Genomic DNA, 461,373 nt, shown 5'->3' with positions numbered 1-461,373 from the left:
CCGATGAGAAGTTCTCCGAAATTTATGGCCGGGCCATCAAAAAGGATGAGCTGCTGGGGGTGGAGGCGTAATGACGGAGTCGGACCGCAAACGCGTTCTGCAGAAGCCCTCCCGCATGAAGTCGTATATGACGACGCTGATCTTGATCGTCCTGCTCTGGTGGAGCGCGGAAAATACCGAATCGAGCCTGACTCGGCTGATCACCGGATCGCCTGAAATGGGCAAGCTGCTTGTCGAGATGTTTCCGCCCGATTGGAGCTATATTGATGTCGTATGGGCTCCGATGATGGAAACCGTACAGATGGCCGTAATTGGTACGACAATCGGCGGCTTGCTGGCCATTCCGATTGCCCTGCTGGCAGCGAGCAATGTTGTTCGGACGCCATGGCTGTACCAGCCGGCTCGTTTTATCCTGAACTTGATCCGTACCATTCCGGAGCTGCTGTTCGCAGGTTTGTTTGTTGCTGTGTTTGGGATCGGAGCGGTTCCGGGCATTCTTGCGCTCATTTTTTTCTCCTTCGGACTGGTCGCCAAGCTGACTTATGAATCCATCGAAGCGATTGATCCGGGTCCGCTGGAGGCGATGACGGCGGTTGGAGCGAACAAGATGCAGTGGATACAATTTGGTGTGCTGCCTCAGGTGGCGGCGCAATATATGGCTTATTTTTTATACACCTTTGAAGTAAATGTACGTGCGGCTGCGGTGCTTGGACTTGTCGGCGCGGGCGGGATCGGATTGTATCTTGACCGTACGCTCCAGCAATTCCGGTATGACCGTTCCTCGCTTATCATCATTCTGACGCTGGCGATTGTGCTGATCATCGACTATGCCAGCACCAAGGTAAGGGAGAAGCTGCTATGACGACAAGACCTGTACCCAAAAAATCGTTTCGTATCCGTTACTGGCTGGTAGCCCTCATCGTACTGGCTATTTATGTATGGTCGTTCACTGGGATTGAATATACCGGTCTGGTGGCAAGCGCCGGCAAAGATTTTGCGGCCATCATGCGCGGGTTGTTTAATCCTGATTGGGAATATGTGTATCGGCCGGAGGGTGAAGACTTGCTGCGCGGGCTGCTGGATACGTTAGGCATCTCAATTATCGGGACATTTATTTCTGCAATTTTGTGTGTGCCGTTTGCTTTCTGGGCAGCCAATAACATGAGCCGGCATCGTTCGGTATCAGGCAGCGGAAAATTTATGCTCAGTGTCATTCGTACGTTTCCTGAAATCGTGATGGCAATCATCTTCATCAAAGCGGTTGGGCCTGGCGCTTATGCGGGCGTACTGGCGCTCGGGCTGCATTCGATCGGGATGCTCGGTAAGCTGTACTCCGAGGCTGTCGAAAATCTGGATCTCGGCCCATCCGAAGCGCTGACAGCTTGTGGCGCAAACCGGCTGCAGGTGCTCTGGTTTGCCGTAATGCCGCAGGTGCTGCCGCATTTCTTCTCGTTTGCGCTGTATCGCTTTGAAATTAATATCCGGTCCGCGTCGATTCTTGGTTTGATCGGTGCAGGCGGAATCGGCGCTCCGTTGATTTTTGCCCTGGAGGCCCGTGCGTGGGAGCGTGTCGGCGTCATCCTGCTGGGCATCATTGTGATGGTTACGATCATCGACCTGATCTCATCGTCCATCCGCAAGCGTCTCGTTTAACCAAGGTTGCGGAGATGAGGCCTGCTGCACAAACCCGATCAAGGGGCTGTCCTGAACACCAGCATAGGCTGGCTTCAGAGACGGCCCCTTTTTCATAGGCACGAGGGTTCGCGGGAGCGATCTCCTCCGAGATTGTTCTTCAACTAAAGTACGAAAGCAGCTTTGTCGAAAGTGCTTCGATCAGAGGCTGTGCTTATCTGGCTCCAATATTTTTGCCGTTTGGCGTACCCGAGCCGATCAGGTCACTGCCGTTCGCCAGCTTCAGGAAATTGCCCAGATTCGGAGAGCCGTTGGCATTGCGGGTCAGCGAAGGCGTCAGCGTGACAAAATCGCTATTATTGGCAAGCAAGCCTTTGCCGTTCACACTCTGGTTGTTTTTCCACCAGACGTTCGTGTTGGATACATCGGTGCCGCTTGTTTTGTCGCTCGATTTGCCTTTATAAGACAAGTTGTTCGTGAATACATGGGTACCTTTATCGAACGCAAAATTGCTGCCGCTGTTGGTGCCGTTGTCGAACGCTGTATTATTTTTCATTTGAATCGAGCCTGGATTGCTGTTGTACGTGAACCCGTGTTTTTTGTTCTGGTACGCAATGCTGTTTTCAACGATATGATTAACGGCAATGCCGTCGCCGCCAAGCTTGAAGCCGTTTCCGTCGCTGTTCGAGGTCGATGTGCCGTCGGAGGTTGCTCCGTTATGATGGGCGACGCTGTTACGGATGGTAACCGGGCTGATGGCGCCTGTATCCGTTTTAGCGAACAGATCCCAGCCGTCGTCCACGTTGTACGCCGCAATGCATCCATCGAATACATTGCCCGGGCCTACAGTCAGCTTGGCGGCAAAGCCGTCGGCGTCCTCTCCGTTATCCGGGTCAAAATTGTCGTGGGAGTAGGAGTTCAGAATGGTGTTGTTGCTTGGCCACTCGCTTTTCGCCGCAGTGGTAGCATAACGTCCGAGCTGCAGGCCGGTGTCCCGATTATGATGGGTTTCAACGTTTTCGAAAAGGTTGTTGCTGCCGCCGATGAAAATGCCATTGTCGCCTGCATTTTTCACTTCGATTCCTTTAACCACCCAGTGGTTGCCGAAAAATTGAAAGCCGCGGTTCGTTGAAGCGAAGGCCTGTCCGGCAAAGTCGAAGACCGGTTTTTCCGAGTTATAAGGAAGCAAACTGATTTTGGCGCTGGACGTGCCGTTTTTGCCTAACGGAATTGTAATTGTTGTCGAAGAAGTATACGTGCCGCCGCGCAAATAAATGGTGTCGCCTGCCGTGACCAGCGTCAAAGCTTTGGCAAGGGTGGTCGGGCTGGCTAATGTACCAGGGTTGGAAGCGTTTCCGTTAGGGGAAACATAAATGGTTGTCGCAGCTTGAGCAGGTACAACGGATAAAACGGACAATAACAGAGCGGAACAAACGAATGCGCTTACTTTTTGATTCATTTTTTTCATGTGAATCATCTCCTAATCAAATTGTTTTATGAAGCGAAAAGCATGTCGTGTTTTGTTGTCGAAATCACCGTCCTGCTGCAAATTTCATCCAGAATTCATCCAAAATTTTGAATTCGGATAATTCGGATGATACTTCGTCATCATACAAAATCTCTCATTTCTGTACAATACCTCAAATTCGGATAAAAGCTGTTTTTACCGGTAATCGACTTATTTTGCACGATGATATGAGCTAATGATTATCGCCAAATAGGCTTGATTGCGGGATGAAGGTGGAAAAAGCGGCTGGAAAGGGGGCATACCGAACTGAAACTGATCATGGGAAGCGCTCAAGTGATTGACCCTGCAGGCTGATGATTATGCTGATCTGGAAGAGGATCATGCTGTAAACTAAAAAAGCTGTCCCTACGCGTCTTTTCAGACCACGAGGGACAGCTTTTGATCACAGGTTCAGCCCATTATCGCTTACTTTTGGCCGATAGCTTTGGAATATTCACGAACGATATCGAAGTTTTTGTCATCCGATTTTACATAACCGCGGTGCGAGTAAACTTCGTAAATGATTTTGCCGCCCTCTGGATCTTTACCGATCTCCATGAACGCATTGGCAATTTTATCTCTCCAGGCTTGATCCATGTCCGGACGAACCGTAATGGTATCGTTAGGGATTTTCGACGTGAACGCTACAACACGCGTTTGCTCGAATACATCGGGCTTGTCCTTTTTAACCGTGTTGCGCGCATCCTGGAAAATAGCCGCTGCATCGGTTTGACCATTCAGTACAGCGAGTACGCCTTTATCATGACCCTTTACTTCGATGCCCTTTACATCTTTCTCCGGGTCAACGCCAGCTTTCTTCATATCATTAGCTGGCCAAACGTAACCGGCCGAGGAAGTAACGCCTTGCCATGCGATGGATTTGCCCTTCAGATCAGCCATCGTCTGGATTGGGGAATCCTTCTTAACGATAATCATCGCCTTGTAGAAGTCTACCAGGTCTTTTGTTTCGGCGCCGGTTGCATCGTCGATGCCGTAACGTTGAGCCTGAAGCAGCAGATCGGCAGCTTTTTTCTCATCATGTGCAAGCACGTAAGCGTTTGGAGGCAGGAAGCCGATATCGACTTGCTTCGAAGCCATCGCTTCAATGACCGTGTTGTAGTTGGTCGATACGGTAACCTTTACAGGAATGCCCAGCTTGTCGCCCAGCAGCTTCTCAAGCGGCTTGGCTTTCGCTTCAAGTGTCTCTGCGTTTTGGGAAGGTACGAATTGAACGCGAAGTTCCTTCGGCTCAAAGCCTTTTGCTGCTGGAGCTTCTTGTTTTGTGTCTGTCGGCGCAGGGGTTGATGCACCCGTTGTTGGTGTCTTTGTTCCGCAAGCAGCCAGCCCCGCCGTCAAAATCAGGGACAGGCTAAGAACTGTCATCTTCTTGAACATAAAAATTGACCTCCTGTTAATACATGTATTAGTGTCAAACAATTCAACTATACCACAAATTGGACAAACGTATAGTTAAAAAATTGTGAAACCGAGATTTTGTGTTAATAATCATTACATAGTTCTTACATTGTGGCTCTTTTTTCATGGTTTTGTTAAGATAACAGCAAGTCCAAATTCAATTGTACGGGGGTTGACTAAAGCAGTGACTCAATTTCATTCCGCTGACATGTCCATTCAAGCTTCCATAAAGCTTGTGATTCTGGAAACAAGCGACATTCATGGCCATATCATGCCCATTCAATATGCCAATCATAACCCGACGGAAACCGGACTCGCCAAGCTCGCTTCCTTAATCCGTCAAGAACGGCAGCGTCATGAGCATCTGCTGTTGGTTGACAATGGCGATCTCATTCAAGGGACGCCGCTTGCTTATCACCATGCCCGGTTGAACGGGCAGGAGCTGAATCCGATGATTGCTTCGCTGAATGAGCTTGGCTATGACGCGGCAGTTGTCGGCAATCATGAGTTTAACTATGGCATGCCTTTGCTACGCAAGGCAGCCGCAGAATCAGACTTCCCTTGGCTGAGCGCCAATATCGTGAGCAGCGCAGACGGAGAGCCTTTTCTCGGCAAGCCGTATACCATCAAAAGCATTGGCGACGCCAAGGTTGCGATATTGGGGCTGACAACGCCTTACATTCCGAACTGGGAGAAGGCGGAATATATTGCCGGGCTGCAATTCGAGGACGCGGTTGCCTCCGCGAAGCATTGGGTACGCAAGCTCCGGGAGCAAGAAGGGGCCGATGTGGTGATTGTGTCTTATCACGGAGGGTTTGAGCGCCATCTGGACACCGGGGAGCCGACAGAGCCGCTAACCGGTGAAAATCAAGGCTATGCGTTATGCCGGGAGGTGGAGGGTATTGATCTGTTGCTGACCGGTCACCAGCACCGAACGATCGCTGCAACGGTTTGCGGTGTGCCGGTGCTGCAGCCAGGAAGCGCAGGCGGATGGCTGGGCAAGGCCGTGCTGACATTGGAGCGCAATCGGGCTTCAGACGGTCGCTGGCGTGTAGCGGCGGTGGAGACGGAGCTGCTGTCGCCGGATGGCGTTGAGCCGGATGCCCGCATTCTGGAGCTGACGAAGCCGCATGAGCAGCTGACGCAAACATGGCTGGATCAGCCGATCGGACGGCTGGTCGGCGATATGCGGGTAACCGATCCGATGGGCGTTCGTTTGGCGGAGCATCCACTGATTGAGTTTATTAACCGGGTGCAGATGGAGCTTTCCGGCGCTTCGATTTCGAATACGGCGTTATTCGACAACGTATCGCCCGGCTTTCCCGAACATATTACGATGCGCGATATCGTTTCAAATTACATTTATCCGAATACGCTGCAGGTCATCCGAGTGAGCGGACATGATATTGCGGCGGCGCTGGAGCAGACGGCCGGTTATTTTGAGACGTACGATGGCCACGGGGAAATTCGGGTAAGCGCATCGTTCAGCGATCCGAAGCCCCAGCATTACAATTATGATATGTGGGAAGGCATCAAGTACAAGCTGGACATCTCAAAGCCTGCGGGCGAGCGGGTAACCGGTTTGACGTATGCGGGCGAGCCGCTGAGCCCGGAGGGCGAATATGAGGTTGTCATGAATAATTACCGTGCGGCCGGTGGCGGCAACTATGCGATGTTTCACGGCAAGCCTGTTGTGAAGGATATCCCTACCGATATGGCCGAGCTGCTGGCGACTTATATTATGGAACGCGGCACCATCGAAGCGACGCTGGACCGGAACTGGGAGGTTATCTGGAACGGCAAGCAGCCGGGGCAGGCGTAGCCGAGTCACGCAGCAGCGGACAGCAGCGCGAGTCGTCCTGGCCGAACCGAAGCAGGGGGAAAATGGCTATACCTATTCTTGACCTTGCTCCAGCGCTGCGATCTATGCGTTAATAATAGATGTAGCAGGCCAGCTAACACTCTAGGAAAGGAGTGATCGGAAACGATGATTACAACTAAAGAGGTGGTCTCTGCGTAAGCAGAGGCGGTAATTTTAAACCAAAGGAAGCGGACGCTGGACTTCGTCTGGCGTCCGCTTCCAGGGGGCCTGCGGGCCCCCGTCTACATAACATTCAGCATCCGGCAATCGAGGATGGACATTTTGGCAAACAATGGGTATAATAATTTCGATACATTTTATTCTATTGAAGGGAGTGGCGCGACATGTTGGTAGGTACAAACGCGACTATGAAAATGATGGCAAGAGGAATCGTAGACAATTGAATAAGCATTTTCTCCATCACCGTCACCTGAACCCCGTCTTCTACAGGAACAGAACATAAAGAGGCATTTGGGCACGCATCGGCAGATCGTGTTTTTTTATTTTATGCCCCTCGTAGACTCAACAATCCTGTGTATCCAACGGTACATGCTTAGGAGGTGTGAAGATGAAAATGCTGACAACTTTCGGAGGTAACGCCACTACGGCGCGAAAGGAGGCATTCATCGGTGGGGTACAAAAATGGGAAGGACATTTTGCCGCCTAATCTGCTCAAGCAGCTGCAGGATTATATCCAGGGCGAAATTATTTATATTCCGAAGAAAGATCAAACCCGCGCCGGCTGGGGTGAAAACAACGGCACGCGGCAATCAATCCAGAAGCGGAATCATGAAATATTCAGACTGTATCAGAACGGATATTCCGTGACAGAGCTGATCGGCAAATTCCATTTAAGCGAAGACAGCATTCGCAAAATTATCGTGAAAACCCGCGGACTCGCGGCTAGACCCTAACTTAACCCGAAGCGGCGGTTAGGCGGCTCAACACGAGCTAATCGGTTGCAAGCCGCCGCCAGGCATCGCTTTCATATTATAGCGAACGAGCCAGAAGTGGATGCTTTTGGCTTTTTTCGATTTCATTAGCAGCAAGAACGAAAGCTTAAAAAAGCTGAATGCCGACCAGCTTGATCCCGCTGATCAAAATAATCGCCGCCATCACGGTGCGCAGCGGCTTCGCCGGCACTTTGGCAGACAGGCTGCTGCCCAGCAGCACACCAGGCACTGACCCGATGAGCAAATTCAGAGCCAGCATGTAGTCAATGTTGCCGAAGCCCGCATGCATCACGCCTGCGGCCGACACAAGCAAAAAGGCATGGACGATATCGGTACCGACCAGCTCGGCGGCTTTCAGGCGGTAAAAAAACATCATAGCGAGCGCAAAGAGAGAGCCGGAGCCAATCGAGGTCAGTCCGACAATAAAGCCCAGCAGCACGCCGACGAGAATCGACAGCCGCTTTTTCTCGGCGAGCGATTTGGATTGAATCGCATTGGTTCGATTGGGCGTAATCCACACTTTGGCAAGGCTCAGAAGCGCCACGACGATCAGCACGACGCCGAGGGAATGCTTAATGATCTGATCCTGATAGCCTTGAAGCGGGGGGAAAAATCTCAGCAGCAAAACGGCTAGTACGGCACTCGGAATGCTGCCCATAGCCAGATGCTTGACCAGCGTCATGTTCACCGTCTTCTGCCGGACATGCTGGATGCTGCCGAACAGCTTCGTTATCGAATTATAGAACAAATCCGTCGCCACAGCTACGGTAGGCTGAATGCCCAGAAAAACAAGCAGCGGCGTCAATAACGCAGCTCCTCCTACGCCTGTCAGCCCGACCAAAAGTCCGACAAGCGCACCCATCAATACAATACTCATATCCATCTCATTCTCACCTCAAGTTATCTTGTCGGTCAAAGTTATTATAATTCCAAGTTAACCTATGTGCAATTGTTATTTTTGGGCGGTGATTTTGCAGCCTGATTCACTATATGTCGGGGAGTGGCGGTCTGGTGCCCATTCCGGCCAAACAAATGATGCGGCAAGCGAGTGAAACCGTGAGAGATCGACAAGCTTCACGCGGGGATGTAGTGCTTTCTGCATGAGGAAGGAAACGGCGCGATATGATATGATTGGTAAAGGAGTGGATGCGATGATTCCTGTATTTGTTTATGGAACCTTGCTGGAAGGGGAAGCAAATCATCATGTCGTGGCGCCGTTTATTCAGTCTGTCCGAAATGGCTTTGTGCGGGGGGAGCTGTTTGATGCCGGGGAGTATCCCGGGCTCGTATTGTCCGGGCCGGGCGGTGGCGGACTCGTGACGGGCGAATGGCTGGTGATTGCCCCTGAAGGGCTGGCGAAGCTGGATGAGCTGGAGGCGTATTACGGCCCTGGCGGCCGCAATGACTATGAACGGATCTGGATACGGGACAGCAGGCGGGAGGAGCGTGAAGGCTGGACGTACGTATGGACGCATTCGCACGGATATCCGCTGCTTGACGGAGGCTCGTGGAGGGAGCGGCGCATCCCTTAGAGCAATCACGGCTTTTTTACCGGAACCTGCCGAGGATTTGTCAGCTAGTCCGGGAGGCCGCAGTTATCGTGGGCGCGCTGCATGCGAAGCCGTCGGCCAGAGCAGCAAGCCGTGCTCACTCACGATGAGCGCGGCTTGTTGGCGCTATCGGCTAGCTGCGAACCGAGAACGGTTTCCAGTCTTGCTTCTCGGATTTTTTAATAATTTCACTGATGCGCATCATAATGGCATTGGCGTCCTCTTCTCCGATTGCCACCGCAAGCTGCTCGTAGGACAAATTATCTTTGTGAAGCTTGCGTGTAACCGAGCTGTCCCTGTACCAGGCTTCGGTGATGGCGAAGGAGCCTTCCTTTTTCAGCCAAACCTCATGATAATATTGTTCCTGCTCGTTTTGAGCTTTAAGTGACAAGTAGTAGGCCAGCATCGGAATGCGGGGATCGGAGATACGCTGGCTGACGACAGAGCCTGATGAGACCGGCTGCCCGAACGAAACATATCGGGAGACTTTGCGTATTAATTGTTCGACAGATTGCACCATAACGATCCCTCCTTAGGACGTATTTCCTATATTTTCTAGTTTAATCTCTTAAACTCTCTCTGAGAATAATAATAACATAGTTCAAAAGGATTAAAAACCCTACTTTCGACTTAGGCGGTTTTGTTTTTTCACCCCTATTTATGGCGGTTCGTGGTATAATGAAGCCATTCGAACTTGCACGATTTTAGAAGCGGAGAGATTGCAGCATGCAACCATACACCATTTTACTCGCAGATGACGAAGAGGCGCTCCGGTTTTTGCTGACCGAGACGCTGGCTGATGAAGGTTATGCCATTACGGAAGCGGCCGATGGCAAGGAGGCAGTCGAACGGCTGACGGCTGAACGATTCGATCTGGTCATATTAGACTACATGATGCCGGAGCAGACCGGGGTGGAGGTATGCGAGTGGCTGCGCAGCCAGGATAATCCCAATCGGCATACGCCGGTGATTTTGCTGACGGCCAAGGCGCTTGATAAAGACCGCGAGCGTGCCAGGGAAGCCGGAGTTACCCAGTACATCGTCAAGCCCTTCAGCCCGCTGCAGCTTATTGATACCGTGCAAGAGCTTATTCAGCAGCGGTTGTCCTAACAACTACATCTGATTGATGATATAAAGAGCGGGAGTGAGCTTGGTTGCGTCAAGGTTCTGGAGAAGATAGGACTGCCAGAGAGCATCGTCTGATGAAGGACGGCAAGCGCAAATATGTGGTGGAGCTTGCCAGACAGCTGTCCCAGCTGGGCGAATGGCTGACGGCCAGTCAGCCGGAGGATTCCTACGACTGGGGGAAGCGCGTGTACCGGGTGGTACATACGCTGAAGGGAAGCGCGCCTATGTTTGGCTTAGTCCGGATCGGCGTGATCGCGCAGAAGCTGGTCGAGCTGTGGGAGTGGACACAATGTGAAAAGGAGCCCGGACCGTCTTCGGGCGATCTCGGAATCTACCATCGCTGCGCGGAGCTGTCGGCTTCCCTGCTGCGCGAGATGGAGCTCGAACTGGAGATTTATAAGCGCGAGCTGGAGCTGGACGAGCATCAGGAGCGTATGCAATGGTCCTATGGGCAGCCCGGCGGCGAACGCCTGCTGATCATTGACGATGATGACGTGCTGCGCTCGTATTTGGTTCGTCGGCTGCGGATGGACGGCTATGAGGTGGATGAAGCGGCGGACGTTACGACGGCAGAACGGCTGCTGCGGGAAAAAACGTACAGACTCGTCACGCTGGATCTCATGATGCATCCGGTCAGCGGATATGAGCTGTTTAATTTTTTGAAAAACGATCCTACTTTGAAATGGCTCCCGCTTATTGTATTGTCAGGCCGGGATGATGTGAACGATAAGGTGCGCTGCTTCTATCTGGGGGCCGATGATTACGTCACGAAGCCCTTTCATTATGAGGAGCTGGCGGCGAGGGTTCACAGCCTGCTCGGCCGGACGAAAGCCTTCGAGCAGATGGCGTTTCGCGATCCGCTCACAGGCGTGTATAACCGCCGCTTTTTCGATCATCAGATTCAGAAGGAGCTTCAGCGGGTCGCCAGGTATCCGAGCCAGATTTCGCTCGCGTTTATTGACATCGACCGGTTTAAGTGGATTAATGATACGTTCGGACACCATGTCGGCGACCTCGTGCTGCAGGGACTTGCACACCTGCTGCAGGACAATATCCGGAATACGGATGTGCTGGCCCGCTTCGGCGGCGAGGAGTTTGTCATTATATTTCCGAATACGCGCGGCGAAGAGGCCAAGCTGCGAGTCGAGTATATTTTGCGGCTGGCCCAGCGGGAGCCGGTGGCGCAAAACGAAGGGCAGCAATTTTATATCACCTTCTCTGCCGGCGTGTCGGAATGGGTGAAGCCGATGGAAATCGAGCAGTGGGTGGAGACATCCGACAGCGCAATGTACGAGGCCAAGCAGAGCGGCAGCAACCGTGTGGTGCTCCGGACGCACGACCATAACCATAGCTGGAAGTCCGACGAGCAGTCTGCTCCAGCAGCCGAACGCAAGCTTGTTCTGATTGCGGACGATGATAAAATTTTACGGTCGATTCTGATCGCCAAGCTGAAGCATCTGCCTGTCGATTTCCAGGAAGCGGTTGACGGCGAGGAGGCGTATCAGATCATGCGGCGGCAGCGGGTGCATCTCTGCATTCTGGATGGCGTCATGCCGCGTCTGGACGGCTACGAGCTGCTGCAGCGCCTGCAGGAGCGCAGTGAGCTGCCGCCGGATATGAAGGTTATGCTGCTGTCTGGCAGAACCCGCCAGGAGGATATAGATCGGGGGCTGGAGCTGGGCGCGGACAGCTACATGCACAAGCCCTTTTCGATCGTCGAGCTGGAGCTGCGCGTGAAGGAATTGCTGGAACTGCTTTAACCAGGATGCGGATACCTGGCCGCCGCCCCGCTTGCGGACGGCGGCCGGGTTGATCGGCAAGTGATGAGACAACAAGAGTGAAAAACAGATTCAAAATTTCAAACGAGGACGTGGAAGAGTTGACTGAAAAGCCACTCGATATGCTGAGCATTAAAAACCGAATGACCTTGCCGATTACACTTGGAACCTTCATGCTTGCTTTGCTGACGCATGGCCTGTTCCGTTGGCTGGGTGTGTTTCATTCCCAGCATGGCGTGGATTTGGCGGCCTACAGCGTCCAACTGAATGCATTGCTGGCGGCGCCCGTCATTTTGCTGCTTGCCGGAACGGCGGCTTATGCCTCGGGACGCCAACGTTATGTCCCATTATTGAATGCGCTGTCAATGACCTTGTCGAGTGTGGCGATGATATTTGTAGCGGGCGGCATGGTTGAGTTTTTCTTCTCGATTTTTATGGTCATTGCGCTGATGGCGTTTTATGAGAGCACGCTGCTGATCTGGATGATGACAGGCATGTTTGCGCTCCAATATGGGTCCGCTTACTTATTTTTTCCTGAGCTTGTGTTTGGGTCGAAAGAGTATGGCTTCATCATGCTGCTCGTGCACCTCGTCTTCCTGTTGTTGACGGCGGGAACGACCGTATGGCAAATTTCGAAGAAAAAGGTGACCGTTGACCTGCTGGAGGCGGACAAACAGCAGAAGCAGGAGCTGTTGAAGCATACGTTGAACCAATTGACGCAAAGCTCGGGCCAGCTTGTTCGTTATGTGGAACATCTGGGCGGCAATACGGACCGCACGCTGGTGGAAAACCGCAGCATCCGGGATTCGATGCAAGGCATGGCTGCAGCCACGGAAGAACAGGCGCAGAACAGCGGCGACAGCGCCCGGGCGATGGAGGAGATGTCGATTGGCGTGCAGCGGGTAGCCGAGTCGTCAGGTGTGGTAACGGAAGCTTCGATGGCTATGCTCCACGAGGCCGAGAAAGGGAATGTGACGATCAACCACGCAGTAACACAGTTGGATTCGCTTAAAAACACGGCTATCGAGGTCAGCGAAGCGCTGCAGCGGCTGGAGCAGCAATCTTTGCAAATCGGTGAAATTGCAACGATGATTTCCGCAATCGCGTCGCAAACGAATCTGCTGGCGCTAAATGCGTCGATTGAAGCGGCTCGCGCCGGCGAGCATGGGACAGGCTTTGCGGTAGTTGCGACCGAGGTGCGCAAGCTGGCAGAGCAGTCTGAGCATTCGGCGACTGAAATTCGGGATTTGATTGAAGAGATTCAACGGGCGACGTCCTCAGCCGTCGGGACGATGAAGGGCGGCACACGCGAGGTGATGTCCAGCCATGAGGCGGTTTCAGCAGCTGGGGATGTATTCCGTCTGATCGTTGAGGAAGCGCGCCGGGTGTCCGATCAAATTCAGGATATTTCCGCTTCCGCGCAGCAGATGTCAGCGGGAACGGAGGAAGTATCGGCATCGCTGAACGAGGTGGCGCGGTTATCCGGCAGTAACGCGGAGGCTGCGCAGCTCGTGCTTGCTTCGAGTCAGCAGCAGCTGCAGGCGATGGAGTCGATCTCGGAAGCGACGGATGGACTGAATCAGCTGGCTCACGAGCTGGAGAAGATTTGCGGCGGATTAAATCTGGAGGCGCAGAAGCGGATATCATAATTGCATAAAAGCATCAACTCAAGAGCTGTCAGGCATGCACTGGCAGCTTTTGTATGTTCTTTGCCAACGGGAAAGTGGTTTGCCGCATCGCTTTGTGCTACATTTAAGGCTGACAGGAAAAGTGGCGGCCTGAGATTGGCAGATTGAAACGGAGGTTAAGCGCATTATGAGAGTTTGCAATTCCCCGCGTCCGCGTGCCTGGATGTGGGTGTATGTCTGGATGATTGCACTGGCCTTATGGCAGCTGGCGCCGGCGAATCCGGTTTATGCGCATGCCTCGCTTCTGAAGGCGACGCCGGAAGCAAATAGTGAGCTGGAGCAGTCTCCGGCCGCGGTAACGCTGACCTTTAATGAACCGCTGGAGGAAGGACTTTATTACTTGCGGGTGTACGACCGCAACAAACGAAAGGTGACCGAGCAGGCGGCTACGTTAAACAAGGCGCGAACGATACTTGAGCTGCAGCTGCCGGTATTGGAGCGCGGGACTTATCTGGCGACCTATCATGTGATTTCGGCGGACGGGCATCCGATTAAGGGCAGCTACTTGTTTGCGGTCGGGCAAACGCTGGATGCGCCTTCCACGGCCAGCACCAATGAGTCGATGGAGCATATGCACCGTCATGGCAGCGAATTGGGCGGCTTCGGTACAAAGGATGTGCTGCAATTCGCGGCGAGGATTGCTTTCTACCTTGCGATGCTTGCCTTGACGGGATGGGTGCTGTGGCAGCGCTGGTTCGGTCTGGCCCAGCCGGAAGCGACACGGGCGTGGATCGGCAAGGGTACTGCCGTTTTGCAGCAGGCGTATACGGTTGTATATATTTTGTTCATGGGCGCGCATATCGGGGATTTGCTCGGGGACGGGGGCGCGGACGGGCTGGTCAGTCTGTTTACGAAAACGACGGTCGGACCTGCGTGGCTGGCCGGGCTTGTGCTGGCGTTGGCCTCTTTCGGCTGTTTGCAGCGTGGACCATGGCTGACGTACGGTTGGGTAGGGGCTGTGTGGCTGAGCAAAAGCCTGCTCGGGCATGCTGCTGCCTTCGAGCCGAAAAGCCAGACGCTGCTGCTTGACTGGCTGCATCTCGGAGCGTCCGCTGTCTGGGTCGGCGGTCTGGTGATGCTGCTGGCGCTGTGGCGGAAGCAGCGGGAGGCGGCTCGCGTGCTGCTGCCTGCCTTCTCGATCGCGGCGCTGCTGTCGATCGTGCTGCTGGCCGTAACGGGAACGTTGTCTACGCTGATTTTTTTGCCGAACCTCTCCTATGTGCTGGAGACGGCCTGGGGCCGCTGGCTGCTGGCCAAAGCGGGTCTCACGCTGCTGGTTGTAGCAACAGCGGCGGTGATCCGCGCTGTGATCAGACGCAAGCGTGAAGGGGCGTTCGGAGCGCTGCTGCGCGTGGATGCCGGGCTGATGGCCTGTATCGTCGTTATTGTTGGCATTTTTACTTATTTGACGCCGCTGCCTGCGAACACACCGCTGCAGTGGCATGTAATGGGACAAAAGATCCATATGACGACGCAAATTACGCCCAACGAGCCGGGTGTCAACCGCTTTACGGTCAAGGTATGGCTGCTGGAGCAGCTGGGCCCTCCGAAGCAGGTGATCTTGAAGCTGCAATCTCCGGATACGCCTGACATCGCGCCGTTTGAGGTGCCGGTGACGCCGGTCGAGGATACAAGCGTGGATGAGGATTACGGGATGAAACGGTATACGTACAAGGCGGAAGGGCCCTATTTGCCTTATGCCGGCACGTGGAAGGTCGAGGTCCGGGTGATGGACAGCAAGGATGATGAGACGGTGTACGAGCGTGAAATTCGGCTTTTTTAGCAGAGGAACGCATTCTGAAACGTTATTCGACATAATTCTGCTGAAATGAATGGATGTTGACGGAGAAATAGGACTTTACGACCAAATTTTGCTTGTCGATTTGGGTCAGTCCCTTTACAATGGAGTTACATCTTTTATAGAGGAAGCAGAGGATCGAAATGAAAACACCGCATGATGCTCCAGAGCCTTACAGGCGGCAGTGGGATGAAAAAGCAGGCTTCCGTGTTCGTTATGGATTAATTTTACGCCTGTGGTGCGTAATGGCCGGAGCTGCCTTGGTCCTGCTATCCATTAAAGAAATGATCGGCTGGTCTAACGATATATTGGATTATGTGAAGGCGCTAAGCCTGAGCTTGATCGTGGCCCCCGCGTTGCTGTGGGGGTTCAAGCATCAGCTTGCGTTTCGGCCTGTGCGGATTTTGCTCGTCGTGGCCGTATTGTTTGTCGGGGTGGAAGGGATTGACGCCGCCGCCAGATTTTTTTATACGGGTCAGCTGAGCTGGTTTACCGATGTTATAGAAACGTTTATGCTGCTTTTGTTCACAGGTCCGCTGCTGCTGCTGGAGGCTGCCGATATTCGTCAGCGCAACCTGACGGTGCGTCAATTGACGTATCTCGCTTACCATGATCCGCTAACCGGACTTCCGAACCGTCAAATGTTCCAGCAGACGCTTTGCATGTCGATTGAGCATGTGAAACACGCGCAGGGCAAGCTGGCGGTGATGCTGATTGACCTTGACCGCTTCAAAAATGTCAATGAGACGTTCGGGCATACGTTCGGCGATCAGTTGTTAAATGAAGCGGCCCAGCGGCTGCAGCAGGGGCTGCGGGCCGGGGATGTCGTGGCCAGGCAAGGGGGCGATGAATTCACCCTGTTGATCAAGGATACGGCGCAGACAAGCGACGCCGAGAAGGTGGCGCAAAAAATTATGCGCTTGCTCAGCCAGCCGTTTTCAATGGAGGGCCATGTGCTCCGCGTCGGCTGCAGCATCGGGATTGCGATGTACCCGAATGACGGCGAGGATTCGGTGTCGCTGATGAAAAATGCCGATACGGCGTTGTACCGGGCGAAGGATCGCGGGAAAAACGGCTATCAATTTTTCCAATCGGAAATGAATGATACGGTCATCCAGAAGCTTATTATGGAGGAGTGGCTGAATCAAGCGCTGGAGCACGAGGAATTTGTGCTGCACTACCAACCGCAGGTTGATATTTTCACCAGTCGGATGAATGGGATGGAGGCGCTGATTCGCTGGAATCATCCGCGCCAGGGCTATATTTCACCGGGCGAATTTATCCCGCTGGCTGAAGAAACGGGCTTGATCATTCCGATTGGCGAGTGGGTGCTGCGGATGGCCTGTAAGCAAAATAAGGTATGGCAGCTGGCCGGGTTCCCGCCGGTTAAAATGGCCGTCAACATTTCACCGATTCAGTTCCACCAGCAGGATTTCGTCCAGGTTGTGCTTAAAGCGCTGCAGGATAGCGGGCTGGAGCCGCAATATTTGGAGCTGGAAATTACAGAGGGCATCGCGATGGTCCATGTCGATCAAGTGATTCAGAAGCTGCAAACGCTGCGTGATCTCGGCGTACATATTTCGATGGATGATTTCGGCACAGGCTACTCTTCGCTCAGCTATCTGAAGAAGTTTCCGATTAATAAGCTGAAAATCGCCCAGCAGTTCGTGCGCGACATTACCGTTGATCCTGATGACGCGGCGATTGTGCAGGCCATTATGGCGATGGCGCATAGCCTCAAGCTGAATGTGATCGCGGAAGGCGTGGAGACAGAGGAGCAGCTGTCTTTTCTGCTGGATGTGAAGTGCCGTGAAATTCAAGGCTACATTTATTCCAAGCCGATTCCGGCGCGGGAGTTCACAAGCTTGCTGCAAAGCTTGTCGGCGTAGCCGGATAAAAAGGAAGCCTGCCGGCGCCACGATTGAGGTGGTGTCGGCAGGCTTTTTGGCGCGCAAGTTGGTACGGGCACTTTAGGGGAGTTTGCGCAGCTGACAGATGTCAGGCTGCGCGTGCATGGCTGGCCGGATACGGCTCAGCGGCCAGCTCCGTAAGGGAGGCGGCCGCTGAGCCGTGCCGTCGGATTTGTCGGACGGCACGCTCAGCCTTGCGGCAGAATCTGGCCGGACACGAGTAGAGCACCCAGTGCCGCCGGATTGTCGGACAGCAGGCTCAGCCTTGCTCAGCCTGCTGCCACGCTTGTGGATGACCGTCGCCGACATAGGCGACGGCGGCAGCATTTGCCTTGACCTGCTCCGGGCTCTTGCAGCCGGGGATGACCGTCGTTACAGCCGGATGCTTGAGGCACCAGGCAAGCGCCCATGCGGACATGTCCATGCCTTCCGGCACCTCATGCGTGCGAATGCGCTCCACTTCCTCCAGCTTCAGCCTTGTTTGCTCGGCTTCGTGACGATGGCGGACGTCGTTGTCGGGGAAAACCGCCCCTGGCTTGTATTTGCCGCTCAAGTAGCCGCTAGCCAGCGGCACGCGCGCGAGGACGCCGAGCTGCTGCTGCTCGCAGGACGGGAAAACCCGCGTTTCCGGAATGCGATCCAGCCGGTTATACACAACCTGAATCACCTGAGAGCCGACCCGGGAAGATGCCTCGACCTGGTGCAAATTATCGTTGCTGCCGATGGACGTGCCGAGATGGCGAATTTTGCCGGCCTGCACCTGCTTGTCCAGCATCGTCCACAACTCGTCCTGGTCAAAGTCTTTATCCGTTCCAGAATGGAATTGGTAGATGTCGATATAATCGGTACGCAGCGCCTGGAGCGACGCCTCCAACTGGGCGAGCACCTGCTGGGCGGACCACTCCTGTGTTCGGGTGAAATTTTCATGGAAATGATGGCCGAACTTCGTCGCCACAATCCAGTCCTCGCGGCGATTGCGGGCAAGGTAGCCGCCGATCAGCGATTCGGACGTATGATCGCCATAGCATTCAGCCGTATCAATCAAATTAATGCCGCTCTCGCGAGCCTGATCAAGTATAGCGTCTGTTTCCGCTTGTGTATAAGCTTTGCCCCATTCCCCGCCGAGCTGCCATGTTCCGACACCAATGACGGATACTTTCAGATTTGTTGATCCCAGCTTTCTGTATTTCATGGCGGATGCGCCTCCTTGGTCATAGATTCAATTCTAATTGTAGTGGATGGAGCAGGCGGCTTCAAATGAAGTTTGGTGAAGTTTGGGCAAACGGCAAAGGAGTGAACAGCCGCCGGTCAGCCTGCCGCCGGACGTGCGGGCGCCGTTGGACGAAAAATCATGCAGGATCGGGAGCCAGAAGTACAGGTCCGAGCTATTCCGAGCAGACCGCCGCTGGACAGCCGCTGCAAAAATTCGCCGTCCGGCATATCCTGGAAATGTGGCCGTATTGTTGGACGAGGTAATCCGCAGGGATACGCCGGTCGTCAGCAAGCTGGAGCAGCTGGCGGCAAAAAGGGAAGGAAAGGGGGAACAGAGATGACGGCAGCGGAGTTTATAGCAAAGCTGGCTCCTCTTGCTCAGGCACAGCAGCGCCGGACAAGTGTCCTGGCGTCGATTATCATCGCGCAGGGGGCGCTGGAGAGCGCTTGGGGCCGCAGCGTCCCCGGCAATAATTTGTTTGGCATTAAAGGGACCGGGCAGGAGCTGACAACGCGGGAATATGTAAACGGCAAGTATGTGTCCGTCGTGGCTGGCTTTCGCGCGTACCCGGATTGGGAGGGATCGGTCACTGACCACAGCAACTTTCTTGTTCAGAACACTCGGTATGCTCGCGCTGGCTTTTTTATCGCATGTGCCGCACTGGATTACAAGGCGGCGGCCAGGGCGCTGCAGCAGGCGGGATATGCAACCGATCCTGGCTACGCGAATAAGCTGATTGCCTTGATTGAAGGCTACGGGCTGCAGCAATACGATCAATCGGGGGGAGGAGACGAGATGCCCAAACTGGATCAAGGCGTCGCGCAGACGATCATTAACACCTACCTCAAGCCGTCGTGGGCGTTAGCTGACGAGCAGGAAAAGACGGCGGCCACCAAGGAAGCAGCGACCGCCTGGAGAACGCAGAAAAATTATTACAAGTGGCTGGCCGACCAGCTTCGGGATGCGTCCGGCTTGCCGCGAGAGTAGTTGCGGGCAAGCGGAAACCGCCATGGCAGCTCGCCGCAACTCCGGCATGAAAGCGGCTCTTTCACAGAAACCATCGTTCGGGAACCTGTGCTTGTCGGACAAAAGGCCGCTCCCGGGTACTCCGGCAGCGGCTCTCTGTCTAAGAGTTCACCTTGATCTCTACATTCAGTTCAACCGGGATTACCCCGTCATCCGCTATAAAGGTGACCGTATAAGGCTCCTCGCGAGCAGCATCGGCGGCAGGCGTCCAGGAAAACCTGCAGGCTTGACCCGGAACAAAGGAAGAAGGATTAAACTGAGCTCCCTCTGGAAGCTTGTCCGTTTTTAAGGTCATTGGACGAGCAATCCCCGGAACGACGACATCCTTGACAGCCACGGATTCATTATAAATCTTGCCGTCGGTTTCACGGCTGGACGCTTCAAATGCAGGCTGTCTGGCTATAACTTCAAAGGTCAGCGTTTCACCTGCTTTGATGCCCTGTGGCGGAACTTGTACGAAAAATGGCCGAAACACGGTTTGCGGCAGAGGATACTCCATTGTCGCCCGGCTGAAGACATATCCGTTTTCAGGAATAGCGACGGTTTCATACGGGTACAAGCTGTCTTTTGGCGTCCCCGGCGCCGGTGCGTGGATCGCAACTTGTTTGACTGCTAGCTGGCTGTCAATCTCCACATGTTCGACAGCAGTTGGATGGTAAGGATAGTCCGGCACATATTCCAGTCCGGCCGGTCGTTTAAAGGCATGTTGGACACAGACAAGATGTTCCCGGTTTTCGGCATGGTCGGCACGGATTTTCTTGATTGAACCATGTACGACATCGTCGAGTACGATGGGATATCGGGTGTCTTCTTCAATAAAACGCAGGTCAAGATGACTCAGGTGAAGGTTCTCGACATGTCTTGCATACAGTCCATAAGCCGGGAGAATTCCCCAGTTGCTGGGCTCGGGATACACCTCCGGAAGCTCAGGTACGTTAAACGGCGAATCCTTCCATACGCCTGCTTCATGCTCCCATTCCACCCGAGGCAATAAGCCCTCATTTTTCAAGAAAAAGGTATTCACCAGCCAAGGCAGAGATTGGATGCTGCGCTGCTGCTTGCCGTTCTGTGTATACTCCCAGTTCGTATTCAACTGGCGCTGCTCGACGGCATGCTCCAGACTCAAGCCTCCGCGGTATTCCACCTTGACGTTCTCGATGGAGACATTTTTTATTCGGCTGCCTTCAAGCCCCATCAGTTCGATTGGATAACGAGGATCAACATTTGTAGCTGTAATATTCCGGATCACAATATCATGAACATACGCAATATGGTCGCTGCCAACGGCATTTGCATAAAGGAGAAGCTCGCTTTCCTTCAGTTCCTTGTCATAGTCCGGCACATATTTCATCGAAGAAGCGTCGTATTGCAGGGCAAAGAATCTGCCGTTTTCTTCATGATAGTTGGCGGGATTCAATCTGCATGGCTGCTCGAGGTCTACAATGTCCAAATAGGAATGACCGTCCACCGACACCTTGCGGGTTCTGTTATAGGAAGGCAGATAACGCTTCGCCGGATAGGACTGATACGGTTCCTTGCCCGGAAGGACCCAGTGTGTTTGATCCAGGCGTACATTAGGGGCGGCATCCTGGTCCGGTAAAAGGTTTTCCTCGGTGGAAGTTCCCGTTACCGGGAACCGCCCGCGGTCGCCTACTTTGATGAAAATCGGCGAGCTGCTGATATCGTCCAAGGTGGAGTCTTCGAACAGGATATTGCTCAGGTCCGCTCCGTCCACAGCCTCCAGGGCAAAGCCTCTGGAACGTTTAAATTGTACGCGACGAACCGTAACCCGATCATAGCCGCAGGTCGATTCCGTGCCAAGCTTGACGCGGGCAGTCGGGCCGCAGCGATCTGTTGCGATCAGCTTGTCTGTGGTAAATTTCCCGCTATAAACCGAACCCATGTCATAGCCGCAAACCAGGCAATCTTCAATCAGCACATTGGCTAACGGCATGAACTTGCCGCCGCCATACGAAGCTTTCAACACGATGGCATCATCCGTCAATGAGTTGAAGGTGGAATGAAGAATCGTTACATTTTCGCAGCAGTCCACATCAAAGGCATCCCGGTTCGTATCCACCAGAATTCGATTGACGAACATATTTTTCACACAAGTCGTAATGATTGCGAAATGGCCGCCCGCCACAATGGAAAAGTCGCACAACGCTACATTTTCACAGCGCACTAGGGCAATCGCCTTGTTCCCGAACCATTCCCCGCGATGACCGGCCTCGTTGCGCCGAATCGGGTCAAAGGGGTCTCCCCCCATCAGGACATGCTCCAATTCTCCCTTATCATTCAAAAAACTGCCGTCGAGCAGGCCGGGGCCATAGATCATAACATCATGAATATCCGCGCCGTAAATCAGACTGTTGGCAAAATAAGTATGACCGTGATCCTGCAGCCCCACATAAAGATTCACTTCAGGCTCTTCATAATTACCGCCTTCACCGACTTGAAGCTCATAAGAATTGTTTATATCTGTTTTTGCGGCATGAAGGGTGCTGCCTTCACTCAGGTATAGATTGACGCCGCTCGTCAGGCGAATCGTATACACTCTGAAATCACCCTCAGGGATCACGACAGTGCCGCCTCCAGCAGCAGCAGTTTGAATAGCGGCATGAATGGCCTTCGTATTGTCAACAGGGGATTTCTCCGTGCCTGCTCCAAAATCCCGAATATCGAATTTCCGCTCTTCCTTTAATAAATAATCACCGTTAAAAGGGCAGCCTGTAGCCTCAGATACATGAAACATAATTTCCTCCTGATTTATCTACGGAATAGGATTTGCTAGACATTGGGGTTCTTTATAATTGTAGACGTTATTCTCCATTTCGCAAGTCCAGCAAGTCGCTCAAGGAGCGGGGGCATCCTTCATGAAGTCTAGACTTCGTATTAATTTTTCCCACCCGGCATTTCTAAGGCAATAATGATATCGGACAAATAGTTCCGGACAAAAAGAAAAACCCTTGCGCCGCAAGGGTTCAGAGGATTCTTTCATTGTTAAGCGGGTGAAGGGAATCGAACCCTCGCCTCAAGCTTGGGAAGCTGGCATTCTACCATTGAACTACACCCGCACGAAAACACGAAAAGAAGTAACGTAAATGTACCATAATTCCTGTGCTAAATCAATGGGAATACGGCGGTGACGATCACCGAGGCAGGGCGTCGCGAGTACACACGTCCTGCCTGGGAAACGTTAGATCAGCCCTAGCTCCTCCTTCACCGCTTTGGTTAATTTACGACGGACAAGCTGGTAAGACTCTTCCAGCATATCGAGCACAAGCTGTTCGGATAACGTTCCGTTCAGCACCACCGTGTTCCAGTGCTTTTTGTTCAGGTGATAGCCGGGCAGCACGGTGCCGGGGTACGTTTCACGGGTCAGCCAGATGGTATCGGGATCAGCCTTGAGGCTGATGCTGGGCAGCCCGTCTGTGGAGCCAAGCAGTGCGAACATTTTGTTGCCTACAAACAGCACCGGGAGGTTGGGATCAAACGGGTAACGCAGCTGCGTGCCTGGCTTGGCCAGAGCGTGGACGGTGAGCGCTTCATGATTCATGGCAACGAACTCCTTCGTTCAGCGGGTTTACTTCTGCGTTTCTATTATAGGCTTTTCCGGTCGGACAAATAAATAGGAGAAAGAAAACGGACCGCCGATGACTCCCCCTGGCTGATGACCGCTGACGACAGAAACGGTGGACAGCGCTGAAACTAACATGCTATCATTAAGTTTGATTGTTACACGCTTGGATATAATCAAAGTCTCGCTCATATAACGTGTATAGGTTCAACAAACAGGTGCCGGAACGGGAGAGCAGCTCGCCTCCGGCTTAAAAGGGAAGCCGGTGCAAGTCCGGCGCGGTCCCGCCACTGTAAGCGACGAGCCATTCTCTGCATGATGCCACTGTCTACGGATGGGAAGGCTGGGAGATCGGCGATGACGCGCGAGTCAGGAGACCTGCCTGTTTACAAAACGCCGCCGCAGGGTACTGCGCGTCTGGCGTGCAGTCACCGGTAACCTACGAGGATAGGGAGGGTGTACGCCGAACGGGTTCCGACCTGATGGCAGCGGAGGCCGCGGGTGTCGCAAGACATTCTGCGGGCCGCCAGTCTTTCATCGGCGAATCTCCCTTTGTCGTCCAGCGTCCTTCTCTAGTGTGGAGGGCGCTTTTTTGCGTTTGCATCGGGCTTCGACGGAGTGGCTGCATGTACGGGGAAGCCGGCCGGGCCGCTAGGTGGGACGGAAGTTACATGACATCATACGCAAAGGGAGGAAGCACGGATGAGAGGAAAATTATTGGTGGTCGGATTCGGGCCAGGCAGCTTCGAGCATATGACGCAGGCTGCCAAGGATGCGATTCAGGAAAGCGACGTTATTATTGGTTATAACACGTATGTGGATTTGATTCGCGGGCTGCTGAACGGTCAGCAGATCGTGCGCACGGGCATGACGGAGGAGGTCAGCCGGGCGCAGGAGGCGGTGCGTCAGGCGGAGGCCGGCTTGACGGTTGCGGTCATTTCCAGCGGAGACGCCGGGGTGTACGGTATGGCCGGGTTGATCTACGAGGTGCTGATGGAGCGCGGGTGGCGGCGTGAAACGGGCGTGGCGGTGGAAGTTATACCGGGCATTTCGGCGATCAACTCGACGGCTTCGCTGCTCGGCGCGCCGATTATGCACGATGCTTGTACGATCAGCTTGAGCGATCATCTGACTCCTTGGGAGCTGATCATCAAGCGGGTCGAGGCAGCGGCGGCGGCGGACTTCGTCGTGGCGCTGTACAACCCGCGCAGCGGACGGCGGACTCGCCAAATTGTCGAGACGCAAAAGATGCTGCTGCGCTACCGTTCGGCCGATACGCCGGTCGGCATTGTCAAAAGCGCGTACAGGGACCGTGAGGAAGTGGTGGTGACGACGCTAGGTAACATGCTGGAGCATGATATCGGCATGCTGACGACGGTTATCATTGGCAACTCAGCGACAACGGTTTATGACGGCCTGATCATTACGCCGCGCGGCTATCAGCGCAAATATACGCTTGGCGAAGGCGCGCAGCCGCTAAAGCCGCATGAGCGTCTGCGTCCCGAGGCGGAGCCGTGGTCGCTGGAGGGACGTCAAGCGTCAACTGAGCAGGCGGATTTGAGCGGACAGGGAGCCGGAACGTCGGCGGCGAATGTAAAAGACGCCGATGCAGCCGTTGAGCACGGATTTTCAGGCTGGAAGACAAGCGAGGGCTCTCCGGCTGCAGGCGGCGGTTCGCCGCTAGCCGTGAGCACACAGCCGTCGAGCGCGGCGTCGCCGCTGGCATCTGAGACGGCATCCGCAGCTGCTGTGGCGGTGGCTGAGCCTGCGCCAGCGTCGCCATCTCCGCTGGAATTGGCGCTGGAGGCGCTGTGGCTGGTAGACTCTCATCGCGGGACGTCTGCAGGAGCTTTGAATCTGACCGAAACGGGCGCGGCTGTTGAACCGAAGCCAAGCGCCGCACCATGGCTGCAGCAGGCGGGGGTGTTCCGCCGCCAGCAAATTTTGGAATTTGCCGTCAGTCCGGGATTGGCGGAGAAAAAGCTGACCAGCAAGCAGCTGACGCTGCTCGCTGAAATCGTCGGTGAGGACGGCAGCATCGAATATACGCCGCATCATCAATGGCTGGTGCGGATCGTGACCGATGAGCCGGACGAAGCGGTGAGCCGTCTGCGTGCCGCCGGATTGCTGCTTGCTCCGATCGGCGATGTGACGCAAATCAAGGCTTGCGACTTTTGCAATATGGATAAGGCGGATTCGGTTCCTCATCTGGAGGAGCTGCAGAGCCGGATCGGCGGGATGAAGGTCGCGAAGGAGCTGCGGATCGGCTTTAACGGCTGCGGCATGGCTTGCTACGGGGCTGTGAAGGAAGATATCGGCATTGTGTACCGCCGGGAGAAGTTTGATCTGTTTCTGGGCGGTAAAACCGTGGGTAGAAACGCGCATGCTGGCATTCCGGTCGCTGAGGGCGTCGAGCCGGAGCAGCTGCTGGATACGGTGGAGCGCATCGTTCGCCGATATGCCGATGAAGGGCATCCGAACGAGCGGTTCCATAAATATTTCAACCGGGTCAAGGAGCTGGAAGGATACCGCTTCCGTGAAGTACCGGTGTTCAAAATCGAAAACGCCGTCTGCGGCGATTAAGTAGGGAGAACGAAACATGGATGCTTTGTTGTTTGTCGGTCACGGGAGCCGTGATCCCGAAGGGAATGATGAAATCCGCGAGTTTGTACGCGCGGTGGAGCAGGGGCTTGACGTGCCGATCGTCGAGACCTGCTTCCTGGAGTTTGAGCGTCCGACGATGCGCGACGGGTTTGCCGCCTGTGCCAAGCGGGGCGCTACTCGCGTAGGAGTTGTGCCGATCACGCTGCTTGCTGCAGGACATGCGAAGCTGCACATTCCGGCAGCCATCGACGAGGCAAAGGCTGCGTATCCGGACATTCAGTTCCATTATGGCCGGCCGATTGGCGTTCATGACCTGTCGCTGGATATTTTGCAGTCGCGTCTGGCCGAAGCGGGCGTTGACGGACTTGCAGATTCGCCGGATACGGCGCTGCTGCTGATTGGACGGGGCAGCAGCGATGCGGACGCGAATAGCGATTTGTTTAAAATTTCGCGGCTGCTCTGGGAACGTCTTCAGGTGAAATGGGTCGAAACGGCGTTCATCGGCGTGACGTCGCCTCGCGCTGATGAAGGCGTGGAGCGCTGTGTCCGGCTTGGCGCGAAAAAGATCGTGCTGCTGCCGTATTTCCTCTTTACGGGCGTACTGATCAAGCGGCTGGAGCAGCTGAAGGAGACGTTCGCCGCTGAGTATCCGGAGCTGGAGCTGGTGTTGGCCGATTATTTCGGCTTCCATCCGAAGCTGCAGGATATTTTGCGCGAGCGCGCGTTGGAGGCGCTTCAGGGTGAGGTCAAGATGAACTGTGATATGTGCCAGTTCCGTCTGGAGGCCATGAAGCACCATCATCATCACCATGACCACGATCACGATCATGATCACGATCACGATCATGGACACGACCATGGGCACGACCACGGGCACGACCACGGACATGATCATCATCATGGACACGACCATGGGCACGACCACGGGCATGATCACCATCACGGACACGACCATGCGCACGATCACCACCACGAGCAGACGGGCGCTGCCTCAAGCAGCAAGGCTGAGGAAGCGGAGGCGTGTCCGGCATCGGCGGGCGGCGAGGCGGCTGCAGCGAAAGAGGTGCGTTCATGATTTTGGTGTTGGCTGGAACAAGCGATGCGCGGGAATTGGCGATCCAGATCAGCAAGGCCGGCTTCGACCTGCTGACGACGGTTGTGACGGATTCAGCAGCCAAAAGCTTGTCCGAGGTTGGGCTGTCGGTTCAGGTCGGCCGGCTGCCTGAGCCTGCGCTGATTGCGCTGATTCAGGAGCGGGGCATACAAGCTGTCGTCGATGCGACGCATCCGTTTGCCGAGGAAGCCTCGCGTAATGCGATGGCGGCAGCCAAGGCGGCCGGCGTTCCCTATATCCGCTACGAGCGGGAGCATGGCAGCTATGCGGCGCATCCGAAGCTGACCTTCGTGGACGATTACGAGCAGGCGGCTGATCTTGCGGCGGAGAAGCGCGGCGTCGTGTTTCTGGCAACGGGCAGCAAGACGCTGCAAGTATTTGCGGACAAGCTGCTTGGCTTGCCGGATACGACGCTGGTAGCGCGGATGCTGCCCCGCAAGGATAATATGGAGAAATGCGAGCAGCTTGGCGTCGAGCAGAAATATATTGTGGCGATGCAAGGGCCGTTTTCGAAGGAAATGAATCAGGCGTTTTATCGTCATTACGGCGTTACCGTGCTGATTACGAAGGAAAGCGGACAAGTTGGCGCGGTTGAGGAGAAGCTTTCGGCGGCGCTTGAGCTTGGGATCGAGACGATCGTGATCGGGCGGCCGCAATTGGATTACGGACTTGTATTTACAGATTATGCCGGCGTGATCGCCGAGCTTGTGACGACGTTGCAGGAGGTGCGTGGCTAATGGATTTTCAGACCGATTTCAAGCCGTTGACGGTGCAGCCTCAGGAAATTGAGGAAAAAAGCTTCGATATGATTACCGAGGAATTCGGGCCGCATGATTACCCGGAGGAGCAGTATAAGGTCGTGCAGCGCGTTATTCATGCATCGGCTGACTTTGAGCTGGGCCGCAGTCTGGTGTTTCACCCGGATGCGGTGCGCGCCGGGATCGAAGCGATCCGCCAGGGGCGACCGGTCATTGCGGACGTGCAGATGGTGCAGGTCGGCATCAGCAAGCCGCGTCTGGAGAAGTTCGGCGGCGATGTGCGGGTTTATATTTCCGATCCGGATGTCATGCAAGAAGCAAAGCGGCTGAATACGACACGCGCCATTATCGCTACCCGTAAGGCGGCCCGTGAAGCCGAAGGAGCCATCTACGCGATCGGCAATGCGCCGACAGCGCTGCTGGAGCTGATCCGGATGGTGAAGGCGGGCGAAGCGCGTCCCGGTCTGATCATCGGCGTGCCGGTCGGATTTGTTTCCGCTGCGGAATCGAAGGAAGAGCTGCTGAAGCTTGATGTGCCCTTTATTACAAATATCGGCCGTAAGGGCGGAAGTCCGGTTGCGGTAGCTACCGTAAACGCGCTGTCGCTGCTGGCTGAAAAGCTGGGGTAATCGCTATGGCGCAGGCTGCTGGAGATAACGGAGAAGCGAAGCCGCTGCGTTACGGCTATACGACGGGAGCCTGCGCGACGGCCGCCGCCCGGGCGGCGTTGGAGGCGCTGATCTTGCAGGAAGCGGTGGGCGAAGCGACGATTCGTCTGCCGGTCGGCCGGGATGCGACCTTCGAAATTGTTCACTGCACGTACGAGGCGGACCGGGCGAGCGCCGAAATTATTAAGGACGGGGGCGACGACCCGGATGCGACCCACGGCGCGCGGATTATTAGCGAGGTGCGCTGGACGGAGCAGCCGGGCGTTGACATTGACGGCGGCGTCGGTGTCGGCCGGGTGACGAAGCCCGGCTTGCCTGTGGATGTAGGGCAGGCTGCGATCAATCCGGTGCCGCGCAAAATGATTCGTGAAGCGGTGCAGGAGGTGCTGAACCGTTTCGAACTGCTGCACCGCGGGGTACGGGTTGTCGTTTCCGTGCCGGACGGCGAGGAAATTGCGAAGAAGACGCTGAACGGCCGATTGGGCATCCTTGGGGGCATTTCCATTTTGGGCACGCGGGGCATCGTGGTGCCTTTTTCCACGGCGGCCTACAAGGCCAGTGTGGCCCAGGCGATTCGAGTCGCAGTTAAAGGCGACGTTCGCCATATCGTGCTTTCGACGGGCGGGCGAACGGAAAAATACGGCATGGAGCTTTATCCGGAATTGCCGGAGGAAGCGTTTGTGGAAATGGGCGATTTCGTCGGCTTCGCTGTGCAGCAATGCGTACGCCAAGGCATCAGCCGCATTACGCTGGTCGGGATGATGGGCAAGTTTTCCAAAGTGGCCCAGGGTGTGATGATGGTGCATTCGAAAAGTGCGCCTGTCGATTTCGGGTTTCTCGCTCGCCTGGCAGAGGAAGCCGGAGCGGCCGAAGAGACGCTGGCGGATATTCGCGGGGCGAATACGGCGGCGCAGGTCGGCGATCTGATGCAGTCGCAGGGCAACCGCGCATTTTTCGAACGAATGGGCGCCTATTGCTGCCAGGAGCTGTTGAAGGCTGCCGGCCAAGGAGCAGCGCTGCGGGCTGTGGATGAAGCGGGAGCTGCCGCAGGGCTTGGCGAGGCAGCGGCGGAAGCCGAGCGGGCGAAAGCAGGAGCGTCCGGCGATGAGGCGCAGCCGACCGTGTCCGCGCAAGCAGCAAGCGAGCTAACCCAGGCGGTTCAAGTGGAGACGGTTATTATTTCAATGAAAGCGGAGCTGCTCGGACGATCCGTCTGGACAGGAGCGGCTGACAGGAAGGGGAATGACGGGCGATGAGCCATCCTATCACGGTGATCGGTATCGGCGATGACGGCAAGGCGGGCTTGCCGGCCGCTTATCTGGAAAAAATCGAGCGTTGCGGATTGTTGGTTGGAGGCGAGCGCCAGCTCGCTTTTTTTGAGGACAGCGCAGCAGAGAAGGCGGTGATTCGCGGCAGCCTCGCCGAGCTGGTCGGCAAATTGACGCAGGAGTCGCGGGAAACGGTGGTGCTGGCTTCGGGCGATCCGCTCTTTTACGGCATCGGCGGTTATTTGGCGGGCAAGCTGCAGGGACGGGTCACCGTCTATCCGGCGGTTAGCTCGCTGCAGCTTGCCTTTGCCCGGATCGGGGACAGCTGGCAGGATGCGACGATTGTCAGCCTGCACGGCCGTCCGATCAAAGGGCTGGCGCAGCGGATCGACGGCAAACGCAAGGTGGCGCTGTTGACCGATGAGATCAATCATCCGGCTGCGATTGCGCGTTACGTTGTGGAGTATGGCATGAACGAATATGAGGCATTTGTCGGCGAGCATCTGGGCGGCGAGCAGGAGCGCACAGGCTGGTACAGCCTGCAGCAGCTGGCGGAGCAGGACGCCGGCAGCTTTGCGCCGCTTAATGTCGTGGTGCTGCGGATGCGGCGCGAGGCGGACAAGCCTGCGGTCTGGCCGTTTGGCATCGACGATGCGGAGTTTGCCCAGCGCAAGCCGGACAAGGGGCTGATTACGAAGCGCGAGGTACGCGTGCTGAGCCTGGCTGCGCTTGGATTGAAGCCGGACAGCATTGTCTGGGACATCGGCACCTGCACTGGCTCGGTTGCGATCGAGGCGGCCCGGATTTGCCGGGAGGGCGCGGTGTACGCGATGGAAAAAAACGAGGGCGATTTGGCGAACGCCGTCGCCAACGCGCGCAAGTTTCGCACCGATCTGACGCTGGTCCATAGCAAAGCGCCGGCAGGGCTTGACGCGTTCCCTGACCCGGACGCTGTCTTTATCGGCGGCAGCGGCGGCGAGCTGCGCGAGCTGCTGGCGTTATGCTGCGCCCGGCTGCGCGAGGGCGGGAGCATCGTGCTGAATGCGGCGACGATTGAAAATTTGTCGGCGGCTCAGCAGGCCTTTGCCCAAGAGGGCTTCACAACCGATATTACGCTCGCCCAGCTTGCTCGAAGCAAGCCGATTCTGGATATGACCCGGTTTGAGGGGCTGAATCCGGTCTATATTATTGCGGCCCGGCGTATAGCGGTTGAGTCTGGGCAGGAGCCGGAACGAGCGTAACGGAGCATAACAAGCCGCCAATGGCAGCAGTCTGAGCGGGCTTAGCTCATCGTGGGTCTGCAGGCGGTCTTAACGACGAAGGACGAAAGGAAGCAAACGCATGACAAAGCTGGGCATTTTATATGGACTGGGTGTAGGACCGGGCGATCCGGAGCTGATTACGGTAAAGGCATTTCGCCTGCTGAAGCAATGTCCTGTCATCGCTTATCCGCGCAAAAAATCCGGAGCCAAAAGCTACGCGCTCGCGATTACCGAGCTGTATGTAGATACGCGTGAAAAAGTGATGCTGGGCCTGACATTTCCGATGACGAAGGATCGCGAGGCGTTGGAGAAGCACTGGAACAAAACGGTTGATACGGTGTGGGAGCATTTGTCGGAGGGGCGCGATGTTGCGTTTGTTACGGAAGGCGACACGATGCTGTACAGCACGTACATTCACCTGATGCGGCTCATGAAGGAGCGTCATCCGGAGGTCGAGGCCGTATCGGTGCCGGGCATTTCGTCGGTGATCGCATCGGCGTCCCGGCTTGGCGTTCCGCTGGCTGACGGCGACGAGCAGGTGGCGATTGTTCCGGCGACGGACGACTATGACGCGATGCGCACAGCGCTGGAGACACATGACGCGGTTGTGTTTATCAAGGTGGCCAAGGTTATTGATTTGATGCTGAGGGTGCTTGGCGATCTCGGATTGACGAATAAGGCTTCGGTACTGACAAAGGTAACGTCGGGCGAGGAGCAGATTTGGCGCGATGTGACGGAACTGGCGGGACGCGAGCTGGAATATTTAACCTTGATGGTGGTGAGAAAATGAAAATTTATATTATCGGAGCAGGACCGGGCGATCCGGATTTGATTACGGTTAAGGGGCTGAAGCTGCTGCAGGCGGCGGATGTCGTGATGTACACGGATTCGCTCGTCAATGCGGAGCTGATTGCCAAGGCGAAGCCGGGGGCGGAGGTCATTCTGAGCGCCGGAATGAGCCTGGAGGAAATGGTTGAGGTGATGGTAGACCGGGTTAAGGCCGGCAAAATGGTGGCGCGCGTGCATACCGGCGATCCGTCGATTTATGGCGCAATTATGGAGCAGGCAGCGCTGCTGAAACGGGAAGGCATCTCCTATGAGGTCATTCCGGGCGTCAGCTCGGTGTTCGCCTCGGCGGCGGCGATTGGTGCAGAGCTGACGATTCCGGAGCTGACGCAGACGGTTATTTTGTCGAGGGTAGAAGGACGTACGCCGATGCCGGACCGGGAGCAGCTGCGTGATCTGGCGGCGCATCACTGTACGCTGGCGCTGTTCCTCAGTGCGACGCTGACGAAAAAGGTCGTGCGCGAGCTGACTGAAGCGGGCTGGCGGCCGGATACGCCGGTGGCCGTTGTGCAGCGGGCCACTTGGCCGGACCAGCTCGTCGTGCGTTCCACGCTGGAGAAGCTGGATGAGGACATGCGGGCGAACGGGATTCGTTCCCACGCGATGATTTTGGCCGGCTGGGCGCTGGACCCGGATATTCATAACCGTGACGAATACCGCTCCAAGCTGTACGACAAGACATTCACGCACGGCTACCGCAAAGGAGTGAAGGAATAATGTCCGGTCACGAAACGGGAGAGCAAGGCGCTGGCGCTGCGATGCCAGACGGCGGAGGGTCGGCAGGCGAAGCGTTTGGCAGCTTGTCAGGCGCGCTGTCCGGCAAGCTCGCGGGCGAACCGTCAACCGGCGGCCAGGCGGGGGAGCACACAGGTCAGGTGAAGTCCGCGGTAGAGGCTGGCCAAACGGGACAAGCGGATCACGTGGACGCTCGGCAAGCTGAGCACGCTGGACCGATCAAGCTGCAGGAAGGCATCGTGCCTGTGGTTCGCCGCAGCGGAGATTATGCGGTTGTTGCGATTACGAAGCATGGCGTCGAGCTGGCCCGACGGCTGCAAACGTCCTTTAGCGGCGTAGCGGATGTGTACTATATGTCCAAATTCGCTCGCGGTGACGAGGAGACGCGCGGCATTCAGCTGTTCGAGGGCAGCGTGAGGCTGTTGTTTCCCGCTTTGTTTCCGGCGTATTCGGGCATTATTTGCATCATCTCGCTGGGCGCCGTTGTCCGGATGATTGCTCCGCTTCTTGTGGACAAAAAGAAGGACCCCGGCATCGTGGTCATTGACGATAAAGGGGAGCATGTCATCAGCGTACTGTCCGGCCATCTCGGCGGAGCCAATGAGCTAACGGGCGAGGTGGCGGCGGCGTTAAACGCCCGCGCAGTCATTACGACAGCCTCCGATGTGCAGAAGACGATTGCGGTCGATCTGTTTGGGCGGCGATTCGGCTGGACATGGGAAAGTGCCGACAAGCTGACCCCGGTCAGCGCTTCGGTAGTCAATGAGGAGCGGGTGGCGGTCGTTCAGGAGTCCGGTGAGCCGAACTGGTGGCTGCATGAGGCGCCAATGCCTGGCTACATTCGGGTGTACGACCGAATTGAAGCGGCGCTGACCGACAAGCCGCAAGGCGCGCTTGTCGTAACCCACCGACTGCTGGAGCCGGAGGAGGAAGCCATTCTCGCCAACGGGGTGCTGTATCGTCCCAAGTCCATCGTGCTTGGCATTGGCTGCAACCGGGGGACGGAAGCAAGCGAAATCGAAGCGGTCATCGCGGACACGTTGGCGGAGCTGCGCTTTTCGATCCGCAGTGTGAAGGCGGTTTGCACGATTGATTTGAAGCAGGATGAAGCGGGGCTAATCGCCGTTTGTGACAGCTATGACTGGCCGCTCGTCTGTTATTCGGCGCAGCAGCTGAACGAGATGTCCATCGACGATCCGTCCGAGACGGTCTATAAATTTACGGGCGCTTACGGAGTCAGCGAGCCGGCGGCCAAACGGTATTCAGGCAATGACCATCTGGCGTTAACGAAGAAAAAAAGCGGCAATGTGACGATCTCCGTCGCCTTGATGACCTATGCTTAACGCGGACGCAGGAGGGGCGGCGGGAATGGAACACGAAGCCAAAATGGAGCATGAGCAGACGGCAAGCTGCCGCAGCCTTGTGATCGCGGGCACAGGCAGCGGCGTCGGCAAGACGACGGTAACCTTGGGACTGATGGCGGCTTTGCGCCGCAAAGGGTTGACGGTGCAGGGCTTTAAATGCGGACCGGACTATATCGACCCGACGTATCACAAGGCGGTTACCGGTCGGCCTTCCCGCAACCTGGACAGCTGGATGCTCGGGCCTGATGTGGTAAGGGAGATTGTTGAACGAGCGACGGCAGATGCGGATATTGCCATCATTGAAGGCGTGATGGGCTTCTATGACGGCAAGGACCCGAAGTCAAACACGGGCAGCACCGCTGAAATCAGCATGCTGCTTGCCAGTCCGGTGCTGCTGGTCGTCAATTGCCAGAGCATGGCGCGCAGCGCAGCAGCGATTGTGAAGGGCTTCCAGCTTCTTGATCCGCGGGTGCGAATTGCAGCTGTGTTTGCCAATAAGGTCGGCAGCGCGAACCATTACCGAATCGTCAAGGAAGCGATCGAGCAGGAATGCGGTGTCCCGGTGATCGGCTACATGCTGCGCAGCGACGAGCTCGCGGTGCCGGAGCGCCATCTCGGACTTGTGCCGTCAATTGAGCGGGGAGAGCTGGATACCTTCTATGCGGCGCTGGCCGACCGGATGGAGTCGTCGGTTGATCTGGACCTCGTGCTGGAGCTGGCGAGCAGCCGGTCTGAGCGTTCGGAAGAGCAGGAAAACAGCCAGTCGGGGCGTTCGCGTCCGGAGGAGCAGCTAGCGTCTGTCCAATCGCCGGAGCGCTCTGCATCTGCCAAGCCCAAGCTGTTTGCCGAGCCGTCCGTGCGGTTTGCCGTCAAGCTGGCGGTGGCGCGGGACGCGGCCTTTCACTTCTACTATGAAGAAAACCTGGAGCTGCTGCAGCTGTACGGCGCTGAGCTGAGCTTTTTTTCGCCGCTCGCGGGCGAGCCGGTTCCGGCCGCTGCGGACGGCTTATACATTGGCGGCGGCTTCCCGGAGGAGTTTGCTGAGCGGCTTGCCGGTCAAACGGCTGTAGCCGCGTCGATCCGCGAGGCAATCGGCAACGGAATGCCTGCGCTGGCGGAGTGCGGCGGTTATATGTATTTGACCGAGTCGATCGCCGACACGCACGGGCAAAGTTATCCAATGGTCGGCGTATTGCCAGGCCATGTGACGATGCAGAAGAAGCTGGCGGCGCTCGGGCTGCGCGAGGTGACGGGACTGTCCGGCAACTACTTGCTTCCTGTCGGGGAGAAGGCGCGCGGTCATGAGTTTCATTATTCAACCTATCAGCCGGGGGAAGCATCGGGAGGCTTGCCCGCTTATGAAACGCAAGGGATGCGCGGCGTCAAAACGGAAGGCAGCCTGCTGAACCGGCTGGTGGCCGGGTATACGCATCTGCACTTTGCTTCCAATCCTGGCATGGTGGCCCGCTGGCTAGAGCTGTGCCTGTTGTATCAGACCGAGCGAAAGCAGCGAGGCGGCGAGTAGCTTGAGAAACGCTACATAGGCTATTAAGCTGAATAAAAGAATCATGTGCAGCAGGTCGTCCGTGAATATCTTACAGAAGCGGAGCGTGCGCTCTTGCTATCCGAAGATTTATAATCGACCTGAGTGTTCAGAAATCTGAAAGCAACAGCGATTCGGAAGAGGTTTTCACAGGGCGGCCAGGCTGCAAGGTTAGTTTGTACAATATAGCTTAGATGCTTAGAGGAGAACATGAATATGAACATGAACACAACATTCAAGCATCTGCTAGCAGGCATCGTCGCCATCAGTATGCTGCTTCAGGGCGGCATGGCTGCGGCGGCAGGAGCCGATGGCTTGCTCGACCGTCGTATAGAGCATCCGGTCGAGGCTGGGAGTCCGTCCATAGTTTTTGCAGACATTCAGGGACACTGGGCTGAAGCGACGATCAAGCAGGCGGTTGGTGATGGCTATTTTCAAGGATACGAGGATGGAGCCTTCAAGCCTGATGGCTTGATCACACGAGCAGAGCTGGCAAGTCTATTCGTGCGGATAACCAAAAACAAACAGGATGGAAGCAGCGGAAGCTTCACAGATGTACCTGATAGTTATTGGGGTGCGAGTGCCATCCATGCAGCAGTTGGAGCCGGGTTTATTAAGCCGGAGGATGCGCCAGGCAGCAGCTTTAGGCCAAACGAAGCGATGACCAGAGTGGATTTGGCGAAGTGGCTTGCACAGGGGCTGGTACGCAGTGAAGCGAGCTTTGCTACCGCGCTGAAGGAGGTTGAAGGCACCTTATTGCCGTTTACCGAGACGTACAAGGAAGGAATCAGAGCGGAACAGGTACCCTATATTGCGCTTGTGCGAGGAACAGGGCTCATGAAGGGGAACCCCGACGAAAGCTTCGGGCTGAACGCCGCAACAACGCGGGCAGAGGTAGCAGTTATGCTTTATCGGTATGCAACGATCGAGGGGAGCAAGGCGGAGAGCTACAGAGGCTTGAATGAGCTCAGAGAGGTTGGCTTGTACGGTACGAATGCGGTAAGTCTAGGGAATGCAACATGGTCTGTAGACGATCAAGGGGTCGAATTGCCGGTTTATAATATTATGGGGAAAACGTTTATGCTGGATGGAGGGCGCGGCAGTTTTATTTTAAATCGGATGATCGTCATTGATTATACCGAACCGGTAGGCAGCGAGGCGAGAGGCATCTACGGAAGTATGTTCACTGAAGTGATGGGCAATACTTTCGGAAGATTTGTGGAAACGACTGTCACGGCGGCAAGTAAGATGATGCTGCCGAGCGATTACTGGGAAAGCCACAAGCTGTTAGCTGGCGTTGTCATTCTCGGGGACGCTCCGGGGCATTTTGGATACGAAACGTTGCCAAGAAATTTCGGTAGCGACCACGTCTATCGGGATTTCTCTGATTTCTTGCAGGTTGGAAAGCCGCGAACGATATGGACCGGGATTGGGTCCACCTTATACGTGGAGAGGATGACTGCAACTGACGGGTCCGTGGGTACGATATCGCTGAATCGGAAAAAGAAGTAACCTTAGCTGAATGAAGCAGGCTTCAGATACCCTAGCAAGGCTTGTGCGGCCAGCAGTGATCCTCCGTATTCGCATAAAGCTGGACCAGGCCCGCATAGCTATAATTACATGGCTGTGCGGGTTTTATGTTTTTCGGGAAGCGGACAAGACTAGAAGGCAGGAAGGCCAACGTGCCGGAATGATGAATTGATGTGAACAAACGAGTCACGTGGCGGCGGATCATTGCCCATGGTAAACTTGTATGTATGGGCAAGTAGACGAGCCAACCATTTCAGAAGGAGGCTGAGCATCATGTCAAATCCGGATGAAAAAAAATTTCATACCTACCAGGATTGGCTGACCTGGGAAGGCGCCTGGGAATTAATTAACGGTCAAGCTTACAATATGGCCCCCGCCCCGACCACCTTGCATCAATTTCTTGTCGGAGAGCTTCATTTTGCGCTCAGAGCTTTTTTCCAAAATCGAAGCTGTTACGTGTTCGTGGCTCCATTTGATGTTTATTTTAGCGAAAGCGACGATTCCAAGTCCCCTGACCATGTTGTCCAGCCGGATCTTTCTGTTGTATGCGCGAAAGAGCAACTGTCGAAAAAGGGCTGTCACGGGGCGCCGACCCTCATGATTGAAGTGTTGTCGCCATCGACGGCCTTGAAGGATTTTAATGAAAAGTTTAATTTATATCAAAAGTATGGGGTGCCTGAATACTGGATCGTCGATCCCGGCAATCGAACGGTTCATGTGTATGCATGGCAAAATGGCAGCTATCAGATCAGGCATCTGTATACGGAGCAGGAGACGATTCAATCTATTATATTCAAGGAGCTGCAGGTGCCGATGAACAGGCTGTTCAGTCTGGAGTCATCGCCAGATTAGCGGATGAGCTGCCTGAAGGAGGAGCAAAGGATGGCTAATTCGGATGTGTATGCGTTGACCCGGCCGGGCCGATGGAGCGCTTGGATCGCCGGATGGACAACGATTGCGGGAGCAGCGCTCATACAAAGCATTAAGCAAGCCCATGTCGGATATGAGCGGACGCTGCTGTTTCTGGCATTAGCCGGATTAGTCGCAGCTTCGCTGGCGCTGCTTGTGCGTATGACGCGCAAGCGCTACACGCTGCGGATCGCGCAGGATGCGCTGATTGTGGCCGGATATCGCGTCTACAAGCGGGCCGATATTATCGAGATCAGGCTAAGGGAGAGCCGGCGAGTATTGTCGATTCACAGCAGACGGTGCTGGGGCTGCGGGGACTTGGCTTTTGCCGGCGAGCAATTTCCTGCTGCATGGTCAGCTGTTCAAACATGGGCGGTGCGCAACGGCATCCGGCTGACGGTCGTTGAAGGCGGCTGATAACGAAAGGGATAGCCAATGAAATAAGCTTGTCGCGACAAATCCGGTCAGTCGTTGGACAATCCGGCTGGCAACAACAAAATCACGTAAAACCAGACCGGTTATTCCCATGGAGCGGGTTTCGTTTTGGGTTGTCTGGAAAACGGCAGCTTCTGCCACCATTTTCGTTTTTGCTTGCTTTCCTGGTACGTTTTGAGCTGCTGCATGACCAGTCTGGCCCGGTCCTCGTCCTTGAACTTCACACGCAGCTCTTCGTAGAAATGTTTGGAATCCATACCTATCACCTGATCGCTATAATGTCTGGGATGAATAAGAATATATGTTCCCATTATAGAACGCAAGTTCCCCTGTTGGCAAGAGGGAACTTGTCAATTACGGCAGCGCGTCAGCTTGTGCGGTTGTTCGTAGGGGGAGAATGGATCGTCTTGACCCGGCCGACCAGACCGGATTGCAGTCTGACCTTGATGCCGTGCGGATGTGTCGGGGAATTGGTCAACAAGTCCTTGACGATGCCGCGTGTCGTTTTTCCGGTACGTTGATCTTGCTTCAGCACGATATCGACCTCAAGACCGGGACGAATGTGGCTTCGCTGTTGTCCCGCGTTTGCCATGACCGGTACCTCCTTTCCAATCTGACCTTGGCAGCGCTACGGCCGCCGAAAGCCTTCCTCCTGCAAATATTGCACCGCTTCCTCATACGTTTCGAACGCCGATTCGAGGTTAAGTCCTGCGTAGACGTACCACAGCTCATCCTCGTGGACCAGCAGCAGCGTCTGGTTATCCGGACCGTGCCAACGTTCCTCGTCATCGGCTGTACCGCTGACCGCCAGCTCGGCTGCCGTTTTCGGCGCAAGCGACAGGATCGAAGCCTTGACCAGCGCGCGCAGCTCGTCAGCGCCATAGTCCCGAATGTTCACCATTCCGCGGTCGTCCGATTCAACGTCGGTCAAATGTCCGGCGAATACGAACCCGTTGCCGTTCGGATGCAGGTGGTAGACGACGATTTTTTTGTCGTAACCGCTGTTTTCATAGTGGTAATTAACGCGGCCGAGCGAAACCTCTTTGCGCGTCAGTTCAGGAAATGCTTCAATTACAGCCCGTTTTTGCTCGTAAGTTAACATAGGTAAGCCTCACTTTTCATCAACAAGTATAGTGTGGTTGATTATATCACAGCGAGCGTTGTTCGCAAAAAAGAAAGCAAAAAACCGCTTTAATTATCAGAAAATTCGTACTATAATAAAGATAGAAGACATGCTTTGAGATGAGGAGTGATCACAATGACCAGTCGGCAAATGCTTCTTCTGTTTACCGGTACGGGAGGTTCGGGAAGGAAGTCCGCGGCGCGGCGGGTCGGAGAGGCGCTGAACTTGTCCGTAGTGGTGTCCTACACGACCCGTGAACCGAGACGGCGTGAGACGAATAGCGATTTTTACCGGTATGTAGGCGAGAACGATTTTGAAAAGGCTTACCAAGCGGGCGAGTTTGTGCAAACTGCGCATATTAACGGCTACCGTTACGGGATCAAGGGTGTGGACCTGGATGCCGCGCTCGCAGCTTCGTCGGGAGCGTATCTGGTGCTGAACCCGGAGGCGACCGAGCTGTTCAAGCGGCGGTTTGAGGATCAAGCGCTGCGTGTGTTCATTTACGTAGGCAAACGGATGATTCTGGAGCGGCTGGCCGCCAAGGGCGTGCCGGATGAGGTCGTCGGGCGCTACGTCGCGCAATACACCGATGAAGTCGCGTACCGGAAAAACTGCGAAATCGTCGTTGAAAATATGGAGCTGGACCGCACGGTCGGACAAATTGTCGAAGCCGTAAGGGCTCGTACGCGTGAGCTGGTAACCTGAGGACGCGCCGTTGAAGCCGGATTGCCCCCTTGCATCTGCGGCGACGATTGCATATAATACTTGGTAAATCCATACTGATAAATGCATGGACGGAGACAAGTACGCAGTGCTTCTTCACAGGGAGGAACCGCCGGAGACTGAGAGCGGGACCGTTAGAATCAGGCTGCCGAAATTCGCTCCCGAGCAGTCCTTTGAACGTCGGACAGCCCGAGCCAGATCAATTGGCGGATGGCGCTGCGGCCAGTAGAGGGTCACCGGTTTTCGAACCGTTATGTTCAATGAAGTGAGACCGAAGGCAGCATGATGCTGTATGGCTGCAACGGTCTAACAAGGGTGGTACCACGGCTTTTTCGTCCCTTACCGGGAGAAAAAGCCTTTTTTGCGTTGTCCACTCAAAATTTGGAAGGGAGCAGGAACATGAAGGAACGTTTGTTGCAGTTGAAGGAAGAGGCGCTGCGCGAGCTGGCGGGCGTCGAAAGCCAGCAGCAGCTTGGCGAGCTGCGGATCAAGTATTTGGGAAAAAAAGGGCCGTTAACGGAAATTTTGCGCGGCATGGGCGCCTTGAGCGCAGAGGAGCGTCCGGCGATCGGATTGGTCGTCAACGAGGTGCGCGGCGCGATTGAAGAAGTGATCGAAGCGCAGCAGGCGGCGTTTAACCGGGCGGAAACCGAGGCACGGCTTGCGTCCGAAACGATTGACGTTACGCTGCCCGGCCGCCCGGCGGCTCAGGGCGCTCAGCATCCGATCAACAAGGTCATCCAGGAGATCGAGGATATTTTCATCGGGATGGGCTATACGGTTGCAGAGGGGCCCGAAGTCGAGCAGGACTACTATAACTTTGAAGCGTTGAATTTGCCGAAAAACCACCCGGCGCGCGATATGCAGGATTCCTTCTACATTACCGAGGAACTGCTGATGCGGACGCAAACCTCGCCGGTGCAGGTACGCACCCTGGAGAAACGCAAGGGCCAGGTGCCGATCAAAATCATCTGTCCGGGACGCGTGTACCGGCGTGATGACGACGATGCGACGCATTCCCATATGTTTACGCAAATTGAAGGACTGGTGATCGACCGCAACATCCGGATGAGCGATCTCAAGGGGACGCTGCTGCGCTTCATGCAGGAGCTGTTCGGCGAGCAAACGAAAATCCGGATGCGCCCAAGCTTCTTCCCGTTCACAGAGCCAAGCGCGGAGGTCGATGTGACGTGCGCGATGTGCGGCGGCAGCGGCTGCCGGGTGTGCAAGCATACAGGCTGGCTCGAAATTCTCGGCTCCGGCATGGTACATCCGCGGGTGCTGGAGATGGCGGGTTACGATCCGCAGGAGTATAACGGGTTCGCATTTGGGCTCGGCGTCGAGCGGATTGCGATGCTCAAGTACGATATTGAAGATATCCGGCATTTCTATACGAACGATCTGCGGTTCTTGAAGCAGTTCGTTCACTTGTAAGGGAAAGGGGAGCTACGAGCGATGAACGTTTCTTATCAATGGTTGGCGCAATATGTCGATATTGCCGATCACACGGCAGCGGAGCTGGCTGAGAAGCTGACCCGCAGCGGGATCGAGGTGGATATCGTTGAAAGCCGCAACAAAGGGGTGACCGGCGTTGTCGTCGGGTACGTCATTTCCAAGGAGAAGCACCCGGATGCAGACAAGCTGAACGTGTGCAAGGTGGATGTCGGTACAGGCGAGGAGCTGCAGATCGTTTGCGGCGCGAAAAATGTGGACGCAGGCCAAAAGGTGCCGGTAGCGACAATCGGCGCGAAGCTGCCGGACGGTCTGGTCATCAAGCGTGCGAAGCTGCGCGGCGTGGAGTCGCAGGGGATGATTTGCTCGGCCAAGGAGCTGGGCATGAACGACAAGCTGCTGCCTAAGGAAATTCAGGAAGGCATTCTGGTGCTGCCTGCGAATACGCAAATTGGCGAAAGCATTCTGGATGTGCTGGCGCTCAGCGACGAAGTGATGGACCTCGACCTGACGCCGAATCGTTCCGACTGCTTGAGCATGCTCGGCGCAGCTTATGAAATCGGTGCGATTCTCGGCCGTGAGGTTCGCCTGCCGGCGCAGGAAGCCGGACAACGCGACAAGGAAGCGGCTGTACAGGCGGCTGACCGCATCTCCGTGGAAATTACGGCTCAGGATGCCTGCCCGCATTACGCGGCGCGTCTGATCGAAGGCGTGCAGGTCGGCCCTTCCCCGCTCTGGCTGCAAAATCGGCTGATGGCGGCAGGCATTCGTCCGATCAGCAACATTGTGGACATCACAAATTATGTGATGCTGGAATACGGCCAGCCGCTGCATGCGTTTGACGCGGATCAGCTGGAGGGCGGTCATATTGACGTCCGTTATGCGCGCGAAGGCGAGACGCTGGTCACGCTGGACGGTGTTGAACGGACGCTGGAGCCGCATATGCTGCTGATTACGGACGGTACGAAGCCGGTTGCGCTGGCGGGTGTGATGGGCGGAGCGAATTCGGAAGTGACGGAAGGCACGACCCGCATCCTGCTGGAGTCGGCCAAATTCGACGGCGGAACGGTCCGCAAAACGAGCCGTCAGCTCGGCTTGCGTTCGGAAGCGTCGCTGCGCTTCGAGAAGGAAGTGAACCCGGAGGCGGTTATTCCGGCGCTGGATCGTGCCGCTGCGCTGATCGCGGAGCTGGGCGGCGGGCAGCTGGCTGCCGGAATCGTCGAAACGGTTGTCAGCGAGCATCGTCCGGTGCAAATCGAGATTACGGCGAGCCGGATCAATACGTATTTGGGGACCCAGCTGTCGGTCGAAGACATTACGGCGATCTTCGGCCGGTTGAACTTTGCGGTAGAGCCGCTGGAGCAGGACGGGCTGCTGGTGCATGTGCCTAGCCGCCGCGGCGATATTACGCTTGCTGTCGATCTGATCGAGGAAGTGGCCCGTTTGTACGGCTACGACAACATTCCGACGACGCTGATGAATACGGAAACGACGCCGGGCTCGCTGACGCCTGAGCAGGCGGTACGCCGCACGGTGCGCCGCTTGCTGAACGGCAGCGGGCTGCATGAGGCGATTACGTATTCGTATACGCATCCGGAGCAAATTGCCGCATTCCCGGGCATGTACCGCGAAGCGAAGCCGGTTGCGCTGGCGATGCCGATGAGCGAGGAGCGCAGCGTACTGCGTACGAGCCTGATCCCGCATCTGATTGATGCCGCTGTGTATAACCGCAACCGCAATAACGATGATGTGGCGCTGTTTGAAATTGCGCCGGTGTTCCTGACCGACGAGACGACGCTTACCCGTCAGCCGCAGGAAAAGCTGCTGCTGTCGGCGCTGCTGACCGGTAAGCGCAGCGAGCTGCATTGGACGGGCAAGCCGGGCGATGTCGACTTCTACGATCTCAAGGGCGTGTTCGAAGGCGTCGTGTCGTACCTCGGCATTGAAGGCTTACGGTATGTGCAGACGCAGGCGGAAGGCTACCATCCGGGACGCACGGCCGGAATCGAAGCTTCGCTGGACGGTACGCGTCGCGTGATCGGCACGATCGGACAGCTTCATCCGGCGCTGCAGCAGGCGAAGGATTTGGCCGATACGTATGTGCTGGAAGTGGACATGGACGCGCTGACGACGCTGGTTTCGGACCGCTTCGCTTACAGCCCGCTGCCGCGCTTCCCGGCCAGCTCGCGCGATATGGCGCTGGTTGTGGACCGTTCGGTTGCGGTTGGCGAGCTGATCACGCTGGCCCGTGAGACGGCTGGCGAGCTGCTGGAGTCGATCCAGGTGTTCGACATTTACATGGGCGACCGGGTTGGAGCGGACAAGAAAAGCGTTGCGATCGCCCTGGTGTACCGGACAGCGGACCGTACGCTGACGGATGAAGAGGTCAGCGAGCTGCACGGCCGCGTTGTGGCTGCACTGGAAGCCGGTTACGGAGCGGAGCTGCGCAAGTAAGCTGAACCGCCGCGCCACGGTCGGCTCTCTCGAGGGCTAGAGCGGCTGAGAGACGAGCAGGGCCGAGCAGGCCTGGTGAGCCTTAGCCGTTGGCCTGTCTGACCGGACGCGTCAGCGGGCTATCTGGCGCCGAATAGAGCCAACGAATGCCGGTACTTGCATGGCTTCGGTTCGGCTGGCTGCGTAGTATTGGTACTTGAGCAAGAGTGGACATCATCAAGCAAAACGACAAGCCTCCCGGCCTGCTATCCAAGCGGGCCGGGAGGCTTGATTTTGTAACGTAACGAAGACGGAGCTGACCGTGTTAGGGCTGACGGATGCGAGCTATGTCAATTTGCTTGCGGCTCCGGGAGCAGGCTGACGCTGCGCTTGCCGTCGATGCCGACCGGGATATCGCCGGCAAGGGTGATACGCCGGACGACGCGATGCTGCTTGCCGTAATCATTGATGGCATAATGCTGGATAGCGCGATTGTCTCAAATCATGACGTCGCCCGCGGCCCAACGCCAGCGAACGGTATTTTCCAGCCGCGTCACATGCTCCTGCAGCACACCCAGCAGCCGCTGCGAATCCTGGAGTCACTCCAGCAAAGCGGTTTGAGAGCGAAGCCAGGTCTAGGCAATCCGATCGCTGGAAGGCGCCGCGAGACGTCCGATGATGACGGCGAGCCAGCGCTTATTCCCAAACGGAAAACCCGCAGGTAACCGTGCAGTTATTCCCCGCTTTCACTTGTCAATTCATCGTGTCAGGTAGCAGGAAAAGCGATTCTGTATATCGAATAATTGAAGTATGCCATACATGAATTTTCAAAAATTGAAGGTAAAACACCTCAAAGCTTGAGGAATTGGGATAAACAAGGGAAATTAAAGCCGCATCATACAGGTAATAAAGAGGATTTTGGAAAGGCAAGTGGATAATGATGAAGACATATTTACTTGCTAAAGGTGAGTCGTTTGAAATTATCTCAGACATTTAGGAAGTGGCAGCAATTAAAACATTCGTGGCCTTCCGCGGCAACCCGGCATGAAAGCGGGTCTTTCACAGAAAAAAGCCAGTGTTATAGACTCATAGGGGCTTTTTTGCGCTATTGTTGAGAGAAACTTCGGCTCCGACGCAAGCTCTTCATAGTTTTCTACTGCGGCTAAAGGAATTTTTCGTATAAAAGAGCAAATAAGGTTAAAAAATTAATTCAGGAGTTGATTGAGGATGATTAAGGGGGTGAAAATTGAAATTCATCCTAATAATAAACAAAAATCGAAATTATTCCAATGTGCGGGTGTTTCTCGATTCGCTTATAACTGGACACTGCATCAACAACAAGAGAACTATAGAAACGGTGGAAGATTTATCAGTGATAAAGAATTGAGAAAGAACTTTACGCAGCTCAAAAAGCTTCCTGAGTACCAGTGGTTAAATAAATATAGTAATAATATTGTAAAACAAGCAATAAAAGATACGTGAGATGCTTATCATAAGTTTTTTAAAGGTTTATCAAGATTTCCTAACTTTAAAAGTAAAAAGCATAGTGATCTTAAAGTCTATCAGGATACAGATAAAATAAAATTCACTGGCACACATGTTAAATTTGAGAAATTAACAAAAAGCAAAAAACAGAATAAACAAAAATTCAACTGGATACGTCTTGCTGAGAACGGTAGAGTGCCGTATGGTGATCATATTAAATATAGTAATCCAAGAATGTGATTCGATGGTTTAAATTGGGCGGATCGGTTCTATCCTTCAAGTAAACGATGTTCTTGTTGTGGTCAGAAAAAGATAGATTTAAAGTTATCTGATCGAACCTATAAGTGTGATAATTGTGGACTTGAAATGGATCGAGACTATCAAGCAAGCGTTAATCTGAGAAATTATGGTCTAATAAAAATAAAGGAGGAATCCGTTGCACTATCTATGGCATAGTCACTTAAAAGACACCATAGATATGTACCCATACGTTTGTGGGGAATTTACGCCTTTGGAGTGTTGAGACCACTTGAGTAGCTAGAAATAGCGAAAGAGAACACGATGAATAAGGAATGGAACATAAGAGATGTAAATTAACATCGAGATATATGATGGTGGTTTATAACTTTTTATAAGTTTCCAGTAACGGACAACCTGAGTGAGCGGTGAAGAAAAAGTACGTATGACCGTCGACATCTACGGCACCCAATATAAATTGGTTTCAAGGTCCAGTCCCTCCTATATAAAACGCGTTGTCGCTGTAGTCAATGATCAGATGCATCGGATCGCATCCGGCAGTCCGAGATTGGATCTTCCGAAAATTGCCGTACTGGCTGCTGTAAATATGGCTGATGAATGGACGCAAATGCAGGAACAAATTGATCATTCGCAAGATCAGCAGCGCCAGCTCGACAAGGCATTAGCGGATGTAGCGGCTGCGACTGAGCTGCTGGAGCGGCTGCAGCAGGAGCTGGCCGCAGAGCGCGAGCTGTTGTCGGCTGTAGTGCTGGAGCGTGACGATTTGCGGACGCGCAGGGCGGAGCTTGAGACGCGAGAAGCAGAGCTGGCCAAGGAGCTTGAAGCGCTTGCAGAGCACAAGCAGGCGATTGAGTCGGAGTTTTCGGAGACGGCGGAGCGGTTGGAGCGTCAGCTTGCTTTACAGGCGGAGCTGGAGGTTAAGCTTGCGGCAGCCGTGGAGCGCGCACATGAATACGAGGGGCGGAGCGCGGAGCAAGCGCGTGAGCTGGAGCGGATCAGCGGGCTGCTGGGCGAAGGCGAGAAGCTGCGCGGCGAGCTGGAAGGCAGATTGGAAGCGGAGCTTGCCGATTGGGAGCAGCAGCGTGCTGATTATGAGCAGCTGCTGATTGTCGGGCAGGAGGAGCAGGAGCGCCAGCGTGCGGAGCTAGAGAGCAAGCTGGAGGCGGAGCGGGCCGAGCAGGAGCGTCAGCGTGCGGAGCTAGAGAGCAAGCTGGAGGCGGAGCGGGCCGAGCAGGAGCGTCAGCGTGCGGAGCTAGAGAGCAAGCTGGAGGCGGAGCGGGCCGAGCAGGAGCGTCAGCGTGCGGAGCTAGAGAGCAAGCTGGAGGCGGAGCGGGCCGAGCAGGAGCGTCAGCGTGCGGAGCTAGAGAGCAAGCTGGAGGCGGAGCGGGCCGAGCAGGAGCGTCAGCGTGCGGAGCTAGAGAGCAAGCTGGAGGCGGAGCGGGCCGAGCAGGAGCGTCAGCGTGCGGAGCTAGAGAGCAAGCTGGAGGCGGAGCGGGCCGAGCAGGAGCGTCAGCGTGCGGAGCTAGAGAGCAAGCTGGAGGCGGAGCGGGCCGAGCAGGAGCGTCAGCGTGCGGAGCTAGAGAGCAAGCTGGAGGCGGAGCGGGCCGAGCAGGAGCGTCAGCGTGCGGAGCTAGAGAGCAAGCTGGAGGCGGAGCGGGCCGAGCAGGAGCGTCAGCGTGCAGAGCTCGAGAGCAAGCTGGAGGCGGAGCGGGCCGAGCAGGAGCGCCAGCGTGCGGAGCTCGAGAGCAAGCTGGAGGCGGAGCGGGCCGAGCAGGAGCGTCAGCGTGCGGAGCTAGAGGATTTGTTAACGGCTGAGATGGAGGGGCAGGAACGCCAACGAGCCGAATTTGAAAGCACGTTGATCGCCGAGCAGGAAGAGCGTGATCGCCAACGCGCCGAGTTTGAAGGCAAGCTGGTCGCCGAGCAGGAAGACCACGAGCGCCAACGAGCCGAATTTGAAAGCAAGTTGACCGCCGAGCAGGAAGAGCGTGATCGCCAACGCGTCGAGTTTGAAGGCAAGCTAGTCGCCGAGCAGGAAGACCACGAGCGCCAACGCGCCGAATTTGAAGGCAAGCTGGTCGCCGAGCAGGAAGACCACGAGCGCCAACGAGCCGAATTTGAAAGCAAGTTGACCGCTGAGCAGGAAGAGCGTGATCGCCAACGCGTCGAGTTTGAAGGCAAGCTGGTCGCCGAGCAGGAAGACCACGAGCGCCAACGAGCCGAATTTGAAAGCAAGTTGATCGCCGAGCAGGAAGAGCGAGAGCGCCAACGAGCCGAATTTGAAGGCAAGTTGGTCGCCGAGCAGGAAGACCACGCGCGCCAACGAGCCGAATTTGAAAGCACGTTGATCGCTGAGCAGGAAGAGCGTGATCGCCAACACGCCGAGTTTGAAGGCAAGCTGGTCGCCGAGCAGGAAGACCACGAGCGCCAACGAGCCGAATTTGAAAGCAAGTTGACCGCCGAGCAGGAAGAGCGAGAGCGCCAACGCGCCGAATTTGAAAGCAAGCTGGCCGCCGAGCAGGAGGAGCGAGAACGCCAGCGTGCCGAGTTGGAAAGTAAGCTGGCCGCCGAGCAGGAGGAGCGAGAACGCCAGCGTGCCGAGTTGGAAAGTAAGCTGGCCGCCGAGCAGGAGGAGCGAGAGCGCCAACGCGTCGAATTTGATGAGCTATTGACGGCGGAGATTGAGGATCAGGAGCTTCATCTGGAGGAATTCGACAGGAAGCTGGTTGCTGAGCAGGCTGAACGCGAGCGTCAGCGTATACAATTTGAAAGCTTGATCGAAACGGAGCGTACAGAACACGCTGCCCGGCTGGCCGAATGCGACCGTCAGATCGCTGAATTGAGCGAGCAGTATGATCAGCTCCAAGCGCAGCTTAACGATCGGCAGCAGGAGCTTGAGCTTCAACTGGCGCTCCATCATGAAACGTTGGAGCGGAACAATCTTGAAGAAGCGGAGCTGCGGGCGAAAATAGAACAAGCCGCCGAACAGGCCAAGGCAGCGCTTGAAGCAGAGGGCGAACGTCAGCAGGAGCTTGAGCATCGAATTGCGCGTCTGATCGAAGAGGCGGCACAAAGCGCAGCAGCGGCCGGGGAACGGTTGGCTGAGCGGGAAGCGCAGTTTGCCCGGCAGACGGAGGAAGCGGAGCAGCAGCATCAGGCGGAGCTTGAAGTACAGCAGGAAAAGCAGCGCAGGCTGCAAATTCAGCTCGGAGAGCAGCTGGAGCAAGGCCGGGCGCTGCTTTTGCAAGCGGAATCGTTGAATTCCGAGCTGGAAGCGGAGCGTCAGAAGCAGCGGGAGCAAGCCGAGGAACTGGAGCTGCAGCAGGCGCTGTATCAGGAGCTGGAGCAGGCGAAGGCTCGTGCCGAAGCGGAAGGCAAGCAGGCTGAGGCCAAAGAAGCCGAACTGCGGACAGAGCTGCAGCAGACGGAAGCGGCAATGCGTGAAGCTGCAGAGCAGTTGGAAGCGAAGCTGCGCGCCGATCTGGAGCAAGCCGAAGCCCGCCGCATTGCCGAGCTTGAGCAGGCGGAGCAGCAGCATCGCGCTGCGCTGGAGCAGGCTGAAGCCAAGCTGCGTGAGGCGGTGGAGCAATTGGAGGCAAGGCTGCGCACGGAGCTGGAGCAAGCGGAAGCACGTCGCATCGTTGAGCTTGAGCAAGCCGAGGACCGCCGTACAGCCGAGCTGGAGCAGACGCAAGCACGAGCGCGGCAGGAAGCGGACAGCTTGTCCGCGCGCGGCGCAGAGCTGCAGGCCGAGCTGAACGAGCGCGAGCAGCGCAGCCTCCAGTTGGAACGGCAGCTTGCCCAGCAGCAGGCGTACAACCTACAGATTCAGGAGAGCAGCAGTCAATGGCAGCAGCGCAGTGAAAGTCAGGCAGCGCTGGCAGACGAGCTGCGGTCAGGCATGCTGGCTCGTCAGGAGGAGCTGCACGCCCAGCAGGAAGTGATTGACGAATTGCAGAGAAAGCACCAGGAGCTGGCCGCCCGATTGGCGGAGCAGGAGGCGCGGAGCAAGCTGGAAAGCGAGGAGCAGCAAGGCCGATACGAGGAAATCAATCAGGCTTTGTCAGACAGAGAGCGTCAGCTTGCTGCGTTGCAGTCCGAACTGCGCCGTGCGGAAGAAATCGGCAGGGCGCTGCAGGAGCAATGCGCGGCGTGGGAGCATAAGCAGAAGCATTCGCTGGATGAGCATAACGTGCTGACCGGGCGTCTCGCTGCCCAGGCTGCAAAGCTAAGCGAGCTGGACAAGACGGCTGCGGAGTCGGCTCGCCTGCAGAAGGAATTGGCCGCGAACCGCGAGGAGCTGCGGCTGCAGCATGAGCTTTACCACGAGCTTCAGCTTGAGCTGAAGCAGCAGGCTCAGCTGCATAAGGCGCTGCAAAGTGAATATGATGAGCAGCAGGAAAAGGCAGAGCGGGTGTTCCAGGAATTGGGACTGCTGCAGACGGAATATGAGAAGCTTCAGGTTGAATACAATGAATGGATTGAGCTTGTCGAGAAGGACTAGCGGATGAACGGACTGGATTACGGCTTGCTTGTCATCGCCGCGATGGGACTTGCTTTAGGGTATGCCAGAGGGTTTGTAGGCCAGCTGGTATCGTTCGCCGGTTTATTCGCGGCCTACCTGGTGGCTTTCCTGGGCTACAAACAAGTGGCGCCTTTGCTTAAAAGCGTGATAAACTTGTCCGGACATGAGACGTACGGCCGCTATCAACTGCTGGCTCAGGAGCTGCGCGTGGATACGTACATCTACCATGCCTTGGCTTTTGGCATTTTGTTGTTCGGTACCAAGCTGGCCTTCGGCATTGTCGGCAGGCTGCTCCAATGGCTGGCCGCCGCGCCCGGCCTCAAGGCAATGAACAAATGGAGCGGAGCCGCGCTTGGCTTGCTCGAAGCGGCGATCATTGCGCTGATTGCTGTGCAGGTCATGACGGTGCTGCCCAGCGATACGGCGCAGAAACTGCTGAACAGCTCCGTTTCCGCCCCGTACATCGTGGCGCATACCCCCTTGATCGCCGACAAGCTGAAGGAGCTTTGGCAAGCCAGACCCGTGCCTGACGGGATCTAAGTTCTGGCGGCTCTGATGACTTGCCGGACCTGACAGACCTAGCGAGAAGAGTCCTGACAGACCCGATGTGTTGACGGCCGCGAGGGATCATGCCGGGCACAGCCACAATGGCTGGACAGCCCGGATGGTTGGGCCTTGGGCCGCTGCTCTGCTGGACCCGGTTGTCCTGATGCCGACGAATTTGCGGGGGCGTACAGTGCCAGGGCGTGTCTCAGAAATCGCTGAAGTGCATCTTTTACCGCCTTTTCGCCCCTTGCCGCGTCACTTTACCTTGACGTGCCCCGGTACGCCTGCGGAAAACTTTCTCGTTTGGAACGAAAATTCGGCAAAATCTGCTGGCTTCAGCGTTTTCAGACACGCCCTAGTAAAAGCAACAGCTTGCAGTAAAAGTAAACTAATAAAGCCGGCCAGCAAGACCTCCATTTCAGCAGAGGCGATGCTGGCTGGCTTTTTACATGTTCAGCTCGCTTCAAAGTCGCGAATTCGCAGCCTTGCGCTCCAGGGCGGATTGATCCTGGGCAGCCAACGGAAAACGAAGCCGGATCGTCGTTCCCACCTGTTCCTGCGATTCCACCTCAATGGTGCCGTGATGGGCTATCACGATCGATCTGGCGATATTCATCCCCAGCCCGCTGCCGTGTGCGCCAGCCTCCGTGTGTGTCCCCCTATAGTAGCGCTCAAACAAATTGCGCTGCGTTTCTGCATCCATCCCGACACCGTCATCCTGTATGATTACGAGGCCATCGGCTGCATCTGCCAGGGTCCGGATGGTAATGCAGATGCCTGGCGGGTTATGCTTGATCGCATTGGTGATGAGGTTGTCCAGCATTCGTTGGAACCACATCGTATTCAAGCAAATGATCAGTTCAGACGGAGCGCCGTCGAAATGAAACGAAACATGCTGCAAGGTCGCATCATTCACATAACGCAGCACTGCCCGACGCGTGCATTCATTCAGTTCCGTAGGCGTCAGCAAAAAGGGACTGCTGCGGTTTTTGAGTTGAAAGGTCAGCGAGAAGTCCTGCAGCAGCTCCAGCATATAATCGCCTTTTTCCCGAATCATCCGACCCATCTGTTCTAACTCGTCGTCGGACCAGGTATAGGCATTGCTCTCCAGCAGATGGCCGTAGCCTTGAATAGTTGCCAGCGGCGTCCGCAGGTCATGGGAGATGCCCGACATCCATTCCTCGCGTGTTTCGTCCAGTCGCGTCCGTTCCCGTTCAGCCTCATCCAGACGGTCGGCCATCAAGTAGAAGGCGTCGATCACCTCCTTGTACAGTCGGTACCGAAGCCGGATTGTGCCGTTTTTGCGATATACCTTGCGACGGTCCTTCTCTGTCAGCGCTTCCTGACGATGCCCGGTGCCCAACTGCTCGAACCACGATGCAAACAGCAGCAGCGGTCGCCCGTACCGGTAGCCGTGCCAAATGGAAAGGCTTAAGGTCAGCAGCAGCGCCAGTCCGGCGGTTCCTAGCAAAAACCAGATGATGTTTTGCATGGTAGACAGCCTGGAGACGGTTGGCCCGGTCGGCGCCTGATGAAGCATCCATACTTGCCTGGAGGCTTCATCGTAGTGCACATACGCTCTGGAGAGTTGGGTCCACGGCTCGATTTGCATCGCAACCAGCTCCATCGGCGTATACGGCTCGCTGCGGCTTCCCGATCCGACGGTTTGCCTGATATCTCCTGCGGGCCCGACGACTTGAATAAATTCGCCGGCTTGCGCCAACAGCCCCTCCAGCTCATGGATGGCCTCCGGCCGAATCATTCCCTCGGAGCTATATTGGCCGATCCAGGCTTGCAGACGTTCCTTGCGGGTATCCTTGAGGCCCAGCAGATAGAGGTCGCTCCGCCCGTTTGATTCATTCAATTGGGCGAATACATTGTAGTCTCCCAGCGATCCCTGCTCGACGATCCGGACCAGCTCGGCAGCGCTATAGGCATTGTTCAGCTCAGGAGGCGCATTGATTGTATGTATGACATTGCCCTCGGAATCGACGACCTGGAGCCAGTAGCCGCGCTCGGTCAAGGAGATGGTCCAGCTATTCGGAACAGTCAAGGCTTGCTCGCCCCAGCCAGAGTCAAGGATGAGGGAGTCAAGCGTTTGGGCGGGCACGTCTTTTCTCAGCTCCTGATGGCTGATATATTGCAGCATGAGCAGCAGACCGGCCAGCATCGTAGCCAGCATAAACAGCCAGTGGAAAAAAAACGGATACATGAAGTGCCACGTCAGTCTCCGCCTGATGTTTCTCATACGTTTTTATCCCGCACCAGCTTGTAGCCCAGTCCGCGCACCGTCACCAAGAAACGCGGGGCGCCGGGATCCGGCTCGATTCGCTCACGGAGCTTGCGGATATGGACCATCACGGTATTATCGTCACCGATGCCGTCCAGCCCCCAGATGGCTTCATACAATTGTGATTTGGAAAAAACGACGTTCGGGTTGCGGCACAGGAACAGCAGCAACTGGTACACGAGGGCGGGACAAGCGACAGCAACTCCGCCGACCCGCAGCTCGCAGCCGGATTCATCCAATGTAAAGTGGCCGTAATTGTACAGGCCTCGGGGTCCCGCTTCCTCGCCTTGTCCGCTTGCAGTCGTCAGGCCACGGCGCAGCCGCGCTTTGATGCGGGCGGCGATTTCAAGCGGATTAAACGGCTTCGTGACATAATCGTCTCCGCCTACCGTCAAGCCGGTCAAGATGTCCAGATCCGATGTCCTCGCTGTCAAAAAAATGAGATGGGCGTCCGAAATCGCCCGGAGGCTGATGCATAACTCGAAGCCCGACTGGTCGGGCAGCATCACATCAAGTAAAATAATATCGGCTCCGTGCCTGGTCAGCAGCTCCAGCGCCTGTTGCGCCGTATGCGCCGTATAAATGTGCCGGAATCCTTCCTTGCGCAGCATTATCTCCAGCAGCCTGACAATGGACGCTTCGTCATCAATCAGCAATAATCTGGCGTTTAGCATAACATCCCTCCAAGTCTTGATTATACCAAGCTTAGCTTAATTCCCGTTAAACTGCGCCGATGATTCAGCTTTCCAAACAAATAAAAGCAGCCTCCTGCCCCGAACGAATCGGGAGAGACTGCCTCTGTTCCGCTACTCCAGCACACTGCCTGCTTCGACAAGCTGACCGGAGAAGCCGATATTGGTGATGGCTACCAGCGCAACGATGTCCGGAGCGATGGTTGCGGGGTCTTTGCCGGTGGCATGCATATCTGATTTGACTGTACCGGGATTAAATAAATTCGCAATGATCCGGAAGCGGCTTTCTTCCTCGGACGTCGTTCGGGTCAGCGATTCCAATCCGGCCTTGCTGGCGCTGTAAGCCGCGAAGCCGCCTGCGCCGTTGGTGGCGAGCGACGAGGTAATGTTTACGATATGCCCGCTTTGCTGCTCGCGCATGGCCGGAAGCACCGCGCGTGTCATCAGAAAAGCGCCGGTCAAATTCACGTTGATCTGCTCGTTCCATGAATCCAGCGGCGTCTCCGCGACCTGCCCGGCTTCAAATACAGCGGCGTTATTGATCAATATATCGATGCCGCCGAACCGTTCCAGCGTTTCGCGGACAAGACGAGCTCCATCCGCCTCGCGGCTAATGTCCGCTTGTACGGCAAGCACGGCGCCGCCTGCCGCTGTAATTTCTGCGGCAACTTGCTTCAGCTTGTCCAGCCTTCGTCCAGCTAAGGCGACCTGTACGCCATGAGCGGCCAGCGCCAGCGCTGTTGCGCGGCCAAGCCCGGTTCCGGCTCCTGTGACGATCGCCGTTTTTCCTTGCAGATACGTGAGATCCGACATATGCTCCGTCCCTTCGGTTTGTTTTTGCCTATTATACCAAGCAGGGCCGGAGAGGGGAAATTAACATTCCTGATCAAGCTTATAAGAAAAGCTCTATGCGCCGCTTATTCAACAATCAGCTTGGATTTCATGCTGATATGGCCCGAGCCGCAAGGGATATTGCAAATAATATCGTAGGTGCCCGCTTTTTCAGGCTTGACTGTGGCGGACAGCTTGTCACCCTTCAGCTCTACATTCAGCCCGTTGATGGCGATGCCATGCAGACCGGATTTATTTTCCAGAGTGAAGGTGACGTCCTCGCCCTTTTTCACCTTGTATTCTTTCTGATCAAATTGGTAATTGCTTGCCACCAGCTTTACCTGCTGGCTGGTTCCGCCTGCTGAAGCATTGGTTTGGCTGCTTGGAGCCGGTGTGGCCGTAGGCTCCGGCTTGGCGCCGCAGCCTGTCATAACAGCAATCAAGGCAATGGCGGAGATGGAAACGATCCATTTTTTCATTTAAAAAAATCCCCTCTCAATATGGTCTTCGTTCTATGTTCAGCATACCTGATTTCAGCAAAATTGGCTGTGTCAAACGGGTGACAACAAAGCGGTCAACTTGCTTATAGTTGAATTTTATCTGGCTGTCGTCACCGTTTATGGCGTATGGTACAACTGGAGATTGGCGCATGAAAAACAGCCGCGTCAGGGACACGGCTGCTTCCAGATCAGCAGAGCCGGCGCTTGCTATTTCGCGCGCTCCCGACCGCTGATGCCTTGCTCGAACGGAGTTTTTACAGGAATAAACAAGTCAATGATCCCGATGACCAGTGCGGCCAAAATGGCGCCGATCACGCTTGTCGATACTCCGCTCACGATGAATTGCGCAGCCCAGATGACCAAAGCGCTGACCAGGAATCCGACGATTCCGCGGCCAAACGGCGTAATCCGTTTGCCGAAGGCGCCCTCGATGACCCAGGCGGCCACTGCGATCACGAGAGCAAGGAAAAAGGCGCTCCAGAAGCCTCCAACGGAAAATCCGGGAACGATCCAGCTGACGACAAGAAGCATAAGCGCTGAGACGATAAATCGGACAAGATGGCCTAGCAGATGCATCAGACGATTCCTCCTCATGAGATGATGGCACCCACGGATGTTGATCCGGCTGCACCAATTAGGCTTGCCGGAAGTCAGAGGCAGTATGAGTGGGAGGTTGAGGCAATTCCATTCGCATTGAATCCGCAAGTCGGCTATAATACAACTGTATAGCAAGCGCGTGCAAGTGAAGGACAGGAAAGGCAGGTTCCTTACAGAAACCTATGAAACCAACAACAATTATGAATCCGAAAATATTAAATACGCTTGATTTTCATGCGGTGCTGGAGCGTTGCGCTCATCATGCTTCCACTTCATTAGGCCATGAGCTGGTGATGGAGCTGGCCCCGAGCGGTGAGTTTCAAGAGGTGAAAGGACGTCTGCAGGCGACGGAGGAAGCGGTCAACGTTGACCGTCTGAAGGGCGGCGCTCCGTTTGGCGGCATCCGCAATATCCGCAGCGCCGTGCATCGCGCCCGGATCGGCGGCATGCTGAACACAACCGAGCTGCTCGATGTCGCCATGACCAGTCAGGGAGGACGCCGCCTCGGCAAGTTTCTTGCAGATGTGAACGGGGAATATTTAATTCCGCTGCTGCTTGAGCTGACGGACCGACTGACCGATCACAAGCTGATGGAAGATAAGGTGCGCCAATGTATTGATGAAAATGCGAACGTGGTCGATAGCGCCAGTCCGGAGCTGGCCCGCGTTCGCCAGGAGCTGCGCGGCAGCGAGTCCAAGGCGCGCGAGCGGCTGGAGCAAATGGTGCGCACTCCGTCGATTCAGAAGATGCTGCAGGATAATCTGGTCACGCTGCGCAACGACCGCTATGTCATTCCGGTGAAGCAGGAATACCGGAGCCATTTTGGCGGCATGATCCACGACCAGTCGGCATCGGGAGCGACGCTGTTTATCGAGCCGGAAGCCGTCGTCCAGATGAATAACCGGGTACGCGAGCTGAAGCTCAAGGAAGAAGTGGAAGTCGAGAAAATTTTGCATATGCTGACTGCGCTCGTTGCCGAGTCGGCGGATACGCTGCTCGTCAATGTGGATGCGCTGGCGGAGCTTGATTTTATTTTTGCCAAGGCAGGGCTGGCTCGCGAGATGAAGGCGACGCTGCCGCTGCTGAACGACCGCGGATTTATCAAGCTCAAGCGGGGACGCCATCCGCTTATTGCGCCGGATCAGGTCGTACCGCTCGATGTCGAGCTGGGCAACCACTATTCCTCCATCATCGTCACGGGGCCGAATACCGGCGGTAAAACCGTCTCGCTGAAAACGGTCGGCTTGTTGTCGCTGATGGCCATGTCCGGTTTGTTTGTCCCGGCCGAGGAAGGCAGCCAGCTTTGTGTGTTCGATGCGATCTATGCCGATATCGGCGATGAACAGAGCATTGAGCAAAGCTTGAGTACGTTTTCCAGTCATATGACGAATATTATCCGGATTCTGAAGGACATGACGCCCAAAAGCCTGGTGCTGCTCGACGAGCTTGGGGCGGGAACCGATCCGGCGGAAGGCTCGGCGCTGGCGATTTCGATTCTCGATTATATTCACCGGATGGGCTGCCGTATTTTGGCGACGACGCATTATTCGGAGCTGAAGGCGTACGCCTTTGACCGGCCTGGGGTCATAAATGCAAGCATGGAATTTGACGTGCAGACGCTCCGTCCAACGTACCGGCTGCTGGTCGGCGTGCCGGGCCGCAGCAACGCTTTTGCCATCGCGGCGCGGCTTGGCTTGCCGAAGCCGATCATCGACCATGCCCGCGGCCAGGTCGATGAGGAGGAGCAGCGCGTCGAATCCATGATTGCGACGCTGGAGGAAAATACGCTCCAGGCGGAAGCGGAGCGGACAACGGCTGCGCAGCTGCGCGGCGAAGTTGAGCGGCAGCGCGAGGAGCTGCGCCGCGAGCGCGAGCGCTTCGAAGCGCAGCGCGACAAGCTGCTGGAGCGCGCGGAGCGGGAGGCGGGCGAAGCGGTGGCCAAGGCGCGGCGCGAGGCCGAGGAGGTCATCGCCGAGCTGCGCCGTCTGCAGCGCGAGGAAGGCGCAGGCGTCAAGGATCATAAAATCAGCGATCAGAAACGCAAGCTGAACAACGCCGCGCCGGAGCTGCGGTCGAGGCAGCCCTCGTCCGGCGCCGCGCCGCGCAAGCCGGATCGCCTGGAGCCGGGCGACGAGGTGCTGGTGACGTCGGTCGGCCAGCGCGGTCATGTCGTGGAGCTGGTCGGCGATCAGGAGGTCACGGTTCAACTCGGCATCCTCAAGATGAAGGTGAACAAGAAGGATGTGCAGCTCTTCAAGGCTGCCGCATCGCAGCCCAAGGCGCAGCAGCAGCCGAAGGCAACCTCCAGCCTGAAGCGGACGCGGGACGACAACGCGAAGATGGAATTGGACCTGAGGGGAGCGAATGTGGAGGAGGCGATTGTGGAAATCGACCGCTTTCTCGACGAATCGTACTTGGCCAATTTTGCGCAGGTTTACATTATTCACGGCAAAGGCACCGGGGTGCTGCGCTCGGGCGTTCAGGACTATCTCCGCAGACATCGGCATGTCAAAAGCCAGCGGATGGGCAACTACAACGAAGGCGGGGCCGGAGTTACGGTGGCCGAATTAAAATAATCTGAAACGTCCGTCACCTAGCTTCGTATGAATAACTATGAATCAGCGCAGTAAGGCTTTGCAAGCTGTGATAGGCTAATCATTTAAATTCTGGGAGGAACTACAATGGGAATTTTTAAACGATTTCGCGATTTGACGATGGCTTCGATCAATGATCTGCTCGACAAAGCGGAAGATCCTGTTAAGATGCTGAACCAGTTCCTGCGTGATATGGAAGCCGATATTCAGGAAGCGGAGATCGCGGTAGCCAAGCAGATTGCGATTGAGAAAAAATTCAAACAGCAGGTTGAAGAAGCATTGGAAATGGTGCAGAAGCGCGAAGAGCAGGCGCTCAAGGCGCTTGAGGCGGGCAACGAGGACTTGGCTCGCCGCGCGCTGAAGGACAAGAAGGACCACCAGCTTCGTTATGATGAGATGAAGGTTCAGTTCGATACGGCCAAGCAAAATGCGGATCGTCTGCGCAATCAGCTGTCTGAAATGAAAGATGAATTCACCAAAATGAAAAACAAAAAAGATGTGCTGGTTGCGCGTGCGGAAGCAGCCAAGGCGCAGAAGCAGATCAACCAGGCGATGTCCGGCTTCGGCACGGATAACGCGGCCAAAGGCTTTGACCGGATGAGCGAGAAGGTGCTGCAGCTTGAAGCGGAAGCGGAAGCAAGCAGCGAATTGCGCTCCAAGGGCAGAAGTCTGGATGACGAGCTGAACGAGCTGGTCAAAAATGATGGTGTCGATGACGAGCTGGCTGCCCTGCGGGCAAGGCTGGCCGCCAAGAAGCAAGGGTAACGGCCCGGTCCCCTTAGCGGAAGACCAGAGCGGATTCACAGAGACTGAAGGACGTCAAGCCTTCAGTCTCTTCGGTTGTTTCCGGAGCTTACCAGAAGGGCAAGGTGAAATTCGATCATGATGAATGAGAAGGTGGACCTGATTATGGGCAATCCCTACGTGGAAACATTAGCGTTTTTTTCGGTGGCGGTGCTGGCGCTAGTCGTCTTTCTGGCTATTTTCGAGCTGGTGACCAAGTATAAGGACTGGGATGAAATCAAGAAAGGCAATGTGGCGGTAGCCATGGCGACCGGCGGGAAAATTTTCGGGATTTGCAATATTTTCCGCTTCGCGATTTTGAATAACGATTCCTTGCTCATCTCGCTGACCTGGGCCGCCTACGGGTTCGTGCTGCTGCTGATCGCTTATTTCATCTTCGAATTTTTGACCCCCTTCTTCAAAATCGACGAGCAAATTCAGCAGGATAATCGGGCCGTAGGGCTGATCTCCATGATTTTGTCCGTTTCGCTGTCGTATGTGATCGGGGCCAGCGTGACTTAATTTTTGCAGCGACGAGGTGTTCGGCGTGAATTATTTATGGGGAATTTTGCTTGCGCTTGCGCTTGTTTTTTTGGGCGCGGGCGTTTACTATTTTATTAATTATGCGTAAGGAAGCGAGTCCGGTGTTCGCTTGACGGACGCCGGGTCTGAGGAGGAATGAAGGTTGGCTCATCCGCAGGATCAAATTTGCCCATGGTGTCAAACGGAAATTAGTTGGGACCCGGAGATCGGACCGGAATCAGCCTGCCCCCACTGCTTGAATGAGCTGGGCGATTACCGCAGCATTCCCTTGAAGCCGTTCGAATCGTCTGCCGAGGAAGATGAGGATGAAGACGACAGCTTGGATGACTACGAGGAGTTCGATGAAAGTCAGCTTGAGGGGCTGGACGATTACGAAGAAGGCGCCCAGCGGCTGCTTGACCAGCAGGAGGAAGCGCCGGAATGCCCGGCTTGCCACAGCTTCATGCTGCTGGCGGGTGTCCAGCCGGCTGCGGCTGCGTTCCAGCCGTTTGTGCATCAAGCGGCCGGTAAACCGCTGCTGACCGCCGGATTTACCGCGCAGGTGTATGTATGCCCCTCCTGCTTTAAGGTGGAGCAGCTGTTGTCGGAGACGGATCGGCTGGCCATGATACAGCTGCTCCGCGAGGTTGGCGGCACGGCATAGCTTGGGTGACGAACAGGAACAGCAGGGGCTATCCTTGAAGTGTTCGTATGACAGGCAACGTCCCGCTTTCCAAACGAAAGGATCTCAAGCTCTACTGCAAAGTGGAGGATGAGATCCTTTTTTTGCCCTCTGGTCATGCATTCCCCGGAAATGGGGTACGTTAACTAACACATTCCAAGGGGATAGGGTTGAGGGCATGCATACCGGATCGAAGCAATTTCCCCCGTTTGGCGCACGCGTCAGGGGCGAGGAAGCAGGCAGGCCAAGGCCATGGTCTGATCAGGAGAGCCAGCAGCAGGGAAGCGGCCGACAAGGTCAGGAGGCGGGCGGTCGCTCCCGCAATCAGGGCGGGCGGCTCGACGGCCAGTCCAAGCTGCTGCTGGCGGTAAACGGCTTGTTTTCCGCGGGCAACGCGTTGTCCGGTACATTTGTTCACGTCTACTTGTGGAAGGCCAAGCACGATTTCACTGTTATCGGCTGGTTTACGCTAGTTCATTATATCGCGATGGCGCTCACCTTCTGGCTGGCTGGCAAGTGGGTGAAGGAGCGCAACAAGATGAACTGCTTGCGGGCCGGAGTGGCCTTCTCCGCGCTATTTTACATGCTGGTGCTAGGGCTTGGCGAGCGAGCGGTTGCTTATTTCGCGCTGCTGGGCGCGGTGCAGGGGATTGCGGCCGGATTTTTTTGGCTGGCCTTTAATGTCGTCTACTTCGAGGTGACCGAGCCGGACAGCCGCGACCGCTTTAACGGATGGGCGGGCTTGCTGGGTTCAGGGGCCGGCATGATCGCGCCGTGGATTTCCGGCTTTTTGATCGTTCGGATGGACGCGGTGCAAGGCTACCGTCTAATTTTTACCTTATCGCTTATTGTGTTTGTGCTGGGGGCGATCGTCAGTTTTTTTCTGAAAAAACGTCAGACGGCAGGTTCATACGAATGGCTGCTGACCTGGAACTGCCTGCGGCAAAAGGATACGGCTTGGCGGCCGGTAGGGCTTGCGCTCGTTGCCCAGGGTGTGCGGGAAGGCGTGTTTGGATTTATGATTGGGCTGCTGGTGTATGTGCATACCGGCAATGAAATGAAGCTTGGCAACTTTGCGTTCATTTCTTCCGCGGTGGCGCTTGTTTGTTTTATGCTGGCCGGAAAATATTTGAAGCCGCGATTCCGCAGGCAGGCGATGCTGATCGGAGTCGTGATGCTGGTGGCCATTTTGCTCCCGTTTTTCTGGAAGGTCAACTTTACGACGCTGCTGATGTTCGGGGTCGGGGCGGCGATTTTTTATCCTTTGTACGGCATCCCGATGACGACGATTGTGTTTGATCTGATCGGCAAGGATGAGGAAAGCGCAAAACGCCGCGAGGAATATATCGTGATGCGCGAGCTGGCGCTGAATGCGGGCCGGCTGCTCGGCACGTCGCTGTTTATCGCGGTTGTGTCGCAAACCAATTCACCGCTGATCATGAATCTGCTGCTGCTCGTGGTGGGCAGCTCGCCGCTGTTTGCTTATTATTTTATGCGCAAGGCGGAGGCGGCCTGAGCAGAGCCGAATATCTTGACAATCCCGCTCCCGTCCTTAACAATTAAACCGATAGCAAAACGGATATTTATTCCAGGGCAAGGACGGGAAGGGAGCAGTTGCGAGATGAACAGACGAGCATTGATGGTAAATAGCATAACCGAGCTGATCGGGGATACACCGGCGGTCCGGGTCCGCAGGCTGACTGGGGAGCAAGACGCGGAGCTGTACGTGAAGCTGGAATATTTTAATCCGAGCGGCAGCGTGAAGGACCGTGCGGCGTACAATCTGATTTTGCAGGCGGAGCTCGCGGGCAAGCTGCAGCCGGGGGCGACGATTATCGAGCCGACGAGCGGCAATACGGGGATCGGACTCGCGATGAATGCGGCAGCCAAAGGGTATAAAGCGATTCTCATTATGCCGGACAATATGAGCAAGGAGCGCATTAACATTTTGAAGGCGTACGGCTCCGAAGTGGTGCTGACGCCAGCGGCCGAGCGGATGCCCGGCGCCATTCGCAAGGCGCAGGAGCTGCGGGACCAAATTCCTGGAAGCTTTATTCCGCAGCAGTTTGAAAATCAGGCGAATCCCGATATTCACCGGATAACGACAGCGCCGGAAATTGTCGAGCAGATGGCAGGCCGACTGGATGCCTTTGTCGCCACCTCCGGCACCGGCGGCACGATTACCGGAACCGGAGAGGAGCTGCGCAAAGCATGGCCTGAGCTGCAAATTTACGTCGTGGAGCCGCAAGGCTCGCCCGTGCTGTCCGGAGGGGAGCCAGGCCCGCATAAGCTTGTCGGGACAAGCCCCGGCTTCGTGCCGGCGATATTGAATACGTCAATTTATGATGAAATCGTACAGGTCAGCGACGACGATGCGCTGCGCACGATGCGGCAGCTAGCTAGCCTGGAAGGAATTTTGGTCGGCCCGTCTGCGGGCGCTTCCGTCTGGACGGGGCTGCAGGTTGCCCGCAAGCTTGGCTCCGGCAAGCGGGTGCTGTGTATTGCGCCGGATACAGGCGAACGGTATTTGAGCATGGATATTTTCTAAAATGGCGCATAGCGCGGCCTGACGGCTTGCTTGCTCATCGATCGACCCGGTTTCCTCGGAGGGAGCCGGGTTTTTGCTGCGGGGCGAATGGTTCATCGCGATGATATCAGGGGAATCTCTCTGAAATGATTTGAATATTTATTCATTATATTGTATAATAATAATTATCAGGACGTTCGAAGCGTCCGCAAGCCTTTCCCTGGGAGGGACCTGAGATCATGAAAATTGCTTTGCATAACGAATTGCCGTGCGAGGCGCACGTTCGTCAATTGATCGCAGCTATGGCCGGTCAGGCATCTGTCCTGCAAGCCTTCGAATATGATACGCTTCGCCACGGCGGCAGCCCGGTGATCGCAGCTTATGATCAGGACCGTTTGGTCGGTCTTGGGATTTGTCAGGATCAGGATTACAACGCTGCGGCTTTAAGGTTTGCCATTCTGCCCGGCTACGAGGGACGTGAGTTGGACACCTACATGAGCAAGCTGCTTAAGGTGGCTGCCCGGCCCGCTCCGGCGGCTGTTCACGCCTGCTTGTAAGGAGCTTCACCCGGCCTCCGCTCAGGAGGCTTTTTTTTCTTTACCAGCACCCGTCGTTAGGTGTAATATGGGGAGATAAGCAAAAGCGGTTGAAGCTTTATGCTTGGATGTATGACCTTGGGTCAGGAGGATGAATTCATGGAACAATTCAAAATGAAAATTCTTGAGCTGCTGAAAGAAGATGCGCGTCGTAGCCCTGCACTGATTGCAACCTTGCTGGGGGCGACGGAGGCGGAGGTGGCGGCGGCGATCAAGGAGCTTGAGGAAGCGAACGTGATCGTGAAATACGCAACGGTCGTGAATTGGGCCAAAGTGGACAATGAAAAGGTAACGGCTTTAATCGAGGTACAAATTACGCCGGAACGCGGCCGCGGCTTCGACGCGATTGCGGAACGGATCTACTTATATCCGGAAGTGAAATCCGTCTACCTGATGTCGGGCGCCTACGATCTGCTCGTCGAAATCGAAGGCAAGACGCTCAAGGAGGTCGCTTCGTTTGTCTCCAACAAGCTGTCGCCGATTGATCGGGTGTTATCGACCAAGACGCACTTTATTCTAAAAAAATATAAGCAGGACGGGGTCACCTTCGAGGACCATGAGGATGACCATCGTCTGTTAATTTCGCCGTAAAGGACGCTGAGAACGATGATAGAGCAGAAGCAAACAGAGGGACAGTCCCCTCGTTCCCGATCCCTCAGCAGTTATTTGACCCCGGTCGTTCAGCAGATACCTCCTTCAGGCATCCGTAAATTTTTTGACCTGGCCGTGGGCAGTAAAGATATTATTTCGCTCGGCGTCGGCGAGCCGGATTTCAGCACCCCGTGGCATGTGCGCGACGCTTGCGTGTATGCGCTGGAGCGGGGCAATACGAAGTATACGCCGAATTCGGGGTTGCCGGAGCTGCGTGAGGCGATTGCCGACTATTTGCATAGCTCGTTCCAGGTGGAGTATGAGCCGAAAGACGAGGTGCTTGTCACAGTAGGGGGCAGCGAGGCGATTGATCTGGCGCTGCGGGCGCTTGTATCGCCGGGCGATGAGGTGCTGGTGCCTGAGCCGACGTATATCACGTATTCACCGATTGCGAAGTTCAGCGGCGGCGTGCCTGTCGGCATCGAGACGTTCGCCAAGGATAAGTTCAAGCTGACGCCGGAGTCGTTGAAGGCCGCCATTACGCCGCGTTCGAAGGTACTGATTTTGTGCTACCCAAGCAATCCGACCGGGGGCATCATGACTTACGACGATTGGCTGCCGATCGCAAAGCTTGTGGAGGAGCACGATCTGCTTGTCATTTCCGATGAAATTTACGCTGAGCTGACTTACGGGCAGAAGCACGTCAGCTTCGCCTCGATGCCGGGGATGCGCGACCGGACGATTTTGGTCAGCGGCTTCTCCAAGTCGTTTGCGATGACCGGCTGGCGGATGGGTTATGTGTGCGCGCACCGCGAGCTGATTGCGGGGATGCTCAAAATCCATCAATACACGATTATGTGTGCGCCGTCTATGGGTCAAGTGGCTGCACTTGAGGCGCTGCGGAACGGGATGGAAGAGAAGGACCGTATGGTGGAGTCCTACAATCAACGCAGACGGCTCGTTGTCCAGGGCTTCCGGGAGGTCGGTCTTCCGTGCCATGAGCCTCAGGGCGCGTTTTATGCGTTTCCGTCCATACAGGCAACAGGTCTCACTTCCGAGCAATTTGCGACCCGCTTGCTGCTGGAGGGCAAGGTGGCGGCAGTTCCCGGCGACGTATTCGGACTCGGCGGAGAAGGCTTTCTGCGCTGTTCTTACGCCTATTCGGTCAGCCAGCTGACGGAAGCGTTCGACCGGATTGGAAATTTTATGAAAAAAATGTGATTCGACAAAAAAAGCCATTTTCAAGTTCTCCCAAAACTGGTATGTTAGATACATGGAAGTTTCATAGGTTTAATCATTTATGAGGCTTTTCTTCTATGGGTCTAAAGATTCGGGAACTGGGAGGGATGAATTATGGCTTTTCCGGAATATCGGCTTCGGCAGCACCTGCAAATCGGATGGATTCATGAGAACGAAAGCAAAGCCAAGTGGATGTTTGGAAAACGAAATGCAACCTCATCATCTGCGTCCTTAGAAGATGACATTTACCGGCTGCGCAAGGAGCTGGAAGCGCTCGTTCAGGATGGCAGCAGTTTGACTTCTCCCCGAGTGGTCGAGATTAGTATGGAATTGGATATTAAAATCAATGAATATATGAAAGCACACCGTAGAGGCCGCTGAGAAGCGGCTTCTTGCGCGTTGCGGGGAAATGGGACGGTGATGCCGGAACCGGCGTAACAGCTATAGGAAGACTCGTAGAACACTCGATACCGGGAGTGTTTTTTTTGTTGGTTGGGTAAGCTAGGCTGATCCATAGTGAAGAGCCGGCGGTCATACATTCAGCTGATTTTCAGCCAAGTTTCATCGTATGCTCATCTTGATGGATTACAGTAGAGGTAATTCGATGGGGAAAGGTGCGGTTTGATGAAGTCTAACAAGAAGGTATGGATTCCGGCCATTGTGGCGGTTGCGGCAGCGATCGCGCTAGTCGTGTACGTTTACTTCATGTCGGCGCCTCCGGGCGGCGGCGGCATGGGCGGTATGCGACCGCCTGAAGGTGGCGGGGCTGGAGGCGGTGGAGGCGGTATGCGCCCGCCGACAGGCGGCGAAGCGGGACCAGGAGGTATCCAGGCGTGGTTCAAAAACATAGGCACGGTTGCTGTAGGCTTGGGCGCGGTCAGCTTCTCCTGGTTCTGGTTCAAGAAAAAGCTGAAATCTCCGTCGCTGCTGGTGCGAAAAGCGGGGAAGCTGCTGTACGCGGCTCATAAGCTGCTGGGCTGGCTGACGCTGCTGGCCGTTGCAGCTCATGGCGTTTATTTTCTCATTGCGAAGCCGGGGAGCCGTGATATTTATTCCGGCCTGGCCGGATTTGTGATTCTGCTGACGCTCGCCGGGTACGGTCTGTTCCTGAACAAAATTCGCAACAAATGGATGCGGGTGGCGCATCGCACGCTCGGTATATTGTGGGCTCCGATTTTGCTGCTGCATGCGGGTGGATCAGCGATCGTGGCGGTTATAGCGAGTCTGGCGTTATGGGGGGTGGTATGGCTGCTGGAGAAAAACAAGCAGGGCGTCGCGAGGGAAAACACAGCGTGAACATGAAAGCTCGCTGCAGAGCTTTTGCCGGACAGCCTTCGGCTAGTGACAGCAAGCAATCGGTCGGTCGCTTTAAAGGAATAAGCATCCTATCCAAAATAGGCGTGCTTATTCTTTTTTTCAGTTCAGACCGCTCAAGCGCTTTCTGCCGAAATAATTTTGATCCGAAGGAATCCGATATGGTAAGATAGGTCGATGAGAAGGTTAAGCGGATTGCATACTTAGCTGACAAACTTGTCGGATGGAGGGAACGGGTCTTGAGGAAAGGATGCTGGCTGCTCTGTATAGGCTTGCTGCTGGTGCTCGCGGGCTGCGGCGGACCGAAGGCGGATGTGCCGATGTTTATGATCTCGAAAACCGGAATTCCGGGCGAAGTGGCGGAGAAGCTGCAAACGGCGCTTGTTGCCAATGTAGGGGAAACGCCAACCGTGTCGATTTCGGCATCGCCGATGTTTTCAATGGAAAAATTAATCGTTGAAATTGCTGCTGGGGAAAACGGGATCATTGTCGTTCCAGGCGAGCAATTCAAGGGTCTGGGGATGCAGGGAGGCTTCGTGCCGCTGGATGAGCTGGCGAGCGCGGCGGACTTCCCGGACGGAGTGCTGGAGGTTCCGATCGAGGATCGGGACAGCAAGTCTTCGAAGGCGGCGGACAAGCCTGCTCCCAAGCTGGAAAAGCATCTGTATGGCATTCCGCTGGAACAGACGAAGTGGTTTACGGAGCTGAAGCTGAATGGCAAGGATTTGTATGCGTTTATTCCGCAGAATGCGAAGGATATTGAGAAGGCCAAGCTGGTGATGAAGCACATTGCCCAGAAGTAGCGGATCGGCTCGGACCGACGTAATGCGACAAGAGCTTGCGAAGGCTTGGCTGACGGCTATAAACAAATGGTATGACATGAAATACGGCACGGGTGCCCGGAGACGACACGGCAACGGAGAAGTCTTCGGGTTAAAAGGGAAGCCGGTTAAAATCCGGCGCGGTCCCGCCACTGTAATCGGACGATAAGCTCCCCACATGCCACTGTCGGCGCGGCCAGCGACGATGGGAAGGCGGGGAGCCGGCAAGGAGTCCGTAAGTCAGGAGACCTGCCCGCCGCCGGTACGGCTAGTTCCTTTCGAGGAAAGGGAGCGGCAGTGACAAGGCGGTGACTGGTTGGTCGGCGGGTAAAGGATGCCCGAAGACGGACCGGCGCGTAGAAGTCTGTCCTCTGCTCTGGACTTTGGTCCGCAGGCAGAGGTTTTTTTGTCTGGCTTTTGTTGTAAACGGGGGCATGCCAGGGTGGGATCAGCTTAACGAAATGCACAAGGTAGGAGTGAGAATAAGGATGGATCATCTGTTGAAAAAAAGAAGCCGCAAGCTGCTGAACGCTGTGCTGGGCTTGGCGCTCGCGGCAACGCTTGCCGCTTGCGGAGACAAGGCTCCGCCGACCAATGCGCCCAACCCCGGCGTATTGGTCGATCCGCCCAAAGCGGAAAGTGGCGCGCAGCAAGGCGCAGCGCAGACGAAGCGAACCGCTTACCCGCTCAAGGTGACGGATGCGACGGGCAAGGAGTTTGTGTTTGAGAAGGCTCCGGAGCGGATTGCGTCCACTTCGCCGAGCGAGACGGAGATGCTGTTTGCGCTTGGCCTGGGCAGCAAGGTAGTCGGGGTATCCGATTATTGCGATTATCCGGCTGAAGCGAAGAGCAAGCCCAAGCTTGGCAGCATCACGAAGCCCAATGAAGAAGCCTTGATCGGCGCGGGTGCGGACCTGACGCTGACCGGGGTGTCGATGAAGCTGCCGACCGTGGAGAAGCTGCGGGAGCTGAAGGTCAATTTGTTCCAGGTGCAGCCGAAGACGGTTGATGATGTGATGAACAATTTGCTGCTGATGGGGCAAATTTTCGACCGTCAGGCGGAGGCGCAAAAGCTGGTCGATCAGATGAAGGCGGACCGGCAGCAGGTCGTTGACGCGGTGAAGGGGCTGAACCCGGAGGAAAAAAAGAAGGTGCTGATCGAATTTTCTCCAGGCTGGACGGTTGGTTCCGGCGAATTTCTGAGCGAGCTGATCGACATCGCGGGCGGCATCAATGTGTATGCGTCGGAGAAAGGGTATGTCAAGCTGAGCGAGGAGAAGGTTATCGCCGAAAATCCGAAGGTCATTCTTTACCCGCGTAATCTGATTGATGACAGCTCGAAAAAAACGCTGGATCAGCTTATTCGCGAGCGCAGCGGCTGGGAGAAAATCGACGCCGTGAAGGACGGCAGGCTGGCCGGCGTGGATAAGGATACGACAGTTCGTCCCGGTCCGCGAATTACGGAGGGCTTGAAGGAAATTGCCAAGGGCATTTATCCTGAATTGGTGAAGTAAATGAAAAAAAAGCTGATCGGCTGGGGGCTGGCTGCGCTTGGACTGCTGCTGCTTGTCGTTACGATCGCGTTGTCGGTTGGCTCGGTCCGGGTGCCGTTTGTTCATGTCTGGAGCATTCTGCTTCATCACTTCCCAGGCATGGACGGGCGGGTTGAAGCGGCTTGGCCGGCTTCCTCGGAGCAGATCGTCTGGAAGGTGCGGCTGCCCCGGATTGTGCTCGGTATGCTGGTGGGGGCGGCGCTTGGGCTGGCCGGCGCGGCCTTCCAGGGCGTGCTGCGCAATCCGCTGGCTGATCCGTACACGCTGGGCGTGTCCTCGGGAGCGTCCGTCGGCGCTTCCTTTCTTATTTTATTTGGACTGCAATATGCGCTGGGCGAATGGAGCGTGCCTGCGGTTGCCTTCTGCACAGGCGCTGTGTCGCTGCTGCTCGTGCTGCTGCTGGCCCGGACGGACGGGAAGCTGAAGATCGAGACGGTTATTTTATCGGGTGTGGTGCTGCAGGCGTTTTTATCGGCGATCGTGTCCTTGATGGTGTCGATGTCCAAGCAGGTGATTAATGAAATTATTTTTTGGCTGATGGGTAGTCTCGCGTTGCGCGGCTGGTCATATTCGCTGCTGCTGCTCCCGTATTTGGCGGCGGGGCTGCTGCTGCTGCTCGGCTATGGCCGGGCGATGAATTTGTTTGCGCTCGGTGAACGGCAGGCCGCCCATCTGGGGGTGCCGGTGGAGCGGACGAAGCTGGTGGTGCTGGTAGCTTCGACGTTAATTACGGCGGCTGCGGTGTCGGTGGCCGGAGTTGTGGGCTTCGTCGGGCTGCTGGTGCCTCATTTGCTGCGGCTGCTGGTCGGCCCCGATTACCGCTTGCTGCTGCCGCTGTCCGTCATCGGGGGCGCGATTTATGTGCTGCTGGCCGACACGCTGGCCCGGACGCTGCTGGCGCCTACCGAAATTCCGCTTGGTGTCGTAACCGCATTTATGGGCGCTCCGTTTTTCGCGTATTTGTTGAAGCGGCGCAAGCGACTGGCACGTGATCAGGGAGCTTGAGCGGGCAGGCGCACGCGGGGCAATCGGAGCATTAAGCGGCGGTTCATAGTGGTCGTGGTAGCCTGGGCCAGTCAGAGGCAGCCACAAGGAGCAAAAGGGAAGCTACCAGGGGAGCCAAAGGCAGTCGGAGACGGGGAAGCTGGTCAGAAATGAGTAGGCGGACAGAGCGGCTTCGTGTCAATGAAGAGGTTCAGCTGAAGTCCATCAGAGGTGCGAAGGGGGCGGAGGAAGCCGTGATTGAGGTGGCGGTTGAGCGTCTGCAGAAGCGCTACGGGACGCGAGTCGTGCTGGACGGCGTGCAATTTACGGTACGGCCGGGTGAATGGCTATGTATTCTCGGCCCGAACGGCAGCGGCAAGACGACGCTGCTGCAGCTGCTGTCCGGCGTATTGCCGGCCAGCGGCGGTCAGATCACCTTGAACGGTCAGCCGGTTGGAGCCTATTCGCGCAAGGCGCTTGCCCGGCAGATCGCCGTGCTGCAGCAGGATGCGCTTCCTCCGGTCGGATTTACGGTACAGGAAGTGATCGAGATGGGGCGGTATCCCTATCAAAATTGGCTCGGCGACGAACGAGGCGATTCGGCCGGGCTGATCGAGCAGATCATCGGTTCGCTGAAGCTGGAGCCGCTGCGCGATCAGGCCGTGGAGCAGCTGAGCGGCGGCGAACGGCAGCGGGTCGCATTGGGCAAGGCGATGGCGCAGGAGCCGCAATTGCTGCTGCTGGATGAGCCGACAACATTTCTGGATATCGGCTACCAGGTGGAGCTGATGGACAAGGTTCGCCGCTGGCAGCAGGATCGGGGCATGACGGTTATTTCCGTGCTGCATGATCTGAACTTGGCGGCGCAATATGCGGATCGGCTGCTGCTGCTGCATCGCGGAGCTGTCGAGGCCATTGGCGCACCGCAGGAGGTGCTGGAGGCCGATTTGCTGGAGCGTGTCTACGGGACGCGTCCGCATGTGCTGGCTCATCCGGACAGCAGTGTTCCGCAAATTTTAGTAACTGGGGGAAAACAGGATGAGTAGCACGAACTGGAAAGAAGTCGCGTCAGCCATTGTTCCGCTGGACGCTGAGGCTGTGCACAAGGCAGCCGCACGGCTGGACAGCCTGACCAAGCCGCCCGGCAGTCTGGGCCGTCTGGAGGAAACGGCTCGGCAGCTTGCAGGCATTACGGGCGAGCTGACCCCGGATCTGTCGCGGAAGGCCGTCCTTGTGATGGCTGGCGATCATGGCGTGTGCGAGGAAGGCGTCAGCGCGTTCCCGGCCGAGGTGACGCCGCAGATGGTATTGAATTTCCTGAACGGCGGTGCAGCGGTTAATGTGCTGGCGCGTCACGCCGGAGCCGATGTCGTTTGTGTCGATATCGGGGTCAATGCGGACTTGAGCCATCCGGAGCTTGTGTCGCGCAAGGTACGCAAAGGCACAGCCAATATGGCCGTTGGTCCGGCGATGACGAGAGCCGAAGCTGAGGCGGCGATTGCTGTCGGGATCGAACTGGTCGGCGAGCTGGCTGAGCAGGGCTATCGAATGTTTGCGACAGGCGAGATGGGCATCGGGAATACGACGGCCAGCGCAGCGATTTTGACGGTATTGGGACAGACCGATCCGGTTGCGGCCACCGGCCGGGGAACGGGGATTGATGATGACCGTCTGCGGCATAAGCAGCAGGTGATCAGCCGGTCGATTGCGCTGAACAGCCCGGATGCGGGCGACCCGATTGATGTGCTGGCAAAGGTTGGCGGACTCGAAATCGCCGGACTGGTCGGCGTCATTCTTGGAGCGGCCCGCCACCGCTGCCCGGTTGTCATCGACGGGTTTATCTCGTCGGCTGCCGCCTTGCTCGCCGCACGGCTGGCGCCGCTCAGCACATCGTATATGGTCGCTTCGCATTTGTCGCAGGAGCAGGGCCATGCGCGGCTGCTGGAGCAAATCGGGCTGACGCCGATGCTGCGGATGGACATGCGTCTGGGCGAGGGGACGGGTGCGGTGCTCGCATTTCCGCTGATTGAAGCGGCGGTGCGGATTGTGAAGGAAATGGCGACATTTGCCGATGCGGGCGTGTCGCAGGGCTCGGCTGCCGAGGGGACCGAGGCGCAGGCTCGCGGACACGGTCAGGTCGGTCCGGAGGCGGACAGTGAGCAGGGCCAGGCTGGTCTGCATGAGGAAAAGCGCGATGAGGGCGATGCGGAGAGGAACAAGGAGCAGGGACAGTCGGCTCAGGAAGCGGACGAGCGTGCCGCCGGTAAGCCGTGAAGGCGCTGGTGACAGGCGGCGCGCGCAGCGGCAAGAGCTCCTTCGCCGAGCGGTACGCGGCTACGCTGGGTGCTGAAGGCTTGTACATTGCTACGGCGCAAGCCTATGACGAGGAGATGGAGCAGCGGATCGCGCTCCATCGGCAGGAGCGTGAGCAGCGCGGCTACATATGGCGCACGCTCGAAGCGCCGTATGCGCTGGCGGAGACGCTGCGGCAGGCGGACGAGCCGGTTGTGCTTGTGGACTGTCTGACCTTGTGGCTGTCGAACTGGCTGCTGCGGCTGGAGGCGGAGCCGGAGGTGACGACTTTGCTGGAGCGGCAGGTGGATGCGCTGGCGGAGGCGTTTCGGGCGGCCCAGCGGCCGGTTGTGCTCGTGACGAACGAGGTTGGCAGCGGACTGGTGCCGGAGTACAAGCTGGGCCGATTGTTTCGTGACGTATCGGGGCGCATGAACCAGCGTCTGGCACAGGAGGCGGACCAGCTGTTTCTGGTTACGTCCGGTGTTGCGGTGGAGCTGAAAAGCCAGGCTTACCGGTTTTAATTAAATCAGCATTGAACTTACATAGATGGCGAGGGACAGCGCTTGTGGATGTATAGCTGGGAAGAGACGCTGTGGATGGCGCTCGCAGCGATTGTGACCGACTGGATCATCGGCGACCCGGCGTGGAAATGGCTGCCGCATCCCGTTATTGTGATCGGACGCTGGATCGGACGGCTTGAGGCGTGGCTGCGCCCGACCGATCGTTTGCTGTCGGCCCGCTCGCTGCGCGTGCGCGGAGTGTGGCTGATGGCGTCAACGATCAGCTTATCCTTTGCGGCTGCGGCTGCCCTTGTATGGGTGGCGGATTGGGTGCATCCGTGGCTTGGTTACGCGGCTAACGTTTGGCTGATCTCGACGACGCTGGCGGTGAAGGGGCTGAAGCAGGCGGCGATGGCGGTATATAAGCCGCTTCAGGACGGCGACCTGGAGCAGGCGCGTTTGTATACGGGCTATATCGTCGGACGCGATACGACGAAGCTGGAGGAGCCGGAGCTGACGCGGGCTACGGTAGAAACGGTGGCGGAAAATATTGTCGATGCGTTTGTGTCGCCGCTGTGCTTTGCGCTGCTGGGCGGCGCGCCGCTGGCGCTGCTGTATCGTGCGTCGAATACGCTGGACTCGATGGTTGGTTATAAAAATGACAGCTATGCCGACTTCGGCTGGGCTTCGGCGCGCTGGGACGATGTGCTTAACTATATCCCGGCGCGTCTGAGCGGCTTGCTGTTGATCGGCTGGGCGGCAGTTATACCGGGGTTATCCGGCATGCGCGCTGCCCGTGCCGTATTTCGCTTCGCCCGGCTGCATCCGAGCCCGAACAGCGGCATCCCGGAGTCGGCGGCCGCAGGCGCGCTGGGCATTGAGCTGGGCGGGGTGAATGTGTATCACGGCCGAATCAGCGAGCGTGCGCGGATGGGCTGGCCTTTGCGGGAACGGCGGCGAAGCGATATTGCGGCTGTCGTTCGGATGCTGTACGGTGTAAGTTATATGATAGCGGGAGGATTGCTCATATGGGGGCTGCTCGTCTAATCCGGCAAACTGGCGCGGCCTGTACGGCTGCACTGCAGTTTTTAACCCGGCTGCCGGTGCCGGTACGGCTGGACTACGATGACGCTTTGTTTCGCCGGAGCGTTATTTTTTATCCGTTGGCGGGCGGGGTGCTTGGGGCCTTGACCGCAGGCTTCGGCGTGCTGCTCGCCGATGTGGCGGAGCTGCCAGCTGCGGTGACGGCGGCGCTGGTGCTGGCCTGTTGGGTGGCGCTCAGCGGAGCGCTGCATCTAGACGGGCTGATGGATACAGCTGATGGCGTGCTGAGCCACCGCTCGCGGGAGCGAATGCTGGAGATTATGAAGGACAGCCGCGTTGGCGCCATGGGAGTTATCGCAGGCATATTGCTGCTGCTGATAAAATGGACGCTGCTCACCGAGCTGCTGCCTGAGTCCGGTACGGTCGGCAGCTCGGTCTGGCTGCTGCTGCCGCTGGCGATGATCTGGAGCCGCTGGTTTATGGTCGTGGCGATCTGGGGCTGGCCTTATGCGCGCGCCGGACAGTCGGCGAAGGCGGGGGCCGCAGGGGCCGTAGGCGCAGACAAGGCTGCGGGTTCGGAACAGGCTGAGGCCGTGATCGTGCAGGCGGGTTCGGAAGCGGCTGAGGCTGAGGCCGTGCAGGCAACTGAGCCGGCTGAGGCTGCGCCAACCGAGGTCCCGTCGGGCAGCGGAGGCCTTGGCGGGTTATTCCGCAGCGTGGGACGCCGACATGTGCTGGCGGCAACGGCCACGGCCGCGCTGCTGAGCGCAGCTGCGATCGGCGTGCCTGTCGGCTTGGGCTGGCTGACGCTGACAGCCGGGCAAGGTCTGGGGCTGGCGCTGGTGACGGCGGCTGCGACCGTTATGACAGGCACGGTTGCCGGAGCCTATTTGAACGCAAAGCTGGGCGGCCTGACGGGCGATACGTATGGGGCGCTGAATGAGCTGCTGGAAGCTGTGCTGCTGCTTGTTTTACTGAAGCTGGCAGCGCAGTGGTAGGAAGGGATGGGATGGACAATGCTGGAGCGTTACGGGCATGGCGGTGATTTGTGGACGGCGGCCGAGCTGTTTGGCTTACCTAAGGAACAATTGATTGATTACAGCTCCAATATGAATCCGCTCGGTCCGCCGGATGCGGTGAGGGCGATTATGACGGAGCGGTGGCGGGAGCTGGTTCATTATCCGGACCCTGCCGTTCGGGAGCTGACGGCGCGGCTTGCCGCCAAGCACGGCGTCGAGCCCGCCTGTGTATTGGTCGGCAACGGCGCAGCCGAGCTGATTGATTTGGCCGTTCGCGCGCTGCGTCCGGCGGTAACCGGGCTGGTTAGCCCTTCCTTCGGGGAATACCGGGAAGCGGTAGGCCGGGCAGGCGGGCGTGTTGCGGATATCCCGACCTGCGAGCAGGATGGCTTCGAGCCAACGCTCGAAGCGCTGCAGAAGGCGGCGCAGCATTGTGAGGTGCTGTTTCTCGGCCATCCGAATAACCCGACCGGACGAGTGCTGTCCGTTCCGGTGCTCCGCTGGCTGACTGATGGAGCGGACGGCGCTACCGTCATTGTGGACGAGGCGTTTCTCGACTTTACCGCCGATGAGGAGCGGTTGACGCTGGCGCGCGAGGCCGCGGCTGGCAGCCATTTGATCGTCATCCGTTCGATGACGAAGTTTTATGCGGTGCCGGGCATCCGGCTTGGCTATGCGATCGCGCATCCGGAGCTGATCGCCCGGCTGAAGGCTTTGCAGGTGCAATGGAGCGTTAATGCGCTTGCCCAGTGGATCGGTTTGGCAGCGCTGGATGACGAGGCCTACGCTCGCCGTACACGCGCCTGGCTTGCTCCGGCACGCGAGCAGCTGGCGAACGGCCTGCGCGCGCTAGGCTTTCGCGTCTATGACAGCGACGTCAATTTTATACTCTTTTCCGCCCGGCCGCTCGGCTTGCGGATTGCTGAGCTGCAGCGTGCGCTGGGCAAACGCGGCGTACTGCTGCGTGATGCCTCGACCTTCGCAGGGCTGGATGGCTTCTACGGCAGACTGGCGGTGAAGGAGGAAGCCGGCAACGCCAGTCTGCTTGTGCTGCTGGGAGAGACGGTGCGCGAGTTATCGACGGAGGCAGAGAAGGCTGCACGGCTGGGTGAGACCGCGCGCGAGCTGTCGGTCACGGCGAACCCGAGTTTGGGAGCGCGGGCAGAGGCGAAGCAGCAGCAAGCCGAGGCTCCGAAACAGCCGCAGCGCTCGCCAGGCCTGAATGAAGCTGGGATGGCGTCGACGGAGCGGTCATCGGGTGGGGAGCAAACGGTTGTGCCGCCTGTTCCTTCCTCTCAAGGCTACGCGCGGACGATTATGCTGCAGGGTACGGCGTCCGATGTCGGCAAAAGCTTGCTGACAGCGGCATTGTGCCGCATCCTGCTGCAGGACGGCCACCGGGTGGCGCCGTTTAAGTCGCAAAATATGTCTCTGAACTCCTACGTGACGCCGGATGGCAAAGAGATCGGCCGGGCGCAGGGTATGCAGGCGGACGCTTGCCGGATCGCGGCGACGACGGATATGAATCCGATTTTGCTGAAGCCCAAGAAGGATATGGTGTCGCAGGTTGTTGTTCACGGCAAGCCGTACCGTGATCTTACCGCCCGCGCCTACCGGGAGAACTATTTGCCGGAGGCCGAGCTTGTTGTTAAGGAAGCGCTGCACCGGCTGCGCGGCACGGCAGATGTGGTTGTGATGGAAGGAGCCGGCAGCCCGGCCGAGGTTAATCTCAAAAACCGGGATATCGTCAACATGCGGCTGGCCGGCTGGGCGGATGCGCCGGTGCTGCTGATCGCGGATATTGACCGAGGCGGAGTGTTTGCTTCGCTGGTCGGCACGCTGGATATTTTGACGGACGAGGAACGGGCGCGGGTCAAAGGGTTTATCATCAATAAATTTCGCGGCGATGTGACCCTGCTGAAGCCGGGGCTGGATTGGCTGGAGGCGCGTACCGGCAAGCCGGTGCTTGGCGTCATTCCGTATTTGCCCAATCTGGGGCTGGAGGATGAGGATTCGGCATCGTTGGACCGCAAGCTGGCTGCTGGCGGAAGCGGGCGAGGCATCCAGTCAGCCGCAGACGACGAAACGGACGAGAACGCTGACAGAGGAGAAAACAAAGGCACGGGGAACAGCTCGGCTGCCAATTCGCCCGGCAGCTTGGCCCGGCATCAAGGCAAGCGGCTTGATGTGGTCGTCATTCGCCATCCGAGGCTGTCGAACTTCACGGATGTGGACCCGCTGCTGCAGGAGCCGGATGTCCGGCTGCGTTTTGTAACGAGCGCGGCTGAATTTGGCCGCCCTGACGCGGTTATTGTACCGGGCAGCAAAAATACGGTTGATGACCTGATCTGGCTGCGCGAGGCCGGTCTGGACCGCGCGATTTTGCAGCTGGCCGCCGATGGCGGCTGGGTGGTCGGCATTTGCGCAGGCTATCAGATGCTGGGCCGGAGGCTGCTTGACCCGGAGCTGGTGGAAGCCGACCGGCCGGAGCTGGCCGGGCTTGGCTTGCTGCCGACGGAAACCGTATTTGCGGCGGAAAAACGGACAGTTCGTGTCGAAGGGACTACGACGCTGTATGCGGCTCCGGGTGAGTCGTACCCGATTGCCGGCTATGAAATTCATATGGGCCGAACGTTGATGCTGGAGCAAGCGGAGCCTGCCTTCAAGCTGTGGCCGGAGGAAGCGAACGGGCTCACCAGCAGTGAGCGTGAAACAGGCGCGCTCGCCGCCAGCGAGCGTTCAGTCCGGAAGCCGTTCAGCCTGGACGGCGTTGTGACGGCGGGCGGGCGCGTCTGGGGCACGTATTTGCACGGCGTGCTGCACAATGACGATTTCCGTCGGGCGTTTCTGAACGAGCTGAGGGTGGCGAAGGGCTGGGAGCCGCTCCCGGCGGAGCTTCGTTTTCAGGAGCAGCGGGAGGCGGCGTTCGATCGGCTGGCGGAGCATGTGCGCAGCAGCTTGGATATGTCGCGGTTGTATGAGATGATAAGGTAAACTGAATGCTACCGGAGGGGGAGATCAAGAGATGCGAATTTATACCCGAACCGGCGATGCCGGGCAGACAGGCGTAATCGGCGGTCGTGTAGACAAGGACGATGACCGTGTTGAGGCGTATGGGACGACGGATGAGCTGAATTGCTTTGTCGGACAGGCGATGGGTTTTTTGGACCCGGAGCGGGACGCGGATTTGCTTGCCGATTTGCTGGAAATTCAGCATGAAATATTTGACTGCGGGTCTGATCTGGCGTTGCTCAAGCAGGAGCTGCGGCCGTATAAGGTCAAGGCCGAGATGGTCGACCGGCTGGAGGCCTGGATTGATAAATACGATGCGGAGACGCCGGATATTAAACGGTTTATTTTGCCGGGCGGCAGTCAGGCTTCTTCGGCGCTTCATGTGTGCCGGACCGTATGCCGCCGGGCGGAGCGGCGCGTGGTGACGCTGGCTCGGACGCAGCCGATTAATGAAGAGGTTCGGCGGTATTTGAACCGGCTGTCGGATTTGTTTTTCACCTTGGCCCGGACGGCGAATCATCGCGCAGGCGTGCCGGATGTGGAATATGTGCGGAGCGCTGAGGTGTTTCGCAGAAAAACATGACAACCTACTATAAACCGCTGGAGTATGTCGTGCCGCTGGAAGACGCTGGTATGGTGCTGCGTTCCGTGCTGCAGAAGCGAATGGGGCTGTCGCGCAAGCTCATTTCCCGCCTGAAGCTGACGGAGCAAGGCATTACGGTCAACGGCGAGCGCCAATATATTGACCTTGTGCTGCAGGCAGGCGACCGGGTAGCGGCGCGGATGGCGGAGGAGGATTCGGAGGATATACTGCCTCAGCCGATGCCGCTGCATATTTTGTATGAGGACGAAGAGCTGCTGGTGCTGGACAAGCAGGCCGGTATTATCGTACACCCGACACATGGGCACTACACGGGCACGTTGGCGAATGGGGTCGTTCATTATTGGAAGGAGCAGGGGGCCAGCTTCCGATTCAGGCCGATTCATCGGCTTGATCAGGAAACCTCAGGTGCGCTCGCTATCGCCAAGAACCCTTATGTTCATCAGCAAATTTCGGAGCAAATGCAAGCAAACGGCCTCAAAAAGGAATATATCGCCCTCGTTCACGGCCGGGTAACGCAGGAGGAAGGCACGATTGATGCGCCGATTGACCGCGACCCGGATGCGCCGCATGTACGGATCGTGACGGAGAGCGGCTACAGGGCGGTCACGCACTTTCGCGTAGAGCAGCGGTTCGAAGCTGCGACGCTTGTCCGGCTCCGGCTGGAAACGGGGCGCACCCATCAGATTCGCGTGCATATGAAGCATTTGGGCCATCCGCTTGTCGGCGACCGGATGTACGGCTTGCCAGAGGCCGACAACGGCCTGATCGACAGGCAGGCGCTGCATGCCGCGACGCTTGGCTTGACGCATCCGATTCTCCGAAAGTGGATGGAATTCGACGCCCCGGTTCCGGCAGATATGCTGGAATGCGCGCGCAGGCTGGAGCGGGGGACAGATTAGGGAACGGACTCGGCCTGCCGCTGCTTGCGCTCGCGTACAACTGCAGCGGCGGTTATGCCGGTTCATCAAACGCAGGCAGCCCGGACCCGGTCCGGAACGGCTTGCGTTTTTTTTCGTACAAGAAACGTTGGCATTCACCAGGTCGGGGGTCAAACGATGCCTAGGCTCGATTTCGCGGAGCGCAGCCACCTACTTGCTTCCCTGCAGCATGCCCATATATTCCTTCAACGCGACGGCCAGGTTATCGAGTGCCGACGCTTGCGGCGTCCAGAGCCGGGTGAGCGACTGCGGCTGCCCGCCGCGGCTTGTCCGGTAGTCGGTCGGGTAAGGCGTAACTTGTACCTCCTGGGCGGCAAAATGTTGGACAGCCCGGGCCATATGGAAGGCCGAGGTGATCAGAATCGGGCGGCTCAGTTGATGTCGCTGTAAGATTTCGTGCGTCAGCCGGGCATTTTCCTGCGTGCTGCGGCTTTGGTCGTCGAGCAAAATATGCGTCTCCGGAACGCCCAGCTCAAGCAGCATCCGTTTGGACAGCTGCGCTTCATTGCCGGAGGCCGCGTACACTTCACCGCCGGAAAATACGATGGGCAGCGGCTTGCTCTTGTACAGCTGAACCGCAGCGACGACTCGCTGCAGCGTCGTACCGGACAGCTGTCCTTCCCCCGCGGGATGAGGCACTCCGGCCAGGGAGCCGCCGCCAAGCACTACATAGGAATCGCCTTCAAGCATCGCAGGAGCTGGAGGGGCGTAACGGTCCTCCAGCCGACTGATGACTGCATCCGCAACCAGCGGAATCGAGCAGGCATACAACAGGAGGGCAGCCAAGCCAGCGAGCAGTCCGGTCCGGCGGCTAACGCGGAGGAACATAAATCCCGCCAGCAGCGCCAACAGCAGGATGAGCAGTCCGGGCGGCAGCAGGAAGCTGTACATAGCTTTTAATACATAAATCATGGCAGGCTCCTTTTCTGACGCGCAGATCCAGCGGGTGGGTTTCCATTCCTATCCATTATGGCAAGGGCAAGGACAAGTTTCAACCTCCGGGTCGGAGCGGAGCGGGGGCGTTTGCAGCGTACGGAGCTTCCTCGTTATAATGAGGGAGTGCATTTATAGCTGAGGCTACTCATATAGCCGAAAATTATTGTGGAAAAGGAATGAGCAAGGTGAGCGAATCGACTGGAACATTGACCATTTATGAATACCCGCCCTGCGGAACATGTCGCAGCTCCGTCAAATGGCTGCAAACCGCGGGCTGGGAGCTGGAGCGTATTCATATTAAGGAAACGCCGCCCAGCGTGCAGGTGCTGGAGCAATTGATTCCGCTGAGCGGTCTCGATATCAAGAAGTGGTTCAACACGTCCGGCGAGGTGTACAAGGAGCTGCAGCTCAAGGACAAGCTGGCCGGGATGTCGCAGCAGGAAAAAATCGGGCTGCTCGCTGCACATGGCATGCTGATCAAACGCCCGATTGTAACCGATGGGCGGCAGGTGACGCTTGGCTTTAAGCCGGAGGCGTATGAGGCGGCATGGAGCCGCTAAGGAAGGGGGTGCGGAGGGAAGGTGCAGCAGCAACCGAAACGTAACAAACAAGGCCCGCTTTGGTACATCGGAGCCGCCGTCATGTTTTTGCTGACACAGCTCAAGACGCTGCTGCCGCTGCTCAAGCTAAGCAAGGTCGGAGGGCCGATTGTGACGATGGCTTTGTCCGTAGGGGCCTATGCGATCTTGTTCCCGTGGCAGTTCGCGGTCGGAGTTGTGCTATTGATCTTCGTCCATGAAATGGGGCATGTATGGGCGGCGAAGCGGAAAGGCTTGCCGGTGAGCGCACCGGTGTTTATTCCGTTCCTGGGCGCGTTGATTACGATGAAGCGTCATCCGCGTGACGCCGCTACGGAAGCTTATGTGGCGATGGGCGGCCCGCTTGTCGGCGCGATTGGCGCAGCTGTTGTTTTTGCAGCTGCCTATTTGCTGGATAGCGGGCTGTTGTACAGCTTGGCTTATACCGGTTTTTTTCTCAACCTGCTGAATTTGCTGCCGATCCATCCGCTGGATGGCGGACGTATTGCTACGGCAGTTACCCGCTGGCTTTGGCTGGTGGGGCTCATTGGCGGACTGGTCGTCATTGTTCTGCTCCAAAGCTGGCTGCTGGCGATTATATGGGCCATGTTTGCGTATGATTTGTACGTGAAATATGTGAAAAATCGGAAACACGGCAAGCCGGGCGAGCTTCGGCAGGTTGCTCTGACCTTTATGGCGCCCGCCGAGCCGCTGCTGGAGCAAGGCATCATGATTCCGGGTCCTGAGCATAAACGCGAGCTGAGTTTTGCCACGTATTCCGAGCTGGAGGATGAAACGCAGCGTGTGGAGCTTTACTGGGATACACTGCAGTTTCACGGGACGGTGCCGATGGTGCAGCAGAGCCTCATTCATCGTGCCTATGCGACAGGGGTCGAGAAGGTGCAGAAGGAAGACGGCTTGCAGCTGGCGATCCATTGCAAGGTCGAGTATTCGCCGTATGAAAATGATGTGTATTACGACGTTTCGCCTGCCACGAGATGGAGATTCGGAATTGGCTACCTTTCGCTGGCAGCGGCGCTGCTGCTAATGATGTTTGCTGTTCATGAGCTGTCCGGCGTTGGTTTTTTGGGCCGTTAATGATTGATCAGGCTTAGCATTGACGGCATGTACGAAGGTTGGCCGGACGTGGCAGGACCGGTGCGATAAAAGGCACGCCAGGACCGGTGCGAAAAGGCGAAGCAGGCAGGAGCAAGAGCAAATACGGCAAAACAGGCGTGAGCGAAGTGCCCGGAGCCCTTGAAGTAAAGGAAGCGGAGCCGCACAGGGAATGTAGCCCTGCGACCGTCCGAGCTACAAGCGACGCTTGGCAGCAAGCAAGAGGAGAGAGCTATTGTATGAAACGTTGGGAGTCCAAACGGCTGGCCGAACTTGGTTCGGCCATTTTTTCTGAAGTTGCGCAGTGGAAGCAGGAGGCGATTGCGCAAGGCGTCGATGTGATCGACCTGGGCATTGGCAGTCCTGACCGGGGGCCGTCGGCGCGGGTTCGGGAAGCGCTTAGCGCGTCAGCACTCGACCCGATGCAGTACGGATATCCGGGGACGGTCGGCACGCCGGAGTTTCGCCAGACGGTCGCCGCCTGGTACAAGCACCGGTTTGACGTTACGCTGGACCCGGAGACGGAGGTTGTGGCGCTGATGGGCTCGCAGGACGGGCTGGCGCATTTGGCATTAGCCGTCACCGATCCGGGGGATATCGCGCTGGTGCCTGATCCGGGGTACCCGATTTATGCAGCCAGCCTTGTCTTGGCCGGGGTGGAGCCGTACCTTATCCCGCTCCGGGAAGCGAATGATTATTTGCCTCAGCTGGATCAAATTCCGGCGTCAGTGCTGCAGAAGGCGAAGTTTATGCTGTTAAATTATCCGAGCAACCCGCTTTCCGCAGTAGCGACGCTGCCGTTTTTTGAACGGCTTGTCGATTTCGCCCGTCAGCATGGGCTGCTGCTTGTGCATGATGTCGCTTATTCGGAAATGGCCTTTGACGGTTTTCGACCCCCCAGTATTCTTGAGGTCGAAGGAGCCCGTGAGGTTGCCGTCGAATTTCACTCGCTGTCCAAAAGCTTCAACATGGCAGGCTGCCGAATTGCGTATATGGTCGGTCAGCCGGATGTGGTGCGGGCTTTGCGGACTTTGAAATCCAACATTGATTACGGAGTTTTTCTGGCCGTACAACGCGCCGGAATCGAAGCGATGAAGGAAGATATGGAGCCGGGCAGCCAGTCCGTAGCAGCCCTGTATGAGCGGCGGCGCGATCTTGTGATTGACGGACTGCGCGAGCTAGGTTGGGAAATTCGCAAGCCTAAGGCTTCTATGTTTATTTGGGCGCCGATTCCGCCGGGCTGGACATCTCGACAAATTTCCCGGGAAATGCTGGTTAACGCCGGTGTTGTCGTTATTCCGGGCGACGCATTCGGCCAGGAGGGCGAAGGATATGTCAGAATTGCGCTTGTACAGGAGGAAGCGCGACTGCTGGAAGCGGTGCGGCGCATCGGCGCTTTTTTGAACGCGATTCGTCAAGACAAGGCTGTTCGCGAGCAGGGCTGAGCCCGACTGAAGCAGGATGAAAGACTGTTCATTGTTCACGCAACCGGGCGGTCACTTCGTCTGGTTGCTGTTGTTTTGCGGGGAAAGCAGGAAGACAGGAGGTGTGAACGGTGGAACTCCGTTATAAATACACGGGGGACGAGCAGCAGGCGGCTGTCTACGATACCGAGGAGCTGTATGGCGAGCGGGGCAAGTTTCGCTTGCTGCAATTTGCCGATGGGGACGTGCAAGGAGCGCTGGATTTGGAGCAGCCTGAGCGGATTGTGCTGGAATACCCCAGAGCGCTGCTGCATTTGATGGCTGTGCATACGCCGGCGTTTGAGGATGTTTTTATTATCGGACATGGGACGGGAACGATGGCCCGCCATCTGGCGGGGAAGCAGTGCAAGGTAGCGGAGGTGAGCGAGCAGGTTGTGGAAATCAGCCGCAGCTGGTTTGGGTACAGCCTCGACAATGTCGTGATCGGCGACGGACGTACTGTGCTGACAGGCGAGAAGCCTCAAGCCTACGATTATATCGTGGTCGATGCATTTACCGAGCAAGGCACGCCGCGTTCGCTGCTGTCGACTGAATTTTTCACGCTAACCCGTGACAAGCTGCAGCCAGGAGGGGCGGTACTGATGAATGTGATGGGCAAAGGCGAGCACGACCCGCGCATTCATGCCTTGCTGACGACCTTGGGCGAATCCTATGCCTATGTCCGGCCATTTTCCCTGCCTGCTGCCGGAGCCGTCGACGTTCGCAACATTGTAATCATGGCCAGTGACAAGCCGATTGCTTACCAAGCCAGACGTATGGCGGGCTTTCGCGAAATGGAGCCGGGAGTCGGCTACGTCATCCGTGATTAGCCGGCTGCAGGACGATGGTTTCATTTATCTGGTAAGGTCCGGGGCAGTGCAGTCAAATTTCGCGAAGAGTCCAGCATTGCGTGCCGACCCCACATTCTGGGAAAGGTCGGAGGGGCTGCGATCTGTGGTATACTGAACTAAAAAAATGTTTGGAGCGATACCTGCTATGGAAACTTTCTCACCTGTCGATGCTGCGGCAGTCTCCCGGAACAATGTGCTGCTTGTGGATGGCATGGCCTTGCTGTTCCGCGGGTTTTATGCCAATTCGTATGGCGGCTTTATCCGCAAAACGAGTGCCGGCGTGCCAACGAACGCGATATTCGGCTTCGTCAAATATTTGCTTGATGCGATCAGGACGTTTAAGCCGACACATGTCATCTGCTGTTGGGATTTGGGCAGCCAGACGTTTCGTACGGAGAAATTCGCCGGTTATAAAGCGAATCGCCCGGATGCTCCGGCTGAGCTGATCCCGCAATTTGAGCTGGTGAAGGAAGTCGTGTCCAGCTTCGACATTCCAAATGTCGGTGTTCCGGGTTATGAGGCGGATGACTGTATTGGCACGTTGTCCCGCAAATTTGGGGCTCAGCTGGATATGAACGTCCATGTGCTGACAGGCGACCATGATATGCTGCAGCTGGTCACCGAGCGTGTGAAGGTCATCATTATGAAAAAAGGCGCGTCCAACTACGCGGTGTACGACCCGGAAACGCTGCTCGCGGAGAAGCAATTGACGGCTGCGCAGTTCATTGATCTGAAGGGCTTGATCGGCGACACAAGCGACAACTATCCGGGTGTGAAAGGAATTGGCGAGAAAACGGCGGTCAAGCTGCTGCTGGAGCACGGCTCCATCGACGGCATTATTGCCAATCTGGAGCTGCTGACAAAATCCGTTCAGGCCAAAATTACGGCTGATCTGGACATGCTGCACCTGTGCCGGGAGCTGGCGACCATTTCTTGCGAAGCGCCGGTGGATTGTGCGGTAGAGGACAGCTTGTGGCGGCCTGATGCCCGCAAGGTGCATGAGAAGTTCACGGAGCTGGAGTTTAACAGTCTGGTGAAGGAAATTGAGCGGCTGACAGCCGTATCGTAGCGGGGCAACTCGCAGCAGCAAGGCCAACCCGCCGGATGTGGATTGGCCTTGCTGCTGCTGGCTGTGAATTACTTGCGCATTTCGAAAAACTCGCAGGCTGTGCGTGAATGATACGTCAAATCGCTGACGCCGGACTGCACGACGACGGTCTCGTCGCTGAATCGGATGATCAGTCCTCCGTAATCAATTACATGATCGTCCTGGAATACGCGGATGCGTCGCTGGCGGTCCAGCGCTTCCTGAAAGTCCTGATCGGTGATCAGACGTCGATTTTGGGCCAAAGGGTACAGCTCCTTTACAGATTGTTAGGGGCACATTGTCTTGTAGCGGAACGCTCATCGTTAAAAAGTGTACCTGATGAAGCCTTGGCAGGCAATGCCGGCGTTTCGTGACCTGCTTCCCGAGGCAATTGTCGCTGTCGGGGAAGGGGCTGGATGTTTACCGGCAGGTTATTTTGTCTGTTGCGGATTGCCGTAATCCGGAAGCTCGTGGAAAATGGGCGGGCAGCTGCTCCGACGGGTAGTCGACAAGGCGATGGCAATGTATAATGTGGGCAAACGGATAGATGGTGACAAGCTCGCTCCGGCGGCCGTCATCGTGCTGAGCCGTGTTACGCTGAGGAGGAACCAACTGCTTATGGAACAACGTTATGTGAAGGAAACCCGCTGCTACAAGACAAACCGTGTATTCCCTACGGATGTGAACAATCACAACACGTTGTTCGGCGGCAAGCTGATGGCTTATATTGATGATATCGCGTCGATTGCGGCTTACAAGCACTGCCGGTGCAGCGTCGTTACGGCCTCGACCGACTCGGTTGACTTTCTGACGCCGATTAGGCCTACGGATTCGGTCTGTTTCGAGTCGTTTGTAACCTGGACGGGGCGCAGTTCGATGGAGGTATTTGTGAAGGTGATTAAGGAGGACCTGCGCACCGGGGAACGGGATATTGCCGCTACGTCTTTTCTGACCTTTGTTGCGCTGGACGAGCAAAATCGTCCGGTTACGGTGCCGAATGTTGTGCCGGAGACAGCGGAAGAAATTCGGTTGTATGAAACGGCGGAGCACCGCGCGGAGATGCGCAGACAGCGACGCGAGCAGAGCAAGAAATTTGCCGACGTGCTGACGACCAAGTTTGCTTGGGAGTAGCGTGATTTCATTATTTACAGGTTTGGTTGTTTTGCGGATTGTTGCCCTGACCCTGGAGGTTAGGGCTTTTTTTGTGTCCACCTATGTCCGCTGGGAATAATTCCGAACCAGAGATGAAGCGATTGACTTTGTGGCTCCATATCAATTTTCGCAAACCCAAAAAATGGTTAGGATGCCGCAAGGTGAAAAAGCAGTTAAACTGACCTCAAAAATAATTCCCTCCAACCGGCTGGTGCACTGGATAGTTGCGAAACATGTTAGGATTAGGTACGATAGCGCTATCAGACAGCGGTTCCTTCTCTGGTTAAAGCAGGAGAGCTAAACAAAGTGTAGGAGCATCGTGTATGTTTACGAACCTGAAGTACCTCAAGCTGAAGAAAATGCTTCTTCCTATTCTGCTTTTTATTTTTGTTGCATCAGCCATTCCTGTTCTCTATTTGAAAGGAAACAATCCGGACGCGCCTAAACCTACAAACGGCGTGCTGGATTTGTCGGAATGGAATTTCGTGAATGACAGGCCAAGTCTGGCCGGAGAATGGGAGTTTTATTGGGGAAACCTGTATACATACAGCGAGCTTCAGACCAGTGGGGCTCCTCCCAAACAAATTGTTTATGTACCAAAAACATGGGATGCCTACGAGCAGGATGGAAAAGAGCTCCCGGGATTAGGCTATGCGACCTACAAGCTCAAGATTATCGTAAGGGATGCAGAGCAGTCACTCAGCTTGCGTCTGAATAACATTGCGACAGCCTATCGGCTATTTGCCAACGATATAGAGCTTGCAACTAATGGAACGGTCGGAACGGAACGCAAAAGCACTGTGCCTGGATACCAATCGAGGACGATTACCTTTAAGCCTCCTTCGAAGGAATTTTCTCTTGTTCTTCAGGTTTCTAATTTCAGCTACGCACGCGGCGGCGTATGGTACGATATCGGTATAGGAACACCGGAGCAGATGGACAATTTAGATCGCATGAACATCTATAAGGATGCCATCCTGATTGGCAGCCTGTTGATTATGGCTATGCATTATACAGGCTTCTTCAGTGTTATGCGAAAGGATAGAAGCAGCCGGTATTTAATGTTGCTATGCATGATTTTTATTGTAAGAATCTCTCTGTTTGGAGACAGTTTTATTGTCAGGCTCTTTCCGGATCTCCCTTTTGAGTTTCTTGTTTTTCTAACCTATGTGGATATGTACTGGATTCCGGTTGTTCTTTTTCTCATGATCGTCAGCCTATATCCCAAGAATATACCACCATTCGCCAACAAAGCTGTTGTGATCTATGGGATAGCGGAGTCGCTTATTACTGCTGTACTACCCATGCAAATCTATACGAAATTTTCCCCAGTGATAACAGCAATCGGGGCCATGTTAGTTTGCTGGTTAATCATTATTGCTTTAGGGGCGTATATGCGGGCTGAAAAAGGGGCGCTGCTTGTTCTCGTTACTCTTTTTGGCATATTGGCAACCATTGTGCATGATAGTTTGTATCATGCGTCTATCATTCATAATTCTTTTGGAGAATTGATGTCTGTTGGTATTTTTCAGTTGCTGTTTGTGTGTTCCTTTATTTCTGCCAGACGGTTTGCTGATGCTTATGAGCGGGCCAATCAGCTGACCCTTCATTTGGGAGAGGCATTGAAGAAAGAAAAGGAAGCGACAGACGAACTGGTCAAAACGGAGATGGCTTTCTTAAAAGCACAGATTAAGCCCCATTTTCTATACAATTCGCTGAGCGTCATCACGGCTCTCAGTACCAAGAATCCGCAGCGGACTAAATCACTATTGTACGACTTGTCGGATTATTTAAGAGGCAGCTTCAATTTTGAAAACTATGACGGCATGACACCAATTGAGAGTGAGCTATCCACCGTCAGAGCCTATCTTTCTATTGAGAAGGTTCGTTTCCAAGGGAAGCTGAACGTGGAATATGATATCGATGAGTCTATTACAATCTCGGTTCCTCTGCTTACAATCCAGCCTTTGGTGGAGAACGCGATACGCCATGGCATTATGAAGAGATCGGAGAGCGGAACCGTCAGGATCAGTGTGCAGAGAGGCGAAACATGTACGGTGATTTCAGTACAAGACGACGGCGAGGGCATTCAGGATTGGAAGCTATCGAAAATACTTGGCGAGCCTGCGTCCACATCCGGAGTCGGACTCAAAAATATTCAGCGTCGCCTGATTCTGTATTATGGACAGGGTTTGGACATCCAAAGAATGGAGTGTAAAGGAACAAGGGTCACGATGAGAATACCCGATTAAGGAGATCGAGCATGCTGCGAACGATACTGGTGGATGATGAGCCTATTATTTTGAACGAATTAAGAGAGTTGCTGGAAAACCAGCAACTCATGATCGTGGGCGTTTACACCGACCCTCTGGATGCCTTGCAGGAGCTGTCGGAGACGAATCCGGACTGTGCGTTTTTGGATATTGAGATGCCTAACATGACCGGCATTGAACTGGCAGAGCGGCTCGTCTCCGCCAATCCGGCGCTGGAGGTCATCTTTGTGACGGCTTATAATCATTATGCGTCCGAAGCCTTTAATGTCGGTGCCGTCGATTATCTGCTCAAGCCTATACGGCCGGAGAGGATCATGAAAGCCATCGACAAGCTGCGACGAAATCGAAGCGTAGAGCAGCCATATCGACCACGCGCTTGCTCAATTCGGTGCTTCGGCTCTTTTGAAGTTCTTATGGATGGAAAACCCGTGAAATGGGGACGCTCGAAGTCGAAGGAGTTTCTGGCTTATATGCTTCAGTATGAGGGGAAATGGGTGTCGAAGTACAGGCTCTGTGAGGAGCAGTGGTTCGGGTATGAGCCGGAGCAAGCACTTGCTTACCTCCAAACTTCCGTCTACAGATTACGGAAAAATCTCAGTGAGGCCGGCTGTACGCAACTAGAGATTGCCTATTCTGGCGACCGATATATTTTAAGGGTCAAAGAAGCTGATTGGGATGTGCGTGCATTTAAAGAAGCGTTTGAGGCTTTTAGCCAAACACGCTCCTCTAGAGCCGCTCAACAAGCGATAAGCCTTTACCGCGGCGAATATCTGGAGGGTGAGGACTGGCTGTGGTCTGACATCCCCCGCGAGCATTATATTCACCAATATGAAAAATTGCTGAAAGAAAAGGAGGCGAATGACCAAATAAGCGGCTCAGTTACAGAGAAATTTACAAATATTTCGAAAAAAAGCACGAAAGACAGCGAATAAACGCTGTTTTTCGTGCTTTTTTGCTAGAGTTTTGCTAGTGCGGCTCGATAAAATAGTCATGTGTGCCCACAAATTTGAGCGCCAAGAGTTTCAACCATTTGCGCTGCGAATAGTTTTTATGAGGAAGGTGTGCTAGGAAGATGAATGTTTTTCGATGGAAGTCCGTTTCACAAGCTCTTATAACAGCGCTTCTTCTTTCTTCAATGCCCAGTATCAACGTAAGTGCAAGTTCATCAGTATACTTTACTGAAGCCTCAAATGCAGGATTTCCAACCATGCCTCTAGCGGGAAGAGTAATAGTAGGAGATTTTGATGGGGATGGAGACACTGATGTTTTGTATCAGACAGGTGCGGCAGGCACGGCTATTAAATATGCAAGAAGCAACGGAGACGGTACCTTTACGGAAATGGATCAATCAAGCTCGCCATTCAGTGGTGTAACAATCACTGATTTATTGACGGCGAATACATCCGTTGCAGATTTTGATGGGGACGGTTATGAGGATGTATGGATACGATCGAATAACTCCAAAGGGATTTATTTTAAAAACAATGGCAATGGAACATTCAGCAATGTCTCAAGTCCAGGATTTCCAACCATGCCTCTAGCGGGAAGAGTAGTGGTAGGAGATTTTGATGGGGATGGAGACACTGATGTTTTGTATCAGACAGGTGCGGCAGGCACGGCTATTAAATATGCAAGAAGCAACGGAGACGGCACCTTTACGGAAATGGATCAATCAAGCTCGCCATTCAGTGGTGTGACAATCACTAATTTATTGACGGCGAATACATCCGTTGCAGATTTTGATGGGGACGGTTATGAGGATGTATGGATAAGAGCGAATGCCACCAAAGGGATTTATTTTAAAAACAATGGGAATGGAACGTTTAACAATATCCCGAGTCCAGGATTTCCAATCACACCTTTAGCGGGAAGAGTAGTCGTAGGAGATTTTGATACGGATGGGGACGCTGATGTTTTGTATCAGACAGGTGCGGCAGACACGGCTATTAAATATGCCAGAAGCAATGGAGACGGTACCTTTACAGATATGGATCAATCAAGCTCGCTATTCAGTGGTATTACAATTGCTAATTTATTGACGGCTGATACATCCGTTGCAGATTTTGATGGAGATACTGATCAAGACTTATGGATAAGATCAAATTCGAGCAACGGGATATATTTGAAGCAAAATATTAGTCCGCCTTTCCTTATATCGACGACACCGGCAAATCATGCAAATGCTGTATGGCCAACATCAAATATTGAGCTTACTTTTACAGAAAGCGTAACGAAAGGTACTGGAAAGATATATATTATCAACTCTTCTAGTAATACGGTTATCGAGCAAATCGATGTAGCTAGCTCCCAAGTAAGCGGCTCGGGTGCGAATTGGACAATCGATCCCTCTGTTACGTTTGCCAGCGGAGAAAGCTACGCAGTATATACGGATAAAGGTATTTTTAAAGACAATGACGGTATGATCTTTTCTGGAATTCAAAAAAACAAGAAATTGAAGTTTACGATAAATGCAGCGGCTTCTGACACCACGGCCCCTGTACTCTCTGACTTTGGCAGCAGCAATGTAACGCTTACGACCGCCACGTTGAGCGCTACAAGCAACGAGGCGGGTACGATTTATTATGTTGTTACGACTAGCTCGACGGCGCCGTCGGCTGCGCAAGTTATGGCAGGACAAGATCATGCAGGAGCAGCGGCCTTTAAATCGGGAAGCGGAGCGGCAACAGCGAATAATGCCGTACACGTTAATGTGACGGAACTTTACGCAGGGACGCAGTATTATGTTTATTTTGCCGCGATGGATGGGAGCAATAATACGAGTGGCGTTGGCAGTATCAGCTTTACGACATTAATCGACAACTCTCCGTGGATCTACTATTTGACCAGTGACGGAGATAGTACTACAAACGGTTCTGAGGACGCTTTTATGCGAATCAAGCCAGACGGCTCCAACGAATTTAAGATTGCAGGAAATGTCGCAAAGATGCCCTCAGATTTAACCTTGGATATTGCAGGCGAGAAAGCTTATTTCTTGGCGGGCGATACAACTGTAAACGGGGATAGAGCGGTAAAAGCTGTGGATTTAACAAGCGGGGGCGTTACTACGATCAAAACGCTGAGTCAAACTCCGGCTTTTGCCGGTATTCAATATGATCCTTCGAGCGGATATATCTATTATTTGACCAGCGACGGAAACAGCGCTACAAACAGTTCAGAGGACGCTTTATGGAGAATTAAGCCCGATGGCTCAAGCGAATCCAAGATCGCAGGCAGCGTCTCTAAGATTCCCGGAGATCTGACCTTGGATATTGCAGGGGGGAAAGCCTATTTGATGTCGGGCGATTCAACCGTGAACGGGGATAGAGCGATCAAATCCGTGGACTTAACAAGCGGAGCCGTTACCACTGTCAAAACATTGAGCCAAACACCGGCTCATGCAGGTATTCAATATGATCCTTCGAGCGGATATATCTATTATTTGACTAGCGACGGGAATGGCAATACAAACAGTACAGAGGACGCGTTATGGCGAATGAAGCCCGACGGCTCGGATGAATTCAAGATTGCAGGAAGTCTCGCAAAGATTCCCGGAGATTTAACTTTAGATATTGCAGCTGGAAAAGTTTACTTCTTCACAGACGAAACAGGTACTGTGGATAGAGCGATCAAATCGATTGACTTAACGACCTATGCCGTTTCTACTGTCAAAGCATTGAGTCAACAGCCAGCTTTTTCAGGTATGGTTATGGCGGGGAATCAGGCCCTTCAATTTGATCCCGTATTGTCCAGTCCATCGAATAATGAAAGTAACGTGGACCCAAGCTTCAATATATCCTTAACATTCAACCAAAAAGTTCTCAAGGGAGTGCCGGGTTATTTTACAATCAAAGATGTAACTGCGGGAACGACCATACAAACCGTAGCCAACAGTAGCGCTCAAATTACAGGATGGGGGACAGATACTTTAGCTATTGATCCACTCAGTCCCCTTCCTGGCGGACATACCATTTCCATCCAGTGGGAAAATGGTATTGTTCAAGATTACTACAACAGCTTTATTCAAGCGAATGCGTCCAATGCGACATACGCTTTTACTACATCGGGGACAGCGCAAAATGCCGCACCGACCGTGAGCGTCTATGAGCCGGCGGACGATGAGACGGGCGTGGATGTGAACAGTAACCTTGTGCTGACATTCAGCGAGAACGTAACAGCGGTGGCGGGCAAAAACATCGTTATCAAATCTGCATTCGACAATAGAGCGGTGGAGACGATCACCGCAACGGATACAACGAAAGTCAGCGTATCCGGCGCGACGGTGACAATTAATCCGTCGACGACCTTGTTATACAGCAGCGATTATTATGTACAGATTGATGCGGGAGCGTTTATAGATTCGAATAACGTGGACTATGCGGGAATCGCGGATCAGACAACATGGAGCTTTCAAACGGAAATCAGGACAGAGGTCACGGCTGCTAATTCCACAGCATTAAACGAATACCTTGCGAACAGCTATATTGACACGATCAATTTGGTAAGCGGAACAACCTATCAGTATGATGGCGGAACGATTACGCGCGATCTTACCGTTAACGGAAACGGCGCGACGATTCAGGCAGGAGCCGGAGTTGACGATACGATCGTACGGAGCGACGATCTAACGGTCAACAGCTCGGCGCTTCCCAACTATTCCGGCAAGACGTTCTTGAGGGTGGAGGGCACGGGCAGCAAGCTCATTTTGAACAACACCATACTGGAGAACGGAACAAACCCAATCTTTACGGTCATCAACATCAAGACGGGTGGCTCGTTGAGTCTGAATGGCGTGACGATTAAAGGATTCCATAACAACGCGACACTAGGTAACAATTTAAGCTTCGGCGTCCATGCGGAGCCGGGAGCGGTATCGACGACGATTGAGAATAGCGTCTTTGCCAGCAGCAACGCCTTCCGCAATGCCGTCGCCATACGAAATGGCGGAATTCAAATCAGTGGCAACACCTTTGAAGGCACGGATTATCCGGAGCGTCTGCGGCAATCGGACGGCTACGAATACGCCATCTACATCTATGGCGGCAACGGAACGGTTACGCAAAACACGATCAGCGGCTATGACAGCACGACGCAGCAAGGATATGCAAGTGCGGGGATATCGGTGATCGGCTTTTACAGCACCAATGTAACGATAACGAATAATGCGCTCTCGTATAACCAAAGCGGCATCGATGTGACGCGGACGTGGACGCCGTGGACCTCGAATTTGACGATGATTGTCAACGGATCGTCGTTGACGGATTCGGACAGCGCCTACGTGATAGGGGAAGCCATTAAGGCGGCGAATACGCAAGAAACTGTGGCAGTATCCCTGAATCAGGGCGACGAAGTGGAGCTGACCAATTCGAACAGCCAGGTCTATTACGCTGTCTTTGGAGGATATCGCTCGCCGTATTTGACGACGAGCGACCTGACTGGCACTTCAGTCAAGATCCATTTCCCGACAGGCGCGGCGAATACGGATGTGCTTAATGCGGCTGAAGCAGTCGGGTTGGAGCAACAGATGGATAATGAAACCGCATGGACAGCAGTTACGCCAACCTGGACGGGCGTTCCGACAACGGTAACGCTGAATCTGCAGGCGGACCATACGTACCGCTTCAGAGCAAAGCTGACGCATAAGAGCCACGTGGATGGGGGCGATCCGATTGCGCGGACGCTGATCACGTACTCCAGCCCTGTCTCGCTTACGACAAGTGCCCCCCCCATCTTCTCGGGTGTCGGCAGCAGCGGAATAACTCAAACGACCGTAACGGTAAGCGCGACGAGCGATGAAGATGCAACGATGTATTATATCGTTACGACAAGCTCAACGGCTCCATCGGCTGCGGAGGTTATGGCAGGACAAGATCACGCGGGAGCAGCGGCTTTTAAATCGGGAAGCGGAGCTGCAACGGCAAACTCGGCTAAAGATTTTAGCGTAACGGGACTTGCTGCCGGGACGCAATATTATGTTTATTTTGTCGCTAAAGATAGCGGCAATAACGTAAGCTCTGTAGGTAGTGCGACGTTCACAACGCAGGATGTCCCCGTCATGAGCGGGACGGTGACGATCAACGGCGCGGCGAAATTTGGTGAGACGCTGACGGCGAACCTGACCAGCGTGACCTATACGCCAGCGACGAATGGCGATCAACCGACGTACCAATGGAAGCGTGGCGGGATTGCGATTTCGGGAGCGACGAATGCGAGCTATACGCTGGTACAGGATGACCTCGGCGCGGTTATTACGGTGACCGTGACGGCTGACGGTACCCACGCGACCGGCGACGTGACGAGCTCAGGCACAGCTGCGGTGGCGAAGGCGGATGGACCAAATGCTCCAACGACGACGCTGTCCAGCAAAGCGACGACAAGCATCACGCTGACAGCTGTGACGGGTCAGGAGTACAGCAAGGACAACGGCGCGACCTGGCAGGACAGCGCAGCGTTCACGGGTTTGACGCCAGAAACGGACTACACGTTCGTGACACGGGTGAAGGAGACGGCGACGCATGCGGCATCGGCAGCGAGCGCGGGAGCGACGTTCACGACGGATGCTCTTCCCGTCATGGGCGGAACAGTGACGATCAACGGCACGGCGAAAGATGGCTCTGTGCTGACAGCGAATTTGATCGGCCTGACTTACGCGCCAGCGACGAATGGCGATCAACCGACGTACCAATGGAAGCGTGGCGGGATTGCGATTTCGGGAGCGACGAATGCGAGCTATACGCTGGCACAGGATGACCTCGGAGCGATTATCACGGTGACCGCGACAGCTGACGGTACCCACGCGACCGGTGACGTGACGAGCGCAGGTACGGCGGCGGTTGCGAAGGCGGATGGACCGTCGGCTCCAGGAGCGGCGACGCTGTCCAGCAAAGCGACGACAAGCATTACGCTGACCTCCGCAACGGGTCAGGAGTACAGCAAGGACAACGGCGCGACCTGGCAGGACAGCGCAGCGTTCACGGGTCTGACGCCAGGAACGGACTACACGTTCGTGACACGGGTGAAGGAGACGGCGACGCATGCGGCATCGGCAGCGAGCGCGGGAGCGACGTTCACGACAGATGCTCTTCCTGTCATGGGCGGGACGGTGACGATCAACGGCATGGCGAAATATGGCTCTGTGCTGACAGCGAATTTGATCGGTCTGACTTACGCGCCAGCGACGAATGATGATCAACCGACGTACCAATGGAAGCGCGGCGGGATTGCGATTTCGGGAGCGACGAATGCGAGCTACACGCTGGCACAGGCTGACCTCGGAGCGGTTATCACGGTGACGGTGACGGCTGACGGTACCCACGCGACCGGTGACGTGACGAGCGCAGGTACGGCGGCGGTTGCGAAGGCGGATGGACCGTCGGCTCCAGGAGCGGCGACGCTAGCCAGCAAAGCGACGACAAGCATTACGCTGACAGCTGTGGCGGGTCAGGAGTACAGCAAGGACAACGGCACGACCTGGCAGGACAGCGCAGCGTTCACGGGTCTGACGCCAGGAACGGACTACACGTTCGTGACACGGGTGAAGGAGACGGCGACGCATACGGCATCGGCAGCGAGCGCGGGAGCGACGTTCACGACGGATGTTGAATTGATTTATTCCATTGCATCGATTCAAGATCAAAATGCGGATGCACTAGAACAAGGCTACGCCAATGGTACGCAAGAAACCTTGACGATTTCTGTAACCAACTCAGGGACAGGCGCTTTAGAAAATTTGAGCGTCTCTCTCAACGGCACACATGATCAAGCTTTCGACATCACACAGCCGCTTGCGCCGACATTAAACAGTGGAGATCCAGCCACGACGTTTACGGTAAAAGCAAGAGACGGCTTGGAAGCGGGGACTTACACAGCAACCGTAACCATTTCCGCCGACAACATGACAAATGTGAGGTTTACAGTGATTCAAGTCGTTAACCTCCCTAATGCGCCTGCCAATCCGCAGAACTTAACGGCAGCGGCGGGAGATCGTGTCGTTGATCTGAGTTGGAATACGGTGACCGGAGCGACCTATTACCATGTTTATATGTCTCACGCGTCGAATCAGTATAGCAACATACCCGTGGCAACTGTGACAGATGTGACATATAAAATTCAAAATCTGCTCAACGGTCAAAAGTATTATTTCGTAGTGAAAGCGGGCAATCTTGGCGGCCTAGGCGGTGCATCAAATGAAGTGAACGCTATTCCTGCTACAGTGCCACAGGCGCCTACCCTTATTGCCGCAACAGCGGGGAACGGCAGTGCGACGATTACCTTCACGGCACCTTCGAATGATGGTGGAAATGTCATTACATCCTATGAAGTTTACGATGCTCAAAACAATCTGGTCGGAGCAGGGAATTCTAGCCCGATAACCATTGCAGGACTGACAAATGGAACCACCTACACGTTTACAGTGAAGGCCAGGAATGCTGTAGGAGGGAGCGATTCATCAGCATCCTCCAATGCTGTAACGCCAAGAGCGCCGTCAAACGATGATGGTGGCGGCAGCAGTACACCATCACAGCCGACAACACCATCACAGCCAGCATCCACAAGCACGGGCGTTGACGTTCTTGTGAATGGAAAGATTGAGAAGGCAGGGACGGCTACAACGGGTGAAGTAAATGGGCAGCAAGTCACCACTATCGTAGTCGATGAAGAGAAGTTGCGGCAGCGTCTGGATGCGGAAGGGATCGGGGCCATCATCACGATTCCGGTATCAACGAAGAGCCATGCCGTGATTGGCGAACTGAACGGACGCATGGTTAAGGATATGGAGAATCAGCAAGCTGTTGTTGAGATTCGTACCGAGAAAGCAACATATACTTTGCCTGCGCAACAGATCAACATTGATGCAATCTCGGAACGATTCGGAACCAATCTGGCCCTGCAGGACATCAAGGTGAAGATCGAGATTGCCGAAACCCAGGCGGCAATGGTTGGCGTCGTTGAAGATGCAGCGAATATAGGAGGCTTCTCGCTGGTCGTTCCTCCGCTCAACTTCAAGGTAAACGTAGTTTACGGGGAACGCACGGAGGAAGTTTCGAGATTTAACGCCTATGTTAAGCGCACGGTTGCCATTCCGGATGGCGTAGATCCAAATCGGATCACGACGGGAATCGTTGTGGAAACAGACGGTACGGTACGGCACGTTCCAACGAAGATTTCCAGGATTGATGGGAAGTACTATGCGGAAATCAATAGCTTGACCAACAGCACCTACTCGGTTGTATGGCATCCGCTCGTGTTTGAGGATGTGGCTAACCATTGGGCGAAGGATGCTGTCAACAACATGGGCTCGCGGATGGTCGTAAGCGGAACGGGCGATAAGCTTTTCAGTCCGGAGCTAGACATTACCCGAGCAGAGTTTGCGGCCATTATGGTTCGAGGCTTAGGCCTTCGACTAGAGAGCGGGGCGAGCATCTTTACAGATGTGAAGCAAACCGCTTGGTACAGCAGCGCGGTTCAGACAGCATACGAGTACGGGTTAATCAACGGCTTTGAGGATGGAAGCTTCCGTGCGAACGAAAAGATTACCCGTGAACAGGCGATGCTGATTGTGTCGAAAGCGATGAAGATGACGGGACTGAAAGGAACGAACGCTGATCAAGGCGTGAATCGTGTTCTCGATGCATTCTCTGATGTTGACAATGTTTCGAATTGGTCATTGAATGGAGTTACGGACAGCGTAAGTGCAGGAATCATCTCGGGTAGAAGCAATGAGCGTTTAGCGCCAAAAGCTTTTATTACAAGGGCAGAAGTGGCCATGATGATGCAGAGGCTGCTGCAAAAATCCGATTTGATTAACGAGTAACAACATTTAAGGAAAAACGGATATGCTCCCCTTTAGGTAGACAGGTGAAATAATAACCTGTATATCAAGGGGAGCTTTTTCATGTCCAACTTTAATGAGTATCGCGGGGAATAGAAATTAGCCATTCTGAAGGAGTATGAAATGACAAAGGAACGAATAACGACTTGGGAAGAGCGAATGGACATCGTCATGTTTTGCCTTTTGCAAAATCGAAACTATCAAAAAGCCGTAGAGAACAGCGGAAGAAATTCGGTTGTATGAAACGGTGGAGCACCGCGCGGAGATGACCAGGTCGCTGGTTTGTCTTTAATTTATAATAAATTCTTTATTATTTAATTTTAAGATAAAATTTACTTTATTTTACTGGAATTGTTTGGACTTATTTCAATTAATCTTGTATTTTATGTGTGGTTATATCATAAGAAGAGGTGGTATTTTTGTGAAGAGATTGGGTATGCTTTTGCTTTTTTTACTGATGGTCATTCCGGTTTCGCAAGGGCTGGCCTATTCGGGCGGTATGTTGGACGGAAAAACGTTGAAGCATGGTAATGCTAGCTGGACGGTTTCGGGTACAACCAAAGCGGTTACAGACAATAATAGCTCTTCAGGAACATCTGTTTCTAGCAACGGAAGTAACGTCATTTGGTTTGACTTTCCATCTTCAGTAACTATAAATGCTGTAAGACTACATGCTTCTGGTGCAGCTAGTGATCAACTGAAGCTCGTTTTACAAAAAAATCCGGGTAGTTCAAATGATTTGATCTTACCGCTCACCGCGACCCAATTAGATGGACGCAGTATTTCCTTTCAACAAGTAACGGGGGTGCGGAGGGCAGCTATTTGGAACACGGGATCAGGGAACGTTACGATTAACGAATTTGATGTATTCGGCTCCCAAGCGGATAATACGCCACCCAGCGTACCTTCTGGTTTGCAAGTAGCAGCGGGCAACGCCCAAGTGAACCTGACGTGGACAGCTAATCGGGATAGTGATCTGTCAGCGTATAACATATACCGGGACGGCGTTTATCTTGCTACGGTCAATGCGCCAGCTACGGCCTATCAAATCAGCGGTCTGACCAACGGTATAACGTACAAATTCCAGATTACCGCAGTAGATACTTGGCAGAACGAATCAGCCAGAAGCGGTGAAGTAGAGGCAACACCGATGGCGCCTGTTCCGAATGCCCCTGTTGGTCTGCAAGCAACAGCGGGCAATGCCCAAGTAAACCTGACATGGACGGCATCTGGAGACTCTAGCATTCAGGCTTATAAAATCTACAAGGATGGCGTCTACCTGGCGACGGTAAATAAACCATTAACGACGTACAAGGTTGAGGGCTTAACAAACGGAACTACGTATAAGTTTCAACTTACCGCGATTAATACAGCGCAAGCTGAATCGGCTAAAAGCAACCAGGTAACGGCAACGCCGGTCACTCCTGTCCCGGCAGCGCCGTTGCAATTAATCGGACAAGAAAACGCAGGGCACAGCTTGCTGACCTGGCAGTCGGCAGCCTACGCAACAGGCTATACCGTTAAGCGTTCATCAACCGCAGGAGGACCTTACAGCACGGTCTCGAATGTAACCTACGCGACGTATTTCACCGACACTTCGGTCATCGCGGGCAGCAGTTATTATTACGTGGTAGCTGCATTCAACCCAATGGGCGAAAGTGCCAATTCGAACGAAGCAGCTGTTACGATTTCCAACACACCGATTCTTGATATCGTCATTGCCGAGGAGAAGGTGAATGTAGGCCAGGAATTTACGGCCGAAGTGCAGCTGAGACATGTAACAGGCATTTACGCCGAGGACTTTACAGTCAGCTTTGACGCGACGAAATTCGATTATCTTGGCTTCGAGGAAGTACCGGGCCACAAGGTGTACAACAATCCGGTGAACCAGAACGGCGTGCTGCGGTTTATCGTGGCGAGCCAGGGACAAGCTTATGGCATTACAGGCGAAAAGACGTTTGTGAAGCTGAAGCTGAAAGCGAAAGCGGAGGGCGTCGGCAAGGTGGACGCGCTGAAATGCCGGATCGCCGATACGCAAAGCGAATTTGACTTGAACGACACGGATTGCCGCGAGGATTCGTTGCTCGTTGAAGGCTACCCTGACGTCAACCGTTCGGGCGAATACACGCTGCTGGACTTGGCAATTGAGGGCTACTACTACGGACAACTGGCCTCCAATACGCCAGCTCAATATAACACGGCTCAGGCCGGTACGGATCTGATCGCCGATGACGATCTGGTGCATATCGTGAATCAGATGCTGGCCAACGCGAACTACGCGCCGAATTTGTAAGACAAACATATTAGGTAAATGAGAGTCCCGCTGGTGAAGTCGTTCCATTAAATAACGAGGGAGATGTTGAAGTTGAAACGGATTTTACTTGCATGGTTTGCTTCTGTGCTGTTATTCGTATTTGTGCCGCCTTCATCTACGTTTGCTGCGACTGTAGGGAAGGCTCTGCCTGCTCCTGAAGCTGGGTGGCAGAGGTTTGATGATCGACATGAGGCTATTCGCTATGTGGGCACAGGATGGACGAAGCCAACCAATTCGCCTTATTACAACGGCACCCGTGCTCAATCAAGCAAAACAACATTGGATGACAAGGTTCAATTTTCGTTTCGCGGGACAAAGATTCGAATTATCGGAGGCACCTATCCTGACTACTCGCCCAGCATAAAAATAACGATTGATGGCAGCAGCGAGACTTTCAGTGAAGCAACCTCAAGTCAAGAAATACCACAAGCGCTCGTCTACGAAAAAACTGGACTTGCAAATACCGTACACACCGTTGAAATTCAGAAATTAGCTAATGGACCTTATGTCGTGGATCTGATCATCGACGCTATAGATATTGAGGATACGGGATACCTAATTAAAGATTTCATCGCGCCATCCGTTCCAATTGGATTAGCTGCGAACGCTGGTGATCAACAAGTGGTATTAAATTGGGAGGCTAATACAGAAACAGATATTCAGAGCTATAAGATTTACCAAAATGGTGTTTACGTGGCTGCAGTCAGTAAACCGGCTGCTTTGTACACAGTCACGGGGTTGAACAATGGAACGAGCTACAGCTTCCAAATAACGGCCGTTGATACATCAGGGAACGAATCAGGTAAAAGCAGCGTTGTTTCTGCGACTCCACAGGCCCCTGTTCCGAATGCGCCGACTCAACTGACGGCACAAGCTGGAAATGCGCAGGTCGCTCTGTCCTGGTCTGAGGTGCCCGGAGCTACAACCTACAAGGTGAAGCGTTCGACAACGTTAAACGGAGTTTATGCAACGATAGCAGACACGGTAACAGCTGTTACTTATATGGACCCGCATGTCTTCAATGGCATCACTTACTACTACACCGTCACAGCCGTCAACGCGTTTGGCGAAAGCACGCCGTCCAATAAAGTGTCAGCGACGCCGCAAGCGCCAATCCCACAAGCACCAGCCGACCTGACAGGACAAGAAAACGCAGGGCACAGCTTGCTGACCTGGCAGTCGGCGGACTACGCAACAGGCTATACCGTCAAGCGTTCGTCAACCGCAGGAGGACCTTACATCACGGTTTCGAACGTAACCTACGCGACGTATTTCACCGACACTTCGGTCATCGCGGGCGGCACTTATTATTACGTGGTAGCTGCATTCAATCCGATGGGCGAAAGTGCCAATTCGAATGAAGTGGCTGTCAAGATTTCCAACACACCGGTGCTCGACATCGTCATCGCAGAGGAGAAGGTGACCCTGGGCCAGGAATTTACGGCCGAAGTGCAGTTGAGACATGTAACAGGCATTTACGCTGAGGATTTTACAGTCAGCTTTGACACGACGAAATTCGATTATCTTGGGTTCGAGGAAGTACCGGGCCACAAGGTGTACAACAATCCGGTGAACCAGAACGGCGTGCTGCGGTTTATCGTGGCGAGCCAGGGACAAGCTTACGGGATTACAGGCGAGAAGACGTTTGTGAAGCTGAAGCTGAAAGCGAAAGCGGAAGGCGTCGGCAAGGTGGACGCGCTGAAATGCCGGATCGCCGATACGCAAAGCGAGTTTGACTTGAACGACACGGATTGCCGCGAGGATTCGTTGCTCGTTGAAGGCTACCCTGACGTCAACCGTTCGGGTGAATACACGCTGCTGGACTTGGCGATTGAGGGCTACTACTACGGACAACTGGCCTCCAACACGCCGGCCCAATATAACACGGCTCAAGCCGGTACGGATCTGATCGCCGATGACGATCTGGTGCATATCGTGAATCAGATGCTGGCCAACGCGAACTACGCGCCGAATTTGTAAGATAAACAATAGGTCAAATAGCGTCCCACCGGTGAAAGCAGCCGGTGGGATTTTTCATGTAACAACATAAAAAATTAGCATCCTAAAACTTTATTTATAAATCATATTAATTCCAATTAATACCTTAATTTTATTGGAAATGTTTAGACTTTTGTTCGTTTTATAGGTATATTTCGAAGCGTATTTTAACATTAAATCCAATAGTTGTAGGTATTTAGGGAGGAGGTGAGGCGAAGTTAAAGCTGCAAAGGTTTCGGCTTCTGCTCAATTTAAGCAGAAACATCAGAGTTTTATATCCCAGGGAAGGTGGAAACATTCATGGCTAGACTAGAAGTTAAGTTGGGATCACTGTTGTTGGTTATGTTTTGCTGCTTGACTGCCTCTCCGCTTTACGCTTCGTCGTACAGCTACGATGAACTGAATCGCCTGACATCGGCGACGTTGGATTCGGGAGAAACGTTCTTGTACACCTATGATGCCGGAGGCAACATCCTCTCCGTTCGAAGCAGCGGGGGGCAGGCAGCAGCCAGCATGGCCATTGAGCATGTACAGCTGCTGGCGCATGAGCGGAACGCTGAATTGACAAATGCTGATTTGAAGAATGGTGATTTGAAGAATGGTGATTTCGAGTTGGCTGGCGAGGGGCAGGACATTGCCGTAGCTTGGCAAGCGGATGCTTCAGGGCAAGCGGTGGCGGAGTATCAGATGGTGACTGTCCCGACCAGAGCCTCCGCTTCCTTTGCAGGAGCTGCTGGAAGCACAACTGTTGCGGTTCCGGAGCATGAGGCATCAAGCGTCAGCATGGTCGTCTATGCAGACAAGCTTCAACTAACGCAAGCACAGCAGGTATCGGTGAATGGGACTGCTGGAGCCGTCGCCGGCGTCAAGCAGGAGCTGTCAGTCACGGCAGGCACCCTTTATGAGCTGACGGCTGCTGTCCTCCCAGTTAAGCTTCATGAGGCTGGAATTCGAGTGGTCGTGACCTTCTACGATGAATTCGACACCCTTGTCGATGCCTTAACCGTTACCCCTGATGGGCAGACGGAAACGGGCAGCTGGCAGGAAGTACAAGCGGCAGTTCAAGCGCCGGCTGGCGCAGTCAAAGCTCAAGTGGCGCTTCAACTGCGTGTGTTTGGCTCCGAAGGCGCAGCGCTTGCCAGGTTTGACGACATTGCCTTTCAAGCTTCCCCTAATTAATTTCTCTCACGGAGGGTCATATTTTGAAGCGATTGCTGCTTGTTTTACTTACTGCATGGTTTGTGTTCGCAGGCGTTCAAGCTTTAGTTGTCTCGGAGGCAAGAGCTGCAGACACGCTGTCCTATACCTTATCGCCAGGAGCATCGGCAGAAATTACGGCATTACCCGGCAGCGGTTCGATTTTTGCTTCGGTCAAGGTAAGCGGAGGGCCTCACGAGTATGCCAGATATTACAGTGAAGGCGGTTCCTACCTGTTCGGTAAATTCGCAGGTGCGCAAACCTACAGCATCAACGGGACACACCGAATGATCATCACCAATACGTCCAACTGGTCGATCACGATCAGCAGCGGTCCTGTTTTGTTTGACATCAGTTATTCGCCTACACCCGCTTTGCGGAAAATGATGATTTGGCCGAACCAGAGCGTAGATGTCGTGAATACGTCGGGTAAAGGCACAGATGTAAAGGCAGATGGTCTCAACGACTATGCGAAGTATGATCAGTCGGACGAGCTTGTCAGCTATGCCAAGCGCCGTATTGCAGGAAATTACGACGTGTTCGCAGGTCAGCGGATCGCGTTGACCAATCGGGACACGAAGGCTTATGAGGTGTGGGGTCCGTATGAGACGCTGCAAATGAGCAGCCGCAATGCCCCCGCCGTTTATTACAAAACAATCAGCCCCGGGCAGAGTCTGGAAGCTGTGAATTCATCAGGCAAGGCGATTTCTTTATCGGTTGACGGCCTATACGATAATGCGATTTATGAGGCAGACGGTTCCATTTTTTCATATGGGCGCAAAAGAGCATCCGGGACACTCAGCGTTGCTTCCCGCTACAGCGCTGTGCTGACGAATACGGATACGAAGTCTTATGAAGTGGCGGCGCCGTATGACGGGTTCCTCATCACAGACCGTTCTGCGCCGGCTTCTTTTGTTGTGTCCTTAGGTGTTGGTCAAAGTGTACAAGCGTTTAATAAGACGCCGAAAGGTTTTTCACTATCGCTTTCAGGGACATACGATTTTGCGGAGTATCTTAAAACGGGTACTGTTTCTGCCATTGGCCGAGGCGTGCGTACAACCTCCAGCCTGATTTCATCAGGGGGCTATCTGGCCGTAACGAATCGTGGCACAAGCGCAATGGAAGTGTCCGGACCGAATGATGGCTTCCAGGTGAGCGGCAGAAGCACGCCTGCTCTTGCCTTACTGACGTTGCAGCCTGGCCAGCATATGGAGGCGGAGAACACAAGCAATGCCAACGCGTCGTTGACGTTGAGCGGTACTTTCGATTACGCGCTCTACCAAGGCGAGGAAGGGATGACTTCCTATTTACGGGGGAGCAAGCTTACGGCTTTGCCGTTAGGCGCATCCAGACGCGCAGCCATTTCCAACACCGGTACGGCGGCAGCTGATGTCATTGGCGCTTATGATGCCGTACTGCTCCGCGGAAGGTCGAATCCGGTAACGTTCTCCGCTGCATTAGCACCGGGCCAGACGCTCGAGGCGATAAACCGTTCCCAGGGTGCGTTCTCCTTGACCACAACGGCTTTAGCGGACTATGCCGAATATAAGGACACCGGTACGTCTGTCGCCTTCGAGCGGAATCGTTCAGCGGGCTCTATCTCGGTTCCTTCCCAGAACCGGGTCGTGTTGACGAACAGCTCCGGGACAGGGATGACTGTGACAGGCCCGTTTGACGCGTTTCAAAGAACGATGCGGCTTAATCCGTCGCTTGTTGTCCAGACCTTGAATCCAGGCCGAAGCATCCAGGTCACGAACAAGTCGATCCAGTCCGTTAATTTGAAAACGACAGGCACGTATGATTATATTCACACAGCGAAAGACGGAGAAATCACGTCCTTTGACCGCGGCCGTACGCTGAGCTTTCTGCAAGCTCCTGAGGACAAAACAGTAGGCGTCACGAATGCAAGCCTGGCCTCTGTAGAGGTAGCAGGACCATTCGATATTTTGCAAGTCGCCGAGCGAGTCAACCCTGTGTTGTTTATCAAGCCCGTGCAGCCGGATCAAAGTGTAGACATCACCAATCGCTCTGCGAAAACATACCGGATTACTTCAACGTTTGCGGGCGACGTAGCCGAGTATAAGCCCGATGGCGCATTAGCGAGCTATACAGTCGGCGGCGCTGCAGGTCTTTCCTTAGTCGATGCAGGCAAACGAATAGCGTTGATGAATACATCAGGCAAGGTCGGCGAGGTGTGGGGCCCCTTTGACCTGTTTACGGTGACAGACCGCGCCAACCCGGTCACGTTCGTCAAAGCGCTGGCGCCGGGCCAGACGCTCAAAGCCAGTCAGGTCGCCGCCAGCACGTTTCACGTGCGCCGCTCGGGCGTGACGGACTATGCGCTGTACAAAACGACAGGTGCGATCTCGTCCTTCGAGCGTGCGGATTCGGGAGCCGCTTTGCGGGCTGTTGCTCCTGGCGAAACCTTGATCGTCACGAACAACGGTCAAGCCCAGGTTCTGGTGCGTGGTCCGTATGAAGCGTTTCAGCTTGGCAGCCGGGCAGAGCCGGCGCTTTTTGTCAAAGCCTTAAGCGGCAGTCAAAGCATGGACGCCACGAATCTGACCGCAGCTCCGGCATCGCTTGTCATTACGGGCGGTCATGATTATGCGATGTATGACGGCGATGGTTCGATCAAGTCGTACGCCTCAGGCGTCTCGGCTACGCGCAGTCTGAGTCCCGGGGAGCGCATCGGCATAGCCGGGACGGATGGCGCAGCCATTGAGGTGGCAGGCCCTTTTGATATATTCCGAGCGGTGGATCGTACCACGCCGGTCACCTATTCCGCTGCCTTGACTCCAGGCCAGACGATTCAAACGCGCAATATCGCCTCAAAGATGTTTTCAGTCAAAATTGTCGGCAAGTACGATTATGCGGAGTACAGCTCGATCAGGATGATCTCGGGATATAATCGGGCGAGCTTGTCCGGCTCGCTGATCATGGAGGCAGGCCACTTTGCCCATATTACGTCTGCGGACACGGCGGCCATCACGGTGAAGGGGCCGTATGACGCTTTTGCCTGGACGGCCCGGCAGGAGCCAGCGCTGCTGGTGAAAACGATGGCGCCGGGGCAAAAAATGGACGTCGTGAATATCGGCTTGAAATCAACAGCCTTGACGATCAATGGCTCCTTCGACTATGTACAATACAAGCCGGACGGAGGCATTCAGCTTTACAGCCGGGGCTCCGGCACGAACACACTGAACGCCGGAGAACGCTCGGCCTTTATGAACGCTGACACCCGGAATGTGGACTTCGCGGGGCCGTACGATATGCTGCAAGTCAGTGAGCGCAGCCGCCCGGTCAGCTATGTGAAAACACTGGCTCCGGGGCAAACCGTTCAGCTTCTCAACCGGGACAGCAAAGATCAGTTTATAAAAGCGGCAGGGCTGTTCGATTATGTGAAGTACTATGAATCCGGCGCCGTCCAATCAGGGGATCAAGGCATGACGAGCGCCAGCAGCATTGTCATCGGCGCGAATAAGCGGATCGTTCTGACGAATACGAATACCGGACCGATGGAGGTGCGGGCTTCCTATGACGCGTTCGAGGCGGCCGATCGCTCGGAAACCGCCTACGTTACACAAACGCTGAATCCTTCGCAAACCGTAGGATTTACAAATGTGACAAGCGGCAGTGTCAGCGTGCGCGTGACGGGTGTTTTCGATTATACCATCTATAATCCGGACGGCTCCGTCTTCCTCTCCGCCCAAAAGCGCAGCCCGGCTACACTGTCTGTCGGCGCGAATAAGCGGATTAAAATTACCAACAGCAGTACGACCTCGTTCCAGGCGGCGGCTCCGCGGGAAGCGGTCGAACTGGATAACGGCAGCGGCCCGGCCAACTTCTTCAAGGAGCTGACACAAGGCCAAACGATTCGCGCCGTTAATAACGGCCAATCGACGTCCTCGCTGAATATCCGGGGGATCGTGGATGTGGTCAAAACGGGCGCTTCCGGCCAGATCATAAGCTGGGAGAAGCAAGTCGCGGCTAACCGTACAGAGGTCGGCCCCGGAGAGGCCATCATCGTGACGAACGCCGGGGCGGAAGCCGTCATGGTCATCGGCGCAAAGGATGCTTTTGCGGTTAGCGATCGCTCGGCCCCTGCGCTGCTGCGCAAAAGCGTGGCTTCCGGGTCGCACGCGCAGTTGACGAATCGTTCGAGTACTCCGATTTCGCTGTCACTTGGCAGCGGGAGCAGCTATGATCTGGTGAAAAGTGCTGCTTCGGGCGTCTTGGCGGCATACCACAGAGGGGATACGACCGAGCAGCACACGTTGACCGCCCAGCAGCAAATGGCCATTTCCAACACAGGAGCAGCTGCGCTTACGATAGTCGGCCCGTATGATGCGTTGCTGGCGACAGACCGATTGAATCCCGCACTTGCGGTGAAGCCGATCGAAAGCAGTCAAAGCATTGCGGTTGTTAATGTAACCTCGGCTGCTCAAACCGTAACGTTTGGCGGAAGCTTCACCTATCGCAAGCCTGACGGAACGATCGCGAAGGGGACAAGCACGCTAAGCATCCCGGCGGGCGAACGCTACGTGCTGACGAGCGGGGAAGGCTCGAAGCAGGATGCGTACGGACCTTACGATGCCGTCCGGTTTGAGGCGGCTACAGCTGCGATCTCGGGCGAGGCGGCCGTGGATGAAATTCGCAAGCTGGACCCGTCGCAAACCGATGCGCAGTCTCTGCATGCAGACCCGATTGATACGGCAACAGGCGCTCAGGTCATACAGCGTACGCTGCTAAGCGTGCATGGCGCAGTTGATGTGCCGTTTGCCATTCAATATCATTCGCTGCTATTGAACGCGGGCAAGCTTGGCGCCGGCTGGGGGCATAACTATGAGACTCGTGTGGAGCCTGCGGGCGTCGGCAAGCTTGTGCTGCATTGGAACGCCAACCAGCGCAATGCTTTCCAGGAGCTTGAAGCTGGCGTCTATACGTCCGCCGACCGTTCGGTTCGCCATGACCGGATTGTCAAGCAGGCTGACGGAGCTTACCGGCTTATCCGGCTGAATGGAACGGAGTACAGCTTCACCGCTTCCGGCACATTGCAGGAAATTCGCAGCAAGCAAGGGCAGCGTGTCGTCTTGACCTATTCGTCTACGGGGATGCTGACCGGCATCACCGAACCGATCTCCGGTAAAGCGCTGACGCTGGCTTATCAGGATAACGGCCGCTTGGCCAAGGTAAGCGACCCGCTGAACCGGCAGGTGCTGTTCAACTACGATACGGGAGGGCGTTTGGTCAAAATAACCGACGCCGCAGGTCTGGAGTACGTCTATACGTACGATGGAAAGAACCGTATTCTTACAGCCAGTGAGCAAGGCGTCCGGCTGTTCACGAACACCTACGACGCCGAGGGCCGTATCACCGGACAAGAAAGCGGTATGGCGGCGAACGGTACGACACGGTTCGCGTATACGGAAAGCAACGGAGCTTTAACGACAACGGTCACCGATCGGTTAAACAACGTCAAGCAATTGATTCACGATGCGAATTATCAGCTGGTCGAACTCGTAAGCGAGCTGGGGCAGCGCACGTCCTTTGCCTATGATGCCAACGGCAACCGGACGAAGGTGACCGATCCGGCAGGCCAGTCCAATACATTTGCGTATGACGCCAGCGACAACCTGACAGGGATAACCGATCATCTCGGTCAAAGCGTAGGCATGACCTACGATAACCGGCAAAATCTGCTGACCGTTACCGGTCCGGATCAGCTTCGCATCGTCAACGAATATGATGCCAAGCAGCAGCTTGTGAGCGTCACCGATCCGGCGGGCCAGAAGACGACTTACGCCTACAATGCCAACGGGCAATTGACAGAAGCGACAGATGCCCGGTCAGGCCGTACCCAGTACAGTTATACCAGCGGGCTGCTTACGGCGATAACCGCTCCAACCGGCAGTCGGGTACAGTACGCGTATGATGCGGCGGGCCGAGTGACGTCGATCCAGAACAGCAGCGGTAAATCGACTGCGATTGAGTACGATAAACGTGATCTCGTCACACGTGTCGTCGATCCTTCCGGCTATGCCGTAAGCTATACGTATAATTCGGCCGGACAGCCGCTGACGTCCAAGGACGCAAAAGGTCAGGTCACCTCCTATCAGTACGACCTGGACAACCGTCTGACATCGGTGACCGATCCTTTAGGCCGCATTACCAAATTCACCTATGATCGTGAAGGTCGTGTCACCGAGGCGTTAGACGCCAAAGGACAAAAGACCGCCTACGCCTACGATGCGAAGGGCCGCCTGACAAGCGTTACAAATCCGCTGGGTCAACGGGTCAGCTATGTGTATGACCAGCTTGATCGCAATACGGCTGTTATTGATGCATTGGGCAACCGTGTGTATCAGGCTGTCTTTGACGAAGCAGGCAATCCGATTGAAATCAAAGATGCGCTTGGTCGTCAAGTAACCCAGCAGTTTGATGCGCTGAATCGGCTGAAGCAGGTCACCGACCCGTTGAACCGCGCAACCACGTTTACTTACGACAAGCTTAGCCGCTTGACCGAGGTGACGGATGCGAAGCAAGGCACGAGCAAATCCGTGTTTAACGCGCTGAGTCAAGTGACCGCTGTGAGCGATCCGAACCGCAATACCAGCACTTACGAGTACGATGCGACAGGCCGCCTGGTCAAGGAAACAAATGCGGCAGGCGGCACGCATCAATACGAGTACCATGCAAACGGACTTCCAGCGAAGGAGATCAACGGCAGAAAGCAGGAAACCGTGTTCAGGTATACGGACAACGACCGGCTGGGCGGGTTTACGGACGCCGTCGGCGGAGTCTCTTATACGTATGATGCGAATGGCAATGTGACTGCGGTTACCTCGTCTTCCGGCAAAGTGCTGACGCGTACGTTCGACAAGCTGAACCGTGTCGAGTCGTATACGGATGAAGACGGCAACAAGCTGAACTACGCCTACGACGAAGAGGGACAGTTGACCAGCCTGACCTACCCGGACGGCAAGCAAGTATCGTATGCTTACGATGCCGCAGGCCGAATGACCGGTGTAACCGACTGGGCTAATCGGAAAACGACCTACGCCTACGACGCTAACAGCCGCCTGGTGCAAACCACCCGACCAGACGGTTCCGTTGAAAGCCGGACCTACGATGCTGCCGGGCAGCTCGTCACCTTGTCCGACAAACTCGCGAACGGCGTCTGGATCAGCCGCTACATGTATACGTATGACGAGGCAGGCAATGTGACCGGGGAAACCAACGCGTTGACAGCTGCCAGGCTGCCGTCTTCCGTACAAGCAGCGGTGTATGGGCCCCGAGCAGGAGCCGGGACTGCTGCGGTCACCTCCGCTGTATATGGCGAAGCCAGGGCGTTGCTTGGGAATGGAGCCGGTACCTTCGTCAGCATGACGTACACGGCCGACAATCGGCTGGCCGCCTACAAGGGGCAAGCGGTCGTTTATGATGCCGACGGCAACATGACCTTTGGTCCGCTAGGCGGAGCGATGGTCAGCTTCGGGTATGACGCGCGCAATCGTTTGCTGGAAGCTGGAGACATCCGCTACACCTATAATAGCGAGAACCAGCGAATTGCTCGTCAGGACGCCGGCGGGGGGACGACGCGCTTCGTGATCAACCCGCATGCGGCGCTGTCCCAGCTGCTGATGGAGAAGGACAGTCAAGGTCAAGTCAAGGCCCGCTATGTGTATGGCCTCGGGCTGATTGGCCGTGAAGACAGCACAGGCAGCTACCGGGTGTATCACTATGACCGCCGAGGCAGCACGGTGGCCTTGACAGACCTCGCCGGACAGGTCACCGACCGGTACACGTATGGTCCTTACGGTGAAACGCTGCAGAAGCAGGGGAACACTCCGAACCCATTCCAGTACAACGGACGGGACGGCGTGCAAACGGATGATAACGGGCTGTATTACATGCGCGCCCGGTATTACAATCCGGAGATCAAACGCTTCATCAACCGCGATGTGTTGACGGGAACGATGGATGCAGGCCAAACGTTAAACCGGTATGCGTATGTGAACGGCAACCCGGTCTCGTACATCGACCCGTTTGGCTTGAGCCGTGACGGAGATACGTCCCCGTGGATCAAGGGAGGAGACTTCCTGATCGACGCGGTACCGCTGGTCGGTACGGTGAAGGGCTTCCAGCAAGCCTTCAGCGGTGTTAATCTGGTGACAGGGCAACAGATGTCGAGCGCGGACCGCTGGGCAGACGGAATCGGCTCCACGCTGAGCCTGGTGCCGATCCCAGGTCTCAAGCACGCAGGCAAGTATGCGACCCAAGGCATTATCGCTGCGGAGAAAAGTGTTGGGCGATGGTTGGGGCGTGGGGGGATTAGGGGGCTCAGTGAAGGTGGCTCAATAATAAATAGGTATATGCCGGATGGAAAAATATTTGTTGATGTTACTGCATTACCTGGGTCCAAAGGCATGGTGATCCCTAAGCGATTATCTCCAGAGAAAATGGAATTTCTCACTAAAGAATACCATGTAGAATTTGCACAAGTTTATCGGATGGGGGTAGGAAGAAATGGAAGAGGAGGATACTATGAATTATACTCTGGTGTTCATAATCGAGTAAATATCCCTGTTGGAAAGGATGTAATCCTAATATCTCATACTCATCCACGTGGTACAGCACGACCTAGCCCAGATGATAAACTACTTATAGAATTACTAGAACAATTAGGATCTCCTCAGCGTACTTCGCAAATAAACCCTGTAGGTAAAGAGCCCGTCTATTTTGATAAAAATGGGTTAAAACAACGTTAGAAATTTACAATAAATTTTAATCTTGGAGGAAACAAAATATGAAACTGAATGATTATCAAAATATGTGGACAACTGATCAAGATAAATATGCATTAATTGAGCTCGGCAGTAATCGTTATGTTATTTTAGATATATCTCATAGATCGGTAGTTTTAATTGAAGATAGCGATATAGCCGAGGAGGTAAAGAAGCAAATGAAAATTCATGGTAATAAAATCATGGACAAAAACTGGTTTAACTCCAATTAAAAAACATTTCTATTTTCCGATTTATTAAATAGCCGCCCTCTTTCATCAAGGCAGATGTGCAAGGGTTTCCTTGCATATTTCAAACTGCATTCCTCCTACTTTCGTAGGGGGAATTTTTATGTGTGTATCCAACGTATTTAAGCAAATAATGAGAAATCGAAATTTGTTCGATGATGCGTCAATTAATCATTCAACAGATTACATCAATAGATTAAGATTGACATTTAGTTAGTTGAAGGGAGCATAGAAGTGAGGAAATCCAATAGAACAAAAGAAGAACTTGATCAATTGACCGAGCTGGCAAATAAAAATTTTCCTATACACTATCGTAGAATACAAGATATCACGGGTGATGTTGTTTTAACCCCGGAAGAAGCAATTGAAATCGCAAAGAAATATCATCAGGAACATCAATTGGATGGAACGGTTAATGAGCAAATAGATAGTTTATTTTTTGATGAAGCTTACACGTTCAATGTAGATAAGGCAAATAGAGAGAATGATGATGTTCGACCTGCTTAGAGAGTTACCGTAGATTTAAACTCCAATCCATTTTTGTTTGAAGACTATACATTAATTGTATCAGATCGAGATAAGGCGGTAATGGGGATGCTAGATGTTAATGGACACCCTGTGTCCAGAAGGTAACGAATGCACTGATGAAGGTTACTTGACGAGAGAGCTCGCTCGATGAAAAATAGGGATAAATTAGAAATGGGGGTGCTATATAAGTTGAGCGAAAGAAAATGGCATTCAAAGTCGAACGCATAGGCGAAGGTTGCAGCAGCTTTGCATGATGAATTCGGGCGGTTGTCTAACACGATGACAATGTGCCCCGCAGGATAGGCATCAAGAGCCTTCTGAAGAAACGTCAAAAAGTCTCAGCCGTATATGGCTCGTCTTCTTTCCAAACGATCTGTCCTGTCGCATAGTCCACCGTAGCCAATAGCTTGACACCGCGATGCTTGCCCGTGGTTTGGATGATTCGCTGTTAGCCGCGAAGAAACCAGGTTTTTTGAATCTCCTAGTAATCCCGGAGCGTAGTCCAGGCTGGCTTATCCGTTATCTTTCGACAACTTTCAGCATCCATTCAGTTAACATTCAGGTTACTCCGCATATTTGGTGATAGGCTGATGGGGTAAGCTCTACTTTTCAAAGAAAGAAGGGTTCCTTATGAGCATTTCATCGGTCTCAAGCAGTAGCGGAAGTTCTTCTTACTCCAGCGTATCAAGTGATACAGCAGCGCTGGAAAAACAAAAAAACAAGCTGGAGGCGGAACTGAAGAAAGTCAGCGCCAGCAGCGACGATGCCAAGACTAAAGCGGAAAAAACCAAGCAAATCCAGCAACAAATTCAACAAATCGAAGCACAGATTGCTCAGAAGAAGGCTAATGCCACCGGCAGCAGCGCTTCCCAAGAGCAAGCCCCAGCGGCAGTCGGCGCTAACAAGAACCAGGCAGCTGCGGCCAGCCAAGCAACTCCGGCCAAATCCAGCGGTTTTCAAGCCGACGGCAGCTTCGACGTCTACGTCTGATTGCCTCCTGCATCAAGGGAGTCCTTGCCATTCCACAAGGGCTTCTTTTGCGTTCTACGTTCTATGTCTACGTTCTGCGTTCTCCATTCCGCCCCCAACGCCTAACATATCCCAAAAAAGTGGCATTGTTCAATTCCACAATAATGGTACAATATGGGTTAGAACTTATCTCCATTGAGGTGACCGCATCATATCTCAAAGCACACAACAGACCGGCCAAGGCCGGACAGCGAATATTTTGCAGCATGGAAAAGGTCAAATTCTGAAGCTATATTACGCGAACATGCCGGAGGGAGAAGTTCAGCGAGAGGTAAGCGTCAAATACAGACCACCTGGCAGGGCCATGGGAAGGATGAGATAATGACACTAATCATTGCGCGAACTGCTGTGCGTTGCTTCATAAAAAGCTCCAAACATACGAAGCCCGAATACGCTAATCCCACAATCCGCGGTATAATCAAACAAGCAACGCCGGGCCAGAAGGCGGTTTATGACTAATCTAAGGGGAGATGTGCAACATGAGCAACATTGGAGTTTGGGAAAACGCCGAGCCGGGCGTGAAGAGAAAAATATTCGAGCCGGGTGCTGGGATCATGATGATGGAGGTTCATTTTGAAACGGGGGCGGAAGGCTACTTGCACAGTCATCCGCATGAGCAACTGTCGTACGTGCTGGAAGGCGAGCTTGAATTTACGATCGACGGGGAGAAGCGAGTGGTAAAAACAGGCGAGACACTGTATATTCCAAGCGGGGCGAAGCATGGCTGCCGGGCGTTGCGGCCGAGCAAGCTATTGGATACGTTTACACCGGTACGCGACGATCTGGTCAAACGATAGGTGTGACGGCACAAGAGGAAGCTTGATGGATGTGGGAAACCGTAAGCGCATGCTCGGTTAGCGCTCCAACCACCGCACCGGCCTTGCTTGATCCCGCTCGAACGGAACGGACAAGTACGTTGCGGCGACTGGCGGTTGAGCTGGGGCGCAGCTGTCTGAAGCTGCCGACTTCCTGGTCTGTGCAGGCCCGAAGCTAGGGGAGGCGCACCAAATCCTGCCCGCTAGCCAGCAGGCCTGTGACCAGGGGGCCAAGCCTGCGCTCCCAAGCCTGCCCACAACCGCAACCTACAGGTCCGTAAAATGTACAGGGCCAAGGATGGCGCTCAGAAACTCGCTCAGCTCGGCGGCTTCTTCTTCATTTATTTTGTAGGCGTGCTCCAGGTAGCCTTCGGCTTCCAGGTCATCAGGTCCAAGCACCGCGGTCCGGCCGCTTTGCATATCGGTGACGAGTTTTTTGCCGTAAAAGCGGTTTGTCGTAGTAATCGCCAGATCAAAGCGGCGCAGCGTGTCGCCCACGAAACAGACGAACCTTGTTTTTGTTTCTTCGGAACCGTCATATAAAAAATCGAATTCTGTCATATCAGTTTTCACCGCTTTCTTCTCCAGCATGCTTGCCGTCATTGTCACAGGCATTATACCAGATTTGCGTGCGCAGCGGCAAAAGCCATTCGCGGATTGGGCGGTCCGATGCTGCGGTCCGATTTTCCGGTCAGCGTTTCGTTCCCATTTCCGACAAAACATGATACAATCGTTAGAGCGAAAAAAACAGTCAACCGACAGGACGGAAGCCGTCTCCGAATGAGACAGGCTCCGCAGGTCGGAAGTGATTTAATAGAAACGGAGGCTTACATCCAGATGGCCAAGACAAAAATGAGAAGCGATATGATTAAAAAGGGCTTCGACCGGGCACCACACCGCAGCTTGCTGCGTGCCGCAGGGGTCAAGGAGGAAGACTTCGATAAGCCGTTTATTGCCGTTTGTAACTCGTACATCGACATCGTGCCGGGCCACGTTCATTTGCAGGAATTCGGTAAAATTGTCAAGGAAGCGATTCGCGAAGCGGGCGGCGTTCCATTTGAGTTCAACACCATCGGCGTTGACGACGGGATCGCCATGGGGCATATTGGGATGCGCTATTCACTGCCGAGCCGCGAAATTATTGCCGATTCGCTTGAGACGGTCGTGTCCGCGCATTGGTTCGACGGCATGGTATGTATTCCGAACTGCGACAAAATTACGCCGGGCATGATGATGGGCGCGCTGCGCGTCAACATTCCGACGCTGTTCGTCAGCGGCGGTCCGATGAAAGCCGGTAAAACAAGCGACGGCCGTTCGATCTCGCTGTCCTCTGTATTTGAAGGCGTCGGCGCTTACCAGGCCGGTAAAATCGACGAGAAGGGCTTGCAGGAGCTGGAGCAATACGGATGTCCGACATGCGGTTCCTGTTCCGGTATGTTCACGGCCAACTCGATGAACTGCCTTGCTGAAGGACTTGGACTTGCACTGCCGGGCAACGGCACGATTTTGGCTGTAGCGCCTGAGCGCAAGGAGTTCGTAAGACGCTCCGCCACACAGCTGATGGAATTGATCAAGCTGGACATCAAGCCGCGCGATATCGTCACGCTGGAAACGATTGATAATGCTTTTGCGCTGGATATGGCGATGGGCGGTTCGACCAATACGGTGCTGCATACACTGGCTCTGGCTCATGAAGCCGGCTTTGAATACCCGATTGAGCGGATTAATGAAGTGGCGAAGCGTGTGCCGCACTTGGCCAAAATTGCCCCAGCCTCCGATTACCACATTGAAGATGTACACAATGCAGGCGGCGTAAGCGCGATTTTGAACGAGCTGCTGAAAAAGCCGGGTGCAATTGACGGCTCGCGGATTACGGTAACCGGCAAGACGCTGGCGGAAAATGTCGCAGGCTGCGAAATTTTGGACCACGATGTTATTCGTTCGCTGGACAATCCGCATTCTGCGGAAGGCGGTCTGGCTGTTCTGTTCGGCAACCTTGCGCCTAACGGTTCGATTATTAAGGTTGGCGCGGTGGACAAGGCTGTCGGCGGCTACCATAAAGGTCCGGCGATCTGCTTCGATTCCCAGGAGACTGCGCTGGAAGGAATCGCAAACGGCAAGGTCAAGGAAGGCCACGTTGTCGTTATTCGCTATGAAGGTCCTAAGGGCGGCCCAGGCATGCCGGAAATGCTTGCGCCAACTGCGCAAATTACAGGTATGGGTCTGGGAGCGAAGGTTGGCCTCATTACGGACGGACGTTTTTCGGGCGCTTCACGCGGGATCAGCATCGGACATATTTCACCGGAGGCGGCTGAGGGCGGACCGATTGCCTTTGTTGAGGATGGCGACATCATCGAGCTGGACTTGAAAAACCGTACGATTCAGCTGGAAATCAGTGACGAAGAGATGGAGCGCCGTAAAGCCAACTGGAAGGGCTTCGAGTCGAAGGTCAAAACCGGCTACTTGGCCCGGTATTCCAAGCTTGTTACATCTGCGAGCACAGGCGGCGTTATGAAGGTTTAAATACAAGCAAACAGGAAGCCGTTACGGTGTGAGTTACATGCCGGAACGGCTTTTTTGCATCAATAGGCGTCTGACTCGGCTTCATCGTCATCATGTGTCGGATGGTCGCCCGGATAGCCGCGTGAGCGGCCTGCATGCAGCTCGCGGTTTTCATAGGTAAACCGATTTTGCGGACGCTGGTCTGCTCGCCATGGGCTGCTTTTGCCGAGTGATTCGCTGAGCAAGCTGCTCCCATAAGGTCCTTCCGGAAATTCCTCGGCTGTCAGGTCATTTCGTGCAGATTCAACGGTTTGCAGGTCTGTGTACTTCCGCTCCGGCGCTTCCTCTACGAAGGCCGGGTTTTGCTGATTGAAATCTGACCTTGCCACGGGCAGATCACATCCTTTCTTGATTAACCTGATTAACGGTAGGTTACCCGACAGTCGTCTATTTATGCGTGAAAGGATGTTCGGCAAGGGTCGCGCCTTCTGTGTGCGTTGCGTTTCAGGGCTATGAAAGTAGAAGCTCGGAATGCCTGGTGTCGGACAATTGACGGAACCCATTTCATGTGGTAATATGGGAATAATTTCAAACGCATTCGTTACATGAGGAGGCACCTCTTTTCCCTGTTACAGGGAGAAGGGTGCTTTTTTGCGTTTGATGCCAACTTTAATCCCGGGGGAGGGTATACGATGAATTTAATGTTTTTGAACAGCTTGGAGAAGGTGGACCAGGAGGGGCAGGTGTACGCCGGACATGTTTCGATCGGTGAAGATGAAGGGGTTTGGCACGTGATGTGGACAGAGACGCAAGGGGACGAAGCATCCGAAATCGAGGAGTTTTGGTATGAAGGACTGCACTGGGAGGAGATGCTTCGGGTGTTTCGCGAGCGTGTGTTTGCCAAGCAATGCGAAGGCTTCAAGCCGCTGCTCGACATGCGGATCAGTGAGCTGGATACGATGGATGAGCGGTCGGCGCGCATGCAGCACCTGTACTTTTACAGTGAGCGGAACCTGCATGAAGAGCTGTATGAAGCGCTGCGACAGTGGAGAATCAGGCAGGCTGCGGAGGATGGCAAGGCTCTGTATGTAGTCGCTACAAACCGGCTGCTGCGTTTGATTAGTACATTTGTGCCGCATACCGAGGACGAGCTGACTCAGCTGCCGGGAATGGGCAAGGGCCGGGTGGAACGGTTTGGCAAAGCGATTTTGGCCATTACGATGCAAGTGGAGCGCGACACCGCATTTCCACTCGATTGGGTAGAGGAGAAGGTGAACGCGGCGGAGCTGAACATCTGGCTGCTGGAGGAAAAGGAACGCAAGCGGAAAGCCGAAGCGGAGCGGCTGGAAAGTAAACAAAAGCTGCTGGAGGCCATCGCTGCCGGGCTTATGCTGGACGAGCTGCAGGCAACGCTGCAGGTGCAGCGCCGCGAGCTGGTCGGGTGGATCGAGGAGTTCGATCAGCAGGGGATTGATTTGGCTGCGTATTTGGAGCTTGCGCTTGGGCAAGTGCCGGCCGAGCAGCGTGAGCTTGCGTGGCAAGCCTTTGAGCAGCAGGGTGAACGGTATTTGAAGCCGATTTTGCAAAAGGTCATAGGCATGGATAGCTCATTGACGCCGCGAGAGACCGAACAAGCTTATGAATGGCTGAGGCTGCTGCGTTTGAAATTTAGGCAAGCCGCTCGCGAGCGTCAGAAGGATGAGGCAAGCTGAAGTCAGCATCGAGCCAATGAACAACAAAAGACTGGCTCAAAGCCAGTCTTTTTTCCGAAAGAAAAATAACATGAAAAGTCCAAGAATAACCATCGTAATGACAGCAATCAGACCGCCGTAGGGCAAGTGAAGACCCGGTATATAATCAAAGTTCATCCCGTAAATACCGGTAATGAAGGTTAAAGGCATGAAGATCGTCGTCAATGCGGTGAACACGCGCATGATTTCATTCGCCCGGCTCGCCAGACTGGACTGGTAAGCCTCGCGCAAGTTGCCCATCAAATCGCGGAACGTATCAAAGGTTTCCGAAATTTTGACGGAGTTTTCATAAATATCGCCGAAATATTTACGCAGCGGCTCGCTGATCAGCTTGAGGTCCTTTTTATTTAACGTGTGAATAACTTCCTTTTGCGGGACGAGCACTTTTTTCAGCCATAAAATTTCACTGCGCAGCCCGATAATTTCATTCAGATGCGATTTCTTCGTATGCATCAGGATGTCTTCCTCAAGCTTCTCGATTTTTGCTTCGATCCGGTCGCCGACAAGCGTATAGTTGTCTACGATCAGGTCCATCAGGTGGTACAGAAACTGATCCGGGGCCGTAACTTCCTCTTCCCACAAAATCGGTTTTAACGAGCGGATCTCATTAATTTTTTGCCGCGTAATCGTAATAATGTAATGCCGGCCAAGAAAAATATTAAGCGCGCGCAGAAAAATCTCCTCATCATCAAACCGGATACTGTTCACGACGACGAAATAATGGGTATCGTACAGCTCAATTTTCGGACGCTGCTCTTCTTCGGTCAGCACATCTTCAACCGCAAGCTCATGCAAATGGAACAACGGCTGGAGCAGCTCCAGATCCTCGGGTTCGGCATCAATCCAGTAAAAGCCGTGATGTGGCGGTTCGATGGTTTGGGTAAGATCATCCACAAGAGTAAAAATTCCGTCCTGAACCAAGCGTGCCTTCATAAAGTCCACCCCTTTGTGTAGAGTGAGCGGAACTCGGCAGCCCGCAGCTCAGCTGTCCGCAAGCCAGAGCCGGTGCGGATTCAGGCGGGTTACGAAGCTGGCGACAAGAGCCGGACAGGGACAACATAAGCGAACGGCAGCCGGGTTCCGATCCAAGTATTCAATTGTTGACTTGAAGGATAGGAACGACTTATCGGGTCTCCGTCCATTCGAAGCTGCACCCCTTTAGGCAGAAGTTTGTCGAATACTTGTTTAGTATACCCGTTCAATTTTCAGAATACAATCACTTTACAATGACTTTGTATCCGATTAGGTACACAGAAAATCCCTTGGGTCAGCTTATGCAGCAACGACCTTTCGGGTGCCAGGCATTCGCTTGACGGCTTCGCTGTTTTCGATTACATTAGTAGTATCCAGTTACAACTGAATAGATTCGGTTTCACACTCTTATCAAGAGCAGGTTGAGGGACTAGCCCGATGATACCCGGCAACCGACAGATTTGACGAAGCGTCAGCCCCGAGGGTCGACCGTCAGATTTGCACGGTGCTAATTCTTGCGGAGACTTCGCGTGGCCTTTGGCCATCCGAATTTCTGACAGATGAGAGAGGACGATGTATTATACAAAGGCCTTTCTCTCGTGCGTGCGAAGAAGGCCTTTTTCGTTTGTTTGCGGCAAGGGCCTTCTCCGGCACAGAGTGCGAGACAATTCGAATCCAGGAAGAAAAGGAGTGAACCCGATGCCAATCAAAATTCCGGACCATTTACCGGCCAAAGAAGTGCTCAGCAACGAAAATATTTTCGTCATGGATGAAAGCGTGGCGTTCCAGCAGGATATCCGTCCGCTGCGAATCGTCATCCTGAACCTGATGCCAACCAAGGAAACGACGGAAACGCAGCTGCTGCGTCTCATCGGCAATACGCCGCTGCAGGTTGAATTTGTGCTGCTGCATCCGAAAACCCATACGTCGAAAAACACGTCTGTCGAGCATTTGCAGCAGTTTTACAAGACGTTCGACGATATTAAATACGAGCGGATGGACGGAATGATTATCACCGGCGCTCCGGTTGAAACGATGGATTTCGAAGATGTGAATTATTGGAACGAGCTGCGGCAAATTATGGAGTGGAGCCGAAGCAATGTGACTTCGACGCTGCATATTTGCTGGGCGGCGCAAGCCGGGCTGTATTACCATTTCGGCATCCCGAAGTACGGGCTGAGCGAGAAAATATTCGGCGTGTATCCGCACACGGTCACGAAGCCGAACGTCAAGCTGCTGCGCGGCTTCGACGAGCTGTTCCAGGCTCCGCAATCGCGTCATACCGAGGTGCGCCGCGAGGATTTGGAGGCTGTGCAGGAGCTGGAAATTTTGTCCGAATCGGACGAGGCCGGCGTCTATATTGCAGCGACCCGCGACGGGCGGCAAATTTTCGTTACCGGTCATTCGGAGTACGATGCGTGCACCTTGAAGGCTGAATATGATCGCGACATCGCCAAGGGAATGGACATCGCCGTGCCGAAAAACTATTATCCGAACGATGATCCGTCCAGGCCGCCGCTGAACACGTGGCGCGCCCATGCCAACCTGCTGTTTTCCAATTGGCTGAACTATTATGTGTACCAGGAGACGCCTTACGATTTGTATAAGGGGGATTATGTGATATGAGTTCGAACGATAATAAGGATGTATTGAAAATCGAAAGCCGTCTGGCTCAGATCGGGTCCATGGAGGAGCCGGTAACCGGAGCGCTGAGCTTTCCCATTTATCAGGCGACCGCTTTCCGCCATCCGCAGCTCGGGAAAAGCACCGGCTTCGACTACGCCCGGACGAAAAGCCCGACACGCAAGGTGCTGGAGGATGCAATCGCCCAGCTTGAAGCAGGTGATGCGGGATTTGCCTGCAGCTCCGGCATGGCCGCCCTGCAAACGGTATTTGCCAAGTTTGGCCAAGGCGACCACCTGATCGTCTCGCTGGACTTGTACGGCGGCACGTACCGGCTGATCGAAAAGGTCATGTCGCGTTACGGGGTTACCGCTTCCTATGTAGATACAAATGATCTCGAAGCGCTGGAGTCGCTGGCCCAGCCGAATACGAAAGCCATTGTAATCGAAACGCCGACGAATCCGCTGATGATGATTACGGACATCGAGAAGGTGTGTACGTGGGCGCGGTCCAAGGGCATTTTGTCTATTGTGGACAATACGCTGCTGACGCCGTTTTTCCAGCGTCCGATTGAGCTAGGCGCCGACGTTGTTGTCCATAGCGCGACGAAATATTTGGGCGGTCACAACGATGTGCTGGCCGGACTGATTGTAACGAAAGGCAAGGAGCTGTCGGAGGAAATCGCCTTCCTGCATAATTCGATTGGCTCGGTCTTGAATCCGCAGGACAGCTGGCTGCTGATGCGCGGCATGAAGACGCTGGCGCTCCGCATGGAGCGGCACCAGCTCAATGCGACCCGCATCGCCGAATATTTGCAGCAGCATCCGGAAGTGGAGGCCGTGTATTACCCGGCGCTGCCGTCGCATCCGGGGTATGAGGTGCAGAACCGCCAGTCCTCCGGCAACACCGGTATTTTTTCCTTTAAAATGAAGGACGCCCGCTACATCGAGCCGATTTTGCGCCATATTCGCCTGATCGCCTTCGCTGAAAGCTTGGGCGGCGTGGAATCGCTGATGACGTATCCGGCCGTGCAGACGCATGCCGACATTCCGGAGGACATCCGGCGCAAGGTTGGCGTTGATGAGAAGCTGCTTCGTTACTCGGTGGGCATCGAGCATGTCGAGGATTTGATTGCCGACTTGTCCCGGGCCATCGAGCTGGCCAAGCAGGAGATCGAAAGCGGCGTCACGATCGGCAGCTAAGCTTGAATAAAGGAGCCCCGGTAACCTCACTTGCGGAGTGAGCGTTGCCGGGGTTTTGCTGTTGTCGAATTTTCGGGTCAAGCCGTCACGAAGACCCGGGGTCACAGAGACGGGAGAACTAAAGTTGACTGGAGGTTCGTTTGTTTGCCGGTTCTCTTGTCGCATGTAACGGTGCTGCATATGCGACGTGAGACACTGTTCAGTATAAAAGTGACATGTTATGATGAAGTTTGACCATAAATTGTGACGGAATAGGGGAGAAAATATGCGGGCTTTGTTCTCCGGCGCCGAATGGATGCATAAAATCAAAATGATTTGCCGGCTTCCCTTCTCTAACCATACGCTTCGGTATTTCCCGCCCGAATTTGTGTTTCGTGATCCGGTTTTGTCATTGGTGAAGAGGTATCGGAAATCCGGGCATTCCTGCGCATTGATTTTGCTTCATCTGGAAAATTACCATCATCTATTCGCTTCCTCTACCTATGAGTCGATGGCTGCGCTTCAGCAGCGGATTGAGCAAACGTTGCTTACGCTTCTTCCGACCTACTTTAAGCCGGCCGATCTGATCGGGATCAGGCGGTGGGGAGATGAGGATATAGGTCTGTTTGTCAAAGCAAGTGAAGGATTAGGCTTTGACGAATTGCAGCAAAGAGGCAGCTTGATTTTGCGCGAGCTGGAGCGGCGGTTGAATCTCCATGCCCCGGAACGTACCAGTGCAGCGAAATCCGTCAGCTTTGTTACGGCTTGTTATGTGATCGGGCCGGAAATTGAGCATACGGGGGCGGCCGTACAGAGCGCGTATCATTACGCACGTTCGATTGCCACGAAGCAGCTGCCCGTTTATTTCAGCCAAGCCAGACAGCAGCTGCTTGAGATTGTGCGCGAGGAAAACATCAGCGTGCTGGCTCAGCCGATTATGAATTTGTCCAATGGTGAAATTTTCGGTTGGGAAATTTTAACCCGCGGCCCGTCTAACACGCCTTTTCATGCACCTGCGGAGCTGTTTGAGCTGGCGTATCAGGCTGATTTACTGAGCCGCATGGAATTTGTTGTTATTCGCAAAGCGTTTCGGGAAATTTCCGAGCGGCGGATCTGCGATCAGGTGTTTATTAATGTGACGCCGGTGACGCTGAGCCATCCGTTAATTTTGAGCCATTTGCTGGACATGCTGCAGCTGTATCCGAACGTTTCAGCTTCCCAGATCGTGCTTGAAATCACAGAACGCCACGCGATCCGCAACTACGAGCATGTCGGCGCGCTTATGAAAACGTTCCGCTCGCATGGATTCCGGTTTGCGGTAGATGATACCGGGGCCGGCTACTCCAGCCTGCAGACGATTTCGGAGCTGATCCCGGATGTGATCAAGGTTGACCGGTCCGTCATTTCTCATATTGATCAGCTGCCTGTCAAGCAGTCGCTGCTCAAGGCGCTGCTTGATGTAGCCAAGCATATCAACTGCGAGGTAATCGCAGAAGGCGTCGAACGCGAAGAAGAAGCCAATACGCTGGTAGAGCTGCGTGTTAATATGGTGCAAGGCTTCTATGTAGCCCGGCCGCAGCCGCTTGTTCCGGATCAGGAGCGGATGCAGCAGCTAAAGCTGGTAAAAGAAAAGCTGGATCAGCATCGCCGCGTCCAGCCCGCATAAGAAGCACGTTTGTCCGCCTGTGGAAACGCCGGCGGTTTTTGGTGTTGGCCAAGCTGCCTGGAGACTCGACAGGTTTGAAAATTTGCGTAACATTACCTCAAAACTCGAACGTTTGTTTCTATTGAACGGGCTTTGCTTCTAGCGGACAACGGCTTGTTTATGGTACGATGGGAGAGATAAAGGAGATGAGCAGCGATGAGTTCCGTCGACCGGATTTTGGAACAAGCGCTGGCCGGCCAGCGGCTGAGCGTAGAAGATTGCGTAGCTTTGTATGAATCAGACCAGATTGAGAAAATGGGCCACGTTGCCAACCAGATGATGCTGCGGTTCCACCCGGACCCGGTGGCTACGTTTGTGATCGGACGCAATGTGAATTATACGAATATTTGTGATGTGTACTGCCGGTTTTGCGCGTTTTACCGCTCGCCGGGCTCCAAGGAAGGCTACGTGCTGCCGGATGAAACGATTTTTCAGAAAATCCAGGAAACCATCGACGTTCAAGGCACAGAGATTTTGATGCAGGGCGGGACGAACCCGGATTTGCCTTTCACGTATTACACTAACATTTTGCGTGAGATCAAGAAGCGGTTCCCGGATATTACGATGCATTCCTTCTCACCGGCGGAAATTATGAAGATGAAGGAAGTGTCCGAAGGCTTGTCGCTGGAGGAAGTTGTTCGCGCCTTGCATGAAGCGGGTCTTGATTCGCTGCCGGGCGGCGGCGCTGAAATTCTCGATGACCGGACACGCCGCAAAATCAGCCGCAAGAAAGGCTCCTGGACCGATTGGATGGACGTGATGAAAACCGCGCACCGGATCGGGATGAATACGACGGCGACGATGGTGATCGGCTTCGGCGAAACCAATGAGGAGCGGGCGATGCACCTGCTGCGCATCCGCGAAGCACAAGATGAATGCATCCGCGCCGGCTATGCGTCGGAAGGGTTTCTGGCCTTTATTTCCTGGACGTTCCAGCCGGATAATACGAATTTGAAGGCCGAAAAGCTCGGCGCCGAGGATTACCTGAAAAATGTGGCCATTACCCGCATTATGCTCGATAATATTAAAAACTTCCAGTCGTCCTGGGTCACGATGGGGCCTGAGGTGGGCAAGCAGTCGCTGCACTTCGGCTGTAATGACTTCGGCTCAACGATGATCGAGGAAAACGTCGTCTCGGCCGCAGGCACGACCCACAAGGTGAACATTGGCTCGACGCTGGAGCTGATTCGTCAGGCAGGCAAAATTCCTGCCCAGCGGAATACGCGGTACGATATCCTGCGTATGTTTGACGATAAGGATGCGAAGGTTGAGTTTGATTTTGTGATGCAGAATTAAGTACAACGCTTGTCTATATTAATCCAATTGGAAGGATTAGTATAGACGAGCGTTTTTTGTCTGACCCATACTTGAATCAGATGAAACAAACAATGTTTTCGTGGGGAGTTGCTTGAATCGAGCAGGAGGGGAGGTCATCCATATTGAACAAAAATATTAAATTGCGAATCGCTTGGATCATTCCGACTGTGTTTATGTATCTTGCTTGTTTAGGTACCGGCCTATTTTTAATTTCGAATAGCTCCGCGATGGATGAAGGAATGGCTGGATTATGGAGCTTCATGGTTGTGGGACTTTTTCTTGTTTCTGTTCTAGGGACGCTAAGAATCTGGTATTGGATAAAAAATAAAAAAATGTAACGCCAACACGTACAAATGATTCCATGACGAAAGCAGGATTATCCGATGACCTTAGGCAAACAACTGAAACAATTGCGTCAGCAGCAGGGCCTGACATTGCGGAAGCTTGCGGAAAAAGCCGGGATTAGTTATTCGTTGATCCATGCGATGGAAAACGATGAGCTTGTCCCGACTCGGGAAGCTGTGCGTTCGTTGGCCCGTGCGCTGCAGCAGGCTACGGCGGATGAGCTGCTGCAGCTGGCAGGCTATTCTGAAGAGCCGCTTCACTAAAAGTACCGTAAAATTCTAGGAGTCTCGCCCTCTGGGAAAACGCAAGCATTCCGAATATGGTGGGATCGGGCTTAACCCAGCCAATAAAACAGCTGGCCGTCCGGGGCCCGCTCCGTGGGCTGAACATCCGCCGACCCTAATGATGGAACCGTAAGCAGAAAGCTCCCGAAAGGTACAGCCGAATCGGAGGCTGCTGGCTTGCCCGCCCCGCCGCCAGTTGGCTTGCTCCCTGAGGCGCTATTATCGCCATCGCCATCGGCAATCCGCACGGTCGCGCCCAAAGGGACCAACGGGAATAAAGCGTCCATATCCGTATTGGCCAGCCGGATGCAGCCCAGGGAACGATTAGCGCCGATCGAGCCTTGATCCCGCGTGCCGTGCAAAGCGAGCGCGCCGAAGCCAAGCGCGGCTGTGCCGTATACGTCCGGGGTACGGCCCTGCGGTGATTTGACCCGTTCCTGAACCGTGAACGTTCCGGTTGGCGTCGCTCCGGCGGCTCCAAGTCCAACAGGATAGCGAGCCAGCACAAGCTGGCCGCTGCGCAGCTCCGCTTGATGCACGGAGCGGTTCACATGGACGTACACCGGTTCAAATGGAATTGCCGCAGCTTCAGTATTCGGGTAAAACATGTCGGCCGCAGACGCCGCTTCCGGCTTGTACACCCAGCCGCCTTGTCCATCAAAAAAGGCCCGGACGACGTCCGAACCGGAAGCGGCTTCTGCTGGCAAGAAGCTCAGGTAATTGTGAGGATAAGGCTGCAGCAGGTCGGAGACGGCGGCTGGCGCTTCCCCAACCGCTTGCTGATACGTCAGCAAAGCGGTGCGGACGACGTTGGCCGCTGCTTGATTACGCGCCTGGATCAAGTCCGGATGAAGGAAACGGATTTTAACGGCCCGGTCTACGAGCGGGTTGTACTCCGCCATGACAAAGGCCTGGCTTTTGCCAGCTTCGCTGGTCAGGGGCAACGCCTTCTGCTCTTGACTCGCCGCTGGCGAAACGACGCCGTACAGGACGATCGCCGCGCCGGGGTGAGCATCAGCTAAGCTGAGCGTTTTCCGATGCAAGGTGTCCTCGATTTCTTGATACGAGCGGCCCGCAGGCATATACAGAACGAAAGGCTGCTCGACGCGCTCGTAGGTGACGGATTTGCCGACGGTGGTCCAGGGCTTCAGCCATGAAACGGCTTTGGACAGATGTGGCGGAGTGAAAAAAAGCAGCAAAAGCAGCGCATTGATCAACAATAACGTAAGCAGCAGCGCTTTCAAAAACAAGGGAAACGCCCGCTCGTTTCGCGCCGGCTCCTCGCGATTGGCGGTTGGCAGCGAGGCCGCCGGCAGCAGCCGGTTTTCCTGCTTCTCCAGCCGACGCAAGCACCCGGAAGCCGGATAGTAAAAATCCGAAGGATACGTGTGCATCGCATGCTGGTAATGAAGCTTGGCTTTCTTGACCAGACCCCGCTGCTCGTAATGCTGCCCAAGACGGTAATGGGCTTCCGGCGAATGCGGGTCCAAATAACGGATCACCTTCTCGTGGTAATGCGGGTCATGACGATTGACATACATGTTTTTACGCAAACGCACTAGCTGGTCGGCAGATGGAGAAGCGAAACGACCGCGTACAGGCTGCATCACAATCCTCCTAAGCTTCTAAATGGGCTTAATGATACAAATGGTATCATAAATAAGTTAAAACGGCAAATAAAATACAAATTGTATCTAAAAGATCATAAAAAAACCTTGGCTCCTTCAATCAGGATGTCAAGGTCACTCGTTCTTCTTGATATAGTTCAATGCGGTCACGGCCTTTGTGCTTGGCCCGGTATAACGCTGTATCGGCTCCTCCGAACAGCTCCTCCTTGCTGCATCCCTTGGAGAACGCATGCAGGCCGATGCTGATCGTCACTGGATTGCCGTCCAGCTCCTCGTGATGAATGGATGCAACTTGCAGGCGAATCAGCTCCAGCTGCCGCAGGGCATCGCGAACATCGGTTTCCGTAAATAAAATCGCAAATTCTTCGCCGCCATAGCGAGCGGGGAAATCATTGGACGAAACCATCTGCTGGAAGGTGGAGGCGACCGTTTTAAGCACGGCATCGCCAGCCCGGTGACCATACGTATCATTCACTTTTTTGAAATGGTCAATATCAAGCAGCGCAAGCTGAAACGTGAACTCGTTTTGCTCCCCCTGCCGGATCAGCTCCTCCAGATATTCATGAAAGGACATATGATTGTACAGTCCGGTCAGCGCGTCTGTTTTCGCCAGCTTGTCCATGAGAATGTTTTTCACTAGCAGCTCCTGCTCGGAGGCCAAGGTGGAACGCAAATCCTTCATCAGATCCGAGCCGCGGCGAATGACCTCCAGTCCGGCAAGAGCGCCGATGATCAATACGTTCGTCATCACGAACGAGTCGATCCAATTATAAGCATCTAAATACTTGAGCTGCAGGTGGAAGACAGTCCAGTAAGCCAGGAGGGTCGTTAACAGGCTGAATAAAATTTTACGCTTCTGAAAATAAAAGACGGATATCAGGATGGGGAGGAACAAGGTGGTGATAGTTGGCAGCACAAGCGGAAAAAACGAAATCAAATTCAGTGACAAGACGAGTCCGCCTGCGATGACAATATAGTCGCTTGATCGCTTCAACAGACGCATGGCAAGCTCAACCACGAACAGCCCCAAGAACATCCAACAGGCAAATTGAGCGACAAGTGCAGTCGGGTAGGCTTGGCCCTGCATCGAGCTGTTGAGTCGGGCGATCACTGCGCTTGCCAGAATGGCGAAAACAGCTAAAATCCAATAACCGTTCAGAAACCTCCGGTTCCAACGCGGTATCTTGGCATGATGAACCACATCAAAAACCATAAGACTTCACTCCAGCATTCTTTGTAAATCTCAATTATTACTATACCATGGCCTTTTGTGGTTTGTATATATGGTCCTCCTGGGCCATATACTTGTTAAGGAAGGGGAGTAACGGCACTGAAAGGAGTGAGCACGGATGAAGCTGTTAACGGTAATTGCCTCTGTGCGCTCGGAGGAGCAAGCGGCCTATTTCAGCGGCGTATTTGTACAGGTCGGCTCGCTGATCCGGCAAGCGCACAAGATCGAGATTCGTTCCGAGGCGAACGGGGAAACGCGTATCCTCACGATGACCGGCCGATTGCCGGACTTTCATTTGCATAGAGAGCTGGATCAATTTACGGCGGAGTCGGCGGAAGCTTTGGCGGATTATGTGATTCGGTACGAGGAGCGCCGGCTGCTCGACAAGCTGATCCGTGATGAGTTTCAGTATAGGCAAGAGGAGGAAGCACGGCAAATATTGGCGTACTGTGAGCAAATGCTTGGGGCCGACGGGCAGAGCGAGGAGGAGGAGGAGGCGGTCAGCACGTGGTCCAGGCGCAAGGAGAAGCTGGCCGCGGAAATCCACGCTTATATCGGCACGCATACCGAGCTGCATCTTGACGGCCTGATTCGCTTCCGGCTGCAGGGGTACAAGCAGGAGCTGCGCGAAGTGGTGGAATACGCGATTGACGAATTTGTGATGGACCGGCAATACCAGGAGTTTATTTCGCTGCTGCAATATTTTGTTTATATTCAGGAAGCGAAGGTGCCATTTGTACACCTGATACATAAGGGCGGCAGCGAGTTTCTGTTGTTGAACGACCGGATGGAGGAGCTGGACCCGGATGGAGCGGAGGCGGGCGTTACCGTCGAAATGCTGGAGAAGGATATGAACTTCGAGGACATGATTGTCAGTACCTTGATTACGGTATCGCCGCAGACGATTTATTTGCATACGCGGGAGCCGGAAGCGCAGGTCATCAAGACAATCGGGCAAATTTTTGAAAATCGGGTGGAGCTGTGCAGCTACTGCAGATTGTGCCACAACCTTGACCGTTCGAGCGCGGCTGAATATAATAAGATGTAGGCAATGATCAAAGACAACAATAACTGAAGCGCCGCTCAGAGAGAGGGGACCCGGCTGCAATCCCCTTCGGTTTACGCGACAGTTGTTTACCCCTTTGTAGCTGCGGTATGGAACGGCATCCCCGAAGGGCAATGCTTATTATATGCCGCCGGACGATCCCCGTTAACGGATGCTGGAGGATCTGTCGCCGTCAGGCGCGGATTGAAGTAGGGTGGAACCACGAGCCAAAGCGTACTCGTCCCTTGTCGGGAGGACTGCGCTTTTTTTATTTGTCCAAAACAGGCTTCGAATGGAAGTAGGCTGGCTGCTCTAGCTTGGGCAGGCGGCGGAGGCTATTCTCAGTTGAACATGGAGGTTATCAGACATGGCTGTACAAGTATCGTTTCCGGACGGAGCTGTCCGTGAGTTTGCGCAAGGAACGACGATCGAGGAGGTCGCAGGCTCCATCAGCAGCGGCTTGAAAAAAAATGCGGTAATCGGCAAGCTGGACGGCAAGGCGGTTGACTTGAACACGGCGCTGGAGCAGGATGCGGCGCTGGAGATTGTGACGCTTGACAGCGAGGCCGGGCTTGAGGTGTACCGCCACAGCACGGCGCATTTGATGGCGCAGGCGATCAAACGTATTTATGGCGAAAAGGCTGTCAAGCTGGGCATCGGGCCGGTTATCGAGGACGGCTTCTATTACGATATTGATCTGGAAAGCTCGATTACGCCGGAGGATCTGGTGAAAATCGAAAAAGAAATGGAACGTATTGTGCAGGAAAATTTGCCGATCCGCCGCCGTGTCGTCAGCCGCGAGGAGGCGCTCCGTATTTTCAGCGAGCTGGAGGACCCGCTGAAGCTGGAGCTGATTCGCGATCTGCCGGAGGATTCCGTGCTGACGATTTACGATCAGGGCGAATTTTTTGATCTGTGCCGCGGTCCGCATTTGCCATCCACAGGCCGGATCAAGGCGTTCAAGCTGCTTAGCGTTGCGGGAGCTTACTGGCGCGGCGATTCGAAAAACAAGATGCTGCAGCGAATTTACGGCACGGCCTTCGCGAAGAAGGCTGAGCTGGACGAACATCTGCATTTGCTGGAGGAAGCGAAGAAACGCGACCATCGCAAGCTGGGCAAGGAGCTGAAAGTATTCGGCTTTTCCAGCGAGGTTGGACAAGGCTTGCCGCTCTGGCTGCCAAACGGGGCCAAAATTCGCCGTACGATGGAACGGTATATTGTTGACCTGGAAGAACGTCTCGGCTACCAGCATGTGTATACGCCGGTGCTGGCGAACGTCGAGCTGTATAAGACGAGCGGCCACTGGGAGCATTACCAGGAGGATATGTTCCCCAAGATGATCATGGACAATGAGGAGCTGGTGCTCCGTCCGATGAACTGTCCGCATCATATGATGGTCTACAAAAGCGATATGCGCAGCTATCGCGACCTGCCGGTCCGGATCGCCGAGCTGGGCACGATGCATCGTTACGAGATGTCCGGCGCTTTGACCGGTCTGCACCGCGTTCGGGCGATGACGTTAAACGATGCGCATATTTTCTGCCGTCCGGATCAAATTAAGGAAGAATTTGCCCGTGTCGTCAACCTGATCCGCCATGTGTATGAAGATTTCGGCATCAAGGATTACCGGTTCCGTCTGTCGTACCGTGATCCGAAGGATACGGAGAAATATTTCCAGAATGATGAAATGTGGGAAATGTCGCAGCGGATGCTGCGCGAGGTCGTGGAGGAGCTTGGCTTGCCGTTTTTCGAGGCGGAGGGCGAGGCGGCCTTCTACGGTCCGAAGCTGGACGTGCAGATCAAGACAGCGCTCAAGAAAGAAGAAACGCTGTCCACAGCGCAGCTGGACTTCCTGCTGCCGGAGCGGTTCCAGCTTGAATACGTGGGCGCCGACGGCCAGAAGCATCGTCCGGTGGTCATCCACCGCGGCATTATTTCGACGATGGAGCGGATGACCGCGTTCCTGCTGGAAAACTTCGCAGGCGCGCTGCCGACCTGGCTCAGCCCGGTTCAAGCGAAGGTGCTGCCGGTGTCCGGCAACTTCGATACGTATGCGCGCGAGCTGCAGGAGAAGCTGCAGGCGGCGGGAATTCGCGTCGAAGCGGATTTGCGCAACGAGAAGCTTGGCTACAAAATTCGTGAAGCCCAGCTGGAGAAAATCCCGTATATGCTCGTCGTCGGTGAAAATGAAGTGCAGTCGCACGGAGCCTCCGTTCGCAAGCGCGGCGCAGGCGATCTGGGTGCGCAAAGCGTTGAGCAAGTCATTGCGATGATTCAGGACGAGATCGTAAACAAAACGGTGTCCTGATCCGCCTGAACCACAGTCCTTCCGAAGACCGGAAGGGCTTTTTTGGCGTTGCAGAGCCTCGGGCCTGCGGCTTAAAGTCGCCGATTTCCGCCCGCCCGCCGTATAGAACCTCCCCTGGTTGGACAGTCTTTTAATAGTAAGGGGAGGTTTAACAAAACCAATGTTCACGAAAAGCGCAAGTCATGCCAAGTGGATTTGCTTCTTGGCACTGCTTCTCTCGAGCTGGATTTGGCTTGAAGCCCGCCGCTCACCGCGAATCAAGCCGGAAGTGCCTGCTGCCGGAGCCTCCGTTGCCGCCATGCCTGCCGCCGCCCGGGCTGCCCCGGTTGTGTTGGGTCCGCCAGCTCAGCCGTCCGTACCAGCCGTTCAGGCCGCGGGGACGACCGCACGCAGACAGCGGGATTACAAGCTGTTTCCCCGCCAGGATCAAGATTTGTCGCAGCTAAGCGCTGTCGAGGTAACGGCAACCGGCTATTATGCCGGACATGAATCGACAGGAAAGCATCCGGGACATCCGGAATACGGAGTCACATTCTCCGGCCTGAAGGTAGCTCGCGATTACGGCTCCTTGTCTACAATTGCGGCTGATCCGCACGTGTTTCCGCTAGGCACCGTGCTGTACATTCCCGGCTATGGCTACGGCGTTGTGGCTGATACGGGAGGCGCAATTAAGGGAAACCGGATTGATCTGTACTTCGAAACCAAAGCGCAAGTATATAAAGAATGGGGTAAGAAAACGTTGAAGGTATTTGTGGTCAAACGAGGCGACGGCAAGCTGACTGAAACGATGTGGAAGCAATTGAAAGAAGATATGTCCAAATAAAAGCTAAAAATTTCCATAATAAACAGCCCTGACTTGAGCCATACTAAGCTTTGTCGGGGAGGTGATATCAATGGCGAAAAACAAAGTGAACAAAAACAATAGTAACAACCAGCAATACAATGCTGAGTTTGCTCAGGAAGTTGCAGCGAATCACAATGTAAACAATGCGAATAACGCTGCAGCTCAAAACAATGAAACAAACCAATCTCAAAATAACCAAAGCTAAAAAAAGGAAAACTTCCGGTGCATGCCGGGGGTTTTCTTTTTTTTAGTTATCGTGTAAAATAAAATCATTGTTACAATTGCTCACGTTACGGGGAAGGTGATGTGTCATGATGAACGCTTGGGCGGCTGGAGGCTCAGCGATGACGAATAAACGGAAAGCAGCTGAGGTGTATCCGTTTTTAGAAGCCTATATGGCTCATAAAGAGACGCAAATTGCCGAAATCGAGCAAGTGATTAGCAGATACGAGAAAAAACGGCAAATTGAAGAGCGGAGCTACCAGTCGATGTCAGCTTTTCGCCGAATGTTTGCAGGGAAAAAGCCTGATCATCACCTGGCAGTTGAGTATATTCACTACGTTAAGCGGCCGATGGAGCAGATTCGCGCGCTGCGTCAAGAGATTGAACAGGCTCGTTCGATTTTGCTCGGCAGCAAGCCGTCCGATCTGGTAGAGGTCAGCGACGACTTGGCCAAAGAGCTTTCCTAAGCAAGCAGGATCATCTAAAAATGGATGGAGACACTTCTATGCGCAAGCAGGAGGTGTTTTTTTGTTGCAGTGAAGCTCGTGTAACGTGCATCGGATCGCCTATGATTATGGAGGGAATAACCTATGAATGCCAGGTCATATTGAGTTAAACTGTCAAAGACATTCATGAATGCGCTGTCATTATAGGGTTTAATGTCCTTCTTAAACAATTTAAAGCGCTTACAATTATTGGGAGCGTGAGTGAAACGGGGGACTTTAAAAAGAAAGTAAGGAGGGGATAGGAACGCCTGCAACCCGAGCAACATGATTCAGCTTTGACGGATTGACATGTAAAATCCATGGAGGTGTATATGGCCTTGCGTAAACAGATTTCGCTAGTGTTAGGCTTAGCGCTGCTTCTCAACGCGTTTATCATTTTCGAACCAAATGCTCCAGTCGGCTATGCGGCAGAGCCTGAGCCAGGTCCCGCGGTTATCGACGATACTTATGCACCAGCCACAATTTTCGAAAAAGACTTTTCCACCACGCCGCTCGGCTTGCAGGGCTCCGATCTTGGCTTCGACTATTCGTCCTATTCATCGGGCACAGGCTCGGCCGTCGTGGAACAAGATCCGTATACAGGAACCCCTGCGCTTCATATCAAAGCAAGCAATATCGTCACATCCGATTCGACCTTGCGCAACGAATTTCAGCTTAGCAAAACGTTCGGTGAACCGTATACAGGGACAATTTCTACGGAAATTACGTTCATGCAGACGGGCACCAAAAAGGATAACCGGATCATCCAGTTTTTCCCTTCCCAAGGCAACACCTTTATGGTTGGCGCCGGCGTGACGGCTTCCAAAGGACTGGCTTACCTGTTATCGACGGCGCCGGCAGGCGATCTGGGAGGCACGTATAATTTAGGCGAATGGCATACGATCCGTCTGGATTTTAATACCGTGACCCAGCGGTACAGCTTGTATTGGAACGGGAATTTGATCAACAATCAAGCTCGTACACAGATGAACAAAAGCTTGCCGATTTACAATCTGAAACGGTTGGTTATTGCGCCGCCGAGTACTTCAGGGGATCTTTGGATTCGCGGCTTGAAGGTCACGCGGACACCCTTCCAGCCGGAACCGCCGGCGCCCAAGCTTAACTCTTCAGGCTCGCGCAACTCCAGAATTATGTGGTCCGCCCAGCATTATCCCTACGCTTCCCGGTATCGCGTAAGAATCAAGCTGCAAGGCGAGACCCAGTGGAGAAATGTCGGCAATGCGAACGCCTTCTGGAAAGATTACACGGGCACATCGAATAACCCGAATTCAGATATTAACTCCTTTTACGATATTGCGAAAATGGCGAATACCCCGTTAGTCAACGGACAAACATACACGTTAGGCTTGAGCACCGTAACCCGGGATGAATACGGCTTGTATACGCCGGATGGAAAACCGGGCGATTTTGAAAGTAAGATCACCGAATTTGAAGGCATTCCTTATGCGACAACCCCGGTGCAAACACCGGATGCCAGCGTTGTGGAAGGGCTGACCGCGTATGCGAACTACTACGGCTATTTGTGGAATTACAAGTCGGGCACCAAAGTAGGAGATCATGCTTTTAATCTCTCCGTAGCCAATGAGGTGCCGCTCCAATTCACACAAATTCCGGATAAATATGCGGGTCTGGATCGCATCGTCACCACGTACAAGGATGTGATGCGCTACCCGAACGGCTTTGACGGAACGAAGCAGGATCAGCTGATTGGCTTCACCGTCAAGGATAAAACGACCGTTTATGTGGCGATGGATAAAAACGCGACGCTGCCGGGCTGGATGTCGGATTGGACCGCCACTGGCGACAATATCAAGCTCAACACGCTGGCTTCCGGCTATACCTTCGATATTTATAAGAAGGACTTTGCCGCAGGCTCAACCGTTTTGCTGGGGTACAACGACTATGCCAATTTCGATGCGAGTAAAAACGCCGGTTATTTCGCCATGGTGGAGAGGGTTTCTACCGGCTTGACGCTGGACCCTGTGCAGCAATGGGTAAACACGTCTACGTATAAGCTGACCGGATCGGTTAGTGAAAGCGTATACTTATCCGTTTATCAAAATGGCCATGCAGTCAGCTTGCCCGATCACGGATTTGTTCAGGAAGGCAAGCTTGAGCTGGATTTGAGCTTAACGCCCGGGGCCAATCAGGTTGATGTTTATGCGAGCCGCCTGAATTCCAAGCTATACGACCATGTAACGGAAACAATTAACCAGGACAGCGTTGCTCCGGAAATTCGCGTACCGGTTCCTCCGGCAACCGTAAGGGAAGCGGTTTACACGCTTCAAGGCTCATTAAGCAAGGAAGCCAAGCTAACGATCAAGTTAAATGGAACGAATGTCGTCGATTCCGTTTACAAATCCGTGTACGAGCCGTTCTCCTATCCGTTGACTTTACAGGAGGGATCGAACCTCATTGAAATTTCAAGCGTCGATTTGGCCGGCAATTTCAAACAAATCAATTATGCGATGGAGTACAAATTTTGGGCAGGTCAAGGCACCGTCGTTGATTTTAATGGCAATCATGTCCAGGGGCTGACGCCTTCGCAGCACGTCGTTGCCGAAAAGCAAATCGCCAATACGACAGCAGCCAGAAAGCAGCTGACGCTCTGGTTTGTGCTGTATGATGCCGACCACACGATGATTGACTATTCTTCGACCGTGGCTGAGCTGAAGCCGGGTGAAACGAAAACGCTGGGCGCCGGATTTGTGCTTCCCGCTGAAGTGTCTCGTTATCAGGTGAAAGTATTTATTTGGGACAGCCTCGATCGGATCGAAGGACAGACGCCGCTTGCTGAAGAGCTAATTGTCAAGTAATTATAGCTAGGAGGTCGGACAATGAAGAAAGCCCTGCAACTAGGGATATGCGCGCTGCTCATGTTGAATGGTTTGTGGCTACCGGGCCCCGCTGAAGTGAACGCTGCGGCTGTAGCGCCCGTATTAAACCGTCCAGCTCAATTGAAAGCGACTTCGGGAACTAACCAGGCTACACTTTCATGGGCGGCGGCAGCTGGCGCCTCGTCGTATAAAGTGCAGCGCAGCACGGTAAATGGCGGACCGTATGAGGTACTGGCGAATGGCGTTACGGGTCTTGCGTTTACCGATTCAACCGTTCAAAATGGGACGGCCTATTATTATGTAGTGACAGCGGTCAGCGCTTCGGCGGAAAGCATGATTTCGTCTCAGGTGCGGGTGATTCCGTCTGCAGCCGCAGCAGGCGCGCCGGCAGCCCCGGCAGATGTGGCCGGCATTGCCAACGATGGCAGCGTCGAGCTGACCTGGACTGCGGAAGCGGGCGTCACGAGCTACGCGGTTAAGCGGAGCACCGTTAGCGGAGGTCCCTACACGACGTTAAACAGCACATTGACGACAAGCGCCTATACGGATACAAGCGTGATCAACGGAACGACGTATTATTATGTGATTTCTGCGACGAATGCAAGCGGAGAAAGCCGAGCCAGCGATGAGATTGCCATTAGCCCGGCCATGACGATCACGGTGGCCCAAAATGGCACCGGCGACTTTTCCAATATCAAGTCGGCTCTGGAATCTATTCCGAGCAATAACGCGACCCGAAAAATTATTTACATTAAAGCAGGCTCGTACAACGAGAAGCTGTCTGTAACCGTGCCTTATATTTCCTTAATCGGTGAAGGCAAGGATAAGACGAAAATCTTTTATAACGATAATGAATTCACCCCGGTTGCCGGCAATAGCTCGGCCACGTTGCCTGCTCTCGATACGGCCACGCTGACCGTAGGCGGCACGAAAAACAGAGCGGACGGCTCGATCGCGACAGCCAGTCATTTTTATGCGGCCAACTTGTCCATCGAGAATACATCCGACGTTACGAAGGGCCGGGCGTTGGCCGCGCGTGTCATTGCGGATCAGGTTGTGTTTGAAAATGTCCGGTTTGTCGGCTACCAGGATACGCTTTATACAGGCGTTACGTATTACGACAAAACCGGCAGACAATATTACCGGAACAGCGAAATTAAAGGCTCCGTCGATTTTATTTACGGACCGTCGACGGCAGCGGTATTTGACAATAGCGATATCGTCAGCATTAACGGACCTTCGCGCTCCGGCGGCTACATTACGGCCGGTGCTACACAAAATGCGAGCGGCGATCTTCCGGGTTATGTATTTCTGAATTCGCGGCTCATGAAGGACGGCACGACCCAAGGAAAGCATTACTTAGGCCGTCCTTGGCAGGACCAGCCGACAGTTCGTTATATCAACACCTGGATGGATGATCATATTCATCCGGACGGCTGGGCCGAAATGACCAATAATCTGACTTCCTATTATTCGGAATATAACAGCACCGGGCCGGGAGCAAGTCCATCCACCCGGAAGCTGGCGGCGATGACAGATCCAAGCCACTTTGCGATGACGGCGGAGCAGGCCAGCCAGTTTACGATTCCGCGCATGTTCGGCGGCTGGGACCCGAGCGTACGGGTTGTGTACCCGAAAGTATTCCAGACAGCCGTGCCCGTTGTTGATCCGGCGCTGCCGGACGGCATTTCGGGATCCTATACAAAGCCTGTCCTCGTGTATATGGAAGTGAACAACGAGGTTCCCGCGCTTAATCGGGTCCAGTATCGCATCAATCATGGGGCGTGGACCACGTACACGAGCGCATTTACAGTAAGCAATGAAGGCGTGAATACGGTGGAGTACCGGTACGTCGACGCACTGGGCACTCCAAGCACAAGCAAGCAGATTACGCTTAAATTGAACTTTACAGAGAAGAAAAAAATACCGGCTTTCCCTGGTGCTGAGGGCGGCGGTATGTATGTAACGGGTGGACGCGGTGGTTCTGTATATGTCGTCAACAATTTGCTTGATTACGGCGAAGGCACCACGCCGATTCCCGGCTCCTTCCGCGATGCGGTCAGCCAGCCGAACCGGACCATTATTTTTAATGTATCCGGCACGATTCATCTGGTGCAGCCGTTAACGATCGGGAAGCCGAACCTGACCATTGCCGGACAAACGGCTCCGGGCGACGGTATTGCGCTCAGCGGCTATGCGGTCAAAATCGGCAGCGGCACAAGCGCGGCAGGCGGCAACATTATCGTCCGCTATATCCGGTTCCGCGGCGGCATCAACCAGTTGGACGATGCGTTCAACATTACAGGCGACAACGTCATTGTTGACCACGTTTCAGGCAGCTGGAGCTCGGATGAGCTTTTCTCCTCCGAGAATAACAAAAACTTTACGCTGCAATGGAGCTTTATCACCAACAGCTTGAATCACTCCATTCATACGAAGGGGCCGCATGGCTACGGCGGTATTTGGGGAGGGTCCAACGCTACTTTCGCCAACAACCTGATCATGAACCACCAGAACCGGAATCCGCGATTTGCCAGAGCAACCGATATTCCGAATTACCCGCAGAAAATTGACTTCAAGAACAATGTCATTTACAACTGGGGCTTCAATACGATTTATGGCGGGGAAATGGCCACAGGCATTAATATCATCAATAACTATTTTAAGCCGGGCCCGAACACGTCCGCTGCATTTAACCGGATTGTATCGCCTTCAGGCGGAGATGCCGGCGGCGGAGCCTTCTACGTTAACGGCAACTATGTTGAAGGTGCGCCGGATGTAACCGCTGATAATGTGAAGGGGATTCAAACGTCCGATACGTATACGCTCAAAATGACGCCATTTGTTTATCCGGACGCAAATGATACGGTCGGCGGACCGACGGTGGCGCAGCCTGCCGAGGTGGCTTACCAAAACGTCATGCTCCACGGCGGCGCTTCCTTGCCGAAGCGGGATTCCCTGGATGCCCGTATCGTTAATGAAGTGAAAAATGGCACCGGCCGAGCCATCAACAAAATCGAAAACGACGGCGGATTGCCTGAGCTGAACACGCTTCCGGCCCCGCTTGACAGCGATGGCGACGGCATGCCAGATTCCTGGGAGCTTGCGCATGGTCTGGACCCGTATGATAACGGTCTGGACAGTAACGGGAATCCGATTCCAGGCAATGTGAACGGAAGCTTTGGAGATTTGGACGGAAATGGCTATACGAATCTTGAGGATTATTTAAACTCTCTGGCTGATATGCCTGTTCCGCTGAATCCGGTTGTATCCATTCAGACGCCGGTCATGCACAAAGCCTATGAGCTGAACAGTCCGATCACCCTGAACGCGACGGCGGCAGCTGCGGCCAGCGGCGCTTCGATTGCCAAGGTCATTTTCTATGACCGCGATCAGAAGCTTGGCGAAGCGACAAGCGCGCCTTACGACTTTACCTGGAATAATGCTTCGGAAGGGCAGCACTACCTTTATGCCAAAGCAGTGGACAGCAACGGCGTAATGACGTTGTCGGATGCGGTCATCGTGTATGTGAACGGTCCGGAAAACGTCCAGCCATGGACCTCGGAGGATATTGGTAAGGTCAACATTCCGGGTACGGCCAATTTGACTGATAACGTGTACAAAGTGAAGGGCTCCGGTAAAATCAATCTTAGAGGCACATCGGATTCCTTCCATTATGTGTATCAGCCTGTTCAAGGTAATTTCCAAATTTATGCCAATGTTTCGTGGGAATCTGAATATGAAGAAGATGTGAAAACCGGATTTATGATGCGCGAAAGTTTGGACCCTACCTCGAAGGCCGTTGGCGTATTCCTGTCGACGGACCCGACCGATTCGTTCGGCGATACAAGCGGACGGAAAATTTCAGTGATCAACCGCAGCAAGGTCGGCGACGCCTATACTGAGCAATTACTGCGCAGTGCCAGCCTGAAAGCGCCATTTTGGTTAAAAATGGAGCGGGTTGACAATCGGGTATCCGGTTATGTCTCGAAGGATGGCGTAGACTGGTCGCTGGTCGCTGCGAACGATGTGAATATCGGCGAAACCGTGTATGTCGGTATGGCTGTAGAGGGAACGACGCCTAAGATTGATTATTTAATGGCCGCTCATTATACCGACCTTCGCTTCTTCGGCTCCGCGCAGTTTACGCTGGACAATCCGGCAAGCGAGACAGTTGAAACACCGGCGTACACCTTGACAGGTCAGGTGAAGGATCGCGCCAAGCTGTCGGTTGTCAATAACGGAATAACGGTTGCCGAAGCGGTCTACACGGAAGCGGGCGGGACGTTCTCCAAGCCGATTATTTTGCAGGAAGGCGTCAATACGATTGTCGTATCCGCAGCCAATGAGGAGCTGTTCGGCAATACCGTAAGCTCCAAAACGATTAAGGTTACCTATAACAAAGCTTCGGTTGTTTACAGCCCGTCGGTTACCATTCCGAGTGTCGTGAACTCGCCGTCCTACGCGTTGATGGGCAGCATTAGCAGGGATGCCAGCGTAACGGTGAAGGTGAATGGAACAGTCGCGCTTGATCAGGCCAAGCAGCTCAAAAATGTTTCGTTTACGGTTCCTCTTACGTTGAAGGAGGGCATCAACGAGGTTACAATCTCAAGCGTTGATGACTATCAAGTCAGCGGCTCGCAAACGTACCAGATCACTTATGTGAAAAATTGGGGCGAGCAGCTGTTTACCGTGACCGAGCTTAGCTTGACGGATCGCAGCGGCAACGCCGTCCCTGGTCTGGTCGCGGCTCGCGATGTCGTGGCCCATGCATCGGTTCGTAACAATTCGGCAGTTACGCAGCAGGGCGTGCTTGTGATTGGGCTGTTCGATCAGCAAAACCGGATGGTCCGGTATTCGCTTGTGACCCATTCGTTCCTGGCTGGCGAAGACAAGCAGATGAAGTCGATGATGCGGGCGCCTGAGCTTGTTATGGGCTACAAGCTAAAGGCATTTGTGTGGAACAACAAAGCAAGCCAGCTCAGAATTTCAAACGAAGTAACGCTTCCTTGATAACCGGTATTTAACATGAAAGGGGAGGAATAGGCTTGATCGTTTTGCGAAGATGGACGTTTATGCTCCTGGCTGCTCTTGTGTGCTGCGGAACTATGATTTCGTCTGCCTGGGCTGCTCCGGCGCCGATTGCCGTCACGGCGGCTTTTAATGAAAGTACCGGTCAGGTTACGGTATCCGGCACTGTGCATGTGGAGCAAGGGAAGCTTGTTACCGTGAAGGTGACCAATCCGCTGGACCAGCTGGATTACATGGATCAAACAACAGCCTCGGACAACGGCTCGTACCAGTTCAACTATGTATTGAAGAAACGAGTCAACGGAACGTATTTCGTCCATGTTGCGGGGCAAGGCGCAGGCCAAGCGGCCGGTGCGACCTTTGAGGTCAACATGACGGCCAACGCGTCATTTGACGGTCAAAGAACGCTTACCGTGGCGGGAGCGTTAGGCACAACCGCAGGCAATCCTTTCACCGTTCACATTAAAAACCCGCTTGGAACGGAGGTGTTCAGCCAGACGGGTGTAACCGGCGCGCAAGGCGCTTACCAGATTAGCTATACGATTCCCAAGTTGATCGTGGGTCATTACGTCATCACGGTCCGAGGGTCATATGCCGAAGCGGTCGTAACCACGACTTGGCATAATGTGCTGGCGGAACAGGAGCCAGGCGAAAGCGATGGAGGCGGAAGCGGCGGCAGCGATGGAGGCGGAAGCGGCGGCAGCGATGGAGGCAACGGCGGGTCTTCGCCGGATACGCCGGGAACGTCTTCTCCGAATACGGGCGCCGTCCCTGCAACGCCGAAGCCTGAACCTGCAGGCGCTGAAGTCAAGCTTACGCCGGAGCAAAGTGTGGAAGCGGCCAGCGGAGTCGTTTCAGCGAAGCTCGGCGCGGAGCAAGCGGCTCAAGCCGCTTCTGCGGGCGCGGCAACGATCGTCATCGAGCTGCAGGATGTCGCGGGCGCGAGCCAGTATAAGCTCGATATCCCGGCACAAGTATTTTCACCGAATTCACAAAAAATCGTGACGGTGGTTACGCCATTTTCCTCCGTTACGCTGCCTGGACAACTGCTGAGCTCTGCCAATCTGAATGGCGCGCAAGTCGTCGGCCTTGTGATCGCCAAAGCCGACACGAGCAAATGGCCGGATGATGTGAAAAAAGCTGTCGATCAGAGGCCGGCCGTTGACTTGAGCGTATCGGTCGATGGCAAAGCGGTTACGCTGCCTGACTCGAATGCGCTCCTTCAAGTAGCCATTCCTTATGAGCCAACAGAGCTGGAATTGCAAGATCTGGAGCATATTGTGATCTGGGGCGTGGATGTAGCAGGTAAAGTCCAGCCAATCCCGAGCGGCAAATACGACGCGGCCTCGGGGACGGTGACCTTTACGACTTCAGATGTCCAGACCTTTGTCGTCACGTTTGTGAAGAAAAGCTTTGCGGATCTGGAAGCTGTCGATTGGGCGAAGCGGGCGATTGACGTGATGGCCTCGAAGGGAATTATTTCCGGCAGCACGGACACCTCCTTTGCTCCGGCGGCTCCGATTACCCGCGCTGACTTTATGATTTTGTTGACGAAAACATTCGGGTTTAAAGCCGAGGTGACGTCCAATTTCAGTGATGTCCGTACCGGGGATTATTACTATGAAGCGGTTGGCATTGCCAAGCAGCTAGGATTAGCGAATGGCCAAGGTGACGGGATATTTAATCCTGCCGAACAAATCTCGCGCCAGGACATGATGGTCCTGCTGTCCAGAGCGATGACCCAGGCAGGTAAATTGAACACGCAAGGGAACGCTGACCACTTGGAGTCGTTTGCCGACAAATCACAGGTCGTGGATTACGCGGTAGACGCCATTGCTGCCTTGATTAACAAGGGCGTCGTTCAAGGAAATGGCAACATGTTGAATCCGACCGGCAGCGCGACAAGAGCGGAGACGGCTGTGCTGCTCTACAGAATCTACAATACGGTGTTGTAAGTGCAGCGTCTTGAACGCTTGAGCATCTGGCAATAACGCAGCAAAAAAAGCAGGGCCGCTGGCCCTGCTTTGCTTCAGCCTATGGATGTCGGCAGACGGCTTGGTGGTTGTCCACCAAGCCGCCGCGCCGTTTCTAGCGGTCCTTCAACTGCCCCAGCTCGATAAAATCATGCTCCTGGCTGTATGCAGGCACGCCATGAATCCCGACATCAAGCCCGACCAGTTCCTCGTCGCGGCTTACTCTCATCGGAACGACCCGGCCGATCAGCTTGAAGGCCAGCCATGTCAACCCGAAGCCCCAGATGATAATGACAACGAGGCCGAGAGCCTGAACGCCCAGCAGCTGGAAGCCCCCTCCGTAAAACAGACCGCTATAGCCGCGGCCGACGCTTGCCGACAGCTCAGGCTGGGCAAACAAGCCGACCGCCAATGCGCCGATCGTGCCGCTGACGCCATGGACGGCGAAAGCGCCGACCGGATCATCAATTCGCTTCGATTCCAGGTACTCTGTAGCAAATACCATCGCAATGCCGCACACCGCTCCGATAAAGATCGCCACGATATCGCTCACGAAGGCGCAGCCGGCCGTAATGCCGACCAGTCCGGCCAGCGAGCCGTTGATGACCATGGGCGGATCAGCTTTGCGGTAGCGGAACATGGTGAACAAAATGCATGTCGCGCCGCCCGCTGATGCCGCAAGCATCGTGGTGACGGCGATATGCCCGATCGAGCTGTTGGTGGCGCTCAGCGTGCTGCCGGAGTTGAAGCCGAACCAGCCGAACCAGAGGATGAAGGCGCCGACGGAGGCGAGCGGCAGATTCGACGGCGGCACGATGTTGGCTGTCCCGTTTTTGCTGAATTTACCGATTCGCGGCCCGATCAAAATCGCTGCCGCCAGCGCGGCAAAGCCGCCGAGCGCATGGATCGTCGCGGAGCCTGCGAAATCAATCATGCCCAGCTGGCCCAGCCAGCCGCCGCTGCTCCATACCCAGTGACCGGCGATCGGGTAGATGAAGCCGGTCATCGCAACGGCGAATAAAATGTACGCGTGGAAGTTAATGCGCTCGGCGACGGCTCCCGACACAATCGAGATGACCGCGATGACGAAGGCGCATTGAAACAGCCAATACGTGTCATGGGAGATCGTCAGCTGAATATGGGATAAATCGCCGCCCATCAAAAAGCCGGTTGTGCCGATGATTCCGGCAAAGTCTTTGCCGTACATCAGTCCGAAGCCAAAGAAGAAGAAAATCAGTGCGCCGAAGGCGATGTCAACGAACACCTTCATGATGATGCTGACGGCGTTTTTCTGCCGGACAAAGCCAGCCTCCAGCAGCGCAAAGCCGCCTTCCATCAACAAAATCATGGCAGCGGTCAACACGACCCAGATCGTATCCAAACCGCTCTGCAATGCGGTCAATTCCAGCATCCTTAAATTCCTCCCGATTTCAAATGAAGCGTTTTCGGTTCTCATTATAAAGTTCTGATGATAACTATGTCAACGAGGTACGTTAAGTTGTGTTACATCAGGTCCAAGCATAATTTTCCCGATTCAGGTTTATTCTATAACTAACGATTGGACACAAGGATGGAGGAACTGATCTTGATACCGTTAGAGTCGAAGCTCGTTGGAATTGAACAGCCTTATGAGAAGGCGCTGGAGGTGCTGCAGCCGCTTAACTTTACCTTGGGAGGCAACTGGGATTACAATCACGGCTGCTTCGATCATTATTTGGACGAGGGGCATAAGGTGTGGCTGCGTATTCCGTTTGAGGTGACGCATGGCTTGCTGGAAAGTGAGCACGGGGGCACAGGCACGGTTATTCAGCTTGGCTGGCCCTTTGTGCTCAAGCATCTTTATAATGAAGGACTGGACCAGGAGGCGCAGATTCGTGTGGTGGGCGCCTTGATCGACCAGTTTCAGGAGCCGGTGGACCGCGATGCGCCGGTGGAGGACAAATGGGTTGATCAGGCAATGGCCGTCTTAAGGCAAGCGGAAAGCCGCTGGATTCATTAAATGAAGCAAGCTGAGAAGGCCGGGGATGTTCCCCAGGTCTTCTTTTGCAACGACTTTAACTTCGTTTTAGGTTTCTTTAATGTTGTTTTAAGGTTACAGGTTCATTATAGTCATCAAGAGGAAGGCCCAGTCGGGATCATGTCCTTATACCATTTTCCGAATTATCGAAACGGAGGTCATGACTTATGGAAAACAACAATAACAACAACAATTCGAGCTCCAATGGTTCCTATAATCCGTTTAACGAATTTTTGCGCCAGCCGCAAGGCAGCGAGGGCGGGGAAAGCAAGGAAGGCAATAATGGCAATGAACAGCAAGTGCCCCGCGCTGCGGACAGCCAGGGTGACGTCCGGGAGCAGTCGCCGGAAGGCGGAAGCCGCTCCGCCCACTATTTCTCCTACGGGCCGTATCAGTCGAAGTCGGCTGAGCCGACAAGCGCCAGCGACAGCAGCGGCTCTACGCCGGTTGAGGTGACTCCTCCGAGGCCCGTCCGTCCGATGTACAGCGGAGAGGGCGAACCTGCGGCTCCAGGTCAATGGCAATTTTCCCAGACCAAGGAAAAACGCAAGGGTACGGGCTTCCGCAGCTTGTTCGCTTCGTTTATGGCGGGCGTCGTTGTCGTCGGTTCGCTGATGTTTGCTTCCGACAAGCTGAACCTGTTCACCGGAGGCGAAGGCGTGATGACGAAGGCGGGCGCGGCAGCCAGCGCAGCCACAGGTACAAGCAGCGCTTCCGGCAGCGGCGGCAATGTGCGTCCGACAGCGCTTGACATGTCCCGCCCGAACAATATTTCGTCGATTGTTGAGCAGTCGAGTCCGGCTGTGGTCAAAATCGAAACGAAGGTAAAAGCCAAGAGCACTTCGCGCAGCGGCAACTCGTTGTTTAACGACCCCTTTTTCCGCCAGTTTTTTGGAGATGACTTTGGCTCGCAGCAGCAGCCGAATCAAAACAACGGTCAGCTGCAGCCAGGCGGGATGGGAACCGGATTTATTTTTGAGAAATCCGGCTACATTTTGACCAATGAGCATGTGATCGACGGCGCCGATGAAATCTGGGTGTACGTGCAGGATCACAAGGAGCCGTTTAAAGCCGAGCTGCTTGGCAACAGCTACGATCTCGACCTTGCTGCGTTGAAGATTACGCCGGAAAGCGGGAAGGAATTCCCGACGCTGCCGCTGGGCAGCGCGGACGATCTGAAGGAAGGCGACTGGGTGGTCGCCATCGGCAACCCGTATGGCTTCGACCATACGGTAACGGTCGGCGTGCTGAGCGCCAAGGAGCGTCCGATCAGCATTCCGGATGCAAACGGCACGCGGAATTACAAGCATCTGCTGCAAACGGACGCGTCGATTAACCCGGGCAACTCCGGCGGCCCGCTGCTTAACCTGAACGGCGAGGTCATCGGCATTAACACGGCCGTCAGCTCCCAGGCGCAAGGTATCGGATTTGCGATTCCGACGAGTACGATTTCATCGGTATTGGAGAATCTGAAAAACAACGTCAAAATTCCAAAGGAGCCGATCCCTTACGTCGGCGTATCCATGGCCGAGATCGACAAGGAATGGATCAGCGAGCTGAAGCTTGAAAATACGGAAGGCGCAATCGTTTCGCAGGTCGAACGGAAAAGCCCGGCATTTGCCGCAGGTCTTCGTCCTTACGATGTCATCGTGGAAATTGACGGAGCCAAGGTCAAAACGCCGGCTGAGGTCAGCGAAGCGATCAAGAAGAAAAAGGTCGGCGACAAAGCGGCGATCAGCATTATGCGCGACGGCAAGAAACAAAGCATCGAAGTCACCATTGGCAACCGGAACGCCGAGTAACAGCGGCACGGAAGAAGCGGGGCACTTGACAGGACGCCTCCGCTTCTTTTTTTTGCTCCGTGGCGACGATTAGATTCCTGGCAGCATTTTCGGTAAAATAAGCACATACAGAAGAAGGCGGGTGAGTCGCGCATGCGCGAAAAATTACTGGTTATTGATGATGATGAGAAAATTACGTCCATGCTCCGCCGGAGCCTGGCGTTCGAGGGATATTCCGTGATGACCGCCAACCATGGGATGGACGGGCTGAAGCAGATTCTGGAGGAGGAGCCGGACGTCGTCATCCTGGATGTGATGATGCCGCAGCTCGACGGCTGGGAGGTTGTTCGCCGTATCCGGGAGGGCGGATCAAGCGTGCCGGTGCTTATGCTGACGGCCAAGGATGAGATCAGCGACCGGGTGAAGGGACTTGATCTCGGCGCCGACGACTATCTCGTCAAGCCGTTTGCGCTGGAGGAGCTGCTGGCCCGTGTGCGTGTGCTGCTGCGCCGCAAGACGGCGGACAAGTCGGACAACTCGACAAACAAGCTGCAATACCAGGATGTATTTATGGATCTCGATACCCGCGAGGTGTTCCGCGGCGGCCAGCGGATCGAGCTGACGACCAAGGAATTTGATCTGCTGCACCTGTTCCTGCAAAATCCGCGCCGGGTGCTGTCGCGTGACATCATCATGGAAAAAATCTGGGGCTACGACTATAGCGGGGAGTCCAACGTACTGGAGGTTTACATCGCCCTGCTGCGGCAAAAAACGGAAGAGCACGGACATAAGCGCATCATTATTACCGTTCGCGGCGCGGGTTATGTGCTCAGGGGAGAGACGTAATATGTCCATTCGCTTGCGCCTGACACTGTGGTACACAGGGATTTTGACGGCAACGCTGTTTGTGCTGGCGCTGGGGCTGTACTTCTACATGAATTATATGATTTTTACCGGACTCAAGCCTGACCTCAAGGATGAAGCCAATTATGTGCTGCCGCGCATCAAGGCGCTGCCGACCATTTCGTCGCAGGGCTTTGGCTTCGACTTCGAGCTGACGGGACGCAATTCGATTCGCAGCAGCAAGCTGTATTTGCAGGTTGTGAACCTGCAGGACGGGCGGAAGTTTCGCTCGGACGATCTGATCGAGGCGGGACTTGAATTTCCCGGCGTGCCGGATAAAAAGGTAGCCTGTGTGCTGGCCGAGGACAGCAGCTGCATTTTTGAGAAGGTGAAGGTCAAGGGCTATGATTTTCTTATTTATAACGCGCCGGTATATGCTTCGCAGTTTTTCGGCGTCCCGGAAAAGCCGATCGGCATGATGCAGGCTGCGTTTTTCGTCGGGTCCTATGAGAAGCTGTTCGGGCAGCTGCGCCTTGTCTTGACGTTGACGATGCTGCTCGGCATCGTGCTGGCTGCGTCGATCGGCTGGTTTCTCGCCCGGAAAGCGCTGCGGCCGATCGAACAGGTCATTGCCGAGACGAACCAGATCGAGAAGGGCGCCGACCTGCAGCGGCGTATCGCGTACAAGGGACCGGGCGACGAAATCGGCGTGCTGACCGAGACGATCAACGGGATGCTGGGCCGTCTGCAAGGCGCGTACCGGGAGATGGAGGAAGCGTACGCCGCTCAGCGGCGGTTTGTTTCGGATGCTTCCCACGAGCTGCGGACCCCGCTGACGACGATTCGCGGCAACGTGGAGCTGCTGGAGAAAATGTGGAAGCAAACCCAGTGGCAGCAGCAGGCGGCTTCGACCGCTCCGGCGATTGAGCTGAGCCTGGAGGCGATGCGCGATATTTCCGACGAGGCGGAGCGGATGTCGCGGCTTGTCAATGATTTGCTCGCGCTGGCGCGGGCCGATGCGGGCTTCCAGATGGTCAAGCGCGAGCTGGAGGCGAAGGCGATTCTGGAGGATGTGGTGCGCAAGGCTATGCTGCTTCCGCGTACGGCGGAGTGGGTAGCCGGGGACTTGTCCGCTGCCGAGGGCACTTATGTTTACGGCAATCCGGATTATTTGCAGCAGCTGCTGTTTATTTTTATTGAAAATGCGTTCAAGTATACGGATCGAGGCGTTGTGCGGCTGGAGGTTCGGCGTCAAGGCGGACAAATCGGCATTTGTATCGCCGATACCGGCATCGGCATGGACAAGGATGAGGTTCCGCATATTTTCGACCGCTTCTATCGGGCGGATGTGTCGCGCGGGCAGAAAACGGGCACGGGTCTCGGCTTATCCATCGCCAAGTGGATTATCGACGAGCATCAAGGCTCGATTGAAGTGACGACGAGCAAGGGCGAAGGCTCGACGTTCATCATCTGGCTGCCTGTCGTTCCGGCTGCCCTGGAGGAGGCCGAAGCGCCCTCCCATTCCATCACTGACGGGAATCGGGTATAATGAGGGGACCAGACTAAATTCGACAGGCGGTGCAAGGTGTGGATGTACTCAGAATTTCTCCCCGGGGTTACTGTTATGGGGTTGTAGACGCGATGAAGCTGGCGATGCAGACGGCCCAGAACTTCAATTTGCCAAGGCCGATTTATATATTGGGCATGATTGTTCACAATGCGCATGTCACCGAATTTTTCGAGAAGGAAGGCATCGTCACGCTTGATGGGCCGAACCGGCTTGACATTTTGGAGCAGGTGACCGAAGGGACGGTTATTTTTACCGCCCATGGCGTATCGCCTGAGGTGCGCCGGCGCGCCCGCGAGCGCGGCTTGTCCGTCGTAGATGCGACGTGCCCCGATGTGACGAAGACGCATGATTTGATCCGCGAGAAAATCGCCGAGGACTACGACATCATTTATATCGGGAAAAAAGGGCATCCTGAACCAGAGGGAGCAATCGGCGTAGCGCCGGGTCGGGTCCATCTGATTGAAAAGCTGGAGGAAATCGAACCGCTGCGGCCGCAGGTAACCGGGAAACGGCTGGTCATTACGAATCAGACGACGATGTCGCAATGGGACATTAAACATATTATGAACCGCTTGCTGGAGACGTTTCCGCAGGCCGAAATTCATAACGAGATTTGCTTGGCGACCCAGGTTCGTCAGGAGGCGGTAGCGGAGCAAGCGAAGGATGCCGATCTGATTATCGTGGTCGGTGATCCGCGCAGCAACAACTCGAACCGGCTCGCTCAGGTGTCCGAGGAAATCGCCGGTGTGAAGGCTTACCGGATCGGCGATATTACCGAGCTGAAGCGGGAATGGCTGGCTCCGGTCCGCCGCGTCGGCGTAACATCGGGCGCTTCGACCCCGACGCCGATCACGAAGGAAGTTATCGACTATTTGGAGCGCTATGATGACGCGAACCCGTCCACCTGGGAAATTCGCCGCACCGTTAACCTGGACCGTCTTATTCCAGCCCCGAAGGTGAAAGCCGGCAAAACAGACTGAGCAGGAAAGAAGGAAGCTAGGATGGGCAAAGCTGCGCAACGGAAACGAAAGTCAAGACTGACCTCCGTCGGCCGCTGGTTTAAATACAACTACTTGAAGCTGATTCGTGCCAAAGGCGGGCCGGCGATGGTCGCCATGGGCTTCTCGGTCGGACTGTTTGTCGAAATGTTTACTTTGCCGACGGCCGGACTGGCGTTTTTCCTCATTTTCCCGCTTGTTTATGTGCTGCGGGGCAGTATGGCGGCTGCCCTGATCGGCTTTCTGTTTGGCAAAGTCATTTATATTCCGTTTTCATTCCTGCATCGCGAGATCGGCGGGCTTGTGCTCCCGCACCGGGTGCGCGGCGAATGGCTGCATATGCTGCCGCATTGGCTGGAGTCCTTTATCAAGTTTAACCTGAAGCTGTTTGTCGGCGGCGTGATCGATGGCTTTGTTCTGGGGCTGATCGCCTACTTCCCGATCAAGTGGACGATCGAGTGGTTTCATCAGAAGCGCCGCGAGAAGCGTCAGAAGCGCAAGGAGGAGCAGCTGCAGGCGACCTGACGGATCTGGCGCTTGCTTCATGCTTGCGCCAAGACAATCCAGGTAGTCAGAGGGAAGATGCAGCGGAAGGAACAAGTGCTCTGGAGAAGCTTGAGAAGCTTGTTCCTTCCGTATAGCGTCGAACTGTCTCTTGTCGAAGGCCGTTGCCCTGCGATCCGCTATTGATGCTTGACGGTACAAGGGATATCGTTATATAATCGCTTTAGTGATTAAAAGCTTAAAAGCGAACAAGCGTTTAAGCGTCTAAGTATTGAAAAAATGTAAAGTCAATGATCTTCATTATTGAAACGAAAGGGCGGATTTTTCATGATCGTTATTTTATCCAACAAAACGCCGGAAGAACGGATTCTGGAGATTGTTCATTATATCGAGAAGCATGACGTACAGGCGCATGTTTCCCGTGGGGTTGACCGTACCGTTGTCGGTATCATCGGCAAAGCGACTCCAGTGCTCGCCGAGCAAATTCGGCAGCTGTCCGGGGTGGAGCAGGTCGTGAAAATTTCCAAGTCCTATAAGCTGGCCAGCCGTGATTTTCATCCGGACGATACGGTCATTAACATGAAAGGCGTGCAAATCGGCGGCGACCAGCTTGTTATTATGGGCGGACCGTGCGCGGTCGAATCGCCGGAGCAGATCGACGAGATCGCCCGACTTGTCAAGGCAAGCGGCGCGCAGGTGCTGCGAGGCGGCGCCTTCAAGCCGAGAACCGGGCCTTACAGCTTCCAGGGGGTCGGCGTTGAAGGGCTTGTGATGATGGCCGAGGCGGGGAAAAAACACGGCCTCCTGACGATTACCGAGGTCATGACGCCGGAATACGTGGATGTGTGCGCGCAATATGCGGACATTCTTCAGGTCGGCACCCGCAATATGCAGAACTTCGATCTGCTGCGCAAGCTGGGCACGATCCAGACGCCGGTACTGCTGAAGCGTGGCTTCAGCTCCACCTACGACGAATTTCTGAATGCGGCGGAATATATATTGGCGGGCGGAAATCCGAACGTTATGTTATGTGAGCGCGGAATCCGAACGTTCGAGACTTACACCCGGAATACACTGGATTTATCCGCCATTCCGGTGCTGCAATCGCTCAGTCATTTGCCGGTTATTTCCGATCCAAGCCATGGTACGGGACGCCGCGAGCTGGTCGAGCCGATGAGCAAGGCGTCGGTAGCTGCCGGAGCGAACGGCCTGATCGTCGAGATGCATACCGACCCGGATAATTCGATGACAGGAGACGGCGTTCAGTCGCTGTTCCCTGACCAATTCGCCCGTCTGATGCAGGATTTGGAGAAATTGGCTCCGCTGTGCGGCAAACGGTTTGACACGCCGAAGCAGCTCATTCAGGCGTAAGAAATAGTCCAATATTCGGCTTTTCCCTTGATGGAACTTGGTGCTGCGCGGTCGCGCAGAGCATCAAGTTCTTTTTATGTCCGAAATGTGAACGGATTGGAAAAGGGTGTAAGCATACCTTACACTTCGCAAAAAATACCTGACATAAGTATTGACGATTCTCGTCGATAAGTTTTATAATAACGACATATTGAACCAAAACTTGAACATTGAATGATCGAACAGCCAAAATTGTTCGGAATTTAGGAGGTAAGCGAGTCTATGTCAGTTCAAAATGTGTTAAACACGATTAAAGAAAAAGGTATCGAATGGGTAGATTTCCGTTTTGTCGATCTTAATGGCAGAGCGCACCATATTTCATTGCCAGCAGCTGAAGTGGATGAAGCAACATTCGAGAACGGCGTAGCGTTTGACGGTTCCTCGATCGTTGGTTTCCGCGGGATCGAAGAATCCGATATGGTGATGCTCCCTGATACGGAGTCCTCCTATGTCGATCCGTTCACGGCGCACCCGACTTTGATCATCATGTGTAGCATCCACACGCCGGATGGCGAGCGTTATGAGCGCGACCCGCGCGGGATCGCTCAGAAAGCGGAAGAATATCTGCAGCAAGCAGGCGTAGGTACGGCAGCATTTTTCGCGCCTGAGTCCGAGTTCTTCATCTTCGACGAAGTTCGTTTTGAAAGCAAGCAAAACTCTTCTTCCTACTTTGTAGATTCCGAAGAAGCTCACTGGAACTCCAACCGCAAGGATGAGGGCGGCAACCTGGGCTTCAAAGTTGGCCACAAAGGCGGCTATGTGCCAGTTGCTCCAACGGACACGCAACAAGATATCCGTTCCGAAATGTGTCGCCTGTTGATGGAAGCCGGTCTTCGCATCGAGCGCCATCACCATGAAGTGGCAACAGCAGGTCAAGGCGAGATCAACTTCCGCTTCGACACGCTGACGAAAACAGCTGACAACCTGATGAAATACAAATATATCGTGCAAAACACGGCTCGCCAATACGGCAAAGTCGCAACCTTCATGCCTAAGCCGCTGTTCGGCGACAATGGTAGCGGTATGCACGTTCACCAATCCATCTTCAACGGCGACCAGCCTTTGTTCTATGATAAAGAAGGATACGGCAGCCTGAGCGAAATGGCTCTGCACTACATCGGCGGTATTTTGTACCATGCTCCAGCGTTGATCGCGTTGACGAATCCAAGCACCAACTCGTTCAAACGTCTTGTTCCTGGCTACGAAGCGCCGGTTAACCTCGTATTCTCCAAAGGTAACCGTTCCGCAGCTGTTCGTATTCCAATCGCAGCTGTTACACCTAAAGGCTGTCGGATCGAGTTCCGTACACCGGACAGCACAGCTAACCCTTACCTGGCGTTTGCAGCTATGCTGCTTGCAGGCTTGGACGGCATCAAGAAAAAAATTAACCCGATCGAGCTGGGCTATGGTCCTTTCGACAAAAACATTTACGAGTTGTCCGATGAGGACAAAAAAGAAATCCGCAGTGTACCGGGCACACTCGACGAGGCGCTTAGCGCACTTGAGGCTGACTATGAGTTCTTGACAGAAGGCGGCGTCTTCTCCAAAGACTTCATCGACAACTACGTGTCTCTGAAGCGTGACGAAGCAAAAGCTGTTTCGATCCGTATTCACCCGCACGAGTATTCCCTGTACTTCGATCTGTAAGAATGATATAAAAGCTGTTTCATTGTCTGCAAAGACAGGGAACAGCTTTTTTTGTGCCCTTCATCGGGTCTGCAGCGTCTTACGTACCAGACGGCTCCAAGGCATCGTAGCCGCTGAACGTAATCGCATGCAGCAAAACGATTGCCAGACAAGCCAGACTGCGGAGCACGAAATTTCATGAACGGCAGGCTTGGGCATAAAGACTCTCCTTCCTATATTAGATACATTTTGTATCTAATATATCAATCCGCTATAGCGGGACGCAGGGTTCTCAGGTACCCATTGACTAGATACAAATTGTATCTTATTATATGTACAAAGATACAATTTGTATGATGGAAGTGATGAATACCCACCTGCGGCTGAGGAAAGGAAGATTTACGATGCTGGGAAATCCCGATTTGCCGACGATGTATGCGCTGCTTTCAGTCATATGCATAGATGACCGTGTTGTGCAGTCGCGACAGGCGAAAGTGGAGCTTGTCCACGTGGATGCGGCGGAAATTCATTTTCTGAGTCCGCTGCTGCTGCCTGTTCAGCGGCAAATTGCACTGGATTTTGAGCTGGAGCTGCCCGACCGGACGATTTTGTTCACAGGGATGCTGACGGATGGAAGGCGTTCAGCCGCAGGGGATATGCAATATGCGGCGGTTTATACAATGGAGGATTCGGCACAAGCCGCGCTGCTGCAGCTCGTTCGTCAACGGCTTGAGTATACGGAGCTGCAGCGGAGCAAAGCGACGGACAGCTATCTGGCGTTTCACCAGGCAAGCGTGCCCGTCTGTCTTATTAATACGCGTATCTAGTTTCAGCCTGGGCCGCTGCTTGTATGGAGCAGGTCCAGGCTATAGCTCATGTACGGTCACCTCGCTCCGTACCAGGAAGCGGGCATTAAACGCCGTTTGCCCAAGCCCCTTCGAAATATAAAAGACGCCGTTGCTGCTCGTATGCAGTCCCTTGTAAATACCTGCAGCCGGCAAAGGTCCCATTGGTCTGAAGCGGAAAAACAGCGGCACATTAAGCTGCCGACCGTGCAAATGACCGGCCATCAAATACGTGTAGGGACGCCGCAGCATCAACACAAGATTGGGATCATGCGTAATAATGATGCATTTTCGTTCGGCGGGAATACCGGAAAAGGCATGTTCAATCCGGCTTTTGCCGCTGCCCCAGTCATCAATGCCAACCAATTGAAAGCCCGGCAGCTCGACCGATTCATTGCGGAGCACGCGAATATGATGCTGTTCGATAAAACGAATGAGGCGGCGCACCTTGGGCTGCTGGTAGTCATGATTACCCAGTACGGCATACGCCGGAATCCCGCTTTCCTGCAGCACAGTCAAATAATGTCCCAGACGGGGGAGTTGGGAGGGAAGCTTGGTGAAGTCGCCGGTAACGCAAATATAATCCGGACGCTCGCTGGCGACGACCTGTTTGATTTGCGCAGGGGAGACGCGCATCCGCTCCACATGCAGATCGCTGAGCTGCAAAATTTTGACGCCCAGACCAGCGTCCAGCCTTATTCGCTCAACTTTGAGCCACTGCGTCGGTAAAATCAGCAGCACGTACAACAGTAGCGTCAGAAGCAGCAAGCCGGCGAGCGCATACAAGGCTAGCAGAAGCATTTCGGTTCACCTTCCGTATCGAATATGTTACTAATTGTAGCATGCTTGCTTGAGGATGGGAACTGTTTACAAGGGGAAAAGACCCGGCGCTCACGCAGCTGAGTGCGCAAGCTTCGGGTCTATGTATGCGTGTAACCGCGCTGCCGAGCTTACTTGGGCATAGGGCCCCAAGTATAGTCTGGGCGAAGGCAAACCTTTTCCGGCGGATTCGTGTTGTCGACTGTCGCAACCTTGATGCAGCTCGACAATCCGGTTTCAAAAGCGATGGCATCGTGGAACATAACAGCTGGTTTGGCGTACAATTTTTTTTCCATAGGATCAACTCCCTGATTTTTGTTTTCGATACAATTTGTATCTGGGATTATTATACTACATGGTTTCTTGCTTGACTAGTAGGAAAAATAAATTAAAAATAAGGATAAAATCGGAAATTTATTCGTTCTTTTCGCTGAGAAATGACGAAATTTATACGAATTTTGCCGTGCAACCATACAACAGATGAAACTAAATTCAAAAAGAGTGAAAAAATACACAAAAAAAACTAGATACAAATTGTATCGAAAATAATAATTGTGTATAATAGTACACAAATAGCTTGAGGCACTTGTCTAAACATGCATGAGGGGGACCGCTTGCTACCAAGTTCACGTGGAAGGATGGATCGGCAACTATGAAGTTAGGAAAACGAATTTCCCAGCTTAGAGAAACCAGACAGCTGACACAGGGAGAGCTCGCTGAAATACTTGGAGTTACCCGCGCGGCACTTTCTCATTATGAGAATGACCGCCGACAACCTGCGTATGACACTTTGAAAAAAATAGCCCAATATTTTTCAGTCAGTATAGAGTATGTCATGGAGGAAGTCGAGAGCAAGTAGCTGTAAGTTTTAGCCTTGAATACGCTTCCGGAAGTCCGGCGGATGACGAGTAAGAATTGCTTGACATGATACAATTCGTGTACTAAAGTAGGTATTAAATGATACGAATTGTATCTTAATTAAAGAGATGCTGCCGGACCTGATTACATGATTTGGAGGGTGTCATGCTTATCCCCTTTTTGCAGGCTTTATACCATTTCCACCTGCCCTTTCCCCGAACGGATGAGGACTACAAGCTTCTTTGGGAGGAAATCGAGTTATTTGTGCTTGCGCCGCAGGTTCAGCATCTGCTCAAGGCGGCAGGCCGTGAACAGGAAACCCCAGCCTGGTTCCAGGACATATTGAAGCAGCGAGCAGCGCAAGCAAGCTACCACAATATGTTTATGAAGCATAAGGAGGATGAATTGCTGCAGCTGTTCGAAAGTCAGGCATGCCGTGTAGTGCCGTTGAAGGGCATTCAGTTTGCCCAAAGGTACTTCGGACATTTTGCGGCCCGAGCGACAAGCGACATTGATTTGCTGGTGCCAGCCGCCGAGCTGAAGCAGGCGATCTCGCTGGTGGAAACATGCGGATATGAGTTCGAGGTTATCAAGGATCATCATGCCCGGCTGCAGCGGCAGGACGGCTTGATGGTTGAGCTGCATTGGACGCTTGACAAGCTGCAGTGGTCGGAGCTGCGCAGCGAGCCATTTTGGCAAGGCGTGGAGCCGCTTGGCGCTTACCGGTATGTGAAGCAGCTATCGACGCTGCACACCTTTTATTTTATGTGTTTGCACGGCGCCCGCCATCAGATGGACTCCGTCCGCTACGTGCTGGACCTCGTGCAGCTGCTGGCGCAGGATGGCGAAGCGATTGATCTGCATGCGCTGCTTGCGTTGGCCCGCCAGGACAAGACGGCCCGCCGGGTTCAGGCTGTCCTGTCAGTCGTGTACGACCAGTTTCCTCAGCTGCAGCACGCCAAGCCGCTGCCGTTCGAGCCGCTGGAGACACATTGGGACTATCCGATGATTCGACAAGCGCGACTGGGCGTCAAAACAAATAAATATTACCGGTATAAGCTGTTTTTCCGGCACTTCATCTTCGATACGCTCAAGCATCAGGTCAAGTCGGTGCGCAAAGCTTATTAAGCGGCCGCAGGATCAGATGTACCCGCACGATCTACTATACTAGTAAGGAGTTTTCCATATGCCAGCTCTAGCTGTCACGATCGCGGATCATCATGTCGTCTTTACGACTGAATCCGCATGGATTGCAAGCTATATCAAGGACAAATTTGCCGAGCTGCAGGTGATGGAGCTTCAGCCGGACGGCCGGAACGCCGCAGCCGCAGCTGCCGGAACGGAAGTCGCCGCAGCCGCAGCTGCCGGAATCGAGGTCGCCGCAGCCGCAGTTTCCGGAATGGGAGTTACCGAAGCAACGGCCGCAGCCGACCTGGTCATCAGCCTGAGGGACGGCTACGGCGAGCCGTTTGTCGATTATGAGGTTGAAGCGCAATCGGATGGCGGCACGATTACGTACCTGCGCTCGGATTATGTAATCAAGGCCGCCGGCGACTACAGCCGGGCTGACGTGGGCGTCTACGATGACTTTGCGCTCAAGCATGCGCTCGTCAACGTTTTCAGCGCGTTTCTGACGTACCGCGAATGGGGGCTGCTGGTGCATTCCTCGTGCCTGCTGCAGGATGGCCGTTCGTATTTGTTCGCGGGCCATTCCGGAGCCGGCAAATCGACCGTTGCCCAGCTGTCGTTCCCGCGCCCGATTTTGTCCGATGAGGCGACTCTGATCAAGGTGACCGACACCGGTGTTCAGGTGTATACGTCGCCGTTTCGCAGCGATACGCGCATGCCGGAGCTGAAGGGGCCTTATCCGCTGGCGGCGATTCAGTTTCTGCGGCAGGCGTTGGTCAATCAGCGTTTGCCTGTGCCTAAAAGCGAGGGGGTTGTCGGGGTGATGAGCCGGGTATTTTATTGGGCGCATGATCCCGAGGAAACGCGGAAGGTGTTGCGGCTGTGCAGGCGGCTTATTGAGCATGTGCCTGCGTACGAGCTTCATTTTCAGAAAAATGAAACATTTTGGGAGGAAATTTCATGACAAATCCAGTCGTATCGGCGTCCTACCGGCGAACAGGTCATGCGGAGGCGTTTGAGGTGGATGGCGAGTGGGTCATTATGCACGCCGATCAGTATACGATTACGAAGCTGAACGAGGTGGGAGGGCTGATCTGGTCGAAGCTGGAGCAAGCCCGGACACCGGATGTGCTGGCGACTGCGGTGCTGGATGAATATGACATCACGAAGCAGGAAGCCGAGGAGGATGTTCGCGCATTTCTTCAGCAGCTGCTGCAGCTTGGTCTGATCCATGATGCAAGCGAGTAAGCAAACGGTACATGCCGTCCGCGGCTTGCTGCGCTCCCGAGGATATGTCGAGCTTCCGTCGCATGGCGTCAGTATGTTTCCGCTGATCCGGACGGGAAATATATGCCGGTTTGAGCCGTTGACGGAGCAAGCGCTGCGCCAGGGGGACATCGTTTTGTACGTATCGGACCGCGGCGTGCTGGTCGGGCATCGGTACTATCGGCAGGTGGCGGACGGGAAGCAGCTGTTCTACATTTGTCGCGGCGATTCCCAGGATCGGGACGACCCGCCGTTTACCCGGGAGCAGCTGCTGGGGCGGTTAACCGTCATCCGGAAGAAGCGGCTGGAGCTGCGGGCGGACGGAGCCGTGCTGACGGGCTGGGGAGCCTTGATGACCCGTGTGCCGCTTGTTTCAACGGTGATTCATACGTACTTGCGCGCGGTCCGAAAATTATGGGGAATGAAGGCTGTCACATGACGATTACAGAGAAGCTGCAGCGTAAAGTAAAGAAGCTGCTGGAAATCGGGGAATTTCGCAAGCCGATGGCCTTTATGCTCCGTTATGTACGGAGGTATTGGGAGACGTATTTCTGGCTCTGCATGATTATGCTGGGGAATATTGGCGTGACCTTGTTTTTCACCTGGTTTCTTCAGCATGTGACGGATGCGGCTGTTGCTCGCGACGGAGAGCAGGTGATGCGGCTGCTGCTAACGGGCGTCGGGTTCATTGCCATAACGAGTCTGATGTATTTCTTCGGCACTTACCTGGAAACCTCGGCGGTGCAGCGTATTCGGCGCGATCTGAAAAACGATCTGTTCGCCCATATGCTGAGGCTGCCCAGCCGTTATTACGGGAATACGCATTCCGGCGAGCAGGTTTCGCATCTGACCAATGACGCAAATAGCATTGACGGCGTGATCGGCGGCAATTTGCTGGGGATGATCCGGCTGCCGTTGATGGCCATCGCGGCTTTCGTCTATCTGGTTGCGATCAACTGGCAGCTTACGCTGATCTGTGTGCTGCTTGGTCCCATCGCGGCAGTATCCGGCATGGTGTTCGGCAAGCTGCTCCGCGCGAACAGCAAGCTGCTGCACGAGAAGCTGGCAGGCTTGCACAGCTTTCTGAACGACAGCTTCGCCGGTCATACGGTCATCCGCTCGTTTACGCTGGAGCAGCAGGTGCATGACAAGTACGCCGGGCAAAACAGCAGCTTGCTGGCACTGGAGCTGAAAATGGCGAAGCTGCGCGGTTTTTTCCAGGTTGGCGCCAGCGCGGCCGGGACGGTTGCCTTTATCGTGACGCTTGGGATCGGCGCTTATTTTATTATGAACGATCAGATGTCGGTCGGGGCGTTGCTCGCCTTCGTCAATTTGATGAACCATCTCGTGTCGCCGCTGACCGGGCTGGCTGCCATCTGGGGCGCGTTCCAACGGTCGATTGCCGCGGTGGAGCGCGTTCAGCAGGTGCTGGATCAGCCGGCTGAAAGCCCGGAGCTGCTGACGCAAGCAGCCGCCCCCCGGCTGGAGCAGGGCATCGAGCTGCAGGGGCTGTCCTTCAGCTATGACGGAGCCAGACCTGCGATCGCGGATTTCGAGCTGAGCGTGCCCGCTGGCCGGGTCGTTGCGCTGGTCGGTCCAAGCGGAGCGGGGAAAAGCACGATTTTTAATTTGCTGATGGGCTTCTACCCACCCGATGCGGGCGAAATTCGGCTGGACGGCTGGCCCGTCCGGTCGCTGTCCTTGGCAGAGCTGCGCAGCTATACCGCTTATGTGCCGCAGGAAACGTATTTGTTCGCCGGTACGATCCGTGACAATATCGCCTTCGGCAAGACGGGGGCCAGCGAGCTGGAGCTGATTAAGGCAGCCAAGGAAGCCAATGCGCATGCCTTTATTACGGAGCTGCCCGGCGGGTATGACACGGAAATCGGGGAGCGGGGCGTGAAGCTGTCCGGCGGCCAGCGGCAGCGGCTGGCGATCGCGCGCGCGCTGCTCAAAAACGCGCCGATTTTGCTGCTCGACGAGGCAACCTCGGCGCTGGACAGCGAGACGGAGCATCAGGTGCAGGAGGCGCTGGAGCGGTTGATGCGCAACCGGACAACGATGGTTATTGCCCATCGGCTGTCCACGGTTATGAATGCCGATCTGATTGTCGTCGTAGACGAGGGCCGGATCGTAGAGCAGGGGACCCATCCGGAGCTGCTGGCGAAAAAGGGGCTGTACGCCCGGCTTTATCAGCTGCAGATGGACCAGCCGCACGTTAGTAAGCTTGCAGGCGGGCAGATGAGGCCCATGCAGGCGGGAGGTTAAAGGAAATGAGCAAAATGAAGCTGCTAGTCATTAGTCCCGTCGCGGAACGGGGCGGCGCGGAGCGTGTGATGGTTGATATTCTCAAGCATCTGAACACGGAGCGCTTTACGGCCGAGGTTGTATTTTTCCAGCAGGGAAGTCTGGTGCAGGAGGTCCAGGAACTGGGCTGCCGGACCCATGTGCTCAATGCGGCCCGATTGCGCAATATGTCCTCGTACTTCCGGGTGATCGGCCAGCTGCGCCGGTTGATTCGCAGTCAACGCATTGATCTGATCGTGAACTGGATGCCCAAGGCGCATCTGTACGGCGGCATTGCCGCTCGTCTGGAGAACAAGCCGGCGGTCTGGTGGCAGCACGGCGTGCCCGACAAGCATTGGCTGGACCGACTTGTATCCAGGCTGCCGGCTGCTGGAGTGTTATGCCCTTCGCTGATCTCGAAGCATTGCCAGGAGAAGCTGAAGCCGCGTGCGCCGGTGCTGCACAGCAGCCTGGGCGTGGACCTGCAGCAGTTTCCGGTGCTGAACAGCGCGGATAGCGACTTCCGGTCCGTACACGGCATACCGGAGGAGGCCATTGTGTTTGCCTTCCTCGGGAGGCTGCAGCGCTGGAAGCGGCCGGATGTCGTCTTGCGGGCGTTCAACCGGGTAAGTAAGGACCAGCCCGTGTACATGCTTGTCATTGGCGGCGCATTGTTTGGCCTGGAGACGGAGTATGAAGAGGAGCTGAAGAGCATCGCCCGGCAAGCCCCTTATCCCGAGCGGGTCCGCTTTCTTGGCCATCAGCAGCAGGTGGCGCCGATTTTGGCGGCGACCGATGTGGTGGTGCATGCCTCGCTGCTGGAGCCGTTCGGCATGGTCATCACAGAGTCGATGGCAATCGGTAAAACCGTGCTGGCCGTCGGGCGCGGCGGCCCGAAGGAAATTATTAATAGCGGCTTCGACGGTCTGCTGTACGACGGCTCCGAGGAGCAGCTCGCCGGGCTGATGAGCAGCATCATCGCCGGGCAGGTGTCCTTGCCGACGTTAGGCGCCAATGCCCGTTCAACGGTCGAGGCGCGTTTCACCGCTTCCAAGATGGCCGAGCGGTTCGAGCATAATTTGCAGCTGCTGGTCAGCAAGCAGGAAGCGGCGGCAGGACGCGCTTAACGCGTCCGCAAAAGGCTGCTTTCCAGGATCATCAACCTGGAAAGCAGCCTTTGCTTCGTTGAATGGCGCGGCCGATGCCGGTTAAGGCTTCGCCGCGTTCCAGAGCACGCCCCGGACATCGTAATTCCACTGCGGGAAGGTGACGGTTGTTGCTCCCGCGTTCATTTGAATCCGAACCCCGTCGCCCGCCTTCATCTGCGGCAGGTCGATCGACTTGCGGGAATGCTGGGTGACATTGACCAGTGCGGCCTGATTGGCTTTGCCTGCCGTAACCAGCTCCCGCGGCTGATGGGCGCTTGCCCACAGCAGCTTGACGCTTTGCGACGCCTGGTAAGGGGAGGAGTAAGCCAGGCTTAACGTATAGGGCTGACCCGCCCTCAGCTCGATGGAGCCGCTGCGCGGTCCTTCGCACCAGTTCACCAGCTTCTGGCCTTCCACCCACAGCTCTATCCGGCAGTTCGGCGACTCCAAGAGGAAGGTATACGACTCGGAATACTTCGGTACGATGGTGCCGACCCATTTCCAGGAGCCTTTCCTGGCCGGGAGTACCTGATTTTCCAGATCGAAATCCACAAGCGCGACATCACGGACGGATTCTTCCTTCTTGAACTGCTCGTCGGCGTACGTAATTTCCTTAAACGCGGTAGATGCCCGCACCGGGTAAGGTCCCCACGAGATAGCCGCCTGTCCGGTCAAATTTGGGGTAAAGGACAGCACCGCTCCGCCGCTTGCTTTCGGCTCCAGCCTGACATCGTGCAGCAGCGGGCCGCCTGTCGCCTCTTCGATGATCAGAAAGCGCGGATAATCCACGGTCTGCAGCTTGACGGTCAACGTGTCGGCTGTGGAACGGACGAGCTGAACCGGCACGGTTTTATTGTCGATTGGATCATACGCGCTGACCTTGGCTCCTTGCCCCTGAATATTAGCGAGTGTGACTTCGACGGTTTTGGGCGCCATATCGTAACGGGCCGGATCAAGCGGCCCTTTTTTTGCGTTGCGCGTTTCACCGAGATCGCGAGTAAGCGCGTAGTAGCCGATCGCAAATTTGCCTGCCTGCAATTGGGTCGGCAGCAGCGCCAGATCCTCATATTGATCAGGGTTGTCCTGCGTGCCGTCTCCACGAAAGATCAGCTTGGGCGACGGGTCCTTGATGGAGGCGACCTTCAGCTCCCGAGGATTATCCAGCTTCACCCCCGTTTTCATCAAAGCGACCGTATTCGCCAGCGCTTGCAGCTGAAGGCCGGATTTACTGCGTACGGCAGGCGTCAGCTCGTAATTCGCTTTACGTAGCTCGTCGAAGAATGCCAGCGGAATGACGCCGTTGGATAAATCGGTATCCTTGGCCGCATACAGATGAACGGCCTTCACCCCTTTGTTGCTGAAAAACGTATAGTGGCGCAGCGTGGATTTCACGCCGATCCGCTCCATCACACGCAGCAGCCCCGCGTCCTTGCTGCCTGCGCCGGTCTCCTGCATCAGCATCCGGGCGAAGTTCAGGCGTGCCAGATTTACCTCCGTCATCCACACCTCGGCGGGCACGCCATTGCCGGGATTCGCATATCGGCTATGGAGACTCCAGGGGCCGGGGAACGGTTGGAGATCCCGTGAGATAAACTCCGTTTGCACCGCGTAAAACCATTTTTCCGGGAAAAAAGAAATGTAGCGGGGGACAAAGCTGCTCGGCGCCTGGGTGTTGCTCCATATTTTCTCCTGCTGCGGCTGATAGCCGACTTCCTCGATGACATCCCGGCCTGTGTAATAATGGCGGCTGAAGCCATCCATGCCATACCAGTTTTCCGTACCGTTTTCCCACGGACGCTGATTGGCGAAGCCGCTGATTACCTTGACGCCAGGCAAGTTGTTCGCTTTGCTTTTGACAAAATTAATCGTGCGCGGCAAAATAATTTCCGGTCCGGTCATCTTTTGGCCGCCGGAGCTATAGGTAAGCGGTTCGCTGAACGTGAGGCCGGGGGTGTAGTAATTGTTGATATCAAGAAATTGACTGCCGAATGTATATTCATTCCATACCTCGACATCAAAGCCCGCATCGGGGGCGTTGGTCGTGCCGAGCGTTTTCTGAACGTATTTTGTCACCGTCTGGATATATTTGAGCCAGCCGTTAAGCGTCTCCTGCGCCGCCGGATTGGTCTGGCCGTTGTCCAGCTTCGCTCCGGAAAAGGGCTGGTATTTCAGCTTGCGCAGCGTAAGCTCTCCGGCAGGCAGCGCGCGCGGCAGCGGAGCGGACAGCTCGGCCTTGCCTGTAGCCGGATCGACCTTCGTGATCACGGGATACATGGACTGGTAGGCCATTTGGAGCAGTCCCGTATAGCGGGGAACGATGCCGGCCGTCGATTCCAGCACAATTTCTCGGGCGCCGGCGGCGGCGGGCCGCTTGAGCTTGAGCTGCAAATCCTGAGCGGGAGCAGGCAATCCGGCATTGGCGTTCAGCAGAATAAGCGGACGAATCCCGTGCTTGCGCAGTGCTTGCAAAATGGTTGTGAAACTAGCCTCCGAGTTCGGCACCAGCTTGCCGTCATCCTGGTACGACAGACTGCCCCAGCCGATCTCGATGCGCGCCCTGCGGATGCCCGATTCGGCCAGCACCTGCGCTGTCGCATCAGCTTCCTCCGGCGCTACGTTAAAGACGATGGCAGGCGTTTCCAGAAAACGTCCAGCGTCCCAGGTGTCCATATAAGCTTTCCATGGAGCGTGGCTGAAGGAGCGGTAGCCAAACGGCACCTCCTGCTGCCGCCAATCCTCGTACGCCGGCTCTGCCGCAGCGGCCCGGGAATCCGGAATCGTGGCTTCGCTGAACGAGGCCGCTCCTGTAAATCCCATGGATGCGAGCATCAGCGCCAGCATCGAGCGCCGCCATCGCCTCCATTTTGGTCGGTTCATTGATGTCCCTCCATCCAGTCAAATTTTTCCTCCATAACTTTATCATTATTCCTCATCCAATCCTATCGGACTGGTTCCTTAAATAGGCATGACCTTGGCACGTGAAGCCCAGTCGGCGCATAGGGACTAGGACTTGGTTGCGCCGGACCGTCTGCAGGCGGACATAGCAAAACCAGGGATGGACTCATCCCTGGCCGCAGTCAGCACGATCTTACAGATTATGCCAAGTGTTATCTGGCTTGAGGCATACGCGTTGAACGGGATTTGTGCCGTCCACCGTTGCGATTTTGATGCAGCTCGACAAGCCGGTTTCGAAGTGGATCTGCTCATGCTGCATCACAGCAGGCTTTACATACGTTTTAGTTTTCAACGTCCTTCACCTCCTAATCCGTGTTCTCTATCATGGGATACGATATGTATCCGATTGGATTATATACGTTTTGTATCGAGACGTCTAGTGGCTTAGCAAATAAATTGCTTTTCACCGAGAGGCTAGTGTTGAACAGCAAATGGTTCGGCTAGACAGGGGGAAGCTTGTATTAATTTATTCAATTTTACGAATTTTCGTGACAAAGTTTACAAAAAAAGTGGTTGACAAGATACATATTGTATCATAGAGTAAGGGTATGAGCACTGATACATAGTGTATCTTTCAACACGGAGGATCGTATGGAACCCAAAGAACTCATGCGAGTACTTAAAAAACGGTTATGGATCATCATGCTTGTCGTGATCATCGCTACGCTGACGACGGCTATGTACAACAAGACCAATTACCAGCCCATTTACCAAGCGTCGACAAAAGTTATTGTCAATAAAACCGTCGAATTGGAGCAGCTTGGCAGCGAACAGATGGACTTGGGATCAATGGCCTACAGCATTCGCCTCATTGATACGTACAAGGAAATCATTCGCACCCCGGCCATTTTGGAAAAGGTGATGCAGCGTTACCCGGATCTGAAGCTGACGCCCGGCGAGCTGAGCCAGATTATTAACGTCCAGTCGATCAACAACACCCAGGTCATGACGATCAGCGTCAGAGATTTCTCTTATGAGCGCGCTATGCAGATCGCCAACGCGGTTACCGCCGTCTTTCAGACCGAAATCCCGAAAATCATGAAGGTTAATAATATTGAAATTTTGCATAATGCGGAGATGAACGACCGGCCGGTTCCGATCAATCAGCAGTCGAACCTGTACGTGTTTATCAGCGCCTTCGTGGCATTGGTGTTTGCTCTCGGGATTGTTCTGCTGCTGGAGTTTCTTGACGATACGCTCAAGACGGAGCAGGACGTTGCGAGCGTCATGGGGCTTGAGCTGCTCGCTTCAGTGCCGGTCATGCGGAACCAGCGGGGAGCGCAGAAGCAAGTGAAGTCGCGCCATCAAGGAGGAGAAGCCGCCTATGCCACGGTTGAAAACTAATGAATCGCTCTCTCGCGGGCTGTCAGAGGCTTATGTGGAGCTGCGGGTCAATATTGATTTCAAATCGACCGCCGAGCGGGCGATTCAAACGGTCGCCGTGACGTCGGCCGAGCGGAAGGCAGGGCGTACGACAACAGCCGTCAATCTGGCGGCCGCTTATGCCCGCTCAGGCAAAAAAACGCTGCTTATCGATGCGGATGTCCGGCAGCCGGGCGTTCACGCCTTCTATGGCGACCCGAATACGAAGGGCTTGACGAATGTCCTGAGCCAGACGAGCGAGCTGGAGGAGTCGCTGCGCGCTTCCGGGCTGAGTAACTTATCGCTGCTGTATGCCGGCACCGAGGCTGCCCGCGCTTCCGACCTGCTGTCGTCGTCCGGGATGGATGCGCTGCTGGCAAGGCTGAGGCAGCAGTTCGATATGGTGGTCGTCGATACGCCGCCGGTGATCGGTCATATTGACGCCAAAATTGTGAGCGCCAAATGCGATGGGGTTGTGTTTGTCGTGGAGCAAGGCAAGGTCAAGCGGAATGTGGCCAAGCGGTCCAGGGAAGAGCTGGATCGGGTAAAGGCCAATGTGCTGGGCGTGCTGATGAACAAGGATAGAAGCATTAAAGCCTAGTTGAACCCTATACATCCAATCCTGCTGCGGCAGGGACAGGTAATGTCTACTGTACCTTTATCATTGTAGACACTCGGCCATGCTGTGGGTGGGAACACCTTAGACACTCGTTGTCAGGGGTGTGGCGTGAGGGGGGGTTCGATGCCCCATTTTATACGATTAAAATGTAGTTTTGAGCAAAGCTCAAGCAGCAAGTTGTACGGGTCAGCTTGGAAACTCTACTTATGCCGTTTTGCCGGAGCTTGAAAAACAGCGAGAGAATGAAGACGGTATAGTTAGTTTTTCCAGTAAAAGACTCTCATGAAGTGGAGGAATAAATTGATGAAAAAAGTTAGAAAAGCAATCATCCCTGCAGCGGGGCTCGGGACCCGGTTCCTTCCGGCTACAAAGGCAATGCCGAAGGAAATGCTTCCTATTATCGACAAGCCTACCATTCAATATATTGTCGAAGAAGCGGTTGCGTCGGGAATCGAAGACATTATTATCGTGACCGGCAAAGGAAAGCGGGCGATCGAGGATCATTTCGACCATGCCTTCGAGCTGGAAAGCAATCTGGCCGAGAAGGGCAAGCTCAAGCTGCTGGAGGAAGTGCAGCGGTCGGCGCGCGTTGATATTCATTACATCCGGCAAAAGGAGCCGAAAGGTCTCGGCCACGCGGTTTGGTGCGCCCGGCGGTTTATCGGCGATGAGCCGTTTGCCGTGCTGCTCGGCGACGACATTGTCATGAGCGACAAGGAGCCGTGCCTCAAGCAATTGATTGACCAATACAACGAGACCGGCTCGTCGGTGATTGGCGTACAGCCTGTGTCCGATCAGGAGACGCAGCGCTACGGCATTATCGACCCGATCAGCAAGGCGGGCGAGCTGTACGAGGTGAAGGCGTTCGTCGAAAAGCCGCCGCTTGGCAAGGCGCCGTCGAACCTGGCGATTATGGGCCGATACGTGCTGACGCCGGATATTTTCCCGTTCCTTGATCTGCAGCTGGAGGGCGCAGGCGGCGAAATTCAATTGACCGATGCGATTCAGAAGCTGAATGAGGCGCAGCGCGTCTTCGCTTATCACTTTGACGGCAAGCGGTACGATGTCGGCGAGAAGCTCGGCTTTATTTTGACAACGCTGGAGTTCGCAATGCGCAACCCTGAGCTGCGCGCCCCGCTGCTGCGGGCGATGGGACAAATGGTTGAAGAAAGCAGCTGGCCGCAGGCAATCGGTTAGAGGAGGACCATAGACGATGTCGGACACCAATAAAGCGGACGCATTAAGCGCGCGACATTATTATAAGGAAAGCAGCGTGCAGGCAAACGCCGAGCCGCGGAAAACGTATTTGTGGGCGAAACGGACCATGGATATGTTCGGCTCATTGGCCGGATTGCTGCTGCTGCTGCCGGTGTTTGCCGTCATCACGATCGTTATCAAGCTTGAGGACCCGAAGGGGACCGTTTTTTTCCGGCAAATGCGGATTGGCAAGGATGGCAAGCCGTTTGCGATGTACAAGTTCCGGTCGATGGTCTGGAACGCGGAGGAACTGCTGAAGGATTTACTGGCGCGGAATGAAGTTCAGGGCGCGATGTTCAAAATGAAGGACGACCCGCGGATTACGAAGGTTGGCAAGGTGCTGCGGGTCACGAGCCTCGATGAGCTGCCCCAGCTGTGGAACGTGCTCAAGGGCGAGATGAGCCTCGTAGGACCGCGTCCTCCGCTGCAGCGCGAGGTGGACCAATATACCGGCTACGACAAGCAGCGTCTGCTTGTCGTTCCCGGCTGCACCGGGCTGTGGCAGGTAAGCGGCCGCAACGGGCTGTCCTTCGAGCAGATGGTGGAGCTGGATTTATATTATATTCGTCACCGCAGCGTCTGGCTTGACGTGAAGCTGATTTTGCGGACGGTTTGGATTATGCTGTTTCCGAAAAATTCGTACTGATCATTCAACTAACCAAGTGGGGTAAGGAGAAGTTAATCATGAACGTTACCGTCATTGGAACGGGCTACGTCGGACTGACGACCGGCATCTCGCTGGCCTTCCTCGGTCATCAGGTCGTCTGCGTCGATATTGATGAACAGAAGATCGAAGGGCTGAAGGACGGACGGATGCCGATCTATGAGCCTGGTCTGGAGCAGCTGCTGCAGCAGTCCGGGGAGCGGATCAGCTTCACCACGTCCTATGACGAAGCTGTATCGGAGGCGGAGGTGCTGATCTTTGCGGTCGGCACGCCGGCGAATGAGGACGGCTCGCCTAACTTGACTTATTTGCTTGGAGCGGCTGACGAGGTGCTTGGTCATCTGATCGGCAAGCCGTCGCCGACTGTGCTTGTTAACAAAAGCACGGTTCCGGTCGGTACGGCCGACAGCATTGCGGACAAGATTCGGTTATTTGGCCTTCAGGATCGGGTAAGCATCGCCTCGAATCCGGAGTTTTTGCGCCAAGGGCGCGCCGTATCCGATACGCTGTACCCGGAGCGCGTCGTGGTTGGCGGCGATGCGGCGGCGATCGGCGCGCTGCGCCGGATGTACGAGGCGCTGCTGGAGCAAAGCTTTGCAGCGCCGGCGTTTGCGCCCCGGCCGCAAGCCTTGGCGGCGGTGCCGTTTATGGCGGTCGATTTGCGCAGCGCGGAGCTGGCCAAATACGCGGCAAATGCGTTTCTGGCGATGAAAATCAGCTTCATCAATGAAATCGCCAACGTCTGCGACGCTGTCGGCGCGGATGTGCGGCGGGTAGCCGAGGTGATCGGCGCAGACGAGCGGATCGGCCGGGCGTTTTTGCACGCCGGCATCGGCTATGGCGGAAGCTGCTTTCCCAAGGACACGCGGGCGCTGCATCATATTGCCGATACGAACGGCTATGATTTCAAGCTGCTGGCGGCGGTGATCGAGGTTAATCATGCGCAGAAGTTCAAGCTGATCGAGAAAGCGCGCGCCAGCCTGGGAACGCTGGACGGCAAGCAAATTGCCGTGCTTGGTCTGACCTTCAAGCCCGGCACCGATGATATCCGCGAGGCGCCGAGCTTGCCGATTATTCAGGAGCTGCTTCGGGAAGGCGCGGCGGTGCGGGTGCATGACCCGATTGCGCTGCCCAAGTCGGCCCGCTTTTTGCCGGTCGGAGTCCGGTCGTGCGAGCGGGTGCAGGAGGCGCTGGAGGGCGCCGATGCGGCACTGCTTGTTACGGAATGGCCGGAGTATGCCGAGATCGGCGCGGAGCAGGTGAAGGCGTGGATGGCCCGCCCGCTGTGGATCGACGGGCGCAACGCATGCGCCGAGGCGTACGGGCAGGAGCTGGACTATGAGGGCGTGGGCATCCGGGGCGGAGCAAGCCGGCAGCCGGCGCACGTTCATCCGTAAGGTGGAGAGATGACGATGAAAATTATGGCGATCAGCCATCCCTGCGTGACCGATGTAAACCAGCAGTTTTATGCCGAGCTGGAAGCGCTGGGCCATACGGTTCAATTGATTGTACCGGCGAACTTCCGTACGACGTATTCGGCGGACGCGGTCCAGGTTGCCAGATGGCCCGAGTTTACCGGCGCCATCGAGCAGCGCAAGGTCGGCTTGTCCCGCAGCATTCCGCTCCATTTCTATCAATCGAATTTGCGTCCGGCGATTGCGGCGTTCCGGCCGGACGTGCTGTTCGTGGAAGAGGAGCCTTATTCGGCCAGCGCCTGGCAGGCGTTTTACGCTTCACGGAACATGCCGATGAAGCGGGTCGTTTATTCCGCGCAAAATATATGGAAGTCGTACCCGCTGCCCTTCCGCTGGATGGAGCAGTATGTGCTGGCGCGGACGGACCTTGCGGCAGTCGTCAGCCAGGATGTCGGCGTAGTGCTTGGGAAAAAGCAATACAAGGGCGCGCTGCTGCCGTTCCCGCTGGGCGTGGACACGAGCCAGTTCCGGCTGCTGCCGGAGGAGCGGGCGCGGCTCAGACGGGAGCTGGGCGCAGAGAACCGGTTTGTTGTCGGCTTTGTGGGCCGGTTTGTCGAAGAGAAGGGCATCCGCTACTTGCTCGAAGCCGCCCGGATGCTGGCGGACCAGCCGGTCTGCTTCCTGTTTATCGGCAAGGGCGAGCTGCATGAGGAAATCCGCAGTGTGCAGGCCCGCTGCCCCGACCATATCCGTATCCTCGATAACGTGAAGCATAACGAGGTTCACCGTTGGATGAATACGATGGATGTGCTGGCGCTGCCTTCGCTGACCATGCCGAACTGGAAGGAGCAGTTCGGGCGGGTCATCGTGGAGGCGATGGCTTGCGGCGTGCCTGTGATCGGCAGCGACAGCGGAGAAATTCCGGTGCTGCTGCGCGATACGGAAGGCGGCTGGATCGTGCCGGAGCGGAATGCGTGGGAGCTTGCGGGCCTGATCGGCACGCTGCTGCGCCATCCGGCTGAGCGCGACCGCCGGGCGGAGATCGGTCTGGCGGCGGTCAGCCGCCGTTACAGCAAGCGCGGTCTGGCTTATGCCTTCGAGCAGGCGCTGCTGCCCGGCTCAACCGATGCGCTCACAGGGAGGGCGGCACGATGACCGGAGTCGCAGACAAAGGAAGGAATACAAGCGCCCCAAGGAAAAAAATCGTGGTCGTCGCTCATGACGTGGGCGGCGGCGGCGGTATGGAGCGGCATTTGGAAGAGGTCATCCATCGGCTCAAGCGGGATGCCGACGTCACGGTTGTCGCCGCTTCGATGAAGCTGGCTGATCCGGCCGGCGTCCGGTTTATTAAAATCCCCGTCATGGCAAAGCCCGTGCCGCTCAAGATGATTGTGTTCGCTATAATGGCTTCGCTGCGCCTGCTCGCGCTCCGGCGCGACGTGCTGCATACGACCGGAGCGATTGTGGCGAACCGGGCGGACGTCTCGACGGTTCATTTCTGTCATGCCGGATATGTGCAGGCGACCGGCAATACCCGCTCGAAGCTGAACAAGTCGCCGCTGCGCCGCTGGAACAGCGCGCTGGCCTCGGCGATTGCGCTCGGCATGGAGCGGCTTATTTACCGGCCGGGCAGGACGCGGCAGCTTGTCGCGGTATCCGGACGCGTCCGGCAGGAGCTGCTGGCTGCATTTCCTTATGCGGACCATGAGGTTCAGGTCGTGCCGAACGGCGTAGACACCGCCTGCTTCCGGCCGAGACCCGAAGCGGAGAAGCACGCGCTGCGGGTGAAGCACGGCTTGCCGGAGCAGGGGAGGTTTCTGCTGTTTATGGGCGGCGACTGGCCGCTCAAGGGGCTTGACTTTGTCATTGACGCCTTCAATCGGCTGGCGGAGCAGCATCCGGACCTGCATCTGCTCGTCGTCGGCAAGGGCGACCCGGATGCCTATCGGCCGAAGGTGGCGGAAGCGGCTCGTGCTCGCGTCATATTCGCCGGCAAACGTCCGAATCCGGAGGAATGGTTCGGATTAAGCGACCTGTTTGTATTCCCGTCCAGCTACGAGACGTTTTCACTGGTCGTTCACGAAGCGGCGGCCACCGGGCTGGTTGTGCTGTCGACCCGGGTGGGCGGCGTCGAGGATTTGATTGAGGACAGGGTCAACGGCTACTGGATTGAACGCGACGGAGCGCATATCGCCGATCGGCTGCGCCAGGTGCTGGCCGATCCGGCCCGCCGGGCGTCGCTGGGAGAGGAAGCGCGCAGACGGGTGTCGGCGCTTACCTGGGACCATACGTACAGGCTGATGGCGGACATTTACCGCGAACCGAATGAACAACGATACGGAAGTAGGGGCTACGACATTGAGCGTACTCATTCATAGATTTCAGGAGCAGCCCGCGGTTCGCTGGGCGCTTGCTTTGCTGCTGGCTGTCGGAGGCGGCTACCTGCTCGGCGCCTGGTCGCTGGAGCCGGGCAAAATCCGGCTGCTGATGTTTATGGGGCTGCTGCTGCTGGCGCTCCCGCTGTCGTTTCGCGATCCGCGCATTCTGATGTTCGGCCTGCTGATGTACTTGCCGTTTCTCGGCTTTTTTCGCCGGATGCTCATTCCGGTTTCCGGCTGGAGCTCGTATGATCCGCTCGTTATTTTCGCGCCGGTCATGGTTTTGATGATGGGCTTTCTCTGGATGTATAAGACGTACATCGGGCGGCAAGGCATCGCGAAGTCTGACGATACGCTTCTATTCAAGCTGGTCCGCTGGATGATTATCATCGACCTGCTGCAGGTCGTGAACCCGCTGCAGGGCAGCATATTAACCGGCTTCGGCGGCATCATGTTTTATGTCGTGCCGCTGTTCTGGATGGTGCTTAGCCGATTGTATATGACCGAGGCGTGGCTCAAGCGGATTTATGGCGCGGTGTGCTTTATTGCAGTTATCAGCAGTTTATACGGTCTGAAGCAGATCAACTACGGCTTCGCCCGCTTCGAGGAAATCTGGATCGACATCGCCGGTTATGCGGCGCTGATCGTCGGGGACGGCTCGCGGGCGTTTTCGTTTTTCACCAATGCGGCGGAGTATACGACATTTCTGGTCGTGTCGATCATCATTTTCTGGGTGTATTTGCTGCGGGGGACGCCGGTTCAGCGGTTGTGCGCCGTGTTATGCCTGCCGCTGCTGATGTATTGCGTGTTTATGCAGTCCAGCCGCACGCCGGTCATTTTGACAAGCCTGGCGCTGGCTGTCGTGACCATTGTGCATGCCCGGACGATTGCCGGGCGGTCGCTGGCGCTGCTTCTTATGGCGGCGATGCTGACAGCCGCATTTCTGGGCATCAGCCGGATCGAAAGCAGCAATGAGCTGATTGCGCACCAGGTCAACGGGCTGGCGAACCCGCTGGATGAGGAGCATTCCACGGCAGGCATCCATTGGGCGATGTTTGTGAATGGCATGATCAAGGGCATCGTCAATCCGATCGGACATGGGCTTGGCTCCACGACATTGGCCGGGGCCAAAATGTCCAGTACCGGCGACAGCTCCGAAATTGATCTAAGCAATATGATGATTTCGACGGGCGTTGTCGGCGGGCTTGTGTACGGCCTTATTTTGCTGGAGACGCTGCGTCGCGCGTTCCAGTACGGGCATCGGCAGACGTCGGTGCTTATTGTGCTCGGGATGCTTGTTGCGACGATCGGAGCATGGTCCAACGGGGGAAATTATTCGGTATGCGCGCTGATTTGGCTAAGCATCGGTTTTTTGGATAGATGGACGCTTACTCAGGGAGGAAATCGTCAACCATGAGAAAAAAACGACGGAAACAATCGTCGCTGGCCCGTCACGGCTTGACCGCAGCGCTTGCTGTCGGCGTCAGCTTCACCGTGATCAGCGGCTGCGCGAATGTATGGAGCACCGACGGTACGCAGCCGGCAGCTGCCGAGCAGCAGTCGGCCAAGGCGGTAAAGGTGGCCAAGCTGCAGAAGATCAAGCTTGGCGAGCCGCCGGAGCTGATCGCGGATATGATGTCTTCGGTTCAGCTGGAGCTGTTTGCCAAAGCGCAGGGGGAAGTTGTCGAGGTGCTGAAGCAGCGGGGCGATCAGGTCCAGGAGGGCGATGTGATCGCCCGGCTGTATGCCAAGGATGCCGAGCATGAGCGGACAAGAGCGGCGCTGAATGTGCAACATGCAAACGAAGCGATCAGTGCGGCGAAGAAGGAGCGCGAAATTGCGCGTGCCGGTTTGCAAAATTCGATTCTTAAGGCCGAGCAAGGGCTGACCGACCTGACGCGGAATACGAACAAGCTAAAAAACGATTATGACGCCGGGCGCATTACGAAGACGCCGGTGCAGGAAGCCGAGGTCAGGCTGAAAAACGCGCAGCTTGACCTGGAGCTGTTGAAGCGCCAGCTGCAGACGTTAAACAACCAGGACAATTTGACTGCGCTGACGATGCAGCTCAAGGATGCGCAGCTGGCTGTGGAGAAGCTGGCGTCTGCGGCGGAAAATTACGTGATCAAGGCGACGATCTCGGGTGTGCTGACCGAGCAGACGCTGGAGAAAGGCATGATCGCCGACGGAAGCAAACGGATTGCGGTCATTCAGAAGATGAACCCGGTGAAAATTAAAGCGTTTGTTCCCGAGGCTTATATGAAGCCGGTGCGCGAACGGACGGAGATGACGTTCCATATTCCCGGAACGACGGAGAAGGTGCAGGGCAAGGTAACCTACCTGTCGCCGGTTATGGATACGCAGGCCAAGGGCTACGAGCTGAATCTGGAGGCCCCGAATGAAGCGCTCAAGCTGATGCCGGGCACCCGAACAAGAGTGCAGCTATTGGATGAGCGGCAGCAGACTGCGCTGGCTGTGCCGGTGACGAGCATCGTGAGAAAAGCGGACGATACCTTTGTATTTGTATTAACCGGCGATACGGTCGAGCGGCGTAGAGTCGAGCTGGGCCGGGTCAGCCAGGATGAGCTGCATCAGGAAGTGCTGGTCGGCGTCAAGGAAGGCGAACAGCTCGTCATTTCCGGACAAAACCATCTGAACGACAAGGACCAGGTGCAGCTGACACCGTAACCATCCTTGCTCTAGACCAACGATAAAGCGAGGTAACGAACTGTGAAAAAGCTTTGGAAGCGCCGGCTGACGGTCTGGATGTTGTCTGCCGCCTTATGTGTTCCGACTGCGACAGCGGCGTGGGCCGCGGAGACAGCCGCTCCGGCTGCCGTGTCTGCCGCCGTTTCTTATCAGCTGACGGATGCGATCCATGCGGAAATCAAAAGCGTGCTGAATGAAAATGCGGGCAGCGAAACCCGGATCGGGGCTGTCGTGCGGCTGCATAATACGTCCGACCGGACGCGGCGTGTGCCGGATTATGAGCTGCGGATGAAAACGGCGGACGGCACGACGTATACGCTTCGTCCAAGCGCGGCCAATACGACTTCCATCCAGTCGCAGGAGAAGGTGGAGCTGAGCTATCTGATCGTGATCGAACGCAGCGACCATCTGGAGCTGTCTGCGCTGGATTGGATCGAAATTGATGAATTTGAATACCCGCAAAAAGAAAAGACCGTATTAAGCATTCCGATCGACGGCTTGCAGTGGAAAGGGGAGGGCTCGGCTGTCCCGGCCAGCGCGCTTGTGCGTTCGTGGAACGAAGCGTTCACGCTGCCTGTATTTTCGTCGTCGCTCACGTTTACGCCGGTCAGCCTCTTCTATCAGAACCAGCCGGAAGGCCCTGTTGCTTTCATCACGCTGCTGGTCGAAAACAAAGGGACGAAAAAAGAAGCCATTCCCCAGCTGAAAATCGACGGTCAGGCGGACGCCAAAGGGTTCAAGGGCCAAAAGCCGGTCATACCTGCAGGCACGCTGGAAGCAGGCGCCAAGCAATACATGTACTTCGCCATCCCCGTTGACAACGGGGTGCAGCTGAACCGTCTCGTTGTGCTTTCACCGGAAAGCTTCGTTTACCCCGACAAGACGAGTCTGGACTACTCGATCGGGCGGATGGTCATCGACCTGCAGGAAGCCGAGGGGCAGAAGCATGAGCTCCAGAAGCTGCAAATGTACCATCCGGGAGCGGTCATTTCCTTTGATCCGCTGAACAGGCTTGTGCGCCAAGGCATCGACGTCTCGCTGGCCGAGCTGCATCTGCATGGCGCGGAAGGCGAAGGCTACCAGACCGTTGTTGCGAAGTTCAAGCTGCGCAACAGGCTGGACAGCCCGGTGGCGCTCCCTGACTTTCAGGCGGAGCTGCGTACGCCGGACGGCTACAGCTATCTCGGTACACGCCAGGCGACCGTGGATTCGAACTTGATTTCCAATCTTGGCTATATCGTCAGCTATTCCTTCAACGTGCCCAGCACGGAAACGGGCGAAAGCCTGGTGATGAATCTGCTCGACGGCAAGACGGCGGCCCCGTATTATGTGCCGATCGCATCGTTCCAGACGCGGGTGCAAGAGACGGCAAGCGGCGATCTGATGCGTTTTTATCCGTTTAATGTGAAGCTCTCGGACTGGTTTGTCGCGCCGTTGTATAACGCTGGCTCCTACAGCTACAGGATGACGATGACGCTGGACATCAGCCGGGAGGACAATATCGTCGTGAATCAGAACTTCTCCAAGATGAAGGTGGAGCTGCAGGATCAGCTGGGCCGCACTATTGGGTCGGAGACGCTGTCGTTCACCGGCATGAACCGTCTCGTCAGCGCCAAGCAGATGTTCACCTTCAGCAATTTATATACCGATCAGATCGAAAGTCCGCTCATCGTGAACATTTATGAAACGATTGACACCCCGCTTGGCGAAGCGAAACGGCTCGTGAAAACATTAAAGCAAAGGTAGGCACGCATGAAGCGCTTATTCCTCTCCAGTCTTTCCATTAATGTGCTGGTCATCCTGATCAATCTGATCACTGGCATTATCAGCGCCCGCTACCTCGGTCCGGAAGGACGCGGGGAGCTTGCGACCGCCACCCGCTGGAGCATGCTGCTGACGATGCTGTTTACGCTCGGCCTGCCGGGGGCGGTCATTTTTCTCGGTAAAAAAAATCCGGACAGGCAGCGTGAGCTGTTCGGGGTGTACCTGGTGCTGGGCGTCAGCATGGGGCTGATCGCGCTGGTTGTCGGCGAAACGTTCCTGCCGATGCTGCTGGCGGGCCATGCCGAGCATGTAGTTGTCTTTGCGCAAATTGCGATGCTGGCGGTTCCGTTCGGGCTGCTGGCCGACGGGCTGATCGGCACGCTGCAGACGCTGAACATGTTTCGGCGCGTACTGCTGCTGCGGGTTTTAAATCCGATCGGCGTGCTGCTCGTCATTGCCGGACTGTTGCTGTTTGACGCTTACACCGTCCGCAACTTTATTATCGGCAGCCTGAGCTGGTCATGCCTGCTGTTTCTGCTGACCTTCACCTGGGTCACGACGAGCGTTCGGCCGAAAATAACGCGGGTATGGCAGACAGGGCGGGAGCTGTTCAACAAAGGGCTGCAAATTTACTCCGTCGGACTGGTGTCGGCGTTCGGCGGCAATCTGGATCAGCTTATTATTTCCTTGTTTCTGACGACCTACATGCTCGGCTTGTATACGGTATCGTCAAGCATCGCGTCCATGCTGCCGTCGGTCATTACGGGGGCGCTGGGCACCTTTTTGTTTCCGAAGCTGATGGACCTGGCGCTTGATCGTCGGCAGAAGCAGGTGGAGCGCATGCACGGCACCTTGTTTTATGCGACCTTGCTGATGGCCGGAGCGGCGGCTTGCGTCATTCCGTTTGCGATTCCGCTGGTATACGGCGCCGAGTTTGCGGATTCCGTGCTGATGGGGCAGGTGCTGCTGATCTGTACGCCGATAAATATCGCTTATTCGGTGCTGACGAATTATGTCTCGACCGAGGGCAAATTTCATTTCGTCTCTTTGTCCGAGGTGCTTGGTCTTGCTTGCGGAGTCGGCATGACGCTGCTGCTCGTCCAGCCGCTGCAGGGCGTGGGGGCGGCGCTGGGGGTCGTTACGATGGCCTTGGCCAAATGGAGCTTTATGCTGGTCCGGTGCACGAAGATGGGGCTGTCGCCCGGCAAGCTGTTTTACCTGTATCCGGATTCGTTCCGGGCTTTGTTCCAGACAGTGCTGCAAGGCGGACGGCGTTTCGGGCGCAAGCCCGCTGCTCCGGCGATGGGCGTAGCGGCCGAATCAGAGGGAAAGGGGTAGCCGAGTGAAAAAAGTGCTGGTGTTGACGAAATACGTGCATCCGGTCCGCAACGGGCTGTCCGATCATACCGTGTTTGTCGAAAAGCTGCTGCGCGGAGGAAGCTACACCGTCTCGGTCATCGGCGAGCGTCCTGACGGCGGCGCACGCCCGCACGACGCCGGGCTGGCCGCTGAGGAAGCGGCGGCAGGGGCGGCTTCTGTCCATCTGTATCGCGGCTACCGGGAGCTGTTTCGCGTTGTAGCCCGCGTCTGCCGGACAGAACGGCCGGATGTGGTGCTGTTTCAGTATGTGCCCCATATGTGGGGCAAGGCCGGGGTTGCGCCGATCGCATCGCTGCTGCCGCTATGGATGGGGCTGTGCTTCCGTGTGCCGGTTATCGTGTATTTGCATGAGCTGTTTGTGGATTGGGGCGTTCGGCCCAAATCGTTTGTGCTCGCTTGTTGCCATCGGCTGCAGCTGCTGACGATCGGCTTGAGCAGCCGTTCTCTCATTATTACGAATGATAAGCGGGAACGGCTCCTGAAGCGCGGTCTTTGGAGCACCAAGGTTCACCGGATACCGGCTGGCAATGTGAGCGGGCGCAAGGCTGACCATCTGCGCACGCCGCAATACCCGTACCCGTATATGACGTGGTTCGGAACGGTTTCGGCGCTGCAGCGGCTGGATCAGCTGGTGCTCGCCTTCGCGGAGCTGGCGGCGCAGCAGCCGGAGCTGCGGCTTGTGCTGATCGGCGGCTTCGATCCGAAGTCGGCCCGCATGCAGGCGCTGCGCGAGCTGGCAGCCGCCCATGGGGTTGAGGAGCGGCTTGTGATCCGCGGCTTCGTCGATGATGACGAGCTGAGCGATACGCTGCATGGCAGTATAGCTAATGTGTACGTGGAGGCTAGCGGCCCGTCGGGCCGGCGGGGAATCATCGCGGCTTACTTGCGCAGCGGCCGGCCGATTATCGCGATCGACGGCTCGGAGACCGACCATGATTTCCGCGACCTGGACAACATTTTCCTGGTGCCGGATCTCGATCAGGCGGCGTTGGCTGACGCGATGCGGCGCGTGTACGCCGACAGCGGGCTGCGCCGCCGTCTGGAGCAGGGCGCGCGGAAGCTGTTCCGCGCCGCTTATTCGGACGGGGCTATTTTACGCAAGCTGACGCAGGTGATTGAAGGCGCGACAACTAAACGGATCAGAGAAGGAGCAGGGTGAACCGTGAGCAACGTATGGCTGGGCTGCAGTGCGGGACTGGGCAGAGGCGGATTGGGAGGGCATCTTGATTTTGTGTACCGGGCGGCGCGGGCCGGCGGGGTGCTTCCGCATGTGTACTGCCGGGAAGCGCCGGCAGAGGAAGGCTTTACTTCGATCCCTGCGCCTGTCTGGCAGCGTTACGTATCCTACACGCCGCTGCGCTGGAAGCCGTCGGCCCATGTTTATATGGGCGGCGTGCAGTTTGACCGGAAGGTGGCGGCCGTGCTTCCGCGTACTTCGGCGGTATACCACTCCTTTCCGGCGTTCGCCGAGGAAAGCTTCCGGCGTATCCGGGGCTATGGCGGCACGACGGTGCTGGAGGCGGCGACGACGCATGTGCATGAGCTGTATGCCTCTACGATGCAGGAGCACCGGACCTTTCGGATGGGGGGCGAGCCGTTCTCCAGAGCTTGGGTGAAGAGGGTGCTGCGGGAATATGAGCTGGCCGACTACATCACGGTCGCTTCCCGGCTGCAATGGGACAGCTTCGTACAGCATGGCGTGCCGGAGCGCAAGCTGCTGCTTGCTCCGTTGGGCGTCGATACGGCCCGATTCACACCGGCTGCCGATCAGCCGAGCATGCGGACGCGGGAGAAGGGCGAGCCGTTTCGCATCATTGCTGTCGGTCAGGTATCGCTGCTCAAGGGATTCCCGTATTTGCTGGAGGCGGCGCTGGCGCTGCGTGATCCCGAGCTTGAAATTACGCTGTTCGGCGGTGTCGGATGGCGTGCGATTCGCGAGCTGCTGGATGCGTACAGCCGGCGCGGTCTGACGATCAGGCTCGGCGTCGGCGATCCGCTCCCGGCATTGCGCCGCTCGCATCTGTGCGTCCATGCTTCCGTGTCAGACGGCTTCGGGTTGGCCCCGGTGGAGGCGATGGCTGCCGGCTTGCCGGTTGTGGTGACGGATGGCACTGGGATGAAGGATCTGGTGATCGACGGCCGCAACGGTTATGTGGTGTCGCGCCGGGAGCCGGAGCGGCTTGCTGCGAAGCTGGCTGAACTGAAGGCGGATGACCGGCTGCGCATCACGATGGGGGCGGCGGCCCGCAGTACAGCGCTGGACTATGACGCAGCCCGCCGGGCGGCCGGATATGCGGAGCTGCTGGCCCCGGTCTGGGGAAGTCCGGGTATGTCCAAAACTTCTTAAAGGAGTGGAGCGAATGGCGATTGTATCCGTCTTGCTGCCTACCTATAACCGCGCGGGATATTTGCGGCTGGCGATTGACAGCGTGCTGGCGCAGACGCATGACGATTTCGAGCTGCTGGTGCTGGACGATGCGAGTGCGGATTATACGGCCAAGCTGGTTGAAAGCTACAGCGATCCGCGGATCGTCTATTACCGTCATCCCGCCCGGCTTGGCATGGCGAGCAACTGGAACTTCGGCGTCGAGCGCAGCCGGGGACGGTACATCGCGTTCCTCCATGACGATGACGCGTGGGAGCCTGAATTTTTACGTACAACGGTGCGGATGCTGGAGCTGGAGCCGTCGGCGTCGCTGGCGTTTACCGACCACTGGCTGATGGACCGGGAAGGACAGCTGCTGCTTGGCGAAACGCAAGCCAATACGCGCAGATGGGGGCGGGAAACGCTGCAGCCGGGCCTGCATCGGCCTTTTGTTTCGCTTGCGCTGGTGTCCAGGCCGATCCATATCTGCTCGATGATATTCCGGCGCCGTGCGCTGCCATCCTTGCAGCCGGGGCTGGACAGCGGAAGCGTCATTGACTACTGGATGGTCGTGCAGCTCGCGCGTAGCGGCCAAGGCGCTTGTTATTCGCCGCAGCGGCTGAGCCGCTATCGGCAGCATCCCGATTCGGAGACGGCAACCGGACGGCTGCGGACATGTCGGGGTTATATCTGGCTGTTTCGGCAGCTGCTGGAGGAACCGTTATTTGCGTCCTATCGGCCTTATCTGGAGCGGAAGCTGACGAACAGCTACATCAGTTATGGCGCTGCGCTGCTGGAGGCGGAGCGCGGCAAGGAAGCGAGGAAGCCGCTCGCCTGCGCCTATTCGCGGGAGCGGACGAACTGGAGAGCGGCCGGCGGGCTGCTGCTCACGTATTTGCCGGACGCCGCCTTCCGGCTGTGCCGGCGCTTCAAGCAAAACCGGATGGAGGTTTCGTAATGCGTATTGCTCATTATTGCTTCGGTTATTTCCGTGAGGGAGGCATCCAGACGTACGTCCGGACGATTTCCCAGGCTCAGGCGGAGCAGGGGCACGAGCTGTTTCTGTTTGATTATTTGACCCCGGAGATGCCCCGCAAGCCGTATGGGGAAACGCACGGGACGTACCACGGGTTTACAGCCCCCGGCGAGCTGGCCGCGCTATGCTGCAAGCTGGGGATTGAAGTGCTGCATCTGCACGATTATTTCCCTGTATCGCTGCGGAACGTGCAGGAGGCGGGGACGTTCGTCATCCGCACGATCCATAATCATGGCTTGCATTGTCCAAGCGGCACCAAGTTTTTCAAGAATGGCGAGCAGGTGTGCGAGCGCGGCTTCAGCTATATGGGCTGCTTGTGGGGCCATCTGGTAAACCGCTGCGGCAGTCGGAGGCCGCACAAGATTTTGGAGAACTTTCACAGTCTGCTTACGGAGCAACAGGTAATGGAGCATGTGCCGATTATCGCGGTCAGCGACTATTTGCGCGGTCAGGTGATTGACGCCGGATTTTCGCCGGAGATGGTGCAGACGTTGCATCTGCCGATGCAAGCCCGGACCGCGGCGCAGCCGCCGCAAGCGCAGCCGCTGGCGGCTGCGCCGCGCTTCGTATTTCTCGGGCGGATTACGCCGCTCAAGGGCCTGGAATGGCTGATCCGCGCGCTGGCGCTGACGGACGAGCGCGTGCAGTTGGATGTCGCCGGCGAAGGCTACGATCTGCCGCGGCTTCGGGAGCTGGCCGCATCGCTCGGGCTGGCGCAGCGGATTCGCTTCCATGGCTGGCTCGGAAGCGACGAAGCGAGGCAGCTCATTCAGGGGAGCCGGGCTGTTGTGGCTCCGTCGCTCTGGCCGGAGCCGGCGGGGTTCACGCCATTAGAAGCCATGGCGCAAAGCCGGGCCGTGATCGCGAGCCGGATTGGCGGCTTGCAGGAATCTGTCCAGCACGGGCACAACGGCCTGCTGGTCGAGGTGAATCACATGCCGGAGCTGGCCGCCGCCCTGCAAGCATTGGCCGATGATGCGGCGCTGGCCGCGTCGATGGGTCAGAACGGGTATGAGCTGGTTCATACGCGGCATGCGCTGGAGCAGCATGTCCGGCGGCTGATCGGCATGTATGAAGAACATACAGTCCGCAGAACGGGCAGGAGCGTGAATCATGGGAAGGGAGCTTAGCAGCCGGTTAAGCCGTTTAACCGTAATCGATCAGCAATCGAAGGCGGCGTATTACTTGCATGCGTTGCGCTGGTTTTCGGCCTTCTACGTCATGATTTACCATCTGCGGCCGGTATTGTTTCAAAGTTATGGAATGCTGGAGCGCGACCAGCCGCTGGTGAAAATGCTGTATGCGGCTACGAGCATCGGCAATGAATTTGTGATGCTGTTTTTTGTGCTGAGCGGTTACTTGATTGCATGCAGCGTGCTGAAATCGGTCGCTGCGGGCATGTGGAGCTGGAAGCCGTATTTGCTTAACCGCGTGACCCGGCTATGGATAGTGCTGATCTCGGCGCTGCTGCTAACGTACGGGTGGGCCGAGCTGCAATACTTGCTGTTTCCCCAATTCGGTCGCTTCGACGGTACGTTGGGTTGGGTCGAATTTGTTGGAAACCTGCTTTTTCTCCAAGGGCTGCTTGTCCATAATTACGGCGGCAATACGCCATTGTGGAGCTTGAGCTACGAGTTCTGGTATTACATGCTGTTTCCATGCCTGGTGCTGGCCGTCACATCCAGACCGTGGTGGAAGCGAGTCGCGTACGGCGCTGCCGCAGTAGTACTGGCCGCGCTGCTGGGCAAGTCGATTTTGTTATATTTCTTCGTCTGGCTGCTGGGCGCGGCGCTTGTGCTGCTTCCCGCGCCGCGTTTGTCCGAGCGGCTGCTTGTCAAGCTCGTAATGCCTGCGCTGATCGCGCTTGTCGTCGTGCTGCTCGTTGCGGGGAAAAAGGCGGCCACGACATACGCCCATTCGGAGCTGCTCGTGTTCGGGTCGGCCTGGATCGTCTCGCTGGGCTTCGCCGCGCTCATCTATACGCTGCTGCACGGCTTCCGCGCACGGCCGACAGACCGGGAGCTGCGGCGCGGGCTCGCTTGGCATGCGACGCTGGCGGGCTTCTCTTACACGCTGTATGTGTCCCATTACCCGATTATCAATTTCCTGCGGGTATGGCTGGGCGACGGCAAGTGGGGGGTCTGGAGCCCGGATTTGCCGCATCTGCTGCTTGCGCTTGCAATCGCTGCGGCCATCTGCCTGTACGCCTGGCTGCTGTCGCTGGTCACGGAGGCGAAGACGGCCGAGGTGCGCGATTGGCTTCACAGGCTGTCAGGCAGGCGGATCGGACAATCGCATGAGGGCTACGGCGCGGCAGGGCGGAACAGGTGAAGCTGGAGGAAAAGCGAAGCGTTGGTTTGCGAAAGGGGAAAGGTTGAGGAGCCATGCATATATTAGCGACGGGAATGGGCTGGATCGAGCATACGCCTGGCGGATTAAACCGCTATTTTGCCGATTATTTGCAAGCGATGAAGGCTTACGGTCATCAGGTCAAGGGGCTGATGACCGCAAGCGGAGAGCCGACGACGGCTCCCGGGTATATGGAGGATGTGGTGCGCAGACCGGCCCGCACAGGCACCTGGTCCAGATCGCGCGCCTTCCGGCAGGCGTTTTCGGCTGAGCTGCGGGAATGGAGACCGGATGTGTACAACCCGCACTTTGCGCTGTACGCCTCGCTGATTACACGGAAGCTGGTGCCGGACGGGGTGCCGATCGTCACCCATTTTCACGGGCCGTGGGCGCAGGAGGGCAAGGTTGAGGACCGCAGCCAGCGGCTGGCCCAGCAGTTCCGCTACCAGCTGAAAAAAAATGTCGAGCTGCTGTCGTACCGCCGCTCGGATCACTTCATCGTGCTAAGCCGTTATTTCCGCGATATTTTGGCTCATGATTACGGGCTGGACGAGCGCCGCATCCATGTTATTCCGGGCGCGGCCGATACAGGCCGGTTCCATCCGGCAGCCGATCGCGCACTGGTGCGCGCGCAGCTTGGGCTGCAGCCTGGACAGCCTGTACTGTTTTGCGCCCGCCGTCTTGTGCCGCGGATGGGGATTGACCATCTAATCCGCGCGATGGCGCGCGTGAAGCGGGAAGCGCCGGCGGCGGTGCTGGTGATCGCCGGCAGCGGCGCGATGAGCAAGCAGCTGGAGCAGCTGGCCGGAGAGCTGGGGCTGGCGGACACCGTCCGTTTCCTCGGACGTGTGTCCAACGAAGAGCTCGTCCGCTGGAACCAGGCGGCTGATCTCAGCCTGGTGCCGACGCTGACGCTGGAAGGCTTCGGCTTGGTGACGGTCGAAGCGATGGCATGCGGGACGCCGGTCATCGGCACGCCGTACGGCGGCACGAAGGAAATTTTGCAAGGGCTGTCCGGGGAGCTGCTGTTCGCGGACAACACGCCGGAGGCGATGGCCGAGAAGCTGTGCGCGGTGCTGTCCGGGCGTACGGTGCTGCCGTCGCGTGAGCAGTGCCTTGCTTACGTGCAGCGGCATTACACCTGGGACCGGGTCGCCGCCGCCGTGACAGATGTGTTCGAGCAGGCCAGGCAACAGGCCAGGCCTAACCGGAAGGAGCCAGCGATTCGATGAACATCGCCTTTTATAACCATACAAGCGTCGTTAGCGGCGCGGAAATCAGCCTGCTGCTGACGGCGGCGCATTTGCCCCAGGCGCGGGCTATTTTGTTTGCGCCGGCAGGCGAACTGACTGACCGTGCTGAGTCGATGGGCATCCAGGTGGTGCGTATTCCCGGATACCGCGCGCGGATGTCCTACAATCCGCTGCGCCTGCTCATGGATGCAGCCGGTATGCTGTGGGCCGGGCATGCGTTCGCCCGGGCGGTCAAGACGCACGGGATCGACCTTGTTCACGCCAATTCGCTGCGCGCCGGGATTATGGCTGCGTTATTCACCTGGCTGCATCGCAAGCCGCTCGTCTGGCATGTCAGAGATAATCCGCCGAAGGGGCTGTTCGGGAAGGCGATTGAGCTGGCCGCCCGCCGGACTGCCGATGCGCTCATCTGCATCTCGGAGGCGGTGCGCCAAGGCTTCGACGGGCGCAAGCTGGACGACCGCCTGCATTTGATCCATAACGGCGTGGCGCTCCGGGAATTCGACGAGGTGACGAAGAAGGGTCACCGTCAGCGTATTCGCCGCGAGCTAGGTACGCCGCACGATGCGCCGGTGATGGTCATTATCGGCCAGATTGCGCCGTGGAAGCGTCAGGAGGACGCGATTCATGCGCTGAATCATTTACGGCTGAGCGGCCACCAGGTTCAGCTCTGGATCGTCGGCGAAGCGAAGTTTCGTCAGGAAAACAAAGATTACGAGGAGTATTTGCGCAAGCTGGCGGCCGAATACAAGCTGGAGCCGTACATTCGCTTTACGGGCTTCCGGGATGATGTGATGGAGCTGTGCGCCGCCGCCGATCTGCTGCTGCTGTGCTCCGACCAGGAGCCGTTCGGCCGCGTGCTGATCGAGGCGATGTCACAGTCGATCCCGGTTATCGGCACAGCCGCCGGCGGCGTACCGGAAATCGTCGTCCACGACGCATGCGGCTTGCTGTATCCGGTCGGCGATGTCAAGACGTTGACGCTGCATGCCAACAAGCTGCTGCAGTCGCCCGCCTTGCGCCTGGCGATGGGCCGCCGTGCGGCTGTGCGCGTCCGCGAGACGTTTATGATCCAGGATACGTCCCGCAAGGTCGAGGCCGTCTATGAACAAGTGATGTCAGGCTCCCGGGGCCAGGCCGCGCAGGCGGCCGGTTATCGGCTGGAGACGGGTGACGGGAAGGAGTTTTCGCGATGAAGCCGCTCAAGGTGGCGATCGTACACGATTATTTGAATCAGATGGGCGGAGCCGAGCGGGTCGTCGCGGTGTTCCACAAGATGTTTCCCGACGCTCCGATCTACACAACGATTGTTGACAGGTCCGCACTGCTGACCGAGCTGCAGACTGCCGATATCCGCACCACCTGGATGCAGCGAATTCCCGGCGTGCTGCGGCGGTTCAAGCAGTTTTTTTGGCTGTATCCGCTTGCGGTCCGTTCGATCGACCTGCGGGAGTATGATCTTGTGCTCAGCTCCAGCAGCGCCTATGCCAAGGGCGTCCCGATTGCCGGGCATACGGTACATATTTGCTATTGCCATACGCCGATGCGGTTTGCGTGGGATTTCTCCGCTTATATGGAAGGCATGCAGGTGCCGGCTCCGGTCAAATGGCTGGCGAGCCAGACGGTGAAGCTGCTGAGGCGCTGGGATATTCGTTCCACCCGAAGCGCGCATCATCTGATCGCCAACTCCACCGTTGTCCAGCAGCGCATCCAGTCCTACTACGGCCGCCATTCGGTCAAAATTTTTCCGCCGGTCGATGTGGAGCGCTACGAGCTGAATCCGCAGCCGTCAGGCGACTATTTCCTCGTTGTTTCGCGGCTTGTCTCTTACAAAAAAATAGATCTCGCCGTCCAGGCGTGCACCCGGCTCGGCAAACGGCTTGTCGTCGTTGGAGGCGGCCCGGATTTGGAGCGGCTGCGTGCGCTGGCGGGCGATTGCGTGCAGTTCACCGGGCGACTGCCGGATGAAGAGGTTGTCCGTTATATGCGGAACTGCCGGGCGTTTTTGTTCCCGGGGCTGGAGGATTTCGGCATTACGCCGCTGGAGGCCAACGCTTGCGGCCGTCCGGTCATCGCCTACCAGGGCGGCGGGGCGCTGGATACGGTCATTCCGGGCGTAAACGGCTGCTACTTCGCCGAGCAGACGGTCGATTCGCTGGCGGCGGCGCTGGAGAGCTTCGAACGCATGAGCTGGAGCCCGCAGCGCATCAGACTGCATGCCGAGCAATTTGGCGAGCAGCGCTTCCGGGCTGAGCTGATGAGCTTGGTGGAGCGGCATATGCGAACGGCGCCCGATGTGTGCAACGATGTGGCCGTGTCCAAATCCTGAGCCGGCTTGGGGCCTGCCGTTGGCGGGCGGAGCTGTATTCGATATTGAATAATGAGAGCGGAGCGTGACGATTCGATGAAACTGATTTTATTATCCGGCGGTTCAGGCAAGCGGCTGTGGCCATTATCCAATGACTCCCGATCCAAGCAATTTCTCAAGGTCTTGAAAAATGACGAGCAGCAGCTGGAGTCGATGGTACAGCGGGTATGGCGGCAGCTTGGGCGCGAAGGACTTGTTCGCGATGCGTACATCGCCTCCGGCAAATCGCAGCTGGATATGATCCAGAGCCAGGTCGGCAGCGAAGCGCCGGTTATTATTGAGCCGGAGCGCCGCGACACCTTCCCTGCGATCGCGCTTGCGGCGACCTACCTGTATTCGATGGCCGGCGTCAGCTTGAACGAGGTTGTAGCCGTGCTGCCGGTTGATCCGTTTGTCGAGGACCGCTTTTTCGCCAAGGTGAAGGAGCTGGAGCAGGTCCTTGAGACGTCCGGCGCGGACTTGGCGCTGATGGGCGTCAAGCCGACTTACCCGTCGGAGAAATACGGCTATATCGTGCCTGTGGCCGGAGCGGACAGCGGATATGCGCCGGTTAGCCATTTTACCGAAAAACCCTGCGAACAACAGGCGAAGGAGCTGATCGCTCAGCAGGCGCTATGGAATTGCGGGGTTTTTGCGTTCCGCCTGAGCTACGTCATCCAACTGCTGATGAAGCAGGGGCTGCCGATTCAGTATGAGGAAATGCTCAAGCAATACGGCAAGCTGAACAAGATCAGCTTCGACTATGAAGTGGTGGAGAAGGCGGAGCGGCTCGTCGTGCTGCCATATGACGGGTATTGGAAGGATTTGGGCACGTGGAATACACTAACCGAAGAAATTGGAACCGGAATTATCGGCAGCGGTATGGTTAGTCCGGACTCGCATAATACGCATCTGATCAATGAGCTGGACATTCCCGTTGCCGTGCTGGGGCTGTCCAATGTCATTGTGTCGACAAGCCCGGATGGCATTCTGGTGGCGGAGAAGGAAGCCAGTCCGCGGGTGAAGGACTTGATTCAGGCGCTTGAACAGCGGCCGATGTACGAGGAACGCCGTTGGGGCTCTTACCGGGTGCTGGACTACAAGAAGCAGGCGGACGGCAGCGAGGTGCTGACGAAGCGGATTTTTGTAGCGGCCGGTCAAAACCTGAGCTACCAGATGCATTACAAGCGCAGCGAGGTATGGACGGTGATCGCCGGACAGGGCGAGGTGGTGGTGAACGGGTCGTTTGTGCCGGTGCAGGCGGGCGATGTGCTGAAAATTCCGCATGAAACGAAACACAGCATTCGCGCCATTACCGATCTCGAAGTGATTGAGGTGCAGCGCGGGACCGAGCTGGTGGAAGAGGATATTATCCGGCTTTGCATGTCGTGGGAGGAAATTCGCGGCTATTGCGCCGTGGTCGGCTAGTACGGCGTTGCTCGGCTCTGCCCTTGTCGTTTGCCAGGCAGCAGCCTGCCCGTCCGGCGGACGCGGCGCATACAATAAAGCCCCCGAGCAGGTCGGGGGCATGCTGCCGTTAGAACGAACGCTCGGCGCGTACGAAGGCAATGAAACGTTTGGCTTCCTCAGGCGTTAATTCCTTGCCGTCAATCGTTAACGAGAAGCTTCGAATAATACGTTCGTCGGATAGCTCCAGGCTGTCGACGAACAGCCGAACCTCCGAATCAAGCACCATCTCCGGGTCCTCTGTGCGGCCAAGTAAAAAATCAATCGAAACTTTAAAAAAGTTGGCGATTTTGACCAGCGTATCGTAGTCAGGTTCTCTTCGGTTTTTCTCATAATGCGACAAAGACGCCCTGGAAATGTCAAGCTTTATGGAAAGCTCTTCCTGTGTCAATGCCTGTTTCTCGCGCAGTGCGGCGATTCGATTCCCTATTTGCCCCAACAGTGTCACCCCAATCGGTTGTTAAAATGTGCCTTCGATAGATAGAGGTATGAGTTCTGCAGCACCTATCCAAATGCGTTTCGATATCAAGCGTCATGATTCAACAGGCGGATATGCGGGTATATGCCCCCAGCGCCTATTAGCCCCGAGTTTTCCAACGTGGTGACTGGAGTGCTGAAATAATGACGACGAAACGTTAGCCATTAAGAACAGGGGGGGATCTACAGATCATTATTGCAATTGAATAATTAAATTATACATTACGTATCGGCGTTTGTGAAGAATAGATCGACAATCCGACAAAGGAAATTTTAGAGTATAAAATATAAATAAAAGGATACAAATCGTATCCGAAATATGTTACAGTAAGTATTGTAAGCGTTGCGAAGCTTGCCAGACCGGCTTCGAGTTCACCGGAAGGAGCGCTCCGCTCTAACAAATGCGATAAAGCGCATCGCTTCATCGGCCGAGAGCTTCTCCCCGTCCACCGTTAGCGTAAACCGGCGAATGAGCAGCTCATCAGACAGCTCCAGCTGGTCCATCAGCATGCGGGCTCCTGGGTCTAAAGTTTGGCTCGGGTCCCCCGTCCGGCCCATGAGGTAGTCCAAAGTAACGCGAAACAGGTCCGCAACTTTGACGAGCGTAGCATAGTCAGGCTCACGGCGGCTCTTCTCGTAGTGACATAATGAAGCGCGGGAAATGTCGATCTTCCTGGAAAGTTCCTCTTGCGTCATGCCGAATTTCTCTCGAAGAAGCGCGATTCTGCTCCCGATCGTATGCATGGGTCTGTACCTCCAAAACTGCGCTTATCACGAAATTAAGGGAATTTGTCGAAATGTGTTGGACGAACTCACGTTTTGATTATACATTACGTAGCAAGGTTTGTGAAGAACTAGAAATGTTAATCACTAGGGACTTTAGCATTATTTTCGTGTAATTTACGCCATTAATGATACAATTAGTATCTTTTGTATGATACAATCAGTATATGGATTTCAGTGATCACGCCATGCCATTTCATAGTACATTAGGGAGGAATCCTCGTATGATCGGTGCACGTATTCAACAGCTTCGTCATCAGAAACGCATGTCTCTCACCGAACTCGCTGCGCGGGCAGGCGTAGCCAAATCTTATTTGAGCTCGATCGAACGGGATCTGCAGTCGAATCCTTCCATTCAGTTTCTGCGCAAGCTGGCGCCAGTCCTTGGGGTGAACGTGCAGACGCTGATTCTTCACGAGGGTACAGACAAGCAGGAGGAGCTGGATCAGGAATGGGTGCAGATCATTCAGGAGCTGAACGAGCTGGGTCTGAGCAAGGATTCTTTGCGACGGATCGTCAGGCAGCTCAAGTCGCGTGAGCCGTTATCGTACGAGCATGCCCAGTGAGCAGGACGATGAAGCGGCGTCTGGGTGAAATGCGACAATACGTGACAATCAATGAGTAAACTGGGGGGAATTTTCAATTCTAAAGAAATCTTTATGTACAGGAAATTAGCTATTTCAGACTATCAAAAAATGTGATCATACCCGATAAAATACATAACAAGCAGAAGACGTTTATCCGGTCAGCTTTGAATCAGGAATGGAGAGAGAGGTAATTATGGAATCAACCATATCATTGGACATCAGACATATGTTGAGGCAAATGGGGGTAAATCCGACGAAGGCGATGAAGTTACTCGCCAGTCTCTCCGGCAGCAAGGCTGACGCTGAACTGGAGCCATTGGGCGAAGCGGCTCTCCCTGACAGCCACCAAGAGGATCATGCCTGCGATTTGCAGCGCTAGATCATTTACTCCCTCATTACCTCTTTCAGTCTATCCTGACAACAGCCCCTTCCTGCAAGCGGCGGCAGGACGATTTGCCGCTGCCGAAACTAATACTTGAATCGGCGCCGCAACCTTTGCTATCATAGCGATATCCTATGAAAAGTAAAGGTGTGAGGCCAGTGACGAAGCGCGCTTATAATTTCAACGCCGGACCGGCTGCCCTGCCTCTGGAAGTGCTCCAGCAGGCGCAGGAACAGTTTGTCGAATACCAGGGCATCGGCATGTCGATTATGGAAATTTCGCACCGCAGCTCGCAATACGAACAACTGAATGCAGAAACGCAAAGTCTTCTGAAGGAGCTGTACGCCATTCCCGACGGTTATCAGGTTATGTTCCTTCAAGGCGGCGCCAGCACGCAGTTTGCGATGATTCCGATGAACCTGCTGCAGCCAGGCAAGACGGCTTATTACGTCCAGACCGGCGCTTGGGCGAACAAAGCGATCAAGGAAGCGAAGCTGTTTGGCGAGGCGGCGATTGCAGCCAGCTCCGAGGCGGACAAGTATACGCGGATTCCGGACCTGAGCGGTCTTCAGCTGGGCGATGACGCGGCTTATCTGCACATCACATCCAACGAGACCATTGAAGGAACCCAGTATGCCGACTATCCGGATACCGGCAGCGTGCCGCTGATCGGCGATATGTCCAGCGACATTTTATGTCGTCCGGTTGACGTATCGAAATTTGCGATGATTTACGCAGGCGCGCAAAAAAATCTCGGTCCGTCAGGCGTTACCGTTGTCATTGCCAAGGATGAGCTGGTCCAGCAGTCGCCGAAGCATTTGGCGTCGATGCTGCGTTATGATACGCATGCGAAGGCCAACTCCTTGTACAACACGCCTCCGGTTTATTCCGTCTACATGGTGAATCTGGTGCTCAAGTGGATTCGCGATCATGGCGGCGTAGCGGTCATGGAGAAGCGCAACAAGGAGAAAACAAGCCTGATCTATGATGCGATCGACCGCAGCGGCGGCTTCTACCGCGGCGTCGTGCAGCCGGCTTACCGTTCCTTGATGAACATTACGTTCCGCATGGAAAGCGAAGAGATGGAGAAGAAATTCGTCAAGGAATCCGAGCAGCACGGATTTGTCGGCTTGAAAGGACATCGCGACGTAGGCGGGCTTCGCGCCTCCACGTACAATGCTGTGCCGCTTGAGGCTTGTCAGGCGCTCGCCGCCTTCATGAGCGACTTCCAGCAGCGCAACGGCTAAGCTCGTCAGCCAGCGGCCCGCTCACGGGCGGCTTAGGCGCGTCGCCGTGCGTCAGCCGTAGAGCGCGGCCAGCGCCATGCACAAAGCAGCCTCTCCAGAACGTCTCTACGTTGCTGGAGAGGCTGCTTTCGTGCGTCTGCGTTGTCCGAGTGTCCCGCGGGGAAACACCCGCGGTTAAGCCAGCGATTCCTTGGCCCGCGGCTCGGCCAGCTTGTAACCGACATTACGGATGGTCACGATAAATTCCGGCGTCCGGGCATTCACTTCAATTTTTTCACGCAAATGGCTGATGTGCACATCGACGATTCGCGTATCCCCGAGGAAATGATAATCCCACACGCCATGCAGCAGCTGCTGGCGGCTCAGTACCTTGCCGCGATGCTTGCAGAGGAACAGCAGCAGGTCGAATTCTTTCGGCGTCAGCTCGATCGGATCGCCCTTCACCTTGACCTCGCGCTGGTCCGGCTGAATGACGATATGCCCGATCTCGACCGGCGCATTTTCCGCGGCCGAGGGCAAAATCTGAATGCGGCGCAAAATCGCCTGGATGCGTGAAATCAGCTCCTGCGGACTGAACGGCTTGGTCATATAGTCGTCGGCGCCGTTATCCAGCCCTGCGATTTTGTCGGACAAATCCTGCATCGCGGTCAGCATGACGATCGGCACCATATTGTTTTGGCTCCGCAGCTTGCGGCATACCTGCAGGCCATCCATTTTGGGCAGCATCAGGTCAAGGACGATGACATCGGGTCGGAAATTTTGGATCGCGGTAAACACTTCTTCGCCGTCATACACACAATGCACCTCGAAGCCTACCAGCTTCAAGTTAAATTCGATCAGCATTGAGATGGAAGGTTCGTCATCCACAACCAATATTTTTTTCTTCATCATTTTAAAAATCTCCTTTGCGGGTTACTGGATGCGACGGGCGGCCAGTGGAAAATAAGAAGGGTTGATTATCTTGTTTCTTGCGATTATGATTTTAGTAGCTTCATGGCTAGTTTGCAGAGTGATATTCTCTGTGTTTATTATCGCAAGAGACTATCAACCAAGTATTAAGATAGAGTAAACCGAGTGTAAAATCTGAGGGGAATGTTACGGAAATGGCGTTTCATATTGTGTTGGTGGAGCCGGAAATTCCGGCGAATACCGGTAATATATCAAGGACTTGCGCGGCAACCGGCACCTGGCTGCATCTGGTGCGTCCGCTTGGCTTCGACACCGATGACCGCACGCTCAAGCGGGCCGGCTTGGATTACTGGCACGCCGTCAAGCTGGAGTATCATGATTCCTTCCAGGAGGTGAAGGACCGTTATCCGGACGGCCGTTTTTTCTTCGCCACCACGAAAGCGGACAAGCTGTATACCGACTGGGAGTTTCGGGATGGCGACTTTCTCGTCTTCGGCAAGGAAACGAAGGGGCTGGACCCGCAGCTGCTGGCCGAGCATCCGGACGCGCTGATGCGTATGCCGATGACCGACGACGTCAGGTCGCTGAATTTGTCCAATGCGGCGGCCGTTATTTTATATGAAGGCTTGCGGCAAACCGGCTTCGCAGGCTTGCGGTAGACGGAGAAAGCAAGACCGAGACAGCAGCCTGTTGTGTTCTGCTTTTCCATGCCGGGTATCCAAGGGAAGGCGACCGGATAAAAATGGAAAGAAAAAGAGACAGCGGGCGGAAGGAATTTTCATAAGAACGTCGAATCCATTACGAACAGAAGATTAAGCTTCTTACCCAGTAGTGATGCAGGGTGTAAATAAATGAGTTCAAGCGAGGTGAATTAATGATGAAACCAGCAGGCGTTGTACGCAAAGTCGATCAGCTCGGCCGGATCGTGCTCCCAAAATCACTGCGTAAGCGGTATCAGATGAATGAAGGAGATCCCGTCGAAATTTTGGTAAGCGGCGATCATATTATTTTGGAGCGGTTCCGTCCACGTTGTGTGTTTTGCGGCTCGATGGAGCAGGTCAGCGATTTCAAGGAACGACATATTTGTGCGGAGTGCTTGGGCGAGATGTATCACCTCAGACCGAGCGATTCACAGGCTTAAGCGGCCTGCGTGAAACAGGCTTGCCGGCTTAAAGACCGGGCAAGCCTGTTTGCTTCGCGGCGATAAGCGCAGAGCCTGCCTCAGGAAAACAGCAATTTGTCCCTTAGCCGCTGCCATTTACGTGCTTCCTTACGGTTTCCGATTTTCTGGTAGATGGCGATCAGCCGATCGTAGACCGGCAGCTCATCCCCTGTGCAATATTGCAATCCGCTGTGCAGAAATGAAATTGCCTCCGCATACAAGCCCTGCTTGCAGCCATAATCGGCGGCCCAGAGTGACAAGCTTTCCCAGAGCTGCTCGACTGTTTCTTTTTGCTGCAAAGAGAATGGATCATAGCAGCCTGGCAAAATTTTGCCCTGCAGCTTTTCCTGCAAAAGCTGGCACATTGAATATCTGTAAGCGTTATCTTCCATATCTAGCGCAAATTGCAGCTGCTTCAGCAGGCTAACCAGGTCAAAATCCACATCGTAATTCAGCTTGACCTGGTTGCGGTCGATCGTCAGACAAGGGGCGTCGGCGTCCTCTGTTTCCAGCAGCTTGGCGAAATGGCTGAGATACACCCGCAAATTACTCATCGCCTTCGGAAAGTCGGTATTCGAAAACAGGGCGTCGCACAGCTGCTCCCGTGTCGCGCTCCGATGGACCGCCAAATAAACGAGCAAGCTTTTGGCGTGGCGGGTATTCCAGCCCTGCTGCCGCACCTGGTTGCCGATCATCACCTCGAATTGACCGATCCCGCGAAGCCGGATACGGTGTCTCCTGGGAGACGCGTGGGAAATGGTCTGCTCCCAGTAAGCGCGGAAGGTCGATTTCAGCTCCAGCTCCACCAGCGTCGGCTTGCGCGGCTCGTCGCACTTCTGTCGCCGGATGAATCTGTGCATGAAATCCGCTGTATATTCAGGATGATCGACAAAAAACAGGTTGGCTGCATCCGGTACAATGAGCACTGAGGTTGCATCCGCCAGCTTGCCGACCATCTGGGCAAGCGCCGGAGGAAAGACAGGGTCCAGCTCGCCGGCCATCAGCAGCAGCGGCCGATGGAAGGTAGAGGGAAGCGGCAGCGCGCTTTCGTTGCCCGCCGCTTCCATCGTCCGCCGGTACAGCGGCTTGGCTACGCGCTGGAATGATTCCATAATGGCGCTGCCGGCCCAGGCTGCGATCCCGTTGCCGACGCTCAGTGCCGGCAGCTGCCAGCGCGCGTAATCCTGCATAGACGCGGACAGGTCCAGCTGGCTGAGCTTGGCGTGCAGCTGCTGATGCACCGAGGCCAGCGGCACCGGCCAGACAGGCGCGAGCATAATGACACACTCGACCTTTGCCCGGTACAGAAAGGCGAATCGTTCCGCGACGAAAGCTCCCGTATCATGGGCGGCCAAAATAACACGCGGCTGTTCCAGCGACTGCAGCAGCAGATGTAAATCTTGAGCCGCGGACTCAAAGGAAGAAAGCCGTACTTCATCCTCGCTTTGTCCATGACCAGCCAGATCGAAGGACAAGATCGAATAGTGCCGGGACAAAGCTGGAATAATCGGTTGCCAGAGGGCGGAGGATAGTCCTGCGCCATGAATGAGCACAATCGTTTTGGCTGCCGGATCATGGTGAAGGCTCCATTCATAGTACATCTGGTAACCGCTAAGAGAAAAGAACATAAGCCTAAAGTCCTCCTGTGCCATTCGGTCAAAAGTAAAGCTAGGATCATAGGACTAGGTTTCAAGAAAGTATACCAAAAAAATATTGGATTCCCAACCTAAATCAAACCATTTTGCGTAAATAATAGTGAATTTGTAACCTTTCTGTAACGGGTGTTATGGTAATATTCACAATAAAGGGATTTCGAGTAAAATCTAAGCCCTCGAAAAAGGATGGGACTATACCGCAATGACTACGGCCAATCAACCCCCTATTGAATTGGATGTTTATGTGCTGATCAAGCAATTGGGCTTGGACGCTGAGCGATGGAGAACGCTAAGTTCGGGTGACGTGGACAAAGACAAGCCAACGCGAGCAGATGAAAACGATGATGAGGAAACGTAGGCAGAGGAACAGCTGGGTGTGCACAGATATTTGATACAAAATGTATCAAGAAGGATGCGAGGAACGCTGAGACTCGCGCTCAGTGACGGATTGAACGCAAGGTCCCGGAATGCCAAGACAGCCTGAGCGCGTTCAATCCATCCATTGTCACAATGAGCTTACAAGCCCTTCGTTTTGTCTTCGTTATAGGATGCGGTAAGCATTGCTGTGATGAACATCGCAAATACGACGACAATAAGCCAAAATGTAGCGGACATGTGCAGCACCTCCCACCCTGTATTATAACCAACCTGTTGCAAAAAGAAAACGATAAAAATGTGAGGTCAATACGCCTCCATTATTTGAAAAATAAAAAGTTAGTGGCGAGTGTGCGCAGCTTTCCGTTGTCCGATGGATGATTGATCACTTGCCCGTCGAAAATCAGGCTTGATGATCCGCCTCCATCCAGATTGTAAGCATCCTTGACGCCAAGCGCGGATAGCTTGTCCTGCAGCTCGGCAAGCGTAGCGCCCGAATTGCCTTTTTCATCATACCCGTCCGTCACAATAAAGAGCAGCTGATCGTTTTTGAAATTGCCGACTACAGTACGCGGCGCCCGCGCCGGCGAGGTGGTCCATGGGGCCGGAATCGCTTCTTTTTTGCCGTTCTGCAGCAAAATCGGAACGAAGGTCGCGCCGAAGGACGGCTGCAGCTTATCCAGCTCCTCTTGTCTGCTGAACTTGCCGCCGATCAGCTTGCGGTCCGTGCTCAGCCCGATAAACGTCAAATTTTCGAAGGACGGCTCGAAGCCATATACATATTTGCCGCCGACGACCGTCGTGCTGAGCGGATAACGCTTGCCGGTCCGGTTATCATCGGCGAAGCCTCCGGCGTTAACCCCTGCTACAGCTCCGTACCGGCGAACCGCCTGCATCGTCGTCTCGCTGCCTCCCACCTTGTCATCCCCAAGCACCATTTTCATCGCTTTATCCGTTTTGAGATCGACCTTGAGCGCGTAGCCCTTGTAATGCTCCTCCTGAAACGTATACAGCTTCAAATCGACATTGCCGGAATTGGCGGAACGAGTCGTCTTGCCGCCGAGCTTCGTGGCGACGCGTTGATCGAAAATCGCCGCCGGGCGTGCGACCGCCGCATCAGCCAGCTTGGATATGCTGGCAGCCTCGTTTGCGCTTTTGGCATACAGCTCGCTATATTTTTGAATCGTTGCGCGGGTCAGCACGGCGTCACTGCTTGCGCGATCCAGCTTGCTGAGGGCAGTTTGCAGCATGCTCTGCTGCTCCAGACTGACGGCTGGCCGGGCGGACGGCGGGTCAAGCGGGACCGCAGGCGGCTGCCAGAGCAGCCAGCCCAGCACGCCGAGGAACGGCGCAATCGTGAGCAGCAGCAGACGATTGATCCGTTGGACAGGATTCGGATTCATACGTCCTCCTTACTGCAGCGCGTCGAGCTGCTTCTTCAACTCGTCGAGCTTTTTCGTGACATCGGCCAATTGGGTGTACAGCTGGTTGCTGTTGTCTGTTTTATTGCTTGCGCTGTCCTTGGTGAAGGCGAGCAGCTCATTAACGGCGTCAATTTTCGTTTGCAGCTGCTTCATATCAGCGCTGACCTGCGTTTTTAGCTCGCCGATCTGGGATTGGTATTGCTCCTGAATGGTGGCGAGCTGCGCTGCATTTTGCGCGGAGATATCCGCCTTCAGCTGCTGCTGGAGGCGGTCAGTGTACACTTTGGCTCCCCAGCCTCCCAAGCCGATCAGCAGCGCCCAGACGATCAGCAAGCCGATGTAGGTTTTGGTCCGCGATCGCGGCTGGTCTCCGCGGCTGGGCCGCTGCGGTATGGCTGTTTCGGTTGACGGTTGAATCGGAGTATTCAAGACTCTCTCCCCTTCCTGTATTCGTTCGGAGAGACGCCTTCCATTTTCTTGAACACCTTGCTGAAATATTTCTCATCCTCGTACCCGACCATGGCGGCAATCTGCGCGATCCGCAAATGGGGGTTGAGCAGAAGCAGCTTCGCTTTGTCCAGCCGGATGCCGCTCAAATAATCAGATAAGTTTTCTCCGAATTCCTGTTTGAATTTGCGGGAAATGTATTCACGGCTCAAGTAAAAATGGTTGGCAATCTCCTGCAAGGTAATGTTCTGGTGATAATGCTGCTGCATATACCCCGCGATGTCAAACATGACATTGCTGTCCTGGCGCTGCGACTGGAGCAGCTGACGGGACAGCTCGGTGAGGCTGCGGACAAGCTGCTGCTCCCACAGATCGACGGCAAGGCGTCCGGCATCATCGGTTGGCACATGAAACGAAGCCTCGTCACGCGGCTGATCGGCCGGCGGGCTGTCGCCAAACCATTCGATAAGCCAGCGGTTTTTGTAGCCGTTGTATTCATGCCACCACAGCTCAAGCTGCTCGCTGCTGAGTGTCTGCAGGCTGCGGACAGTTGCCATCCAGGCGGCTACGGCTTTGCGGACCTGCTCCTCGCTGCCGCTGCGGACTGCCAGCCGAATGTGCTCCGCATGCTCGTTCAGCGACAAGCGCGGCACAGGCAGCGCGGAGGCGTCCTCGTAATGGTGGATGCGCTGGTCCAGCACCAGCAGATTGCGCCGTCTTAGCGCCAGCTTGGCCGCCGCATACGCCTCGCGCAGCGAATCGGGGAAGGGCAGCGGCCCGCTCACCCCGATATCAAGCGAGCTTTGGAACGTGTGCGCGATACAAGCCTGCACCTGCCGCAGCACAGCCTCCGACTGGTCCGGCGCGCCAAGCAGCAGCAGCACAATCTCGTTGTCACTGTTCCAGTAACGGAACGCTACGCCGGCCCGCCCGTCCTGCTGCTCGATCAGCACCTCATTGCATACGTTGATCAGCGAGAAATAAACGAGGTCCCATTGGGACCAGAAGCTGTCCCGCAGCTTGCCGCTGAGCGTGTCGAGGCTGAGCACGGCAAGCCTGCACAGCTGCGTCTGCGCGCCGATGCCGTACATGTCGGCGATTTCGCGGGCGTACTTGTCAAAGGTTTTGGGCTCGGAGACGAGGTTGGACCAAATGGTATCCCAATATACCGGCTTGATCTGGTTGATCTCCATATTGCGTTCCTGCTGCTGCCTGCGCTGTGTCTGCTCCTTGAGCAGCAGCCCGGCGGCACGGGCTACGGTTTCGACGAGCTGCTCGGCGTCGACAGGCTTGAGGATATAATCGACGCCGCCGTATTTGACCGCATGTCGCACCAGCTCGAATTCTTCATGACCGCTGACGACAATCGTTTTGGCGGACGGCAAATGCTCATGCAGCCATACCATCAGCTCCTTGCCGTCCATCAGGGGCATCATCATATCGGTGAAAACGAGCTGAGGCGGCCGTTCCCGCATCAGCTTTACCGCCTCCTCGCCATCCTGCGCTTCAAGCACCGTGTGGATGCCGAAGTCCGTCCAGGGCACGAGCAGCTTGATCGCTTCGCGTACGTGCTGCTCATCATCCACGATCAGCGCGATCATGTTCATCCACTTCCTTCTGCCGGGCTGGAAATCGGAGCTGGACCTGGAAGCCGCCCAATGACCCGCACCGCTCCAGCCGCATCTGAATATCCTCCGCATAATAAAGCTTGAGTCGGTCCCGCACATTGTGCAAACCGATGCTGTGGCCTGCGCCGAGCACTTCCGCAGGCAGCTCCAGCGTACGCTGTAAGGTCTCCAGCTGCTCCGCGCTAACGCTTCGTCCGTTGTCCGACACGTCAAGCAGCAGCCAGCCCTCCGCGTCGCAGCTTGCCGAGATCGCAATCCGGCCCGGCTGGGTACGCGGGTCGAAGCCGTGCTTGAAGTAATTTTCCACCAGCGGCTGGACAATCATCTTGGGCATCAGCGCGTCGGCTGCGGCCTCCTGCACCTCAAAGCTGACCTGCAAATCGCTGGTAAAGCGCTGCTGCTGGAGCTGCAAATACGAGCGGACATGCTCGATTTCCTTTTTCAAGGGCACGAAGGCTTCGCTCGTATCCATGCTGTAACGCATCATCCTGGCCAGCGCCGACAGCAGCGAATATACTTTGGGCGCCTGATGCTGCAGGGCCAGGGTACCGATGGATTGCAGCGCATTGTACAGAAAATGCGGATTAATTTGCGCCTGCAGCGCTTTGAGCTGATGGGTTTTATTCGCAATTTCCAGCTTGTATTCCTTCATGATCAGCTGGTTGATCGTCTGCATCATGACCCGGAACCGATGCGCCAAAATAGCAAGCTCGTCATTGCCTTTGACGTGAATATCGACCTCCATGTTGCCGGTCTGGATTTTCCCGATGTAACCGAGCAGCAGCTTGATCGGGGCGGTGAATCGGAATGTCACAAACACGGTGCCCGCGATGACGATAATCATAAAAAACAATAGAATCATCGCATTAGCAAACGTAAGCTGCCTGGCATGCTGGTACAGCAGCTCATTCGGAATCCGCTTGACGATGGTCCAGGGCATCCAGGGCGCGTCCATGCGCTCGTAGATGTGGATACCCTTGAAGCTCGCATCGCTCCAGCTGTAGCTTCCGCTGTCCGCCGGGCGCGCCAGCAGCTCGGTCACCCAGCCTTGGTCGAGGCGTTGACCGCGGCTGGCTGCGTCCGATCCGTATACGACGATGCCATCGGCATCAAGCACATACAGCTCCTCGCCCTGGGCGTACAGCTGCTCCCCGATCGACTGCAGGAAGCTGATATTGACATCGAGCGAAATCGTGCCCAGCTCCTCCATTGTGAGCGAGTTCAGAATCGAACGGTGCAGCGTAAGCACGGGAGAGGGGGCCGTCACATTCACAGGCTCTGCGCCATACGTATGGCTTGGATGCGTCGGTTCGACCCGGATATCGCCTTTGTGGATATCGGGATTATGCGCCTGCTCTCCTTCGCGGCCGGACGTGAGCGCTCCCTTCGTATACAGGTACGCCTTGTCTGTACGCTTGAGGTACAGAAACACCTGATGAATTTCCTTGACGGAATTCGTGATGCTTTGCAGACCGCGGACAATCTCGCCCCGGCTGCTGTACGTAGGGACGTTTTCCTCAATGACCGTATAGAAGGAAGCATCATTATAAACGAGCAGCGAAGCTTGCTTGATGCCTTCCATATAATTGGCGAGATTCGTTTTGCCCTGATAAATCAGGTTGGAGTTCGTCTGAATCGACTCCCGGATCATCTGCCGCTCCGTGACGACATACGTAACGATCATCGAGGTGCCCAGCGGCAGCAGCGTCGCAGCCAGCAGGAATAAAATCAGCTTGCTGCGGATACTGTTGCGGATCATGCGGACGACTCCTCCCACTTCAGGTAAGCTTTAATTGTAGCAACATTCATCAATATTATCCACCTGATACGTCACAAGAATCGGTGTTAAGCAGCGCCGCTTGTTTTTATACTGAAGGTAAGCTTTATGAACCAAGCATAGCACAGCTTCAAGAAAGGGGAGGGTTGGCGTGAGAACAACTCAGCGGTTTTCCGCCGCGCTGCAGCAGCTTGTGTTTGTCGGACCGGCGGTTGTTTTCTTCAGCGTCATCGTGATCGTTCCTTTCCTCATGAGCATGTATTATTCGTTCACGGAATGGAATGGGGTAACCGCTCACGTGAAGTGGGTCGGTCTGGACAATTTCCGGCAAATTCTCGCCAGCGACAAAGATTTTCACAAATCGTTCTGGTTCACAACACGGTTCACGGTGACGGAGGTGCTGCTTTCCAACGTTGTCGGCTTCGGACTGGCGTTGCTGCTGACACAAGCCTTGAAAACACGCAACATGCTGCGTACCGTATTTTTTATGCCGAACGTCATCGGCGGGCTGCTGCTCGGCTTTATCTGGCAGTTTATTTTTGTCAAAGGCTTCGCAAGCATTGGAGAGCTGACCGGCCTGGCATTTTTCCAGCTCCCTTGGCTTGGCGATGCGCCGACAGCGTTTTGGGCGCTGATTATTGTAAGCGTCTGGCAGCATGCCGGATACTTAATGGTCATTTATATCGCGGGCTTGGCCAATGTGCCCAGGGAGCTGCGGGAGGCGGCCACCATCGACGGAGCCACCCGCTGGCAATCGCTCCGTCAAATTACGCTGCCGCTGATTATGCCGTCCGTTACGGTTTGTCTGTTTTTGACGATTTCATGGGCGTTTAAAATGTATGACCTGAACGTCTCGTTAACGCAAGGCGGGCCGTTCAATTCAACCCAATCCGTCGCGCTGAACATTTACGAGGAAGCGTTCCGAAACAATCGGTACGGCCTCGGTACGGCCAAAGCCTTTCTGTTTTTCCTCGTCGTGGCAATCATTACGATGATTCAGGTGCGCATGACGAAAAGCCGGGAGGTGGAAGCGTGATGGAAACGGCCAAACTGGATCGGCTTCGTCTATTTTCTCTGGAAGTACTCGGGATTTTGCTTGGCTTGCTGTTTCTGGTACCGTTTTATTTCGTCATCGTGAATTCGATGAAAACATTTGCGGAGCTGCTGGTGAACACATCGAACCTGCCGCAGTCGCTGAGCTTCGCCAACTATGCCAAAGTATGGACGATCATGAAGTTTCCTCAGGTATTCAGCAATTCCCTGCTTATTACGGTGGCGAGCAACCTCGGTCTGGTGCTGATCAGCTCGATGGCCGCGTATCGTCTGGTGCGCCACCCGTCGCGGTTTAACAACCTGCTGTTTCTGGCGTTTGTCGCGGCGATGGTTATTCCGTTCCAGTCGATCATGATCCCGCTGGTGAAGGTCGCCAGCGAGGTCGGCCTGATGGACAGCCGTCTTGGCCTCGTTATCTGTTATTTCGGCTTTGGCGTATCGCTGAATGTTTTCCTGTATCATGGCTTTATCAAGTCGATTCCGCGCGAAATCGAGGAGTCGGCAAGAGTGGACGGCTGCTCGCCGTATGGCGTGTTCGCAAGAATTGTGTTCCCGCTGCTCAAGCCGATGTCGGTGACGATTGTGCTGCTCAACAGCCTGTGGATCTGGAATGACTTCCTGCTGCCGCTGCTTGTGCTGAACAGTCCGGAGCTGCGAACGATTCCGCTGGCGACCTTTTCATTCTTCGGGCAATATACGAAGCAGTGGGATTTGGCGTTGGCTGCGCTGGTGCTTGGCGTGATCCCGATCATCCTGTTTTTTCTGGCCATGCAGAAATATATTATCGAAGGTATTACAGCAGGCTCGGTTAAAGGGTAATCCAACATTGAGGGAGGTCGTTTCATTATGAAAGCAAAAAACATCGTAAATCTCGGTCTGGTCGCCGCACTCGCCATGACAGCCGCTGCCGGCTGCGCCGGGCAAACGGAAACGCCGGCAGCCGGAGGCGGCGCGACAGGCGGAGTTTCCGGCGGCGCCAAAACGGTGACGTTGAAAATGTTCCAGTTCAAGGTGGAAATTGCTGAGCCGCTCGCCAAGCTTGCCGCCGAATACGAGAAAGCCAACCCGGGCGTGAAGATTCAAATCGACACCGTCGGCGGGGGCGCGGATTACGGCGCTGCGCTGATGGCCAAGTTTAACTCCGGCGACAAACCGGATATTTTCAACAACGGCGGCTTCTCCGATCTGGACAAGTGGATCGAGCATCTGGAGGACTTGTCGGCCGAGCCTTGGGTCAAGGACCTTGTCGAGGTCGCCAAGGAGCCGATGACCAAGGACGGCAAGCTGTACGGCCAGCCGCTTAATCTGGAGGGCTACGGCTTCCTGTACAACAAGGATCTGTTTGCGCAAGCCGGCATTACCGAGCTGCCCAAGACGTTGAGCCAATTGGAGGAGGCCGCGAAAAAGCTGCAGGCGAAAAACATTACGCCATTTGTGAATGGCTACGGGGAATGGTGGGTGCTCGGCAATCATTTCGTCAACCTGCCGTTTGCTTACCAGGCGGACCCGAACGGTTTTATCGCCAAGCTGAACGACGGCTCCGCCCAAATTCCTGGCAATGCCGTGTTTGATAGCTGGGTGAAGCTGTTTGACCTTCAACTGCAATATGGCAATAAAAACCCGCTGCAAACCGACTACAAGACGCAGGTGACCGACTTTGCAATCGGTAAAGCGGCGATGACCCAGCAGGGCAACTGGACGCAGCTGCAGCTGACGCAAACGAATCCGAACCTGAAGGTCGGCTTCCTGCCGATGCCGATCAGCGATGACGCCGCGGCGAACGACAAGCTGCCGGTCGGCGTGCCGAATAACTGGGTCATCAATAAAAATTCGGCGAACAAGGAAGAAGCGAAAAAGTTCCTGAACTGGCTCGTCACCTCGGATATGGGGAAAAACTACATGGTCAAGGAATTTAAATTTATCCCGGCCTTCAAGTCGATCCCGGCTGATGAAAGCGTGCTGGGGCCGCTGGCCGCCGACCTGATGAAGTACAGCAAGGAGAACAAAACGCTCAGCTGGAACTGGTTCAAATTCCCTGGCGGCGAAGCGTCCAGCAAGAAGTTTGCCGCCACGATGCAGGCGTATGCCGCGAAGCAAAAAACGAAGGAGCAAATGTTTATCGAATTCCAGGATACGTGGAACAGCTTGAAGAAAAAATAAGCCTGCTCCGGCTGGCGCCGTCCGAATCAAACAGGGCGGCGCTTTCGCTTGCTTTCCGCGAGAAATTCGGCATATAGTGGCATTGCCCCGCAAAGAACGCCCTGCACGCCTGATTATGAACCGATACGTGCCTAAAGCAGGATTTTGCCGTTTTGCAAGCGGATTCGGCATTGATACAATGAAGCTAATTGCATCAACAGTCAGCTTGGGCGATGAGAGAGGCGGAATGGTGGAGGATGGGTGTGAAATTCGGAGGTAGACTCGCGAATTGGCTGGATGCGAGAAGGGCGGCGGTGCCGCCTGATAAGCAGCTGTCGAAGGAAGCGGGCATCTCGCTGTTTATTCATTTTTGCTTTCAATTTGGGGCTTCGATGTCCGGCGTCTTCCTGACCTTGTATTTGTGGCGGCTAACGCAAAGTATGGCGATTAACGGCATTTATTATGCCGTCAACTATTTGGCGGTAGCCGTTGCCTTTATTGTAGGCGGTTGGCTGATCAAGCGCAGAAGCCAGATGGTCGTATATCGGCTCGGAATTGCGATGAACGCGGTGTTTTATTTGGCCGTTGTATTCGCCGGAGAGTATGTGGTGACGTTTTATGTCCTGTTTGCGATATGCAACGGCATCGCCAGCGCCTTCTACTGGGTCGGCTTTTTGACCCTGATGTATGATGTTTCCACCGACCGCAACCGCATCCGTTATTTGGCGATCAATACCATTACGTTTACGCTCGGAGGGTTGATCGGACCGGCGCTGGCCGGCTTTCTCATTCGCTCCAACGACGGACTGCAAGGGTATACGTTTGTGTTTGGCATCGCTTGTGTTATGTTTCTGATCGCGACCATCGGCAGCCTGCGTATTCAAATGACCGGTTCCCGGCATAAAGCGTATTATTTGAAATATACAAGCTTGCTGCTGCGCAAGCAGCGGCGCTGGGCCAAATCGCTGTTTTCCTTTTTCACATTGGGGCTGCTGCAGGGACTGATGCTGTTTTTGCCCAACATCTTAATTTACCGGATCGTCGGCCGTGAAGATATTGTCGGCTATCTCGGCGTGCTGCTGGCCGCCCTCAGCATCGGAGCCGGATTTTTTATTTCTCGCTTCGGCACGGAGGAGCGCACCCGGGCGTTTATTTTATATACAGCTGTCGGCTTTGTCATCGGCTCGCTTTGCTTGCAGGCGGAGATGACGCTGATGACCGTGCTGTTGTTTATGTTTATTTATTCCATATGCGCGCCGCTGCAGGGCAATGCCGCCACCTCTTACTTTTACGGGCTGATTGGAGAGCTGCCGCTGCGGGGCGAGCTGCGTGTAGAGTCGATTGTGCTGCGTGAAATTTTTATGAATATCGGACGTGTCGTGTCGATTTTCACCTTCGTGGCGCTGACGCAGCAGTACGGCTTCGAGCTGCTGCCGGCCATTATTTTGACGACGGCTGTGCTGCAGTTTGCCATGGTCTCGCTGATCGAGCGCAGTCCGGCGGCGGGGCAGCCGGATATCCGGCAGGCGGCTAACGGAGGGGAGCGGGCCTGACGATGCAGGGGCAGAAGCGGTATGGAGCTTTTTTGTACAAATGCATGGTTCTGGCGATGCCGGGGGGACACTGTATATAGGATGTTAGACGAAGGCAAAACAGCTTGCTTCCAATTGGAGCACAGCATGAGCTTCGCGCTGACCAAGCTGTTGACGAGAGGAGGAGAGCTGCGATGGTTCAATGTTTGATCGTCGGAGGCGGGATTGCCGGACTTCAGGCTGCCATTCAGCTGGGCCGCTATCAGCGCTCGGTGCTTGTCGTGGATCGGGGTTACGGGCGCTCCACCATATGCGGCGGCTACCATAATATCATCGGCTGGCCGGATGGGGTGTCCGGCACAGAGCTGCGGCGTCTTGGACGGCAGCAGGCTGAACGGTACGGGGTCAAGTTTCTCGATGACGAGGTGAAGCAGGCTGTTCATGCCGACTACGAGCTCAAGGTGCTGCTGGCCTCCGGTGGAAGGCAGTATGGCCGCACGCTGCTGATCGCTACCGGCGTACGGGACAATTACCCGCCGCTGCCCGGACTGGAGGAAAAGCTGGGCCATAGCATCTATGTGTGCCCGGATTGCGACGGCTATGAGACGATCGGCAAGCGTACCCTTGTACTTGGCGCGGGGAAGGCGGGCGCTGAGATGGCGTTGGCCTTGAGCCGCTGGTGTGAGGATCTGGTTTATATTGACCATACGAACAGTGATTTCGGCTACAATACGCGCATAGAGCTGGGGCAACGCGAGATTGCCTATATCGGGATGGAAATTACAGAGGTGCTGTCGGCTGACAATCCGTCTGAGTCCGGTCCTGCGGCTTTTGCCGGCGTGCGGCTGCAGGATGGCACGGTTGTCGCAGGGGACCTGGGCTTTATTGCCTTCGGCGGGAATAAGGTCAACTCCGACTGGGCGGTGCCGCTTGGCATCGAGCGGTTGGAGAACGGGCATATTGTCGTGGACCCGCGGTCGAAAATGACGAATGTGCCTGCTGTCTGGGCGGCCGGCGATATCGGCGTTCACGCGGAGCAAGCCGTGATCGCGATGGGCGAGGGAGCGCAAGCGGCTATCTGGATGCACAAGTGGCTGCTTGATCGCCGCCTCTAGCGCTGCTGGCCGGAGGGAGCCGGGCTCTGATGAGCCCGGCTGTTTGGCATGCCGTCGTGGTTGTGATGCCGCCCCAGCTTCGGCTGGCTGTCCGAGCCGGAAGAAGCGGCGGCCTGTCCGGCGATGGCCGCTGCAGAAGCGGGCGCAAGCAGCCTGGCCCGCTGTCCTTCCACGACATGGGCGAATGCAAGCAGCGCCTCCTCCCCTTGAGGCGTCAGCTTATAAATGCCGCGTTCGACGCGCTGAAACCACGCGTACACATTTTTTTGCAGCATGCCTGCTGCACGGCTGTTGCCGCACAGCTCCCGCAGCTTGCGCGGCGACAGCGGACCGTGCTCCTGCAGCAATACGGCGAGCTGCAGCGACTTCTCCCGGTACGCGGTGACCAGCTTGCGCCGGGTGCTGCCCCCCACGTTGTAATCGCCCTCGCGCTCGCGGAATTCCTGCTCAAGCCTGCTTGCCGCCAGCTTGCTGCGCCGTGGCGCCCGTCCGCTTGCTGAGCCGCCGGCCAGCGGCGTATCCGGCGGATGGCATTCCACCTCAACCCGCGGCTTCCGGCTGCGATAAAATTGCACCGTCATCAAGCCAATGCCGAGCATCCCGCACAGCCGCCGCAGCTCCGGCCAGCTTGCGCCATGCGGCGCGCGTCCTTTATTTGGCCGCTCGAAGGCGACATAGACGAACCGTGTGAGACGGAGCCGGTCGATGCCCTGCAGCAGCAGGGGGATGGAGAAGGAACGCTTCAGCTCCACGATCAGAGGCGGCTCCTCGCCCCTTAGGGCGACCAGATCGCAGTGTCGCACTTCTCCGCGAACCTCATAGCCCTGCTGCTCCAGATAGGCTTTGACCGGCGCGTACAGCTCTGTTTCGCTTTTGATCGGCATCTTGCTTCCTCCTTTCACACGGCTGCTTGCCGCACATCGCATTGTTCCGCTTCTACAAGTACTCACATTATAGGCAAAATTAAAATATCGGGCAACTTCGTACGAGTTTCTGCATAGGTATTTAATACACTTCGGATTTCAGACGAGCGCTTCCGCTGCCTGACAATGCATAGCCGCCCTTAGCTAGTGCCGACATTCTTGAAAGCTGGTTTTGCCTGCTGCGCAAAGCCCGGAGGAGGTAAGTAACATGAATATATTCAAAAAAATCGCCGATTATCGCACGGAGACGGAAAGGCTGGCCTGGTCCGGCACCTTCGCCGAATACATGCAGAAATTGCGCGATAATCCTCGCCTCGCCATGACGGCGCATGCGCGGGTCTACGAAATGATCGCTTCTCACGGCATTACGGATGAGGGCGGGCATCGGAAGTATCAATTTTTTGAACAGGAAATTTTTGGATTGAATGCTTCGGTCGAAAAGCTGGTGGAGGAGTATTTCCACTCGGCTGCCCGGCGTCTGGATGTGCGTAAACGCATCCTGCTGCTGATGGGACCGGTGAGCGGCGGCAAGTCGACGCTTGTCACCATGCTCAAGCGGGGGCTGGAGCAGTTTTCACGTACAGATCATGGTGCGGTGTATGCGATCAAGGGGTGCCCGATGCATGAGGAGCCGCTGCATCTGATTCCGCACGAGCTGCGTCCGGAGGTTGAACGGGAGTTTCATGTGAAAATCGAGGGCAACCTATGCCCCTCCTGCCAAATCCGGCTGCGCGAGGAATACTGCGGCCGCATCGAGGATGTCGCCGTGGAACGTGTGTTTATTTCCGAGGACAGCCGCACGGGAATCGGGACGTTCAGCCCGTCTGATCCGAAGTCGCAGGATATCGCCGACTTGACCGGCAGCATCGACTTCTCGACGATTACCGAATATGGCTCTGAATCGGACCCGCGCGCCTACCGGTTTGACGGGGAGCTGAACAAGGCGAACCGCGGGCTGATGGAATTTCAGGAGATGCTCAAGTGCGACGAGAAGTTTTTGTGGAACCTGCTATCGCTGACCCAGGAGGGCAATTTCAAGGCCGGCCGGTTTGCGCTGATCAGCGCCGATGAACTGATTATCGCCCACACCAACGAATCTGAATACAAATCCTTTATCGCCAATAAGAAAAATGAAGCGCTGCAGTCGCGAATGATCGTCATGCCGATTCCTTATAACCTGAAGGTGTCGGAGGAAGAAAGAATCTATACGAAGCTTATCGGCCAAAGTGACATGAAGCACGTACATATCGCGCCGCATTCGCTGAGGGCCGCAGCGATTTTCTCCATCCTTACCCGTCTGAAGGAGTCCAAGAAGCAGGGGATGGATTTGGTGAAGAAGATGCGGATGTACGACGGCCAAGAGGTCGAGGGCTACAAGGAAGCCGATCTGAAGGAAATGCAGAGCGAATATTTGGAGGAGGGCATGACCGGGATTGACCCGCGTTACGTCATCAACCGCATATCCAGCGCGCTGATCCGCCAAGATCTGGAGTTTATCAATGCGCTGGATGTGCTGCGCGCGCTCAAGGATGGACTGGATCAGCATCCGTCGATTACGAAGGAGGAGCGGGAGCGGTACTTGAACTTCATCTCCATCGCGCGCAAGGAATATGACGAGCTGGCCAAGAAGGAAGTGCAGAAGGCGTTTGTGTATTCCTTTGACGAGTCGGCCAAAACGTTGTTTAACAATTATCTGGACAATATCGAGGCGTACTGCAACTGGACCAAAATCAAGGACCCCTTGACCGGTGAGGAAATGGACCCGGATGAGCGGCTGATGCGTTCGATCGAGGAGCAGATTGGCATTTCCGAAAATGCGAAGAAGGCGTTCCGCGAAGAAATTTTGATCCGCATGTCCTCGTATTCCCGCAAGGGACGCCGGTTCGACTACAGCAGCCATGAGCGGCTGCGGGAAGCGATTGAGAAGAAGCTGTTTACTGACTTGAAGGATATCGTCAAAATTACAACGTCAACCAAGACGCCGGATGAAAATCAGCTCAAGCGGATCAATGAAGTGATTAAGCGGCTGGTCGAGGAGCACGGGTATACGACGGCCTCGGCCAATGAGCTGCTTCGCTACGTAGGCAGTTTGCTTAACCGGTAAGCGCCGGGAGCGAATCCGCCGTGGACCTTCACTTTGGGTCGTACCCTGCACGGTGCAAGCGCAAAAACCCCGTCGAAATCGCGAATAAGCGGTTTGACGGGGTTTGTTTGTCAGAGCGAGTGCTTCAGAGGCACTGCGCTTCTTAATTATCTTGTCGCACAGCAAGCGACGGCTCCGTATTTTCGGTGTCTACGGCGATGGCTTCAGACCGGACAGGACGGGCGGCATCAAAATATCAACCGTTGTGCCTTGACCGAGCCGGCTGTGGATGTTCATCTGGCCTCCGTGGTTTTCGATAATTTTGAAGGTGACCATCAGACCTAGACCGGTTCCTTTTTCCTTCGTGGTATAAAACGGTTCGCCCAAGCGGGGCAGCCGGTCCTCCGGAATGCCGCAGCCCTGATCCTCGAATCGGAGCAGCACCCGGCCGTCGTCATGCCGCTTGAACTGTACGGTAATGGTGCCGCCGTCAGCCATGGCATCCACCGAGTTGTTTAATATATTGATAAACACCTGCTTGATCTGATTTTCATCACAGTTAATAAGCGGCAAATCCGGCTCGGCTTCCGTTACAATATGAACATTCCGCGCCATCGCCTGGGAGCCGGTCAGCAGCAATGTATTTTGCAGAATGGCATCCGGGTCTTTAGGCTCGAACACAACGGACTGCGGCTTGGCAATGACGAGAAACTCGCTGACGATGAAGTTAATTCGGTCAAGCTCCTCCAGCATAATATTGAAGTAATGCTCGAAGCCATCGACGCGTGACTGCATCAGCTGGACGAACCCTTTGAGCGAGGTCAGCGGGTTGCGGATTTCATGCGCCACACCGGCCGCCATCTGGCCGACGATCGACAGCTTTTCGGAGCGCAGCAGCATTTCTTCCGCGCGTTTGCGTTCGCTGATATCTTGCCCGATCATAAATACGCCGGCAATTTGCTTGCCTACGAAAATCGGGAAATTATGCAGGCTAAGCTCGACCCGGCTGCCGTTTTTGTGTCGGAAGGCGATCTCATAGTGGGTGGGCGCGCCGTCCAGAGTGGATTGGAAGTTGGAAGACCAGGTTGTGTATTGCTCCGGAAACAGCAGCACATCAATGGTTTTGTTCAGCAGCTCCTGCTCGGAGTAGCCGGTAGCCTCGAACATCACCGGATTGACGCTCGTAAACTGTCCGTTTAAGTTGAAGGAACAAATCGGGTCCGGATTGTGCTCAAATAACGATTTATATCGCAGCTCGCTTTGCTCCAGCAAAATTTCCGCTTTGCGTTTCTCGTACAAAGCCTGAATCATGGCGTACGAGCGCGCGAAACGATAATCCTCTTCCTGGGCCAGCACAGATTCGAACAAGTCATCGCCGTCTTCGGGAATGCCGTGATCCAGCTCCTTCATTTTCAGCAGCAGGCTCATAATCTTCGTAATATGCTCACTGTGAATCCAGGCCGCCGATGCTGTTTTATAAGGCGAATCGGGTCCGGTCTGCAGCTTGACGATTCCTTTGCGCGGTTCATAGGCGGTTACATGGTTCATATTGACTACATTCATCTGATCAATAAGCCGAAAGCCCTCCTCGAACAGCCACTCCTCGAAGGCTTCCAGCGAAGCAGCCCAATAAAACTTGTCGTTCACCGTATGAATCATATATTCTTTGTCGCGGATACATTCGATTTTCACAACTTCATCGGACGGGATGATCAAAATTGACGAGCTTTTTTTGTCACGAACAACTGGGATTTTTTGCATAAAATGAAATCACCTGCCTGTCACATTCGGTTCATTATAACACGTATGTCAGCCCTGTCCCAGCTAAATTTGCAGGCGGATGACAAGTCCGATCAAGGTGAAGATCAGCGTCGGAATCGTCAGAATGAAGCCGGCTTTCATATAATATAGCCATCCGATGGAAACTTCTTTTCGCGCCAGCACATGCAGCCAGATTAGTGTGGCCAGCGAGCCGATCGGCGTCATCTTGGGCCCCAGATCAGCGCCGATGACATTCGCATACACAAGCGCTTCCCGGATGATGCCGGTTGTTGACGTCTCGTCGATCGCCAGCGCGCCGATCATCACAGAAGGCAGGTTATTCATGACCGAGGACATCACGGCGGCCAGCATGCCCATGCCAAGGCTTGCCGCCCAGACGCCGTATGCCGAAAACCATTCAATCAACCCGGCCAGCCAATCGGTTAAACCGGCGTTCTTTAAGCCGTACACCACGACGTACATGCCGATGGAAAACCAAACGATCGACCACGGAGCTTCCTTGGCTACGCGCCGAATTTTCATGACGCCAGTCCGGTGCGCCGCTATGGCCAGTATGGCAGCGGTTGTCCCCGCCCAAGCGGAAACGGGAATACCCAGCCGCTCGCAGAACAAATAGCCGATCAGCAGGGCGGGCAGCATGACCCAGGCGAGACGGAATAAAAACAGGCTCCGGATCGCGTCCTTCGGCTGCTTCGCTATACTTGCGTCGTATTGTCCCGGAATTTGCTTCCGGTAAAACCAGAGCAGCATGCCCATGCTGGCGAGCAGCGAGCACACGGTGGGCAGCAGCATGACCGACGCATAGTCCCCGAAGGAGATATGGAAGAAGTCCGCCGACACGATGTTGACCAGATTGCTGATGACAAGCGGAATCGACATCGTGTCGGCGATAAATCCGCTGGCCATGACAAAGGCCAAAATATAAGGCGGTCCGAGCTTGAGCGACCGGACTTGAGCGAGCACGATCGGCGTCAAAATCAAGGCCGCTCCGTCATTGGCAAATACACAGGCAACGGCGGCGCCAAGTATAATCGTGAGCATAAACAACCGTTTGCCGTTGTTGCCGGCCAGTCGTACCATATGAAGCGCCGACCATTCGAAGAAGCCAAGCTCGTCCAGCACCAGCGAAATAACGATCAGAGCAATAAACGTGAAGGTGGCGTTCCAGACGATCCGGGTGACCTCCAGCACATCGGCCCAGTCTACGACGCCGAGAAGCAAAGCAATCACAGCGCCTGCAACTGCCGGATAGCCGATGCTCAGCCCCCGGGGCTGCCAAATAATGAAGACCATTGTGATGATAAACAGGGAGCTTGCAAGAAAAACAAACATAGGACAGCCTCCGCGTATGTCGATCCATTCATTTCATGCTACGTAATTAACCTATTATAGCGCTTGTCGAAATATGAAGTAAATGATAATGAAGCGGGAACCGTTGGAATTAGATTTTCGTAGTAAAGTTCACATAATTAGGCTCATGACAAATCACTTTGTTTTCATTATAATTTTAGTTAAGATGCATTGTTCAAGTTGGCAAGGATGGGAGATTGCAAGGATAGGAGACGACAAGGTGATCGACATACATACGCACATACTTCCAGGCATTGATGACGGCGCTATGGATGAGACGGTTGCTGTCCGGATGGCTCAGGCTGCCGAACGGGAAGGCATTCGCACGCTGATTGCGACCCCTCATCATGCGAACGGCAGGTTTTCCAATCCAGGTCCGCAAATTCGCCATGATGTGGAGATGCTGAATCGGCTGCTGAAGGCCGAGGGCGTTGCCGTAAACGTGCTGGCGGGGCAAGAGGTGCGGCTTAACCGCGAGCTGCTTGACGACCTGCAGAACGGCGGCACGATCGGGCTTCATGATACGCCGTATTTGCTGCTGGAGCTGCCGACGGCCGAGGTTCCAGCGTATACGCTGGAGATGATTCACGAGCTGCGGATTCGGAATTGGCTTCCGATTATTGCTCACCCGGAGCGCAATGCCGAACTGGCCGCCGACGCTGACAAGCTTGCGGCTCTGATCGAGGCAGGCGCGCTGGCTCAATTAACCTCGCACTCTGTCAATGGGTCATTTGGACGTAAGCTGCAAAAAATAGGCTTCGATTGGTGCAACCAGGGACTCGTTCAATTCGTATCATCTGATGCGCACAATTTGGAAGGCCGGGCCTTTGGACTTAAACAGGCATACGAGGCGATCGGGCAGGCCTGCGGCGGAGCGATGCAGCAATACTTGCAAGACAATGCCTGCAGGCTGCTGGAGCGGGAGGATATTCCACTGCTTGCGTTGACGCAAGCCCGGAAGAAGCCTTGGTGGAGAATTTGGTAGCATTCGGGCTGTCATAGATGATTCTTGGTTGAATACATTAAAATTTCTTTATTTATGGAAAAAAGTGAGCTATTTATTTGACCATTTCTTAATATTCATGTAACATTCCACAAGTAAGCTATAGAAAAAGGCGGATTTAATCTGTGTTTATCAAGACATAGAAGAGTGAGCGGCTGTTCGTTATTGCTAACGATGGCTGACGAACTAGAACCGCTTTCTTCTAAACTCTAGATTTTATACATAATAGATTTTGAAAAGGAGAGGAATGTGAATCGTGAAGAAAAAATTACTTGCAACTACTGTCGCTGCCAGCTTGACCTTTGCATCCTTTGCAGGATTGCCGCTTAGCCAAAAAGGACTGTTTGAGAAAATGGGGATCAGCAGCGTTGCTCATGCTGCCAGCCTTGATGATGTGGAAAATAAGATCAAGTTGCTCGAATCGTATCTGTGGGAAGCCGGAGAGAAGGACGCTATTGTCGCAGCTGACGCCAAGCTGGCGGCGCTGACGAACAGCGATGTAGCCATCGTTGATCCGCTGCTGAAGGATATCACGGGTCCAGTGGACGCTTACGGCGTGCTAGAGCTGTTTACGAAGCTTACCCCGTTCTTTGATACGACCAAGGAGAGCATGGTTGACTATTTGAACAAGCCGGCTGTGCGCGGCATTTTGCATCAGCTTGAAGCCGCTTCGGGCGAAGATTTGAAGCAGGGCGAAATTAAAACGGATGATGTCATTCAATATGCTTACAAATTCCAGACGGCTTTATTCAATGAGCTTAATGGCGCTGATCTGGTGACGCTGGGCAAGCTGGCTGCCAATGACCAGACTGAGCTGAAAAAGCTGGTCAAGAAAGCGGCGGATAACGTGCTGAGCGACCTGACGAATCCGTTCAACCGGATGCTGAAGGGCTTGCATATTGATTCGCAGGACATCGCCGATACAACCGAAAACTTTGTCGCTGCGGTGGACCCGGAGCATGAAGCTGTGTACAGCCTCGGCTTGGGCGCCCTGCGTTATAAAATTGATAAATCGTACAGCAACGAGGTGACCTCAGGCACAAGCGGCGCTTACAGCGTGAAGTTTAATGTAGCGGGCCTGACCATTCCTGAAGCGTTGCTCAAGGTTAGCTTTGATTCTACCAATAAAGCGGTTGTGACTAGCTATAACGGCGCAACAGGCACGCTTTCCGCAAGCATCTCGGCCGCAGGCACGACCGCAACAGGCGAGCTGCAAGGGCGGATAAACCTGCCGAGTACGAAGCTGGATAACAAGCTGATCATCAAGAAAGCTGTTACGCTTGCCAAAGAAGAAGAAAAATCCTCGTCTAATGGCGGCGGTGGGGGCGGTGGCGGTTCTACTGACTCCACGGACCCGGCCGTTGACGCAGTAAGCAAGGAGCTTGACAACGCCGCAGCTGAACTGGCTAACCTGGAGGGAGCGGCTAAGGACGCCTTCCTGAACGAGCTGGCCGCCAAAGCGCAGGAAGCTGTAGCGAAGGCAGCCACGCTGGACCTGTCCAATAAAATTGTCGTAACCGATGGCAAAGCCGAGCTGAAGCTGGCTGCTGCTGATCTGGTCAAGCAAGTGCAAAATGTGCTGAATCAGGCAAAGCAGCTTGCTGACAAGCTGGACAAGCTGGGCGCGCCAGCGAGTCTGACAGACAAGCTGGAGCTGAAGCTGAGTCTCGGCACCATCAGTGCAGCGTCCATTGCGGTTCCGCTTGACAAGTCTGTGCTGGATGCAGCTCGCAACGGCAGTATCGGCCAAATTGCGATTCAAGTGAATGGCGTTGGCGTAGCGCTTGATCCGGCCGCTTTCAATGCGGACACGACGCTGGGCATTCAGACGCAGAATGGTTCGGTAGCCACGCAAGCAACCGATTTGCCGCTTGCTTCGCAAGTTTATGAATTTACATTTACGGTAGACGGACGTAATGTGACCAGCTTCTCGCAGCCAGTTACATTGAGCTTACCGGTGGACAATGTGAATCGCTTTGATGCGGAGCTGCTGACACTTGCCAAGATTATTGATGGCAAGCTGGAGTTTTACGCTGGTAAGTATGACAATGCAACGAAACAGCTGTCGCAAAAACGCAGCTCATTCTCGACCTATACGGTCGTTGAAAACAAGGTTTCCTTTGACGATACGTCTGCAGTTGAAGCATGGGCTGGGCGTCAAATCCAGGTAGCGGCTGCCAAGGGGATTGTGGAAGGCCGGGCTGACAAGCAATTCGTGCCGAATGCAACGGTAACGCGCGCTGAGTTCGCCAAGATGATCGTAAATACATTTGGCTTGCAATCGCCAAATGCATCCGAAAGCTTCGACGATGTTAACGACAACGACTGGTTCCAGCCTTATGTCGCTGCTGCCGTCAAAAATGGTCTTGTTAACGGTCGCTCCGAAGGCAAATTTGAGCCGAACGGCCAAATAACGCGCGCTGAAATGGCGACGATTGCTGCCCGTGCGTTGACCAAGGTTAAGGACATTGCAGCGGTGAAGGATGCGGATGCAGCGCTGAAAAGCTTCGTAGACACTGCTGCAATCAACGATTCTCTGAAATCCGGCGTTGCTCTGTCGGCTTCCCAAGGCATCATCGTTGGAGAAGACGGCGACAAGTTCAACCCGAATGACAATTCGACTCGCGCACAAGCTGCTGTCGTGATCTACCGGTTGCTGAACAAATAAGCGAGCCTACTCCGAGATACCTCCTCTCCTTGTGAGGGGGGGTATCAGCTTTGAGGATTTGTTTTTATAGGATGGAGGAGCATCATGGAACTTGATTTGAAGGATTATATCAAGATCATCCGCAAGCGGATCTGGTTAATCCTTGCTTTTGTACTGGTCTGTACGATGGCTACGGGTATCGTGAGCTATTTTTTTATGGAGCCTGTGTATGAAGCTTCTACGAAGCTGATCGTGAACAAGTCAAATGAACAGCAGGGCTTGCAGCAGGTCGATATAAATTCGGTCAACTTAAACATTCGCTTGATTGACACATATAAAGAGGTCATCAAAACACCTCGAATTATGGATAAGGTGGCCAAGGATTATCCGCAGTTCAATCTCAGTGCAGATGAATTGATCAAGAAAGTTCGAGTTAGCTCTGTGAACAACACCCAGGTTATGACACTTATCGTAGAAGACAACTCTTATAATAAAGCTGCAGATATCGTCAATGCCGTATCCAGGGTATTTCAGGACCAAATCCCCTCCATCATGAAGGTTGATAATGTATCGCTGCTGAACGAAGCGACCTATATGGAAAATCCGACCCCGGTTAAACCTAATCCCAAGCTGAATATTGCGATCAGCCTGGTCGTCTCTCTGATGATTGCGATCGGACTTGCGTTTTTGCTGGAATATTTGGATGACTCGATCAAGACGGAAGAAGACATCAAGCAATATTTGGACCTGCCGACTGTGGCGATGATTGCCAAGATCAAGGAAGAGGATTTGCAGGGGAGCAAAGCAGGCGCTACTCCATCAAAACCAGAACAAGTAGGTGAACGAAACCGTGCTTCCATCCACTCCAAATCGTAGACCGATCATTACGCACGAAAATCCGAAATCTCCAATTTCCGAAGCTTACCGGACATTGCGAACAAATATTCAATTTTCTGCGATTGACGAAGAGCTGCGGGTTATTATGGTCACCTCGGCGGGACCGGGTGAAGGCAAGTCAACGACACTTACGAACTTGGCCGTCGCTTATGCACAGACCGATATGAAGGTCATCGTCATTGATGCCGATTTGCGCAAGCCAACGATGCATCATACTTTTTCCGTGACCAATCGGTTCGGGCTGACTTCCATTTTGTCCGGGCAAGCGAAGCTGAGCGATGTGCTGCAGAACACGTATGTGGAAGGGCTGGCTCTGATCACCTCAGGTCCGATTCCTCCTAACCCGTCGGAAATGCTGGCTTCCAAGCGGATGACGGCGCTGCTGGATGAGCTGAAGCAATCCTACGACATTATTCTTATTGATGCTCCACCGACCTTGGCCGTAACCGATTCACAGATTGTTGCTACCAAATGCGACGGGGTCATTCTGGTCGTTGATGCAGGCAAGGTCAAGCGGGAGATGGCGATTAAAGCGAAAGCCAATCTGGATCATGTGAAGGCGCGTATTTTGGGTGTCGTCTTAAACAACATGGACCGCAAAAATGCCGAGTCTTACTATTATTACTATTACGGGGCCAATGAGCCCAAAAAATAACGGATGATCAGGTGATGGAGGATGGACATGAGTTACGAGAAACGGCATTCGCTGTTGGTGATCCTGGACATGGCGATTGTATGGTTTAGTATTTTAACCGCATATGTGCTTCGCTTTGACGGGAACATTCCATCCTCCTTTATCGGCCAAGCCATTATTTATGGAGCAATTTCCAGTGCGATTTGTTTTCTTACGCTTCGTTACTTCAAGCTGTACAATCGCGTATGGCAGTACGCCAGCGTCGGAGAAATGATTGCCCTGTTCAAGGCAGTCACGGTTGGCGTTGTGTTGTCGTACGCCGTAACGTTTGTCATCCTGTGGGAGCGGGTACCCTTGTCGATCTTGCTGCGCCATTATGAAACCTTGCTGCTTTGCATCGGCGGGTCACGCTTCGGCTGGCGTATTGTGCGCGACCGTTTTCTGCTCAAGAAGCCTCCGACACAAAAGCAAGCGCTGATTTATGGAGCAGGAGACTGCGGCGCCTTAATTGCCAAGGAAATGCTCAGCCAACTGGACGCCGAGCTGTACCCGGTTGCCTTTATTGATGATGATCCAGCCAAGCAGCGGCAGCGTGTACATGATTTGCCTATTGTCGGTTCACGACAACAGATTGTCGAGGCTGCAGCGGCTATGCACATTGATGAGATTATTATCGCGATTCCCTCTTTGTCCCGTAAGGCGACGGCCGATATTATCGAGGCTTGCAAAAAGACGAAGGCCAAGCTGCGAATTATACCGGACCTGAATGACTTGATTAATGGAAAGGTAACGGTCAGACAAATTCGCGATGTTGAAGTCGAGGATTTGCTCGGACGCGATCCTATACATACCGATCTTGAAGGCATTGCCAATTATGTTGAAAATAAAACGGTGCTCGTCACGGGAGCCGGCGGTTCGATCGGCTCGGAGTTATGCCGCCAAATTGCGCCCTTCCAGCCAGCCTGTCTGATTTTACTCGGGCATGGTGAAAACAGCATTTACAATATCGAAATGGAGATGCGCAGGAAATATCCGGCACTCCCGATCGAGACCGTTATTGCCGATATACAAGATAGAGAACGAATCGACGAAGTGTTCCAAATGTACAGGCCGCAGGTCGTTTTCCACGCCGCCGCTCATAAGCACGTACCGCTGATGGAGCGCAATCCGGCCGAAGCGATCAAAAACAACGTGTTTGGCACCAAAAATGTTGCGGAGGCTGCCGATCGCTACAGCAGTGAACGGTTTGTCCTGATCTCGACCGACAAAGCCGTTAACCCGACAAGTATTATGGGGACAACTAAACGAATCGCCGAGATGATCGTTCAGTCGCTGGGCAAAACAAGCAAAACCAAATTTGTCGCTGTCCGCTTCGGCAACGTACTCGGCAGCCGTGGCAGCGTCATCCCGCATTTCAAACGCCAGATTGCTATGGGCGGCCCGGTTACCGTCACGCATCCCGATATGATCCGCTACTTCATGACCATTCCGGAAGCGGTTCAACTTGTCATTCAGGCTGGAGCCTTCGCCAAGGGCGGGGAAATTTTCATCCTCGATATGGGCGAACCCGTACGGATCGTGCAGCTCGCCGAAGATTTGATCCGCTTGTCCGGCTTCCGGCCGTATGAGGATATCGAGATCGAATTTACCGGTATTCGTCCAGGCGAGAAGCTGTATGAAGAGCTGCTGACCGATGAGGAAGGGATCGGCTCTACGACTCACGACCGGATTTTCATTGGCAAGCCTACACTGGTCAACCAGGCGCAGTTCGAGCTGGAGCTGAAGATGCTGGAGAAAAGCTTGAGTGGGGATCGGGCGCTGATTCGGGAGAGCTTGAAGAGTATGGTGCCGACGTTTTTGAATGTGAGTTAAATTGTATATTATATCCCAGTAAAGAAACTAATAAAGGCACCTTCTTTATTTCACTTAGTGTGTATGCAGCACCTAGTTGTTAATACAGGGGTGTCTTGGTTTTTGAAAATAATTACTATGAGGGTGTGACCATGAAGTTATATTTTAGCTTTAAACGTATACTTGATTTTATTGTTGCACTAGTTTCATTGTTACTTCTGTGGCCTGTAATGATAGTCATCGCAGTTATTATAAAAATTGACTCCAGAGGTCCCATTTTCTTCAAACAAAAAAGGATAGGTAGAAACAAAAGACATTTTTACATCATTAAATTTAGAACAATGAAAACTACGGCACCTAAAGATCGAGCTACTCATTTGTTATCTAATTCTGAAAGTTACATTACCAGAAGCGGCTCATTTTTGAGGAAAACGAGCTTAGACGAGTTGCCCCAGCTTTTTAATATACTGATGGGCGAGATGAGTGTTATTGGTCCAAGGCCAGCTCTTTGGAATCAATCCGATCTTATAGCCATTAGAGACAAGTACAAGGTGAACTCGATATATCCAGGTCTAACTGGTTGGGCTCAGATAAATGGTAGGGATGAAATAAGCAATGAGCTAAAAGGTAAATATGATGGTGAGTATGTTCAAAAAATGAGCCTTTGTTTTGACTTGATGATATTGTTGAAAACTGTTACTTATGTAATCGTTGGAACAGGTGTAAATGATAGAAATAAGAATGTCAGTCAGGACAATAACACTGCAATTCATGATTGATCGGAGTTTCTCGGAAGGGACAAGCTTGATATGAAGAAGATATTAGTGACAGGTTCTCGTAGTTACATTGGAACCTCACTTAAAAATTGGATGGATCAATGGCCTGGTAATTATACTGTTGAGAGCATAAATGTTAGAGATGGCCGGTGGAAAGATCGGTCATTTGAAGAATATGATGTAATTTGTCACACAGCTGCTATTGTTCATATAAAAGAAAGTGATACTGAGCAATATTTCAAAGTAAATCGGGACTTAACTATGGAAATCGCTCAAAAAGCTAAAAATGATGGCGTTAAGCTTTTTATCTTTTTGAGTACGATGGCGGTGTATGGATCTGAGACTGGAAACATAGATGCTGCTACAAATCCAACTCCAATAACACCTTATGCTGCATCGAAGTTGGAGGCTGAAAAGTTTCTATTTGATATCGAAGATGAAAGTTTTAAGGTAGCTGTGCTTAGGCCTCCGATGGTGTATGGCAAAAACTGTGGAGGTAACTATCCTAAATTAGCAAAACTGCCCTTAATATTTCCATTCTTTGTAGATATAAAAAACTACCGTAGTATGATTTTTATTGATAATCTATCGGAATTTATAAGGCTTGTCGTTGATTATAATTGTAGAGGAATATTTTTTCCACAAAACAAACATTATGTTAACACAACAGAGCTTGTAAGACTCATTGCTAAAGTCCATGGAAAGAAACTTGAGACAACGTTTCTTTTCAATTGGGGAGTTCATGTAGGCTTGCGGATGTCGGAGACCTTTAGAAAAGTTTTCGGATCATTGGTTTATGATATGAAGATGTTAGGCGGACCAGGAACCGAAGTAGATGGAAAGAAATTTGATTATGAGACATGTACATTTGAGGAATCAATAAAGCGAACAGAATTAAAATGAAACACAAGTGAATTTGGGGAGCTATATTTATGCTAAAGAAGGATGAACTAGTTAGCGTTATTATGCCAGCATATAATTGCGAAAAATATATCGACGATGCAATCATTTCTGTTTTACAACAAACCTATGCACATGTGGAACTAATCGTAATTGATGATGGTTCTAAAGATAACACGGTAGAGATCATTCAAAAGTATAGTGAGCAGGACAGCAGGGTTAAGTTTTTTAAGAATGATAAAAACTCAGGTGTGTCAGCCACAAGAAATAGAGGAATTTCTATTGCATCTGGAAACTGGATTGCATTTTTAGATAGTGATGATATTTGGGCAAATACAAAAATTGAAAAACAAATGGCCCGTATACAAAAGGAGAATGCTGAATTTCTCTTTACAGGTGTTACTTACATTAATGAAGACAACAAGCCGTATACTGGAATTTTCGAGGTTCCTGCTATGGTTTCATATAAACAGCTGTTAAGGCAAAATGTTATATCCTGTTCTTCTGTTCTGTTGAAAAAAAGTTTTTTTGAAAATATTAAAATGGAAAAAGATGATATGCATGAGGATTTTGCAGTTTGGTTGAGAATTTTACAATTAGGAGTAGTTGCTCATGGAATTAATGAACCTTTGTTGACCTATAGAATTTCTCGAAAATCAAAGTCTGGAAATAAATCAAAAACGTTGAAAATGACATACAAAGTTTACAGGTTTGTTGGAATAAATTCTGCTATGTCAGTTTTCTATACGGCTAGTCATATTTATAAATCTATTTTTAAATATAGGAAAATAAAACTAGTATAATTTATCTTAGAAACACTGCTTAACGTTATAATGCCGATTATACAAGGAGAAAAAGATGTACATTAAAATGGTATTAACAAATGCTTTTGATCCAGATCCAAGAGTTTTCAAAGAAGCAAAGTCATTAGTAGAGTGTGGACATGATGTTGAAATTTTAGCATGGGACAGAGAGAGAAAATATGTTGAGAAACCTGAGGAAATTATTGAGGGAATTAAAATTAAACGCTTTTTTATTGAAGGAAAGTACGGTTCTGGTATAAATCAATTGCTGGGTTTTGTTAGGTTTATAAAAGAATGCGGAACATATTTAAAGAAAACAACTTGTGATTTTATCCATTGCCACGATTTTGATGGGTTAGTTGTTGGTCTCATTTTAAAGTCTGCCAAAAGCAAAGTAAAGCTAGTTTATGATGAACATGATTTATTTTATCTTTATTTTGAAGGTCGAGGCGGGATACTAAATAATTTGATCGCATTTTTTATTAAAAGATTTGAACGGCAAATGCTTAAAAGAGTTGACTATCACATTGTAGTAACACCCAATATGCAGAAATTATATGAAGAGTATTCTAATTGTTTAGTAGTTACCAATGCTCCATTGCGCGAATCGTTTAAATCTATTGTGAAAGAAAAGCGTGAGAAAGTAGTTATTGGATTTATAGGTGTAATTCGATATTTTGAAGAACTAAAAGTTTTAATTGATGTTTCCAGTAAGTTTCCAATGGTTGAAGTTTTCATTGCTGGAAAGGGAACTAAGCTAGAAGCAATCAAACAACATATAGAAATAAATAAATACAATAATGTTACTATTTTTGGTGAGTATACGATCGGACAATTAGAAATCTTGTACTCGAAAATAGATATTACTTATTTAGTTTACCCATCAAAAGATTCTGAAATTTCCCTTCCGAACAAATTTTTTGAAAGTATGGTAACGGATACTCCTATAATTGCTTATCAAAATTCAGAGTTTGGTAGTATCGTTCATGATCAATCATTAGGCTGGAGTGTTGATCCTGAAAATCTAAAAACAAGTTTATTGGAAGTATTATCAAAAATCGTTGAAAATGAAAATGAAATCATCAAGGTTAAAGAAAATATGGTTAGAAATAAAGAGAAATATTATTGGGAAAGTAATATTAAATCCTTATTGAAAATTTATCGTACCTAAAAGAACTACCGGTTTAACTGAGTAATGGATACGAAGGAGATGGATGAATATTAGTAAAAGTATTAAGTATTTAGCACTTTTAATTATTTTTAAATCAGTACTTGATATCAGTTATATTTATTTTCTGAATCCGACGTTTAACTATTTAGGATTTACACTAGATTTTAGCTTCGCAAAGTATGTAGAGGCCACTTTAATCTTGCTATTTATCTTTTTTTCCTTACCTAATAAAAGTATTCCATCAAACGTAGCTGTGAATGTTTTGAATATTTTAATGATTTTACCGATATTATCCATTTATGCACTTAAAAACGAATCAAGGTTTTACTGTTATTCCGTTTTTATATCATTTATTTTACTTGTTTTTATCGTGAATAAATTCCCGAAATTTTCATTTGATTTAAGATATTCCTTAAATGGAATGTTAATTTTCGTTTTTTTTATTCTTACTATTGTAGTTTATGGATTATTAGTACGATTTAACGGATTACCAACACTTAAACTTTTTGATTTCGATGAGGTCTATAACATAAGAAGTGAAATTAACTATGGATATGAATTTATGAAATATCTAGTGCCCTGGCAAGGAACAATAATCAATGTTTTTATCATTATTATTGCTGCATTTAATAGAAATAAAAAGGTATTCATTTTAATGACTGCTCTGCAGGTTGTTTTATATTTGCTGACTTCTCATAAGACTTTTTTGTTCTATCCTCTGGCAATTTTAGTAATAATGATGTTGTTTAAAAACGGTAAAAAACCAATTGAGTACTCAGCTACTTTATTTTCAATTCTAGGAATACTAATTTCATTAGTTATATTTGAATTTAGTGGGAGTATAACTTTGCCTTCAATGCTGATCAGTAGAATTTTCTTTTTACCGGCTCAAATTAATTTTCAGTACTACGAGTTTTTTTCTCAAAACGGTTTAATGTTGTTATCTCATTCAATTTTTAGCTTTGCTTTTTCAGAACCAATCTATTCCATTCATCCGGTTAAATTAATAGGACAAATCTACTATTCAAATAATTGGCCAAATACTGGATATTTAGGCGATGCATATATGAATTTCGGGATTTATGGAATGCTTGCTTTTTCAGTGATACTTGGCATCGTTTTAAGGGTAATTGATTCACTGTCAAATACAAAATTTAAAGACATATTAGCAAAAGCATTTATCATTCTGTTCATGTTTTCCCTTTCTAATATTGGTTTGTTAACAAACATGCTTAATAACGGCTTGTTACTTTTCATCCTAATATTATATGTGTATAACGACAAACATCATAAGCTTGGTGGCGATGACAGCAATTCACATTAAATAAGAAGCATTGAATAGATTAACATGAAGTGTTTTTTTAAAATAAAATTAAGTGAGTGATGGAATATGAAAATACTATCTATTATTGGGGCGCGGCCTCAATTTATTAAAGCTGCTGTAGTATCAAGAGGCCTAATGGAAAAACATGAAGAAATTATTTTACACACAGGACAACATTATGACAGTAACATGTCAGATATATTTTTTAATGAGTTAAGTATCCCGAAGCCTAAATACAGCCTGAAAATCGGTTCTAAGTCTCATGCACGCCAAACTGGTGAAATGATGTGGGCTATTGAAGAGATTATAATTAAAGAGAATCCAAATTGCGTGCTTGTGTATGGAGATACAAACTCTACATTAGCGGGTGCTTTAGCTGCTAGTAAACTTCATGTACCAATAGTTCATGTAGAAGCTGGCTTAAGAAGTTTTAACAAAAAAATGCCGGAGGAACAAAATCGGATATTGACTGATCATATATCAGAAATTCTTTTTTGTCCTACTCAAACAGCCGTCAATAACCTTAAGTTGGAAAGTATAGTGAATGGAGTGTTTAATGTCGGGGATGTGATGTTAGACTCAACTATATTTTTCTCAAAGTTAGCGAATCAAAAGATAAATGCCAGTGATTATCTGTCTGATTTCAACTTAACTCCATCTAACTATTATTTGGCTACAATACATAGAGCCGAAAATACTGATAAAGTTGGAAAACTTCAAGAGCTATTAGCTGGTTTTAATAAATTAAATTTACCCGTTTTATTTCCAGTGCATCCTAGAATAAAAAGTATAGTTCAAGAAATTGTTTTAACAAATAATATGAGTAATCTTATTCTACAGGAACCTGTCGGGTATCTTGAAATGCTTTTATTAGTTTCAAATGCATCAAAGGTACTTACTGACAGCGGTGGATTACAGAAAGAAGCCTACTTTTTAGACAAACCCTGCATAACTTTGCGTAACGAAACTGAATGGATCGAAACTTTGAGTGGTAATTGGAATACGCTTTGTGAAATCGAAGCATCTAAGATTGTGGATTCTGTTGAAAATTCTCAACCTGAGCAACATATCAAACAAAAATTACTTTTCGGCGATGGAAATGCTTCTCAGAAAATATCTGAAATTTTATGGAAGATGTATGGATAGTTATAGGGATGTGGTAGTCGTTTATAAATATGCAGTAACTCAGAAAGTGGGTTTCGAATGAGTTATAGAAGAAATATTGCAACTAATCTCGTAGCCCAGATTATCCGAATAATACTTGTTTTTATAACTAGTGTATTTATAGCAAGAGGACTTGGAGCTGAAGGAAAAGGTTATGTTTCTTATTTTATATTAATTTTCGGTTTCATAGGAAGTTATGGCCATCTGGGTTTAAATAATGCTACCGCATATTTCTATAAAAAATCAAATTATAGTAAGGAAGATATCTATAGAAATAACATTAGTGCATTATTAATGATTTTTATTTTAATTGCGCTAGCTGTATTTTCTTTGAGAAGTATTTCATTAATGTTTACTGAATATTCTATCGGATTAATTACTCTAGGTCTTTTATATGTATTAATTATTTTTATTATGACTTGTGTTCAGGAGTTTTATGTAGGTAGTGAAAGAATTTATGAAATAAATAAATATTTACTCATAAGTGAACTTATTATATTCGTAGCAGTAGCAGCGTTGTCTTTTAGTTATCAAGTAACTATATATAGTTACTTAGTAGTGTTTATACTAGCTTCGTTGTTAAGAACAGTATTTTTAATAAAGGGTATGTCCATTAAATATGTTTTCAGTATTAGAAAATCAATAATTTCAGAAGAAATGAAATTTGGATTCATCGCCTATCTGTCAGCACTGTTTATTTTTTTAAACTATAGAATAGATCAATTCCTGATTAAACTCTTACTAGGGGTTGATGCCATGGGAATATACTCGGTAGCTGTCAGTTTAGCTGAGCTTGCATTTTTGGTGCCAACTAGTGTTTCATCCGCATTAATTGGTCGGTTGTATAACATAAACAAAGATAACTATGACAAAAAAAAGTTAACAGCATTGACTGTGAAATATACGTTCTATATTTCTGCAATAATTTCAATTTTAGGTATGCTTGTTACGCCAATAATACCATTTATATTTGGTCAAGAGTTCAGTAAAGCCTCTGAAGTAACTTTCGTATTGTTTATTGGTGTTATTTTTGCCTCAATTGGTAAAGTTTCATATGCGTATTTTTTCACTGAGGGACGCCCCAATATACATTTAAAAATTACTTTTTTTGCTTTTCTAATTAATGTTCTTTTAGATATCTTGTTCATTCCTTTTTTTGGAATGATGGGAGCTGCTGTGGCTTCGGTTATTTCGTATTTTTTCTATGGTTGTGTCTATATTTTTTTATTTATACGCAGCGAAAGTTTTTCAATGAGAGAATTTTTCCTAATAAATCGGGATGAATTTCAAAAATTACATGGGTTTTTACTTAATAAATTAGGCAGATTGAGGCTGTGGTGATAACTTGATAAAAATTATTCTTAAAGATAATAGGGCATTTAAATGGAATGCTGAAAATCAAATGTATTTTAAAGGGTATGTAGCGGGGAATAACGGAATCAATAACTCGCTTATATCTCAGGAACGTGATGGTAGTAGTGTAACAATTCCCGAGCAATTAAATAATGTTAATGGATGCTTCGCTTTTGTAGAGTATAGAAATGGAAGGCTGCTTGCAGCGGTAGATAAGTTAAGAAGTATCCCACTATTTTATTATCTTGATGATCAAAATTTTTATATTAGTGATAGTGCGAGTGAAATTGAAGCTGCTATTGGCAGCTATGAAATTGATCTTATTTCGGCAGAAGAGTTTGTTTTCACAGGGTATGTTACCGGACAAGACACTTTGTTAAAAGGAATTAAGCAGCTAAGCGCTGGTGAGTATTTAGTATTTTATGAACAAGAAAAAAAGCTGAGTGTGATAACTTATTTTGAGTTTAGACATAATAATTTGGTGAAGCAGTCGGTTGATTTCATTTCGAATTTAGATGAGCTGCACATAAAAGTTTTTAAAACATTATTAAATACGATCAATGATAGACAATTAGTTATTCCATTAAGTGGTGGACAAGATTCTAGACTCATCGCGTTAATGATAAAAAGATTAAACTATAAAAATGTAATTTGCTTTACTTATGGGAAAAGTAATAATAAGGAAAGTAGGATTTCCAAATATATTGCGGATAAATTAGGATTCAAATGGGTATTTGTACAATATAATGAAAGGAAATGGAAGGATTTTTCTGAAAGTGAATTATATAAGGAGTATTTAGACTTCGCGAGTAATTATGCGTCACTTGCTCACATACAAGATTTTTTGGCAGTCCAGGAACTTAAAGAAAAGGGATTGATTCATGAAGATTCAGTATTCATACCGGGTCATTCTTATGATTTTATAGCTGGAAGCCATATTCCTGTGAAGTTCGGCGAAAACGCTCATTTTTCTTCTGAAGAATTAATCAATTCTATACTCGGTAAGCATTATAATTTATGGAAATTTGATCATTTAGATGAGCGTGTGAAAGTAAATATCGTTAATAAGCTGAGAAGTGAAGTAACTATAAAAGATAAATATTCTCAGGAAGAAATCGCTGATGAGTTTGAATGCTGGGATTGGAGAGAACGACAGTCAAAATTTATCGTGAATTCAATTCGGGTTTACGAGTTTTTTGGATTTGAATGGCGATTACCTTTATGGGATGATCGGCTTATGGAATTCTGGGGTACTGTACCGATAAATCTGAGAATTAATAGAGAGTTATTTTTTAGATATGTTGAAAGTAGCCAGAAAGATGTTTTTGAAATATCGAAAGCTAAAATTGAAAAAATGAGCATTATGTCAAGAATTAAAAGAAATATTCCGGATAGATTACGGATATATATATTTTCTATTAGGTCATTTCTCAATGACGATTTAGGTTGGTTTGGGGTATATACATTTCGAATGAAAATTAGATATTTTCTTAAGAAAGGAACACATATTAATTCTGGGCTTGCGTTGAAATATATCGAACTGATTAAAAAGAAAACTTTAATGTTGGAGGAAAAAAATGACTAGCTTGAAAGAAAAAATTATAAATAAGACGGCGACTTTAGGCGTAATAGGTCTAGGTTATGTAGGATTGCCATTAGCAGTGGAGAAGGCCAAAGCTGGATTTAATACAATAGGTTTTGATGTCCAGGAATCAAAAGTACATATGGTGAATGCTGGGGAAAATTATATTGGCGATGTAGTCAATGAAGATCTTAAGCAAATAGTAAAAACAGGATTGCTTTCCGCAACGTCCGATTTTGCCCAGGTAATTGCCGCAGATTGCGTTTGTATTTGTGTGCCAACGCCTCTTGATAAACATCAACAACCAGACATAAGCTATGTGAAAGCTTCTGCGGAAAGTATTGTTCCTTATATGCACAAAGATATGCTAATTGTCCTAGAATCTACTACGTATCCTGGAACAACAGAAGAATTACTCAAGCCAATTTTTGAGTCATCCGGGCTGGTATGTGGCCAAGATTTTTACCTGGCGTTTTCTCCTGAACGTGTAGATCCCGGTAATTTAATTTATAAGACAAAAAACACACCTAAAGTTGTAGGCGGTATAACACAGATTTGTACAGATCTTGCAGCTACTATGTATGAAACAATATTGGAGGCTCCTATTCATCAGGTTTCATCTCCTGCGGTTGCTGAAATGGAAAAAATACTTGAAAATACCTATAGAAATGTAAATATTGGTCTTGTAAATGAATTAGCGATTTTATGTAACAAAATGGGAATAAATATTTGGGAAGTTATTGAAGCTGCTAAGTCAAAGCCCTATGGATTTCAGGCTTTTTATCCCGGGCCTGGCCTTGGCGGACATTGTATTCCGCTTGATCCGTATTATCTTTCATGGAAAGCCCGCGAGTATGGGTTTCATACCTCAATGATAGAATCATCAATGATGGTCAACGATAGGATGCCAGAATATTGTGCAGAAAGAACAAGTAAAATTCTTAATAGGTACAAAAAGGCTATAAATGGATCAAAGATATTGATTCTAGGTGTAGCTTACAAGCAGGATATTGAAGACTATAGAGAAAGCCCTGCTATTAGAGTTATTGAAGAATTAGAAAAACAAGGCGCAGAAATATTATTTCATGATCCATTCGTTGCCGAATACTGCGAGCATGGCGAGGTGAAAAAGGGCGAGAAAACATTGACAATTGAACTTATAGAAAGTGTTGATATTGTTATAGTTACTACTGCCCATACAAATGTTGACTACAGCCTGGTTCAAAAACATGCTAGAGTCATTTTTGATACAAAAAATGCAATGAAACATATTCTCGTTAGGGATAATATTGAATTATTATAGGGAGGGTTTATATTGAGTTTAAAGTTTGGCCTTATCGGATGCGGGAGAATTTCTCCGAATCATATTGCTGCAGCTTTGGAAAATAATTTAGAGATTGTTGCAATTTGCGATCTGGAAGAATCTAGATTTGTGGAAGTTGCTAAAAATTTTGATATGTTAGGAAACGTTAGGAAGTACACTAGTTATATTGAGATGCTAGATAACGAAAAAATAGATTTGATCGCTATTTGTACTGAAAGTGGTTCCCATGGGGAAATTGCTATTGAATGTATAGATAGAGAAATCAACTTAATTATTGAAAAACCTATAGCACTTTCTCTAGAAGAAGCAGATTTGATTATTGCAAAAGCTAAAGAAAAAAATGTTAAGGTAAGTCCATGCCATCAAAATAGATTTAATAAATCAATAAGAAAGATCAGGGAGGCGATCGAAGCTAAGCGCTTTGGAAAGCTTCTGCATGGAACAGCTCATATAAGATGGAATAGAGGAGAAGAATACTATAAACAGGCCCCTTGGAGAGGAACCTGGGAGCAAGACGGAGGGGCACTTATGAATCAATGTATTCATAATATTGACCTCTTAAGATGGATGATGGGTGATGAGATTACGGAAGTTATTGGTATGACAGATAATTTGACACATAATTATATTGAGGCAGAGGATTTTGGCATGGCTTTAATTAAATTTTCAAATGGCAGTTATGGAATGATAGAAGGTACTACAAATATCTTTCCTAAAAATCTTGAAGAAACATTATATATCTTTGGAGAAAAAGGTACGATTAAAGCCGGTGGGAAATCAGTTAATTTAATTGAAGAATGGATTTTTGAAGATAGGTTAGATGATCCGCAACTAATCAAAGAGGAATACCAAGAAAATCCTCCTAACGTTTATGGATTTGGTCATCGTCCACTCTACGCCGATGTGATTGATGCCATACAAAATGATAGGCAGCCCTATGTAACAGCGGAAGATGGAAGAAGGGCTCTTGAGCTTGTTCTAGCCATTTACAAATCAGCCAGTGAGGGTAGTTCTGTAAAATTACCAATGGAAAAGTGTAGTACACTAGATTTTAAAGGCAGGTTTCATTCATGAGCTATTTTGTGCATGAAAGCAGTTATATAGATGACAATGTAACAATAGGTGAGAACACTAAAATATGGCATTTTTGTCATGTTCAATCTGGTGCGGTTTTGGGTGAAGGTTGTTCTTTGGGGCAAAATGTAAATATATCGAATAATGTACAAATTGGAAATTATGTAAAAATTCAAAATAATGTATCTATTTACGAGGGTGTAGTATTAGAAGACTATGTTTTTTGTGGACCTTCTATGGTTTTTACAAATGATCTGACTCCAAGAAGTAAGTACCCAAAAGGAAAGCAAAGATATAAAAAAACACTTGTAAAATACGGAGCATCGATTGGTGCTAATGCTACAATAGTTTGTGGCCATACTATCGGAAAGTGGGCTTTGATTGCTTCCGGAGCTGTTGTAGCTAAGGATGTTCAAGACTACGCACTCATGGCAGGGGTACCAGCGAAACAAATTGGATGGGTATGTGAGTGCGGAGCAACATTAAAGCATGAACTTTCATGTCTAGAATGTGAAAGGGATTACATTTTGGTGGGAAATAAACTTCAAAAAGCGCATTCGTCAGGAACGGAGTGATTGTTATGGAATTCAGAGATCTAAAGGCACAATATAGAACGTATAAAAGTCAAATAGATTCTGCAATCCAAGAGGTTATAACGAGCGCAAATTTCATTAGCGGTGAACAAGTAAAGCAACTTGAAGAAAGGCTCGCGGAGTACGTAGGTGTTAAAAGTTGTATTACTTGTGCGAATGGAACTGAGGCAATGACTCTCCTAATGATGGCTTGGGGGATTAAAGAGGGAGATGCTGTTTTCATTCCTGACTTTACTTTTTTCTCTACAGGGGAAATTGTTTCTTTTAGAGGAGCCACCCCAATATTTGTAGATGTAGATACGAAGACATTTAATATGGATACAGATAAGCTGGAGAAAAGCATTTTAAAGGTGCTTCAAGAGGGTAAGCTTACGCCAAGAGTTATTATTCCCGTAGATTTATTCGGATTACCAGCAAATTATATTGAAATTGAAAAAATTTCTCGAAAGTATAACCTATTAATTCTTGAGGATGCTGCTCAAGGATTCGGTGGCAGTATTAATGGCAAGATGGCAGGTAGTTTTGGTCATGCAGCTACAACATCTTTTTTTCCTGCCAAACCACTAGGATGCTATGGGGATGGTGGTGCAATATTTACAAATGATGACCAGCTAGCCGATCTACTTAACTCTTTAAAAAACCATGGCAAAGGCGATCATAAGTATGATAACGTTAGAGTTGGTGTTAATTCAAGACTAGACACTATTCAGGCAGCTATATTGACTGTTAAGCTGCAAGCGTTTTTTGAACATGAACTTGCGGATGTAAACAAAATTTATAAAATGTACAATGATCAACTTGAATCTGCAGTAGAAGTCCCGTTTATTCCTGATGGCTACATATCAAGTTTTGCACAATATACTATAAAACTAAGAAACTTTGAAGAAAGGGATGCTTTACAGAGAAGATTGAAAGAAAAAGGAATTCCTAGCATGGTTTATTATGCTAAGCCAATGCATAAGCAGCAAGCTTTTTCTGAGTTGGAGTATGATGATAATGATTTTGAAGTAAGCAATAAATTATGCGGGACTGTACTATCGTTACCTATGCATCCCTATCTAGACAAACAGGATATTCTGACTGTCTGTGAAGTTATCAAGGAGTATTTAAGCGAATGAAACTATGATCTAAGAAGCGGGAGTGAGGCAATTGAAAAAGAAAAAACTACTCTCTCTAGTCATCGTTGCCGCGGTACTCACTGGTGGTGGATATGCGGGCTATCATTACGCGCTTAATTTGGCGGCGGATAAGATTGCGGCTGAGCTGTCGAAGGAGCTGGCCCAAAATCCAGAGATTTCGGCTGAGCTGGATAAGCTGATCGCTGCGGGGAATACCCAGGGTGGACTGGGAGGCGTCGATCTGGACAAGCTGGCGAATGGTGCAGGATCTGGCAGCACCGCCAACCCGGGTCAAGCAGCAACAGGCGGAGGACAACCTACAGATGCCGCTCCGAATGCCGGACAACCCGCTACTGACGGTCAGAAGCCTGAGTTGACAGAGGGACAAGGGCCGACGGCAGGAAACCAAAGCTCGCAGAATCAGGGCCAAGCTCAGCAACAGGCCGGGCAGTCTTCAGCTGCTGGCGCTGGAAGTAAGGATGGCTCGCAGCCTGGTCCGCAATTCAGTGATCGGCAGCAAGCCGTCAAATTTGTGATGGGCCGATTCTCCGCGTCGGAGATCAACAACATCAGGAAAATGGCCAGCGGGGAGTTGACCGCCGAGAAGAAGGCGGAGTTGAAGAAGATCGCTTATTCCAAGTTCACGCAAGCGGAGATTGATGCGGTGCGTAAAGCAGTTTCGAAGTAGTGTTCTTGATCAAGAATTCGGGTGATGTAAAGGAGAGTATGTCATGAAACGATTCAAAGCCACGCTGTTGACTGGGGCGCTGTTGATGTCCAGCATGTCGTCAACGGCATGGGGGGCGCAAGTCTCACAAAAGGTTGATGTGTATCCGGTGCCGCTTCAGTTTGTATTTGATGGGGAGCAGATGGCTCCGCCTGATGATCAGCAGCCGTTTATTTATGAAGGCAGCACATATGTGCCGCTGCGTTTTATTTCCTATTCGCTCAATAAGGCGGTGGCCTGGGATGGAGACAGCTACACGGTTTCCGTGGAAGAGCCGAAGGACAAGGATAAAGTGGAGATCGCCGACTTTAATCTAAACACGAAGGTTCGTGAAGGGAAGCTGCGTGAGCAGTTCGATGCTTCGAAATTAGTATCGAATTCGATTGAGGTCTATCAGGAGAAGGTCACGTATATGTTCGATGGCAAGCAAAAGGAGATTGGCGACGGGCTTCCCGGCTTGTTTGTTGATAATAAGCTTTATGTGCCGCTCCGTTTTTTCTCCGAGTCTGTAGGCCATAAAATTGATTGGAACGACAAGAGCTACACGATCTCGGCCGTTTCTCCGGCGAAGGAGAAAGCCGATAAGGAGGCGGTTGCCAAAGCGGCGGCGGAGAAGGCTGCTGAGGTGAAAAAAGCCGAGGACGCCAAAAAAGCAGCGGATGCCAAGGCAACGACGCCAGCCACTGGGGGGGGCGGTGTATCTGGCGGTAGCGGCGGTTCTTCGAATACGTCCAAATCCGAAAATGATATCGTTGCCCCATACCTAGAGAAAATTGCTGGACTCCAATCCGAAGCTGAGACGTATTTTGTTGGAGTGTTTGCCCGTTACTTAGTAGATCCAACGAACGAAGATACGATTAAAGAGGCAAAGGCCCAACTGGCTGAATTCGACAGCAGATTCAATGGGTGGATGAACCAGTTGTCCGCTGAGCTGACTTCTAATAAGTATACAACAGATAAGGTGACAGAGCTTCGTGCGGGATATGAAGCCAGGAAGGCAGAAGAGAAAAAAAAGCTAGGTCTCTAATCGTCTTTTTATACAACCAGGCACTGAACCATAAGGCTCAGTGTCTGTTGTTTTATTGTTTGTAACTATAAATCTTATCATTTTTATATATTTCCCCAATAAACCCTTCTCTGTCATACTAAGCTTAATCGAGAGGGGGAATACGCGATGTCAACGAACCAAGCTAAGCCCGAATCTGGTTTTACCAACCAATGGAACGCCCAGCACTATGACGAGCAGATCAGTTTTGTTTCCCAATTGGGTAAAGGGGTTGTTGCGCTGCTGCATCCGCAGCCGGGTGAGCGAATTCTTGATCTGGGCTGCGGCACCGGGGATCTGGCTATGGAGATTAGTCAGGCTGGCGCGGACTGTGTCGGCATTGACTTTTCACAGCAAATGGTTGATCAGGCTCAAGCCAAGTATCCGTCGCTGCAGTTTCGTCAGGCGGATGGACAGCAATTTCGTCTGGAGGCGGGTGAACAGCTCTATGATGCGGTTTTTTCCAATGCAGCATTGCATTGGATGAAGCGGCCGGAGCAGGTGGCTGAGTCGGTATGGCTGGCGTTGAAGCCGGGCGGCCGCTTTGTGGCCGAGTTTGGCGGTGCAGGCAATGTGCAGACGATTGCTGAAGCGATCTGTCGTGAACTGGAGCAGGCAGGGATCGACTGGAGAGAACGGTACCCGTGGTATTTTCCGTCGATTGCCGAATATACATCGGTATTGGAGCAGCAGGGCTTCGAGGTTCGGTACGCCGAGCTGCTGGATCGCCCTACACGCTTGAGCGACGGGGATGCAGGCATGCGGCATTGGCTGACGGCATTTGCCGGCCCGTTTTTTGCCGGATTGACTGCCGAGCAGCAGGAACACATTGTTGATCAATGTGTGCAGGCCGTTCGGCCAACGCTGTACAACGGAACGGATTGGGAAGCGGATTACCGCAGGCTGCGTGTCTGTGCGATTAAAAGAAATGGTTGAATAGCTGAAGGCGGCGGGTATTCGCAGAAGGCCGACTTGTAACGATGTGCTGCCGGATCGTCTTCAAACGAAAACAAGTGGGCCGATTCCCGCGCAAGATGGGCAATGCCATTGGCTGGTGAGCCATGAACCGGTGTCCGGATAACGGTCGCCTAAGCAAAAGAAATAGAGCCTCCAGTCCTCTGCAAATCAAGGCAGAGGACCAGGAGGCTCCAGGTGTGGATAAAGACAGGAGACGATCCGCGGCGGGCTGGAACGTTGAACCCCCTGGATTCCCGGCGACTCATAACGAGGCGGCTGGCTTGACACCCAGGCTGATGTAGATCTCTTTTTGTTTCTAAGGTTTCAAAGGCCGTTATTGAATCTTTTCATTAGTTTTTCATATCTCGTTGCAAGAAGCAGTAAAATCAACTCCAGCCGTAAGGGACTGAGGTGCTGAGTGTACTTGCTTAATATACTTTTAAAATCTGATAATGTCAGATTTCGATTTAGAGATGTTAGACTCTGTTTATCAATAAGACCAATCTCTGTATTATGCTGGTGCGAGAAACACTTTGAAGGTGTTTCCGCATAAATGATATGTTCAGTGAATAGTTCTTCATCCGATTTCAAGTCCTCTGAGTCTTCTTCCGTAGTCCAATCCGCAAGTAAAGAAGAACCGTTATCAAATAACGGAGACAAACCTACTCGATCATCTCGCCACAATGAAAACTCAAAGTTACGTAAATGTCGGTCATAATTGTCAATTAAATAGTCAAACGCGATCATTTGATCCAGGCTTTCCCGCGTATGTGGAAAAATGTTCACTATCGTTGTATAACGATCAGACCAATTTTTAAAATCAAAACCATGTTTGATTAGAAGCGTTCTTGCAGATATCACGTCCACGATTTGTTTGTTGGTGCGGTAATCCGGGCTGACGCAAACAGGTATCGTACGCCCAGAAGCCAAACGCAGCTCGTTAAGGCTGTAGGGGACGATGTTTATCCCTAATAAAGTGCCAATTTCGTAGGCGATGCACTCCATGACCGCTTCAATATGAAAGGTTGACTTGGTGTTATTGTAAGCTGAAGCTTTGATATAGTCGTGGGTGTTACGGTCATACCATTTCATGATAACCCCGGCGCTAGACGATGAATCGTCTAACCGGATGAGATCTTCTTCATAGAGCATGGATCCCCCTCCTGACAAGAGCTGCATTTTCATAGGTATCGTCCGATCTTACTTTTATCCAGAAGCTGTCATACCTACTGCTCAAACGCGTAGCTTTGAGAACGGACAATTGATCGTATTCACCCAAACCAAGAGTGTCTAACAGATCTCGCGCATTATGCCGTTCTTCAGGAAATATACGCTCTTCTACCCAGTTTGACACCAAGGCATGGTGTAAATCCAGATTTGATGGGTCTACGAACTTGTCATCCAAACCACGCAAAGCCCAAGGGAGCTTTACCCCCTGAGCTAGAGAATTCAATTCAATACGGTACATATAGCATCCCCATCTGTCGCAATCAATAGTGAAGGTGCCTATTTCCGTGTTATTGTGCATGAAAGGGTAACTTTCGGAAGGGAAGAAGCTGTTCATAAGTTTTATACCTCCGGGTGGTCGTTTATGCACAAAGTAGCTATATTTAAGTTTAATTTATATGTTAATAAATGTAAAATGGCGAACGGTAAAAAACCGACCCTATGAAAAAGATCGGTTGTTAATTCCGCCTCAACTAACCTTACATTCAGCCAGTCAGTCGGTAGAAGAGCCCCGGTCAGGCCTGACCCAGGTCAAGGCGTGAGCACGGCAAGCTCGGCTGCCTTGGATTCCAGGCCAGACATGCGATCCTCTACTGTGTTCAGCAGCTTGTCCAGCTCGCGGAAGCGATCGTCAAGGAATGAATATTTGCGATGAAGAGCGAGCAGTTCGGCCGTGATGGATTGAAGCTGATTTTCCAAACTTTTCTCCTCCTGACAACTTACCAATTCTATTAATCTGTCATATAATAGATTCGACAGTGAAACAAGGTTTGTGTCGGTACAACTACCCATGAACGCGTTTCCTTGGCAAGTTAATGATGAATGTAAGCGCTTCTAAGGATAGCCAATGCGGCAGGGGATGAACTGGCAGCGCCCGTTGCATCAGAGGATGTCTTCAGCGAGGAAAGGGGCTGCATCAGTTATGAAGGTTATTCGTAAGTTAGGCAAGCTCAAGATGAAGGGGTTAAGGCTCGTATTGTCGCTGGTCGTGCTTGGCTCGCTCGTAACCGGCTATCATCTGACTGATGTGCAAGGGGAGGCACGCGTCAGTCCGTTTGTGATGATGCGTCTGGAGGATATCGGTCCCGGCGGACAATATGCGTCGCTGGAGCAGCTTGGCAAGCTGCGGGCTGTGCTCGATTATTTGCAGGAGCAAGGTGTCGCTTATCATATCGGGGTGATCCCGCGCTGGATTGATTATCCGAAGGATGGGCCTGCGTATGATGTGCGTCTGGATCAGCCGGCTGATTCGTACACCGCTTCGTTCCGCCAGGTGCTGCAGGATGCTGTGGCAAAAGGGGGCGCAACGCTCGGTATGCACGGTTATACGCACCAGGTCGGCAGCAGCCGCCGGGATGACGGGCATCATGAGTCCGGCATCGGCAATGAGTTTGATGTGCCGGATGTTGCGGCCACGTTGACTCCGGCGTTCGCCGAGCAGCGGCTGCAGGATGGGCTGGCTATTCTGAAAAATGCCGGGCTGACCCCGCAGTTCTGGGAGGCTCCGCATTATCATACAAATGGCGCACAGGACGAAGTGTTCCGTTCGTACTTCGGGCTGAACTATCAGGCTGAGGCGCAAGCCCACCGCAATGCGCCGGACGCGTTATTTTTGAACAAACGGAATACGGGCTACGGCGAGCAGACGCTGGGTGCGGCTTACGTGCCGACGCCGTATGATTATATTCCTTACAATAAGGATGAAAAAGTAATTCTGGACCGCATAGGCAAGTCCGAGCACATTCCTTCTTTCTTTTACCACCCGTTCCTGGAGTTCAAACACCTGACCCCGATCGTGGATGAGGAAGGAAACGGGCTTCTGCGGGATGGGATTCCGGTGTACCAGTATGCAGGGGCGAATAAAAGTGTGCTGCAGCGGCTGGTGAGCGGGTTGAAGGCGAAGGGCTATACGTTTTATTCGATTCAGGATTATGTCCCCTTCACGCCCGCGCATCATGTGAAAACAACAGCGGAGCTGCTTCCTGCCAAGCTGCTGCTGGGTGATGCAGATGGAGACGGCCAGCTGGACGCGATTTATTGGCGCGAAAGCGACGGCAGTCTTTACGTGGAGCAGGGCAAGTTCCGGGAGATGCGTAATACGCCGGCCGGACAGCCGGTTCAATGGGGCAAGACGGCGTACCGGAAAGGAGCGGCTGTCGCGGTCAGCGGGCCGGATCGGCAAGGTCCGTGCAGCTTGTGGACGACAGGTCCGGACGGCAAGCTGCAGCGCTACGCGGCAGACGGGGGAAGCTTTCGGCTCAAGCAGAGCTGGAACGTGGAGGCCAGAGCGTGGAGCAGCTTGTACGCGCTGCCGCTGGCTGGTGGAGACACGCTGATCGCTGGGCTGACGCAGGAGCGCCGCGAGCTGTACGGCTGGCTTGTTCATCAGGATGAGATTAAGCCGCTTAAGCCTTATAAATTCCGCAGCGAGCTGAGAGCCGAGCCGGAGCCGCGATTTGGCGGGATCGGTACGCTGTTTATTTCGAAGGAGGGCGCGTCGGAAGGGGTTGAGTTCAGCCCCGATCCGGCGAAGCTGGAATGGGCGTCCCGGCGCGTTGAGTTTAATTTGCCGAATGAGACGGGGACGCTGCGGTTTGGCGATTTCAACGGGGATGGCCGGGAGGATGTGCTTCGCTGGAATAAACGGCAGATGATCGGCACCGTGTATTTGGGTACGGCCGACGGAGGCTGGAAGCTGCTGTCCGGCTTCGGTCCGTGGGGAGATTCGGCGGAAGAGTCCCGGCTGCTGGTTGCTGATGCCGACGGCAATCATCGAAGCGATCTGCTGCTGGAACATCCGCGCAAGGGCGAGCTGGACGCGGCATTGTCATTTATTCATCAATAGCAGCGAAGGAATTGCCGCCGCTGCTGTCGAATGATCAAGGTACAACATTGAACCGGTCAAACCCGGAGCCAGGAGTAAACACGGTGAGCCGACATCTAACTATGCGGATGATTCCGTTTCTGCTATTGGCGCTGCTGCTGCTTGTGTTTGTAGGAGGAAGCAGGCATCTTTTTTTGCAGGCGGCAGGTCCGACAGCTGCGGCAGGGCTGCTGGATTTGCGCGAGTGGAAATGGAAGCAGCAGCCTATCGTTCAATTAAACGGCGAATGGGAATTCTATTGGGGCCAGCTGCGCAAGCCGGCTGAGTTTGCCGTCGGTGCGGGTGCATGGCCATCCGACGGGTACGCGTTTATTCCGGGGCCGTGGAACGGACAGCGGATCGGCGATCAGGTTTTAGGCGGAGACGGCTATGCCACTTACCGGCTTCGGGTGCTGCTGACGAAGCAGCAGCGTGAGCTGGCGGTCAGGGTGCCGGCGATTAATACGGCGTATAAGCTGTGGATTAATGGCCGTCCGGTTGCCGCGGCAGGACATGTCGGCATGTCGGCCAGCGATTCGCTGCCGCAGTATATGCCTGTGCTCTCAGGCACTCCATCAGGTGAAGAGGTGCTCGACCTTGTGCTGCAGGTGTCGAACTTCGACCATCAGAAGGGCGGCGTCCGCCAGCCGCTGGAGCTGGGCTGGTTTGATGCCGTGGCCAGGGAGAAGGAGCTGTCGGTTGGCTTCGATACGCTGGTGATCGGCAGCCTGCTCATTATGGGGCTATACCATATCGGACTGTTTACGTCCCGGACCAAGGAACGTTCGACGTTGTGGTTCGGTATCTTCTGTCTGTTGTTCGGGCTTCGAATGTCGCTGCTCGGCGAAATTTTGCTGATCAAGGTATTCCCAAGCTTCAGCTGGGAGCTGGCACTGGTGCTGGAATATATGTCGGCGGCACTGTCGCTTCCGACCTTCACTGCATTTTTCGCCTGTCTGTATCCGAAGGAAAGCTCGCGATGGCTGAACCGGCTGCTGACAGGCAGTGTGCTGGCGTATTGCGTCGTGCTGCTGATGCTGCCAACCGAAGTGTTTACCCGTGGATTATGGGCGCTGCAGCTGCTTGTGGCCGTAGGCGTCGCCTACATTTTGGTGATGATTGCTTTGGCTTTCGTACGCAAGCGCGAAGAAGCGGCTATTTTGCTGGTCCCCTGTATGCTGCTGGGCGTGGCGACGCTAAATGATATGCTGTACGCGCATGAGCTTGTTCACTCCACGGACCGAATGTCGGCTTTCGCGCTGCTGATTTTTGTATTTTTTCAGGCGGTGCTGCTGTCCGATAAGCTGTCGCATGCCTTCGTGAATGAAGAGAAGCTGTCGGCGGCGCTTGCGGAGCTGAACGACGGCCTGCAGACGAAGATCCGGGAGCGGACCTCCGATCTGGAGGAAGCCAACGTCGCGCTTCAGGCACGCAATGAGGACATGCTGCGGCTGGAGCGGTCGCGAAGTCAGCTGATCAGCAACATCTCACATGATTTGGGCACGCCGCTGACCACGATTCAATGTCATGTGGAAGCGATCCTTGATGGCATCGCCGATACGGAACAGCAGCGGGCAGCGTACTTGCGGATCATTCACGACAAGGTGAAGGGGATGGACCGGCTGATCGAGGATTTGTTCCAGCTGTCGCGCCTGGAGGCGAGGGTGGTGGAGTTCAAGCAGCAGCGAATCATTTCCGACCGGCTGATGGGACTGCTGTTCCAGCGCTACGAGCTGGATGTCCGCAATGCGGGCTTGACGTACGAGCTGGTTATGCGGCAAGCCGGGGGGAGGGCCGGACGGTATGGCGAGGTGCTGGCCGATCTGGAGCGGCTGCATCAGGTATATAGCAATCTGATTTATAACGGCATGAAGTTTACGCCAGTCGGAGGCCATATTCAGGTGGAGATGAAGGATGACGGCGTGGAGATGACGTGCCGGATCAGCGATACGGGTCAAGGGATTACAGCAGACGAGCTGCCCTTTATTTTCGACCGCTTCCATACTAGCAACACATCGCGGAATTCGAACACAGGCGGCAAGGGTCTCGGCTTGTCCATAGCCAAGGAAATTATTGAAGCTCACGGGGGGCGGATTTGGATCGAGCGGACAGTCCCTGGTCGCGGAACGGTCATCTGCTTTGCTTTGCCTATAGAAAACGCTTGACGCCGGGAGTACCGGATGCCTATTCTAATCTTAATGCCAGAGCTGGCAAGATCAGTTGGATGGTGGGAACAAACATGACGCTGCAAACCATTATGGTTGTTGAGGACGACGCCGAGATCAGAGACATCATCCGTCTTTATTTGGAGAAAAATGATTTCCGGGTCGTCGCGGTCGATAACGGGGATGAGGCGCTTACGCTGATGAAAGCGGAGCAGCCGGATTTGATCATTCTCGATGTGCTGCTGCCCGGCAAAACGGGCTTTGTCGTTTGTCAGGAGCTGAGGGAAATCTCCTCGGCGCCGATTCTGTTCCTAAGCTGCCTGAAGGAAGAAGGAGACAAAATTACCGGATTTAATTTGGGCGGCGATGACTATATAACCAAGCCATTTTCGCCCAATGAGCTGATTGCCAGGGTGCGCGCCCATCTTCGCAGGCCGTATTTGAGTAAGAGTAAGGATGAGCAGCAGGCCGCGATGCCTTCGGTCAAAATTGAGGTAGGGGCGCTGTTTATTGACGGCTGGAGCCGGGTCGTGAAAATCGCCGGAGAACCGGTTCCGGTCTCGCGCAAGGAATTCGATCTGCTGTATGTGCTGGCGGCCAATCCGGGGCGAACCTTCACGCACGAGCAGCTGTTCCGGCAAGTATGGGGGCAGGAAATCTTCAACGACACCCGGACTATTATCGTACATGTCAGCAATTTGCGTAAAAAAATTGAACCAGACCCGTCCTGCCCGCAATATATTTTCAACGTTCACGGCGTCGGGTATAAATTCAAGCAATACGGCGAAGCTTATGAGCCGTCCCTACATGAGGTGCGCAGACGGATCTTACGTACGGACACGACAGAAGGGGGAGACAATCATGGACGCACATATCATTGAAACTGCAATGAGTCATTCGAAGGAAGACGGTTATTTGGGGAAGGTCATTTTCCAATGGCAGGACAAGCCAGTTCATTTCGAGCTGACCCTGCAAAGCAAAAACTCGCGGGACTGGAATTACAGCTTGAGCTTTGCCAGAGAGTCGGGCAAGGAAGAGGACATTTACGCAGTGGAAGCGCGACTGGAGGAAGACGACGAACTGTTCGACGCCTTGGTTGAAGCCGCGATGCAGCAGCTGCCTGAGGAATAGGCCCGTATACGATGCAAGAGCACACGAACAGCCAGAGCCAGACAGCAGCCGCACCATCGGCGGCTGGTCTGGCTCTGGCTTTATTCAGGTATTGGCCGCAGAGCAGGCCAAACGGCAGAGTAACCGCTTGAGCAGCGCGATACTTGCCCCCGCCTGCTGTCGTTATCCGTTTGCGAGGAGAATCATGCTACAATAGGAGAATCAAGGAAATCAGCTCAGCAAGGAGGACGATCGTCATGTTTAAACGTGCAGGTCTATTTGCGACATTAACTTTGGCAGGGGCGACGCTTGCCGGATGCTTTGATCCGGTGCAGCCTGCTCCGGGGACGCCTGCGGGCAGCAGCAGCCAGCAGACGGGCGGGACAGGAGCGGCATCATCGGAATCAGGTATTCGCACGGTTGCCGACAAGCTGAAGGCGCCTTGGGCGATCGACTTTCATGAGGACACGATTTATATCAGTGAGCGTGAGGGACAGATCGTCAAGGTGGCCGGCGGACAGACGATCCGTCAGCAGGTGAAGCTGTCGAAGGCTGTACATCAGCGCGGAGAGGGAGGCTTCCTTGGCTTCGTGCTCGCGCCGGATTACGGACAAACCCGTAACGCTTATGCATATCATACCTACCAGGAAGGCGGGAAGACGCTGAACCGGGTCGTGCTGCTGCAGGAGACGGGAGACGGCTGGCAGGAGGTCAAGGCGCTGCTGGAGCAAATTCCCGGCTCGATGTACCATAATGGCGGACGGCTGGCCTTTGGACCGGATAAGCAGCTGTACGTGACGACCGGCGATGCGCAGGCGCAAAGCTCGTCCCAGGACCAGACAAGTCTGGCAGGGAAGCTGCTGCGGATGACGCCTCAGGGAGCGGTGCCGCAGGATAATCCGGTTCCGGGTTCTTATGTGTACTCGTACGGCCATCGCAACCCGCAAGGGCTGGCCTGGAGCAAGGAAGGCGACTTGTACAGCTCGGAGCACGGTCCATCGGGTTCGCCGGGCGGGCATGATGAGCTGAATCTGATCAAGCCCGGCAGCAATTATGGCTGGCCGCTGGTCATCGGGGATGCGCAGCAGGAGGGCATGGTGCCGCCGCTGTATCATTCCGGCGAACGGGCCGTTGCTCCCTCCGGGATGGCTGCGGACGCCGGCAACCGGTTTCTCGTCGCTACGCTCGTCGGGGAGACGCTTTACAGGTTCGACCCCAAGGATCGCAAGCTGCAGATCGTCCTGCAGAACGAGGGTCGGCTGCGCGATGTGAAGGTGCGGAACGGAAACATCTACGTCATCACCAACAATACGGACGGCCGCGGGCGGGCAGGCGCTTCTGACGACAGGCTGCTGACCTTCAAGGAATCCTGAACAAACGACAAAAAACCGGCAGGCGCGGCTTACCCCGTGCTTGCCGGCTCTTGGAGCGGAACTGACTTCTCGTTCGGAAACCGCACCTCGACCTTCGTCCCCTTGGACACCTCGCTTGAAATATAAACGATGCCGCCGTGGGCCGCCAATATTTTTTTGCTGACCATCAGACCAAGGCCGGTTCCCTTCTCCTTCGTTGAATAAAAAGGCTCGCCGATCCGGGCCAGACGCTCCGGCGGTATGCCGCAGCCTTGATCCTCCACCTCGATGGCGAAGCCGCCCTTCGGAACCTGTCTTACCCGGATAAAGATGCTGCCGCCGTCCGTCATGGATTCGATCGAGTTTTTGATCATATTGATAAACACTTGCTTGAGCTGGTTTTCGTCACATAAAATCGTGGGGCTTGGCTCCATGTATTCCTTGACAAGCTGAATATTATGGATATTCGCCTGACTTTCCAGCAGCGTGATGACATGATTCAGCAACGGAATGATCGGTTTATTCTCCCGCTTGGACGGCTGCGGCTTGGCCAAAATAAGCAGCTCGGTAATAATAAGCTCAATCCGGTCCATTTCGGAAAAAATAACGTCCATATAGCTTTTTTTGGCCGCGCCTGCATGCATAAGCTGCAGAAAACCTTTGATTGCAGTCAGCGGGTTGCGGATTTCATGCGCGATGCCAGCCGCAAGCTGACCGGCGACCGACAGCTTCTCGGAGGCAAGCATCAGCTCCTCCGTGCGCTTGCGCTCAGTAATATCGGCGAAGGTAATGACGGCTCCAAGCCGCATTTGTTCGTCCCAAACCGGATACACATGGTATTCGGCGTTAAAGGTAGTCAGGTCTTTACGCTGCAGCAAGTCTTCATCGACGTGAGCCGGCATGCCGGTCTTCAAGGAAGTGTTGATGGGACAATTCGCCTTCGTATACCGGCTTCCATCAAGCTTCAGCGGCTGGAATAAATCCCCGACCAGATGCTGCTCCATATCCGCAAAGGTAAATCCGGTCATCCGCTCCGCCGCCGCATTCCAGAAAATCGTCCGCCCCTGGGCGTCGATGCCGTACACGCCTTCGTTGATGCTGTTGAGAATAAGCGAGTGGGTCCGGCTAAGCGCTTCGAACTTTTCCCGGCTTGCCTTCGTCTCCGTAATGTCACGTCCGATAATGTAGATGCCCTGTAGGCCGCCTTCATCCCTCATCGGTACTGTACGGATAAACACATCGCGGATCGTGCCGTCCAGATGGAGCAGCTGTATGACGAATTCGAAGCTCGCGCCCTGGACGCTTTTCAGGAAAAATGTCTGGAATCGTGAACGATCGTCCGCGACGACAAAGTCCATAAACGATTTTCCGACGCAATCCGGTTTGTCGTAACCGGCCACCGTCTTTACAGAGGTATTCGTATTCAAAACAGCTCCTGCGGGATCAACGGAAAAAATCATATCCGGATTGTGCTCAAATAACGACTGGTGATGGCTTTGGCTTGTGCGCAGCTGCTTGCCGATCGTGGCGAATAGGACAGCGAAGCAAAAGATGATCACGGTCGCGATCCCCATAACGATTGCCAGCAAGGTCGGGGACATCGCAAATGACCACGATGGGGTGTGGCCCGTTCGCGCTCCGCTCAGCGCCGCCGCCTCCATGCCCACCTGGTGGATAGCGCAGATGGCAATGCCGAGGATCGCCGAGCTGGTTAGCTTCCAGTACGGCCGCCGCGCGTTCGCTAATAAAGGGCGTAAAATAAAGGCGGCCAGCGAAAGAACCAAGGTGACGCCGGTAGAGCTGATCACAATAAAATGCTCAAACCGGACTAATCCTTCGATCCGGATCGCGTTCATCGCGGTCACATGCATCAGACTAATGCCGCTGCCCAGCAGCAAGCCCGCGCCTAAAAAATGAGGCAGCTTCGCCTGCCTGCGCGTCAGCAGCAGCAGCGCTCCCAAGGAAGCGGCCACCGGCCATAGCAGGGAAAGCAAGGTCAGCCCCACATCGTAACGGGCTTGCGCGCTGATCTCCATAGCCAAAATGGACATAAATTGAACAGCCCACAGACCGATTCCCATGGATAAGGCTCCGCCGGCGATCAGAACAGGACGGGACGAGCGGTCTGCCCGCTCGGACTGCTCTTCTTGTTTAATCCGGACGGTCAGGTCGAGGGCGAAATATGTGGTCAAGACGGAAATGAAGTAGGAGGAAGCAATCAGATAAACGTTGTAGTACCCGTGCCAGTGTTGAACCATTAGACGACTCCCTTGATGAGATTTACCGAAAATTGTATATGGAAGATAAATTCGCCGATTATTTGTAAATCCCTTTGAAATGCTGAAAAAATTTAGGGAAAAAATGAAATAGCCGTTGGACGGTAGCGCGCTTCGAAAAATTTCAGATTTTACGAGCAAACGGAGTTGCATTTCTTTTCGGGGTGTGCTAATATACAAAGTATCGAATAGAAAACGAATTCACATAATGCAAAGGGTTATCATTTGTGCTATGGAACCTTTTTCAATGTGTGAATTTTTTATTTGCTATATGCGGAATAAAAAGAACATGTTAATAAACTTTTGGAGGAATTTCCCATGCAAACAGGTACAGTTAAATGGTTTAACGCAGAAAAAGGTTTCGGTTTTATCGAAGTTGAAGGCGGCAACGATGTATTCGTTCACTTCAGCGCAATCACTGGCGAAGGCTTCAAAACTTTGGACGAAGGCCAACGCGTTGAGTTCAACGTTGTTCAAGGCAACCGTGGTCCACAAGCTGAGAACGTTGTAAAACTGTAAGCTTCGCTTACTAACGAATTGCCCCGACCTTATGGTCGGGGCAATTTTTGCGTATATAGCCCGGGTAAGGGGTATGAATTGTCTGTTTGAGGGATTCATGCGGCGGCAGCCGTTCCCGTTTGCCAGAAGGTAGTGGGAACGGCTGGCGCATGCGTCCTCTGGCTCAAGCGCTTCCGTCTATAGAAACTTGCGCTGATGCTTTTTGCCGTCGTAGCTGAACAGCACCGGCTTTTCCTCGATCCGCGTTTCCAGATGCGCCGGCTTGCCCCAGAGCTGATGAATGTAGGGCAGCGTCCGCTCGACATACTTCAAATCCAGCTCCGTCCCTTCATAAATATGCTGCAGATACAGCTCGCCGGTCCGGTTGTAGTCGCCGTCGACGACGACAATGTACGGGAAGCCGCCGTTGACGCGGGAGTAAACAAGCTGATCGCGGATGTTTTCCCAGGATTTATCGGTAATTTTCCACTCGGGGCCTTTTTTCTCGAATACATACAGATCCAATTCATCACAAAGCTGCTTCGTCATATAATTGCGCAGAAACGACTGGTCGGAGTCAAATTCGCGTACCTCGAATATTTTATCGCGACCGCGGCCAGGCTCCCGACCGAAGCGTTCGCGCTCCTCGGCCGTCGGTTGATCCCACCGCTTCTCGATATCCTCGAAAATTTTCAGGCCCAGGTAATACGGATTCAGCGTATGGCGCGACGGCACGACCACCGACGAATTCAGCTTGGCGTATTCGATCGTTTCGTCTTCGGTCAGCTCAAGCTCCCGCATAATGCGCTGATGCCAATAGGACGCCCAGCCTTCGTTCATAATTTTCGTCTCAAGCTGCGGCCAGAAGTACAGCATTTCATCGCGCAGCATCGTCAAAATATCGCGCTGCCATTCTTTCAGATACGGGGCGTACTCCTCGATAAACAGCAGCAAATCCTTCTCCGGGCTGGGCGGAAAACGAGCGTCCTTCCCTTTGTCGGCGGCGGCTTTGCTTTCGCGTTCGGCTTGCGTTTTGTCCAGATCCCATAAATCCTCGTAGCCGAACGTGCGCTCCGTCCGGTCTGTCCGACTGCTGCGGGCCGGCACATGCTGCTCCTTGCCCTGACGGTATGGCTTGGAAATGATCGGGTCCACATGCTCCTGAATGGTAAGCACGGCGTCGATAAATTGCTCGACCTCCTGAGCGCCGAATTCCAGCTCGTATTGCCGGATGCGCTCGGCGGTGGCGGACATGCTTTCGACCATGTTGCGGTTCGTTTTGGAGAAACGTGCATTGTTTTTGAAAAAATCGCAGTGGGCGAGCACGTGGGCGACAATCAGCTTGTTCTGAATCAGCGAGTTGCCGTCAAGCAGGAAGGCGTAGCACGGGTCTGAGTTGATGACAAGCTCGTAAATTTTGCTCAGGCCGAAGTCGTACTGCATTTTCATCCGGTGAAAATTTTTGCCGAAGGACCAGTGGCTGTAGCGGGTCGGCATGCCGTAAGCGCCGAAGGTGTAGATGATATCCGCCGGGCAAATTTCGTAGCGCATCGGGTAGAAGTCGAGTCCGAAGCCGCTGGCGACCTCCGTAATTTCGTCGATGGCGTATTGCAGCTTGTTCATATCGTCGGGGGTCATCGAGCCAGCCCTCCTTCCGCTTGCTTAGGGAAGAAGGTGCGTAGCGCCTTATAAACTTCGCCCTTCTCCCGGATGACGTAGTGGACGAATTTCGGGTCATGCAAATTGCGGTAGGCCGACATCAGGGTGCTGCTGCGGTTGTATTGGTTAACCTCGCCGTAGCCGAACAGGTTGCTGCGCTTGATCAGCTCGCCAATCAGCTTGACGCACCGCTCGTTGTCGGAGGTCAGGTTGTCGCCGTCGGAGAAATGGAACGGGTAGATGTTGTACCGCGCGGGCGGATATCGTTTGTCGATCAGATCGACAGCAAGCTGATAGGCAGAGGAGCAGATCGTACCGCCGCTTTCGCCTTTGGTGAAAAATTCCTCCTCCGTAACGACCTTCGCTTCCGTATGGTGGGCGATAAAGATGATGTCCACATGCTCGTATTTGGAACGCAGGAAGCGGGTCATCCAGAAGAAGAAGCTGCGGGCGATATATTTCTCAAACGATCCCATACTGCCCGACGTATCCATCATGGCGAGAATCAACGCGTTGGATTGGGGAGTGACGATTTCCTCCCACGTCCGGAAACGCAGGTCGTCGGGGCTGATGCCATGGATGCCGGGGTCTCCGTCGCGGGAGTTGCGCCGCAGGTTTTCGAGAATCGTCCGTTTCTTGTCAATGTTGGACATGATGCCTTTCTTGCGGACGTCGTTGAACAAAATCTCCTTGCTCATCATGGTGTCCTTTTCCTTCTGCTCCAGGTTCGGCAGCTCCAGCTCCTCGAAGAGCATCGCCTGCAGCTCCTCCATCTGCACTTCGGCATCGTAGTAATCCTCGCCGGGCTGGTCGCCGGCGCCTTCGCCTTTGCCGGGACCGGCAGCCGCTTGCGGATCGACGCCGAGCACATCGCCTACCTGGCTGTCGCCGTCGCCCTGACCGACATGCTTGGTCTTGTTGTAATTGTAACGCAGGCGGTATTCGTCGAGGCTGCGGATCGGCACCTTGACGATTTGCTTGCCGTCGGACATGACGATGCTTTCGTCGGTGATGAGATCAGGCAAGTTTTGCTTGACGGCTTCGCGCACCTTCTGCTGGTGCCGTGTTTGATCCTGGTAGCCTTTGCGGTGCAGCGACCAATCCTCGCGGGATACTGTAAATAACGGTTTCACTATACGGGACACCTCCTGGCGGTACCTTTAGATGAAAAAAGGGCTTGTTACTACATATATTCAAGCGGGATGGGGATATGTGAACAGGCGGGGTGCCTATTTTTCGCGAAGGGGGGCGAGTATGCTCGATAGTAGGATTAAAATACTAAACCCGTAAGAGGCCGCTTGTTTCAAGTGTCCGTCTTACGGGTTACAGTTTACCGCCCTTGGGTGGTTTTTACTTAGATTTCAATGGGGTGGAATACATGATTAGCTCCGATAAGTCTAAAACAATATTTGCCTTCATGAGCAAATCCAACCCGAGAAGCCCATTAATTTCAAGCTTTTCATGCAGCGCACCAACATCAAGTTTGAAGTTGTCAATCTGGAAATCGCCCAAAATAACAGAATCGAACTCTTTTCTAAAACAGCTTTCCTCACCGCCGATGCCAAAAGCACTGACAATTTCGTTGCCGGTTTCAAAGTAAACACCAATGTCAGCTACAACATCGGCGGATAACAGTGTATGAGAAGCGCCAGTATCAATCACTAGCTTGTCTATGGTGATCGAGTGTCCATTAGTAATAAGTGGTTATCGAAGATTGCAGTAGTCCATCCACGAGCTCAATTTTCATATTGGACAACTCCCCGTAAGCCTCGAAGTGTACGGAGCTCGATTTTCAGCTCTTCGTTCGAGGTGTGGGACACAATAATGCCATCCTTTGAGCGAAGTAATTCCTGAGTAGCCTCTTTAGGGTCTTGAATCGCTTTAATCAAGGCAACCTCGTCCACGTATTTCGTATTTCCTTCGGTATGCGATGCGAGGATTTGCAGCTTCACATATTGATCCGGATAAATCCGGCGAACTTCTTCCCATTGCATGGCTGGCACCTCCGTCATGTTCAGATAACACTATTATGCCAAAAAATAGGCAATAAAAAAGCTCTCCCAACGATCCCGGATCGTTCTGGAGAGCTTGACTGCGTTGCTTGCCTGCAAAAGAAAGCAGAGGCTTACAGCACCTGCTTGCCGTCGTAGGTGGCGATGGCCTTGTACAAATCCGGGCGGCGGTCACGGAAGATGCCCCATTCGATCCGCTGGACTTCCAGTTGATCGAGATCGAATTCGGCGACAAGCACGGCCTCTTCCGTACGTCCCGCTTCGGCGATTTTGTTGCCCTGCGGTCCGGCGATAAAGGAGGAGCCGTAGAAGCTGATGCTCGATTCCTCGTCTTCTTCTTTGCCGATCCGGTTGGAGGCGATGACCGGCATCAGATTGGCCGCGGCGTGGCCGAGCATGCACATTTGCCAGTGGTCCTTCGAATCAATCGAGCCGTCCTGCGGCTCGGAGCCGATGGCTGTCGGGTAAAACAGCAGCTCGGCGCCCATCAGCGCCATACAGCGCGCTGCTTCGGGATACCATTGATCCCAGCAGACGCCGACGCCGATTTTGGCGTAGCGCGTATGCCATACTTTGAAGCCGGTGTCGCCGGGATTGAAATAAAATTTTTCCTCGTAGCCGGGACCGTCCGGGATATGGCTTTTGCGGTACAGGCCGAGCACTTCGCCGTCCGCATCAATGACGGCCAGTGAGTTGTAGCGGGCGTAATTTTTTTTCTCGTAGAAGCTGATCGGCAGCACCACCTGCAGCTCCTTGGCGATGGCGCGGAAATGATTGACCGCTTTGTTTGTTTCCAGCTCGGTTGCGTAGCTGTAATAGTCCGACTTTTCCTTCTGGCAAAAATACGGCGTTTCAAACAGCTCCTGGATCAAAATGATTTGAGCTCCTTGTGCGGCCGCCTCGCGGACGAGCGCTTCCGCTTTGCGGATGTTGTCCTCGATATTGGTCGAGCAGCTCATCTGGGTTGCTGCTACTTTTACGACTCTCATGGAAGTCACCTCTTCATGGGGATTCTATGGAAAACTGTGCCGCTGCGCCCGCCGGACTAGCCTCTGGCGCTGGCAGGCATCTGCTGAGTGGTGCAGTGGACGTTGCCGCCCTCCTTGATAATGGACATGCCGTTGATTGTGCGAATCCGGCGGTCAGGGAAAGTTTCGCCGAGCACGCGGATCGCTTCACGGTCGGTTGATTCGGCGGTGCCCCCGAAGACAGGCAGAATAATGCCGCCGTTCACGAAATAAAAGTTCAAGTAGCTCAGCGTCAGCCGCTGCTCCTCGTAAAACGTTTTGGGCGGCTGCTCAATTTCGATGATTTCAAACGAACGGCCTCTGGCATCGGTTGCCTGACGTAAAATACGCAGATTTTCTTGGGTGATCGCGTAATTTTCGTCCGCCGGGTCATGACAAACCTGCAAAATAATGCGGCCAGGCGCAGCGAAGCAAGCGATATTATCGACGTGGCCATCCGTTTCGTCGCCGTCCAGGCCGCGCTGCAGCCAGATGATTTGTTCAACGTTAACGAAGTTTTTCACATGCGCTTCAATTTGCTCCCGGCTCAGCTCGGGATTGCGGTTGGTGTTCAGCAAACATTCTTCGGTCGTCAGCAGGGTGCCTTCGCCGTCCACGTGAATCGAGCCGCCTTCCATCACAAGCGGCGCATCCAGGCGCTGCACGCCGTAATGCTCCAGCAGCTGCGGGGCAACCGCATCGTCGCGGTCCCACGGCGAATATTTGCCGCCCCAGGCGTTGAACTTCCAATTGACAGCCGCAAGCTGCCGCTCGCCATTCAGCAGGAAGGTCGGCCCGTTATCGCGGAACCAGGCGTCATTATGCTCGATGACCAGATAGTCTACGTTGGCGGCTGTAATCCGCGCCTTGACTAGCTCGGCGTCAGACGGATTCACGATGACGGTTACCGGCTCAAACTCGGCAATGGCCTCGATGAGGTCCGCATAGCCTTGAGTGACGGTTGCGTAGTCTTCCGGGTACACCATGGAAGCTTGAACCGGCCAGGAAATAAACGTGCGCTCATGGGTTGCCCATTCAGCAGGCATTGTATAGTGTAGTTCTTTGGCATTCATCGCATCCAACTCGCTTATCCTATAATTTGTCGAACGCCGGCCCCCAGGGCTGACGCCATCTTTCATCATACCTGAAAAGGGGCGCAGGCTCAATGTGCGAAACTTAAAGGTTTTAAGAATTGTGGCGGGAGGAGGCTGGGTTAGTCATGTCATTAAATAAGCAGCCGGAGAAGAGGTGAATGCCGGATTTTAATGTCATTTATATGTTATGTTTATTGCTTTTTTTAGTTTATTTTACATAGGGACCTGTCATTTTCACAAAAATACCCCGTTATTATTGTTAATTATTCTGACATTTATTATGCTAGGGGAAGCAAAAGCCTTACATACTTAATGGGAAAGTGGAGGAATGTATGATGATGATCGAGATTCGCAGCATGTCACTGAAACGTACGCTGGTTTACGCCCTTATTTTGTCGCTTGTAAGCGGCCTGATGTCGTTAGTTGCCGGTCCTCGCGCTGCAAGCGCCGCCGATCCGGTTATTCCGATTCCTCCGTTGACGGAGGAAGCCAAGCAATCTCCGCTGCCGAATGTGCTTGTTGTGGCGACGGGCGGCACGCTGGCAGGCAAGGCGGCTGATCAGACGAGCTTTCAAAATTACCGCGCAGGCACGTACCTGATGGCGGATCTGGTAGGCCAGCTGCCGGACAAGCAAAAAATCGCGGATGTGTCCACGTACCAGTTCGGCAATAAAGGCTCCGGCGGGTACACTTTTGCCGAGCTGTTTGATCTTTCGCTTACGGTTGATGCGGCGCTGGCCCAATACGATGGCGTTGTCGTCACGACGGGCACAGATACGATGGAAGAGATCGCCTACTTCCTCGACCTGACTGTGCGCAGCGAGAAGCCGGTCGTTGTTACAGGCGCGATGCGTCCGTGGGACGTCATTGGAACGGATGCGCCGGCGAACCTGTATAATGCGATCAAGCTGGCCGGCAGCGGGAAAACAACCTCGTTTGGCGCCGTGCTGATGCTGAACGATGTCATTCATGCGGCTCGTGAAGTTACGAAGTCGAATGCGCACCGGATGGACACGTTTGAGACGCCGATGCTTGGCGCGCTTGGTTACATTGATGAGAAAAATATCCGTATCTACCGTGCTCCGGGCCGGGCGCTGCAAGCAGGCAAGCCGGAATGGGCGACGCCGTTCGACCTCAAGACGATTACGAAGGACAAGCTGCCCCTCGTCGAAATCGCCTATGTGTACCAGGATGCCGGGGCAGGAGCCATTAACGGGTTTGTAAATGATGGAGCCAAAGGTATTGTCACCGCAGGTACCGGCGCAGGCGGCTTGTCGGCCAAAATGAGCGCGGCTCGTTCCGAAGCGATCAAGAAGGGCGTCATTTTCGTAACGACGACAAGAACGGGCTCCGGCACGATGTACGGCGGCAGCAACGGCGTGATTGCCGGGGATAATCTGAACGCCCAGCATGCGCGGGTAATGCTGATTTTGTCGATGGCTTTCTCCAGTGATTTCACAACGATCAAAAACTGGTTCGCCACTTACGGCACACAAGATGTGGGGCCCCTGGGGGCCTGACAGGCAGGAGGTTGAGACTCATGACGCTTCACACAAGCCCACGTACTCCCAAGCGGCGATATGTTCCCCTGCTTCTGCTCACCTTGCTTGCAGCAGCGTCTACGCTGCTCGCGGCTCCCTCCGCTGTTAAGGCGGAGCAGCCCGCCGCGAAGCCGCCGGCAGCGTCCATTCCGCTTCCGGCGCTGACGGAGGAGTTCAAGCAATCCGCGCTGCCGAACGTCATCGTCATCGGGACGGGCGGAACGCTGGCCGGCAAAGCGACGGATGCGACCAGCTTCCAAAATTACCGCGCCGGGACGTTCCCGATCGCCGATCTGGTCGGCCAGCTGCCGGATAAAACAAAAATTGCCGATGTGGCTACAGCCCAATTCGGCAATAAAGGCTCCGGCGCTTATACGCTGGCCGATCTGTACGAGCTGTCGCAGACGGTAGACGCGGCGCTCGCTGAATATGACGGCGCGGTCGTGACGACCGGAACCGATACGATGGAGGAAATCGCGTATTTCCTCGATCTGACGGTGCGCAGCGAGAAGCCGGTCGTCGTAACCGGCGCGATGCGTCCATGGGACGTGATCGGAACGGATGCCCCGGCGAATTTGTACAATGCAATCAAGCTGGCCGGCAGCGGCAAAACGAAGTCGTACGGCACCGTCATCATGCTGAACGATGTCATACACACGGCCCGCGATGTGACCAAAAGCAATGCTCATCGGATGGACACGTTCAACACCCCGATGCTGGGAGCGCTTGGCTACATCGACGAGACGAATATCCGCATGTACCGGCTGACGGCCAGAGCGTTGAAGGCGGGAACGCCGGAATGGGCGACGCCGTTTGATCTGACGACCATTACGAAGGATAAGCTGCCGCCGGTCGAAATCGCCTATGCTTACCAGGATGCAGGCGGGGGAGCTATCACCCAGTTTGTTCAGGACGGTGTAAAAGGGATCGTCACGGCGGGTACCGGCGCAGGCGGGCTGTCCGCCAAGATGAGCGCGGCGCGCAGCAAGGCGATCCAGCAGGGCGTCGTGTTCGTCACGACAACCCGGACCGGGTCGGGCACGATGTACGGCGGCGGCAACGGCATCATTGCCGGGGACAGCCTGAATGCGCAGCACGCCCGGATTTTGCTGGCCGTGTCACTGGCGTTCTCGTCCGACTTCAAGACGATCCAAGGGTACTTCGACCGGGTAGGCAACCAGGACATTGCGATGAAGCCTGTCTCTGCGGTGGACAAGGAAGCGCCAGTGTGGCCGTCCGGCATCAAGCTGGATGTATCGGCGATTGGTGAAACAACCGCTTTGCTTGCCTGGCCTGCGGCGCAGGACAACGTCGGCGTCAGCAAGTACCGTGTCTATGACTCCGGCAACAATCTGCCGCTGGCGACGATCAGCGCTGCCGTGTACGGAGCTCCGGTGAGCGTGCAGACGAGCGTGTACGGCGGCGTGTATGAAAATGTGTACAGCTATCGGGTAACCGGGCTGAATCCGGGCAGCCTCTACACGTTCTCAGTGAAGGCAGTTGACGAATCGGGCAACGAAAGCATTGCTTTGTCCGGCACATTTACGACGATAAGCTCGTCCGGTTCGAATGGCGGTTCAGGCGGCAGCGGCTCAGGGTCAGGTACAGGCGCTGGCAGTGTAACGCCGACTGGCGGAGAGAAGCAGGAATGGACGGCTGCAGCTGGAGAAAGCGCAAGCTTTGACTTCAAGCAGGTGACGATTCGGATTCCGGCCGGGGCGACGGGGCAGGCGCTCAAGCTGTCCGTGCAGCAGTTGGACAATGGGGCTGCGCTCGTTAGCCAGGAGCAAGTGCTGCTTAGTCCGGTGTTTGAACTGCTGAAAAACTTCAGCGAAAACTTCGACAAGCCGATCAGTTTGACGCTGCCTTTCGAAGGGACGAAGCTGAAGCCTGGACAAGTTCCTGCAATTTTCTATTACGATGAAGCGAACAAATCGTGGAAGCTGGTCGGCATCGGTCAAGTATCCGGCGGCCGGGTGACGGTTGAAGTGAATCATTTTACGAAATTCGCCGTGTTTGGCGTAGCTGCTCCGGTCGAAAAGCCGGTCATCAACTTCACGGATGTGGCTGGACATTGGTCAGAGGAAGCGGTGAAGCGGGCGTCTGCGCTGGAGCTTGTAGCCGGTTATCCGGACGGCAGCTTCCAGCCGGACGGTGCGGTGACACGCGCCGAGTTTACGCTAATGCTGGTGAAAGCATTGAAGCTGCCGGATGAAGCTCCGGCTACCCGGTTCGCCGATCAGGAGCTGATCGGGACTTGGGCCGCTCCTGCTGTGGCGCAAGCGGTTCAGAAAGGAATCATCCAGGGCTATGAGGATGGCACATTCCGACCTGCTGCCCGGATGAGCCGCGCCGAGATGGCGGTTATGCTCGCAGGCGCACTGGGTGTAAAGCCGCAGGCTGGCGCTGGCACCGGCTTTGCCGATGATGCTGACATACCGGCCTGGGCCAAAGGCGCTGTCGAGGCGATCCGCAAGCAAGGGCTGATCGAAGGCCGCAGCGGCGGCGAGTTTGCTCCGGCCGCATCGGCCACCCGTGCCGAAGCGGTAACGATTGTGCTGAAGCTGCTTGCTGCCAAGTAAAGATTGCGGCTGATCAGCCAATTTCATCATCCCCTTTCGCTTTGCCTGTGCAGGAGTGCCCGTTAATCGGGACTTCGGCGGGCAAGCGAAAGGGGATTTTTGTGTGGCTCGGGACGGAGCGGCACTGTTGTACCAAAGCGGAGCCGGATAAGGTGTATCAGCAGATCGCCCATTTGTTCTGAGTGCATGGACGTAGCGCGTGACTGGCAGAGCTCAGTAGCACAATTCATAGGTTAGGGTTGAATGCCGGGGACGACAGGTGTACAATGCGGGTAAACGTTTGCAAAAAGGGAGAGGATTTCTTTGTTATTGACGCAGGGGGACAAGCTGGTTATGATCGGCGATTCTATCACGGATTGCGGTAGGAAGCGTCCGCACGGCGAGGGGCGAAATGACGCTTACGGGACCGGATACGTGTCCGCCGTTAATGCGCTGCTGCAAGCGGCGTACCCCGAGCTTGGTATCCGGATTATTAATATGGGGATTTCCGGCAATACGGTGCGCGATCTGCAAGCGAGATGGCAGACGGATGTACTTGACCTGGAGCCTGACTGGGTGTCGATTATGATCGGCATCAATGACGTATGGCGTCAGCTGGACCAGCCGCAAATCGTCGAATCTCATGTCGGCCTGGATGAATACCGCGACAAGCTGGACGCTCTGATCACCGCGACGAAGCCGGGGGTCAAGGGCCTTGTGCTGCTGACGCCGTTTTATATCGAGCCGAATCCGGAGGATATCATGCGGAGTATGATGGATGAGTACGGCCAGGTTGTCAAAGAACTGGCGGCCAAACACGGCGCTGTGCTTGTGGACGTACAGGCGGCCTTGGAGCCGATGCTCCGGCACCGGTACCCGGCTTCCTTTGCCTGGGACCGTGTCCATCCCGATCTGACCGGACATATGGTGATCGCGCGCGCTTTTCTGGACGGCATCGGCTACTCCTGGACGGGCGCCGGACAGGCTTTGTGACGAACATTCATTTCAAACCATGAACAAATAGACCTCTTCCTTGCGAAGAGGTCTATTTGTGTTGTCGATTCGCGGCAACGGTTTGACGACTGGTGAACCCGACTTAGGTCCAGTCAAAAAACAGTTCGCCGGTCCGTACTTTCCTGACGGCTGACAAGGTAACTTAATAGTACAAGATTCAACTCGGCCGAATCGGCGTTTAATGAAAAGGGGATTCCAGATGAACCGAACGACGAAACCTAAAATTTTACTGCTGACGGGCGCGCTCGGAGACGGACATAACCAGGCGGCCAAGGCGATTCTTGAAGCGGCGTGTGTCATTCGTCCTGATGTGGAGGTTGTCACCGTAGATTTTCTGGAGTGGACGCATCCTTATTTGCACGGCGTCGGCAAGTTTTGCTATATGCAATGGGTGAAGAGCTTGCCCGGTATGTACGGCTACTTGTACCGCAAGACGCGGACGCCGAACCGGATGTCCAATTTGTTCAAGCGGATCAAATCGTTTAATATTGCCCGAATGCTCAAGCTGCTGGAGGAGGTTCGGCCAACCGTAGTCGTCAGCACATTTCCTTCGGCTGCTGCCGCGATGTCCTGGCTGAAGGTTCATGGGCTGACGGAGCTGCCGACCGTTACGGTGATGACGGATTACACCGATCACAGCTACTGGGTTCATCCTGAGACAGACCGTTATCTGGTCGGCTCCCAGCAAGTGCGCAGCGCGCTGCTGGGGCATGGCGTGGCTGCTGAAGCGATCACGGTTACAGGCATCCCGATTCGGCTGTCCTTCAGTCAAGAGCAGGATCGCGAGCGTCTGCGGGCGCGCCACGGGCTCGACGGCCAGCTGCCGACGGTGTTAGTCATGGGCGGCGGCCACGGCCTGATCGGCAAGGAGCTGATCGCCTTGATTAAAGCGTCGCAGGCTGCTGCTCCCGCCCGGTACATGCTGATCTGCGGCCGGAACGAAAAGCTGCGGCTGCAGCTGGAGGATGAATTCCGCGAGCTGTCGCATCGGGTGACCGTCGTCGGCTTTGTCGACCATATCCACGAGCTGATGGCGATAGCCGATCTGATTGTGACGAAGCCGGGGGGATTGACCGTGTCGGAGGCGCTCGCCATGGAGCTGCCGATGCTGCTGTATAAGCCGATCCCTGGACAGGAGCAGGGAAACGCGTCCTTCCTTCTCCAGATGGGGGTGGCGCTTGAGGCGAAGACGGCCGGACAGCTGCAAGACCTGCTGCTTCATCTGCTGACAGATAAAAATTCCTTATCGGCATTGAAAAATATGGCAAAGCTGGGTACCATGAAAGAAGGGGCTATTCATGCGCTGTATGCCATTGTAGGCACGGCTCGCCTTCATCAGGACCCCGCCCGGCAGGAACGCCGACAACCTTTATATGCCAATGCTTGAATCAGCAATAGTTTCCTGTCGAACGGGGAAGGCTGTTTTCAGGAGGTTCCACGTATGGACAATCGCGTTGCGTCGGTTATTGTGGCGATTATTTTGCTTGGGCTTGGCTTGTATACGATTGTGCCGTGGATTCTTTCCCGCCTATTCGGGATCGGGGTGTTTCGACGGGGGGAGGGGGCGAGGGAGGTTGCCTTTACCTTCGATGACGGGCCTGACCCGGTTTATACGCCCCGGCTGCTGGACCTGCTTCGCAGCTACGGGGTGAAGGGCACTTTTTTCGTGCTCGGTTCGAAGGCGGAGGCCTATCCGGAGCTGATTCTGCGGATGCATCGCGAGGGCCATCAGATCGGGATACATAATTATAATCATCGCTCCAACTGGCTGATGCTGCCCTGGGTTGTTCAGCGGCGGCAGGTGGAGCGTTCGGCAGATGTGATCGAAGCGATCACGGGCGTACGGCCCGTTTATTACCGTCCGCCGTGGGGGATTATCAATTTGGCCGACTACCTGCTGCGCAAACGTTATAGGATTGTGCTGTGGTCGGTTATGGTACAGGATTGGCGGCGTCATGTCGGCGTAAGCCGCATGAAGACGGTGCTGCTGCAGCAAATTCGCGAAGGCTCGATTGTGCTGCTGCACGACAGCGGAGATACGCTTGGCGCGGATCGGGATGCTCCGGGCTATATGCTGCAGGCGCTTGAGGGCGTGATGCGTGAGCTGCTGCCGTGCGGTTATCGTTACGTGAGAGTGGATGAGCTGACGGTCAGCGCTCCGTCTGTACGCGCCAGTCTGATCAAGCGTGTGCTGGTGAAGGCTTGGATGGGATGGGAGCGCGGCTTCGTCAGGCTGATGCGCGTGCAGCCCGTAGACGCGGCCAATACGCTGCTGCAGCTTCGGATTACGGCATATCGCGGCAAGCAGCCGATTGTACTGACTGACGGCGAACGGATTCAGCACGGGGACTGCATCGCGGAGCTGCATCTGGATAATCATTTGCTGTATCAGCTTGGTTCGACCTCCAGCAGCTCTGTCCATCTGGCGATTCAACTGGTGCGCCGCATGGAGCTGCTTATGCCGCAAATTATCCGGCTGCTGCAGACAGACCCGGCCTACCGGAACGTCAAGGGATTGTACGGCATCAGTATCGTGCATCGCGGCACGCGAAAGTTCGGGTTTACCGTACTGGACCTGCCGAGAGGGATGTACGCCCGCGCTACACGGCTTTATTTGCGTCTTTTGCTGTACGTGGTGCACCCTCAGGGAAAAGAGCGGATGCAGACCAAATCCGAGCTGCTCGTCCCGAAAATTATCGCGATCTCACGGAAGGAACTGCTGAATCGCTATGTCGCGCAGCCCTAGAAAGGTGTGTCGAGCTATGCCGAATCTCCGTAAGCTCTTGATCCTCACCGCCAGCTACGGCGACGGGCACCTTCAGGTGTCGCGCGTGCTGCAGCAAAAATTCGAATCCTACGGTTTCCGGGATGTGCGGGTTATTGACCTGTTTCAGGAAGCGCACCCGCTGATGAACAAAGTGACAAGGTTCCTGTATATGAACAGCGGGGCCTTGTCCGCATACGGTCTCGACTATTACGGCTGGAGCTATTATTTAACGAGAGATTTGAAGGCGGAAAGCTTGCTCGCCAGATGTCTGAACGGACTGGGCATTCACAAGCTCATGAACGTCATCTTAAACGAGCAGCCGGATTTGCTGATCAGCACCTTCCCCTTCGGAGGCATTTCAGATCAGCTGCACCGCCGGGGGATCGCGATTCCTACCTTTACCATTCTGACCGATTTCGTGCTGCATAACCGCTGGATTTACTCGATTCCGGATCAGTTTTTCGTGGCGACCGAGCAGCTGCGCCAGGCGATGATGGAACGCGGCGTCCCTTCGCAGCTGATCACCGTAAGCGGAATTCCGATTCGCGAACCGTTCTATATGACGAAGGAGGCCGGGCCGGTCCGCCGGGAGCGAGCCGTGCTGATTATGGCCGGAGCCTACGGCGTGCTGCGGGATCTGGAGAAGCTGACGGAGCAGCTGCTGCGGCTGCCTGATGTGCATATTCGGGTTGTTTGCGGCAAAAATCAGAAGCTGCAGGGGGAGCTGGAGGCTGCTTTTGCGGGGGAGGAGCGGGTGCGGCTGTACGGCTTTGTCGAGCAGATTCATGAGCTGATGAACACCTCGTCCTGCATCATTACGAAGGCTGGCGGCATTACGCTTTCGGAGGCAATTCACGTCAATGTGCCGATCATCGTGTTTAAGCCTTTCCCTGGGCAGGAAAAGGAAAATGCAGGATTTCTGGCGGAGCAGGGCGTCGCCTTCATCGCGCGCGATATTCCCGAGCTGGTTCGTCACGCGGAGCGGATCATGGGGAATGCAAGCATTCGGGAGCAGGTGCGGGAGCGGGCCTGTCTGCTGCAGAACGGCTATGCCGCAGAGCGGATTGTGCGCGAAGTGCTCCAAACGCTGCAAGGGGCTGCACGTGCCCGCGAAAGGCAGGGCGAAAGCGTGCTAGAACGGATCGACGGAGGACTGCATGGAACGTAAATGGACGGCAATCTTTGCTTCTTCTTTTATACGTCTTGCGCTGATTTTATTTTTTACGGAAGTGGCTCGAAGCGCCTTCGTCATCTCGTTTCTGCCCGCTTATGCGGCAGACTATCTCGGCATCTCGGTGGCGGCAGTCGGTCTCGCCATCTCGGTACATTATGTCGCGGATACGGCGGTTAAGGCCGTGGCGGGCTATTTGCTCGATCGCTTCCCGCCCAAGGCGATTTTGCATGTGTCGCTGGCGGTTGCTTTTATTGGCTTGTGGCTTGCTTTCTTCAGCGAGCAGTCGTGGACGCTTATTGCCGGAGCTGCTTTGATGGGGCTTGGCGTTTCGCCGATTTGGCTGATCTGCCTCAGCTCAATCCGCGAGGAGCGGCGCGGCTCCCAGATGGGGACGATTTACACCGTTTGGCTGGCGAGCCTGGGACTGGGGCCGGTTGCCGTCAATTTCGTCATCGACTACGGGTACCGGCTGACCTTCTGGTTGCTGGCCGTCATCTATGCCGCCGGCTGGCTGATCGCGCTGACCTGGAATGAACGGCTGCAGCCGCTGGTTGCCTTGACCGTGCGCGAGCAGCTTGCCCAGCTTCGCCTGAAGCTGGTGACGATGCGGCCGCTCGTGCCGGGGATGGTGCTGCAGACGGCGGCGGCCGGCTTGCTTGTGCCGGTTTTACCTACGCTCGCTCGCCAGCATCTCGGGTTGAGCTATTCTCAATATTCGCTTGTGCTGATCGCGGGAGGCGTCGTGACGACGCTTGGTCTCATTCCGCTCGGACGGCTGTCGGACCGCTGGGGGCATAAATGGTTTCTTATCTGCGGATTCGCTGCGCTGGCGCTCGGATTAATCGGCTTGCTGTTTTCCGCCGGCCATTTGTATGCCACGATGCTGATCGCGGCGCTGCTTGGCGGCTCCTATGCCGCGGTGCTGCCTGCGTGGAATGCGCTGATGTCGTATTTTGTTCCTCCGGATCAAAAGGGGATGGGCTGGGGCGTGCTGTCCAGCATCGAAGGGATCGGCGTCATGGTTGGCCCGCTGATCGGAGGCTGGGTCGCCAGCCGCTACGATGCCTCGATCACCGTCTGGCTCAGTGCGGGGCTGCTGGCTTTTATCGCGCTGTATTATTGGCGTGTGCCGCTGGTCAGGCCGAGACTGGCCGGGGAGTAAGTGAGGAGCGGGGCGGGAGGGAGAGTGTCGCAAGAAACGGTAACGTTACAGAAGAGTGATACCGTAGATGTCCTTCCTAACGAATCAATTTGAACAGGAATAAGCAGCCAGTTTAGCTGGGGCCAGCAGGTGCCCTGCAGTGAGGCGTCTCGAATGATTAGGTTATCCAGTGGTTACTGGATAACCTTTTTTGTTGAAGTACAAGGGATAGGCATAAAGTGTAGGGATGGAGAGATCATCTATGAATCAAATGAACTGCATCCTTGTTCCTAAAGATTGCTTTATAATAGGATAAAATTACCATAAATAACGCTATTTGATAAGACGACTTTCTAATATTTTGATATGTTATCTTCTATGAGTAAAAAAAGTAAAGGTGTGAAAACAAATGAAAAGTTTTGCTATGAAAGCAGGTTTAGGGCTATTTTCACTATTTTGTGCCTTTCAAATTCAAAATCAGGTGCACGCCGCATCCTACGGCCCTGATATTGTTCCCAAAATGACGGGGTATTCGGCGCCTGCGCCAGTGGTTATTTCAGAAAGCGGGCATTATAACAATGACGAGGGCTGGAGGGCTTTCGATAACTCGACTTCGTATAATAATCGTGACTTTTGGTATGTATTTCGGCAAACCCCCCCTCAAGGCGGTCATTTCGTGAAAGTTGACTTTGGCAATGGAAATACGAAACAAGTAGAGAAATTGGCGATTACTCCATTTTTGATAGATGGTAGACAGGGAACAATAGGGAAGTGGGAGTTTTACGGTTCGTCGGACGATCAAAACTGGACCTTGCTAACGAATGGGACACATCCTGATTCGAATGCAACTCAAGTGGCTGAGTTTGACAACAGTAAGGCTTACCGATATTATCGCTTCAATGTATTAAATGCTTATTTTTCAGGGGAAACTACGGTAGGTATTCAAGAGCTTGAGCTTATGGAGAAGGCTTCCACACCCCCGGCAACCACAGCTACAGTAACGGCTGTTGGCGCTCAGCAGCAAATCAAGGTCAACTGGACCCAAGTAACCGGGGCAACGAGCTATAATGTCAAACGGTCTACAACGCCGGGAGGCCCGTACACAACCGTAGTCAGCAATGTGACAGGAACGACCTTTACAGATACGGGAGTAATGAAGGGGACGGCGTATTATTATGTCGTGACGGCAGTTAATGCGAACGGAGAAAGTAGTAATTCCAATGAGGCGTCCATGAGTCTTCTCAATAATCCGGTGTTGAGCATTGGGACTACACAGGATAAAGTGATTAATATCAGTTGGACCCAAGTAACCGGAGCAACGGGCTACAACGTCAAACGGTCCACGACGCCGGGAGGCCCTTACACAACGGTCGCCAGCAGTGTGACGGGAACGACGTACGCGGATACGGGGGCAACGAAGGGAACGGCGTATTATTATGTTGTGACGGCCATTAGCACGAATGGAGAGAGCAGTAATTCCAACGAGGCGTCTGTGACGCTGCCAAACAATCCGGTGCTGGATATTGTGATTGCGCAAGACAAAGTTAGGGTAGGGCAGGAATTCACAGCCGATGTGATGCTGAAAAATGTAACGGGCATTTATGCGGAGGATTTCACCGTAGGCTACGACCCGAGCAGATTCGACTATGTAGGCTTCGAGGAAGTGCCAGGATACAAGGTGTATAATACACCTGTTGATCAGAACGGCGTGCTGCGGTTTATTGTAGCGAGCCAAGGTCAGGCATACGGCATTACGGGAGACAAAACGTTCCTGAAGCTAAAGCTGAAGGCCAAGGCTGAAGGGACAGGCAAGGTGGACGCGTTGAAGTGCCGGCTGGCAGATACGCAAAGCGAGTACGATTTGAATGGAACGGACTGCCGCGAGGATTCCTTGCTGGTGGAGGGGTTTGAAGACGTTAACCGCAGCGGCGAATACACGCTGATTGACTTGGCGATTGAAGGCTACTACTTCGGTCAACTGGCTTCGAACACGCCGGCTCAGTACAACACAGCTCAGGCAGGCGCCGATCTGATTGAAGATGAAGACTTGGTGCATATTGTGAATCAGATGCTGGTCAACGCAAGCTACGCTCCGAATTTGTAAAAGCAAATCCCCATTGGCGAGCCGCGAGCCGCCGACGGGGATTTTTTCACGCGCATCTACTTGGCCGTAATGACTTCGGGTCCATGAAGCCGTTACAAGTCTTCGGCCGTCCGTGGCTACTTGACAATTTGGCTGCTACGTATAAGCTTTGCCGCGGGTCAGTATACAGGGAACGCCTTTGCCGACCGCGCCGGGAACGGACATTTGCTCTAGGTAGCGGATACCGCGCTCACACTTGCGGCACCGGGCGCATGTATCGGACAGCACGACCTTCATATTAAATTTGGTTTTGTCGATGGAGCTGACGGGGACATTTTTTTTCGCTTTTTTCGCTTTGCTCATCTGCGCTCATCTCCTGCGTCTTGGTGTTGTATTGTATGTGCTGCGGCCCGCTTAGGTGCGGCGCGTCTGTTGCCGATAGACGGAAAAGATCAGCGGAAGTGACGATGCGGTGCTGAGAAACAGAAGACGGCCTGCCCTGAGACTAAGGTCGTATATTTTTAGGCTGTCAAGCAGGAGTTTTGACGGGTTATGTCGTAATATTTTAGATAGTAGCAGGTAAGAACAGGTGAAATGACGGTTTAACCAATGGCAGATGAGAAGCAGTTGACCTGAGGAGGATGTCTGTGGACTACAAAATTTGTCAAGTTGTTAAAATTGTAGACATGAATGAAGAAATTATTACGGAAACGTTGTTTGAGCACGGGGAGTTTGATATTCCGACGCTGGCGATCGGTTCGAGCGTGGTGTCCTACCAGCTTGGTCTGAAGGAATTTGAAGTTGTGTTTGACAAACGGGAAGGCAAGCATGATAAGTTCCGGGTCGTCGATGTTGAAATTGATTTGATTCAGAAGCCCGCTGTGCTGCGTGCGTATTTGGAGCCGATCACCCTGATTGTCGGGCAACATGACATTGGCTTGATGTAAATGGGCTGTGCAGAAGCTGGTTCATGCTCTGCACGGCGTTTCCGCCTGACGCGCTCAGGCGGTTTTTTTGCGAGGACAGCAGTGCGCTGGCATGGTCCGTCGCAATGCTTTAGAATGGGAGAACAACCTATGGAGGTGAAGCAGGGCATGAATCGAATTTTTGTGATGATTGGAAGCTTGTTCGGATTTTTGTCCGTGGCGTTGGGGGCATTCGGGGCGCACGCGCTTAAAGCGAGCTTGAGTCCGGACATGCTGGCCAACTACCAGACTGGCGTGCAGTACCAGATGATGCATGCGCTGGCGTTGATCGGGGTCGGGCTTGCTTCGCTGGCGCTCGGACGGCACCGCCTGCTGCAGTGGGCGGGCTGGTCGATGACGGTAGGTATCGTTGTTTTCTCCGGCAGCCTGTACGTGTTAAGCTTGTCCGGGATCAAGGCGCTGGGGGCGATTACGCCGATCGGCGGCGTTGCTTTCCTGCTCGGCTGGGTTTGTCTGGCAGCAGCAGCGTGGAGTGGAAAAAAATCCTAGTTAAGTGTGAAGATTTGCATCAAAAAATGACCAAATCGGCAGAAATGCCGATTTTTTTTGTGTAAATCGACACAATCCACTCATTTTTTGCCAACATGCAGGAGATTGTGCGGTTTCCGTAGAATTTAGTTGCAAAAGCCCCAACGGATTAAGTAGGAATGATGAGGTTAAAGGCGTTTTTCAAAGGGGGATACGCATGGAGGGGACTAGAGATACAGACTTGAGCCGCAAACCTGCAGCTCTGCGGTACCAATGGCTCGTCTACGGATTGGCAGCCGGCAGCTTGCTGCTGTCCATATGGCTGGCGCAGCTTGTGTTGTCAATTGTTTGCGGAGCGCTGCTGCTTGTCGTGCTGCTGCAGGGGCTTCAGGGGAGCAGGCAGAGGGAGGCCGCGCCCTCGCCGCCTGCGATCGGTTTGCATCGGGATCAGGAAGTATTGCCGCCCGAAGAAGCGGCATCCGCGGAGGTTGTGCAGAAGCCGCATTCCTTGCTTGGGGCGCTTTATCAGCATAACCCGAGCGCTGTCGTCATTTTGGATACAAATGGACTCGTTCGGCAAATGAACTGCTCGGCCGAGGTGATCATCGGGTACCGGGAGAGCGAGCTGCAAGGAAAGCCTGCTACGAGCTTTTTGATGCCGGACAGGCTGCATGCAACGACTGCGATGTTTGCCGAGGTCGCGGCCAAAGGGTCCACGCGTTCCTTTCGTTCTGCGCTTATTCATAAAAACGGGTATCGCGTCGATGTGGAAAGCACAGCTGTGCCGATTCGGAACGGGTCCCGGATCGAAGCCATTGTGTTGATCAGCAACGACGTTTCTTACGCGATCCGTTCGGAAGAGCAGATTCGTCATCTGGCCTACTACGATGACATGACCGGCTTGCCGAATCGGAGAATGTTTCTCCAGCAGCTGGAGGCATCACTCTGCTCGATGGCTGACGGGATGAAGCTCGCAGTGCTGCTTGTTGACCTGAACCGGTTCAAGATGATTAATGACGGATTCGGTCACGATTACGGCGATATGCTGCTGCTGCAGGTGGCGGAGCGGTTTACCCGGTGCTTGTCGGAGCGTGACTTTCTGGCCCGTACGGAAGGGGACGAATTTGCGCTGTTTTTCACCAGGTCGTCAGAAAATCCTGACTCCTGTAAGGTAAAGGAGCTGGCTGAATCGCTGTTCAGCGTGCTGGACGAGCCGTTCCCGCTGGGACAATTCCAGCTGACGATTACGGCTAGCATCGGGATTTGCGTCATCTCCGAAGAGGAGAGCAGTGCCGAGGAGATCATGAAATGTGCGGACATGGCGTTGACCCGTGCCAAGGAAAAGGGGCGGAATAACTACCAGGTGTTCAACAGCCAGATGAAATCGGCATCGCTGGAGAAGCTTACGCTGGAGCAGGAGCTGCGGAAGGCGATCGCACGCAATGAGCTGCTGCTGCATTACCAGCCGCAGATGGATATCGCATCGGAGCAGATCGTCGGCTTCGAGGCGCTTGTGCGCTGGAAGCATCCGGAGCGGGGCCTTGTATCCCCGGGGCTGTTTATTCCATTTGCGGAGGAAAGCGGTCTGATCGTACCGATCGGTGATTGGGTGCTGATTGAGGCGTGCCGCCAAAATAAAACGTGGCAGGATGCCGGGCTCGCGCCGCCGCCGGTTTCGGTTAATTTATCGACGCGGCAGTTTTTGCAGCATAATCTGATCGGACGGGTGGCCGAGGTGTTAAGTTTGACGGGCCTGGAGCCAAGCCAGCTGGAGCTGGAAATTACGGAAAGCTGCACGATGGACGTGGATTACGCGATTGAACAGATGGTTGAGCTGAAGCGGCTCGGCGTCAAAATCAGCATTGATGATTTCGGTACCGGCTATAGCTCGTTGTCTTATTTGAAAAAATTTCCAATTGACAAGCTGAAAATCGACCAGTCCTTCGTAAGAGATATTATGAACGATCCGAACGACGCCGCGATTGTCGCAACAATCATTGCGATGACAGGACATCTGAGCTTGAAGGTGATTGCCGAGGGTGTGGAAACCGAGGAGCAGCTGAACTTTTTACATAAAAATGAGTGCGATGAAATTCAGGGCTATTATTTCAGTCCGCCGCTGACGGTGGACAAGGCCGAGCAGTTGTTGAGCAGTCACCCGCATAAAACGAAGGCAGCCCGCGGGCTGCCTTCGTAAACCGCCGCTTGTGTGCGGACGGAGGATTTAACGAACCTCGTAATCGTCGATTTCGTTGATTTTGAGCAGATACACTTTTTTCTCGTCCACATGATAGACGGATAAGTTGCCGCTGGGCGGGTCAATGTTGATGATTCGACAGGGCATGCTCAGCTTGACGCCCTTGGCTTTGATCACATGCAGGCGAATGAGCGTATTGCTTGATTGAAAACGCTTCATTTCCTCCCAGATTTGGCGATGCTCGTCGCGGGAGCCGGTTGACTCGCCGGAGCCTGGGGATGGCTTAGCCGCCGGGGCGGCAGCTGTCTGAGTTGTCTTCGCCGATGCGGGAGCTTGAGGCGATAGAAACTGACGCTGCAGCAAGGTTTCCTTGAGCGATTTTTCGATTTGTTTCCCCAGCTCGATCCCTTCCTTGATCTGGTAGTCCTCGAATTTATTAGAATTGAGCACATGCAACAGCGCTTCCAGGGCGCGCCCATTGGTCTCTTCTTCAATCAGAATATCGACTTTGAATAAAAACTTTTTGCGCGGATTTTTCTCGCTATCCATTGGGGGCCCTCCCTAGTTCGATTGGATTATTATACCACGTTTTTTTCCGAACATGTAGCTGATAGCATTCGTTCCAAGTTTTACATAATATTCGGCGGAAATTGGGTGTGGGCAAGTGAACTCCCGGCATAAAGGCCTCATATAGTGAAAGCATACCGAGCCTGCAAAGGGGATGCTGAAAATGATGCGAATGGAGCCGGTCGAGATCGCCGGGCGCACGGCGCTTGCCATCGAGGTGAAGCTGCCAAAGACGACGCTGCTGGTTGTCACGACAAACAAAGGCTATATCATGTGCGGCGCGCTGGATGTGGCCTTGTTGAATGAGAAGCTCAAGGATCGGGGCATTGTGGCTGCCAGAGCAACCGGGGTGAAAACGATCCGGGAGCTGCTGGAGGCGCCGCTTGAATCGGTCACTTACGAGGCAGAAGCGCTTGGCGTCCATCCGGGGATGCGGGGCAGCGATGCGGTTGCACGGATGTTCTAGTCTCCGCATCTGCGGGGTTTGCTGCGGGCAGCAGCAGGCCCCTTGGTTCCGCGGCTCGGCGTTGCAGTCGCTGAGCGGATAGCTTGCGATGGCTGGAAGATTTTCTGGTATAATAGGGTCATCCAATTTTGCTGTTGGGAGGGCTTGTCATACGCAGCGACAGCTTTACATTCGATGATCCGGACGGTATCCGGATTTATGTTTACCGCTGGCTGCCGGAGCCGGAGCGGCCGATCAAGGCTGTTGTGCAGATTGCGCATGGGCTGGCCGAGACGGCGGCGCGTTATGCCCGGCTGGCAGCTTCGCTGACAGAAGCGGGTTATGCCGTTGTCGCCCCGGATCATCGCGGTCACGGGCGGACAGCGGGAGTTCCCGAGCGTGTAACGGTGATCGGGCCAAATGGCTTCGAGCGGATGACGGAGGCATTTGCCATGCTGACGGACCGAATTCGCGCCGAGTATCCGCGGGTGCCTGTATTTGCTTTAGGCCACAGCATGGGTTCGTTTATTGTGATGCAGGCGATGTATCGCTTTCCCGGACAGGCTGACGGCATTGTACTGTCCGGTACGCAAGGTCCCCAGCGGCTGCAGCATGCGGCCGGTTACTTGCTGGCTGGGCTGCTTACAGCCTGGCAGGGAGCCGATGCCCGCAGTAAGCTGCTGAATACGCTGACGACCGGCAGCTATAACCGCGCCTTCCGGCCGAACCGGACCGAGGCCGACTGGCTGAGCCGCGACGAGGCGGAGGTTGACCTTTACACGGCAGACCCGTTTTGCGGCGGCCATGCGACAAACGGGCTGTGGCTGTATACGCTGAAGGCGCTGCTCGGCAATTACAAGCCTGCACATTTGCGTAAAATCAAACAGGACCAGCCGATCTATGTATTTGCCGGAGACAGGGACCCGTTGAGCGCGCAGGGCAAGTCGATTCACGTCCTGGTCCGCTTGTACCGTGCGGCGGGCTTGCAGGATGTCACCTATAAGCTTTACGAGGGCGGCAGGCATGAGATGCTGAACGAGCTGAATCGCGATGAAGTGATGCGGGATGTGCGGCAGTGGCTGGATGCCAAGGTCGGGCTGCTCGCCGCGCGCGGGCAAGCCGCCGATGCCGGAAACAGTTTACAGGGTAAGGAGAACTTGCATGGACATTCAAAAAATTAAGACGCGCAAAATCTATGAGGTGATCGCGGATCAGATCAAGGAGCAAATTACCGGCGGCCAGCTCAAGCCGGGGGACAAGCTGCCCTCGACGAAGGAGCTGTCCGAGCGATTTCAGGTTGGCCGCTCCACGGTCCGCGAGGCGCTGAGCGCCTTAAAAGCGATGGGACTCGTCGAAATTCATCAAGGCGAAGGCAGCTATGTCCGCGCGATTGACTCCGGCGACGTCGGCTTGCCGGAATTGGAATCGCTGCTGCTGAGCCGCCAGACGATTCTCGACCTGATCGAAGCGCGGCAGACGCTGGAAATTGCCAATGCCGGGCTGGCCGCCGAAAAACGGACGGAAGAGGATCTGCGGCGGTTCGAAGCCATTCTGGAGCGAATGGAGCGGCATCTGGGAGATGAGGAGGAGGGCGAGCGGTCGGATATGGAGTTCCATCTGACGCTTGCCGAGGCGGCGCATAACGATATTTTGGCGCGGATGATCGACTCGATTTCGTCGCAGATGCAGCTGGCGATCCGCGAGACGCGCCGTCTGCAGATGTATGGGCGGCGAGCGGTGTCGGAGCAGCTGTGGCGTGAGCATCAGGCTGTGTACGAGGCGATTCGCGCGGGCGACGCCAGCGCGGCCCGCGAGGAGATGCGCCGGCATTTATTTCATGTGGAGCGGGTGCTCGTTCCCTTTCTTCACAAATAGCTCTGCCGCAAAACTTTGCCTGACGGCGATGCCGTCAGGTTTTTTCGTCTGTACGGCCGGATTCGCCGTGCTTGAACCTTTCGCGCCGCCCCCGCATAAATATGTCCAAATTGGGTAAATAATAGGCAAGTACCCAACATGTCAGGTATACCTAATAATCTCCTAATCATTTACTGAAACTTTCTGAAAGATTACCGGCTATAGTAAGGATATCAAGTTCGAGGGGGTGATGGAGATGAGGGATATGCAGCTTCTCCATAAAGGTAAGGTGTACTGTGGGCAAGTATCTTATGAAGGCTCCGATTTGATGGAGGTATCGTTTAAAGAGCCTTCGGCCTTCGAGAGCGGTGAATCGGTTATCTGCTTCAACTATCAGCAGCGGGTGCAGATGAGAGTGCTGCGCGCGTCGACATCCAAGCTGATTCTCGTACCGGCTGACTCGGAAGTGTTTAAGATTCAGGCACAGCCTGAGCAGCATTATGATATGTACCGCGATGAGGACAAGACCTTCGCCAGCTTCAAAATTAATATGTTCGGCACCTTAAATGACGATTTCAAAATCCGTTCTGTGCGCTATAGCTCGGTGAGCCGGCTTGGCTTCGGGTTTGAAGTGAATGACTTTACCGTCAAAATGAATCATGTGTACGACTCGATGATCATTTGCGACGAGGAAACGATTCATCCGAAGCTGGTCGTTCGCTACGCTCATATTCAAGAGCATACGATTCGTTACGGCGCGGAAATTCAATCCATTTCACCGTCCGATCTGAACAAGCTCCGTTATTTCCTGGTCACCCAGCAGTTCCTGAAGCAGTAGTCGGGAGCTCTTCCTATACGAAAATAATCCGGCCGTCGCCTCAGGGCGTTGGCCGGTTTTTGTCGTTGCCGTTTGTTCACGGCCAGGCTTGCAGTCGGGGCTATAGCTTGGGCTGGCCTTCCACCCAGACTTGCTGAATGCGCAAATCAGGGGACACAAGCAGCACATCGGCCAGCTTGCCGGGCGTGAGCGAGCCGGTTGCTTCATACAAGCCGACCGCCTTGGCCGGATTCCGGCTGGCCAGGCGGCTGGCCTCTTCGACGGACAGTCCGATCCGCTCGACCATGAAGCGCAGCGCTTCAATCATCGTCAGTGTGCTGCCCGCGAGCGTGCTTCCTTCCCGCAGCCGAGCGACGCCATCCGCGACGATGACGGGCAGACCGCCAAGCTCGTATTCGCCGCTGCCGAGTCCGGCCGCAGACATCGCGTCGGTAATGAGCAGCAGGTTATCGTCGCGTTTCGCAAGGGTCAGCAGCTTGATCGCAGCCGGGTGCACATGGTGCCCGTCGGCGATGACCTCGGCCCTGATTCGAGCCTCGGTCAGCACAGCGCCTGCAACGCCGGGGTTGCGATGATGCAGGCCGGTCATGGCGTTAAAGGTATGCGCGGCATGGCTGAGGCCGCAATCCGCCGCTTCAAGCACTTGGTCATACGTGGCATTCGTATGACCGGCCGCGACGGCAATACCCTGGTCCGCGAGCCGCCGGATCGCGGCGGGGGCGCCCTCGCGCTCCGGAGCCAGCGTCACCAGCTTGATCAGACCGGGATATTCCGCCGTCCAGGCGTCCAGCCAGTCAAGCTGCGGATTGACGATATAGGCCGGATTTTGCGCTCCGGGCCATTCGGGGCTGATAAACGGGCCTTCCAGATGGACGCCGGCAACACGCGCATACGGCGAGCCGTGCTGTACATAAGAGCAAACAGTATGAAGGACCGCCTCAATCGCTTCACGGGACTGGGTGACAGTTGTTGGCAGCATCGTCGTTGTTCCGTGGTTATTATGAAACCGGGTTATCGTATCCAGCGCCTCCTTCGTCGCGTCCATCACATCGGAGCCGTAGCCGCCATGGATGTGAACGTCGATGAAGCCCGGCAGCAGCCAGCTGCCTTGTGCATCAAGCCGGGTCATGGCGGTGGCGGCAAGCGAGTCGTCCAGCGTTCCCATCGGGCCGAGCGAGACAAGCTTGCCTCCGCTCCACGCCGCGTAGCCGTCCTTGTACGATTGGTGCTCAGCCACGACCTGCGCATGGACAATAAGCGTTTCCCATGTCGAGGTTATCATGTGAGCAAGCTCCCCGCTTCCTGATCCAGCAGAACGACCACATGCGGGTGCGTTTGCAGCAGGGACGCCGGGCATTCCGTCGTAATCGGCCCCTGCAGCGCCTGCTTGACGATGCTTGCCTTATCGCGTCCGCGGACGACGAGCAAAATCATCTTGGCGTTCAAAATCGTGCCGACGCCCATCGTAATCGCCTGGGTTGGCACCTGCTCCGGTGTGTCAAAGAAGCGTGCATTCGCCTGGCGCGTCTGCTCCCGCAGCTGTACGACGTGGGTGCCGCGAGTCAAGGAACCGCCCGGCTCGTTGAAGCCGATGTGGCCGTTATGGCCGAGCCCCAGCAGCTGGAGGTCAATTTGGCCGTTATCCTTTAACAGCTGCTCGTAGCGCAGGCACTCCGCTTCCAGATCACTTGCCATGCCGTTCGGAATATGGCAGCGCTCCGGCGCGATATTGATATGGCTCAGCAGCTGCTCCTGCATAAAGCTGTAGTAGCTTGCCGGATGCGTCCGCTCAAGGCCGATATATTCATCCAGATTGAAGGCGGAGGCCGCTTGAAAGCTTACTTGCCCCTGCCGATAAGTCCGAACCAGCTCCTGGTAAATGCCGACGGGCGTCCCTCCGGTTGCGAGTCCGAGGCAGGCGTCGGGCGTTGTTTGCAGCAGTGCGGTGATGATGCCCGCTCCGGCCTGGTTTAAGGCTTCCTGGGTTTGAAAGGTAAGAATATTCATGGGTTTACGGTCATCTCCCTTTATCTTTGCGGTAATGGCGAACTTGTTGAAAGGAATGCTCAAGCTGCGGCACATAATCGTCGAAATGCTCGCTGACCAGCGCCGTAAATAAAATATCGACGACATGCAGTTGGGCGATTCGCGAAGCCATGTCGCCGCGCCGCATGCCTTCTTCCAGCGAGGAGGCGAAGAGACGGATATCCGCCAGCTGGGAAATCGGATTGGAGCCAAGCTTGGTCAGGGAGATGGCAACCGCGCCGCGTTCCTTCGCACAGGCAAGCGCATCGCGGGTTTCGACGGTTTCGCCTGAATAGGAGATGGCAATGGCGACATCGCCTTCTTCCAGGCTGGAGGCGGACGTAATCTGCATATGCGAGTCCGGCCAGTAATGGGCGAATTTCCCAATCCGGCTGAGCTTCTGCTGGAAATCAAGCGCGACAACGCCAGAGGTTGCAACGCCGTACAGATCAATCCGATTCGCCTCGCGCAGCGCCTGAACGGTTTGAGCGATCGCCTGCAAATCGAGCTGGCGCGTCGTATCGGCAATCGACCGGAGATGATTGGCTTCGATCGCCTGCACGATCCGATGCAAGGAATTGCCCGCCACGATGTCCTGGTAGGTAGCCTGCGCAGGCGCAACCGCCAATTCCGCGCCGAGCTTCATTCTGAAGTCGCTGTAGCCCTTAAACAGCAGGCTGCGACAGAAGCGGGACACGGTTGCCGTACTGATGCCGGAGCGCTCGGCCAGCTCTGTAATGCTGAGCTGCACCGCCTCATGCGGGTGCTCTAACAGAAATTGCGCAAGCTCCTGCTCCTTGCGGTTCATGCCTGCTTGCTGCTCTCGAATCATACGGATAATGTTGCTCATCGGTTCACCTGCCAATTTATAGGGTTTGTAAATTTTTTATGAAATAATTTTAATTTATAAGAAAAATATTTTCATAATTATCATACCGCAACGGAAAGAAAGTTGCAAGATATAGGTCTTTTGGTGCATAAAGGTTTGTCAGAGCTCATGCAGCATATGCAAGGAGGATTATGGACACGCTATGGTATAACTTCTTTAGCCCGCAGGTGGTCTTGATGGTAGCTCTTCTCATTACACTGGTTCTGCTAGTGTCAGGATTTCCAGGAAGGCAGATTCGTTCCCGAGAGAAGCGCGCGGGGATCTCGTTCTTCACGATATCGCTACTGACGCTTACGTTGGCCGTCGCCCATGCTTTTATGGGACTGGGGGCCGCTTCGATGTTCATGCATCAGATGCTGAGGCTGGTTGTTAGTATGTTTGGAGGATAGGGACCTTGCCATTCATCAGCAAGCTTCGGAGAAGGCGAGCTCCAGCAGCTTTCCTGCCACCGTCAGAAAGGGGAATCATCCATGCCTGAAGCGCCACGTCTATCCGCTGGTCTTGAGTATAACCTGCGGCAGATTAAGGAGAAGGTGCAGAATGCTTCCGATCTTGTTGTTCGCCGACTGAAGGTGCGAGTAATGGACAGCAGTCACACGGTCGCTGCAGTGCTGTATATTGATGGACTTGCTGACAAGGACATTGTGCATCAGTGTGTTGTCCTGCCGCTTCTCCAGTGTGAGGGGGCGCAGGAGCCGCTGATGATGTATGTGGAGCAGCACGTTGTTACTGCAAGCGGCGTCAAACAGCAGGTATTTCTAAAGGATGTCGTGGCGAGCCTGCTGTATTCCAGTACGATCATTCTGATTGATGGTGCAAGCTCGGCTCTCGTCGTATCCTCCGAAGGCTGGGAGCATCGCACGGTCAGCTCGCCGAAGGCGGAGCCGCTTGTTCGGGGACCGCAGGACGCCTTTAACGAAGTGCTGCGGACGAATACCGCACTGCTGCGGCGGAAAATCAAGGACGAGAACCTGATCTTGTACCCGGTCCAAATTGGTACCCGCTCTGCTACCGACGCCATTGTTGCTTATCTTCAGGATACAGCGAACCCGCGAATCGTGGAAGAGGTGAAACGACGGCTGATGGAGGTGAATATTGAGGGACTGCTGGACAGCGGACAACTGCAGGAGTTTTTAGAGGACTGCCCCACCTCGCCCTTCCCGCAAACCGGCTCCACTGAGCGGTCAGACAAAGCGGCAGCCGCCATCATGGAGGGCAAGGTGGTTGTGCTGATCGACGGCACGCCATTCGCTTTGTTTATGCCAGTAACCTTTCCGGAATTTCTTGTTTCCACGGAGGACTACTATGGAAAGTTCATGGCGGCCACGATGCTGCGCATTGTAAGGGGGCTGTCGCTGCTGCTTGCTCTGCTGATGCCGTCTCTCTATATTGCTGTTTCCAGCTATCATCAGGAAATGCTGCCGACGCAGCTGATGATTGCCATTGCGGCCAATCGTAGCGGGTTGCCGTTTCCTGCTTTTTTTGAAGCGCTGATCATGGAAATAAGTCTCGAATTGCTGCGAGAAGCAAGTTTGCGAATTCCGGGGGCCATGGGGCAAACGATTGGTATTGTGGGCGCGCTTGTCATCGGGCAATCCGCCGTGCAGGCAAACATCGTCGGTCCGGTGTTGACCATCATTGTGTCGCTTACAGCCATCGGTACTTTCGTAATCCCCAACTATAACGCGTCAGTCTCGATTCGGTTGTTGCGTTACCCCATTATGGTGTTTGCGGCAGTCCTCGGCATTTTTGGTATTGTGTTTCGTACGAGCCTGATCCTGATGCATATGATTCACCTCCGCTCCTTTGGGGTCAGCTATTTGGCTCCAATCACGCCGCAAACACTGAAGGTCGTCGATGATTCCCTACTGTTTAAAAAGCCTAATCCGCTGCTCCGGTACAAACAGTCGTTCCTTGGCACTAGAAACCGGCGCTAGGGGACAGTCCCTCTGTTTAAGGTGAATCCCGAACTGTCGTGATTTTGCATAAGAGGAGGTAGCTGGCATGACTGCGGAACGCATCAGCAGCAAGCAAATCTTTATCTTGTTGAGCTTTAATGTGTTTGGCACGATCTTTTTTACTTTGCCCCGAACCTTGAGCGATTTTGCCGGTCATAACGGGTGGATTTCCGTCCTCATTGCGGGGCTGCTTTTTCTGCCGTTCATTTGGATGCTGACACGTATCGGCTATTATATGAAGGAGGATGGATTCATTTCGTTTTGCCTGAAGCTGTTCGGTCCGGTTGCTGGCCGCATGTTCGCTCTGTTCATTCTTATTCCGCTGGCGTTGCTCTCCGCAGTGACCCTGCGTATTATTGGAGAACTGTTTATCTCTCTCGTCCTCCCGGAGACGCCTATTGAGCTGATCATTTCAATGCTGCTCATGCTTCGCTATTATTTAGCGCGTGGTGGAATTTCTGCCATCGCCAGATGGGGAGAAGTCGTTGCTCCGGGCGTTTTCTTTACCTTCGTGCTTTTGTGCGCCTTGTCGATCTATAATGTAGACTGGACTCGAATTGAACCGCTGTTTCATGCTTCTCCTGGGGACACGCTGCGTGGTGCGACGGTAGTGCTAGGCGGTTTGACGGAAACCTTATTCCTGCTGTTTGTCTGGCCGAATCTGGGGAAGAAGCGCAAAGCGTTTGCCGTCATGCTATCTATGGACGTGCTGCTGTCCGCTGCCTTCATCGCTATCTACTTGCTGTCGTTAGGCACTTACGGCAGTGCTCTAACCTCTCATTTGACTTTTCCTGTTATTGAGATGGTGAAGGACATCAATATTATTGAATTCATTCAGCATCTGGAAAGTATTTTTTTGGCGTTGTGCATCTTTATGAATTTGACCAAAGGTACCTTTACCTTCTATCTGGTCTGTCTGGGCTGCAAGGACTGGTTCGGGGCGAGCAGCTTCAAGCCGTTGATGCTGCCCGTCACCTTGGCGATGTTCTATCTGGCGATCATTCCGCAGAATCTGTTTCTGGTTCTTATCGAGTATGAAAAAGCCAAAGGTCTAACCTTCGCGGCCTATGCCTATATGATCGCTGCTGTGCTGCTCCTTACCGCCAAGCTCAAAGCACGGAGAACACGCCATGAACAGACGGGTTAAGCGTCTGCTGCTGGTCCTGCTTGTCCTTTTGTCGGCAACGGGGTGCTGGAACAGGCGGGAGGCGGAGAAGGTCGAATATGTGTTGGCGGTCGGCATCGACGTGAACGAACAGGGAAAGACGGTCATCACGGTGCTGACTCCGGTGCTGGAGGCGCTGAAGCCACAAACCGGAATCAAGCAAGAGCAGAGCAAAACGTTAAGCGTCAGCGGGAGCACGACCTTTGAGGCCATTCGGAACTATTTGGATATCACTGGAAAAAAGCTATTTTGGTCTCACATGCAGGTCCTGCTCATAGGAGAAAAAGCCGCTAGGAAGGATGTTCTTTCCATGACCAATTTCTTCTCTTCTGATCCCGAGTTGAGGGGGACGGCAACGGTAGCCATTGTGAAAGGAAGGGCCTTGGACGTTCTTGAATCGAATCCAGACTTCACTGCTAACCCATCCGACTACCTCAATGATCTATTGAAAAATGTCGATGAGAATGCCAAATCGCCGAGGATGAACTATACGAACTTCTCCAGGCTGCTTACAAATCCGATTGGGGGACAGGCGTTTGCTCCCCTTGTCAGGGTCATGAACCAGAACAAGTACGTGCGTCAGACAGTGGGGATCGAGCCGTATCAGGGCGAAGACACGAAGCAGTCCGTCTTGTTTGTTACCGGAGGCATGGCTGTGTTTCAGGGCGACAAAATGGTCGGGACCCTGAATCCGCTGGAGACGCGGGGATTTCTTTGGGCCAAGCACCTGCTAAAAAGCGCCATTGTTGTCGTTCCCTGCCCGGATGAGCCATGCAGCGTCTCTTTGGAGCTTAGCGGCAAGGCCAAGGGGCATATGAAGACCCGTTACAGTGACGGTAAGGTTAAGGCCGAGGTGTACGTAAGCGCTGAATTAAACATTGGCGAGACGACCGGAAAGCATTTTACCGTTGATGAGAGCGTTATCGAATACCTGGAGGACCAGTTCGAGAAAGTGGTTCAAGCTGAAATTAAAGTTGCTTTCAATAAGACCGTAAAAAAATATCACTCCGATGTTTTCGGCTTCGGCAACCGTCTCGAAGATTGGAATCCTAAGCTCTGGAAAACGTTGCAGGATGACTGGGAAGACCGTCTCCTGCCAGAAGCTGAACTTGATATCCGTGTCGATGCCAAGCTACGTCGGACCTCTCGTCTACAGCGTGCACCTTGGGCAGGGGAGTAGGGGACTAACAGCACGACGGTAATTTCGTAACCGAGGCTGTCCCATACGTATGAAAAATAGACCTTGGGATGCTTAGCCATCCTCAAGGTCTATTTTTTATGCGCTCCGTGCAGCGTGAATCACACGAGTTGACTAGGGCTGAAACTTCACGTGCAGCTGTACCAGCTCGGACCGGCTGCTTGTGCGGATCGGCGGACCCCAGAAGCCATAGCCGGAGGTTACGACGGAATGGAGGGAGCCTTTTTGCAAGTAGCCCCAGTCATTTTCATAGATTTGACGGGTAATGAATTGCGCCGGAGCGATTTGTCCGCGGTGCGTATGCCCGGAGACCATCAAATCTACCCCGTTCCGCTGGGCGATACCCAGCTCGTAAGGCTGATGATCCAGCAGGATCACAGGCTGCTTGCGATCTACGGCTGCCATCAGCTGGGCCAGCTCGGCCCGATCCTTCTCGGTGCGATCCTTGCGGCCGACCAGGGTAATCTTGTTGTCCAGTGTCACGGCTTCGTCATATAACACATGAATATTGCTCCGCTCCAGCGCCGCAATCAGATCGGCAATCGGTCCGTTAAATTTATCATGATTGCCAAGTGAAGCATACACGCCATAGGGCGCCTGAACCTCGCTTAAAATGTCAACAAAGCCGTTCTCGAGGTACGTATTCAGATTATCGTCGGTAATATCTCCGGGAAATAACACAAGGTCCGGCTTCAGGGCATTGATGCGTTCTACCATACGTTTGGCGTGCGACGGCCCGGACAACAGCCCGAAATGCATGTCGGCCGCCATTACGATGTTGAGCTGCGAAGGCCCTTCCGTCTGCTTGTTAACGGTAATTTCATAGCTGCGAACAACCGGGCTGTACGCGTTGAAGGTGCCGATGCCGAGCATAGCCAGCAGCAGCAGCAAAGTTAGCGCGCCCGCCCACTTTTGGGCATGATGCCGAGGCAGCCTCGTTAAGCGCAGCAGGGCCAGACTGATATGAATGACGGGTAAAGTCAAGATAAGCAGGGAGAACACGGCCAGCCAGTAAGAGCCGATCATGCTGAGCCAAGACACGCTGCCCAACCATCTGGCGAAAATAAACGAGGTTGCCAGAAAAGCCAGCACAACGATGTACAGCAGCTTGAATCTTGCGGAGACGGCAGGGCGAAGGAAGCTCCAGCCGCTCCAACCAATGTAAGTCACTAACAATCCGTACACAAGCAGAATCGCGATTCCAATGATAGCAAGCATCTAAGCTGCAGCCCTCCATCATATTTTGCGAATTTCGAATTTCCCGAGCAGCTTCTGTAGGGCGGAAGTCTCGTGTAAATAAGAATACCTTGTTTTCGTTATTGGGTAAATAGAAGGGGATGAAGGCTGTCATAAGGCGAAGGTTGGGGGCTTGAGGATTAGGCGGCTCTTCATGCCAAAGGCCAGTCCCGGCGAGTGCTAGACTCATCCGGTCTGGTCTTGAGGTACGCTCGCAGTCATCCGCATGTCTGCGCGGTTACGCGGTTATTTAAGGCATCAATCCCGAGTCGCTTGGCGAGGAAGGGCCTCGAGCTGAAGTGAAGGGGTGTGATCAAGCAGTAGACGGCTTACTTCAAGCTGACGTGCTTGTATTTCAGCCATGAGCAGTTCGATAAACTCAGCGTCAAGCTGCAAGGTAATAGATATTGCGTAAGCTTCTGTCAGCTCTTGATCGCTCAGCCATTTCATAGATGTCCCTCAGCTTCCGTTACCATTTTTATACTATTTATCATAATGTTAACTCGGCTTGGATACAGCGCATAATTCGTCGAATTGATCCTATATTTTTTTCATCATCTTGCAAAATGTGCAGAAATAATTGCATGATGAAGAAAAAATGTAAAATAAAAAGACTGTTCAGACAGCTTGGCGCTGTTTGGACAGTCTTTAGAATGGAAAAATAAAAATTATTTTGTTTTATTATGAAAATTATATTTTTTTTGGTAAAATAAACCTAGTATTATCCCCAATCATTATTTCGTTTTACCATGACTTCAGTACGTGTGCTAGCTGTACGATTGAAGGTCGAGCGTAGTGCAGAAGATTCAGATTCCGATATATTTGTATTTTTCGATAACGAGTTGCGGCTTGCCTGATGTGACAGTTGATTCATTTGATGGACAATGTTGTGTAATTGTGGATTTAAGGTAATTGTCTGCATGAATAGTTACTCCTTTTCCTAAAATGGTACTTGCTCCCTATAATATATCAGAAAGTAAGGTAGAAGGGTATGAGTTTAGTCATGGAAAAAAATAAATTTTTTACAGGATTAATGGTGACCCTGTTACTTGTGATTCAAGCTTGGTGTTCCTTTATTACATTCAACTACCCATACCTTGGAATCAGTGTAGGACAGGACGAGCAGCAGCAGTGGATTATTACTAGCTTGAAGTATGACATAATTCAGACAGAGTTTAAATTGCAAATAGGGGATGTGATCACGCTAGTTGATGGCCAGCCTCTAGAACAATCTCAGTTTGTGAAAAGGTGGAGGACGGTGGAGCAAGCCAAACAGATCGTCATTTCAAGGGACGGACAGGCTACGGAATTTGATCTAACCTCCAGAAGTAAAACGTCGATACCAGACATGCTTCCTATTTTCCAAGAAATGATATGTTTGTTTATGGCAGTATTTCTTTTTCTGAAAGCAAGACATTCGCCATCAGGCAGGCTGCTTGCAGTTGTGTTTCTCACGATGAGTATCGTGTATATGAGTCTTGGGGCTTCTGTTCGAGGAGATGCACTGGGCAAGCTATTGATTACAGGTTTTGTTACATTGCTTCCTGCTGTTTTCCTTCATTTTTTGTTAGTTTTTATTAGAGAAAATGGAGGAACGACAATATCCAGCCGCTATTTAAAATTTTTTTATATTGCAGCTGCCATTGGGATTGTTGCTCGGTTGGCGTATTTTTCTCCATCATTTGCGTATTACGTTTACACATATAGTACTATTTTCGCATTAGGTTTTTTTATTTTATGTTTTGTGTTTATTATGATTATTTTAACTAGATTGTATCTTGAGGGGCGAAAGAGCATCACTCCGCTCCTGAACATTATTAGAAGCATATGGCTGGCTTTCTTTTTTGCGTTTTTGCCTTCAATTTGTCTTTCATTTATTCCTACTCTTTTTTTAGGCAAGTCGATTATTGATGCCAGATTTACCAGTCTGTGTATTTTGCTCTTCCCCATCTCCTTTGCGTATCTCATCGCAACCGATCAGCTGTATGATATCGGACTGGTGCTTCGGCGCTTTTTATTTACCTGCTTGCTCGCGCTTGTGCCTGTCGGCTTGTTTACAGCGATGTATGTTTTTCTTTTCCAGCAGGAGGCGACGGCCAGTCAAGTGATGTTTGTAGGCGTGGGAGCGATGTTTATGGTCTCGCTCGTGCTATACGCCGCTGAATATTGGGCCACCAAGCTGGAGCCGGCTTTGTTTCCCCGCAAGTTCATGCTGCAGGCGGCGTTGAAGAAAATTTCCAAAAATCTAGGAACGATCTCGAATTTCAGAGAGCTGAAGGAGCTAATCCTCGTTGATATTGTGGCAACCCTGCAGGTGTCAGGTGCAGCGATTGCATTTGCGTATGCGGACGGGCGGGACAATAAACTGGAAATGATCCGGGAAGGCGAAATCCGGGAAAGCGACATTCGGATGCTGATCGAAGCTTCCTCGCAAGCTCATCCTCTGTACACCTGTATCGAGATGAACCGGCATGAGGCTTATACGAGCTTTCTGATCATTACCCGCAAGAAAACGAACACCCTTCTGGCGAAGGAGGAGCTGCACTGGCTGAGACTGATCACGTCCTATCTGGAGGTGAGTCTGGAAAACATCCATCTGATCCGCAAGCTGACGCACAAGCTGCAGCAGATGGCCGCACAGCTGCCGCAGGAGCAGGCCGCGCAGGAAATCCAATGGTTCCGCAAGGTGATGCTTGACCTGCAGGAGGAGGAGCGCCAGCGCATTGCAACCGATTTGCACGATACGACGTTGCAGGATTTGTTTTTTCTCAAGCGCAGACTGACCGCCCTGGCTGAAAGCGAAGATCCTCAGGAGGAGTACGAAGAGCCGCTGAGAGGCTTGATTCGTTATGTGGAGATGATCAATGAAAGCCTGCGCCAAAGCTGCTTCGAGTTAAATCCGCATTTATTAAAGGAGGTCGGGCTTATGCGGACGCTGCGGATGTATTTGGACAAGGAGGCCGCAACGACTCCCTTCGAGCTGATCTATGTGGTCGGTGAGGCGCAGGCCATAGAGGCGAGCGATCTGGCTGCCAAGCAGCATATTTTCCGGATCGTCCAGGAGCTGCTGAATAATGCCAAAAAGCACTCGCAAGCAGCCAAGGTCAATTTTCAGACGGAGGAAGCGGACGGAAAATTTCTTCTGACTTACGAGGATGACGGGGTTGGCTTCGAGCTGCAGCAAGCCATAGCCGAGATTGGCAATTCAGGGCTTGGTCTGGAACAGCTGAGAAGCCGGGTACTGCATCTGAACGGTGAGCTGATGTGGAGCGCACGAAGCGGAGGCGGCACAAAAATGCTGATTACGCTGCCTGCCCGGCAATTGCTTCACGCTTAATCGGCTTGATCGAATTGGCGTCGATAAGGGGAAATTTCCAGAAGTCTCATTAGTCAATCTCTTGCGAGTTTGGTAGAATTAGTACAACGAACGTTTCTCCTTGTTGCGGAGAACGGGGGCTGGGGCAAGCGGCCAGGTTTGAGCTGACCGACCGAAAGCTTGCGTTGGCATCGAAACTTCTTCTGGGATGGACATCATGAAATCTGGTGAGATGCGAAATGAAGGCCTTACGATGCTGTTGAAGCTGTTGAAAAAAATAGGCGTGTCGTCAGGGGTGGCCGTGCTGCTCCTTCTTCAAATTTGGTGTACGTGGATTACCTTCGAGTCTCCGAGACTCGGTATTACGTTGCAGCAGACAGCAGAACAGCAGTGGGTTATCGCCGAACTGGACAATGAGCGTGTCCGCGCCGCTCTGAATGTGCGTCTTGGGGATACGGTGCTGCTCATTGACGGGCTGCCGCCGGAGCAATCGCTGAATGTGCAGCGCTGGGGGAGCATTGACAAGGCTCACAGTCTGCTGGTCGCGAGGTCGGGCGTGCAGATCGAAATTCCCGTCGTGCTGACAAGCACCGGTGTGGACGACTTGCTTCCGATCGTTCAGCAACTGGTTTGTCTGCTGCTTGCAGCGATGCTGTTTGCCAAGCTGCGTCATTCCCCGTCAGCGCGGCTGCTCGGGGCGGTATTTCTGACGCTTGCGCTTATTTATATGAGCTTGGGCGCTTCGGTGCGCGGCGACGCACTGGGCAAGTTTTTGATTACGAATGCGGTCATGGTGCTGCCTGTTGTTTTTGTGCATTTTTTACTTGTTTTTTTGGCTGAAAAAAGCGAGCTGGCTCCTGCAGCCACGTTTGTTCGCTATTGGTACGTGGCAGCTGCAGCGGTCGGTGCGGTTCGAATCCTTTATTTTGTCCCGACGATGGAGTATCAGGTGCATGTATACAGCGCGACGGTAACGCTCGTCAGCTTTGTAGCGGGTTTTCTCGTCAATATAGGGCTGCTGATTTATCTGTATATTCGTTCGAGACGGGAAGCTCCGCAGCTGCGCAGCATTATTACAACGATCGGTGTTTCGCTGGTGCTGTCCTTTTTGCCGGTGGTAGGGTTGTCGATTGTTCCCAAAATAGGGTCCGGAATCTGGTTCGCAGATCCGCTCTGGACAAGCAGCTTTATTTTGCTGTTCCCCATTTCCTTCGCTTACTTGCTCGCTTCCGATCAGCTGTATGATATTGGAATGGTCGTTCGACGGTTTTTGTTTGCATGCTTGCTGGCGGTTGTTCCGGTTGCCGTCTTTACCGGGCTGTATGTTTTTTTGTTTCAAGGAGAGCTCGGCCTGAATGAGGTTGTATTTATCGGGTTCGGGGCCATGCTGATGATGTCGCTGTCGCTGTATGCCGCAGAGTATTGGTCGACCATGCTGGAGCCTGTCTTATTCCCGCGTAAATTTATGCTGCGGGCAGCCCTGAAGAAAATTTCTAAAAACCTTGGTTTGATTTCCAGCTTCCGGGAATTGAAGGAATTGATCCTGGTTGATATAGTGAGCACGCTGCAAGTATCCGGGTGCGCGATTGCGTTCGCTTACGAGAATGAGCTTGAGCTTATTCACGAAGGGGAGATCGACGTGGCAGAGGTGCGGGAGCTGCTGGCCGGATCAGGTTCGTTGCAGGAGCATCCGTTTTATACGTTGATCGAGATGAACCGGCATGAAGCCTATACGAGCTGTCTGATTATTACCGGCAAGAAAACCCGGACGCGGCTGGTGCAGGAGGAGCTGCAATGGCTGCACCTGATTACGTCGTATCTGGAAGTGAGCCTGGAAAATTTTCATCTGATCCGCAAGCTGACACACCGGCTGCAGCAAGTAGCCGCCGAGCTGCCGCAGGAGGGCGACGCTCGCGAAATTCAATGGTTCCGCAAGGTGATGTTTGATCTGCAGGAAGAAGAGCGGGTGCGGATTTCCACAGAGCTGCACGATACGACGCTGCAGGATTTGTTTTTTCTCAAGCGGCGGTTGACGGCATTGACGGACAGCGGAAGCCGTACTCCGGAGGAGCAGGACATGCTGCGCGGCATGATTCAATATGTGGAGCTGATCAACGAAAGCCTGCGGCAAAGTTGCTTCGAGCTGAACCCGTATTTGCTGAAGGAGGTCGGATTGGTGAAAACGCTGGCGATGTATTTGGAGAAGGAGGCGTTCACCACCCCGTTTGAGCTGAACTTTCAACTGGGTGAAATGCCCGGCGTCGAGGCGGGAGATCCATCGGTGAAGCAGCATGTGTTCCGTATTGTGCAGGAGCTGCTCAACAATGCGAGGAAGCATGCCGAAGCGGAGCAGGTTCACTTCGAGCTGCGCGAGGAGGCGGGTCTGCTGATTTTGCATTATGAGGATGACGGGATCGGGTTCGACCAGGGCGAGGCAGGCGAGAAGCGGTTAGGGACTTCGGGATTGGGTCTGGAGCAGATGAGAAGCCGGGTATTGCATCTGGGCGGACAGTTGACTTGGCAAACGGAAAAAGGGAGCGGGACGAGGGTCATGATCACCTTGCCTGTGGAGGGAGCTGAATTGGCATGAGTGAACGAATTAAAGCGCTGGTCGTGGATGACCATCCCCTTGTCGCCAATGCGACCAAGGCGTTATTGCAGGATATGGGCCGGATTGAGGTGATCGGAGTCGTTCGCACCGCCGCCCAATGTATGGAGCAGGCCATGCGGCAGGCGCCGGATCTTGTATTTCTGGATTACCATCTGCCGGATCAAACCGGGATGGAGGTCGCCGCCTGGCTCAAGCAGCAATTTCCAACGATCCATATCGTTATTTTCACAGGGGTAGAGCTGACCGGCATTCTTGACAAGCTGATTGAAATTCGCGTCAGCGGCGTTTTGTCCAAGGAATCCGGAGAACGGACGATTCAAAATATGGTGAACTGCATTTTGGACGGGCATACGATGCTGCCGCTTTCGATCTATCATCGGATGCAGCTGAACAGCGGATATTCGCCTAGCGATGAACGGCTGGAGGAAGAAGAAATTTTGATGATGAATATGCTGGTCAAAGGCGCCACGCATGAGCAGATTGCAACCCGTATTCATATGAGCAAGCGGACGGTGGACAATTATTTGCGCAAAATTTATGCGAAGCTGGGCGTCAAATCCCGGGTGGAAGCGATGGAAAAGTTTATAACGAGCAAATATTACATGTAGCCGGAGGAGGCGCGTTAGGTGACGCCAGAGATCAGACAGCATATGGAGCGGATGGTGGAGGACCTGATCGAAGTCGACGATCTCAAGCAACTGGTCAAGTCGTTCATCGCGGATAAGGCGGGAGAATACAGCTCGTGGTCCGGTGTCACGCTCAGCACGCATTATATGCTGGGCGGCACGTCGCCGCATATTGACCGGCTCGCTGCGGTATCCGAGCTGATCGCGCTTACGCTGGATATTATGGACGATCTGCAGGATCAGGATCATCTCAGCAAGCCGTGGATGCAATGCCCGCAAGCGGTCACGTTAAACGCGATGCTGCTGATGCTGATGGGAGCGGTCGGCGAGCTGGGGCAGCTCGGGGTTTCCCCGCAGGCGATGGCGGAGCTGAGCCGGATTGTGGCCAGATCGGTAAACGGGCAGCAGAAGGATGTAACCGCCAGTGTGGCGACGGTGGATGACTATTTGCAGATGACGCAGGAGAAGTCGGGTTCGTTATTCCGGCTCGCATGCTTTATCGGGTACTCGTCGCTGGAATGTCCGGCCGAGACGATCGAGCAGCTGCATCAGCTGGCGGATTGCACCGGACTTATTCATCAAATTCAGAACGATATGCGTGATATTATCCGCTATGATATTAAAAACGATCTCATTGGCAAAAAACGGACGCTGCCCGTGCTGTATTTGCTGGAGGTGGAGGACGAAGCGTTCCGGCCGATTCAGGACTACTATGCAGGTCGGCTGTCCGCCGACTGGCTGCTCGCGAACAAGCAGGAGCTGATCGGGATGCTGGAGCATTCCGGCTGCCTGGAATATGCGCAGGTTGTTCAGTCGGTGTGTCTCCAGAAGGCGGAGGAGCTGTTCGCGCAATTGCAGGGCGACGATGTACGGAAGGCCGAGCTGAGATCGTGGCTGATCGGCTCGTTTCTGGAATAAAACAAGCTTCTCCTTCGGACCGGCAGGTGCAGAAGGAGAAGCTTGTCTGGTTTGAAGCTGCCGCGATGAGCGGCGAGCCGGAAAAGGCATGGAAGCCAATGGCTTGGTTAAAGGGTCAGTCGAACAACTTTTTCAAATTATCGCTGTAAGGGGCGCGGATAACGCCCTTCTCGGTAATAATCGCTGTTACGTATTCGTTCGGCGTTACGTCGAAGGCCGGATTGTACACCTTGACGCCCGCAGGCGCTGTACGCTTGCCGAAGCCTTGCGTAATTTCGTCCTCATGGCGTTCCTCAATCGGAATATCGCCGCCTGTCGGCGTATGCAGATCAATCGTGGACATCGGACATGCGACGTAGAAAGGGATGCCGTGGGCCTTGGCCAGCACGGCAACGCTGTACGTGCCGATTTTGTTGGCGACGTCGCCGTTGGCGGCTACGCGGTCCGTGCCGACGATGACGGCCTGAATCCAGCCCTTGGCCATCACAACGCCCGCCATATTGTCGCAGATCAGCGTCACATCAACGCCTGCCTGCTGCAGCTCAAACGCCGTCAGGCGCGCGCCCTGCAGCACAGGCCGGGTTTCGTCGGCGAATACCTTCAGCGTAATGCCCTTCTCCAGCGCCAAATACATCGGCGCAAGCGCCGTACCGTAGCGGGCCGTTGCCAGACCGCCCGCGTTGCAGTGCGTGAGGACGCCCATGCCGTCCTCGAACAGCTCCAGCGCATGCTCGCCGATCAGGCGGCATGTTTCCTCATCCTCGGCCTGGATGGCGATGGCCTCGTCCAGCAGCGCCCGTTTGGCCGCTTGCGGTCGGGCTGCGTCTGCGCCGTTCGCGTCTAGCAGCGCCGCCGCGCGCGCCCGCATCCGGTCGAGCGCCCAGAACAGGTTGACCGCCGTCGGACGGCTGGTCGCGAGGTAATCGCACTGGCGGCTCACGTCCGCCAGCAGGGCATCCCGTCCGCCTTCCGTCCCGCGGACGCCAAGGTATACGCCGAACGCCGCGGCAATGCCGATCGCAGGAGCTCCGCGTACAGCGAGCTGTTTGATCGCGTCCCAAACTTGCTCAGCCGTCGTTAGCTCCAAATAAATGATGTTATCCGGCAGCAGCCGTTGATCCAGCAGCTCCAGACGGTCCTCCAGCGAATTCCAGCGGACCGATTGCAGCCAAGCGGCTGCCTGCGTTGTTTCAGGGGTAGTCATGTTGGTCATCTCCTTGCAAATTCGGCTTAAGAAACGGCTTTCTCTGCGATGTCAATCAAATCCTCAATCGAAGTCGCCGAGCGGTTCGCTTTGATCAGCGCGGTGCCGATGGACAGGGCGATGCGCTGGGCGCGTTCCCGAGCCGCCTCATCCTGCAGCTGGTTAATGTCGGCAACCTGCGCCAGCCCATGGACGCGGCGCACCATTTTGCTGCCGGTAAAGCCGACGGTGTCGCGCAGCACGTCCAGCAGGTAGTACTCGGCGTACCCCGGCGTGCGGAAGACGCGGTCTGCGCCATGCTCGTCCCACAGTGCGCGGAACTCGGCGGTAAAGCGCGTCCAGATATCGCGGATCGTTCCGATCAAATAAGCGCGGTAGTCGCGGCGGGAGGGCGAGTCCGCACTCCAGCCCTCCTGCGCGGCAAAGTTGAGCAGCAGATTCGCAAGCACGGCGCCGATATCAAAGCCCATCGGGCCATAGTAAGCGAATTCCGGGTCGATCACCTTGGTCGAATCCGGCTTGATAAAGATGCTGCCGGTATGCAGGTCGCCATGCAGCAGCGCCTGAGCGCGCGTGAGGAACTTGTCGCGTAAAATCGCGACCTCCAGGTGCAGCTCGGCATCGCGCCAAACCGCCTCTACCGCGTCGCGGATCGCGGGCGGCACATTGTTGTTCGGCGAATCGGTATAAGGATCGTCGAAAATCAGATCCTCGGTAATTTTGCACAGCTCCGGGTTGATGAAGCGTTTGACGCGCTCCTTTTTGTCCTGCTGGTTCATGCCGAGATCGGAGGTAAAAAACAAGGTCCGCGCCAGGAAGGTGGCGATATGTCCGGCGAACAGCGGATATTGCTGGCGCTCGATCAGCCCTTTGCGCATAATGACGTGATCGCTGAGATCCTGCATCACCGTCAGCGCGAGCTCAGGCTCATAGACATGCACATGGGGCACAAGCTCAGGGCACAGCGCCTCCTGAATGAGCAGCGCTTCGCTTTCGATCCGCGCGCGGTCGAGCGTGAGCGGCCATGATTCGCCGACGACCTTGGCATACGGGAGCGCCTGCTTGAGAATAATGCTTGCACCTGAAGCAGGATCGGAAATATGAAACACGAGATTGAGGTTGCCGTCGCCGATTTCACGGCTGACCAGCTCGCAGCCTGGCGCGAACAGCTCGGGAATTTGGCGGGCGTACTCAATCGCCTGGGCTTCTGAGAATGGATGATATGTGGACACGGAATGAAGTCCTCCTTTTTCCATAGCTGAACAGGTTCATTCCTACTAGTATAAAGCAATTCGCCGCCCGTTGGAATAGCAGGGCTGACCGCTAAACCCGCGCAGCAGAAAAAGGAGGCCGTCGCCCCCTTTTCCACAGACCGTTCGCTCCGTCGAATGTCCGCCGCCTGCCTCCGGCATAGGCTTCGTTCGGCGCAAGCTTCGTTTGGCAGCCCGTACGGCTAGTCCCGGAACGGCGTCCTTCTGCGGTGCTCCACCAAGTCAATCGCGCCCAGCACGACATGGGCAAGCCCGAAGCCGACTACGGCTGCGGCCGCCATCGGATACTTGCCGCGCATCGCGGCTCCGGAGGCTGTTACGGCTGTGCCTAATACCGTTGGAATCAGACCTTCTCGCATCGCTTGAGTTCCTCCTTCGTTTGCGTCTGTTTGCGTGGTGCTGTCTTAGCATCGAGCTTTGCGATTGATTTTATGCCGCTTCGGAATTGCATTGTTTTGGCTAAAAATCTATAATTATTTGGATGGTTGAAATCCCGTGCGGGCGGCAATCCGGACGCGAGACCCGCTATACGGGATTGCAGAGGAGGGAAGCACGGTTGGACAACAGGGAAGCAGCGGTTGAAGAAGCGATAACGCTCAAGGAATGGGCGATAGCCGTGGAAGCGCTTGGAAGCGGTGAACAGATTCTGATCATGCGCAAGGGCGGAATCCGCGAGGAAACGAAGGATTTTCGCGTCGAAAGCGACAGCTTTTATTTGTATCCGACCTATGAGCATCAGCGCAAGGAGCTGGTCGATCCGCCTTATGCGGCGCGGTTGGAGGAGCTGGCGGCAGGCTGGAGCCCGGAGCAGACGGATATCGCAATCGAGTTTTACGCGGAGCTGGCTGAGGACGTGCTGATTGAGTCGCAGGAGGAGCTGGACAAGCTGCAGCGGCTGCACATCTGGACTGAGCAATTTGCCGGAGAGCGGCTGAAATGGAAGCGGACGAAGCCGCTGCATGTGATGCTGCTGCGCGTGTACAGGCTGCAGCAGCCGATATCGGTACCGATCGAGCCGGTCTACAACGGCTGTAAATCGTGGATCGGCTTGCCGGCCGGGCTGCTGGATCGCGTCGAACGGACGCCGGTGCTGTCGGAAGCGCAATTCCGTGCGAAACGGGACGAGGTAAAATCGGCGTTAAACCGATGATTAAGAAGAAAAAGCGCCAAAAATAGCGCAGGCAGGTATTTATTCATTCCAAATGGTAAGATATAATAGTATATTATGATTGAGAATCATTGAGAATCAGTTTAGAATGATTCTTATGAGAAAACAATTCCAAAACAAAAATACAGGGAAGCACGGAGGCAAACAAAATGGCTAATTCTCCTCATTTTCAAATAGAGGGCTTGAAAGCGACGATTGAAGGCAAGGAAATTTTGAAGGGCTTGAGCCTGGAAATCAAGGGCGGCGAAGTCCACGCGATTATGGGACCGAACGGTACGGGGAAAAGTACGCTTGCGTCCACGCTGATGGGCCACCCGAAATATGAAGTGACAGACGGCTCGGTCTCGCTGGACGGCGAAGACGTGCTGGAAATGGCGACGGATGAGCGCGCGCGCGCAGGTCTGTTCCTGGCGATGCAATACCCCAGTGAAATTACAGGCGTGACCAACGCCGACTTCTTGCGCAGTGCGATTAATGCGCGCCGCGAAGAGGGCAGCGAAATTTCGCTGATCAAGTTCATCCGTCTGATGGAGGGCAAAATGAAGGAGCTGGAGATGAACCCCGAGTTCATGCACCGCTACCTGAATGAGGGCTTCTCCGGCGGCGAGAAGAAGCGGAATGAAATTTTGCAAATGCTGATGCTTGACCCGCGGATCGTCATCCTCGATGAGATTGACTCGGGCCTTGATATCGACGCGCTGCGGATCGTAGCTAACGGCGTGAACGCGATGCGCTCCGAGGACCGCGGCTTCCTGATCATTACTCACTACCAGCGCCTGCTGAACTACATCACGCCTGATTTTGTTCACGTGATGATGCAAGGCCGCATCGTGAAATCCGGCGGTCCTGAGCTGGCGCAGCGTCTGGAAAACGAAGGCTACGACTGGGTGAAGGAAGAGCTTGGCATTACGGATGAAACCGTTGGCGGCAGCGAGGAAGAGGAATTCAAGATTCCGATGAACACGACCGCTCCGAAATATTAATCAGCTACCCGGGAGGGACAGGAGGAAACACGAATGAGTACACAAACTCTTCCGATCGACCGCGTGAGCTTGGTGGAGCAGTCCAAAGCACGGAAAGAACCTGAATGGATCACCACTTTGCGTGAACAGGCGCTTGAGCTCGCGGAAACACTCGATTGGCCCGTATTGGAGAAAACAAGAATTGACCGCTGGAATTTGACTTCCTTCGGTTCCTATAAAGCTGCAGCCAAGCTCAGCTCGCTCGAAGCGCTGCCGGAATCGGCCAAAACGCTGCTGACCGGCGGCGGCGAAGGCAGCCCGGATAACGTGCTGGTCCAGCAAAACTCCGGTGTTGTCTACAGCAGTTTGTCGGCGGAGCTGGCGCAGCAGGGCGTCATTTTTTGCAGTCTGGAGGACGCGCTGGTCCAGCACGAAGCTCTGGTGCGCTCTTACTTCCAAACCGTTATCAAACCCGATGAGCATCGCCTGACGGCGCTGCATGCGGCGCTCTGGAGCGGTGGCGTGTTTCTGTACGTCCCTAAGAACGTGCAGGTCGAAGTGCCGGTGCAGGCGCTGTTCCTGACGGACGATGCCGAAGCGAGCTTCTCGCCGCATGTACTGATCGTAGCCGAGCAGCATGCTTCCGTTACGTATGTCGATAACTATGTGTCGGAAGGCAGCCTGAACGGCCTGGTTCAAAACGGCGCTGTCGAGGTGATTGTGAAGCCGGGGGCGAAAGTGACGTTTGCGTCGGTTCATAATTTGAACGACAGCGTCGCTGACCTGACATACCGCCGCGCCATCGTTGAAAATGACGGCGCCGTGGAATGGATCGTCGGCGAGATGCATTACGGCAACGCCGTGTCGGACACGACGTCGATCCTCAAGGGCAACGGCTCGACGTCGGATGCGAAGGTCATCTGCGTCGGTACGGGCGAGCAGAAGCTGAACATCTCGACTCGCGCCGTTCATTTCGGCAAAAGCTCGGATAGCCAGATGATTACGCGCGCGGTTATGCGTGATGCGGCAACGGCGATCATCAACGGCATCACGAAGATCGAGCATGGCGCGACGAAAGCAAACGGCGAGCAGACGGAAAAGGTGCTTATGCTGAGCCCGAAATCGCGCGGCGACGCCAACCCGATCCTGCTGATCGACGAAGACGACGTAACCGCCGGACACGCAGCGAGTGTAGGCCAGGTGAATCCGGAGCAGGTGTACTACCTGATGAGCCGCGGGATCAGCAAGGCGGAAGCCGAGCGTCTGATCATCTACGGCTTCCTCGATCCGGTCGTGGCGGAAATTCCGCTTGAGCTTGTTCGCGCGCAATTGCAGCATCTCGTCGAAAGGAAGTTGGGACAATGAATACGGCCGATATCCGCAGTCAGTTCCCCATTCTGAAGCAAGAGATCAACGGGCATCCGCTTGTGTATCTGGATTCGGCGGCGACGTCGCAAAAGCCTCTCTCTGTCATCGAGGCGGTAACCCGGTATTACAAGCTGGATAATTCGAACGTCCATCGCGGCGTTCACACCCTGGGCTCCCGTGCGACCGACGCTTACGAGGGCGCGCGCGAGAAGGTTCGCCAGTTTCTGAATGCCCGCTCGACGGAGGAGATCATCTTCACGCGGGGAACGACGACGGGTATCAATCTGGTCGCGTCCAGCTACGCAAGGTCGATCTGCGGGCCTGGCGACGAGATCGTGCTCACCCCGATGGAGCATCACAGCAATCTCATTCCATGGCAGCAGGTCGCGAAAGCGACCGGCGCCGTGCTGAAATATATGCCTTTGCAGCCGGACGGCACGATTAAGCTGGCCGATGTGGAGGGTACCATTACCGAGCGCACGAAAATGGTCGCGATCACGTATGCGTCCAATGTGCTTGGGACCGTGAATCCGGTCAAGGAAATCGGGGCAATCGCCCACAAGCATGGCGCAAAAATTCTCGTGGATGGCGCGCAAAGCACCCCGCACAAAAAAATTGACGTGCAGGACCTGGATTGCGATTTCTATGCTTTCTCCGGCCACAAGATGTGCGCTCCAACCGGAATCGGCGCGTTGTACGGCAAGAAGGAGCTGCTGCTTGGCATGGAGCCGATTGAATTCGGCGGCGAAATGATCGACCATGTGGGCTTGTACGACTCGACGTGGAAGGATCTCCCTTGGCGGTTCGAGGGCGGCACGCCGATCATTGCGGGCGCTGTGGGCCTCGGGGCGGCGATTGATTTCCTGCAAAGCATCGGGCTGGACGCCATTGAGCAGCATGAGAAGCAGCTGACGGCTTACGCGTTGGAGCGTATGCTGGAGGTTGAAGGATTGACCGTCTACGGTCCGCAGACGAACCGGGTTGGTCTGGTGACGTTTAACCTCGACGACGTGCATCCGCATGATGTCGCAACGGTGCTAGATGCAGAAGGCGTGGCGGTTCGCGCCGGGCATCATTGCTGCCAGCCGCTGATGCGCTGGCTGAATGTAACGGCAACGGCACGCGCCAGCTTTTATCTGTATAACAATGAAGATGACGTTGACCGGTTAATTGCTGCGCTGATCAAAACAAAGGAGTACTTCGGTCATGCAATTGGATGATTTATACCGCAGAGTCATTATGGATCATTATAAAAATCCGCGCAACCGCGGCAGCTTCGAAGGGGAGACGGTCAGCATAGACCTGAACAACCCGACGTGCGGCGACAAAATCCAGCTGCAGATGCAGGTGGAGGACGGCAAAGTGCTGGCGGCCAAGTTTAACGGAGAGGGCTGCTCGATCTCCCTCTCCTCCGCCTCCATGATGACGGACGCGGTCAAAGGCAAGACGCTCGACGAGGCTCTGCAGATGGCGGAATCCTTTTCCTCGCTGATGAAGGGGGAGCCTGTCGAGTTTGAATATGAAGATATCGAAGCATTGTCCGGCGTCAACAAGTTCCCGGCGCGGATCAAGTGTGCAACGCTTGCCTGGAACGCGCTCCGCAAGGGCATTGATCAGGTGAAGCAATAACGGGTAAAGTAACCTGCAGGAAGCAAGCTAGATTGACAAGGAGGTACGGAAGCTATGGCTAAAAAAATGCCGGAGATGGAAGAGTACAAGTATGGTTTTCGCGACGAGCATAAGAACATCTTTCAGAGCGGAAAAGGGCTGACGCGTGAAATCGTAACCGAGATTTCGCGGATGAAGGGCGAGCCGGACTGGATGCTGGAGTTCCGTTTGAAGTCGCTGGAGCAATTCCTCAAGATGCCGATGCCGAATTGGGGCGGCAACATGGACGATCTGGATTTCGACGATATCCAGTACTATGTGAAGCCTTCCGAGAAGCAAGGCAAGACGTGGGAAGAGGTTCCGACGGAAATCAAGGAAACGTTCGACAAGCTGGGCATTCCGGAAGCTGAGCAAAAGTTTCTGGCCGGCGTATCGGCGCAATATGAGTCCGAGGTTGTTTACCACAGCATGCAGAAGGATCTGGAAGATCAAGGCGTGTTGTTTATGGATACGGACACTGCGCTCAAGGAGCATCCGGAAATTTTCCGCAAGTTTTTCGGAACTATCATTCCGCCAAGCGACAACAAGTTTGCTGCGTTGAACAGCGCGGTATGGTCCGGCGGCAGCTTTATCTACGTGCCGAAAGGCGTGAAGGTTGAAATCCCGCTGCAGGCTTATTTCCGGATCAACTCGGAAAATATGGGACAATTCGAGCGTACGCTCATCATTGCCGACGAAGGCAGCTTCGTTCACTACGTGGAAGGCTGCACAGCGCCGGTATACAGCACGAACTCGCTGCATAGCGCCGTCGTTGAAATCATCTGTCTGAAGGACTCCCGTGTGCGTTACACGACGATCCAGAACTGGGCGCCAAACATCTACAACCTCGTTACCAAACGCGCGGTTGCGGAAGAAAACGCGACGATGGAATGGGTGGACGGCAACATCGGCTCCAAGCTGACGATGAAGTACCCGGCGGTTGTGCTCAAAGGCCGCGGCGCGAAGGGCATGGTCTTGTCCATCGCCGTTGCAGGCAAAGGCCAGCATCAGGATGCGGGCGCAAAAATGACGCATTTGGCGCCGGACACCACTTCGACGATCGTCTCCAAGTCGATCAGCAAGCACGGCGGCAAGGTCACCTACCGCGGACTTGCGTCGTTCGGCCGCAACTCGCAAGGGTCCAAGGCGAATATCAAATGCGATACGCTGATCATGGATAACCAATCCACATCCGACACGATCCCGTATAACGAGATCATGAACGATAACATCACGCTGGAGCATGAAGCGACCGTTTCCAAAGTGTCCGAGGATCAGCTTTTCTACCTGATGAGCCGCGGTCTGACTGAAGCGGAAGCGACACAAATGATCGTTATGGGCTTTATCGAGCCATTTACGAAGGAGCTGCCGATGGAATATGCGGTAGAGATGAACCGTCTCATTAAATTCGAGATGGAAGGCAGTATCGGATAGCCTAGAAGGATCAAGGCGCCCGGGCTTCGAAGTTGTGGCTTGCCCACCATTTGCCCACACATGTTCAATCAAAGCTTTTATTTGCGATAGAAGCTGTTCAAGAAGATGAGTCCCAAGCCCTGAGCAATCAGGGCTTTTCTGCATGCCTTTACTCGATGACTTCGATCGTACCGGTTCCCTGGCACCCATTAATTCCTCATTCGGTTGAAGGGCTGCCATCAGCAAAAAAATCCTCCCAAAGAGGAGGATCGCAGCTAAAAAGGGTGTCCTATTTAAATTTATCCGGAAATTGCTTGGTGATCCCGGCGCTCAGCGTGTCGGCAAGCTTGATAATATGGGTTTCTCCTTGATCGAAGGCCAAAATATCAGCTTTCCAATCTTTTTTAATGCGGGCTGTGACCTGATTCGTCAGCAACTGCAGATGCATGTAAAGTAAATCCTGCAGCTCCTTTTGTGTCCAATTCGGATTAGCCGCGCTCAGAAATTTCGCAAGTTCATCGGCGTTGCGGTACCATTCCTTGTTGCTCGCTTGCAGCTTGGCCTGATCTCCTTTTTGGGCCGCCTCGACGACTTGACCTGCCAGCTTAATGTGCTCCTTCAGCAAGTCAGCAAGCTTATTGCCTGCTGCTTCCCCGTAATAAGGCTTGACGGCATTCCCGATGTCCTGCTGATTGGCAAGCAGGCGCGTTAAAACATCTTGTTTGTCCGCCAAGCCGGCCAATGCGCTTGTGATGTAGCTTCTCGTCCAGATCGTATGATCAATCCACAGCTTTCTCAGCTCGCTCTGAAGCTGTACCGACGCTTGGCTCAGACACGAAGCCGATGCTTTTTCGGTCTGCACGGCTGCGTGTGCGCTTGCCGGGACGGCGCTGAATAGGAGCGACATCGCTACGAGCATGGAAATCGTCGTTTTTTTGCTGAACATGGATTCCGTATCCTCCTATCGGCGTAAGTGGGGTGAATGCGAACAGTTTAGGTTGAGCCATTTGATCAGATTTATACAAAGGACTGCAAAAATTCCCAACCTGTCTGGTGCATAGCCGGTTTCCTCCTGTCTCATGCTATACCTAGCATTTGATGAGGCACATCTATGGACACAGACAAGGAGTCGGTTATGATGACACGCGACAGCAAGCGGCTGGCAGGCGCGATACTCGCCTTAAGTGTATGTTTCGCTTCGGGCTGCGGTCAATTTTCGAAGGAGCAAAGACAGGCCAACCAGCAGGAAATTCCGAATCGGGAGCTGCAGGGAGCAGACCGTCAGCTTAGCGAGCAATGGAATGGGAAAGCAACACCTGTCGGCGACGGCGGAATGGTCCGGATGCAAGGACAGTCGGAGCAAGCGGTCATTCCGATCCAGACGGTCAAAGGAGTCGATTATGTAGTAGGCTCGGAATTTGCTACTATTGTTGGCTTCCGCTACAAATGGGATGAGCAGGCCGGGATGTTCAGCTTCGGAGACAATGATGCGGCCTTCGAATTGGAGCCGGGGAAGCTGCGGGCCCGTCGTGAGGAGCAGCCGGTCGAGCTGGCGGAGGCGCCGCTGCTGCATAATTCACAGCTGCTGATTCCTGTTTCGGCGTTTGCTTTTCTGCTGGGGGATGAAATCAGCTTCCAGGTACAAAACAAACAAATGATTGTCAACGCCACGGGACTCAATGTCGGTGGCACGATTGATGGGCCGGATGAACAAAATACCGGCAGCGAGCTGGATTTTGGCGATGATCCGAATGACCCTTATCGGGATCAGGTTGAGGAGAAGACGACCCCGACGCTGGGACAAACTGAATTGCAGGATGACGCATGGTCGAACCTGGAAGCTGTGCCTGCTTTAAAAAACATTGATTTGAACGGGCTGATCCGCCAAGCAAAGCGATATTTGGGTGTAAGATATGATTTTGGCGCTGCACCTTATTCGCGCTCCGGGAGATTTGATTGCTCTACGTATACCCAATATTTGTTTAAAAAATACGGTATTGATTTGCCGCGCACAGCCCGCGCTCAGGCTGCTCACGGTACTTCAGTAAGCCGGACTTCCTTGCGCAAAGGGGATTTGATGTTTTTTTATGTGCCCGGTCGATTTAAAAGCAACAGGGTGGTTGGACATGTAGGGATTTATATGGGCGGCCAGCAAATGATTCACGCTTCGCCGGAGCCTAAGGATGGCGTACAAATTACAAGCATCAACAAAGCTTACTGGAAGCACACCTTCCTGAAGGCGAAGCGGATTGCGGAATAGACCGAACCTTTAGTAGCGAAGCCCGAAACAGGCAATGCTGCCACTGAAACAGTTAGAATGGAAAAAGTTAAGATGGAAACCACTAAAAATGCCGTGTCCGGAGGACAGCGGCATTTTTAGTGGTGCCCGCGATGCTTTGCAGATAACCACATGGAGAGGATCACCTTGAGCGGCTTCGTGATTACTTACAAGCGCTTTACCGGTACGCACAGCTCGCATAAATCTTGCTGAAGCATAGTGCTTGTATACTTCTCCACAATCGGCCGGTTATCGACTTCATATCCCTCGTTATGCAGCCTGGGGAAGATGTCGATCCATGCTTGCTGAATATGCTCTGCTGTATGCTTGATTTGGAAAACGGCATACAAGCCGCCAGCGAGTTCGCCTCCGTGAATCGGATCGTCAAGGGAGACGTCACGCGAAAGGACAAGGCAAGCGTCAAATCTGCAGGTGTCCGGGAGTGTCGTTTGCGGATTATCATGTGAAATGCCGAATAACAGGGATGAGTCCATAAGCAGATTGTTGCGCTTGGCCCATTTTTTCAAGGTGTCCATGGCTTGCACATTGGCAGGACCATAGGGACCCACTTGCCGCACGTAAGCAATCCGGTAAGCGGGAAAGGTTTGGATGGTCATGTTCATGGTTTGTATTCCTTTCTTTGCGGGTAGTGGTTACATCCCGAATGCTAACATGAACTAAAATAAATTTCCATTTTTTATTTAAAAAATACAAATTTTCTTGTTTGTTGAACAAACATGTTGATGCAAGCAAAAGCGGCAGCCCCGAACGTTGATTGCCGTCCGTAGGCTGCCGCTTTCGCTTGCATGAATAGGTAAGTCAAGCTTCGAGAATGAATGAAAGGGCTTACACGAATATATGCTCAACCCCCAAATCCTGACGCTGCGACAGGTCGATAAACTGGCCGTCGAAGTTGACCAGCGGCCGGAAAAAATCGGTCGGATGTGTCATCACAATTTGTCCGACCTCACCGCTGCTTAGCTGCAGCTGCTTGCCGATAAAGTTAGGCACCATCCGTTGAATAAACGTATGGGTGATGCGGGGCTCCAGCTCGCCGAAGCTGCACCGGTACAGCTCGCGCAGCACCGAAAGCAGGTCGCGTTTTTTCTGGTAAACGCGGGTGGAAATCATAGCGCTGTACATGTCAGCGACCGCGACGATTTTGGCCAGCGGATGAATATCCGCTTCCTTCAGCTTCAGCGGGTAACCGCTTCCATCCAGCCGTTCATGATGCTGCAGCGCCGCCAGACAAAGCGCTTCGGGTAAACGGGACTGCTTCAGCATCTCGTATCCGTAGACGGTGTGCTGCTTGATTTGCTCGTATTCCTCATCGGTCAGCCGACCCGGCTTGGTCAAAATACGCGGATCGACCTTGCTTTTGCCGATGTCGTGCAAATAACCGGCTTTGCCTGCGAGCAGCGCCTCGTTTTCGCTTTGGCCGAGCCATTTGGCGATATAGTAGGAAATCATGCCGACCTGCACGCTGTGCTGGTACGTATAGTCGTCCTTATTATTCAGCATAAGCAGTAGCGTTACTACGTCTTTCTCCTGATGAACCTGCTCGACAAGCGGGTTGAAGCCTTCATTGATTTCAACCGGTGAAATGTAGCCTTCGATCGCGGCCTGCTCAAAGACATGCTTGATCCCCGATACGGCCCCCGCGTAAGCGTTCAGCTTTTCCTGGTACGGCTCCTGCACGAGCGCCAAAGCGGTGGAGACGGGAGCCGCAGGCTGCTCACCGAACGCGAACGCCCCGGGGTACGGTGCGGACCCAGCTTCGACCGGTGAAAGAGAGAACGGCTCAGCAAGCCTCACATCAACCTCTTCCACCCGGTGAAGCGCTAATTTGAAAATATCATCCTTCGTCAAAACGGTAGCGGCTGACAAGACGAGCAATCCGGTGGAGTTAAAAATATCGGAGCCTACACGATCCCCGATTTTAACAAGGTTAATCGGCATCCGCATAAGGAATCACCTCGGCGTTTTACTGTATATTTTTACAAAATATTGTAGTAATCGCAAGTGAAAGTAGGTCCTTTCTTTATGACAAGTAACCTTTAGGTGCCGATATACCGGCTGTACAAGCTTTTCGCCATTACCGGATCGTCGGTGCCCTGGACAAGCAGTCGGCCGTCGGGAAACAACACCAGCGTCAACCCGCCCTCCACATGCAGCTTGAGCAAAAACGGATTGCGCTCGATTCGGCCGACAGGCGCCAGCTTGCTTTCCCATTCCTGCAAATCAAGCTTGAGCGGACGGCTCGGCTGAATTTGTACCGAGTTGCGGCCGCATAGCGACTGGAAGGTGTCCTCGTCGGCGTAAGCCTCCAGATAGTCGAAGCTGCGCTGTCCGCAGCACGGGCAGTCTGCTTTGCGCGCCTGGCTGACATCAATCCCGGCATATTGGTTGTACCAGACATCCCAGTGGATCATTTTACGGCTCAGCGCCTGGCGGTCGCGAACGAGCAGCTTGAGCCCTTCGACTGCCTGATGCGAAGCAACGGTGTGAATCAGCGAGCCGATGACGCCGGCCGTGTCGCACGTTTCCGTCGTCCCTTGAGCGGGCGGCTGACCGAACAGGCAGCGCAGACAAGGCGTTTCCCCCGGCAAAATGGTTAACGATACGCCGCGCGAGCTGACGGCGCCGCCATAAATCCACGGGATGCCGTGCTTTACGCTGACGTCATTGATCAGAAACCGGACAGCGAAGTTATCGGTTCCGTCCAAAATCAGCTCGACGTCCGTCAGCAGCTCCTCGGCGTTTGTCCGGTTCAGGTCGGCGACAATCGGCTCGATGACGACGCCGGAATTTGCCGCGCGCAGTCTGGCGGCTCCGGCTTCCGCTTTCGGCGACGAGGCAGCCGCATCGGCTTCATCGTACAGCATTTGCCGCTGCAAATTGCTCCGCTCGACAAAGTCACGGTCAATGATCCGGACAAACCCGACGCCCGCGCGGACCATATGATTGGCCAGCACGGTGCCGAGCGCCCCCATGCCGACGATCGCTATGCGGGCTTGCAGCAGCTTGGCTTGACCTTGTTCGCCGATCGGCGCAAACAGCATTTGCCGGGAGTAGCGTTCCCGGTCGAGCTCCGGCAGCGGCGGCAGCAGGTCGTTCGGATGCCGGCTCATGAGCGCGCCTCTCCTTTGCCGGAGGAGGCGGCCAAGGCTGGAACAGCGAGCGGATTCCACGGTCCCTGCTGATGCCCCTTCCATTCGGAGCCGTCAGCCCAGCGTTCCTTTTTCCAGATGGGGACAATCTGCTTGAGCCGTTCAATCGCGTAGCGGTTCGCTTCATACACCGCATCGCGGTGCGGGGCGGAGACGGCGATCACCACGCTGATCTCCCCTACCGCGACCGTTCCGAGACGGTGGGTAATCGCACAGCGGGAGCCGGGCCATCGCTCGGCAATTTCCTCTACGATTTGCTCCAGCGTACGCAGCGCCATCGGTTCATAGGCTTCGTATTCCAGCAGCGTCGTTTGCTGATTGCCCGTCCATTCGCGGGTCGTGCCGATAAACGTCAGCGCAGCGCCGTGATTCGGATGCAGCACCTTGGCCGAAATTTCGTCAGGCACAAGCGGCTGAAAGGTCAACTCGACAGCGGGCGGCTCGCCTCCGGATACAGGAGGAATAAGTGCAATCTCATCTTTTTCCCGGATCGGCGTATGGTCGTCCGCATACTGCTGGTTCACTGCCATATGGATGTTCGCCAGCGCTTTGGCCGCCTCGGGATATTGGCTGCTTAAACAGGCCTTCAGCTCGGCGGCAGTCAGCGCGCCCTGCTCCGGCTTCCGGTCTATGTCGAGCTGCAGGAGCCGGGTACCCCACAGCTCGGCCAGTCCGGCAAACAACAGGATGTTCAGCTTCATGATGTTCAACTCCGTAGCTTCATCGAAATTTCCAGCAAGAGCTGGAAGCATATTGATTCATGTTCAGCATACCATATTCGCCGCTAAAAGTGATATAATGTCAGGTAAACCCATTTAGAGAAGCGGAGGTTTGTCGGCAGATGATTGAAGTGGTGGAGGACTTGAGAGGAAAGGCAACGTTTGCGTCAGCCGGCGAGCTGGCGGCAGTTGCTGGCGAGACGTTCCCGGCGTCCAGCCGGCTGGAAGGCGCAGAGGGGCTGGCTGTCGATTGGCAGCGCTGGTATACGGCCTGGAGCGCCGGGCAGGGAGGCGAAACAGCAGCAAATCCGACGCATCTGCAGGTGGTCGCGGCCGATGAGTTTCAGGCGACGATTCCTTGGGGCGAGCTGCGGGACGCGTTTATCGCGGTGAGCGGAGACGACGGACAGCCGCTGGTCAAAAGCCGCCCGATCCGTCTGTATGTGCCTTATGGCAGCAGCGAATGCTTGAACGTCAAAAGCGTCGTGTCCTTGCGGATCAAGCATGACGAGGCGCTCGGGGCCGAGGCGAGCTACGGCTTCCTGAACAGGATTGAGCCGGAGCAGCTGCGGCTGCCGCGCCGCACTTGAACGATGGACGTGTCGGCCGGGCAACGCACCAAGCTGCGTGTTGTACATACCAATGACTTACATAGCCATTTCGAACATATGGGCGCGACCGCTCGGATCATTCGGCGGCTTCGGACGGAGGCGGGAGAGCACGGCACGCTGACGCTGGATATTGGCGATCATATCGACCGGATGCGTCCGGAAACGGAGGGTACCGAGGGCAGCGTCAATGTGGCGTTGCTAAACGCGGCCGGCTACGATGCAGTTACTCTCGGCAACAACGAAGGCTTGACCTATACGCCTGAGGTGCTGAACCGGCTGTATGGGGAGGAAGCCAAGTTTGCGGTAGTGCTTGGCAATCTGCTGGAGACAGCCACCGGCAAGCCTCCGGGCTGGGCAAAGCCGTGGCAGCTGCTTGAACGGGCTGGCTTGCGGATCGGGCTGATCGGCGCAACGGCCGCCTTCGGGGAATTTTACCGGCTGCTCGGCTGGGAAGCCTGTGATCCTTTCACGACGATCGGGGCTGCGGTCCGTGAGCTGCGCCCGCAGGCGGATGTTATTATTGTGCTGTCTCATCTCGGCCTTCGTTATGACGAGCAGCTGGCCGAGCAATTTCCGGATATTGACCTGATTTTGGGCGGCCATACGCATCATTTGCTGGCGGAGCCGGTGTTGATCGGCCGAACGATCGTGGCGGCCACAGGCAAGTTTGGCCAATATGTCGGCTGCGTCGATCTGGACGTCGACCCGGCCTTGCGGAAGGTGACGCTGGTACAGGGCGGTGTCGTCGAGACGGCCGGTCTCGCGGGTGAGCCCGACATTGAGGCGCTGCTTGCAGGCTACGGCCAATTGGCCCAGGAGCGGCTTGCCCGCGAGCTGGCCTACACGGACCGGCCGCTTGCTATCGACTGGCAGGGCGAATCCCCGCTTGGCAACCTGCTGGCGTCCGGCTTGAAGCGATGGATCGGCGCCGAGCTGGCGCTGGTCAACACGGGGCAGCTGCTCGGCAACCTGCAGCAAGGCCCGGTATCGGCCGGCGATCTGCTCGCCTTATGCCCATCGCCGATCAATCCGTGCCGACTAAGTCTGACCGGCGCGCAGATCAGGCAGGCGTTGGAGGAATCGCTGCTGCCGGAGTATCAGAACAAGCCGCTGTTCGGCTACGGGTTTCGCGGCAAGGTGTTAGGCTCGCTTGCGGTCGCAGGCATGTCCGTGGACTATGACCCGGAAGCTCCGCCGTACGCGAAGATTGCTGCGGTACGGATCGGGGAGCTGCCGCTGGAGACGGAGCGCCGTTATGCGGTTGCGACCATCGACATGTTTACGTTTGGCATCGGCTATTTATCCATTGGTCAAGGGACTGAAGCGGCTTTTTATTTGCCCGAATTTATTCGCGATGTATTGCTGCAGGAGCTGCGCGATCCGCATGCGCTGCAAAATTCCGGGGAAAACAGGTGGAACCGAACAAACGGAATCTCTCGGCTAAATGGCTGACCGGACGGTTCAGGCGCTAATTAGTCCAGTAAATTTGCAGGATTTGTCGGAAAACCAAAAAAAATGTTGCTCTTTTGATCGGAATCCGATACGCTAAATAGGTGGTGGCATTTTCTAAATTTTTCTTTAGAAAGAGATGAGGAATCGGTATGCGCCTGCTGCCGCTCAACATGGTGGAGCCTGGAATGAGGCTCGGCAAAAAAATATATAACTCAGACGGTCTGGTATTGCTCGGTGAAAACTACGAGCTGACCTCCGGCGTCATAAAACGGCTTGAGGATCACGGCATTGATTTCGTGTACATTGATGACCCGCGTACAAGTGATCTGGTGATCCGTGATTTGCTGTCCGATGAAACAAGAACCCGCGCCATCGCGGAAATCCGAGATTCGTTCCGCAAAATTGCGGAGTATCAATTCAAGCGCAAGACGGTCGGCGCGTTTCACGTAGGAAAAACATTCCGCGGTCTGATGGACATGATTTTGACGGATCTCACCCAGCATAAAGACGCGATGATCATGCTGAGCAATATTAGCGTGATGGACAATTATTTGTATCAGCATTCGCTTAATGTATGTATTTACTCGACGATGCTTGGTTTGGCGAACGGGTATGGTCGAGAAGAGCTGACGATGCTCGGTTTGGGAGCGCTGCTCCATGATGTGGGGAAAACGCAGATTCCGCTGGAGCTGCTGCGCAAGCGCGACAAGCTGACCGACGATGAGTTTTCCCATATCAAACACCATACCTCCTTCGGATTTCAATTTCTGAAGGATGAGCCTAATATTCCGCTGCTTGTTGCGCACTGTGCGTTTCAGCATCATGAGCGGCTGGACGGGAGCGGCTATCCTCGAGGGTTGAAGGGGCAGGAGATTCATGAGTTCGCCCGCTGGATCGGGTTGGTTGATTCGTATGACGCGATGACGACCCATCGGGTGTACCGGAGGGCGATGCTGCCGCATCAGGCGATGGAAATTTTGTTCACCGGCACAGGCTCGCTGTACGACAAGCAGAAGATTGAGCTGTTCCGGGACAAAATCGCAATTTATCCGATAGGGGTTACGGTTACGCTCAGCACCGGCGAGAAGGGCGTTGTCGTTGATTTGAACGCGCTGTTCCCGTCCCGCCCGGTAGTTCGTATTCTTCAGGACGAGGCTGGGCAAGAGCTTGACGGCAGCCGCGAGGTTGATTTGTCCAAAGCTCTCAGCGTCATGATTATCGGCGTTAACGACGAGCTGATTGCGCAATGAGCCAAAGCTTCGGCGCAAGCCCGCTCCCTATCGGGGGCGGGCTTTTGGCTGCTGTCGGTTTTCTTTTCCCCCGTATTGCGATACAATAAGAATATTATTTACCTGTATTAGCGTTGACCAGTGTTTGACAATCCTACAGAAGAGTCAGGTGTGCAACTTATCATGTCCGAATCATTCTCGTTACCTTCACCGTTTCTGCCCGAAATTTCGCCGCTGTACGATCCTTGGGATCCGTTGCCGGCTTACCGCAAATACGGGGAACACCGATTGACGAGCGTGGAGCTGACCGTAACCAATTTGTGCAATATGCGCTGCGAGCATTGCGCGGTGGGGGAGTCGCTGACCTTAACCGAAGGCAAGCGGCTGCCGCTGGCTGATGTGCTGCGGCGACTGGATGAGGTAGAGCAGCTGGAGACGATCAGCATTACCGGCGGCGAGCCGAGCTTTCATATGAAGACGGTGCGCGAGTATATCGTTCCCCTGCTGAAATATGCGCGTCAACGCGGTGTCCGCTCGCAGATCAATTCCAATCTGACGCTGGACCTAGCGCGATACGAGCTCATTGCTCCGCATCTGGATGTGATGCATATTTCCTTCAATTATCTGAATGCCGATGATTTTTATGAGGTGGGCTTCGTTCGGTCCGAGCATGCGACCGGCCGTGAGACGGCTGCCCGCATGTACGACCGGATGCTGGATAATACGCGGGAGCTGTCCAAGGGCGGGCTATTTGTATCGGCGGAGTCCATGATTAATTATCGCACGCATGAGAAGCTGGTCGGCATTCACCGGCTGATCGCGGAGATGGGCTGCCGCAGACATGAGGTTCACCCGATGTATCCGAGTGCCTTTGCATCCAACCTGCCGGTGCTGACGCTCGACCAGACACGCGCGGCGATCGGCCGGCTGCTGGACGGGCGGGACAAGAAGCTGTGGATGCTGTTCGGCACCTTGCCGTTCTACGCTTGCAGTACGCTGGAGGAGGATCGGAGCATGGTCGCCCGTCTGCGCGGCGAGGCTGGAGTTACGGTGCGCAATGATCCCGACGGCCGCAACCGGCTGAACGTCAATATGTTCACGGGCGATGTGTATGTAACCGATTTTTCAGATGTTCCTCCTTTGGGTAATGCGCTTCATGACCGCCTGGACCAGGTATTTGACCGCTGGCGGCAGCACCCGTTGTACGCCAAGGTCGGCTGCTATTGCCCGGCGGCCGCTTGCTGCGGCCCTAATCTGCTCGTAGCGGATACGTACTACAAGGATGTTGATTTTACGAAGCGCCGCGCCGTTATTTAACGACGACGCGGCACACCATACCACATGTAAAGGGGTTTGAACCGTTTGGAAAGCAGTATAGACGGCCATAGTACCAGCTTGGCGAGCTTTGATTTTGGCTCCATCGCATTGAATCTTGTTCTTGTCGTATTTTTAGTATTGCTTAACGGATTTTTTGTCGCTGCAGAATTTTCGCTGGTCAAGGTCAGACAGACCCGTCTGCAGCAGCTGGAAAGCGAAGGAAACGGCAAGGCCCGCTATGCGTTGACTGTCACCAAAAAGCTGGATGCGTATCTGTCATCCACCCAGCTCGGCATCACCTTGGCTTCACTGGGCCTTGGTTGGGTCGGCGAGCCGGCGATTTCTCATCTGATCGTCGAGCCTTTGTTTGACCTGGCCGGGCTTGGTCACGCCTGGTATGCGGATGCGTTGGCGATTGCCATCGGATTCGCCGTCATTACATTTCTCCATATTGTGCTTGGTGAGCTGGCGCCCAAATCGCTGGCGATCCAGAAATCGGAGCAAACCTCACTTTGGCTTTCCGCACCGCTGATGTTGTTTTACAAGCTGTTTTTCCCGGCGATCTGGGTGCTCAACGGCGCGGCGAACCGGCTGCTTCGGATGGTCGGCATTCACCCGGCGACAGAGCATGAGGCGGCCCATACGGAAGAAGAAATCCGCATTCTGATGGATGAAAGTGCTCGAAGCGGTCATATCGACAAGGACGAGATGGCGCTGTTTGACAACATCTTCGAATTTTCGGAACGGGTGGCGCGTGAAATTATGCTGCCTCGTACGGATATGGATTGCTTGTTTACCGAGCTTCCATTTGAGGAAAACCTGAACATTGTGTATGAAACGAAGCATACCCGGTACCCGGTGGCGACGCATGACAAAGATGAAATTATCGGATTTGTCCATATTACGGATATGCTGACCGTGAAGGGTGGCCAGCATGACCTGAAGCGGTTTGTCCGTCCGGTGCTGATGGTGCCGGAGTCGATGGAAATCAGTCATGTGCTGCGTCTGATGCAGAAGAAGCGGTCGCAGCTTGCGATTGTCATCGACGAATATGGCGGCACGGCCGGTCTCATTACGGCGGAGGATATTTTGGAGGAAATCGTCGGGGAAATTCACGACGAATTTGATGTGACCGAACGACCTGAAATCGAAAAAGTCGATGAGGTGTATTCCGTAGACGGCCGGATGCTGCTGGAGGATCTCGACGATATGCTCGGCCTGGGCATCGAGGACGAAGAGGTCGATTCGATCGGCGGCTGGCTGTTCAAGCAGCTCGAAGGCTCTGTTGCGAAGGGGAAGCAGCTGACCCATGAGCAATTTGTGTTCGAAATTACGGAGGTTGACCGTCTCCGCGTGCTCCGGCTGACGATTCGGCAGCTGCAGCAGCCGGAGCCGGAATCGGTAACTGAGCAGGACTAGAATCGGTAACTGAGCAGGGCTAGGATCGGTAACTGAGCAGTACTAAGATTCGTTAACCGATCAGGATTAAGATCGGTTACCGCAGGGAGCTGCCTGGCGCTGCGCGGGCTTGGCTCCCCGGCCGTCCCGCCGCGCGGGACGAGTCTTCGGTATACGCATATCGCGCACTCGTTGAACGCGGCAGGCTTTATGCTCCGAGCAGGGTATGCTTCGCAGCTTTTCACCCGTGTTAGCGACGGGGTCTGTACGAATGTGCCAAGGGGGGAACAAACCGTTGCAAGGAAATTTAGTGAATGTGAAGCAGCACTCCAAGCTGTCGCCTGCGAAGCTGGTGCGGCGTGCCGTGCTGATGTTTATTGGCGCCGCGCTCGTTTCAGTCGGGCTGGAAATTTTTCTGGTACCGAACAATATCATTGACGGCGGCGTAGTCGGGATTTCCATTATCGTCTCTCACTTGTCCCAAATTCCAATCGGTGTTTTTCTGGTCTTGTTGAATCTTCCGTTTTTATTTATCGGCTACAAGCAAATTGGTAAAACCTTCGCGCTCTCCACGCTTTTTGCGGTTATTGTGATGTCCGTCGGCACAACTGTTCTTCATCCCGTCAAGGCTTTTACCGTTGACCCGCTGCTGGCCGCTGTATTTGGAGGCATCATCCTTGGCGTTGGTGTCGGTATGGTCATCCGGTCCGGCGGCTCGCTGGACGGCACCGAAATCATGGCCATTTTATTCAGTAAAAAGACGCCGTTTTCCGTAGGCGAAATCGTGATGTTTTTTAACTTCTTCATCTTGACCAGCGCAGGCTTTGTCTTCGGCTGGGATCATGCGATGTATTCCCTGATTGCTTATTATATTGCATTCAAGATGATTGATATTACGATCGAAGGCTTCGATGAATCGAAGTCGGTCTGGATTATCAGCGAAAACAGCCGTGAAATCGGCGATGCGATCATTCACCGGCTGGGCCGCGGCGTAACGTTCCTGCAAGGAGAGGGCGCCTTTACCGGCGGGAACAAGCTTGTCATCTTTTGCGTAATCAACCGGCTGGAGGAAGCGAAGCTGAAATCCATCGTCGAGGAAATGGACCAAACCGCCTTCCTGGCGGTTGGCAACATCCATGATGTCAAGGGCGGACGTTTCCGCAAAAAAGATATTCACTAAAGCAGCCGAAGGCCGTCGCGAGACGTTCTTGCGTATGACCAGGTTAGCCAGTCATTACTGGCTGGCCTTTTTTTGTCGTTTGTTTGCTGTCAGCAGCACGGAAAACGGAGGTGGGGAGGGCGGCGCGAGCCTGCGGGTTCGAGGCTCGTCGTTTCGGCGGCAGGTTGCCTTTACTCATTTATACGCATAGGGTCAAGCCCCGGCCGGTATATATAAGAATAGTAGAACGAAAGCTTAGGTCAGAAGGAGGACCGGTTCATGGAACAAGTCAGAGTTTGGCATCCGTACGTCAGTCCGTTTGACCCTTGTCCACCGGTACGTGTGAAAATGTACAGTACGCCCCCGCAGCTCTTCATCACCTTTCAGCCGCCGAACTTGCCGCAATTTTCTCCGATGGAGGCGCTCAGGCACGGGACATTGTGGCCGGCGCTGTACAGCCCGTACGAGCCCCGTAAATAATTTCGGCACCGGGAGAGGAGGAGATCGTAGATGAAGCAACCCCTTCCTGATCATTATTACACGCAGCTCAAGGAGCTGCAGGCGATTGATTTCGTCATCGTGGAGCTTGCGTTGTATTTGGACACCCATCCGGATGACCGGCAGGCGCTGGAGCAGTACAACCGGTTTGTCCAGCATCGGATGCATATTGCCGAGCAGTTTCAGGCGGAGTTCGGGCCGTTGACCAGCTTTGGCTACAGCTTCTCACAGGCACCCTGGCAGTGGAAGGAGGCGCCGTGGCCCTGGCAGGTCTGATAAGGTCTGACAGGTCTAACAGGTCTGATTGACAGCAGAGCTGCAAGCAGAATGGATGGGGAGAGGAGCGAACCGGCATGTGGGTATATGAGAAAAAGCTGCAGTACCCTGTAAAGGTCGGCAAATGCGACCCGCGGATGGCTAGGCTGCTGCTGGAGCAATACGGCGGTGCGGACGGCGAGCTGGCGGCGGCGCTGCGTTATTTGAACCAGCGATATACAATTCCTGATAAAGTGATTGGATTGCTGACGGACATTGGCACGGAGGAATTTGCTCATTTGGAAATGATTGCAACAATGGTATACAAATTAACAAAAGATGCAAGCGTAGAGCAATTGAAAGCGGCGGGAATGGGCGATTATTATGCGAGCCATGACCAGGCTTTGTTTTACCAGAGCGCAGGCGGTATTCCATGGACCGCTTCCTATATTCAGGCCAAGGGCGATCCGATTGCCGATTTGTACGAGGACATTGCGGCCGAGGAAAAAGCGCGGGCGACGTACCAATGGCTGATTGACTTGACGGATGATGTCGACATTCAGGACGGCTTGAAATATTTGCGGGAGCGCGAGGTGATCCATTCGCTGCGCTTCCGGGAAGCGGTGGAAATCCTGAAGGCGGAGCAGGGGGCGAAGAAGTTTTTTTGAAGTGCCGGACTGTGCAGGGGGCAATGCCGGACTGTGCGCTGGCACGTTGAACTGTGAGGGCTGGGTCAACGCTATGTAACCTGAAGAAAGACCACCTCTGGCTGAGTGCCCGGGTGGTCTTCTTTGCTGCGGTCAGGCCGGGATCAGGCCGGGATCAGGCTTCCGAACTCGGCGTCCAGCTCCGGATTGTCGCGGATGATCCATCTTTTGAAGGCAGTGAAGGGTGAGGCTGGCCGCAAACGCAGCTCTACTTGTCGTCTAAGCTCACGCCATCGTTCCTCGTCCTCAGGCAGCTCCAGCTCGTAATATTTTTTAAGCAAATCTTGAAAGGCCAACAGTTCGTTAAGCAATCTGTCCCTGATGTTCTGAGCCTCGATCGTTTTGAGGGTCGTGCTTCCCCCATAAATGAGCTGCAGTAACTCCACCGTTTGATGCACTTGCGGTGTATCATGCTCGGGTGTGACGACAACTGCAGCTTTTGGATACGGGTCCATCCTGATTTCCGTTAGAAAATGATCCACTTCAAGTCACTCCCGTTGCCAGTGATTCCCTTCATTATATCCTTTTTCAGATCGAATAGGTACTTGGAGGGCTGCTGGCCGGCATACCAAAAACTTAATTGTTTCTTGACCTTCTAACCGTTTTCAAATTCGCCGGCATTCGCTATGATTAGTATCATCTTCTCTATTATATGATCAAGAGGTGTCAGCAAGTGAAGTGGCTTTCTGTTGTCAGACATTCAGCTTTATTTGCGTTAGGAGGGCTGTTGGTTGTGATGTCTTCCGCAGCTCCGTCAGATCAAATTTACTACAAGGATCAGGTTGCTGTTTTGCTCTACCATCATATCAGCGACACGGATAAGAGCAACGTGACAATTACCCCTGAGCTGTTCAACAAGCAGCTGGACTACTTGCAGCACAAGGGCTATCATTTTATCGACATGCCGGCGTTTCAGCGTTATATGCAGGGCGGGCAGGTGCCGAGCAACGCGGTGCTGCTGACCTTTGATGACAGCTATAAAAGCATCGTGGAGCAGGCGCTGCCGATTACCCGCAGCCATAACGTGCCGGCCGTTAACTTTGTCATTACGCAGGATCTGGACGGGCCGTTCAGCAGCAAGCTGCCGTCGCTTAATGAGGATGATGTGGCCCGTCTGTCGTCGTCCGGCTTCGATATCGAATGTCATTCCAATCGGCTGCACCGCAAGCATGGCGAGAAGGCGCCGTTTCTGACCACCCAGCTTTCCGAGGAGGGGAAAACGGAATCGGCGTCCGAGCATAGCGGCCGTGTGGAGCGCGATACGGAAATTTGCGCCCGGCGTCTGAACCGGATTACAGGCAAGCAGATCAACGCCTACGCCTATCCGTTCGGCAGCTTTACCAGCGCCACAGTTGCCGATATTCGCAAGGCGGGAATGGAGTACGGCTTCACGATTGTACCGGAGATGGCGATAAGAGGCGACAATGAGATGATGATTCCGCGCATCAGCGCAGGCAATCCGGGCGTTACGCCGCAAACGCTGCACAACACGATTATCCGGCAGGCAGTTGATCCGTATAAAGCGGCGGATTATGTGCCTTTGCGCGATACGTTCAGTCAACTGGGCGGTGTGGTGATCAGGGACGACAGCGGCCAAATTAATTTGTACTATGGGGAAACGCGCTGGATTGTCGATGTGGACCGAAACGTCATTTCCAAGGATGGCGTGGACGTGCCGCTTGCGCATCCGTTGGTGAAAAAACAGAAGAAACTGATGATCCACCTTGACGATCTGGAAGAAGCTACAGGATTCAGAATCATCTACCAGTCAAATAAGGGCGCGTATGGCATTCGCTCTACACCTGCACGGCTGATCCGCTCGTAAGCAACGATATGAGATTATTAAAAAAATTTAATATAATCCTGTTGTGAAAGTTTAGTTTATCGTCAGGACCTGGCTGCAAGGTCCCCCGATCACGCAGATATGCGTTCGGAGGGCCTTTTTCGCCTGGTTATATATGGAAATGGCCCGAGCCGGGCTTGCGGCCCGAGTGTTCGCTGAAGACCCGCAGACCAGGATGCGGCCCCCGTCCGATTGACAAGGCTGAGCAAACTATGGTTGTATTAATTTAGCATCGGGGATCGTTTGAGGTTTGGAAGAGGGGGAAGCAAGGATGAGTACAAAGTCATTGCCGCAAGCGATGATATTTGATGTGGACGGTACATTGTTTCGCACAGAGACGCTGCTGCTGCCGGCTTATCATACGACATTTGACAGGTTGCGCTCGGAAGGCTTGTTCCAGGGGGAAACGCCTCCGGAGCGTTATATTATCAGCGGACTCGGTATGTTATTAGAGGAAATCTGGGAAAAGGTGCTGCCGGATTCCGGACGCGATGTGCGAAACCGCGCCGATGAGCTGCTGCTCAAGCTGCAGCTGGACGGGCTGAAGCAAGGCGAGGGCGAGCTGTACGAGGGCGTCAAGGAAACGCTGGAGCAGCTGCGTGAGCGGGGCGTGCGCCTCTTTACGGCCAGCAATGGACTGGAGCCGTATGTCAAGGGTGTTATCCGTCATCAAGGTCTGGAGCCGCTGTTTGAGCCGGACGGCTTGTATAGCGCAGGCGAATTCCGCACGCGCTCCAAGGTGGATCTGGTCCGGCTGCTCAAGGAAAACCATGGGCTGGAGCAGGTATGGATGGTCGGCGACCGTTCCTCGGACGTCGAAGCAGGCAAGCAAAACGGACTGTTTGTCGTGGGCTGCGATTATGCGGGCTTCAACAAGCCCCGCGAGCTGGAAGGCGCCGATGTACGCATCAGCTCGTTCAGCGAATTGCTCGCTTTATTGGATGAAGCGGAGCGGCAGTCTGCGGTGTAAGTCTTACATAATAGAGCGCCCCTGTCACGGGAGAAACCGTGCAGGGGCGCTTTTTGGCGCTGCTGGCCGTACTGCTTTTGCCCGAATCAAGGCCGTGGCCGCAGCGGATTATAGCTTAAAGCTTAGTTTGACGTCTCCTGTTTTTGCCGGGTTAGCCATAACGCATATTCCAGCGGGCGGCTGATCGCTCGCCGGTATGTCTCCTTCTCGCCGATCCGGTAAAACACTTCGCGGGACGGCTTGGGATTGACCTCCAGCAGCCACACATGGCCGCTCGGGTCTACAGCCAGATCGAGACCGGCTTCGCAGAAGGGGCCGAAGCTTTTTTCCAAATGCTCCACAATCCGCAGGCCAAGCTCATACGCTTGCTTGCGGATTTCGCTGACCTTCTTCTCGCCGGTGAAGCGGGCACGCAGCAGCTTTTCCATCGAGACGGCAGACCCGCCGCCGTGCAGATTCGAGGTGACGGAGGCTTGAGGGCCGACCCGGCCTGCGCAGCCGGTGACCTGCCATTGGCCTTGGCCGTCCTTCTGGACCAGCATGCGGAAGTCATGCACCCGGCCGTCCTTCAGCTCCAGCGGGATGCCCTGCTGTATAATATAACGCTCCGTCAGCTTCCAGCCGGCGAGCCGGGGAGCGATCTGCGCGACCGATACTTTGCGGGTCGGGATGATGCGCCGGGACGGGTCGCGACCCTGCATCAGAAAGCTGCCCGCGCCAGCCAGCCGCTGCAGTCGAATAATGCCCCGCCCGCCTGTGCCGCTTTTGGGCTTCAGATAGACGGTCGCATGTTTCTTCAGAAATTCACCAAGCTCCTTGACCGTCTGGTACCGAACTGTGGCCGGTAAATGCGGCACGATGCCCGAATGCTCGGAGAGCAGCTGGTGTATCGTCCATTTATTGGCCAGCGGCTTGCTGATATACCGCAGCTTCGTATGTTTTTTGCGGAACTGCGACAGCTTGCGGAAATTTTCGACGCCGTGATACCGGCAGCGGTCATAGATGATGGAAGGAAAGCGGCTCCACTTGCGGACCCATTTCCCTTGGGAGCTGTTATAGATTAGCGCATGGATGCTGGACCCGTTTTCGTGAACATCGTCAGGGGTGAAGACAAGAATGTCAATGCCAAGTTTTTTGCCCTGCAGACTTAGCTTTCGGAAAAAGGACAGCTCCTCCAGCCGCTGTTCATGCATATACATCGCAAGCACGCCTACCTGTTTACTCATGCAGCGATCACCTGCTTACCCTTTCATGCTGGATTTTTTGGATAAAAAGAGGGAATACCGGATCAGGTTTTCCAATGACTTCTGGCGGATCGGCGGTTCGTCGAATTTCATCGGCTTGGAGTTCGCTTCGAAAAACCAGATATGTCCATCGCTGTCTACGCCGAGGTCCATCGACATTTCACCGAGCGTTTCCCCGCTGGCTGCTTCCACCTGTCTGGCGATCATCAGCGCCGCCCGCTTGGCGGTACGGATGATCCGCAAGCCTTCCGTCTGGCCGAAGGCGTGCGCGAGCAGCTTGCGCGGATCGTCAATGGAGCCGCCGCGAGGCACATGGGTCGTAATGCTGAGCTTGCCGGCCAGCCTCGCTCCGACGCCGGTGACGGACCAGACGCCTTTGTAGTTTTTTTGCACGAGCACACGGAGATCAAACGGACGCCGCTTGTAGCTGGACAAGGCGATGCCCTGCTGAATGATGTAGTCCTTCGAGCCGACCAGCTTATTGACCTGCGACCAGAGCTGGGAAACGGTCGGGAAGCGTGCAATTTGGCTTTGCGTCTGATCCTGTATACTGAGCTCGAACTGTCTGGGCTTTGCTTTGCCTTCGATCCGGCTGACCTTCATGATGCCTTTGCCTGCTTTGCCGCGAATCGGCTTGAGGTAGAGAAACGGGTACACCTGCAGCAGCTTGTCGATGTCGTCACCGGAGTATAATCTGCGGGTTTCCGGGATGAAGGGCTTCGTTTTGCGCGATTTGTTCAGCCACTCGAACAACGTCCACTTGTTGAAAAATGACGGGTTGAAAAACCGGATGTCCGGACTGTTCAAGCAGGTTTGAATGACCCGCTGCACCTCGGGCAGCATTTCGAATTTGCGGAAAGGAATCCGGTTGTAGATGACATGGGGGAGCGGCAGCAGCTCCCGTTTCCATGATTTCGTCGCAAACCGGTACCGGTAGCCCATCGCCCGGTTGCCGTGAAGCTTGAAATCGGCGGTCGTCATGACGTAAACGAGCACGCCCCGCTGTGCGCCGGCCCGGATCAGATCGACAAAGTTTTCCTGATCCCCGCGAAAAATCCGGTTATGGTCGGTATACGTTAAAATGGCCAAGGTCGGGCGCTGCTTGATATTCAGGATTTCACCGTCCACTCAGGATTCCCTCCTTGCGCGAAAGCGGCTCAAATACAAGCAGTAGTCATAAATGTATTGCAGCGACGCCCGGCCCTGCTCTTTCAGCGCGGGATGCTTGAAAATCGAACGGCCCGGCTTGGAGTTCGCTTCGAACATCCAGATGCGCTCGTTTTTATCAATTCCGATATCAAAGCCAAGCTCGCCGAGCGTATGACGGTAATTGCGCTCGATGTCCTGGGCCAGCTTGATCGCTACCTCTTTGGCATGCGACAGCACCGTGTCGGCCCGGCCTCCGAATACCTGGCGCAGCACCTGCTCCGGCGTCATCAGCATCCCTCCGGTGCGCACATGGGTTGTGACGCTGCCTTTGCCTGCCTTTTTGGCGCCGATGGCGGCTACGACCCATTGGTTGGAGCTGTTTTTCGTCATATGGAAACGGAAGTCGATCGGGCAGCTGTCCAGCTCAATAAGCCGGATGCCCTGCTGCGCGACGTAGCCGTTCAGCCCGCCGCTCTGGCGGTTGAGCAGTCCCATCAACGATTCGAAGCGGCTGAAGCGGAGCAGCACGTTTCGTCCGGCGCGCCGGAACCGGGCGTAGTAACCGCGCTGCGGGTTGTAGGTCAGCCGGTAGATGCCGATGCCCAGGCTGCCGCCTGTCGGCTTGAAGTAAATAAATTTATGCGTATCGAGCATTTCCTTGATCTGCGAGGAGCTTGGATTGATCCGGGATTCCGGCACATGGCGAAACGCTTCTGTACCCTCCAGCAAGTTATAGACGTCCCATTTGTCAAAAAAGCTCCAGTTGAACAAAGGAATTCCCTGACGGACAAAGCGCTGCTTAAAGGCATTGTTCGAAGCGAGCTTCTCTGCCTTGCGGCTCGGCAGCCGGTTGTAGACGACATCGGGCAGCGGCACGACCTTGCGCACCCAGCCGCCCTCGCTGCGCGGGACGATCGCCGTGACGGTGCCTTGCGACCAGTTGACGTCGGCAGGCGAGAAGCCGAAGTAAAAGGCCCGGTCTGCGCCGACCTTCATAAACTGGCGAATGAAATCGGTCCGTGAGCCAAAGGGCGCGGAGCTGTCGCGGACGACGTTGGTCAGGATGCCGATCATCGGCCCGAGCCGCAGCTCCTTGCCGGTCGGACTTGTAATCAAGGCGGTGCCGGTTCGCGGCAGCTTGAGCTGGATGTACACCGACTGGGGGACATAGAGATGGTTTCCGCTTTTTTTCAGCAGCTTGAGCCCGAGGTAGATGCTTTTGCTGCCGAGCTTTATGGTGACGCTGCGGGTTTTCGCCAGCTTGAGGGCTTTCGCCAGATCGTCGCTGACATAAACGACGCGTTCCTGCCGCTGGGCGACATGAATCGTGCAGGTTGTCAAGCTCATGATGAACCTCCTAAAGGACGATGCCGCTTAGGCATTGATTTGCGATCCAGCCTGCCCGCGCCGAAAAACGGGAGGAGAGCGTGTGCGAATACAGCTACCGGTGCGCTCCCCGGCGTGCAGGCAGGCGTTTGCTTCCGGACGCCTCGTTTCTCATCGCGCTTTGCCAGCTGCAGCCGGACCTTGCTCGGCAAGCCGCAGCAAGTAATCCGCGTACCGAAGGGGCGCTGCCAGCGCGGCGAACTGTGCTTCATCGTCATGTAAATAAGTAAAGATGGAGCGGCCTGGCTTGGAGTTGGCTTCCAGTATCCAGCTATGACCGCCTGTGTCGATCCCGAAGTCGAGACCGAGCTCGGCGAGCCGCCCGTGACCGGCTTCCAGCGCCTCGGGCATCTGCTCGCAGAGCTGTGTCAGCTCGGCGAGGATGACCGCGGCGCGCGCCCGCCCGAATTCGCGGGCGAGCCAGGGTGCGGCGGCTTCGACGGAGCCGCCGCCGTGCAGGTTGGAGGTCAGGCTGCCATCCTGACCGCGTCGTACGGCGAGGCCGGTCAGCTGCCAGCGGCCTGCGCCGTTTTTTTGCACCAGCGCGCGGACGTCGAACGCGCTGCCGTCAGCGGCATGCAGCGCCAGATAGCGCTGCACGAGATAGGGGCGGCGGCCGAGCAGGCGCCGCAGCCAGCCCAGCAGCGCAGCGGCGTCGGCGAAGCCGCGCGCGATGCTGCGGTTGCGCGCGTCGCGCCCGCGCACGGTGTAGCGCGGCCCGGCGCTTGCGCTTGCGCTGGCAGACGCAGCGTCCGGCCGTCGGCTTGCGGCCGCTTCAGCCGCTCCGTTCGGCGTGCTGCGCGTCTCGATCTCTGCCGACATCCCGGCGTCCGCCAGCTCCCGCCGCACATGCAGCACGCCGCGGCCCTGCGAGCCGCCGAGCGGCTTCAGCACGGCTTCGCCGTCACGCTCCAGCCATTCGACCAGCGTTCGCATGCTGCGCAGCGGCTCGGTCGGCGGCAGATAGCGGTCGAAGCGGCCGTCGGCGGCGAGCAGACGATGAACGTCCCACTTGCCCTTCAAGCCGCAGCCGAGCAGCCGGATGCCTGGCTGACGGCGCAGCTCCGCCATCAGCTGCCGGTAGTCCCCATATTGCCGCCGCGTGGTGAAGAAGCAGCGGTCGTAGATGAGCGGCGGCAGCGGGAACAGGCGATTGATCCAGTGGCGCAAGGCCGGATCGTATTGGAATCCGGAGATGCAGGACTGCCGCCAATCGACGGCTTCGGGCGTAAACACAAACACACGTACATTCAGCTTGCGGCCAAGCAAGCTCAGACGGCGGTAAAAGCTGCGGTTTTCGAAGGGCGGGTCATGAACGATGGAGCTGGTCAAAATCCCAAGCGACCGGCTCGGAAGTTCCGCCGCTCGTACGGTTGGCACCAGCGCTGCACCTCCGTTTCGGCATTAAAATTTAAAATTTCGCGGCGAACCGCGCGTACTGGACCAGCCGTCTGACAGAAGGGCGAATTTTTTTGTCCGTCGACAGCGGTGTGTTATCTTCCTTGGAAGGCTTGGAGTTGACCTCGATCAGCCAGACGCGCCCGCCTGTGTCCAGCGCCAGATCGACGCCCAGCTCGGCGAAGTGGCCCTCCACCTGATTTTCGATGCCCTTGGCAATATGCAGAGCGGCGCGGCGCAGCTTCGCAAGGCCGCCGGCCGCTGCTGCTGAGCCGGAGCGGGCGAGCGCATCCTTCACGCTGCTGAGCGTACCGCCCCGTGCGATATTGGACACAAAATGGTGGTTGCCGGCGATCCGTGCGACGATGGAGGTGACGCTCCATTGACCGGTTTCGCCGCGCTGCACGACGGCGCGGAAATCGACGGGGCGACCGCCGACGGTGAGCAGGTTCAGCCCTTGCTGAATTTGGTAGCGCTGTGTTTTGATCTTGCCGGACAGCGCCGCAAACAGCGCAGACGGCGTCGCGTACGCTAATTTGCTCGCGCCGTTCAGATTGGCCGCATGGCACACGTAGCCGCCGCCCTCCTGCTTGCGGACCCGGATAATGCCTTTGCCGAGACTGCCGGTTACCGGCTTAAGAAACACAGTCGAATATTTGGCGCACATGGACCTGAGCTGCTGAGCCGTCTTCAGCAAATACGATTCCGGCAAGTAGATCGGCAGACCGGGCTCGCGGCGCAGCGCGTCAAACACCTCCGATTTGTTCAAATATCTTTCGTTGAACAGCAGGGTGTTTTGCTTGGCGCGGGCATGTGATATGAACTGCTGCACGTTCGGGCGGTTTTCGAACTTGCGGCTGGTCAGCCGGTTGTACAGCACATGCGGCAGCGGAAAGGAGGTTTTGTGCCAGCCGTCCGTGTAATGCCAGCCGCGCACGGTATCGCCTTGGGCAATCAGATCGTTGGGCGTGCTGAAAAACACCGAGGCTCCGTACAGCCTGCACGCTTCGGTTAGTTCCCGGCAGAAGGCTGTATTTGCGCCAAACGGTTTGTCTGGCGTGCTTGCGTAGACGCGGCTGACCATGACGCCAATCAGCGGGCCAAGCGTCAGCGTCCGGCTGGATGACCGGTAGTGCAGGCACAGCTGCTGGCCGGCGGCCAGCCCGGTCCGTGCGGCCAGCGACGGGCTGAGGCGAAGCACATTGGCTTGGCTGGATAGGATGAAACGGACATCCTGTTGAAACGAGCCGAACTGGAATGACAGCGGCTGCTGGAGCGGGAGCTTCCACTTGCGTGCGAGCGATTCGCTGATCGCTGCGATGGAGCCGTCTGTGTACGCGCCGGGAGACTGTATTTGGATCTTTACCTTTGTTCTTTTCATCCGGTACTCCTTCCCAGCAAGAAGCGTCCTCCCAAGGTCCGATCATGCTTGGAACATTAAGAAACGAACTACTTCATCATATGAGGGCGTTTATTCCTTGGTGAGCGAAAAACGAACGATTATGCCGGAAGCGTCAAAAATACCGGACGCCAACAAGCCCCGGCGGCTTTCTTCCCGATGTACGGAAAAAAGCCGCCGGAGCTGTGCAAGGCCGCTGGAGAACGATTCAGGTCGCATCAGGTCTGCGAGCAGGCAGGGCAAGCGTGTGAAACAAGCTTGGCAAAGAGAGGCGCTTGCCCAGATTCGTCCTTGCCGGGCTACATCACATACGGTCCCGAGCCGGAAGGGGGCAGCGTCTGCGAGCTTTGAATAAGGCTGTCCATCTGCTGGATGCATTGCAGAAGACGGCCCTGAATTTCCTGAATGCGCCGCTGCTGCGCCTGCATCTGGATTTCCACCTGGGATTGCGCCTGCTGAAGATCGGCCTGCACCTGCACGAACTGCTGCTGCAGCTGGCGCAGCTTCTGGGAGCTGTTGCTCAGTCCCGATTGGGCGAGCGCCGCCTGGGCTTCCTGCGCCTGCTGCATCCGCTGCTGCTGCTGCTGCTCCAGAAATTGCTGATACGAAACGTTGGATGACATGGTCGTTAACCTCCTTTGATTCGACATATAAGGATCGCTCCTTAGTATGAGCGGATTTGCTGGATGTATTCACCATGTCCCGCAATGCCTTTTCGTACAAAAGGAGTGGCGGCGAGCGAGCATTTATGTTACCTTGTCTCTTGAACAACTTGTAAACAGAGGGCGGGACAACATGAGTACTCAAAAAAAATCGTTGCCCAAGCTGCTGGAGCTGGATATCGTCCGGGCGCTTTCCATTGTGGCTGTGCTGGCTATTCACAACTCGTCGGACGCTTTGGCGGAGCTGCCGCTCGGCAGCGGCTCGCAAGCGCTGTACCTGATCGTCAACAAGCTGAGCAATTTCGCCGTCCCGGTGTTTTTGCTGCTCAGCGGGCTGGTGCTGTTTTACCGCTACCAGCATGATTTTGGCGGCAAGCAGGCCGTTTCGTTTTACGTGAAGCGTGTAAGACAGGTGTTGATTCCTTATCTGGTCTGGTCGCTGTTTTATTATTTGTATTACCAGTGGCTGTTTGACCGGCCGCGGATGCATGTCGATTTGGCGGCCTTCGGCGAGCTGCTGCCCTGGGCGGATGCGTGGTACCATCTGTACTTTATGGTCATCATCGTCCAGTTTTATTTGCTGTTCCCGGTACTGATGTGGCTGTGCCGCTGGTCATGGTTTCGCCGCTGGCTCGGCTGGATCGGGCTGGCCGTGCAGGTCGGCTTTTATTCCTATCATTACTGGGTCGAGCCGTTCGAGCATATGGCTTCGCTGTGCTTCAACTACTTCAGCATGTTTACGCTGGGCGGCTGGCTGGGCTTGCATTATGCGGCGTTTGCCGCGTGGCTGCGGCGTTACGCGCTTGCGGTGTTTGCGGCTGCCGCCGTGGTCGGGGCTGCATTTATCGGCATTTTCCTCGCCGAAGGACGAATCGAGCTGCAGGTGAACGGGTATACGTACCAGGCGTTGTTTTTCGGCTATGCGGCGCTGGCGGCGCTGGCGCTGATCCGGGTCGGGCAGTTTGCGGTGGAGCGTTTGCGGGCCGCGACGAAGCTGTTGAACAACCTGGGCGCTGTGTCCTTCGGCGTCTATCTGATGCACCCTGCGATTCTGACCTATTACCGGATTAACTACCCTTATGAGGGCGGCTCGATATGGCTTTACCATGCGTATACGCTGGGCGGCTTTGTCTTGAGTCTCGGTATTCCGTGGCTGCTTGTCTACGCGTATCAGCGGTTGAAGAGGCTGTTCCGACGCGGGGCGGCCAAGCCTCAGCCGAAACCGAAGCCGTAGCCGGGACAACGATAACGAGTGCTATTCCGGCCTGTCCGCACATATACTGGACTGTACAAGTTACAGGGAGGTACTGGCGGATGCGAAAAACATGGAAAAATATCGTGTACATGGCTGCGGCGCTCGGCATGCTGGCGGTAGCTGTACCGCGGCTGGAGCTGAGGGAATGGACGAGCCCGGGCATGATCTTCGGCATCGTCTGGTGTTTGTTCGCGCTGTTGATTGTTGCGGCGCATCTACACGAGCTGCTGGGCGTCGAGGAGGAGCAGAAGCGTCAGCTGCTGCGGGTCAAACGAATGAAGCGCTGGCAGCTTGAGCAGGCTGTTGCCGGCAAACGCAAGCTGCTGCAGGTCAAGCGGTGAGGGCAACGGCGCTTCGCGTCACGGAATAGCCCCGGCCAGCCTCGAACTCATGTCGGGGCGGACCGGGGCTGTTTGTCGCAGCGCGAGTGTCAGACGAGCAGCGCAATCGCCAGCAAATTAAATAAGGCGAGCGGCAGCACAACATTGTTATAATAGGGGTTAAACGGCGGCTGCGGACCAGGAAAAAAAGCGCGGGTATGGGTTGCCGGCATTTGCAAATACACATACGTATGATCGACATGAACGATGATGCCTTCGTGAGTCGTGCCATCAATGGTCTGAACGCGGACCGGCTTGTTCACATGCTGCGAGCAAAGCGAGTGAACCTTCTGCTTGCATTTGTGCAGCAGCTCCATTTCCTTGGAGTCCAGCTCGTAGATCGACTGAGGCTGGCCGGAAAAAGGCGCATTCGGCATGGAGAAACACCTCCCGAAAAGTTTGGACTTAGTTCATCCTATGCGCGGCGCTGCGGTTGTATGGGTAAAATTTTATGCTATGATTAAGTATTAGACGAAGCGAATCCAGTAATGTGAGGAAGGGAACCGGGATGGACGAGGAGCAGCAGCCAGTCAGCCAAGATACAGCGACCAAGCATGAGCAAATTTTAAAATATATTGAGGGGCTGAAGATCGGCAGCAAAATTTCAGTCCGCAAAATCGCAGAAAAGCTTGGGGTCAGCGAAGGCACCGCCTATCGGGCGATCAAGGAAGCCGATGCCGTGGGCCTCGTCGCTACCAAGGAGCGGGTCGGCACCGTCCGGGTGGAAAAAAAGCTGCGCGAGGAGTTGGACAAGCTGACCTTCGCCGAGGTCGTCAACATGGTCGACGGGGATGTGCTCGGAGGCCGGAACGGGCTGGAGAAGTCGCTGCACAAATTTGTGATTGGCGCGATGCAGCAGGATGCGATGATGCGTTACATTGACGCAGGCAGTCTGCTGATCGTCGGCAACCGGGCGAAGGCGCACAGCTGCGCGCTGGAGCAGGGCGCGGGGGTGCTTATTACCGGCGGCTTCGGCACAAGCGACGAGGTGAAAAAGCTGGCTGACGAGCTGCGGCTGCCGATCATTTCGAGCAGCTACGATACATTTACGGTGGCGTCGATGATTAATCGTGCCATTTATGACCGGCTGATCAAGAAAAAGATTTTACTGATCGAGGACATTCTCGCCCAGCCGATGCTGGTCTACACCTTGCGGGGCACCCAGGCGATTGAGGACCTGCAGCGGCTGCACGGCGAGACGGGACATAGTCGGTTTCCGGTCGTGGACGAGTGGAACCGCGTCATCGGGATGATTACGCCGCGCGATCTGATCGGCGCCTCGGCCGGGCAGACGATCGACAAGCTGATGACGCGCAACCCGGTGACGGCGCAGGCGAATACGTCGGTCGCGTCGGCGGCCCATCTGATGGCATGGGAAGGGATCGAGCTGCTGCCGATCGTCGATGCGGGCCGCAAGCTGGTGGGCATTATCAGCCGCCAGGATGTGCTCAAGGCGATGCAGCACGCCCAGCGTCAGCCGCATCACGGCGAGACGTTCGAGGACCTGATCTGGTCCGGCTTTACGCAGGAGAAGGCGGAGGGCGGACAGCTTGTTTTCCGCGGTACGATCACCCCGCAGATGACCGGGCGGCTCGGGACCGTATCAGAGGGCGTGCTGACGGTGCTGCTGACCCAGGCTGCCTATCATGCGATCCAGGACATGAAAAAGGTGGACCTGGTCGTGGACAACATGTCGTCCTACTTCGTCAAGCCGCTGCAAATTGACAGCAGTGTGGAAATTCGCCCCAAAATCATCGAAATCAGCCGCAAGTTCGGCAAGCTGGATGTGGAGATGTATTTGAACGGAGCGTTGGTGGCGAAGGCGATGCTGACCGCCCAGGTGATTGAACCGGCTTGACGTCATAAAGCGATCTGGCGGCAGGCTGGCGCAGCGAAGCTGGCGATGTCGGCGATGTCGGTCGTGCAGCGAGACGCAGCCCGAGGGGCTGTCCCACAAGGGTAACGGCGGATGTGCCAGTCCCGAATTTAAAACGACAAAGCCTTCAAACCAACGGAGCAGCAGGTTTGAAGGCTTCTTTTGCTCGACATTTTGTCGAAAGAGGGGGCGAAAAAATCATAAAATGATTTTTTTGCCCCCTTCGGCTGTGAGCAGCTTTTCAGACGCGCCGGAGACAGCTTCCCGCCATCCCTTACCCGGCCTTGCGGCTGTAATGCAGATGGTTGCGGATGCCCGCAAACAAATTCCAGATGCCTAGCAGCATGCAGACCGTACCGAAAATACGCCGGGTTACCGAATCGGTGAAAAAAAACAGCTGGGTCAACGCGATTAGAATGAGCATGATGCCCATCGCGATATTCATGCGGGCGGCAAGCAGCCCCCGCAGTCTCGGATCAGCCTGCCGCCGGTAGCGGAAGCTGTACGTGACGGAAAAGGCGACGGCGACGACGATCAGCGTGCTCAGCGTGAGCTGGACCGTTTGCAGCGTCATAGGGCAAGCACTTCCTTATGGACTAAGTGTATGGTATACACTTTAGCCCATAAGCGGCGGCAAAATCAACCGTTAAGCATCGGAACCGTCATCGAAACCGGGATTCGCTTCCACTCCTTCACTGTAACCCATACTTTCAGCTCCGATTGCGTCAGCACGATCCATTTGACCGACTGGACGAGATAATCTTTGTCCAATACGCCAAGCAGCGGCTTTTCCTTCAAAATCTGCTCATACACCTCCGGCATGGCGGCGAACTCGGATATTTTGCGCCCGACAATAACAGGCTTCAACTGGGCATGCACCCGGCGCTGCAGCTCGCTTTCGGTCAGCTTGTCGATTTCCGTATGCCCGCTCGGATCGATGTACACGTTCAGCAGATTTATGGTCGTTTGCTGGTTTTTTGTTTTGCGCAAATCGGCCACATCGCCCTCCAGGCGGCCTTTTTCCGTCAGCAGCTTGCGGTTTTGCTCGATGACCATGTTCAGCCGCTCATTGTACAGGCTGAGAAATAAGGCCGCTCCGATGATCATGCCTGCGATGAGCAGCCCGATCGCCTGCAAGTGCCGGAAGCCCGGCTCATACGGTGGCACTCTCACCCGCTGCTCCCTCCCCGGCAAATCCATTGGATCAGCGTGGTGCCCATATGCGCGCCGACGAAGGCGCACACGATGTACAAAATTTGCTGAATAGCCGGGGAAATATGACCGTCCTGAAAGTGCGTCTCAATCGCGCGAATCGGATCAATGGTGCCGCCGATTGCGGCGACCATCGCCCAAATTTTGATTTGCTCCGCGACCGTCAGCATTTTGTGGACCGGAGGGTCCAGCGTGATGACCGAGGAGATGCCGGCCAGCATCGTGCCGCCCAGCACGACGCCGAACGCGATGAAAAAATCCAGCAAGCATTTGGACAAAAATACAGCCACGCTGAAACACCCTTTCCTGTTCGTTGACTTGCCGCCCCTTGCTTTCGCCCCGCGCAGCGGGGACGGGCCGGGGCTTGCCCTTGTTTTGACTACTATCATCTATATGGCACACTTGTTCGCACTATGCTAAACTAGAAGTAACAATTTGCAGCAGGAGGTGTCGGGCGCGTGAGCGAGTTTATCCACTTGCATGTACATAGCGAATACAGTCTGCTCGATGGCGCCGCGCGCATCGACGATCTGGTCGGCCAGGCGGCGGCGCTTGGGATGAAGGCGCTGGCGCTGACGGATCACGGCGTCATGTACGGCGCAATTCCGTTTTACAAGGCATGCACGGCGAAGGGAATCAAGCCGATTATCGGCTGCGAGGTCTATTTTACAAGCGGGTCGCTGCGGCAGAAGGGCAGCCGTCAGGAGCAGCCGATTTACCATTTGATTCTGCTTGCGAAAAATGTCACGGGATATCAAAATTTGATGAAGCTTGTGTCGATTGCTCACCTGGAGGGCTTTCACTATAAGCCGAGAATTGATCTGGAGCACCTGGCCCTGTATGCGGAAGGGCTGATCTGCACGAGCGCTTGTCTCGGCAGCGAGGTGTCGCAGCATCTGCTGCATGATCGCTATGAGGAAGCGAAGGCGGCTGCGTGCCGGTACCGTGACATTTTCGGGGACGATTTTTACCTGGAAATTCAGGATCACGGACTGACGGAGCAGAAGAAGGTGCTGCAGCAGACGCTGCGGCTCAGCGCAGAGACGGGGATCGGCATCGTGGCGACAAATGACGTGCATTATGTACGCGAGCCGGATCATGAGGTGCAGGATGTGCTGATCTGCATCGGGACGGGAAAAACGGTCGAGGACGAAACCCGGCTGAAGCTCGGCACGTCGCAGCTGTACCTGAAAAGCGCGGAGCAGATGGCCGAGCTGTTCCCGCACGCCCCGGAGGCGGTGCGGAATACGGCGGCGATCGCCGCAGCCTGCGAGCTGAAGCTGGAGTTCGGCCGGTCGATCCTGCCGCAATTCGATCCGATTCCCGCCGGCCTGACGGCGAGCGGTTATCTCGCCGAGCTGTGCGGGCAAGGGCTGGCGGCGCGTTACGCGGCGACAGCGGAATGGCAGGATGCCTCCTGGCGTGGGGAAGTGGAGGAGCGGCTTGCTTACGAGCTTGGCGTCATCGAACGGATGGGGTATTCGGATTACTTCCTGATCGTATGGGATTTCATCCGGTTTGCCCACGAGCACGGAATTGTCACGGGGCCGGGACGCGGCTCGTCGGCAGGCAGCCTGGTCGCTTACGTGCTGCGGATTACGGATGTCGATCCGATCAAGTACCGGCTGCTGTTCGAGCGATTCCTCAACCCCGAGCGGGTGTCGATGCCGGATATTGATATTGACTTCAGCGACCTGCGGCGGGATGAGGTCATTGATTATGTGGTGCGCAAATACGGCCGCGACCGGGTGGCGCAAATCATTACGTTCGGCACAATGGCGGCGAAGGCGGCTGTCCGTGATGTGGGCCGGGCGCTGAACGTGCCGTTTCAGGAGGTGGACCGTGCGGCCAAGCTGATCCCCCACCAGCTTGGCATGACGCTGGAGGAGGCGCTCCGGGTCAGTCCGGAGCTGCAGGCGCTGGCTGCCAGACAGCCGAAGACAGCCGAGCTGCTCCGTTTCGCGATGAAGGTGGAAGGAATGCCCCGGCACGCATCCACGCATGCGGCGGGCGTTATAATTTCGCGGGAGCCGTTGACCCAATACGTGCCGCTGCAGGAAGGGAACGAGCAGACGGCGCTGACGCAGTACACGATGGAGCATCTGGAGTCCATCGGCTTGCTCAAGATGGACTTCCTCGGCTTGCGGACGCTGTCGATCATCGAGCGCACGCTCGGCTGGGTCGGCGAGCAGCTCGGAACGGCGGTAGACTGGAGCCTGATTTCGACCGATGATCCGCTGACCTACGCGCTGCTGGGCAAGGGAGATACGACCGGCGTCTTCCAGCTGGAGTCGGGCGGGGTGAGGCGGGTGCTCAAGGACCTGCGGCCGTCCCGGTTTGAAGATATTATTTCGGTGTTGGCGTTGTACCGTCCGGGGCCGATGGAGTTTATTCCGAAGTATATCAGCTCCAAGCACGGCGAGACGGAGGCGGAGTACCCGCACCCGGATCTGGAGCCGATTTTACAGGATACGTACGGGATCATCGTCTACCAGGAGCAGATCATGCAGATTGCCTCGCGGATGGCGGGCTTCAATCTGGGTGAAGCCGACCTGCTGCGCCGGGCAGTCAGCAAGAAAAAACGCGAGGTGCTCGACGAGCAGCGCGCCCACTTCGTAGAGGGAAGTTTGAGCGAAGGGTATACGGAGCAGGATGCGAACCATGTGTATGACATGATCGTGCGGTTCGCCGATTACGGCTTCCCGCGCGCGCATGCAACGGCGTACGGCGTGCTGGCGTTCCAGACGGCGTACCTGAAGGCGCATTATCCGGTGCAGTTTATGGCTTCGATGCTGACGGCGGTGACCGGCAGCCATCACAAGGTTGCCGAATACGTCGATGAATGCCGCCGGATGGGGATTCCGGTGCTCCCGCCGGATGTGAATGAAAGCGGCTTTCTGTTTACGCCGGTGCTGGATGGTGAGACCCCTGCTATTCGCTTCGGGCTGGCCGCCATTAAAAATGTCGGCACGCACGCGATCGAGTCCATTATCGCCGAGCGGCAGGGCAGGCCGTATGACAGCTTGTCCGATCTGTGCCGCCGCGTCGATTTGCGGGTATGCAACAAGCGGGTGCTGGAATCGCTGATCCAGGGCGGCGCGCTGGGCACGCTGCCCGGCCATCGCGCCCAGCAGCTGGCGATGCTGGAGGATGCGGTGGACGCGGCCGTCAAGTGGCGCAAGGACCGGGAAGCGCTGCAGCTTGTGCTTGACGGCTTCGACGAAGAGGTGACGTGGGAGCTGGACTACCCGGATATTTCCCCTTATACGCTGATGCAGCAGCTGGAGCTGGAGCGCGAGCTGCTCGGCCTGTACATTTCGGGCAGCCCGCTGGACGATTATGAGGAGCTGCTGCGCAAGCTGGAGCCGGAGCTGATGACGCAGCTGCCTGAGCAGGCCGAGGGCAGCGAGGTTGTGGTGGCCGGTCTGGTCGTGTCGCTCAAAACGATTGTGACGAAAAAAGGCCAGCCGATGGCGTTTATGGAGCTGGAGGATCGTGTCGGCAAAGCCGAGGTCGTGCTGTTCCCGGAGGTATGGAAAACAAGCGGCTCGCTTGTTCAGAAGGGCAGTCCGCTGCTGGTGGTCGCCAAGCTCCAGCATGGCGACGAGGAGCAGGTCAAGCTGCTGGCTGACCGGATCGTTGCGCTTGATGATCCGCATATTGAGCTGAAGGCGGTGAAAGTCGCCGCTCCGTCCCGCGCGGCTTCTGCGCGAAGCGCTGCTCCGCATGGCTCGTCGGCGTATCGCGGCGCGCCGCCCGGACCGGCTGTTCCCGCGATGGCGGCCCGACCGCCGCAGCCGGGCGGCCAGCGCGTCTACGTGCGCATCGCAAGCGAACGGGAGCAGCCGGCGGTGCTGACGGCGCTCAAGCAGCTGATCGCCCGGCACGGCGGTTCGCTGCCGGTGGTGCTCTACTACGAGAAGACGCAGAAGACGCTTGGCCTGAGCGGCCAATTTAATGTAAAGCCGTCGCCGGAGCTGATTGCGCAGATCGAGGAGCTGCTTGGTCCGCAAAGCGTAAAGGTGAAATAATGCCAGCCTCCTTCGCATACATTTGAGGTACCCGAACCGTCATCGGTTGTTCCAAGAAGCAAGGGCCGATGCGTCCGTCGCGTGTGACGAATGAATCGAAGGAGGCGTTGTGCTTATGTCCCATCAATTAATCGTCGACTATCTGGAGAAGCGCGGGGTTACCGTGGAGCGGATTGCAGATATTGTGTACGAATTGCAGTCGCCCTACAATCCGGTGCTTTCGAAGGCGGCCTGCGAGGAGAGCGTGCTGACCGTGCTCAAGAAACGCGAGGTGCAGTATGTGCTGTTCACCGGCATTGCGCTTGATGAGCTGGCGGAGCGGAAGCTGCTGCCCGAGCCGCTGCAAAGCTTGATGGAAGAGGATGCCTCGCTGTATGGCGTGGACGAGACGCTGGCGCTTGGCATCGTTCACGTGTACGGGATGATCGGATTGACGAGCTTCGGCTATTTGGATAAAAAGAAAATCGGCATTATTCGCGATCTGAACGACCATCCGACCGGCATCCATGTTTTTCTGGATGATCTGGTCGCAGGGCTTGCTGCTGCGGCTTCCGCGCGAATTGCCCACCGGCAGCAGGATGAGCGGGACCTGTCCTCCTGACAACTTCTCCCTATTTTCGCGAAAATTCGCGCAATTCACCGGTTTATAGGATCGGATCGTCCTCCTGAACTCGGTTGCGGGAAAAAGTGGAGTTATGATATCATTATTCCATTATGTTCGGGAGGTCTTTTTTCATGTGGACCGTGATCTATATCGCACCTACGGCGAAAATAGCCGATAGAATCAAACAGAAGTTGACCGAGGAAGGTTTTCTGGTACAGGTTCGGGCTATCAATATGACCAAAAATCAATTTGAAATTGTCGTACCCGAAGGCGAAGTGGAAGAAGTTCAAGAGGTGCTGAATACCATTTTGCATAGATCCTGAATGAGCGGATGCCAGCAACCCGATGCGCACGGACAAGTCCAACAACGTAAGGCGAGGTGTAGTCGTGCAATTTAAAGACTTGTTTCAGAAAAAAAGAAAATATGCGACCGTTCCGAGTACGGACAGGCCTGCCGTCGATCGACCTTTGGACGGCGCTATTGACGTGCCTGAAGAACGGCCTAGACGGGAAATTCCTGAAGGCTTGATGAATAAATGCCCGAAGTGTGGCACGATTCAGTACAACAAGGAGCTGGACAAAAACCTGAAGGTTTGCTCCGCATGCGATTACCATTATCGTCTGAGCGCCGTGGAGCGCATTCAGATGACGATGGATGACGGCGAGTTTACGGAGCTGGACAGCGAGATGATTTCCGAGGACCCGCTTGGTTTCCCTGATTATGCGGGCAAGTATGAGAAGGCGATGGAGTCGACGGGCATGCAGGACGCCGTCATTACCGGAGAAGGACGAATCGGCGGGCATCCGGTTGTGATGGCCGTGATGAGCTTCGACTTTATGGGCGGCTCGCTTGGCTCGGTTGTCGGCGAGAAGGTAACCCGTGCAATTGAATATGCGCTGGAAACGGGCAAGCCTTTGATTGTCTTCTCGACCTCCGGCGGGGCGCGGATGCAGGAAAGTATCCTCAGCCTGATGCAGATGGCCAAAACAAGCGCTGCGTTGTCGAGGCTGAACGAGCAGGGTGGCTTGTACGTGTCCGTCATTACGGACCCGACCTTTGGGGGCGTATCGGCCAGCTTTGCGATGCTGGGCGATTACATTATCGCTGAGCCGGGAACGGCGTTTGGCTTCACCGGACGGCGTGTCATCGAGCAGACGATCCGGCAGAAGCTGCCTGACAATTTCCAGACGGCGGAATTCAATCTGAAGCACGGACAAGTGGATATGGTCGCACACCGCAAGGAATTGCGCGGGATGCTGTCCAAGCTGCTTGGCATGCATACGGTAAAGGAGGAAGTTGTCCATGGCAAGTGAGATGCCTTTTGAGCTGCCGCTCGCCGAGCTGCGCGCCAAAATCGAGGAGCTGCGCAAGTTCAGCCGGGACAAGCAGATTGATTTCTCCGAAGAAATCGCCCGGCTGGAGCAGCGCTTGATTCAGCTGGAGGGCGAGCTGTACGAAAGCATGTCCACCCAGCAAAAAATGCAGGTGGCCCGCCATCCGCAGCGGCCTACGACGCTGGATTACATCCAGCATCTGTTTACCGACTTCATGGAAATGCATGGTGACCGTCTCTATGGCGACGATCTCGCTATTGTAGGCGGCATTGCCCGTTTCAACGGCATTCCGGTCACCGTTATCGGTCACCAGAAGGGCAAGGACACGAAGGACAATATCGCTCGCTTCTTCGGTTCTCCGCATCCGGAGGGCTTCCGCAAGGCGCTTCGCTTAATGCGTCAGGCGAACAAGTTCAAACGTCCGATCATCACCTTTATTGATACGAAGGGCGCGTATCCCGGCAATGCGGCCGAGGAGCGCGGGCAGGGCGAGGCGATTGCCCGCAACCTGCTGGAGATGGCCGGATTCCGCGTGCCGATTTTGTGTGTCGTCATCGGCGAAGGCGGCAGCGGCGGAGCGCTTGCGCTCGGCGTCGGCAACCGTGTGTTTATGCTCGAGAACGCGATTTATTCGGTCATCAGTCCCGAAGGCGCAGCCTCGATTTTGTATAAAGATGCATCGAAATCTATGGAAGCGGCGGAAGCGATGAAAATTACCGCAGACGAGATTTTGAAGCAAGGCGTGATCGACGCCATTATTCCGGAACCCAAGGGCGGCGCCCACCGGGATGTGGCGTTTCAGGCCGAAGCGATCAAGACGGCGCTGTGGCAGCACCTGCAGGAGCTGCTGGCTTTTACGGAAGACCAGCTCGTCGAAGATCGGTACAGCAAGTTTAGAGAAATAGGCAGATTCACAACCATCCAGGAGGGTAACCATGCGTAGAACGAAAATTGTTTGTACGATCGGACCAGTGAGCGAATCGCTGGACATGTTTAAGAAATTGATCGGAGCGGGAATGAATGTCGCCCGTCTTAACTTTTCCCACGGCGACTTCGAAGAGCATGGCAACCGGATTAAAAATGTCCGCCAGGCGTGTCAAGAGCTGGGACGCAGCGATGTAGCGATTTTGCTGGACACGAAAGGTCCGGAAATCCGTACCGGCAAGCTGAAAAACGACCAGAAGGTTGAACTGGTACAGGATCAGGTTATTACGCTGACGACGGAAGAAATCGCCGGTGATGCCGAGCGCGTTCATATTACGTACCGTGACCTGTACAAGGATGTTCGAATCGGTTCGACCATTTTGATTGATGACGGCCTGATCGGGCTGGAAGTTGAAGATATTCAAGGAACGGACATCGTATGCCGCATTAAAAACGGCGGTTTGCTGGGCGGCAAAAAAGGCGTCAACGTGCCGGGCGTGAAAATCAACCTGCCGGGAATTACCGAGAAGGATGCCAACGATATTATTTTCGGCATTCAGCAGGGCGTTGATTTCATCGCGGCTTCTTTCGTCCGCAAGGCGAGCGATGTCATCGAAATCCGCGAAATTTTGGATCGCCACAACGCAACGCATATTCAAATTATTTCCAAAATCGAAAACCAGGAAGGCGTCGACAACCTCGACGAAATTCTGGAAGTATCCGACGGCCTGATGGTTGCGCGCGGCGACCTGGGCGTTGAAATTCCGGCTGAAGATGTGCCGATCGTGCAAAAGGCGATGATCAAGAAATGTAACCAGGCAGGCAAGCCGGTTATTACAGCCACGATGATGCTGGATTCGATGCAGCGCAACCCGCGTCCGACTCGCGCCGAAGCAAGTGACGTGGCGAATGCGATCTTCGACGGCACGGATGCCGTGATGCTGTCCGGCGAAACCGCCGCAGGGAAATACCCGATTGAATCCGTGCAAACGATGGCTCGCATCGCCGAACGCGCGGAAAGCGCGCTGGAGCACCGTGAAATTTTGGTTCGTCAAAGCAACGCGCAGCAAACGACAGTGACGGAAGCGATCAGCCAAGCCGTCGCCAACTCGGCGCTTGATTTGCAGGCGCGCGCGATTTTGACAGCAACGGAAAGCGGCTATACGGCTCGCATGGTATCCAAATACCGTCCGAAGGCGCCGATCGTAGCCGTTACGCCGGATGAGCGCGTATTGCGCCGCCTGTCGCTCGTATGGGGCGTCGTGCCGCTGATCGGCGAATCCTGCACGTCGACGGATCAGCTGTTCGAAATGGCGGTTGACGCCAGCGTGAAAAACGGCCATGTCAGCCTGGGCGATATCGTAGTCATTACGGCGGGCGTGCCGGTTGGCCGTTCCGGGACGACAAACCTGATCAAGGTGCATCAAGTCGGCGAGATGATCGCCAAGGGCCAAGGCATCGGTACACAAAATGCAACCGGCAAAGTGATCGTAGCCCGCAGCGCGGAAGAAGCAAATGCGAAGGCGACCGAGGGCTGCATTTTGATTACGCCAACGACGGACAAGGACTACATGCCTGCTTTTGAAAAAGCGGCTGCAGTTATTACCGAGACAGGCGGAATTACGTCTCACGCCGCTGTTGTCGGCATCAGCTTGGGCAAGCCGGTCATCGTCGGGGTTGAACAGGCGCTGACGATTTTGAAGGATGGAGCCGAGGTTTCGATTTATCCGGAAGTCGGCGTTATTTATTCCGGCCGCGCACGCGTGCTGTAAGGTCTGGACTCGATACAGGAAGGAGCGAAATCGAATAGCGGTTTCGCTTTTTTCCTGTTTAAACTAGGGATGCGGAGGAAGTCTAAACGATGTGGCATTCGCACGACATTCGGGTCCGTTACCAGGAAACCGATCAGATGGGCGTTGTCTATCACGCCAATTATTTGAACTGGCTGGAGGTTGGACGCACCGAAATGATCCGCGGCTTGGGTATCCCTTACGCATCGCTGGAGGCGAAGGGGCTGCTGCTGCCCGTCGTTGAGGCGGAGCTGAAGTTTAGCCAGCCGGCCCGTTATGATGACCAGGTGACGATTCATACCCGTTTGGAAACGTATACGTTTGTTCGTCTGGAGTTTGCTTATGAAGTAAAGCGGGGAAGCGAATTGCTGGTCAGCGGGACCACCCGGCATGTGTGGGTGAACCGGAGCTGGAAGCCTGTGCGACTCGACCGGGAAGCGCCCGAGGTTTATGCGCTGCTGCAGGCGGCCGCGGAGTCTTCCGACCCAATTTAGGGGACGCGCAAGGTTTTCTTTGTACTTTACATAAAATTTACAAAAGGCGTATTGTCCCTTAACATTGTCGAATTACGATGAAGGAAGTAGAACCACGTAAAAAAATGGACAATGATGCGTGAGTCATGGGGGTATAGTACCAATGAACGAGACGGCTTCGCGAGAGACAACTGCTAAGGAAACAGCCAATCATTATTTGAACCGTGATCTGAGCTGGGTGGAATTTAACCGGCGCGTGCTGGAAGAGGCGCAGGATGCGACGACTCCGCTGCTGGAGCGCGTCAAGTTTTTATCCATCGTGTCCTCCAATCTGGATGAGTTTATGAGTGTTCGGGTGGCGGGGATTGTCGACCAGATCAAGGCGGGTTATACGAAGAAGGATTTCACCGGATATACGCCGGCGGGCTTGTTCAAGCGAATTATGAAGCGCGCCGCCAAGATGGTTGCCGAGCAGTACAAGACGTACCGCGAGGTGTGCCGGGCGATGGCGAAGGAAGGCATTCATTTTACGGAATACGAGGACCTGAATGTCACGCAGCGCAAGGCGATGGACGAATACTTCCATGAAATTATATTTCCGGTGCTTACGCCGATGGCGGTGGATCAGGCCCGCCCGTTCCCGCTCGTTCATACGCAAGGCGTCTATCTGGCCGTTGTGCTGATGAAGGAAGAGGATGATCCCGAGGATGAGCCGTACTTCGCCATTTTGCAGGTGCCGTCCAATCTGGCGCGATTTATCGAAATTCCGACGCGGACAAACAGCAAGAAACGCGAGTATATATTGATTGAGGAATTGATTGAGCAGCACAGCCACACGTTGTTCAGCGGCTACAAGGCGGTATCCGTTCAGGCGTTCCGGCTGACGCGTAATGCCGATCTGACGCTGAATGAAGAGGGCGCTGAGGACTTGCTGGAGGAAATCGAGCTGCAGCTTCGCCGACGCCGCTGGGGCGCTCCGGTGCGTCTGGAGGTGCAGAAGGGCATGCACCCGTACGCGCTGGCGCAGCTGATGGACGAGTTCGAAATTACGGATAACATCTTTGAAATCGACGGTCCGATCGACCTTACGTTTCTAATGAAGCTGGCCGGTACGCTGAAAGGTTACGACCAGCTGCGCTACTCGCCGATCAAGCAGGCGTATCCGTCGGAGCTGGAGGATGTCGTCGATGTGTTCACCAAGCTGCGGCAGCAGGATGTGCTTGTGTATCACCCGTATGAATCCTTTGATGCGGTGACTGATTTTGTTTGCCAGGCGGCTTATGACCCGCAAGTGCTGGCGATCAAAATGACGCTGTACCGGGTCAGCGGCAACTCGCCGTTGATTCAGGCGCTGGCGCGGGCAGCCGAGTCAGGCATGCAGGTGACCGTTGTCGTGGAGCTGAAGGCTCGTTTCGACGAAGAGCGCAACATCGCGTGGGCGCGCAAGCTGGAGCAAGCCGGCTGCCACGTCGTCTACGGGCTGGTCGGGCTGAAAACCCATGCCAAAATTACGCTGGTCGTCCGCCAGGAGCAGGACGGCTTGCGGCGGTACGTCCACGTCGGCACCGGCAATTATAACGATAATACAGCCAAGCTGTACACGGATATCGGGTTGTTTACGACCCATAAGGAAATCGGGGAAGATGCTTCGGCGCTGTTCAACGAGGTGACGGGCTATTCCGCTCCGCATAACTGGAAGGCTTTCGGCGTAGCGCCGACGGATATGATGGGCAAGCTGATCGAGAAGTTCCGGCGCGAAGCCAGGTTTGCGGCAGAGGGCAAGCCTGCGCGGATTATTGCGAAGTTTAATTCCTTGTCCAATCAGCAGATGGTGGATGAGCTGTATTTGGCTTCGCAGGCCGGGGTGAAAATTGACCTGATCGTGCGCGGCGTCTGCTGCCTGCGGCCGGGGGTGCCGGGGCTCAGCGAAAATATTACGGTGCGCAGCATCGTAGACCGGTTTCTGGAGCATTCGCGTATTTTCTACTTTGAAAATGGCGGCGACCCGGAAATTTATATCGCTAGCGCCGACTGGATGACGCGCAACCTGACACGGCGTGTTGAGCTGATGTGCCCGGCGTTTGACAAAAACGTTCAGCAGACGCTGATCAACATTTTGCAGCTCAGCCTTGATGACAATGTAAAAGCCCGCCAGCTTCAGCCGAACGGGCTTTATGAACGGCTGCGGTCCGGCTCGGCGCAGCCGAAGCGCAGTCAATTTGCAGCGATGCGGGTTAATTCGTGGAAAACGAAGGCTCGTGAAGAATGAGCTGCAGCCCCCACAGCTTTTTAAAATCTTTGTTCAACGCCTCGACCTCTCTGTATTCCGCAGAGGGGTCGTGTCTGTTTCGCAGACCGAGATGAAGCGATAACTCATGAACGACAGCTGAAGTCAGCTCCAGCGCCTGCGTCTCGCTGATGTCCAGCGCAATCGCGAGCTGCAGCAGCCCGCCGAGCCTGGCGATCAGCTCCAGGTCCTCCTCCGGCAAAATATCGCTGTAAGCGGCCATCGCCTGCTGGGTGCGGTTTTTCGCTTTGAAGGAAGCGATCAGCGCGCACAGCAGCATCTCGCGATGGGTGAGCCCGTCGATGCGCGTCTGGGCGATCAGATGGAAGGAATGCTTCGGATATTGATAATATTGCAGGGAAGCTCCGATCCGGTACAAGCTGGCCGCGATGCTCAGACAGAGACGCGTCCGCTCCGAAAACAGCCCCCGGGCGTCGTTCTCCAACGCGTCATACAGACGCAGCGCTGTGGAGCGCACTTGCTGAATATGCGCTTCAGGCGCAGTCGAATGCAGGGCCAGCAAATTGGCGGCGCTGTTTTCGGCGACTTGACCGGCTTGCAGCTGAGCCGGGGCGAACGACTCGAAAAACAACCCGTCCCGCAGCCCAGCGCCGCTGACAATGTAATGGGTAGCGCCGGCCAGCTGAAAGATCGTCTGCAAAATGAGCAGGCCGGGCACAATAATATCGGTGCGGTCCTTGGACAAGCCGTCGACCTTCTTGCGCTTCTCGCCCGACATCGCCGGAAGCCAGGCGGCCAGCTCATCCATTTCCTCCGGCTGCACGATGTAGTTGTGCGTTTGCGGAAACGAATAGCGGCGGCGGCGCTGGCTGATTTTGCAAAGCGTGCGAACGCCGCCGCCCAGACCGATCAGCGGCAAGCCGGGCGACTGCTTGATCCACGGCTCGCGGGCCACCGCGACCAGCACCATCTGCCGGATCGCCTGCTGCTGGTCGGTTGTGAATTCGCCGTCCGTCGAATAATTGCGGGTCGTATTGACGGCGCCGAACGGAAAGGATACGCTGCGCAGCAGCTTGCGTTCCCGGAACAAACTTACCTCGGTGCTGCCGCCGCCGATGTCAATCAGGAAGCCGTCCGCAACATCCATCGTGCGGATCATGCCGAGAAAGCCGATGCGCGCTTCATCCTCGCCGGACAAAATAGCGACGGGCAGGCCGCTTTCCCGGCGCAGCGTGTCAAGAATATGCGCGGCATTTGAGGCATTGCGAACAGCTGCCGTGGCTGCGACGCGATATTCGCCGGCCTTATACATATCGCCGATTCGCTTGAATCGGGTGAGAATTCGTACGAGCTCTTGAATGTCCGCTTCCGCAAGCGAGCCGTCCGGCCGGATTCGGCTGCTCAAGCGCGCCGATTCCTTGAATTCACCGACAACCCGGTGGCCTCCCTCCGCTGTAAGTTCGTAGATGGCCAGGCGAATGGAGTTGGAGCCGATGTCGATAATTCCGATGATGCGGCTATTGTTCATGAGGTGACCTCCCGTCTGCACGCTAGCAATAGCATTGCTTTTCAATTTTCAGAATGATACTTATTTTAACCCGTACCCCTAGTGAAGTCTACCCGCGCCGTCTGTAAAGTTATGAACCTCTTTACCCGCATTTTACCCACAATTTGCTTGCCGAAGTCCTGCCGTGTCAGGAATTTTGCTTGAAGGCATCAAGCTGCAAAGTTATGGGAATGCTTGAAGAGATCAAGTGCGGCAAGGGCTGCCGGGCATAAGAGCGGAAAGACGAATGATGCTGAGGCAAAGCCGGATAGCATCTGTTTATGACGTCGATAATGAACTTTTATGTCTAAATTTGTTCACATTGTTTGGCAAATCCTTTATAGTAGACATAGGTGAATTGAACGCAAAAGGAGAGATTATCTTGACGGCTACCAAAGGATTGGAAGGAATCGTAGCGACTACGTCTTCCATTAGCTCCATTATTGACGGTGTACTGACTTACCGCGGCATCAATATTGACGAACTCGCCGAGAACGCCACATTCGAAGAAGTCGTCTACCTGCTCTGGTACGGCAAGCTGCCTAATCGCTCCGAGCTCGCTGCGCTAGTGAAGGAACTGAGCGACAATGCGGCTGTTCCGGCTGAAGTGCTCGACCAAATCAAACTTTTCCCGCAGGATGTCAATACGATGGCCGCGTTGCGTACCGCCGTGTCCGGTCTTGCGTTATATGATGCAGAAGCAAATGACATGACGCCGGAGTCCAACCTCCGCAAGGCGATCAAGCTGCAGGCGCAGCTGCCTACGATCGTGGCTGCCTTTGACCGCATTCGCAAAGGACTGGAGCCGATCGCTCCGAAAGCCGGCGCAAGCATCGCTGAAAACTTCCTGTACATGCTGACAGGCAACGCGCCTGAGCAGATTGCTATCGAGGCGCTTGATAAGGCGCTTGTGCTGCACGCGGACCATGAGCTGAACGCTTCGACGTTTGCAGCGCGTGTTACCGTTGCTACGCTGTCCGATATTTATTCCGGCGTTACGTCGGCAATCGGCGCGCTCAAGGGACCTTTGCACGGCGGCGCCAACGAAGCGGTCATGGCGATGCTGGAGGACATCGGCACAGCTGACAACGTGACGAGCTACATCAACGACAAGCTGGCCAACAAAGTGAAAATTATGGGCTTCGGTCACCGCGTTTACAAAAACGGCGATCCGCGCGCAAAGCATCTGCAAAAGATGTCCCAGGAGCTGGGCAAGCTGACTGGCAACATGAACTGGTACGATATGTCGATCCAGATCGAAGACATCGTGACCGGCCAGAAGGGTCTCAAGCCGAACGTCGATTTTTATTCCGCGTCGGTATACACCTCGCTGGAAATTCCGCGCGATCTGTTCACACCGATTTTCGCGATCAGCCGTACGTCCGGATGGACAGCTCACATCTTGGAGCAGTACGAAAACAACCGTTTGATCCGTCCGCGCGCCGAATACACAGGTCCGTCGCATCAGGCATACGTGCCAATCGACAACCGCTAATCGGCCGGATGATGACCAGACTTATCATCGTTACCTGCACGGGCTGTCTGCGGCAGTCCGCCTAACCTTCCGGGGGAGGGCGGGCTGCGGCGGCTCCCGTATGTCTTTTTAGAGGTATATTCATGCAGGGGTCAGCATGTGCTGACTCTACTTTTACGAGGAGGAATATGTACACATGGCACAATTCGAGCAATATGCGTTGCCGACTGAAGGCGAGCGCATCACGATCACAGACGGTAAACTGAACGTTCCTAACCAGCCGATCATTCCATTCATCGAGGGCGACGGCACAGGTCCTGACATCTGGGCAGCTTCCAAGCGCGTATTGGACGCGGCTGTTGAGAAAGCTTACAATGGCGAGAAAAAAATCGCATGGTACGAAGTATTTGCCGGCGAAAAAGCCTTTAACCAATATAACAACTGGCTGCCTGCCGACACGCTGACGGCGATCCGCGAGTACATCGTAGCGATCAAAGGACCGCTGACAACGCCAATCGGCGGCGGTATCCGTTCCCTGAACGTAGCGCTGCGCCAAGAGCTGGACTTGTATGTCTGCTCCCGTCCTGTCCGTTACTTCAACGGCGTTCCTTCGCCGGTAAAACGCCCCGAGCTGGTTGACATGGTTATTTTCCGTGAAAATACAGAAGATATCTATGCGGGCATCGAGTGGGCTGAAGGCTCCGAAGAAGTGAAAAAAGTGCTGGAGTTTCTGAAAAACGAAATGGGCGTTAAGAAAATCCGGTTCCCTGAAACGTCCGGGATCGGGGTTAAGCCTGTTTCCAGAGAAGGCTCCCAGCGTTTGGTTCGCGCCGCGATCGAATACGCGATTCAGCACAACCGCAAGAGCGTTACGCTGGTTCACAAAGGCAACATCATGAAGTTTACTGAAGGTGCGTTCAAAAACTGGGGTTATGAGCTGGCTGAGCAAGAGTTCGGCGACAAAACGTTCACTTGGGCGCAATACGACCAAATTAAGGCAGAGCAAGGCACTGACGCAGCAAATGCAGCCCAAAAAGCAGCTGAGGCTGCTGGCAAAATCATCGTAAAAGATGCGATTGCCGACATCGCGCTGCAGCAAGTACTGACGCGTCCAACAGACTTCGACGTGATCGCAACGCTGAACCTGAACGGCGACTACTTGTCTGACGCTCTGGCTGCTCAAGTTGGCGGCATCGGCATCGCTCCAGGCGCTAACATCAACTATGTAACCGGCCACGCGATTTTCGAAGCTACGCACGGTACGGCTCCGAAATATGCAGGTCTGGATGTCGTGAATCCAGGTTCGGTTATTTTGTCCGGCGTTATGCTGCTTGAGCACCTTGGCTGGCAAGAAGCGGCTGACCTGATCTACAAAGGTCTGGAAACGTCGATTAACAACAAAACCGTTACTTATGACTTTGCACGTCTGATGGACGGCGCTACAGAAGTAAAATGCTCCGAATTCGCAAACCATGTAATTGCTAACTTCTAAAAACCGCACAGAACTTGCATCAACGCGCCCTGTTGCCCGGCGGCTGAACTTCATGCTCAGCCGCCTTGGCAAAGGGCGTGTTGCTGCATGCGGCACTTGATTGCATTCCAAAACAACCCTTAGGGAGGGATTTTCGAATGGCTATCCAACGTAGGAAGATTACGGTTGTCGGCGCGGGCTTTACCGGTGCGACAACTGCCTTGATGCTGGCGCAAAAAGAACTCGGCGACGTGGTATTGCTTGATATTCCGCAGCTGGACAATCCAACCAAAGGCAAAGCGCTCGATATGCTCGAAGCTTCTCCGGTGCAGGGCTTTGACGCCAACATTACGGGGACGTCCAACTACGACGATTCCGCGAATTCGGATATCGTCATTATCACAGCCGGGATTGCACGCAAGCCGGGCATGAGCCGCGACGATCTCGTCAACACCAATGCAGGCATCGTGAAATCCGTGTGTGAAAACATCAAAAAAACGAGTCCGCAATCCATCGTGCTCATCCTGTCCAACCCGGTTGATGCGATGACTTACGTAGCCTTCGAAGCCCTTGGCTTCCCGAAAAACCGGGTCATCGGCCAATCCGGCGTGCTGGACACGGCGCGTTATTGTACCTTCATCGCCCAGGAGCTGAACGTATCGGTTGAAGACGTGCGCGGCTTCGTGCTTGGCGGCCACGGCGACGACATGGTGCCGCTTGTCCGGTACTCGAACGTGGGCGGCATCCCGATCGAAAAGCTGATCTCCGCAGAACGGATCGCAGCAATCGTGCAGCGTACGCGTACCGGCGGCGCCGAAATTGTCAACCTGCTCGGCAATGGCTCGGCTTATTATGCGCCGGCCGCTTCACTGGTGCAGATGACCGAAGCGATTGTGAAGGACAAGAAGCGGATCATTCCGTCCATAACGTTGCTACAGGGCGAATATGGCTATGACAACCTGTTTATGGGCGTGCCTACGCTGCTTGGCGGCGACGGCGTCGAAAACATTTTCGAGCTTGAGCTGCTGCCGGAAGAAAAAGCCGCGCTTGATAAATCTGCGGAATCGGTACGGAACGTGATCAAGGTTATCACGCTGTAACCTGAACGGCTCTGCCATTGCAGTCCGTGCTGAACAGCCCTCGGAGTTAATCCGCGGGCTGTTTTTTTAGCTTTCAATGAATTTCAATGAAATTTGTCACAGGTTCGTGTTTGCTCAAGTGGAGCGCTTTCGTTATACTAGAAACAAACAGAACGATGGGGAGGCTCTGGCATTATGCTGCAGGTATTGCTGTATCTTCACGTATTAAGCGCGATTTTAATGGGCATCTATTTGGTGCTGCCGTTTCTCATCAATCGGGTGGACAAGCTGCAATCGGGCGCATCCAAGGTTGGCTTTCTGAGCGTGCTGTTTGCGACCAATCGCATTGGTCAATTTTCGCTTGTGCTGGCGTTTCTGACAGGCGGCTACATGGTCAGCAAAGGCGATTATTCAATCGCGTGGATGGCTGTAGCGGTGCTGCTGTTCTTGGCGCTCGCCGCGCTGACCGGAATTATGGGCAAGCGGATGCGTCTTGCTGTCAGCGAGCCGGCAGGCGGCTCTATTGCGATGCAGCTCGGCTCGATTAAAACGCTGGCGCTTATTAACGGTCTGGTGTTTTTCCTGATCGTGACGATGATGAAGTTCCCGACCTTGTTTTAACGAAACGCCGGTCACTTACAGGAAACGCTGGCAACAAGCGACGCAGTCGCGCAGGGCAAGAGGAAAGAACCTTCGCATTCTCTTCATAGGGAATGGAAGGTTCTTTTGTCTTAGCTTATAAAATTTATAAGTTTTGAGCCTTTTCTTACAGCTCGTCGATCGTTTTCTCGAAGCTCGGCGCCATATGCTCGACGAAGTAGTCCAGCTCCGGCATGCTGAGTGCGGCCATCGCTTCCTCCAGCTGCTTTTTCGCCGTAGCAAATTCACGATTGCCGGCGGACAGCTCGGTCACACATTTCAGGTACGCATCCAGCAGGTCAGCGCCCTTGACATATTTTTTGTACACCGTGAGCTCGGTCGTCTTTTTGGCGTTGATCAGCGGCTCGTACACCTCGTGCAGCGGGGCTGGAATCATATCCAGCAGCCGTTCGGCGGCGAGCTGTTCAATTTCGCGGAAGTTGGATAAAATTTTCGGGTTATGGTGCTTGACGGGAGTCGGAATGTCGCCGGTAAACACCTCCGTTGCGTCGTGAAACAAGGCCATGCTGACAATTTGATCTGTCGGGACATCGCGCTTGAATACCGTGTTGGCGATGGTGCAGAGCACATGGGTCAGGATGGACACGTGAAAGGAATGCTCGGCGACATTTTCCTTCATCACGTTGCGCATCAGGCTCCAGCGCTCAATGTAGCGCAGTCGGTACATGTAAGCGAAAAAATGACTGTTCATTCATTCATCATCCTTATTTGATAACTTGCAGACCACGTGGGCTGCCAGAACGAATTATACACGATTCGGCCGCCCTATGGTATGATAGAATGGTGTATTTTAGCTACCGAAAGGAGTCTTTCATTCATCATGCAGCAATTTCAAGCGAGTATTTATAACCTGATTGTGGAAACCTCCACCAATCTGCCTGCTGACGTTCGCGAAGCGATCCAGGACGCACGGACGAAAGAGGATGCCGGTACACGCTCCGCGTTGTCCTTGTCCACGATTGCCGACAATATCCGGATGGCCGAATGCAACGTTTCCCCGATCTGTCAGGATACCGGCATGCCGACCTTTATCGTGCATACGCCGGTGGGCGCGAACCAGATCGAGATGAAAAAGGCAATCATCGCGGCTGTCGCTCAAGCGACCAAGGACAGCAAGCTGCGGACGAACTCTGTCGATAGCTTGACCGGCGCCAACAGCGGCGATAACATCGGGCCAGGCACGCCGGTCATCCACTTTGAGCAATGGGAGCGTGCGGAGATTGAAGCGAGTCTCATTTTGAAGGGCGGCGGCTGCGAGAACAAAAACATTCAATACAGCTTGCCGACCGAGCTGGAGGGGCTGGGCAAGGCAGGCCGCGATCTCGACGGTATCCGCAAATGTATTCTGCATGCCGTCTACCAGGCGCAGGGCCAAGGCTGTAGCGCGGGTTTCATCGGCGTAGGCATCGGAGGCGACCGTACGACAGGGTACGAGCTTGCCAAGCATCAGCTGTTCCGGACCGTTGACGATGTAAACCCGCACCCAGAGCTGCGCCAGCTGGAAGAGTATGTGATGGAAAATGCCAATAAGCTCGGAATCGGCACGATGGGCTTCGGCGGACAAGTATCGCTGCTTGGCTGTAAGGTGGGCGTAATGAACCGGCTGCCGGCAAGCTTCTTCGTATCGGTCGCTTACAATTGCTGGGCGTTCCGCCGTCAAGGCGTGCTGATCGACGCAAGCACAGGCGACATTACCGAGTGGGTATACCGCCGCGGCAATGAACTGCCGATGCAGAAGGACGAGCCGTCCGAGGCAGCCGCTGCGGCAGGCGAGGAGCGCCGTGAGGTTGTGCTCCAGATGCCGGTGTCGGAGGAGCAGATCCGTTCGCTGCGCGTCGGCGATGTCGTCATTATTAACGGACCGATGTACACGGGACGAGACGCGCTGCACAAATATTTGATGGACCATGATTCCCCGGTTGATCTGAATGGCGCAGCGATTTACCATTGCGGACCGGTGATGGCCAAGGACAGCGAAGGCGGCTGGGTCGTGAAGGCGGCCGGACCGACAACGAGTATTCGCGAGGAGCCTTACCAGGGCGATATTATTAAGAAATTCGGCATTCGTGCAGTCATCGGCAAGGGGGGCATGGGTGCAAAAACACTCAAGGCGCTGCAGGAGCATGGCGGCGTTTATTTGAACGCGATCGGCGGCGCTGCGCAATATTATGCCGAATGCTTCAAGAAGGTGGAAGGCGTTGATTTTCTCGAATTCGGCATTCCTGAAGCGATGTGGCATCTTCAAACCGAAGGCTTTGCCGCAATCGTCACGATGGACTCGCACGGAAACAGCCTGCATGCGGATGTAGAGAGCGATTCACGCGCCAAGCTGGAGCAGTTCAAAGCTCCGGTATTTGTCTAACGAACGGCGGCGACTTGCATGAGAGAGAATGGGAACCGATTGAATCGGCTGCTCGAACAATATTTATTCATCTTGACCCCGGTATCGCTGATACTCGGGTTTCTTTTATCTGGCTACATGAAAACGTGGGTGAACGCCATTCCGTGGCTGTTCGCCTATCTGACGTTTGTGATGGCCTCCGGCTGCAGTCTGCGGCAAATTCGCGAGGCGGTGCGGATGCCGCGGATGATGGCGCTGACCTTTATGCTTGCCCATGTGGTTGCGCCGCTGATGGCTTACGGAATCGGGGCCGCGATTTTCGGCGTTGAATCTCCTTATGTTGTAGGCTTCGTGTTATTTGCCGCGATTCCGCTCGGCGTATCGTCTGTGATCTGGGTGTCGCTGTCGCGAGGTCATGTGCCGTTTACACTGGCGATGATTGTCATCGACACGGCGTTAAGCCCATTTGTCATTCCGCTGGTGCTGGAGACGATGTTCGGCGCGACGATTGAGCTTAATCATACGGGCATGCTGATCGACCTGCTGAAAATTGTCGTTGTGCCGACGCTGATCGGCGTCGCTGTGAACGAATTGTCCAGTTACCGGTTCAAGCCATGGTCGGCGCCGGTATGCGGCCCAACGTCGAAGCTGGCGCTTTGTACGGTCATTATGATTAATGCGGCGGCGATTGCGCCTTATGTGGCGGAGCTGAAGCGGGATATGCTGATGGTCGTGCCGCTGGTGATGCTGCTCGTCATTCTTTGTTATTTGACCGGCTGGGCGGGTTCGTTGTGGACGCGGCGGCCGGAGCTGATCGTAGCGGTGACGTACAGCGCGGGGATGCGCAATATATCGCTTGGCCTGGTGCTGGCGCTCGCCTACTTCAGTCCGCTGACCGCAGTGCCGGTTGTTCTGGGCATTTTGATCCAGCAGCCGTTTGCCACCTTAAACAGCGCGTTTATGAAAGGCTTTATGCAAACGAATCTTTACAAAAAAATAACTGGTGTTCCTTCAGCCTAGCAGGTACGATATGGAGTAAAACGGCTTCTGGCAGGCCGCATTCAACAGCCTACCCGGAATGGAGGGACCATTGACGATGAATATGTTCCGCGCGCGGCTGACCTTTCTGTTTATGCTGTTAATCGGCGTTTCGGTGTTGGCGGCGGGAGTTTTTATGGCAAGCGTGCTCCGCAACTCGTATATGGATTCGTTAAAGCTTAACCTGGAACGCGAGCTGCGTATTATTATGACTACGGTGGATATGCAGCATCCTGGCTCCGAGGCGGAAAAGCTGCAATTTTACACCCAGCAGGCGCAGCTGCTGAAACGCTCTGCCGATGCGCGGGTTACCTTCCTGCGGCCGGACGGCAAGGTGCTCGGAGATTCCGACCGCGACGCCTCTCAACTGGAGTCTCATACGGACCGTGAGGAGGTCATTAACGCGCGGAAGGATGGGATCGGCTTTGCGACCCGCTATAGCGAGTCGGTCGGACGCAATTTGCTGTATGTGGCGCTGCCTGTGCAGGCCGGGGCGGCAGACCATATCGGTTTTATCCGGCTGTCCATGTCGCTGACCGAGATTGAGGATTCGATTCGCCGGGTATGGTTCATTTTGCTGGGCGGACTGGCTGCCGTATTTGTGCTCGCCGGACTGATCAGCTACCGGGTTGCCTTCAATGTGACCCGTCCGATCGAGCAGATTACGCGTGCCGCTCAGCAGATTACGGATATGAATTACAAGTACCGGGTTACGGTGAGCAAAAAAGACGAGATCGGTCAGCTCGGCAGCGCGATCAACCGGATGGCCGACAGCCTGCAGCTGCAGATGGACCGCATCCTTGAGGATGAAAGCCGACTCAAGAGCGTGCTCGAAAATATGATCAGCGGCGTCGTCATGGTGGATCGTGAGGGCAAAATTGTGCTGCTCAACCGCTCCGCCGAGGAAATTCTCGGATTTTCGTCGCAGGAGCTGCTGGGCAAGCGTTTCGATCAGGCGAAGCAGCAATACGAGTTTACCCAGCTTATTCAGGAATGTATCGAGTCGCGGGAGCATATTCGGGATGAGGTTGTGTTTTATTTTCCGACGGAGCGTATTCTGGAAATTAACCTGAATCCGATCTCGCAAAGCGGACAGGACTGGTCTGGACTGCTGATCGTGCTGCATGATATTACGGCCGTCCGCCGTCTGGAGCGGATGCGCAGCGAATTTGTCGCCAATGTGTCGCATGAGCTGAAGACGCCGATTGCTGCGGTCAAAGGCTTCGCGGAAACGCTGCTTGCCGGCGCGCTGAACGACAAGGATACGGCAAGGTCGTTTTTGCAAATCATTTTCGATGAAAGTGAGCGCCTGAACCGGCTGATCGGGGACATTCTGGAGCTGTCCAAAATCGAATCAAAGCGAATTCCGCTGCAGTTTTCTCCGATTCATCTGGAATCGTTCGTCACGAATTGCCTGAGCGTCTTGCAGGCGCAAGCGAGATCGAAGGACATCAAGCTCGGCATGAACGTACCGGCTGATCTGTTTATAGAGGCGGATGAAGACCGGCTGCGGCAAATTTTGATCAATCTGCTGTCCAATGGTATCAATTATACGCCGGAGGGCGGCCAGGTGAGCATCAGCGTTCAGCATATGCCGAGTGAAAACGGACTGGCGGAGGCGGATCAGGTCCGCTTTACGATTAGCGACACCGGCATCGGCATACCGAAGAAGGATATACCGCGTATCTTCGAACGCTTTTACCGGGTGGACAAGGCGAGGTCCCGCGTGTCGGGAGGTACGGGGCTCGGCCTCTCCATCGTCAAGCATCTGATTGATCTGCATAAGGGCTCGATCCGCGTGGAGAGCGAGGTTGGCGTCGGTTCAACCTTCCGGATTGATATGCCGCTGATTCATTAGAACCTGTGACGGATTTACCGTTTGTCAATATAAACGTGCTGTGCTAAGCTTGAGCTATAGAACTTGAATTCGGGGGAACCACATGGCACATAGGATACTTGTGATTGAAGATGAGCCTACGTTAGCCCGCCTATTGTCGTATAACCTGTCGCAGGAAGGCTACGAAACGAAGGTGGTAGATCACGGAAGTGATGGCTTGCAGGCGGCCCTTCAGCAGCAGTTCGATCTGATCGTGCTGGATATTATGCTTCCGGGAATGAATGGATTTGAAATTTTGTCCAAGCTGCGGCAAAAAGGAAACCGGACCCCTGTCATCATTCTTACCGCCCGCAATGCGGAGGAAGAGGTTGTACAGGGGCTGAAGTATGGAGCCGATGACTATATTACGAAGCCGTTTGGCGTAGCCGAGCTGCTGGCTCGCGTGTCGGCGGTGCTGCGCCGGACGATGGCGGATGAAGGGCTGCAGGAGAAGGCAGCCAGCGGAGAAAAGGTAATAACCGTCGGCGAGCTGCATATTTACCCGGAGAAATACGAGGTTGTGCTTGCCGGTGAGTCGATTCCGCTGCGCCCGAAGGAATTCGAGGTGCTGCTGTATCTCGTGCAGCGCCCCGGCGTTGTCATCACGCGGGATGATCTGATGAATATTGTCTGGGGATTTGACTACATCGGTGGACAGCGCACGGTTGACGTCCACGTCAGCTCGCTTCGCAAGAAGCTGGAGATGAACCAGCAGTCGGTTCAAATTGAATCCATCCGCGGCGTCGGCTACAAGCTGGTCGCTTCGCCGGTGAAAAAGGCTTGACCTGCGCGCCGAAGCTGTATGGTCAAGCTCACAAGTAAAAACAAGGGCTCCCTTTCTCGGAAAAGGGGGCCCTTGTTTTTATGTGCCCGCTCTTCGACGCGGGGGATATCGACATCTCTAGTCCGCTTAACGTCATAAAATTAGCGGAGCGAGGGAGGCGGCAGGTCCGCTTATACCGGCTGCAGCTTTTTATCCTCTGCCTGCTTGCTGTCCGCCTGAGCTTGCTCTTCCGCCGAAGATTCGCTTTCGGATGACTTCGCTTCCCTCGCTACAGATACTGGCTCGACAGGCTGCTGGGCGGCTTGCGTGTGCTGCTCCTGCAGCACGTCGGGTGCTGCCTGCTGCGGCTCCTCGGCATCTTGGGCCAGCTGCTCGTCTCGCGCCTCAGGCTGCAACCGAGCCTCCTGCGCTGCAGCCTGCATCTGCTCCTCCTGCGCTGCACGCTCCAACCGCTCGTCCTCCGCAGCCTCGCGCGGCTGCTTGCTCCGCACAGTCAGCCGTCCGTCCTGTACGGCGGGCTGCTCGCTTTGCTCCGACCGCTCCGAATCAACGGCTGTCACTGCCTGCAGGCGCTCCGGCGCGTCCTCGACCAGCGGCGCTATTCCGCTGTCGCTTGCAGCTGCGAGCTCGCCCGAATGCTGTTCAAGCTCGGCTTCCGTGCCAATCTTGAACTTGTTCATTTCGGTGAACAGCCGCTGTGCCAGCAGCAAAATTTCATCGGCTTCCGTTGCGATATGATGAATCGCCTCATCTTGCTGGTGCGAGGAGGAGGTGACCTCTTCCACCATAGCAGCCGTTTGCTCCGCGATGCTGGCCATCGTATGGAGCGAATCGACCAGCTCGTGATTGCGGCTTTCCGCCGTTTCGATCCGTTCGTGAATCAGCGAAATATGCCCGGCCAGCTCGTCCATCGAGCTGCGGATGTCCTGGAAGGCTGCCGAGCTTTCCTCCATCTTGCCATTTTGGACTTCAAAGGATTGCTTCGCTTCGCCAAGGCTTGCTTCCAGCTCTTGAATTTGCTGCGTCAGCGACCTGATGATGACCTCGATCTGCTTCGACGAGCTGCTTGTCTGACCGGATAACTGACGGACTTCCTCGGCAATGATGGAGAAGCCTCTGCCATGCACCCCTGCGCGTGCGGCTTCAATGGCGGCATTCAGCGCGAGCACATTGGTTTGTGTGGCAACCTCGGTAATCGAGCTCACGATTTTACCGATTTGCGCAGAGCTTTGCGACAGCGTGTCCATGGCGGAAAATACTTGCAGCAGCACTTTCTCCGAATGCTGGGCAGCAGTTTTCAGTTCTTTCATAGATTCGGTGCCCAGATGCGTGTTGAACGCCGTCTCCCGGCTCTTGCGCTGCATGGTGTCTGTGATGCGCGCAATATCCTGCACCTCGGTCGCCAGCTCGGTAATAGCGGAGGAGCTGAGATCGGAATGCCGCGCCTGCTGATTCGTCCCGTCGGATATTTCCTGAATCGCCCGGACGACATCGCGGTTCACCGCCGCCGTTGCTCCGGAAAATTCCCGGAACGACTCGGAATGCGACGTCAGGGAGGAGGCGACCCGTTTCGTATTGGCCAGCATCCCGCGAACCTGCTCCACCATCAGGTCAAAGTTCCGGCTCAGCTTGCCCAGCTCGTCATTGGAGGAGTTGTTGATCGTCTGGCTTAGGTCGCCTTGCGCCATCCGGTTGACCGCTTCCTGCAGCCGGCGGATCGGCTTGACGAAGGAACGAATCAGAGCGAACGCAATGCCGATGCTGACCAGCAGCACGATGAACAGGGAGAGCATCGAGGTGTTCAGCGAGGAGATGACATAGTCGTTGGACCCGGCGATGGCCGCTTGCACATCCTGAGCGTACGCCTCATTAAACTGATCGACCAGCTCGAAAATATATTCCTTATGTACCTGGGACAAATCGTGCAGCCGGGCCAGCTCCTGATTCATTTCGATGGGCGACAGGCTGCTGTTTTTTGTAATCGGAATAGCGGCGTCAAAGGTAGCGGTATATTCCGTAGACACATTTTTCAGCTTGGCGCTCCATGTCCGCTGATCGGCATTCGAGGCGCTGGAGGCGATTTGCTCCACCAAGGCGTAAAATGCCGTTTTGTTGCTTTCGAACTTTTCGATCAGCGATTCGTCACGGGAGATAAGGAAGCCCGATTTGATCGCGTCGATTTCATTCGTTTTTATTTTTAATTCCAAGGCGAGCTGCTGCTTCTTCATCTCCTGGTTCTGGTGGAGCACCTGCATATGGATGCCGTTGACCTGGGTGCGATGATGGACGGAGGCGGCGATAAAAATACCGAGCAGCGCCACAAAGCTGATGATCAGCTTGGCCTGCAGGGTCAACTGCCAACCCGCCGGAAGCTTCACTCTACGTAACATTAACAATTCCTCCTTTGTACAAGAAAAAAATGGGAAGTCATAATGAATACAGGAACAGTGTACGCCTCGAAAATTAAGCCTATATACGGATTGCGTAAACGGAATGTAAATGTTTCCAGGGTCTTGAAGACTAATTTCAGCGGTTATGACACGTTTCATAGATTTCGAGATTTTTAACATTGCGTTAACAAAGGAACGAATTAGCGAAAACAATCAAACTGTAACATTGCCCTTGTGAGCAAAAAACAAACACAAACACTAAGGAGTGGTCAAGTTGTTTAAGAAAAGTGCTTTAGCAGTAACGGCAACCGTATTGGCAGTATCCCTCGCAGCATGTGGTACAAAAACGGAAACGAACACACAAGCCGGCGGAGCTACTCCTGCACCAGCCCCTGCTAAAGAGCCTGCCAAGGACACAACTGCAGCTTCTAACTTGAAGGGCGAAATTAAAATCGACGGTTCCTCTACGGTATTCCCGATTTCTCAGGCCGTAGCGGAAGAGTTCATGAAAAAAAATAAAGACGTTAAAATTACAGTCGGCGAGTCCGGTTCCGGTAACGGAGCGAAAAAGCTGATCGGCGGCGAAATTGATATTGCTGACATGTCCCGCAAATTCAAAAAAGAAGAGCTGGACGAGCTTAAAACAAAGCAAAACACAGAAGCAATTGAAATGCCGATTGCACTTGACGGCGTAACGGTTGTTGTTAATAAGAAGAACACGTTTGCGAAAGAAATGACGGTTGAAGAGTTGAAGAAAATTTGGGGCAAGGACAGCAAGATTAAGAAATGGAATGAAGTTCGTCCGGAGTGGCCGGACAAGGAGATCAAACTGTACGGTCCAGGTACGGCTTCCGGTACGTTTGAGTTCTTCACAGAGGCGATCAATGGCAAAGCGAAGGAGTCGCGTTCCGATTACACGGCTTCCGAGGATGACAACGTGCTTGTAAAAGGCGTATCCGGCGATGAGTTCTCCATGGGTTACTTCGGCTTCTCCTACTTCAAGGAAAATGAAGCGAAGCTGAACGCCGTATCCATCAAGAAGGATGCTAACTCGCCAGCTGTTGCTCCAGACCATGACACGATCGAAAAAATGACGTATGCGCCGCTGTCCCGTTACATCTACATCTACCCGTCCAAGAAAGCGCTGGAGCAGCCGCATGTCAAGGAATTTGTTAAATACTACAACAGCGAAGACGGCGCCAAGCTTGTTGAAGCAGTTAAGTACATCAGACTGCCTAAAGACGTTGCTGCCAAAAACCTCGAAGCCGTAAAATAATCGCATTCAAGTCATTGCAAAAGCAAATTCTGGCCGTGACGCTCACCGGATCAGGCTGAAGCGTCACGGCTATTCTATCATCTGCTTTACGCGGGGGAATGGGTATGGACAAAGTGGCGAGCCAATTAGCTTCGGCCAGCAAAGTGAACTATAAGAAAAAAAGCCGGATGTTGTCATCCGATGTCTTAATTCCGAAAATTTTGGCGTTTTTCGCCATTATCTCGATTCTGACGACTGTCGGGATTGTGTTTATACTTGTGTTTGAATCCGTCGGCTTCTTCCGCGAAGTGCCGATCTGGGAGTTTTTCAGCGGCACCAAATGGACGCCTTTGTTTGAGCCGCCGGCATACGGCGTATTGCCGTTGATTACCGGTACGCTGCTTATTACCGTGATTGCAAGTATTGTGGCCATTCCGATCGGACTGGGCAGCGCCATCTATTTGAGCGAATACGCTCCGGCGAAGGTTCGTAATATCGTCAAGCCTGTGCTGGAAATTTTGGCCGGTATTCCAACGATCGTATACGGATTTTTTGCTTTAACCTTTGTGACGCCGGTGCTCCGGTTTATTATTCCGCAGACGGAAATATTCAATGCGTTAAGCGCAGGGATCGTCGTCGGCATCATGATCATCCCGATTATTTCGTCGCTTAGTGAGGACGCAATGGTTGCCGTTCCGGCCGCGCTGCGCAATGGCGCATACGCGCTTGGATCGACGAAGCTGGAGGTCGCGATTAAAATTGTTGTGCCCGCCGCGTTGTCCGGTATCGTTTCTTCCTTCGTATTGGGCCTGTCCCGTGCGGTTGGCGAAACGATGATTGTGACGCTGGCTGCCGGCAATATGGCCGTCATGGCCTACAATCCGCTGCAAAGCTTGCAGACGCTAACCGCTTATATCGTTTCGGTTAGCTCCGGCGACACGCGATACGGCTCAACCGAATACCTGACCATCTATGCAGTCGGGATGACCTTGTTCGTGTTAACGTTACTGATGAATATTCTGGCAAGCTACATCTCCAGAAAGTTCAGGGAGGAATACTGATGGAAAGCAAAGAAACACTTCTGCACATCAACCGCCGCAAGCGGAAAAACAAGCTGTACCATCAGCTCTATTTCGCCTCGACCTGCTTTGGTATCATTGCGCTTGCCTTGCTGCTGATACAAGTTCTCGTTCAAGGACTCGGCTGGCTGGATTGGGACTTTCTGACGAACTATTCGTCGCGTCTCCCTGAGCGGGCCGGTATTCTCGCAGCCTTCGTAGGAACGCTGTGGCTGATGGCAATTACGGCGCCGCTGACGTTCATTATTGGCGTCGCAACAGCCATTTATCTGGAAGAATACGCCAAGGATACGAAGTTTAGCCGCATCATTCAGACGAACATCGCCAATCTGGCGGGTGTGCCGTCCATTGTTTACGGTTTGCTTGGTTTGACGGTGTTCGTCCGGATGCTGCATCTGGAGCGCAGCATTTTGTCCGGTGCATTGACGATGACCCTGCTGGTGCTGCCAATTATTATCGTTTCGTCGCAGGAAGCGATCAAGACGGTTCCGCAGTCGCTGCGCAACGCTTCGTTTGCCTTGGGCGCCAACCGTTGGCAGACGATCGTACGTGTTGTGCTTCCTTCCTCGCTGCCTGGTATTTTGACCGGCTCGATTTTGTCGCTGTCCCGTGCAATCGGTGAAACAGCGCCGCTGATCGTCGTTGGCGCGGTTGCGTATGTGGCGTTTCTGCCGCATTCGCCGATGGATACCTTTACGGTTATGCCGATTCAAATTTTCAACTGGGCGAGCCAGCCGCAGGCCGAGTTCCAAAATGTCGCAGCCGCCGGTATCATCTTGCTGCTGATCATGCTGCTGAGCATGAACGCATTCGCCATCTATCTGCGGAACAAATACCAGCGGAAGCTGTAGAAGCACGGTTAGGGAGGAGCCCACGTCATGTCAACGATTGTCGATATCAATCAGCTTGAGCTGTATTATTCCGAATTCCACGCATTGAAAAAAGTAAACATGGACATCTCTGAAAATTCCGTCACCGCCTTCATCGGTCCGTCCGGCTGCGGCAAGTCGACCTTGCTGCGTACGTTGAACCGGATGAACGATATGATCAAAGGGATCAAAATCGAAGGCAAAGTAAACATCGACGGACAAAACATTTATGATGCGGATGTAAACGTCGAGCTGCTGCGCAAAAACATCGGGATGGTATTTCAGCAGCCGAATCCGTTTCCGAAGTCCATTTACGATAATATTGCGTATGGTCCGCGCATTCACGGCATAAAAGATAAAGAGCAGCTGGACCATATCGTAGAATCAAGCCTGAAGGCTTCCGCCTTGTGGACGGAAGTTAGCGGCAATCTGAAAAAGTCTGCGTATGGCCTGTCCGGCGGACAGCAGCAGCGTCTGTGCATCGCACGCGCCTTGGCTGTTAATCCGCGCATCCTGCTCATGGATGAGCCTACCTCAGCGCTTGATCCCATCTCGACGTTGAAAATCGAAGAGCTGATCCGCGAGCTGCGCGACAAGTACACCATCGTAATCGTAACCCATAACATGCAGCAAGCGGCCCGGATTTCGGACTTTACTTCCTTTTTCTTGAATGGCGAGGTGATCGAGTCGGATCAGACCGAGAAAATTTTCACGACCCCGACCGACCAACGCACGGAAGATTATATCACGGGACGCTTCGGATAACGAACATTAAGGGAGAAGATGTCGATGGATACAAGATCTATTTTCCACTCTGCGGTTGAAAGTCTGCAGGAGGAGCTGCTCAAAATGGGCAGCCTTGTCGAGCAGAGCATCGACGGAGCCGTTGATGCGCTTGATAAGCGGGATGAAGTGCTGGCGGAGCAGGTCATTGCGCAGGACGATCAAATTGACGAGCTGCTGCTGAAGGTTGAAGAAAGCTGCTTGCGCCTGATCGCGCTGCAGCAGCCGATGGCTGGCGACCTGCGGATTATCGGATCCGCGATGAAAATCGCCATTGATCTGGAGCGGATCGGCGACCACGCTGTGGACATCGCCAAGATCGCGCGCCGTCTGGCAGGCAAGCCTCCGGTCAAGCCGCTTGAAATTATTCCGAATATGGTAGTGCAGGTGAAAGGCATGCTCAGCGAAAGCCTGGGCGCTTATACGGAGCGCAATATTCATCGCGCGGCGGCGCTGGCGGAGCGCGATGATGAGGTCGATAAGCTGTACAGCGCAGTCGTGGACGAAATTAACGGCTTGATGAACGTCGATTTGTCGCGCAACCGGGAGCTGTCGCAATTGATGCTGGCGGCCTTGTATCTGGAGCGTGTGGCCGACCACACGACGAATATCGGCGAAAGCGTCATCTACATGGTGACAGGCAAGCGCAAGGATTTGAATATTTAGCTTTGTCAGGCAGCCCTCGGATGAGGGCTGTTTTTCATTGCGGCAAGGGTGAAATTAACAATAATTTTACATAGAGGAAGGGCGCGTTAACACGGGGTTGAAAGTCCTATGATAGACTAGGAGTTAAGGTACTTGTCAGACCAAGAAAAGTGGGGATTTCTATGGCAGAGCATCCAAGCGCGCAGTCATCCGGGAATGAGCGGAGCAGCCTCCGGCATGAGCTTGAGCATATTATTCACGAGAAAGCCATTTATGCGGTTTATCAGCCGATTGTGTCGCTGCAGGACGGAGATACCCTCGGCTACGAGGCATTGACGCGCGGGCCGGAAACAAGCGCTTTGCGCTGGCCGCTGTCGTTATTCGCCCTGGCGGAAACGGAAGGCATGCTGTACCAGCTGGAAAGCCTGGCTCGCAACAAGGCGGTCGAAGGCGCCAGGCTGCAGAACAGCAAGCAGCTGCTGTTTCTGAATGTATCGGCTGCGCTGCTGAACGATCCGCTGTTTACGCCCGGCAAAACGCTTGAGCTGCTGACGGCGCGTGGACTCAGCCCTTCCAATGTGGTGTTTGAAATAACGGAGCGCAGCTCGATTGAAGACTTTGCTTCAGCTAAAAAAATGCTGGACCATTACCGGAAGCAAGGCTACCGGATCGCCATTGATGATGCGGGAGCCGGATATTCCTCGTTGCAGGCGATCGCGGAGCTTAGTCCCGATTATATTAAGGTGGACCGCTCGCTTGTGTCCGGAGTGCATCAGAGCAAAACGAAGGAATACATTTTGGAGACACTCGTGACATTTGCGGAAAAGCTGGACGTCTACCTTGTCGCGGAAGGCATCGAATCGCCGGAGGAGCTGATGAAGCTGACCCGGATGGGCGTCCATTACGGACAGGGGTATTTGCTGGGACGACCGCAGGAAGAGGTACAGCCGCAGATCGACCCTGGGATTCGCAGTCAAATTGTCGAGCATCGCAAAAAACGGGACTGGACCGGCCATATCGTCCCCATTGGCGATCTGGCGATGCCCTGCCAGACGTTCGATATCCGTACGCCGATTTCGAAGGTCGCCAATTATTTCAAGGAGCATATGGATACGCAGGGAGCTGTCGTCCTGAAAGGCTCGCAGCCGGCCGGCCTCATTATGCGGGAGCGCTTGTTTCAGCAGCTGGCGGGTCAATACGGCTATTCCTTGTTCTGGAACCGGCCGATTGATCAGTTGATGGACGCTTCCCCGTTAATCGTTGATGAAGGCGAGCCGGTTGAGTTGGTGTCCAAGCTGTCGATGAGTCGCGCGACCGGGCATTTGTATGATCTTGTGATCGTGACGTCGCATGGACATATGCATGGCGTCGCTTCGGTACGGACGATTCTCGAATCCATTACAAATGCGAAGATGGAAATTGCCCGTGTCGCCAATCCGCTGACGGGACTGCCGGGCAATTTGCAGATTAGCCGGGAGATGAAGCGGCGGCTGGCGGACGGCAGCCGGTTTTCGGTGATCTACGGAGACCTGGATTACTTCAAATGGTTCAATGACCGCTACGGCTTTCACAGGGGCGACCAGTTGATTCAATTTACCGCCGATTGCATCCAGCAGGCGGTCCAGCTGGTCGGCGCTCCGTTCGACTTTGTCGGCCATATCGGAGGGGATGATTTTATTGCGATTACCGCTTCGGGACAAGCGGAAAAGCTGTGTCATGAAATTATTCGGCGGTTTGATTCCGGCGTGTACGCCTTCTATGAATCGGAAAGCTGGACGTATGTGAAGGATCGGCATGGCAACAAAATCGAAAGTGACGGGGTGACGCTGTCGCTATCGCTTGTCGTGTGTGAATCCGGGTTGCATGTGACGCCTGAGCATGTGTCGCAGACAGCAGCCGAGCTGAAGAAGCAGTCGAAGGCGCACCAGGGAAGCGTTGTGTTCTGCAAAGCGGTCGGACATCCGGCCGCGGCTGCTTTACTGGAATAAGCCTGTCATTTGCTCGATTCGTTTAATCAAATACACCTGGCGCTTGCCGAGCTTCTGCCGGGTAATGGAGGAGGCCGCAGGCTCCGCGGATCCGTTCTCATGCAGCCAGACGGCGTCCATCCCGGTTTTCACGGCGCCGCAAACATCATGCTTCCACGAGTTGCCGACCATCACGGCTTGGCGGGGCGCAAGCTTCAACGCGCTGAGCGCGGTTTTGAACAGCACAGGGGCCGGCTTCTTGTCGGCTGGCTTCATGGCGGTGTAGACGCGCTCCGGCGGGAAAAACGGCTGGAGCCTGAACCGTTCCAGCAGCTGCAGCACTTCGGCCCGCGAGCTGTTGCTGATAATGGCGAGCGTGTGGCGGGGAGCCAGCAGGGAGAGCGTTTCGCAGGTGCCCGGAGGCATTCGTTTCGCGGCGCCTTGCAACTGAAGCACCTCCTGCATGAAATCGCGCGTCATCCCGCCAGGCACAGGCAGCTCGCACTCCAGGAACGCTTCGCGCAAGCATTGCTGCTGCAGCTCGTCGAGCTGCTTGAAGGTAGCCCGCGCTTTTTTACGCTGATGCCAGCGGGTAATATAAGCCTGCCACAACGCGTCGCTGTCGCCGGGCTCCCCTGACGACCAGCGTGCGGCATAGCCGCCCCATACTTCCCGGAAGCAGCCCTCGAAGCTTAACCCCTGCAGCACCAGCGTCTGGTTCACATCGAAAAAAATAACTTGCTTGCCGCTCAGCGGCTTCGTTTCACTCACGGTCATCCCTCCGATTTTCGGCATATCCCTACTCCGAATGACATTCGCGGAAAGGATCAATTCCTTTCATTTTATGCGGGCGCGGAGCCGGTCACCCCTCTGACTGCTTGTTTTTGCCATGTTTTTTTATGCAGCCCGCGTATGCTATCATGGAGAGAGCAGAACATTATGCACGAATGGGGTGTCTTGGTTGTCCAAATCAAAGCTGATTATTATTGACGGGAACGGGATCGCATATCGCGCATTTTTCGCGCTGCCGCAGCTCACGAACTCCAAGGGCATGCATACAAATGCCGTGTACGGGTTTACAACCATGCTGCTGAAGCTGATGGACGATTTTCAGCCTTCGCATTTTCTCGTGGCGTTTGACGCCGGCAAGCAGACGTTCCGGCACGAGGGCTACGCGCAATATAAAGGAACACGGGATAAAACGCCTCCGGAGCTGTCCGAGCAATTTCCGGTGCTGCGGGAGCTGATCGCTTCCTTCGGCCTTCGGCAATATGAACTGGACGGCTTCGAGGCCGACGATATTATCGGGACGGTAACACGGCTTGTGGACGCCAGCGACGATTTCGAAGCGATTGTCGTCACCGGCGACAAGGATATGCTCCAGCTGGCTTCGGACAAGGTGAACATCGCGTTGACGCGCAAAGGGATCAGCGAGATGGAGCTGTTTGACCCGGCGCACATCGAAGCGCAATACGGGCTGCAGCCGCAGCAGATTATTGATCTGAAGGGCTTGATGGGCGACGCCAGCGACAATATTCCCGGCATCGCCGGGGTTGGCGAGAAGACGGCGCTCAAGCTGCTGCATGAATATGGATCGGTGGAGCAGGTGCTGGAGCATGCCGGCGATATCAAGGGGAAGCTTGGCGAGAAGGTCGCCGCCCATGCCGAGGATGCGCGTTTGAGCAAGCAGCTGGCGACGATTCACCGCGAGGTGCCGCTGGACTTCCCGTTGTCCGAGCTGGCCTACGGCGGCTATGATGACGGGCAGCTGGCGGATGCCTTCCGCAAGCTTGAATTCAAGTCGCTGCTGGAGCGGCTTGGTCTGCAAGGCGCCGGAAGCGACGGCGCTGGGGCAGACGCGGTCCGCGTCGACAGCGTGTGGGCGGCTGATGACGAGGCGCTGGCTGAGCTGGTCCGGGCGCTGCCGGCGGTTACGGCGCTGCATGTGGAGGCGGTCGGCGATAATCCGCATATCTCCGAGCTGGTCGGACTGGCCTTCTATTCGCAGCTGGACGGAAAAGCCGCGAATGAAGCGGAGCGCGGGGAGGCTTCCGAAGCGGCGGAAGACGAAGCCGTGGGAAACGAAGCGGCGGAAGACGCAGCGCCAGCAGGGCGCGCGTTTTATGTGCCGGCCGACGTGTTGAGCTCGGCAGCCGGCGCGCCTGTCCGCGAGTGGCTTGCCAGCCGGGACAAGGCGATCCACGTTTATGATCTGCACCGCGCGATGCTTGTTTTGCATTGGCAGGGCATTGAGCTGCAAGGCGTTAACTTCGATGCGCTGCTGGCGGGGTATTTGCTCGATCCGACGGATTCCGCGCTGACGCTCAGCGGCTTGGCGGCGCGTTATGGACTGCCTGCGCTGCCAGCCGACGAGGATGTGTTCGGCAAGGGGGCGAAGTTCAAGCTGCCTGAGCGAGAGGCGTTGTGCGCGTTTATGGGCCAGAAGGCGGCGGCCATTCACCTGCTGACGGCGAAGCTCAAGCAGCAGCTGGAGGACAGCTCAATGCAGGAGCTGTTTTCGAAGCTGGAGCTGCCGCTTTCGCTGGTGCTGGCGGAGATGGAGCGGAAGGGCATCAGGGTTGACAAGGCGGAGCTGCAGGCGTATGGCGTGGAGCTTGGGACGCGGATCGAAGACATCGTCGACAGCATCTATACGGCGGTCGGCATGGAATTTAATCTGAACTCGCCCAAGCAGCTGGGCGAAATTTTATTTGACAAGCTGGGACTGCCCGTCGTGAAGAAAACGAAAACCGGCTACTCGACGGACGCGGAGGTGCTGGAGAAGCTGGAGCCGTATCATCCGATGATCGGGCATATTCTTCATTACCGCACGCTAGCCAAGCTGCAATCCACTTATGTGGACGGGCTGGTGAAGGAGGTTCGCTTCGATACAGGCAAGGTGCATACGTATTACAGACAGACGATCGCCGCAACCGGACGGCTCAGCAGCCAGTTTCCGAACCTGCAGAACATCCCGATCCGGCTGGAGGAAGGGCGCAAAATCCGTAAAGTATTTGTCCCGTCGCAGCCGGGCTGGCGTATTTTGACGGCGGATTACTCGCAGATCGAGCTGCGGGTGCTGGCCCATATTTCCCAGGATGAGAAGCTGATCGAGGCGTTCCGGGATAATCTGGACATTCATACGAAAACGGCGATGGATGTGTTTGGCGTAGCCGAGCAGGCTGTGGACGCCAATATGCGCCGGCAGGCCAAGGCGGTCAACTTCGGTATCGTATACGGCATCAGCGATTACGGATTATCCCAGAACCTGCACATTACCCGGAAGGACGCGGCGCAGTTTATTGAGCAATATTTCGCCGTCTTCCAAGGGGTGCGTAAATATATGGACGATATCGTCCAAATGGCCAGAAAGGACGGCTACGTCACGACCTTGCTGAATCGCCGCCGCTATTTGCCGGAAATTACAGCCTCGAACTTTAATTTGCGTTCGTTCGCTGAGCGTACTGCGATGAATACGCCCATTCAAGGGACGGCCGCTGACATTATCAAGCTTGCGATGGTCCAGCTGGACCAGCGGATGGCGGACGAAGGCGTCCGCAGCCGTCTGCTGCTGCAGGTGCATGACGAACTGGTGCTTGAGGTGCCGGAGGAGGAGGTCAGCCTGATGAAAACGATGGTGGCCGAGGTGATGGAGACGGCGCTCAAGCTGGATGTGCCGCTCAAGGTGGACGTCGATGACGGGGCCAACTGGTATGAAGCCAAGTAAAGTGCAGAAAGGAAGGGAATTGGAGTGCCGGAATTGCCAGAAGTAGAAACCGTCCGCCGGACGCTGCAGCAGCTTGTCGTGGGCAAGCAGGTGGAGAAGGTGACCGTGCTGCTGCCGCGTATTATTCAACGTCCGGACGATACCGAGGTATTCGCCGCGCTGCTGGCGGGCGAGACGATTCGATCAGTGGAGCGGCGGGGAAAATTTCTCCGCCTGATGTTTGATAATTACACGCTTGTTTCCCATCTGCGGATGGAAGGGCGTTATGGGGTGTATGCGGCAGAGGAGCCGCGCGAGCTGCACACCCATGTCATTTTTTCCTTTACAGACGGCAGCGAGCTGCGGTATAAAGACGTGCGGCAGTTCGGCACGATGCATATTTTCGATAAAGACCAGGATTTAAACGAGAAGCCGCTGGTCAAGCTGGGGCTGGAGCCATTGGACGAAGCGTTCACCCTGCAGCTGTTTCGCGATCGGCTAGCGAAGAAATCGACCAAAATCAAGCCGCTGCTGCTCAACCAGGAATATGTGGTGGGCATCGGGAATATTTATGTGGATGAATCGCTTTATTTGGCCTGCATTCATCCGGAGCGGGAAGCGAAGACGCTGTCTGCGTCCGAATGGGCCAAGCTGCATGAAGCGATTGTGACGACCTTGCGCGAGGCGGTGGCGGTTGGCGGCTCGTCGATCAAATCGTATGTGAACGGTCAAGGTGAGATGGGCATGTTCCAGCACCAGCTTCGGATGTACGGGCGAAAGGGCGAGCCTTGTTATTCGTGCGGCGGTCCGATTGAAAAGTCGGTCGTGGCCGGACGCGGCACTCATTTTTGCCCAAGCTGTCAGAAGCCCGGGGCGTAGCCGGACAGCAGGCTGTTTTTGCCGCAAAAGGCTTCCAGCAAAGGTTAACGCCGGGGTTAGCCGCAAAGGGCTAACGCAGCAGCGTCGCCATCCCGTTGCACCATCCGCCCAGAACTCCCATATAGTAAGCCATGAGCCGCCAGCCTGCAGCCCGTCCTGGGCGGATGTGCGGGCAGGCTGAGCGCTGACAAATGCGGAAACAAGCGTCTGCCCGCCTAAGCGCGATTTGAGGCTTTCGCTGCGTTTCCCGGGGCTGGGAGGGAAAGGCACATGCTGCCGGTAGGTTCGTTACTGTTGCTGGCTTTGGCGGTAAGCTTGGACGGATTCGGCGTAGGGGTCACCTACGGCTTGCGCAAAATCCGGATTCCAATCGCTTCCGTCGGAATTATTTCTTGCTGCTCTGGTCTTATCATTTATTTGTCCATGCAGATTGGCGTGTGGATGAGCGGCTGGGTGAGCCCCGAGCTGGCGAAGGATATCGGCGCCCTTATTCTCATGGGTATCGGCATCTGGGCGCTTGTTCAGCTTTATACCCAGCGTGGAGCGGAATCCGAGCTTGATGATACTGACGCTGCTGCTGGACATGGGAACAGGGACGAGACGGTGTCTGGTTCTGTGTCTGTGCCGGGTTCTAAGCCTGTTTTTGGTCCTGGTTCCGTATCCGTGCATCAGTCCGGCAACGGTTCGCAAGCTCCTTCTGCTGAAAACGGGCTTACGCTGACGCCCGCTACGGCCAAGGAAATCATTTATATCGAGCTGAAGCGGTTCGGTCTTGTTATTCAAATTTTGCGCAAGCCGTCGATGGCCGATATGGATCGCTCCGGTATTATCTCCGCCTATGAGGCGACCTTGCTGGGTCTGGCGTTGTCGCTGGATGCGTTCGGTGCGGGCATAGGCGCCGCGCTGCTCGGCTTCACGCCGTGGCTCACAGCAGCGGTCATTGCGCTGGCCAGCGGCATGTTTCTGGCGCTGGGCCTGCATGTCGGGCTGCGCTTCGCCGGGGTCAGATGGATGCGCTCCTTGTCGGTCGTGCCGGGATTCGTGCTTATTATTATGGGCATTATGAAATTGTTTACTCATACTTGAAATTGAATGGAAGCAGGGAGTACCGCGATATGAATATAGGATTAACGGGAGGGATCGCCTGCGGTAAAAGCACCGTTGCGGCTATGCTCGTTCGCCGGGGCGCGCTGCTCGTCGATGCGGATCAGATCGCCCGCGAAGTCGTGGAGCCGTACACGCCGGTTCTCGCACAAGTGGTCAAGCGCTTCGGCGCCGACCTCTTGCTGCCGGACGGCTCGCTTAACCGCAAAAAGCTGGGGGAGCGGGTATTCGGCAACCCGGAAGCGCTGCGTGATCTGGAAGCATTGCTGCATCCGCCGATTCGGGCGATGATGCGCGAGCGGATGCGGCAATACCAGGAGCGCTTTCCGGAGCAGCTTGTCGTTGTGGATATCCCGCTGCTGTATGAATCGGGCCTGCAGTCGATGGTCGAGCAGGTCATGGTTGTTTATGTGCCTCGGGAGGTTCAATTAGCGAGATTAACCGCCCGAGACGGCATGACGACGGAGCAGGCGGAGAAGCGCCTGAACGCCCAGCTGTCTATTGAAGAAAAACGGGAGCGCGCGGATGTCGTCATCGACAATACAGGCTCGCTTGAGCATACGGAAGAGCAGATTGATAGGTTTTGGAAGGAAAGGGGGCTTTCATGAAATTTTGGCGCAAGAAACGGGTATTCGCGGTGCTGCTGGTAACCTTTCTTGTATTTTTGTTCATGAGCAGCTCTGCCGTTGGCCGTTACGTGTATCCCATTTCGTACCAGGAAGACATTCGTCGGTATGCGCAGCAATATGAGCTTGACCCGTTTCTGATCGCGGCGATTATTCGGGTCGAGACGAATTACAAGCCGGATATTCAGTCGAAAAAGGGCGCTTACGGCTTGATGCAGCTTATGCCGGACACGTCCTCCTGGATTATTGAAAAAGCGAGCTTTACAGATACATACCGCCAGCAGCTGAATCAACCTGCGGTTAGCATTCAGCTCGGCTCCTGGTACTTGAACTGGATGAGCAAGCAATTCGGCGGCAATCAGATTGCGATGATCGCCGGCTACAATGCCGGACACGGAAAAGTGAGCCGCTGGCTGGAGGAAGGCCAATGGGATGGCCAACTGGATCGCGTCCGCGACATTCCTTATGGCGAAACCCGGCATTATGTGCAGCGTGTTGTTTACTATTATGATAAATATAAACAACTATATGGGGAAGAATGGAAGCAAGGGGGGAACTGACGACGGCTTTCAGCTGCTGCTGAATAACGACGCGCGAAAAGAAGCGCTGGACAAGCCGCCTTTTGCAAGGAGGAATGCCCGGCACTTCTTCTCGTTTTCATTAAAACGTGGTATTATTTGTATTGACCGGCAAGCGATTGCTCGGCAATTTGCACCAAGCGGCGCGTGATGTGACCACCGATCGCACCCGTATCACGAGTGGCCATGTTACCGTAGTAACCGTCTTGGGGAATCGCGATCCCCAATTCCTGGGCTACCTCGTATTTCAGTTGATCCAACGCTGCGTTAGCTTGCGGCACGACGAGTGCATTGCTGCTGCGGGATTGTCCTGTACCCATGTCTGTTCACCTCCTTGTCGGTTGGTAATCCTATTATGCTCGTTAAACCGACCTTCATGTAAGGGAGTCTCTGGAAAAAGGAAAGGAAGAACAAACTCCATGAAATGTCCCTTCTGTGATTACTCCGGAACGAAGGTGCTTGATTCGCGTTCCGCCAATGAAGACAAGTCGATCCGCCGCCGCCGTGAATGCGAGAAATGCTCCAAGCGCTTCACGACCTTTGAGATGGTGGAAGAAACCCCGCTGATCGTCATCAAAAAAGACGGCAGCCGCGAGGAATTCAACCGCGAGAAAATGCTCCGCGGCCTGATTCGCGCCTGCGAGAAACGTCCGGTTCCGCTCGAACGGCTGGAGATGATCGTTTCCGAGGTCGAAAAGCAGGTCCGCAACACCGCCCAAGCGGAAGTAGACAGCCGCGCGATCGGCGAAATTGTCATGACCGAGCTGTACCCGGTCGATGAGGTGGCGTACATTCGTTTTGCCTCCGTGTACCGGCAATTCAAGGACATCAACATGTTTATGAAGGAGCTCAGCGGACTGCTGTCCAAGCATCAAGTCAACGACGATGGCGGAAATCATTAATTTTCCGCCACCCGTTGACAAGCAGCTGGCGGCGTGGTATTATTCTTTTTGTCGCCAAGAAGCGATGGAGAAAAAATGATTGCTGTATATAAGGGGCCTTAGCTCAGCTGGGAGAGCGCATCGCTGGCAGCGATGAGGTCAGGGGTTCGATCCCCCTAGGCTCCATAAAAGTTTGACAAAAAAACGGCAGAGATGCCGTTTTTTTTGTTGAAGTCAATGGTAATGTAGAATTTTTAAAATGGTGACACGAGCGAGGGTTGTGTTATGCCAAAAAAGGATAATATGTTAGCAATTTTATGGATGTTGAATTCGGGAGAGAAATGGACTGCAAAACAAATATCCGAGAAGTTGGAAGTAAATATAAGAACAGTTTATCGTTACATTGATGCACTATGTTCTAGTGGAGTGCCTATAGTATCCGACCCAGGTCATCATGGTGGCTATAGCCTGCTGAATAATTTTATCAGAGCGCCTCTGCTATTTGATATGGAAGAAAAAAAGACACTCCTTCATGCTGCTGTTTTTGCAAAAGAAGCTGGATACCCTTTGAGCGAGACATTAGAGAATGCAACATCCAAGTTGAAAATGTATTCGAATGATAAACAGGAAATCACACTAAACCAACATTTAGCTGGTTTTGAAGTTATAAACCGCAGGGTCAGCCCTTCTGATCAGCTAATATTAGCGGAACTGGAGCATGCTGTAGAAAAGGAATTCTCTGTAGAAATCGATTATCGCACAAACCATGAAGAGAAACCAAAGAAAAGGGTAATAGATCCTTATGGGATCGTTTATTGGAACAATAGATGGTATACTGTTGCATTCTGTCACCTAAGAAATGAAATACGAAGTTTTCGGGTAGATCGGATTTTACTAATCAAGCGTACTCAAATCATATTTAAGCGTCCTGAAGTTTTTTCTAGCCGTGAATTTTTTATGAAAAACCTGTTACCTGATCTTGTGGGTAAGGAAGGGTTGATTTCTTTAATTATCGAAGGCAGGACAGAGGCGTTAGATGAACTAAGCATGCATTGGTTTTTAGGGCATCATCTGAAAGAGCGAACATCTAATCAAGCCATCTTTTTATTCGAGGAAAAATCAATTCATAATTCTGTCCCTTATTTTCTCCTATCCTATGGTAAATCCATTCGAATAATCGAACCACAGAGTGTGAAAGACAGACTTGTTGCTATTGCATCAGAGTTAATGGAATATTATCAACTTTAATAGCTTCACTGACAGCAGATGTCAGTGAAGCTATTTTATAATGAAATAGTCACTGATTACCGATGGATTGTAGTCCTTGATAGATAAAAAAAGGGAGAAATTCAACATGAAAAGTACAGTATATCTTTATGTTTTTGACAGCATGTCCGATTGGGAAATAGGTTATTTAACGGCCGAGCTAAACTCAGGAAGATACTTTAGAAAGGGGCTGGCTTCAGCAAAAATCGTTACTGTTGGGATCGAAAAGGCTCCAGTAACTACAATGGGTGGATTGAAAATAACGCCTGACATTAAAGTGGGTGAGTGCAGCATTACAAGCGTAGATGCACTGATTTTACCTGGAGGAAACACATGGACAGAGGCTATTCACAACCCCATATTAAAAATTGCCGAGATGTGTTTACAGGAAGGGATCGTACTTGGGGCAATTTGCGGTGCTTCCATAGGACTTGCTCAAGCAGGGTTGTTAGATTCCCGTTGGCATACAAGCAATGATCTGGGGTACCTTAAAATGATTTGTCAGTCTTACACGGGCGAAAAATATTACAAATTGGAATCTGCTGTTACCGATGAAAAACTGATCACTGCTTCCGGAGTAGCTCCTCTAGAATTTTCTGTTCATGTTTTAAGAGCGCTAGATGTATTTTCTCCAGAAACATTAAACGCTTGGTATCATCTTAATAAAACTCATGAACCTCAATATTTCTACGAATTAATGAATTCAGTTCAATGACAGTATAGGGCTATAAGGTATGTGGAGAGCTGCGATAATCTCAAAAGACCGGACGCGATAGCTATGCTAAAGAAAGAGAAGCTGTGACAGATTAACACAGAGCACGATCCGATAACCTATATGAAACGTTTATCATGACCATCCGTGGTAGAGCGCATCGCTGGCAGCGATGAGGTCAGGGGTTCGATCCCCCTAGGCTCCATACAAAAAGAAACGTCATCATATTACGTGATGGCGTTTTTTGTATGGATTGACCAGGGGGCGACCCCCGGGTTCCGTCCGCGCGCAGGACTAATGTAACGGAACTGAGCGACCTTATTTCTTCGAATATACGCCAGCTTACAATGTAACGGAACTGAGCGCCGCTATTTGAGCAATTTGTTGTTAACAACCGCTTAAACTGCATCAATAACGCTTCTGAGTTCCGTTAGAATTTATTCCCGGCCATTTTTGGCCCAATAAGGGCTCCCATTCTACCAAACGATGTAATACATTACGTGCGTAGCGATCAGTAACCCGAAGATCTGACGCAAGTTCATTCGTCGTAAAAGGCCTGCGTAATCTGCGCGCATATCGAACCGTTTCTGCTTCAATAGAGTTCAGCCGGGCATCTGCCTCGAACGACAGCAACTTTGCAAGGAACGATAAGATTAATTGCTTGCAAAATTCTGGCTCATCCCGAATCGACAACTATGCGATCGGCAAAAAGATCCAATCATCGAGAGATAATAAACTTTGTCTACGGCACAGATCTTTAAACCTGCGTGTATCCAAATCTCGGGCAATCCTTTTTGCAATAATTCGCGTCTTCGATGATTTTTCTCCTGCTCGATCTGCTGCTGCATCCACGATTCGTAATCTTTTTTTAACATGTAGCGCCCCTCCTTTTATCAAGGAAAATAGAAAAGCCGCCTCGATACACTAAGTATCAAAGCGGCATATGCTTCATGACCATTCTCGTATAAGTAGATACTGGCTACTTTTATATGATTCACAAACAGATCACGATTTCGGGTTCCGGATTGCAAGGCGAAGGGTTACATGTTTTGTTCCGACTAAGGTGTGGTAAATGGTATTCCATTTGAGGGATGCGCCGGTAAGTTCAGAAAATCGACATAACCTGTTCCGTTTTAACCGGTAAGCGTTGACCCTATTACGGTATGGGTCAAGGTTGTACCCGTTTCCGCTTCAGACACGGTATCGTGATTCGGGCTTGGCGTTAATTCAATACAAACGTTGTGACACTTTGGGCGGGCAATTGTGCGGCAAAACCATTTCCCGTTACCTGAATTGGCGATTGGGCAGCCAGGTTTCGGTTGCGATCCGTTATCCATGAGGACGCTGTAGCAGCTGTTCCGCCTTGCAGGGTGAAGTTTTGACTGGTTGCGCTGGTTCCTCTATTAATGGCAACGATGACAATCTTGCCGTCTCCCTTGTAGGCAGAAACATGTACGTTGGAATCCGGGTTTTTAGTTGCCTCAACTCTTGTATAGCCAGGTCGGACAAACTTCGAGAAATGAGCCATATTGTAGCCGCGCTTGCTTATTGTGCCGTCCTCATTCATGGGGCTGTACTGTCTGCGAATATACCACCATACATAAGCCTGAAAATTACCCTCAACCATGGCATTATGAATATGATAGGAAACATCTAATGCTTCGGGCCAGCGATTTGACGAGTTGGCTTCGCTATTTGGATAATAGACTTCGGTCATCCAAAGCTCTTTGCCTGTTCCTTTTTCTTGAAATAAAGGATAAGGGAAATTGTTGAATTGCGTCCCATACGTATGAGCGCCGAGTATGTCCATATTCGCCAATGCTTGCGGATTATTTAATATCGGATCCGACATATTTTTGACGTAGGAAAAGGATTCGGGCGCGATGACTCTGTTGTTGATGGAGCCTGCATTTTCTCTCATGAAGCGGAGAATTTCCTCTGCCGACCACCAGGTCCAGTCGTGTGCATAATCGGGTTCATTTTGTACAGAAATGGCATACAAGTTTACGCCGTTGTTTTTCATAAACGTATCGAATTCATTCAGATACTGGGCATATGCCTGATATTTATCGTATCTGAGTCGTTTAGCATTCGTATCCTGGATGAATTGTGTGATCGTCATCTGGTCAATGATGGGGGATGAAGTGCCGGTTGTAGTCAATTTTAAAGTGCTGGTTCCGTTGGCCATAGATACTTGAAAGGATTTCTCGGCCCATTTGTTCCAACCGCCGGTGGACTCGAAGGCGACATTGCTGAGCACTTTCGAACCGTTTACATGAACATCCATATTGCTCGTTCCTGAAGCCAGTGCATATCGGACTTTAATGTTTTTCGTTCCTGTGCTTCCAATGGGAATGGTATTCCACTGAACAGAAGCGTTGGATACTGGCTGGAATTGTACATATCCACTCCCTTTATAGCCTGCATGTGTAGTTCCCGTCGCAGCATTAATCAAGGCAGTGCCGCTCTCTGCCTCATAGGTCGTGCCATTTCCTGAGCTTGCCCCAAGTGTGAAGGTTTCGACCATATCAGCGGGCGGATTCCAGGGGGAGGCAAACACGGCTGCTCCAAGCTCGATCGCTCTTTTGGCCGTACTGAGCTCCCTTTGCCAGTTGTTTCTGTTTTCGTCAATCGGAATTCTCAGCATGGACAAGCCGAGTTGATTATTGCCATTGCCAAAGGCGGTTTCTCTTTGAACGGCTGTTAAATCTCCAATCCATACAGCATGATTCATGCCTCCGAAGCCGCGGATTACCTGTTTATTCGCCGATAAATTGATTGTTGCATTGCCTGCGGCAAACACCTCGGCAGGAGCCGGAATGACGGCAAGGGGCAGCGTGATGGCTACCGCTAGCAGAGGGGAAAGCGATTTCTTGAAAAAATGCATGTTTTTAGCTCCTTCTTGTTTAGATTTTCTTTTTTTAACAATTGACTTTCAGTTTTCTAGCTTTGCTCTTATAAATAAATCACCCCCAATATTTTCTATATCGTATAAATTGAGGAAATTATTTAGATGTAAATTCGGATAATTTATGCGTTGCGCCTGATGGGACGACAGAATCAGCAGATGAGAATTGACAGCTGCGGTAAAAAGGTATACACTCATTTTGTACCGAACGATATAGAAAGAGTGAGCGCATATGGCAAGACCACGCGAATTTGATGAGCAGCAAGCTCTGCTGAAGGCTATGCATGTGTTCTGGCAGAAGGGCTACGAAGCGACATCCATCAGTGACCTGACCACGGCGATGGGCATTCAACGGCCGAGCATGTACGGTACGTTCGGCAGCAAGGAAGAGCTGTTTAACGCCGCGCTTCGCAAATATGCCGATCTCAGCCTCACTTATATTGGGAGTAAGCTGCGCCAAGCGCCTTCCGCGCGAGAGGCTGTGCGTCTCTATTTGTTGGGAATCACGAATACCGAGGGTGGAAAGCAGCCTGAATGGGGCTGCTTATGTGTGAACACGCTCACCGAAATGGCGCCGAGGAATGCGAGCCTAGCCCAGTTCACATCAGAGTTTCAAGGGAATCTAGCGGGTCTTTTGCGCGAGACGATTGAAAGTGGCATGCTTTGTGGAGAGTTATCGGCTGAATTAAACGCGGCAAGCGTTGCTTCCGCATTAACGATCGCGGCTGTCGGCCTGTCGGTGATCATGAAAGCACAGCCTGATCGCGCAGCCGTTGAGAAAGCGATAGAACAGCTGGTTCATTTATTGGGGTGAACCAGTTATTTTTGACCATTATGTACTAATCAATACAAAATAAATGGTAATTGGAGGAAGAGACAATGAATAAGAAAGTGGCATTGATTACAGGAGCATACAAAGGAATAGGCTTGGAGATCGCCAGACAGCTAGGCCAGCAAGGGATCATCGTGCTTCTCGGAGCGCGTTCGATTTCCAAAGCTCAGGAAGCTGCGGCCGAACTGCGCAAGGAGCAAATTGAGGCGCGCGGCGTCGAACTGGACGTCACGGATGGCAATCATATTCGCTCCGTCGCGGATCTAATCAAGCTGGACTATGGCAGGCTGGACATTCTCGTGAACAACGCGGGCGTTTATTTGGATCATTTGGGCAATACGCCGGATGTTATGCGAAGCTCCTTTGAAGTGAATGTCTTCGGGCCACAGGCCTTGTCGGAGGCGCTGTTGCCTTTGTTGAAAGAGAGCCCGGCAGGCAGAATCGTAAACCAATCGAGCATTCTCGGTTCGCTCGGCACGCTTCTTTCAAACGACATGTACGGAAGTCGGTCTGCGCCAGCGTATACGACATCCAAGGCGGCTATGAATGCATGGACAGTGCAGCTTTCGATCAGCTTGAGGGCTACGAATGTGAAGGTGAATGCCTGCCACCCTGGTTGGGTGAAGACGGACATGGGCGGCGAAAGCGCTCCAATGGAAATAAGCGAAGGCGCAGAAACGGCGGTATGGCTCGCAACGCTTCCAGCCGACGGCCCAACGGGCGGGTTCTTTCATAAGCAAGAAGCGCTGCCTTGGTAGAACCAGCGCGGAAGAACGCATCGCTGGCAGCTATAAGGTCAGGAGTTTGATCTCTCTGGGCCCCTCCATACCCTCAAGCGCACGAGCGCATACTCTCATTAAAGAGTGTGCGCTTTTTGCATGTTTAAGTAGCGAAAGTTGAAGAAGCCGATCACGCAAGTATGGCGCTTTGTTCTGGCAGATTATTTTGTTGTAATTATATATAAATTATTTATAAATAATGGTAAAATGAAGTTATGCCCATATTGAATACACTCCATGCTGTCGCTGCTGCCAGGGCAATCATGTAAAAGGAGGACGTGTAGTGACGAAGAAACGATGTTCGAAAATTTTTTTGATGGGGCTTGTTTTTACGTTATTGCTCGGCGGAATCAGCTTGATTCAGGAGGAAAAGGTAAGCGCAGCAGACAACTACAAGTTTGATTTTGGCAACGGTGCGGTTGAGCCGGGCTACATAGGCGTTTCGGCAGCGAAGGCTTATTCAGCCGCGACTGGATACGGTTTTAATACACCGGCTAATATGCAAAATGTTACGGCGTCCGGAACGGGCGTGGGCAGTGATGCGGTACGGTTTTTGACCTTCGGTACGAACAGCACGAATACCTTTAATGTTGATTTATCCAACGGCTTGTACGAAGTAAAAGTGATGCTGGGTAATACGGCGAGAGCCAGCGTGGCCGCAGAAGGCGTTTATCAAATTATGAATATGACAGGCAATCAGGCAACAGATTCTTTTCAAATTCCCATTACCGACGGACAGCTCAATATATTGGTAACGGAGGGCAAGGCAGGTACTGCGTTTACGCTCAGCTCACTGGAAATTACGAAAATTTCGAACAATCCCGTGACGAAGCGCACGATCTATATCGGCGGCGATTCGACGGTTGCCAACTATTACCCGCTGGCGAGCAGTGTGCAGGGCGGCTGGGGCCAGATGCTGAAGCAATATGTAAACGCAAACACGTTCCAGGTACGCAATATGGCGACGGGGGGACAGTTTGCCAGAGGCTTCCGCGATGACGGGCAGCTGGCAGCCATATTGAAATACATTAAGCCGGGCGATTATTTCATTCTCCAGTTCGGCATTAACGATACCAATGCGAAAAATGAAACGACCGAAGCGCAGTTTAAGGAAATTATGCGCGATATGGTGAAGCAAGTAAAAGCGAAGGGGGCGACAGTTGTCTTATCGACGCCACAAGGCCGGGCAACTGATTTTAATGCAAGCAATATCCATTCCTCGACAGGAAGATGGTACAGAGCGGCGACAATGGCGCTGGCGGCCGAGGAGAACGTAACGCTCGTTGATCTGAATGTGCTCAGCTCCGCTTATTTCACTTCTATTGGTCCGGCAGCAACACTTAACCTGTATATGACGGGGGATTCGCTGCATCCGAACTACGCCGGTGCGCAAAAGCTGGCTCAGCTGGTGAAAAATAACCTTAGCAGCCAAGGCTTGAGCGGCTTTTAAGCTCGTGCGCGTTAAAGCTAGTGGAGCGATTTTCACAATTTCCTTGGCTTGTATTTAACGATATTGGAGTCGGGAACGCGGCATATATAGAAGGAATTCGCCTGATGGTCAAGCTGAACATCATGACAGGAACTTCCGAGAATAAGTTCGATCCGTTGGGGGAAACGACGCGCGCCCAGGCGGCGGCCGTGTTCATCAGAATGCTGCAAACGCTTGGTTCAATTCATTCCAATTAGAGGTATAGCGGGCTTGGCAAGGCGTGCCCCGCGAAAAGTCTGCATACGCAGCGCTTTTCGCGGGGCCGCTGTTGTTAACGGATTAATGCCCCTTCAATTCCACAAACTTAGTGGCGACATGCTGACAAAACGCACTGTCGTGCTCGACAAATAGAAGGGTCGGAGAATACTCCAGCAGCAGCGCTTCGATTTGCATCCGGGAAATGACATCTATAAAATTCAGCGGTTCGTCCCAAATATGCAAGTGAGCCTGCTCGCAAAGGCTTTTGGCGATCAGCACCTTCTTTTTTTGACCGCCGCTGAAGGAGGCCATATCCTTTTCGAATTGAATGCGCGCAAAGTCAAGCTTTCTTAAAATTGCTTTGAACAGGCTTTCGTCAAGCCCTTCATGTTTGGCATAATCGGACAGCCTGCCCTGCAAATGGGCAGTGTCCTGGGAAACGTAGGAAATTTTTAGCTGGCTTCCTTTTCGGAACGTGCCGGAGAATGAAAGGTCCTCGCCGCAAATCAGCTTGAGCAGACTTGATTTTCCGGAGCCATTCGGGCCTGAGATCGCAATCCGGTCCCCTTGCTCGATTGTAAAGCTAACGTCGCGGCAAACGGTTTGCTCGCCGTACTGAATGGAAACCCGATCCAGCTCGACTAACTGGGATTTATGGTAGGTCAGCTGCGAAAGCTTCAGAGCCTCCGAGCTTTCGATATTTTTAAGAAGCTGGGATTTTTCTTCGATCGCAGATTGCTGCCGATGCTCCATCGACTTGGACCGTTTCATCATTTTTGCGGCCTTGTGACCGATATACCCTTTGTCTACCTTAGAGCCGGAATTGCGGGTGCCGTTTTTCGTTTTCTCCACCTCGTGCGACCAGCTGCTCGTTCGTTTTGCCGCCTCATTCAGCCGTTTGATGTCTTTAAGCAGCTTTTCGTTCTCGGCCAGCTCATAGTGATCCTGACGTTGTTTATTTTGCCACCAATCGGAGAAGCTTCCTTTCTGCACGTCAATGCTGGTTTTGTTGATCGACAGAATGTGGTCCACACAGTTGTCAAGAAACGCCCGGTCGTGAGACACCAGAATAAAACCGCTCTTGGCGTTTAAATAATCGCTGACCTGCTTCCGGGCGTGCAGATCCAGATGGTTAGTCGGCTCGTCGATGAGCAGGAAACGGTTTTCTTTGAGAAACAAGGCGGCTAGTTGAACCTTGGTTTGCTCGCCGTTGGACAACGTATGGTATGGCCTGTATAAAACATCCTCCGACACCTTGAGCAACGAAAGCTCGCGCAGAAGCTCCCAATGCTGAAAATCCGGGTAAATCTCGCTTAGGATGTCCAAGGTATGGTGTTCCTTGTGTGTAATCTGGAAAGGGAAATAGTCAAAGCTGACGTCAGCGTTAATGGTTCCGCTATAGGCATAGCTGCCAAGCAGCAGGTTCAGGAATGTTGTTTTTCCCCGGCCGTTTCTTCCCGTGAAGCCCAGCTTCCAGTTGGTATTTAGCTGAAAGCTCACTTGATCGAAGATGTTATCGTAACTGCCCTCATAGGCAAACGTCAGGTTTGTCACTTTAATCACGGACATAAGAATCCTCTCCTTTTGGAAGATAAGAAAAGCTTCGAGTACAGCCCTCTTGAAGAGACACATTTGTGTGAACGCAAAAAAAAGAGCTGCAAGAAAGTTACCTTTCTCGCAGCTCATAGAAATATAACAAATTCAGCCTGATCCCAGGCCAAATAAGGGTATATTTGTTGAGTGAAAAGAATGGGTAACCTTCTTGCTTATAAAGAACAAAACGATAGGTTTTATTCTTCAACCTTCAAGCAAGAATTGTTACTACATTCTCTTCAGCTCCGTTCGTCAAATTTAGTGAAAGCTTAACATATCCTTTGCATTACTGCAACCTTAATAGCCCCGCTCGTCCCATCCGTTCAAGGGAATATACGATGCTTGCTAATTTACTTCAATATATGCCGATGCATCGCAGGCTGCGGAGCAGGTTATGGTAAGATTGAGGTCAGTTGTCGGGGTCATATTCCAATAGTTGCGAAAAAAGGAGGCGCGCCCATTAATGTCGGTTGACTGCATATAACCATTGTAGAAAACCGAAGAATTGGGCTGCAGCCATCCGTAAACGACCAGATCATTATTTTGGTCGGTCACTGCATAATAGATTTCATCGCTGCTGCCGCCAAAGTTATGCAAATTTAAAGTACTGATCATGCTGCCCTGCAGCAAGCCTGTGGAGTAAGTTTGACCATAACCCAATATGGACAAGCTTGCATCATTGCTGGCGGATACAGGTAAAGCTGCGGTGAACATGCAAATGATACCTATAAGCATCGTAAATAAACGTTTTTTCATGACAGCAGACATCCCTTCATTTTAAATTAAGAGCTTACAATACGACCGAAGCGAAGCAGGCCATCAGGCCGCTTCACCGTCGCGTTGCGAGGAATGGACAGCTTCGTCCAATTCGTCCAAGGAATTGGGTGCTCTACTCTTAATTCGTCACTTCAATATATCCGTTTGTATCGCAAAACGCCGAGCAGGTTAAGGTCAGATTAAGGTGAGTTGTTGGAGTTGTATTCCAATAGTTGCGAGAAAAGGTGGCTTGCCCACTGATAGTTACGGGAAAATTGCCATTGTAAATAATCGAAGAATTCCGCTGTACCCATCCGGAAGCGACCAAATCATCATTTTGGTCTGTCACTGAATAATAGACGGCATCGTTGCTGTTACCGAAGCTGGTCACATGTAAAAACCCGAGCGAACTGCCTTGCACCAAGCCTGTGGATTCAGTCTTACCATAACCCTCTATGGACAAGCTGGCATCATTGCTGGCGGATACAGGTAAAGCCGCGGTGAACATGCAAACGATAACAATAAGCATCGAGAATAAACGTTTTTTCATTGACATAGACATCCCTTCGTTTTTAAATTAAGAGCTTGCAAGAAGACAAAAAAGCTTACAACTAGGATCAGACACAGAACCTCAACGATCACCCCGCTTTCAAACACCTTCTGAAATCGCTTCCAAAAAATCCTCTTCACCATCAAGGACAATCTCTATGACTGGCTCGCTAGTTAACTGGAATTATATCAAACTGGAATTAAAGCTAACAATAGGGGATTACAACTAAAATATAACACTTCATACGTTCAAATGCCCTCTCATTCGATATTGAATATTTCGATAGAACTTATCTATTAGGTCAGCCATTGACGTTGCAGCGCAGGGGTGATATTTTTTATACAATCCAAATTCATACTTAATTTATAGGTTTTGTTTGAAATTGCAAAACGGAACGAGAGGGGAGCTTTTTGATGACAAGAAAGGGACAATTGAAGCTAGGAGCCTCTATACATGGAGTCGGGTCCAGTGTGTCGACCTGGAGGCATCCCGACTTGCCCTCTGATGCAAGCGTGAATATCGAGTTTTGTAAGCGTCAAGCCCAGCTTGCCGAACAGGCAAAATTTGATGTTGTATTTATTGCCGATGGCTTGCAAATTATGGAGCAATCCATTCCCCACTTTCTGAATCGCTTTGAGCCGCTTACGATTCTATCGGCGCTGGGCGCGGCGACAACATCCAGCTTTGGTACGAGGAGCATGCGGTGGACGGAGTTATTATTATGCCTACTGTGCCGGGCGGGCTGCCTGCTCAGGCCAGGGAAATCCGGGCAAGGAGTCTACGGCGGCTCCATCCGGCAGCTCCAATTCCCAGCCATCCGCCGGGAACGGCGCGAAAAGCGGCGATTTGACCTTTGCGCTGGCTACCTCGCCTGATTCGCTTGATCCGGCCCGCAGCGGGCTGGCGGTTGCGATTCGCGTCTGCCGGACGATCTTCGACAATCTTGTCGTCAGGACAAGCGACGGGACGATCAAGCCATGGCTGGCAACGGAGTGGACCGAAGCGCCCTGGAATGAACTGAAAGCGCGGCAAGCGATTCAACTGGGCGTGGATGTCGATACCATCTTAAAAACGTTGTACCTCGGAAACTACGAGCGCGCCTGGTCAGCCTTGTCTCCTACGCTCTTCGGGTATGACGCTTCGCTGGAAAATTCGGTGAAGCCTGATCCGCAGAAAGCCGGACCGCTGCTTGATGAGCTTGGCCGGGCGCCTGGAGCGGACGGCATCCGCGAGAAGGACGGCAAGAAGCTGACGCTGCACTATGTAGACGGCTCGCCAAATCGGGAGAAGCGCAACGACATCGCACTGATGGTGCAGCAGCTCAAAAAAATCGGCATACAAGTGAATATCCAATTGACCAATGATATCGCAACTGTCGTGCTGGCAAACGGTGAGCATGAGATTTATGGCAATAGTCAGGTCAATAGCGATCCGAATGCACTTGTCAGCTTTTACCGCACGCCTGCACAAGGCGCAAGGGCTACATTCTCTAATTTGTCGAACCCCGAGGTTGATAAATGGCTGGATGAGGCGGCTGTCGAATTCGACGATGGGCGGAGAGCCGAGCTGTATAAAAAAGTGCAGCAGTACATCCACAGCAATGCGGCGATCCTGCCCATTTACATTTTCCCGTACACGGTAGGATCAAGCAAGTCGGTGAAAGGGCGAAGCTTCGACTATTTAAGCTACCCGATCTTTAACGATGTCTATATCGAAGGCTAACGGCATGAACAGGCTCAACCCTGAAGACAGGACATGACACGGCTGCGGAAATTATATGTGCTGCCGGGTGATCCCGTCGATGCCATGATTGATGTAGGCTCGGCTACGCCCGAAGCCATGCCGCGACGAGCAGCCTGAGCTGCTGCGGCAGCCAAGTATCAGCATAAGAAATATCGGAATCAGGGAATGCGCCCGCCTGACCCAGGAGCTGATGACAGAGTGCGGGATTGAAAATCGGCTGTACGAACGGCAGGCCATCCGATCATTTATGGAGAACGGACCGAGCCTGACAATAAAAAGACCCTGCTCATCTATGGCCATTACGATGTGCAGCCCCCCCCCCCCCGAGCCGCTGAAGGAATGGGAGAGTGAGTCTTTCACCCCGGAAGTTCGCAACGGACGCATCTACGCGCGCGGCGCCGGGGACAACAAAGGGCAATTTGTCGCCAATCTGCTGACGATCAAGACGTATGTGGATGCGTATGGCCGACTGCCCGTGAATGTGAAATTTGTGATCGAAGGCGGGGACAAGTCGGGCAGCCTGGGGCTGGCCCAGTTTGTGGAGGAGCAGCGTGAGCTGCTGCGCGGCATACCGTATGATCTGGAGGCGCTGCGGCAAATCCGTCATTCCTGCCCGAGCGACTGTCCGTCTGGAGATTCGTCTTGTTGACGGACAAGATGCCGGGCAGGTTTACGCTGCGGTGGAAAAGCATATTCACAGCCATGATCCGGGAATCCGAATCGTGCGCAAGGGCGCTGTTCCGCCTTCGCGCACGCCGGCTGATCATCCGGCCGTGCTCAGCGTCATTGCGGCGCTGGAGCAGGCTACCGGCCGCAAGCCTGTTGTACTGCCGAGTCTGGGAGGGACGCTCCCCGATTATATATGGACCCAGACGTTGAAGCTTCCCTCCGTTATCGTGCCTTACGCCAACTATGATCAAAACCAGCATGCTCCTAATGAGAACCTGCGGGTGGACTACTTTTATGCAGGCATTCGCAAAACCTGCTATGTGATGGAGGCGTTGTCCCGCTCAGAAGGACATTAAATGAACAGGGCGAGCAGGTCAGTTAGCGGCAAGCTGTCCCTGCTCGATCGTCTTTGCCAGCCATTGCGCCAGTCGTGTCCGTTGAACGTCTGATTGGATCTGCGGGTTGATCTGATCAGGCTGGGGCAAGGAAGCGGTATTGGCGTGAATCCAGCGGTAAAGCCCGGTTAGTCCGGAAGCCGTCTGTTCGCCCAGCAAAGAGCCGATGGCTTCCTCGAAGCTGTTGAGCGGCAGCGGATAAAAGCTTACCGGTTCGCCTAAAGCTTCGCTGAAGCGCTCCGCTAGCTGCTGCCCGGTCAAAGCTTCGGGGCCCGGCGCCTGCAGCGTGCTGCCGGCAAGCTGTGGATGCGTTAATGCATAGAAATGGAACTTGGCGGCATCCTCGGCGCTAATCCAGGCGATGGGCTTGTCAGAAGGCACAGGATAAGCGAGCGTGCCCTTGTTCAGCAGACCCGGTATAAGGAAGTTTTCCATGTACAAGATCGGCTGCACAATAATAAAGGGTACCCCGCTTTGCTTGACGTAATCGACCAATTCCCGTTTCAGCTCGATTGCCAGCGCTTCGGTTGCCTGCTCCGGTACATACACACTCGTGTTTACGACGAGCAGTTTAATGTTGGCCCGCTGCGCTGCGTGTACGGCATGCTGAATATAGCTTCTCACCTGGGTCACATCAAAGTTAACCGGGATATTCAGAAATACGTGATCGATGCCCTCATGTGCGCGATCCAGCAAGTCCCCATCTTCCAAATCCCCGACGATGGCTTCTATGCCTTGCTCTTGTAACTGAGAAGCCGTCTGTTCATGGCGTGTAACCGAACGTACATGCCACCCCTCTGCCAGCAGTAAACGCGCCAGCGCACCTCCCTGTACGCCGGATGCTCCATAAACCAGATATCGGTTAGCGTGCTTCATCATTTGACCTCTCCTTATTATCGTAGTTCACCAGAAATTGCTGAAAGCGTGAAGGAAGTGATAGTCTTATCTTAATGAACGATCACAAATGAGGGAAGTACGCACATTATAGATATCGGGTATCCTGCGGGATACTGTAGAGGAGCGCATATGGATCAACAATACGGAAATCCCGAACAAACCTGCCCTGTCGAAGCAGCGGTTAATCTCGTAGGAGGGAAATGGAAAATTCTGATTTTGTATCAGCTGACTACGCGCGAGGTGATTCGATTTAATGAGCTGCAAAAAACACTGGCGCACATCACCCACCGCACCTTGACCCGTCAATTGCGCGAGCTTGAGGATGACGGCTTGGTGAAGCGTACGATTTATGCGGAAGTGCCGCCCAAGGTCGAATATGCATTGACGCCTACCGGGCAAAGTCTCATTCCTGTTTTGCTGCAATTAAGGGATTGGGGCAGCCTTTATTTGCGTAATCGCTAAGGTTGAAGCTTTATCGCAGACAGGCTGCCGTTGGTTTGGAGATCCGAATTGTAGGCGATCGTTGCCGTGGCGGTCAAGGTACCGCCGGGTCCGGTGATCGTGAGCACAGGAGCGGAGGAGTAACCGGAGCCTGGCTCGGTGATCGTGATGCCTGTCACAACCCCGTTCTGAACCGTCGTAGACAAGACCGCCGGGGTTCTTTTCCACACTTCGCCTTTGACTTCGCTGTACCGGTAGTAGTTGGACACCTCATCCAGCCGCTCATTGCTAATACCGTACGGCGCCAATACGCTCAGTAAGACCGCTTTGTTGGCTCTGGCTTCTTCCTGGGTAGGTCCGGCGCTTCCGGCGCCTGCGGGCTTGACTCCGCTGAACGCATCACGAAATACTTCGGTCGGTACGCCAAGCGCAGCGGCAATCAGCACGACCGGCCTGCCTTTATCCTGCGGGTCCGTTTCATAGCCCCCGGAGATGACGATGGTATAGCCGTTGGCGTCCGTAGAACGGGTGACGGCTTCGGCTGCTCTGCCTTCAGTCGGCTTGGGCGGAGCAGGCTTTGGAGTTGCCGGCTTGGCCGGAGGGGTCTGACCGGCAGCCGACGCAACACCGGAGGAGGGGGCGGATAAGGCGGAGCAGGCGACAACGAGCGGCACGGCGGCAATGCTGAGGGCGAGCAAGGAAACGAGCGAAATCGTAAGCTTGAGTTTGCTGGATGTTGATGTCATACGGATAACTCCTCTCGAATAACGGTTATGTTAGTGCAGCTTGTATAGCTGGTCTACTAGTAGAATAACCGAGGAGTGTGTCAGGCAAATGTCAAAGCCAACCTTTGTGTAAAAAAAGCTGCGCATGCCCCATTCGGATGAATACGCAGCGGTCAGGCCCCATTCTGCTGTCCTGGCAGCAGCAGCTGGAACGTCGTGCCCTGCGGCGTGCTGCTGAGCAAGTTAAGCTGCCCATTCATGGCAACAGCCAGCATTCGGCTGTACGTAAGGCCGAGACCCAGGCCGCTGACGGCCAGCTTTTTGCTTTCGCCGCGATAGTAACGCTCGAATATATGGGCTTGCTCCGCTTCCGGTATGCCGGGCCCGTCGTCTTGCACCCGGATCTCGCAAACGCCCTCTGCATGCGCCGATAAGGTAATGTGAATCATGCCGCGGCTTTGGAGCGCTTGACGGCTGTTGTTCATCAGGTTGATCATAATTTGCTGAATGCGGCTGGCATCCCCGTTGGACAGGCAAGTATCGTTCGGAAGATCAACAACGAGCCGCAGGCTTTCTGCCGGATCAAGCAGGCTCCATTGGTACGTGATTTCACCCAGCAGCTTGCCGAGCTCTAGCGGCTCTTGGACAACGCGAAGACTGCCGGAGGCAAACGCGTTAAAGTCCAGCAGGTCGGTGACCATCTCCTGCAGCCTGCGTGTCTGCGTCAAAGCCATGTCCAGAAATTCATCGGCTTCTTCATCGGCAACGACTTGATCGCGAACAGCATGAATCAAGCCGTGAATCGAAGCGATGGGTGTCTTCAAATCATGAGTAACACCCGCGAGCAATTCGGTTCGCAGCTCCTCCAAGGTACCGAGGCGAGCTGCCATCGTTTGGAATGAGACGAGCAGCTCGTGAATTTCCTGCTCCTTGACCTGGGCCGGTACAGTTGCCTTATAGTCGCCGCCTTCCATTCGGTTGAGCGCTTCGGCCAACTGATTCAGCGGTTTCTTGACGTGTCGCAGCAGCAAATAAATGATTGTCCAGCCGAGCAAGCCTGCGGCGAGCAGCAGCGAGGCGATCAAGTAATAGTTCTGATTAACGCGGGCCAGCTCCTGGTAGGAGTAGGCGATGACGACTGAGCCGATGCTCGGGCTGTCCGACGAAGCTGAGCCTTTTACCGGTACGGTTACGAAATAGCTGTCGCCGGAGCGAAAGCCACGGAGCTGATCACTTGGCTCAGGCAGGTCCGTGTTATTTTCCCCTGGGCCGGGAGGGGCTGTCTTCGTAAAGACCGTGATCCCGCCGTGGTCGAGCACCGTCAGGGCGAACTGTCCGGGAAGCTGATAGCGCCGCTGCGTAAGGTCAATCCACTCGTAGAAGCCGTTGGGAATGGCGAGACGGCCGTCTTTGTCTGTGATATGCAGGGCGGCTTCTTGAGCGAACGCTTGCAGCGCCTGCTTTCGTTCGTGAATCGTGTCCTGCCGAATCCAGACCGTAGCGGCCAGACCAATGGTCAGCAGCCCGATAAACAGCGTCAGCACGTAACGAAACGTCCAACGGCGCAGCAGCGTCTGCCGGCTAACCTCTTGTGTTGGCATACAGCTGGTACCCCGTTCCCCGCAGCGTTCGAATTTCTCCTTCTTCCGGCGGCCAATGCAACAGCAGCCTGCGAAGCCGCTTGATCGCCAGATCGACAGCCCGGTCGCTGCCTTCATAATCCATTCCCCATACGTTTTCGATCAGCTGTTCCCTGGTGAACAGCTGATTCGGATGCTCTGCGAGAAACAGCAGCAGCGACAGGTCGCGCGGTGTAGCAGTCAAGCTGGCTCCGTTAAGAAAAATGCTGCGCGATTTAAAGTCAACGCGGAAGCTTCCGAAGGTGACCTGACCCGGGCCGAGCAGCGAGCGAGGCGGACGTCTGAGCACGGCATGAATGCGGGCGACGACTTCGTCCGGCTCAAACGGCTTCGAGATGTAATCATCGGCCCCTTCATTCAGGCCCATGATCCGGTCGCTCACGTCTATTCTGGCGGTCAGCATAATGACGGGACAGGCGCTTCGTTGGCGCACCCGGCTCAGAATGTCCCAGCCGTCCATGCCCGGAAGCATCACGTCCAGCAGCACAAGTACAGGCTGCAGCCGTTCGAACGCGTCTAGGGCCTGCAAGCCGTCGCTGCAAATGTGGCTGTCAAAGCCAGCTTTGCGAATGTATGCGGCAAGTACGCGGGATATCGCGTCCTCGTCTTCGACGATCAAAATAGTTCCCATCGTAACAGTCCTCCCTGGCTAGGTTAACAAAGGTAATAAGTGAACCGGCTGACTTGGATCATAGCTCATCATTCTTCATCATTCGACAGGCTGTGAGGCATAACCTGCCGTGTGGGAAACGATTCGCCGGTTGGTCAACGCCGGGCGGCTGTGTTCATCTTTTCGATGGACGTTGTGAGTAAAATACGGCAGCAGTATACTAATTGTAAGATCGAAAAGAGCAAAGCGGAGGAGGGCTATGCATGCCAGGTCTCATCTTCAAGCAAGCTGTACGACAGGCTACCGGGCGTTCGTGGGAAGAATGGGTCGCTGCCTTGGAGCCAGCGGTGGACGGCGGATGGTCGCATGGCCAAATCAAGGATCACCTTTGCCGCGAGTACAACACCTCGGAGGAGTGGGGAGAATGGATTGCGGTTATGTATGCTCAGCTTATGGGGCGTGTGCCGGTTGGCGTCACCAAGGATGCCGGTGTTCAAATCGGAGTCAGGAAAACGCTGGCTGCGACAAAGGAACAGCTCTGGGACTTTCTCACATCCAGGGACGGACTGTTATTGTGGATCGGGGACGTGGCTCCCGTACAATGGCAAGCGGGCTATGAGTTCAAGTCAACGGAGGGCTTGTCCGGGAAATTGACAGTGGTTAAGCCTTATGAAAAATTACGCATGACCTGGCAACGCTCCAACTGGGAAAGCCCGTCACGACTACAGCTGTACTTATTGCCCGCTGCTTCCGGTAAAACGACCGTTGCGATTCATCAGGAAATGCTGGAAGATGTCTACCTGCGAGACATTATGAAACGGTTCTGGATGCAGACGCTGGAGCAAATCAAGCAGCGGACAGAGGGTCAGGGCTAGCGCTGCATACGTGTATCCGAGCCGTCTGACAAGGGAAACGAAATTGGCGGGCGAGCTTCCCGGTCCTGGCTGAGAAATTCCAGCGTGTCCATCGCTTTTTTCAAAGTCGGTTCATTCATTTTCAGCACCTCCCATTTTGATTTGTCGGCACCCTTTTGTCTCGGGAAGAAACGGGGAGCTTGGGCGAGCAGCCAGTTTTGGAAGCCGGGAATCACAAATGTTTTTCCCTTCATCAAGGCGTTGAAGCCGTGCTCCGCCACTTTTCTGGCGTCCATCAGCGCATCGGCGGCGGCAATCTTCTGCTGCTCCATATTCGCTTGGCGGAAAAACCCCGTCGCTGTCGCTCCCGGACAAAGGGCGGTGACGCTGACGCCGGTGCCTTGAAGCTCATTGGCGACTGCTTCCGTTAAGGACAGCACAAACGCTTTGGAGGCGGAATAGTTGGCGCTTAACGGACATGCGTAAAAGGAAGTGGTCGAGCCGACGTTCAGAATACGGCCGCTCTTTCTTCGCACCATTTCCGGGAGAAACAGCATCATCAGATGAGAGAGCGACTGCACATTTAATTGGAGCATCTCCAGCTCCGACTGCCGATTCTGCTCATGCAGCAAGCCGAACGAGCCCATTCCTGCATTGTTGATCAGGATGTCGGGCTGGAGCCGTTTGTTATGCCGGGCATCATACAAGTGCTGAGGCCCGTTTGCCTGGGCCAAATCAACGGGAACCACAGCGACCTCTGCTTGATACCGTTCCGTTAAATGACGGGCGATTGCTTGCAGCTTCTCTTCATTTCACGACGCGAGAATCACCCGGTAATGCCGCTTGCTTGCGAATATTTCCGCAAATTGCTTGCCGATTCCGCTGGATGCGCCTGTAATTAAAACGGTTTCCTGCATACCTGTAGCCTCCTTGAAATTGTCCCTTATAAAAAGAACCATATAATTAAATGTTTAATTATACGGTTATATAAGCCAAAAGAAGAAGGCTGGGGGCAGCCTTTTATTTTTTGAGCTCAATAATTTGTTCGGTTGTTTCTATAAAATCTTTCAGCTGCAACGTGGCGGACTCGATATTCAGCTCATAAAAAATTTCTGTGCCTGCTTTATTGGATGAGATCAACCCGGCCTGCCGCAAAATTTTAAGATGATGGGAGATGGCCGATCTGGACATGGGAGAGCGTTCCGTAATTTGGGCGACGTTTAGCGAGTCATGCTTGGTGAGCATCATAATAATATCCTGGCGGATCGGATCGGCTAATGCCAGAAATATGGAGCTGCACGCCCGTAGCTGCCGGTGAACCTGACTTTCCAGCTGTGCCGTATTTGAATGTTCCATGGCAGTAATCGTCTCCATTTCAACCGTATAACTAAACATTTAATCATTTAGATGGAATTTAGCGTACCGACAGGAAGAAGTCGAGCGTTACTAACCCAAACGCAGCCAGAGCCGCATAGTGATACACGGCTTTGGCTGCAAGCGGTGGAGCGAGATGCTGTGCCGGCGAGGATCGGGGAGAGAAGCATCGCCCCGCCAGTCATCGCTTGCTTCATCCGTCACCGCTTAGCTGGCCTCTACTTTCTTTTTCAGCTTCCAATCGAGCAGGAAGTTGCCGAGCGGGATAAAGGCTGCAAGGAGTGCGGCAGCGGACCACAGGATGTTCCATCTTATACGGATAGCGGCATAGACGATAGCAAGTACATATAAGCTGAAAATAGCGCCGTGAATACTGCCTACAATGGTGACGGCTTTATCAATCTCCCATACATATTTCAGGGGCATGGCGATTGTGAGCAGGATTAATAAGGACAAGCCGTCTAACAAGCCTGTAACGCGTAAAATTTGAATCGGATGTGTCTGCATGGCGGAGGCTCCTTTTTTTAATTAAACGGGTGACTGGACCGCCGCAGGTTAGGTAACGGGAACAAATCACACGTTCATGCATGAGAGGCCGGCGATTGTGATGTAAATCACACGAATAGGTCTACTGTAGCATTATATAATAGGTGGGAGCGGCCGTGCAAACGAACAAAAGCCTCGTGCGGCGCGGGTTTTGTCTTGCCAGCCCAGCGTGTCGCCGGTGCTTGGAATGAGGGAGTCTCTTGGTCCTTTCATAAACTTGTTGCAAATTGAAATACAGGAAAGCTAAGATAGACGTAGAAACGAAGGAAGGTGAACGATTATGAAGGTGCTCGTCGTGGCTCCTTATCATGGATTAAGTGAGCTTATCAAACAAATGAAGCCGAGTCATGCGGGATTTGAGTACCGGATTGTCGTAGCGGACATGAAAGAAAGCGTGCAGCTGATCGAGAAGCTGAAACCGGGCGATTGCGACGCAATTATTAGCCGCGGCGGAACGGCTCAGCTGCTGGAGCGGCATACGAGGCTGCCGGTCATTGAAATTCAGGTATCGGGCTTTGATGTGCTGCGGATGCTGACCTTGATGAAGGAATATGAAGCAAAGGTTATGCTGATCGGATTTGCTAATATTATTCAAAGCTTCGTGTCGGTGTCCAATTTGCTCGATTATCATTTTCCTTATGTGGAAGTAAGCAATGAGCATGAGGTCAAGGATGCGCTCGCCGCTGCCAAAATAGCAGGGGTGCAGGTGATCGTCGGCGATACGGTGACTGTCCGGCTGGCTAATGAGCTTGGCATGCAGGGGGTGCTGATCACCTCCGGACGGGAGTCCGTGCAGGAGGCGTTTTCCAACGCCAGCCTGATTTGCCGTTCGCTGATGGATTACAAGCTGAAAACAAGCCGTTACGAGCGGCTGCTGCTTGAAAGCGAACGTGAATTTGCGATTTTAAATCATAAGCTGCAGCTGCAATTTGCCACGGGCACGCTGCGCAAGCATCATGAAAGCCCGCGCTTCCAGCTTGGCCGTTTTTTCGGGCATATGCTGGCGGAGCTGCCTGACGAGCTGCGTCAGAACGGCCCGCTTGTCGTGGTTGAGCCTGTGCAGCAGCTTAGGCTGGAGCTGCAGGCGGATGCCGACGACAGCTATTTGCTCATCCGGCTGCCGTGGGAGACCGAGGAGAGCGGGCTGTCCGTCATTTATCCGGATTACGAGCTTGAGTCGTTTCCGTCTTACATTCATTCGGATGAAGAGATGGATCAGGCGTTGAAGGCTGCGAAGCTGCGGCTGGACGGCGGCTTGCCGGTGACGTTGTACGGCGGCAGAGGCACGGGCAAGCGGATCTTTGTCGGCGGGCTGGCCGCCTTGTTCGGCAAGGAGGCGCAGCAGCTGGAGCTGGACGTGTACAGCTCCGATGAAAAGGTGTTCCGCAGACTCGAATTTATGCTCTCAACGGCCAGGGCAGGCACGCTTGTTCACATTCGCGGCATTCAGCAGTTTACGAACGCTCAGCAAAGGAAGCTGCTGGAACGGATGAAAGCGGTCGACCTGCGTATTATTTTTTCGTTCCATCAGTCGCCGCTGGAGCTGAGGCAGCAGGGCCGTCTCGATGCAAGGCTGCAGGAATGGATCGGAGAGGAGGCCTTGTATTTGCCGATGCTCCGGGAGCGGCTGGACAATCTGGAAGGCTTGGCCCGCTCGTTTGTCGCGGTATGCAACGGCAAATACGGCAAGCAAATTGTCGGCATCCGTCCGGATGTGTGGCAGCTGCTGCGCGACCTGTCATGGGAAGGAAATTTATTTGAGCTGCGCGACTTAATCGGGGCATGCGTGCTGCACGCGCAGGGCGAATTTATTGAGAAAGCCGATGTCGAGCGGGCGCTGAAGGAGCGGAAGCGTCCTGACAAGCTGGACTCCAAGGCGGCTCCTGCCATTAATTTGAACCAAACGATGGCCGAAATCGAGCGGGATGTCATCCGGATCGTGCTGGAGCAGGAGGATATGAATCAGTCCAGGGCAGCCAAACGGCTGGCGATTAACCGGACAACGCTATGGCGGAAAGTCAAGGATGAGTGAAGATTTGAAAGCCGGGCTACTGCAGGCGCACATCCACCTTACGGTGGTGTGCGTCTTTTTGTTACGGAAATGAAGAGAGCTAAATTTATAATTTATGTTGCAGAAATAAACAAAATATATGTTTGTAGAAGATTTATAAAAATAGTTGTTGCAAATATGTGAATTATAACTATAATTAAATTAAAGAAAGCGCATACAACGAACGATGAAGTTTTTTCAGATTTTTTTGATTAAAAAAGCAACAAAAATGAGTCGATCCCAGATGTGAGCAAGCCGATGGGATGAGCTAATACCAAATTGAAAGGGGTTTCTTTTATGGCTGACTTTACGAAAAAAGCTTGGACAGCCGGATTTCTCTCACTCGTACTGCTACTGTCGGCATGCAGCGGCCAGGAGGGCGCAAAGGGGGAGCAGGCGGCTGATGGCGGCGACAACGGAGCCGTTTCCTTCTCCTATCTGATGTCGGGCAAATATATCAACTGGCTGAAGGATCTGAAGTGGTATCCGGAATTGCTGCAGCGCACAAATGCCAGCATTGAGCTGGTGAACGGCGGCGAGGATGACGACCAATATTACAAGGGGCTTGAGGTCAAAATCATGTCCAACGATTTGCCGGATACGGCGATTGTAACGCTGCCGCAGGCGGAGGTATATGGAACCCAGGGGCTGTTCCTGAATCTGAAGGACCTGATTAAAAGCAACGCCCCGAATATCCAGAAGTATATCGACGAGCATCCGGATTTCAAAACGTTAATTACGGCTTCCGACGGCAATCTGTACGGACTGCCGCAGGAGTATCCGGTCATTACGCCAGTGCCGTTTTATCGGTCGGACCTGTTCCAGAAGGCCGGGATTACGAGCAACCCGCAAACGGTAGCCGAATTTACGGATGCGCTGAAAAAGCTGAAGGCTGCGAATCCGGGCGCTGATTTTTATCCGTTTACCGGGCGCGACGGCTTCATCAAGTTCACGGAGTCGTTCCAGGCGAAGGACTACATCGACAAGAGCGGCAAAGTTCACGGCGTCTACAATAACGGGCTCGGCTATGATGTCAAATCGCCCGGCTTCAAGCAGCTGATCGAATGGTACGGCAGCCTGTTCGCCCAAAAATTGATTGATCCGGAGTGGGTGTACGGCACGCAAACCGAGGAATCGTGGCAAACGAAGCTGCTGACAGGCAAAGGCGCGATTTCCTATGACTTCTTCACGCGGCCCTCGTGGTTTATGAATAACGGCGGACCGAAAAACGATCCGGGCTTCAAGATGGCGGTCATGGACCCTTTGAAAGATCAGCAGGGCAGTGCAGCCAAGGTGTCCGCTTACCAGCCGAAGTACCGTCAGGACCGCGTGTTTGTAATCAACAAGAAGGCGGAGAAAAGAGCGGTGCAAATCATTAAATTCATGGATTACCTGTACTCTACTGAAGGCCGCACGCTGATGAATTACGGAGTCGAGGGCCAATCCTTCAAGACGGTCAACGGTCAGAAGGAATATGCGGTCAAGTTCGAGGAAGAAGGCAACAAGCCGCTGGGCACGCCGGTCTGGAATTTCCTGCAGGACCGCCTGACATTCCCGGCTCCGGCTGACAGCAAGGTGTATTACCAATGGATGGACGATCTGACGAAGTCGTTTGCAACGAGCTTCTTCACGAAGTATGCCGAAGTGATGCCGGCGTTGAAATATTCCACGGACCAGCTGAAGACGCGATCCGGGCTGCTTGCCAATGTCCAGCCTGCGCTGGATGCGAATCTGGTGAAATTTATTATCGGGAAGCGTCCGATGTCGGAATGGGAGGCGTTCCTGAAAGAAATTGACGCCCAAGGCTACAGCAAGATCGTTGACATTGATCAGGCTGCTTACGACGCGATGTACAAGAAATAAGGAGGTGAATCCGTCACTCCGTGAAGCACGGGACGCGGGGTGGCGGATTTTCTCTGACTTTGATTAACATAAAGGATGTGTAGCGGCGATGAATAATGTCCTGAAAGGGAAACTGCGAAGATTGGACAGCAGTGTGTGGAGCAAAATGTGGAGATCGCGGCTGCTGTATTTGATTTTGCTTCCCGGCATTTTGCATTTGCTGGTGTTCAAGCTTGCGCCGCTTTTTGGACTGGTCATTTCGTTTCAGGACTACAGCGTGTTCAAAGGCATTACGGGCAGCAAATGGGTCGGTCTGGCGCATTTCGAGAAGTTTTTGAGCGATCCGTATTTCTGGAAGCTGTTGAAAAACACGATGCTGCTTGCATTTTTCAACCTGTTGGTTGTGTTTCCGATTCCCATTGTGTTCGCGCTGCTGCTGAACGAGGTGCGGCTGAATGCGGTCAAGCGATTTGTGCAATCCGTTACGTTTTTCCCTTATTTTATTTCGTCGGCGGTTGCCGTCAGCATGCTGTACACGTTTCTGTCGCCGCAAAGCGGCGTCGTCAATCATTTGCTGCAAGGAATGGGCTTTGAACCGATCTTTTTCATGTCCGAGGCCGGCTGGTTCAGACCGCTGTATATTATGCTGAATGTCTGGCAGCTGTTCGGGTACAGCTCCATCATTTATTTGGCCGCGATGACGAATATTGATCCGCATCTGTACGAGGCGGCTGATCTGGACGGGGCCAGCAGAACGAGCAAAATGCGGCATATTACTTTGCCATCCATTGCGAATACAATCGTGATCATGTTCATTTTGAGCATCGGCTCCATTATGACCGTTGATCTCGACAAAATATTAATGATGTACAATCCGAGCATTTATGATACGGCCGATGTCATTCAAAGCTATGTGTACCGCCAGGCGTTTGCAACGAAGGGCTTCGCCAACTACAGCTACGGCGCGGCTGTCGGCCTGATGCAGTCCATAGTGGCCTTTGTCCTCGTGCTGGTGGCCAACAGGTTTTCCAAAAAATATTCGGATTCACAGCTATTTTAGGGAGGGGCAGCCATGAAACCAATGCTGCAACGGTTTGATATTATCAATATGGTTGGGCTGCTGCTGATCTCTGCGATTTGCATCTATCCGGTCTGGAATATTTTGGCGGTATCCTTGAGCAACGGGACTGATATTGTCACTTCCCGGGTTTACCTGCTGCCCAAGGGCTTCAATCTGGAGGCCTACAAATATGTCATTGAAAATCCGCGTCTCGGCGTGGCGAGCGGGCTGAAAAATTCCTTGCTCTACACGGTGCTCGGCACCCTGGTCGCCGTCATGCTGACCTTTATGACCGCGTATCCGCTCAGCAAGGCGAAGCTGGTCGGCCGCCGCGCCATCATGGTTGTGTTTATGTTTACGTTTATTTTCGAGGCGGGCATTATTCCGAATTTTATCGTGTACAACGCGGTCGGTTTGGTCAATTCATTCTGGGTGATGATTATTCCCGGCGCAATCAATACGTTTCTGCTGATTATCATGCGATCGTTCGTCGAGGCGATTCCCGATGAGCTGGAGGAGTCGGCTTATATCGACGGAGCCAATGATCTGCACATTATGTGGAAAATTTATTTCCCCCTGTGCCGTCCGGCAATTGCGACCGTCAGTATTTTTTATGCGGTGTCCATCTGGAACCAGTTTCTGCTGCCGGCGATTTATTTGCAGGACCAGAAACTCAAGCCGATTACGCTGGTGCTGTACAACCTGATCATCAGCGGAGCGAAGGACGGCACTTCACTGGAAACGATTAATGTCAACGGCATTCAGCTGCTGTCGCAAAATTTGCAGGCCGCCGCCGTCTTTCTGGCGATTGCGCCGATTCTCGTCATTTATCCGTTCGCCCAGAGCTATTTTACGAAGGGCATGCTGATCGGATCGGTCAAAGGCTGACGGCTGACTTCGATCCTCACGCGGCTGCACGAGAGCGAGTCCGGCAGCTGTGTGCCATAAGCAACGCAGAGAAATCCCTTGTCCGCAAGGGATTTTTTGAACGTTACATCTTGTTGCAGCAGCGCCCTCGGCAGTTTTCGGGATTCTCTGCCAAATTCATGCTGCGAAAGGTAAGATGTGATAATATGGAATCACTTTGAAGGAAATGCTACCAAGCTGATTTGGCGGAGGGTTTGTCTTGAACTATTTTTACATACTGATGTTTCTGTCTTTGTGGGCGCTTGGGATCGTCCTGCTCGCCTATAACCGCAAGGCCAATTTCTGGATCAGCGTGACGCTGTTCACCGGGGGGATGGCCAGCTTTGCTTTCTCGATTCATTTAATCATGATTCCGCATCTTGTTCCTGCCGGGTGGTTGTCGCCAACGTTCAGCTCGTTGATTTATCGGGTTAGTGTGGCGGCGATGACGATCTACTTCTATGTATTCCCTTATGCAACGTGCATGAGCGGGTTATGGCTTAACACCGTGCTATCCCCAAGGAAAAAAGCCCTTGCCTTCTGTCTGTTAACCGTCCCGGCTGTGCTCGTACTGGGCGATCATCTGCTGAATGAGCCGTGGAACAGCTTTGTCGTATCCCATTTCCGCTGGTGGGCGGGCGCGTACTTTCTGCTGAGTTATATCTTGTACGGGGTAGCCATCAAGCAGGAGAAGGAGTTTTACACCCGGAAAAACAAAAAACGAGTCGGCACCGTGTTTACATTCGGTACGTTATTTGCGTTTGTTGCCGATTTTGTAGGCTTCCAGTCATTGTCCCTGGGAGAATGGGTTTTTGGGCTGGAAAGCAACGGGGCATGGAAATATAACGTCATTGTTGTGCTTACGCTGATTGCTATTATTGTTTTTTATTTGCTGAAGTACGGCTTCATGGGCATCAAGCTCAGAATTGAGCGGGAGAAGATGGATGTGTCGATGCGCGCGTTGACGATGGGGGTTTCGATTCTGAATCATTCCATCAAAAATGAAATTCAAAAAATCAATTATTTAACGGAGAAAACAGAGGACTACATTCAATCCGGCCAAACCGAAAAGTCCCTGCAGGCAATGGAGCAGATTCATTCGGTTACGGAGCACCTGCTGAATATGGTAGGCCGCATCAAGGATAAAGCCGATGATATTGTGCTTAGCGAAACTCAAGCGTGCATCAAGGATTTATTTGCAGCCGTTTTGCTGCCGATGCAGCCGCTGCTGGATAGCCATTCTGTCCAGCTCACCGTTCAGGAGGACGTCGGAGCATTGACCTGCGATCCGATCCATCTCAAGGAGACGCTGTCAAATCTCATTCAGAACGCTGTCGATGCGATGGGCCCGGAGGGCGGCATGCTTACCTTGCGAACTGCACAGTCCAAACGTTATTACATCATTGAGGTGACCGATAACGGCTGCGGCATTCCCAAGGATCAACTGGGGAAAATTTTTGAACCCTTCTACACAACGAAGAAAAATGCGTATAATCATGGGCTTGGATTGCCTTATTGCGTGTCGGTCATGAGAAAGCACGGCGGCAGGCTTGCCATTGTAAATGCTGAATCGGGGAAAGGAACGACCGTGCTGCTGCATTTTCCCATCCAGCGCTTTGCAGGGGCGTCTGAGCAAAGCATGCCTTCGTTTTCAACCTCGATCCGTAAAATCATCAATCGCCTTTAAAATAAGTAAGCTTATTTTTGATGCTCTTCAGCTGAGATTTAATCGTGTTCAAGGATTTATGAAGCTTATCGGATATTTGCTGCTTGCTAAGCCCTTCCTTCCTCAGGTCAAAAACCTCGCGCTCCATCGGAGTTAGCTCCATCAGCTGAATTTCACTGCGCATCACGCGGGCGGCGTCTGCATGGATCGTTGAGCGGTCCTCATGCGCCTCCCTGATGGCGCGGACGATATCCTTATAGCTCTGCTTGGTGATGTAATTAAGCGCTCCGAACTGGAATGATTTTATAATAATCTCCTTCTCCGTCAGCGAGGTAAGCATGATGACCTTGATCCCCTGTTCATAGAGACGCGTTAATATTTCCTTGGCGGCCTCCAGACCGTCCAGATGATTACTCGTTAAATTAATGTCCATCAAAATGATGTCCAGCTGGTGCCGGAACGCTGCCTCGACGGCTTCTTCCTTCGTGCTGGTGACGGCCACAACCTCGATATCCGGCTCCTCAGCCAGATCGGAGCTTATGTTTTGCTGCCAAAATGGATCATCCTCCACTAGCATTACACGTATACGCTCCATACGGCTCCCCCCATCCCTCTGTCACGTTTCGCTTCTTCGAGCTTCTCCGAGGCTTCTCAGAGCTTCCTTTCCGTTCACACGCTTGCCTTGGCTGACCGCTCTTCTGCCAACTTAACCAGTATAACAAAGGAGCTTGCCGAGCGGGTAGGGTGAAATTTTTTCACCCTGGGCTGGAAGGGGGGTGAAAAAATTTCACCCTACCCAACCTTTGACCAGCGCTATAAGCTATGGAAGGTAAACGCGGCCGCCACAGGTTTTCAGGCTTAGTTTCAATTTTTGCGAAGTGAAGAGGAGATGGATGATGACTACGTTTGTACCGATTTACAGAAAAAAATGGCTTGCTCTCTTGATGGTTTTCCTCCTTTTGCTGGATGGATTGGCCTTCAGCGGCGCGACCGGGAGCGCGATGGCTAATGTCAGCTTTCAAGCCTCGGTGACAGCAGCGCCTCGCATAGAAGCGGGTTCTCCGGCAATTGTCAACGTGAGTGTCACCGCATCGGAAACTACCGATGTATTGGTGGATGTTGAGTTCTTTGATTCCGCGCTTAACAATGTCGGCAAGGTGTTCGTAGACAACATCCGGCTGAAATCCGATGTGGAACAGATCGTTCCACTCGTTTGGCAGGTGCCCGCCACTCTCCCGGCCGGAGAGTATTTGGTCAGCTTTGGGATTTTCGGCGCCGGATGGTCCGGAAGCGACAGCAAGTGGTACCCCGGAGCAGCGAAAATAACGATTACCCAGGGAGCGCCGCAGATCAGCTTTACAGCACATGCAGCGGCTTCGCCGGCCAGCATTGAGGCGGGCGAGCAGGTGGCGATTACAGCCTCAGTGACCGCCAACGTGTATACGGATGCGCTTGTTGAAGTGAATGTGCTTGAGGCCGGCGGCGCCCGTGTTCATCAACAGGTGTTTCATGAATCATTCCCGGCCCGCGAGACGAAACAGCTGCCGGTGGTATGGACAGCTCCGGATGATGCGCGGTCAGGAGCATACCTCGTAGAAGTAGGCATACACAAGGCTGATCGCTCCAAAACGTATCTTGTTCAGACTGCCGCAGCGAAGTTTACGGTAGGCTCCATCACGGAGCCGCCTCTTTCGGTACCTGCGAACGTCAAGGCGGTCCCGGCTGCGGATTCTGTGACCGTAACCTGGGATCAGGTCGCCCAGGCGACCGGCTACGAGGTTGAGTTGGACGGAAACGAACTCCTGAAGCTGGCCGGGACTTCTTATGTGCATGCCGGTTTAAAGCCCGATACGACGCATACGTATAAAGTCAGGGCAACCCATAGCCGTGAGGCTGGCCCGTGGAGTGCGGCTGTCAGCGCCAAAACGCCTCCGGCTGCAGACGGAGCGGGCAGCTTCAAGGTGCTTACCGCAACAGGGAAAAATCAACGCTCATCGAGCCTTACGCCCAAGTTTAAAGTCACCAATCAGGGCAAAACAAATGTCAGCCTGCAGGATTTGAAAATTCGCTACTATTACACGGCTGACTTTACGGCCGAGCAGGAAAAGTCATTTGCGATCGGATTTTACAGCCTGGTGAAGTGGAGAACGGTCGCTACCGCCGACGTGACCACCCGATTTGTAAAAATGCCGATTCCGGCTGCCGATGCAACCCATTATCTGGAGGTAGGCTTTACAGAGCAGGCGGGTGTCATCAAGCCGGCGGAGGAGCTTACTTTCAGCGGCTGGATGAACAAAAGCGACTGGTCGGAATTTGACCAAACGAATGATTACTCCTTTCTGAACACGACAGCGGAAACGGAAAGTCTCAGGACGCTCGTCTATGTGGACGGGATGCGGGTATGGGGAGCGGAGCCGACGCTGCTGGATCTGCCGCCTTTTCCGGACCCGGTGAAGTCAGACTCCTCGAATACGACGGTCAGCTTGACCTGGGAAGCTGTGCCGGAAGCGACAGGTTATGAAGTGTTTGCGGACGGAGCTATAACCGCCGCAGCCGGCCCTGCATTTGTTCACGATTTCTTGAAGCCGGGAACGCAGCATACGTACAAAGTAAGAACCTTGAAGGACGGCACAGCCAGCCTGTGGAGCTCGTTGTTTACAGTCAAGACGACAGGTGAGCAGCAGCTGCCGCCGCCTGCAAGCGTTCGGGCCGAGAAAACCCAAACCTCGATTACGGTAAGCTGGAAGCCGCTGCAGGAGCTGGTCACCGGCTATGACATTGAAGTTGACGGTACCGTCATACCGGCCGGAGCTGGCCTGAGCTACATCCACACCGATTTAGCGCCCGCCTCCCTTCATACGTACCGGGTCAGAGCCAAGGACAGCCTTACACTTGGTCCATGGAGCGACTTGATCAAGGTAAATACGCTGCGTACAGGTACAGGACCGTTCGACGTCCAGTTTCATATCAACCCTGAGGCAGAAAGAGCGCCGATCAGCCCTTACATTTACGGCTCGAACGAGGACTTGACGGGAACCGAAAATGTGACGGCGCGCAGAGCGGGCGGGAACCGGTTCTCCGCCTACAATTGGGAAAACAATGCTTCCAATTCGGGCAGCGATGAAGGCTTTGTCAGCGATTCATTTGTGCCGTGGTATTACGGAGGGATTCCCGTATCGGAGAAAGCCAAGTGGGAAGTTCCGGGGAGCGCGGCCATGGGCTTTCATCAGAAATCGCTGGAGAAGGGCGCGTATACCTTATGGACACTGCCGATGGCAGGATACGCGGCCAAGGATAAGGGGTCCAGAGTAACGCCAGCGGAAACGGCTCCTTCCAGCAGATGGGTAGACGTGAAGGCGGCCAAAGGCGCGCCGTTCAGTCTAATCCCGGATTTGACTGACAACGTAGCGTATAACGATGAATTTGTGAATCTGCTAGTCAATACGTACGGTCCGGCGTCTTCGGCCACCGGGATTAAGGGCTATTCGCTCGACAATGAACCTGGGCTGTGGAGCCATACTCATGCCTACATGCATCCCGAGCTGACGAAGGGCGCTGAGCTGTTTAATAAATCACTTGAGCTGGCGAAGGCAGTCAAGCAAGTCGATCCAAGCGCCGAGCTGTTCGGGCCGGTCTCGTATGGCTTCAGCGATGCGTACATGGTCGATAATAAGCCGGAATGGAATCAGATCAAGGGCAACTACAGATGGTACCTCGATTATTACCTGGACAATATGGCCCGGGAATCGAGAAAGGAAGGCAAGCGGCTGCTGGATGTGCTGGATATTCACTGGTACTCCGAGGAAATGGGCGGCGGGACACGAATTACAAGCACTGAGCTGGATGCGCATACGCTGGAAACGCATAAGGTGCGCGTGCAAGCGCCCCGCTCGCTGTGGGACCCCAGCTATCTGGAACGTACCTGGATCGGCGATTGGTACCGTGAGTTTCTGCCGCTGATCCCGACGATGAGACATTCGGTGAACACGTACAATCCGGGCACGAAAACGGCCATTACCGAATACGACTTCGGCGGCAATCATCACGTATCCGGCGGAATTGCCCAGGCTGATACGCTTGGCATTTTCGGGAAGCAGGGGTTGTATATGGCTAATTATTGGAACATGGCGGGCACAGCGCGGCTGTCCCAAATTCCTTATCTGTCCTCCGGGTTCAAAATTTTCAACAACTACGACGGCAACAGCTCGAGGTACGGAGATACAAGTGTTCAAGCGGATACAAACGACATCGAGAACAGCTCGATCTACAGCTCTGTATTCCAGGGCAGCGATAACAAGCTGCATATGATTGTCATCAACAAAAATTTCGATGAGGCGATGAACGCTCAATTTACGATTGGCGGATCAACGGCGTATACATCGGCGAAAGTGTGGGCGTTCGATGAGTGCAGCCCGCAAATTACGGAAAGACAAGGTCTGGATGAAATTAAGGGCAACAGCTTTACGCTGAACCTTCCGAAGCTGACTGTAGCTCACCTTGTGCTTTCAGCAGAATGAGGAATTACAACGATGCCCATGAACAAAAATAGCCGAAGAGGCTGGAGAGGCGGAATGGCATGAACATGAAATTCGGGAGAGCTGTCAAAGCGAAGCTTTCTGCGCTGCTGACCGTAACGATGATCGCAACGGCAGCCCTGCCTAACGTAGGCGCTGCATCCGGTACGCCTGCATCTACGCCGGCGGCTACCTCCATATCGGAAGCCGTTTACGATACGGGGACGGTTCGCACCCTGCCCCCGACGCTGCAGGCACGGGCAGGTTCTCCCTTGTCATGGAACCTGCTCAGTAAATTGAATCGCGGGTTCGCATTCCACATGCAACCGACGTATGACATGCCGCTCACCAGGCTTAGCTCGGATGAAAGGTACATGGCGTTTATGACGTATGCGCTGGACGACGAGCATGCTACGGGCAGGAAGGCCGTCTACGTACAGGACCGGAGTACGGCGCAGTTCCAGCGGGTCAAAGCACCGGACAGCACAGGAACCGTCATTTACTTTGATATGACGCCGGATGCCCGGTACATCGTGTATTCGTATGGGGAAGACATCGTCAGCGGATTAACGAAGGTGTATCTGTATGACAGAACGACCGACCAGCTGGAAATCGTGAATGGGACCAGCGGGAGTCATGAGTTCAGAATTGATGACGGCGAATATGTTTCGATCAGTGCGGATGGCCGCTATATTGCTTTTGATACGGATGCCAGACTTGTGCCTCTGGATGCAAATGAGGAGCGAGACGTGTACCTCTACGACCGTCTGGGCAGCGGTAACAAGCTGGAGCGGATCAGCATTCCGCTGGAGGAAAGCTGGAATAACGACAGCTGGGCTCCGTCCATTAGCGGAGACGGGAATACGATCGCATTTGTCTCCAAAGCCAAGCTAACGGCCCAAGGAGAAGGAGTTGGCACGGACCGCATATTTTTGTATAGCCGGACTAACGGATCACTGAAGCAGCTTGCCTACGGGCGCACTCCTTCCATCAGCGGTGATGGCCGGTATGTAGCGTTTTCTACCTTCCAGCAGGATCTGGCGCCTGGAGATTACAACGGCAAGGATGATATCTATGTCTACGATCAAACCGAGGATAGCTTCCGGAGAGTTTCGCTCCAGGAAGATGGAAGCGAGCATACAAGAAACAGCAGGCTCCCTTCCATCAGCCGTGACGGTGCTTATGTAGCCTACGAGGTGCAGCCGAATAGCACGGCGGACCAGGCGGAGAGCTATGTGGCGGGTGTTCACGAGCTGAGCTCGGCGAAAATTGCCGTCCCGGGGTCCCCGATCGAGCTTGGTCCTTCCAGTATGCGGCCAACGGTCGGGAATGGCGGAAAAACCGTTACCTTCTTCTCCACGCACATGGTGCAGCTTGGAGGAGCCAAGATTCCATTTTTTGATTATTTTGTTGCCACAACCGGGACAGCGCCTGTGTGGCCGAAAGGGGCCGTACTGGAGGCAACGAATATCGGAGAGGATCGGATTACGGTAAGCTGGCCGCCTGCCTCCGATTCGGCCGGCGTGACGGGCTATGCGCTCTATATGGATGATAAGCCTGCAGGTTATGTGCCCGCAACCGGGAAGCTATCCTATACCTGGACCCATCAGCCCCAAGCGACGAAGGATGAGGTGCCGATCCAGGTGGAGGCGATCAACAGCCGTTACCAGATGAGCATGGATGGTCCTACCTATACCTGGATGAGGGACGGCGGAGAAAACCCTCCGCCCGATGAGGAGCTGTATTTTGAATGGGTGGAAGAAAACGGCGGAGGAGGAGGTCCTCTTCAACAGGGAAGCACGATCCGGCTGTATGGGATCGGAGCGTCGGGACGCGAGGCCAAGGTGGAGTGGACGTATAAAGAATGGGAAGGAAATCGTCAAGTCGCTAAGTCTTCGTCCCTTACATTAACGGAAGCCGCCGGGTCGGGCATCTACATCGCCTCCTTTCAATTATCTCCAGACACGACCGAGCTCACGTCCATGAAGCTCACCTTGAGCGGCAATGGACCCCTTGAGGAGCTGGAGGCAGATCAACTGCCGATGGCTGTGGGAGGAAGCCTGGAGCTCGAATTTACCGGCGCATCGCCTGCAGAGCTTGAGGGAGCCATTCTTACGATCCGGCAGTCGAGGGGAGAGGAAAGATCCTTCACGCTGGATGGCAAGAAGCCAGAGGTTATAGGCGGGCTGCAGCCTGAAGAGGATACCGCCATCATTCTTTATACGCCGGATTACCGTTATGAAATGGCCAGCGTGGAAGCAGTTCGGGTCGAGCCGGGAAGAAAGCGCAGTCTGAGTATTCCGGTAGAGCTGCCTGCACAGCTCCGGGTCAAGGTACTGGATGGCGAAGGAAAGCCGGTCTCCGGTATTCCTGTCAGCTTGTGGGATGCGGACCGGCAATTTCTGAACACGATTTCGACCGGGTATGAAGGCGTGACCGAGTGGCAGCAGGGATTGATGAAGGATCAGATGTTGACCGCTGAGCTGGACTTGAGCGGCTTCGAATATGAGCTTGCGCCCGGAGCTCCGCTAAGCATCACGTTGGATCGAGGCGATAATGAGCTGCTGGTCAGCCTTAGATCCCCCGATCGCGGGCTGCTGGAGGTGACGGTGTTGAGTCCGGAACGTACGCCGGTCTATGATTCGATCGTCACCGCTACCCAAACGTACAAGGGCAAGCCGGTCGTCACGAAGGGCCGCACCAGCTTCGACGGTAAAGTCAGACTGGATTTGTATGCAGGAGAAGCGACCCTGGAGGCTACGCAGTTTTCCTACCAGCTCAGCGCAGAGCCGATAAAGGCCAACGTTCAGGCAGAGGCTGCGACTACCGTGGAAATACCAATGCAGCAGCCGAAGCAGTACGTCATTAACCTGAATGTTTATAAGAAGGCGCTGGATACGGAATGGCAGGGGCCGCTTAATTTGAATAATGAAAATTTCATGGCCACCGTTTCAACCAATCACGGCTGGATCAGGTCCTACTTTTCGAATTCCCTCATTGTTGGCGGAATGCCTGGGAACAAGGTGGACGCTTGTCTGGCGGGCACGATCTACGCTTATGTGAGTGCCTGCGGCAGCGCCTTGACGGATGAAAACTCCAACGCCACTGTTGAGGTTCGACTGCAGGAAAAGGGCGCCCGCATACAGGGCGAGGTGGAGCGGGGACGTGATATCCGATACAACGCAGCCATCTATGAGATTACCTCGAACGGCGGCAGGAAATGGGTTGCGGACGCCGGGGATGCCCAATTCCAAAGTTATCCGTTTAATGTGAACGTTCCAAAGGGCGGAACGTTTCGGATGGAAATTCTCAAAACCTTTCGGGACGTGAACTATAAGAACCATTATGAATCTGCGAACGTCGAATTTACGATTGAAGAAAATCAAATTAAACAGTTGGGCAAGATTGCCTTCAACCATTCCAGTCATTTTGCGAATCGCTCGGGCAATTACATGACAGCCCAGCCTTCACGGGCGATTCCCGGCGGTACGCTTGTGCTGAAGGCGTCGTATAACAACAGTACAGAGTTCACGGCGGAGAACGCCGAGCTTCTGCTTGACATTCCGGAGGATATGGCCCTCGTGACCGATTCCCTCGGGAATATGGCGGTAACGGGAGGAGCCGGAGCGGCTGTGCTGAAGGAAGGCGCCCTGCATGTCCCGTTGGGCGAGCTGGCCAAAGGCAGCAGCGGCCTCGTGACGTATAAGCTGCAGGTATCCCCTTCCTTCAACAGAGCAAGCGTATCTGCAGCGGCAAGGCTTCGGGCCACTTTGAATGCGGCGTCTGTGGAGGAAACGCTTGGCACGGTTCATCTGGATACGCCCAAGGTTACGCTGGATGCGCCGGCACGGGTCTCTGACGCCAAGATGCAGACCGTACTGAGCGGATATGCGCCAGCCGGAAGCATGGTGCATATTTACGATACGGATGTACGCATCGGCGGAGCGGTTGCTAATGCCTCCGGCATTTGGAAGGTCACGGTAACGCTTGTGGATCTGGGCAACCGAAGCATGCACGCTTTATGGGCCGTAACTGAACTGAACAATGTCAAGCTGCAATCGGAGAAAGCCTATACGGAATATAATACGAATTTGCCGCAGCTGGTGCGCATGGCCTATTCCCAAGCGCCTAGCGGCAGATGGATTTCGATCGAGCTGGGCAAGTATATCAAGGATCTTCCCTATACGGTCATTCCCGGAAATCCGTTCCTGTTCGATCTGGAGTTTACAGATCCGGACCAGGTCGAGAACGTCAGCGTGTATATGGACGGTCAGGAGGGGGAATCCATTCCCGCAGTCAGGGAAGGCGCTTTGTTCCGAGCCACCGTACCGACTGCGCAGCATGCATTAGGCGCCATTTATGTGGATTATGAGGTTAAAAATCAGCCGCGTACCTATGACGGCTATCTACCTGACATTGAGCAAATTCGCGCCTCCATGCCTTTGCAGATGAGGGATTTCGAAGTGGTGGAGGTAAAGCCCTTCGAGCTGGCGAACGGGAAGTATGCAGGGAGCGCCGTGCTCAGCCTCCCGCAGCTGGGTGATGCCAAGATCAGCTACTCGATCACGGTTGATCCTCATTCGGCGTATGTCCCGACGGCTGAGGAGCAGGCGCTGGCTAACCGGTCCGGAGTGCCTGTTGTGCAGAAAACGTGGGAGACGACTGAAACCGAGACATCCTTGACCGTGAAGCTCGGGGGCTACATCCCGAACAATCTCCTTCTGGAGGAGACGGCAGCGGTGAGCGGGCGAATGGCTTCTTTGGCAGGAAAGCCGGGAGACTGGGGCCATACCGCTGAATATTTCATGGAAATCAAAGCTGATGTAGACGGAGTTAAGGGCCATATTAATGATGTCAAAGGACAATTCGAAGCTTACAAGGGATATGCCGGAAAAATTAATAAAATTATGCATAATGTTGAATCCAGCGGACTGGATTGTCTGAACGAAATGCCGACGACCGCCAAGGAAGCAGGCAAAGCGCTGGCCGCAGTCGTTCTGGGGGAAGTCGCGAAAACGGCGATGAGCGCGGGGGTCGGCGCGATGGCGTTAACCGGCGTCGGAGGTATTGTTGCCGGGAAAGTCAGCAGCATGGTAAGTGACCGGATTGATAACTACGTCGATGAAAAAATTAATGCTGTCGGGTCGGGCTTCAATGAATGCCTGAACGACGACACGGATCAGAAAAAGAACAGAGGCATGAAAGTTGCCAGTCCGAAATGGATTTACGACCCTAGCGGCTTCGTATACGAGGCCGTTCAAAGCAATCCGCTTGAAGGCGTTACGGCAACCGTGCTGTATCAGGATGCGGCATCCGGCGCTTGGAAAGTCTGGAATGCCGAGGAATACGAGCAGGTTAATCCGCAATCGACGGATCACGCCGGTAAATACGGCTGGGATGTGCCGCCAGGCAAATGGAAGGTCGTCTGGAGCAAAGCGGGATATGAGACGCTTTCGAGTGCGGAGCTGGTTGTCCCGCCGCCGCATACGGAAGTGAACGCAGGGCTGATTTCCCGGACGCCTCCTCAAGTGTCTACGGTACGGGGGGTTACGTATGAGGGCGGAAGCTACGTGGATCTTACCTTTTCCAAATACGTGAAGGTGAGCGAGCTGCCCCGGGGGGCGGTCGTTCTGACCGACGAGCATAACAACCAGCTCGAAGGAAAAGCTGCATTTATTCAACTGGAGCAAAGCGCGGCAAGCCCGGACGCTCTGTTATCGCGCACCGTACGGTTTATCCCCAAAACCAGCTTGTCGATCAAGGGGAGCTACAGCGTAAAGCTGAACAAAAGCTTGTTCAGCAGCTACGCCAACGCTATGCTGCTGGAGCAGGATGCAGGTCCGCATCCGGTAGCGATGACAGAGCTGGATTTGGAAGGGCCGACCGTAGTCAAAGCAGCGATGGAAAGCGGAGGACGGATGATTCGGATTACGTACAATGAACCCGTCCAGACAACGGCGGATGCGGCCAAATTTTTGCTGAATGGCACAACCGGCATCATCACTTCGGCTGTCGCCGCCACGAAGCAGGGCAGTAACGAATCCCATGAGCTGCTGCTGACACTCGGCACGGCTGTCAAGGAAGCTTCCCGGCTCACGCTGCTTGCGGAAGCGGTCAAGGATCGGGCAGGCAATCCGTCAGGCGACATGTCCCTGGCCTTAGTGTCCGATGTAAATGCCAATCTGAGCAGTCTGACTACAGGAAGCGGAACGCTTCATCCGGCATTTGATCCGGCACAGGCTGAATACCGTCTGCGGCTGCCGGCACATGTGAAGGAAGTGGCGATCACAGCCGTAGCGGCCGACGAGACAGCGAAGCTCAAAATTGGCTCAGAACCGGCAATGAGCGGATTAACCAAGCAGGTGGCGATCCCCGAGGACGGTCTGATTCAGGTGTTCGTGAATGCCGGAAGCCGGACTGCAGCGAAGACGTATACGATTCGGGTGGACGCCTCAGACGATGGAGACCCGTCGCCAACGCCTGCCTCAGGCGGGTCATCGACGCCAAGCGCGTCGCCGAATACAACGAACCCGTTAAATGTCGGCGCAGACTCCCGTGTGTCGCTGACGACGTCGCCGGATGGTAGGAAGACTGCCGTTGCGGATATTTCGGCGGAAGCGATCGCAAAAGCTTTACAATCGGGTCCGAGCAGCAAGGAGCTTTACCTGGAGCTGAAGGAAACAGCTGACGAGGTCGCGGTGCAGGTTCCAGCGCAGGGCATGCAGCTCATGAAACAGGCTGAAGCGACACTGCTGGTTAAAACGGAACTGATGCATGTAAGAGTCAACGCCGCTGCCGCGCTTCAAGGGACAGCTTTGGGCGACGGGACGACGTTCAGGCTTGTTGTTGGCAAAGCAGGCGCTGCTACCCTCACCGCTGCAGCCGAAGCGGCAAGCAGACAGCATACCGGAATCAAGGTGCTTACTCCGCTCGTAACCGTACATGCCGAAACGGTCGGCGGCGGGCTGGAAGCGCCAGTGCGACTGAATTTGGCTAGCCATGCTTTGCAGGGTGAATTCGCGAGGCTCGCGGAGAAAACGGAGCTTATCGACATTTACCGGTTCGATGCGGCGTCTGAGGCATGGATGTACGTCAAGAGCAGCCGGAGGACGAACGAGGGCGGCTTGCTGTTCGGCCTTCAGACGACGAGTCCTTATGCAGCCTTAACGATTCGCGATCGCCGGTTTGGCGATATGGCCGGACATTGGGCCGAGCAGGAGGTGGATTGGCTGGTGCGCCGGCTGCTTGTGAACGGGACCTCCGAAGCTGTGTTCAGCCCTGATCATCCGATTACGCGGGCACAATTCACAGCCATGCTGGTGCGAGCCTTGAAGCTTCCGGCGGCTGAAGCCCGTGCCGGTACAGGGTTTGCCGATGTCGATCAAGGAGCCTGGTATCGTGAAGCTGTGCAAAGCGCTGTTGCCAAAGGGCTTGTTCAAGGACGCGAGGGCAACCGCTTTGCCCCGAACGACATCATTACCCGCGAGGAAATGGCTGCTCTGCTTGGCCGCGCCTACCCGCTGCTCGGTCTTGAACGCCCGGCCGTCGCCAGCTCAGCCTTGCTGGATACGTATACGGACAGCAGTCAAATTCATGAATGGGCACAGCCTGATGTAGCGTTGGCGTTACATGAAGGGTTAATGGAAGGGACGGCTTCCGGCCGACTGGAGCCTGCAGGCATCGCAACCCGTGCCCAGGCGGCCGTAGTGCTCAAGCGATTATTGATGAAGCTGGACCAATAGCCTGCAGTCATCTTTGCTTCGCTCTCCTTCCAGCGATCAAGAGCCATTCCCTGCTTGATTTCCGGCCGCTTGTTTTTCTGATATGATAGGTCGTGCAGGGGGTGCGGAAGGTGAAAAGTCCGAGCTACGAGCTGGTCGAAGCAAGTCATACGCTGCCGTTTGACGTGGCGCTGCATAGCGTCAACTACGTGCCGAGCCATTGGCATTCCAGCATTGAATTGATTTTCGTGCTGAGCGGCTCGCTGGAGGTGACTGTCGGTCATGTCAGGCACAGGTTGACCGAAGGCGACGTGCTGCTGATAAATGATTGCCACGTCCATGAGGTGGTTGGCCTCGATCTGAACCTGATCGCGACGTTTCTCCTTCCGACACGGTTTATAAAAGAAACGATCGCCGATATCGACCGTATTCAGTTCGATTGCAGCTCGTTTTCGGCGGGCAAGGACAGACGGCAGGCGCTGGACCGGGTGCGGCAATATTTGGCCGAGATGGTGCAGCTGAATTATAAAAAAAGCGACGGCTACGAGCTGGAGCTGATGGCGCGGCTGTACGGCCTGTTAGCGATCCTGATGAAGCAATTCAGGGCAGCTGCGGGCGGCCTGGCGCTTAATGAGAAGTACAGGGACCGGCTGCTCGGCATCATCGCTTATATTAACGAGCATTATGCCGAGCCGGTCACCTTGCAGGCGATGGCGGAGCGTGAATATTTGTCCGTCCCGTATTTCTCCAAGTTTTTCAGCGAAAATATCGGAATGAACTTTCAAGTGTATGTGACAAGCATTCGGCTGAAGCATGCCGTGGATGAATTGCTGCGCAAGGAGGAGACGCCGATTGCCGAGCTTGCGCTGCGGCACGGCTTTCCGAATGCCAAGTCGTTTTATGCGGCGTTCAAAAAACGTTACGGGCAAACGCCAGACGCGTACCGACGGAAATACCGGCCGCTGCCGGAGGCGGAAGCCGTGAAGTCGTCGGCTGCTTACTTGGCGTTTAACCAGTCGAATGCGCTGGGCATTGTCCAGCAATATTTGCGGCGCGGAGAAACGGAGCCGGAGCTGGAGTATGAAGCGACGGAGCATGTGTTCGCAGAGATTCAGCTGACTGCTGCGGGAGCTGCGCTCCGCCACACCTGGAAAAACCTGATCACCATCGGCAAAGCGAAGGAAGGGCTGCATGCCGACGTGCAGCAGCAATTGCGCGAGCTGCAGCGCAGCTGTCCGTTCCGGTACATCCGGTTCCACGGGATATTCGACGACGCGATGATGGTGTACCAGGAGGATAAGGAAGGACGGCCGGCGTACAATTTCCGTTTTGTCGAGCAGCTGTTTGATTTTCTGCTTTCAATTGGACTGAAGCCGTTTGTCGAGCTTGGATTTATGCCGTCGGCGCTCGCCGCCGATCCAAGTCAGACGGTGTTCCGTCACACCAGCCATGTGAGCGGCCCGCATTCCCTGGAGCGCTGGGGCGAGCTGATCCGCCGCTTGCTGCGGCATTGCTTGAACCGGTACGGCAGCTCCGAGGTGGAAAGCTGGCGGTTCGAGTTTTGGAATGAGCCGGAGCTGGACGCATTTTGGCCGGGTACGATGTCGGACTACCGGGAGTTGTACGCGCAGACGTACCAAGCGGTTAAGTCCGTATCGCCCCGGCTGCAGCTCGGCGCGCCGGGCCGGATTATTGCAATCGGCTCCCAGGAGCTGAACCGAGGCTTCTTTGCCTTTTGCCGCGAACGCGGCTGCGTACCCGATTTTATTCCGCTTCACTTTTACCCGCACGAGCAGCTGGGCCAGCGGATCAAGGAGCCGGATGGGCGGCATCCGCTCGCCGGGCTGCAGCCGTACCACAAGCTGCTGACCGAATTTCGCGGCATTTCGCCGAATGCCGATTTTCTCCGCGATGCGCTGTCCGCTGAGATGCGCGCGCTGGAGCAGCTGCAGCTTGGGCATCTGGACCTTGTGCTGACCGAATGGAACTCGACCGCGTATCATCGCGAGCTGACGAACGATACGTTGTACAAGGCCGCGTATGTGGTTAAAAACATCGTGGACAATCTGGACCGGATCGAAGGGTTCGGCTACTGGGTGCTCAGCGACAATATTGAGGAAACGATGGCGTCGCCCAGCTTGTTTCACGGAGGGCTCGGGCTGATCGCCCAGCACGGGATTCCGAAGGCCGGCTTCCATGCCTACACGCTGCTGGCAAAGCTCGGCGACCGGCTGCTGGCGCGGGGCGAGCGGTTTATTGCCACCGCAGGCCGGGAGGGCTACCAGGTGCTGGCGTTTAATTATTGCCATATTGACGATCTGTACGCTCTGGGCGATACTTCCTTTATGGATGCGACCCACCGCTACAGCGGGTTCAAGGACCGGAGGCCGGTGCAGCTGACGGTGACGCTGACCGGGCTGGAGCCCGGCCGTTACCGGCTGGTGACCCATACGCTGACCCGCAAGCACGGCAGCAGCTACGACCTGTGGGTGGATATGGGAGCGCCTGACCCGCTGTCTGCGGACGACATTGCGTATTTACAGGGGCATGCCCGGCCGCAGCGGCAGGTGAAGCAGCTTGAAGCGGATGCGGTCTGGACGCATACGTTCCGGCTGGAGCCGCATGAGGTGCAATTGCTGGAGCTGACGCGTGTGTACGGATTCGCGCCGGATGAACGGAGTTGCGTCAAAGTTTAAGGTGTGCGGGCCGCCGTACAGAGAGCCAGCTTGAAAAACAGATTAAAAATAGCCGTAAAAGACGATAAGAAGCTGCCTGTCCTCGGATGGGCGGCTTTTTGTATAATAAATCTGCAATCGTTTTCAAAATGACAGCTATTTGTTTTCAATACGGCAGCATCCCGATTTCAATTTCAATTTCTATACAAACAGGAGGATTCAGATATGGCATCCGATCAGGCTAACAAGCAGCAGGAGCAAATCCGTTATGTGACCAACAAAGGGGGGCCGACGCTGGGGTACAGCACCTCGTCCGGTGTCGCCATTTTGGAGCAGGACGGGCTGTTTTTCAAGGATTTGAGCAAGGACGGCGTCCTGGATAAATATGAGGATTGGCGGCTGTCTCCGGAGGAGCGGGCGAAGGATTTGGCGGGGAAAATGTCCATCGAGCAAATCGCCGGGCTGATGCTGTACAGCCGGCATCAGTCGATTCCCGCCGCCGACCGCGGCTGGGTGGCCAGCTTGTACAACGGCAAGCCGTATGAGGAAAGCGGGGCGCAGCCCTGGGACTTGACGGATGAGCAAAAAACGTTTCTGTCCAAGGACCATCTGCGGCATGTACTGGTGACGACGGTGGAAAGTCCGGCGATTGCGGCGCGCTGGAACAACGAGGTGCAGTCTTTCGCCGAAGGCACCGGCCTTGGCATCCCGGCGAACAACAGCTCGGACCCGCGTCACAGCTCGGATGCGAGCTCAGAATTTAATGCGGGCTCCGGCGGCAAAATTTCGATGTGGCCGGAGACGCTGGGGCTGGCGGCCACCTTCGACCCGGCTGTTACACGCCGGTTCGGTGAAATCGCCTCGCAGGAATACCGGGGACTTGGTCTGGCAACGGCGTTGTCGCCGCAGATTGATATTGCGACCGATCCGCGCTGGTTCCGCTTCAACGGCACGTTCGGCGAGGATTCGCAGCTGGCTGCCGACATGGCCCGCGCGTATGTGGACGGCTTTCAGACGTCCGTCGGGGCGCGGGAAATTGCGGACGGCTGGGGCTATGACAGTGTAAATGCGATGGTGAAGCATTGGCCGGGCGGCGGCTCCGGCGAGGGCGGACGGGATGCCCATTATGCTTGCGGCAAATATGCGGTGTATCCGGGCAATAACTTTGCCGAGCATCTGAAGCCGTTTATCGACGGCGCGTTCAAGCTGGATGGCAAGACGGGCCAGGCCTCCGCGGTTATGCCTTATTATACGGTGTCGGTGGATCAGGACCCGGTGAACGGCGAGCAGGTCGGCAACGCCTACAGCAAGTATTTGATTCACGACCTGCTCCGCGACAAATACGGCTACGATGGCGTGGTCTGTACGGACTGGCTCATTACGGCCGATGAATCCGGCAGCAAGGACACCTTCCTGAGCGGCAAGCCGTGGGGCGTCGAAGCATTGTCGGTCGCCGAGCGCCACTATAAGGTGCTGATGGCCGGCGTCGACCAGTTCGGCGGCAATAATGAGATTGAGCCGGTGCTTGCGGCGTATGAGATGGGCGCAGCCGAGCATGGCGAGGCGTATATGCGGGCGCGGTTCGAGCAATCGGCTGTCCGGCTGCTGAACAACATGTTCCGTCTGGGCTTGTTCGAAAATCCTTACGTGGACCCGGCGCAAAGCGCGGCGCTCGTCGGCCAGCCCGAATTTATGCAGGCCGGCTACGAAGCGCAGCTGCGATCCATCGTCCTGCTGAAAAATAAAGCAGGCTTGCTGCCGCTCCCGGCCAGACAGCGCGTCTATATCCCGCTCAGGGAGACGCCTGCGGGCAAGGACTGGTTCGGCAGACCGACGCCGGCCAAGCTGGCGCACCCGGTTAATCTGGACATCGTCGCGAAATATTTCGACGTGACCGCTAACCCGGACGAGGCGGACTTCGGCCTCGTGTTTATCAGCAGCCCGAAGCCGGGCTCCGGCTACAGCGAAGAGGATGCGGCCAGCGGCGGCAACGGCTATGTGCCGATCAGCCTGCAATACCGGCCCTACACGGCGGAATATGCGCGCGCGCACAGCTTGGCCGGCGACAGCCGTCCGTCCGACACGCTTAACCGCTCCTATCTCGGGAAAACAGTCACTACCCATAACGAGCCGGACCTGAATGCAATCCTGGAAACGAAGCAATTGCTGAAAGGAAAGCCGGTGATCGTGTCGATGCTGCTGTCCAATCCGGCGGTGGTGGCCGAGTTCGAGGCAGAGGCGGATGCGATCATTGCGAATTTCGGCGTGCAGGATCAGGCGATTATGGAGGTGCTGACAGGCGCTGTGGAGCCTGTTGGCCTGCTGCCGGTGCAAATGCCCGCGGATATGAAGACGGTCGAGGAGCAGCTGGAGGATGTCGCGCATGATATGAACTGTCATGTGGATACGGACAATAACCGCTATGATTTTGCCTTCGGACTCAATTGGAGCGGCGTGATTCAAGACGAGCGAACGGCGGCTTACCGCAAGCGCTGATCCGCATCGACTACGTGTCAGATCAAACCCAATAGGCCCCTTGCGGCAGACGGTGAACAGCAGGCTCAGGTGAGCGTGATTGTTCCATGGTCTGCCCCAAGGGGATTTTTTCATGCAGAGGCGGAAACGGGAACCGCATAGCGCTTCGTTCGCGTCATGCCCGCTGCGCGCCGAGCCGTTTGATCTGGTTCAGCCAGCGGGCGCGCTGCTGCTCCGAGGACGGTCTCACAGGGCCAAGCTCTGTGATCCGCACCGGCTTGATGCCGCAGTATTTCAAAATATGGTTTGTCATAAGCCGATGTCCGACCCGTCTGTAGACGAGCCAGTTGTACCAGGCCGGAGTATCCATCGTCACGATCAGCCGGGCGGTTTTACCGCTTAGCAGCTTATCCCACAGCTGAGAGTTTGGACGGGAGTTGAACGCGAAGCCGGGTAAAAACACCCGGTCGAAAAATCCTTTTAACACGGCAGGCATCGTCCCCCACCAGGTCGGATACACAAATACAAGGTGATCGGCCCACTGAATCCATGCCTGCGCTTCCTTTAAGCCGTCCTCCAGCTCGGTGCGCTGCTGGTACCCGAAACGCAGGTTCAGGTCGAAATCGAGCCGGCTTAAATCAATTTCCCGCACGTTCGCCTTGCCGTCCAGCGCCCCCTGCTTGTAGGCGTCCGCCAGCGCCGAGCAGAAGCTCTGGGGATTCGGATGTCCGTTAATGATGAGAATATTCGATTTCAATCCGTCATTCCTCCTCATGAAGCAAGTATGGTAAGATGTGAACTGAGCTTGTAGGATGATCATACCCCAGGTTGGCACGCAGAGGTATGACGGATGGCGCATCATGATTGCTCATTTGCGCATAAGGAGGAATTGGGCTTGAACAACCCGGAGGTTGCGATTTCGATGGTGTATCCGATTATGAAAACCATTGTGCATAAAGGCTACGATCCGAAGCAGTTTTACCGGTTTGCTTCATTTGACGCAGCGCTGCTGCAGGATGTGGAAGCGCGGATTGCCGGGTCGGAGCTGGAGCGGCTGATGCTTGCGGCGGCGGCGTTTACGCAGGATGAGCATTTCGGGCTGCATCAGAGCCAGGTGATGGAATTTGCCGATATGGGTATTCTCGGCTATGTGATGCTGCATTCCGGCACGGTAGCCGAGGCGCTCGCCGCCTATCGGCGCTACCAGGATATTTTGTGCAGCGGCGCCAGTCTGGACCTGGAGTTGCGTGGCGACGAGGCTGTAGTCACGCTGTTTGCGCAGCGGGGGTTTCGGCTGTCCCGCCATTGCGTAGAGGATATGGCCGGCGGCTTGTATCGGCTGATCGGGGCGCTGGTTCATCGTCCGGTCCCGCTGCTGGAGGTGCAGTTTCCGCATGAAGCGCCGACGGATACCCGCCCTTATGTTCAGGTGTTCGGGATCATGCCCCGGTTCGGCGGACCGTCGGCCGAGCTGCGGCTGAGCCGGGAGGTGCTCGACTACCCTGTCATGTATGCGGACCCTAAGCTGCTCCACATGTTCGAGTCCATCGCTCGCGAGACGAAGCAGTCGCTGGACCGGAGCGGCGAATTTGCCGAGCAGGTCATCGCGTGGATGAAAACGTGCATGCCTGCTTATTTCCCGACCTTGCAGCAGACGGCGGAGGCGTTCGGAACGAGCACCCGGACCATTCAGAAGAAGCTGCAGGAGGAACAGACAACCTATCTGGACCTGTCTAACCGGGTGCGGAAGGAAATGGCGGTTGCGTACTTGCGCAAGCGTGAGTTTTCGATTGGCGACATTGCGTATGTACTGCATTTTTCGGAGCCGAGCGCCTTCCAGAATGCGTTCAAGAAGTGGACGGGCGTGACGCCGGGACAATACCGTGCGCAAGCCAGCGGGCAGCTTTGACCCGTGAAGCGGCAGGAGGGCTGTCAAGCACAAGAGAGGGGAGAACGAGCGATGATCCGGGGCGATATTATTTCACTGAACATTAGCCAGCCCGTACACGTCAAGTACCAGAACAAAGAGGTCGTAACCGGCATATTCAAAAAACCGGTGAATGAGCCGTTATTTTTGTCCCGCGATAACTTCGCAGGGGACGGGCAAGCCGATCTGGAGCATCACGGCGGGGAAGCCAAGGCGGTCTGTGTCTATGCGTACGAGCATTACCCGTTCTGGGAGCAGGAGCTGCAACGAAAGCTGGAGCTGGGCGCTTTTGGTGAAAATTTGACGGTTCGCGGCTTGCTGGAAACGGAGGTTTGCATCGGCGATGTGTTCACCTTGGGCGAAGCAGTCGTTCAGGTGAGCCAGCCTCGGCAGCCGTGCTACAAGCTATCCGTGCGCTACGGCGAGCCGTCCATGCCGCTGAAGGTGCAGCAGACCGGCTATACTGGCTTTTATTTCCGGGTATTGCAGGAAGGCCGCGTTTCAGCGGAGGACAAGCTGGTGCGGCAATCGGGGCATCCGCTGGCGGTCACCCTTGCGTTCGCCAACCGGATTATGCATGTGGACAAGGACCGGCTGGATGATGTCCGGACGATTCTGGCCGTCGACGAGCTGTCGGACAGCTGGCGGAAAACATTGACCAAACGTCTCGTCGGCACAGAGCCGGATACCGGCGCACGGTTGAACGGGAACAGCTAGGTTGGTTCGAGGATAAAAGGGGAGACGAAGTGTTGAAGATGATCCGCTGGCCCTGCCGCCATAAAGTCCGTTCCCTTGTCGGGACGGGCTTTATTTCGTTAGGCGGCTGATACAGGCGGCAGCGGCACGCGGTATACGATGTCGGGGGGCCAGCTTCTCGGCTCGTGCACGCCCAACGCTCGCATAGGACGTCCGGCTAGCGCCGGGACAACCGGCCGGACACTCGGGCAGCGAGCCAGCTCCCGGCTTCCTACGTTATGGTCGCTTCAATTCTATCGTGGACATCCGGCTATGGATCTGGATGAGCAGCTGCTCGGCCATAGAAGGTGCCCCGATTGTAATCGGCCGCGTCGGCGACATCCTGGATCGTGACGGCCTCGTAGCCTTTGTACCGAACCAGCGCAACGAAGGCCGATTTGAGCGCCTGCCGGGTTCGTTTGCTGCGGCGGTCCAGTTGCTCTTCCGCTTTCATGTTAAATCACCTCATGTTGAAGGGATACTGCTTCCTTTCCAGTATACCTGCATTCCGCTTCCAGCGCATCTTGAACGATAGCGTGACGGATCGGGACGGCTGCCTGCATCAAGTAAGCGCTGTTGTGGAGGCCTGTCTGTAGAAGCTAAACGCACGCATCAAGCACATGCAACGGGCGATGACTGACACCGCAAGCAGGACGTTCAACTGCTTCGACGTTTGGTCTCCTTTTGTTCAATATGTAAGTCAAGCTGGACATTGCAGGGACATTTGTCGACTAGCTGACATCTGCCTGAAGAGTGATCATTGTCACATTTTACGCGCCGGGTGTATGCTGAAGAAGCAGTTCATACCTATCCTCCAGGCTCCTGCTGTAAGGGAAACTGGCTATTCTATGACAGAAAGAAGCGACGAACAATGGGCCAAACCGAAGTGAAAACAGCCATTATCACCGGCGCTGCAGGCGGAATCGGCAAGGAGCTGGCGCGCCGTCTGGCCGAGCGTAAAGTAAACCTCGTACTTGTTGATCTCAAGGCCGAGCCGCTGCACGCGGTCATCGCTGAGCTGGGCTTGAACGAGACGAGTTCGCTGGCTGTCGCAGCCGATGTCTCCAAGGAAGAGGACGTCGAGCGTTATGTGAATGAAGCGCTGGCGAAGTTCGGAACCATTGATTACTTCGCCAACAACGCAGGCATCGATGCGTTGTGCAGGAAAAATCAAGGAGAACCGCAATTCAGAAGAAATTTTGTCCTGTCATTTAGGGTATAATCAGAATAGGAGCTTAACTCCAACCTAAATGATGAGGTGAAAGCATGGCATTCCAATCCAAACAAATTTTTGTGAATTTGCCGGTGAAGGATTTGAACCAATCGGTTGCCTTTTTTACCGCGCTGGGCTTTGAGTTCAACCCGCAATTTACGAATGAGCAGGCAACCTGCATGATCGTCGGGGAAAACATTTACGTGATGCTGCTGGTGGAAGGCTTCTTCAAAACGTTTGTAACCCAGAAAGAAATCGCGGACACCTCGCAAGCAGCCGAAGTCATTGTCGCCTTGTCCGCCGATAGCCGTGAGCAGGTAGACGACCTTGTGAACAAGGCGCTGGCAGCGGGAGGAACGCCTTACAACGATAAAATGGATCATGGCTTTATGTACAGCTGGAGCTTTCAGGATGTGGACGGCCATCTGTGGGAAATCGTGTATATGGATGAAAGCGCAGTCCCGCAAGCGTAGCTGTCGGGTGCTGTATGGTTTAAGCGTACCTACGGCCTCATAAGCCAATAAATGCTCGTTCGGCTGTTCTGTCCGTCAGAACGCGCAAGATGAACAGGCAGCCCGTCTCCGATGGAGGCGGGCTGCCTGTTGGCGTTTCGCGGCGGCTGGCGGGCAACGCGTGCGAAGGAACGAGCCGGCGGAAGCATCGTCCGCCGGCCGTTGTCAGGCCAGCGGCATCCGGCTGGGGCTTGCGGCTACGGCTGACCCGACAACGCGGGCGCATGGCCGAGCTGAGCCGAGCCGTCAGCTGTCGGGAGCGTCGCCGATCTGCTCGTAAAATTGCCCCGAGCGCTCGAAGAAATCGTGCATCGCAGCCCGGACGCTTGCGGCGTCACGGCTTGCGAGCGCGTCTACGACCAGCCGCCGGGCGCGCAGACCATGCTCGATCGCGCCCGGCACGCCGAGCAGGCGCAGGCTTGTTTCCCGGCGCAGATGAACCATCGTCTGCATGAGCTTGCTGTAGATGCGGTTCCCGCAGCAGTCGCCGACGAGCAAATCCAGCGCATCCAGCCGGTCCAGCGCCGCCTCCGGTACGGCCAGCACGGTAGCATCCGCAGCCGCCAGCCTGGCCGTTTCGTTTGTCGGCGGGCGGCTTGTTGCGCGTGCGTCGGGTGTGGGATCCTCAGCTGGCCGCGGGCTTGTTGCGTGTGTGTCGGATGCGGTATCGTCAGTTGGCGGCAATGCAGCCAGCTCCGCTGTGGAGAGCGGCAGGGCGTCTGCTTCGATAGAAGCAAGCAGCAGCTCGATACGGGCCAATTCCTCGTCCGTCGCTTGCGCGGCTGCCGAGACGTATACCTCGGTTTCGATCAGTCTGCGGGCCGCGTACACTTCATGCAGGTTGCCAAGCTCATTTTGGAACAAATACGTGATCGTTTCCTTGGACAGCGGCGTTTCCTGCTCGGTGACGAAGCTGCCCTCGCCCGGCTTGATGTGGATCAGGCCGATCAGCGACAGCGCCCGCAGCGCTTCCCGCACCCGGCCGCGTGTGACGTTCAGCTGCTCGGCCAAATCACGCTCCGTCGGGAGGCGCTCGCCCGGCTTCAGCTCGCCGGAGCGGATCAGCTCCGCGATTTGCTCCATAATTTGCTCGGTGACGGTGATCCGCTTGACCGCTTTGATCTGAACCATATCATGTAAGCCTCCAATACAATCGTTAAAATAGCCATTGAATCCCAATCCAAAAGGTGATAAGCTGATGTCGTGGTTATCGTGGTAGTACCAGAAAACCAGAATCTCCTGTTAGCAAGTATAGCATACCGGATGTGCAGCTCCCAAGCGGGCGCGCATTTATTTTTTTGTTTATCTTGGTAGTACCAGAATACCAAATCAGCTATCTGCTGAATTAGAGGAGGATGTTAGGTGATCAAGCCATTAGAAGGGCTGCTGGTGCTTGACTTTGCCCAGTTTTTGTCCGGTCCGTCCGCCGCGCTGCGGCTGGCCGATCTCGGAGCGCGCGTGATCAAAATTGAACGGCCGGACGGAGGCGATTTATGCCGTCGGCTGTATATTTCGAATTTGGAGCTGGATGGAGACAGCACGTTGTTTCATTCGATCAACCGGAATAAAGAAAGCGTATCCGCGAATCTCAAGGACCCGGACGATCTGGCGTTTGTCCGTTCGCTGATCGCCCGCGCCGATGTGATGATTCAGAACTTTCGTCCGGGCGTGATGGAAAAAATAGGGCTGGACTATGCGACCGTGAAGGCATGGAATCCGCGGCTCGTGTACGGCGAAATTACCGGCTATGGCAAGTCGGGGCCGTGGCGGGGCAAGCCGGGACAAGACCTGCTCGTCCAGTCGCTGTCGGGTCTGCCGTGGCTCAACGGCAACTCGGATCAGCCGCCGGTGCCGTTCGGGCTGGCGATTGCCGATATGTATGCGGGCGCGCATCTGGTGCAGGGCATCCTGGCTTGTCTGGTGCGGCGCGGAGTAACGGGAGAAGGCGGGTATGTGGAGGTCAGCCTGCTGGAATCGCTGCTTGATTTCCAGTTCGAGGTACTGACGACGTATTTGAACGACGGCGGTCAGCTGCCGCAGCGGAGCGGGGTCAACAACGCCCATGCGTATTTGGCGGCGCCGTATGGCATCTATGCGACGGCGGACGGCTTTATCGCGCTGGCGATGGGATCGGTGACGGAACTGGGGCGGCTGCTGGAATGTGAAGCGCTGCTGGCTTATCCGGATGCGAAAACCTGGTTCACAAGCCGCGACGAAATCAAGGCGCTGCTTCGCGATCACTTGAGCACGCGGCCGACCGGTGAATGGCTGCAGCGGCTGGAGCCGGCCGATTATTGGTGCGCGGATGTGTTGACCTGGCCGCAGCTGATGGAGCATGAAGCGTTCCGGCAGCTGCAGATGACGCAGCGGGTGACGACAGGCTCCGGGGCGGAGCTGACGGCGACGCGCTGTCCGATCCGGATCGACGGCGGGCTGCTGCTGTCGGCGCAGGGCGCGCCGAAAATCGGGGAGCATAATGAACAAATTCGTGCGGAGGTGGCGGCGACATTATGATGCAGTCCATTTTTTTCGAGGAGTATATGGTAGGGGATGTGCGGCGTACAGGCGGGCGGACGGTGACGGAAACGGACATTGTGCTGCACGCCGGGCAGACGGGGGACTTTTACCCGCATCATATGGACGCGGAGTGGTGCAAAACGCAGGAGTTCGGGCAGCGGATTGCTCACGGAACGCTGATCTTCAGTATGGCTGTCGGCATGACGGCGGGCGCGATCAATCCGGAGGCGATGTCGTACGGCTATGACCGGCTCCGTTTTCTGCGGCCTGTAGTCATCGGCGATACGATTCAGGTCCAGGTGACGATCCACGACAAACGGGATCATCCGAAGCGGACGCAGCAAGGCATTGTCAGCGAGCTGTGTGAGGTCGTGAACCAGCGGGGCGAAACGGTGCTTGTCTGCGAGCATCTGCTGCTGGTGCGGCGCAAGGAAGGAGTGTGAGCGGGATGGAGCTGGAGCAGCGGCTGCGGTTGATTTCCCGCGAATTCGGCGGGTTTGAGCTGTCCTTTGCAGCGCAGGCGGAGAACTTCGCGTCACGGCATCCCGGCTGGCAGGTGGAGCGTGAGTTTGAAACGATTCACCGGCTGTATGAACGGATGGTTCAGCGGCAGGAGGCGGCGAGCGACCGCTACGATTTATTTCTGTGCGTAACGGACTGGCTGCCGGAGGCGATTCGCGATGGGCTGCTGCTGCCGCTTGATCGGTATTTGCAGGCGGACCCGCCGGAGGGGTGGCCGGAGGCATGGTCGCCCAGCATGCGCGGACTGCAGACAACGGCGGGCGGGCGCGTCTACGGACTGGCGTATCATGACGGGCCGGAAATGTTCATTTACCGCAGCGATCTGTTTGAAAGCGCTGTAGAGCAGGCGGCATTCCGCGAGCGCTATGGCTATCCGCTGGCCGTTCCGGAGACGTGGTCGCAATTTCTGGATGCGGCACAGTTTTTCACTCGGCCGGAGCAAGGGCTGTACGGCGCGCTGACGGCTTCTTTCCCGGACGGGCATAATCATGTCTATGATTTTCTTATTCAGCTGTGGAGCCGGGGCGGCGAGCTGCTGGATGAGGCAGGCCGGGCGGCCTTCCATGGCGCGGCGGGAGCCGAGTCGCTGCAATTTCTGGTCGATCTGCTGCACCGTCATCGCGTCGTTCCGCTGGAGGCGCTGGAGCTGGACAGCATCCGCAGCGGGCAGTACTTTGCCCGGGGCGGGGCGGCGATGATGTGGAACTGGTGCGGCTTCGCGGCGATGGCGGAAATGCCGGAGCTGTCGTCGGTCGTCGGCAAGGTGAAGACGGGACTCATTCCGCGTGGCGACGGACCGGACGGGCGGCATACGTCGCTTAATATTTATTGGGTGCTGGGCATCCCGGCAGGCAGCAGCCAGCCGGAGCAGGCGTACCAGTTTATCAAGGAAACGGCGAGCCGGGCGATGGATAAGGTCACCTCGCTGTCCGGCGGCAATGGCACGCGGCTGTCCACCTGGCGCGATGCGGAGGTACGCCGTCAATTTCCGTATTACGAGCGGATCGAGGAGGTACACGGTCAAGTGCGCCACATGCCGCCAATTCCCGAGTATCCGCGGATCAATGAAGTGCTGGCTGCGATGGTCGATGACACGCTGCGCTTGAACAAGCCGGTCGCGGAGGCGCTGGAACAGGCGGCGCGGCAGGTCGATGCGATCAGGGCTGCGGCGGAAGCGGCGGCAGGCCGCGAGTAAGGCGGCTGTTATGGAAGGTACGTGATAAAACGGTTAGCTTGCCGCGCGGAGGAACAGAGGACCGGAGTTCGGAGATGTAAAGCGGGAAAGCTTATTTAACCAGCAAGTGTCGGGAGGAGCAAAAAAACGATGGTGACATTACGCGGGATGACCTGGGATCATCCCAGAGGCATAGGGCCGCTGCAGGCAGCTTCGGTGCTGTTCAGTGAGCAGCATCCAGGTACGGAAATCGTGTGGGAGGCGCGTTCGCTGCACGATTTCGAGGCGTATCCGCTGGAGAAGCTGGCGCAGCGCTACGACCTGATCATGATCGATCATCCGCATATCGGCGCAGCGGTGGACCAGCTGCTGCTGGTGCCGCTGGATGCGTGGCTGCCTAATGCATTTCTGAACGATCAGGCGGCGAACAGTGTAGGTCCGAGTCATGCGAGCTACCAGCTGCAAGGGCGGCAATGGGCGCTTGCAGCTGATGCGGCCGCTCAGGTTAGCGCATACCGCAGCGATTTGCTGGAGCCGCTGGGGCTGGAGCCGCCCCGGACCTGGGAGGAGGTCCGGCAGCTCGTCCGCAGCCTGCCGCCGGGCTTGCAGGTCGGAATGCCGCTGGCGCCAGTGCATGCGTTTGCCAGCTTCGTGACGCTGAGCGCGCAATTGGCCGGATGCGGCTTCTGGAAGCAAGGAGCCGAGCTGCCGCCTGAGGCAGGCGCGGAGGCGCTGGCCCGGCTGCAGGAGCTTGCGCCTGCGCTGCATGCCAGCTCGTTCCACAGCGATCCGATCACGATGTCGGACCGGATGGCCGCAGGCGATGAGATCGCGTATATTCCGCTGATCTACGGCTATTCCAACTATGCCCGCGACGGCTTTGCCGGGCGGTTGATCCGCTACGCCGATATTCCATCGGACAGCGGCGTGCCAAGCGGCAGCATGATCGGCGGCGTCGGCATCGCCGTATCGGCGCATTGCCAGGCGCTGCAAGAGGCGGTGGAGTTTGTGCAGCTTGTGATGGATGGCGAGTTCCAGCGCACGATCTATACGACCAGCGGCGGCCAGCCCGGCCATCGTTCCGCGTGGATGGACCGTGAGGCGAACCGGCTGACGAACGGCTTTTTCGCCCAGACGCTGCGCACGCTTGATGAAGGCTACCTGCGTCCGCGCTTCGACGGGTTTATCGCGTTTCAGGAGCAGGCAGGCGTCCGCATCCGCGAGTTTCTGGCGAAGCGGGAGCAGGGCAGGGAGCAGCTTGTCCGCGAGCTGAATGGTCTGGTAGGAAGGCTGAGCGGGGCGGGCGTATAGCCGTCCGGCGGTGAGTGGCAGGTGTGGGGCGGCAGGAGCTCTCAGCGGCTGGATTGCCTTGTTAACTACATGTCCGTCTCCAGTAGACAAGTATCTTTTAAAAAATGGACATTTCCTCTCCATCACTCACACCGTTTACTTACCCATATCTAGACATCGGTATACTCGCCCCATCAAGATATAGATTTTAAACGCATCATGCTTGATATGACTACAGTGTGTGGGGTGTCCATCTTATGAAAGACAAAATCACTGGAAATGTCTTTCTCCAGTAGACACTCCCGCCTGCAGGTGACCCGGCGTTCCAACACAGCATAAGATGGTGCAGCGAAACGCAATCTTCCATTATCAGGGCGACAGAGGCGCGGTTGCCGCTGAAACTTCCATCTTTCACCTTATAAATGTTCACTTTTATCATCAGGCGCTAATCGTTTGCAACTCCAGGCTCGCGGTCGGTTTGCGGCGCCAGCCCGGTTTTAACAATCAATCCCCAGCCAAACATGCCTTCCTCAGCAGTCAGCTCGGCGCGAATGGTATTTACTCCAGCCTGCCACCTTATCGCGACGGCCGCGTGGTCCGGCCGGATTCGTCCGTCGCTCAGGGGCGGATTCCACTGCCATTGTCCTGCGTACACCTGCTGCTCATTCACCCATAGCCGAACCTTGTCGCTGTAACCAAGCGTCAACATGCTGTCGGCCGCAGCGGCCAGCGTCACTGTGCTTGTGAGCTGAACGGTCAGCCCGCTGATCCCTGCCGGAGCAAGCCGGTTCATATTCAGGCAGCCGTTTTCCTCGACAACCGCCTTCTTCCATTCACGTGCCGGGATGCCGGTTGCTTGCTCCGGTTGCTCCGGAGACTGCCGCTCCAGCTTAGGCTGCCGGGATTCGATATACGGCTCCGAGACAAGCCATTCCGTGACAAAGGACTGCTGGGCAAGCAGCGCAAGCCTCGCTGCATCCGGCAGGCCGTTCCCCGGCTTGCTAGAGACGGGCGGCGTAAGCTCCTCGACGGTCAGGCTGCGGATAAAGGACGGCAGGTTGCCCCAGACGCCGACCCGGCCGCCGGCAGGCCCATGCATCAGATTCGGAATGACAAGCTGCGGGATGGCGTCGTCGTTGACATACACGGCGACCGTCGCCGAGCAAACCTCGATGGCAAGCGACCCCCAGCCGCCTGCGGAAAATGGCGCAGCCGCTTGATAAGCCGGACCGTTGTACAGCTGCCAGGTCGTTGAGCCGTTCATAACGGAATCGTACTGGAGCTGGCCTGGCTCCCCATGGCTGGCGGGGGACAAGTAGATCAGCTCATAATTGTCCAGATCGCGGATGCCGAAGGCAAAGCCGATAAAGCCCTCCGGACCGGGCACAGCGACTTCAGCGCGGAGCCGGTAGCAAGCATACGGAATCTCCTCGCGCAGCATGACCGGAATGGTGTGCAGTCCGTTGAACGCGAGCGCTTCCCGGCCTTGCCAGGAGGCAACGTGCGCTCCGGACGCCCCGACGTCGAACCCTTGTAAGTCGTCTGTCAAGCTCCAAGCTAAATGGTTCATGCAGAATCCCTCCAGTATCCGTTATAAGTCAAAACTCAAGTTTTGCAGCCCCTGATAATAATTGCCCTCCTGCGCCGTGAAGCCCAGCACGCAATACTCGGGGTCGTTTACGCCTTCCGGGTAGTAGGCTTCCCAGCCGTCCGTCCACAGCTGCTGCTTGAGATCACGGTCAGTGACGATGTCCATCTGTCCGAGCAGCATCAGCCCGGCAAACAGCTCCGGCCGGTACACGTACAGGCTGGCCCGTCCATCCCGCTTGAACTGGGCTACACGGCGCGATGAGGCATGCGTGCTGAGCCAAACGTGGCGCAAACCGTCCGACCTGATCTTAAACATGGCTTTCATATGCGGGTAGCCATCCGGCCCGAGGGAGCCGACGATCGTAATTTCGGCTTGCTCCAGCAGCTCCGCCGCCCTGCGCTTCGCGTCCTCCTGCTCCATGGGAACGAGGCCTTGGCTGACCAGCAGCTCGGCGGCCTTCATACCCTTGTCTCGATAGCTGTCGTTCATGCGTCGGTACCCCGCTTCGCAGACGATTCCTGCTGCTCCAAATTGTGAAAGACACGGGCGAGCAAGCTTTCGAACCGGTCGATGTCCGTGGCGCTGAAGCCTGCGTAATACAGCTCGGTCATGTCCAGCGATACCTCGTCATAGGCCTGCTTCATCCGTTTGTTTTGCTCCGTCAGCCGGATCAGCACCTTGCGCCGGTCTTCTTCGGGAAATACGCGGGTCACATGGCCGACCTCCTCCAGCTTGTCCAGCATGCGGGTGAGCGTGGACTTGCCGAGTGATGTCCGCTTCGCCAGCTCCTGGATCGGAATTTCATCTTGCTCCCACAGTACAAACAAAATCCGGCCCTGGGCAGGATTAATATCGTGAATATTGTACTGCTTGAGCTTTTTTGCGAAGATACGGCCAGACAGCTGATGGATTTTGGAAATGAGGAAGCCTCCCTGACGTGTCGGGTTTATCGCTGCTCACTCCTTTCGTTTAACGAAGTTGTTGTATATAAGATAGTTGTATATCGTACTAATGTCAATTGAAAATTAGGCGAAGCCGGATTTGTGCTCCAGCCTCCGCTTGCGGGTCGTTTTATCATGGCTGCGCATATTGCTCATTCCGTAGATTTCCGCTACACTTTAAAGCTGATAACGATTCTCACAGCAGGAGGGACGGAAGCGCATGGACGTAAAGGAGCATATGCTGCTGTGGAACCACGCCTCGCTCAAGGTGCTGGACATCCGGCATGTCCGGATGCAGCTTGGTGAAGAACGGCAGGCCTATCAGCTTCCGGCCAGTGCTTTTATGTATACGGTGCGGGGCGGCGCCAGCCTCAGGCTTGACGGCCGGACGCATGAGGCGGATACCGGCTATATTTGCCACGCGGGCAAGGGGGCGCGGCTGGATGTGCTGGCGCTGACGGAGCGCCTGGACTATTACTTGATTTTGTACAAGGCGGCGCTGCCGCCGTCTGCGCGTCAGGAATGGCTGAGGCTGCTGGATACGATCCGGCCCTTCCAGACGCAATACGGCTTTGCCTCCGCGCACCCGGCATCCTTATTTGTGACGGTTGATCGGATGCGAGAGGCTTGGGTGCAGGACAGCCCGCTGCACAAGCTGAACGCCAAGGCTTTGTTTTATCAGTTTGTTTGCGAGCTGCTCGGCCAGATGGAGGAGCAGGGCGTTCAGGCTTTGCCGCCCGATCCGGTTGCGCAGGCGATGCATTATATCAACAGCCATTACGCGGAGCCAGTCACGCTGGAGAGGCTGGCCGAGCTGCTTGCGTGCAGCCCGCGGCAGCTGCAGCGGCTGTTCAAGAGCGGCCGCGGCATCGGCCCGATTGATTACTTGATCCAGGTGCGGCTGCAGCACGCCCGGGAGCTGCTGCGCCGGACGGATCTCGGCTTGCGGGAGATTGCCGAAGCGGTCGGCTACGCAGACACGTATTATTTCAGCCGCATGTTTAAAAAGTACACCGGGGCCGCTCCCAGCGTCTATAAGGAGCAAATTCGGCGTGGAGAAGCCGGTCGCCAAAGTCCATCCCGTCTGTCGCGATATGCCATTGCCGCTCCCGCCCGTCGGACGTATAGTGGTATCGGTGATGATGAAAATCATTATCAATACAGAGACGGAGGGCAACTACGCATGTACAAAAAACCAAAGCCGATGCTGGCGGTCAGCCTGATGATCAGTCTTTTGCTGCTGCTGAGCGCTTGTGCAGGCGGTTCAGGCGCGCATACAAATGCCGGAGGCGGGGGGACAGGCGGCGCGGGTCAAGCCGCGCAGCAAGCGGCAGCCGGAACGGATGCCAAGGCGAGCGAGCCGCGCATTATCAAGCATAAGAAGGGTGAATTGAAGCTGGAGAAGCGTCCCGAGAAGATCGTTGTATTGGACGTCCAGTTTGTGGACCAGATGCTGGTACTCGGGGAGCAGCCTGTAGGCAGTGTCATTACAACGGCGGACAAGGCGCAATTTCCCGATTACTTGGCAGGCAAGCTGAAGGAAATGAAGGTGCTCGGCACGAAGGAGGAGCCTAATCTGGAGGCCGTGATGGCGATGGACCCGGACCTCATCATTTGCACCGAGTTTCAGGAGAAGATTTATAATGAGCTGACGAAAATTGCCCCGACCGTCATGTTCGACCGCAATGAGGATTGGCGGGATACGCTGGTCACGGTAGGCAAAATTGTCGATAAGGAGCAGGAAGCGGACAAGGTGCTGACCGAGTACAAACAAAAGGTCGCCAAGCTGAAGTCAGAGCTGACGGCCAAGCTCGGCGGGCAAACCGTCGCGCTGATCCGGATGCGGGACAAAAACATCAGGCTGCATACAACGTCGCATCGTACGGCTGAGACATTGTACAATGATCTCGGATTGACCCCGCCCAAGCAGGTGGTCAATGCGAAGGATTCCAGCACGATGATCTCGCTGGAGGTGCTGCCGGGGCTGAATGCGGACCATTATTTCGTCCTGGCGGACGATACGTCCCGGGAGTTGACCGATGAATTTCAATCAACCGCCATCTGGAAAAATTTGAAGGCTGTGAAGGAAAATCACGTATACCCGGTTAATACGACGATGTGGATCGGCTACTACGGCCCAATTGCGATCAATCTGGTGGTCGATCAAATTGCCGACACCTTGCTGAAATCGTAGCCGGCAAGCGCAACGGAGCCTGCCCCTGCGGCCGCGGCCCCTCTCCCGGAGGAGAAGGCTGCGGCTTTTCGTATCGTGGCCCGTTGTTGAACCTGCTCTGCTTGACAGCTGTACCTTAAGCCTTGATGCACAAGGCTTTTTTCTGCTTGTACGTACAAACTCCCCGACTTGTCCGGATTGTGCCTTGACATCGAAAAACAGGAATGTTATAAAAAAGATGGAAGTAGCACTCAGAGAGCGAGAGTGCTAACGCACAGGTGTGCATTTATGAAAGGGGAGAGATCCGCAGTGGAGAAAAAGCAGTTCCAGGCTGAATCCAAACGTTTATTGGAAATGATGATCAATTCGATCTACACGCAACGGGAAATTTTCCTCCGGGAGCTGATTTCCAATGCAAGCGATGCGATCGACAAAATTTACTACAAAGCGCTGACCGACGATAACCTCGTGTTTGACAAGGACAGCTACTATATTAAGGTTTCCGCCGACAAGGAAAACCGTACGCTGACGCTTCGCGATACGGGGATCGGCATGACGAAGGAAGAGCTGGAGAACAACCTCGGCGTCATCGCCAAAAGCGGCTCGCTCGCATTTAAGAAGGAAAACGAAGCGAAGGACGGCCACGACATTATCGGTCAGTTCGGCGTAGGCTTCTATTCGGCGTTTATGGTGGCCGATGTGGTAACGGTCGTCAGCAAGGCGCTTGGCAGCGATACCGCCTACAAGTGGGAATCGACCGGCGCGGACGGCTATACGATCGAACCGGCTGAGCGGGACGAGGTCGGCACCGAAATTACGCTGAAGATCAAGGGAAATACGGAAGACGACAGCTACGATGAGTTTCTGGAGGAATACCGGCTCAAGTCGATCATCAAGAAATATTCCGATTTTATCCGTTACCCGATCAAAATGGACATTTCCGGCCGCCGTCCTAAGGAAGGCAGCGATAATGAATTTGAGGACTACCAGGAGGAGCAGCGTGTCAACAGCATGGTGCCGATCTGGCGGAAAAACAAAAGCGAGCTGACCCCGGGCGATTACGAAAACTTCTATATGGAGAAGCATTACGGCTTCGAGAAGCCGCTCAAGCATATCCATATCAGCGCGGATGGCGCTGTCGTGTACCAGGCGATTTTGTACATTCCAGGCAGCACGCCGTTTGACTACTATTCCAAGGAGTTCGAGAAAGGGCTGGAGCTGTACGCGAACGGCGTGCTGATCATGAATAAATGCGCCGATCTGCTCCCGGACTACTTTAGCTTCGTCAAAGGGATGGTCGATTCGGAGAGCTTGTCGCTGAACATCTCGCGCGAGATGCTGCAGCATGACCGCCAGCTCAAGCTGATCGCCAAAAACATCGAAAGCAAAATCAAGGGCCAACTGCAAAGCATGCTGCGCGACGAGCGCGAGAAATACGAGCAGTTCTACGGCGCCTTCGGCCGCCAGCTGAAATTCGGCGTCTACAGCGACTACGGCATGCATAAGGAAGTGCTGCAGGACCTGCTGCTGTTCCACTCCTCCAAGGAGAAAAAGCTGGTCACGCTGGACGAGTACGTTTCCCGGATGCCGGAAGACCAGAAGTACATCTACTACGCGTCCGGCCCGTCCAACGAGCGGATCGAGAAGCTGCCGCAAACCGAGCTGGTGGCGGAGAAGGGCTTCGAAATTTTGTACTTCACCGATGATATTGACGAATTTGCGATCAAGATGATCACGAAATATAAGGATAAGGAATTCCGTTCCGTATCCAGCGGCGACCTCGGCATCGAATCGGAGCAATCCGAGGACAAGGACGAAGCGGCCAAAGATTCGCACAAGGAGCTGTTCGCGTACATGAAGACGCTGCTGGCGGACAAGGTATCCGAGGTGCGCGCGTCGAAGCGGCTCAGATCGCATCCGGTCTGCTTGTCCACTGAGGGTGAGGTTACGATTGAGATGGAGAAAATTCTCAACGCGATGCCGAACAACCCGAACGTCAAGGCGGACAAGGTGCTGGAGATCAATGTGAACCATGACGTGTTCAAGTCGCTTGAGACTGCGTTTGCCGGCGATAAGGACAAGCTGAATCTGTATACGGCGCTGCTGTACAATCAGGCTTTGCTGATCGAAGGCTTGCCGCTGCAGGACCCGGTTGAATTTACGAACGATATTTGCAAAATCATGGTGTAACGTCTGGTACACCCGATATAGAGCAAGCTGAGCAGAGCCTCCTTTCACTCGAAGGGAGGTTCTTTTTTTGTTGAATTTGACTTCCTTTTTATGGAATTCATTTTTCAGCCGTTACTCAGCTTCCCTTCAGCGGATCATTATTAAGATATTGTAAATTGAACGTACGGCTTGAGCTAACCAAGAAGTCATTTAATCGGAAGCGAGGTGCCACACCTGATGAATCCCCAGCTGAAATACCGCCATGAGCTGAAATATTATGTGAATTACCATCAATATTATGTGATCCGGCAGCAGCTGAAAAACATCCTGCAGCAGGACCGGAATGCCGGGCCGAGCGGTGAATACCATATCCGCAGCCTTTACTTCGACGATATCGACAACAAGGCGCTGCACGAGAAGCTTGGCGGTGTCCGTGACCGGGAAAAGTACCGAATCCGCATTTACAACTTTTCGGACAAAGTCATTCATCTGGAGAAAAAGATCAAGTTCAACGACTACATCAGCAAGCTTAAGGAGACGCTGAGCCGAAGCACAACCGAGGCGATTTTGGCCGGACAATACGAGGCGCTGAACGTGCCGGAGAAGCCGCTGCTGTTTGCGATGTACCAGGAGGCGACCCAGCGTCTGCTGCGTCCCAAGGTCATTGTCGATTATGTGCGCGAAGCGTATGTATCGCGGATGGGCAATGTGCGGATTACGTTTGACAAAAGCTTGAAGACCGGTCTGAATTCCACCGACCTGTTTAACCCCGAGCTGGGTACGGTGTACGCGTATGACCATAATTTTATCGTGTTCGAGGTGAAGTATGATGAATACTTGCCGGAAACGGTGCGGACGGTCATTCAGGCGAACGGGCTGGTGAGGCAGTCGAATTCGAAGTATGTGATTTGCAGAAAGTTTTTAAAATTCAACTCATGGGAGGATCAATAACATGGCAGAAGCGACGACAATAGCGGCAGCAGCGGCTGCGACCACAACAACAACGACGACGGCCGGTCAGACGGCGACGAATTTTTCCGACATTATTAAAAAATCGGTGCTGCAAAATTTCAGTCAGGATATCAGCATCGCCAAAATATTGCTGACGTTGTCCATTGCTTTTTTCATCGGTCTGTTTATTTATTTCCTGTACAAACGGGTGTTCAGCGGCGTGTTGTATTCCAAAAGCTTCAACGTTTCCTTGATCGGCATGACGCTGGTGACGGCGCTGGTCATTATCGCGATTAACTCCAATCTGGTGCTGTCGCTCGGGATGGTCGGCGCGCTCAGCATTGTGCGTTTCCGGACGCCGATCAAGGACCCGACTGATCTGATCTTTCTGTTCTGGGCGGCTACGGTAGGTATTGTAACAGGCGCTGGCTTTTATTCACTCGCGTTGATCGGTTCGGTCGTCATTGGTCTGGTGTTGTTTCTGTTTATCAAAAACTCGTCGTTTGAAACGCCGTATTTGCTGGTTGTGAACTGCGAAGGAGATGCAAGCGAGCAGGAAATTCAGGCAAAGCTGAACAAGCTGGTGAAGCGTTACAATATCAAGCAAAAAACGGTAACGAAGGACAATATCGAACTGACCGTCGAAGTGCGGCTTGGCAGCAATGAACCCCGGTTCGTCAATGAAATTACAGCGCTTGACGGGGTGAAGCATGCGGTCCTGATCAGCTACAGCGGCGATTACGTATCCCAATAAACGGGCGGTGACGACGATGAAACGAAGAAAATTTCCGCGGTCGCTGCTGGCTCTGCTATGCGCCGCGCTGCTGGTCGCCGGCATTTCCGGGCGGATGGTTGCGCAGGAGACGGTCAAGGCCGGGCAGGTCAGCTCCTCCGCGGCCCAGACGGCGGCTTTCATCGCGGATGAAGTATTTCCGAAGGACAAAGTGATTGACGTCAAAATTACGATGGATGAAGCCGATTTCCAGAGCATGCTGGACAATGCGGAGGCCGAGGAAATGAAGACCGCCTCCGTGGACTATAACGGGATTCACTATGACAATATCGGCATACGCACCAAAGGCAATCTCAGCCTGCGCAGCGTCGTCAATATGGAAGATTCGGACCGGTACAGCTTCAAGCTGTCCTTTGACGAATACATGGACAACCAGACGCTGTATGGCATCAGCAAAATTAATTTGAACAACAATTACAGCGACGCCAGCTATATGCGCGAATATTTGACCTATGAGCTGGCCGAGCAGATGGGGCTGCCGACACCCGGCTATTCCTTCGTCAACGTATACGTAAACGGGGAGCTGCGCGGCTTCTATCTCGCTGTTGAGCAGATCGGCGACGCTTATCTGGAAGCGAATTTCGGCAACGCATACGGGGCGCTCTACAAAGCCGAGATGAACGGCAACGGCGGCGATCTGAAATGGATTGACGACAAGCTCGCATCGTATCCGGCGCTTGTGCAGAAATCCAAATCGTCCAACGGAAACATTCTGGTTGATATGTTAAATGTGCTGAACAACGGCGACGATGACGATTATGAAAAGGTGCTTAATGTGCGGACGGCGCTCGGTTATATTGCGCTGAACTTGCTTACCTCCAATACGGACAGCTATCTGGGCGGCAATAAGCAAAATTATTATTTGTACGAAAATAACGGGATATTCGAGGTGCTTCCGTGGGATTACAACATGGCCTTTGGCGGCCTGGGCGGCCAATCGACGCTGTTTATTGACGAGCCGACGCAGGGTGCGCTCGCTGACCGGCCGCTGATCGCGAAGCTGCTCGCAGTGGACGCATACAAAGATTTGTACCATGACATGATTCGCGAAGGACTGGAAGGTTATCTGGCCAATGACACCTTTACGGCGCGTGTCCGCGAGCTGTCAGCGCTGATCTCTCCTTATGTCGAGCAGGACCCGACGGCGTTTTACACGTATGCGCAATACCAGTCCGGCGTAGAGTCGCTGATCGCCTTCAATGCAAATACAGTTGCCGCTTACACGAAGCAGTTGGACGGCACGTCGCCGATTGCCGGGGATGGCAGCGGCAGCGGTGGCGGTATGGGCGGTGGCATGGGCGGCGGAATGGGTGGTGGACGCGGCGGAAATCGCGGCGGAGACGGCGTGATGGATAACGGAGCGGCCGGGAATGGAGCGGCTGGGAATGGAGCGGCCGGGAATGGAGCGGCAGGAAATGGCGCATCTGTGAACGGTGCGGCAGGCGCAGCCGGAAATGATGCGGCAGGAAATGGAGCCACAGGCAGCCGTGGGACAGGCAGCGTACAGGCATTGGAAAGCGCTAGTGCCAATTCGCGCGACAAAGGCGTCGTCCAGACAGCAGCGACCGAAGCGCAGCAGCTTGTACCAAATGCGGCCAATCAGTCGAACCAGCAAGCTTTGGCAACAGCCGGGCCGAACACGGCTGCGGGTGGACAAGGCGCGACTGTCAACGTGCAAGCTGTAGGCAACCAAGGTCAGGCAGGAGCAAACGCGACCGGTCAGATCGCTGGCAACCAAGGGCCGGGCGGTTTTGGCGGAGGTATGGGCGGACCTCCGGGCATGGGCGGGCCGGGCGGTATGGCAGGCGGCGAAAATGGTCCTGGCGGCATGCGCGGACAGCAGCAGGGGGAGGTTACGGAACAGAATCGGACAGAAGGTCTTATGACGCTTGTTTCGCTCGTACTGCTGATTTCCGCTTGCCTGTTCGTGAATTTATTTCGGAAAAGACGGCTGTAGCGACCTGCTAACGAGTCAGCCAAAGGACTGACAAATCGAATACAAACAGCAGCCACGGTGACGGGGCTACTGTTTGTATGTCAGGGAAATGTCCTCAGAGAAAGGACATTTTCGATAGTTTTGTCTTTTGTAGGGTGGACAATAGGTAGATGGTCTTTGTAAGGAGCAAGAGCGAATTTTAACACAACATGCAGGGTGTTCATGTTATCGCCATACTAGATATGGATCTGGAGAGCCGAGAGAGAGCTAGGAGAGAGCTAAGGTGAATGTCCACCCTTTGAAAGACACGTGTCAACTGGAAAAAGACAGTTCACGGTAAGAAAAAGCTGCTGCCGGAAGTTCAGGCCGTGTGAAAAAAATGGTTGACGTAACAATATTAATTGAACTAATATATGATCTTGTTGGGTTTATTTACAATTTATTAATAAAAAAGTAAATCCTGACTCGTAAATAAACCTGTAGGAGGGTATCTAATGGATAATCAGCTTAAAACGGTTATCAGCGGATCTTATCGGAAGCATCTTGCCGATATGCTGGAGGTCAAAGCTTTTTTGGAGCGCGAAGGCATTTCGGTACTCGCCCCGGTAAGTAACGGAGTTGTAAATCCGGGCGAGGAATTTATTTTGCTGGATGAGGACCCGATTCATGATCCGAGAACGCTTCAGGATTCGATTTTCGCCAAGATGCGCATCTCCTCCTTCCTTGTTGTCGCCAACATTGATGATTACATCGGGAAAGCGGCTGTATTGGAAATGGGCTATGCCGTATCGATCGGGCTGCAAATTTTAAGCCTGGAGCCGGTCAAAGACCCGAATCTGGCCGGTTACTGCCGTTTATTCGAGGAGGTTTTCCCTCAATGGAAAGCCCAGCGGCGCAGCCACATGACGGAAGCAACAGGTGAAGCTTTATGCGCGGAAGCAAAGTAATTCTTGATCTCGGCAGCCACAGCGCCAAATTATTTATACGGACCGAGGGCAAAGTGGAGCAAGCCGGCGTACTGACGTGGGAGCTGCTGGAGGAAGGGACGGAATTTACAGCCGTTGAACAAAAGCTGCAGCAGCTGTTGTCCGCCCATCAAGTTCCTTGGCATGGACAGGATGCGAGAGACATTGAAGCGATCGGGACGGAGGCGATGCGCCGTTCGCCCCGATTGGCTGGACTTATAGATGAAGCCTGCGGCCGGCTCGGCATTGCCTACCGCACGATCAGCCAGGAGACGGAGGCAGAGCTGCTGCATAAGGCGCTAGCCGATTCCCACATTCCCGAGCATCTGGATGTGATCAATGCTGGAGGGGGCAGTATCCAGATCATTTCGCGAACAAGCGTCCGCCCTCACTTGCTTACGTTCGGCATTTCCGATCTGAATCAACAGTTTCATCTGCTTGACTCGCCTGAGAAACGACAGGTCCAAGCGTGCATCAAGTGGGTTGCATCCCGTCTGCCGACGTCGCTCGCCGAGTTTGCGTATACGGGCGGCGAGTTGTCCTACTTGCGGCATTTCGCCGTTCAGCTGGAGGAAGGGTATTGCACGAGGCCTGCTTTTATTGCACTGGCGAACAGGCTGGCCGGGTTGGACCTCGACGCCCTGGAAGCGTCGTCCCCCTTTGATCCGAAGTGGATGCGGGGAGCCGTAGCCTCCAACTGCATCGTGTTGGCCGGACTGGTGAAAACAGGGGCCGCGCAGTTTATGCCGACTGATCTTAATATTGCGCATGGATTTCTGAACCAGCTATGAGAAAACTGCTCGTTATTAAATTTTTGCTCTGCGCCAATCCGTATCTGATTGTATTTTTCCCGATGCTGTTGAGCCGGGGGCTAACGTCCGAGGAAGTTTTGACCGCCATTTCCATCGGTACCTTGATTATGATCGTTGGCGATGGATTATCCAGCTACCTGGTGGACAAATTCGGGCCGAAAAAGCCGGTCATCGTCGCTTCGATCATTCAGGCGATTTCAATTTTTTATTTGGCGGCTTGTACGACCTATACGGAACTGATCGTGTTTGAGCTGCTGATGGGCTTGTCGTTTCCGGCTATTTACGGGGCGGACTCCAAGTGGTTAAAGGCACTTGCTCCTCAAAACGCCCACCGCGAGAAGCTGAATCAAAATGTGTTTTGGTTTTCACAGTTGGTCAGCGCTTGCGCAGGCTGTTTGTTTCTGTTTAACCCGGTTGCGATTTGTGTCATAAACGGTGGATTATATTTGATTGGCGCCGCGTACAGTGTCACCTTGCGCGATGTGCCGCCGACGCAGGCGAATGCGGCCGCAGACAGCGAGGAGGCCGTTCGGGAATTGCCGGCCATTTACTGGAGGCCGATTCTGATTTATGGCTTTCTGATGGGCGGCGTTGCGATTTCATCGTGGTTTCTGCAGTTTGAAGCAAGCAAATTTGCCGATCAGTCGCCTTATTTGTATGCGGGCTTTCAAATTGCCGGGGCCTGCCTGTCGCTAGGCGGCTCCTTGGTCAAGCCGGATTCCAGAGCGGTTTGGATCGGAGTTGCGCTGACCAGCATCCTGATGTACCCTTTATTTGGCTGGCTTGGCTCAAGCGCAGGCCTCTGGATCGCGATTATCGCCGGGTTACTGGCCAGAGGCGCAATCGGTGTGCTTTCCCGCAACCGGGTGCTGAACCGTCTGACGACGAACGCGCCGGTTGCGACGCTTAACTTCTTTTTGGGAGGCTGGGCCAAAATCGTGCAGGCAAGCTTGCTGGCAGCCTTGGCATGGATCAAATAAACGAAGAAGTATCCCCACCGCAGCTAAAGCGGGAAGGATACTTCTTTCTTGTTTAAGATTATCGAATTAAATCACGGATGTATCTTCATCGAAAGTGCTTCGATCCGAAGCTTTTCTTATAGGGCGAAACTGACGCCTTATTCATCAACCGGCAGTTGTGCTCCGTATAATCGCCAGCGCAATCAGCAGCAGCGGCATCAGCAGCAGCGGCCAGCTGACCGGCCGCGCCATATTAAGCGTCCAGCCAATGCCCATCCGCTTCCTGACAAACAGAAGCGGGTCGTCGGGATTATAGTAGAGCAGTCCCGCCTTCCAATAACGGTCGTCATCGTTCGGATGAGGCGTACTGCCGGCAGCGGCAGCCGTCATTCTGGCATGCGCCAGCAGCGCAATCGCGATGATGACGAGCGGAGCTGCGATGGCGGCGACCGTAACGATGATCGCGGGCATCAGCTCGATGATGGCAAACTGGATGATGCCAAATTCCAGCACGATGACGCAGGTGGTACACAGCAGCACCAGTTGTGTTTTTTTCTGCATGTCGGCATGGCTTTCCAGTGATTGCTGGGGGGTGTTCGGGTCCAGGCGCGGGCGCATGCGACTTGTATGCTGGTGAAAGAGGAACATAAAGCCGACCATCCCGAGCTGGAGAATGTTCATCATAAATACGATTAATATCGATTTCGCCTCAGTGCGGTCAACCTCGCCCGCCGAGTTGTAATGTACATTAAGCACATCGGGAATGTTATCGTACATAGCGGACACAACGGCAATATTCAGTAGGATTAGCGCGATGATCGGTAAATACCAGCCGCCAGGCAGCGCGGCTGGCTGCTTGCGTACGGACAAATCGGCGGCTACATAGCGATTGGCCGGCGTATGCCAGCCCTTGACCTGCTTAAGCCGTTTTACGCGATAATGCGTGTACAAATACAAGCAAAAAACAACAGGCGGCGTCATTAAGGCTCCGGCTGCCAGCACGGTGCTTTGCGTCTGTCCCTCGGTGACGCGCAGCAGGGTAAACAGCAGCAGCGCGAGTGCAAGCCCGACTCCGGCGGCAAGCTGCTTATAGCGGCGAACCAGCGCCGCCAGCTCGGCAGAATGCAGGGCTTCGAGCGGAAGAAGCACGCCAAATGCCATACGCTGGCGCAGCTGAAACGGCAGCAGCAGCGCGCTGATGATGAGCGGACTCAGGCACACAAGCATCAGAACGTACACGGGCCACTCCTTCATTGCAATTCCCCCTTTGTTTCACTGTTGGACAGGCGCATGTATAAGTGCTCGACCAGCTCCAGCAGCGTCTGCCTGTTCATCTTGCGGACGATGCATTCTGCTACAATCGGCTGCAGCTCGCTCTCCAGCTTCTCCATATAAGCGGGTGTCGCTTCAGGCATGCTCTGCGGCTGCACAATAACGCCGCGCTTACGGTGAATCTGAATGTAGCCGTCCAGCTTGAGCAACTGATAAGCTTTGTTGACGGTATGCAGGTTAATCCCCAAGTCGCCCGCCAACGCACGGACGGACGGCAACGACTCGCCGGGTTGGAGTCGGCCGGATGCGATGCCCGCGACGATCTGCTGCACGAGTTGCGTATAGATCGGAATGTCGGCTTCGAGATCAAGTCGAATGATCATGCGATCAGCTCCAGTTTGTTATATTTGTTATATATGAAGTATAACAGTTTCTGTATGCTGAAAGCAACCCGCATTCACAGATTGTTGCCATTTCGTGTGATTTCAATCACGTTGCGGACTTCCAGCGTCACCCTATACTTGAGATATAGATCACATAATGAACAAGGAGCTGAGCCTGATGCTTGATCAACAAACAATCGACATCATCAAATCGACTGTACCTGTACTTGAGGTGCATGGAACCGCCATTACAACCCGGTTTTATGAGCGGATGTTCGCCAGTAATCCGGAGCTGTTGAATATTTTCAATCATGCGAATCAGAAGCAGGGCAAGCAGCAGGCCGCGCTGGCCAATGCGGTTTATGCCGCCGCTCAATATATCGACCAGTTGGAGACGATTTTGCCGGTCGTCGGACGAATTGCGCACAAGCATCGCAGTCTGGGCATCCGCGCGGAGCATTATCCGATTGTTGGACAGCATTTGCTCGCCGCGATTAAGGAAGTGCTTGGCGATGCAGCGACGGATGAAATTATGGATGCCTGGGCCAAGGCGTACGGGGTGATCGCATCTGTCTTTATTCAGGTGGAAGACGGCATGTATAAGCAAACCGAGGAGCAGCCAGGCGGCTGGAAAGATTTCAGACCGTTCCTTGTGCAGCGCAAAATTCGCGAGAGCGAAGTCATCACTTCCTTTTACCTGATTCCACAGGATGGGGGCGGATTGGCCGACTTCGAGCCAGGGCAGTACGTCAGCGTCAAGCTGGACATACCGGGTGAGCAGAATACCCATATTCGGCAGTACAGCTTGTCTGACGCGCCGGGTCAGTCTTATTACCGGATATCCGTCAAGCGGGAGGATGCCAATGCGGGCAAGCCGTCCGGTAAAGCATCGGTGTACATGCATCAGCATGTGAGGGAAGGCGATGTATTGTGGCTTTCCGCGCCAGCCGGAGATTTTACGCTCAAGCGGAACGGCACGCAGCCTGTTGTGCTGATTAGCGGAGGAGTCGGACTGACGCCGATGATCAGTATGCTGAACACATTGGCAGCGACGGAGCCGGAACGGTCCGTCACCTTTATTCACGCAGCACAGCATGGCGGCATGCATGCCATGCGTGAGCATGTCGAGGAGCTGGCGCGGCGTCATCCGCAGCTATCCGTCCAGTTCTGTTATGAGCGCCCGACCGGGCGTGACCGGGAAGCGCAGCTGTTTCACAAGGAAGGATTTATTGATGCAGGCTGGCTGGCCGGCGCGGCGGGGACGACCGGGGCTGATTTCTACATGTGCGGACCTACGCCGTTTATGAAGGCTGTGCATGACAGCTTGCTGGAAATCGGCGTTGACAAGGCCAGCATTCACTATGAATTTTTTGGTCCCTCCGGCACCTTGTGAGCACGCAGCAGCCGATTGACCGTTTCCCGGCGCAGACCGATAAATTGTCCGATCTCATCCTGCGTCAGCAGCTCGGCCAGCGGATGATCGCCAAGATACGTTTGCAGCCAACGCTGCAGGCTGAGCAGCTTTTCGGCTGGGGACGTGCGGGATAACTGGTCGATCCGCTGCTGCATCATACGTAATTTATCTTGCAGCTGCAAGGCGATGACGCGGTATTGCGCCGGATCTGCTTCGAGCTGCCGGTACCAGTCGTCGGCAGGCAGCAGCTCGATTTCACAGCTTGAGAGCGCTACCGCTGTGCCGTAGTACGGATTGACCGTCAGCAGGGAATGATGCGGAATCGTTTCGCCCGGTACGATAATATTAACGAGCAGATGATTGCCGTCCGCATGTACGCGAATAATTTTCAATAACCCGCTGTGCAGCCGGTATAAAGGCCCGGTTTCACCTTGACGGAACAACGTTTCGCCCTTGTGTAAATTGCACTTCATCCGACAAGCCTCATCTCCATCCATGGTTCAACTTGCTTATGCTGTAAGCTTATCATAAAAGCAGGCAGGCGGGCAGCGTCTAACCGGCGGCAAGCAGGATGGGGAAGAGTCTGACTGCTGATCGAGCAGCTAAAAAGCGTTCATGGAAGTGGTTTTTTTATCCAAAATTTATAAAATCTTAGTCGCAAAGACTCATGAAAGTTGTATTTTGTTGGATAAACTTGCTTTCCACCCCTATGTCTATGATACTATAGACCTATGAAACTTCAGGGTTGGAGTGTGCTGTGCGATGAAGTTCTACATTTGCTACAAAGGCAAAGTTTTGTACGGTCCTCTGCGTGAGGATGAAGCGCTGGCCAAAATGAAAAGCATGTCTGCGTTATTTGAGAACCTGGAGCTGAAGCCCGTTCCTGCCAGCAAGTACGAAAAAACAAACGACAACAAGCCGTTCGGATTTTTCCAATAAGCGTTAAACGTTCAAAGCCCCCGATCGAGATCGGGGGCTGCTGTCGTTCGGCCTATTGTGCGACCGTATAAACATCGGTGCAAATAACGAGGTTGCCGGAGTAGCGGATCGTGGAAATGCCGAGCTCTTGTTTGGTCGTGTCATACAACCGGCCTTTGCTGTCGACGACCGCCGTGGAAAGTCCGCTGCCGCTGCCTCGAGGCGTTTCGTAGCGAAGCTCCTTCGAATACACGGTTGGTTTGACATGCTTCCAGTCACGCAGCCGGAAGCGGTCTCCGACGATGCTGACCATCCAGGTTTCGCCGTTCGGGCCGGTTGCATAAAATTCACTGCGGTCAGCGGCTGAGACTGTGCCGAGGTAAAATCCCCAGTAGCTGTTAAACCAGACTTCGTGCTGCTGCAGCCGGGGAGCGGCGGAAGCAGTGGCGGCGGTTGACGTTTCGGCTTGGGCAATTGGCAGCGCAAGAAAAAGGCTGCATGTCAGCAGAAGTAAAGTGCGGCTTAGAAACGATTTAAACACGATCCATTCACTCCTTCAAATCTTTGGTTTTCCGTTACTTATTGTAATTCATTCAAGTTCACGCAGCATGAGTCAGGAGGAGTAATAATTTTCCTTTTAAAAATCCTATGCCTCTCTCCATTCGTCAAAAATTCGGTCCATGTACCTGCTCGCGTCTGTATGATGGACCGAACGAATCAGGTAACAAATCGCTATAATGTATGGGTATTTTCGGAAAATGATCGAATTTTTGAACAAAATCCACTGATTTTTAAATTTTAAAATGTTTGTATAAAAGTAAAATAAAACCATATTGGTCAGAAAGGAGTTTTGTAAGCGTTTTAATTTAGAATCATCCCAAATTAAAAAACCTATTTTTAGAAGCGGAGGAATCATTCATGAAAAAGCAATGGGGACAAACATTGAAATGCTCGGCTTTGCTTGCGCTGGGCACAGCGGTTGCAAGTACGGCGCTGCTTCCGGCCGCTCCTGCGGCGGCAGCTACCCGACAGGCGGAAACGCTGAACCGCGGCGTCGTTGCCGTCAAGGTGAGCAGCGGCGTATTTATCAGCTGGCGGCTGCTCGGAACCGAAAGCGCTTCCACTTCATTTAACGTATATCGAAACGGTACAAAGCTGAATGCAACGCCGATTACAAACAGCACCAATTACCAGGATGCGGGCGGGACAACCTCTTCTTCTTATACGGTTCGGGCCGTCGTCAACGGGGCGGAGCAGGCCGCTTCGGCCGCGGCGGCTGTCTGGAGCAACAATTATAAGGACATTCCGCTGCAGAAGCCGGCGGGCGGCACAACACCGGACAATGTCAGCTACACCTACAGCGCTAATGACGCCAGCGTAGGCGATTTGGACGGAGACGGCGAATATGAAATTATTGTCAAGTGGGACCCGTCCAATTCCAAGGATAACTCTCAATCGGGTTACACGGGCAATGTATACCTGGACGCCTATAAGCTGAACGGCACGCGGCTGTGGCGAATTGATCTCGGTAAAAATATCCGCGCTGGCGCCCATTATACGCAGTTTCTCGTGTATGATTTTGATGGAGACGGCAAAGCCGAGGTCGTCTGCAAAACGGCTGACGGGACCATTGACGGCACAGGTGTTGTCATCGGCAATGCCGGCGCGGATTATCGCAATTCCAGCGGGTATGTGCTGAGCGGACCTGAATTTATGACGGTGTTTGCCGGCAATAACGGGAAAGCGCTGTCTACAACCGACTACTTGCCGCCGCGCGGCACGGTGTCAAGCTGGGGCGATTCGTACGGCAACCGGGTAGATCGCTTTCTGGCAGGGGTCGCTTATCTGGACGGCGTGCGACCGAGCCTGATTATGGCGCGCGGCTACTATACCCGTACCGTCGTGGTCGCCTACGATTGGCGGAACGGCGCTTTAACCCGGCGGTGGACGTTCGACAGCAACAGCTCGACCAATGCGGGAACGGCCGGGCAAGGCAATCACAATCTGAGCATCGCCGATGTCGATGGAGACGGCAAGGACGAAATTGCTTACGGCTCGCTGGGTATTGACGATAACGGGACGAAGCTGTACAACACCGGTCTCGGCCACGGCGACGCGATGCACCTGAGCGACTTGAACCCGGACCGCCCAGGACTCGAAGTGTTTCAGGTTCATGAAAATACGTCCGCTGCCTACGGCGCCGAGGTACACGATGCCCAAACCGGTCAGGTGCTGTGGGGAGTTCACACGGGGACAGATACGGGGCGCGGTCTTGCCGCCGATATCGACCCGCGTTATAAAGGAGCGGAGGTGTGGGCCTCAGGCACCGGCTTGTATACGATTACCGGCACCAAAATTTCCGATTCAAGGCCAGGGTCGATTAACTTTGCCATCTGGTGGGATGGCGATTTGTCACGCGAGCTGCTCGATCATACGGGCGGGACAGGTAAAATCGACAAGTGGGATTATAACACGAACAGCCTGATCCGCTTGCTGACCGCAACGGGGACAAGCTCAAACAATTCCACGAAAGCGACCCCGGCGCTGCAGGCGGATCTGCTCGGCGATTGGCGCGAAGAGGTGATTTGGCGGACGGCCGACAGCTCGGCGCTGCGCATCTATACGACAACGGATGTCACGGCGTACAAGCTTCACGCGCTGATGCATGATCCGGTGTACCGGCTCGGCGTAGCCTGGCAAAACGTCGCTTACAACCAGCCGCCGCATACGAGCTACTATTTAGGTACAGGCATGGGGCCAGCGCCCAAGCCGGATATTTACACGCCGTAACGGGGGAGACGCCAAGCTTTTTTTTATTTGCAAGTGATGTATAAGTCCGCTGCAGACGGTTCATACTATTATCAAGGCGGTGGAACAAGAGAGGTGTGGTTCCGTTGGGCAATCTAACGAGCAATACCAAGGCAGAGGAAGTTGTGATTTCATCCTAAGTGAAGCGAGGGGATGTGCCGCAGAGACGTACCTGTAGTACCCGTACTGCATCGTCCATGCTGGAATACCCAAGATTCAGTCAGGTAAGGTCGCAGTAAACCAAAACCATCCACCGCCGGGAAGGACTCCGTAAGGAGTCCTTTTTTCGTTGTCCGTTTAAGGATTGACGGATTAAAATTTTTATTGTATATTTCATTATATAATTTAATGTTTTAGTTATAAAATATTGTTTAGCGAAACTATTAAACAACAGAAGGAGACGGATAGATGTGGAGCATTTGACACAGAAGCGAAAGCTGACGATTATGGTTGCCATTATCGCAGCGATGTTTTTCGCGGCCATCAACCAGACGATTGTGAGCACGGCGATGCCGCGGATCATTGCTATTTTAGGCGGCATGAATTACTACACCTGGGTGATTACCATTTATATGCTCACCTCGACAATTGCGACGGTGCTGGTCGGCAAGCTGTCGGATATTTATGGGCGGAAGCCGTTTATATTAGGCGGTATCGTATTTTTTATGATCGGCGCCTTTCTAAGCGGGCTGTCCGGTGACATTATCGAGCTAATCGTTTATCGGGGGATTCAAGGGATCGGGGCCGGAATAATTATGTCCTGTGCGTTCACGGCAGTCGGCGATTTGTTTCCGCCGCGTGAGCGCGGCAAATGGACCGGCGTCATGATGGCTGTTTTTGGCTTCTCCAGCGTGCTGGGGCCGACGCTTGGCGGCTGGATCGTGGATCATATGGACTGGAAGTGGGTATTCTGGATTTTCCTGCCGGTCGGCGTACTAGCCTTTGGTTTAATTATGGCGCTGTTTCCAAAGGTGGAGCGTCGTACCTCGGAGAAAATTGACTACGCGGGCTCGCTGTTTTTGACGCTGACGATTGTGCCGCTGCTGCTTGGCTTCTCCTGGGCAGGCACCAAGTATGCGTGGGGCTCGCAGCAAATTCTCGGATTGTTTGCCGCAACGCTGATTAGCCTTGCATTGTTTATCTGGGTCGAGTCGAAGGCGAAAAGCCCGGTATTGCCGCTGTCTCTGTTCCGCAACAGCATCATTACAATTTCGAATGTCATCGGTTTTCTGATGAATGCGGGCATGATGGGGGCGCTGATTTATTTATCATTTTCCGTGCAAGGTGTGATGGGGATCGCGCCGACGTATTCCGGGTATGTGACAATGCCGATGTCGCTGAGCATGGTTGTCCTAAGCGCAATCACAGGACGGCTTATTACGAAAACGGGCAAATACAAACGTTACGCATTAATCGGCATGCCGATCATGGTCGTCAGTATGATCATGATGGCGTACATGGATCAGGTGTGGATGGCTGTCGCCAGCATGTTGATCTTTGGCTTCGGTCTTGGCCTCGGCATGCCTGTATTTTCGCTGACCGTGCAAAATGCCGCCAAGCCGTCCGAGCTGGGTGTCGCAACAGCTTCCTCACAGCTGTTTCGCAACCTGGGCGGAACAATCGGCATTGCAGTCATGGGCACGATTATGACGTCGCGGCTGACCAGCCATATGAAGGAGCTGTCGGCTTCCGGCGGGGGCGTCGATTTCTCCAGGCTTGATCCGGCAATCGCCGCCAAGCTGTCGGCATTCCAAAATCCGGAGATGCTGCTTGACCAGCCCAAGCTGGCCGAGCTGCAGCAGACGCTGCCGACGCAGGTTCAGCCGCTGCTGACCCACATGATCGACATGCTGCGCGAGGCGCTGAGCGCATCGCTGACTACCGTATTCCTCGCAGGGGCTGCGCTGCTTGTCGTTGCCACGGTGCTGACGTTTTTCCTGCGTGAAATTCCGCTGCGCACCTCCAATGCGTCGACCGAGCTTCAACAGCAGGAGTCCAAGCAGGAGCAAAAGTTCGGACAGCAGGATGGACAGGAAGTGGAACAGCGTGACGAACGAAGGAATGAACAGAATGATCAGAAGAACGGACAGAAGAATGAACAGCAAGACGGCCAGGAAGCAAACGGACTGTCTCCGTCGCGGGCTTGAGCGGCTTTAGCCGTTCTCATCGGCTAGAGTTCAGGAGTCGGGCCGGAGGTTCCGGCCGCTGAACCGCCTGTGATTCAAGGCAGGCTCGCTTCCGACGTCCGGCAGAAGTCTCCGGTTCCCCGATAAGGTGGAGCCTGGGGCTTCTTTTGTTTATGTGAAAAAACTCACCCCCAATCGGCAATACTTATGATAAAATAAGTACAAACAAACGAAATCAAATAAAAACAAACTGAAACAAAAGAAAGGCTGTGAGCGTATGCATATCGGATTTTTGCATCCGGCAGACCAGATTGTCCTGATGATGGAGCGGATTTATGCGTATGGCATGACGACGACCTCCGGAGGCAATCTGTCGATTCTTGATGATAACGGAGATATTTGGATCACCCCGGCAGGCGTGGACAAAGGGGCGCTGACGAGCGCGGATATCGTCTGCGTTAGAGCAAACGGGCAAATTGTTGGGCATCATAAGCCGTCCAGCGAATTTCCGTTTCATCAGCTCGTCTACCGGACCCGGCCTGATCTGAAGGCAGTTGTTCACGCTCATCCGCCTGCGCTTGTCGCCTTCAGCATTGTGCGCCGTATTCCGGACACGAGCCTGCTGCCGGGCGAGGGGCTGATCTGCGGGCCGGTCGGGATGGCCGACTATGCATTGCCCGGCAGCCAGCTGCTCGGCGAGCAGGTTGCCGCTGTGTTTGCCCAAGGCATCAATGCCGTGATGCTGGAAAATCACGGCGTCGTCGTAGGCGGGACTGACCTGTTTGCTGCGTTCCAGGCGTTCGAGACGCTGGACTTCTGCGCGCGGCTGGAAATTAACGCCAGCCGCCTCGGCACGCCGCAGCTGCTGTCGCCGGGGCAAATCGGCGCAGCCGCGCAAGGCTTCCCGGAGCTGGCGGCGTTTATGCCTGAGCTGTGCGGCAGCGCCGAGCGGAAAGCACGCGCCGCGATGTGCGCGCTCATTCGCCGCTCGTATGACCAGCGGCTGTTCACCAGCACGCAGGGAACGTATTCCGAGCGGCTGGACGATGGAGCTTTCCTGATTACGCCGCATGGACAGGACCGCAAATATTTGGAGCCGCAGCATCTTGTCCGGATCGAGCAAGGCGCGGCGGAAGCGGGGAAAACGCCGAGCAGCTCTATTCGGCTGCATCAATGGATCTACGAGCAGCATCCGCATGTCAACTCGGTGCTGATCGCGCATCCGCCGCATATTATGGCCTTTGCCGTCACGGAGACCGCTTTTGATTCGCGGACAATTCCGGAAAGCTACATTTTGCTGCGAGGCACGCCCAAGCTGCCGTTTCAGGCCGTTTATGACGATCCGCAGGGCACGGCGTCGATTTTTACGCCCGATACGCCGATTGCGATCGTTGAAAACAACTGCGTGATCGTCACGGGCAGCAGCTTGCTGAATGCGTTTGACCGGCTGGAGGTAGCGGAATACAGCGCGAAGTCGATCATCGACGCGCGGGCGCTCGGGCCGATCGTGCATATGGAGGCCGGGCATATTCGGGATATCGACGCGGCCTTCGGCCTGAGCTGACAGGCGGCATCAGCCATTTTGCAGCTCAAACAGCAGATGAGTAGCCGAAATCTTTTTGTTTTTGTCTGTTTTTATTCTATACAAAGAAAAACAAACATGATAAACTTGAAATAAGCAAAAACAAAATTATTCAAACATAAACGGAGGTTTATCATGGTACAAAGCTTGTGGGAGAACGATAAGGCATCGCAGCTTCAAGGTGGATTGGAACAGCTCGTATACCGTTCCAACATTATCGGAACAGATCGCCGGGTGTGCAACTGGGGCGGCGGCAACACGTCCAGCAAAACGACGGTGAAGGATTTCCGCGGCCGTGACGTTGAAGTTATGTTCGTCAAGGGCAGCGGCTCCGATCTGGCTACGATGAAAGCGGGCAACTTTACCGGATTGCGCATGGAAGACATTCGTCCGTTGTTCGAGCTTCCGGAAATGTCCGACGAGAAAATGGTTGGTTATCTTGCACACTGCATGATCGACGCCAAGCACCCGCGCGCATCCATCGAAACGCTGCTGCACGCGTTCCTGCCGTTCAAGCATGTCGACCATACGCATCCTGATGCGATCATCAGCCTTTGTTGCGCGGATAACGGCAAGGAGCTGGCCAAGGAAATTTTCGGCGACCGCTTCGTCTGGGTTCCTTATGTGCGCCCTGGCTTCACGTTGTCCAAAATGATCGCCGAAGGCGTGCTTGCGAATCCGAAGGCTGAGCTGGTGCTGATGGAGAAGCACGGTCTTGTCACCTGGGGTGAAACCTCCGAGGCGTGTTATGCGCAGACGATCGCCATTATTAACGAAGCAGAAGCGTTTATCGAAGCGCGCGTGAATGAAGCGAAGCTGTTCGGCGGCGCGAAATACGAGTCGCTGTCCGCAGAAGCTCGCCGTGCGGTAGCGGCTGCTGTTATGCCGACTGTGCGCGGCGCGGTCAGCGATGCGAAGAAAATGATTTTGTCATTCGACGATGCGGACGATGTGCTGGCGTTTGTCAACGGCCAGGATTCCCCGCAGCTGTCCCAGGTTGGCGCAGCGTGCCCGGATCACCTCGTACACACGAAGGTTGTGCCGCTGTTCATTAACTGGGAGCCGAATGTAGAGGATATCGACGGACTGAAAGCGAAGCTGAAGGAAGGCATCGCTGCTTATAAAGAGCAATACAAGGCTTACTTCGACCGCAACAAAAACGAAGGCGACGTGATGTTCGAAGCGGCGCCGCGCGTTATCCTCATTCCAGGCGTGGGTATGATCAATACGGGCAAAAGCTGGGCGATGTCCCAGGTCAGCGGCGCGCTGTATCACCGGGCGATTGCCGTTATGCGCGGCGCGACGGCGCTGGGCAGCTTCGTTTCGCTGAGCGAAAACGAGTCCTACAACGTCGAATACTGGCCGCTGGAGCTGTACAAGCTGTCGCTTGCTCCGGCTGAAGCCGAGTTTTCCCGCAAGGTTGCCTTCATTACGGGCGGCGCAGGCGGAATCGGCAGCGAAACGGCTCGCCGTCTCGTATCCGAAGGCGCGCATGTCGTGCTGGCTGACCTGAACCTGAAAGGCGCGCAGAAGGTAGCGGACGAGCTGAACGCCAAGTTCGGAGACAACCGCGCTATCGCAGTGAAAATGGATGTAACAAGCGAGGAAGCGGTTGTTGCGGCTTATGCGGAGACGGCGATTGCGTACGGCGGCGTAGATATTATCGTCAACAACGCGGGTCTTGCAACGTCCAGCCCGTTTGATGAGACAAGCCTCAAGGAATGGAACCTGAACATCAACGTGCTTGGCACCGGCTATTTCCTCGTGGCGCGCGAAGCGTTCAAGGTGATGAAGGAGCAGGCCATCGGCGGCAACATGGTGTTTATCGGCTCGAAAAACTCCGTATATGCCGGCAAAAACGCTTCGGCGTACAGTGCGGCGAAGGCGCTCGAAGCTCATCTGGCGCGTTGCATCGCGGCGGAAGGCGGCGAGTTCGGTATCCGTGTCAATACGGTGCTGCCTGATGCGATTCTGCAAGGCTCCGCGATCTGGAATTCCAACTGGCGCAATGAGCGCGCAGCAGCGTATGGCATTGAGCCGGATCAACTGGAGGAATACTACCGCAAGCGGACGACGCTGCTGGTCAACATCTTCCCGCGTGATATCGCAGAGGGCATCGCATTTTTCGCTTCCTCGAAATCCGAGAAGACGACGGGCTGCATGCTGACCATTGACGGCGGCGTACCGGCGGCGTTCACGCGCTAAGCCGCGCCTGCTGACATTCAAGGAGGAGTCCGGATATGGAAACGAAGACGACAATCGAAGCCAAAGGCGCGACTTATTGGGTCATCCCGGATGCGTACATCCCGGAAAAAAGCTCCGGCGAGCTGACCAGCCATGAGTCGGTTTGCGTGCTGAATACGGGAGCCGAGGACGCGCAGCTGCTGTTTACGATTTTTTTCGAGGACCGCGAGCCGATGGAGGACGTTCCTTACATCGTGCCGGCGCGGCGCACCAAGCATATTCGCACTTCCTCATTGCTCAAGGAAGGAACGCCGATCCCTGTCGGCGTTCCTTATGCCATTGAGGTGCGAAGCAATCAACCGATTATTGTGCAGTACAGCCGTCTCGACTCGACGCAGGCGGAGAACGCGCTGATGTCCGTCGTCGCTTATCCGGTCAGCTGACCGGGAGCAAGCAGGCGGACTGCGCTGTCCCGGCGGCGATCATTGAGCGAATTAACTGAATTGAGTCAAGTTGACCGAAACGTGAACTGATCGAAACTTGACTGCAACCAACCTAATTTGAGGTGGAGGAATTCCGACATGTCTTCAACGATCGAGAGAAGCTATAACGAAGCCAAGGAGCTGTACGCCAAACACGGCATCGACGTGGACCAGGCGCTGGAGCAGCTGGCGAACATTAAAATTTCCATGCACTGCTGGCAAGGGGACGATGTACGCGGCTTTTTGTTCCGCGACCAGGACCTGACCGGCGGCATTTCCGTAACCGGCAACTATCCGGGAGCAGCGACTACGGCTGCCGAGCTGCGTGCCGATTTGGAGAAAGCGTTTTCCCTGATTCCGGGCAAACATAAGGTGAATTTGCATGCCATTTATGCGGACACCGAGGAAAAGGTAGACCTCGACCAGCTGGAGCCCAAGCATTTCGAAAATTGGGTGCAATGGGCGAAGGAGCAAGGGCTTGGACTTGATTTCAATCCAACCTTGTTTTCGCACGAAAAATCAAGCGACGGCTTTACGCTGAGCCATTCGGACCCGGATATTCGCAAATTCTGGATCGACCATTGCAAGGCTTCGCGTAAAATCGGCGCTTATTTCGGCGAGCAGCTCGGTCAGACATGTGTAACGAACGTCTGGATTCCCGATGGCTTCAAGGATGTGCCGGTGGATCGTCTGTCGCCGAGAAAGCGGCTGAAGGAGTCGCTGGATGAAGTGTTTGCCGAGGAGCTGAACCCGGCTTATCATCTGGATGCGGTCGAAAGCAAGCTGTTCGGTATCGGGTCGGAAGCTTACGTCGTCGGCTCGCACGAATTTTATATGGGCTACGGCCTGCAAAACAACAAGCTGATCTGTCTGGATGCAGGCCATTTCCATCCGACGGAGGTCATCTCCAACAAGCTGTCGAGCTTGTCGCTGTTTGCCGAAGGTATTTTGCTGCACGTGAGCCGTCCGATGCGCTGGGACAGCGACCATGTCGTTGTGCTGGACGACGAGCTGCTCGACATCGGCAAGGAGCTGGTGCGCGGCGATCTGCTTGGCAAAACGCATATCGGCCTCGATTTCTTCGATGCGAGCATCAATCGTGTAGCGGCTTGGGTCATCGGCACGCGCAACACGATCAAGGCGCTGCTGCGTGCGATGCTGGAGCCGGTGGAAGCGCTGAAGCAGGCTGAGCTGAGCGGCGATTATACGACCCGTCTCGCGCTGACTGAGGAATTCAAGTCGTATCCGTTCGGCGCGGTATGGGATTACTACTGCGAGCAGCAGGGCGTGCCGGTGCGCGAGCAGTGGCTGGCTGATGTAAAAGCTTACGAGCAGGAAGTTCTGCTGCAGCGCGGAAGGTGATCTTGTGACGACCGTTCTCGCTTATGACCTGGGCGCGAGCAGCGGCAGAGCGCTGCTCGGCCGTCTCACCGACGACCGTAAGATTGAAACGGAGGAGCTGCACCGTTTCCCGAATGACCCTGTGCAGGTGGGCGACCGCCTGCAGTGGGACCTGCTGCGCCTGTACCATGAGATCAAGCAGGGCTTGCTCAAGGCGAAGCATCGCGGCGTGCAGCCGGCCAGTCTGGCGATTGATTCCTGGGCCGTCGACTTCGGCCTGCTGGGCCGCAACGGAGAGCTGCTGGGCAACCCCTACCATTACCGCGACCGGCATACGGAGGGCATGATGGACCGGGTGTTTGCCGAGCAGGTCGGCAAGGCGGAGCTGTTTGGCCGTACCGGCATTCAATTTTTGCCGTTTAATACGATTTTCCAGCTGGCTGCGTTGAAACGGGCGGATTCCCCGCTGCTGCGCGAGGCTGACAGCTTTCTGATGATTCCGGATCTGCTGCGGTATTTCCTGACGGGCGAGCAGCTGAATGAATTCTCGAACGCAACGACGACGCAGCTGTACAATCCGCTGCAGGGCGATTGGGACCGCGAGCTGTTGGCGAAGCTGGGCATTCCGGCTTCGTGGTTCGGTCGGGTAGCCCAGCCGGGCGCGGCTGCGGGCGAGCTGCTTGGCTCGGTCCAGACGGAGCTGGGCGTCGGCGCGATCCCTGTTATCGCGGTTGCCGAGCATGATACCGGCTCTGCGGTTGCCGCCGTTCCGGCGCTGGAGCGCTCCTTCGCTTACTTGAGCTGCGGCACCTGGTCGCTGATGGGGACAGAGGTAGACGCACCGGTGGTGAGCGAGCAAGCGCTGGCCTACAACTTTACAAATGAAGGCGGCGTCGGCGGCACGTACCGGCTGCTCAAAAACATTATGGGCTTGTGGATCGTGCAGGAATTGAAGCGCGAGTGGGAGCGCCAGGGACTTGATTATTCCTTCCCTGAGCTGGTTCGGCTGGCGGATCAGGCTCCGGCATTTGCCGCGTGGATTGATCCGGATGATCCGTTGTTTCTGGCCGCTGGAGATATGCGTGTTCGTATTCGCGACTATTGCAGCCGCACCGGGCAGCGTGTGCCGGAGCAGCCGGGCGAGGTCGTCCGTTGTGTTTTCGAAAGTCTGGCGTTAAAATACCGTTATGTGCTGGAGATGACGGAAAGCTTGTCCGGCCAGCAGTTCGGCGGCCTGCATATGGTTGGCGGCGGCATCCAAAATGAGCTGCTGTGCCAGTGGTCGGCGAATGCGATCGGCAAGCCGGTATGGGCCGGTCCGGCCGAAGGCAGCGCAATCGGCAACCTGGTCGTCCAATGGATGGCGCAGGGTGTATTTGCGGACATATGGGAAGCGCGGCGCGCGATCCGTGACTCGTTCCCGGTCAAGACGTACGATCCGCAGGATAGCGGAGCCTGGGACGATGCGTACGGTCGGTTCAAGGCGGTTACAGGATTGGTGCAGCTTTAATTTGCGCCGGTTAGCTTGATGAAAGAATCGCGGCTGCCCGGCAGCGTAAGCCAAGCTGGGTACCGTGTATTGGAAGCAGCGGCAACCGGAGGAATGCTGCAAGCCGGTGAGCCGAGCCGGACGTATGACCGACACTTGCAGACAGCTGTACAGGCTGAGCAACGATAGGAGAGGGAGCGTATGCTGGTAGCTGAACGATACGAGCTGATTGTCCAGCTGGTGAATGAACGGGGCAGCATCCGCGTCTCCGAGCTGAGCGAGCTGTGCGGCGTCACCGAGGAAACGATTCGCCGGGATTTGGACCGTCTGGAGGCGGCGGGACGGCTGCGCCGTTCGCATGGCGGGGCGGTCAGCGTGAAGGAGACGCAGGCCGAAATTCCGTATTTCGAGCGTGAAATTATGCATGCGGACGAGAAACGGCGGATTGCCCAGGAGGCGATCCAGTGGATTCAGCCGCACGACCGCGTGCTGCTGGATGCAAGCACAACGGCCTGGTATATGGCCTCGTATTTGCCGGACATTCCGCTGACGGTGCTGACCAATTCGGTGAAGGTCGCCAGTGAGCTGAGCGGCAAGGAGAAGATCGAGGTTATCTCCACCGGCGGCCGTCTCGCCAAGCGTTCGTTGTCCTTCGTCGGCCCGCTTGCTGAGCGTTCGATGGATGCCTACCATGTCGATAAGCTGTTTCTGTCGTGCAAGGGCGTACATCTGGAGCGCGGAATCAGCGAGTCGAGCGAGCAGCAGGCGCTGGTGAAGCAGAAGATGATCGGCATTGCGGAGCAGGTCATTTTGCTGGCGGATGCGAGCAAGTTTGGCGTGCGGGCATTTACGCATGTCGCGGAGCTTGGCGTGGCCGATGCGATCATTACCGACCGCGGTTTGCAGGAGCAGACGGTTGCCCAATTGCAGGAAAGAGGGATACGCGTTTCCCTTGTCTAAAAGATTTAGGATCGGATCGAGCCGGATTTGCGGGGCTTGGTCCTTTTTTTTGGATTTGTCAGCGTTTTGCCGGGCAAGCCCCAAAAGGCTGCACGTTCATTCGGGAGGGACATTCATCGCCATGTCAAGGCAAAGGCAAGCAGCAGACCGAATCTCATTGTGGCATTTAAGTTGGCCGATTGGCATCGAGCTGTTTTTTCAATTTTTGATGGGGACGGCGGATACGTTGATGGTCAGCCGGATCGGAGACCACGCTGTCGCGGCGGTAGGCGTATCGAACCAGCTGCTGCTGTCGGCGCTCACGTTATTTTCCCTGATTAATGCGGGGGTAGGCGTCGTCGTGGCGCGCAAATGGGGGGCGGGACGGCCTGATCTGGCCCGGAAAACATCCGTTATTGCGCTGCAGGCAAACACAGTTGCCGGGATTGCATTCAGTTTGTTTTTCGCTTTCGGGTCGATGCTGGTGCTTACCCGGATGGGGACGCCGGCAGACGTGCTGCCCTATGCAGGAACGTACCTGACGATTGTCGGCGCCGGTACGCTGGCCGTCGTGCTGCATGGGGCGCTGAACACGGTCATTCGCAGCATGGGCAATACAAAGGGACCGATGTACATTACACTCGGAATGAACGTACTGCATGTTGCGCTGAATTACGTGCTGATTTTCGGCGAGCTGGGCTTTCCGGAGCTCGGCATCGCCGGAGCGGCCTGGTCTACGCTGATCAGCCGTATAGCAGCCTTGGCCGTTACACTTTGGCTGCTCTGGCGCTCCTTCCCGGCCTGGTCCAGGACGGACTGGACGACGATGGACCGGCCGCTGTGGCGGGAAATATTGTCGATCGGGCTGCCGGTGTCCGTCACGGCGCTTTCCTGGGGATATTCGCAAGTTTTTATGCTGAGCATGGTGTCCAGCATGGGCGCGGCAGCCTTGTCCTCATATACGTATGTGCAGACGCTTCAGCAGTTTCCGTGGATTTTCGCCAGCGCGATCGCAGGCGGTCTCAGTATTCGTATCGCGCAGCTGTATGGAGCGGGACGGTTCGCGGACATGTATGACAGCTTTTATCGTGCGCTGCTTCCCTGCGCGCTGCTGCTTACCTTGACGACCAGTGTGGTGTATATGCTGGGACGCCCGATTTTGGCGCAATTTACCGCTGATCCCGCCATTGTGGAGCTTTCGCTGCCGCTGCTCGCGATCTGTATGGTCTGGCAGCCGATGCGGTCGATCGGTTTATGCGCGGCCAGCTCGCTGAACGTTGTCGGGGAAGCGAGAGCCGTCGGCCTGATGGCTGTTTTCGGGATGTGGGCGCTGGCGGCAGGCGGCACGTATGTTTTCGGCATATACCTTGAGCTGGGGCTGATGGGGTTGTTTCTGGCGCTTATTTTGGATGAAGCGGTACGCGCCTCCTTCTATGTGCTGCGCTGGCGGAAAGTGAAGCCGGCCCGGCAGGTTACGGACAACGTCGGGGTAACTGCGTGCGGCGGGATGTAGGCCTTGAGGCAGAGGAGCACCAACTTTCGTATCAGATCAAGCCGGTTTACGCGGCTTGTTTTTTGGTTTGCTTACAGGTTAATTCTTGAAAATAATCAATAAAATTTAATTATTTTTAATGCAGGACTATAGGACTAAATGTCGAAAAATTGATTCATCACCTAACATGTCGTTCTCGAAAGTCCCGGGATCGAGCCATTAAGACTTTCAGACGCTTGGGGTGCCAAGGTTTCTACATAAGGGTCGGGGAGGGGCATCATGAAAAAGAAACAGTTCAGCAAGGCGAGGCGGTTGAAGGGCAAGCTGGGACCGGGATCACTTGGCATGCTCGCGGGTGCGACGCTGCTGGCCACAAGCCTGACGCCGGGCGTACCTGGAGGCTGGGGAGAGCAGACGGCGCATGCGGGGCCGATGCCGAAGGAATCGCTGCTCCTGAACATCAAGTCAGACCGTACGTATGGCGTCGGGGAACTGGGCGGCTATAACAAGGACACCGATTTGTCCTCCAAGTCAGTGGTGGATGCGAGCCCGTTCGGCTTCGACAACTGGTTTCGCGATCCTCTCCCATTTAATGGAAAAATATACGGGTTGTTTTCCTCGCCGGACAACAAAGCCGGGGGCTTATTCAGCAGCTTCGACGGCACCCGGATCACGTATCACGGCAATGTCAGGCTGCAGGAGGCCCGCAAGTTTGTCGAGCTGAACGGGACGATTTATTTTTTGGCTGCCGGTATGGGCAGTGGGGACGCCACGCAGCTGTACGGCTATAACACAAACACGGATACCTTCTTCCAGGTGAGTGATCCGGCGCATGCGCCAAATTATGAAACGGGCGTTCAGGTCTATAACGGGGCGGTGTATTATTTCAGCAACACCCAGCTCGTGCGATGGACGGGTTCTGTCTTCGAGGAGCTTTGGGCGCTGAAGGCAGGCGGTACAGGCGTGGTCGGCTCGATCACGGTGCTGAACGGGGCGCTGTACTTCGGTGCTAATGACCCGAGCGTGCCAGGCATTGACTACAGCGAAGTATTCAAGTATGACGGAACAGCCGTGACGCGAGTGACTCAGCATAACCCGGCTATCAATTATTCTTCCTCGGCTACTGTACGCCAACTGATCGGTTATGGCAGCAAGTTGTTTTATAGCGGCGATAATGCGAATAACGCTTACAGTGATCCCGGCAGTCGGCAGCAATGGCTCATATCCGTTGATCCGGTCACAGGCGTCAGCACGACTGAATTCGTCGCAGGCGCAAGTGGCGATGGTTATGTAACCGGCATATGGGTGGTGGACAATGAGCTCTATTTCTCGGCTCGCGCCAACGGCTCCAATGTCTATAATCTGTACCGTTATGTGTCGCCAGGCAATGCGGTCAATCTGACGAACTTTACAGAGCCCAATCTGGATGTACGGAGTGTGCTTGGCTACGGCGGGCGCGTGTACTTCACAACTTATAAAGGGCTGCATCGTCTCGATGCGGCGCTCCAGACGGCAGAGGCCGTCGCGTCCTTCCCGGCTTTGGCTGACTCGGATGCGTACTCGGAGAACTTCGATCCCGGCGCGCTGGTTTTCAGCGGCCCGCTGGCTCCGGTCGTGACCGGGGTACGCGACTTGAAGGCGGTTATGGCGGGACAGTCCGTTGCTGTTGCGGAGCATGCGATCGTATCGGATATCGACTCTGCGGGCATCGTCTCGGCATCGGTGACATTCAGCGGCAGCCAGTCGGTCGGAGATTCGCTGTCCTTCACGGCGGCGCATGGCATCTCCGGCTCGTATGACAGCGGCACGGGCGTGTTGTCCTTGTCCGGCTCCGCCACGGCGGCGCAGTATCAGGAGGTACTGCGCAGCGTCATCTTTACGGCGGGAAGCGCAGCAGGAGATCGGAGCCTGAGCTTCAAGCTCACCGACAGCGACGGCAATGCTTCCTGGGCGGAAGCTCCGGCGGCTTTTGCGACGGTTGCCGTTGCAGAGGCTCCAGGCCATATCGCGCAGCTGACGTTCGATACGGCCCCGACTGGCGCAGACGGAGCATATGCGGCTATGGTTGAATACGCCGAGCCGAATCTCGACAAGATTCAAATTATCGCGGCCAATAGCGACTCGACGTTCGGATTAACGTACGACAGTGCGAAGGAGGGACTGAGGATCGAGCCGGGGCTGGATTCGAGCACCTTCCTGCCCGTGCAACCGGACATCCTGACAGTCAAATCGGCCAATGGCAAGGCGTTTGACCTTCAAGGACTGCGCTTCCTGGACGACTATTCGTTTATGTATAGCGAGATCAGGTTTGTCGGCTACAAAAACGGCGCACAGGTGGCGGAGGAAGAGCTTTATGTCAACGCAGGCGGACCGCTGACGACGCTGCTGCTTCCAGCCTCCTTCAATCAGGTCGATGAGGTTCGGATCAGTCTGGCCGGCAGCTCGGCGTTATATGGGGCAGGCATTGGCGGCTTGATCGACGATATTTTGATTCTCAGTAAGTCCGACGGCGTGCCGCAGGCTGCGCCGACGGCAGCCAGCGTGGCCGCTACGGGCACGGCGCAGGTCGGAGAGACGCTGACGGGCAGCTATACGTACAGCGATGCGAACGCCGATCCGGAGGGGACAAGCACATTCAAGTGGTACAGATCGGATGATGCGGCGGGCACGAACAAGGCTGTGATCAGCGGAGCTGCATCGTCCACCTATATGCTGCAGCAGGCAGATCAGGGCAAGTACATCAGCTTCGAGGTGACGCCGGTCGCCCAGTCCGGGACGCTCGTCGGAGCCGCTGTTGAAAGTGCGCCGACCGCAGCGGTAGCGGCTGCGCCACCGCTGTCGGTCGTCGATAAGTCCGTTTCGGCATCCAATGCGCCGGAAACAGGTCTAGCCACGCTGACCATGGCGTTTCAAGAGGCGGTTAGCGCCTCGGCCGGGAGGGACATTCGGATTCGTCGAGTCTCGGACGATCAGCTCGTGGAGACGATCTCGGCCACCGATACGTCGAAGGTGAATATCCAGGGCGCGAACATGACGGTCAACCTGAGCGCGAGCCTGCTGTACTACAGCACGGCGTATTACGTGGAGATCGACGAGGGAGCGTTCCGTGCGGCGGCTGGCGGAAGCGGCGGGGTGTATGCGGGCATCGCGGACA

Annotated in this window: 378 protein-coding genes, 2 tRNA genes, 12 pseudogenes and 3 riboswitches (1 of these 395 only partly in view); of the genes and pseudogenes, 286 read left to right on the top strand and 106 right to left on the bottom strand. The window is 54.3% G+C overall.

Features of this window, described 5'->3' with window-relative positions; genetic code table 11:
• The 3 genes in view from phnC to phnE (AC6ROY_RS01950) are tightly spaced (each overlapping or abutting the next) and all read left to right on the top strand, a layout consistent with a single transcriptional unit that may run on beyond the window.
• On the top strand, positions 1-71 hold the final stretch of the coding sequence (gene phnC, locus AC6ROY_RS01960; RefSeq protein WP_500098265.1) for a phosphonate ABC transporter ATP-binding protein. The gene continues 700 nt to the left of window position 1, outside the view; 71 of the gene's 771 nt are visible here — the last part of the coding sequence; its start codon lies beyond the left edge, outside the window; it ends in the stop codon at positions 69-71.
• Entirely contained in the window at positions 71-862 is a 792-nt protein-coding gene (phnE, locus tag AC6ROY_RS01955) for a phosphonate ABC transporter, permease protein PhnE (protein ID WP_500098264.1), read from the top strand. Before phnC ends, phnE (AC6ROY_RS01955) begins: the two co-directional genes overlap by 1 nt.
• Positions 859-1,653 (top strand): phosphonate ABC transporter, permease protein PhnE, encoded by a 795-nt coding sequence (gene phnE / locus AC6ROY_RS01950; RefSeq protein WP_500098263.1) that lies wholly within the window; start codon positions 859-861, stop codon positions 1,651-1,653. Before phnE (AC6ROY_RS01955) ends, phnE (AC6ROY_RS01950) begins: the two co-directional genes overlap by 4 nt.
• 193 nt (positions 1,654-1,846) lie before the next feature.
• Here phnE (AC6ROY_RS01950) and AC6ROY_RS01945 read toward each other — a convergent pair whose 3' ends face one another.
• Positions 1,847-3,100 (bottom strand): right-handed parallel beta-helix repeat-containing protein, encoded by a 1,254-nt coding sequence (locus tag AC6ROY_RS01945; protein WP_500098262.1) that lies wholly within the window; start codon positions 3,098-3,100, stop codon positions 1,847-1,849.
• Positions 3,101-3,565: 465 nt separating this feature from the next.
• Positions 3,566-4,534 carry a phosphate/phosphite/phosphonate ABC transporter substrate-binding protein gene (locus tag AC6ROY_RS01940; RefSeq protein ID WP_500098261.1) on the bottom strand — a complete coding sequence of 323 codons (969 nt, stop codon included), beginning with the start codon at positions 4,532-4,534 and terminating at the stop codon, positions 3,566-3,568.
• A 229-nt stretch (positions 4,535-4,763) separates the two neighbouring features.
• On the opposite strand from AC6ROY_RS01940, the gene AC6ROY_RS01935 reads away from it, so the two are divergent.
• Both AC6ROY_RS01935 and AC6ROY_RS01930 read left to right on the top strand, forming a co-directional pair.
• Positions 4,764-6,377, top strand: a complete 1,614-nt coding sequence (locus tag AC6ROY_RS01935) for a bifunctional metallophosphatase/5'-nucleotidase (protein ID WP_500098293.1) — start codon at positions 4,764-4,766, stop codon at positions 6,375-6,377.
• A 668-nt stretch (positions 6,378-7,045) separates the two neighbouring features.
• Positions 7,046-7,330 carry a CD3324 family protein gene (locus AC6ROY_RS01930; protein WP_500098260.1) on the top strand — a complete coding sequence of 95 codons (285 nt, stop codon included), beginning with the start codon at positions 7,046-7,048 and terminating at the stop codon, positions 7,328-7,330.
• A gap of 145 nt (positions 7,331-7,475) precedes the next feature.
• Here AC6ROY_RS01930 and AC6ROY_RS01925 read toward each other — a convergent pair whose 3' ends face one another.
• Complete coding sequence (locus AC6ROY_RS01925) at positions 7,476-8,252, bottom strand: sulfite exporter TauE/SafE family protein (protein ID WP_500098259.1); 777 nt, start codon at positions 8,250-8,252, stop codon at positions 7,476-7,478.
• 268 nt (positions 8,253-8,520) lie between these two features.
• Between AC6ROY_RS01925 and AC6ROY_RS01920 the strand changes: the two genes are divergently transcribed.
• Positions 8,521-8,901 carry a gamma-glutamylcyclotransferase family protein gene (locus AC6ROY_RS01920; protein ID WP_500098258.1) on the top strand — a complete coding sequence of 127 codons (381 nt, stop codon included), beginning with the start codon at positions 8,521-8,523 and terminating at the stop codon, positions 8,899-8,901.
• A gap of 151 nt (positions 8,902-9,052) precedes the next feature.
• Here the strand turns inward: AC6ROY_RS01920 and AC6ROY_RS01915 are convergent, their stop codons facing one another.
• A complete protein-coding gene (locus AC6ROY_RS01915) occupies positions 9,053-9,439 on the bottom strand; it encodes a hypothetical protein (protein WP_500098257.1) in 387 nt (128 codons plus the stop codon).
• A gap of 206 nt (positions 9,440-9,645) precedes the next feature.
• On the opposite strand from AC6ROY_RS01915, the gene AC6ROY_RS01910 reads away from it, so the two are divergent.
• The 5 genes from AC6ROY_RS01910 to AC6ROY_RS01890 all read left to right on the top strand — a co-directional run bounded on the left by AC6ROY_RS01910 (position 9,646) and on the right by AC6ROY_RS01890 (position 17,200).
• Positions 9,646-10,029, top strand: coding sequence for a response regulator (locus tag AC6ROY_RS01910; RefSeq protein ID WP_500098256.1), 384 nt, complete (start codon positions 9,646-9,648; stop codon positions 10,027-10,029).
• Between the two features lie 44 nt (positions 10,030-10,073).
• Positions 10,074-11,807 carry a diguanylate cyclase gene (locus AC6ROY_RS01905; protein ID WP_500098255.1) on the top strand — a complete coding sequence of 578 codons (1,734 nt, stop codon included), beginning with the start codon at positions 10,074-10,076 and terminating at the stop codon, positions 11,805-11,807.
• Between the two features lie 110 nt (positions 11,808-11,917).
• On the top strand, positions 11,918-13,474 hold the full coding sequence (locus tag AC6ROY_RS01900) for a methyl-accepting chemotaxis protein (RefSeq protein WP_500098292.1): 1,557 nt from the start codon (positions 11,918-11,920) through the stop codon (positions 13,472-13,474).
• A 166-nt stretch (positions 13,475-13,640) separates the two neighbouring features.
• On the top strand, positions 13,641-15,296 hold the full coding sequence (locus AC6ROY_RS01895) for a copper resistance CopC/CopD family protein (RefSeq protein WP_500098254.1): 1,656 nt from the start codon (positions 13,641-13,643) through the stop codon (positions 15,294-15,296).
• Positions 15,297-15,454: 158 nt separating this feature from the next.
• On the top strand, positions 15,455-17,200 hold the full coding sequence (locus AC6ROY_RS01890) for a putative bifunctional diguanylate cyclase/phosphodiesterase (RefSeq protein ID WP_500098253.1): 1,746 nt from the start codon (positions 15,455-15,457) through the stop codon (positions 17,198-17,200).
• Between the two features lie 280 nt (positions 17,201-17,480).
• Here AC6ROY_RS01890 and AC6ROY_RS01885 read toward each other — a convergent pair whose 3' ends face one another.
• Positions 17,481-18,413, bottom strand: coding sequence for an aldo/keto reductase (locus AC6ROY_RS01885; RefSeq protein ID WP_500098252.1), 933 nt, complete (start codon positions 18,411-18,413; stop codon positions 17,481-17,483).
• A gap of 357 nt (positions 18,414-18,770) precedes the next feature.
• Here AC6ROY_RS01885 and AC6ROY_RS01880 point away from each other — a divergent pair, with 357 nt between their 5' ends.
• Complete coding sequence (locus AC6ROY_RS01880) at positions 18,771-19,421, top strand: glycoside hydrolase family 73 protein (RefSeq protein ID WP_500098251.1); 651 nt, start codon at positions 18,771-18,773, stop codon at positions 19,419-19,421.
• A 139-nt stretch (positions 19,422-19,560) separates the two neighbouring features.
• Here the strand turns inward: AC6ROY_RS01880 and AC6ROY_RS01875 are convergent, their stop codons facing one another.
• The 3 genes from AC6ROY_RS01875 to AC6ROY_RS01865 form a co-directional block, all read right to left on the bottom strand.
• Positions 19,561-22,215, bottom strand: coding sequence for a glycoside hydrolase family 28 protein (locus AC6ROY_RS01875; protein WP_500098250.1), 2,655 nt, complete (start codon positions 22,213-22,215; stop codon positions 19,561-19,563).
• A gap of 251 nt (positions 22,216-22,466) precedes the next feature.
• A tRNA-Gly gene (locus AC6ROY_RS01870) sits at positions 22,467-22,537 on the bottom strand.
• Between the two features lie 122 nt (positions 22,538-22,659).
• On the bottom strand, positions 22,660-23,019 hold the full coding sequence (locus tag AC6ROY_RS01865) for an MmcQ/YjbR family DNA-binding protein (protein ID WP_500098249.1): 360 nt from the start codon (positions 23,017-23,019) through the stop codon (positions 22,660-22,662).
• A 220-nt stretch (positions 23,020-23,239) separates the two neighbouring features.
• Positions 23,240-23,440: riboswitch (cobalamin riboswitch) on the top strand.
• Between the two features lie 302 nt (positions 23,441-23,742).
• Here AC6ROY_RS01865 and cobJ point away from each other — a divergent pair.
• The 13 genes from cobJ to AC6ROY_RS01800 all read left to right on the top strand — a co-directional run bounded on the left by cobJ (position 23,743) and on the right by AC6ROY_RS01800 (position 38,058).
• Entirely contained in the window at positions 23,743-25,623 is a 1,881-nt protein-coding gene (cobJ, locus tag AC6ROY_RS01860) for a precorrin-3B C(17)-methyltransferase (RefSeq protein ID WP_500098248.1), read from the top strand.
• A gap of 16 nt (positions 25,624-25,639) precedes the next feature.
• Complete coding sequence (locus AC6ROY_RS01855; RefSeq protein ID WP_500098247.1) at positions 25,640-26,719, top strand: sirohydrochlorin chelatase; 1,080 nt, start codon at positions 25,640-25,642, stop codon at positions 26,717-26,719.
• Positions 26,716-27,495, top strand: coding sequence for a precorrin-6A reductase (cobK, locus tag AC6ROY_RS01850; protein WP_500098246.1), 780 nt, complete (start codon positions 26,716-26,718; stop codon positions 27,493-27,495). The genes AC6ROY_RS01855 and cobK overlap by 4 nt, the downstream gene beginning before the upstream one ends.
• The gene (locus AC6ROY_RS01845; protein WP_500098245.1) at positions 27,495-28,145 is read left to right on the top strand and encodes a precorrin-8X methylmutase; all 651 of its coding nucleotides are present in this window, start codon (positions 27,495-27,497) and stop codon (positions 28,143-28,145) included. Before cobK ends, AC6ROY_RS01845 begins: the two co-directional genes overlap by 1 nt.
• Positions 28,146-28,150: 5 nt before the next feature.
• A complete protein-coding gene (locus AC6ROY_RS01840; protein WP_500098244.1) occupies positions 28,151-29,440 on the top strand; it encodes a cobalt-precorrin-5B (C(1))-methyltransferase in 1,290 nt (429 codons plus the stop codon).
• Positions 29,437-30,693 (top strand): precorrin-6y C5,15-methyltransferase (decarboxylating) subunit CbiE, encoded by a 1,257-nt coding sequence (gene cbiE / locus AC6ROY_RS01835; RefSeq protein ID WP_500098243.1) that lies wholly within the window; start codon positions 29,437-29,439, stop codon positions 30,691-30,693. The genes AC6ROY_RS01840 and cbiE overlap by 4 nt, the downstream gene beginning before the upstream one ends.
• Positions 30,694-30,793: 100 nt before the next feature.
• Positions 30,794-31,504, top strand: coding sequence for a precorrin-2 C(20)-methyltransferase (gene cobI, locus AC6ROY_RS01830; protein WP_500098242.1), 711 nt, complete (start codon positions 30,794-30,796; stop codon positions 31,502-31,504).
• Positions 31,501-32,277 (top strand): precorrin-4 C(11)-methyltransferase, encoded by a 777-nt coding sequence (gene cobM, locus AC6ROY_RS01825; RefSeq protein ID WP_500098241.1) that lies wholly within the window; start codon positions 31,501-31,503, stop codon positions 32,275-32,277. Before cobI ends, cobM begins: the two co-directional genes overlap by 4 nt.
• On the top strand, positions 32,277-33,638 hold the full coding sequence (locus AC6ROY_RS01820; protein WP_500098240.1) for a cobalt-precorrin 5A hydrolase: 1,362 nt from the start codon (positions 32,277-32,279) through the stop codon (positions 33,636-33,638). The genes cobM and AC6ROY_RS01820 overlap by 1 nt, the downstream gene beginning before the upstream one ends.
• Positions 33,639-33,663: 25 nt before the next feature.
• On the top strand, positions 33,664-35,184 hold the full coding sequence (locus tag AC6ROY_RS01815) for a cobyrinic acid a,c-diamide synthase CobB (RefSeq protein ID WP_500098239.1): 1,521 nt from the start codon (positions 33,664-33,666) through the stop codon (positions 35,182-35,184).
• A gap of 234 nt (positions 35,185-35,418) precedes the next feature.
• Entirely contained in the window at positions 35,419-36,714 is a 1,296-nt protein-coding gene (locus AC6ROY_RS01810; protein WP_500098238.1) for an S-layer homology domain-containing protein, read from the top strand.
• A 291-nt stretch (positions 36,715-37,005) separates the two neighbouring features.
• Entirely contained in the window at positions 37,006-37,584 is a 579-nt protein-coding gene (locus AC6ROY_RS01805; protein WP_500098237.1) for a Uma2 family endonuclease, read from the top strand.
• Positions 37,585-37,614: 30 nt separating this feature from the next.
• Positions 37,615-38,058, top strand: a complete 444-nt coding sequence (locus AC6ROY_RS01800; protein ID WP_500098236.1) for a hypothetical protein — start codon at positions 37,615-37,617, stop codon at positions 38,056-38,058.
• A 101-nt stretch (positions 38,059-38,159) separates the two neighbouring features.
• On the opposite strand, the gene AC6ROY_RS01795 is transcribed toward AC6ROY_RS01800, so the two are convergent.
• The 3 genes from AC6ROY_RS01795 to AC6ROY_RS01785 form a co-directional block, all read right to left on the bottom strand.
• Positions 38,160-38,333 (bottom strand): hypothetical protein, encoded by a 174-nt coding sequence (locus AC6ROY_RS01795; protein WP_500098235.1) that lies wholly within the window; start codon positions 38,331-38,333, stop codon positions 38,160-38,162.
• Positions 38,334-38,443: 110 nt separating this feature from the next.
• Entirely contained in the window at positions 38,444-38,668 is a 225-nt protein-coding gene (locus tag AC6ROY_RS01790; protein ID WP_500098234.1) for a YwbE family protein, read from the bottom strand.
• Positions 38,669-38,704: 36 nt separating this feature from the next.
• Entirely contained in the window at positions 38,705-39,178 is a 474-nt protein-coding gene (locus tag AC6ROY_RS01785) for a hypothetical protein (protein ID WP_500098233.1), read from the bottom strand.
• A gap of 156 nt (positions 39,179-39,334) precedes the next feature.
• Here AC6ROY_RS01785 and AC6ROY_RS01780 point away from each other — a divergent pair, with 156 nt between their 5' ends.
• From AC6ROY_RS01780 to pheT, 3 genes are all read left to right on the top strand, one after another.
• The gene (locus tag AC6ROY_RS01780; RefSeq protein WP_500098232.1) at positions 39,335-39,904 is read left to right on the top strand and encodes a hypothetical protein; all 570 of its coding nucleotides are present in this window, start codon (positions 39,335-39,337) and stop codon (positions 39,902-39,904) included.
• A gap of 417 nt (positions 39,905-40,321) precedes the next feature.
• Positions 40,322-41,356: a phenylalanine--tRNA ligase subunit alpha gene (gene pheS / locus AC6ROY_RS01775; RefSeq protein WP_500098231.1), complete on the top strand. Its 1,035-nt coding sequence runs from the start codon at positions 40,322-40,324 to the stop codon at positions 41,354-41,356.
• A 21-nt stretch (positions 41,357-41,377) separates the two neighbouring features.
• A complete protein-coding gene (gene pheT, locus AC6ROY_RS01770) occupies positions 41,378-43,828 on the top strand; it encodes a phenylalanine--tRNA ligase subunit beta (RefSeq protein ID WP_500098230.1) in 2,451 nt (816 codons plus the stop codon).
• A 329-nt stretch (positions 43,829-44,157) separates the two neighbouring features.
• Here the strand turns inward: pheT and AC6ROY_RS01765 are convergent.
• Positions 44,158-44,400, bottom strand: a pseudogene (locus AC6ROY_RS01765) (TauD/TfdA dioxygenase family protein); the annotation flags it as partial.
• A 210-nt stretch (positions 44,401-44,610) separates the two neighbouring features.
• Between AC6ROY_RS01765 and AC6ROY_RS01760 the strand changes: the two are divergent.
• The 5 genes and pseudogenes from AC6ROY_RS01760 to AC6ROY_RS01740 form a co-directional block, all read left to right on the top strand.
• A pseudogene (locus AC6ROY_RS01760) lies at positions 44,611-44,715 on the top strand (IS607 family transposase); the annotation flags it as partial.
• 319 nt (positions 44,716-45,034) lie between these two features.
• Positions 45,035-45,289: a helix-turn-helix domain-containing protein gene (locus AC6ROY_RS01755; protein ID WP_500098229.1), complete on the top strand. Its 255-nt coding sequence runs from the start codon at positions 45,035-45,037 to the stop codon at positions 45,287-45,289.
• 273 nt (positions 45,290-45,562) lie between these two features.
• Positions 45,563-45,748, top strand: a pseudogene (locus AC6ROY_RS01750) (zinc ribbon domain-containing protein); the annotation flags it as partial.
• Between the two features lie 226 nt (positions 45,749-45,974).
• The gene (locus tag AC6ROY_RS01745) at positions 45,975-50,054 is read left to right on the top strand and encodes a hypothetical protein (protein WP_500098228.1); all 4,080 of its coding nucleotides are present in this window, start codon (positions 45,975-45,977) and stop codon (positions 50,052-50,054) included.
• Between the two features lie 3 nt (positions 50,055-50,057).
• Positions 50,058-50,615: a CvpA family protein gene (locus tag AC6ROY_RS01740; RefSeq protein WP_500098227.1), complete on the top strand. Its 558-nt coding sequence runs from the start codon at positions 50,058-50,060 to the stop codon at positions 50,613-50,615.
• 469 nt (positions 50,616-51,084) lie between these two features.
• Here the strand turns inward: AC6ROY_RS01740 and AC6ROY_RS01735 are convergent, their stop codons facing one another.
• The 5 genes from AC6ROY_RS01735 to AC6ROY_RS01715 all read right to left on the bottom strand — a co-directional run bounded on the left by AC6ROY_RS01735 (position 51,085) and on the right by AC6ROY_RS01715 (position 55,510).
• Positions 51,085-52,869, bottom strand: a complete 1,785-nt coding sequence (locus AC6ROY_RS01735) for a sensor histidine kinase (RefSeq protein ID WP_500098226.1) — start codon at positions 52,867-52,869, stop codon at positions 51,085-51,087.
• Positions 52,866-53,585, bottom strand: a complete 720-nt coding sequence (locus AC6ROY_RS01730; protein WP_500098225.1) for a response regulator — start codon at positions 53,583-53,585, stop codon at positions 52,866-52,868. Before AC6ROY_RS01730 ends, AC6ROY_RS01735 begins: the two co-directional genes overlap by 4 nt.
• A gap of 132 nt (positions 53,586-53,717) precedes the next feature.
• Entirely contained in the window at positions 53,718-54,416 is a 699-nt protein-coding gene (locus AC6ROY_RS01725) for an SDR family NAD(P)-dependent oxidoreductase (protein ID WP_500098224.1), read from the bottom strand.
• A 104-nt stretch (positions 54,417-54,520) separates the two neighbouring features.
• Positions 54,521-54,913, bottom strand: coding sequence for a cupredoxin domain-containing protein (locus AC6ROY_RS01720; protein WP_500098223.1), 393 nt, complete (start codon positions 54,911-54,913; stop codon positions 54,521-54,523).
• A 228-nt stretch (positions 54,914-55,141) separates the two neighbouring features.
• Positions 55,142-55,510 (bottom strand): phage holin family protein, encoded by a 369-nt coding sequence (locus AC6ROY_RS01715; RefSeq protein ID WP_500098222.1) that lies wholly within the window; start codon positions 55,508-55,510, stop codon positions 55,142-55,144.
• A 221-nt stretch (positions 55,511-55,731) separates the two neighbouring features.
• Here AC6ROY_RS01715 and AC6ROY_RS01710 point away from each other — a divergent pair, with 221 nt between their 5' ends.
• The 23 genes and pseudogenes from AC6ROY_RS01710 to AC6ROY_RS01600 all read left to right on the top strand — a co-directional run bounded on the left by AC6ROY_RS01710 (position 55,732) and on the right by AC6ROY_RS01600 (position 79,110).
• Positions 55,732-58,107, top strand: coding sequence for an endonuclease MutS2 (locus AC6ROY_RS01710; RefSeq protein WP_500098291.1), 2,376 nt, complete (start codon positions 55,732-55,734; stop codon positions 58,105-58,107).
• Between the two features lie 105 nt (positions 58,108-58,212).
• Positions 58,213-58,890, top strand: coding sequence for a PspA/IM30 family protein (locus AC6ROY_RS01705; protein ID WP_500098221.1), 678 nt, complete (start codon positions 58,213-58,215; stop codon positions 58,888-58,890).
• A 120-nt stretch (positions 58,891-59,010) separates the two neighbouring features.
• Positions 59,011-59,430: a DUF350 domain-containing protein gene (locus AC6ROY_RS01700; RefSeq protein WP_500098290.1), complete on the top strand. Its 420-nt coding sequence runs from the start codon at positions 59,011-59,013 to the stop codon at positions 59,428-59,430.
• Between the two features lie 163 nt (positions 59,431-59,593).
• Positions 59,594-60,094 carry a hypothetical protein gene (locus AC6ROY_RS01695; protein WP_500098220.1) on the top strand — a complete coding sequence of 167 codons (501 nt, stop codon included), beginning with the start codon at positions 59,594-59,596 and terminating at the stop codon, positions 60,092-60,094.
• 196 nt (positions 60,095-60,290) lie between these two features.
• Complete coding sequence (locus AC6ROY_RS01690; protein ID WP_500098219.1) at positions 60,291-61,628, top strand: MFS transporter; 1,338 nt, start codon at positions 60,291-60,293, stop codon at positions 61,626-61,628.
• A 105-nt stretch (positions 61,629-61,733) separates the two neighbouring features.
• Positions 61,734-62,660: a cysteine synthase A gene (cysK, locus tag AC6ROY_RS01685; RefSeq protein WP_500098218.1), complete on the top strand. Its 927-nt coding sequence runs from the start codon at positions 61,734-61,736 to the stop codon at positions 62,658-62,660.
• 218 nt (positions 62,661-62,878) lie between these two features.
• Complete coding sequence (locus AC6ROY_RS01680; RefSeq protein WP_500098217.1) at positions 62,879-63,196, top strand: hypothetical protein; 318 nt, start codon at positions 62,879-62,881, stop codon at positions 63,194-63,196.
• A 138-nt stretch (positions 63,197-63,334) separates the two neighbouring features.
• Positions 63,335-63,826: an Lrp/AsnC family transcriptional regulator gene (locus AC6ROY_RS01675; protein ID WP_500098216.1), complete on the top strand. Its 492-nt coding sequence runs from the start codon at positions 63,335-63,337 to the stop codon at positions 63,824-63,826.
• A 15-nt stretch (positions 63,827-63,841) separates the two neighbouring features.
• Positions 63,842-65,047, top strand: coding sequence for an aminotransferase class I/II-fold pyridoxal phosphate-dependent enzyme (locus AC6ROY_RS01670; protein ID WP_500098215.1), 1,206 nt, complete (start codon positions 63,842-63,844; stop codon positions 65,045-65,047).
• 132 nt (positions 65,048-65,179) lie between these two features.
• Complete coding sequence (locus tag AC6ROY_RS01665; RefSeq protein ID WP_500098214.1) at positions 65,180-65,446, top strand: aspartyl-phosphate phosphatase Spo0E family protein; 267 nt, start codon at positions 65,180-65,182, stop codon at positions 65,444-65,446.
• 243 nt (positions 65,447-65,689) lie between these two features.
• On the top strand, positions 65,690-66,361 hold the full coding sequence (locus tag AC6ROY_RS01660) for a hypothetical protein (protein WP_500098213.1): 672 nt from the start codon (positions 65,690-65,692) through the stop codon (positions 66,359-66,361).
• Between the two features lie 257 nt (positions 66,362-66,618).
• Positions 66,619-67,182 (top strand): hypothetical protein, encoded by a 564-nt coding sequence (locus tag AC6ROY_RS01655; RefSeq protein WP_500098212.1) that lies wholly within the window; start codon positions 66,619-66,621, stop codon positions 67,180-67,182.
• Between the two features lie 73 nt (positions 67,183-67,255).
• A riboswitch (cobalamin riboswitch) is annotated at positions 67,256-67,471 on the top strand.
• Between the two features lie 217 nt (positions 67,472-67,688).
• Positions 67,689-68,714 (top strand): ABC transporter substrate-binding protein, encoded by a 1,026-nt coding sequence (locus AC6ROY_RS01650; RefSeq protein ID WP_500098211.1) that lies wholly within the window; start codon positions 67,689-67,691, stop codon positions 68,712-68,714.
• Positions 68,715-69,758, top strand: a complete 1,044-nt coding sequence (locus AC6ROY_RS01645; protein WP_500098210.1) for a FecCD family ABC transporter permease — start codon at positions 68,715-68,717, stop codon at positions 69,756-69,758.
• Positions 69,759-69,991: 233 nt separating this feature from the next.
• Entirely contained in the window at positions 69,992-70,783 is a 792-nt protein-coding gene (locus tag AC6ROY_RS01640; protein WP_500098289.1) for an ABC transporter ATP-binding protein, read from the top strand.
• Positions 70,776-72,011 carry a nicotinate-nucleotide--dimethylbenzimidazole phosphoribosyltransferase gene (cobT, locus tag AC6ROY_RS01635; RefSeq protein WP_500098209.1) on the top strand — a complete coding sequence of 412 codons (1,236 nt, stop codon included), beginning with the start codon at positions 70,776-70,778 and terminating at the stop codon, positions 72,009-72,011. Before AC6ROY_RS01640 ends, cobT begins: the two co-directional genes overlap by 8 nt.
• A complete protein-coding gene (gene cobU, locus AC6ROY_RS01630; RefSeq protein WP_500098208.1) occupies positions 72,008-72,553 on the top strand; it encodes a bifunctional adenosylcobinamide kinase/adenosylcobinamide-phosphate guanylyltransferase in 546 nt (181 codons plus the stop codon). The genes cobT and cobU overlap by 4 nt, the downstream gene beginning before the upstream one ends.
• Before the next feature lie 48 nt (positions 72,554-72,601).
• Positions 72,602-73,579 (top strand): adenosylcobinamide-phosphate synthase CbiB, encoded by a 978-nt coding sequence (gene cbiB, locus AC6ROY_RS01625; protein ID WP_500098207.1) that lies wholly within the window; start codon positions 72,602-72,604, stop codon positions 73,577-73,579.
• Positions 73,561-74,574, top strand: coding sequence for an adenosylcobinamide-GDP ribazoletransferase (locus tag AC6ROY_RS01620; protein ID WP_500098206.1), 1,014 nt, complete (start codon positions 73,561-73,563; stop codon positions 74,572-74,574). The genes cbiB and AC6ROY_RS01620 overlap by 19 nt, the downstream gene beginning before the upstream one ends.
• A gap of 6 nt (positions 74,575-74,580) precedes the next feature.
• Positions 74,581-75,630 (top strand): annotated as a pseudogene (gene cobD, locus AC6ROY_RS01615) (threonine-phosphate decarboxylase CobD); the annotation flags it as partial.
• A gap of 282 nt (positions 75,631-75,912) precedes the next feature.
• On the top strand, positions 75,913-77,589 hold the full coding sequence (locus AC6ROY_RS01610) for a cobyric acid synthase (protein ID WP_500098288.1): 1,677 nt from the start codon (positions 75,913-75,915) through the stop codon (positions 77,587-77,589).
• A 31-nt stretch (positions 77,590-77,620) separates the two neighbouring features.
• Positions 77,621-78,190 (top strand): cob(I)yrinic acid a,c-diamide adenosyltransferase, encoded by a 570-nt coding sequence (locus AC6ROY_RS01605; RefSeq protein WP_500098205.1) that lies wholly within the window; start codon positions 77,621-77,623, stop codon positions 78,188-78,190.
• On the top strand, positions 78,187-79,110 hold the full coding sequence (locus tag AC6ROY_RS01600) for an RluA family pseudouridine synthase (protein ID WP_500098204.1): 924 nt from the start codon (positions 78,187-78,189) through the stop codon (positions 79,108-79,110). The genes AC6ROY_RS01605 and AC6ROY_RS01600 overlap by 4 nt, the downstream gene beginning before the upstream one ends.
• Before the next feature lie 189 nt (positions 79,111-79,299).
• Here the strand turns inward: AC6ROY_RS01600 and AC6ROY_RS01595 are convergent, their stop codons facing one another.
• Entirely contained in the window at positions 79,300-80,061 is a 762-nt protein-coding gene (locus tag AC6ROY_RS01595; RefSeq protein ID WP_500098203.1) for a YdcF family protein, read from the bottom strand.
• Between the two features lie 209 nt (positions 80,062-80,270).
• Here AC6ROY_RS01595 and AC6ROY_RS01590 point away from each other — a divergent pair, with 209 nt between their 5' ends.
• The 5 genes from AC6ROY_RS01590 (at position 80,271) to AC6ROY_RS01570 (ending at position 85,162) form a co-directional block, all read left to right on the top strand.
• On the top strand, positions 80,271-80,645 hold the full coding sequence (locus tag AC6ROY_RS01590; protein WP_500098202.1) for an arsenate reductase family protein: 375 nt from the start codon (positions 80,271-80,273) through the stop codon (positions 80,643-80,645).
• Positions 80,646-80,726: 81 nt separating this feature from the next.
• Positions 80,727-81,761, top strand: coding sequence for a site-2 protease family protein (locus AC6ROY_RS01585; RefSeq protein WP_500098201.1), 1,035 nt, complete (start codon positions 80,727-80,729; stop codon positions 81,759-81,761).
• A 257-nt stretch (positions 81,762-82,018) separates the two neighbouring features.
• Positions 82,019-83,224 (top strand): aminotransferase class I/II-fold pyridoxal phosphate-dependent enzyme, encoded by a 1,206-nt coding sequence (locus AC6ROY_RS01580; RefSeq protein WP_500098200.1) that lies wholly within the window; start codon positions 82,019-82,021, stop codon positions 83,222-83,224.
• Positions 83,225-83,334: 110 nt separating this feature from the next.
• Positions 83,335-84,072, top strand: a complete 738-nt coding sequence (locus tag AC6ROY_RS01575; RefSeq protein ID WP_500098199.1) for a spermidine synthase — start codon at positions 83,335-83,337, stop codon at positions 84,070-84,072.
• 166 nt (positions 84,073-84,238) lie between these two features.
• A complete protein-coding gene (locus tag AC6ROY_RS01570) occupies positions 84,239-85,162 on the top strand; it encodes a 5'-3' exonuclease (RefSeq protein ID WP_500098198.1) in 924 nt (307 codons plus the stop codon).
• Between the two features lie 68 nt (positions 85,163-85,230).
• On the opposite strand, the gene AC6ROY_RS01565 is transcribed toward AC6ROY_RS01570, so the two are convergent.
• Positions 85,231-85,443: a hypothetical protein gene (locus tag AC6ROY_RS01565; protein WP_500098197.1), complete on the bottom strand. Its 213-nt coding sequence runs from the start codon at positions 85,441-85,443 to the stop codon at positions 85,231-85,233.
• A gap of 355 nt (positions 85,444-85,798) precedes the next feature.
• Here AC6ROY_RS01565 and AC6ROY_RS01560 point away from each other — a divergent pair, with 355 nt between their 5' ends.
• The 15 genes and pseudogenes from AC6ROY_RS01560 to AC6ROY_RS01490 all read left to right on the top strand — a co-directional run bounded on the left by AC6ROY_RS01560 (position 85,799) and on the right by AC6ROY_RS01490 (position 115,528).
• Entirely contained in the window at positions 85,799-86,311 is a 513-nt protein-coding gene (locus AC6ROY_RS01560) for an acyl-CoA thioesterase (RefSeq protein WP_500098196.1), read from the top strand.
• Between the two features lie 344 nt (positions 86,312-86,655).
• A complete protein-coding gene (locus AC6ROY_RS01555) occupies positions 86,656-88,584 on the top strand; it encodes a sensor histidine kinase (protein WP_500098195.1) in 1,929 nt (642 codons plus the stop codon).
• Positions 88,585-88,595: 11 nt separating this feature from the next.
• A complete protein-coding gene (locus tag AC6ROY_RS01550; protein ID WP_500098194.1) occupies positions 88,596-89,537 on the top strand; it encodes a response regulator in 942 nt (313 codons plus the stop codon).
• 140 nt (positions 89,538-89,677) lie between these two features.
• Positions 89,678-98,416 (top strand): S-layer homology domain-containing protein, encoded by an 8,739-nt coding sequence (locus tag AC6ROY_RS01545; protein WP_500098193.1) that lies wholly within the window; start codon positions 89,678-89,680, stop codon positions 98,414-98,416.
• Between the two features lie 403 nt (positions 98,417-98,819).
• Positions 98,820-100,727, top strand: a complete 1,908-nt coding sequence (locus tag AC6ROY_RS01540; RefSeq protein ID WP_500098287.1) for a fibronectin type III domain-containing protein — start codon at positions 98,820-98,822, stop codon at positions 100,725-100,727.
• 63 nt (positions 100,728-100,790) lie between these two features.
• Positions 100,791-101,555 (top strand): annotated as a pseudogene (locus AC6ROY_RS01535) (fibronectin type III domain-containing protein); the annotation flags it as partial.
• A gap of 126 nt (positions 101,556-101,681) precedes the next feature.
• A complete protein-coding gene (locus AC6ROY_RS01530) occupies positions 101,682-102,728 on the top strand; it encodes a cohesin domain-containing protein (RefSeq protein ID WP_500098286.1) in 1,047 nt (348 codons plus the stop codon).
• Positions 102,729-103,046: 318 nt separating this feature from the next.
• On the top strand, positions 103,047-103,925 hold the full coding sequence (locus tag AC6ROY_RS01525; protein ID WP_500098192.1) for an RHS repeat domain-containing protein: 879 nt from the start codon (positions 103,047-103,049) through the stop codon (positions 103,923-103,925).
• Positions 103,926-103,948: 23 nt separating this feature from the next.
• On the top strand, positions 103,949-112,714 hold the full coding sequence (locus AC6ROY_RS01520; protein WP_500098191.1) for an RHS repeat-associated core domain-containing protein: 8,766 nt from the start codon (positions 103,949-103,951) through the stop codon (positions 112,712-112,714).
• A gap of 38 nt (positions 112,715-112,752) precedes the next feature.
• On the top strand, positions 112,753-112,962 hold the full coding sequence (locus AC6ROY_RS01515) for a hypothetical protein (RefSeq protein ID WP_500098190.1): 210 nt from the start codon (positions 112,753-112,755) through the stop codon (positions 112,960-112,962).
• A 118-nt stretch (positions 112,963-113,080) separates the two neighbouring features.
• Positions 113,081-113,194, top strand: coding sequence for a zincin-like metallopeptidase toxin domain-containing protein (locus AC6ROY_RS01510; protein WP_500098189.1), 114 nt, complete (start codon positions 113,081-113,083; stop codon positions 113,192-113,194).
• 56 nt (positions 113,195-113,250) lie between these two features.
• Positions 113,251-113,656: pseudogene (locus AC6ROY_RS01505) on the top strand (hypothetical protein).
• Between the two features lie 479 nt (positions 113,657-114,135).
• On the top strand, positions 114,136-114,495 hold the full coding sequence (locus tag AC6ROY_RS01500; protein ID WP_500098188.1) for a FlxA-like family protein: 360 nt from the start codon (positions 114,136-114,138) through the stop codon (positions 114,493-114,495).
• 518 nt (positions 114,496-115,013) lie between these two features.
• Positions 115,014-115,331 carry a cupin domain-containing protein gene (locus AC6ROY_RS01495; protein WP_500098187.1) on the top strand — a complete coding sequence of 106 codons (318 nt, stop codon included), beginning with the start codon at positions 115,014-115,016 and terminating at the stop codon, positions 115,329-115,331.
• 29 nt (positions 115,332-115,360) lie between these two features.
• A complete protein-coding gene (locus AC6ROY_RS01490; RefSeq protein WP_500098186.1) occupies positions 115,361-115,528 on the top strand; it encodes a hypothetical protein in 168 nt (55 codons plus the stop codon).
• A gap of 88 nt (positions 115,529-115,616) precedes the next feature.
• Here the strand turns inward: AC6ROY_RS01490 and AC6ROY_RS01485 are convergent, their stop codons facing one another.
• Positions 115,617-115,910, bottom strand: coding sequence for a DUF3055 domain-containing protein (locus AC6ROY_RS01485; protein WP_500098285.1), 294 nt, complete (start codon positions 115,908-115,910; stop codon positions 115,617-115,619).
• Positions 115,911-116,186: 276 nt separating this feature from the next.
• On the opposite strand from AC6ROY_RS01485, the gene ilvD reads away from it, so the two are divergent.
• On the top strand, positions 116,187-117,872 hold the full coding sequence (ilvD, locus tag AC6ROY_RS01480; protein ID WP_500098185.1) for a dihydroxy-acid dehydratase: 1,686 nt from the start codon (positions 116,187-116,189) through the stop codon (positions 117,870-117,872).
• A 59-nt stretch (positions 117,873-117,931) separates the two neighbouring features.
• On the opposite strand, the gene AC6ROY_RS01475 is transcribed toward ilvD, so the two are convergent.
• On the bottom strand, positions 117,932-118,240 hold the full coding sequence (locus tag AC6ROY_RS01475) for a hypothetical protein (protein ID WP_500098184.1): 309 nt from the start codon (positions 118,238-118,240) through the stop codon (positions 117,932-117,934).
• A gap of 303 nt (positions 118,241-118,543) precedes the next feature.
• Here AC6ROY_RS01475 and AC6ROY_RS01470 point away from each other — a divergent pair, with 303 nt between their 5' ends.
• Complete coding sequence (locus AC6ROY_RS01470) at positions 118,544-119,563, top strand: HRDC domain-containing protein (RefSeq protein WP_500098183.1); 1,020 nt, start codon at positions 118,544-118,546, stop codon at positions 119,561-119,563.
• A gap of 36 nt (positions 119,564-119,599) precedes the next feature.
• Here AC6ROY_RS01470 and corA read toward each other — a convergent pair whose 3' ends face one another.
• Positions 119,600-120,535 (bottom strand): magnesium/cobalt transporter CorA, encoded by a 936-nt coding sequence (gene corA, locus AC6ROY_RS01465; protein ID WP_500098182.1) that lies wholly within the window; start codon positions 120,533-120,535, stop codon positions 119,600-119,602.
• A 444-nt stretch (positions 120,536-120,979) separates the two neighbouring features.
• Positions 120,980-121,141: riboswitch (SAM riboswitch) on the top strand.
• Positions 121,142-121,273: 132 nt separating this feature from the next.
• On the opposite strand from corA, the gene metA reads away from it, so the two are divergent.
• The 6 genes from metA to AC6ROY_RS01435 all read left to right on the top strand — a co-directional run bounded on the left by metA (position 121,274) and on the right by AC6ROY_RS01435 (position 127,008).
• Positions 121,274-122,200 (top strand): homoserine O-acetyltransferase MetA, encoded by a 927-nt coding sequence (metA, locus tag AC6ROY_RS01460; protein WP_500098181.1) that lies wholly within the window; start codon positions 121,274-121,276, stop codon positions 122,198-122,200.
• Positions 122,197-123,399: an aminotransferase class I/II-fold pyridoxal phosphate-dependent enzyme gene (locus AC6ROY_RS01455; RefSeq protein WP_500098180.1), complete on the top strand. Its 1,203-nt coding sequence runs from the start codon at positions 122,197-122,199 to the stop codon at positions 123,397-123,399. Before metA ends, AC6ROY_RS01455 begins: the two co-directional genes overlap by 4 nt.
• Positions 123,400-123,664: 265 nt before the next feature.
• A complete protein-coding gene (locus AC6ROY_RS01450) occupies positions 123,665-125,044 on the top strand; it encodes an EAL domain-containing protein (protein ID WP_500098179.1) in 1,380 nt (459 codons plus the stop codon).
• 195 nt (positions 125,045-125,239) lie between these two features.
• Complete coding sequence (mqnC, locus tag AC6ROY_RS01445; RefSeq protein ID WP_500098178.1) at positions 125,240-126,379, top strand: cyclic dehypoxanthinyl futalosine synthase; 1,140 nt, start codon at positions 125,240-125,242, stop codon at positions 126,377-126,379.
• 143 nt (positions 126,380-126,522) lie between these two features.
• Positions 126,523-126,738 (top strand): hypothetical protein, encoded by a 216-nt coding sequence (locus AC6ROY_RS01440; protein WP_500098177.1) that lies wholly within the window; start codon positions 126,523-126,525, stop codon positions 126,736-126,738.
• Positions 126,739-126,783: 45 nt separating this feature from the next.
• A complete protein-coding gene (locus AC6ROY_RS01435; protein ID WP_500098176.1) occupies positions 126,784-127,008 on the top strand; it encodes a helix-turn-helix domain-containing protein in 225 nt (74 codons plus the stop codon).
• A 71-nt stretch (positions 127,009-127,079) separates the two neighbouring features.
• Here the strand turns inward: AC6ROY_RS01435 and AC6ROY_RS01430 are convergent, their stop codons facing one another.
• Positions 127,080-128,636: a L,D-transpeptidase family protein gene (locus AC6ROY_RS01430; protein WP_500098175.1), complete on the bottom strand. Its 1,557-nt coding sequence runs from the start codon at positions 128,634-128,636 to the stop codon at positions 127,080-127,082.
• A gap of 121 nt (positions 128,637-128,757) precedes the next feature.
• Entirely contained in the window at positions 128,758-129,870 is a 1,113-nt protein-coding gene (locus tag AC6ROY_RS01425) for a GGDEF domain-containing protein (RefSeq protein ID WP_500098174.1), read from the bottom strand.
• A gap of 136 nt (positions 129,871-130,006) precedes the next feature.
• Here AC6ROY_RS01425 and ytxC point away from each other — a divergent pair, with 136 nt between their 5' ends.
• The 8 genes from ytxC (at position 130,007) to AC6ROY_RS01385 (ending at position 144,636) form a co-directional block, all read left to right on the top strand.
• Positions 130,007-130,936: a sporulation protein YtxC gene (gene ytxC / locus AC6ROY_RS01420; RefSeq protein ID WP_500098173.1), complete on the top strand. Its 930-nt coding sequence runs from the start codon at positions 130,007-130,009 to the stop codon at positions 130,934-130,936.
• A gap of 364 nt (positions 130,937-131,300) precedes the next feature.
• On the top strand, positions 131,301-133,241 hold the full coding sequence (gene thrS / locus AC6ROY_RS01415; protein ID WP_500098172.1) for a threonine--tRNA ligase: 1,941 nt from the start codon (positions 131,301-131,303) through the stop codon (positions 133,239-133,241).
• Positions 133,242-133,443: 202 nt separating this feature from the next.
• On the top strand, positions 133,444-134,064 hold the full coding sequence (locus AC6ROY_RS01410; RefSeq protein WP_500098171.1) for a 3D domain-containing protein: 621 nt from the start codon (positions 133,444-133,446) through the stop codon (positions 134,062-134,064).
• A 70-nt stretch (positions 134,065-134,134) separates the two neighbouring features.
• Positions 134,135-134,290 carry a hypothetical protein gene (locus AC6ROY_RS01405; protein ID WP_500098170.1) on the top strand — a complete coding sequence of 52 codons (156 nt, stop codon included), beginning with the start codon at positions 134,135-134,137 and terminating at the stop codon, positions 134,288-134,290.
• Between the two features lie 139 nt (positions 134,291-134,429).
• On the top strand, positions 134,430-134,774 hold the full coding sequence (locus AC6ROY_RS01400) for a hypothetical protein (protein ID WP_500098169.1): 345 nt from the start codon (positions 134,430-134,432) through the stop codon (positions 134,772-134,774).
• Between the two features lie 350 nt (positions 134,775-135,124).
• Complete coding sequence (locus AC6ROY_RS01395; protein WP_500098168.1) at positions 135,125-137,629, top strand: hypothetical protein; 2,505 nt, start codon at positions 135,125-135,127, stop codon at positions 137,627-137,629.
• 21 nt (positions 137,630-137,650) lie between these two features.
• On the top strand, positions 137,651-142,663 hold the full coding sequence (locus tag AC6ROY_RS01390) for a pectinesterase family protein (protein ID WP_500098167.1): 5,013 nt from the start codon (positions 137,651-137,653) through the stop codon (positions 142,661-142,663).
• Positions 142,664-142,698: 35 nt separating this feature from the next.
• Positions 142,699-144,636, top strand: a complete 1,938-nt coding sequence (locus AC6ROY_RS01385; RefSeq protein ID WP_500098166.1) for an S-layer homology domain-containing protein — start codon at positions 142,699-142,701, stop codon at positions 144,634-144,636.
• 133 nt (positions 144,637-144,769) lie between these two features.
• Here the strand turns inward: AC6ROY_RS01385 and AC6ROY_RS01380 are convergent, their stop codons facing one another.
• Positions 144,770-146,065, bottom strand: coding sequence for an ammonium transporter (locus AC6ROY_RS01380; RefSeq protein ID WP_500098165.1), 1,296 nt, complete (start codon positions 146,063-146,065; stop codon positions 144,770-144,772).
• 174 nt (positions 146,066-146,239) lie between these two features.
• Between AC6ROY_RS01380 and AC6ROY_RS01375 the strand changes: the two genes are divergently transcribed.
• The 9 genes from AC6ROY_RS01375 to AC6ROY_RS01335 all read left to right on the top strand — a co-directional run bounded on the left by AC6ROY_RS01375 (position 146,240) and on the right by AC6ROY_RS01335 (position 156,230).
• Positions 146,240-146,653 carry a YugN family protein gene (locus tag AC6ROY_RS01375; RefSeq protein WP_500098164.1) on the top strand — a complete coding sequence of 138 codons (414 nt, stop codon included), beginning with the start codon at positions 146,240-146,242 and terminating at the stop codon, positions 146,651-146,653.
• Positions 146,654-146,838: 185 nt separating this feature from the next.
• Positions 146,839-148,473: a S1C family serine protease gene (locus AC6ROY_RS01370; protein ID WP_500098163.1), complete on the top strand. Its 1,635-nt coding sequence runs from the start codon at positions 146,839-146,841 to the stop codon at positions 148,471-148,473.
• A 132-nt stretch (positions 148,474-148,605) separates the two neighbouring features.
• Entirely contained in the window at positions 148,606-149,298 is a 693-nt protein-coding gene (locus AC6ROY_RS01365; protein WP_500098162.1) for a response regulator transcription factor, read from the top strand.
• Position 149,299: 1 nt separating this feature from the next.
• Positions 149,300-150,844: a sensor histidine kinase gene (locus tag AC6ROY_RS01360; protein ID WP_500098161.1), complete on the top strand. Its 1,545-nt coding sequence runs from the start codon at positions 149,300-149,302 to the stop codon at positions 150,842-150,844.
• Between the two features lie 38 nt (positions 150,845-150,882).
• Complete coding sequence (locus AC6ROY_RS01355) at positions 150,883-151,845, top strand: 4-hydroxy-3-methylbut-2-enyl diphosphate reductase (RefSeq protein WP_500098160.1); 963 nt, start codon at positions 150,883-150,885, stop codon at positions 151,843-151,845.
• Between the two features lie 21 nt (positions 151,846-151,866).
• Complete coding sequence (locus AC6ROY_RS01350; RefSeq protein ID WP_500098159.1) at positions 151,867-152,388, top strand: DUF2062 domain-containing protein; 522 nt, start codon at positions 151,867-151,869, stop codon at positions 152,386-152,388.
• Between the two features lie 306 nt (positions 152,389-152,694).
• A complete protein-coding gene (gene aroF / locus AC6ROY_RS01345; RefSeq protein WP_500098158.1) occupies positions 152,695-153,738 on the top strand; it encodes a 3-deoxy-7-phosphoheptulonate synthase in 1,044 nt (347 codons plus the stop codon).
• A gap of 261 nt (positions 153,739-153,999) precedes the next feature.
• Positions 154,000-155,424, top strand: coding sequence for a type I glutamate--ammonia ligase (glnA, locus tag AC6ROY_RS01340; RefSeq protein ID WP_500098157.1), 1,425 nt, complete (start codon positions 154,000-154,002; stop codon positions 155,422-155,424).
• 383 nt (positions 155,425-155,807) lie between these two features.
• The gene (locus AC6ROY_RS01335; protein ID WP_500098156.1) at positions 155,808-156,230 is read left to right on the top strand and encodes a hypothetical protein; all 423 of its coding nucleotides are present in this window, start codon (positions 155,808-155,810) and stop codon (positions 156,228-156,230) included.
• Between the two features lie 39 nt (positions 156,231-156,269).
• Here AC6ROY_RS01335 and AC6ROY_RS01330 read toward each other — a convergent pair whose 3' ends face one another.
• Together AC6ROY_RS01330 and AC6ROY_RS01325 are read right to left on the bottom strand one after the other, a co-directional pair.
• Positions 156,270-157,049, bottom strand: a complete 780-nt coding sequence (locus AC6ROY_RS01330) for a metallophosphoesterase (protein WP_500098155.1) — start codon at positions 157,047-157,049, stop codon at positions 156,270-156,272.
• Positions 157,050-157,198: 149 nt separating this feature from the next.
• Positions 157,199-157,363 carry a hypothetical protein gene (locus AC6ROY_RS01325; protein WP_500098154.1) on the bottom strand — a complete coding sequence of 55 codons (165 nt, stop codon included), beginning with the start codon at positions 157,361-157,363 and terminating at the stop codon, positions 157,199-157,201.
• A gap of 356 nt (positions 157,364-157,719) precedes the next feature.
• Between AC6ROY_RS01325 and AC6ROY_RS01320 the strand changes: the two genes are divergently transcribed.
• From AC6ROY_RS01320 to AC6ROY_RS01290, 7 genes are all read left to right on the top strand, one after another.
• A complete protein-coding gene (locus AC6ROY_RS01320) occupies positions 157,720-157,926 on the top strand; it encodes a helix-turn-helix domain-containing protein (RefSeq protein ID WP_500098153.1) in 207 nt (68 codons plus the stop codon).
• A gap of 164 nt (positions 157,927-158,090) precedes the next feature.
• The gene (locus AC6ROY_RS01315; RefSeq protein WP_500098152.1) at positions 158,091-159,053 is read left to right on the top strand and encodes a nucleotidyltransferase family protein; all 963 of its coding nucleotides are present in this window, start codon (positions 158,091-158,093) and stop codon (positions 159,051-159,053) included.
• A gap of 58 nt (positions 159,054-159,111) precedes the next feature.
• On the top strand, positions 159,112-160,017 hold the full coding sequence (locus AC6ROY_RS01310; RefSeq protein WP_500098151.1) for a hypothetical protein: 906 nt from the start codon (positions 159,112-159,114) through the stop codon (positions 160,015-160,017).
• Positions 160,014-160,301: a PqqD family protein gene (locus AC6ROY_RS01305; protein ID WP_500098150.1), complete on the top strand. Its 288-nt coding sequence runs from the start codon at positions 160,014-160,016 to the stop codon at positions 160,299-160,301. The genes AC6ROY_RS01310 and AC6ROY_RS01305 overlap by 4 nt, the downstream gene beginning before the upstream one ends.
• Positions 160,285-160,758 carry a S24/S26 family peptidase gene (locus AC6ROY_RS01300; RefSeq protein WP_500098149.1) on the top strand — a complete coding sequence of 158 codons (474 nt, stop codon included), beginning with the start codon at positions 160,285-160,287 and terminating at the stop codon, positions 160,756-160,758. Before AC6ROY_RS01305 ends, AC6ROY_RS01300 begins: the two co-directional genes overlap by 17 nt.
• Complete coding sequence (locus AC6ROY_RS01295) at positions 160,755-162,587, top strand: ABC transporter ATP-binding protein (RefSeq protein WP_500098148.1); 1,833 nt, start codon at positions 160,755-160,757, stop codon at positions 162,585-162,587. The genes AC6ROY_RS01300 and AC6ROY_RS01295 overlap by 4 nt, the downstream gene beginning before the upstream one ends.
• A 5-nt stretch (positions 162,588-162,592) precedes the next feature.
• Complete coding sequence (locus AC6ROY_RS01290; RefSeq protein WP_500098147.1) at positions 162,593-163,732, top strand: glycosyltransferase family 4 protein; 1,140 nt, start codon at positions 162,593-162,595, stop codon at positions 163,730-163,732.
• Between the two features lie 81 nt (positions 163,733-163,813).
• Here AC6ROY_RS01290 and AC6ROY_RS01285 read toward each other — a convergent pair whose 3' ends face one another.
• Positions 163,814-166,630, bottom strand: coding sequence for a PA14 domain-containing protein (locus tag AC6ROY_RS01285; protein ID WP_500098146.1), 2,817 nt, complete (start codon positions 166,628-166,630; stop codon positions 163,814-163,816).
• Between the two features lie 211 nt (positions 166,631-166,841).
• The gene (locus AC6ROY_RS01280) at positions 166,842-167,000 is read right to left on the bottom strand and encodes a hypothetical protein (RefSeq protein ID WP_500098145.1); all 159 of its coding nucleotides are present in this window, start codon (positions 166,998-167,000) and stop codon (positions 166,842-166,844) included.
• 299 nt (positions 167,001-167,299) lie between these two features.
• Here AC6ROY_RS01280 and AC6ROY_RS01275 point away from each other — a divergent pair, with 299 nt between their 5' ends.
• From AC6ROY_RS01275 to AC6ROY_RS01180, 20 genes are all read left to right on the top strand, one after another.
• A complete protein-coding gene (locus AC6ROY_RS01275; protein ID WP_500098144.1) occupies positions 167,300-168,052 on the top strand; it encodes a YveK family protein in 753 nt (250 codons plus the stop codon).
• The gene (locus AC6ROY_RS01270) at positions 168,033-168,671 is read left to right on the top strand and encodes a CpsD/CapB family tyrosine-protein kinase (RefSeq protein WP_500098143.1); all 639 of its coding nucleotides are present in this window, start codon (positions 168,033-168,035) and stop codon (positions 168,669-168,671) included. The genes AC6ROY_RS01275 and AC6ROY_RS01270 overlap by 20 nt, the downstream gene beginning before the upstream one ends.
• 321 nt (positions 168,672-168,992) lie before the next feature.
• Positions 168,993-169,886, top strand: a complete 894-nt coding sequence (gene galU / locus AC6ROY_RS01265) for a UTP--glucose-1-phosphate uridylyltransferase GalU (protein ID WP_500098142.1) — start codon at positions 168,993-168,995, stop codon at positions 169,884-169,886.
• Between the two features lie 16 nt (positions 169,887-169,902).
• Complete coding sequence (locus AC6ROY_RS01260; protein WP_500098141.1) at positions 169,903-170,592, top strand: sugar transferase; 690 nt, start codon at positions 169,903-169,905, stop codon at positions 170,590-170,592.
• 38 nt (positions 170,593-170,630) lie between these two features.
• A complete protein-coding gene (locus tag AC6ROY_RS01255) occupies positions 170,631-172,007 on the top strand; it encodes a UDP-glucose dehydrogenase family protein (protein WP_500098140.1) in 1,377 nt (458 codons plus the stop codon).
• 15 nt (positions 172,008-172,022) lie between these two features.
• Positions 172,023-173,180 (top strand): glycosyltransferase, encoded by a 1,158-nt coding sequence (locus tag AC6ROY_RS01250; protein ID WP_500098139.1) that lies wholly within the window; start codon positions 172,023-172,025, stop codon positions 173,178-173,180.
• A complete protein-coding gene (locus AC6ROY_RS01245; protein WP_500098138.1) occupies positions 173,177-174,403 on the top strand; it encodes a glycosyltransferase family 4 protein in 1,227 nt (408 codons plus the stop codon). The genes AC6ROY_RS01250 and AC6ROY_RS01245 overlap by 4 nt, the downstream gene beginning before the upstream one ends.
• A complete protein-coding gene (locus AC6ROY_RS01240; RefSeq protein WP_500098137.1) occupies positions 174,384-175,820 on the top strand; it encodes a hypothetical protein in 1,437 nt (478 codons plus the stop codon). The genes AC6ROY_RS01245 and AC6ROY_RS01240 overlap by 20 nt, the downstream gene beginning before the upstream one ends.
• Entirely contained in the window at positions 175,817-177,091 is a 1,275-nt protein-coding gene (locus AC6ROY_RS01235; protein ID WP_500098136.1) for an efflux RND transporter periplasmic adaptor subunit, read from the top strand. The genes AC6ROY_RS01240 and AC6ROY_RS01235 overlap by 4 nt, the downstream gene beginning before the upstream one ends.
• A 42-nt stretch (positions 177,092-177,133) precedes the next feature.
• On the top strand, positions 177,134-178,858 hold the full coding sequence (locus AC6ROY_RS01230) for a hypothetical protein (protein WP_500098135.1): 1,725 nt from the start codon (positions 177,134-177,136) through the stop codon (positions 178,856-178,858).
• Between the two features lie 6 nt (positions 178,859-178,864).
• The gene (locus tag AC6ROY_RS01225; RefSeq protein WP_500098134.1) at positions 178,865-180,214 is read left to right on the top strand and encodes an oligosaccharide flippase family protein; all 1,350 of its coding nucleotides are present in this window, start codon (positions 178,865-178,867) and stop codon (positions 180,212-180,214) included.
• 4 nt (positions 180,215-180,218) lie between these two features.
• The gene (locus AC6ROY_RS01220) at positions 180,219-181,415 is read left to right on the top strand and encodes a glycosyltransferase (RefSeq protein WP_500098133.1); all 1,197 of its coding nucleotides are present in this window, start codon (positions 180,219-180,221) and stop codon (positions 181,413-181,415) included.
• Between the two features lie 3 nt (positions 181,416-181,418).
• Positions 181,419-182,603: a glycosyltransferase family 4 protein gene (locus AC6ROY_RS01215; protein WP_500098132.1), complete on the top strand. Its 1,185-nt coding sequence runs from the start codon at positions 181,419-181,421 to the stop codon at positions 182,601-182,603.
• A gap of 13 nt (positions 182,604-182,616) precedes the next feature.
• Positions 182,617-183,579: a glycosyltransferase family 2 protein gene (locus AC6ROY_RS01210; protein ID WP_500098131.1), complete on the top strand. Its 963-nt coding sequence runs from the start codon at positions 182,617-182,619 to the stop codon at positions 183,577-183,579.
• Positions 183,579-184,787, top strand: a complete 1,209-nt coding sequence (locus AC6ROY_RS01205; RefSeq protein ID WP_500098130.1) for a glycosyltransferase family 4 protein — start codon at positions 183,579-183,581, stop codon at positions 184,785-184,787. Before AC6ROY_RS01210 ends, AC6ROY_RS01205 begins: the two co-directional genes overlap by 1 nt.
• Positions 184,771-185,988 carry an acyltransferase family protein gene (locus tag AC6ROY_RS01200; protein WP_500098129.1) on the top strand — a complete coding sequence of 406 codons (1,218 nt, stop codon included), beginning with the start codon at positions 184,771-184,773 and terminating at the stop codon, positions 185,986-185,988. The genes AC6ROY_RS01205 and AC6ROY_RS01200 overlap by 17 nt, the downstream gene beginning before the upstream one ends.
• A 53-nt stretch (positions 185,989-186,041) precedes the next feature.
• On the top strand, positions 186,042-187,238 hold the full coding sequence (locus AC6ROY_RS01195; protein ID WP_500098128.1) for a glycosyltransferase family 4 protein: 1,197 nt from the start codon (positions 186,042-186,044) through the stop codon (positions 187,236-187,238).
• On the top strand, positions 187,235-188,455 hold the full coding sequence (locus AC6ROY_RS01190; protein ID WP_500098127.1) for a glycosyltransferase family 4 protein: 1,221 nt from the start codon (positions 187,235-187,237) through the stop codon (positions 188,453-188,455). Before AC6ROY_RS01195 ends, AC6ROY_RS01190 begins: the two co-directional genes overlap by 4 nt.
• Positions 188,452-189,588 (top strand): glycosyltransferase, encoded by a 1,137-nt coding sequence (locus AC6ROY_RS01185; RefSeq protein ID WP_500098126.1) that lies wholly within the window; start codon positions 188,452-188,454, stop codon positions 189,586-189,588. Before AC6ROY_RS01190 ends, AC6ROY_RS01185 begins: the two co-directional genes overlap by 4 nt.
• Before the next feature lie 75 nt (positions 189,589-189,663).
• Positions 189,664-191,034 (top strand): sugar phosphate nucleotidyltransferase, encoded by a 1,371-nt coding sequence (locus tag AC6ROY_RS01180; protein ID WP_500098125.1) that lies wholly within the window; start codon positions 189,664-189,666, stop codon positions 191,032-191,034.
• A gap of 109 nt (positions 191,035-191,143) precedes the next feature.
• On the opposite strand, the gene AC6ROY_RS01175 is transcribed toward AC6ROY_RS01180, so the two are convergent.
• Positions 191,144-191,512, bottom strand: a complete 369-nt coding sequence (locus AC6ROY_RS01175) for a helix-turn-helix domain-containing protein (RefSeq protein ID WP_500098124.1) — start codon at positions 191,510-191,512, stop codon at positions 191,144-191,146.
• 410 nt (positions 191,513-191,922) lie between these two features.
• Complete coding sequence (locus tag AC6ROY_RS01170) at positions 191,923-192,294, bottom strand: helix-turn-helix domain-containing protein (RefSeq protein ID WP_500098123.1); 372 nt, start codon at positions 192,292-192,294, stop codon at positions 191,923-191,925.
• 263 nt (positions 192,295-192,557) lie between these two features.
• On the opposite strand from AC6ROY_RS01170, the gene AC6ROY_RS01165 reads away from it, so the two are divergent.
• Together AC6ROY_RS01165 and serC are read left to right on the top strand one after the other, a co-directional pair.
• A complete protein-coding gene (locus AC6ROY_RS01165; protein ID WP_500098122.1) occupies positions 192,558-192,899 on the top strand; it encodes a helix-turn-helix domain-containing protein in 342 nt (113 codons plus the stop codon).
• Between the two features lie 561 nt (positions 192,900-193,460).
• Entirely contained in the window at positions 193,461-194,549 is a 1,089-nt protein-coding gene (gene serC / locus AC6ROY_RS01160; protein ID WP_500098121.1) for a 3-phosphoserine/phosphohydroxythreonine transaminase, read from the top strand.
• 174 nt (positions 194,550-194,723) lie between these two features.
• Here the strand turns inward: serC and AC6ROY_RS01155 are convergent, their stop codons facing one another.
• On the bottom strand, positions 194,724-195,440 hold the full coding sequence (locus AC6ROY_RS01155; protein ID WP_500098120.1) for a response regulator transcription factor: 717 nt from the start codon (positions 195,438-195,440) through the stop codon (positions 194,724-194,726).
• A 212-nt stretch (positions 195,441-195,652) separates the two neighbouring features.
• Between AC6ROY_RS01155 and AC6ROY_RS01150 the strand changes: the two genes are divergently transcribed.
• Together AC6ROY_RS01150 and AC6ROY_RS01145 are read left to right on the top strand one after the other, a co-directional pair.
• Positions 195,653-196,117: a tRNA (cytidine(34)-2'-O)-methyltransferase gene (locus AC6ROY_RS01150; protein ID WP_500098119.1), complete on the top strand. Its 465-nt coding sequence runs from the start codon at positions 195,653-195,655 to the stop codon at positions 196,115-196,117.
• 218 nt (positions 196,118-196,335) lie between these two features.
• Positions 196,336-196,599: an AbrB/MazE/SpoVT family DNA-binding domain-containing protein gene (locus AC6ROY_RS01145; protein WP_500098284.1), complete on the top strand. Its 264-nt coding sequence runs from the start codon at positions 196,336-196,338 to the stop codon at positions 196,597-196,599.
• A gap of 80 nt (positions 196,600-196,679) precedes the next feature.
• On the opposite strand, the gene AC6ROY_RS01140 is transcribed toward AC6ROY_RS01145, so the two are convergent.
• The 5 genes from AC6ROY_RS01140 to AC6ROY_RS01120 form a co-directional block, all read right to left on the bottom strand.
• A complete protein-coding gene (locus AC6ROY_RS01140; protein ID WP_500098118.1) occupies positions 196,680-198,248 on the bottom strand; it encodes an alpha/beta fold hydrolase in 1,569 nt (522 codons plus the stop codon).
• A gap of 722 nt (positions 198,249-198,970) precedes the next feature.
• Positions 198,971-200,053: a phosphodiester glycosidase family protein gene (locus AC6ROY_RS01135; protein WP_500098117.1), complete on the bottom strand. Its 1,083-nt coding sequence runs from the start codon at positions 200,051-200,053 to the stop codon at positions 198,971-198,973.
• A gap of 9 nt (positions 200,054-200,062) precedes the next feature.
• Complete coding sequence (locus tag AC6ROY_RS01130) at positions 200,063-200,503, bottom strand: hypothetical protein (RefSeq protein ID WP_500098116.1); 441 nt, start codon at positions 200,501-200,503, stop codon at positions 200,063-200,065.
• The gene (locus AC6ROY_RS01125; RefSeq protein ID WP_500098115.1) at positions 200,500-202,128 is read right to left on the bottom strand and encodes a response regulator; all 1,629 of its coding nucleotides are present in this window, start codon (positions 202,126-202,128) and stop codon (positions 200,500-200,502) included. Before AC6ROY_RS01125 ends, AC6ROY_RS01130 begins: the two co-directional genes overlap by 4 nt.
• The gene (locus AC6ROY_RS01120; protein WP_500098114.1) at positions 202,100-203,908 is read right to left on the bottom strand and encodes a cache domain-containing sensor histidine kinase; all 1,809 of its coding nucleotides are present in this window, start codon (positions 203,906-203,908) and stop codon (positions 202,100-202,102) included. Before AC6ROY_RS01120 ends, AC6ROY_RS01125 begins: the two co-directional genes overlap by 29 nt.
• Positions 203,909-204,077: 169 nt before the next feature.
• Between AC6ROY_RS01120 and AC6ROY_RS01115 the strand changes: the two genes are divergently transcribed.
• The 5 genes from AC6ROY_RS01115 (at position 204,078) to AC6ROY_RS01095 (ending at position 209,765) form a co-directional block, all read left to right on the top strand.
• A complete protein-coding gene (locus AC6ROY_RS01115; RefSeq protein WP_500098113.1) occupies positions 204,078-204,962 on the top strand; it encodes a carbohydrate ABC transporter permease in 885 nt (294 codons plus the stop codon).
• On the top strand, positions 204,962-205,798 hold the full coding sequence (locus tag AC6ROY_RS01110) for a carbohydrate ABC transporter permease (protein ID WP_500098112.1): 837 nt from the start codon (positions 204,962-204,964) through the stop codon (positions 205,796-205,798). Before AC6ROY_RS01115 ends, AC6ROY_RS01110 begins: the two co-directional genes overlap by 1 nt.
• Before the next feature lie 27 nt (positions 205,799-205,825).
• Positions 205,826-207,139 (top strand): ABC transporter substrate-binding protein, encoded by a 1,314-nt coding sequence (locus AC6ROY_RS01105; RefSeq protein ID WP_500098111.1) that lies wholly within the window; start codon positions 205,826-205,828, stop codon positions 207,137-207,139.
• A gap of 236 nt (positions 207,140-207,375) precedes the next feature.
• The gene (locus tag AC6ROY_RS01100; RefSeq protein WP_500098110.1) at positions 207,376-208,671 is read left to right on the top strand and encodes an MFS transporter; all 1,296 of its coding nucleotides are present in this window, start codon (positions 207,376-207,378) and stop codon (positions 208,669-208,671) included.
• A 173-nt stretch (positions 208,672-208,844) separates the two neighbouring features.
• Positions 208,845-209,765: an NAD(P)/FAD-dependent oxidoreductase gene (locus AC6ROY_RS01095; RefSeq protein ID WP_500098109.1), complete on the top strand. Its 921-nt coding sequence runs from the start codon at positions 208,845-208,847 to the stop codon at positions 209,763-209,765.
• On the opposite strand, the gene AC6ROY_RS01090 is transcribed toward AC6ROY_RS01095, so the two are convergent.
• Entirely contained in the window at positions 209,762-210,649 is an 888-nt protein-coding gene (locus AC6ROY_RS01090) for a DUF2161 domain-containing phosphodiesterase (protein WP_500098108.1), read from the bottom strand. The genes AC6ROY_RS01095 and AC6ROY_RS01090 overlap by 4 nt on opposite strands.
• A gap of 247 nt (positions 210,650-210,896) precedes the next feature.
• On the opposite strand from AC6ROY_RS01090, the gene AC6ROY_RS01085 reads away from it, so the two are divergent.
• Entirely contained in the window at positions 210,897-212,792 is a 1,896-nt protein-coding gene (locus AC6ROY_RS01085) for a PrkA family serine protein kinase (protein ID WP_500098107.1), read from the top strand.
• A gap of 189 nt (positions 212,793-212,981) precedes the next feature.
• Here the strand turns inward: AC6ROY_RS01085 and AC6ROY_RS01080 are convergent, their stop codons facing one another.
• Both AC6ROY_RS01080 and AC6ROY_RS01075 read right to left on the bottom strand, forming a co-directional pair.
• Positions 212,982-214,532 (bottom strand): ATP-binding protein, encoded by a 1,551-nt coding sequence (locus tag AC6ROY_RS01080; protein ID WP_500098106.1) that lies wholly within the window; start codon positions 214,530-214,532, stop codon positions 212,982-212,984.
• A 63-nt stretch (positions 214,533-214,595) separates the two neighbouring features.
• A complete protein-coding gene (locus AC6ROY_RS01075) occupies positions 214,596-215,885 on the bottom strand; it encodes an arsenic transporter (RefSeq protein WP_500098105.1) in 1,290 nt (429 codons plus the stop codon).
• A 238-nt stretch (positions 215,886-216,123) separates the two neighbouring features.
• Here AC6ROY_RS01075 and AC6ROY_RS01070 point away from each other — a divergent pair, with 238 nt between their 5' ends.
• The 20 genes from AC6ROY_RS01070 (at position 216,124) to AC6ROY_RS00975 (ending at position 238,825) form a co-directional block, all read left to right on the top strand.
• Positions 216,124-216,888, top strand: coding sequence for a tyrosine-protein phosphatase (locus AC6ROY_RS01070; protein ID WP_500098104.1), 765 nt, complete (start codon positions 216,124-216,126; stop codon positions 216,886-216,888).
• 274 nt (positions 216,889-217,162) lie between these two features.
• Positions 217,163-219,574: an S-layer homology domain-containing protein gene (locus tag AC6ROY_RS01065; RefSeq protein ID WP_500098103.1), complete on the top strand. Its 2,412-nt coding sequence runs from the start codon at positions 217,163-217,165 to the stop codon at positions 219,572-219,574.
• Positions 219,575-219,658: 84 nt separating this feature from the next.
• Positions 219,659-220,429: a YveK family protein gene (locus tag AC6ROY_RS01060; RefSeq protein ID WP_500098102.1), complete on the top strand. Its 771-nt coding sequence runs from the start codon at positions 219,659-219,661 to the stop codon at positions 220,427-220,429.
• Positions 220,404-221,105, top strand: coding sequence for a CpsD/CapB family tyrosine-protein kinase (locus AC6ROY_RS01055; protein ID WP_500098101.1), 702 nt, complete (start codon positions 220,404-220,406; stop codon positions 221,103-221,105). Before AC6ROY_RS01060 ends, AC6ROY_RS01055 begins: the two co-directional genes overlap by 26 nt.
• Positions 221,106-221,132: 27 nt before the next feature.
• A complete protein-coding gene (locus tag AC6ROY_RS01050) occupies positions 221,133-222,956 on the top strand; it encodes a polysaccharide biosynthesis protein (RefSeq protein WP_500098100.1) in 1,824 nt (607 codons plus the stop codon).
• A gap of 131 nt (positions 222,957-223,087) precedes the next feature.
• On the top strand, positions 223,088-223,714 hold the full coding sequence (locus tag AC6ROY_RS01045) for a sugar transferase (protein WP_500098099.1): 627 nt from the start codon (positions 223,088-223,090) through the stop codon (positions 223,712-223,714).
• A 30-nt stretch (positions 223,715-223,744) separates the two neighbouring features.
• On the top strand, positions 223,745-224,614 hold the full coding sequence (locus AC6ROY_RS01040; RefSeq protein ID WP_500098098.1) for an NAD-dependent epimerase/dehydratase family protein: 870 nt from the start codon (positions 223,745-223,747) through the stop codon (positions 224,612-224,614).
• 29 nt (positions 224,615-224,643) lie between these two features.
• Positions 224,644-225,414, top strand: coding sequence for a glycosyltransferase family 2 protein (locus tag AC6ROY_RS01035; RefSeq protein ID WP_500098097.1), 771 nt, complete (start codon positions 224,644-224,646; stop codon positions 225,412-225,414).
• A 55-nt stretch (positions 225,415-225,469) separates the two neighbouring features.
• On the top strand, positions 225,470-226,585 hold the full coding sequence (locus AC6ROY_RS01030) for a glycosyltransferase (RefSeq protein WP_500098096.1): 1,116 nt from the start codon (positions 225,470-225,472) through the stop codon (positions 226,583-226,585).
• 43 nt (positions 226,586-226,628) lie between these two features.
• A complete protein-coding gene (locus AC6ROY_RS01025; protein ID WP_500098095.1) occupies positions 226,629-227,909 on the top strand; it encodes an O-antigen polymerase in 1,281 nt (426 codons plus the stop codon).
• 66 nt (positions 227,910-227,975) lie between these two features.
• Positions 227,976-229,055: a non-hydrolyzing UDP-N-acetylglucosamine 2-epimerase gene (wecB, locus tag AC6ROY_RS01020; RefSeq protein ID WP_500098094.1), complete on the top strand. Its 1,080-nt coding sequence runs from the start codon at positions 227,976-227,978 to the stop codon at positions 229,053-229,055.
• Positions 229,056-229,112: 57 nt separating this feature from the next.
• Positions 229,113-230,414, top strand: a complete 1,302-nt coding sequence (locus AC6ROY_RS01015; RefSeq protein WP_500098093.1) for an oligosaccharide flippase family protein — start codon at positions 229,113-229,115, stop codon at positions 230,412-230,414.
• 4 nt (positions 230,415-230,418) lie between these two features.
• Positions 230,419-232,011: an asparagine synthase-related protein gene (locus AC6ROY_RS01010; RefSeq protein ID WP_500098092.1), complete on the top strand. Its 1,593-nt coding sequence runs from the start codon at positions 230,419-230,421 to the stop codon at positions 232,009-232,011.
• Positions 232,004-233,311: a nucleotide sugar dehydrogenase gene (locus tag AC6ROY_RS01005; RefSeq protein WP_500098091.1), complete on the top strand. Its 1,308-nt coding sequence runs from the start codon at positions 232,004-232,006 to the stop codon at positions 233,309-233,311. The genes AC6ROY_RS01010 and AC6ROY_RS01005 overlap by 8 nt, the downstream gene beginning before the upstream one ends.
• Positions 233,312-233,323: 12 nt before the next feature.
• Entirely contained in the window at positions 233,324-234,406 is a 1,083-nt protein-coding gene (locus tag AC6ROY_RS01000) for a Gfo/Idh/MocA family protein (RefSeq protein ID WP_500098090.1), read from the top strand.
• Entirely contained in the window at positions 234,403-234,981 is a 579-nt protein-coding gene (locus AC6ROY_RS00995; RefSeq protein ID WP_500098089.1) for an acyltransferase, read from the top strand. The genes AC6ROY_RS01000 and AC6ROY_RS00995 overlap by 4 nt, the downstream gene beginning before the upstream one ends.
• 5 nt (positions 234,982-234,986) lie before the next feature.
• Positions 234,987-236,117 carry a DegT/DnrJ/EryC1/StrS family aminotransferase gene (locus AC6ROY_RS00990; RefSeq protein WP_500098088.1) on the top strand — a complete coding sequence of 377 codons (1,131 nt, stop codon included), beginning with the start codon at positions 234,987-234,989 and terminating at the stop codon, positions 236,115-236,117.
• Between the two features lie 31 nt (positions 236,118-236,148).
• Positions 236,149-236,805, top strand: a complete 657-nt coding sequence (locus AC6ROY_RS00985) for a hypothetical protein (RefSeq protein ID WP_500098087.1) — start codon at positions 236,149-236,151, stop codon at positions 236,803-236,805.
• A 43-nt stretch (positions 236,806-236,848) separates the two neighbouring features.
• Complete coding sequence (locus AC6ROY_RS00980; RefSeq protein WP_500098086.1) at positions 236,849-237,871, top strand: copper amine oxidase N-terminal domain-containing protein; 1,023 nt, start codon at positions 236,849-236,851, stop codon at positions 237,869-237,871.
• 147 nt (positions 237,872-238,018) lie between these two features.
• Positions 238,019-238,825, top strand: coding sequence for a class I SAM-dependent methyltransferase (locus tag AC6ROY_RS00975; RefSeq protein ID WP_500098085.1), 807 nt, complete (start codon positions 238,019-238,021; stop codon positions 238,823-238,825).
• A gap of 345 nt (positions 238,826-239,170) precedes the next feature.
• On the opposite strand, the gene AC6ROY_RS00970 is transcribed toward AC6ROY_RS00975, so the two are convergent.
• The 3 genes from AC6ROY_RS00970 to AC6ROY_RS00960 form a co-directional block, all read right to left on the bottom strand.
• Positions 239,171-239,998, bottom strand: a complete 828-nt coding sequence (locus AC6ROY_RS00970) for a hypothetical protein (RefSeq protein WP_500098084.1) — start codon at positions 239,996-239,998, stop codon at positions 239,171-239,173.
• On the bottom strand, positions 239,988-240,410 hold the full coding sequence (locus tag AC6ROY_RS00965; protein ID WP_500098083.1) for a hypothetical protein: 423 nt from the start codon (positions 240,408-240,410) through the stop codon (positions 239,988-239,990). Before AC6ROY_RS00965 ends, AC6ROY_RS00970 begins: the two co-directional genes overlap by 11 nt.
• A gap of 194 nt (positions 240,411-240,604) precedes the next feature.
• Complete coding sequence (locus AC6ROY_RS00960; protein WP_500098082.1) at positions 240,605-240,772, bottom strand: hypothetical protein; 168 nt, start codon at positions 240,770-240,772, stop codon at positions 240,605-240,607.
• A gap of 223 nt (positions 240,773-240,995) precedes the next feature.
• Between AC6ROY_RS00960 and AC6ROY_RS00955 the strand changes: the two genes are divergently transcribed.
• The 5 genes from AC6ROY_RS00955 (at position 240,996) to AC6ROY_RS00935 (ending at position 247,584) form a co-directional block, all read left to right on the top strand.
• Positions 240,996-242,918, top strand: a complete 1,923-nt coding sequence (locus AC6ROY_RS00955; RefSeq protein WP_500098081.1) for a DUF2334 domain-containing protein — start codon at positions 240,996-240,998, stop codon at positions 242,916-242,918.
• Between the two features lie 83 nt (positions 242,919-243,001).
• Positions 243,002-245,101, top strand: coding sequence for an ATP-binding protein (locus AC6ROY_RS00950; RefSeq protein WP_500098080.1), 2,100 nt, complete (start codon positions 243,002-243,004; stop codon positions 245,099-245,101).
• 74 nt (positions 245,102-245,175) lie between these two features.
• On the top strand, positions 245,176-245,982 hold the full coding sequence (locus AC6ROY_RS00945; protein ID WP_500098079.1) for a response regulator transcription factor: 807 nt from the start codon (positions 245,176-245,178) through the stop codon (positions 245,980-245,982).
• The gene (locus AC6ROY_RS00940; protein ID WP_500098078.1) at positions 245,963-246,232 is read left to right on the top strand and encodes a hypothetical protein; all 270 of its coding nucleotides are present in this window, start codon (positions 245,963-245,965) and stop codon (positions 246,230-246,232) included. Before AC6ROY_RS00945 ends, AC6ROY_RS00940 begins: the two co-directional genes overlap by 20 nt.
• 236 nt (positions 246,233-246,468) lie before the next feature.
• Entirely contained in the window at positions 246,469-247,584 is a 1,116-nt protein-coding gene (locus tag AC6ROY_RS00935) for a PQQ-dependent sugar dehydrogenase (protein ID WP_500098077.1), read from the top strand.
• A gap of 29 nt (positions 247,585-247,613) precedes the next feature.
• On the opposite strand, the gene AC6ROY_RS00930 is transcribed toward AC6ROY_RS00935, so the two are convergent.
• On the bottom strand, positions 247,614-249,821 hold the full coding sequence (locus AC6ROY_RS00930; RefSeq protein ID WP_500098076.1) for a PAS domain S-box protein: 2,208 nt from the start codon (positions 249,819-249,821) through the stop codon (positions 247,614-247,616).
• Between the two features lie 336 nt (positions 249,822-250,157).
• On the opposite strand from AC6ROY_RS00930, the gene AC6ROY_RS00925 reads away from it, so the two are divergent.
• Positions 250,158-250,358 (top strand): cold-shock protein, encoded by a 201-nt coding sequence (locus AC6ROY_RS00925; RefSeq protein WP_072330115.1) that lies wholly within the window; start codon positions 250,158-250,160, stop codon positions 250,356-250,358.
• Between the two features lie 177 nt (positions 250,359-250,535).
• Here AC6ROY_RS00925 and AC6ROY_RS00920 read toward each other — a convergent pair whose 3' ends face one another.
• From AC6ROY_RS00920 to AC6ROY_RS00895, 6 genes are all read right to left on the bottom strand, one after another.
• Positions 250,536-251,975, bottom strand: coding sequence for a SpoVR family protein (locus AC6ROY_RS00920; RefSeq protein ID WP_500098075.1), 1,440 nt, complete (start codon positions 251,973-251,975; stop codon positions 250,536-250,538).
• Entirely contained in the window at positions 251,972-253,132 is a 1,161-nt protein-coding gene (gene yhbH, locus AC6ROY_RS00915) for a sporulation protein YhbH (protein ID WP_500098283.1), read from the bottom strand. The genes AC6ROY_RS00920 and yhbH overlap by 4 nt, the downstream gene beginning before the upstream one ends.
• Positions 253,133-253,346: 214 nt before the next feature.
• Positions 253,347-253,658: a retropepsin-like aspartic protease gene (locus tag AC6ROY_RS00910; RefSeq protein ID WP_500098074.1), complete on the bottom strand. Its 312-nt coding sequence runs from the start codon at positions 253,656-253,658 to the stop codon at positions 253,347-253,349.
• 74 nt (positions 253,659-253,732) lie between these two features.
• Entirely contained in the window at positions 253,733-253,990 is a 258-nt protein-coding gene (locus AC6ROY_RS00905) for a hypothetical protein (protein WP_500098073.1), read from the bottom strand.
• Between the two features lie 131 nt (positions 253,991-254,121).
• Complete coding sequence (gene aguB / locus AC6ROY_RS00900; protein ID WP_500098072.1) at positions 254,122-254,997, bottom strand: N-carbamoylputrescine amidase; 876 nt, start codon at positions 254,995-254,997, stop codon at positions 254,122-254,124.
• Between the two features lie 56 nt (positions 254,998-255,053).
• Positions 255,054-256,088, bottom strand: a complete 1,035-nt coding sequence (locus AC6ROY_RS00895) for an agmatine deiminase family protein (RefSeq protein ID WP_500098071.1) — start codon at positions 256,086-256,088, stop codon at positions 255,054-255,056.
• A gap of 356 nt (positions 256,089-256,444) precedes the next feature.
• Here AC6ROY_RS00895 and AC6ROY_RS00890 point away from each other — a divergent pair, with 356 nt between their 5' ends.
• The 9 genes and pseudogenes from AC6ROY_RS00890 to AC6ROY_RS00850 all read left to right on the top strand — a co-directional run bounded on the left by AC6ROY_RS00890 (position 256,445) and on the right by AC6ROY_RS00850 (position 268,411).
• Positions 256,445-257,629, top strand: coding sequence for an asparaginase (locus AC6ROY_RS00890; RefSeq protein WP_500098282.1), 1,185 nt, complete (start codon positions 256,445-256,447; stop codon positions 257,627-257,629).
• Between the two features lie 20 nt (positions 257,630-257,649).
• Positions 257,650-260,232, top strand: a complete 2,583-nt coding sequence (locus AC6ROY_RS00885; RefSeq protein ID WP_500098070.1) for an asparaginase domain-containing protein — start codon at positions 257,650-257,652, stop codon at positions 260,230-260,232.
• A gap of 303 nt (positions 260,233-260,535) precedes the next feature.
• Positions 260,536-261,204, top strand: coding sequence for an SGNH/GDSL hydrolase family protein (locus AC6ROY_RS00880; RefSeq protein WP_500098069.1), 669 nt, complete (start codon positions 260,536-260,538; stop codon positions 261,202-261,204).
• 220 nt (positions 261,205-261,424) lie between these two features.
• Entirely contained in the window at positions 261,425-262,612 is a 1,188-nt protein-coding gene (locus AC6ROY_RS00875) for an MGDG synthase family glycosyltransferase (protein ID WP_500098068.1), read from the top strand.
• 54 nt (positions 262,613-262,666) lie between these two features.
• Positions 262,667-263,971 carry a polysaccharide deacetylase family protein gene (locus AC6ROY_RS00870; RefSeq protein WP_500098067.1) on the top strand — a complete coding sequence of 435 codons (1,305 nt, stop codon included), beginning with the start codon at positions 262,667-262,669 and terminating at the stop codon, positions 263,969-263,971.
• Between the two features lie 16 nt (positions 263,972-263,987).
• Positions 263,988-265,160, top strand: coding sequence for an MGDG synthase family glycosyltransferase (locus tag AC6ROY_RS00865; RefSeq protein ID WP_500098066.1), 1,173 nt, complete (start codon positions 263,988-263,990; stop codon positions 265,158-265,160).
• Positions 265,150-266,328 (top strand): MFS transporter, encoded by a 1,179-nt coding sequence (locus AC6ROY_RS00860; RefSeq protein WP_500098065.1) that lies wholly within the window; start codon positions 265,150-265,152, stop codon positions 266,326-266,328. Before AC6ROY_RS00865 ends, AC6ROY_RS00860 begins: the two co-directional genes overlap by 11 nt.
• Before the next feature lie 388 nt (positions 266,329-266,716).
• Positions 266,717-267,205: pseudogene (locus AC6ROY_RS00855) on the top strand (discoidin domain-containing protein); the annotation flags it as partial.
• 60 nt (positions 267,206-267,265) lie between these two features.
• The gene (locus tag AC6ROY_RS00850) at positions 267,266-268,411 is read left to right on the top strand and encodes a cohesin domain-containing protein (RefSeq protein WP_500098281.1); all 1,146 of its coding nucleotides are present in this window, start codon (positions 267,266-267,268) and stop codon (positions 268,409-268,411) included.
• A gap of 135 nt (positions 268,412-268,546) precedes the next feature.
• Here the strand turns inward: AC6ROY_RS00850 and AC6ROY_RS00845 are convergent, their stop codons facing one another.
• On the bottom strand, positions 268,547-268,753 hold the full coding sequence (locus AC6ROY_RS00845) for a hypothetical protein (protein WP_500098064.1): 207 nt from the start codon (positions 268,751-268,753) through the stop codon (positions 268,547-268,549).
• 284 nt (positions 268,754-269,037) lie between these two features.
• On the opposite strand from AC6ROY_RS00845, the gene AC6ROY_RS00840 reads away from it, so the two are divergent.
• The 3 genes from AC6ROY_RS00840 to AC6ROY_RS00830 all read left to right on the top strand — a co-directional run bounded on the left by AC6ROY_RS00840 (position 269,038) and on the right by AC6ROY_RS00830 (position 272,041).
• Entirely contained in the window at positions 269,038-269,337 is a 300-nt protein-coding gene (locus AC6ROY_RS00840) for a hypothetical protein (RefSeq protein ID WP_500098063.1), read from the top strand.
• A 147-nt stretch (positions 269,338-269,484) separates the two neighbouring features.
• A complete protein-coding gene (locus AC6ROY_RS00835; protein WP_500098280.1) occupies positions 269,485-269,865 on the top strand; it encodes a DUF423 domain-containing protein in 381 nt (126 codons plus the stop codon).
• 196 nt (positions 269,866-270,061) lie between these two features.
• Entirely contained in the window at positions 270,062-272,041 is a 1,980-nt protein-coding gene (locus AC6ROY_RS00830; protein ID WP_500098062.1) for a putative bifunctional diguanylate cyclase/phosphodiesterase, read from the top strand.
• Between the two features lie 27 nt (positions 272,042-272,068).
• Here AC6ROY_RS00830 and AC6ROY_RS00825 read toward each other — a convergent pair whose 3' ends face one another.
• Positions 272,069-272,590: a hypothetical protein gene (locus AC6ROY_RS00825; RefSeq protein WP_500098061.1), complete on the bottom strand. Its 522-nt coding sequence runs from the start codon at positions 272,588-272,590 to the stop codon at positions 272,069-272,071.
• Between the two features lie 181 nt (positions 272,591-272,771).
• Here AC6ROY_RS00825 and AC6ROY_RS00820 point away from each other — a divergent pair, with 181 nt between their 5' ends.
• The 4 genes from AC6ROY_RS00820 to AC6ROY_RS00805 all read left to right on the top strand — a co-directional run bounded on the left by AC6ROY_RS00820 (position 272,772) and on the right by AC6ROY_RS00805 (position 275,745).
• Positions 272,772-273,074 carry a YunC family protein gene (locus tag AC6ROY_RS00820; RefSeq protein ID WP_500098060.1) on the top strand — a complete coding sequence of 101 codons (303 nt, stop codon included), beginning with the start codon at positions 272,772-272,774 and terminating at the stop codon, positions 273,072-273,074.
• A 128-nt stretch (positions 273,075-273,202) separates the two neighbouring features.
• Positions 273,203-274,234 (top strand): alpha/beta hydrolase, encoded by a 1,032-nt coding sequence (locus AC6ROY_RS00815; RefSeq protein ID WP_500098059.1) that lies wholly within the window; start codon positions 273,203-273,205, stop codon positions 274,232-274,234.
• On the top strand, positions 274,215-274,928 hold the full coding sequence (locus AC6ROY_RS00810) for a FadR/GntR family transcriptional regulator (RefSeq protein ID WP_500098058.1): 714 nt from the start codon (positions 274,215-274,217) through the stop codon (positions 274,926-274,928). Before AC6ROY_RS00815 ends, AC6ROY_RS00810 begins: the two co-directional genes overlap by 20 nt.
• Positions 274,929-275,163: 235 nt before the next feature.
• Positions 275,164-275,745, top strand: a complete 582-nt coding sequence (locus AC6ROY_RS00805) for a hypothetical protein (protein WP_500098057.1) — start codon at positions 275,164-275,166, stop codon at positions 275,743-275,745.
• A 100-nt stretch (positions 275,746-275,845) separates the two neighbouring features.
• On the opposite strand, the gene nagA is transcribed toward AC6ROY_RS00805, so the two are convergent.
• The 3 genes from nagA to AC6ROY_RS00790 are packed head-to-tail and all read right to left on the bottom strand — an operon-like array spanning position 275,846 to position 278,620.
• Positions 275,846-277,027, bottom strand: a complete 1,182-nt coding sequence (gene nagA / locus AC6ROY_RS00800) for an N-acetylglucosamine-6-phosphate deacetylase (RefSeq protein WP_500098056.1) — start codon at positions 277,025-277,027, stop codon at positions 275,846-275,848.
• Positions 277,024-277,752, bottom strand: a complete 729-nt coding sequence (gene nagB, locus AC6ROY_RS00795; protein ID WP_500098055.1) for a glucosamine-6-phosphate deaminase — start codon at positions 277,750-277,752, stop codon at positions 277,024-277,026. The genes nagA and nagB overlap by 4 nt, the downstream gene beginning before the upstream one ends.
• A gap of 10 nt (positions 277,753-277,762) precedes the next feature.
• Positions 277,763-278,620, bottom strand: coding sequence for a MurR/RpiR family transcriptional regulator (locus tag AC6ROY_RS00790; protein ID WP_500098054.1), 858 nt, complete (start codon positions 278,618-278,620; stop codon positions 277,763-277,765).
• Positions 278,621-279,129: 509 nt separating this feature from the next.
• Here AC6ROY_RS00790 and AC6ROY_RS00785 point away from each other — a divergent pair.
• The 3 genes from AC6ROY_RS00785 (at position 279,130) to AC6ROY_RS00775 (ending at position 282,962) form a co-directional block, all read left to right on the top strand.
• Complete coding sequence (locus AC6ROY_RS00785; protein WP_500098053.1) at positions 279,130-280,596, top strand: spore germination protein; 1,467 nt, start codon at positions 279,130-279,132, stop codon at positions 280,594-280,596.
• A 67-nt stretch (positions 280,597-280,663) separates the two neighbouring features.
• On the top strand, positions 280,664-281,764 hold the full coding sequence (locus AC6ROY_RS00780) for a GerAB/ArcD/ProY family transporter (RefSeq protein ID WP_500098052.1): 1,101 nt from the start codon (positions 280,664-280,666) through the stop codon (positions 281,762-281,764).
• Entirely contained in the window at positions 281,748-282,962 is a 1,215-nt protein-coding gene (locus tag AC6ROY_RS00775; protein WP_500098051.1) for a Ger(x)C family spore germination protein, read from the top strand. Before AC6ROY_RS00780 ends, AC6ROY_RS00775 begins: the two co-directional genes overlap by 17 nt.
• Before the next feature lie 132 nt (positions 282,963-283,094).
• Here AC6ROY_RS00775 and AC6ROY_RS00770 read toward each other — a convergent pair whose 3' ends face one another.
• The gene (locus tag AC6ROY_RS00770; protein WP_500098050.1) at positions 283,095-284,198 is read right to left on the bottom strand and encodes a metallophosphoesterase; all 1,104 of its coding nucleotides are present in this window, start codon (positions 284,196-284,198) and stop codon (positions 283,095-283,097) included.
• Positions 284,199-284,474: 276 nt separating this feature from the next.
• Positions 284,475-284,666 carry a sporulation histidine kinase inhibitor Sda gene (gene sda, locus AC6ROY_RS00765; RefSeq protein ID WP_500098049.1) on the bottom strand — a complete coding sequence of 64 codons (192 nt, stop codon included), beginning with the start codon at positions 284,664-284,666 and terminating at the stop codon, positions 284,475-284,477.
• A 1,486-nt stretch (positions 284,667-286,152) separates the two neighbouring features.
• On the opposite strand from sda, the gene AC6ROY_RS00760 reads away from it, so the two are divergent.
• From AC6ROY_RS00760 to AC6ROY_RS00745, 4 genes are all read left to right on the top strand, one after another.
• On the top strand, positions 286,153-287,553 hold the full coding sequence (locus AC6ROY_RS00760) for a sensor histidine kinase (RefSeq protein WP_500098048.1): 1,401 nt from the start codon (positions 286,153-286,155) through the stop codon (positions 287,551-287,553).
• Between the two features lie 196 nt (positions 287,554-287,749).
• Complete coding sequence (locus tag AC6ROY_RS00755; RefSeq protein ID WP_500098047.1) at positions 287,750-290,122, top strand: sensor histidine kinase; 2,373 nt, start codon at positions 287,750-287,752, stop codon at positions 290,120-290,122.
• Entirely contained in the window at positions 290,119-290,751 is a 633-nt protein-coding gene (locus tag AC6ROY_RS00750) for a response regulator transcription factor (protein ID WP_500098046.1), read from the top strand. The genes AC6ROY_RS00755 and AC6ROY_RS00750 overlap by 4 nt, the downstream gene beginning before the upstream one ends.
• Before the next feature lie 18 nt (positions 290,752-290,769).
• Positions 290,770-291,687: a polyprenyl synthetase family protein gene (locus AC6ROY_RS00745; RefSeq protein WP_500098045.1), complete on the top strand. Its 918-nt coding sequence runs from the start codon at positions 290,770-290,772 to the stop codon at positions 291,685-291,687.
• Between the two features lie 115 nt (positions 291,688-291,802).
• Here the strand turns inward: AC6ROY_RS00745 and mtnA are convergent, their stop codons facing one another.
• From mtnA to AC6ROY_RS00730, 3 genes are all read right to left on the bottom strand, one after another.
• Positions 291,803-292,900 carry an S-methyl-5-thioribose-1-phosphate isomerase gene (gene mtnA / locus AC6ROY_RS00740; protein WP_500098044.1) on the bottom strand — a complete coding sequence of 366 codons (1,098 nt, stop codon included), beginning with the start codon at positions 292,898-292,900 and terminating at the stop codon, positions 291,803-291,805.
• Between the two features lie 17 nt (positions 292,901-292,917).
• Positions 292,918-294,123: an S-methyl-5-thioribose kinase gene (gene mtnK, locus AC6ROY_RS00735; protein WP_500098043.1), complete on the bottom strand. Its 1,206-nt coding sequence runs from the start codon at positions 294,121-294,123 to the stop codon at positions 292,918-292,920.
• Positions 294,124-294,344: 221 nt separating this feature from the next.
• Entirely contained in the window at positions 294,345-294,521 is a 177-nt protein-coding gene (locus tag AC6ROY_RS00730; RefSeq protein WP_500098042.1) for an asparagine synthase, read from the bottom strand.
• A 197-nt stretch (positions 294,522-294,718) separates the two neighbouring features.
• On the opposite strand from AC6ROY_RS00730, the gene AC6ROY_RS00725 reads away from it, so the two are divergent.
• From AC6ROY_RS00725 to sufB, 6 genes are all read left to right on the top strand, one after another.
• Entirely contained in the window at positions 294,719-295,312 is a 594-nt protein-coding gene (locus tag AC6ROY_RS00725; RefSeq protein WP_500098041.1) for a DUF1802 family protein, read from the top strand.
• Positions 295,313-295,479: 167 nt separating this feature from the next.
• Positions 295,480-296,313, top strand: a complete 834-nt coding sequence (sufC, locus tag AC6ROY_RS00720; RefSeq protein WP_500098040.1) for a Fe-S cluster assembly ATPase SufC — start codon at positions 295,480-295,482, stop codon at positions 296,311-296,313.
• 33 nt (positions 296,314-296,346) lie between these two features.
• Positions 296,347-297,657, top strand: coding sequence for a Fe-S cluster assembly protein SufD (gene sufD, locus AC6ROY_RS00715; protein WP_500098039.1), 1,311 nt, complete (start codon positions 296,347-296,349; stop codon positions 297,655-297,657).
• The gene (locus AC6ROY_RS00710) at positions 297,654-298,880 is read left to right on the top strand and encodes a cysteine desulfurase (protein ID WP_500098038.1); all 1,227 of its coding nucleotides are present in this window, start codon (positions 297,654-297,656) and stop codon (positions 298,878-298,880) included. The genes sufD and AC6ROY_RS00710 overlap by 4 nt, the downstream gene beginning before the upstream one ends.
• Positions 298,867-299,289 carry a Fe-S cluster assembly sulfur transfer protein SufU gene (gene sufU, locus AC6ROY_RS00705; RefSeq protein ID WP_500098037.1) on the top strand — a complete coding sequence of 141 codons (423 nt, stop codon included), beginning with the start codon at positions 298,867-298,869 and terminating at the stop codon, positions 299,287-299,289. The genes AC6ROY_RS00710 and sufU overlap by 14 nt, the downstream gene beginning before the upstream one ends.
• A 54-nt stretch (positions 299,290-299,343) precedes the next feature.
• Entirely contained in the window at positions 299,344-300,741 is a 1,398-nt protein-coding gene (sufB, locus tag AC6ROY_RS00700) for a Fe-S cluster assembly protein SufB (protein ID WP_500098036.1), read from the top strand.
• A 268-nt stretch (positions 300,742-301,009) separates the two neighbouring features.
• On the opposite strand, the gene AC6ROY_RS00695 is transcribed toward sufB, so the two are convergent.
• The gene (locus AC6ROY_RS00695) at positions 301,010-301,666 is read right to left on the bottom strand and encodes a glycosyltransferase (RefSeq protein WP_500098035.1); all 657 of its coding nucleotides are present in this window, start codon (positions 301,664-301,666) and stop codon (positions 301,010-301,012) included.
• Positions 301,667-301,831: 165 nt separating this feature from the next.
• On the opposite strand from AC6ROY_RS00695, the gene AC6ROY_RS00690 reads away from it, so the two are divergent.
• Entirely contained in the window at positions 301,832-302,980 is a 1,149-nt protein-coding gene (locus tag AC6ROY_RS00690; protein WP_500098034.1) for a C40 family peptidase, read from the top strand.
• 185 nt (positions 302,981-303,165) lie between these two features.
• Here the strand turns inward: AC6ROY_RS00690 and AC6ROY_RS00685 are convergent, their stop codons facing one another.
• From AC6ROY_RS00685 to moaD, 4 genes are all read right to left on the bottom strand, one after another.
• Entirely contained in the window at positions 303,166-303,621 is a 456-nt protein-coding gene (locus tag AC6ROY_RS00685; protein ID WP_500098033.1) for an AraC family transcriptional regulator, read from the bottom strand.
• Positions 303,622-303,844: 223 nt separating this feature from the next.
• Positions 303,845-304,963: an HD-GYP domain-containing protein gene (locus AC6ROY_RS00680; RefSeq protein WP_500098032.1), complete on the bottom strand. Its 1,119-nt coding sequence runs from the start codon at positions 304,961-304,963 to the stop codon at positions 303,845-303,847.
• Between the two features lie 92 nt (positions 304,964-305,055).
• The gene (locus tag AC6ROY_RS00675; protein WP_500098031.1) at positions 305,056-306,129 is read right to left on the bottom strand and encodes a ThiF family adenylyltransferase; all 1,074 of its coding nucleotides are present in this window, start codon (positions 306,127-306,129) and stop codon (positions 305,056-305,058) included.
• Complete coding sequence (moaD, locus tag AC6ROY_RS00670; protein ID WP_500098030.1) at positions 306,126-306,869, bottom strand: molybdopterin converting factor subunit 1; 744 nt, start codon at positions 306,867-306,869, stop codon at positions 306,126-306,128. Before moaD ends, AC6ROY_RS00675 begins: the two co-directional genes overlap by 4 nt.
• A gap of 140 nt (positions 306,870-307,009) precedes the next feature.
• Here moaD and AC6ROY_RS00665 point away from each other — a divergent pair, with 140 nt between their 5' ends.
• The 9 genes from AC6ROY_RS00665 (at position 307,010) to AC6ROY_RS00625 (ending at position 315,474) form a co-directional block, all read left to right on the top strand.
• Positions 307,010-307,477 carry a hypothetical protein gene (locus AC6ROY_RS00665; RefSeq protein WP_500098029.1) on the top strand — a complete coding sequence of 156 codons (468 nt, stop codon included), beginning with the start codon at positions 307,010-307,012 and terminating at the stop codon, positions 307,475-307,477.
• Between the two features lie 3 nt (positions 307,478-307,480).
• Entirely contained in the window at positions 307,481-308,950 is a 1,470-nt protein-coding gene (locus AC6ROY_RS00660) for a bifunctional metallophosphatase/5'-nucleotidase (protein WP_500098028.1), read from the top strand.
• A 149-nt stretch (positions 308,951-309,099) separates the two neighbouring features.
• Complete coding sequence (locus AC6ROY_RS00655; RefSeq protein ID WP_500098027.1) at positions 309,100-310,200, top strand: HD-GYP domain-containing protein; 1,101 nt, start codon at positions 309,100-309,102, stop codon at positions 310,198-310,200.
• Between the two features lie 162 nt (positions 310,201-310,362).
• Complete coding sequence (yfkAB, locus tag AC6ROY_RS00650) at positions 310,363-311,496, top strand: radical SAM/CxCxxxxC motif protein YfkAB (RefSeq protein WP_500098026.1); 1,134 nt, start codon at positions 310,363-310,365, stop codon at positions 311,494-311,496.
• A 45-nt stretch (positions 311,497-311,541) separates the two neighbouring features.
• Positions 311,542-312,915: a hemolysin family protein gene (locus AC6ROY_RS00645; RefSeq protein ID WP_500098025.1), complete on the top strand. Its 1,374-nt coding sequence runs from the start codon at positions 311,542-311,544 to the stop codon at positions 312,913-312,915.
• Between the two features lie 349 nt (positions 312,916-313,264).
• Entirely contained in the window at positions 313,265-314,074 is an 810-nt protein-coding gene (locus AC6ROY_RS00640) for a YitT family protein (protein ID WP_500098279.1), read from the top strand.
• Positions 314,075-314,332: 258 nt separating this feature from the next.
• Positions 314,333-314,533: a spore coat associated protein CotJA gene (locus AC6ROY_RS00635; protein ID WP_500098024.1), complete on the top strand. Its 201-nt coding sequence runs from the start codon at positions 314,333-314,335 to the stop codon at positions 314,531-314,533.
• Between the two features lie 30 nt (positions 314,534-314,563).
• On the top strand, positions 314,564-314,827 hold the full coding sequence (locus AC6ROY_RS00630) for a spore coat protein CotJB (protein ID WP_500098023.1): 264 nt from the start codon (positions 314,564-314,566) through the stop codon (positions 314,825-314,827).
• Between the two features lie 77 nt (positions 314,828-314,904).
• Positions 314,905-315,474 carry a manganese catalase family protein gene (locus AC6ROY_RS00625; RefSeq protein ID WP_500098022.1) on the top strand — a complete coding sequence of 190 codons (570 nt, stop codon included), beginning with the start codon at positions 314,905-314,907 and terminating at the stop codon, positions 315,472-315,474.
• Positions 315,475-315,617: 143 nt separating this feature from the next.
• Here AC6ROY_RS00625 and AC6ROY_RS00620 read toward each other — a convergent pair whose 3' ends face one another.
• A complete protein-coding gene (locus tag AC6ROY_RS00620) occupies positions 315,618-315,995 on the bottom strand; it encodes a hypothetical protein (RefSeq protein ID WP_500098021.1) in 378 nt (125 codons plus the stop codon).
• 254 nt (positions 315,996-316,249) lie between these two features.
• Here AC6ROY_RS00620 and AC6ROY_RS00615 point away from each other — a divergent pair, with 254 nt between their 5' ends.
• Together AC6ROY_RS00615 and AC6ROY_RS00610 are read left to right on the top strand one after the other, a co-directional pair.
• A complete protein-coding gene (locus AC6ROY_RS00615; protein WP_500098278.1) occupies positions 316,250-317,338 on the top strand; it encodes a polysaccharide deacetylase family protein in 1,089 nt (362 codons plus the stop codon).
• A gap of 289 nt (positions 317,339-317,627) precedes the next feature.
• A complete protein-coding gene (locus tag AC6ROY_RS00610) occupies positions 317,628-318,326 on the top strand; it encodes an HAD family hydrolase (protein WP_500098020.1) in 699 nt (232 codons plus the stop codon).
• Positions 318,327-318,448: 122 nt separating this feature from the next.
• On the opposite strand, the gene AC6ROY_RS00605 is transcribed toward AC6ROY_RS00610, so the two are convergent.
• The 6 genes from AC6ROY_RS00605 to AC6ROY_RS00580 form a co-directional block, all read right to left on the bottom strand.
• The gene (locus tag AC6ROY_RS00605; RefSeq protein ID WP_500098019.1) at positions 318,449-319,552 is read right to left on the bottom strand and encodes a YheC/YheD family endospore coat-associated protein; all 1,104 of its coding nucleotides are present in this window, start codon (positions 319,550-319,552) and stop codon (positions 318,449-318,451) included.
• A 15-nt stretch (positions 319,553-319,567) separates the two neighbouring features.
• Complete coding sequence (locus tag AC6ROY_RS00600; RefSeq protein WP_500098018.1) at positions 319,568-320,698, bottom strand: YheC/YheD family endospore coat-associated protein; 1,131 nt, start codon at positions 320,696-320,698, stop codon at positions 319,568-319,570.
• Entirely contained in the window at positions 320,699-322,066 is a 1,368-nt protein-coding gene (locus tag AC6ROY_RS00595) for a YheC/YheD family endospore coat-associated protein (protein WP_500098017.1), read from the bottom strand.
• A 150-nt stretch (positions 322,067-322,216) separates the two neighbouring features.
• Positions 322,217-323,485, bottom strand: coding sequence for a YheC/YheD family endospore coat-associated protein (locus AC6ROY_RS00590; RefSeq protein WP_500098016.1), 1,269 nt, complete (start codon positions 323,483-323,485; stop codon positions 322,217-322,219).
• A gap of 31 nt (positions 323,486-323,516) precedes the next feature.
• Positions 323,517-324,884, bottom strand: coding sequence for a YheC/YheD family endospore coat-associated protein (locus AC6ROY_RS00585; RefSeq protein WP_500098015.1), 1,368 nt, complete (start codon positions 324,882-324,884; stop codon positions 323,517-323,519).
• 317 nt (positions 324,885-325,201) lie between these two features.
• Positions 325,202-325,525, bottom strand: coding sequence for a hypothetical protein (locus tag AC6ROY_RS00580; RefSeq protein ID WP_500098014.1), 324 nt, complete (start codon positions 325,523-325,525; stop codon positions 325,202-325,204).
• A 172-nt stretch (positions 325,526-325,697) separates the two neighbouring features.
• On the opposite strand from AC6ROY_RS00580, the gene AC6ROY_RS00575 reads away from it, so the two are divergent.
• Complete coding sequence (locus AC6ROY_RS00575; protein WP_500098013.1) at positions 325,698-326,798, top strand: acyltransferase; 1,101 nt, start codon at positions 325,698-325,700, stop codon at positions 326,796-326,798.
• A gap of 80 nt (positions 326,799-326,878) precedes the next feature.
• Positions 326,879-327,160 (top strand): hypothetical protein, encoded by a 282-nt coding sequence (locus tag AC6ROY_RS00570; protein WP_500098012.1) that lies wholly within the window; start codon positions 326,879-326,881, stop codon positions 327,158-327,160.
• A gap of 89 nt (positions 327,161-327,249) precedes the next feature.
• Here the strand turns inward: AC6ROY_RS00570 and AC6ROY_RS00565 are convergent, their stop codons facing one another.
• A complete protein-coding gene (locus AC6ROY_RS00565) occupies positions 327,250-327,576 on the bottom strand; it encodes an LSm family protein (protein WP_500098011.1) in 327 nt (108 codons plus the stop codon).
• A gap of 131 nt (positions 327,577-327,707) precedes the next feature.
• Between AC6ROY_RS00565 and AC6ROY_RS00560 the strand changes: the two genes are divergently transcribed.
• Complete coding sequence (locus tag AC6ROY_RS00560; protein ID WP_500098010.1) at positions 327,708-329,057, top strand: DRTGG domain-containing protein; 1,350 nt, start codon at positions 327,708-327,710, stop codon at positions 329,055-329,057.
• A 292-nt stretch (positions 329,058-329,349) separates the two neighbouring features.
• Here AC6ROY_RS00560 and AC6ROY_RS00555 read toward each other — a convergent pair whose 3' ends face one another.
• The 3 genes from AC6ROY_RS00555 to AC6ROY_RS00545 all read right to left on the bottom strand — a co-directional run bounded on the left by AC6ROY_RS00555 (position 329,350) and on the right by AC6ROY_RS00545 (position 330,577).
• Entirely contained in the window at positions 329,350-329,649 is a 300-nt protein-coding gene (locus AC6ROY_RS00555) for a YtpI family protein (protein ID WP_500098009.1), read from the bottom strand.
• A gap of 65 nt (positions 329,650-329,714) precedes the next feature.
• Complete coding sequence (locus AC6ROY_RS00550) at positions 329,715-330,248, bottom strand: sporulation membrane protein YtrI (RefSeq protein WP_500098008.1); 534 nt, start codon at positions 330,246-330,248, stop codon at positions 329,715-329,717.
• Positions 330,245-330,577 (bottom strand): YtrH family sporulation protein, encoded by a 333-nt coding sequence (locus AC6ROY_RS00545; protein WP_500098007.1) that lies wholly within the window; start codon positions 330,575-330,577, stop codon positions 330,245-330,247. Before AC6ROY_RS00545 ends, AC6ROY_RS00550 begins: the two co-directional genes overlap by 4 nt.
• A 168-nt stretch (positions 330,578-330,745) precedes the next feature.
• Here AC6ROY_RS00545 and AC6ROY_RS00540 point away from each other — a divergent pair, with 168 nt between their 5' ends.
• From AC6ROY_RS00540 to AC6ROY_RS00505, 8 genes are all read left to right on the top strand, one after another.
• Entirely contained in the window at positions 330,746-334,318 is a 3,573-nt protein-coding gene (locus AC6ROY_RS00540; protein WP_500098006.1) for a DNA polymerase III subunit alpha, read from the top strand.
• A gap of 115 nt (positions 334,319-334,433) precedes the next feature.
• The gene (locus tag AC6ROY_RS00535; RefSeq protein WP_500098005.1) at positions 334,434-334,919 is read left to right on the top strand and encodes a phosphatidylglycerophosphatase A family protein; all 486 of its coding nucleotides are present in this window, start codon (positions 334,434-334,436) and stop codon (positions 334,917-334,919) included.
• A 134-nt stretch (positions 334,920-335,053) separates the two neighbouring features.
• On the top strand, positions 335,054-335,245 hold the full coding sequence (locus AC6ROY_RS00530) for a glutamate decarboxylase (RefSeq protein ID WP_500098004.1): 192 nt from the start codon (positions 335,054-335,056) through the stop codon (positions 335,243-335,245).
• Positions 335,246-335,309: 64 nt separating this feature from the next.
• Positions 335,310-336,236 (top strand): acetyl-CoA carboxylase, carboxyltransferase subunit beta, encoded by a 927-nt coding sequence (gene accD, locus AC6ROY_RS00525; protein ID WP_500098003.1) that lies wholly within the window; start codon positions 335,310-335,312, stop codon positions 336,234-336,236.
• A complete protein-coding gene (locus tag AC6ROY_RS00520) occupies positions 336,226-337,200 on the top strand; it encodes an acetyl-CoA carboxylase carboxyltransferase subunit alpha (protein ID WP_500098002.1) in 975 nt (324 codons plus the stop codon). The genes accD and AC6ROY_RS00520 overlap by 11 nt, the downstream gene beginning before the upstream one ends.
• Entirely contained in the window at positions 337,193-338,953 is a 1,761-nt protein-coding gene (gene pyk / locus AC6ROY_RS00515) for a pyruvate kinase (protein WP_500098001.1), read from the top strand. Before AC6ROY_RS00520 ends, pyk begins: the two co-directional genes overlap by 8 nt.
• Positions 338,954-339,042: 89 nt before the next feature.
• Positions 339,043-339,465 (top strand): acyl-CoA thioesterase, encoded by a 423-nt coding sequence (locus AC6ROY_RS00510; protein ID WP_500098000.1) that lies wholly within the window; start codon positions 339,043-339,045, stop codon positions 339,463-339,465.
• A 142-nt stretch (positions 339,466-339,607) separates the two neighbouring features.
• The gene (locus AC6ROY_RS00505) at positions 339,608-341,713 is read left to right on the top strand and encodes an RNA degradosome polyphosphate kinase (protein WP_500097999.1); all 2,106 of its coding nucleotides are present in this window, start codon (positions 339,608-339,610) and stop codon (positions 341,711-341,713) included.
• Here AC6ROY_RS00505 and AC6ROY_RS00500 read toward each other — a convergent pair.
• Positions 341,679-343,220, bottom strand: a complete 1,542-nt coding sequence (locus AC6ROY_RS00500) for a Ppx/GppA phosphatase family protein (RefSeq protein WP_500097998.1) — start codon at positions 343,218-343,220, stop codon at positions 341,679-341,681. The genes AC6ROY_RS00505 and AC6ROY_RS00500 overlap by 35 nt on opposite strands.
• A 400-nt stretch (positions 343,221-343,620) precedes the next feature.
• Here AC6ROY_RS00500 and citZ point away from each other — a divergent pair, with 400 nt between their 5' ends.
• The 4 genes from citZ (at position 343,621) to AC6ROY_RS00480 (ending at position 347,883) form a co-directional block, all read left to right on the top strand.
• Complete coding sequence (citZ, locus tag AC6ROY_RS00495) at positions 343,621-344,733, top strand: citrate synthase (protein ID WP_500097997.1); 1,113 nt, start codon at positions 343,621-343,623, stop codon at positions 344,731-344,733.
• Positions 344,734-344,908: 175 nt separating this feature from the next.
• A complete protein-coding gene (gene icd / locus AC6ROY_RS00490) occupies positions 344,909-346,204 on the top strand; it encodes an NADP-dependent isocitrate dehydrogenase (protein ID WP_500097996.1) in 1,296 nt (431 codons plus the stop codon).
• Between the two features lie 137 nt (positions 346,205-346,341).
• Positions 346,342-347,283: a malate dehydrogenase gene (gene mdh / locus AC6ROY_RS00485; RefSeq protein WP_500097995.1), complete on the top strand. Its 942-nt coding sequence runs from the start codon at positions 346,342-346,344 to the stop codon at positions 347,281-347,283.
• A 174-nt stretch (positions 347,284-347,457) separates the two neighbouring features.
• Positions 347,458-347,883 (top strand): hypothetical protein, encoded by a 426-nt coding sequence (locus AC6ROY_RS00480; RefSeq protein ID WP_500097994.1) that lies wholly within the window; start codon positions 347,458-347,460, stop codon positions 347,881-347,883.
• A 145-nt stretch (positions 347,884-348,028) separates the two neighbouring features.
• On the opposite strand, the gene yfbR is transcribed toward AC6ROY_RS00480, so the two are convergent.
• A complete protein-coding gene (gene yfbR, locus AC6ROY_RS00475; protein WP_500097993.1) occupies positions 348,029-348,613 on the bottom strand; it encodes a 5'-deoxynucleotidase in 585 nt (194 codons plus the stop codon).
• A gap of 129 nt (positions 348,614-348,742) precedes the next feature.
• Here yfbR and AC6ROY_RS00470 point away from each other — a divergent pair, with 129 nt between their 5' ends.
• The 4 genes from AC6ROY_RS00470 (at position 348,743) to AC6ROY_RS00455 (ending at position 353,961) form a co-directional block, all read left to right on the top strand.
• Positions 348,743-350,284, top strand: a complete 1,542-nt coding sequence (locus AC6ROY_RS00470; RefSeq protein WP_500097992.1) for a fumarate hydratase — start codon at positions 348,743-348,745, stop codon at positions 350,282-350,284.
• An 18-nt stretch (positions 350,285-350,302) separates the two neighbouring features.
• Positions 350,303-351,283, top strand: coding sequence for a bile acid:sodium symporter family protein (locus AC6ROY_RS00465; protein ID WP_500097991.1), 981 nt, complete (start codon positions 350,303-350,305; stop codon positions 351,281-351,283).
• A gap of 76 nt (positions 351,284-351,359) precedes the next feature.
• Positions 351,360-353,159, top strand: a complete 1,800-nt coding sequence (pnpS, locus tag AC6ROY_RS00460) for a two-component system histidine kinase PnpS (RefSeq protein WP_500097990.1) — start codon at positions 351,360-351,362, stop codon at positions 353,157-353,159.
• Between the two features lie 82 nt (positions 353,160-353,241).
• On the top strand, positions 353,242-353,961 hold the full coding sequence (locus AC6ROY_RS00455; protein WP_500097989.1) for a response regulator transcription factor: 720 nt from the start codon (positions 353,242-353,244) through the stop codon (positions 353,959-353,961).
• Between the two features lie 170 nt (positions 353,962-354,131).
• Here AC6ROY_RS00455 and AC6ROY_RS00450 read toward each other — a convergent pair whose 3' ends face one another.
• The gene (locus tag AC6ROY_RS00450) at positions 354,132-356,351 is read right to left on the bottom strand and encodes a methyl-accepting chemotaxis protein (protein WP_500097988.1); all 2,220 of its coding nucleotides are present in this window, start codon (positions 356,349-356,351) and stop codon (positions 354,132-354,134) included.
• Positions 356,352-356,616: 265 nt separating this feature from the next.
• Here AC6ROY_RS00450 and AC6ROY_RS00445 point away from each other — a divergent pair, with 265 nt between their 5' ends.
• The 6 genes from AC6ROY_RS00445 to AC6ROY_RS00420 all read left to right on the top strand — a co-directional run bounded on the left by AC6ROY_RS00445 (position 356,617) and on the right by AC6ROY_RS00420 (position 362,970).
• Positions 356,617-357,627, top strand: coding sequence for a PstS family phosphate ABC transporter substrate-binding protein (locus AC6ROY_RS00445; protein ID WP_500097987.1), 1,011 nt, complete (start codon positions 356,617-356,619; stop codon positions 357,625-357,627).
• A 104-nt stretch (positions 357,628-357,731) separates the two neighbouring features.
• The gene (gene pstC / locus AC6ROY_RS00440; RefSeq protein WP_500097986.1) at positions 357,732-358,667 is read left to right on the top strand and encodes a phosphate ABC transporter permease subunit PstC; all 936 of its coding nucleotides are present in this window, start codon (positions 357,732-357,734) and stop codon (positions 358,665-358,667) included.
• Positions 358,667-359,536, top strand: coding sequence for a phosphate ABC transporter permease PstA (pstA, locus tag AC6ROY_RS00435; RefSeq protein WP_500097985.1), 870 nt, complete (start codon positions 358,667-358,669; stop codon positions 359,534-359,536). The genes pstC and pstA overlap by 1 nt, the downstream gene beginning before the upstream one ends.
• Before the next feature lie 27 nt (positions 359,537-359,563).
• Positions 359,564-360,319: a phosphate ABC transporter ATP-binding protein PstB gene (pstB, locus tag AC6ROY_RS00430; RefSeq protein ID WP_500097984.1), complete on the top strand. Its 756-nt coding sequence runs from the start codon at positions 359,564-359,566 to the stop codon at positions 360,317-360,319.
• A 24-nt stretch (positions 360,320-360,343) separates the two neighbouring features.
• Positions 360,344-361,003: a phosphate signaling complex protein PhoU gene (gene phoU, locus AC6ROY_RS00425; protein ID WP_500097983.1), complete on the top strand. Its 660-nt coding sequence runs from the start codon at positions 360,344-360,346 to the stop codon at positions 361,001-361,003.
• 161 nt (positions 361,004-361,164) lie between these two features.
• Complete coding sequence (locus AC6ROY_RS00420; protein WP_500097982.1) at positions 361,165-362,970, top strand: GGDEF domain-containing protein; 1,806 nt, start codon at positions 361,165-361,167, stop codon at positions 362,968-362,970.
• Here AC6ROY_RS00420 and AC6ROY_RS00415 read toward each other — a convergent pair.
• Positions 362,959-363,720: an HAD family hydrolase gene (locus AC6ROY_RS00415; RefSeq protein WP_500097981.1), complete on the bottom strand. Its 762-nt coding sequence runs from the start codon at positions 363,718-363,720 to the stop codon at positions 362,959-362,961. The two genes, AC6ROY_RS00420 and AC6ROY_RS00415, sit on opposite strands and share 12 nt — an antisense overlap.
• 118 nt (positions 363,721-363,838) lie before the next feature.
• Between AC6ROY_RS00415 and polA the strand changes: the two genes are divergently transcribed.
• The 5 genes from polA to AC6ROY_RS00390 all read left to right on the top strand — a co-directional run bounded on the left by polA (position 363,839) and on the right by AC6ROY_RS00390 (position 369,824).
• Positions 363,839-366,676 (top strand): DNA polymerase I, encoded by a 2,838-nt coding sequence (polA, locus tag AC6ROY_RS00410; RefSeq protein ID WP_500097980.1) that lies wholly within the window; start codon positions 363,839-363,841, stop codon positions 366,674-366,676.
• Between the two features lie 24 nt (positions 366,677-366,700).
• Positions 366,701-367,534, top strand: coding sequence for a DNA-formamidopyrimidine glycosylase (mutM, locus tag AC6ROY_RS00405; RefSeq protein ID WP_500097979.1), 834 nt, complete (start codon positions 366,701-366,703; stop codon positions 367,532-367,534).
• Positions 367,535-367,804: 270 nt separating this feature from the next.
• Positions 367,805-368,620 carry an MntP/YtaF family protein gene (locus AC6ROY_RS00400; RefSeq protein ID WP_500097978.1) on the top strand — a complete coding sequence of 272 codons (816 nt, stop codon included), beginning with the start codon at positions 367,805-367,807 and terminating at the stop codon, positions 368,618-368,620.
• Positions 368,621-368,649: 29 nt separating this feature from the next.
• Entirely contained in the window at positions 368,650-369,246 is a 597-nt protein-coding gene (gene coaE / locus AC6ROY_RS00395) for a dephospho-CoA kinase (RefSeq protein WP_500097977.1), read from the top strand.
• Entirely contained in the window at positions 369,243-369,824 is a 582-nt protein-coding gene (locus AC6ROY_RS00390; RefSeq protein ID WP_500097976.1) for a lytic transglycosylase domain-containing protein, read from the top strand. The genes coaE and AC6ROY_RS00390 overlap by 4 nt, the downstream gene beginning before the upstream one ends.
• Before the next feature lie 113 nt (positions 369,825-369,937).
• On the opposite strand, the gene AC6ROY_RS00385 is transcribed toward AC6ROY_RS00390, so the two are convergent.
• Positions 369,938-370,162, bottom strand: coding sequence for an alpha/beta-type small acid-soluble spore protein (locus AC6ROY_RS00385; protein WP_500097975.1), 225 nt, complete (start codon positions 370,160-370,162; stop codon positions 369,938-369,940).
• Between the two features lie 99 nt (positions 370,163-370,261).
• Between AC6ROY_RS00385 and nrdR the strand changes: the two genes are divergently transcribed.
• The 4 genes from nrdR to AC6ROY_RS00365 all read left to right on the top strand — a co-directional run bounded on the left by nrdR (position 370,262) and on the right by AC6ROY_RS00365 (position 372,704).
• Positions 370,262-370,744: a transcriptional regulator NrdR gene (gene nrdR / locus AC6ROY_RS00380; RefSeq protein WP_500097974.1), complete on the top strand. Its 483-nt coding sequence runs from the start codon at positions 370,262-370,264 to the stop codon at positions 370,742-370,744.
• Positions 370,745-370,836: 92 nt separating this feature from the next.
• A tRNA-Ala gene (locus tag AC6ROY_RS00375) sits at positions 370,837-370,909 on the top strand.
• Between the two features lie 99 nt (positions 370,910-371,008).
• A complete protein-coding gene (locus AC6ROY_RS00370; RefSeq protein ID WP_500097973.1) occupies positions 371,009-371,971 on the top strand; it encodes a helix-turn-helix transcriptional regulator in 963 nt (320 codons plus the stop codon).
• 106 nt (positions 371,972-372,077) lie between these two features.
• Positions 372,078-372,704 (top strand): type 1 glutamine amidotransferase family protein, encoded by a 627-nt coding sequence (locus AC6ROY_RS00365; RefSeq protein ID WP_500097972.1) that lies wholly within the window; start codon positions 372,078-372,080, stop codon positions 372,702-372,704.
• Positions 372,705-373,354: 650 nt separating this feature from the next.
• On the opposite strand, the gene AC6ROY_RS00360 is transcribed toward AC6ROY_RS00365, so the two are convergent.
• The 4 genes and pseudogenes from AC6ROY_RS00360 to AC6ROY_RS00345 all read right to left on the bottom strand — a co-directional run.
• A complete protein-coding gene (locus AC6ROY_RS00360; protein WP_500097971.1) occupies positions 373,355-373,576 on the bottom strand; it encodes a hypothetical protein in 222 nt (73 codons plus the stop codon).
• Positions 373,577-373,834: 258 nt separating this feature from the next.
• A pseudogene (locus tag AC6ROY_RS00355) lies at positions 373,835-374,799 on the bottom strand (glycoside hydrolase family 30 beta sandwich domain-containing protein); the annotation flags it as partial.
• Between the two features lie 87 nt (positions 374,800-374,886).
• Positions 374,887-375,228: pseudogene (locus AC6ROY_RS00350) on the bottom strand (carbohydrate-binding protein); the annotation flags it as partial.
• A pseudogene (locus tag AC6ROY_RS00345) lies at positions 375,214-375,588 on the bottom strand (carbohydrate-binding protein); the annotation flags it as partial. The pseudogenes AC6ROY_RS00345 and AC6ROY_RS00350, both read right to left, overlap by 15 nt.
• Positions 375,589-375,841: 253 nt before the next feature.
• Between AC6ROY_RS00345 and AC6ROY_RS00340 the strand changes: the two are divergent.
• The 4 genes from AC6ROY_RS00340 to AC6ROY_RS00325 all read left to right on the top strand — a co-directional run bounded on the left by AC6ROY_RS00340 (position 375,842) and on the right by AC6ROY_RS00325 (position 378,906).
• A complete protein-coding gene (locus AC6ROY_RS00340) occupies positions 375,842-376,423 on the top strand; it encodes a TetR/AcrR family transcriptional regulator (protein WP_500097970.1) in 582 nt (193 codons plus the stop codon).
• 65 nt (positions 376,424-376,488) lie between these two features.
• Positions 376,489-377,199 (top strand): SDR family oxidoreductase, encoded by a 711-nt coding sequence (locus AC6ROY_RS00335; RefSeq protein ID WP_500097969.1) that lies wholly within the window; start codon positions 376,489-376,491, stop codon positions 377,197-377,199.
• A 337-nt stretch (positions 377,200-377,536) separates the two neighbouring features.
• Positions 377,537-378,670: a rhamnogalacturonan acetylesterase gene (locus AC6ROY_RS00330; protein WP_500098277.1), complete on the top strand. Its 1,134-nt coding sequence runs from the start codon at positions 377,537-377,539 to the stop codon at positions 378,668-378,670.
• Positions 378,671-378,690: 20 nt separating this feature from the next.
• Positions 378,691-378,906 (top strand): S-layer homology domain-containing protein, encoded by a 216-nt coding sequence (locus AC6ROY_RS00325; protein ID WP_500097968.1) that lies wholly within the window; start codon positions 378,691-378,693, stop codon positions 378,904-378,906.
• Between the two features lie 82 nt (positions 378,907-378,988).
• Here the strand turns inward: AC6ROY_RS00325 and AC6ROY_RS00320 are convergent, their stop codons facing one another.
• The 3 genes from AC6ROY_RS00320 to AC6ROY_RS00310 form a co-directional block, all read right to left on the bottom strand.
• Positions 378,989-380,476 carry an Lsa family ABC-F type ribosomal protection protein gene (locus AC6ROY_RS00320; RefSeq protein ID WP_500097967.1) on the bottom strand — a complete coding sequence of 496 codons (1,488 nt, stop codon included), beginning with the start codon at positions 380,474-380,476 and terminating at the stop codon, positions 378,989-378,991.
• A gap of 369 nt (positions 380,477-380,845) precedes the next feature.
• A complete protein-coding gene (locus AC6ROY_RS00315; RefSeq protein ID WP_500097966.1) occupies positions 380,846-381,256 on the bottom strand; it encodes a hypothetical protein in 411 nt (136 codons plus the stop codon).
• Positions 381,257-381,395: 139 nt separating this feature from the next.
• Complete coding sequence (locus tag AC6ROY_RS00310) at positions 381,396-381,806, bottom strand: hypothetical protein (RefSeq protein ID WP_500097965.1); 411 nt, start codon at positions 381,804-381,806, stop codon at positions 381,396-381,398.
• 413 nt (positions 381,807-382,219) lie between these two features.
• On the opposite strand from AC6ROY_RS00310, the pseudogene AC6ROY_RS00305 reads away from it, so the two are divergent.
• From AC6ROY_RS00305 to AC6ROY_RS00290, 4 genes and pseudogenes are all read left to right on the top strand, one after another.
• Positions 382,220-382,519 (top strand): annotated as a pseudogene (locus tag AC6ROY_RS00305) (LLM class flavin-dependent oxidoreductase); the annotation flags it as partial.
• Entirely contained in the window at positions 382,440-383,528 is a 1,089-nt protein-coding gene (locus tag AC6ROY_RS00300; protein WP_500097964.1) for an ABC transporter substrate-binding protein, read from the top strand. The pseudogene AC6ROY_RS00305 and the gene AC6ROY_RS00300, both read left to right, overlap by 80 nt.
• A gap of 313 nt (positions 383,529-383,841) precedes the next feature.
• Positions 383,842-384,198 (top strand): M20/M25/M40 family metallo-hydrolase, encoded by a 357-nt coding sequence (locus AC6ROY_RS00295; protein ID WP_500097963.1) that lies wholly within the window; start codon positions 383,842-383,844, stop codon positions 384,196-384,198.
• A 31-nt stretch (positions 384,199-384,229) separates the two neighbouring features.
• Entirely contained in the window at positions 384,230-384,574 is a 345-nt protein-coding gene (locus AC6ROY_RS00290) for a hypothetical protein (protein WP_500097962.1), read from the top strand.
• Positions 384,575-384,592: 18 nt separating this feature from the next.
• Here the strand turns inward: AC6ROY_RS00290 and AC6ROY_RS00285 are convergent, their stop codons facing one another.
• Positions 384,593-385,492, bottom strand: coding sequence for an SDR family oxidoreductase (locus AC6ROY_RS00285; protein WP_500097961.1), 900 nt, complete (start codon positions 385,490-385,492; stop codon positions 384,593-384,595).
• Between the two features lie 147 nt (positions 385,493-385,639).
• On the opposite strand from AC6ROY_RS00285, the gene AC6ROY_RS00280 reads away from it, so the two are divergent.
• Positions 385,640-385,972: a winged helix-turn-helix transcriptional regulator gene (locus AC6ROY_RS00280; RefSeq protein ID WP_500097960.1), complete on the top strand. Its 333-nt coding sequence runs from the start codon at positions 385,640-385,642 to the stop codon at positions 385,970-385,972.
• Here AC6ROY_RS00280 and AC6ROY_RS00275 read toward each other — a convergent pair.
• From AC6ROY_RS00275 to AC6ROY_RS00265, 3 genes are all read right to left on the bottom strand, one after another.
• Complete coding sequence (locus AC6ROY_RS00275) at positions 385,969-386,697, bottom strand: hypothetical protein (RefSeq protein ID WP_500097959.1); 729 nt, start codon at positions 386,695-386,697, stop codon at positions 385,969-385,971. The two genes, AC6ROY_RS00280 and AC6ROY_RS00275, sit on opposite strands and share 4 nt — an antisense overlap.
• A gap of 152 nt (positions 386,698-386,849) precedes the next feature.
• The gene (locus tag AC6ROY_RS00270) at positions 386,850-388,277 is read right to left on the bottom strand and encodes a HAMP domain-containing sensor histidine kinase (protein ID WP_500097958.1); all 1,428 of its coding nucleotides are present in this window, start codon (positions 388,275-388,277) and stop codon (positions 386,850-386,852) included.
• On the bottom strand, positions 388,258-388,947 hold the full coding sequence (locus tag AC6ROY_RS00265; RefSeq protein WP_500097957.1) for a response regulator transcription factor: 690 nt from the start codon (positions 388,945-388,947) through the stop codon (positions 388,258-388,260). Before AC6ROY_RS00265 ends, AC6ROY_RS00270 begins: the two co-directional genes overlap by 20 nt.
• Before the next feature lie 242 nt (positions 388,948-389,189).
• Between AC6ROY_RS00265 and AC6ROY_RS00260 the strand changes: the two genes are divergently transcribed.
• Positions 389,190-389,801, top strand: a complete 612-nt coding sequence (locus AC6ROY_RS00260; protein WP_500097956.1) for an SRPBCC family protein — start codon at positions 389,190-389,192, stop codon at positions 389,799-389,801.
• Here the strand turns inward: AC6ROY_RS00260 and AC6ROY_RS00255 are convergent.
• From AC6ROY_RS00255 to AC6ROY_RS00245, 3 genes are all read right to left on the bottom strand, one after another.
• A complete protein-coding gene (locus AC6ROY_RS00255; protein WP_500098276.1) occupies positions 389,798-390,580 on the bottom strand; it encodes an SDR family NAD(P)-dependent oxidoreductase in 783 nt (260 codons plus the stop codon). The two genes, AC6ROY_RS00260 and AC6ROY_RS00255, sit on opposite strands and share 4 nt — an antisense overlap.
• A 220-nt stretch (positions 390,581-390,800) precedes the next feature.
• The gene (locus AC6ROY_RS00250; RefSeq protein ID WP_500097955.1) at positions 390,801-391,136 is read right to left on the bottom strand and encodes an ArsR/SmtB family transcription factor; all 336 of its coding nucleotides are present in this window, start codon (positions 391,134-391,136) and stop codon (positions 390,801-390,803) included.
• Positions 391,137-391,361: 225 nt separating this feature from the next.
• Entirely contained in the window at positions 391,362-391,661 is a 300-nt protein-coding gene (locus tag AC6ROY_RS00245) for a DUF3817 domain-containing protein (RefSeq protein ID WP_500097954.1), read from the bottom strand.
• Between the two features lie 319 nt (positions 391,662-391,980).
• Between AC6ROY_RS00245 and AC6ROY_RS00240 the strand changes: the two genes are divergently transcribed.
• From AC6ROY_RS00240 to AC6ROY_RS00220, 5 genes are all read left to right on the top strand, one after another.
• Positions 391,981-393,732 (top strand): PrpR N-terminal domain-containing protein, encoded by a 1,752-nt coding sequence (locus AC6ROY_RS00240; protein WP_500097953.1) that lies wholly within the window; start codon positions 391,981-391,983, stop codon positions 393,730-393,732.
• 315 nt (positions 393,733-394,047) lie between these two features.
• A complete protein-coding gene (locus AC6ROY_RS00235) occupies positions 394,048-395,613 on the top strand; it encodes a type 2 periplasmic-binding domain-containing protein (RefSeq protein WP_500097952.1) in 1,566 nt (521 codons plus the stop codon).
• Positions 395,614-395,701: 88 nt separating this feature from the next.
• Entirely contained in the window at positions 395,702-396,652 is a 951-nt protein-coding gene (locus AC6ROY_RS00230; RefSeq protein ID WP_500097951.1) for an ABC transporter permease, read from the top strand.
• 12 nt (positions 396,653-396,664) lie between these two features.
• Positions 396,665-397,540, top strand: a complete 876-nt coding sequence (locus AC6ROY_RS00225) for a carbohydrate ABC transporter permease (protein ID WP_500097950.1) — start codon at positions 396,665-396,667, stop codon at positions 397,538-397,540.
• A 238-nt stretch (positions 397,541-397,778) separates the two neighbouring features.
• Positions 397,779-399,245 (top strand): sensor histidine kinase, encoded by a 1,467-nt coding sequence (locus AC6ROY_RS00220; RefSeq protein WP_500097949.1) that lies wholly within the window; start codon positions 397,779-397,781, stop codon positions 399,243-399,245.
• Here AC6ROY_RS00220 and AC6ROY_RS00215 read toward each other — a convergent pair.
• Entirely contained in the window at positions 399,232-399,819 is a 588-nt protein-coding gene (locus AC6ROY_RS00215; RefSeq protein WP_500097948.1) for a response regulator, read from the bottom strand. The two genes, AC6ROY_RS00220 and AC6ROY_RS00215, sit on opposite strands and share 14 nt — an antisense overlap.
• Before the next feature lie 298 nt (positions 399,820-400,117).
• Between AC6ROY_RS00215 and AC6ROY_RS00210 the strand changes: the two genes are divergently transcribed.
• From AC6ROY_RS00210 to AC6ROY_RS00195, 4 genes are all read left to right on the top strand, one after another.
• Positions 400,118-403,741, top strand: coding sequence for a glycoside hydrolase family 44 protein (locus tag AC6ROY_RS00210; protein WP_500097947.1), 3,624 nt, complete (start codon positions 400,118-400,120; stop codon positions 403,739-403,741).
• A 59-nt stretch (positions 403,742-403,800) separates the two neighbouring features.
• Complete coding sequence (locus AC6ROY_RS00205) at positions 403,801-411,480, top strand: S-layer homology domain-containing protein (protein WP_500097946.1); 7,680 nt, start codon at positions 403,801-403,803, stop codon at positions 411,478-411,480.
• Between the two features lie 110 nt (positions 411,481-411,590).
• Entirely contained in the window at positions 411,591-414,155 is a 2,565-nt protein-coding gene (locus AC6ROY_RS00200) for a GH39 family glycosyl hydrolase (RefSeq protein WP_500097945.1), read from the top strand.
• A 204-nt stretch (positions 414,156-414,359) separates the two neighbouring features.
• Entirely contained in the window at positions 414,360-416,630 is a 2,271-nt protein-coding gene (locus AC6ROY_RS00195) for a glycoside hydrolase family 3 protein (RefSeq protein WP_500097944.1), read from the top strand.
• Between the two features lie 154 nt (positions 416,631-416,784).
• Here AC6ROY_RS00195 and AC6ROY_RS00190 read toward each other — a convergent pair whose 3' ends face one another.
• On the bottom strand, positions 416,785-417,366 hold the full coding sequence (locus AC6ROY_RS00190; RefSeq protein WP_500097943.1) for an NAD(P)H-dependent oxidoreductase: 582 nt from the start codon (positions 417,364-417,366) through the stop codon (positions 416,785-416,787).
• A 138-nt stretch (positions 417,367-417,504) separates the two neighbouring features.
• On the opposite strand from AC6ROY_RS00190, the gene AC6ROY_RS00185 reads away from it, so the two are divergent.
• Together AC6ROY_RS00185 and AC6ROY_RS00180 are read left to right on the top strand one after the other, a co-directional pair.
• Complete coding sequence (locus AC6ROY_RS00185; RefSeq protein WP_500097942.1) at positions 417,505-418,518, top strand: AraC family transcriptional regulator; 1,014 nt, start codon at positions 417,505-417,507, stop codon at positions 418,516-418,518.
• Positions 418,519-418,569: 51 nt separating this feature from the next.
• Positions 418,570-419,253: an MOSC domain-containing protein gene (locus AC6ROY_RS00180; RefSeq protein WP_500097941.1), complete on the top strand. Its 684-nt coding sequence runs from the start codon at positions 418,570-418,572 to the stop codon at positions 419,251-419,253.
• A gap of 289 nt (positions 419,254-419,542) precedes the next feature.
• Here AC6ROY_RS00180 and AC6ROY_RS00175 read toward each other — a convergent pair whose 3' ends face one another.
• Positions 419,543-419,725 carry a TetR/AcrR family transcriptional regulator gene (locus AC6ROY_RS00175; protein WP_500097940.1) on the bottom strand — a complete coding sequence of 61 codons (183 nt, stop codon included), beginning with the start codon at positions 419,723-419,725 and terminating at the stop codon, positions 419,543-419,545.
• A 417-nt stretch (positions 419,726-420,142) separates the two neighbouring features.
• Between AC6ROY_RS00175 and AC6ROY_RS00170 the strand changes: the two genes are divergently transcribed.
• Positions 420,143-420,493, top strand: a complete 351-nt coding sequence (locus AC6ROY_RS00170; protein ID WP_500097939.1) for an SDR family NAD(P)-dependent oxidoreductase — start codon at positions 420,143-420,145, stop codon at positions 420,491-420,493.
• Positions 420,494-420,537: 44 nt separating this feature from the next.
• Complete coding sequence (locus AC6ROY_RS00165; protein WP_500097938.1) at positions 420,538-420,957, top strand: VOC family protein; 420 nt, start codon at positions 420,538-420,540, stop codon at positions 420,955-420,957.
• Positions 420,958-421,242: 285 nt separating this feature from the next.
• Here the strand turns inward: AC6ROY_RS00165 and AC6ROY_RS00160 are convergent, their stop codons facing one another.
• Positions 421,243-422,127 (bottom strand): FadR/GntR family transcriptional regulator, encoded by an 885-nt coding sequence (locus tag AC6ROY_RS00160; RefSeq protein WP_500097937.1) that lies wholly within the window; start codon positions 422,125-422,127, stop codon positions 421,243-421,245.
• A gap of 234 nt (positions 422,128-422,361) precedes the next feature.
• Between AC6ROY_RS00160 and AC6ROY_RS00155 the strand changes: the two genes are divergently transcribed.
• The 4 genes from AC6ROY_RS00155 to AC6ROY_RS00140 all read left to right on the top strand — a co-directional run bounded on the left by AC6ROY_RS00155 (position 422,362) and on the right by AC6ROY_RS00140 (position 426,520).
• Complete coding sequence (locus AC6ROY_RS00155; protein ID WP_500098275.1) at positions 422,362-423,510, top strand: CaiB/BaiF CoA transferase family protein; 1,149 nt, start codon at positions 422,362-422,364, stop codon at positions 423,508-423,510.
• Positions 423,507-423,956: a MaoC family dehydratase gene (locus tag AC6ROY_RS00150; protein ID WP_500097936.1), complete on the top strand. Its 450-nt coding sequence runs from the start codon at positions 423,507-423,509 to the stop codon at positions 423,954-423,956. The genes AC6ROY_RS00155 and AC6ROY_RS00150 overlap by 4 nt, the downstream gene beginning before the upstream one ends.
• 5 nt (positions 423,957-423,961) lie before the next feature.
• Positions 423,962-425,230, top strand: a complete 1,269-nt coding sequence (locus AC6ROY_RS00145) for an extracellular solute-binding protein (RefSeq protein WP_500097935.1) — start codon at positions 423,962-423,964, stop codon at positions 425,228-425,230.
• Positions 425,231-425,359: 129 nt separating this feature from the next.
• Positions 425,360-426,520 carry an ABC transporter substrate-binding protein gene (locus AC6ROY_RS00140; RefSeq protein ID WP_500097934.1) on the top strand — a complete coding sequence of 387 codons (1,161 nt, stop codon included), beginning with the start codon at positions 425,360-425,362 and terminating at the stop codon, positions 426,518-426,520.
• A 424-nt stretch (positions 426,521-426,944) separates the two neighbouring features.
• Here the strand turns inward: AC6ROY_RS00140 and AC6ROY_RS00135 are convergent, their stop codons facing one another.
• Genes AC6ROY_RS00135 through AC6ROY_RS00125 form a run of 3 tightly spaced genes read right to left on the bottom strand, consistent with a single transcriptional unit; the run spans position 426,945 to position 428,980 of the window.
• The gene (locus AC6ROY_RS00135; protein ID WP_500097933.1) at positions 426,945-428,069 is read right to left on the bottom strand and encodes a hypothetical protein; all 1,125 of its coding nucleotides are present in this window, start codon (positions 428,067-428,069) and stop codon (positions 426,945-426,947) included.
• Positions 428,070-428,090: 21 nt separating this feature from the next.
• Positions 428,091-428,579 (bottom strand): pyridoxamine 5'-phosphate oxidase family protein, encoded by a 489-nt coding sequence (locus tag AC6ROY_RS00130; RefSeq protein WP_500097932.1) that lies wholly within the window; start codon positions 428,577-428,579, stop codon positions 428,091-428,093.
• Complete coding sequence (locus AC6ROY_RS00125) at positions 428,576-428,980, bottom strand: MarR family winged helix-turn-helix transcriptional regulator (RefSeq protein ID WP_500098274.1); 405 nt, start codon at positions 428,978-428,980, stop codon at positions 428,576-428,578. Before AC6ROY_RS00125 ends, AC6ROY_RS00130 begins: the two co-directional genes overlap by 4 nt.
• Positions 428,981-429,251: 271 nt before the next feature.
• Here AC6ROY_RS00125 and AC6ROY_RS00120 point away from each other — a divergent pair, with 271 nt between their 5' ends.
• The 8 genes from AC6ROY_RS00120 (at position 429,252) to AC6ROY_RS00085 (ending at position 439,810) form a co-directional block, all read left to right on the top strand.
• The gene (locus AC6ROY_RS00120) at positions 429,252-431,225 is read left to right on the top strand and encodes an ABC transporter substrate-binding protein (RefSeq protein ID WP_500097931.1); all 1,974 of its coding nucleotides are present in this window, start codon (positions 429,252-429,254) and stop codon (positions 431,223-431,225) included.
• A gap of 288 nt (positions 431,226-431,513) precedes the next feature.
• Positions 431,514-433,394 (top strand): molecular chaperone HtpG, encoded by a 1,881-nt coding sequence (gene htpG, locus AC6ROY_RS00115; protein ID WP_500097930.1) that lies wholly within the window; start codon positions 431,514-431,516, stop codon positions 433,392-433,394.
• A 216-nt stretch (positions 433,395-433,610) separates the two neighbouring features.
• Positions 433,611-434,324: a polyphosphate polymerase domain-containing protein gene (locus tag AC6ROY_RS00110; protein ID WP_500097929.1), complete on the top strand. Its 714-nt coding sequence runs from the start codon at positions 433,611-433,613 to the stop codon at positions 434,322-434,324.
• 1 nt (position 434,325) lies between these two features.
• Positions 434,326-435,078 carry a DUF4956 domain-containing protein gene (locus AC6ROY_RS00105; protein WP_500097928.1) on the top strand — a complete coding sequence of 251 codons (753 nt, stop codon included), beginning with the start codon at positions 434,326-434,328 and terminating at the stop codon, positions 435,076-435,078.
• A gap of 16 nt (positions 435,079-435,094) precedes the next feature.
• Entirely contained in the window at positions 435,095-437,074 is a 1,980-nt protein-coding gene (locus AC6ROY_RS00100) for a CotH kinase family protein (RefSeq protein WP_500097927.1), read from the top strand.
• Between the two features lie 473 nt (positions 437,075-437,547).
• Entirely contained in the window at positions 437,548-438,000 is a 453-nt protein-coding gene (locus AC6ROY_RS00095) for a hypothetical protein (protein WP_500097926.1), read from the top strand.
• A complete protein-coding gene (locus AC6ROY_RS00090) occupies positions 437,982-438,809 on the top strand; it encodes a Ppx/GppA phosphatase family protein (protein ID WP_500097925.1) in 828 nt (275 codons plus the stop codon). The genes AC6ROY_RS00095 and AC6ROY_RS00090 overlap by 19 nt, the downstream gene beginning before the upstream one ends.
• Entirely contained in the window at positions 438,806-439,810 is a 1,005-nt protein-coding gene (locus AC6ROY_RS00085) for an MFS transporter (RefSeq protein WP_500097924.1), read from the top strand. The genes AC6ROY_RS00090 and AC6ROY_RS00085 overlap by 4 nt, the downstream gene beginning before the upstream one ends.
• Positions 439,811-439,954: 144 nt before the next feature.
• On the opposite strand, the gene AC6ROY_RS00080 is transcribed toward AC6ROY_RS00085, so the two are convergent.
• Both AC6ROY_RS00080 and AC6ROY_RS00075 read right to left on the bottom strand, forming a co-directional pair.
• On the bottom strand, positions 439,955-441,043 hold the full coding sequence (locus AC6ROY_RS00080; RefSeq protein ID WP_500097923.1) for a DUF1648 domain-containing protein: 1,089 nt from the start codon (positions 441,041-441,043) through the stop codon (positions 439,955-439,957).
• Positions 441,040-441,444, bottom strand: a complete 405-nt coding sequence (locus AC6ROY_RS00075) for a GntR family transcriptional regulator (protein ID WP_500097922.1) — start codon at positions 441,442-441,444, stop codon at positions 441,040-441,042. The genes AC6ROY_RS00080 and AC6ROY_RS00075 overlap by 4 nt, the downstream gene beginning before the upstream one ends.
• A gap of 178 nt (positions 441,445-441,622) precedes the next feature.
• On the opposite strand from AC6ROY_RS00075, the gene hmpA reads away from it, so the two are divergent.
• On the top strand, positions 441,623-442,837 hold the full coding sequence (hmpA, locus tag AC6ROY_RS00070; protein WP_500097921.1) for an NO-inducible flavohemoprotein: 1,215 nt from the start codon (positions 441,623-441,625) through the stop codon (positions 442,835-442,837).
• Here the strand turns inward: hmpA and AC6ROY_RS00065 are convergent.
• Positions 442,804-443,331, bottom strand: a complete 528-nt coding sequence (locus AC6ROY_RS00065) for a Crp/Fnr family transcriptional regulator (RefSeq protein ID WP_500097920.1) — start codon at positions 443,329-443,331, stop codon at positions 442,804-442,806. The two genes, hmpA and AC6ROY_RS00065, sit on opposite strands and share 34 nt — an antisense overlap.
• Positions 443,332-443,620: 289 nt before the next feature.
• On the opposite strand from AC6ROY_RS00065, the gene AC6ROY_RS00060 reads away from it, so the two are divergent.
• Positions 443,621-443,797, top strand: a complete 177-nt coding sequence (locus AC6ROY_RS00060) for a hypothetical protein (protein WP_500097919.1) — start codon at positions 443,621-443,623, stop codon at positions 443,795-443,797.
• Between the two features lie 52 nt (positions 443,798-443,849).
• On the opposite strand, the gene AC6ROY_RS00055 is transcribed toward AC6ROY_RS00060, so the two are convergent.
• Positions 443,850-444,317 (bottom strand): hypothetical protein, encoded by a 468-nt coding sequence (locus AC6ROY_RS00055; protein ID WP_500097918.1) that lies wholly within the window; start codon positions 444,315-444,317, stop codon positions 443,850-443,852.
• A 377-nt stretch (positions 444,318-444,694) separates the two neighbouring features.
• On the opposite strand from AC6ROY_RS00055, the gene AC6ROY_RS00050 reads away from it, so the two are divergent.
• The 10 genes and pseudogenes from AC6ROY_RS00050 to AC6ROY_RS00005 all read left to right on the top strand — a co-directional run.
• Entirely contained in the window at positions 444,695-446,566 is a 1,872-nt protein-coding gene (locus tag AC6ROY_RS00050; protein WP_500097917.1) for a rhamnogalacturonan lyase, read from the top strand.
• A gap of 428 nt (positions 446,567-446,994) precedes the next feature.
• A pseudogene (locus AC6ROY_RS00045) lies at positions 446,995-448,593 on the top strand (MDR family MFS transporter); the annotation flags it as partial.
• A 394-nt stretch (positions 448,594-448,987) separates the two neighbouring features.
• Entirely contained in the window at positions 448,988-450,274 is a 1,287-nt protein-coding gene (locus AC6ROY_RS00040; protein WP_500097916.1) for a class II aldolase/adducin family protein, read from the top strand.
• Positions 450,275-450,424: 150 nt separating this feature from the next.
• A complete protein-coding gene (locus tag AC6ROY_RS00035; RefSeq protein ID WP_500098273.1) occupies positions 450,425-452,497 on the top strand; it encodes a bifunctional aldolase/short-chain dehydrogenase in 2,073 nt (690 codons plus the stop codon).
• Positions 452,498-452,532: 35 nt separating this feature from the next.
• Positions 452,533-452,919, top strand: coding sequence for a sensory rhodopsin transducer (locus AC6ROY_RS00030; protein ID WP_500097915.1), 387 nt, complete (start codon positions 452,533-452,535; stop codon positions 452,917-452,919).
• A 138-nt stretch (positions 452,920-453,057) separates the two neighbouring features.
• Positions 453,058-454,320 (top strand): L-rhamnose isomerase, encoded by a 1,263-nt coding sequence (gene rhaA / locus AC6ROY_RS00025; protein WP_500097914.1) that lies wholly within the window; start codon positions 453,058-453,060, stop codon positions 454,318-454,320.
• A 4-nt stretch (positions 454,321-454,324) separates the two neighbouring features.
• Positions 454,325-455,809, top strand: a complete 1,485-nt coding sequence (locus tag AC6ROY_RS00020) for a rhamnulokinase (RefSeq protein ID WP_500097913.1) — start codon at positions 454,325-454,327, stop codon at positions 455,807-455,809.
• 180 nt (positions 455,810-455,989) lie between these two features.
• Complete coding sequence (locus AC6ROY_RS00015) at positions 455,990-456,748, top strand: DeoR/GlpR family DNA-binding transcription regulator (protein ID WP_500097912.1); 759 nt, start codon at positions 455,990-455,992, stop codon at positions 456,746-456,748.
• Between the two features lie 157 nt (positions 456,749-456,905).
• A complete protein-coding gene (locus AC6ROY_RS00010; RefSeq protein WP_500097911.1) occupies positions 456,906-458,240 on the top strand; it encodes an MATE family efflux transporter in 1,335 nt (444 codons plus the stop codon).
• A gap of 258 nt (positions 458,241-458,498) precedes the next feature.
• A partial coding sequence (locus tag AC6ROY_RS00005) for a hypothetical protein (RefSeq protein ID WP_500097910.1) occupies positions 458,499-461,373 on the top strand: 2,875 nt, incomplete at its 3' end.

The sequence above is a fragment of the Paenibacillus sp. sg306046 genome (assembly GCF_059821225.1).
Note: the sequence above shows the minus strand (reverse complement) of the source record. Positions and strands in the feature narration are given on the sequence as shown.

Coding starts and splice junctions, on each gene's coding strand:
- mdh (WP_500097995.1), top strand. CDS start 346,342: ATGGCTATCCAACGTAGGAAGATTACGGTTGTCGGCGCGGGCTTTACC.
- AC6ROY_RS00260 (WP_500097956.1), top strand. CDS start 389,190: ATGCCAGGTCTCATCTTCAAGCAAGCTGTACGACAGGCTACCGGGCGT.
- AC6ROY_RS01570 (WP_500098198.1), top strand. CDS start 84,239: ATGGAAACTTTCTCACCTGTCGATGCTGCGGCAGTCTCCCGGAACAAT.
- AC6ROY_RS00100 (WP_500097927.1), top strand. CDS start 435,095: ATGAAACGAAGAAAATTTCCGCGGTCGCTGCTGGCTCTGCTATGCGCC.
- AC6ROY_RS01245 (WP_500098138.1), top strand. CDS start 173,177: ATGACCGGAGTCGCAGACAAAGGAAGGAATACAAGCGCCCCAAGGAAA.
- AC6ROY_RS00995 (WP_500098089.1), top strand. CDS start 234,403: ATGAGCTATTTTGTGCATGAAAGCAGTTATATAGATGACAATGTAACA.
- pstC (WP_500097986.1), top strand. CDS start 357,732: ATGGACAAAGTGGCGAGCCAATTAGCTTCGGCCAGCAAAGTGAACTAT.
- AC6ROY_RS00135 (WP_500097933.1), bottom strand. CDS start 428,069: ATGAACCATTTAGCTTGGAGCTTGACAGACGACTTACAAGGGTTCGAC.
- AC6ROY_RS01030 (WP_500098096.1), top strand. CDS start 225,470: ATGTACATTAAAATGGTATTAACAAATGCTTTTGATCCAGATCCAAGA.
- AC6ROY_RS00285 (WP_500097961.1), bottom strand. CDS start 385,492: ATGATGAAGCACGCTAACCGATATCTGGTTTATGGAGCATCCGGCGTA.
- AC6ROY_RS01915 (WP_500098257.1), bottom strand. CDS start 9,439: ATGGTGCAATCTGTCGAACAATTAATACGCAAAGTCTCCCGATATGTT.
- AC6ROY_RS00150 (WP_500097936.1), top strand. CDS start 423,507: ATGATGCAGTCCATTTTTTTCGAGGAGTATATGGTAGGGGATGTGCGG.
- AC6ROY_RS00075 (WP_500097922.1), bottom strand. CDS start 441,444: ATGATCATTCGACTTGATCTCGAAGCCGACATTCCGATCTATACGCAA.
- AC6ROY_RS01135 (WP_500098117.1), bottom strand. CDS start 200,053: ATGAATCCGAATCCTGTCCAACGGATCAATCGTCTGCTGCTGCTCACG.
- AC6ROY_RS00480 (WP_500097994.1), top strand. CDS start 347,458: ATGCTGCAGGTATTGCTGTATCTTCACGTATTAAGCGCGATTTTAATG.
- galU (WP_500098142.1), top strand. CDS start 168,993: ATGAAAAAAGTTAGAAAAGCAATCATCCCTGCAGCGGGGCTCGGGACC.
- AC6ROY_RS01875 (WP_500098250.1), bottom strand. CDS start 22,215: ATGTTTCATGTATCTGAGGCTACAGGCTGCCCTTTTAACGGTGATTAT.
- AC6ROY_RS00390 (WP_500097976.1), top strand. CDS start 369,243: ATGAAATTTTGGCGCAAGAAACGGGTATTCGCGGTGCTGCTGGTAACC.
- AC6ROY_RS00270 (WP_500097958.1), bottom strand. CDS start 388,277: ATGCCAACACAAGAGGTTAGCCGGCAGACGCTGCTGCGCCGTTGGACG.
- AC6ROY_RS00875 (WP_500098068.1), top strand. CDS start 261,425: ATGAACCGAACGACGAAACCTAAAATTTTACTGCTGACGGGCGCGCTC.
- pheS (WP_500098231.1), top strand. CDS start 40,322: ATGAAGGAACGTTTGTTGCAGTTGAAGGAAGAGGCGCTGCGCGAGCTG.
- AC6ROY_RS01165 (WP_500098122.1), top strand. CDS start 192,558: ATGATCGGTGCACGTATTCAACAGCTTCGTCATCAGAAACGCATGTCT.
- AC6ROY_RS01665 (WP_500098214.1), top strand. CDS start 65,180: ATGGCTTTTCCGGAATATCGGCTTCGGCAGCACCTGCAAATCGGATGG.
- AC6ROY_RS01075 (WP_500098105.1), bottom strand. CDS start 215,885: ATGTTTGTTTTTCTTGCAAGCTCCCTGTTTATCATCACAATGGTCTTC.
- AC6ROY_RS00385 (WP_500097975.1), bottom strand. CDS start 370,162: ATGGGTACAGGACAATCCCGCAGCAGCAATGCACTCGTCGTGCCGCAA.
- AC6ROY_RS01210 (WP_500098131.1), top strand. CDS start 182,617: ATGGCGATTGTATCCGTCTTGCTGCCTACCTATAACCGCGCGGGATAT.
- AC6ROY_RS00830 (WP_500098062.1), top strand. CDS start 270,062: ATGGAGGGGACTAGAGATACAGACTTGAGCCGCAAACCTGCAGCTCTG.
- AC6ROY_RS00660 (WP_500098028.1), top strand. CDS start 307,481: ATGGACGTGTCGGCCGGGCAACGCACCAAGCTGCGTGTTGTACATACC.
- AC6ROY_RS01105 (WP_500098111.1), top strand. CDS start 205,826: ATGAAAGCAAAAAACATCGTAAATCTCGGTCTGGTCGCCGCACTCGCC.
- aguB (WP_500098072.1), bottom strand. CDS start 254,997: ATGAGAGTCGTAAAAGTAGCAGCAACCCAGATGAGCTGCTCGACCAAT.
- AC6ROY_RS00775 (WP_500098051.1), top strand. CDS start 281,748: ATGAACAGACGGGTTAAGCGTCTGCTGCTGGTCCTGCTTGTCCTTTTG.
- AC6ROY_RS01045 (WP_500098099.1), top strand. CDS start 223,088: ATGAAGTTATATTTTAGCTTTAAACGTATACTTGATTTTATTGTTGCA.
- AC6ROY_RS01800 (WP_500098236.1), top strand. CDS start 37,615: ATGGCTAATTCGGATGTGTATGCGTTGACCCGGCCGGGCCGATGGAGC.
- AC6ROY_RS01390 (WP_500098167.1), top strand. CDS start 137,651: ATGAAGAAAGCCCTGCAACTAGGGATATGCGCGCTGCTCATGTTGAAT.
- AC6ROY_RS01150 (WP_500098119.1), top strand. CDS start 195,653: ATGGCGTTTCATATTGTGTTGGTGGAGCCGGAAATTCCGGCGAATACC.
- pheT (WP_500098230.1), top strand. CDS start 41,378: ATGAACGTTTCTTATCAATGGTTGGCGCAATATGTCGATATTGCCGAT.
- AC6ROY_RS01285 (WP_500098146.1), bottom strand. CDS start 166,630: ATGAACCGACCAAAATGGAGGCGATGGCGGCGCTCGATGCTGGCGCTG.
- AC6ROY_RS01430 (WP_500098175.1), bottom strand. CDS start 128,636: ATGCAGCCTGTACGCGGTCGTTTCGCTTCTCCATCTGCCGACCAGCTA.
- AC6ROY_RS00110 (WP_500097929.1), top strand. CDS start 433,611: ATGAATCCCCAGCTGAAATACCGCCATGAGCTGAAATATTATGTGAAT.
- cobK (WP_500098246.1), top strand. CDS start 26,716: ATGATTTTGGTGTTGGCTGGAACAAGCGATGCGCGGGAATTGGCGATC.
- AC6ROY_RS01925 (WP_500098259.1), bottom strand. CDS start 8,252: ATGGATATGAGTATTGTATTGATGGGTGCGCTTGTCGGACTTTTGGTC.
- AC6ROY_RS01365 (WP_500098162.1), top strand. CDS start 148,606: ATGCGCGAAAAATTACTGGTTATTGATGATGATGAGAAAATTACGTCC.
- AC6ROY_RS00090 (WP_500097925.1), top strand. CDS start 437,982: ATGCGCGGAAGCAAAGTAATTCTTGATCTCGGCAGCCACAGCGCCAAA.
- AC6ROY_RS01815 (WP_500098239.1), top strand. CDS start 33,664: ATGGAACACGAAGCCAAAATGGAGCATGAGCAGACGGCAAGCTGCCGC.
- AC6ROY_RS00530 (WP_500098004.1), top strand. CDS start 335,054: ATGTGGACCGTGATCTATATCGCACCTACGGCGAAAATAGCCGATAGA.
- metA (WP_500098181.1), top strand. CDS start 121,274: ATGCCAATCAAAATTCCGGACCATTTACCGGCCAAAGAAGTGCTCAGC.
- AC6ROY_RS01125 (WP_500098115.1), bottom strand. CDS start 202,128: ATGAACATGATCGCGCTGATCGTGGATGATGAGCAGCACGTACGCGAA.
- AC6ROY_RS00030 (WP_500097915.1), top strand. CDS start 452,533: ATGGAAACGAAGACGACAATCGAAGCCAAAGGCGCGACTTATTGGGTC.
- AC6ROY_RS00370 (WP_500097973.1), top strand. CDS start 371,009: ATGCCAAAAAAGGATAATATGTTAGCAATTTTATGGATGTTGAATTCG.
- AC6ROY_RS00970 (WP_500098084.1), bottom strand. CDS start 239,998: ATGCTCTATGAAGAAGATCTCATCCGGTTAGACGATTCATCGTCTAGC.
- AC6ROY_RS00935 (WP_500098077.1), top strand. CDS start 246,469: ATGTTTAAACGTGCAGGTCTATTTGCGACATTAACTTTGGCAGGGGCG.
- AC6ROY_RS00730 (WP_500098042.1), bottom strand. CDS start 294,521: ATGCGAGAAGGTCTGATTCCAACGGTATTAGGCACAGCCGTAACAGCC.
- AC6ROY_RS01035 (WP_500098097.1), top strand. CDS start 224,644: ATGCTAAAGAAGGATGAACTAGTTAGCGTTATTATGCCAGCATATAAT.
- cysK (WP_500098218.1), top strand. CDS start 61,734: ATGAACAGACGAGCATTGATGGTAAATAGCATAACCGAGCTGATCGGG.
- AC6ROY_RS01290 (WP_500098147.1), top strand. CDS start 162,593: ATGAGCAAAATGAAGCTGCTAGTCATTAGTCCCGTCGCGGAACGGGGC.
- AC6ROY_RS01455 (WP_500098180.1), top strand. CDS start 122,197: ATGAGTTCGAACGATAATAAGGATGTATTGAAAATCGAAAGCCGTCTG.
- AC6ROY_RS00510 (WP_500098000.1), top strand. CDS start 339,043: ATGTGGCATTCGCACGACATTCGGGTCCGTTACCAGGAAACCGATCAG.
- AC6ROY_RS00655 (WP_500098027.1), top strand. CDS start 309,100: ATGCGCCTGCTGCCGCTCAACATGGTGGAGCCTGGAATGAGGCTCGGC.
- AC6ROY_RS00340 (WP_500097970.1), top strand. CDS start 375,842: ATGGCAAGACCACGCGAATTTGATGAGCAGCAAGCTCTGCTGAAGGCT.
- AC6ROY_RS01735 (WP_500098226.1), bottom strand. CDS start 52,869: ATGAGAAACATCAGGCGGAGACTGACGTGGCACTTCATGTATCCGTTT.
- AC6ROY_RS01935 (WP_500098293.1), top strand. CDS start 4,764: ATGTCCATTCAAGCTTCCATAAAGCTTGTGATTCTGGAAACAAGCGAC.
- AC6ROY_RS00565 (WP_500098011.1), bottom strand. CDS start 327,576: ATGCCGAATGCGCCTTTTTCCGGCCAGCCTCAGTCGATCTACGAGCTG.
- AC6ROY_RS01485 (WP_500098285.1), bottom strand. CDS start 115,910: ATGACAGAATTCGATTTTTTATATGACGGTTCCGAAGAAACAAAAACA.
- cbiB (WP_500098207.1), top strand. CDS start 72,602: ATGTATAGCTGGGAAGAGACGCTGTGGATGGCGCTCGCAGCGATTGTG.
- AC6ROY_RS01940 (WP_500098261.1), bottom strand. CDS start 4,534: ATGTTCAAGAAGATGACAGTTCTTAGCCTGTCCCTGATTTTGACGGCG.
- AC6ROY_RS01600 (WP_500098204.1), top strand. CDS start 78,187: ATGACAACCTACTATAAACCGCTGGAGTATGTCGTGCCGCTGGAAGAC.
- AC6ROY_RS00945 (WP_500098079.1), top strand. CDS start 245,176: ATGACGCTGCAAACCATTATGGTTGTTGAGGACGACGCCGAGATCAGA.
- AC6ROY_RS00250 (WP_500097955.1), bottom strand. CDS start 391,136: ATGGAACATTCAAATACGGCACAGCTGGAAAGTCAGGTTCACCGGCAG.
- AC6ROY_RS00360 (WP_500097971.1), bottom strand. CDS start 373,576: ATGTTAAAAAAAGATTACGAATCGTGGATGCAGCAGCAGATCGAGCAG.
- AC6ROY_RS01495 (WP_500098187.1), top strand. CDS start 115,014: ATGAGCAACATTGGAGTTTGGGAAAACGCCGAGCCGGGCGTGAAGAGA.
- AC6ROY_RS00975 (WP_500098085.1), top strand. CDS start 238,019: ATGTCAACGAACCAAGCTAAGCCCGAATCTGGTTTTACCAACCAATGG.
- AC6ROY_RS01725 (WP_500098224.1), bottom strand. CDS start 54,416: ATGTCGGATCTCACGTATCTGCAAGGAAAAACGGCGATCGTCACAGGA.
- AC6ROY_RS01585 (WP_500098201.1), top strand. CDS start 80,727: ATGTTTTTGCTGACACAGCTCAAGACGCTGCTGCCGCTGCTCAAGCTA.
- AC6ROY_RS00690 (WP_500098034.1), top strand. CDS start 301,832: ATGGACACAGACAAGGAGTCGGTTATGATGACACGCGACAGCAAGCGG.
- AC6ROY_RS01060 (WP_500098102.1), top strand. CDS start 219,659: ATGGAACTTGATTTGAAGGATTATATCAAGATCATCCGCAAGCGGATC.
- AC6ROY_RS00965 (WP_500098083.1), bottom strand. CDS start 240,410: ATGAACAGCTTCTTCCCTTCCGAAAGTTACCCTTTCATGCACAATAAC.
- sufU (WP_500098037.1), top strand. CDS start 298,867: ATGCAATTGGATGATTTATACCGCAGAGTCATTATGGATCATTATAAA.
- AC6ROY_RS00955 (WP_500098081.1), top strand. CDS start 240,996: ATGAAGGTTATTCGTAAGTTAGGCAAGCTCAAGATGAAGGGGTTAAGG.
- AC6ROY_RS00905 (WP_500098073.1), bottom strand. CDS start 253,990: ATGCAATGGGAAGAAGTTCGCCGGATTTATCCGGATCAATATGTGAAG.
- AC6ROY_RS00400 (WP_500097978.1), top strand. CDS start 367,805: ATGCTGCCGGTAGGTTCGTTACTGTTGCTGGCTTTGGCGGTAAGCTTG.
- phnE (WP_500098263.1), top strand. CDS start 859: ATGACGACAAGACCTGTACCCAAAAAATCGTTTCGTATCCGTTACTGG.
- AC6ROY_RS01920 (WP_500098258.1), top strand. CDS start 8,521: ATGATTCCTGTATTTGTTTATGGAACCTTGCTGGAAGGGGAAGCAAAT.
- AC6ROY_RS01700 (WP_500098290.1), top strand. CDS start 59,011: ATGAATGAGAAGGTGGACCTGATTATGGGCAATCCCTACGTGGAAACA.
- AC6ROY_RS01100 (WP_500098110.1), top strand. CDS start 207,376: ATGGGTGTGAAATTCGGAGGTAGACTCGCGAATTGGCTGGATGCGAGA.
- AC6ROY_RS01500 (WP_500098188.1), top strand. CDS start 114,136: ATGAGCATTTCATCGGTCTCAAGCAGTAGCGGAAGTTCTTCTTACTCC.
- AC6ROY_RS00580 (WP_500098014.1), bottom strand. CDS start 325,525: ATGTCATCCAACGTTTCGTATCAGCAATTTCTGGAGCAGCAGCAGCAG.
- AC6ROY_RS00245 (WP_500097954.1), bottom strand. CDS start 391,661: ATGCAGACACATCCGATTCAAATTTTACGCGTTACAGGCTTGTTAGAC.
- AC6ROY_RS00635 (WP_500098024.1), top strand. CDS start 314,333: ATGGAACAAGTCAGAGTTTGGCATCCGTACGTCAGTCCGTTTGACCCT.
- AC6ROY_RS00420 (WP_500097982.1), top strand. CDS start 361,165: ATGGCAGAGCATCCAAGCGCGCAGTCATCCGGGAATGAGCGGAGCAGC.
- AC6ROY_RS01795 (WP_500098235.1), bottom strand. CDS start 38,333: ATGGATTCCAAACATTTCTACGAAGAGCTGCGTGTGAAGTTCAAGGAC.
- AC6ROY_RS00865 (WP_500098066.1), top strand. CDS start 263,988: ATGCCGAATCTCCGTAAGCTCTTGATCCTCACCGCCAGCTACGGCGAC.
- AC6ROY_RS01560 (WP_500098196.1), top strand. CDS start 85,799: ATGGAACAACGTTATGTGAAGGAAACCCGCTGCTACAAGACAAACCGT.
- mqnC (WP_500098178.1), top strand. CDS start 125,240: ATGAGTTCCGTCGACCGGATTTTGGAACAAGCGCTGGCCGGCCAGCGG.
- cbiE (WP_500098243.1), top strand. CDS start 29,437: ATGAGCCATCCTATCACGGTGATCGGTATCGGCGATGACGGCAAGGCG.
- AC6ROY_RS01580 (WP_500098200.1), top strand. CDS start 82,019: ATGAAACGTTGGGAGTCCAAACGGCTGGCCGAACTTGGTTCGGCCATT.
- aroF (WP_500098158.1), top strand. CDS start 152,695: ATGATCGTTATTTTATCCAACAAAACGCCGGAAGAACGGATTCTGGAG.
- AC6ROY_RS01865 (WP_500098249.1), bottom strand. CDS start 23,019: ATGAATCATGAAGCGCTCACCGTCCACGCTCTGGCCAAGCCAGGCACG.
- AC6ROY_RS00240 (WP_500097953.1), top strand. CDS start 391,981: ATGAAGGTGCTCGTCGTGGCTCCTTATCATGGATTAAGTGAGCTTATC.
- AC6ROY_RS00825 (WP_500098061.1), bottom strand. CDS start 272,590: ATGGATAGCGAGAAAAATCCGCGCAAAAAGTTTTTATTCAAAGTCGAT.
- mtnA (WP_500098044.1), bottom strand. CDS start 292,900: ATGACCAACATGACTACCCCTGAAACAACGCAGGCAGCCGCTTGGCTG.
- AC6ROY_RS00850 (WP_500098281.1), top strand. CDS start 267,266: ATGGAGAAGGCTTCCACACCCCCGGCAACCACAGCTACAGTAACGGCT.
- AC6ROY_RS01805 (WP_500098237.1), top strand. CDS start 37,006: ATGTCAAATCCGGATGAAAAAAAATTTCATACCTACCAGGATTGGCTG.
- AC6ROY_RS01400 (WP_500098169.1), top strand. CDS start 134,430: ATGACGAATAAACGGAAAGCAGCTGAGGTGTATCCGTTTTTAGAAGCC.
- AC6ROY_RS01785 (WP_500098233.1), bottom strand. CDS start 39,178: ATGTTAACTTACGAGCAAAAACGGGCTGTAATTGAAGCATTTCCTGAA.
- AC6ROY_RS01840 (WP_500098244.1), top strand. CDS start 28,151: ATGGCGCAGGCTGCTGGAGATAACGGAGAAGCGAAGCCGCTGCGTTAC.
- AC6ROY_RS01555 (WP_500098195.1), top strand. CDS start 86,656: ATGTTTACGAACCTGAAGTACCTCAAGCTGAAGAAAATGCTTCTTCCT.
- AC6ROY_RS01810 (WP_500098238.1), top strand. CDS start 35,419: ATGAACATGAACACAACATTCAAGCATCTGCTAGCAGGCATCGTCGCC.
- polA (WP_500097980.1), top strand. CDS start 363,839: ATGTTTTTTTATGCAGCCCGCGTATGCTATCATGGAGAGAGCAGAACA.
- AC6ROY_RS01945 (WP_500098262.1), bottom strand. CDS start 3,100: ATGAAAAAAATGAATCAAAAAGTAAGCGCATTCGTTTGTTCCGCTCTG.
- AC6ROY_RS00230 (WP_500097951.1), top strand. CDS start 395,702: ATGAATAATGTCCTGAAAGGGAAACTGCGAAGATTGGACAGCAGTGTG.
- yfkAB (WP_500098026.1), top strand. CDS start 310,363: ATGTCCGAATCATTCTCGTTACCTTCACCGTTTCTGCCCGAAATTTCG.
- AC6ROY_RS00755 (WP_500098047.1), top strand. CDS start 287,750: ATGAAATCTGGTGAGATGCGAAATGAAGGCCTTACGATGCTGTTGAAG.
- AC6ROY_RS00060 (WP_500097919.1), top strand. CDS start 443,621: ATGAAGTTCTACATTTGCTACAAAGGCAAAGTTTTGTACGGTCCTCTG.
- AC6ROY_RS01710 (WP_500098291.1), top strand. CDS start 55,732: ATGAATCCGAAAATATTAAATACGCTTGATTTTCATGCGGTGCTGGAG.
- AC6ROY_RS00310 (WP_500097965.1), bottom strand. CDS start 381,806: ATGAAAAAACGTTTATTCTCGATGCTTATTGTTATCGTTTGCATGTTC.
- AC6ROY_RS01450 (WP_500098179.1), top strand. CDS start 123,665: ATGCGGGCTTTGTTCTCCGGCGCCGAATGGATGCATAAAATCAAAATG.
- AC6ROY_RS00130 (WP_500097932.1), bottom strand. CDS start 428,579: ATGAACGACAGCTATCGAGACAAGGGTATGAAGGCCGCCGAGCTGCTG.
- cobM (WP_500098241.1), top strand. CDS start 31,501: ATGAAAATTTATATTATCGGAGCAGGACCGGGCGATCCGGATTTGATT.
- AC6ROY_RS00980 (WP_500098086.1), top strand. CDS start 236,849: ATGAAACGATTCAAAGCCACGCTGTTGACTGGGGCGCTGTTGATGTCC.
- AC6ROY_RS01910 (WP_500098256.1), top strand. CDS start 9,646: ATGCAACCATACACCATTTTACTCGCAGATGACGAAGAGGCGCTCCGG.
- pstB (WP_500097984.1), top strand. CDS start 359,564: ATGTCAACGATTGTCGATATCAATCAGCTTGAGCTGTATTATTCCGAA.
- AC6ROY_RS01015 (WP_500098093.1), top strand. CDS start 229,113: ATGAGTTATAGAAGAAATATTGCAACTAATCTCGTAGCCCAGATTATC.
- rhaA (WP_500097914.1), top strand. CDS start 453,058: ATGTCTTCAACGATCGAGAGAAGCTATAACGAAGCCAAGGAGCTGTAC.
- AC6ROY_RS00675 (WP_500098031.1), bottom strand. CDS start 306,129: ATGAGCCGGCATCCGAACGACCTGCTGCCGCCGCTGCCGGAGCTCGAC.
- AC6ROY_RS00920 (WP_500098075.1), bottom strand. CDS start 251,975: ATGACCCCCGACGATATGAACAAGCTGCAATACGCCATCGACGAAATT.
- AC6ROY_RS00845 (WP_500098064.1), bottom strand. CDS start 268,753: ATGAGCAAAGCGAAAAAAGCGAAAAAAAATGTCCCCGTCAGCTCCATC.
- AC6ROY_RS01610 (WP_500098288.1), top strand. CDS start 75,913: ATGCTGCAGGGTACGGCGTCCGATGTCGGCAAAAGCTTGCTGACAGCG.
- AC6ROY_RS00280 (WP_500097960.1), top strand. CDS start 385,640: ATGGATCAACAATACGGAAATCCCGAACAAACCTGCCCTGTCGAAGCA.
- AC6ROY_RS01005 (WP_500098091.1), top strand. CDS start 232,004: ATGACTAGCTTGAAAGAAAAAATTATAAATAAGACGGCGACTTTAGGC.
- AC6ROY_RS00860 (WP_500098065.1), top strand. CDS start 265,150: ATGGAACGTAAATGGACGGCAATCTTTGCTTCTTCTTTTATACGTCTT.
- AC6ROY_RS01330 (WP_500098155.1), bottom strand. CDS start 157,049: ATGCTTCTGCTAGCCTTGTATGCGCTCGCCGGCTTGCTGCTTCTGACG.
- AC6ROY_RS01205 (WP_500098130.1), top strand. CDS start 183,579: ATGCGTATTGCTCATTATTGCTTCGGTTATTTCCGTGAGGGAGGCATC.
- AC6ROY_RS00365 (WP_500097972.1), top strand. CDS start 372,078: ATGAAAAGTACAGTATATCTTTATGTTTTTGACAGCATGTCCGATTGG.
- AC6ROY_RS00640 (WP_500098279.1), top strand. CDS start 313,265: ATGTTTATTGGCGCCGCGCTCGTTTCAGTCGGGCTGGAAATTTTTCTG.
- AC6ROY_RS01880 (WP_500098251.1), top strand. CDS start 18,771: ATGACGGCAGCGGAGTTTATAGCAAAGCTGGCTCCTCTTGCTCAGGCA.
- AC6ROY_RS00790 (WP_500098054.1), bottom strand. CDS start 278,620: ATGAGCAACATTATCCGTATGATTCGAGAGCAGCAAGCAGGCATGAAC.
- AC6ROY_RS01235 (WP_500098136.1), top strand. CDS start 175,817: ATGAGAAAAAAACGACGGAAACAATCGTCGCTGGCCCGTCACGGCTTG.
- AC6ROY_RS01370 (WP_500098163.1), top strand. CDS start 146,839: ATGGAAAACAACAATAACAACAACAATTCGAGCTCCAATGGTTCCTAT.
- AC6ROY_RS01085 (WP_500098107.1), top strand. CDS start 210,897: ATGAATATATTCAAAAAAATCGCCGATTATCGCACGGAGACGGAAAGG.
- cobI (WP_500098242.1), top strand. CDS start 30,794: ATGACAAAGCTGGGCATTTTATATGGACTGGGTGTAGGACCGGGCGAT.
- AC6ROY_RS00195 (WP_500097944.1), top strand. CDS start 414,360: ATGGCATCCGATCAGGCTAACAAGCAGCAGGAGCAAATCCGTTATGTG.
- AC6ROY_RS00615 (WP_500098278.1), top strand. CDS start 316,250: ATGTCTTCCGCAGCTCCGTCAGATCAAATTTACTACAAGGATCAGGTT.
- AC6ROY_RS01295 (WP_500098148.1), top strand. CDS start 160,755: ATGACGATTACAGAGAAGCTGCAGCGTAAAGTAAAGAAGCTGCTGGAA.
- AC6ROY_RS01040 (WP_500098098.1), top strand. CDS start 223,745: ATGAAGAAGATATTAGTGACAGGTTCTCGTAGTTACATTGGAACCTCA.
- AC6ROY_RS00685 (WP_500098033.1), bottom strand. CDS start 303,621: ATGAACATGACCATCCAAACCTTTCCCGCTTACCGGATTGCTTACGTG.
- AC6ROY_RS00695 (WP_500098035.1), bottom strand. CDS start 301,666: ATGTTCAGCAAAAAAACGACGATTTCCATGCTCGTAGCGATGTCGCTC.
- nagB (WP_500098055.1), bottom strand. CDS start 277,752: ATGAATATTCTTACCTTTCAAACCCAGGAAGCCTTAAACCAGGCCGGA.
- AC6ROY_RS00175 (WP_500097940.1), bottom strand. CDS start 419,725: ATGAAAGCGGAAGAGCAACTGGACCGCCGCAGCAAACGAACCCGGCAG.
- AC6ROY_RS00820 (WP_500098060.1), top strand. CDS start 272,772: ATGATGCGAATGGAGCCGGTCGAGATCGCCGGGCGCACGGCGCTTGCC.
- AC6ROY_RS00065 (WP_500097920.1), bottom strand. CDS start 443,331: ATGAAGTGCAATTTACACAAGGGCGAAACGTTGTTCCGTCAAGGTGAA.
- AC6ROY_RS01855 (WP_500098247.1), top strand. CDS start 25,640: ATGGATGCTTTGTTGTTTGTCGGTCACGGGAGCCGTGATCCCGAAGGG.
- pstA (WP_500097985.1), top strand. CDS start 358,667: ATGGAAAGCAAAGAAACACTTCTGCACATCAACCGCCGCAAGCGGAAA.
- AC6ROY_RS00320 (WP_500097967.1), bottom strand. CDS start 380,476: ATGTCCGTGATTAAAGTGACAAACCTGACGTTTGCCTATGAGGGCAGT.
- AC6ROY_RS00160 (WP_500097937.1), bottom strand. CDS start 422,127: ATGGTTCAGATCAAAGCGGTCAAGCGGATCACCGTCACCGAGCAAATT.
- AC6ROY_RS01885 (WP_500098252.1), bottom strand. CDS start 18,413: ATGAAATACAGAAAGCTGGGATCAACAAATCTGAAAGTATCCGTCATT.
- AC6ROY_RS00595 (WP_500098017.1), bottom strand. CDS start 322,066: ATGAGCTTGACAACCTGCACGATTCATGTCGCCCAGCGGCAGGAACGC.
- moaD (WP_500098030.1), bottom strand. CDS start 306,869: ATGAAGCTGAACATCCTGTTGTTTGCCGGACTGGCCGAGCTGTGGGGT.
- AC6ROY_RS01305 (WP_500098150.1), top strand. CDS start 160,014: ATGACAAATCCAGTCGTATCGGCGTCCTACCGGCGAACAGGTCATGCG.
- AC6ROY_RS01540 (WP_500098287.1), top strand. CDS start 98,820: ATGTGTGGTTATATCATAAGAAGAGGTGGTATTTTTGTGAAGAGATTG.
- AC6ROY_RS00500 (WP_500097998.1), bottom strand. CDS start 343,220: ATGAACAATAGCCGCATCATCGGAATTATCGACATCGGCTCCAACTCC.
- AC6ROY_RS00870 (WP_500098067.1), top strand. CDS start 262,667: ATGGACAATCGCGTTGCGTCGGTTATTGTGGCGATTATTTTGCTTGGG.
- AC6ROY_RS01360 (WP_500098161.1), top strand. CDS start 149,300: ATGTCCATTCGCTTGCGCCTGACACTGTGGTACACAGGGATTTTGACG.
- AC6ROY_RS01185 (WP_500098126.1), top strand. CDS start 188,452: ATGAAGCCGCTCAAGGTGGCGATCGTACACGATTATTTGAATCAGATG.
- AC6ROY_RS00630 (WP_500098023.1), top strand. CDS start 314,564: ATGAAGCAACCCCTTCCTGATCATTATTACACGCAGCTCAAGGAGCTG.
- AC6ROY_RS01200 (WP_500098129.1), top strand. CDS start 184,771: ATGGGAAGGGAGCTTAGCAGCCGGTTAAGCCGTTTAACCGTAATCGAT.
- AC6ROY_RS01335 (WP_500098156.1), top strand. CDS start 155,808: ATGCTGGGAAATCCCGATTTGCCGACGATGTATGCGCTGCTTTCAGTC.
- AC6ROY_RS01425 (WP_500098174.1), bottom strand. CDS start 129,870: ATGGTTTTTGATGTGGTTCATCATGCCAAGATACCGCGTTGGAACCGG.
- AC6ROY_RS01255 (WP_500098140.1), top strand. CDS start 170,631: ATGAACGTTACCGTCATTGGAACGGGCTACGTCGGACTGACGACCGGC.
- AC6ROY_RS01170 (WP_500098123.1), bottom strand. CDS start 192,294: ATGCATACGATCGGGAGCAGAATCGCGCTTCTTCGAGAGAAATTCGGC.
- AC6ROY_RS00095 (WP_500097926.1), top strand. CDS start 437,548: ATGGATAATCAGCTTAAAACGGTTATCAGCGGATCTTATCGGAAGCAT.
- AC6ROY_RS00575 (WP_500098013.1), top strand. CDS start 325,698: ATGAGTACTCAAAAAAAATCGTTGCCCAAGCTGCTGGAGCTGGATATC.
- AC6ROY_RS01190 (WP_500098127.1), top strand. CDS start 187,235: ATGAACATCGCCTTTTATAACCATACAAGCGTCGTTAGCGGCGCGGAA.
- AC6ROY_RS01095 (WP_500098109.1), top strand. CDS start 208,845: ATGGTTCAATGTTTGATCGTCGGAGGCGGGATTGCCGGACTTCAGGCT.
- AC6ROY_RS01595 (WP_500098203.1), bottom strand. CDS start 80,061: ATGATTTATGTATTAAAAGCTATGTACAGCTTCCTGCTGCCGCCCGGA.
- AC6ROY_RS00750 (WP_500098046.1), top strand. CDS start 290,119: ATGAGTGAACGAATTAAAGCGCTGGTCGTGGATGACCATCCCCTTGTC.
- AC6ROY_RS01780 (WP_500098232.1), top strand. CDS start 39,335: ATGACCAGTCGGCAAATGCTTCTTCTGTTTACCGGTACGGGAGGTTCG.
- AC6ROY_RS00585 (WP_500098015.1), bottom strand. CDS start 324,884: ATGAAAAGAACAAAGGTAAAGATCCAAATACAGTCTCCCGGCGCGTAC.
- yfbR (WP_500097993.1), bottom strand. CDS start 348,613: ATGAACAGTCATTTTTTCGCTTACATGTACCGACTGCGCTACATTGAG.
- AC6ROY_RS01195 (WP_500098128.1), top strand. CDS start 186,042: ATGCATATATTAGCGACGGGAATGGGCTGGATCGAGCATACGCCTGGC.
- AC6ROY_RS01605 (WP_500098205.1), top strand. CDS start 77,621: ATGCGAATTTATACCCGAACCGGCGATGCCGGGCAGACAGGCGTAATC.
- AC6ROY_RS01525 (WP_500098192.1), top strand. CDS start 103,047: ATGGCTAGACTAGAAGTTAAGTTGGGATCACTGTTGTTGGTTATGTTT.
- AC6ROY_RS00710 (WP_500098038.1), top strand. CDS start 297,654: ATGAATACGGCCGATATCCGCAGTCAGTTCCCCATTCTGAAGCAAGAG.
- phnE (WP_500098264.1), top strand. CDS start 71: ATGACGGAGTCGGACCGCAAACGCGTTCTGCAGAAGCCCTCCCGCATG.
- AC6ROY_RS01730 (WP_500098225.1), bottom strand. CDS start 53,585: ATGCTAAACGCCAGATTATTGCTGATTGATGACGAAGCGTCCATTGTC.
- AC6ROY_RS01745 (WP_500098228.1), top strand. CDS start 45,975: ATGACCGTCGACATCTACGGCACCCAATATAAATTGGTTTCAAGGTCC.
- AC6ROY_RS01380 (WP_500098165.1), bottom strand. CDS start 146,065: ATGCTGGAATTGACCGCATTGCAGAGCGGTTTGGATACGATCTGGGTC.
- ilvD (WP_500098185.1), top strand. CDS start 116,187: ATGGCCAAGACAAAAATGAGAAGCGATATGATTAAAAAGGGCTTCGAC.
- sufD (WP_500098039.1), top strand. CDS start 296,347: ATGAGTACACAAACTCTTCCGATCGACCGCGTGAGCTTGGTGGAGCAG.
- AC6ROY_RS00165 (WP_500097938.1), top strand. CDS start 420,538: ATGGCATTCCAATCCAAACAAATTTTTGTGAATTTGCCGGTGAAGGAT.
- AC6ROY_RS01660 (WP_500098213.1), top strand. CDS start 65,690: ATGAAGTCTAACAAGAAGGTATGGATTCCGGCCATTGTGGCGGTTGCG.
- AC6ROY_RS01350 (WP_500098159.1), top strand. CDS start 151,867: ATGGGCAAAGCTGCGCAACGGAAACGAAAGTCAAGACTGACCTCCGTC.
- AC6ROY_RS00505 (WP_500097999.1), top strand. CDS start 339,608: ATGAACGAGACGGCTTCGCGAGAGACAACTGCTAAGGAAACAGCCAAT.
- AC6ROY_RS00105 (WP_500097928.1), top strand. CDS start 434,326: ATGGCAGAAGCGACGACAATAGCGGCAGCAGCGGCTGCGACCACAACA.
- AC6ROY_RS00465 (WP_500097991.1), top strand. CDS start 350,303: ATGAGAGAGAATGGGAACCGATTGAATCGGCTGCTCGAACAATATTTA.
- cobJ (WP_500098248.1), top strand. CDS start 23,743: ATGAGAGGAAAATTATTGGTGGTCGGATTCGGGCCAGGCAGCTTCGAG.
- AC6ROY_RS01690 (WP_500098219.1), top strand. CDS start 60,291: ATGCATACCGGATCGAAGCAATTTCCCCCGTTTGGCGCACGCGTCAGG.
- AC6ROY_RS00925 (WP_072330115.1), top strand. CDS start 250,158: ATGCAAACAGGTACAGTTAAATGGTTTAACGCAGAAAAAGGTTTCGGT.
- AC6ROY_RS01145 (WP_500098284.1), top strand. CDS start 196,336: ATGAAACCAGCAGGCGTTGTACGCAAAGTCGATCAGCTCGGCCGGATC.
- AC6ROY_RS01405 (WP_500098170.1), top strand. CDS start 134,135: ATGGCGAAAAACAAAGTGAACAAAAACAATAGTAACAACCAGCAATAC.
- AC6ROY_RS00315 (WP_500097966.1), bottom strand. CDS start 381,256: ATGAAAAAACGTTTATTTACGATGCTTATAGGTATCATTTGCATGTTC.
- AC6ROY_RS01315 (WP_500098152.1), top strand. CDS start 158,091: ATGCTTATCCCCTTTTTGCAGGCTTTATACCATTTCCACCTGCCCTTT.
- AC6ROY_RS01895 (WP_500098254.1), top strand. CDS start 13,641: ATGAGAGTTTGCAATTCCCCGCGTCCGCGTGCCTGGATGTGGGTGTAT.
- sufC (WP_500098040.1), top strand. CDS start 295,480: ATGGCTAATTCTCCTCATTTTCAAATAGAGGGCTTGAAAGCGACGATT.
- glnA (WP_500098157.1), top strand. CDS start 154,000: ATGTCAGTTCAAAATGTGTTAAACACGATTAAAGAAAAAGGTATCGAA.
- cobT (WP_500098209.1), top strand. CDS start 70,776: ATGAGTAGCACGAACTGGAAAGAAGTCGCGTCAGCCATTGTTCCGCTG.
- AC6ROY_RS00180 (WP_500097941.1), top strand. CDS start 418,570: ATGATCCGGGGCGATATTATTTCACTGAACATTAGCCAGCCCGTACAC.
- ytxC (WP_500098173.1), top strand. CDS start 130,007: ATGAAGCTGTTAACGGTAATTGCCTCTGTGCGCTCGGAGGAGCAAGCG.
- AC6ROY_RS00805 (WP_500098057.1), top strand. CDS start 275,164: ATGAGGGATATGCAGCTTCTCCATAAAGGTAAGGTGTACTGTGGGCAA.
- AC6ROY_RS00015 (WP_500097912.1), top strand. CDS start 455,990: ATGCTGGTAGCTGAACGATACGAGCTGATTGTCCAGCTGGTGAATGAA.
- AC6ROY_RS01225 (WP_500098134.1), top strand. CDS start 178,865: ATGAAGCGCTTATTCCTCTCCAGTCTTTCCATTAATGTGCTGGTCATC.
- AC6ROY_RS01090 (WP_500098108.1), bottom strand. CDS start 210,649: ATGCCGATCAAAAGCGAAACAGAGCTGTACGCGCCGGTCAAAGCCTAT.
- AC6ROY_RS00895 (WP_500098071.1), bottom strand. CDS start 256,088: ATGAATGCCAAAGAACTACACTATACAATGCCTGCTGAATGGGCAACC.
- AC6ROY_RS01270 (WP_500098143.1), top strand. CDS start 168,033: ATGCCACGGTTGAAAACTAATGAATCGCTCTCTCGCGGGCTGTCAGAG.
- sufB (WP_500098036.1), top strand. CDS start 299,344: ATGGCTAAAAAAATGCCGGAGATGGAAGAGTACAAGTATGGTTTTCGC.
- AC6ROY_RS01260 (WP_500098141.1), top strand. CDS start 169,903: ATGTCGGACACCAATAAAGCGGACGCATTAAGCGCGCGACATTATTAT.
- pnpS (WP_500097990.1), top strand. CDS start 351,360: ATGAATATGTTCCGCGCGCGGCTGACCTTTCTGTTTATGCTGTTAATC.
- AC6ROY_RS01740 (WP_500098227.1), top strand. CDS start 50,058: ATGAACGGACTGGATTACGGCTTGCTTGTCATCGCCGCGATGGGACTT.
- AC6ROY_RS00665 (WP_500098029.1), top strand. CDS start 307,010: ATGATTGAAGTGGTGGAGGACTTGAGAGGAAAGGCAACGTTTGCGTCA.
- AC6ROY_RS01510 (WP_500098189.1), top strand. CDS start 113,081: ATGTGTGTATCCAACGTATTTAAGCAAATAATGAGAAATCGAAATTTG.
- AC6ROY_RS00785 (WP_500098053.1), top strand. CDS start 279,130: ATGCCTGAAGCGCCACGTCTATCCGCTGGTCTTGAGTATAACCTGCGG.
- AC6ROY_RS00455 (WP_500097989.1), top strand. CDS start 353,242: ATGGCACATAGGATACTTGTGATTGAAGATGAGCCTACGTTAGCCCGC.
- AC6ROY_RS00610 (WP_500098020.1), top strand. CDS start 317,628: ATGAGTACAAAGTCATTGCCGCAAGCGATGATATTTGATGTGGACGGT.
- nrdR (WP_500097974.1), top strand. CDS start 370,262: ATGAAATGTCCCTTCTGTGATTACTCCGGAACGAAGGTGCTTGATTCG.
- AC6ROY_RS01680 (WP_500098217.1), top strand. CDS start 62,879: ATGAAAATTGCTTTGCATAACGAATTGCCGTGCGAGGCGCACGTTCGT.
- AC6ROY_RS01275 (WP_500098144.1), top strand. CDS start 167,300: ATGGAACCCAAAGAACTCATGCGAGTACTTAAAAAACGGTTATGGATC.
- AC6ROY_RS01320 (WP_500098153.1), top strand. CDS start 157,720: ATGAAGTTAGGAAAACGAATTTCCCAGCTTAGAGAAACCAGACAGCTG.
- AC6ROY_RS01720 (WP_500098223.1), bottom strand. CDS start 54,913: ATGAAAAAATGGATCGTTTCCATCTCCGCCATTGCCTTGATTGCTGTT.
- AC6ROY_RS00835 (WP_500098280.1), top strand. CDS start 269,485: ATGAATCGAATTTTTGTGATGATTGGAAGCTTGTTCGGATTTTTGTCC.
- AC6ROY_RS00680 (WP_500098032.1), bottom strand. CDS start 304,963: ATGCGGATGCCGATTAACCTTGTTAAAATCGGGGATCGTGTAGGCTCC.
- AC6ROY_RS00770 (WP_500098050.1), bottom strand. CDS start 284,198: ATGCTTGCTATCATTGGAATCGCGATTCTGCTTGTGTACGGATTGTTA.
- AC6ROY_RS00265 (WP_500097957.1), bottom strand. CDS start 388,947: ATGGGAACTATTTTGATCGTCGAAGACGAGGACGCGATATCCCGCGTA.
- AC6ROY_RS00225 (WP_500097950.1), top strand. CDS start 396,665: ATGAAACCAATGCTGCAACGGTTTGATATTATCAATATGGTTGGGCTG.
- corA (WP_500098182.1), bottom strand. CDS start 120,535: ATGAAGGCACGCTTGGTTCAGGACGGAATTTTTACTCTTGTGGATGAT.
- AC6ROY_RS00810 (WP_500098058.1), top strand. CDS start 274,215: ATGGACATTCAAAAAATTAAGACGCGCAAAATCTATGAGGTGATCGCG.
- AC6ROY_RS00140 (WP_500097934.1), top strand. CDS start 425,360: ATGGTGACATTACGCGGGATGACCTGGGATCATCCCAGAGGCATAGGG.
- AC6ROY_RS00780 (WP_500098052.1), top strand. CDS start 280,664: ATGACTGCGGAACGCATCAGCAGCAAGCAAATCTTTATCTTGTTGAGC.
- AC6ROY_RS01325 (WP_500098154.1), bottom strand. CDS start 157,363: ATGGAAAAAAAATTGTACGCCAAACCAGCTGTTATGTTCCACGATGCC.
- AC6ROY_RS01080 (WP_500098106.1), bottom strand. CDS start 214,532: ATGCAAAAAATCCCAGTTGTTCGTGACAAAAAAAGCTCGTCAATTTTG.
- AC6ROY_RS00215 (WP_500097948.1), bottom strand. CDS start 399,819: ATGGAGCGTATACGTGTAATGCTAGTGGAGGATGATCCATTTTGGCAG.
- AC6ROY_RS01025 (WP_500098095.1), top strand. CDS start 226,629: ATGAATATTAGTAAAAGTATTAAGTATTTAGCACTTTTAATTATTTTT.
- AC6ROY_RS00170 (WP_500097939.1), top strand. CDS start 420,143: ATGGGCCAAACCGAAGTGAAAACAGCCATTATCACCGGCGCTGCAGGC.
- AC6ROY_RS00235 (WP_500097952.1), top strand. CDS start 394,048: ATGGCTGACTTTACGAAAAAAGCTTGGACAGCCGGATTTCTCTCACTC.
- AC6ROY_RS01395 (WP_500098168.1), top strand. CDS start 135,125: ATGGCCTTGCGTAAACAGATTTCGCTAGTGTTAGGCTTAGCGCTGCTT.
- AC6ROY_RS00890 (WP_500098282.1), top strand. CDS start 256,445: ATGATGATCGAGATTCGCAGCATGTCACTGAAACGTACGCTGGTTTAC.
- AC6ROY_RS01470 (WP_500098183.1), top strand. CDS start 118,544: ATGAATTTAATGTTTTTGAACAGCTTGGAGAAGGTGGACCAGGAGGGG.
- AC6ROY_RS00605 (WP_500098019.1), bottom strand. CDS start 319,552: ATGAGTAAACAGGTAGGCGTGCTTGCGATGTATATGCATGAACAGCGG.
- AC6ROY_RS01755 (WP_500098229.1), top strand. CDS start 45,035: ATGATTAAGGGGGTGAAAATTGAAATTCATCCTAATAATAAACAAAAA.
- AC6ROY_RS00535 (WP_500098005.1), top strand. CDS start 334,434: ATGTCCCATCAATTAATCGTCGACTATCTGGAGAAGCGCGGGGTTACC.
- AC6ROY_RS00145 (WP_500097935.1), top strand. CDS start 423,962: ATGGAGCTGGAGCAGCGGCTGCGGTTGATTTCCCGCGAATTCGGCGGG.
- AC6ROY_RS01490 (WP_500098186.1), top strand. CDS start 115,361: ATGTGGGAAACCGTAAGCGCATGCTCGGTTAGCGCTCCAACCACCGCA.
- AC6ROY_RS00885 (WP_500098070.1), top strand. CDS start 257,650: ATGACGCTTCACACAAGCCCACGTACTCCCAAGCGGCGATATGTTCCC.
- AC6ROY_RS00570 (WP_500098012.1), top strand. CDS start 326,879: ATGCGAAAAACATGGAAAAATATCGTGTACATGGCTGCGGCGCTCGGC.
- AC6ROY_RS00120 (WP_500097931.1), top strand. CDS start 429,252: ATGGACGTAAAGGAGCATATGCTGCTGTGGAACCACGCCTCGCTCAAG.
- AC6ROY_RS00450 (WP_500097988.1), bottom strand. CDS start 356,351: ATGTTACGTAGAGTGAAGCTTCCGGCGGGTTGGCAGTTGACCCTGCAG.
- AC6ROY_RS01820 (WP_500098240.1), top strand. CDS start 32,277: ATGTCCGGTCACGAAACGGGAGAGCAAGGCGCTGGCGCTGCGATGCCA.
- AC6ROY_RS00335 (WP_500097969.1), top strand. CDS start 376,489: ATGAATAAGAAAGTGGCATTGATTACAGGAGCATACAAAGGAATAGGC.
- AC6ROY_RS01110 (WP_500098112.1), top strand. CDS start 204,962: ATGGAAACGGCCAAACTGGATCGGCTTCGTCTATTTTCTCTGGAAGTA.
- AC6ROY_RS01620 (WP_500098206.1), top strand. CDS start 73,561: ATGGGGGCTGCTCGTCTAATCCGGCAAACTGGCGCGGCCTGTACGGCT.
- AC6ROY_RS01120 (WP_500098114.1), bottom strand. CDS start 203,908: ATGATCCGCAACAGTATCCGCAGCAAGCTGATTTTATTCCTGCTGGCT.
- AC6ROY_RS01250 (WP_500098139.1), top strand. CDS start 172,023: ATGAAAATTATGGCGATCAGCCATCCCTGCGTGACCGATGTAAACCAG.
- AC6ROY_RS00470 (WP_500097992.1), top strand. CDS start 348,743: ATGCAGCAATTTCAAGCGAGTATTTATAACCTGATTGTGGAAACCTCC.
- AC6ROY_RS00050 (WP_500097917.1), top strand. CDS start 444,695: ATGAAAAAGCAATGGGGACAAACATTGAAATGCTCGGCTTTGCTTGCG.
- AC6ROY_RS00990 (WP_500098088.1), top strand. CDS start 234,987: ATGGAATTCAGAGATCTAAAGGCACAATATAGAACGTATAAAAGTCAA.
- icd (WP_500097996.1), top strand. CDS start 344,909: ATGGCACAATTCGAGCAATATGCGTTGCCGACTGAAGGCGAGCGCATC.
- sda (WP_500098049.1), bottom strand. CDS start 284,666: ATGAAATGGCTGAGCGATCAAGAGCTGACAGAAGCTTACGCAATATCT.
- AC6ROY_RS00555 (WP_500098009.1), bottom strand. CDS start 329,649: ATGACGCTGCAAACGGTCCAGCTCACGCTGAGCACGCTGATCGTCGTC.
- AC6ROY_RS01790 (WP_500098234.1), bottom strand. CDS start 38,668: ATGGCAAACGCGGGACAACAGCGAAGCCACATTCGTCCCGGTCTTGAG.
- AC6ROY_RS00930 (WP_500098076.1), bottom strand. CDS start 249,821: ATGGTTCAACACTGGCACGGGTACTACAACGTTTATCTGATTGCTTCC.
- AC6ROY_RS00625 (WP_500098022.1), top strand. CDS start 314,905: ATGTGGGTATATGAGAAAAAGCTGCAGTACCCTGTAAAGGTCGGCAAA.
- AC6ROY_RS01545 (WP_500098193.1), top strand. CDS start 89,678: ATGAATGTTTTTCGATGGAAGTCCGTTTCACAAGCTCTTATAACAGCG.
- wecB (WP_500098094.1), top strand. CDS start 227,976: ATGAAAATACTATCTATTATTGGGGCGCGGCCTCAATTTATTAAAGCT.
- phoU (WP_500097983.1), top strand. CDS start 360,344: ATGGATACAAGATCTATTTTCCACTCTGCGGTTGAAAGTCTGCAGGAG.
- AC6ROY_RS01310 (WP_500098151.1), top strand. CDS start 159,112: ATGCCAGCTCTAGCTGTCACGATCGCGGATCATCATGTCGTCTTTACG.
- AC6ROY_RS00205 (WP_500097946.1), top strand. CDS start 403,801: ATGAACATGAAATTCGGGAGAGCTGTCAAAGCGAAGCTTTCTGCGCTG.
- AC6ROY_RS01715 (WP_500098222.1), bottom strand. CDS start 55,510: ATGCATCTGCTAGGCCATCTTGTCCGATTTATCGTCTCAGCGCTTATG.
- AC6ROY_RS01890 (WP_500098253.1), top strand. CDS start 15,455: ATGAAAACACCGCATGATGCTCCAGAGCCTTACAGGCGGCAGTGGGAT.
- AC6ROY_RS01155 (WP_500098120.1), bottom strand. CDS start 195,440: ATGATGAAGAAAAAAATATTGGTTGTGGATGACGAACCTTCCATCTCA.
- AC6ROY_RS00080 (WP_500097923.1), bottom strand. CDS start 441,043: ATGAAGGAGTGGCCCGTGTACGTTCTGATGCTTGTGTGCCTGAGTCCG.
- nagA (WP_500098056.1), bottom strand. CDS start 277,027: ATGATAACCTCGACATGGGAAACGCTTATTGTCCATGCGCAGGTCGTG.
- AC6ROY_RS01300 (WP_500098149.1), top strand. CDS start 160,285: ATGATGCAAGCGAGTAAGCAAACGGTACATGCCGTCCGCGGCTTGCTG.
- AC6ROY_RS01180 (WP_500098125.1), top strand. CDS start 189,664: ATGAAACTGATTTTATTATCCGGCGGTTCAGGCAAGCGGCTGTGGCCA.
- AC6ROY_RS01845 (WP_500098245.1), top strand. CDS start 27,495: ATGGATTTTCAGACCGATTTCAAGCCGTTGACGGTGCAGCCTCAGGAA.
- hmpA (WP_500097921.1), top strand. CDS start 441,623: ATGCTTGATCAACAAACAATCGACATCATCAAATCGACTGTACCTGTA.
- AC6ROY_RS00040 (WP_500097916.1), top strand. CDS start 448,988: ATGCATATCGGATTTTTGCATCCGGCAGACCAGATTGTCCTGATGATG.
- AC6ROY_RS01550 (WP_500098194.1), top strand. CDS start 88,596: ATGCTGCGAACGATACTGGTGGATGATGAGCCTATTATTTTGAACGAA.
- AC6ROY_RS00275 (WP_500097959.1), bottom strand. CDS start 386,697: ATGACATCAACATCCAGCAAACTCAAGCTTACGATTTCGCTCGTTTCC.
- AC6ROY_RS00330 (WP_500098277.1), top strand. CDS start 377,537: ATGGGGCTTGTTTTTACGTTATTGCTCGGCGGAATCAGCTTGATTCAG.
- AC6ROY_RS00940 (WP_500098078.1), top strand. CDS start 245,963: ATGGACGCACATATCATTGAAACTGCAATGAGTCATTCGAAGGAAGAC.
- AC6ROY_RS01650 (WP_500098211.1), top strand. CDS start 67,689: ATGGATCATCTGTTGAAAAAAAGAAGCCGCAAGCTGCTGAACGCTGTG.
- AC6ROY_RS00085 (WP_500097924.1), top strand. CDS start 438,806: ATGAGAAAACTGCTCGTTATTAAATTTTTGCTCTGCGCCAATCCGTAT.
- AC6ROY_RS01705 (WP_500098221.1), top strand. CDS start 58,213: ATGGGAATTTTTAAACGATTTCGCGATTTGACGATGGCTTCGATCAAT.
- AC6ROY_RS01670 (WP_500098215.1), top strand. CDS start 63,842: ATGATAGAGCAGAAGCAAACAGAGGGACAGTCCCCTCGTTCCCGATCC.
- AC6ROY_RS01515 (WP_500098190.1), top strand. CDS start 112,753: ATGAAACTGAATGATTATCAAAATATGTGGACAACTGATCAAGATAAA.
- AC6ROY_RS00520 (WP_500098002.1), top strand. CDS start 336,226: ATGGCAAGTGAGATGCCTTTTGAGCTGCCGCTCGCCGAGCTGCGCGCC.
- pyk (WP_500098001.1), top strand. CDS start 337,193: ATGCGTAGAACGAAAATTGTTTGTACGATCGGACCAGTGAGCGAATCG.
- AC6ROY_RS00210 (WP_500097947.1), top strand. CDS start 400,118: ATGATGACTACGTTTGTACCGATTTACAGAAAAAAATGGCTTGCTCTC.
- coaE (WP_500097977.1), top strand. CDS start 368,650: ATGAATATAGGATTAACGGGAGGGATCGCCTGCGGTAAAAGCACCGTT.
- AC6ROY_RS01675 (WP_500098216.1), top strand. CDS start 63,335: ATGGAACAATTCAAAATGAAAATTCTTGAGCTGCTGAAAGAAGATGCG.
- AC6ROY_RS01645 (WP_500098210.1), top strand. CDS start 68,715: ATGAAAAAAAAGCTGATCGGCTGGGGGCTGGCTGCGCTTGGACTGCTG.
- thrS (WP_500098172.1), top strand. CDS start 131,301: ATGGCTGTACAAGTATCGTTTCCGGACGGAGCTGTCCGTGAGTTTGCG.
- AC6ROY_RS01435 (WP_500098176.1), top strand. CDS start 126,784: ATGACCTTAGGCAAACAACTGAAACAATTGCGTCAGCAGCAGGGCCTG.
- AC6ROY_RS00560 (WP_500098010.1), top strand. CDS start 327,708: ATGGACGAGGAGCAGCAGCCAGTCAGCCAAGATACAGCGACCAAGCAT.
- AC6ROY_RS01140 (WP_500098118.1), bottom strand. CDS start 198,248: ATGTTCTTTTCTCTTAGCGGTTACCAGATGTACTATGAATGGAGCCTT.
- AC6ROY_RS01050 (WP_500098100.1), top strand. CDS start 221,133: ATGAGTTACGAGAAACGGCATTCGCTGTTGGTGATCCTGGACATGGCG.
- AC6ROY_RS00295 (WP_500097963.1), top strand. CDS start 383,842: ATGGCCATTACGATGTGCAGCCCCCCCCCCCCCGAGCCGCTGAAGGAA.